Genomic DNA, 360,397 nt, shown 5'->3' with positions numbered 1-360,397 from the left:
AGCGAATTTAAAAATCAATTGATTGATGATGCATTAGAAACGTTCGGCATTCAACGCTCGTTGAGTATGAAAGAATGCCCTTACGACAACGAAGTGGCCGAAGCGATGTTTAAGGTCGTGAAAACGGAATTCACAAACGGTGCATGTTTTAGCAGCCTTGATCAGCTAGAACTTGAATTAAATGATGATGTAAATTGGTTTAATAATATCAGAATCCACGGAACGCTTGGTTATAAAAGCCCTGTGGAATACCGATTACAGACCTTATAATATTTGTTTGATTTAGTGTTGACAATCCAGAATAAGAAACAATTAAGGTTTGTTGCCAGCTCTAGAGCAAGGAATCAGCTGGTATTTGTAGGATAGATTTGTAGTTTCGTATCTAAATTATTTTTTGACATAATAAGACCCCGAAAGGTTAGATTTTTTAGTCCAACTTTTGGGGGTCAGCTTAGGTATCGGTGGGACGAAAAAGTGGGAAAGAATCGAAAGCTACGGTCCAAAATTTGTAGAGAATATTGTTCAGGCAATCAGTCGTGACATTTTGTGCCGCGCCATGCAGACGTTAAAGAATTGTTCCATTGTGGCCCATGTGCACGGTGAAATTATCATCAGGGCAGATATGGGAATGTCACTTTCTGCTATCTGTGAGCAGATAGCTAGGATACCAATCTGGGCAAATGGTCTGTTACTTAGTGCTGACGGCTATGAGTGTCAGTTTTATAAAAAAGATTAAGTTATATATAATTGGGTATTCGGATTAACTTGTGGAATGAGGTTAACAGACCTTCAAATGTTAAATGACGAAGATAGGATAGCACTTATTTTATAACTAGTAAGTGCTATCCTGTTTGTTCCACAATCGCCCGATAATGGAATATGTATTTTACTTAGGGATAACAGGAACCCAAAGTTCATGTCTTGGTTTATGCTTCGGACCATAATAACATTCGATACACGGTAAATTTGCAAGTTCATACTCAGATGTTGGAACCCACTCAGAATATAAACGTTTCCATGCATCTACTATATTTGGAAAAACTGCCCATGTACTTGCAGGAATAATAAGCGTTTCCATATCTGAAGGTGGAACCCCATCGTATCTTACCCCCATAAAGTAGGAAAACTCTTCATCTGTTATGGCAGCTTCCTTTCCACAAACCCCCAAAAGGCTTTCAAGCGTACATTTTGGATTTTCCCATGACATGTCCTTTAGTTCTTGCATAAACCCTTCTTTTTTTGCAGTATTCCAGAGTGTAGGGATTGTTTTAAATGCTCTACTTGTTTTTACTGGCTTGCTTTTTCCTACAATTCTTATTTCAAAATCAAGGTCTTCAATTCTGTACTCCATCTCGGTATCTCCTTTAATAGAAATTTGAAAGGAAATTCTCGGAAAGGCTTTTAACTGTACCCCTTTATTACGAGCATTGGAGGGGGTTATTCCATGCATTTTTTGAAAAGCACGTGAAAAAGTATCAGAAGAAACATAACCGTATTTAATTGCCACATCAATGATTCGAATATCACTTTTTTGAATCTCAAATGCTGCAAGAGTTAATCGCCTTCTTCTAATATATTCTGAAAGCGATACCCCTGAAATTGAAGAAAACATTCTTGAAAAATGAAACTCGGAGCAATTAGCTGCTTTTGCAATCTCTTTGTAGTCTATTTCTTCATCTAGACTATTTTCAATGTAGTCCAATGCATTATTCATTCTCTCTAACCATTCCATGGTTTTCTCCCTTTCAATTCCTACTTTAATACAGATTAGACACTATTTACCCGACATTTCATGCCTAAAAAAGTAGGATCACTATTAAAAATTGACTCTCCACACAATATATTGCACAATGCGTTATTCCAGATAATGGCCCGTTAGTTGAATTGACCACTATTATTGAATCAGTCTTTGATTCCATTTTAACATACACAAATTCCGTATGATAATCAGAATTCAAAATTAATTTTTTCAAAATCCTCAACAATCATTACCTCCTGTGGCTATTAGGTAGAGGAACTTTCCTCTGACTATATTACAGGGGGTAATTCGTATGGACGAATTAGTAAAAATCAATTATGAAAATCAACGACCAACCTTACTCGATCGTGATTTACATGAAGCATTAGAAGTAAAAACACCTTATGATAAATGGTTTCCAAGAATGTGTGAGTACGAATTTGAGGAGGGGTGTATTGAACCCCAAAAGTTGGAGTTTATTTAATTGAATATAGCATGAATACTTGAGGAGAAAGTTGTTAGCGATGTTTCTGTTTCCAACACCGTATGAAAGAGACAATTGAGATTGATTTTTTTTTAATCCTCTTACTCAGTAAAAAGATACGATAGTGAAGTTATAAAGCACATCATTGAATATCGGTTCTCAGAACATCCCATTCAACGGATCCAAGTGGAATTAGATGCAAGAAACTTAGACTCTATAAACTTTGTGAGCGAGCGCCTATGCGACAAGATCCCCACTTTTTTCAAAATTATTGGAGTCAATATGAGTGGACGGATAGTTACGTTTATGGCATATTGGCCTCTGAACATGGCCCTTCTTCTTACTAAGATCAACAAAATACATTGAGAATAAGGACAGACCATTCATCCAAAATAAAATTAAAACAAACGACGAGCACACAAACGTTTTAAACTGTGTACTCGTCGTTTTCTATTTTTCAAAAATATTATTGAGTTTCGAGTGCTCCGAAGAATAGGGCTTCAATTCTGAGCAGCTCTTGCCTAAATTCACTAGAACTCAGCTCATGGGTTTCTTTTAACAACGCAAGCTCTTGTTGATATTGCAGCGGTAATTTCAGACGACGATTAACAACATTAGCACTGGCTATAAATTGAGGATCAATTCGCTCAAGCAGGTGTTTAACCCTTAATTCAATGGCCATTTCTAAAAAGTCCAATTTTTTTTCGGTTGACCAAGAATCAAAGGCGAAACGATTAAAAAATTCTTGCCCTTTTACATTTACAATACGTGACATTAAAACCACTCCTAGTTATTTTTTCAATCAAAAAAGCACAACTAGAAAAGTCGTGCCATAACTGGTTTAGACTCATCTGCCTCTTTCGAGTTGGATTTAGCACCGTGCCAATTGGTCGGTTGCTGAAGCTTCATTGGGCCAATTCCCTCTGCTTACTCTGGATAAGTTGTGATGTTTAATTGTATTTAGATAATACCATATACACAGTGGAAAATCTACATTGCTTTTATTGAGACTATTCTCTAATTAGAAGGTGAAAAATATGTTTCGAATAGATGATTTGTGTACTCTTCGAAGAGTACAGTGTCATCTATATAACTTTGGATGTCATTTAAAGCTTTTTGACTATTTTTTTGATTAATCCATAAGTTAAATTTACGATACTGACCGTATTTTTGCTTCAGGTGATGCTGTGCTTCTTGAAGCAGTACATCCTTGTGATCAATCTTGAGGACATCCATTCCGAATTCTAAAATTCTGCGAATGATTCTTTCAGCGTTTAAATCTAGGTCAGCTTCAGAGACGATTTTCCCATCAATAGAACGAAGCTCGTTTGTATTAGAGGCTCTATGGTCTTCAACGGCTTTTCCCATGATATTGATGTCATCTTTGGTAAAAAAATTGAGCAAAGTTTGATTAGAAAGTAAAATTATTTTGGAGTGGTAATGGTGTTGTTCTCTATTTACTGCTAAACCTAAGTCGTGAAAAGCAGCGATAACATAAACCATATTCAAATCTACATCAAAATCTTTTGCAATGGCCAAAGAATTTTGAATAACTTGAAGGCATGATGTTCTTGATGACTACGATCAAATTATGCATATCGAGGAAGGATATTCTTTTCAATGTAATGGACTAATTATTTATTTAACAGCACGACACAAACTCCTTTGACAAAATATTATTTAAGACTGAGTGTCTATCATACCAAAAACCAATCTTTAAAAAAAATGCTCCTAGTTAAAAATTTGTAAAATAATGGACGACTTTTGAACGATTAACATGTCTTTGTACCATTATCCCAATTCATAATGTTGGGAGGATAAAGCTGAGTCAATATGGTATTAAACAACGGAGTATGCAAAATGGAAAAAGAAGAACACGAAGCATTGTGTGCACAGATAAGAGGGCAGAATAAGCAATATTTAGCTATTTTTGAAGCAGATTTAAATGCAGCAAATTTGAAGCCTAGATAATTGAAAAGCACATATTTAATGTTGACTTCTACATTAATGATTATCTATTGAGATATTTACCGTTAGAAATGATTGGGGGGTGTCAAAATGAAATTGATGGCTATCTAGGAGGCCTTTTCATACGAAAAGTTATGTGGTCAACACCAGCTTCAATCAAGTCTAATGCGACAAGCATTAAGAAGTTTTATAAATCGATGATGGAACATGGCTATGTTGATAAAGAGAACTACACAGATTTATGTGATGATATTAAAGAATGTATGCCAGAATGGCTTGCTGAGTGGGAATCATACAATGACTTTGATGATTTAGCTGATTTAGCTTGGGATTAAAACTGAACTTAAATAGTCCTTTGTTGGATAACTTCAATATCTAACAAGCAGAAAGTGCTGTACGATTGTAAAATCAATTGTAGCAGCACTTTTTCTCGTTTTTTCTGATAATAAAGTGCCTTTAACTCGTCAGTGTAACGAATCTGCGACTGTGTGACTGATAAGATATAAGGCGATAATCTTAATTGATCGATGTGTTCTTGAGTTAATATATGTTTGGCCATAGTATGGACTCCTTTGTTTAAAATGCTTCATAATGAAATACTGGATAAAGTACACGCTAGGCCTTTATTTAGCTGTCTAGCTAAATAAGTGGCCTTGTCGAACGTGTCTGTTAGAAAAACTGGACGAGTTAGTAGTGTCTGTAAAAACAAGCACCTTATTCCACGCTGTCTATATTTTTATGAGGCCGTAAAAATCACTGTCCATTCTTTAGGGTCCATTTTACAGTTAATCTAGCTGATTCTTTGGAATCTTCGGCTAGAATAGCGTTTAATCTAGCCGAATCTCTGGAACCATCGGCTAGAATAGCGTTTAATCTAGTCAAACCTCTGGAACCATCGGCTAGAATAGTGTTTAATCTAGTCGAATCTCTGGAACAATCGACTAGAATAGCAATTAATCTAGCCGAAAGTCCCAAACAATCGGCTAGAATAGCAATTAATCTAGCCGAAAGTCCCAAACAATCGACTAGAATAGCAATTAATCTAGCCGAAAGTCCCAAACAATCGACTAGAATAGCAATTAATCTAGCCGAAAGTCCCAAACAATCGACTAGAATAGCAATTAATCTAGCCGAAAGTCCCAAACCATCGGCTAGAATAGCAATTAATCTAGCCGAAAGTCCCAAACAATCGACTAGAATAGCAATTAATCTAGCCGAAAGTCCCAAACAATCGACTAGAATAGCCTTTAATCTAGCCGAAGGTCCAAGACAATCGGCTAGAAATCCTGAAATATCTAGATTTTTCGTAACATAAGGTTGCTCGAGTGAGGTCTTTTAATAAGCGTTTTTGCCGTCACAGCCTCTCTTCTAATGCCCCCTTGAATATAAGTAGCTATCAAACTTTTTAAGTCTTCACCGAATTCTTCAAGGTCAACAGGCATGATGCTGCCTTCGTTTTTAGTAGTAACTGATTAACACTAACAAGTATGTAACATTCAAACAATCTGTGTTGTCATATTTTGGCAGTAATTGTTTGGCTTAAACGAGGTAATTTAGCTGGCTTTCGATTATAATCGAAAGTAGTGGGATTTGGTTGAGTCAGTAAAAGGAGGTTGTTCGATGGTATTTGATTTTAAGAAGGAGTACAAGGAGCTTTATACGGCGAAGCAACGGCCAGAAATAGTGACGGTTCCGAAGATGAATTATATTGCGGTGCGAGGGCAGGGGAATCCTAACGATGAAGACGGTGCTTATCAACAAGCGATTAAGGTGCTTTATGCGGTGGCGTATACGTTAAGGATGAGTTATAAAACGGACTATCAGATCAAGGGTTATTTTCAATATGTTGTACCGCCACTGGAAGGCTTTTGGTGGCAGGATTATATTAAAGGCGTGGATTATACCAATAAGGATTTGTTTCAATGGATTTCAGTATTGCGTTTGCCTGATTTCGTGACGGAACAGGATTTTGTTTGGGCAGTTGAAACGGCAACGAATAAGAAGAAAATTGATTGTTCTGCCGCAGAATTTATGACTTTTGAAGAAGGCTTGTGTGTCCAAATGCTACATGTGGGGCCGTTTGATGATGAACCGGCGACCGTAGCAGTGATGGATGCCTTTCTGAAAGAAGCAGGTTATGCGAATGATTTTAGTGATGAGCGCATGCATCATGAGATTTATTTATCGGATGCGCGTAAGGTCGCGTCAGATAAATGGCGTACGGTGTTGCGTCATCCTGTAAAAAAAGCAAGTATCTGAAATTTAAACGATTAGTGAGCGAACAATATTTTTATAGCGTATTTAAACGATAATCGGATTTCAGTTAAATTTAATCACTGTTGAGTAATAAATTTATGATGTGAAGACGTTATTATCTCGGCTTTTGTTGATAACAAGTTCTAATAATTATATACTAAATAAAGTTATTCAAAAATACTATGATGACAGGAGATCAAGTTATGATTATGAAATTTATGAATAAAATTCCAGCTGGGAATTTTATCGTGCCGCTTATTCTTTCGATGATATTATTTACGTTTTTCCCAAATCTTTTTAGAATTGGTGGTGTAACCGAGTCGTTCTTATCAGCCGATGGCTCTGGTTTTGTAATTGGGATGCTGTGTTTTGCATCTGGTACGACCATCAAATTAAATGATTTGAAAGATTTAATGCGTTACCAAGGTAGTTTAATTCTAGTGAAATTAGTGTTATCACTGATACTGACCGTTGCCTTTTTATATGCCTTTGGTTTAGAAGGTATCTGGGGAATTTCAGGTTTAGCCTTTACTGCGACAATTATTTCGACTAACCCGGCAGTCTACGTAGCACTTTTAAACGCATTTGGACGCGAAAGAGACGCAGGGATTTATCCATTCGCTGGTTTGATTGCGTTACCAATCGTTCCGTTAATTGTCTTATCGGTTTACTTTTCAGGTGGTTTAGGTGGCGTTAACTGGTGGCCAGTGATTTCTGTATTCGTACCTCTAATCTTAGGTATGATCTTAGGAAATCTTGACGAAGGCTTCACGGCGATCTTCTCTAAATGTATGCCAGCATTATTGATGATGTTAGGTTGGACACTTGGACAAGGTATGGACTTTATTGAAGCAATGAAATCAGGTTTACCTGGTGTCGTGATGACTGTATTCTTTATCATTGTGACGCTGCCAGTAATGTTACTTTTCGAAACCAAAGTACTGAAAGGTGAAGGTTACTCAGCAGTTGCAATCTCAACGATCGCAGGCGTTTCGACTTCGACACCTGCTGCTGTTGCTGCGGCAATTCCAGAGTTACAACCTTATGTCACTTCCGCAACGGCTATTATTTTAACAGGTGTTGTGATTACATCTATTTTATCTCCATTCTTAGCAGGAAGAATTGCTGCTAAACGTGGCGAAACATTTTAATTAAAGCAAACCACACTGGTCAAACTGGTGTGGTATTTTTTTGCTAAATATATCTGTCAGTCCAAAGATTTGATATAATAAAAGCAAGAAGAACCCCCTTCCAAAATACGATCCGACACCCCACACTAAATAAATCATATTGTCTCTTCTATCAGGTACTGATTATTATAATTGGATTGTAAAGGCGAAAGGAGTGAAAATAATGAAATTCATTGAGTCTTTAAAAGTGACGTTTAAAGAGATGAATCGTTCGATCCAACGATTTCCTCTAACGGTCTTGTTCATGTTGGCAGTGATGGTTTTAAATGCCTTAATGATTGAAAATACGATATTAGATTTTACGCGTCTATTGTTTACTTTTCTGATTGGAGCCTCTTTAAGTTTAGTGGGTCAAATGATTTACGAACGCTTTTATATGGTGAAGCAGACAGTTACTATTCGCTACGGAATCCTAGCGGCTAGCATTGCGTTAACGATCGCTTACTTCTTTATGATTGGCCCGCAAGTTGAGTTTAATCTGGCTATTTCAACAAAAAGCATCGTAACACTATTTGCCTTAATGGTTGCCTTTATCTGGGTACCCTCAATTGATAACGCGGCAATTGCTTTTCACCAAAGTTTTCTTTCGACGTTTAAAGCCTTCTTTGTGACTGCATTGTATTCAAGTGTGCTAGCTTTAGGTGTTAGTGCCATTTATAGCGCTACCGATTATTTGCTAGTCGATTTAAATTCAACTCTATTAAGTCACTTGCTAAATATTATTCTATGCCTCTTCGCACCGTTATACTTTCTTTCTCAAACGCCAGAGTTTCCAACCGAAAACATACAAGTATCCGATACAATGAAACAGCACTTGCGAGTACCACGCTTTTTTGAAGTGCTCCTATCTTACATTGTGATTCCACTCGTGACAGTCTATACACTTATTTTGGTTGCGTATATTTTGTTAAATATAGGCACTGAATTTTGGAGTGATAATTTACTAGAGCCTTTAATGGTTTCTTACGCTGTCATTGGAATGATTGTGCTGATTCTCTCTTTTAACATTGATAATCGCTGGACTATTTTGTTTAGACAGATTTTTCCTAAAGTATTGATACCGATGGCGATTTTTCAGACGGTCGCTTCAATCATCAAAATCAATGAGATGGGGCTGACTCATGGTCGCTATTATGTGATTCTGTTTGGTGTGTTCGCAACGATTGTTGGGCTGATTTATAGCTTTATGAAGCTAAAATTTCATGGCTCGATTGCGTTAGTTCTCTTGATACTTAGCTTGCTTTCGATTATGCCGCCCATTGATGCCTTTACAGTAAGTAAGCATAGTCAGCTTAAATTGTTTGAACAAAAACTAAAAGAAAATAATTTGTTAGTTGAAAACGAGCTGAGACCTAATCAGGACGTGCCCATAGGCGAGCGAATCATTATCACCAATGTCGCCAGCTATGTTTACAATATGGGTTATCAAAATGAACTGGCATTCTTGCCGGAAGACTTCAATCTTTACACGGATTTTAACCCGACTTTTGGTTTTAACTTGACGTATTCTCAAACGGATATCCAACAATTAGAAGGGCAATACTTCTATTTAAATCGTGAAGAGCTTGTCTTTGAGTTGGGAGAGGCAGATACAATGGTCATTCAAATGTTAAATTACACAGAAAATCAACCCGTTGATGAAACTTTAGACGATTTGATCTTTAGTGTAAATAATGAGAACTATCAACTCGAACGAATACTTGATGGGCAGTACTATACGTTAACTGTCCGCAATGAGTTCGGTGAGCCTTTGATTGAGTCTAGCCTGGAGGAACTATTTGATGAGGTGCTAGGTGAGTTATCCATTTTAGAATACTCTGAAGATAAATTCTTATCGGTAGAAGATGCGACCTTTACAGTTGAAAATGAACAAGTTTCTTTAGAGCTATTAGTCTTATCGCTTCAAAGAACCGATACTTTCAACAGTATTGAAATGATGGTATTGATTAATATTAAATAAAGTTGGGTAGTCTTTAAACTTGAAACTTTGTGTGCACTTTGATAGGATGTAATGAATTCAAGAGCAAAGTCTTCTAGGGTTCCGAGAGTTCACTCTGTCTGGTCCGAGAGAAGACGCCTAGTATTGTTTAGGTACACGGTAGGATAAAAGCCTAGGAGTTCCACATTTTTGTGGGCTCCTAGGCTTTTTCTTTTGCTTTTGGAAATATTATTTTACGGAGGAAACAATGATTTCTTTATTAATGACAACAGTTTCTTTAGGTTTAGTCGACAGTCTAAATCCCTTGGTGTATCCATGCAGTTTGTTTTGCAGGGGCTTGTTAAGAAGAAATGGCACATTTGGTTTTATATTGTCGCAACGGGCGTTGCGAATATGATTGGCGGTGTGTTGGCGTATTTTGGCTTATTTAATGTGGTGTTCGAGGGGTTTAACTATTTGTTGGTGAATTATCAGCCGATTGTGGTGACGATTGAGTTGGTGTTGGCGTTTGGTTTAGATGCTTTTGTTGTGTATCAAATGATTCAGCCTAAGCAAACTGATACGAGTGCGGCCCTAGTTAAAGTTCGTGCGGTATCTCCGACGGCTTTAGTAATGATCGGGGGAGGGGCCGCCATTTCTGAACTTGTGACGGCGCTACCTTACTTTGCGTTCTTGGCTGTGTTTTTTTCTCAAAATTTATCCCCGCTGGTCGTGATGATGATTTTAGTGATTTATAATGTGCTCTATACAGCGCCCTTAATTGCTTTGTTTATGGTGTATCACTTTGCTAATCAGCAGTTCGACCGTTTATATGCCTATATTCAACAGTTGATTGGCCGTTTTTCAGATAGCTTAACACCGCTAGTCATTGCGCTCATCGCCATCTTTTTGGTGTATCACAGCGTTAGTCAATTGATTGCTTAAAAAGTCTTATTCCAAAATACTTCTACACATTATGGTAAGCTTTAGGTAGAAGAAGTATTCATTTTTATTGAAGGATATTCGAATTGAGGAGGGATTGTATGCCGTTTACGATGATTCAACAAGATATTGTGAGGATGAACACTGATGCGATTGTAAATGCTGCAAATATTGGATTGAAAATGGGTGGCGGGGTGTGTGGTGCGATTTTTCGTGCGGCGGGTGCCCAACAACTTCAAGCAGAGTGTGACAAATTGGCACCAGTCCGAACGGGTGGAGCGGTGATAACGCCTGGTTTCCAGTTGCCAGCAAAATTTGTGATTCATGCAGTGGGCCCCATTTATGCAGACTGGACCCCAGAAGAAAGCGAACATTTTTTACGCGAAGCTTATGCCAATGCATTGAAATTAGCGATTGAACATCAGTGTGAAAGTATCGCTTTTCCTTTAATTTCTAGTGGCATTTATGGTTATCCTAAAGATGAAGCTTTGCAAGTAGCTAAATCAGCTATTCAAGATTTTCTCACTGAACATGATTTACAGGTGTTTCTCGTTTTGTTTGGTTAGGTAATTTGAGCGAGGGGCTAAAAAGCCCCTCGTTCGATAAAAGAGGGGCCAAATCTGCAGAATAAGCTGATTTTCCGGAATAAAGCTTACCAAATTATCCAGAAAGCCAATACACCCGAATCATTTACTCCAACACTTCATAAGCTGGCTTGCCTGCAAGGCTGCCGGCTTCTTCAATTAAGGCGTTAGTCGTCTTTCTGCCATCATAGGCTTGCCCGATTTGAATCAAATGGTCCAAGTTTTTCTGGTAATTGGCAGCAAACACTACCGAATAAAGTAAATCCAACAAATAGATAATCGATGTGTTGGAAGTGAAGTTGCCGATTTTAGAATAGAGTCGTTCACGTGTCGTGATGCTAAGATTGCAGTCACTCATGCGGGCGATTTGGTTATCGCCCATATTAGTTAGTGACAAAATTTTAGCGCCTTTTTCTTTCAAGAATTTGCCGCAATGGATATAGGTCGCATTTTCTCCCGTATAAGAAATGATTAATCCACAGGTATCGGGGCTGGCATTGTAAGCTTCGTAGACGCTAATATCAAACTCGCTGGATAAGGTTACCGGCATGCCGATGCGGCGCATTTTTGTTATAAAGTCGGTCGCGATATTAGCATTAGTTAAAGAGGCGAACACAATAATTTGATTGGCTTCAAGCAAAAGCGTTCGCGCCTTTACTAGGGCATCACGCTCAACTAAACTCACGGTATCTGATATCGTATTTTGTTCGAGTTGGGCTAGTTTGTGCATAATCGTGATGACGTCGTCTTTGTTGTCGAAAGGAATGTTGGCGTCGATCACGTTGAAGTGGCTGTTTAAGTACTGCCATTCTTTCTGGTATTCGGTGCGTAAACTCGTCCAACCGTCGAAGCCTAATTTCTTGGCTAAACGAATGACGGAGTTAGGGTTAGTATGGGTAAAATTAGCCAGGTTTTGAGTCGTTAGCTGGTCGAGTTCATGCGGGTGTTTAATCAGGTAGTCTGCAATTTGATTTTCTGCATCGGAAAAGGTCATTGCTTTTAAGTGCTCGATAATTAACATAGGTCCTCCTATACACATAAATTCCATTGGTTTGTGTTCATTGTACACAAAAAAGCTGGGAATTCCTATTGTTACTGTGTCAAAGTGAAGAAAATGCGCTTATTGATTGAAAAAGCTCCCGCACTTAAGTTAACGTAGAGTTATGAAAACCTGAAGGCGAAAGGAGTCAATTTCATGACAGAAAATTGGCATGTATTTATCGATGTGGATGGAACGCTCGTCGATTATAATAACCACTTACCGGAATCGGCGGTACAAGCAATTCGAGAGGCACGCGCAAATGGGCATAAAGTCTATGCAGTGACGGGACGCTCTAAGGCAGAAATGTACGACGAAATTCTGGATATTGGCTTAGATGGCTACATTGGGGGCAATGGAAATTATATCGAAGCGGACAACGAAGCACTTATGCATCTAGCAATTCCGATTGAAGATGTTCAGAAAATCGTGAATTGGCTGCATGATAAAAATTTGGAATATTATGTTGAGGCCAATTCTGGCTTGTATGGTTCGCAAAACTTTAGAGAGCGCGGCAAAGAAACAATGCGTCTTTATGTAGAGGGCAAGGGAGTTAAGACCGATGAAACGTTCTCGGTGGATGATGGTTTCCCGCAGATGATTTATGGAGCAGAGCCCGTTAGAGACGATGTTAACAAAATATCTTTCATTTTAAACACCTATCAAGACTATTTGGATGCGACTGAATATTTCACAGGTTTCCAAGTTAATACTTGGGGTGGAAAAGGCGAGCATGCATTGTTCGGTGATGTGGCGCGCGGCGGTATTAATAAACGAACTGCACTCGAGTTTCTTGAAGCGCACCATCAGCTAGACCCTAACTATACGATAGCAATTGGTGATGCGAAAGTTGATATTCCGATGCTGGAATATGCTGCAGTTGGGGTGGCAGTAGGCAATGGTGGCGAGGAAATTAAAGCCATGGCGGACTATGTGACAGATGCTGTTTCAGACGACGGCTTATACAATGCTTTTAAACATTTCGGTTTAATCTAGTTAACGACTGCTAGCAAGAGAATGGACACTGCTTAGAAAGGGGCAAAATAAATGACAACACCCAAATTTCCAGACAACTTCTTATGGGGTGGCGCGACAGCTGCTAACCAGTTAGAAGGAGCTTACAATGAAGGGGGACGTGGCCTAAGTGTGCAAGATGTAATGCCTAACGGCTTAATGAGCGCACCCACACCAGAGCCAACTGAAGATAACTTGAAATTGGAAGGCATCGATTTTTACCATCGCTACCCTGAAGACATTGCTTTGATGGCAGAAATGGGGTTTAAAGTCTTTCGAATTTCAATCGCGTGGTCACGCATCTTTCCGAATGGTGATGGCGCGCAACCGAATGAAGAAGGCCTACAATTCTATGATGACCTGTTTGACGAATTACACAAACATGGCATGGAACCCTTAGTCACACTGTCTCATTATGAACCGCCGTTAAACTTAGCCCGTAAATACCGCGGATGGATTGACCGAGACGTGATTGCTTTCTTTGAGAAGTACGCCAGAACAGTCTTTGAGCGTTACCAAAATAAGGTTAAATACTGGCTAACCTTTAATGAAGTCAATTCGATTATTAGCGCACCGGCTAATGGCGCTATTTTCGAAGATGAAATTGAAGTTAGTTTGGCGGATAAGTGGCAAGCAGCCCATCATCAATTAGTAGCTTCGGCTTTAGCAACGAAAATCGCCAAGGAAATTAATCCTGACATGCAAGTGGGTTGTATGGTGATTTCGATGCCGACTTATTCAATGACGCCAGATCCTAAAGACCAATTGGCGGTGCGCGACTTTATGAATGAAAACTATGCCTTTACCGATATTCATGCGCGTGGCGTTTATCCAGGTTATTTAAAACGCCATTTACGTGAAGCAGGCATCGAGATTAAATTTGGTGAACAGGATGCGCGTATTTTGAAAGAGAACACGGTAGATTTTATTTCATTCTCATACTATGTTTCCTTGGTTCAAGCGCATAATCCACAAAATTACCAGACGGCTGCGGGCAATATTTTCCGAGGGATTCCGAATCCTTACTTAGAAGCTTCCGAATGGGGTTGGCAAATTGATCCGATTGGTTTGCGCTTAGTCTTGAATGATTTCTGGGATCGTTATCAGTTGCCTTTATTTATCGTCGAAAACGGGCTAGGCGCGAAAGATGAATTAATCGCAGATGGAGCTGGCAGTTTTACAGTCGTCGACGATTATCGTATAGATTATTTAAAAGCTCACTTGCAACAAGTCGGCGAAGCCATTGAGGATGGCGTAGAGCTACTGGGCTACACGTCTTGGGGGCCGATTGATTTAGTCTCAATGTCGACAGCGCAAATGTCTAAACGTTACGGCTTCATTTATGTTGACCGCGATGATAATGGTCAAGGCAGTTTAAATCGTTACAAGAAACACTCTTTCCGTTGGTACAAAGAAGTAATTGAAACAAACGGTGCAAGCTTGTATAACAATTAATCCAAAATAGGAGGAAATAAATGATGAGTTTTCCAAAAGATTTTCTATGGGGCGGCGCGACAGCTGCTAATCAATACGAAGGTGGATACAATGAAGGTGGACGTGGACTGGCTAACGTAGATGTGATGCCGCATGGAGAAGATCGCTTTCCCATCGGTTTAGGTCAAAAGCTACATTTAGATTTTGACGCTGATCATCATTATCCAGCTCAAGTGGGGGTGGATTTCTACCATCGTTATAAAGAAGATATCGCCTTATATGCTGAGATGGGCTTCAAGGTCTTCCGTATGAGTATTGCGTGGAGTCGTATCTTTCCTAAGGGGGACGAGGCTGAACCCAATGAAGCAGGGTTACAGTTTTATGAGAATGTCTTTAAAGAATTGAAAAAGCATAACATCGAGCCTTTAGTGACGATTACTCACTTTGATATGCCGATTCACTTAATCAAAGAATATGGTGGTTGGAAGAATCGTAAAGTTGTCGGCTTCTATGAGAACTTAGTGCGTGCCTTGTTCACGCGTTATAAAGGCTTGGTTCGTTACTGGATTACCTTTAATGAGATCAATATTATTCTACACCTGCCATTTATGGGGGCTGGATTAACCTTTGAACCAGGCGAAAACGAAAAACAAGCGAAATATTCAGCCATTCATCATGAGTTAATCGCGAGCGCTTCAGCAACAAAAATTGCGCATGAAATCGACCCAGCTATCCAAGTGGGGAGTATGTTAGCAGCGGGAACATTCTATCCAGCATCACCTAATCCTAAAGATGTTTTACAAGCCCAACAAGATAACCGTAACAACTATTTCTTTGTGGATGTACAAGCGCGTGGTGCTTATCCAGCATACGCTTTGAAAGCATTTGAGCGTGAAGGGATTGTGATTCCGTTTGAAGATGGCGATAAAGAATTATTGAAAGAGAATACGGTTGATTACATTACCTTCTCTTACTATACATCGAATATGTCGGCCCATCCGGATAACCTTCAATCACATGAGGATGCCTCTGGAAACATCATTGTGGGCAAGAAAAATCCTTATCTAGAAGTAAGCGAATGGGGATGGCCGATTGATCCATTAGGTTTCCGTACCACAATGAATGAAATTTACGATCGCTACCAAAAGCCACTTTTCGTTGTGGAAAATGGCTTAGGAGCCATTGATCGACCAGATGAGAACGGCTACGTTGAAGATGATTACCGCATTAATTACTTGCGTGACCATATTAGTGCGATGAGGGATGCAGTTGAATTAGACGGTGTGGACTTAATGGGCTACACGACTTGGGCGCCAATTGATTTGGTATCAGCTTCGACTGGTGAAATGTCGAAACGTTATGGCTTTGTTTACGTAGACCGCAATGATGCGGGAGACGGAACCTTAAACCGTACGAAGAAAAAGTCATTTAACTGGTACAAACAAGTGATTGCGACTAACGGACAAGAACTATAACACTACCAAAATATGACCACCCAACTTGCGCTGCCGTAAGTGGGTGGCTTTTTAAGTTATAAGCGATGGGGGATTGAAAATTGAGGTGGGGTAGGTGGTTATTGATTAAGAAGTTGGGCATATGGATTCAACGCGCCAACTGGCGAAATGAGTCGACACATTGGATATGTTAATGTGTCGACTGGAAATTCGAGTTGGCACGTTAGAAAAAAATTGAAGAAATTCGGTTGATTTTCAGCTGTAAATATTAAAATTGAACCTAAAATAGTGGCTAAAAACTTAAAAGTTTGCCTGGAATTTGGAAATCAGTATCTAATGTGCCAACTGGCGAAATGAGTCGACACATTGGATATGTTAATGTGTCGACTCAAATTTTGAGTTGGCACGTTAGAAAAAATTGAAGAAATTCGGTTGATTTTCGGCTGTAAATATTAAAATTGAACCTAAAATAGTGGCTAAAAACTTAAAAGTTTGCCTGGAATTTGGAAATTAGTATCTAATGTGCCAACTGGCGAAATGAGTCGACACATTGGATATGTTAATGTGTCGACTCAAACTTTGAGTTGGCACGTTAGAACTCAAGATAATCAATATAGTGATACGAATTGTGAATATAATGATAATTACTGGACACGAACTTGAAATTTTAATTTTAAAAGGAATCGTAAGGGATACTTGTTTTTAAAAGACCATAAAAGGGCGACTTCTTTTGAAAAAAGAAGTCATTCTATTTTTGAACTGACAGAATGTAATTCAATGTTAAAACTCAGCAACTGAGTTTAAACATTGAAGGGGTCAATCATCAAACTCAAACTCCGAGTTTAAACATTGAATGCATAATTATCAATATAGCGATACAAATAGTTAATATGCTAACAATAAAATCTAATATATCAGAATTCCCGCTAGCACCGAATACTTCTCAAATAAAAAAGGCGAACCCCGTAAGGATATCGCCAATAAGTTTAGGTAATTAAACCGACTATTGCCCGACCATAGGAGTGCGTCTTTCTATCTAATTTTTTATTTCAGTGCTGCGACGATTGCTTGATTAAATTCAGGTAAGTCATCAGGTGTACGAGACGAAATTAAGCCGGATGGATCGATCACGACCGCTTGGTCGATGAAATTGGCTCCAGCATTTTTAACGTCAACCGCGACTTGCTTGACAGAGGTTATATCTTTCCCTCGCAGGACATCGGCGTTTACTAAAAGTTGGGGTGCGTGACAGATTGAGAAAATGGGTTTCTCAGCATTTGAAAAGTGGCGAGTGAAATCTAGCATTTGATCATTAGCCCTTAACTTATCGGGTGAGTATCCACCTGGAATCAGTAGGGCATCATAATCTTCCGGTTTAGCTTCATTAATCCCGTGATCGATGATTACTTTCGCTTCACCTTTTTTACCGACAACTTCCGAACCAGCCTCTAATCCAATGGTCACGACTTCGTGACCTGCAGCTTCCAAGGCTGCTTTGGGAGAAGTGAATTCAGAATCTTCGAATAAGTCATGAATGACTGTTGCAATTTTAGCCATATGAATCCTCCTATAAGCTTATTTATAGTCAATATAACATGCAAAATACTAGAGCTAAAACCATAAGCCTCAACTGAGAAAAGTTTATACTATTCTTAATATTTCTCAAATTCATAAACCTATCAAATTCACTGATGACATATTATACTTAAAGCAAAAGAGAAAGAGGTGTCTTCATGAAAGAGAAAAAGCAGCTGATGTTGGTTTGCTTGGCTAGTTTACTGATGATCTTACTGAGTGGTTGTGTGCCAGGTGATGGTAGTTATACTGATGAGAATCGCGCCGGTTTTTTCTGGGGGATTTGGCACGGTTGGCTTGCGCCAGTTTCTTTGATTATGGGAATATTCAACAATCAGTTGCGTGTATATGAGACACTCAACACGGGTTGGTGGTACGATTTAGGTTTCTATATGGCCATCATTAGTGGATTTGGGAGCTTGTCATTCTTTAGAAAGAAAGAGACTAAGAAAAATTACTAAAGGACAGAATGATTTGTATGGGTATTTTGCCAGTGTTTGTGAAAGGAAGGGTGTTAAGTATGGTGGAATCAGGAAAGGTAATGAGAAAATTATTAATTCCTGTGGCCCTTTTAATCAATAATAAACAACGGCATCAGTCGATTAAAGGTGTGAAGAAATACTACTATTTAACCAAAGGTTTTATGAATGAGTCGATGATTCTTTACGGCTTGACCTCTAAAAATTATACCCACTATCTATCCGATAGCCAGATTTTGAAAACAGGTACCATTAATCAAGATGGGGCTTATTATTTGAATAATAAAGTGGTATTTGTTGATATGTTGGAAGGACGGATTGGACTACCGAAGACCTTTGCGACGATTAATGAAGGGAAAATAAGTACACGGACAACATTATTTCATGACACTGAAAGTTTGCTTGAGTATTTGGAAGAGAATCCTGACTTGAAATTAGTCATCAAACCAATCGCCGGTGCAGAAGGTCGGGGTGTTGGACTGATTTCATGGAATAATGGTGTCATCAAACGCAATAGTCAGCACATGACCTTGCAGGCTTTTCGGGAATATATTAGCGGTTTAGACAATTATTTTATTTCGGAATTTATTCAACAGGGGCAGTTTGCGAATGAGCTTTTCAGCGATAGCTTGAATACGATTCGAATTCTGACGATGATCGATCCACAGACAGACAAAGCTTTTATTGCGGCCGCAGTCTTTAGAGTGGGGACACGCCTTTCAGCGCCGACCGATAATTTCAGTAGAAGAGGCTTGAGTGTTGCGATTGATTTAGAGACGGGGCAACTCGGCAAGGCGGCCATGATTCCCCACGAAGGCATCGTTAATTGGTTTGAACGCCATCCGAATACGGGGAAACTATTGACTGGACAACAGGTGCCGCATTGGCCGGACATTCAAACTAATTTATTGGATGTTGCCAACTATATAAATCAGCGCCATCAAATTAAATATGTGGGCTGGGATGTAGTGGTGACAGATCAGGGCATTCAATTACTCGAAGGCAATAGTCGACCGGGCGTTAGTTTGCATCAAGTACACCAACCACTATTGATTAATCCGAAAGTCAAAGCGTTTTATCATCACCACCAAGTGCTTAATTAGCCAAAATACTAATCAACATTAAGGAGTTATTACATGATTATTTTAAATATTTATTACACTGGTCTAGCGGGGAAGGCTCAAGAATTTGCCAGTGAAATGCTTGAATTAAATTTAGTTGAACGGATACGACAGCAACCTGGCAATTTACGTTATGATTATTTTATCCCATTGAATCAATCAGAAACGATTCTGCTAATTGATAGTTGGGAAAATCAGACCGCGCTTGATCAACATCACCAATCAGAGATGATGGAAGAAATTATTAAATTACGAGAAAAATATCAACTGACGATGAAAGTCGAACGTTTTGTCTGTGAACCTGAAGACATCCCTGAATTTGATGCGACTTATATCCAGGAGTAAATGGTCAAATGCTTAACCAATAATTGAGTTTATATAATTGAATCTTAATGCCTCATGATGTGCTATAATATTGAGTTTAAAATTGATTTTAAAGGGGAATGAAATTGGAAATTAGAGCGACAGATAATGGCGATTGGCTTGCTGTAAATGAACTTTCGGGTGAGCTTTTAGGGAAATTAACGACATGGGAAAATTATTTTCATCCTAATAATCTGTATATTTCATTTGAAAATAGTTTGATCCCTAATCAGAAAGTTTATATAGAGTTGTTAGAGGCTGTTTACAATCAAAAACAACGCTCACTACAAACAAGTATTATGTCTAATAATGATGAGTTGAGTAGCTTGTTATTAAGCAGTAATTTTGAACGGAAAAGACGCTGTTGGGAATTTTCAATTGAAGCCAGTGAATTTTTAGAAAGTAATCAAAATAATTTAGAAATACAAATTCATACATTTAAAGAAGCTGATGCTGGTTTATTCTTAGCGTTAAAGAAATTGATTGTAGCTATTTATCAAGAGACACACGAAATAGTTAATCCACTGAGTTCACAATTAACTGTTGAAGAATGTTTTCAAATAATGTGCGAAAAACTTTCACTTACTCATTCTTATTATTATAAAATAGATGAGCAACTCTATTTTTGTTGCATAGAAGAAGTCGAGGGACAAGCTTTTATTTCTTATTTAGGCTACCGCGGTGACGAAACTCTATATCGAGCATTCCTGATTGCAGTATTTAATAGGTTGTTCCAGACTTTTGAGGTTTTAGACTTTGAAGTGGACGATATCAATGAATATGCGATGATAATGGAAGAGTTCTATCATTTTAGAGAACTACCATCTTATGATGCATACGTTTTAAATAAAGAGTGATCATTCAAAAGTTGTGTTTATATAATTTAATATTCAGTACCTAATAGAGTGTCTTATTTTCGGAACGAACCGAAGATAAGGTGCTCTATTTTTTATACTATAAGGGTTTATAAGTTTTATGTTGATTTATCAGCTTTGTACTTCGTTCAGCTTATTGTTTTGCAAGGCGGTGGTCGCTTTCAAAGCCTCACTGTTGTGAGGGCTGTTCCAGCTCAATCGGCTAGGCTCTGACTAATTTGCTTTCTTTATCGATAGTCAGAACAAACTATTCTGTTAGTAGAGTTGGATTGCCCTTTATACCGCTATGGAAAACAAGTCGCTGAGCGACGTTAAGTATTACAATAAAAGTAAAGCGATATAATCAATTTAAAACTGTTAAACGGAATTTAAAGGCCTCGGACCGGCCATTTTTTCTGATAGAATGCTCTAAAAGCTTGTATAAATTAAACAATTTGCACCATCACAATTAGCAGTCTTTAAGCGTAATCGTTTGAAAGGCTATTTTCTTTGTAGCTAAATTATCATTCAAGTATACTGTTAGTAAGATGTATAACTGATAATATTCTGGCAAAGGGGTGTTTTTTTGAAGCGTTTCTTACTTAAATTTGTGTTAGCGATGATCGCGTTCGGGATTGTCTATTTATTTGCGACTGGGCAAATTCGTTATTACGAGACGTTTAGAATGGGTGGAGAGAGCTCCGGTTATATTGGGAAAAAATCAACGCTGCTAGAAGATAAAGACAAGCTGGAAAATGTGTTCGATGAATTGTCCGATGATTTTTCAGGCAAACCGGTTAAATTTATCAGCCTTTATTTATCAAATGATTATATTAGGGGGATTGTTCAAGATCCTGACCAACCTACTTACTATGACAACTATCGGTACAATGGCACCAGCATTCTTTTTTCTGGCTGGAAGAAAGGTGAACCCTACAAACCAACGGTCTTATCTGGCGACTTAGCATTGGAAAAGGTGCCAATTCAAGGGATTACCGATTTCTATGCACAGATGATGTCCTTTTTGAAAGAGGGAAATCACGCATTGGATGAAAATCGTGAGACTCAAGTTTGGTTGGACTTTGGCGAACAATCTGAATCAGGACTGCTATGGTCCAACGTCTATGGAGAAAGAGAAGATTTCCGTTTTGAAGCAGATTTTTCAGGAAATAATTTTAGAATATTAACCGATTAAGTGTTTAGTGTTAATGTAGATTGGTTAATATTTCGTGCAATTGGAGCGGCGTCAGTTAGAGTATTTATTGAAAGAGTGGATAATATGAGGCAAGAGACATTGAGGTTATTAGATGATCAACAGATTGCGTATATTTTAGTCGAACATCCAGCGGTTTATACGATTGAAGAAATGGAACAGTTAGAATTGGCAAATTTAGACCAAGTAGTCAAAAATATATTCGTACGTGATGATAAAAAGAAACGCTTCTTTTTAGTTTCAGTAGTGAAAGACAAGCGAGTGAATCTGAAAGAATTACGTACTAAGTTAGACAGCCGTCCTTTGAGTTTTGCTTCTGAAGCAAGTTTGCATGAATTGTTGAAACTTGATAAAGGTGCGGTGACACCATTGGGCATCTTAAATGATAAGGCTTGTAAAGTTGAAGTGGTTCTAGACAGTGAGCTACAGACTTTCGATAAGGTGGGGATTCATCCGAATGATAACACCGCAACAGTGTGGCTATCGCCTTCTGGTTTAGAGCAGCTTGTTTTAAATCACGGCAATAAATTTACTTATGTAGAAATTTAAGCAGTGACCAATAAAATTAAATAGGCAATAATCGTTGCGAAGTTTGTGGTTCATAATAGCCATAAAACTTCGTTTTTTTATTGTATAAGGTTCTATATGTTTTATGTTGATTTAACGTGATTAATACTTCACTCAGCTAATTATTTTTCAAGACGGAGGCGCCTTGGAAAACCATCATAATGAGCTCCGCTAGGAACGTAAGGAAGAGATGTCAACTCTCGTAGTTCAAGTAATGAGAGCTAGAGTGAAAAAATATTCTAATCAAATTCTTAAAAAGACTTGCCTTTCATTTAATAATCTAGTATTATCTGTTTTATAACAGAGGGGGAATTAAACTTCTGTATCATAACAAAAAGGAGAGAGCCCAATGATTGAATTTGTGAATGTTAATAAGTTTTATGGTGATTTTCATGCCTTGAAGAATTTAAATTTGCGTTTTAACAAGGGTGAAGTAGTAGTGGTGATTGGTCCATCGGGCTCTGGTAAGAGTACAATGTTACGTTGTATTAATGGCCTGGAGTCGATTAATGAAGGACAATTAGCCATTCGTTTAGATGAGGATATTGTGGCCGAACCCAAAGAAATGAAACATAGGATTGGGATGGTATTTCAACATTTCCATCTCTATCCTCATAAAACGGTGTTGGAGAATATAATTCTAGCGCCGATGAAGGTTTTAGGGAAATCTCGAGCGGAAGCCGAAATTGAAGCCATAAAATTATTAACGAAAGTTCAATTAGCCGATAAACGCGATAGTTATCCACATCAACTATCTGGTGGGCAACAACAAAGAATTGCGATAGCGCGGAGTCTTGCGATGAGACCCGATGTTCTGTTGTTTGACGAGCCAACTTCAGCCCTAGATCCAGAAACAATTGGTGAGGTGTTGGATGTTATGCGTTCCTTAGCTCAAGAGGGAATGACTATGATTATCGTAACGCACGAAATGGGATTTGCTCGTACGGTAGCGAATCGTGTCGTGTTTATGGATCAAGGGCAAGTTAAAGAGGATCGACCTAGTCGTGAATTTTTCGAGAAACCCTTTAATCAAAGAGCTCAACAATTTGTTAGTCAAATTGTTGCTTATTAAGAGGGTGGCCTATGAAAAAAGTATTCAGTCTAGTAGTCTTATTGCTATTGAGTTTGCTTATTGCAGTATCGATTATATTTAGCAGAGCTAATATTGAAGCGGAAGAACAAATCATCTACTGGGGAGTCCCTATCGACACCAATTTGTTTGGTTATTATAATATCGCAAATGGTGAGATTGAAGGCTTTGATGTGGATATAGCCAAGGCTATTACACATGAGTTGACCGGCGATGAAGCGAATGCTAAATTCGTTGAGGTTAATTCGAAGAGTCGGGTACCGATGTTGAAGAATGGCAATATTGATGCGATTATCGCAACGATGTCAATCACTGAAGAGCGTAAAAAAGTGGTGCATTTTTCGGATGTTTATTTCAATGCCGGGCAAACCTTATTAGTTCCTGAAGATAGTACGATAACAAGTTTGGATGATCTTGGACCCAACGATGTGGTATTAGCGGTAAAAGGTACGATATTAGCGGATAGCTTACGCAAAATTAAACCTGATGCAAATATTATTGAGTTAGAAAATTATGCAGAAGCTTTTACAGCATTGGAATCTAATCAAGGTGTCGCCATGACTGCTGAAGATGTTATTTTGATGGGGATTTTAGCGCAACAACCTGGTGGATATAAATTGGTGGGAGAGAACTTTACTGAAGAACCCTATGGTATTGCGGTTAATCATGGACAGGAAGAGTTTTTAGAAGCGATTAATCAAGCTTTAATTCGTATCCATGAAAATGGAACGTATGAGCAGATTTATGCAAAATGGATTCCCTAGTTAAAGGGCTAAGAAAGGAATTGCGAAATGAATCAATTAATGATTAAATTTATGACTGATTTACAGGCAGGCCTAGTTGTTACACTTGGCGCAAGTATCATCACTTTAATTTTCAGCTTATTGTTTGGGACTTTACTTGCGATTGGGCAATTATCGAAATACAGCTGGTTAAGAAAACTAGCGACTATTTATGTCGAATTTTTCAAGAATATTCCCTTGTTAGTCGTGGCAATGTTTTTCTTTATTGTCGTTCCATTATATTTCATCCCAATTAATGGTTTTACGGCGGGAGTCTTGGGCTTAATCTTGTACACAACAGCTTTTATTGCGGAAACGATTCGAACAGGTTTATTAAGTATTCCAAAAGGGCAGAAGGAAGCTGGGCAATCAACGGGTCTACGTGAATCTGAGATAATGCGAGAAATTATACTGCCTCAAGCTTTCCGTGTAGTATTGCCAGCGCTTGGTAATCAATTTGTGGATTTAATTAAGAATAGTTCAATATTAGCGGTAGTAGCTGCTGGTGACTTAATGTATCACGGCGATTTAATCGCAAGTAATACGTTTCAAACGCTTGATACCTATTTATTAATCGGCTTGATGTATTTAAGTTTAACGTTACCATTGTCATATTTAATGCGTTATTTAGAAATGCGTTTAGCTTGGGGTTATCAGCCAAAGCGTTTTAGTTTAAAGTTATCTCAATTGGAGTGGCGCAAGAAAAGTTCAAGAAAGGAGCTAATCAACAATGAGACTGTTAGAAGCTTACACTTGGATTAATATCAGATTCCTTCTGGAAGGTCTATGGGTGACAGTGCAAGTTGCGCTAGTAGCTATCAGCTTTAGCTTTATTTTGGGTATTGTATTAGGTGTACTGCGTCATATTAAAGTGCCGATTATTCATAACGTTTTGACTTTGACGATCGATATCATCCGAAACTTACCACTAATGCTGCACATATTTATCGCATATTTTGCCTTGCCACAAATTGGTATTCGATTGAACGTTTTCTGGGCAGCAATTGCTGCTTTAACCGTTTTTGAATCTGCGATGATTTCGGAAATTGTTCGGGCAGGCCTTAAAAGTGTCCCGAAAGGACAGATTGAAGCAGGGCAATCTACTGGTCTTAATACAATGCAAATTTACGGAGAAATTGTGTTGCCACAAGCGATCAAAACGATGCTTCCGGCTTTGGTGAGTCAGTTTATTTCGCTAATCAAGGATAGTTCACTTGCGACCATGATTGCTTTACCAGATTTAACGCATCACGCAAAGGTTATTTACAGTCAGAATACGCAAGCTGTCTTGCCAATTTACTTAGCAATGGCAGTTCTATACTTTATAATATGTTACGGATTATCACGCTTTTCAAAGAATTTAGAAACAGCTTATTAATAAAATCACGCTTCGGACAAAATATGACAGTTCGAGGCGTTTTTTTGCAATGTATGGATAAAAAAGTTGAAAAAACCCCTCGTTATCTGAGCGACGTTTCGAAGTACCCCAGAAAGCCCATCGCGTCAAAAACGAGGGCCGTTTAGGATGTTCCAACCTTATTATATAATTTACAATTTTAAAATGACGCAGATAAAGTCAATCTTCGAATATTAGGCATGTTACATTTATAGTTGATAATATCTATAACGAGCGATAAAACATGATTAAAAGTGGTTTAAAGTATGAAAAAAAGTCAAACGTGGATAGAATTATAATGTCCAATGCTATTAAATGTTTTATGCGGATAATCAAAAATTAGGAACTAATCAACTGAGGAAACCTCGGACCTTGTCCGAGGCTTCTTTATTAAGATTAAATATTCTTTTAAGTAGTTAAGTCTTTATCATCACGACGAAATATGGTAAGCTATTTTGCATTGATTTTATTCATTGTATTAGGATTAATGTTAGAATTAAGGTATGCTGCAGTTATACTGCGGATTACATTAAACCAATTTTAACTGATTCCAACAATTTCTTTGAGAAGTAAAAGTGAGGCGAATTATGTTTAATAAATTTATCAACCAAATGACAAATGCTAACAATAAAGAAGAACGACGACAGCGAGTTGGGATACTTTCAGGTAGAGTAGGGCTCGTCAGTAACTTATTTTTGTTTGTGATTAAGCTAATCGCTGGTTTAATGTCAGGGAGTATCTCGATTGTGACTGATGCGATGAACAACCTTGGTGATTCTGCGTCTTCTGTCATTACGTTATTTGGATTTAGAGCAGCATCTAAGCCGGCCGATAAAGAACATCCCTTTGGACACGAACGCTCAGAGTATATTAGTGGTTTGATCATTTCGATTATTATTATCTATGTCGGCTTACAATTTCTATCATCATCATTCAATCAAATAATGCATCCGACTCCATTAAATACTTCAGCACTCGTTTTCGTTTTATTGATTGTGTCAATTGTTATCAAAGTATTGCAAGGGCAATTTTATCGTAAAATGGCTAAAGAAATTCAATCGAATACACTACAAAACTCTGCACAAGATAGTATTAATGATGTTTATATTACGACAATGGTGCTAGTGTCATCTTTAGTAGAAACTTGGACTGGCTGGCAAATTGACGGCTATGCTGGAGGTTTATTATCTTTATTTATCATTTATAGTGGTATTCAAGCGATCCGCGATTCGATTGATGATTTATTGGGGAAACGACCTTCAAAAGTTGAGATTCGTCAAATGAAAGATCTTTTAGATCAATATGATAATATCGTGGGTTATCACGATTTATTGGTGCATAGTTACGGGCCAAATCAGACGTTTGCGACGATTCATATTGAAATTGATGATAGTTGGAATTTGACACGCGCCCATCATTTGATTGATTGTATCGAAGAGGATTTTAAACATAAGCTGGGTGTGGAATTAGTTTGTCACCTTGATCCGATTGCGATTCAAAACGAACATGATACAGCAATCTATCGTCAGGTGAAAGCCATTCTTAAAGACTTTAACTTGAAATTTCATGATTTCAAGGTCGAACATCAAACCATTTTATTTGATATCGTGTTGCCAGATAATCCTCAGTTGACAGACGATGCATTGTTTATGCAAATTGAACAAAAGATTCATGAACAAATTGGCAACTATGAAGTGAAAATTATATTTGATCGTCTTGACCTTTTGAAAGAAGTATAAATGAGAATTGAATAGTAAATTAAAAGAATACGTCTCATTATTTTGAGGCGTATTTTGTTGATTAGTGGACCTTTTTAAACAGCCAAAATACTAAAATAAAAAATAAATTAGAAAAAGATGAGACAAAATGCTTGCTTTTTAATTTTCAGCATCATATACTGTGAAACAAATAAGAGCAAAGGAGCAACCTATATGAATCGTCTATCTTTATTACAAATTAATAGCTTATTAGATGCAGCTTTATTATTACCTCGGTACTATGTGATGCATTGATTTAGCGTGCCCACATAGGATTCAAATCTTTTGTGGGTGAATAAAGAGACGACTCGTTAGGTCGTTGTATTTAAAACCTGCTAGGATTTGAAAAAATCTTTTAGCAGGTTTTTTTCTTTGGAAAATTTAAACAATATGAATAGAAAATTTTAGGAGGATACAACGATGAGAATTAAGCAGTTTAGTATGAAAACAGTTATGACAGTGCTGGTGGCAATTGCTTTAATTAGCTTTATGGTTCAACATTTCTCAGTCAAGACAATCGGTCAAGAAGAAGAGGCTAAAGTGCTTAACTTATCAGTTGCTTCCGAGCCAGTAATGGATCCAGCTTTTGTGACGGATTCTTATTCAATGCCGATGCTGAAGAATATACTAGAAGGGCTGACACGCCCAACAAGCACAGGCGACATTGTACCTGCAATGGCTGAAAGCTGGGATGTTAGTGAAGATGGACGAACTTATACATTTTATTTGAGAGAAGGCATCCAGTGGAGCAATGGGGACCCAGTGACCGCTTCAGATTTTGAGTATGCTTGGAAACGCGTGCTGAATCCAGAAACGATTGCGCCTAATGCCTCTAAACTATTTGTCATTGAAGGGGCAGAAGCATACTTTATGGGCGAGGGAACGGCAGAAGATGTTCAAATTACAGTGGTGGATGATGCAACGCTAGAAGTGACATTAGTTGAACCCACACCTCACTTCCTTGAATTAACTGCACGACAGGTGACCCTTTATCCTGTTCACCAAGCGACTGTTGAAGCAGATGCGGCTTGGGCTGGTGAAGCCGGTGAAACCTTTGTATCGAATGGGCCGTTCTTGTTTACTGAATGGAACCATAGTGGGGATTATCGTATTGAGAAGAATCCAGATTATTGGGATGTTGAGAATGTTGATTTAGATGAAGTATACGTAAGAATTATCGAAGACGCTGCCACTGCGAATATGAATTTTATGTCAGGCGAGCTAGATTTTATTGGAATACCTTTTAATACGATTCCAACGGATGCGATTGATGCTTATCGTAAAGATGATGAGTTGATCGTAACGGATATTGGCGCGACTTACTTGTATAAGTTGAATACTACTGACAAAGTCCTACAGAACAAAAATATCCGTAAGGCCTTATCATTCGCGATTGATCGTCAGAAATTGATTGATAATATTGCCAAAGGTGAACAAACACCAGCTAAAGGTGCAATTGCACCGACTGTACCAGGTTTTGAAGAGGACCGTGATTATTTCGAGGATGCAGATTATGAGACTGCGCGTGAGCTTTTAGCTGTAGGGATGGAAGAGTTAGGTTACGACGATGCGAGCAAGATACCGCTTGTGATTCAAACAAATGCGAATGATGCACATATGGCTGTTGCACAGTTTATTCAGAATGAATGGGCCAGCGAATTGGGGCTAAAACCAACCATTGCAACAGTAGAAATCAATGTGCATTTCGATAGTATGACGCAATTGAATTTCCAAATTGGCCGCATTGGACCAACAGTCGATTATAACTCTGCCTTTGCTTACTTGGAACAATATTATACAGCGGACACTGCAGGTAACCGAACTGGCTGGGAGAATGCAGATTTCCAAGCGATTCTAGATAAAGTGACGACTGTTACAGATCCTGATGAGCAATACGAGCTATACCTTGAAGCCGAAGCGATTCTAATGGATGAAATGCCATTCATTCCAATTTACTACTACACGAATCCACAAGTTGTCAGCGACCATATTGAAGGGCTAGTGGTTGACGGCATGGTCGATGTACAACTCAAAGAAGTGAAATATAAGAAAAACTAAGCCACACTACTTACCAAAATAGACATAGAGAGGATAATCAATATGACACACTATCAAGCAATCGCAAAAGAATACGCAGATAAAAACATGGAGGAATTATTCAATTTATTACGCATTGAAACAGTTTCAGCTCAAGGCCGCGGCATTAGAGAAACTTCCGAATTTGTGAGCCGCATTATTCAAGATGCAGGTGGCGAAAGCGAATTGTTAGATGACCTAGGAGGGCATCCAGTCGTTTATGGTTTTTTTAAGGCTGGAGAACAAGGCGACGCATCGAAAACGTTATTGTTCTATAATCATTACGATGTGCAACCAGAAGACCCAATTGATGAATGGCAAACAGCGCCATTTGAACCCACAATCATTGATGACAAAATATTTGCCAGGGGCGTCTCGGATAACAAAGCAAATTTCATGTCGCGTATCGTTGCGATTCAAGCCTTAGTCGCAAGTGAGGGTGGCTTACCATGTAACGTTAAATTCTTTGTCGAAGGAGAGGAAGAAATCGGTAGCCCCAATATTGATTTGTATCTTGAGAAATATGCCGATAAGTTTAAAGCTGATGTATGTATTTGGGAATCAGGTAGTAAAGATAGTGAAGAAAGAATGGTAATTAGTGCCGGTGTTAAGGGGATTGCTTATTTCGAAGCCAGCGTTGAAAGTGCCGATATTGATATTCATTCATCACAAGCTGCAGTTATTGATAATGCAGCTTGGCGCTTAGTCCATGCCTTATCTACGATTCGTGATGTGAATCATAACATTACAATTGAAGGCTTTAAGGAAATGCGCATTGAACCAACAGAACAAGAAATCGAGAATGTGGCAAATTTCCCTTACAATAAAGCAGCGACGATTAAGACTTATGGCTTAAAGCATCCACTAATTACAGAACAATTACCTTATACAGCTGAAGAAGCTTTGATTCTTTATCCAACGATGACAATTAGCGGATTACTTTCAGGTTATACGGGACAAGGAACGAAAACAGTTTTACCACGTAAAGCCATGGCTAAAATTGATGTCCGCCTTGTGCCAGGTTATGAACCTGAAACGGTTTATGAAGTGATGCGTGCTCACTTGGATAAACAAGGTTTCCAAGATGTTCACTTGGAATTGTTAACAGGTGTAAAACCATTTAGAACAGATATCTCAGATGACTTTGTAGCGGATGTGATTAATTCTGCAAAAGAAGTTTACGGAGACGATCAAGTTATTCTTGAACTCAATTCAGCTGGAACCGGCCCAATGTTTGGTTTTGGCCAATACTTAGATGTGCCAATTCTAGGTGCTGGAACAGGCTGGGTGAAGTCAGGTGCACATGCTCCTAACGAGAATATCCGTATCGCCGACTATTATCAAGGTGTTGAACACATCATGGTGTTGCTGAAAACATTTGCTTCATAATTGCACTAATAGCTAGTTAAAAATCTTCATTCTGACTCAGATTATAAGGGATTATTAATTTTAGCACTGCGTTCACCGTGTTGGTTAGTCTTAGACGGTGGTCGCTTTGGAAAAATGTCACGATTAACTATGTTTAGTATTTCAATAAAAATATTGCTATCTAATCAAGTTAATACTGCTAAAATGAATTTAAAGGCTTCGGAATAATTCTAGGTAACCTTAATAGAATTGATGTACTTGTTTTATGTAATGGAGTGATGGATAGATGAAAAAAAGACGTAAGCAAAAAGTAGAGTCGAACGTGATGACAGAAGAGGAATAAGCCACATATTTCGGATTGGAATTCTTTGTGTATTATTCTTCAGGAGCTTTGCCTATTGGATTACCACTAGAAGAAGTCCAAGAAATAGAAGAGAATCCCGATTGGCTTTTTGAAGATTTAGATTTACCATTTTAATAAAAATGATCAACGTCTATTCATGTTGAGTAGGCGTTTTTCTTTGTAATATAAGGGTTTATAAGTTCTATGTTGATTCACCAAGCTTTGTACTTCCGCTCAGCTTATTATTTTCCAAGACGGTGGTGCTTTCAAAGCTCTATTAATGATCGTGGCGTTCGAGCTTTTCTAGCACAATCGGCTAGGCTCTTTTATAATCGTCGCGAAACATAGTGGAGCGACACCTTATTGTTTATGTTTTGTGCGTTGTTAGTTAGCTTAAGTTTATCCATTTACTTCCATAAAAAAGAAGAACAAAAGGTGTGTCGGTCAGGTGACCGACACGATTAGGGTATCTGGTGGCGATGATTTAATCAAATTGGAACAAAGACTGGGAAGTTAGTGCAGGGAATTAAAAGCTCGGAAGAAATCGGATGTAGTTGTGTAGGATATCAAGATATTAACTCTATTTTGTAATTATATTGATAAAAACGGATTGAATGCTCAAACTCGGAGTTTGAGTTTGATGATTGAGGGGTTCAATGTTTAAACTCAGTCGGCGAGTTTGAACATTGAATAAGAAAAGCGTGCTTTTTTCATATGGTGTTTAAGATTGATTTAATAGCCTTTGCACTGCGTTCGCCGTGTTGATTTTTCAAGGAGGTGGTCGCTTTCAAAGCCTCACTGAGGTTCGTGCTTTTCCAGTTCAATCGGTTAGGCTATGACTAGCTCGCTACGCTTAAGGGTTTGTTGGGGCATATTTTGTAAAATGTGGGTTATCTGTATGAGAAACGAGTATTCGATAGACAGTCTTGGTATCTTTCCGTTAGAATTATAAGCGAAATAATCAGATAAAGAGGGATAATATGATAGCGAAAACGGATGCCGATATAATTGGCTTGAAAGAAATTGGAAGAATTTGTGGGCTTATTAGAAATGAATTGGTTGCTCAAACTAAACCAGGTATCACGACAAAAGAATTAGATGATTTGGCTAAGGAGTATTTCGCGAAAGAGGGTGCTCAGTCAGCGCCAATTGAAATTTACGATTTTCCAGGCAATGTTTGTATTAGTGTAAATGAGGAGGTGGCGCACGGGATTCCGGGTGAGCGCGTGATTCAAGAAGGCGACCTTGTCAATATTGATGTTTCAGGTTCTAAGGATGGCTATTTCGCTGATACTGGGATTTCATTTGTAGTGGGTGAGGGTGATCCAAAAGCTCATTTAGTGTGTGAAGTTGCTAAAGATGCTTTTGAAGCTGGACTTAAGAAAGCAAGAGTGGGTGCGAAGTTAAGTGGTCTAGGTAAAATAGTTCACAATACAGCGAAGCGTCATGGTTTGACGGTTATTAAGGATCTTACTGGACATGGAATTGGTCGTTCGATTCATGAAGAGCCTGAGTATGTCTTGAATTATTTCTCACGTTGGGATGATGAGATCCTTGTGGATGGTTTAGTGATTGCTTTTGAACCGTTTATTTCTACTTTAGAAGAGGAAGTGATTCAAGCTGAAGATGGTTGGACTTTGTATACTGAAGAGAGTTTGGTCGCACAATATGAACATACAATCATTATTACGAAAGATGGTCCGATTATTACGACGCTATAAATTAATCAATTTATTGAGTGACGAAAGTTCCGAATGAAACCTTTGTTATATTGAATGATAAATTTTTGATGATTATAAAATTAAGCATCATATAGTTACAAGGTTCAATATTGAACTCATCGGTATGTTAGTGTAATATTGCTTGCAATAAAACGAAAAAATATATCTGTTTTTATCTTGTGTAGGAAATGGAAAAGCGATAGTGAAAGTATTTTTGTAACGTTTTAAATGCTTGGTTATTGATTCTGAACAGAATAAAAATTGAAATATGTCTAATTTGTGTTAGAATTAATATAGAAAGAGAAAGGTGATGAATAGTATGAATTATTTGAATGAAGCTAAGGAGATTTTCTCAGAATTAGTTGAATGGCGCCGTCACTTGCATCAAAATCCAGAAGTTGGTTTTGATTTGCCAAACACAAGCCAGTTCGTTAAAGAGAAGTTAATTGAATTTGGTTATGAACCTAAAAATATATTGGAACACGGAATTATTGCTGAAGTAGGTCAAGGTGGCAAAACAATTTTACTGCGTGCTGATATGGACGGTCTACCAATTGAGGAACTATCTGGTTTAGATTATGCTTCTAACAATGGTTTTTCTCACACTTGTGGACATGATATTCATACAACCATCATGTTAGGTGTTGCTAAGCTAATGAAAGCTCATGAAAGTGAGTTAGAAGGTGTGGTTCGTTTCGAATTCCAACCGGCTGAAGAATTATTAACGGGTTCTCAAGCGATGGTTGATGCGGGCTTACTTGATGGCGTAGATGTAGCGATGGCTGCTCACGTTCAACCAATGGTTCCAGCTTCAATTATGTTTAGTGAAGGACCTTCATTAGCTGCAGCTAATAACTATCGTATTAAAGTTAAAGGTGTAGGAGCACACGGTGCGATGCCACATAATGGTGTTGACCCAGTATTTATTGCATCTGAAATTATTAGTGCAACTCAAACATTAGTCGCACGTGAAATTTCATTTGCGGAATCTGCAGCGATCACGACCGGTGGTTTTGAAAGCCCAGGTTCTCGTAATATTATTCCGAATGAAGTAGTATTGGAAGGTACTTTAAGAACTTTCAGTGAGAAAACACGTGAATACTTAAAAGAACGTTTACCAGAATTAGCGGAAGGTATCGCAAAAGCTTACCGTGGCGAAACTGAATTCGAGTATTTATCAGACGTTCCTGTATTAAATAACAATCCAGAGTTAACACGCTCAGTTCGTGCTTACGCTGAAGAAGCTGTTGGATCAGAGTATAAAGTGACTGACTTTGAACCTATGCAAGCATCAGAAGACTTTGCGGTTGTATCAGCACAAGTTCCAACTTGTTATTACTTTATTGGTATGAAACCAGAAGGCGTTCAAGGTTATCCTGTTCACCATCCACAAGTTGTGTTCAATGAAGAAATGATGGCACCAGCAGTGGCTGTCTTCTTAAACTCAGCGATTTCTTGGTTAAAAGATAACAAATAATAATGCGTTTAAAGCTAGTGCTTCGGTGCTAGCTTTTTTTGTTTTATAAGGGTTTATAAGTTTTATGTTGATTTATCAAGCTTTATACTACGTTCAGCTTATTGTTTTCCAAGGCGGTGGTCGCTTTCAAAGCCTTCGCTAGCGCTTCAGACTTTTCCAGCTCAATCGGCTAGGGTGTGTCTAATTCGCTGCGCTCAAAGTCACACCAAGCGATTCTATTAGTAGCGAGGGATTGCCCTTTATACCGCTATGGAAAACAATTAGCTGATCTACGTTAAATATTCCAACAAAAGTAAAACGATATAATCAAATTATACTGCTAAACAGAATTTAAAATCCTTGGACTTGTCCGAGGTTTTCTTATTTTATAAGGGTTTATAGTTTTTATGTTTACTTATCTAGTTTTGTACTACGTTCAGTTTATTGTTTTTCAAGGTGGCTGTCGCTTATAAAGCTTTCAAAAACGTTCGATCTGTTCCGGTGCCTATATTTAGACGAGGGTCCTTCACAATTTTATTTGAATCTCCCAAAGAATTGGTCAATTAAACAAGGCTACTGTATAATTGGAGGAATTAGATTTTAATTCAGAAAAAGAATGGGGTGTTTGTCATGATTCATTTAAAACAGGGGGATAAAGTGGCGGTGGTTAGTTTGTCTGCTGGAACGTTAGGGGAAAGTTTTTGTTCACATCAGCTTACAAGAGGAATTGAGCGTTTAGAATCTTTTGGCCTAGAGGTTGTGTTTATGCCGCATACCTTAAAAGGGATTGACTTTGTAAAGGCTCATCCGAATAAACGTGCAGAGGATTTAATCGCAGCATTTCAGGATGACAGTATTAAAGGGATTGTGTGTGCAATTGGAGGTGATGATACCTTTAGAATAGCGCCATATATTTTGACAGAAGAAAACAAAGAGATTATCCGCAAGCATCCTAAGTTTTTCATGGGCTATTCGGATACAACCATCAATCATTTGATGTTGCAACAACTTGGTGTGCCATCCTATTATGGTTTAAGTTTTCTAACTTGTTTTGCTGAGCTAGGTAACGGCATGCTACCTTACTCTGAAGCAGCTTTTAAGCATTTATTTACGACTGATGCTTTTGACTATCAAGCAAGCGAAGTATGGTATGAAGAGAGAACAGATTTTTCGCTAGCAGCGCTTGGAACTGAGAGAGTGAAGCATCAAGAAGTGCATGGTTATGAATTATTACAGGGTGAGTCGTATTTTGCCGGGAAGTTAATCGGGGGTTGTGTTGAAAGTTTGTATGATTTGTTGGTGGGTGAGCGCTATCCAGAAGAAGCGATGATTAATCAACAATACAATTTATTTCCATCTGAAAGTCAGCTAGAGGGTGCAATTCTTTTTCTAGAAACGTCAGAGGAAAAACCGAGTCCAAAACATTTCAAAAAAATGCTCGAATTGTTGAAGGCGCATGGCTTGTTTAAAGACATTAACGGTCTGATCTTTGGAAAGCCCCAAGACGAGATGTATTATGAGGAGTACAAAGCCGTCTTAACTGAGGTGTTAGATGAGTCACTGCCGATTCTTTATAATGTCAATATTGGCCACGCTTATCCTAAGATGCTGTTACAATACGGTGCGCATGCTGAAGTGGATGCCAATGAAAAGCGTATTAAAGTCGCAAGATTATAGTCGTTGCCTGCTAATATTAATTAAACACACTTTCGCAAAATACTTTACCAAAACTTGTCGTTTCAGTGATAGTCCTTTAACGAAGGTTGTGCTGGATTGCAGAGCAATTAAGTTTCATTAACAGCCTTGACTCTGTAGGCACAAACTACTAAACTAGTGCCTAACCAATGAGGAAGGTGAAGCAATGACTCTCAATATTCGAAATGCAACTCTTGAGGATTTAGAAGACATTACTTATTTAGAAGCAGAAAGTTTTTCGGCAGCCGAAGCAGATACGAAAGAAGCATTTGCTGAACGACTTCAGTTGATAGCCGATAGTTTCTTGGTGATTGAAGAAGCGGGAGAATTATTAGGATATGTGAATGGCCCAGTGGTCGAACAAGCTTACATAACAGATAATTTGTTTCAAACGGTTGAAGCAAATCCGTTAGAGGGTGGCAATCAGTGCATACTTGGCTTGAGTGTTTCAGCCAAGGCTAAAGGTCGGGGATTATCCCTGTTGTTGATGGAGGCCTTCGAGCAACAAGCTCAGCAAAAACATCGCGAAAGAGTGTCGTTAACTTGTCATGAAGAACTCATTCATTTTTATGAAAAGATGGGCTACATCAATCATGGGCGATCTGAATCAACATTAGGTGGTGCAGAATGGTATAACCTAGTAAAGCCACTTGCTTTAGTATGATATTCATAAACGAGCTTAGCGGAATGTAAATTTCGTTGAGCTTTTTTTAATGATGAATTGTAAAATTAAATGCGACAACAAAGAAACTCATAATAGATTCGTGTAAGATGTTAATAACCACAAAAACATACACACGGAGGTCTATTATGAGTCATACATATCTTACCATAGAAGAACGGTCAAAAATAGAAGTGCTTGTTCAAGAAGGTTATAAAATTAACCATATTGCGAACTTGTTAGGTCGTCATCGTTCAACTATTTATCGTGAACTTAATCGTTGTTCGACTCCATCCTATGTTGCGAAAGCTTCTCAAGCAGATGCGAATCAACTTGCTTCTCACAAAGGCAGAAAAGCAAAACATACACCCAAGTTGCTTGAGGATATTCAACATAAACTAGAAATGACCTGGTCACCCGAACAGATTGTGGGTCGAGATTATCAAGAGAAACTATCCTTTAAAACAATCTATAACTGGATTTATGAAGGCATCTTAAACGTTCCCTTACAAGTACTAAGACACAAAGGTAAAGGTCGCCAACCTCAAGAAACACGTGGTAAGTTCAATATTGGTCGCTCGATCTCCAAACGACCTAAGTCAGTTAGAAACAGACAAGAGTTTGGACATTGGGAATTGGATACAATGGTTTCTTCACGCGGAAAGAGTAAAGGTTGTTTAGCGACCTTCGCAGAGCGTAAAAGTCGTTTATACCTTGCTTTTCTGATACCTAACCGCACTAAAGACGCTATGCACAATGCAATTGAGCAGTTAACAAGTAATCTGCCTGATCACGCCTTAAAATCATTTACTTCCGATCGCGGGAAAGAATTCGCTTGCTATCCAGAAGTAGAGGCATCAGGCATTGATTTCTACTTTGCGGATGCCTATAGCGCTTGGCAAAGAGGGACAAACGAAAATTCGAATGGCTTAATGCGCGAATTCTTTCCGAAGAAAACTGATTTAGCTAAAGTGAGTGAAACTGAATTATTCACGGCTTTATGGCTAATGAATAATCGACCAAGAAAATGTCTGAATTATCAAACACCTTTAGAAAAATTCATGCACGAAACTTCATTAATTGAGTAAATAAAAAATTGTCGCAATAATTATTGCAATTCGTCATTAATAAAGACCATCCCTTAGCAGATTATGACCAATTAACCATCTCCGATCTGGATCCTTATCCAAAGTTAAGTTACGATCAAGGGCGTCATAATTCCTTTTATTTCTGGGAAGAAGTGTTAGCAGACTATACTTCTCGTAAATCAATCATCGTCAGTGACCGAGCGACTTTGTTTAATCTAGCAATTGGACTAAATGGCTACACGATTAGTTCAGGAATTATCTATGCTAACTTGAATGGAAGTGAAATTATTTCCCGACCTTTAGTTTCCTCAGAGGCTATCGAAATTGGATATGTTACAAATGACATGCATACCTTAAAACCGATTGCTCACACATTTCTAGAGTTATTAATTGACCGGTTGGAGGCCGCGGTTGGAGAATAATTCTAAAATTTCAGCCAGCATACTCTGATGATACCTTATTGATAGATCGAGCAGACGGAAGAAGATAGAAACTTTTTTTATTTTCGCATCCCCATTGTTGCTGCTCGTTATGATAAACACAACTCAGAACGAGCACCACGGGGACGAAAACGTGTGATAAAGGCTGATATTATCATCTTTATCACTCCTTTAATCGCTATGAGTCTCGGGAGTTCAGGCTGTAAGATTTTTATTAAACTTCGTTTATATCACGAATTACAAGCCTTTTCTCCCTCTCATCACGACGAAAAATGAACTCGAAGTCACCAACAAGTCGGTGAGCTCAAGTTCATTATCTAATGCTTCTTTATAATTTTATTTACCCGTGATTAGTTGATCGATAAGAATAATACCAGCTGTTATCAATAGGATATGAATCAGACCTCCACCGAATTTGTAGAGCGAATTCAATTAACTGAAACTACACGAAGGCCCCAGTAAATATTTTGTCAAAATGAGCTCTTTTTTTCTTCACCTATTATAGCTTTGGAGCCCAAGTTCCGACCTATTGAGTACAGCTATCGCTTTTCATTCAGTTCAATAGACCAAGATATAGGCAGCTATTGATCCTCCTATAGAGAGTCTTGAACCACCGGTTCCATTTCCGTTCTTAGAACCCCCTTTAAACGAATAAGGGTGAAGATATAGATGATTACGCCTTTAAAGACAGACGTCAACGACATCCCAATCCACACACCAGCCACTCCCATCATGGGCATGAAGATCAAAGCCAAAGGAAGTCGCAGAACATTGAGGATAGAATTGATAAGAGCAGGTGTACGTGTGTCGCCAATCCCACTAAGAAATCCACTGCCACCAATTTCAATACTCATGAAAAATTGGCTCAAGCCAAAAATGAAAAGGTAAACCGCCCCTAAGGCGATCGCTTGACTATCATTCGGAATGAAAAGGTGAAAAAGCTGATAGCGGAACACTAAAAGGACTAGAGTCGCAAAGATTCCGATAACTCCAACCGACTTCATACTGGTAGAATAAATAGATTTAACGCGGTTAAGAAAACGGGCGCCATAGTTCTGCCCTGTGAAGGCCGTGATGGCTGACGAGAATCCTTCCGTAGTGTTCCAAGAAATAGACTCAATATTACTACCAACGGATGTGACTGCAAGAGGCATAGCACCATAAGAAGCCACATAGCGGTTTAATAATACGCTGACAACCGCATGGATGTTGGACTGCAGTGAAATAGGAAAGCCTAAACGACTGATGTGCTTTATCAGAGGCAAGTCAGGCTGAAAAGCATAGAGACGGCTGTGATGAATCAAGTTATCACTGCGAAAAATCACATAAGCAAAGCAAACAAAGACTACCATTTGAGCGAAGACCGTCGCCAAAGCAGCTCCTTGAAGCCCCAAGGCTGGAAAAGGGCCCCACCCGAAAATCAAGAGCGGATCACCAATAATATTAACAATCAAGCCTACGGTATTAATTCGAAACGGTGTTCGGCTATTGCCTAAACTGTTGTAGGCCCCAGATAGTACGGGATTAATGAAGAATAATGGCATGCCTAGAGCAATGACAACTAAATATTGTTCAGTAAGGATGTTGACGCTCTCTTCTAGATTATAGAATTGAATAAAGACGTCTTTGAAAACTAAAAGTATCGCGCCGTAGAGAATTCCCATCACAATAGACAGCCAAAAACCGTTGTTAATTGAAAGCCTAGCCTGCTTGTGATCGCCAGCGCCATAAAATTGGGAAGTCAGAATCGACATACCCACGCGTGGCATCAACATGAGGGCAGTCCCTATCCAGATCAAGAAACCTACTTGCCCAGCGGCTGCCACGGCCTCCGTTCCAATACGCCCAATCCAAGCGATATCAGATAAATTATAAGCCATTTGAATAAAAGCTGTCCCCATCAATGGTGCCGAAAAGCGAATCATCGTTGGCAGAATCTTCCCGTGCAGTAAATCTAAGTTCTTCATTTTAATGCCTCCTTTAGCACTTAGAATTTTATCAGAAGGCCTGGATAATAACAATATTACTCAGGCAAAAAAACACTAGAATTTCAATTTTGATGTTAATATTGCTATGACTTTTATTGTTCCAACAGAAGGCAACTGTCGTGTAGTGACAATAGAATCTGAATTATCAAATTTTATACAGTTGTTTTATAAAACAGCAAGGACACCTATAAGATAGCCAATATCTGATGTGTTAGACTTTTTCACTCTGTTCATATTTACACTCCCCTTTTTCCCCTTATGATACATTAAGTCTTCACTATCAAGCGACCCCTTTCAAACATAAAAAATCACTTTTTTCAAAATATTTCACCCAGTACCGTTCAGCTTAAAATTAATCAGTGAAAACTCATAGATGAAGGACTCTTTCAAGTGATTAATCTATAGGCATTCTTTACATTTAATGCGCTTCGATTATTGATAGTGCTGGTGAGTTCCTGTCGCAATGTCTCCACAGTATTTCACTTACATAAAAACGGTCCTATGTTCCGACTGATGATTGTGTGGCATTGTTGATTGAGGATTCACCAAATGAGTTGCTGCGTGATCATTAGCATGACGTGATGGAAGTAGGTGGCTGTATCAAGCACAGATTTATCCTCGCTTTTTCGTTCTCATTCATACTTCTCGAAATTGGCAATTTCAAATATAGAAAAGAATAAGCATTCTTAGCATTCTCACCGCTGATTACCAAGGCAAAGGTCATAGATTTTCCCAGCCACATTAACTGATTCTTAGCACGTTTTCGTCTCATTTCTAAACATTAAACGATGATAGGCCTCATATAATTGCTCTTGAATTGCCTGCGTAAATGCATCAGGCTGATGACTGCTTTCCTCTATTTTAAGGTCATATTCTTCGTACAGTGCTAGCTAACTGGAGCACTTGCTTTGAATCGATCGTCTCCATGTTTCATCTCCTGCTTTACCAAGCAAATCAATCGCCTGACCTTTTAGTCTAATCCTTCTGTCGTTTATTGTATTCAATCCTAATGAAGTCTGGCAAATAGTTAGGTGTACAGCCTTTTGATACCTTCTCATCTTTGTAAAGGCCTGTTCGCTTACCAAGTTCAATACAACGGTCACGATACTGCTCATCAAAAACGCCGATCCAACCTGCTGTGAAATTCATCGCCCATTGGACTTCTGCTTGTTCCTGCGTAATAGTAGCTTCTATTAAAGATAACAAGTCTTCCGTATTCTCAGGCGGTGTTTTCCCGGTCCATCTCAAACGCCCTTGGTAATACCAAAACGTTCGCCTTTGCAATGCAAAAGGACTATTCGCCCATGACTCGATTAAGGCAATTTTCTGCTTGTCTTTAGTGAGTTGATTCGCAAACAGCCAGTCCATTAAGTTGTTTCGCTCATTAAAATCATGAGTCTGCATATCCGCCGTGAACGCGTTTAAGTCGTCTTCTGAAAGACGTTTTTTATCCAAAATTAAGACCGCTAACAGTCTTGGTAAAAACTCAGCGGTTGACCAAAGTTCCAACGCGAGTTCATGATCCTTTTTAATGTCTTTTGCAATTTTACGTAAATTACCTAACAGACGATTGTGTTTGATTTTTAGAAGAATAATTTCTGCTTTTGAGGAGAGTTTTGCTTCGGTCGTCTTGATATCAGTCATTTTATACAGCTCCCTTATATTGTCATTTCAACCAAATAGATTAGATTAATCATGGAACATTCAAGAAATCCAACTTCGTATGCATTCGAATCCTCTTGTAATCTGATATCAGTTGGGAGAAAATTCAGGTGTTTCTGACCTTGTTTAAATTGAAGCAACTTCCTGAACCCCTAGGTAAACAGCCAATTTATATTACATTTCCTCTTCTTCTGCTGCTGCCTGATTCAATAACTGGAATATTCTCATATACTGTTCGCGGAAAAAGCTGTCTTTTAATGTTACGAAATTAAACTCTCTTTGCTCAGAAAAGTCGACAATGTTAATTTTTGAAAGTTCACCGGACGCTATTTCCTTTTTAGCAGCCACTTCAAATAAGAAGGTGATTCCTAAATCCTTTGAAACCATCTGTTTGATTGCTGCCATATTTCCAACCTCAATAATTCTATCAAACATATTGAGTGAGTAATTTCTATCTAGCAGAATATGTTCAAAAATTTCGCGTGTTCCTGAACCAGATTCTCTCAGAATTAAGCGATTATTTCTCAGAGATTCAAATCGAACAGCTTGAGTTGCAAATTCTGCTTGCGGCGAACAAACAGGAATGAAATTTTCGAGTCTAAAGAGCGTTGTATCGTATTGCATCTTATCAAATAACCCTTCTACTAAAATAAAATCCAACTCACCTTGATTCAACTGTTCAAGCAGCGTTTTCGTATTTGCGACCGTCATCTGGAAAGTTATTGCAGGAAAGGCTGCCAGCAAACGGGAAAGAATAGTCGGCATGACATATTCTCCAATCGACAGTGTTGCGCCAAAGGAAAAATGGATTTCCTCTGATTTAAATGTACGTATGTTCCCCTTAAAATGTTGGGAATCTGAATAGATTGTGGTTGCAAATTCCTTTAACCGTAATCCTTGCTGAGTTATTCTAATCTTTCGGTTAGATGTATCAATCAATTTACAACCATAGTATTCTTCAAGATATTTAATATGTTGAGATACAGCCGGTTGCGTAACATGTAGTTGCTCTGCTGCTTTTGTAAAACTACCACAAGAACAAAGCACAAGAAAAGTTTCGTGTCTAAAGTCTAACATCTTAATCATCTCCACCTATAATATTAACTAATGCTACCATTATAATCCATAATTTTATTTTATCCAATTGCTCTGTTAAAATGATTCTAGTCATCATTTATATATTTGAAAGGAATGATTGTAAAATGATTCAGAAAAAATCTTATCTCTCGGGTGTCGTCCTGTCCGCTATGATTGCATCTGCGGCCTACCTGATCAACGATTTGCTTCCGATAGATTTTCTAGGAGCAACTCTTTTATCGCTACTTTTAGGTATGTTGCTGAACCCAATAATTGCGAACTATGAAAGCTTTGAACCAGGAATTAGCTGGAGTGGCAAAAAAATCCTCCGTTATGGAATTATTCTGGGCGGAATCTCGCTTAGTTTCTCCCAAGTAGCCCAAGCAGGTAAATATGCACTTGTTCTTCTTTTTTTTACGCTTATAACAGCGTTCGGCATTGGTTATGTCTGCCACAAAGTATTTAAAATTAATTGGAAACTCGCTAGTCTACTTTCTATAAGTACGGCAATTTGTGGTGGAACAGCTGTCGCAACTCTTGGACCAACCATTCAAGCGAAAAATCGAGATATCGCCTATGCCATTTCCGCTACATTTATCTTTGATATTATCACCGTTATTGCTTTCCCTTGGATTGGTCACATGTTAGGCCTTAGTGATACAGGTTATGGACTCTGGGTTGGGACGTCAGTTAACGATACTTCATCCGTTGTTGCAGCAGGATACGCCTTTTCAGATGTAGCCGGCGTATTGGCGACCATTGTGAAGCTCACTAGGACCCTTTTTATCGTACCACTTGTACTGATTTTCTCTTGGGTTTATGCTAAAAAAGAATCCACTGAAAAAAATAAACCAATAGTAAATATTGTCCAAATATTCCCTTGGTTCATTCTTGGTTTTCTCGCTGTTGTTGCCATTAGAAGTACAGGCCTAGTTCCAGATTTGATGGTTGAACAGCTGACTTCTTTATCTAAATTCTTCTTAGCCGTGGCATTAGCAGCTATTGGTATGCAAACTAGCTTGAAAGAGGTAGCAGGGGTGGGCTTCAAACCGATGGTTGCTGGAGTCATTATTGATACTTCGGTTGTTATCGTGGCTTTAATTGCTCAAGGTTTAATTCTGAGATATCTCTAAACGATTACCGCTTCACAAGACGGCCATCGAATGCGGACAATAAGTCCACTTGGATGACAAACCTCTGTATACTTAATTCTTATCCCTTCATTATATAGATTAACTCTATAGGCATTGTCAGTAAGGTAAGTGAAAGCAACTCTATTAGATCATAAAACTCTCCTCCTTATCACTTGAAATAGTGTGATAAGGAGGAGTTTTTGAATGCAATTCAACATTTGTTTGTTTAGTTTTTAATTGCAGATACACTAAACAAACTGATTCATTTCTCAAAAATTAATGATAATGAAACCCAATAAATTCTCTTCGTTTCTTTATGTTCTTTAACGGCTGAGTTCGGGGCAATTGTCTTTTAAATATTGCCGATAAAGCTCGCAGACTAACTTCGTGTTCGCCTGATGCGTCTAGCGATTTTTGTTCTGAATTGAATAGATAATGCATATATCATGTCAATCCCTCCTAAAATTTCTCTTATGATATGAGATTTTTTCAGGAGGTTTTCCTTTTATCAAGCAGTTTCATATAGATTTCAAAAAAACCTACATATAGTTCGATGGACTAGTTTTCTTAACTAAAAGACACTTCTTACTTTAGAAGGAGAATTTATGCCTTCGAACGCTAACTAACCATATAAATAAGATATCCAATCCAGTCGCATTCATGACCTCTTAGTTCGTCACACTGTTTTTCAAACCTCAGTCCAGCACGTCACAGGCTAGCAAGCGTCTTGACGATGTTCTGATGGGCAATAAAAAAAGACGAACCCCTAAAGATTCGTCTCGACATATTCTTATTATTTTGCCAGCTCCTTGATAAAGGGAGAGCCGCTCTTTCTAACAGCAAGCCTTTAGAGTTCTTCCAACTCCTCGCTCGCTTGTTCTAAATAATTGTAAGCGTATAGTGCATACAATTCCGCACCGTTTTTCAAGGTACCTTCATCCACATTAAACATCCCGTGATGGTGTTCGTAGTAACTGCCGGCTGCTTCATTGCGTGTTCCAACCATTGCAAAAGCACCAGGGGTATTATTAGCTGACATATAGAAGCCAAAATCTTCTCCGCCAGTTGTTTTAGTGTCTGCTTTAAGTGCCTCTGCTCCAAAACGTTCACGAATGATGCCACGAACTAGTTCAGCACTTTTAACTTCATTCGAGACTGGTTCGGTTGCACGAACATATTCGACTTCCACTTCGCCGCGGTACTGCATTGCGATGGCTTTGGCATAGCGGTTAATGGCTGCTTCGACTTGAGTGCGCGTTGTCTCATTGAATGTTCGGACTGTTCCATCTAGAACAGCCTCATGGGCAATAACGTTAAAGCGATCGCCAACGTCCATCTTACCAATGGTGACAACGGCTGATTCAATCGGATCGACTTCACGGGCTACGATTGCTTGAACATTGACCACAAAAGCACTCGCCATAACTGCCGCATCAACGGCCTGGTTAGGATGAGCCCCGTGGCCTCCTTTTCCGACAAATCTTATTTTTAAGATATCGCAAGCAGCCATCATTTCACCAACTGGACATATAAAGCGGTTTGCTTCCGTCCAAGACGCAATGTGAATCCCAAAGACATAATCAACTCCATCGGACACGCCCTGTTCAATCATTTTCTTAGCCCCTAAAGCACTTTCCTCAGCAGGTTGAAACACTAAACGCACAGTCCCTTTCAGCTGATCTTTCACGGATAATAAGGCCTTGACTGCTGTTAACAACATTGCAGCATGGGAATCGTGGCCGCAGGCATGCATTTTGCCATCCGTATCAGAGCGGTAAGGCAAGTCACGGTTCATCTCATAAATTGGTAAAGCATCGATGTCTGCACGCAGCAGAATGGTTTTACCGGGCTAGCCACCGCTAATTTCAGCGATGATTCCAGTCTGTTCAGTGAGACGATAGGAGACATCTAACTTGTCTAGTTCGCGGGCAATTCGTGTGGTTGTTTCAAATTCTTCCATCGATAATTCAGGGTATTGATGGAGTTCACGGCGAAAGTCAATCATAGCCGCTTCTTCTTTAAAAATCGTATTCGTAATGAGTTCGTTTGTTAACATATTGTTGCCTCCAATGGTTTAAGTAGTTGCTTTTCAAGGTAAATTTATTTCATTTCAACTTCTTTTAAGTTGACTTCGATGAAAGAATTAGGCGCCATATTCTTTACATTATCGTGGAAAGCATAAGAATTGCTGTAATAATATACCGGTACAAAAGGAACGCTTTCCATTAGAAGTGCTTCAGCTTCTTGTAGTAAGGCCACTCTTTTCGCTGAATCATTTTCAGTTCTCGATTTCGTCAGTAAATCAGTATAAGTGTCATTGTGCCAAGCGGTACGATTATCGGCGTTATCTACTTCTTCGAATTTGGTTAAGAAGGTATACGCATCGTTATATTCACCAGTGTCACCCATCCGGCCCAATTGATAATTCAGCGTACTCAATTGATCTAAATGGACCTGCCATTCGGTGTTAGCAACTTCGACACTGATTCCTAAGTTTTCAACCCAACCATGCTGAATAAATTGAGCAATTGCCGAGTGTGATTCACTTGTATTAGTTGACAGGGTCACGCTGACTTGACTAGGGTCAGTTAAGCCAAGATCTTCCATTCCCTTGGCTAAATATTCCCGAGCGCTTTCGAAATCAGCATCTTTGAAATAGCCGCGATCTTCTTCAAAACCTTTCATCATTGGCGGTACAAAACCTAAAGCGGGTGTTTCTTCGCCTTTTGTCACATTATCAATTAATGTTTGACGGTCAACTGCTAAAGCTAAAGCCATCCGAATATTGACATTCGATAACGTTTCATCAGTTGTATTCATTTTATAGTTGTAGATTGCCGCAAAGTCAACCACGTTAAACAAATCTTGTTCTCGATATAAATCGATGGCATCGAGCGATACCGAGTTAAAAGGAATTCCGATAAAGTCTAGTTCATGCGCTTGGAACATCGTATTGGCAGTCGCTTCAGATTCCACAATATAGATGGTCACAGTTTCTAAGGCAACATTTTCTTGATCCCAGTAATGCTCATTATGGGCCAAAACATAGTGGCTATTATGATTAATTTCTGACACGGTAAACGGTCCGTTGCTGACAAAGCTATCGCCGCCTTCTTGTGCCCAAGCGCTATTTGCTTCGACGCTTGCTTGATGAACGGGAAGTAGTTTACCTAAGCGACTAGTTAATTCTAAGAAATAAGGTACCGGTAATTTTAAGGTTACCTCCAATTGATTGTCATCTAAGGCTTTAACGCCCACTTCTTCGGCGGAACCTTCACCTAAATAATAAGCTTCTGCGCCAGCAAGTATGAATAATTCATCTGCTTCATATGCTAAAGTTTCAGGATTCAACACACGCTTCCAAGCGAATTCGAAATCATGAGCCGTAACTGGGTCACCATTCGACCATTCAGCTCCTTCGCGTAGCGTAAAGGTATATACTAAGCTGTCCTCACTAACTTGCCAAGACGAATCCATGGCTGGCTGCGTAACACCTTCGCTGTCGATCCAAGTTAAGCCCTCAAAAATATTTTTGAGTAGGAATGGCGAATAAGTATCGGTTGTAAGTGCCGGGTCTAAAACCGGATCGGTTAACATGGAAACATTTAATGCTTGTTCGTAAACTTCCTTTATTTAAGCTGTTTAATCTGTGTATACATCAATAATTTGTCCACCTTTTTTCCTCCCGTATAAGAATAAGCTTATTATACGAGATGCTTGTGTTAACAATCACTAATGATGTTAATTATTAATGACCATAACCTGTTAATTCTTATTGAACAAATTATGTTAATTTTAGTTTAGCAGTTACATTTATCCACCTACATAGAGTTTAATCGATTCAAACTATCTATGCAGGCACTCATAATAACAGTACTTCATAGATACAAATCACGCGGTTGCGCCGTGTTTGTATCCATGAAAAGAAGATACAAACACTATCTAATGTAAATACGGTTAATTATGACTACTTGATATGATAAATTTAAGAGCATCGTGTCGACACACCTTTCTGAATGAGTTTTAAGATAGTCTTATCTATAACTTGATTTTAATCTAAAGTCAAGTTTTTATCATTTGTTTTTAATCTACTCAGTAATTTTCTAAATAAAAAAGCGCTAAGAAGGAATGTCTTCTCAGCGCTTTTCTTGAGTTCTTTTAGCCTAGAGGCTTAAGTCTTCACCATTTGTTTCGATTACTTTTTGGTACCAATTAAAGGAAGCTTTCTTAGAACGGTTGAGTGTTCCATTTCCTTCATTGTCACGGTCAACGTAAATCATGCCGTAACGTTTTTTCATTTCGCCAGTGGTAAAGGAAACAAGGTCAATGATGCCCCACGGTGTGTAGCCCATTAATTCAACACCATCATAATCCACTGCTTTAATCATTTGTTCAACATGACCTTTTAAGTATTCAATACGTTCTAGGTCATGGATGCTACCATCTTCTTCTATCGTATCAATGGCACCAAAGCCATTTTCAACGATGAATAATGGAATTTGGTAACGATCCCATAGGCGGTTCATGACATAGCGCAAGCCAATTGGGTCAATCGTCCAGTCCCAATCACTTACTGTTAAGTATGAGTTATCTACTTGATGAGGGATTTTACCGTGAACGTTCTCCTCACCATTATCGGTTTCTTCATGATTTATGTCTACAGCGTTTGACATATAGTAGCTGAAACCTAAATAGTCCACTTTACCATTAGCTAAGATTTCTGCATCTCCAGCTTCCATCGAGATATTTAAACCATCACGTTCAAACTCTTTCAGCACATAGTTCGGGTAGTAACCTTTGATTTGTACATCCGGAAAGAAGTAACGTAAACGCATCGATTCTTCGGCTAACATTCCTAAAAAAGTGTTAATCATTGGGTCTTCATCAAGTTACGGACTAGCAACCAGAATCACGCTTGCTTTCGGTGCTGGCGCTGATACAATCGGCGTTTCTTTCGAAAAAGGGCCTAAATCTGAGAAGAATTTAGGGACAGCTGGTTGGTATAACAATATCTATTTCAAGCAAGCTGCCGAAGCAGAGGGTTTAGTCGCTAAAAACTTTGTTCAAGACGCTTTTAGCCATGAAACTAAGCAAGATGTGATTCAATACATCAAAGATGAATTCGATGGCAAGTTAAACCTGGTCGTTTATAGTCTGGCATCAAGTGTCCGTGTGGATCCTGATTCAGGTGAACGTTTTAACTCAGTGATCAAATCCATTGATCAAACAGTTGTAGGTCCGAATGTGGATATTCAAAAACAAGATTTTTATGAGCATGTGCTAGAACCTGCTACTGAAGAAGAGATTGCTGACACGGTTAAAGTAATGGGTGGCGAAGATTGGCAATTATGGATGGAAGCTTTAAAAGAAGCTGATGTCCTAGCTGATGGCGTCCAAACCGTTAACTATTCATACCTAGGCTCTGACATCAATAAACCTTACTATGGCGACGGCACATTAGGTCGTGCTAAAGCTGATTGTGAAGTGAAAGCAGACAACATCAACGACTTACTAGCTGATATCAATGGTAAGGCAACTATCGTGGTCGCAACAGCTGTTACCACTAAAGCGAGTTCAGTTATTCCGTTCTTCCCTGTTTATTGCATGGGCTTATATCGAGTCATGACGGACAACGGGACGCACGAGACACCTATCATGCACCAAGACCGTATTTACCGTGACATGCTTTACGGAAACAATTCTGAGTATGACGAAAAGGGTCGTCTGCGTCCCGATAGCTGGGAATTGAATCCTGAAGTTCAAGCTGCGACTGAAGCGTTAATTGAGAAAATCAATGGTGACAACTTTAATTCTGATCTAACGGGCTACGACGTATTCATGAAAGAATACAAAACTTAAGTGGTTTTGATGTTGATGGATATGAAGAAGATAATGATGTTACGATCGAAGATTTAATCGCCTTAGAATATTAAAAGTTACAGTCGAGGTATCTAATCTCGGCTGTTTTTTGTTTATACCACTAGAAATCATCGTTCCGTTAATTAATTGGATACGGTTTCTTTTATTTGCACAATGTGATATACTTAATCTAATTGAATAAAATTTTACTGGGGTGCGTGAACGCTGAGATTATACCCATTGAACCTGATGCAGCTAATACTGACGAAGGGAGTATCGATTTTTTTGTGCGCAAATGGACCCCGACTTATTTAAGTCGGGTTTTTTTATTCGAAAATTTAATTTAAGGAGCATGGTATGACAAGTAAGAAGACAAATAAATTGGTAATGTTGGCTATTTTAATTGCTATAAATACGATTCTGACTAAATTAGTAGGTGTCTACGGTTTAGCGCCAATTTCGAGTGTGATGAACATGATGTGTGCCATTTTAATTGGACCCGCTTATACGACATTAATGGCTGCAGCAGCGGCCCTCCTCAGAGTTCTTTTACTAGGTTCTTCAATTATTACTATTCCTGGAGCAGTATTTGGTGCTGCTTTAGCCGGTATTTTTTACAAATTATACCCACGTATCAGCTCTTCAATAGTGGGAGAGTTTATCGGAACAGGAATCATCGGAGCTTTGGTTTCGGCTTGGTTGATTTCAGGCGATGCTAGTAACTTGTTCGTTTTTATGCCTAGCTTTATAGGTGCTTGCATCATTGGGGCTATTATTACGTTTCCTGTAGTCAAGGCCTTAGAAGTTAGAGGGGTTACTCAACGCATGAGAGAGGTTTTTAGCGATGAACTATAACCATAAACAAGTAGTGGAAGCTGCTTTCAAGGGAGGACAAAACCTTTTAATCCACTGTATGACAAGTGCGGTCACAAGTGAAGTCTTAGTTAACGCGATACTCTCCGTGGGAGGAAGTGCTTTTTTGACTGAAGACAATCGCAGTATTGAAGAAGCGGTGACACGCTGTGATGGCTTGTTATTAAATTTCGGTCATATGTCCCTCACTAGAGAAAAATCGCTTCGACTTGCAAATTATTACGCCAATAATTTGCACACACCGACTGTAGTCGACTTAGTGGCGATCAGCACCAACTCTATTAATAAAGCATTAGCAGATGATTTACAGTTTCCTCCAACGAGTTTAATCAAAGGAAATATGAGCGAAATGCGTGCATATGCTAATTTATCAAATCAGGGTAATGGCGTCGATGCGGGGCAGGCCGATGAAGAACTTGCATCGGTGAGCGAACTTGCCCGGCATTTAAAGGCGATGTCCATGGTAAATGGTTTGACCTATCTAGCGACAGGTTCGGTGGATTTAATTGTGAATCAGGATCAAAGTCTCCTGTTGAAAAATGGTGTCGCTGAACTCGCAAGCTTCACTGGATCAGGTGATATCGTTGGTGCTCTAGCTGCCTATTGGATGGCAAAAGGCGTCACAGCATTTGATGCAGCAATCCTTGCGGTTTCTTACTTTAATTTATGCGGTGAGAAAGTTTACCAAGAATTCACTCAACCAATGGGCATCGCTGCCTTTCGCCATCAAACACTCAATCAATTATCCTTACTAAAATTCGACAAAAACTGGTACAAAGCAATAAGGAGTGAACTATTATGACAATTCTTTATTTAGTGACTGAACGCTACGATTACCCGGTGGATAAATTTTTAAACATTATAGAGGAGGCTTGCCGGACAGGTATTGACTATGTTCAACTACGCGAGAAAGACTCGGATACTGGTGCTTTTTATCAACTCGCCTTAAAAGCCAAAGCAATCACTACAAAGTACGCAGTTCCCTTAATTATTAACGACCGTCTGGACATTGCGTTAGCGATCGATGCTGAGGGCCTTCATTTAGGTCAAAGTGATTTACCTCTTCAGAAAGCGCAAGAACTTTTTGGCGCCGATAAGATTTACGGTGTTTCTGCCAAAACAATCCAGCAAGCAAAAGATGCTGAAACAAATGGCGCCACTTATCTAGGTAGCGGTGCAATTTTCCCAACTCAAACGAAAGCTTCTACCCCAATTGGGATTGATGGGCTAACTGCGATTACACAAGCCGTTTCAATTCCTGTGCTAGCTATTGGCGGTCTAAATTCGTCAAACATTTTACGTTTAAAAGGAACGGGACTTGCTGGCATAGCAGTTGTTAGTGAGATTATGCAAGCAGAGAACATAACAGAGAAAGTTCAAAGACTGAGAAATCAACTTGAGGAAATGGAGCAATAAAGTATGGTAAATCAAACAATACAAGCAATTACAATTGCTGGATCAGATTCTGGTGGGTGTGCCGGACTTCAGGCAGATTTAAAAACCTTCCAAGCACGAGACGTTTTCGGTATGAATATTATCGTTGCCCTTACCGCACAAAACACCTATGGCGTTCAAGCTTCAATGTCTGTTCCTACAGATTTTATTGAAGCGCAATTCGATTCAATTCAAGCCGATTATCACATTCGGGCTTGTAAAACGGGTATGTTAGCGGATAGTGACCAAGTAAAAGCTGTCGCTAAGAAATTGCGCGAAGTTGACTTTGGCCCATATGTCCTAGACCCCGTTATGATTGCTAAGGGAGGTCATGCTCTACTGACTAATCGAGCAGTGGATACCGTTAGGAAAGAATTAATTCCCTTAGCCGATGTTATCACGCCGAATATTCCTGAAGCGGAGACAATTTTAAATTGCAACATTCGTTCCATTAAGGATATTTTGGCAGCAGCAGTCGAGCTCCAAGCACTCGGCAGCAAAAATGTCATTATCAAAGGCGGACATGTTGCTACGACATTATCTAGCGACTATGTGTTGTTAGAAGACGGTGACTCTTTCTGGTTAAATGGTCCCCGTATCGACACAAAAAACACCCATGGGACAGGTGATACGTTTGCAGCTTGCATTACCGCTGAACTAGCTAAAGGTGAGCCAATGAAAGAGGCCATTCAAACAGCTCGTGCTTATTTACAAGGGGCGCTTGAAGACGGGATTGATGTGGGACACGGGCACGGCCCAACGAATCATTGGGCTAAACCAAGTCAAAATATTACGATTACTACCGAAGCAATGGAGGAGATTTAATGACATTCACGCAAGATTTATATGGAGCAACTCAAGATATTTTGAAACAGTGTTTTAACCACCCTTTTATTAAAGGCATTGAAAATGGCAATTTAGACATTGAGAAATTTAAATTTTATATGATTCAAGACTACCTTTATCTCTATGACTACGCTAAACTCTTTGCGATTGGCATCTTAAAATCCGATAACAACGATGACATGAAACTATTTGCTAGCTCGCTTAATTCCACGTTAAATACTGAAATGGCTATCCATCGCGGGTATATGGAACGCTTAGGCATTAGTGAAGAGGACGTTTCTAACTCGAGTGGACCAGTTTGGCGAGTATCTATCTGACGTTGAAAAAACTCAATTAACGAATATTTTCAGAAACTGTTGTGTCTATGAATTAAAGTTTTGGGATATGGCAGAAAAACAGTCGCTTGATTTCAGTGCTGAAGAAGTAGATTACTTAGCAATTTAAGCGGTATATAAAACCGAGCCTAGCATCAATTGAATGCCAGGCTCGGTTTTATGGTTAATTATTTAGTTCGCTCAAGATGAAACTCAAGATGGTCTTCAATAAAGGTTGCGATAGTATAGTAGCTGTGATCGTGTCCACTTTGCATCCGCAAAGTAAGAGGATAATCCCTCTCTTTAGCTACTGCTACTAGTTTCTCTGGTTGTAGTTCTTGTGGATAAAAAGAATCCTTGTCACCTTGATCAATCAGAATAGGAATCTTCTTGCCTGAATACTGCTTCAACAATGACACCGCATCCCACTCAGACCAAGCTGCTTTGTCTTCACCAAGATAATGTTCGAACGCTTTTATCCCCCAGGGTACTTCGGATGGATTCACAATAGGGGCAAAGGCTGTAATCGATTTGAACCGTTCTGGATTACGTAAGCCCAAAACTAACGCTCCATGTCCACCCATTGAATGACCCGAAATAAATTCCGGTCCTGCTAAGCCAAATTGATTACGAACTAAAGCTGTTAACTCCTCTAACAAATAGTCATACATTTTATAGTGAGGCGCCCAAGGTTCTTGCGTCGCATTCAAGTAAAAGCCTGCCCCTTGACCGAGGTCATAATCGGCTGAATCAGCGATTTCTTCCCCACGTGGACTCGTGTCTGGCATAAGCATTGCAATCCCTAGACGGGCTGCAGCTCGTTGAGCTCCTGCTTTGTGAGTGAAATTATCATCGTTGCATGTCAAACCAGACAGCCACCATAGTAAAGGCGGCTCCGGAAATTGCTCCTTATTTGGTAAAAATAAACTAAATGTCATCGGACAGTCCAATAGTTCAGAATGGTGACGGTACTTATATTGTGTTCCGTCAAAACTACGGTGTTCTTCTAAAAGCTCTACTTTTGACAACTCATTTCCTCCTTATAGGATCAGATGAAAGCAATAGATTCAATCATTCAGTTTTTAGTAAGTCAGCACGGTACGAATCGATTCACCTTTGTGTAGTAGGTCAAATGCTTCGTTGATGTCGTTGAAATCGAGCTCATGAGTAATAAATGAGTCTAAATCAATTTCACCATTCATGTAATCTAGTACCATTCCTGGTAATTCAGTTCTTCCTTTTACACCACCAAAAGCAGACCCGCGCCAAACGCGACCGGTCACTAATTGGAACGGACGTGTACTAATTTCTTTACCTGCACCTGCTACGCCTAGGATAATGCTTTCGCCCCAGCCTTTATGACAACATTCTAGTGCGGCTCTCATAACATCAACGTTGCCAATACATTCAAAGCTATAATCAACGCCGCCATCTGTCATTTCGATGATTACCTCTTGGATTGGACGGTCATGTTCTGCGGAGTTCACAAAGTCTGTGGCACCCATCTTTTTAGCCAGTTCCCATTTCCCAGGATTAATATCAATCGCAATGATACGTTTCGCTTTAGCTTTCTTCAAGCCTTGAATAGCAGCTAGACCAATTGCACCTAGTCCGAATACGGCTGCTACGGCACCTTCTTCTACTTTGGCTGTGTTTTTGACTGCACCCAATCCGGTTGTAACGCCACAACCCAACAGACATACTTTCTCTAAAGGCGCTGCTTCGTCAACTTTGACTAAGTTTACTTCTTAGCTGGTGAAATTAAATAGCATAAGATTCAGCCCCTTTGCTCATTATAATTAACTGAGCAAAGGGGCTGAATGTTTTATTTATTAAAATAAATTGAATCTGAATTCTAAAGAATATCTTTTAAATCTCGTATGTCATTGATTCGCATGTCTGCCATCTGTAACTCTTGTTCTGTTCCATATCCGTAGTTGCAGCCGATAGTCTTTAACTGGTGAACGGTACCGATCTCAAAATCCTGGCTTCGATCCCCTACGATTAAAAATGGCGGTTCATATTTATCTTTAATTTGCATAAAAATATTATGCTTCGCCATGAAATTATAACTCTCAGTGCAGTACATACCTTCAAAGTGATGATCCAATTGAAAAACCTGCCGATGAGCCTCCATATACTCATTACGACAATTACTCAAAAACACTAGCCTATAACCAGATTTCTTCAAATACGTCATTGTCTCTAACGCACCTGGGAAGAGTATGACTTCATTGGCCTGTACCTTTTGTAGTAATGTCTCTCCAATTATTTTTGAAGCCGATTGCTGATAAGTCACTTCTAAATCTGGCATGAAGTTAGCCCACATATCTTTACTGCTATATCCCAACCATTGAGTTATTTCAGACTTTTCCCATTTACGGGGCTCAGCCTTTCCATGGCTGATCAAATAATTGTATGCCTTCTTAAATGCTAAAATATAGTTTTCAGTGCTATCATGTAGAGTTCCATCATAATCGAAGATAATGGTCCGGATTTCGGTTAATTCTCTTTTATCCATACGATATTCTTACACCACTTTTAAAAGATTAGCCATTTCAATCGCCGAAACTGCAACATCATACCCATTGTTCCCTGCTTTCGTCCCAGAACGTTCAATCGCTTGCTCGATTGTATTGGTAGTCAATACCCCAAATAGTACCGGCACACCAGTACTTAACGCTGCCTGATTCACACCACTCGTTACAGCAGAGCATACATAATCATAGTGAGAAGTAGATCCTTTAATGACTGCACCTAAAGTAATTACAGCATCATATTTCTTCGAAGCAGCCATCTTTTGAGCTACCACTGAAATTTCGAAAGCTCCTGGTACCCATGCTACCTCAATGTCATCTTCTGACATTCCGTGTCTTTTTAAACCGTCAATTGCCCCTTTTAATAGACTAGACCCAATAAACTCATTAAAACGTGCCACCACGATCCCAATTTTTAAATCATTTGCAACTAAGATTCCTTCATACATTTTCATTCTAATTTCCCCTTTTCTTATGTTGATTTTTATTAATAAACTAGGTAATGTCCTAATTTCACTTGCTTAACCTTCAAATAATCTTGATCTTCTGGAAAAGGTTCCATTTGAATAGGAATCCGTTTCTCCACTTTCAGTCCATACTTTTCGAGACTTTCCATCTTTAAGGGGTTATTAGTCATCAGATGTAGACGACTGACTCCTAGGTCATCGAAAATCTGTTTGCATTCATAGTATTCTCGCATATCGACTGGTAAACCTAACTTTAGGTTAGCTTCAATAGTATCATGACCTTGATCTTGAAGAGCATAAGCGCGAATTTTATTAACTAATCCGATACCACGCCCTTCTTGTCTCATGTATAGAAGAACTCCTCGACCTTCCGTTGCAATCAGCTGCAATGCTGTATCAAGCTGTTGACCACAATCACATTTTTTCGAGTGGAACACATCTCCGGTTAAACACTCTGAGTGAATTCGGCAAAGAACCGGCTCCCCATCCGTAACATCTCCCATCACCAAAGCTACATGGTGCTCGCCTGTAAAGACATGTTGATAGGTAGATATTTCAAATTCCCCATACTCAGTAGGTAATTTAGCCTTCGCATCGCGACTTATCAACGGTTCATTTGCTTTTCTATATTCAATCAAATCTTTGATCGTGCCAATTTTAAGATTATGCTCTTTGGCCATCAAAAGCAGGTCATCACGTCGCGCCATGGCACCGTCTTCTTTCATCACTTCGCAACACAACCCGACAGGCTTCATACCAGCTAAGCGTACTAAATCAACGGTAGCTTCGGTATGGCCATTTCGTACAAGCACACCGCCTTCAACTGCTTCGAGCGGAAACATGTGTCCTGGTCGACGAAAATTGCCCGGCCCAACATCATCTGCTATAGTCTTGATTGCTGTTAGGGAACGCTCCTGAGCGGAGATACCCGTTATAGTATCGCTATAGTCAATTGAAACAGTAAATGCAGTCTGATGATGATCTGTATTGTACAAACACATTTGAGGTAAAGCCAATTTCTCAGTATATTCTTGTGTCATTGGCATACAAATAAGCCCTTTACCATGTGTAGCCATGAAATTGATGTTCTCCGCCGTAGCAAATTCGGCTGCACATATTAAATCTCCTTCATTTTCACGATCTTCATCGTCTACCAAGAGGATATTTTTCCCTGCTTTTAAATCTTCCAATAGTTCTTCAATTGTATTAAACATCGCTTTTCTTCCTTTCATATTGTCTAGATGTATTTAACTCTTTGTTGGGTTAGAAGGATTAACAAATCCCAATAATTTTTCGACATATTTTCCGATCATGTCATACTCTAGGTTTACTGTGTCCCCCACTTCTTTCTTCAATAATATGGTTTTTTCAGCGGTATGAGGAATAATAGCGACCTCAAAAGAACTCTCATCTACCCCAGCCACTGTTAGACTAATCCCGTCAATCGCTATTGACCCCTTCTCAATAACATAGCGCAAGAGATCAGGACTAGTCGCTATGGTAACCCAAACGGTATTATCATCTTCTCGGTAATTTTGAATAGTACCCGTACCATCGATATGGCCACTAACGATATGCCCACCTAATCGTTTTTCCATAGTCAATGCTCTTTCTAGATTAAGTTCTTGACCAGGTATTAATTGACCGATGTTAGAACGGTTTAAAGTTTCAGCCATCACATCCACTTGAAATGTAGTTGACAATAAATCAGTCACTGTGAGACAAACCCCGTTGACTGATATACTATCCCCAATAATCGTTCCATCCAATACGTTTTTTGCCTCAATCGTCAATACAGAAGAATTCTCTCCTTTTTTTATACCCTTTATTTTCCCAATTTCTTCTATAATTCCTGTAAACATACTTAATCCACCCCTCTTTTAATGTACCCTTCAATGAAAATGTCTTCTCCAATCATCCTAGTTTTCATTTTTTCTATTGGAAAAGCTTTGCCCAAACTATCAATTCCTTTTCCTCCCACCGGTGTGGGAGAAGTATTGCCTCCGATAATTTTTGGCGCAATGTAAACTTGTATTTTATCTACTATTCCAGCCTCCAAAGAGGAATAATTCAGTTCCGATCCTCCCTCGAGCAATATGCTGTCGATATTCATTTCACCCAATTTTCTCATTCCTTCTCGCAAATCAACTTTCCCTTTGCGATCTGCCACAATCAATATTGTTATACCTTTTTCAGTAAGTAAATCCACCTTTTCTTGCTCGGCCTGCTTAGTAGTGAGAATAATGGTTGGCGCTTCCTTTTGTTGCTGCAATATATTCATACCCAATGGAATTCGAAGTTGGCTGTCAACGACAATTCGAACAGGATTTTTGGCGTCATTAACTCGCACCGTCAGTCTGGGATTATCTCTTAGTACCGTGTTAATCCCTACCATAATACCGGTTAAATTGCCCCGTTCCTTATGGACATTTTCCCTCGATTTTTCTCCTGAAATCCATTTGGATTCACCCATAGAAGTACCAATTTTCCCATCCAGGCTCATAGCAGTTTTGAGTACTACAAATGGTGTGTTTTCAGTGATGAACTTTATGAATACCTCGTTTAATTGTTGACTCTCTTCAGCAAGCACACCGTATGTCACTTCTATTCCCGCTGTCTTTATCTTTTTAATGCCTCGGCCAGATACTAAAGGATTAGGATCTAGTGCGCCAATGACAACTCGCTTAATTTTTTTCTGGATAATAAGATCGGCGCATGGAGGTGTTTTTCCAAAATGAGAACAAGGCTCTAACGTGACGTAGATAGTTGCATTCTCTACATCCTCAGAGGCAGAATTGAAAGCATTCACTTCTGCATGAGGTTGTCCATATTGCTCATGGTATCCTTCTCCGATAACGCGATCATTTTTCACAATAATGGCTCCTACCATTGGGTTAGGGGTAACAGATCCTTTTCCTTTTTCTGCTAACCTCAATGCCAAGCTCATATAATACTCATCTCTATCTTGGCTCATCTCCACCAACTCCTTTTTCAAAAATAAAAAGCCCTGATAAAAATCATCAGGGCTTTTAAAAGTTCAAAGTAAACAATATCAAAAGAATTGACTAAAAAGTTTGGCTTCGAGCTAAAAATCTGCTCGTCAAAAAAACTTATAGTACAAAGTAAGCCCTGGAATAATATAATTCCAGGGCTTACGTGTTCATTTGTATATAATACAATGCATAGTAAAAGTCATACGAAAGATTCTAACGGTAGCCAAAAAAACGACCACTACCTGTGTGTCTTTCATATTCTTTCTATGTTGTCTTCGCTTTATCCAGACTTTACTGTCGGCTTCGGAATTTAATCGAATCTGCCTTGCGGCTCGTGGGCTTTACCACCGGTCGGGAATTTCACCCTGCCCTGAAGACTATTTAATTTTATAATTTCCAGTATACTTCCTCTCCTTAACATTGTCAACTACATCTAGTTTGTCATAAGTGAGTACCTATTTTGCTAAAGTTTTGGTTACATACTTTATAAACCATTGTAAGTTAATCTTGAATTTACAATTTAAGTGCAACACCAAAAGAGACTCTTCACATCAAACCTAGTAAAATAGTGTTTACGACGACAACTATTGAAAGGGTTGATAATGATGAGCCTCTACAAACATCTTACCATAAATGAACGAGAACAGATATTTCTTCTTTACCATCAAGGGTACTCTATGAGATCCATTGCACTAAAATTAAAAAGGAGCCCTTCTACGATTAGTCGAGAACTTTCTAGAAATAAGGATTTGTCAACGTATTCTCCTTCAGCTGCTCAAGAAAAATATACAAAGAATAAAGCTAAGTGTGGTCGAAAGTACCTATTAGACAATTCTGAATTAAAAACACTCGTTAAAAAGCTCTTTTTAACTGAACAATGGTCGCCTGAACAAATTGCCCATCGTATCCAGCTAGAGGAATCTGTCTTTACCCTTAGCTTTAATACGATTTATCGTGCTATTTATCGGGGTAAGTTTAATGAAGCTAATTTAAGTCATGGGAATCGTGGTGCCGTTCGAAAGTTACGACACAAGGGAAGAACACGCCATACAAAAAAGCATACTGAGAAGCGTGGAAAATTTCCATTACGCATACGATTCATGAAAGACCCGAGACAGCGAATAATCGATCAACAGTTGGCCATTGGGAAGCAGATACCGTCCTAGGGAAAACTGGAAAAGCCTGTCTAGTCACGCTTACTGACCGAAAAATACGATTTTTACTCGCACAGAAAGTTGAGAAGAAAATTTCGATTCACGTGTCTGATTCTATGATAAATTTATTAGCTGGACTGCCAAAGCGTAAAAGAAAATCAATTACACCCGACCGTGGAAAAGAATTTTCGAAGCATCGAGAAGTCACAAAACATTTAAATGGGATTCCTTTTTATTTCGCAGATCCTCATTCTCCTTGGCAAAGAGGCACAAATGAAAATACAAATGGACTACTCAGAGAGTACTTTCCAAAAACAGAAGATTTAACAGAGTGTTCAACAGAATACATTAATACTTGTATCGAAAAACTAAATAAACGTCCGCGTAAGTGCTTAGGTTGGAAAACACCCTATGAGCTCTTCTTTAACAAGGCGTTGCGTTTAATTTGACAATTCAAGGAATTAAAAAGCTTTTTAATATACATCTATCTTTCAACATCTTGTATAAAAATTCCAAAACTATTGCTATAAGGACGGCAAAAGTTCAGTCCAATTTAGATCAATTAACTATGTGATAGCGTCATAAGCATAAAACTCGTCCCACTTACTTTCATACGCTTTAATTTGTTCTTCATAGGCCATTGTTTCAGTAATATCGTCAATTCCACCTAATAATTTACGGCGCCATTCTTCTTCAATTGAAAATTTATACTTAGCATACGGTGTCACTATTTCTCGTGTTTCTAAATCGATCTTAATCTGTTCGTCGCCCTTTAATCTTGCTAGTGCTTGACGTTCTTCTGCTGATAAACTAATGGCTAACATCCCATTTTTCAGGCTGTTCATATAAAAGATATCGCTAAAACTTCCGGCAATCACTACTCTAAAACCAAAATCATCTAAAGCCCATACTGCATGTTCTCGAGACGATCCTCCTGCAAAATTATCACCAGTTATTAAAATACTCGCACCTTGGCGATCGGGATGATTCAATGGAAATTCTGCTTTAACTTTTCTTGGATAGTCTGATCCTGGTAGATAGCGCCAGTTATCAAATAAAAATTCACCGAACCCCGTTTTTTCAATCCGATTTAAAAAGGCACTTGGTAAGATTTGATCGGTATTAATATTGTCCTCCATTAAAGCCACGGTTGTTCCCTTATGAACTATAAAAGGTCTCATAAGACTGGTACCTCCTCGTCATCGAGTCTTGTGTCGTAGAAGTGTCCCTTAACTGCTGCTAGGACGGCCATCGCGGGACTGCATAAGTGAGTGCGTGAGCCTTTTCCTTGTCGCCCTTCGAAATTTCGGTTTGTTGTCGAGGCACAGTGCGTTCCCGGCGGTACACGATCCGCATTCATCGATATACAAGCTGAACAACCTGGTTCCCGCCACTCAAATCCAGCGTCTATATATTGTTGAGCAATTCCCATTGCTTCGGCTGCACGTTTCACCGGCCGACTACCTGGAACTACCCAAGCTGAAATATGAGGAGCAACCTTGCGCCCTTTTATATATTTAGCCCCTTCAATCAAGTCTTCCAGACGAGAATTTGTACACGAACCTAAAAATATATAAGAGATAGGGATGTCCGTCGCATCCATTTGAGGTCTCAAATCCATGTATTCATAAGCACGTTGATCATTATGATCACTTACTTGCGGGAATTTCTCTCCAAAAGGTAACCCCATCGCAGGAGTCGTCCCCCAAGTGACATAAGGTGCTAAATCATCGATAGATACTTCTAATACATAGTCAAAGTCAGCATCTGGGTCTGTATATAGTGTCTTCCAATAAGCCACTGCCCGTTTAAAATCTTTGGGAGCTCTTGGCTTGCCTTCAAGATAGTCAAAGGTTTTCTGGTCTGGAGCTACTAGGCCATACTTTGCTCCAAACTCAATCGCCATATTGCACAATGTCATGCGTCCTTCCATTGACAAGTCACTCACTGCTTCGCCATAATATTCAATCGCATAACCTGTCGCAAAGTCAGTGCCATACGTATGAATAAGATGCAACATAATATCTTTTGCATAAACACCCGCTTGTAGTTTACCAGTCAGTTTAATCCCCATTATCTTAGGTTTTCTTTGCCAAATTGTCTGCGTCGCAAAAACGTGTTCAACTTCTGAAGAGCCAATTCCAAAAGCAATGGCGCCAAAAGCCCCATGGGTTGCTGTATGTGAATCACCACAAACAACGGTTTTACCAGGTTGAGTTGCCCCTTGTTCCGGTCCAATCATATGAACGATTCCTTGACCTTCACTGCCGTGATCCATTAACTCAACTCCGAAATCTCGACAGTTTCTTTGTAATGCTTCAATTTGTTTTCTTGAAATGGCATCCTTAATCGTAAAGATATTCTTAGTCGGCACATTATGATCAATCGTTGCGATAGTTTTTTCAGGAGCCCTCAGCTGGCGTCCTTCTGAACGTAAACTTTCAAAACCTTGCGGTGTGGTTACTTCGTGAATCATATGTAAGTCTATGTATAATAACTGAGCATTTCCTTCCTCACCAGCTAAAACATGTTCTTGCCAAACTTTATCAAATAGTGTCTGTCCCATGCTTTTCACTCCAATCGTTTAATTAACTCTTGCTTAAATTCACTTGTCATCAATTGTCCACCTAAATCTCTCGTTCCACCAGTAGCCGCAATCGTCTCATAAGTAGCTGTCTCAATTTGATCGGCTAAAGCTATTTGCTGAAAACTCTGCCTTAACATCATACACACAGATAAGATCATCGACACCGGATTGGCAATATTTAAACCAGCTATGTCCGGAGCAGAACCGTGAATTGGTTCGTATAAAGCTGGTCCATCAATACTTAGACTCGCACTTGCAAGCATCCCCAGTGAACCTGTGATCACAGAAGCTTGATCACTTAGAATATCTCCGAACAAATTCTCAGTCACAATGACATCAAAAGTGGGAGCAGCCATTATCAATTTCATTGCTGCTGCATCAACATATATATATTCCACTTCAACAGACGGGTATTCTTCTGATACTTCCCGCACTATCTGTCGCCATAACTTACTATTTGCTAAGACGTTCGCCTTATCGACCGAGGTCAATTTTTGACGACGAGTGAGCGCCAATTCAAAAGCCAATCGAACAATTTGTTCAATTTGTTTTCTTGTATAATTCATCGTATCAATGGCCTCATCTGAATCATAATATTTCGGTTGTCCAAAATATAAACCACCTATTAGTTCGCGAACAATCACAAAATCTGTTCCCCGCACTTTGTCTGCTTTTAATGGAGACTTTTCTTCCAAAAAAGTTTGCATTTTTGTTGGCCTCAAATTTGCATACAATTTAAGAGCTTGTCTCAAAGCTAATAATCCACTTTCTGGTGTTTCTTTAGCCCCTTCCCACCGAGGCCCACCGATCGCACCTAACAAAATAGCATCTGCTTGTTGACAAGCCATTAGAGTCTCTTGCGGTAACGGTATACCAACTTGCTCAATCGCAGCCCCGCCAAAAGGAAAAGAGACCACTTCGTAAGCAAACTTCCCCTTACTGGCGACGGCTAATATTTCTAAAGCACTGGTCATAATTTCTGGACCAATCCCATCACCTGCAAGGGCGACGATTCTTTTAGTCATACAACACTGTCCTTTCTAATTGATTGCTTGTAAATAAGCTTTGGCAGAAGCAGTTAGTACATCAAAATCAATCCCTGTACCGTAAGATAGATAACCATTAGGCAATTGAATCGTCACATGCACTTGAGCTTGTGAGTCGTGTCCTTGTGTAATGGCATCAATCCGGTACTCATGCAAGATAATATTCAATTTCAGCATGCGATTGATGGTTTTATAAATCGCATCAACACTTCCCGCTCCTGTATCGGTATCTAACAGAATACGATTATCCTGCTGGCGATCTCGAACAGCAACTGTAGCGGCATGAAGCCCTTCTTCAATATGTTGAACTTGAAGTCTCGCTAATTCATAATTTGCTTGGTCTTCAATTGTTGCGCCAGCAATAAGGGCATGTAAATCAGTTGTCGAAATGTTTTTCTTCTTATCTGCTAATTCTTTGAACTTCACAAAAAGTTCTTTCACCACTACTTTATCTGACATATCGTAGCCTAAACTCACCATACGATCGACAAAGGCATGTCTTCCGGATAACTTCCCTAAAGGCAGATCATTACTTGAAACCCCAACAAGTTGAGGGGTAATAATTTCATAAGTTTCAGGATTCTTCAATACACCATCTTGATGAATACCGGATTCGTGTGCGTAAGCATTAGCGCCAATAATCGCTTTATTGCGAGGAATAGGCATTCCAGATAAACGACTGACAAGATCACTTGTATTCTTAGTTTCATCCAGTTTGATCTGATTTTCAGCTTGATAGGCATCACGACGAATATGTAGGGCCACTGCAACTTCCTCTAAAGCGGTGTTTCCTGCACGCTCACCAATCCCATTAATTGTTCCTTCAACTCTTAGTGCACCTTGCTCGATTGCTGCAAGAGCATTGGCTGTCGCCATTCCTAGATCATCATGACAATGAGAGGAAAAAATAACTTCATCAAAGGCCGATATATTCTCTTTCAAATACGCAAATAAAGCACCGTATTCCGTTGGGTTTGTATAACCAACCGTATCCGGAATATTAATTATCGTTGCGCCACATTTAATTGCCACTTCAATCACTTCAACAAGAAAATCCCATTCAGTCCGAGTAGCATCCTCCGGCGAAAATTGAACTTGATCAAAATATTGCTTGGCATAAGTAATGTGTTTCTTAACTGACGCCAGAATTTCAGCTTTTGTCATGGATAATTTACTTTCACGATGAATCGGACTTGTAGCAATAAAGACATGAATCTGCTTATGATTTGCCTCTTTTAGTGCCTCACGAACACTATCAATGTCTTCAATAGAACACCTTGCTAAGCCGCCAACTGTAGCATGTTTTATCTGAGCTGCAATTTCTTGAACAGCTTCAAAATCTCCCTGGCTTGAGATAGGAAAGCCAGCTTCTATAACATCAATACCCCATTTTTCTAATTGAAGTGCTATCTGAACTTTTTCTTTCGTATTAAAATTTACACCTGGTGTCTGCTCGCCATCTCTCAAGGTTGTATCAAAAAATTGAATCTGCTTAACCATCCTATTTCCTCCTCTAGTGCGTCACAGGATCAATAATACTCTCCGTGGCGATAATTCCATGAATGATAACCTTCTGACAAATGAAACATAATGCGTTCTAAATCTAACCCTTTACGGATTAAGACAGGTGCTGGTTCAACAGAACGTTGATTACCTTGTTCAGGCACGAGTTGACCGTGTGCGTCGACAAAAGAAATCATCACTCCTTGTTCATAACGTGTGTCTACCGTTTTATCTGGCTGAATAGATTTGACGTAGTCATCTCCGTCAATAATTAGATCTACCTCATGTTCTATTTGTTCACCAATACCAGCTACCACACCTCGATTACCTTTTCCTGATGGATTGGCAGAACTTGCGAATAATAGTGACTGTTGATCTGTCCAAAGTTTAGCAGCGATTTGTTCTCCAGGTACACCGAATTTAATAACGAAACAACTAGTTCCGCGTGTATCTGACATCAACTCAGAGGAGCCATCGGCGGGTATATACTGTTTGCCTGAAGCTTTCCAAGGAAGTATACAACCTAATAACACGTCTTCCTCCCAGCACTTCTCATAAATCTTTTTTATTTCGGGAGTCATTTCCGCTAGCTCATCTAACTGTTCTAATGAGCCTACTAAAACGACACCAGGTTTGTTTCGTTTTCGATTTTTAGCAGAAAATTTCCTCTCCAAGCCCACTCTATCCATTGTTGCAATAATATAGCCTACCTTTGTAGGACAGACGATAGTTTTTCCACCACTTTTTAATAAGGTCACTGCTTCTTCTTGTAAATTACCTGACCACTTTATGTGTTTATTCTCCATTTGATTAACATCCTTCCTATTCTCAAATATTAAATTTCTTACTTAGATCATGTCACTCAGCAACCAACATTTTTTCAAACTATACAAAAAACCCGACTCAGTGTTTTCACCTAAGTCGGGTTGTTCAATAGTTTGATGAAAGTTCTCATCATGCTATAACAGTTTATTATTACCCGCTTAAATGATTTAATCAGTTTGATTAAACTTATAAACGAGCAAGAAATTAAGCTCGTTAAAAGGCTAATCAAACTTGTCTAATAACGCGCTTAATAATAATAAATTTATGATTGAATCATAATTAGCTGTTTGCATGTGATTCCTCTCCTTTAATAATTATTCTAATGCTATATTAATGTTAATCTCCTCACTTGTCAAGTCGTTTTCTAATCTATCTTTAACTTTTGTCATTATCACCTAATTAAAAACCTTCGAATATCCACTTTCTATTATAATGTACTTGAAAGATTACTATCTTATGTTTTAGACTTAGCTAATAAATTCACTAATTTACTTTAATTACAATAAATAAGACATAAATTTATTATTACCACCTTAAGTTTTGAATGGTTTCCTGTGCTTTCTAAGTCAACCTCTAATTAGAACATTATGATATAATAGTCAAAATGTGTGATTGAAAGGAATTTTACAATGACTAAAACCCCAAGATCTTTAGTTCAAGAAATTAATTTCGATTTAAATGGCATTGAACAATTAAAGAACAAGGTGATTAACAAAAGTCTCAAGACGAGTGAGTTAATCCTTGATTATCCAACTGTTTACATCGTAAATAATAATCCGCCAAAATAATTTATTTTAAATAATGGATTGAGTGGACATTGGACTAGGATTAGCGGGTCTGCTCAAGGGCGGTCGATGAGTCGGGGGTGATAGTGTACTTTGGTAATTCTCTGCCATTGAATCGACTTTGTTGGCAGACTATCGTATTTCAGACCTTAATGAACCACACTTATCCAAGGGCGGTCGTTTTCCCAGCGGACTTTGACGTTTACCTTGAAGGTATTCGTTAGGTTCTCAGCGGTCAGGACTTGATTTTTAGGTCCACTGCTGACAACTTCCCCATCTCGGATCAATAGAATGTGCGTAATAGCTGGGGTGATTTCCTCGATATGGTGGGTGACGTAAATCAAGTGGCAGTCTTGCTTCACAATTGAATTCATCTGCTGTAACAACTCTTCTCGCGCTAGGATATCTAGACCCGAGCAAGGCTCATCCAAAATCATCAGGCGCGGGCGGTTCATTAATGCCCGGCCTATTAATACGCGACGCTTCTCTCCTTGGGATAAGGTGCTGAAAGCTTGCTCACTTAAATAACCAATTCGCAATTCCTCAAGAATCGCCTGAACCAAATGCCAGTCTGACTCAGTAATATCTTGCTTGTTATACAAGCCAACCGTTGAGAATTTCCCACTGAGGATAATATGCTTCACACGTTGCTTGTTAAATGTAGAGCCAAAGCGGTCCAAGGCTGAACTTACATAACCAATCTCTTCACGCAACTTAGGTAGGCTGGCCTCGCCAAACTTTGTATCCAGCACTTTAACAGCTCCGGAAGTGGGATAGGAGTAGCCTGTAATAATATTCAATATCGATGTCTTGCCCGAGCCGTTCAAACCAAGGACTGCCCAGTGTTCTTCTTCCTGAACTTGCCAATTAATGCCTTTGAGTATTGACTGGCCTTGTCGTCGCCAAGTCACCTCTTCTAATTGTAATATTGTCTTCTTCAATCTGCCTCGACTCCTTTTAGTCATCGCTTTGTCTTGTTTCTATATACAAGAAAACCCAGTAACAGCATTGAGCTATTACCGAGTTTCGACGTGTATCTGGAAATGTTAATCAACTAATGAATCTCCAATAAATGGCATGAGGCCACGTAATTCTTTACCTACTGCTGTAATTGGATGTTCTTTCTCATGGCGTTTGATCGCGTTGAACTTCGGACGGTTAGTCTGGTTCTCTAAGATCCAGTTACGTGCGAATTCACCGTCTTGAATGTCTTTTAGGATACCCTTCATGGCTTCTTTAGTGTCCGATGTGACAACACGCGGACCACTTACGTAATCTCCCCATTCTGCTGTATCTGATATGGAGTAGCGCATGTTCTCTAAGCCACCTTCGTAAATTAAGTCTACGATTAATTTCAATTCGTGAAGCACTTCAAAGTAGGCAGACTCTGGTTGATAACCAGCTTCTGTTAAAACTTCGAATCCAGCTTTAATTAAGTGAGATACCCCACCACAAAGTACGGCTTGTTCACCGAATAAGTCCGTCTCGGTCTCTTCCTTGAAGGTTGTCTCTAAGATTCCAGCACGTCCTGCACCAACCCCTACCGCGTAAGCTAAGCCGATTTCCTTAGCATGGCCGGTTGCATCTTGATGAACTCCCACTAAGGCTGGTACACCAGCACCTTCTTCGAAAGTTCGACGTACTAAGTGTCCCGGTCCCTTGGGTGCTACTAAGAACACATCCACATCTTCAGGTGCAACGATTTGGTTGTAGTGAATATTGAATCCGTGAGCGAAGACTAAGGCGTTGCCCGCTTCTAAGTTGTCTTTAATGCTATTATCGTATACTTCCGCCTGTCGTTCATCAGGTAATAGAACCATAATAACATCCGCTTCTTTTGTAGCTTCGGCGACAGATTTCACATCGAACCCATCTTCTTTTGCGGCATCGAATGACTTACCTTCACGTAGACCTACTACTACTTTGAACCCGCTGTCTCGTAAGTTTTGTGAATGGGCATGTCCTTGCGATCCGTAACCAATGATGGCGATCGTCTTATCTTCTAGAATGGCTGTTGAAATATTTGTATCGTAAAGTACTTTTGTCATGTTAAAGGCTCCCTTTTTATGTGTGTTTTTTTAATAAATTACTTACTACTTGTATCTCGGACAAAGGCAGTTAAGCCTGTTCGCGACACTTCAATAATGCCGAAAGGCTTGACTAAATTAATAAGGGCATCTACCTTAGAAAGTCCTCCAGTCACTTCAATCGTAATTGAATTACGGGCTACATCTAAGATACGTGTTCGGAATGGCTCAATCAGACTTTGAATTTCTGCTCGAGAAGACTTGCTAGTTTTGACTTTTATTAAGGCTAATTCTCTGGCGACAATATCTTGGTGGGTAATATCATTGACTTTTAAGACGTGAATTTGCTTGTTCAATTGCTTAATGAGTTGTTCAGCACTATTAGCTGAGTCCAAGTCAACGACAAAGGTCATCTTAGAGATCCCCTCTTTGGTTGTCTTGCCGACCGTAATACTTTCGATGTTAAAGCTACGTCTGGCGAGTAAGCCAGTGATGCGATTCAATACCCCACTAGCATCTTCCACAGTGGCTGTGATAATGTGTCTCATATTGGTTTCACCCCAGTCATCTCGCCGTTCCCTTTACCTGCTGGTACCATGGGGAATACTTTTTCTTTCATCGGTATCATGACCTCAACAACAACCGGTCCGTCATAAGCGAAGACCTCTTCCAAAGCCTCATCGACTATGGATTCTTGACTAATCTGCATCCCCTTAATTCCGTAACCGTCTGCAATCTTCACGAAGTCTGGATTCTTACCGTCATTGAATAAGGACTCCGAATAATGTTCGTCGTAAAGCAATTCTTGCCACTGCCGTACCATGCCTAAGGTCTCATTATTCAATATAAAAATCTTAACCGGCAAATTGTATTGCTTAATGGTCGCCAGTTCTTGAATGGTCATCTGATAGCCACCATCTCCTACAAAGAGTGCGACCGTCTCATCTGGACGACCAATCTGAGCACCTATTGCCGCTGGCAAGCCGAACCCCATAGTTCCTAAACCGCCCGAACTGACAAAGCTTAATGGCTTATCTTGACAGTAAAATTGTGCTGCCCACATTTGGTGCTGACCTACATCGGTAATCACAATGGCTTGGTGATTAGTCTTTTGCGAGACTTTCTCAATGAACCATTGGGGTGAGATGAGTTGGTCGTAATTGTAGTACCAGAAAGGATTATCTTCCTTCTTGGCTAGGCAATGGTCAATCCAATCGCTATAGTCTACCTGAACGGCTTCCGCTTCAAGTAAAGCTTCTAGAGCCAACTTAGCGTCGCTGACGACGGGGATGTCGACTTTGATATTTTTGCCAATTTCAGCGGGGTCGATGTCAATATGCACCACTTTGGAATGGGGTGAAAACTCTGACAACTTGCCCGTCAGTCGGTCATCGAAGCGGGACCCGATATTAATTAAGAGATCAGCATTGATAATGGCTTGGTTGGAGGCGTAGCTACCGTGCATCCCTCCCATGCCGAGTGATAGTCTGTGCGAGCCTGGTAGGGCCCCAATGCCTTGCAAAGTATTCACAACCGGCATGGGATAGCGGTCGAGGAAAGTTAATAATTCTTCATTGGCCTTGGCAAAGTGCACACCCGCTCCAGCTAATAAGACGGGCTTTTCAGCCTGGGGTAAGGCTTCTAGCACTCTTTCGATCTGCCCCGCATTCGGTTGAGTCGTTGGCTGGTAACCTGCTAAGTGGAAGTCGCCTGAATAATCCCCCTCCACTAAGGCTTCAGATATATTTTTGGGAATATCTATTACCACTGGCCCTTTACGGCCACTTGAAGCGATATGGAAGGCCTCATTCATTATGCGCGGTATGTCTGCGACATTTTTTATTTGATAATTGTGTTTTGAGATAGGGGTTGTTAGACCGATAACATCCGCTTCTTGGAAGCCATCCGTTCCAATCACTGCCGAGGAGACTTGCCCAGCGATGACGACTAAGGGAAGTGAGTCTAACATGGCGTCAGCAATCCCTGTAAGTAGGTTCGTGATACCTGGTCCTGATGTCGCAATAACCACTCCCGTCTTGCCCGTAACGCGGGCATAGCCTTCCGCAGCATGAATTAAGCCTTGTTCGTGGCGGCAGAGATAATTTTTAAAGCTAGGATTCATCTCATAGAGTGAATCAAATATTGGTAAGACTGCGCCACCTGGATAGCCAAATATTACATCCACATCGTTGTCCATTAAACTTTGAATGAGTAAGTCTGCCCCAGTTCTTATTGTTTTTGTTTGATTTGAGTGCTCATTTTTGTACGGTTCCACACATCAACGCCTCCTTTTTTAATAATTTTTGTTCGATGGATCTCACCCTTAATCGTTCCACTCTTCACGCTTATAGAAGTCGGTAATCGCTCCTCGTGATGAACTTGATACAATATGGGCGTATTTACCTAAGGCACCACGTGTCTCAAGTGGTGGTAAGACGAGCTGAGCACGACGCTCGGCTAATTCTTCCTCAGATACAACCATCGTTAATTCCTTGGTATCTTGGTCAATGATAATGGTGTCACCGTCTTGGACAAGGGCGATTGGTCCACCATCTTGTGCTTCTGGGGCCACATGTCCGACTACGAATCCGTGAGATCCACCTGAGAAGCGACCGTCAGTAATTAAGCAGACTTTCAATCCTTTACCTACTAACATACTGGATAAGGACAGCATCTCTGGCATACCTGGCCCACCCTTAGGTCCTACATATCGAACAATGACCACGTCGTTATCAACAATCTCATGATGTAAGGTCGCTTCAATGGCTTCTTCCTCGGTGTTATAGACTTTAGCTGGTCCTTCATGGCGGCGAACTTTCAATCCTGATACCTTCACAACAGCACCTTCAGGAGCTAAGTTCCCTTTAAGGACAATCAACGGGCCATCGGCACGTTTAGGATTTGATAGTGGCATAATAACTTGTTGTCCAGCCACTAAGTCAGGAGCATCTTCTAAGTTCTCAGCTAAGGTCTTACCAGTTACTGTTAAGCAATCTCCATGAATGTAACCATTTTGGTATAAATACTTGAGTACCGCTGGTACTCCACCCGCCTCATATAAATCTTGGAAGACATAATGACCACTTGGCTTCAAGTCTGCTAGATGCGGCACTTTAGCTTGAATCGTATTAAAGTCTTCAATCTTTAAGTCAACATCGGCGGCATGGGCGATGGCTAACAAATGCAAAATGGCATTGGTTGACCCTCCTAAGGCCATCGTTAAGGTAATGGCATTCTCAAAGGATTTGCGGGTTAAAATATCGCTTGGTCGGATATTTTTATCAATTAATTGAAGGACTGCGCGTCCTGCTTTGAGGACATCATCTTCTTTGGCTTGGGTAATGGCTGGGTTGGAGGAAGAGCCTGGTAAGCTTAAGCCAAGGGCCTCAATGGCTGACGCCATGGTATTGGCAGTGTACATTCCACCACATGCACCTGGGCCCGGACAGGCATTACATTCAATTTTCTTTAATTGTTCATCGCTAATCTCACCATTATTCCATTTACCTACACCTTCAAAGACAGATACTAAGTCAATGTCTTTGCCGTTTAACTTACCTGGGGCAATGGTTCCTCCGTAGACGAAGATGGACGGAATATCCAGGTTAGCCATCGCAATGACACAACCCGGCATATTCTTATCACAGCCACCAATGGCTACAAAGGCGTCACAGTTATGACCGCCAATGGCTATCTCTACTGAATCTGCAATGGCATCCCGGCTGGGCAAGGAATACCGCATTCCTTGCGTTCCCATGGCAATTCCATCGGATACCGTAATCGTTCCGAATTGAACGGGCCATCCACCACTTTCACTAACGCCTTCCTTAGCAATAATTCCTAAGTCATGAAGGTGAATGTTACACGGCGTATTCTCAGCCCAAGTAGATATCACACCAATAATCGGCTTCTCAAAACTCTCATCATCCATTCCTGTCGCTCGCATCATTGCCCGGTTAGGCGCCTTTACAGGACCGTCATACACATGACTACGTTTTTTTAGATTTTTATTTGACATGGTCGTTCATCCTTTCAAGATTGACTCTTTCATTTTCACTTTGACAAGTTCCATATATCCGGTAAAATAATTGATAATTGATTAATTTTAATTGAAATTCACATCTAAAACTAATAATACAACGGAGGTAATATAAGTATGAGAGACGATATTCAAACAAACAACTTTCCCGATGACTTAAAGCAAGCGATTATTGATCAACTTGTAACGATTTTCGACCCAGAAATTGGCTTGGACATCTACAACCTCGGCTTAATCTATGCGATGGAGGTCGATAGTAACAAGCATTGTGAGATCACCTTAACTTTTACCGGTATGGCTTGCAGTTGCGTCGACACAGTGCCCATTGAGCTAACTGAAAAGTTAACTAGCATTGAAGGCATCGATACCGTTAAGGTCAATATCGTATGGGAGCCTGCTTGGAATATTCAAAACATCAGTCGGATTGGCCGGATCGCCTTAGGAATTAATCCTAATTAGTTAAATATTCTGCCCTTCAACTTGCTTCAACTACAGAAGCAAGTTTTTTTTGTTTTTCTTAGGGTCGGCAACTGATTCAGCCATCATTAACCTTTCTCAACTTCAGCAATCACCTCAATTTCAACCAAGGCACCTAATGGCAAGTCTCGGACCGCAAAGGCCGAGCGAGCTGGATAAGGGGCTTTGAACTGTTGTGCGTAGATCTCGTTCACTTTATCGAAGTGTTGAATGTCACTCAGTAAAACCGTGACTTTGACAATATTAGCTAAAGTTAAGTCTTCAGACTCTAATACGTAGCTAATATTTCTGAAGGCTTGTTGCGTTTGCTTTTCTAAGCCGTCAACTAATTGGCCGGTCTCTTTATCGAGCCCTATTTGACCGGATAGAAATATCAGTCCGTTGGTCTTGATTGCTTGAGAATAAGGTCCTACTGCATCGGGAGCTAGGGGCGAATTGACTACTTTCATTTTCTTCCTCCTCAAAATCTTTCTCTGATAAATCACTCGAATATTCATCATCGACTACACTAATAATTGATACAGACTCGGATTTTCCGTGACGTTAATATAGTTAGAATCAAAGGCTTCGATCCGGCGAAGTAAACTTTCTAAATTCTCGCGCTTACCTAATTGGATGCCGATAAAGACAGGTGCTTGGGATCGATTAATCCGCTTCGTATATTCAAAGCGGGTAATATCATCATCCTTGTTCAACACATCCGTTACGAAGTCTTTCAAAGCACCAGCACGTTGGGGGAACTTGACGATAAAATATTTTTGCAAGCCGCGGTAGACCATGGCACGCTCTTCAATTTCCGCCATGCGGTTAATGTCATTATTCCCACCTGATATTAAGCAGACGACGGTCTTGCCTCGAATCTCATCAGCCATCTTATCTAAGGCAGCTACCGTTAAGGCACCTGAGGGCTCGACGACTATCGCTTGCCTAGTATACAAATCTAATATCATCTGGCTGACCAGTCCTTCAGGAACCGTAATAAAATCTTCAACAAATTCTTTTGTGTAGTGGTAGGTTAAGTCACCCACCTTAGCCACCGCTGTCCCATCGCAAAACTTATCCACTTTCTCTAGTGCTACCGGACCTCCCTGTTCGATCGCTAATTTCATGGAAGCTGCCCCATCTGGTTCCACTCCTATAATGGCGGAAGTTGGCATGGCATCTTTGGCGTAGGCACTCACTCCTGAGATTAAGCCACCCCCTCCTACGGGTAGCAAGATGTAATCCGCTTGGTCACCATTGGCCACTAAGTCTTGATGGATCTCGACGCCAATCGTTCCTTGCCCTAAGATAACGTTCAAATCGTCAAAGGGCTCAATGAAGGTAAGATTGTGCTTTTCAGCGTAGACATGCGCAGCGACGTTACTCTTATCAAAGGTATCTTCTTGAATGACAACCTTGACGTATTTGCCTCCAAAATATTGAACTTGGTCAATCTTTTGTCTTGGAGTTGTGGTCGGCATGAAGATAATTCCATTCACCTTCTTCAACTGGCAAGTATAAGCAACGCCTTGGGCATGGTTTCCAGCCGACGCACAAATAACACCCTTAGCAAGCTCATCGTCTGATAACTGATTAATAGCATACAGCGCTCCTCTCAGTTTAAATGAACGTACAATTTGTAAGTCTTCCCGCTTTAAATAGATCGACGCTTTATACTTATCTGACAAATAGGGATCATACATTAACGGCGTTTGGTTGACGCTCTGCCTTAATGACTTATACGCAGTAAGTACATCTTCTGATGTAATAGTTGGAAACATGCCTTATCCTCCTCATTTTATTAAAAATTAATTAGAACCATTATGGATTAATTACTATCTAAAGTCAACACTTATAACATAAATCAATATATCTTATTTATAAGTTATTATCCTGCTCTATATAATGATAATTTAATTATATTATCGCTATTTATTCCATTGGATATTAATAATATTTTATTGCGATACACCTTGATACAATCACTCTAAACCCTTAAATAGAACGGTTATAATTAGTTGTTTATACTTATTCAAAATATACCATTATCTTAATTCAACTCAAAAAAAGTCAATTTATTTCAAAATAATTATGAGAACTTTCTAGTTTTTATAATTTGCATGTGCTATAGTATTAATAATTTTTAAGAGACTAACGTCTTTTATTAAATTAAAATTAGAAATCAAGGGGAGTGTTATGTCAGTTAAAAATATTGTTAGTCAGTTCGTGATGGTTGCTTTATGTTTGTTATCGTTGGCTATTGGGACAGATGGATTCAATTTAACCGGCTTGAACTCACTCATTTTCTGGCAATCTCGCTTTCCCAGAACCCTTAGCATTGTCTTAGTCGGTAGTAGTATGAGTTTGGCAGGCTTGTTGATGCAAAGTATTTCTAATAATAAGTTTGCTGGTCCTTCAACCGTTGGAACTATTGAAGCCGCCAAGCTAGGTCTTATCCTATGTCTGATCACACCGGGAATTACGAATGGGAATAAAATTTTCTTCTCCTTCTTGAGTGCGGCCGTTTTCACCCTAGGGTTTATTACTTTACTTAGGCAAATCCATATTAAGAAAGATTGGATGGTACCTCTTTTTGGTATTATTTACGGTCAATTGCTTAATGGACTCGGGCAAGCAATCGCCTACCGCTACCAATTGACTCAAAATATTCAATCTTGGGTGCAAGGGTCCTTTGCCATGATTCAAGTTGGACGATATGAATGGTTATTTTTGAATATTATTACGATCTTCATCAGTTACTTACTGATTCACCGATTATCCATCGTGAAATTAGGAGAGGATTTCTCTACCAACTTGGGTATTAACTACCAAGCCACTTGGCTCATTATTATTATGTGTGTCTCATTGACGACAGCAGTCAATGTCATGGTTGTCGGAACACTTCCTTTCATAGGAGTGATTATCCCTAATATATTAAGAATTCAATCTGGCGATCTCTTAGCCCACTCCATGTCAGCCGTTATGATCTTTGGAGCCAGCTTTGTCTTATTATGTGACATCTTGGCGCGGATGATTATAATGCCCTTTGAGATACCCGTTGGAGTGATTATCTCCTTAATCGGTAGTGGTATTTTTATCTATATCTTAATCGTGAAAGAAGGTTAGTTTATGAAATTTAAACCATTCGCTTACTTACTTTCCTTGGTCGTTGTATTGTTGTCCCTTTTTTATTTGTTGAATAACTATGCAACTATGACCGACTATATATGGCGGTTAAGAGTATCCAAGTTGACTGCCTATATTGTCATTGTCTTAGCGATTGTGCCGTCCACCTTCGCCTTTCAGACCTTGTTCAGAAGTCATTATTTATCGCCGAATGTTCTGGGGATGGATGCTATCTTCAGCCTCTGCCAGACTTTGATTTTTTTTATTGGAAGTCGGTTTATGAATAGAGAGGTCGGCACTTTAACCACTTCATCTTTTTTGATTAATTTAGTATTAATGTTATTTTTCTCTGCCTTACTTTATATTGCAGTCCGGCCACGTCAGTTAAGAGAACGTTTCGATGAAAGCCTGCTTATCATGTTGGGCTTAATCTTAAGCCAATTAATTCGGAGTCTAACGACCTTTATGCAAGTGATTATGGATCCATCAGACTATGATGCCCTGTTCTCACGGCTTAATCCAAGTTTCCAACGCATCTCGACCACCTTATTAATTATCGGCATGGTCATTGTGTTGATTGGGCTTGTTATATTATTCAAATATTCATCGGTACTAGATGTCATTAAGGTAGACCACGACACCGCCGCAAGCTTAGGCATTAATATTCAAAAAGTCACTTATCAATTAATCTTCATCATTGTCTTGATGATTGGAACGTCAACCGCAATTGTTGGGCCACTTACTTTTCTTGGCTTTATGATTGCCAATATTACTTATCAATACACTCAAATTTCTCACCACTGGCAATACTTCATCATCGGCAGCTTGTTAGGGCTGATTATGATCATTGGGGGGCAATGGGTGAATGAATCACTACTCAATAACCACTACAATCTTTCAGTAATTGTAGACGTCGCAGGTGCATTGATGTTTTTCACTCTATTATTTAAAGGAGGACGAGCTTATCAGACTCAATAGTGTATATAAACATGTTCCATATCGTAAAAATTCACGCATCATCTTGGACGACATCTCATTAGATATTCCCCAAGGGCAACTGACCGCTATTATCGGACCTAACGGTGCCGGTAAGTCTACTTTGTTGAATATTATGGGCAATTTGGACCACAAAGATTTGGGTGAGATCTACTTAGATGATATTTCTTTGGACAAATGGAGTCGCAATGACTTAGCCAAACGGCTGAGCATTCTCAAGCAAAAACAACATTATGACTTAAAAATCACCGTCTATGAGTTTATCGCTTTCGGCCGTTATCCTTATTCCAAAGGACGTCTTAGTGACTTCGACCATGAAGTTATCCAAGAAATTATTGACTTCCTAGAGCTCCATGACCTGCAAGATAGCTACATCAATACCCTATCTGGTGGCCAACTCCAACGGTGTGCCATTGCGATGGTTATGGCCCAAGATACAGAACTGATCTTATTGGATGAACCTTTGAACAACTTAGATATTCGTCAAGAAATTCACCTGATGAACTTACTCAAGCGCTTAGTCGAAAAGTTCAACAAGCGAGTAGTCATCATTATGCATGACATTAATCGTGTCAGTCAGTTCGCGGATTATATTATCGCCTTAAAAAACGGTTGCTTATTCCACCAGGGGCGCACCCAAGAAGTCCTTCAATGTCCCATCTTAGAAGAACTCTATGATATTGGTGTCGACGTGATTGAGACACAACAACACCCCCTAATCAACTTCTATGAAAAGGAGCTTCTAACATGAAAAAATTCATAAAATGCTTTGCAACATTGGCACTCGCAGTCAGCCTTAACGCAGCCACTCTAAGCCCCATTCTAGCCCAGACAAGCGTGACGGACTCACGTGGCGAGGAAGTAACTGTAGACAGTACACTCCAACGCGTTATCACTCTTGGCTACCCCGAGTTCGATACCTTACGGGCCCTTGGCTTGGAAGATCTTGTCGTCGCTGCCCCCGTCTATTCAACGCCAGACTATATTGGGAGTTACAACGACGACGTGATTGACACAGCAAACTTACATGAACCGAATCTAGAAGTGCTTGCGGGTGCTAATAGCGACTTAATTATCGCAACAGGCCGGTCTTCAAGCTTAATTCCTGAGTTAGAACACATTGCCCCGGTCTTCCAATTCTCGACCGATAATGCTAACTATTGGGAATCTTTTGTAGCCATTAATACCGAACTGGCCAAATTATTCGATAAAGAAGAGGAAGCGACTGCCATTATCGAAGAGATTGACCAAGAGGCCCAAGCGGTTCGTGATATTAATAGTACGCTCGATGAGCAAACTTTAGTTCTACTATTGAATGAAGGCGAGATGGCAGTCTATGGGGCTGACTCACGCTTCGGATTGATATACCAAGTACTTGGATTCCAGTCGATTGAAGACTTCGTCATCGAAGACCAACGTCATGGGCAATCGGTTAGCTTTGAAGGTATCTTAGACTTGAACCCAGACCGTATCTTCGTCATTGACCGTACCCAAGCCATTGGTTCTGACAACTCAGCCAATACGGACTTAGTGGAGAATGCCCTAGTCAAAGAGACCAAGGCTTATCAAAATGATCAGATTCACTTCTTATCATCTCAATTATGGTATGTTTCTGGGTCAGGATTAGAATCCACCCACTTACAAATCCAAGAGATCGCAAACTTGATGCAACCTTAATTTAATAAAAAGAAATCATATTACTGGAGGTAGACATGACAACACTAGACATTAGAAACTTACACGTATCCATTGAAGACAAAGAAATACTAAAAGGTGTGAACCTAACCATTAACACCAACGAGATCCATGCCATTATGGGACCTAATGGTACCGGTAAATCAACTTTAGCTGCTGCGATTATGGGGAACCCTGCCTACGAAGTCACTGAAGGAGAGATCTATATCGATGGGAAGGACGTCCTGGAGATGGATGTCGATGAGCGTGCACGTGCCGGCTTGTTCTTAGCCGTACAATATCCTAGCGAGATCCCCGGGGTAACCAATGCCCAATTCATGAAGGCGGCCATTAATTCACGCCGTGCCGAAGATGATAAGATCAACGTCATGGAATTTATTAAAAAATTGGACGAGAAGATGGCCATCTTAGATATGCCCGAAGCCATGGCTGAACGTTACTTGAACGAGGGCTTCTCAGGGGGCGAGAAGAAGCGGAATGAGATTCTTCAATTAATGATGATTGAACCCACCTTCGCCATCTTAGATGAGATTGATTCAGGCTTAGATATTGATGCCTTAAAAGTTGTCTCCCGCGGAGTCAACGCTATGCGTGGTGATAACTTTGGTGCCTTAATTATTACCCACTACCAACGACTATTAAATTACATTACACCGGACTATATTCATATTGTCATTGATGGAAAAGTCGTTAAATCGGGTGGTCCAGAATTAGCACATCGTCTTGAAGCGGAAGGCTACAAAGGGATTATTGAAGAATTAGGCTTAGACTTTGAAGTGGAAGAGTAGGTGATGACATTGGAACAAACAAGCTTAGACCAACAACAATCACTCATCATACACTCTGATCAACTGCCAGACTTTTTCCTTACGGCTCAAGCCGAAGCCGCTGCTCAATGGGATAGCTTAGAGCTTCCAATTATTGAACGAATGCGTTATAAGAAATGGCCGCTTTTTACACAAACAATTACTAGCACCAGGACGAGACAGCCGGCCAACCCACTAGATGATGTCACACTAGACTTATTATCTAATGATGAAGTGGCAGCTCGAATTATCCATTACGGTAATGAAACTTACCTTGACTATATCGCCCAAGACTTAGCTGACAAAGGCGTTATTATCCAAGACCTGTTCACGGCCTTGGTTGACCATCCGGCCTTAGTTCAAAAGCACTTATTCTCTACCCTTGCCCCCTTGGAAGATAAGATTAATGCTTATCACACGGCCTATATGAATGGTGGCTTGTTCATCTATATACCGAAAAATGTCGAGATTAAATTACCGATTGAAACGGTATTAGTTCAAGATAGTCGCGATGAATTAGCATTTAACAAGCATATCTTAATTGTTAGTGAGCAAAATAGTCAGCTAACTTACTTAGAACGATCCGCTACTGTCGGTGACCATGCTAACAGCGCCACCCTATTGACCGAAGTCGTTGCTTCAGCCGGAGCCCAAGTGAAATTCGTCGCCATGGATGCTCTAGGGGAATCGACTTGCGCCTTCGTACGTCGCCACGGCATTACTTACGACGATGCCAATATTGAATGGGCCGCTGCGGCCATGAACCAAGGTAATACGATTTTAGACACTTATACGGAATTAAAAGGCCAAGGTTCCGCCTCCAATACAAATATTATTAGTATCGCCAATGGCAAGCAAACCCAAATGGTAAATACTGGATTATTAAATGTCGGCCATCATTCCGCTGCCAACATTTTCCAACACGGGGTTATATTAGACCAAGCCCGCCTAAGCTTTAATGGAATCGGTCAAATTGTTAAAGACGCTAAAGGGGCCGACGCCCAACAAGAAAGCCGCTTAATGATGCTGTCGCAAGAATCACGTGGCGATACTAACCCGATTTTATATATTGATGAATTCGAAGTGACGGCCGGTCACGCAGCCAGCGTGGGCCAAGTGGATCCTGAACAACTGTACTACTTAATGAGTCGCGGCTTATCACAAACTGATGCGGAATACTTATTAATTCGCGGCTTCCTCGGCCAAGTTATCCAGACCATTCCGTCAATGCAAATCAGGCAACAAATGGTTGAGATGATTGATAACAAATTACAGCTCTTCCACCCTGGCAATCTTTAAGGAGAATTGAAGTGATATAAATGATTAATAAGACGATCCGAGCCCACTTTCCGGGCTTGGAACAAAAAGTAAACAATGAGCCTTTAATATATTTCGACCATGCGGCGACATCGCAGACACCCTCTGCCGTTCTCGAGGCATTGAGCGATTATTACACCCACTACAAGGCCAATATCCACCGTGGCATTCACCAGTTGGCTCAGCGGGCAACAGACGCCTACGAAAATAGCCGCAAATTCATCGGACAATTTATCGGTGCCCAAGATAGTAGTGAAATTATTTTCACCAGTGGAACTACACAAGGGATTAACTTAATCGCACGTGGTTTAGTCGAACCTTTGTTAGAGGCTGGTGATATCATATTAACGAGCCGGCTTGAACATCACTCTAACTTAGTTCCTTGGCAAGAAGTCGCTAAGCGGACTGGGGCTCATCTACAATACTTAGACTTAGATGAAGCGACCCAAGTTCTTGACTTAGAGGCGCTCAAGGCGATGGACAAAGACCAGTTGAAAGCCGTCAAAGCCATTGCTATCCAACATGTATCCAATGTCTTGGGTGTGGAACAGCCCATTAAGGCGCTATGCCAATGGGCCCATCAGCATGACATCTTAGTAGTAGTAGATGGCGCTCAAGCCCTTCCACATATGCCAGTCAATGTCAGCGACCTAGGCGTGGATGCCTATTGCTTCAGTGGCCACAAGGCTTATGGACCGACTGGGATTGGAGTGTGTTATTTGAACAAAAGCTTACATACTCAGACTCAACCAGTGAACTTCGGTGGCGAGATGATCCATTATGTTGGTGACTTTGAAAGTAATTATAAAGCCCCCCCTTGGAAGTTCGAAGCGGGTACCCCTCCAATTGCCCAAGCTATTGCCTTGCAAGCTGCCTTGGAATTTATTGAATCAGTGGGTTATGACTCTATTCATACACACGAAACCGCCCTAGCCCAACGTTTGTATAAGGGGCTTCAAGCGATTGACGGCATTGAATTGTACCAAAGTCCTACAACCATCTCACAAGGGAGCCACGGCATTGTCTGCTTTAACTTTAGGGCCATTCATCCACATGATGTTGCTACGGCCTACGATATGGAAGGCATTGCTGTCCGGGCTGGTCATCATTGCGCCCAAGTCTTGATGCGTCAATTAGACGCGGCTGCTACGTTACGCGCCAGTATGGGTGTATACAATACGGTGGAAGAAGTCAATCGATTCGTCGCCTCCACCCACCGAGTAAAGGAGTTTTTTGACCATGTCACTCTATGATTTAAGTAGTCTGTACAAAGAAGTTATCATGGATCACTCCAACTACCCTCGTTACAAAAAATCCCTCGAAGATCCTAGTCACCGCATTGAATTGCTCAATCCGACTTGTGGGGATGCCATCGTCGTGGAGATGGTAGTTGATAACGACCACATCCAAGCGATCGCCTTCAATGGTCAAGGTTGTGCCATTAGTATGGCCAGTGCAGACATGATGTGCCAAAGCTTATTGAACAAGCCTGTCGAACAAGCGATCGACATTATCAACAACTTTGCCCATTTGATTGGTGGCGATCCTTTAGATGAGGGGCTGAGTGAGACGAATGTTATGTCACAAGATGAATTAATGAAACGCATTGGGGATGCCTACTTATTAGAAAGCTTGAAACAATTCCCTAGCCGCTACAAATGCGGCGTCCTAGCTTGGCGAGCCAGTGAAATGGCTTTAACACAACCGCCTAGTCAGAGTCCGACCAATATATAAGAAAGAGAGTGATGAGATATGAGTGAAGTGCCAATCCTTGGCGAATATGAATATGGTTTTCAAGATAAAGCGGAGATTATCTTCTCCACCGGCCTCGGCTTGAATGAGGATGTCATCCGAACGATTTCACAAGAAAAGAACGAACCCCAATGGATGTTAGATTACCGCCTAAAAGCTTACCGAATCTACAAATCAAAGCCCGTTGCTACGTGGGGGGCCGACCTGTCAGGCATTGACTTTGATGATATTACTTATTATCAAAAAGCGACCAATAAGCCGGCCCGTTCTTGGGATGATGTACCCGATGAGATCAAAAAGACTTTCGACCGACTCGGTATTCCTGAAGCAGAACGTGCCTACTTAGCCGGTGCTACTGTCCAGTACGAATCAGAAGCGGTCTACAGCCGGATGAAAGAAGAGTATGAGCGACTAGGCATTATCTTCACCGATATGGACACCGCCTTACGCGAGTATCCTGACTTAGTGAAAGAATATTTCGGTAAAGTTGTTCCTTCAGGCGACAACTTCCAATCTGCCTTGAACAGTGCGGTCTGGAGTGGTGGGACCTTCATCTATGTGCCCAAAGGGGTCCAAACCAAAGTCCCTCTACAAACTTACTTCCGGATGAACAATGAGAAAGCAGGCCAATTCGAACGCACCTTAATTATTGTCGACGAAGGTGCCAGCATCCAATATATTGAAGGATGTACCGCTCCAACTTTCTCCTATGCCAACTTACATGCTGCCGTTGTCGAAATTGTCGTTAAAAAAGACGCCTACTGTCGTTATTCAACCATCCAAAACTGGTCCAATAACGTCTACAATATTGTGACCAAGCGGGGCTATTGTTACGACGGAGGGACTTTGGAATGGATTGATGGTAACTTAGGCTCCTACAAAACCATGAAGTACCCGAGTATCTACTTGAACGGTCGTGGGGCTCGTGGAACGGTTATGACGATTGCCTTTGCCGGTGCCAACCAACACCAGCATACAGGGGCTAAGATTTTCCATATGGCTCCGGATACGTCAAGTACAATCGTGGCCAAGTCGATTGCCAAAGACGGAGGTATGGTCGACTATCTCGGCCAAGTCTACTTTGGTAAAAAGAGCGACCGTGCCTTCTCACATATTGAATGTGACACCATTATTATGGATGAGAAGTCGCGATCGGACACCATCCCTTTCAATGAAATTCACAATAGTAATGTTACTTTAGAACACGAAGCCAAAGTCTCTAAGATTTCTGAAGAGCAATTGTTTTACTTAATGAGTCGTGGATTGGATGAAGGGACCGCCACGGAGATGATTGTGATGGGGTTTGTGGAACCCTTTGCGAAGGAGTTGCCGTTGGAATACGCTGTGGAGTTGAACCGTCTGATTGCATATGAGATGGAAGGTTCTGTGGGGTAGTGGAGAGTTGTTGAAAGGATATAGTTGGAGCTTGGCTAAGCTTAACTGGGGCCCTCGCCTCTCCATATATTTTAATAAGGTTCGAACCGCTGATTTATGGGTGGTTCGAACTTTTTTTGATGGTATTTTAGATAATCTTCAAATTAAATAATGGATTTGCCGATGAATGGTGTCTTTATATAGAGAGACTATTTATGACTTTTATAGGAGGCAGTCATGGACAAACCATTTTACTTAGAATTTTAGAGACTTTGAGCGCACGCTACCAACTTCCGGACCCATCCCGGACCAAACTTTGGGCCATGCAGACCGGATTCAAGGGGCAGAAAGACTTTGAGGCGGTGGTGCAAGAAGTCCTTCCTCCCACTTTTGGTATAATTCGTAGCCTAACGCTTCTAATAGAAAACTGTAAAACTTTCGACTAGTTTTTTTAGTTACTGACATACATTTCGATAGGATGAATCATTATTGGCACTATTAAAATAATAACACCCATGGGACCCATGAGGTTGATTCATGATCGAATAAGTTGAATTAGTTGAAAATGATGTTGGTTATTTGTATCGTTAAAGTAAGGAGATAAGTAAGTCTTGCTTCGGATGGTTCGCATTCTTAGTTAAAGTCTCGCCTGTTTGTCCTGGGAGTTTTTAGAGGGACATGAGTGCATGCGAGTGGCTTGGGGACTTATTTAGTCTTAAGCGTGATGTTGAGTGTTTAATAGAAATGGAGAGGTGTTCGATGAAAAAATCTTTGGCGTTTAAGCGTTTGGTGTTGTTTGGGGCGAGCGTGGTTGGCTTGGGTGCGGTGAATTTGTTATCGGTAGCTGCTCAGGATGATTCTTCTGAGTCTTCGAGTGAGGTGGTGAGTTCTGAGTCGAGTGATGAGGAGGTTGCGGCTTTCTTGGCGGCTGAGGGTAGTGATTTGCAGTTGGCTGTGGTGGCAGCAATTGAGGCTTTTCAGGCTGAGTTACCAGATGTAGAGATTGTAGAATTGGATATTGAGTTGCAGAAGGATGGTTCTTTTGAGATTCAGTTGGATGGTCAGGATGCGGACTCTGAGCATGAGCTTAAGTTTGATAGTGAGAAGAATGAAGTTGTCAGTCGTGAGGAAGATCAGCTGGATGACGATGATGTGAAGACGCCTTTGGATTTCGAGCAGTTATTGTCGATTGATGAGATTACTGAGATTGCTTTAGCGGAGGCTGGTTTCGGTGAGGTCACGGATTGGAATTTAGAGTTTGACCGTCGTTATGAGCGTTTCGAGTGGGAATTAGAGATTTATGACTCTGAGAGTAAAGAAGAAGCTGAGGTGACAATTGAAGGTCTAACTGGAGAGGTATTAAAAACTGAGCTGGATGACTAATGATTGAACTTTTAATGGCTTAAGGTCGATTTATAGGTGGATATTAATCAACACGACTTGGTTCTCGGACTAGGTCGTGTTTTGTTTGTGGGCTTACGGAGAATTTGTTGAGCGGTATGATTGTTGGCTTTGAGAACGGCCTACATCTTTGAAAAACTACAAGCTTAGTGAAGCACAATGTTTGGTATAACAACATAAACCTTAAGTTCCCTTATATTAGAACTTAATATTAGAACTTAACTATCAATATATTTTAGTTTTCTATCACAATATTGATTAGATGGTAATCTATCGTGCTAACTCAAAAACTGAGTCGACACATTGAGTGGTCCAATGTGCTAACTCAAATCGCCAGTCGACACATTAGATTCAGAATGCCACTATTTGGGTATACTTTTCCCCTTAAATTCCAGCTTCTCTCGATTAAATCCTAAAATTCAAGTCAAAATCTACTAATATTTCTATATTTTTTTCTATCGTGCTAACTCAAAAATTGAGTCGACACATTGAGTAGTCCAATGTGCTAACTCAAATCGCCAGTCGACACATTGGATGAGACTACCTTGCAACAAGTGAGTGATCATGCTTCTGTTACTAGCTAGTCCATTAAATCCCTCATAAAATTAATCCTTTAAATTTCGTTTAGCAATTTTAACTTAATCTTATAGATTTACTTTTGTCGAAAAACTATGCGTAGCTCAGCGAAACACAAACCGCGCTAAATCAACATAAAACTTATAATCCCTTAGACCATAAATAAACCCATCACCTTGAGGTAACGGGCTAAAAGTATATAGATTTAATTAATAATCATTAGACTAGTCTGAGCGCTCTGATTGAAAAGCCCAAGTCTCAATATCATGTAAATAACGTGAATAGATAACTTCTTGGTAGCCAGCTCGCTCTTTTACCCGAATAAAATTCGCAAGTAACTCTAGATCAGAGTTTTTCAAACCATTCAAATTTTTCAGCCGATTAGCTGATAAAACTTCATGGGAAAGTGCAGCCTTATAGTCCTCAGGAGCATAGCGCCAGAATACTAATTGCTTGCCATAGCGTTTTTTTAATCGTTCAGCTATCCTTAATCCCTCAGGATCAAAATCTCCACCATAATAAATGGTCGCACCAGATTGAACAACTAAGTCTAACATCAACAAAGAAGCGATTGTCAGCTGCCCATTCGTACACATCAACGATATTTGCGATTGATTCGTAAGATCCTTGATTAGGTTATGAAAAATTGTCGGGTTTTCTGATACAAAGACACGACTTTGTTGGCAACTTACTTTTTCTAATTGACTGATACTTTCTAGTGTGACAATCTGAGGCTCTCCAATTGAATTATAGCCCGCAATGCCCGGATGACGTTGCCCTTCCTTGAGAAATGCATCCACCTGATAACAAAAGGTATAATTTGACAGGGTATCCCGCAGCAAGCCAAATTTGAAATATAGCTCATTGCGTCCTTCAGCATAATGAGTTTGAATCGGTGAATCAACCAAGCGATTCAAACTAATCGTTAATAACTTCTCACCTTCTGTCCCTACATCAAAATAATGAGGATTCCCCGTCATTTCAGCCGCGAACTGAGCAATTTTTTTTGGTTTAAAATGATTCTCCACCAAATGATTCAATGACTTTGCCAGAATTGTTAATTGATCGAAACACGCTTGTTGATTCTCACGATATTTCTGGAAAATCCAACGCCTCCAGGTTGAATCTACTTTAAATTGCTCGCTCAACCATTTTTTGATAGAGGTTTCTGGTTGAGCGAGCAGCCAGTTAGTAATATTGTGTTCTCGTTCTAAGTGATAACTTTGTTCAACGATTTTATTCCCTAGTAATTCCTCACCAAAATAAGCCTCTAAAATAGCCTTTAACTCAACTTCAGCAAAGCGCGTTTCCTGTAGTTGTTTTTCAATTTTAGATACGGCGATGGTTAGACTTTCTTGAGTTTTAAAACTACGATTGAGAAATAGTCCTAAATGTTCTTTTTCAAGTTCACTCAGTTTAACCAATTTAATCGTCCCGCCAAATGCATTTAGCGATTGATATTTCTTTTTTATTTGTAACAAAAGTCGGTGTAGGCCTTGGCGACTTTTAAAGTAACCGACTGCCTCTTGTAGAAGTAATTCGTGCTCAGGTCGTGACCTCATGTTAAGGCTCCTCTATTAAGTCCAAAGGATTAACTTCGGTGATTCTTTTACTACCGTCCCATATGTAAGGGATGACCGTTACAAACTTCGCATTCTGCGGTCTCAACAATTGATAAATCCTCATTCTCGGGACGGTGTCATAGTCTCCCCAAAGGATTTGTGAGTTAATAATGAAGTTAAAATTAAATTGGATCATATAGCGGAACATTTCACGAATATTCAATTCATCGATTCCAGCGAAAGCCTCATCTAAAGAAATAATACGCGGCGCATCTGGTCTAGCTCCTCGATATTTCGCTACTACAGCAGAGAACAGTGGCACATACATTGCCATGGCTTTCTCGCCACCACTTAAGGCGAAAAATTTATTGTTGGTTAATTCAACCATTTTTTCGCCAGCTTTTTTAAACAATAATTGGAACTCGAACCATTGACGATAATCCAATACTTCTCGCAACATTGTATGGAAAGTATACGTGTGATTAGACTCACTCAACAATTCGCGTGCTTGCTTAATTTTATTTCTAAAATGTAGGGTTAATTTATCGCGGTCAAAATCCGTCATCAGGGCCGAATCTTTCTTCAATAAATTGATCAATTCACGTGAGCTTAATTCACCTTCTTGTTGCGATTCTTTATATTTCCATTTTAAAGATAGCATAAAGCCATTGGATGTCTTTTGTTCAGCTTGGGACATCAAAGCGTTCATCTCTTTTACCCAATTTTCACTCAAGTAAATTCTCGCTCTGATTTTACGCCCAATTGTGTTCGTAATGATTTCTTCAAACAACTCACGGTCCTCTTTTTGTAAGAGATGTTGATTAACTTCTACTTGACTTTCAATCGAATCATTCAGTTCGAATAGCGAAACGTTTCTTCCTTGCAATTTCGCTTGAATGTCCATTCGTGAGTAATCTGGAGCCAATTTACCATAAAAGGCTTTCATTTGGGGGGCATAATGGCTTAATTGGTTCTGCTGTAAAATGAATTCCTGCTGCAAACTGTGTAGACTATCTTTCGCTGCTACCTCATGCATCTTATATCGGCGATTACGTTTCACGGTAGTCAATTCACTCTCTAAGCGTTTAATCAGTTGCTTCAAAGCCTCACAAACTTGTTCTGTTGCTTCAGCATAATCTGTCCCTAAGTAGCGTTGCCATAAATCATCGAGTTCCATTTGAAAACGCAAATTATCCTCATCGTAAACATACGCTAATTTCACTTCATCGATATAGCCATGATAAGTATCTTTAATAGTTTGTCTTGAAGATTGTACGTGTTGATGTAAGACATTTATTGCTTCTTGATAGGTGATTAATTGTTGATCTAAACGCACAGATTGCTCCCTGATAGTGTTAATTTCATGAGGTAAACTTTTACGTTTGCTTAACGCTTCGTCTAATAGTTGACGAATTTCATCATAGTCTGACGTTTTTAATTGTTCAATAACCGACTCCAAGTCTTGTTCTAAGACATTTATTTTATGCTCAAAGCGTGTCAGTTCACCGATAAAATCAGATAACTCTAGATCTGAGTGATCAATATTCTCCTCTAAGGTTTGAGTTTGTTCAATAATCGCCACATAGCGTTGGTGGTCTTGTTTTAAACTAGAAAATTGTTCTGTATACTCTTCACTCAGACTGATTAATTCGTGTGCTGCTTCAATCGATTCAGAAATGTTTAAGCGTCGGCATAACTGTTGCGATTCGCTTCTAAATTTCTCGAAGATTTGCTTAGCTGTTGCTAAAGAGGCTTCCAATTGTGTAAGTTTTCCTTGGTTTTGTTCCAGCTTTAATACTAGGCTATCATGCTCTCTAAAGGCTAGACGCAAATCTTCAAAATCTGGAAAGCGATTCGCTTCGTTTATTAGCTGTTGCAAATCATTTTTTAAGTGAGAAATTTGATGTTGAACGGCCAATTCTTTCGCTTCCAAACCATCAATTTCTTGTTGTATTTGACTCAACATGTTCTCACGGTAGCGTGCTCGTCTTGAAACACCAATAAATTTTGCTTCATACTCTCCACTAATGGTTCCATATAAAGGTCCTAATTTAAATTGACCTTTAACTGGTTCGATTGCAATAGCCTGCGAATTGTTGGTCTCACCGTGGAACATAGCCTCTAACTGCCCTTTAAGCTTTCCTTTATCCCAGCCAGATAAGTGGTCTTCACTAATTGCATCTACGAGATATAGGTTTAAAGTTTTTAATTGCCCCGGATAATCCACAAATAAATAAGTCTCTTGTTGTCCTAGTTGAAAAGTCAACACTTCTTCTTTATAAGACTTGGGTATAACGAGCGCATCCAGTAATTTAGTTTCAAGTAACAGTTCCTCTAAACGATTAATTAATTCTTCTGACAAGCCTTCCTGAAAATCTAAGGTTTGATAAAACGGAGCGAAAGGAATTTTCTGTGACTTTAAATACTGACGTGCTTTTTGGGACGCGATTGAGCGAACAGGTTCTGGATCTTGTCGATTAAACCATTCACTATAAAGCATTTGTTTCTCGTTTATCTGTTCAATAAGTTGAGATTGTTCATGTTCACTTTTGATCAGTTTGGCTGAGAGCGTTTGAGTAATATCTGTTTGTACCTGAGCAATTTTCGTTTGAACTGTCGGTAAATCTTCGTAAGTATTTTTTGAACGTTGAACCAGATGATATATTGCTTCTTGGCAATTGCCATCCAATTGAAACACTCGGTTATGTTGAATCCACTGCATAAACTGATTTTGCCATTCCGCTTTAATTTCAGTGACTTGATTCAAATAATCTCTTTCAGAACGTTCTAATTGATTGCGTTCTGCCATTAATTGATCCTGTTCTTGTAGTAATCGCTCATAATCACGTTGATGGATTTCAGTGGCATGTAAAGCGTCTTTTGTTTGATGCAACAATTGTTTAAATTTCTTCAATGCATCATTGGTTAACGCAAACTTAAAAGGTTTGTTAAACTGTTCCAGCAATTCCGTCTTAAAGAAATCATGTTCGTCAAAAGAAAAGTCGCTAGCCAATGCATCCATTTCTAGAAGCAATTGATTGATTTGTCGTTTTAACATCGCTTGTTCTTGCTGCTTGTCTCGCAAGCTTGTATTTAGGCGTAAAATATCTGCTTCTTTCTTTTCAATTTGCTCTTGTTTAAGTATGCGGTAATTTCTTTCAGCTCCAATTTCTTGAAGTAAACGTTCTTGGCGTTCTTTTAATGACACAACATCATGGTGCTGCAAGTCTTCAATTTTTTTCTCTACGACCTCTTGCTCTGCTTCCAACTCAGCCAATTCTTGTTGCAAATTGAGTAAGTCATGCTGCCCCGTAGTAATTCGTTCAGAACTCTGAATCAAAAGCGTTAATTGCTGATTCAAATCACCTATCTCTGCTTCCAATTTTTTGGTTTCTTCTCTAAAAACTGCACTATTATAATGAATAAAGGCTTGCGATAATCGGTTCAAAGAGGTTTGAACCATCCTTAGTGAAGCTAAATTGGTTTCGATACCATCCATATTCTCAATTGATTCAGACAATGGTCTCAAATCTTCATCAGTCAGAGGCTGTAATGACTGCGTTAGTATTTCACTAATAACTGTTGGTTTAAAATCTTTCGATAACTTAGGAGAACGTAATTGAATCAATAGATTGATTAGCTCTTTGTACTCATCAACTGATTCAAAACCAAATAAAACTTGATTGACAGCTTCCGTATACTCTCTTTGGGTGTCAAACAATTGACCGTCCTCACCAATTGCTTGTTTCAACTCGCTTTTAGTCAAGACGTTTGTCTGATTTTGGTTACGATAGAGAGAGAAGTTATCATTAATGCGTTTATTGTTGTTCAGCTGGAAATACCACGTCTCCAAAGGCATATGCTTGCGAGCACGAATCCCCATACCAATCGTTTGATATAAGTCGACATCGGTTTGTTTGAAAGATAAATATAAATAACCGACACGTTCATCTTGCGCGTCTTGATCATCCAGCATGTAATTATCAAGTTTTCTTGATTTAGAGCCAAAAGGATCTAAACGCTCGGGACTGCGATTTCCATCTAATAACAATGGTATAAACGATTGCATGGTTACTGATTTACCCGAACCGTTAGACCCTCTTAACAACATACGCCCTTCTGCAAACTCAAATTCTTGCTGATCATAATACCAAAAATTAATTAATCCGGCCCGGTTTAAACGCCAACTATTCGTCTTCATTTGTGTCGTCATCGCGTTCTCCTTCTTCATCTTCATCTTCATATAAGCCAATAATTTTCCCACAGATTGGATAAATGGTTACACTGCGGCTCACTTCGTCTAAGCGTATCATGTTAAATCGCTGCATTAAATCCGTCACACTTTGGAAGAAATCTTGGCTCGATAAATCTCTTAATTTTTTTGTGAAATTTGCTCGGTAACGTTGCTTACACTCTGTCACTAAGTTTAAAAACTCCAATTGGCTCACATTAATTTGATCATTATCATTCGCTTGCCATTGCCCATTTCTGACTTTATCACGGATGAAGCGATTAATGAGTAATATCACCTCGCTCAAATTACTACGGTCTGGGAACGTTGTGCCAAGCGAAGCTTCCTCATCGAGCACAATATAAGCACTGTTCTTATGGATGTGCAATTGCGCTTGAAACAATTCATTAAAATCATGTTCGAGTATGCGACGGTAATTCTTAATGTAGATAAAATCTTCATCCGTTTGATCGGTCTTATAAACAGCCATCTCCATCACTAATTTGCGATAAATTCTCTGTCTTCTCAAATAACCGCGCTCTTCATCCAGCTCAATATCCCCTATCGCCGAACGATCTTTTAAGGAATTCATATCTGTGATGGGTTGACTAAACCTTCTGACAAAATAGCGAGATAAACCCGTATTCTCGTATAAGACATCCTGCGTTTGATCACTTAAATAGTCCGATTCAGCGCCATCATGTCTAAGCATCAATTGTTCTTGAAAACAATATTTAATGGTGCGTATTAGTAGGCGACGGTTGGTATAGTTTTCCCACTTTAAACTTCCTTTCGGGAATTGAACTTGCAGATACTCCGTTAACTCTGATAACACAAATTGCTGGCCCGCATCTAAGTCTTCTAAAAACATCAGAATCAGACAGAAAAATTGATATTCCAATTTTGAAGAGAAATCTTGAATTCCCATCCAACTTTCTGCCTCTCCTGGAATTTTTTCTAATTTAATCAGTTGTGGTGTGATAATAACAGGATAATCTAATTTTTCCTGTAAAAACTTTTGATATTTCGGCAACTGATCGCGAACACGATAATATAACTCTTTATCATAGTCCCTAACAATCCAGCGACGATTAAATAGTTCTTCTAGAGTAGTCACTCGTTCTCCACCTCACTTTTTACGAAGTCATCATGAAAAATAAGTTGATACGCCGGCATTTCAAACCAACCGTCCTCGGCTTTCAAGATAATTCTGCGCTGCTTATCTTTTAAATGCACACTATATTTCCGTCCATCTTCAGTCTGAACTGTGCTCTTTTGATTCTCTAAACCTTTGGATAACCATCGCAATAGAATATTACGAACTTTCGTGTCAACGATTCCTAAGTTTTCGAAATCAATGGTTTGATGATGGATATACTGATCAATTAGCGCTTGATCCTCTGCTTGTTGTTGGAGACTTTCCCTCAGTACACGCTGTTTTTCTTCTTTAAATTGACGGATGCTATGAGTTTTGCTAGGTGCTGCCTTTTTACGGACACGTGATTTAAGCCTTAAATCAATTGGCGTTTCTTGATAGACACTTTGACTGACACTTTCAGTCGGTCTTTCGAAGTTACTTTTCAAATGAACCGGCTGTTTGATTCCGAATGCCAAAGCCGCTAACTTATGACACTCTTCTAGGGTTTCTGCTTCAGCAAATAACCGAAAGAGATTGCTATAGCTATCTTTGCGGTTATAACCGGACCCATAAATTTCACTAATTTGAGAAGCATAGCGCGTAATCTTACGAACTGTTTCATTCGTTATATCAAATATACGATAAGCTTCGCTCATTTGGCCAGGTCGTGAAACAAACCAATTTGACATACTTTTCCAACGCCCTATTGAGCGTTCCTTCAGTGCATCATAGGTCACTTCCTTATCTAAACGTGGAATTGATAATTCATAACGCACTACTCTTTCGAGTAATTCGTCTAACTGAATTTGAGTCATGCCTGTCATATGCTGTTCGATAATGGACGAATTAACTTGTAGGCTTCGGACAAATTTTCTTAAGTAACCAATAATCGCGTCTTTATACAATAAAAATTCAGTCGTCTTCATGAGTTCTTCAGACGAAGCAGAATTTAACGTGCGAATATAGTCTTGATAATTTTGATTCAAGCGGATAAATTGATCGTTCAGAGCATTCCACCAAGACGTTAATTGTTCATTATCTGTGTTCGGATTATTCAACAAAATAGGCAATTGCTCGAAATTTTCTTTAATTCTTTCTAATAAACTTGGCTCAAGCGATGCTCCTTCGAACGTAAGGTTTTCTAATCGTATCGTCATCCGTTCAATTTCAACTGTATATTCTGTCAGTTGATAACGAAAGTTACGATTTTTATATTCATCTAACGTCTTAACCTGGGAAGTATCTTGTAAAGCAATTAAATTGCCCCAACCTTCAAGAGCCTGTAAGTCACGTTTACACTCTTCTAATGTATAGTCTTTAAAACGGTCATCGGCTTGCATTTCTTTAATAATATCTTGGGCATATAGCCAATATTGAATTCTTTCATAATGATGAAACATAACACGAATAATCACACGATAGCGGTAAGTATTATCAGTCGTTAAGTAAGTTGTTTCAGGGATTTGCTTTAATAATTTATCTGGGAAGATCATTTTGAAACTCCTTCCAAAATCTTTGGTTATTTCTATTTTACTATACTAACTGAGGTGTCAACAGCTTTAATACTTTATTCCTCGCCTATTTTCTTTGATTGGAGCACTTCGTGTCATATTTTGCAATAGATGTTGGGGGGGTTATATGCTATGATGAAAACCAATTCATTTAACTTGGAGGATTTATGACTAAATACATCATTACAACTGAAAGTGGTTCAGATTTGAAGCAAGACGTGATTGACCGCTATGATGTGCGCATCGTGCCAATGCATGTGACGATGGGCGACAAAACTTATATTGACGGGAGTTTTCCTGTAACGAAGGCTTTTGATTATTATAATGAGTCGGGGCAATTGCCGAAGACTTCTGGTTCGACACCACAAGATAATACTGAGGTGTTTCAGCAGATTTTCGCGGATTATCCTGATGCTCAGATTATTCATATTGGTTATTCTGCTGTGACGACTGTTTCTTTCAACGCAGCACGCATTGCCTCTGAAGAGTTTGAGGCGGGTAAGATTCATTTAGTGGACAGCAAGAACGTGACCTTAGGTTTGGCGTCGATTGTGGAAGAAACGGCTAAATACATTGAGGCGAATCCGACCGTGACACCCGCTGAAATTATTACTTTTGTCGAAGATATTCGTGAGCGTGTGCGTTTTATCTTCTTGCCAAAGACATTGGTTTATTTACATGCAGGTGGACGTGTTTCGAACATGGCTTTTCATGGTGCAAATTTATTGAATCTTCACCCTACAATAAAAGTTGAAGACGGTTACTTGAAATCAGATAAGAAATATCGTGGTTCCTTTGAGCGCTGCTTGAAGAAGACCATCGATGATTTCTTTAAGCGTTACGATATTGATCCTGAAACGATTAAAGTTGGAGGGTCGCCTGGAGTAACTTCCGAATTGAAAGACTTAGCCTATTCATTGGTTGCGGAACATGGCGCAACTAATCCTGGCGCTTGGTTTGATACGGGAACTGTTATCTCAAGCCATGGCGGACCTGAAGCATTTGGTATGGTGGGGATTGAACGTCCATAATAGATTTGATAAGGTGTTACGAGCTTTGAGCTTGTGACGCCTTTTTGTATGTGAAAAGGCGATAATTTTAAGGATGGTCTAATCGATTTCGTGCTCTACTCGCCATCTTGAATTTATGAGAAAATCGCTGATGGCCCCTCACTATTGGAGCGACGGGCTAAAGCACCCATCAATGCCCCTCGCTCGAAAAATGAGGAGCTGTCGGTAAACTTTTGTTCTTTTTTTCGTATTCTGGACAGAAGTTAAACACCTTAATCAAATATAAGTGGCCGCGGACAAGATTTGATTAGTGACGTTTTCTTCATGTCAATGTCACTAATGACCAAAATATTTCCTAGCGAAACCCAATTTCACAAACTTTATTATTCTACCTTGTTTAAACAACATTCTCATTGACTATTCAGTTTAATTACTTTAATCTTTTATGTAATTAAAGCGCTTTCTTAAAAGTCTTTTCATTCGATTAATTGCAGTTAATTAAGTTATAATTGTAAAAATAAAAATCGGAGGCGACTGTTGTTCAATAGGTTCAATCCAAAGGAGATGAAAAAAATGAGCAAATTGAAGTTATCACTGACGACTCAAATTGTGATTGCGGTTGTATTAGGCATTATTTTTGGAACGGTTGTAGGGGACTGGGCCGGTAATCTAAAGTTTATTGGGGACATATTCATTCGCTTAATTCAAATGTCGGTGGTTCTATTAGTCATGACATCGGTGATTTCAGCAATTGGAGAAATGGCACGTGGGGATGAAGAAAATAAACTGGGGTTAAAAGTTGGACTCCATACTTTTTTCTGGATTATCTTTGCGACATTACTTGCAGCTGGACTTGGTTTTGTCTTAGCAAGCATCGTCCGTCCAGGTGACGGCATGCAAATCACTGAAGCATATGTTGCGAGTGATACGGCCACGCTAGGTTTCCAAGAAACCATTACCAATTTCGTTTCAACCAATATCTTTAGTGCAATGGCAACAGCTGATATGATTCCAATTATTGTTTTCTCGGTATTATTCGGTTTAGGTTTAAACCAATGGATTAAGAAATCAGGCGATACGTTAATTTTAGATGTTGTAAAGCAACTTAACAACATCACGCTAAATGTGATTCAAACGATCATGAAAATTGCTCCACTGGGTATCTTTGCCTTACTCGCTAATGTGGCTGGAACCATTGGACTAGCTGTAATTGGACCGATGATTAAGTATTTGGGCATTCTATTTGTAGGTGTCGCCATTGTGATGATTGTCATGGTATTGATTACGGCAGCGATTTGTAAAGTGAACCCTGCTTTAATGCCGAAGAAATTTCTCGATATGTCGATGATTGCCTTAACGACCACGAGTTCTGCGATTACCTTCCCTACTGCTCTAAAAGATACCATCGAAAAATTTGGTGTACGTCGTGATATTGCCAACTTTACTATGAGTGTTGGGATGACTATGGGTAGTGCTGGTGCTGCAATGTCTTACGTTATTATGATTCTCTTTATGCAACAAGCGTCTGGTGTTGAACTACCAGCGCTTAAGTTAGTGGTTGGTATTTTCTTAGCTGTCATGTTAACTCTGGGAACTATTACAGTGCCAGGTGGTTCAGCCGTTGTGGCGACTTTCTTGGCAACGTCGCTTGGTTTGCCGGTTGAGTCCATTGCCTTAATTATCGGGGTCGACTGGTTTGCTGGAATGTTTAGAACGTTCCTAAATGTGAACAATGATGTAATCGTGTCAATGTTAGTCGCTAATAGTGTGGATGCATTAGACCGTGATGTTTACAATGGTAAAAAGTCTGTTAACGCAGAAGTAGAATAAATAATCGACAATTAGTAAAACGCCTGGCTTTGATTGTTCATCAAGGTCAGGCGTTTTTCTACTTCCACTAAATTTGTTATAAAATTAATTTATATGTCTATGACTTTGGTAATACAGCCTAATAGACCTTAATTTTACTGTCTACTTAGTGTAGCCTATTTACTCTATCGTTTGGAAAAAATAGAGGCACTATTAGCTTGTCGATTAACGGACGCTAACACTGCGCTTGGTTTATCTCTAGCTTTGAAGTTTTTGCATGACGATCCGTCGCAATCAGCACCCTTATCTGTATAGGAGGTTGCTTGCTAGATAATTTTATGATGACTGACAAAATAACCCTACTTCCTTATGCTAACCATAAGAAAGTAGGGTTATTGAACACTCATTAGTTTACCAATCCTAAAACACTTTGTATTTGATATACGGCACCTAATAAACCAGCATCATTCGTAAGTTTTGCCGGTTTAATCTCCGCAATTGTTTTATCCATTAAAAACTCAACGCTGGCATGTCTTCTTTGAATAGCTTTGAAGCTTTCCCTCAGCGCCTTAATAAAATCCTCATTAGCGCTAATACCGCCGCCTATAATGACTATCTCCGGATCAAAGACACCCACTAAATTAAGGAGTCCTACTGATATTTTTTCGTAGAACGCTGACATCACACTAAGTGCGATTTCGTCCCCTTGTTTGGCTCTTGAAATGACCTCTCTTGCATCCATCGTCGCTTCATGTGATGAATCTTCCATTCCTTGTAGTGCATTATTATAAGCAACGCAAATTCCGTTAATAACAGACGCTGTAAAATTCAATGATTTAGGTTCAATATCTGCTAAAGGATCACCTGGTAAATCCTGAGTAACCATATAGCCAAACTCACCTGCCATACCATGAGCGCCACTGTACAGTTGATGGTTGATAACAATTCCACCACCCATTCCAGTACCTAAAACCACACATATGTAATTGGCAATCCCAATTGCATTCCCCAACCAATGTTCTGCAATCGCTACTGCGTTACCATCATTAATGACATTTACTGGCAAGTCGACTAGTGCTTCAAGTCGCTCTTTCAAATTGACGCCATACATTGGTTTTATTGCTCCAGCTGTTACCATATAACCGTTTGGTTTTATCGTACCTGGTGCACTAATGCCTACACCTATAATTTCTTGCTTTGAATCCGATTGATAAGCCTTGATTACTGTTTCTAAATCAGCTAATAATTCATCAGGCTCATAGCGTGTTGGCATGCTACCTTTCGATACAATTTGCCCCTCTAACGTCACTAAACCATACTTGATACTCGTTCCACCAATATCTATCCCAACAAACATTTGCCTTCCTACTTTCCTATTACTTTGAGAATATACCTACCCGAACAAAAAATTGTTCAACACGTTCCACATCATAATTCACTAAGCGCACATGTAACCATAATGGTAGGCTAAAAAACAATCCGATAATCACTAATCCAATATACTTGTAAAGAAACCATACAATTAAGCCCATCGCTATGGGTAACCAAACCGTCTTGTAAAAACTCCAAATAGTTAAGAAAAAACTATATTGAAAGGTTCTAAACGTGCCTAACTTAGGGTGATAAGCATGAGTGACATAAAGATTAAGATTATACATTAAGACGAAAAAGATAAAACACAACTTAACAAAATACATCCATCTTGAGTCACCAGTATTTGCTATTCTTAAAGAATATACAAAGATTACCGACATTATATTAAAGAATAAATAGGGTAAAGTTGACCATAATTGTCGGCGATATACTTCAAAAAAAGAAGACACAATTTGACGCTTATCTTGATGCAACACCGAAATCAGCGCTGTTAAAGATGCACCAATTGTAACAATTGGTAAACACCCCACTACAAATAATATATTTAACACTAGTAAACGATAGAGACGCATACTAAATGCATATAATTTTCCATCAATTGCAAACATGTGTCTTCCTCCTATTTTCTTAAAAAATATTCATTAATATTATTCTGCTGACAACTTTTGTAAGTTCTCCGCAATCTTAGCATTTTGGTACTCTAAAATTTGACTATACCCGTAATTTTCACGACTTGCTAAATAGTCTTCCCAAATTTGACGGCCTTCTTCAGCTGTTGGTGCTTGAATATAAGCTGCTAAAGCTTGTACACGCGCAATATTTAACTGTGTTAAGTTACGTCCTTCAGATCCTGTAGTAGGGTTCATATCTTCAGTTTCAAAACGAGGCGCTACTTTATCTGCTGCCCACTCTACCATTTGACGTATTGAAGTGGCTGGCTTTTGACCCATTTCAATTGCAAAGTTATCATCTAATACAAACCAATATGAACCTAAACCTACTTCTTTGTCAAAGCGCGCAATATCTGAGTTTCTTAGTGCTTCAGTCTCTTCTGAATATTCTACTTGCCCATCTACAATATTATACGTTTCACCTTCTACACCAAATGTTGCTACCATTGTTCCATATTGACTTGTTAGATAGGTAATTAATTCCATTGCTTTTTGAGGTTCTTCTGTTGATGTTGTAATGAACGTTTGTGTCCAACCACCAATATTTCCACCAGAGAATGTTGGATTGTCCCCATTTGAATTTTTAGGTCCATCTACTGCAATATAAGTTTGCTCAGGGTTACGCGCATTATTATCTGACATAAACTCATTCAAACCTTTTGTATTTGTATGAAGGTAAGCGAAATAGCGGCCTTGTCCCAGTTTTTCTTTCATTGTATTATCGTTATCAGAGAACTGGTCATCTGTGATTAAGCCATCATTATACGCTTGTCGCAATACTTCTAACCAAGTAATGTACTCTTCATCGCTATCACGATCATAGACTTGTCCATCTACAGTTGGTGCGATGTTTAAGAAGTCTTGTAGAATACCTCCCCAAGCACCATCTCCACCATTTGCGATATCAACTGCTGTTGAGCCAAATCCTACTAATTCAGCCCCATCATCAGTTTGTGGCATATAATCTTTAGCATCACGTAATGCTTGCAAGAATCCTTCTGGTGTCGACATATCTGGACTGCCAATTGCTTCATAAATATCTTGACGAACTATAAAGACTTGGTCTCCAAAGATATTTCCATCTTCATAATCTTGTGCTGTAGTTGAGAAGCTTGGGTACCCATAGATGTTCCCATCTTCTTCTGTATACCATAATAATGTTTCGGGTTTCGCTGCTTCTTCTAACCAATATGGATCATATTTTTCTGCTAGAATGTTTAATGGTAATGCAAATTTATTTGCTTCAGAAGCAACTGACAAGTTTTTATCAAACGTGATAATATCTGGTAAATCGCCACCCGCTAACATTGTATTTAAATTTTCATCATTTCCTGAAATAAATTCTACTTCAATATTCATATCTTCCTTAATTTTAGCTGTAACGGTATCCACTCCCCAACCTGGTTGTGCATACCAATCAAAGTTTACATACCAAGTTAATTTTGCAGGATATTCCGTGTCTTTTTGCCAACTTGGTGTTGCTGGATCTACTTCAAAACGTGATTCCGGTAATTCATCGACTGACATTGCATTTACATTGGAAATTGTTCCGGTTACTGAAGTTGCTAATAAAGCGGCTGATAAGAAACCTACGCTAAGTTTTTTTATGAATTTCATGTGATAAAATCTCCTTTTATTTTCTTAATTTTTTTATTATTCTTTGACCCCACCCAAAGTCATGCCTTGGATAAAGTAATTTTGTAAAAATGGATAAATAATAACAACTGGTACTGTTGTTACAACCATTGTGGCTAATTGTAATGATTGTGAGGTTGTATTTCTCACTACATTTGTCCCTGTTGCAACAGCGGGTGACAGATTTTCCGATACTATTCGATACAACAACATTTGCAATGGATATAAATCACGATTATCCACATAAATATTCGCCACCATATAATCATTCCACTGATATACGCCATGGAATAAAGCAATCGTTGCCAATACTGGCAGAGATAAAGGTAATATTATTTTGACGAATATCGTTAATGGATTTGCTCCGTCCATCATAGCTGATTCTTCCAATGAATAAGGAATTCCTCGGAAAAAGTTCATCATGATCACCATGTCATAGAATGAGAATAAGACTGGAATAATATAGACCCAAAAATTATTTAATAAACCTAAACTTTTAAATAGTAAGAAAGTTGGAATCATCCCACCATTTACAAACATTGCAATTACACCCATTTGCATGTAGACTTTTCGCCCAATCAAATCTTTACGAGACATGCCATAAGCAACTAAAGCGTTTATTATTGTATGCAACACCACCCCAATTAAAGTTTTCATTACCGAAATTACAAAGGCCTTATAAATAGCTGGATCTTCAAAAACCGTATAATAACTCTCTAAAGAAAATTGTCTCGGCCAAAAGTAAATCCCACCTTTAATGGCATCCGTCGCATCATTAAATGACAAAGCGACAATGTTCCAAAGTGGCAAGGCTATGATTGCCAGAAAGAAAATCATAAATATAACATTAATACCATTGAATACTTTTTCATCGGTTGAATAATTACTTTTCATCCTTACCACCTCCTAGAATACTGACTCATCACTAAGTTTCTTAGTGAACCAATGACTAACGACTACGAGAATGAGCGAGAAGACTGATACAAATAAACCTACTGCAGTTGCATAACTAAAGTCTCCTAACTGAATCCCCATCTTATAAACATAAGAATTGATTACTTCGCTCGCTTGATAGTTTACTGAGTTCTGTAAAACTAATGTTTGATCTAAGTTAGAGCCAAGCAAGCCTCCGACACTTAACACGAAAGTTAACGCAATAATATGTCTGATGGATGGAATCGTAATTTTAAATATTTGCTGCAACTTGGAAGCGCCGTCAATCTTTGCCGCCTCATATAAAGCCGGATTGATTCCGGTCATAGCTGCAATATAAAGAATCGTATTCCAACCTATTTCTTTCCAAATGTCTGAAATCACAGCAATTGCCCAATACTTGTTTGGATCCGTTAAGAAACGTATCGGCTTTTCAACTAAGTTTAAATCCATCAAGATATTATTAACTAATCCTGTTTCAGATAACCAAGTAATAAACATTCCGCCTAGAATCACCCACGACAGAAAGTGAGGTAAATAAGAAATCGTTTGAACTAATTTTTTTAATTTTTCATTGACGAGTTCATTAATCATGACCGCTAATAAAATGGCGGCTGGAAAACCTAATAACAATTTAAAGAAACTTATTCCTAAAGTGTTGCGCATGACGTTCCAAAACATGCGGTCAGAAAGAAATTCTCTAAAATATTCCAAACCTACCCACTCTGCCTCAGCAATGGTTCCTAGGACCGAATAGTCTTTAAATGCGATAATAATACCGTACATCGGAATAAAATTAAAAACGATTAATAACAATATCCCTGGCCATACCATCAATTGGTACATACTTTGATTTTTAAATTTTGTTAAACGCTTCTGGCGCCGTGCAGCACGGGCCTCACTATTGTTTGCCATTTAAACTTCTAACCTCCTTAAGCTTTTATTTCAATGATCTTGTAGAATTTCGGATGACTATTTCTCCATCAAGTTCAAATACTCGACCTTGCGTTCTACCTTCAATTAGATCAATTAAATGTGCAACTGCAGTTTTACCTTGTAATTCGATTGGACTTTCATAGGTTGTTAATCCAGGTGTGAAGTATTCTAAAACTGAAATGTTATCAAAACCAGTCACACTAATATCTTCCGGAACTCTGTAACCAAATCGCTTAAATGCTTTTATTGCACCAATCGCACTTAAATCATTCCCAGCTACAAAGGCACTCGGTAATTCTTGTTTACTATTTAAGTAACTTGAAATAACGGCTATAGTATCTGTTTCTGAGAAATTACCGTCGAGAACAAATTGCGGATTAATGGGTATACCTGCTTTATTTAATGCCGCATTATAGCCACGCAGTCTTTCATCACTATCATAAACGCCAGCAAAGCTTTTCAAAAAGCCTATTCGTTTATGGCCTTGCTTAATTAAATACTCCGAAACTTGAAAACCTGCTTGAAAAGAATTAAATACAACACTTCCCATCGTCTTAGATTTTATATTGCGATCGATAAAGACCGCAAATATATTATTATCTTGAAGAATTTTTAAATCTTCTTCGGTTAACAATTCTTCAAAACCAATAATGCCATCCACCATACTACCTAATATATTGTTCATCACTAAAGGTTTGTCGGTTGAAATAAAAATATTCAAACTATAGCCTTTACTCCCCACCTCTCGCGCAATAACATCTGCAATCGAACTAAAATAGGGCGCCTCAATACTTCTTGTATAAAATCCTATTATTTTTGTTTGACCTGATTTTAATTGCTTTCCCATCATATTCGGAACATAGTTCAATTTTTTTGCGGCTTCTAGCACTCTTTGTTTAGTAGTCGGAGTGACCACATCAATATCATTCAAAGCTTTTGATACTGTTGAAATAGACACTCCTGCCTGAGCAGCCACATCTCTGATTGATACTCTTTTGATACAATCACTCCCCTACCTCATTTCATTCTTAAGCTTTATAATGCCAGCTTCCAATAAGTGGCGCTTGACTATCTAAACCAAGATAAAGTTCGATAGTGCCGTCATCCGCTTTTTTAATTAAATCAGGATGATAGTACGCAATATCCTCTGACGTAAGGTTAACAGAACATTTTTTGCTTGCGCCCGCAGATATAAACACTTTTTCGAAATATTTTAGTTCTCTTTCTGGTCGTGCTACTTCAGTAACAATGTCCTTTACATAAAGCTGTACGACTTCTTGAGCGTCAAGCATCGACGGGTTAATCAAGGTATAGTTAACGGTTACATTATCCCCCTTATCAATGACTTCTACCTCTGATAATTTCACATTGCTATATGTTAAGCCGTAGCCGAATGGATATAAGGCAGTATTCTCATTGTCTAAGTATTTTGAGACATATTTTTGCGTATGATTATACTCATTAATTGCTCGCCCAGTAGACATCATGTTATATGTTAACGGAACTTGCCCAACTGATCGTGGAAAACTCATGGGTAATTTTCCAGATGGGTTTACATCGCCATAAAGCACATCTGCAATGGCATTGCCAGCCTCTGAGCCTGGGAACCATGCCTCAAGAATGGCACGACTATACATCTTTATTTCGGTTAAATCTAGAGGTCTACCATTTATTAATACTACAATAATGTTCTGGTTCCATTTATAAACTTCTTTCAATAAGTCGATTTGTTCTTGAGGCAAGGTAATTTCTGTTTTACTTCCCCCTTCACCCGTCTCTTCAGAGTGCTCACCTAATGCCACTATAACTTTATCTACATATTTCAGTTTAACGTAATCATGTCGGTCTTTAACCATTTCAATTTGCTTTGTTTTCGACAAGAGTCCTTCTGAAATTGTAACACTTTGCTCCGTTTTACCTATCCAAGACCATGCCCCTAAAAGATCGTGTGATTCAGCTAGTGGACCAATTAACGCTAGTTGATCTTCTTTTTGTAATGGTAAGATTGCTTGTTGATTTTCTAGTAGAACCATTGATTGACTGGCTATTCTTCGGCTTTCAGCACGAAGTTCAACTTCGATAATTTCTTTTTCAGGATGTTTATCAAGCGAACGGTATGGATCTTCAAATAATCCTAAATCATTTTTCAATTGCAAGACATGCATCACCGCTTGGTTAATGAATTCTTCTGAAATTAAGCCTTCTTTTACTAAATCTACTAAATGATGCTGATAATTATCTGTCATCATATCTATTTCGACACCAGCATTGGCAGCTTTAAAGGTCGCATCACGTTTATCTGCCGCAACCCGATGATTAATTAATTCATGGACGGAAGCCCAGTCAGAGATGATCACCCCGTCGAAGTTTAAGTCTCGACGTAGAACATCTTGTAATAACCAACGATTTCCTGTGGCAGGTATACCACGAATTGTATTGAAAGAAGTCATAACAAGTTTAACGCCCGCATCAATTGCTGCCTTAAAAGCCGGCAAGTGATTTTGATACAAGACTAAGTCTGAGATATCTACTGTATTGTAATCGCGACCTCCTTCAGCTTCACCATATCCAATGAAATGTTTGACACATGCAGCTAATGTCTCAGGGTCTAATAATGAATCTCCTTGGTAACCTTCAACATACGCTTTAATGAGTGTCGCATTTAATAGTGGATCTTCTCCATTACTTTCAAGTACACGTCCCCACCGAGGATCTCTCACTAAATCTGCCATTGGCGAAAAAGTTACATGAACTCCAGCTGAGGTTGCTTCTTTAGCAGATAGTCGTGCCATTTCTTTAACAATACTAGGATCGAAGGAGCTGGCTAAGGCTAAAGGAATAGGAAAAATGGTCTCGTAACCATGAATAACATCTGCCATAAACATCAGTGGAATTCCGTGAGCAGAATGTTCTAAATAGGTACTCTGAATGTTTTTCACTTCTTCTTTAGTGTGCGTTCCGAGAACTGAGCCAATTTGATATAATTCTGTTTTCGTCATATCCATCGCTTGCATCGGGCCTGTTATTTCACCGCCTTCAGAAAAAAACATGGGCCCTAATTGGACTAGCTGTCCAACTTTTTCTTCTAAGGATAATTTTTCCAATAGTTGATCTAATTTTTCTTTTTTCACTCAGCTTCCACTCCGTTTTGTTTTATTATTTGTTGATACCATGAGAATGAGGACTTTTTACTACGACGTAAAGTACCATTCCCCTGATTGTCTTTATCTACGTGAATGAAACCATAACGTTTTTCCATTTCACCAGACCCAAAGCTCACAATATCGATAACTCCCCATGGCGTATAGCCCAATACTTCGACGCCATCTTCTAATATGGCTAACTGCATTTGTTCAATGTGCGCTTGTAAATAACTCACGCGATAATCATCTTGAATGCTTCCATCTGCTTCTACTTGGTCATAGGCTCCAAATCCATTTTCAACAATAAAGAGTGGTTTATTGTAACGTTGATACACAACATTTAATATGTACCTCAGTCCAATTGAATCTATTTGCCAACCCCAATCGTTACTTTTCAGATAAGGATTATTTACAATCTTAGCATTCGGATAATCATTAACCGAATATCCATCTAATCGATTCGATCGATCATCAACTGTCGTCACCGCATTCGACATATAATAACTGAAGCCAATATAATCTACCGTGCCTTCTTTTAATGCCTCAAGTTCTGCCTGAGAGTAATCTATTTTATACCCTTTTTTGTGCCATTTTTTTATTGCATAACTAGGTATCTCACCACGAACATGAATATCACTATAAAAAAAACGTCTTTCCATTACTTTTAACGCTGCCATTTGATCGTTGGGTTCACTACTCCCAGGATAGACGGGTACATAAGCCATCATACAACCCATTTTTAAATCCGGATTAATCTCTCTCGCTTTAATGATTGCTTTTGCACTCGCAATTAATTCATTCAAACCTGCTTGGTAAATAACTTCCTCAGGATTCTCATCTGGTTGAACAAGAATTCCAGAATTCGTCCAAGCATGTAATTCGTGCGTACCATCAGCCTGATTATTAATTTCATTAAATGTCATCCAATACTTCACTTTATGTTGATATCGTTTAATAACCACTTCAGCATAATTTACAAAAAAATCAATCACCCGTTTATCTCGAAAGCCACCATATTCTTTTGCTAAATGATAAGGCATTTCAAAGTGTGATAACGTTATAATCGGTTCAATATTATTTTTAATTAAACAATCAAATAGTTGATCATAGTAGGCTAAGCCGGCTTCATTAGGTTCTTTTTCATCTCCATTGGGAAATATACGTGACCATGCAATCGAAGTTCTAAAGGCCTTCAACCCCAACTCTTTTAGCAAGGCAATATCTTCAGGATAACGATTGTAAAAATCAATTGCTTCATGATTAGGATAGTATTCATTCTCTAATACGCCATCTGTAATACGTCTAGCTTTTTTATTTGAGCCAGCGGTTAGCACATCTGCTATGCTTAGTCCTTTTCCATCACTTTGCCAAGCCCCTTCTATTTGATGAGCCGCTACCGCGCCACCCCATAAGAAATCTTTTGGTAGTTGATTATTAAACATTTCTTCACCATCTCTCTTAACTTTACAAAATCATCATAGAATAAAAACGTTTTTATTGGAAGGGGTTTCAAACAATGCGGTACTTGTTCCTTCATAATAAAAAAAGAGTCAGGTTGGTACATGTTGTACCAACTCATGACTCACTCTTCATTTTAATCGTGTCAATGAGTAATTCCATCAAATATAAAACTTGTAACTGACTCGTATAATCTTCATGTTTATTAAATTTTTGGATAGATATTTTATAGTCTAACAAATAATCTGTCATGAGCGCTAACGTGCTTGATGATTGACTCGTTACAGCAACCGTAACACAATCATCAAACTCTTTAAACGTATTGGCAATTTCAATGACTTCATTGGTTTGTCCTGAAACTGATAAAAAAATCATTACATTATCCGCCGTATTTCTTAGCTTTGAAGTTACTGGATAAGTAAAATCAGTTAAAGGAAACGTATTAAAACCAATGGAAGCCAATCGTCTCGAGGCGTATTCACAAATATTGCCAGAAGCTCCAACACCACAAAAAATAATATTCTCAGCAGGCACAATTAAATCCGCCAATTCTTCTAGTTTATCAAATAAATTACTTGGAAAATTTTTAATCGAGAGTAACTCTGGTCCGTAGTGATATTCCCCTGTCGGAATTGTTGGAACTTTAAAATCTAATTTGAAATCCGTAAAGCTTTCATATCCCATTTTTCGAATAAAACGCATTACTGAGGATGCGGATGTATGCGATTCGTTCGCTACTTCCCTTACACGCATATAAGGGATTTGAGCACTATGTGAATGTAAATATTGATAGATAGCTCGATCAACTTCTGTTAAAGTGTTCAAATCAATTTGGTTAAAAAAGGACATCGTACTTTATCACCTCACTGTTTAATGTACGTTTATCTTACCATATAACCTGAAATAAAAACGTTATCATTTATTACATGTCCATTAAATATAGATACTTATAAACTAATCGCTATATAAAACGCCCCCTTATCACCTATCGATAAGGGGGCGTATGTTGGAATGATTATTGTGCTTTTAAGCGAATGATTGTGGCAGTTAATGGGTCTAAGTTTACACTATTCTCACTTAAGCTTACACCAGTTGGGCTTTCAATCGCCTCAATGCCTGCGACGAGTCCATCCACGATAATGTCTCCTTGTGCCAAGTTAATAAATTCTTCTGTTAAGGTTATGTTTCTTAACTCGTTGTCCGCATTGATAAAGACCGCATAGAGGTCACCGTTTGAATCCCTTGCTTGGTAAGCGATGACTAAGTCTTCTTCCATAATTTCTGGTGCTGTAATGAGTGTCACATTCTCAGCTACTTCATCGGCAGTGGCTTTGCGGAATGCATCCGTGTGACGACGTAACTGAATTAAGCCAGTCGTGTATTGTTGCGTCACACCTTGAATCGGATATTGTTCCGGATTAGTCGCTTGTTGCCAGTTAAACATATTAACAGCATCCGATGAATCATAAGAATCATGAACAAAGTAAGGATATTCAAAGGGATTACCGTCGGCATCCGTCATATAGGTTGATTTGTAAGGCTCGTTACCCGTTTCTACTGTCGTGATAAAGTCTTCGTGGCGATACTGTTTTGTACGCCCATATTCTTGACCTGAGTGGATAAATGGCGTTCCTTGTGAGGTTAAGACCATTAAGTTACCTAAACGTATTCTTTGATGAATTTCGGCTTCGTGGTCTTTAGGATCCTTTTTAATTGATTGTGCAATAACATCATGTAACGTCAAGTTATCATGCGCTGCAATATATTGCACCACGTCGCCCGGATCATCGGCATTGAAGTTCGAGGGTGATCCGATAATATTCTGGAAAATCAACTCAATATTGCGTGCGCCACCTGTTAGGAAGCGTGGCTCGCCTTCACTACCGAAGCCTGATTTCAATTCATTACGAATTTCATCCGAGAACACACCAACCGCATCCGTATCGCTCATCCAATGTTGATCGGCCGCTTGCACGTCAGGATCTGTTTCATCCCCTGCATACGTAATCCAACCTTCACCAATCATAATCGTATTCGGATTTAGTGCTTCTGCAGCATCAAATGCCATTTGAATTGCCTCAGCATCATGGTCACCCATCATATCAAAGCGGAAACCATCAACTTTAAATTCATCTACCCAGTACGTAATTGAATCGACTAACACACGGCGTGCCATATGATGTGTTGTACCTAAACGGCCACCACCAAAACTTTCACGCGCTGTGCCATCCGCATCCATAAAGTGGTAATAATTCGGCTCTAAATCCTCAAATAGATGCGTTTGCGCAGTATGGTTATACACTACATCTAAAATTACCCCCATGTCACGTTGATGAATTTCATCAATCAATAACTTCAATTCTTCGATCCGTTTGGCTGGATCTGTTGGGTCCTCGGAATACATGCCCGTCAATGCAAAATAACTTTGCGGGTCATAGCCCCAGTTATAATTCTGGTCCGTTGAGGCATACTCTAAACTACGCTCACCATTCGCCAGATCATTGGCAAAATAGTAACTCATGACTGGTAGCAATTGGATGTGCGTCACGCCAAGCGATTGAATGTAATCCAATTTGTCGACGAAGGCCGCAAAGGTCCCAAACTGTGCCGTCAACTCGTCTTCAATCGAAGGATCTGACGTAAAGTCACGCACGTGCACTTCGTAAATAATCGCATCTTCGCGCTTTTCATAACCTGGAATATCTGCATAAGACAAGTCTGGTCCAATGCTCGCCGGATCAACAATAGCTGCTTTGGCCACCTTAGCATCTGCAGTTAAATTATCCCAAGCTGCCAGTGATTTTGCGTAAGGGTCTAGCGCAAGAACCTTTTCGTCCCCTCTGACAATTTCCAAGTGATAATAATAGCCGCTCATATCCGTTAGTCCGGCAGTTTCTTCATTTAACTCAACGCGCCAAACGCCACGATCTGCTTGCGTCATCGCCACAGTATTGAGTTGCTTATTCGCATCTTCTTTGTCATAAAGCACCACGTTAACTTGGTCTGCGCTTGGTGACCAGAAGGCCAATTCGGCAGTACCATCTTCGTTTAAAGTCATGCCCAAGTCGCCGTCATATGCATACAATTCGTCTTTAATACGCCAGCCGAGTTGAATATTGAGTGCAGTATCACCATAAGTCAGTTTGTAAGGTGCTTGTAGGAAGTCATATGTGCCGGTTAAAAGCACGCTGCTTGTCTCGGCATCAATCGTAATCTCGCTGATATCAATGGCTTGTCCGTCGGTGTCGACTAATTGTATTTCTTCCAAGAGTGACTCTTGGGTGACTTCTTCTACTGAAGAAAAATTAAGTTGAATCGTTGTGTCTGAAATAATTTCTGCGGTTTCTAAACGATCCACCTTCGCAAAGTTGGGATTCGTATAAACCGTTGCGTCTAATTCTCTAATAAATACTTGACCATGATTGTCTCTGTCGTTAAATGTCATATCGCCTGATTGCTCTCCTGTTTCACGATTGACGATTAGGAAGCTAATATTACTAGCTGCTTCAGCTAGGGGGACATCAATGTAGCGGCCAAATTCACCTTCATTGGTAAATTCAAGGGCACCAGTTGGCCACTCATTGGTTGGCTCAGCCACGTCATCCCAAGTCCATAAACCCCAGTCTGCATAATCGCCGTCTTCTCGGTAATAGTTGACTCTTAAGAGTCCTTCGTTATCTAATGCTTCATAAAAATTAATGCTGAAATCTTCGGTAATATAGGCTTGATTCATAGCCTCAGATGTGATGTCTATCGACATATCCGCAGTAACATTATCACCTGTACGCGTATTAATCAAGAAGTTTAAAACTTTCGCATTTTCATTAAGTTCGATGTCCAGATAATATCCTGTATCGGTTGCGATTGCTTCTGTAAATGATGTGGCACCATCCGGCCAACCAGCTACTTGATCAGATGGCGTCACAACGTCACCCCATACCCATAAACCATACGTTTCTAACTGCTCTTCTGTGATGCCTTGGAAGTGCAAACGGAAATGACCCGCTTCAATAGGTGCTAGACTAGTGTCAGCTTCTGTTGTTGGGTCAGCTGTCTCAGTTTCCGCGAACACTTGCTTTGGACTTATTTTGAATGCCAGTTGCTTTAGTGAACTGTGCTCAACCGTCTGAACGGTTGGCTCCTTCTCAAGTTTCTTTATTTGAACTTGATTTAACACAGCTTGACTCGAAAAGATTAGTCCCGCAACAAATGCTAATTTAACTGCACTGACACGAGCTGTTTTGAAATGATAGTGGGTCGGCTTAGTCGTTTTCTGTTCGGCTTTTAAGTGACGTTCATTATACTCAATCATTAAATCCCTCCATACTGTTGTAAGCGTTATCTTATGGTTACACATTATAGCAAACCTCGCTGCCAATTTGGGCTTTATCAGCTATTCTGATACCGCTAACACTTTTGTGAAAATATTACTTCATAACATGAGGTGGATGTGCCCGTTGGAAGCACAATGGAACGTCAATCAAAGAAAGTAAATCAAGCTAGGTCTCAATAGTCTCAACTATAAGAAACGTCGAACTGTCCGATCCCCTTAAATTCAACTTGCTTGATGCCACAAGCCAATTAAAGTATCAACATCAAGTTTTTGAGTAATATTTTGTCGAAAAGATACATTTGTTTAGCTTCAGTTAACCAACTTCGCTTATACTTAGAATGAGGTGATCGAGATGTTCAAATTACTAGTAGTTGATGATAATAAAAATACACGCGAATTGATGCGAGCTGTGCTCGAAGCAGAAAATTATACTGTGTTTACGGCTGAAGATGGACAAGCAGCGCTAGAGGTCATGGATACGCAGCATATTGATTTGGTGATTTTAGATGTGATGATGCCGAGAATGGATGGCTATGAATTCACTCGCACATTGCGCGCAAACGATAATGACCTACCAATTCTGATGGTGTCTGCGAAGCAATTGCCACAGGATCGGAAACTGGGCTTTATTGCGGGGACAGATGATTTTATGACAAAACCCGTTGATGAAGAAGAAATGTTATTGCGTATTACAGCTCTCTTGAGGCGCGCTAAGATTACGTCCGAACGTCAATTGACCATCGGTGAAGTCGTTTTAAACTTTGACACCTACACGGTCAGTCGCACGAATGGCGAAAGCCACACTCTGCCACAGAAAGAGTTTCAACTATTGTATAAACTACTTTCCTACCCTGGCAAAATATTCACCCGCATCGAGTTGATGGATGAAATTTGGGGCGTTGAAAGTGATACGGGCTGGGAAACGGTAACCGTCCATATCGCCAAATTGCGTAAACGTTTTGCTGATTGGCCCGAATTCCGCCTAGAATCTGTACGCGGCTTAGGTTATCGAGCGGAGACGATACAATGAGACGTAACCGTAGAAAAGAACCTATGAATTGCCAAAAAAAGAGTAGCCATTTTTCACAACGTACACACTTATTACCGCCAAAGACGATGTTAACGATTCTATTCTCATTTACGGTATTCGTGACCCTCGTCATCACCATGTTAATTGTGGGAGTCGGCACATTATTGTTGGTTAATACGGATATTCTGTCCGAAGAAACCTTGATGATAGTGCCACATATTCCCGTGATGGTCTTTGCTTTAGTCAGCATCGTGACGGGGACTGTCGTCGCTGCTTTAATCAGTAAAATTCCGATGCGTCCCGTTAATATACTAATTAATGGGATGGATAAGTTGGCCAATGGTGAGTTCGATACCCGCATTCAGTTAGGCGATATGCACATAGCCCAAGAATTACAAGAAAGTTTTAATAGCTTGGCAGCTGAACTGAGTCAAACGGAGATGTTGCGGTCAGATTTCGTTAATAACTTTTCACACGAATTCAAGACACCGATTGTGTCGATTCGCGGTTTTGCGCGTCTACTCCAGAAAGGCAACCTGTCTCAAGAAAAAGAAGCTGAATACTTGGATATCATCGTTGAAGAAATTTCGCGTCTGGCTGATTTATCTACTAATGCCCTAAACTTGACCAAAATAGAAAACCAAGCGATCTTGACGGATGTCAGTACCTATAATCTATCCGAACAAATCCGTCGTTCGATTCTCTTGTTAGAACAAAAATGGACGAAGAAAGGTTTGATGATTGAACCAGAGTTTAGTGAATATATGATTGAAGCGAATGAAGAATTATTGAAACAAGTTTGGATTAATTTACTCGATAATGCGATTAAATTTTCACCTGAAAATCAGATGATTCACTGCCGCATTCTTGACGAAGAGGATCAATATATCGTAGAAGTTCAAAATTTTGGTTCCCCGATTAATGAAGAAGATATCGATAAACTCTTCAATAAATATTGGCAAGGGGATACTTCCCATGCCAGTGTGGGGTCGGGTATTGGGCTATCCATTGTAAAAAGTGTAATCGCTCTACATCATGGTTCAGTTAATATTGACAGCAATTCTATACGAACTATTTTCAGTGTGACCTTACCCAAAGAGCGTACTTAATTCCCCACCAATAAATGTCATGACACTATCTTTGATCCTTAAGCAGGCTTACCTTATGGCGGCCTGCTTCTTTATTTGCTGTAAAAAAAAATTATTTTGTTTAGATTGAGTTAATGTTTCAAGTCTATAATTCTATCTTGTGATTAAGGTGCTGGATTATTTCAATGTTCACGCACATTGAAAAACGGTACTGCTTAATCAATGTTGTGTCATTATTTGATGCAACCACTCAGTCAATCAATAGAAAAGGAGAAATTTATGTTAAAAGTTTTTAAGAATTTTACATTGAAAGAATCAATGTTAGCACTTTTAAGTGTATTATTAATTATTTTTCAAGTTTGGCTTGATTTGAAATTGCCAGACTATATGAGTGAAATTACATTACTCGTTCAAACACAAGGTAGTCAAATGAGTGATATTTATGCGGCAGGAGGCATGATGTTACTCTGTGCTTTTGGGAGTTTGTTAACGGCCATCTTAGTAGCAGTGATTGCTGCGAAGATTTCAACAAACTTTGGCGCAAATTTACGCGAGAAATTATTTGGTAAAGTCCTTGATTTCTCATTAGAAGAAATTAGTACATTTTCAACTTCAAGTTTAATTACCCGTTCAACGAATGATATTACTCAAGTTCAAATGTTGATTATCATGGGACTTCAAGCTTTAGTTAAAGCGCCAATTTTAGCTTTCATGGCCGTGACTAAAATTATGGATAAGAGCTGGCAATGGTCATTAGCGACTGGTATTGCCGTTATTATTCTGTTAGTAGTGGTGATGACTGCTTTACTGCTTGCTTTACCTAAGTTCAAGTCACTTCAAAAATTAACCGATAATTTAACACATGTTACGCGCGAGAACTTAACAGGTTTACGTGTCGTGCGTGCTTATAATGCAGAAGATTACCAAGAAAACAAATTTGGTGTGGTTAACGATATATTAACAGCCACACATTTATTTACAAGTCGTACAATGGCCTTCATAATGCCAATTATTCAATTGATTATGAGTGGTTTGTCATTAGCAATCTATTGGATTGGGGCTATTCTAATTAATCAAGCGGGTGTGTTAGATCGTATCCCTTTATTCTCAGATATGATTGTCTTCTCGTCTTATGCAATGCAAATTGTCATGGCCTTTATGATGTTAATTATGATCTTCATTATGGTGCCACGTGCTGCTGTATCCGCACAACGTATTCAAGAAGTGTTAGATACGGAACCAACGATTCTTGACGGTAGCTTATCAGATGCTGTCAACGCTGAAGTAGGAACGGTTGAATTCAAAAACGTCACCTTCAAATACCCAGATGCTCAGATTGCTGTTTTAGAAGATGTTTCATTCATTGCTAAACCTGGTGAGACAGTCGCTTTTATTGGCGCAACTGGTTCTGGTAAAAGTACTTTAGTTAACTTAATTCCACGTTTTTATGACGTAACGTCTGGTGAAATATTAGTGAACGGCATTGATGTTAGACAGTATAGTCAAGAGAATTTACATGATTATATTGGCTATGCGTCACAGAAGGCTAGTCTTTTCGAAGGTTCAATTAAATCAAACGTTGCTTACGGGCATAACAATCGTGCACGCGTGTTAGATTCTGACATTGTCGAAGCAATCGAAGTGGCTCAAGCTAGTGAGTTCGTAGAGAAATTAGAAGATACTTACAATGCGCCCGTAACAGCTGGCGGAACGAACTTATCCGGTGGACAAAAACAAAGAGTGTCCATTGCTCGTGCCATTGCGCGTCAGGCTGAAATTTTAATTTTCGATGATACGTTCTCAGCACTAGATTATCGTACTGAACGTCAATTGCGTCAAGCATTACGCGAAGAAGCAGCCGATGCGACTAAATTAATCGTTGCTCAACGTATTGGTACCATCAAGGATGCGGACCGCATCATCGTCTTAGAAGAAGGCCGTATTGTTGGAAATGGCCGTCATGAAGATTTAATGGCAAACTGCCAAGTTTACCAGGAAATAGCTTACTCACAACTTTCGAAGGAGGAATTAGCCTAATGCATCAACCAAGACATGGACGCGGACCTCATGGCCGTGGAAAAGACGAAAAGCCAACAGCTTTTAAAGAGACTTGGCAAAAATTACTGAAGTATTTCCGCCAATATTGGTGGGTTATGATTTTAGCCCTTGCTTGTTCAGCAATTGGCTCAATCCTAACATTAGTTGGACCGGATAAATTATCTGAATTAACGGACATTATTACACAAGGTATTATGACCGAAATTGATATGAATGCCATTCGCAAAATAGGCTTCACCTTAGTGACACTCTACGGTGTGGCAGCTGCTCTCTCTTTAATTCAAGGTTTCGTGATGGCTACCATCACTCAGAAAATATCTAAAAGTTTGCGTCGTGACTTATCACAGAAAATCAATGACTTACCGATTTCGTATTTCGACAATAATACGACGGGTGATATTCTGTCACGTGTAACGAACGATGTTGATACGATTGCTCAATCTTTAAACCAAAGTGTTTCGACTTTAGTAACGTCGATCACAACCTTAATCGGTTCATTAGTGATGATGTTATTAACAAACATTACGATGACAGTCACAGCGATTCTAGCAACTTTAGCTGGTTTCGGTTTAATGATGTTGATTATGTCACGTTCGCAACAATTTTTCTCGAAACAACAGAAAGATTTAGGTGCCATCAATGGACATATCGAGGAAATTTACAGCAACCATTCTACGGTTAAAGTTTACAATGGCTCACGTGAAGCGATGACTCGTTTCAAAGAAATTAACCGCAACTTGCGAGACAGTGGTTTTAAAGCGCAAAGTCTTTCAGGTTTAATGATGCCAATTATGGGCTTCATTGGTAACTTTGGTTATGTAGCGGTCTGTATCGTAGGTGCGATGCTTGCGATTAACGGAAAAATTACCTTTGGTGTCATCGTCGCTTTCATTATGTATGTGCGTTACTTTACTCAACCACTTAGCCAATTGGCACAAGCTGGACAAAGTCTACAGTCGACTGCTGCAGCTGCTGAGCGCGTATTCGAAATGTTGGAAACACCTGAAATGGCCGATGAAAGTCATAAAACAAAAGCAATCACAGATATTCACGGTGATGTTAGCTTTGAAAATGTACGTTTCTCTTACCCTAATTCAGACAAAACAGTCATCAACAACTTTTCGGCCGAAGCCAAAGCTGGTCAAAAAATTGCGATTGTGGGGCCAACTGGTGCCGGTAAAACAACAATTATTAACTTGTTAATGCGCTTCTACGAAGTAACGGGTGGTTCCATTAAAATCGACGGCATTCCAACCAGTGAATTAACGCGCGAAAATGTTCGCGATCAATTCAGTATGGTCTTGCAAGATTCTTGGATTTTCAACGGTACTGTGAAAGAAAACCTTGTTTACTCAATTCCGAATATTTCGGACGAACAAGTTATCGAAGCCAGCAAAGCCGTTGGTCTTCACCACTTTATCACAACGTTACCTCAAGGTTATGATACCGTCTTAAATGACCAAGTTAGCCTATCAGAAGGACAAAAACAACAAATTACGATTGCACGTGCCATGATTGCGGATAAACAAATGTTGATCCTCGATGAAGCTACTAGTTCAGTCGATACCAGAACCGAACTACAAATTCAAAATGCGATGGACCTCTTGATGAAAGGACGTACGTCATTTATCATTGCCCACCGTCTCTCTACCATTAAAAATGCCGACCTGATTTTAGTTATGAAAGACGGCGACATTATCGAAAGTGGTACACATGATAACTTATTAACGGAAGGCCAATTCTACGCCCAACTTTATAATAGTCAGTTTGAAGTAGCATAATAGCTGTAAGTGAAGCATCCCCTCGGAAATATCAGTCCGAGGGGATTTTTTTATGGTCTAAGAGATTGTAAGCTTAAGGGTGATTTAAAAATTTTTCTACTTCGCTCAGCTTATTGTTTATCCAAAGCAGCGGTCGCTTTAAAAATCTCACAGTTGTGAGGGCTTTTCCAGCTCAATCGGTTAGGTTAGAATCATATTTCGTGGTATGTTGTTAAGCATCTTTACTTTATTGTTGGTTCAATAAAATTAAAGAATAAAAGAAGTGTCGGCCTACTGGGCATATGATTTAAGCACCTTGTGGTTCTAAATTAATCGTCGTGGACCTTGGGACACGACACCGCCTAGGTTTTCTTGCAAGAAAACAACTGCTAGGTGCGTATGGCTTAATCTATCCGGAAGTTCGTGAGAATCGGCTGGCAAGCTTCCAGTACCTTGGGAAACCATCAGGGTTACCTGAGCAAAAAGCGCGGTAGAACAATATAAAACTTATAATCCAATATTAAACAAGATACTCTCAGTTTTATTTTACAATCGACTTATTACTTAGACTTCGCTAATAATTATCAATATATTAGCGAATTATCTCACTTTATTGATTCTCAATGATTTCAATGTGCTAACTCGAAATTTGAGTCGACACATTAGACCTACTAATGTGCCAACTCAATTTGACTATCGACATGATTAACATAATTTTTCGCTTTCCAAGTATATTTTTGACGAGTCACTTGCTTATTTCAGACAAAATCTCACATTTACAGCAGGTTTTTGCTTAAAAATACAGATATTCTTTTCAATGTGCTAACTCGAAATTTGAGTCGACACATTAGACCTACTAATGTGCCAACTCAATTTGACTATCGACATGATTAGCATAATTTTTCGCTTTCCAAGTATATTTTTGACGAGTCACTTGCTTTTTTCAGACAAAATCTCACATTTACAGCAGGTTTTTGCTTAAAAATACAGATATTCTTTTCTAATGTGCTAACTCGAAATTTGAGTCGACACATTAGACCTGCTAACGTGCCAACTCATTTCCACTATCGACATGATTAGCGAAGTATAAGATCGGCGAATCATCATTATACTTATAGGCCCCGTAATAAGAAAACTCGGACTTTGATTCTGTTTAGCAGTATAACTTGATTATATCGTTTTACTTTTGTTGGAATATTTAACGTAGATCAGCTAATTGTTTTCCATAGCGGTACAAAGGGCAATCGGCGTAGCTTGGTGTGACTTTGAGCGCAGCGAATTAGACACACCCTAGCCGATTGAGCTGGAAAAGCCTGAAGCGCTAGCGAAGGCTTTGAAAGCGACCACCGCCTTGGAAAACAATAAGCTGATCCTAGTACAAAGCTTGATAAATCAATATAAAACTTATAATCTCATATAAAACCAAAAACCCTCTCCGCAAATCTACACAATTTGCGCGAGAGGGTTTAGACTTTTCAATTTATTATTCAGTATCCTAAGCATCTTCTGATGAATCTAAGTGTTCACTATCTAACACCACTTCCGCTTCACCAGTGGGAGCTAGAATCGTTTTGTGTTCGTCTTCTTCAAATGTACCAGCAGGGATTTCCTCAATCGCTTCATCTGATTGAGCTTCTGCTGCTTCAACTAAAGCTTCTTCAACGACTTCGTCAAAAGTTTCTGGCGTTTCGTCAACAAGTTCCCCTTCAAGCTCAGAATCGTATGCTTGATCTAAGTCTGCTAATGCTTCAACTTCATCAGCAGGTAATACCGAAGCAGCGACATCCAGTTCATCAAATGTATCTGAAACAGGTGGTACAACGGTTACTTCTTCCTCTGAAACTTCAGGTGTTGGGACTGATTGGACAACGTCTTTTTTAGTTGCTACCTCACGGTTTTCACCAACAGCTGTGACGACTTCTTTCACTCGTTTATTTAAGTCAATTTCTTTACCACTATGTAAAGCCCCAGTTAAATAAATACCTATCACACTAATGACAAAGGCGATTAAACCAGCCCATGGAGACAACAATGTAACAATAAATACTAATAAATAGACTGCATGGATCAGAAAGAAATTGGCGTGCATAAAGCCAATGACACGATTAAAGTTCGTTCTCGAAGGAACTAAAAGTTTCAATTGCGAAAAAAAATCTGTGAATGATGGCTTAGTTGCGGATGCATTTACTTCAAGTGGTTCTCCACATGTTTGGCAAAATTTACCATCATGCTCGATTTTGGCACCACAATGCGGACAATAGTTCATAACAAATCGCTCCTTAATCCTATTTTGTAATCGTTTTATAATAATTTAATTATAACATTCAAGCTTCAAAGAACAAAATAATAACAACTTGTCGCTTAGTGTAAGTTCTTAAAATAATGGATGGCCAACTGCGTGCGATCTCTCAAATCAAGTTTTTCCAAGATGGTTGAGAGATAATTACGAATAGTTCCTTCAGAAAAGTGCATCGCTTCGGCGATTTCTTTATTATTCAGGCCTTCCGCTACCCAATAAACAAGCTGCTGTTCGGTCTGACTCAATTCAGGTAAGATGGCAGAAGTGTTAGCTTGAGTACTGTCGAGATACGTTGGAATCTTGGCAACAATTTCGTCCCCAAATACACGTTGCCCATTGATGACTGCTTCAAAAGCTGGGATTAAACTTGCGAAATCGGTTTTCATCAAATAACCTTTAGCACCTAGACGCAGTGCATCAACGATATATTCATCCTCCAAAAAAGTGGTTAAATAAATAACACGCGCATCGGGATGCCGTTCCAGTAACTGCTTGCCAGCGGTGATTCCATCTAACTCTGGCATTCGAATATCCATCAAAATGATATCTGGTTGATGGATTTCGTAAAGTAACAACGCTTCGTTGCCGTTACGCCCAATAGCGCAGACTTTAATTGGCTGATCGCTGTCTTGCGTCGATTTTTCTATAATGGTTTGGATGCCACTCGTCACCAATGCATCGTCATCAATGAGCAGTATTCTCATCGTTTATCGCCTCCTCTTGCGGAATAGGTATCGTAATAAAAATTCTAAAGCCGTTTTGTTGATTAATATGTAAGCTACCACCCAATTGTTGCACACGTTTTTCAATCGTAAGCAGACCAATCCCGCTAGTGTTGTTCCGAATTTCGTTGACCACCAAGTTTTCGATCGTAGCAGGCTTGGAAGTCTTGCCATTATCTGCAATCAACAATGTCCACTGTTGATCCATTTCGAGTAATCGTAAAGTCACTAGCGTGGCATCGGCATGCTTATTAATGTTCGTTAAGGCTTCTTTGACAATATTCACGATTGAATGCGCAGTCTGACTATTCATCGCACATTGTTGTTTGAACTGAAAATTAATGGGACATTTGGTAAAGTTATCGACGAGTGTTTGTAATTCGTTCTCTAAATGGACGGTCGCTTGACGTTCAGTGTGAATCACCTGTCTTACATTATCCATACTAGTCGTCAAAACCTCCTTAATTTGGTGTAAAGCTTGTTTAGCTTCCGCTTCTTCTACAATGTATTCCAATGCCGCAATTTGAATCACCACACTACTCAACTGATGTCCGAGCAAATCATGAATATCCTCCACAATGCGTCTTTTTTCTAAGCGTAAGGTTTCCTTCACCCGCTCATCCTGTAATTTAATCAAACTTTGTTGTTCGACACTAAAGCGTTCGTTGAGGTGACGCAAGGTGTCAATTTCATGATAGCTACTCACTTCAAATGCTTGGCTTTGAGCTAAAATTGTATGGGTCCAACTTGCTAACACACACAAGCAAGTTACGAATAAAACCATTTCAACTGAATAGCCTAACACTCCCCCAAACACAATTGGTAAAAAAAACATCAACTGATCTTTTAGTTTTTGGTTTGTCCAAGTGTAACTAAAGACTGGCCAGAATAAGAAAGATAAAGGTAGCCAATACGTCATGATTAGGATGCTAACCAAGTAAACAAAACCTAATCGTCGCAGAATATTAGGAGAATACGCTACTTGATTTTCCAGTGATTTCGGTAGACTGAACCATAAGTTAATAGATAATAAAATAGCGCCTAGGGCTACTTCAACAATCGGTTGGGCTGATGGTTCAATGAGTAATATTAATAAAAACATTGCGAAAAACCATAAAACATTGAGTACTAAATCAAGCCACTTCATGGCCTCTCTCCTTTCGTCACCTTTACCCTATTATATTTCGAATCCTATTCTAATAGCTATAGTTTAACACATTGATACGGCTTAACTGGTGACAAATGTCATCAGCAAATTGACATTCAGCAATTGGTTCTGATTGGGATGCATGCGATAATAAAGGTGTAAAGAAAGGTGTCACTTGATGCCTAGCTCAGCGACTTGTTTTCCAAAGCAGTATAAAGGGCAATCCATCACTACTAGTAGAATGACTTACTATGACTTTGAGCGTAGAATGAAACGCAATAACTCAACCTCAAATTTATGAATCCTTAACATAAACTCTCAAGAAAGAAAGGTGACTTAAATGATTGTCGAATTAAAAAATATTGTCAAACGTTATAAAAATCTGGTTGCTTTAGATCACTTAAATCTATCCATTCGTGAAGGTGAAATTTACGGTTTACTTGGACCAAATGGAAGCGGGAAAACAACAGCCATTAATTGCATGCTTTCTTTGTTACGTTATGATAGTGGTGAAGTCAAGATATTTGACCAAACGATGACACCCTCTAATTATGACGTAAAAAAAAGAATCGGACTCGTCATGCAAAACATTGGAGTCTACGATGAATTAACCGTTCAGGAGAATATCGATTATTTCTGTGGCCTGTATATTTCAGACAAAAAACTGCGACGTCAATATGTCGATGAAGCGATTCAGTTCGTTGAACTCGATGAATTCCGAAAATTCATACCAAAGAAATTATCAGGCGGACTGTTGAGACGTTTAAATTTAGCTTGTGGCATTGCTCATAAACCTGACTTAATTGTATTAGATGAACCTACGGTGGCGGTTGATCCGCAATCCCGTAACAAAATATTGGATGGTATTAAGCAATTAGCAGCTGAAGGAAAAACGATTATATACACCACACATTATATGGAAGAAGTTGAGTATTTGTGCGATCGCCTCACTATCCTAGATCGTGGTAAGGAAATTATTACAGGTACAACTGAGGAAATAAAAAAAATGTCGATGACGGGGGAAGTAATCAATGTGGAAGTCGTGGACCTGCCTTTAGCTACTCAACAAAAATTACATGACCTATCGGGTCTAATAAATTTTAATTATGAAACTGGCAGTCTGAACTTGCAGTTCGAGAAAGGTCACAATCATTTGATGAATCTATTAGCCTTGTTCGAAAAAGATGACATTCAAGTATTGAATTTGACCATCAAGCAACCTACTTTGAATGATGTTTTCCTAGAAATTACCGGCAAGGAGTTGAGGGATAATGTTTAAACATCTAACGAGTTATTCCTTTAAAACCTTCGTACGCGACAAGGAAGGCGTGGCTTTTGGCCTGTTTTTCCCACTAGCTTTTAGTTTAATTTACTTGTTTGTCTTCTCGGGTTTGCTATCTGGAGGTAACTCCTTTGAAAGTATCCCGGTCGCAATGGTTTTCAGTGGTAACAACAGTGAGATATCGAGTGCACGCGATATTCTGGGAAACCTAGCTACCGAAACTGAAGTGATAGCGGGTGAAATTCAAGCACCAACAATTAGCCCTACCGCAAATGAAAACGACGACAACCCTTTTATCCATTATGTAGCCGTTTCAGACATTAAAGCACAGCAACTTGTCGCGAACAATCAAGTCGCTGCCATCATTAATGTCGACAACACCGATCACCAATTAGCGATTTCCATGGAGCTTGCCCCTAGCGCAGTCAATAACTTTTCGTCCAGTATCTTGTACTCGGCGCTCAGCAGTTTTACCTCTATCAACGCAGGTGTTCAAACAGCTTTAGCGGCTGTCTCCGATTCAGACCAACCGCTTTTAAGTATGATGAAATTAGAAGCACAATTCAATGCTGACCCACAAGCCGCTAATTACATCGTAGCAGCCAAAGAACAAAAAGGAACATCTAGTGTCAGCATCTATTTCTATGCCTGTCTGGCTTACCTGTGTATATTCTTTATGTCGATTGGCACACACATGATTACTTCAATCGAGCCGAAGTATGATACTGCAGCTTTAAGGTCAATGATCAGTCCGGTGCCCAAGTATCACCGTTTTTTAGGCAATTTACTGAGTTTTAGTCTACCTTGCTTTATAATTATTTACCTAATCTTAGGTATTTACTACTATAACGGCGTCCCTTTAGGCAATGATTGGGGACGGATCCTCCTACTGATGTCGATGGGTTTATTAGTCGGTTTACTAAGCGGATCAGCCTTAGCGAGTATCACGAAAGCTAAGAGTAATATTTTGAACGCTTTATTCGTAGGGATTCCTCTGATTTTCGGCGCACTATCTGGCTTAATGTCTCATAATTTAAAATTCTTTGTCGACGATACGCTACCCTGGTTCAATAAAGTCAATCCTGTCGCCCTCATTCACGATGCTTTGTTCGCCTTAAACAACTATCCCACATACGAACAATTCAACCAAAACATTATGACACTTGTTCTCATGGTTGTGATACTTTTCGTGATAACACTCATAGGATTAAGGAGGCCAGATTATGAAAGTCTTTAAACTATTTTATCAACTGATACGCGCTAATTTGGCCGCTGTTATCATCGGTCTAGTGCTACTCTTAAGTATTACCATTCCGATTAATACACAATTTCGCAACAACTTATCCAATCAATTTGAATTGCGCAAAAGCCAAATCACTGTCTTTAATGAGGATACAAACCATCCTTTAAGCCAGCATCTTTATCAATACCTAAGTGACGTGACGGAAATTATCTCCGTAGACAACCAGCCCGAAGCCATCGCAGACGCCCTATTTTCACAAAAAACATCTTATATCTTAACCATCCCACAGGGCTTTTCAGATAGCTTGTTAAAAAATGCAACTAGTGGAGATTTAGACAAACAGACAGTTATTCCACTTGAAAAGTATGTTGTCGATGCGCAAGACAATGAAGCTTACGTGGATGTGCTCATAAATACTTATTTGCAAAATGTAAGGATTCTCACCTCCTTGGTTACAGATGTCGATAATTCTAATCAAATAATGCGCTTAACTCAGCAACTTGATGAGGTTTTAAATCATAAAGTTGAAATATTGCCCACTCAAACCAGTCAGACATCTGACCTCATGGCCTTTGGTGCTTACTATACTCATTATGCGTCTTATGTCTTAACCAATACCTTTATCATGACATTTGGCTTTGTCATTCTCTCGATGCGCCAGCAGGAAATTGTTAAACGAGACCGCATGAGTAACTTGACCCTTTCTCGCCGAACGATTGAAATTTTACTCGGCTGCATTAGTTTCAGTATCCTTTATTGGTTCATTTTAATGATTGCTGCTTACTTTATTTATGGTGGTGCCACCTTGTTCTCACCAAACGGGTTACTGATTATCTTATCGAGTTTCATTTCCATGTTGGGTATTCAAGCCATGTCCTATTTCTTCGTTACCTTAGCACCTAACAAAGGAATCATCTCTTTCCTTGCAACCTTTATTAGTCTATTCATTGCCTTTGGTAGCGGATTGTTCGCGCCTCGCGAATTTGTTGCAAATTCCATGCAACTAATCGCATCCATCGCAACGCCTATCTGGCAAGTTAAAGCTGATGAAATCATCATGAATGTCAATACGCTAACCTCAGCCAATAAGCAAGAAATCGCGAAGCTATTCGGCATCCAACTTTTGTTAACCGCCGCTTACTATGCGATGAGTTTTACAATTCAGAAATATCGACAATACACTAACTCGGAATTAATTTAGCCTATGTCAAATACCCCACTGATTGAATTTGTCAGCGGGGTTTCTTTTTATTCAGAGACAAGCGTTTACCTATTCAGCTAAGCATAGTGAATTATCTAAGCGGTATTAAGGGCAATAAATAGGTCGAAATTACTCTAATTTATGAATTTAGCTAATTACCTCTTGAGTTAAAATGTAGGTGCATCTCGAATATCAATGAATCTTTGGAAACGACCTCCGTCTGAAAAAACAATTAGTTGAGCGAAATATAAAGTACATTAAATCAACGGAAATTCATAAAAAACACGCCAGCCCACAACGGACCAGCGCACTTACTTATATAAACTTAAGAAAAATAATGCAAAATGTCGCGCATGCCCGTAGATGGGTATTGCTGCAAATCTTTGGTGATGATTAACGCTTCAATGCCAGGAGTGGCCTCAATTAAAGCTAGTGCTCGCTCAGGCGAATGCACAAATAAAACGGTCGTCCACAATTCACCATCAATCGATTTGTCAGACACAATCGTCACGCTCGCAATCTCGTTAGCAACAGGATAACCCGTGCGCGAATCAAAGATATGATGATATTCCTGTCCATCGACAACCAACTTGCGCTCATAAATTCCCGACGTCACCACCGATTGGTCGCGCACTTGAGCCAGCGCTAACAAATCACCACGAGGTGCTTCCGGATTTTGAACCCCGATATTCCATGTTCCCAGAGGATTCTTCGGCGAATTGCCAATGGTTAGAACATTACCGCCCAGATTAATAATCCCTGCTTCAACACCCTGTTCAACGAAAAAGCTTTTCAATAAGTCAGCAAAATATCCCTTCGCAACAGCTCCCAAATCCAATTCCATGCCGGTTACTTCTAAGTAAACCGTCTGGCTAGCCGCATCCAATTGAATCCGACGCGGATCAATTAATTGTAATGCTTGCTCAATTTCTGCTTGGCTCGGAACTTGAGCATCTTCAAAACCAATGTGCCATAATTTCATCAGTGGTCCAATCGCAATATTTAAGGCGCCATCCGATACGAGACTCATTTCTTTACCAATACGAATGAGCTCAAACATATCCGTAGCCACTGGCACAGCCTGAAGGCCTGCTTGTTGATTAACGCGCATCAAATCTGAATCAGCCGCATGGGCGCTAAATCGTTGTTCATAGTCTCGCAAACGTGCTTCAGCTTCCACTAAAAGCGCCTCGCTATTCGTATGATAAATTGTTAATGTAATAATTGTCCCCATCAAACGCACTTGTCTGACTGCTTCTTGCATACCACTTCTCTCCAATCTTATTCATTCTTATCCCTAATCATATTTTGCCTATTTTAGTTTAACTTGCGAGAACTCAAGAAACTCTTTAAAGTGATCGGCCCAGACTTTCTCATGATGGGTGCCACCACTTGTAATTCTTAAGCAAATCTGGTCAACAGGATGTCCCGCACGCAGAAGTGTTTGATAGTAATTCAAGGTCGCATCAATATACGCTTGATTCATCTGGCTCTCCTGCAGGAAAGCCTCATCCCCACTATTGCCTTCATTGGTTCCAACTTGCAGGTAAACGTGCGTATCTGGCTTCAACGAATGACTTGCGATGTAAGACAGAAACTCGGGTTCACTAAACCAAGAAGCTAAGGAATAAATGCCTAAATGTCCGAATACCTCAGGATAAGCTGCGCCAATATAGGCCGTAATAATTCCGCCCATTGAACTACCAGCCATTAACGTTGTCGCTGCTTCAGGACGTGTCCGGTAATGCTGATCGACCAATGGTTTTAAAGTTTCAACTAACCACTGGCCATATAACATACCATCACCACCCGCTTCAAAGCTTTCCGTTAGCTGAGTTTGATCCACTGGCCAAGGCCCATATTCATCGAGACGCTGTTCACCCGCATTATCAATCCCAACCACAATCATCTGTTCCAACTCAGGATGTTGTTTAATGGTCGGAATGACTTTCCAAGAGTAACCCGAATAGGCTTCCTTGCTGTAGAACACATTCTGGCCGTCATGCATGTAAAGCACAGGATAGCGTTTATCAGTCGCAGTTTCGTAATCCTTTGGCAACAGGATTCGCACGCGACGTTTATGCTGATAATAAGGTACCTCAATATGATGGGTCGCCATCTTTAAATAATAATAATCTGCCCCTCTAAATTTCACTTTTCTGCCTCCAAATTCTACCACCAGCAAAATATGACTCACTATATTTTGGCAAGTAATTCAACATTTATTTACTCTAGAACCGACACCAGTTCCTCATATTCAGCGAGTGTCATCGTAGGTAATTCCTCTAATGCGGGAATCGTCTCGTCGGATGCCTGATAAGTGCTAGTAATCGCCGTATCGGTCATCGCCCCTTGCAGCGTCATATTGACTTGACCACCATACAATTCTTTCTGCAGCTCCTCGTCAATATCAATTACCATCACGCTTTTTAACGTTTGCGATGCGCGGTCCACTTCAAGAGTCAAGGCGAACTGAGTGCCTTCTGGATAATAAGCGTAAATTCCATCTGAATGATCCGCTAAGTATGCTGTTAAATCAACGTTTGCTCGCACTCGTTCACCGTCGATGTTCACTTGCGAAAATTGCCAATCAGGATTCAAGAAGAAATGATACGGCTGAAGATGGAAACCGCTGAAGCTGCTTGGCGTCTCAGTTTTCACTAAGCGCCCAGCCACTGCGTCCACTACTTGCTCGACCAAACTTTGATAATTGGGATCATATTGCGACGTCCATTCGACTGTGCTAGCTAGCAATTGTGCCATATCCGTCACTTCAATACCATTATCAAAGACATAGACGATCAATTCTAACGCCGTGGTTAAGTCCCCCGATGGAATGGCCGTCGTCTGGCGCATGCCCGCAACGTTTGCATCATAAACCATCTCGATAAACGTCTCTTGCGTTGCGTTCGTAATCACGACATCCGATGCCACAGCTGGTAATTCAGCAAATTCGCTTAATACTGTCCTAAAATCTGCTTCATTTACGACGTTGTTCAAATCAATCGCGCGAGCAACTAGCAAATTCGGTGCTAAACACACGCCACATAGGAAGCCTAATAGCCATTTTTTCACTTTTGGTCACCCCTTTAATAATCTTTAGTATAGCATAAATGCTAGTAAACGAATGGCGGTCGGCCGATTTTTTGTCTTTCTGTTCAATTAATTAATGCTCGTGAGATACTGTTAGTGGCTGTTATTATATTGCTGATTTTTATCATTATATTGATTATTTTTATTTCAAAGTTTAAACTCAGGCCGTGAGTTTGAACATCGAAAGGATTTAACCGACTTGTTTGATGGTTATTCTCTATTATAAATAAGATTTAAGCAAAATTCCGAGCAAAATACGAAATTATCCCCAATTAATCCCTGGTTTTTTCCTCAAAAAGTTTCAATGTTTAAACTCAGGCCGTGAGTTTGGACATTGAAATACATTATAGAACTTAGGAGTAGAAGGACTTCTTTTTTCAAAAGAAGTCGCCCTTTATTATATTTTAAGACAAGCATTTGATGCTTTTCTTCTTCTAGCTGTACTTAAAAACATTTCTCAATATTTATCATTTTATTCACTATTTTTACCATTATATTGATGTTGATAGATTATAATGTGCTAACTCAGATTCTGAGTCGACACTTTAGAAGCTAAATCCTTAAAATTTATTTCGCAGCTTTCATTTGATAATTGATTGTGACTTGCGATTTAATAACCTATAATCCCCCTAAGAAAACCTCAGACAAGTCCAAAGATTTTAAATTCTGTTTAGCAGTATAAATTGATTATATCGTTTTACTTTTATTGTAATATTTAACGTAGATTAGCTAATTGTTTTCCATAGCGTATAAAGGGCAATCCCTCGCTACTAATAGAATCGCTTGGTGTGACTTTGAGCGCAGCGAATTAGACACACCCTAGCCGATTGAGCTGGAAAAGCACGAACGTAAGTGAGGCTTTGCAAGCGACCACCGCCTTGGAAAACAATTAGCTGAGCGAAGTACAAAGCTTGGTAAACCAACATAAAAATTTATAAAACCTTATGTTACAAAAAAACGCAGGTTCCTATTTTGGTAGAAATAGGTCCTTGCGTCTTGTATGTTTATTCAGTTCTTAAGGCAATTACTGGATCTTTCTTGGCTGCTTCTCGTGATGGCAACAGACCCGCAATTAGCGTTAAGGTCATGCTTAATGCGACCAATGCGATGGCAGTTGGGATGGATAAGCTTGCGTTAACACTCGTTGTTCCTACTAAGTTATGGATTACAGCGTTAATCGGGATAAGCAGTAATAATGATATTCCTACACCTAATAGACCCGATAGTGCACCGATGATAAAGGTTTCGGCGTTAAAGACTTGTGAAATGTTACGTTTTGAGGCACCCATTGCACGGAGAATTCCGATTTCTTTCGTACGTTCTAAGACTGAAATAAAGGTAATAATTCCAATCATGATTGACGATACGACTAAGGATACACCGACAAAGGCTACTAGTACGTAAGAAACTACATTAACAATCGTTGTAACAGATGACATTAACATACCGACTAAATCTGTATATGAAATTTGATCTGCATCAGCAGCTGTCTTATTGTAGTTGTCAATACTTTGAGTGATACCATCTTTAGCTTCAAAGCTATCACTGTAAATGTTGATTGATGTAGGAGCATCTAAACTAATCGAACCAAAGGCTAGTAAGTTCTCTTCTAACGTTCCTGGTGATAAGTAGTTGTCATATAGCCTCAATAAACTTTCAGTATCAGGCTCTGCTAAAAAGTCATCAAACATTGCAGCTAATTCTTCCTCACCCATGCTTAGCATTTGAGCAGCTTGAGCTTCTGGGCTATTTGCCATTTCTGGATTGGCTGCTTCCAAAGCCGCAAGTTCTTCAGCATTCTCAGGCATCGCCATTTCTTCCGTCGCTTCAGCGGTTTCTTCTGAACTTTCAGGCATCTCTGCGTTTGGCATTGTTGCTTGAGTTGAAGCAGAAGTTGCGGACATCATCATAATTTCTTGCATCATTTGAGCTTTCTCTGACAAGGTTAAATTGCTTAGATATGCTTTCGCATCTGCAATTTTAGCTTCATCATCAGCTGGCGCAAATTCAAGGCCATTCAATACATTGATGTCGGGATTTGCTTCTTGTGCTAAGACCACTGGACTATTGTTTGAATAATCAATTAAGTAATTTGTTAAGGCACGTGTGTAACCAATCGGGCTCGTCATCGTATAACTTGCGTCCTCGTTAGCTGAAGCTACCCCAACGACCTTTAATTTTATAGCCTCTTCCAACAAACCTTCGATTGCTGCGGTATCGCCTGATACGTCATCGAATAGTCCTTCTTCATTCTCGACAAAATAGTCAGAGGCCGGGATTAGATAGAATTCGGTATTCATCACTTCTTCATATGAGAGTGTTTTTTCTTCCAATTCAAGCGTTTCACCGGCATCAATTGCGGCAAGAATTTCTTTATAATCACTTGCTGGCAATAAGCCTAATTCATATAAAGCAGATGTTTCAATTTCCTTATGGACATTCAACAATAGTATCACTTCGTCATAGTAGGCTGGCCAAACACCTGCTTCTAGATTATAGCTATCCAGAATCGCTTGGCTGACAGAAGCTTCGTCCGCACCTGGTAACATTTCTTGGAAATGACTTGAACTTGTTGAAGCACTCATCGCGAAAGGCGACATCATACTACTACTTGAAGCTGCATCTTCTTCTTCGAAGCTGCTACCATCATTGTTAACGAGCGTTTCTTCACTATCAAACGAGAACGTATCAAAGGCAATATCATAAGTAAATTGAATCCCATTCTCGCCGACATACTGATGAATTTCACTCTCAGGATCATCTAAATATTGCTTGAAAGCCGTTAGGTTATTCTCTTTAATACTTGTCGTCACGCTGCTAACACGCTCAAGCACAAATGAATTACCATAAACTGCATCACGTGAGGGATCAATTTCACGATTTGGATCGCTTGGCGCTTCCCCATCAACTTGCAGCAGACTACTTAGATCAATCGACTGTGCTTCAATCGTCATTGGATAAGACAACATTGTTTCTTTTTGAATGTCTTCAATATAATTATTGACCCCGTTTGATAAGGATAAAATCAATGAAATACCAATTATACCAATTGAACCCGCAAAAGCCGTTAAGAAAGTACGTGCTTTCTTAGTTTTTAAGTTATTAAAACTTAGCGCTAATGATGTAAAGAATGACATTGAAGCCTTACCTAAATTACGGTGTACCGCTTCTTCACTTGCTGAAGCATCCAATTCAAAAGGATTCGTATCATCCAGAATATGACCATCCTTCAGATTGACAATACGATTCGCATACTCATGCGCTAATTCCGGATTGTGGGTTACCATCACAACGAGACGGTCTTTGGCTACTTCTTTTAAAAGTTCCATAATTTGCACACTTGTTTCGGTATCTAGCGCACCCGTCGGTTCATCCGCTAACAAAATATTCGGATTATTCACAAGTGCACGCGCAATCGCAACACGCTGCATTTGCCCACCAGATAATTGGTTCGGTTTCTTATGAAGATGATCGCCCAAGCCAACATCTTTCAATGAAGCAATGGCTCTTTCTTTGCGTTCAGCTTTCGAAATACCCGAAATCGTCAACGCTAATTCCACATTCGACAAAACGGATTGGTGGGGAATTAAGTTATAACTTTGAAACACAAAACCAACTGAATGGTTACGGTAAGAATCCCAATCACGGTCTTTATATTGTTTGGTTGATGTTCCGTCGATAATTAAATCACCACTATCGTAACGATCTAAACCTCCAATAATATTTAGTAAGGTCGTTTTCCCTGAACCACTTGGTCCAAGAATCGCGACAAATTCATTATCTCTTAAATTCAGGCTGACGCCATCCAAGGCAGTTTGGACGAAATCACCTGTTTGATACTGCTTGCGTATATCTTTAATTTTCAACATGCTAATACTCCTTCTTGATTCCTGATTTCCCAGAATCCTATTGTCATTATAAAGCAAATTCATAAACTCAACATTAACTAAAGATAAACATTTACAGTCAGTCGCTTTCTTCATCGCTTGCGAACAGATCACTGCAATCATCGCTCATTAAATAGGGACTTAACGCAATATTAATGGGTACGATTGGATAATGAGATTCTTTTGGTTACTATAACAATAATTGCTTAAGCAAGCGTCTTTTTCCCTCTTCTTTTCATTTTCCAAAAAAGGTGTAAAATAGTTAAATGGAGGATGATGTCATGGAAGAGAAGCGTTTAGATTTTAAACTAGGTTTTGTTAGTCTGGTGACAGGGCTTTTAGTTGGTGTTATGGTGAGTGGCTTTCGGTTGGCTATTCCCTTTTTGATGGGGATGGTAGGAAAGTTATTGCAGTTTGGACAACAAAGTCTCCTTCACTCACTATTGTTTATTTTTATTTTCGCAACGATTGGTGTCGTTGTATCGTGGAACGTCAAAAAAGAACCGATGATTGGCGGTTCAGGTATTCCCCAAGTAGCTGGTAAATTAAGTAGGCAGTTAGACTTCTCCTGGTTCTCTGTCTTGATTCATAAGTTAATGGGTGGCATTCTAACGATTGGGAGCGGTCTGACTGTTGGCCGAGAAGGTCCATCGGTTCAGATTGGCGCAGCAATTGGACAAGGTATTGCCGAAAAAAGTCATTTAAATAGTCAGAACCAACGTTATTTGATTGTAGGCGCCGCTAGTGCGGGGATGGCTGCCGCATTTAACTCACCCATTTCAGGGATTATATTTGCATTAGAAGAACTTTTGAAACGAACCTCGCGGAGAGGGTTTTTAGCCAGTTCCTTAATTATCATTACGTCCACCCTCGTATCAATTATCTTATTAGATAACACCTTTACCCTTACTATTCCTATTTCATTAGAGTTACCAGTAAGAGACTATCCTTTTTTAATTATATTAGGAATGGTCATTGGTTTATCAGGCGTTCTATTTAATCGGGTTATCCTGTGGGGAAAGAGAGTGTATGCACGATGGCACGTCCCTGTTGTTATAAAATGCAACTTCCCTTTTGTTGTCACAGCACTCTTTTTATTATGGGATCCTAGTCTATTAGGCTCAGGAGATCATTATATATTAATGCCATTCCATGAAAATATAGCTCTCGCCTCTCTACTATCTGTTTACTTGATTAAACTATTCTTATTAGTAGTGGCTTTTTCATCTGGTTTGCCGGGCGGTATATTCTTCCCCTTGTTAGCACTAGGCTCACTTGCCGGCAACATCGTGGGAACAAGTTTATCAATGGGTGGATTAATCGATCAGAACACCTTATTAGTTTTTACGGTCATCGCAATGGCTGCTCATTTTGCTGCAATCGTTCGTGCCCCACTGACCGGTATTTTTCTCATCCTTGAAATGACAGGGGGATCGATTCGTTATCTATTACCCCTTGCAATGGTCACCTTTGTTGCTTACCTTGTCGCTGAACTATTCCATTCCGAACCAATTTATGAATCATTGTTAGGGTTGATGTTGGCGAATGAAAAAGAGGAGGGGTAGGAGTTTTTAGAGTGACCCCAAAAGTTAGTTTTTTTTTAGATCTAACTTTTGGGGTCATTTTATATATGCATATCTTTTGTTTATTGTCTGGATAATTGAATGGGAATCGTTCTTTCAGACATTCCCACCTACACCATTAAACTTCTCTACAAATGCTGCATTTTTCTGAAATACACTGTAAGCGATAAATAGCTAGGTACCTGTGAGCACTAGCGGTCTCCTGTTAAACTTGAGATTTCTTAAGTACAACTGGAGGTTTTTAAATTGGAAAAGAATAAGCAGTCCATCGTTCCTGTCAAATTGCAGGAGAAACAAAGAAATCGTCGAATGATTGAGAAGCCCTTACCACAGAAATTAGTAGCACATTTAAAAAATAGTCAGATAGAGCTGTTATATATGAGGGAATCAAACCATCGACGTTGAAAATACTTCTCACGGAGATGACTAGTAATGAAGCTCATTGACTTTACTCAAGTAGAGAATATTTTCATTGTGTGCGGGAAGACGGATATGCGTCGTCAAATTGATGGATTAGCCGCAACGATCACTGAAGAATATGACATGGATATTTATAACGGCGCTCTCTTTCTCTTCTGTGGTGGAAATAAAGACCGGTTCAAAGCTCTTTATTGGGAAGGCGACGGCTTCCTTCTCTTACATAAACGCTTAGAGAATGGTAAATTGAATGGGCCTCGTAACCAGAAAGTCTCCATTAAGCCTGCGGTTAAAGGGAGTATAGCCTAAGAAAAGCATCGGGGAAAAACACCCCGATGCCTTTTTTTGCGTTGTTGTATTATTATTTTTGATAATCTGATAGTTTATATTCCACACCGTGGGTACTTTTGTAGTATTCCGGGTACATCTCTCCACCACAATTTTGACAAGTGAATCTAGGAGCATCAGATAAATCACCTTCATCCCAAAGATCAAATTCATCCACGACTTCCTTCGGAATCGATTCCTTGATTCCGCATTGAAGGCATATATAGTTGACGCTGTTTTTCCCAGTCGAAGCGAATTGCTTCATAAATTTCTTTTTCAGCTTGTTTTTGGTTAATTTTGAATTCTTTTGACTCAATGTACCGAATCTCCTCTCGTAGATATCTCCTAGCCTCCGAATCGTTCGCGTATTGGATTATAAGCCCTCCATTTTTAGACACAACAATCCCGCGGAACACAAAGAGGTTTCCGCAACAGGAACATTTTAGGGGGTTTTCTCCAAAACATTCGAAAATTCGTTCAGCCCATTTCTTTGGTTTCATAGCAGTCGAAACATTCAGCAACAGCCGCTTTATCTTTGATTGGATTTCTTTAACGACTTCTTTTGCAACTGTCTTGAGTTTCCTGCTGTATAACCCATATCTGCGGATCATTTTAAAGTTTTTATCAGGGATATGCCTTACTAAAGCTGCAATAAACTCCTTCGCAAGCATGATTTCTGTTTCATCGGTATCGGTGCGCTTATCGTGATAACGGAACATTACGATATCGCCATCATACATGAGGATACGTTTTAACGCGATCGGTCCGCGTTTCATGTAGCGGCTGATATACTGCAGAACTCTTTTGACATACGTTCGGCTTCTCTTCGGAGCGTTGACATAAAAGCCTTCAGCATTTTTAGTATAGGCTGTTTGAAGCTGTGGCTGTACTTCCTTTTTCTCCTTCGGAGATAACACGCGCCGAATCAACTTTAACACTGCATTCTGCTAATTTATCCGCAACATTTTGTATGGAATATAATCGTAATCTTTCCATTCACCACCTTTGGTCAGTCCACCCATGGTTACAATCATATGTACATGAGGGTTAAACTCGAGTTTGGAGCCAAAAATGTGGAGAGTCAAAATGATGCCAGGCCGAATCTTCTGTTTCTTGAAATAGTCCAAAATTACTTGCGCAGCCTCGTCCATTAGTCCTTTCAAAAGTATTTCCCGATGGTACTTTAAAAAGATATTCCTCAAGCCTTCATCAATTGTAAAAACAATATGTCTGTGAGTGGTGTGGAACATATCCTGAGATACAATTTCACTCCACCGCTCACTTTCACCGACAGAACAGGTCGGACGAAATTTGCCTTTACACCGAATCGGAACTTTTTTTACCGCATGGCATCCTTCACAAACGAATAACCGGAATCCTTTAGAAATATCCCCACAGTATCTAAACTTCTCAACTTCTTGAAAGACCACAGGTCTTATCTTCAGCTTGATTTTTTTAGAAAACTGGTCCCAATGATTGTTCTCATCAAAGAAAATAGTATGGAGAATGTTCTTATTCATGCCTCTATTTTACCACTGTGGAACCAAAAGAAAATCTGTGAAACATGCACTAGCACAACGTTCCACAGCCGGAAAATTATATACTTTCCTAGTTATATAAGAAAACCTCGGACAAGTCCAAGGATTTTAAATTCTGTTTAGCAAGATAATTTGATTATATCGTTTTACTTTTGTTGGAATATTTAACGTAGATCAGCTAATTGTTTTCCATAACGGTACAAAGGGCAATCGGCGTAGCTTGGTGTGACTTTGAGCGCAGCGAATTAGACAGAGCCTAGCCGATTGAGCTGGAAAAGCACGAACGTCAGTGAGGCTTTGAAAGCGACCACCGCCTTGAAAAACAATAAGCTGAACGTAGTATAAAGCTTGATAAATCAACATAAAACTTATAAAACCTTATATTATGAAAAAAAAGACAGGCAAGGCCTGTCTTAAGTCGTATTTTGGCTAGGGGTTAGTATAAATCTAGTCCTGCATCTTGTAAGATTTGATCAAATTCTTCTTCAGTAATCGTATTTAAGTCTTCAATCGCTGGAACTTTCTCGTCCGTAGCTTGTGTTACAATCACAACCGTTGAATCTGTGATCAAAGAGGCTAAACTAATACCTAATTCGTCATCAGAACTTTCTTCCATAGTTGATTCATCAACATCAATCGTCATCGTTGACGTAATGGTTTGAGCCGCTGGATCAATCGAATAAGTCATTGAATACTGCGTATTCGCTGGGTAAAACTCAGCTAATTCAGGATTTTCCTCGATGTAAGTACTCATGTCGACAGTGGCCGTCACAACATCACCTTCTTTAGTCACTTCTTGGAAAACTAAATCCTCTGGTACGAATAATTCGTCCGTCGCACCTGAAGTGCCTGTCACGTCAATATCTTCGAGTTCCTCAGCTGCTTCACTTGGTGGAGTCAATACTAGCGCATCGCCCATTTGTTCCTCTACTGTTTTCAATTGTGCTTCATAATCTGGGTATGCTAAAGACATATAAGAAGCTGATGATTTCAAGTCGCCTAGCTCATCGTAAACCATAGTCCCATCATCATAGAAATAATACGTCATCGTCATTTCATCGCTGTACTCACTAGCTGGTATGTATGATTCGACCTTCGTTCCACCTGTTTGACTATCATAAGTTGTCGTGGTAGTTCCACCAGACACTTCATCCTTCATCTCCGAATGATAAGCATCTAATTCATTAAATTGCTTGAGAATATCACGTACATACTCCTCATCACTCTTCGACCCTTGCTCAAAATCAATCGTCGCCGCCGCTTGAACTTGAATCGGCGCTACCTCTGTTACTAGTGTTGCTGCAGCCGGCAAAACAGTTGTGAACGCTAAAGCCCCTGCTAATTTAACTAAACTCTTTTTCATTAGAATTCCTCCTCTATTTCAATCTCTTATTCAACTCTCCACATTTAAATTGTATTACACAGCCTTCCTAAATAACAAATAAAAACCCTCCCCACCAAAATATTAACCAACACAATCTCCTAGTTTCAACAGTGTAATGTGTAGCTGAACGATTGGATAATTCAAGAACTAGTTTTAATCGTCGCAACACAAAGTGAAGCGTCTCCTCATGTATCGTTGCATCATGACATACACTATCGAACCATAAATATTAGACACGATACTGCCCTCAACCTCGCATTCTAATTATTCTCTTTCAGGAAAACCAAGGCAGTGTCGTGTCCCACAGTCCACGACGATTACATTAGAACCACAAGACGTTTAACTCGTGTCGGTCACCTGACCGACACTCCTTTTGCGCTTCGAATTTATTGAAGCAACAGAGAAAATCAAGTTACCTCGGACTATTCTGAAGTTTTCTTACATGAAAAGAAAAAAATCAGCTAGGCCAATTTAACCGACGGTCAGTGTATCAGATTTATAATCTACCATGACTTTCAGTTGTACTATCAAGCGCAGCTCAGCGACTTGTTATCCATAGCGGTATAAAGGGCCATCGGCTAGGCTCTGACTTTGAGCATAGCGAATTAGTCAGAGCCTAGCCGATTGAGCTAGAAAACCGAGAACGTCACGATTATCAATGGTGGTTTGAAAGCGACCACCACCTTGAAAAACCACCACGCTGAGCGCAGCTCAGCGACAAACTTACAAACCCTTCACATACAAAACAGCCCAGCCTACCTTCATCAAAAGGTAAACTGGGCTATGTGCAACTTATTTGCGATAAATTCCGACAATTTCGTGTTGGCAACCAGGTACTTCAGTTTGAAGGCGACTTAAAATTGCCCCTACTTTGTCTTCAGCACAGAGCGTCACAATGGTTGGACCTGCACCACTAATCACCGTCGCGTAAGCACCTTCTTCAAGCGCTAACGCTTTGACTGTTGGAAATTCGGCAATCAACCTTTGGCGGTAAGGCTCGTGCAGTTTGTCGCGCATCATCATCGCGCCCATTGTCTCATAGTCGCCTTTCAACATCGCCATCAGCATCACGTTGGCAATCGCATTCTGTTCAACCGCTTCCGCATGACTAAAGGTTTTCGGTAGGATACCGCGCGCTTCTTTCGTACTCAATTCATAAGGCGGCACACTCAATACAAGGGTAAGCCCTTCGAACTGACTCGTCTGATAGAATAGTTCATCGTTCGCATAATAACCAGCGAACAAACCACCGGTCACACACGGCCCCACGTTATCCGGATGCCCCTCGATTTGACTACCTAAACGAATTTTATCGTCCATACTTAATTTCAAGCGGCCAAAATAGTTCGCCAACTCGATTCCGGCGACAATCGCGCTAGATGAACTTCCCAAACCATGCGTTAAAGGAATTTCGCTAGACATGCGAATCTGTAAGGGAGGCAACATCACATCGTAATGAGAGGCTACCCTTTTGGCTGTCTTGATGACTAAATTATTTTTATTGCTTGGTAAAACATTCAAAAATTCTTCGACCATTTCGACATGCCAATGATCACTTGCATGTGCTTCAATCGTTAAAAATTTCTCGACGGCTAAGCCGATCGAATCGAAACCGACCCCTAAGTTAGCACTCGTGGCTGGGATTCGACAGTAAAATTTTTCTTCGTTCATGTTATTGCTCCATTCTTAAGCTTCAATCGGATAAGCCACCACAAAGGCCGCATCCTGACTAATTTCGGCTAGTTCAGTCGGTGTAATTGCCTGACTAACTGCCACAAAACGATCGCTATCATTTACTAGTTCTGTTTCAACCCAGTCTGCTTTAGTCGGAGCAGCTTGCAAGCGAATATAGTAGGCTTTTGCTGTTGTATCTGCCACAACGCGCGCTTTTTCTGTTGGCAAGAAATTAAAGTGTTGCGATTGAGTCGCAATATTCATCACATCTGATACAACTGCTGAAGCTGTTGCTAAACCACCAGCACCTGGACCGTAAAACATTGCTTCACCAACTCCATTTCCTTTTACAAAGACACTATTCATTGCGTCATTCACATGAGCGAGTTGATGGCTACTTGCTAACAAGACGGGTTCAACGTTGATGGACACTGAGTTGTCAGCTTCGTTGAGGCGGCTTGTGCCAAGTAGTTTCATAGTGTATCCTGCTTGAGCGGCTTGCGCTAAATCTTGGACTTCAATCCTAGAAATGCCGCGCACAGAAACGTCTTCCAAGTTGAGGGACTTGTTGTAAGCCAATCGACTGAGGAGCAATATTTTGCGTTGAGCGTCGTAGCCTTCGACGTCGTTGGTTGGGTCTGCTTCGGCATAGCCGAGTTCTTGCGCTTTTGTGAGGGCTGTTTGGTAATCCCAGCCGTCTTGGCTCATGCGTGTCAGGATGTAGTTGCTGGTTCCGTTGAGGATGCCGAGCACTTGGTTAATGCGGTTGCTGTTAAGGCCTGTTTGGATGCCTCGAATTACGGGGATTCCGCCGGCTGTACTGGCTTCGTAAGCGAGTGTGACTGAGTATTGGTTGGCGATTTGGCTGAGTTCGTCGATGTGGGCCGCTAGCATATCCTTATTAGCTGTCACGACGTGAATACCTTTTGTCAAAAATTTGGCGATGATATCCCGTGTACCTTCGATGCCGCCCATTACTTCGATGACTAGATCGATATCACTTTCATAGATGGTTTCGATATTGTCGGTGACTGTCATGCCGGTTAAGTCAACTGAACGTTCTTTATTCACATTGTTAACATAGACATGGGTGATGGTGAGTTGTTCGTCAATTGCTTGGCTAATATGTAATTGATTCAGTTGTAGTAACTCAACAACTCCCGATCCTACCGTTCCTAAACCTAAAAGTGCGATATTCATTCTAAATTTCCCTCTACCTTCTTAATTGTTTTCTAATCTATTTGTCATTATTTTACCTTATCTACTAGGATTTTACCACTTAATATTGTATGATGATAGGAGATGAAATTTAAATAAAGGACGTATGTATATGAAAGTAGCAAAATTCGGAGGCAGCTCTTTAAGTTCTGCAGGTCAAATTAGAAAAGTGGCCACTATTATTAAGAATAATCCAGAAATCCGCGCAGTTGTGGTAAGTGCGCCAGGTAAACGTGAGGAAGCGGACACGAAAGTCACCGACTTATTGATTGCTTTATATACCAATCATTTGGCCGGGTTGAATGTGCAACCTGCCATCGACAGCATTTTAACGCGTTATCAATTGATTGTTAATGAGCTAGGACTATCTGATGGCTTGATTGATCGTTTCGAGCGTACATTACGTAGCTATTTAAATAATATTAAAGACGATGCTCGCTTGTTAGACGCTTTGAAGTCTGCTGGGGAAGATTTTAATGCCCAAGTTGTGAGCGATTATTTAGTGTCGCTTGGTCTAAAAGCTGCTTACTTATCACCTAAAGATGCGGGGATTGTTGTAACGGATGAACCTTCAAACGCTCAATTATTACCGGAATCTTACGATTATTTGAAGCAGTTAATTGGCAGTGACACCTTATATGTAATCCCTGGTTTCTTTGGATACTCCAAGAAAGGTGATATTGTCACATTCCCACGTGGAGGTTCTGATATTACAGGCGCGATTGTTGCCCGCGGCTTAGAAGCAGATGTCTACGAAAACTTTACCGACCAAAGCCATATCTTTTCCGCTCATCCTGGCCATGTCCGTAATCCACATGCGATTAATGCGATCACTTATCGCGAAATGCGTGAGTTGTCATATTCTGGTTTCAGCATTTTCCATGACGAAGCTTTAGAACCTCTCTATCAAGTCAAAATACCCGTCCAAATCAAGAATACGAACGAGCCAGAGATTGATGGAACACGTATTGTGGCTGAACGTAGTGATGTGAACGATTATCCAGTGATTGGGATTAGTAGTGATGAAGGCTTTACGTCAATTACTTTACGTCAATATCTATTAAATCGCGAAGTGGGTTATACTCGCCGTTTGTTACAAATTTTTGAAGACCATAATATTTCGATTGAGCATATCCCATCAGGGATTGATAACATTTCGATTATTATTCGTTCGCACCGTCTAAAAGAGAATGAGTTACAACAAATTGTGCAAGAGATTCAGGATAAATTGAATCCTGAATGGGTACAAATTGAAGAAGATTTAGCGATGATGGTTATCGTAGGTGAAGGCATGCGCGAAGTAACAGGTTTGGCTAATAAAGCGACCAGTGCTTTAGCTGAGAATAACATCAACATTCGTATGATTAACCAAGGCGCGTCTGAAATCAGTATGATTTTTGCGATTGCCATGAAGGATCAAAAGAAAGCTTTAGCTGGTTTATACGAGAAGTATTTCAACGCATAATTTTGAAGATGAACACCGCGCCAATGGCGTGGTGTTTTTTGATAATATAAGGGTTATAAGTTTTATGTTGATGTATCAAATTTTGTACTTCGCTCAGCTGATTATTTTCCAAGGCGGTGGTCGCTTTCAAAGCCTCACGGTTGTGAGGGCTTTTCCAGCTCAATCGGCTAGGCTCTGGCTAATTCGCTACGCTCAAATCCAAAGCAGCTGCGCCGATTGCCCTTGATACCGCTTTGGAAAACAAGTCGCTGAGCTACGTTAAACATTCCAACAAAAGTAAATCCATGTATTAAGTTATAACTGCTAAATGGAGTTTAAATTCCACGGACCAGTCCACGTTTTTTTGAATATTTGGAAGTATATGGATAAAGTTGTTTTGATGGCTTAGCTTTTTCGATTATCTAATTGGTTTGCAAAGTCAGTGGTCGAGTTTTTTTGAAAGATGCATCAAAAAAACTGGAGAACGAGTTAGGTATCACCTGTGAGGTGATACTTTCCTTTCAATGTGTTAACTCGGAGTTTGAGTTTGATGATTGAAGCCCTCAATGTTTAAACTCAAATCGCGAGTTTGAACATTGAATTGGTTTTCAGATGAATTTCCGACTAAATCCGGTGATAATTGATAATTATGGATCAAATTACAGGTTGATCATCACCTGTGAGGTGATGTTTTCCGTTCAATGTGTTAACTCGGAGTTTGAGTTTGATGATTGAAGCCCTCAATGTTTAAACTCAAATCGCGAGTTCGAACATTGAATTGGTTTTCAGATGAATTTCCGACTAAATCCGGTGATAATTGATAATTATGGATCAAATTACAGGTTGATCATCACCTGTGAGGTGATGTTTTCCGTTCAATGTGTTAACTCGGAGTTTGAGTTTGATGATTGTAGCCCTCAATGTTTAAACTCAAATCACGAGTTTAAACATTGAAATGGTTTTAGCAAGATTGTCCCCCAAAAAGCTGATAGAAATTTGAAAACGACCACTCTATTGAAAAATCAATAACTTGATCGATACTCAATGCTTGGCAAATCTACAAAAAACTTATCATCCCTAAACAGAAAATAGATTTTTTTGAATAAATAGTGCTATTATATAGACAAATAACATGACCTATCGCTAAATTTGATAAGGTTATTGAGGAGAATTTATGACAATTAAAAAAAGCCGTACTTTGTTATTAGCTGAGAATATCGTTCTAGAAACAGAACGTTTGATTTTAAGACCTTTGACTTTGGAAGACGCAGCCGATGTGTTTGAGTATGTTAGTGATGAGGAAACGATGGAACATATTTTTGAGCCACACACTTCCTTGCAACAAACACAAGAATTTATTGCGAATTATTACGTATCCTCTCCATTAGGTTTTTATGCAATGGAGCATAAAGAGGATCGTAAGATGATTGGTGCGATAGAATTTAGAATAAATGATCAAACGCATCAAGGCGAAATTGGCTATATGTTGAATAAAAACTATTGGCGACAAGGTTTAACAACTGAAGCTTGCTTTGCCATATTATCACTTGGTTTCGATACCCTACTTTTAGACAAGATCATTTCGGGTCATGATACCGGCCATGATGCTTCAGGAAATGTATTGAAAAAAATTGGCATGACGTTTGACTATATCATGAAAGATTCTCACCAATCTAAAGGACAAATGGTCGATACGACTTTTTATGTCATAACGCGCGAGACATACCTAGCTAACCAACAAGCTTAATTAATCTCTAGCCAAAATATGACTCAATAAAATCACACACGGACTTCTTGTTTGCTCAAGGATTCGTGTGTTTTTTTGATTAATTTATCGGTTAGTGATTGTCAATAAGATGGTTTAGGATAGTATTTTGTAAGGGGATTCACTTGTCTTTTTGGTATTTTCTTTATATATTAATATTAGATCTTTTAATTGTATGACAATATTGAATTCAATTAAATTTGTGATATAATGTACAATGATTAAGTGATTATGAAGGGATGGTTTGGCAATGGAAGTTTCTAGTTTTTCTGGTAATATTGGAAAGGCTTGTCAGAAGAAAGTAGCTTTGTTCGATGAGAGCAAAATACGTTATGGTTTGCGAGCTACTTTAGCGGGGGCGTTTTTAACGTTAACAACTGCGGTTGGTGGGATTGCTGCAGATAATAGCATGCAGATGAATCACGACCTTGGAAAGTTTGTCTTTTCTTTTTTATTTGCTTGGGGCTTGGTTTTCGTCTTGTTTCTCAACACGGAATTAGCTACCTCGAATATGATGTATTTGACAGCTGGCGTCTATTATAAAGCAATTAATTTATCAAAAGCTGTGAAAATTTTATTATTCTGTACATTATTCAATTTAGTTGGCGCTTTGTTTATCGGTTGGCTATGTAGTTTTAGTGCGCCCTTCTTAAATTTGTCGGATACGAGTTACCTCGTAACCGTTGTTGGAGCTAAGCTATCGAAAGGTAGTAGTCAGATTATCATCGAAGGAATTCTTGCGAATATCTTTGTGAACATTGCGATTCTTGGTTTTCTATTTATTAAAAGTAGTTCAGCTAGGGTATCCGTGATTATTATAGCGGTCTTCATGTTTGTCTATCTCGGTTATGATCACGTGATTGCGAATTTCGGTTCCTTCTCTCTTGTAATGTATAACAATTCACACATGATTAACGGCTTTGAACTCTTGAATATTCTTCGCCAATGGACAATGGCTTTTATCGGAAACTACTTAGGTGGTGGGATTTGTATTGGTTTATGTTACGCCTACCTCAACAACACCAAAACCATTTATCAAGATTAATAAATTATATTACCTCTCACATCCATAATTAATTGGTGTGAGAGCTTTTTTTATTTATCTGATATAGTTTTTTACAAATCCATCTAATTACTTTTCAAAATTTGACAAATATTAATTAAGCACATAAAAATAACGCCAACAAGTTTGGGGGACTTGTTAACGCTACTCTTTTTGACTAAATTTTGTGTAAGTATTATTAAATTAATTGTTGTTCAATAATTTGAGCAACTTCTTCAATTGATTTATTCTCGACACTGACTACCAGTGCACCTAAACGAGCATATAATTCTTCTGCATAAGAAAGTTCTGCTCGAATTCTTTCGAGATCATTATAAGTGGTTGTAGAATTAACACCCATCAATTTGACGCGCTCTGCTCGAATTTTCATAATATAATTCGGGCTAGCGGTTAGTCCAACGATTTTTCCAGCAGGCACTTGGTAAATTTCTTGGGGGAGATTTACCTCTGGAATTAAGGGGAGGTTGGATACCTTGTATGATTTATTGGCCAAATACATACTTAAAGGCGTCTTCGATGTACGGGAAATACCTAACAACACAAGATCTGATTTCAAGAATCCTTTTGGATTTTTACCGTCGTCGTATTTCACAGCGAATTCAATGGCTGCAACTCGGTCAAAGTAACCTTCGTCCAAGGCATGTAAAGCACCGCTCCTCAATATTGGCTCAACGCCGGTTTGGTCTTGAATCAATTTAATCATCTGCGATAAAAAATCAATATGACGTAAGTGTTTAGTTGTAGCAAATTCTTCAATGATTCGATTTAGTTGGGGGTTAACTAATGTCGAAGCAACGATTGCATTTTCAGTTAAAGCATCTTGAAGAATACCTTTCAAATCCGATTCATTATCAATAAAAGGAAAATTCTTGATTTCTGCTGGCGCAAGATTGGGGTACTGCGCCAAAGCGGCTTGGATGAGACGGTTAGCCGTTTCTCCTACCGAATCCGAAATCACAAATATCCTGGAGGCTTTATTGTTGTAATGAAAATTTGCTTTTAATAGGCTCATTCTTCTTACTCCTCATCTGTCAGGTCAATTAATAAATTGACCAATGCTGTTTTCGATACTTTACCGATAATCTGTCTAGAACCTTGTTCTTTCATGACCGGCAAAGAATCCACTTGGTGTCTCGAAATACTTTTAGCGGCTTGAACCACTGGCATTTCTGGATAAGCGACAAAGATATTCGGCATGCGCGTCATGACAACAGCGACGGGGGAAGTCTGCATGTTGCCCATTGATACGCTACGCAGTAAATCTTTACGTGACACCACTCCGATTAAATTTTTAGCTTCATCGACAATATACAATGTACCAATATCATACATAAACAAAGATGTAATGGCATCTTGGACAGTTGTCTCTTGATCAACACTAACAGGCGGTAACATAATATCCTGAACAGTCATTTGGGACAAACGGTCTTGGACCAATGGTTTAAAACCTAATCCTGAATAAATGTAACCAACTTTGGGGCGTGCATCTAATATACCTGTCATGGTCAAAACTGCCAAATCACTTCTTAAAGTTGATTTGGTCAAACCTAAACTATGGGCAATATTATCTCCACTAATCGGCTCATTCTCTTTTACTATTTCAATTATTTGTTGTTGTCGCTCTGTTAGTTTCATTGTTTAAACCTCGAGTTTTTCTTTTATTGTAGCATATTTTATCGCACTTTGTGCGGCTGCAATTTGCGCAATTGGAATTCTATAAGGTGAACACGAAACATAATCCAAGCCAATTTGATGGAAAAATTCAATTGATTTCGGATCACCTCCTAACTCACCACAAACACCAAGTTTGAAGTCTGCTTGTTTCTGACGCGCTAAGTTGGTGGCAGTTTGTACTAAACTCCCTACTCCTTCCACATCGAGTGTCTGGAATGGGTCGATTGGCATTAGGCCGTCACCAATGTATTGATTAATAAATTTAGCTGCATCATCACGCGAGAAGCCAAAGGTCATTTGAGTCAAGTCGTTCGTTCCAAAGCTAAAGAAATCTGCATAGTCAACAAGTTGGTCTGCAATTAGGCAAGCCCTTGGTAATTCAATCATCGTTCCAATTGTATAAGCCACTTGCGTGTCTAACTCTTCAAGTAAGCTCTTTAGATGTTCTTCGATTTGAGTTTTTAATAAGCTCAATTCTTCAGTCATTCCCACTAACGGAATCATGATTTCTGGTTTAACTGTCGCTCCTGTTGCATTTACCTGTGCAGCTGCTCGAATAATTGCTTCAGCTTGCATCAGATACAACTTAGGATATGTCACTGCTAAACGCACACCACGATGACCTAACATAGGATTGACTTCTGTTAAATCCATTACCCTTTGAGCTAAGTAATTACTTGAGATGCCTAATTGTTCAGCAACTTTTGTCATTTCTTGCTCATTATGTTGATGAGGTAAAAATTCATGTAATGGTGGATCTAACAAGCGAACTACTACCGGCTTATCTTGAGTGAGTGAGAAAATCTCAACAAAATCATCAATTTGATAATTGAGTATTTGACTTAGCGCACGGTCTTGTTCGGTCTTACGGTTGGTAATGATAAAGCGACGCATTTCACGTAATCGTTCTTCTTTAAAGAACATGTGCTCCGTTCTAACTAAACCAATTCCAGCTGCTTCGAAAGACAAGCCTGTTTCAATATCCGCTACAGTTTCAGCATTCATGCGAATCTTTAAATCAGATATTTCACGCGACCATTGCATGATAGTTTGGAAGGCTTCCTCTGCTTCAGATGGGACAGTTTCGATTTTACCTAGATAGATGGCACCGTTAGTACCATCAACAGAAATTAGGGTTCCTTCTGTAAGCTCGCCTCCGGGGTAAGTCACAAGTTTTTGGTGTTCATCAATACTTAATTGTTCACATCCAACCACACAACATACTCCCATACCACGTGCCACAACTGCCGCATGCGACGTCATACCACCACGACTCGTGACAATCGCTTCACTAATGCTCATTCCAGTAATATCTTCTGGCGAAGTTTCTTGACGAACTAGAATGACCTTCTCACCCGCCTCAACCGCTCGAGCTGCAGCCGCTGCATCAAAGTAAATACGACCAGTAGCTGCTCCAGGACTCGCTGGTAAGCCTACCTCTGTGATAAGTTCAGCTTCTTTTAAGGCTTCTACCTGAAAACTTGGATGTAATAATTGATCAATCGATTTCGTATCGATTTTTAGCACCGCGTCTTCTTTGCTTATTTTGCCTTCTTTTACTAAATCAACCGCAATTTGGAAAGCTGCTTTAGTAGTGCGTTTCCCATTACGTGTTTGAAGTAGGAAAAGTTTTCCATTTTCAATGGTAAATTCAATGTCTTGCATATCACCATAATGATTCTCTAATAAATTTGCTACACGAATAAATTCCGCATAGACGTCTGGCATCGCTGCTTCAAGGCTAGCGATTGTTTGAGGGGTACGAATACCTGCTACCACGTCTTCACCTTGAGCATTCAATAAATATTCTCCGAATAGAATGTTCTCACCAGTCGCTGGGTTACGCGTAAACGCTACACCTGTTCCTGATTGATTACCACTGTTTCCAAAGACCATCTCCTGCACATTCACCGCTGTTCCACCATGGTGCGGAATGTCATTTAGATTACGATAGACGAAAGCTCGCTCATTATTCCAAGAAGAAAATACGGCTTCGATCGCCTCCAATAATTGTTGCTTAGGATCTTGTGGGAACACTTTCCCCGCGACTTGCTGATAAATTTCTTTATACTTTTCAATGACTTGTTTCAAATCATCAACCTGCAAATCTTGGTCTGTTTTAATATTATGAGTTTCTTTGTATTTCGCCAGATGACGTTCAAAGTAACTTCCACTAATTTCATAAACAACATTCCCGAACATTTGTAACAAACGACGATAACAGTCATAAGCAAATGCTGGGTTATTGGTTAATTTCGCAAATCTTTCAACATTCACATCATTCAAGCCTAAGTTTAGGATGGTATCCATCATACCTGGCATTGATTGAGCGGCTCCACTTCGAACCGACACTAATAAGAGATTGGCATCATCCGAAAATGACTTACCGGTTCTCACTTGTAGCTCATCTAAATTACGTTCAATTTGCTGCATCATATCATCTGACAATTGTTTTTCCGTTGCCAAGTATTCCATACATGCTTCTGTCGAAATAGTAAAACCACTTGGTACCGGTAAGCCCATGCTTGTCATTTCAGCTAAGTTAGCACCTTTGCCGCCCAATAGGGCTCGCATACTTGCGTTACCTTCATCAAAATTATAAACATATTTGGTCATTTCGCCGCTCCTTTATAGTGCGTATCATTGAATCATTAAAGCTATTATATAGTGCGCATTATTCAATTGCAACATGTATTTATTGGCTTAATGATTAAAATTCGTTGAAACCCGTTGATTTAAAAGGCTTTCATTAGCTAGAAATATCTTTAATAAGACGCATTATTCAAAGTTATAGACTGCATACCATTCTGCTTGAACTAAATATTTAATTTAGTTCAAACACGTCAGTAAAGTAACCACGGACAAACAATCTCGATCACCATCCGCCTTTACATTAATCGTCGCGACGCGTAGCAAGAGACACCTTTGATCTTCCGAGTTGCTTTTAATCCAAGGTTACACAACATGCGTTTTACATTCTTTAAAGAAAAATCTAGCCCTATCTCCACCCAACATTTTTTATGCTCCACTGATTTTCTCCCAATTAAAATCTCAATCCCCTCACCAATTAGTGTTTACACAAAGCAAGAGACACCACCCAAATTAGGTAGTGTCTCAAATAGTTGTATATTAAATTTAAGCTCTGACTTGTCCGTCGCCTTCAATGACATATTTGTAACTTGTTAAAGCTTCTAGTCCCATTGGTCCACGCGCGTGTAATTTTTGCGTGCTGATTCCTAATTCTCCACCAAAACCGAATACCTCACCGTCAGAAAAGCGGGTTGAAGCATTGACATAGACACAAGCTGAATCAATATCATTCAAGAAATGCTGAGCAGTTGAATAGTCTTTGGTCACAATCGCATCTGAGTGTCCAGTTGAGAAACGCTCGATGTGTGCGACCGCCTCATCGTAGTTGTCAACTATTTTGACAGCGATACGGTAGTCTAGAAATTCTGTCGCATAATCTTCGTCAGTTGCCAATGTTGCTTGTGGTACCAATTCCACAACCTTTTCATCGCCAAGTATTTCTACCCCAGCATCAATCAAGGCAGCAGTCGCTTCCGGTAAGAACTTCTCTGCAAATTCCGCATCAATCAGTAAGTTTTCTAACGCATTACAAACGGATGGACGCTGTAATTTTCCATTTAATAAAATGTTATAAGCTTGTTCGAAATCAGCCTCAGCATGCACATACAGATGACAGTTACCCACACCTGTTTCAATAACCGGCACAGTTGCTTGACGAAGCACAGCCTGAATCAAACCAGCACCACCTCTTGGTACCAGACAGTCCACATATTGATTTAACTGCATAAATTCTGTTGCTAATTCGCGTGATGGATCGGTAATCAATTGCACCGCTGTAGAAGGTACTTTACTTTTCGCTAAGCCAGCTTGCACCGCTGCTACAATCGCCTGATTACTCTCCAAGGCTTCTTTACCGCCACGTAAAATCACCGCATTACCAGCTTTCAAACATAAAGCTGACGCATCTACGGTAACGTTAGGACGTGACTCATAAATAATCCCAACCACTCCTAACGGCACACGACGACGACTTATTCTCAAACCATCTTTATTGACCCATTGTGAATCGGTTTTTAAAATCGGATCTGGTAAAGCCGCAATTTGGCGTAAGCCATCCACCATGCCTTGAATTCTTGCTTCTGTTAACGTTAAACGTTCTAATAGAGCAGTCGTCAAGCCATTTTGACGGCCATTTTCTAAATCACGCTCGTTCGCTGCCAAGATTTCTGTTTGTTGTTCTAATAAAGCCACCGCGATTGCTTCTAAGGCATCATTTTTAGCCTGAGCTGATAATAAACGAACTACTCTTGCTGCAGCCTTAGCTTGGCGTCCTAAATCTTCAATATAAGTCATTTCCCACGTTTCCTTTCTAAATTTCAATCGTCATCACATTCAATATTATTCGGCCTTAAATAAAGTTCCAATTTTTTCCCCAGCCAGAATATTAAATAACCTCGCTGGTTCATCGCTACTTGTGACAATCATTGCCTTGCCCGCCGCTAACATATGTTCAGCAGCACGAATTTTCGTTAACATTCCGCCTTTAGAAAATTCTGAGCCCTTACCACTCGCCATAATTTCAACTTCTTCTGTAATAGCCGGCACGTGATCTAACATCACAGCCTCCGGATTACGCATTGGGTTATCGGTGAATAGGCCTTCTACATCACTGAGAATAATCAGCAACTCTGCATCGACTACACGTGCCACAATAGCTGATAAGGTATCGTTGTCACCAAATTTTGTTTGATGATCTAATTCATCCACCGCAATTGCATCATTTTCATTAATAATTGGAATAATATTCTTCGCTAATAACGTATCTAGCGCTGTGCGGACATTATGCAGTGACTCGGGGAAATCAATTACATCGCGAGTCAGTAAAATTTGTCCAACATGTTGGTTATAGTTTTGGAAAAAGCGACTATAATGCCCCATCAGAATACTCTGCCCAAACGCTGCTAATGCTTGTTGCTCAGCAATCGTACTGGGGTATACATCATAGTTTAACGTGCTGGCCCCAACACCAATTGCGCCTGAAGTTACTAAAATAACTTCCTTACCTGCCTGCTGTAAGCTCGAACATACATAAGCTAAACGATCGATTTTCTGATAATTGACTTTCTTTTGCGATTGCATAATTGAGTTGGTCCCAATTTTAATGACAATACGCTGATAGTCTTTTATAAAGTCTCTTTCCATAATGCTCTCCTAATCCATTGATACCTCCATTATACCGCACAATCTGAAGATTACTAGACACGATCCTTAATCTTTCTCATAAGTTTTTAACAAAATATCAAAATTCATCAAAGCCACTCCCCATCTATTTACACTAGATACTTAAAATTGTATTTTGTTAGTGGTTTCACAATCGAGCTGTTTTTGATATAATTATGGTGTCAAGACAGTTTAGGAGGATGATGATGGACAGAGAAAACGGAATTGGCTGGACTGAAGTCGACGATATTGAATTGAGCGACGACCGTTTAGCTCACGATGATATGACGGATGAGCATTACGTTGGTTGTTGTCAGACGGAATTCCATGTCATTGAGGATGAAGCGAGTTTCCAAGAATTACTGAAGTTTTTACATCGGCCTAAAGAATAGAAAGGATGTTGCGTGTGGTACAGTCAATTTTGACGATTTGCCGTTATGATACGGTTATTTCGCCGGGCGCTTATTTTCATTTAAAAACGGATTGGTTTGAGAGCGATCAAGAAATTCAGACGATTATCATTGATCAAAGTCATGTGTTTACAAAGATGTTATCGATTTACCCTAATAATTTCGTGATGTATTTAGAACAGGATGCTAACGGGAGTTTATATCGCACCAATTATCCCCTCTTTCGCCAAGAAGATAAAGATTATTTCGAGGTTGAATGGGACGCTTAATTATTGAACAAGCATTTAGGCGCAAGTATTTCTCTAAATTCCCCACACATTTTAAAGCCCTTTCAAATGTGTTCTCACACTATTTGAGTTATAATAAACACACTAACAAGAAAAGGGTGATTGAATGTCTTATTTTACTTTAAATGATGGAAAGCAACTACCCGTTATCGGGCTTGGAACTGTGCATATTCAAGGCGCAACTGGTCTAGAAAGTATTCTAACCGCTTTAGATACAGGCTACCGTTTAATCGATACGTCAACGAATTATCATAATGAAGGCATGGTTGGGGCTGCGATTCGACGCACGCCAATTAGTCGACATGAGATTCTCGTTACTTCGAAATTACCGGGGTTAGCGCATCAATATGACATGGCCATTAAATTGATTCAAGAGTCTCTTTACCGTACTGGGTTAGATTATTTCGATATTTATTTGATTCACTGGCCTTTGCCTAAGCGTGATTTATATGTAGAAGCTTGGCAAGCGTTAATTGATGCCCAAAAGTTTGGTCTGATTCGTTCGATTGGCGTTTCGAACTTTACGCGCGAGCATTTGAATCGAATAATAGCTGAAACGGGTGTGACACCTGCGATTAATCAGATTGAGCGTCACCCCTACTTTAACAACCTAGAAACAGTGCGTGCGAATAATGAACTCGGTATTCTCACACAAGCTTGGAGTCCTTTTGGCCGTGATAAGCTGAATGTTCTTGAAGATCCAGTCATTAAAGAATTAGCACTGAAATATGATAAAGAGCCTTCACAAATCGTTATTCGATGGAATTTACAACAAAACGTTCAACCCATTGTAAAAGCCGCGTCAGCCAAACATCAACTTGCTAACTTAGATGTCTTGGACTTTGAATTACAAGTCGCAGATATGGAGAAAATTAATGCACTTGATCGCGGTGAAGCCGGCCGTATTGCTGGCCAAGACCCCGACGAGTATGAAGAATTTGAATAAATAATAGGAGTGTTGCGAGTGGAAAAATTGGTTGAAAAAGAATTTGTGGTTTTAGATGCACACAGTGCTGCTGCAGTTGGATCAGGTGGCTTAAATGTCTTTGGCACACCCTCTATGATTGCTTTCATGGAAAATGTTGCCTTGACCGCATCAGAACCAGAGTGTGAAATTGGCGATACGACAGTTGGCATTGAATTGAACGTACGCCACCTAGCGCCTACCGCTATCGGCCGTAAAGTGCGTGTCCAAGCCGAACTAGTTGAACGCCATAAAAAGATCCTGACCTTTAAACTTAGAGCTTTCGACGATAACAAACTAATCGGAGAGGCCGACCATAAACGTGCCATTGTCAACATCGACAAATTTATGCAGAATATTTAAGCGCAATCCTTAGGCAAAATACTCATCACGACCCCGCTCGCTTATTAATAAACGAGCGGGGCTTGTTTGTGCTGATTGAATATAGTCGTGGATGAATTCTCTCTTAATCTGTTAAATTTACATGACGATAGTTTTAGTAGTTGTGTATCGTTTGTCGCTGAAAGCTGCAAGAAAAAAAGCTAGTTGATTAAGCTTTCAAGAAATTGGATAAACTCACCTGATACTGCACTGTGATAAGATTAATGAAACACATTAGGGTTCTTGAAATTAGTGTGACTTCTTTTTTACAAAACAAGTCGCCCTTTAGATGGTCTCGGACAATATTCGGTTGGCTTTACTAAATTGAATTGAACACATATCGCTAGGACTATCATTTTATTTGAAAATTTTATCATCATATTGACTTCGATGTATTCTAATGTGCTAACTCAAATTCTGAGTCGACACATTGGCTAAGTTAATGTGCCAACTCAATTCGCCAGTCGACACATTGGAAGCAATTAATGACTTTTTGAGTGAAATTCCTGCTCATATTTATACTTTTGCCAAACAAACTCCTTAATTTCCAGCTAAAAACCGCCAATACTTCCAATATTTTTTTCTAATGCGTCAACTCAAATTCTGAGTTGACACATTGGGTAGGTTAATGCGCCAACTCAATTCACCAGTCGACACATTGGAAGCAGTTAGTGACTTTTAGTTGAACTACCAAACTTAGATAACTATGGGGCCTACTAGTAAATAGGGCAATCACTCGCTACTATTAGAAGCGCTTGAGTTGGAAAACGACCACCACCTTGGAAAAACAATAAGCTGAGCGAAATACAAAGATTGGCAAATCAACATAAAACTTATAATTCCTTATATCACTTCTAAAATTTCTAATGTCTTAACGCGTTACTTCAAAAAACGGAATTAATTTATCAAAACCCTTTTGAATTTCTGCGCACACTTCTTCAACCGAAACAAAATCTGCTAGAGTTGGAATATCATATTTCATCAGAACTTTACGGACATTCTCAACTTCAACTAATTCTTTTAATGTTTGGCGTGATCTTTCATCCGCATTATAAAAATAACTTTCTCCAGCGATTTGAGCCCAATAATAAACGCCATCTAAGTCCAAACTTTCATCCAGCAGCACCTCTAATACACGATTCTGGCGCGCTAAAGTTTCGGGTGTACTGCCACGCTCTATAAAGCTCAATTCACAAGAAATTCCTAGCCGTCCCTCAATTGTTTTCAATCGCACAGCAAATGTAGAATCCAAGCGTGTCCCTCCTTCTAAAAAGAAATAACACCAGAAATGTGGCCGACCTACTTGCGCTTGATTCATCCATGCACTGACGCGATCTGCACGAAAATCATTGGTGACACCCAATAAACTCGCTACCAAGGTCTGGAATGCTTTCCGAGCTTCCTGCCCTGCTAATTTAAACTCTTCCATTTCGACGGCCTGCTCACCGGCTTTACTTGGTGCGATATACTTCTTCCCCTGGTACGGCAAGTAATTCTCCATCTGCGCTACCTTTTGTTTCCAATTATTTTCTCTCATTGATTACTACCTCCTTCAAACAATCACTTGACTATCATTCAAACGAATACTATAATGATTATGTCTCACATGCACGTTTAACTTATATACATTAACCTGAAAGGATTCACACATGGCAAAAAAATCAAAAATTGCAAAATACGAACGACAAGCAGCCCTCGTTGAACAATATGCCGAATTGCGCGCTGAACTAAAAGCTCAAGGTAACTACGAAGCACTTAGAAAATTACCCTTAGATTCTAACCCAAATCGATTGCGTCACCGCGATCAAGTTGATGGTCGTCCCCGTGGCTACCTACGTAAATTTGGTTTATCGCGTGTTAATTTTAGACGCCTTGCCCACCTTGGTCAAATTCCAGGTGTTCATAAAGCAAGTTGGTAATCTTTAGTTTAACACGATAGATCAGCCTAAAGACATCGAAAAATCCCATCGCACTTTCTAAATGAATTGCGATGGGATTTTTATATCTAAGATTAACCCATATCTTTAATTTTCATCAAACGAGAAGTCGTTGCTCGCGCACTTTCCTCAAGTTTCATTCGGATAAAGTAGATGGTTTCTTGTAAATCAGGAATTGTTCGATATTCTAACGCATTCACTCGACGGCGCGTGCGCTCAATTTCAACTGCCATTAGTTGACAAGTTTTCTCTAATTCTGCAAATTCTAACAACTTTGGCATTATTTCTATCAGCTCTTCAAACGCAATATCTAATTCTGCATTAGAATTAAGGTAACCATAAGCAAGTTCGACTTTCCCCTGAGAGGCTTCATTGTAATTGAAATGCATCTTAGGTACACGCACACTTAATATATTCTTGCGGTCGATATCTAACGAGACACTTTGAGCAGGAATCGCCATAATTTCCTCAATAAACTTCTCATCGACGAGTGACTTCGCAATTGAAAATTGCTGCATCGCATGCCCCAATTGCCCAATCACTTCATCTCTTAAAGCATTCGTTTGCTTCACTTTCAAAACAAACTCCTTCATTAAACCATCTTGCTTATCTTTCAATAGCTTATGACCGCGTGTCGAAAGCTTCAAACGTTCTTTCAAACGCGCTAACTCCATACGAGTTGGTTTAACATTCAGAATAGCCATTAAGCATCACCCGATTCAGGATAGTATTTATCAAGCATTTCTGTACGAATACGAGTTAACTCCGTTCTTGGTAAAATTTTAAGTAACTCCCAACCTAACTCTATCGTTTCATTAATTGAGCGGTTAGTTCTAAAGCCTTGATTCACATATCGCTTTTCAAATTGGGTCGTAAACTCTAAGTAAAGTTTATCAATTTCAGTTAAGGCAGCATCCCCTAACACCGCTGACAATTCCTTGGCTTCTTTTCCTTGGGCATAAGCATAGAACATTTGGTTCATTGTCGCAGCATGGTCTTCACGTGTCTTACCTTCACCAATTCCATTATCTTTTAAACGAGATAATGATGGCATAACATCAATCGGTGGTTGCACGCCTTGATTATGCAATTCACGCGATAAGAGAATCTGCCCCTCTGTAATATAACCTGTTAAGTCAGGAATTGGATGCGTAATATCATCTTCCGGCATTGTTAGAATTGGAATTTGCGTAATTGAACCTTTGATGCCACGCATACGTCCAGCACGTTCATAAATGGTTGATAAGTTAGTATATAAATAACCTGGATAACCACGACGGCCTGGAATTTCACGACGCGCAGCTGACACTTCACGTAAGGCGTTCGCATAATTAGTCATATCCGTCATAATAACCAAAACATGCATACCTTTCTCAAAGGCTAAATATTCCGCTGCTGTTAAAGCAATCTTCGGTGTCGCAATACGCTCAATTGCAGGATCATTCGCTAAGTTAATAAACACAACCGAGCGATCAATAGCTCCTGTTTCTGTAAAGTCTTTAATAAAGTATTGCGCATCATCAAAAGTGATCCCAATCGCCGCAAAAACTACCGCGAAATTATCATCAGAATTTAGCACCGCTGCCTGACGCGCAATTTGCGCTGCCAATTGTTGATGAGGTAAACCTGAACTTGAGAATACTGGCAATTTTTGTCCACGCACTAACGTATTCAAATGGTCAATGGATGAAATACCTGTTTGAATAAACTCATCTGGATACTCTCGGGCAATCGGATTAATGGCTTTACCGTTGATATCTAATGAAGCTTCAGGAATCAAGTCAGGCCCGCCATCATTAACACGTCCCATCCCATCAAAACGACGACCAATCATATCCTCAGACACATCTAAAGTTAATGGATGCCCGACAAAGCGAGCCTTTGTGTCACGCGTAACAATTCCGCTAGATCCTTCAAACAATTGGACCACTGCGGTATCACCCGTCACTTCTAGTACTTGACCACGGCGATGTTCGCCAGTTTGTAATTCAATATCCACCAATTCATCAAACTTCACACCTTCAACACCCGTAACGGTCATCAGAGGATCTACAATTTCTGTCACTGTTGTATATTCTTTACGCATTATTTATAGACCTCCTTTTCTAAAACATGTTGTATTGATTTTTCAGTCTCTTGACGAATCTCATCAAACGCTTCTGGCTTATCTTCTGGAATGTATTTCATTCGACCAATCTTCTCGCGTAAAACTGCAGTATCTTTAACAATATCGTCAAAATACGCACCAAGATTCAAAGCATCCAATGCTTTTGCTTCGAATGATAGAATGATATCTAACATATCGTACTGTTTCTTAAGTGACGTATAGGTATCAACATCATCATATGCATTCTGCTGTAAGTAACTTTCACGAATCATACTGCTAATCAACAGTGTTAATCGATCAGTTTCAGGTAACGATTCTACCCCAACTAAACGAACGATTTCTTGTAACTCAGCTTCTTGTTGTAAAAGATTTCTAGTATGATTGACCATTTGTTCCCAATCAACATTCAGCTGCTGTCCAACATAATTGTTCAATGACTCTGAATCTAAGGAATAAGAATTTAACCAATTAATCGCTGGGAAATGACGACGTTGAGACAAAGCACTATCCAAGCCCCAGAAAACTTTAACAACACTTAACGTATTCTGTGTCACTGGTTCAGAGGTATCGCCCCCTGGAGGTGATACTGCACCAATCGCTGTGACTGAGCCTTCACGCTCCTCACCATCATTACCTAAAGTAATGACACGACCAGCACGCTCATAGTAGTCAGCCAAACGGCTTCCTAAATAAGCAGGATATCCCTCGTCCCCTGGCATTTCTTCTAATCGACCAGAGATTTCACGTAAAGCTTCTGCCCAACGAGATGTAGAATCTGCCATAATCGCAACAGAGTAACCCATGTCACGGAAATATTCCGCAATCGCTATCCCCGTATAAATTGACGCTTCACGAGCTGCAACTGGCATATTTGATGTATTCGCAATTAAAATTGTACGATCCATAATTGATTTCCCTGTATTCGGATCAATCAATTGAGGAAATTCATCAATAACTTCCGTCATTTCATTACCGCGTTCACCACATCCTACATATACCACTAAGTCAACGTTGGCCCACTTAGCAATTTGGTGTTGAACTACTGTTTTCCCCGCTCCAAACGGTCCAGGTACCGATGCCGTTCCGCCTTTAGCAACCGGAAACATCGTATCAATGACACGCTGACCCGTTAACAAGACTTCTTCGGTCCCTAGTTTACGTTTATAAGGACGCCCTTTTCGTACCGGCCAACGTTGAATCATATCAAAGTTTTGCTCCCCACTAGCAGTTTCCAACGTATATAACGTATCCGTCACTTTATATACTCCACTGGCAATATGTTTTATAACGCCCTTAACGCCCGGCGCTACCATTATACGATGTTCAATAACGGGTGTTTCTTGAACAGTCCCAATGATATCGCCTGCTTCAACTGTATCACCAATTTGAGCTACGGCCGTAAATTCCCACTCTTTTTCGCGATCTAATGGTTCTACTACAACACCTCGTTCTAGATAATTACCGCCTGTTTTTTCCAAGAAGCTATCTAATGGACGTTGTATGCCATCAAACATATTCGCGACCATACCTGGTCCTAATTCTACTGATAAAGGTTCTCCCGTAATCACTACCGGTTCGCCTGGTCCTACCATTGACGTCTCTTCATATACTTGGAGGCTGGCTTCATCGCCTCGAATTTGAATAATTTCTCCGATTAAGCCAAGATCGCCAACACGACAAATATCACGAACAGCCGCGTCTTCCATCCCTTTAGCAACGACAAGCGGTCCAGCCACACTTATTATTGTTCCATTTTTCAATCGTTTACCTCCTACATTATCTTAATACCAACTGCTCGTTCTACATTTCCCGCAAATCGTTCTTTGCCGAAATTATTCGTTCCTGTATGATTAGGAATCAAAATGACAGCCGGTGTCACAAGTTCATCATAGCGTTCGAGAGTTTCTGGTATTTGTGCGCCTAATTGTTCTGTCAAGAAGATAATGCCGTACTCTTCTCGTGCTAAGCCGTCAACAACACGTCGCGCTTCATTCTCATCAGATGCAAAGAACACCTCAAAGCCAATCATTTTGAAGGCTAAAACCGAATCTTTGTCCCCAACAACAGCAATTTTATGAGACATAGTTCATTCGCATCCTTCCTTTAGTTTCTTCTATATTAATTTGGTTTTCTTTAGCAGATAAAACCAAGCGTAAATTACGCACTTCAGTTTCTTTCGCGTAAATGTAAGCTAACATTGGCAACGGACCAAACGCTTGTAATTTTGCATCTTGCATCTTACGCATCAAAGCATTATCTGTATAATAGTCAAATTTTATTGACGAAATACCGATCCCCGCCGTAATCAGCGATTCATTTAAAACATCTTTATATTTAGTTTCTGCCAATGATTGAATCAAGTTGCGAGCATCCCCAACACCTAATTGAATGAGTTTTTCAATTTCAAAAGATCCCGCATCAGATAGAACTGAACGCAAGAAGTTTTTGGTTCGATTCTGATATTTGGCTCTAATAAGTGTGGAAATATTCTTAAAGTCAATTTGCATATCAATCATTTCAATTATAGACGGATGACCAATTTCTGTAGCCAGCTGTTTAAAATGTTGAAAATAATGACGGTCAATTAAAACTTCAACTTGGTGAACATTTTTAAATTCACTATAATCTGTTTTCGCATCATTAATCGTATTTAAATAAGCTTGAGATAATACTTCTGATTTACCTAATTGCACAGCTTGACGTAGCTCCGTTAAATCAAAACGTCCAATGTCGAAATACATTTCACTAAAGTTTGTTTCGGCAATCCATTCTTTAATCATGACTTTGAGATTCTGATAGGTATAACGCAAGCTTGCCAATTCGACTAGTTTAGGATCAGGTGTTATACTAAATAACTTTTGATATGTTTCCACTAATTCTTCGGTAATCATATCGTCATAATTATGATTTTCTAAAACTTTTTCTACCTTATCACGGTAAGTCGTTTCACGCAAAATACTTACTGCATCTCTAAACGAATCTGCTGCTAACATTCGATCATAAATCGCCTGGTTGAGAAGGTCATTTTCTAGGACACGAATCGTTACGTTCAGTGAACCAAATTCGTTATCGTACATCTAATCCCCCCTTACTGATTAAATAGACGTGCTATTTCAACCGTCATTTTAGTTTTAGCATCTTGAATTAACGTTTCATTTAAGAAGTTATATTGAATGCCTCCACGTTCAATAATAAAACCACCTTCTTGAGTGATTATATTAGGTGATAGCTGTAACTGAACACCCTCTATATTAAGCGTGTCTAACCATGCTTGTGTAATTTTTTCTTGTGATACTTCTCCAAGTAAAATCATTAACTGACCTTGATGTTTAAATTGTTGTACAACATCTAGAAAGAATGCTTGTAGTTCTTCAGTTGAAATTTGATCCAACGCTGTTTGAGCTGCAGCAAACACTTCCTGTAACAGGCTTTGTTTTTCAGTTAATAATTGATCGCGATGCGCAATGTTCTGAGATTGGCGCGAAATTTGATAACGTTCTTTGATTTTCGAATCAATTTTCTCTTTTTCTACGTTCAGCTTTTCTCGATACTCATTTTTTTTCTTTTCAAGTGCTTTATGAGTTTCAATTCGACGATTCGCTACTTTTTCTTCTAACAAGTTTGTCTCTTTACTCACAACTCGTTCTACTAACTCGTTAATATTAGCCATTTCATGCCTCCTTTATCATATGTTTATATCTATAAGGAAAATCGCTTATAATACAATCATTAATAAAGAAGCAACAAATCCTAAAATTGCGTACGTTTCAACCATCGCTGAGTAAACAATCCCTTGTGTAACATTCTCAGGACGTTGAGCTAAAATTTGCATACCAGCAATTGATGCTTTTGCTTGTGAAGGTGCAGATGTAAAGCCAGTAATTGCAACTGGTAAACTAGCTGCTAATAAATACCAACCTTGAGAAGCGTCCATACCTGATTCGATGTTTAAAAGAATGATTAATCCGATAACGAATCCATATAAACCTTGTGTTGCTGGTAGTAATTGTAGAACTAAAGCTTGTCCGAATAATTCAGGCTTCTCTCTTGTTAATGCTGCTGCTGCCTCACCGGCCATACCTACTGCACGAGCGGAACCTGTACCAGCAAGAAAAATTGCAATCGCAACGCCCAAACCTGCTAAGAACATGCCTGTTTCCGGCCCGAAAAGATACTCAATATTAAATGACATTATGTTATTCCTCCATTATTTTAAATAATTATTTTATGATTTTTTTGTCCAAATATATTTTTCTAAAGTTTTTAGTGGATTAAAGCGTCTACCATCACTCTCGAAAAATTTACCAAAGAACTCAACATATTGTAAACGCATTGTATGTACGTAAGCTCCTAAATAAGTTATAAAAATATTTAACGCATGTAATAAAACAAATAGAATGACACCGATAGTAAAGCGTGCAATTGGTGGTAGCAGACTCAATATTAAGTTAAACGCCATTCCAATATTTGCACCTGCTACAGCTAGGGCCGTTAGGCGTGTATAACTCACTAAATCGCCTATAACACTCGCTACATCCATAATCCCAAAAGCTGCCTGTCCAACTCCAGCTAGCTTATTTTCGTTAGAGAATATTTTGACGATGAACATTCCCAATATATTGCCGAGTATTAATACTAAACCAGCGGTCGTTAACCAAGCAATATTAAAGAAAACCATGTTTATTGCAATCACCGCAACACCTAGCAAGATAAGCGCCCACTGAGCACCATCTAAATATGCTGACACATAATCTTTAACCTTAATTGCTAAATAAATTTTAATGCCGTAACCTAAAATCATATGGATAATTCCCAACGCAACCGATATCCCCATAACCAGAATAACATTGTCCGTTAGGTTCAATAGTCTAAATGGTAAGTCAAAACCGAGGAAACTTCCAAAAATCAAACCAAATAGCATCGTCCCATAAGAGAGTTGATTAAACATTTTTAAAGATAAACGCATCCCTTTCGACAACTCAAACGTTCTTAGAGCATACCAAGTAGCCAACCATAAAAGTAAGCCATAGCCCAAGTCTGCACTCATCATGCCGAAAAATGCGATATGGAACGGATAATACCAAGGAGTTGGATCAAATCCATTATACTTCGGCATTCCAAATTGAGCAGTGATTGATTCGAACGGTTTAACAAATTCAGGATTATCAAAAACAGTGGGCACATCGTCAATTTCTTCTTCTTGTACATCTGTTTCAAAGAAAGCAATCGACTGATTGTCACACATAGCTTGGATATGCTCAATGTGACCTGGTAGCTTATCTGCTTCCGTCCAACCGCTAATGACAAAAACGAATTCACTATGAATCATCAGCTCTTTAGCTTTTTCACGTTCACGCATATTATAAAAATATTCTTCTGCTAAGTGCAGATGTTCGCGTGTCTCATGGTATTTCTTCAAACTTTCTTTCTCTTCTGTGATTTTATGGATGATTTGTTTTTGTTCTGATAAGTTTGCTTGCAGCTCATCTTTAGGAAGACCTTTCTCTTGATAACTCAGTGGTTGAAATCCATAAATTTGCTGGATTTCACGACAAGCTTCAAGTTCGTCTACCGGTGTAACTAAAAGATAGCCCCAAGTATCACGTGATTGATAAATGTCCTCAGCATACGCAGTATCTAAGTCATTTACAGCCGCTTCAAAGACTTGTGCTTTCTCGGTTTCAACGGTTCCTACAAGGATCTCGAAATGCTTGAAAGCTTTCGTATCACTTGGCATAAATGTTAAATTTTGCCATTGTCTAAAAAACGCTTCTTCTTTTTGAAGTTCTTTCAATTTTTCGTTTAAACGAGTTAAGGTTTGTTCCATATAATCAACTCGATGAAGTAGCTTTTTATAATCGATTTCTTTAACACGACTTTCTAAATCAGCCAAAGAATAGATAGGACGTTTCTTTTTTAAGCTCTTGAACATCCCAACACTTGGTACAAACTGATCTAAGTATGCAATCGCATAGCGAATATCTTGTAATGTTTGAGTTAATTGTCCAACGGTTTCTTTACGCTCTTCAAAATGTAAAGCAATCAATTCGGGTTCTTCACCTTCAGAAAAAGCCTCTTTTAGAGAAATTACTTCTATATTATGCATCGCTTGCATGGCAACTAATACACTATCTTTTTCCTTTTGTTCAGCTAACAGTGTCAGCTTCTTCATTTTGGCGATTCCCATATTGATTCAGAACCTCCTTCAGTATTGTGTTCACAAGCTCTTCTTTCTGTTGCACGAACTTCATCTTTAACGTCGCTTTCTTTTCGCCCAAACTAACCACTAAGTTTTGTTGTTCAGCGGCTAGCTGATTTTCCAGTTCTGATTCCTTTAAAAGCGAATACTCTTTCAACTGGGATTGATAGCTACGTTGTAGTTCTTCTACTTCTTTATGATGCTTATTCTCAATTAGCTGAATTTCCTCAGCAAATTCACGCCTAATATATTCAATTTGAACTTCAATATCCCGTATATAATCAATGACTTTTATCGACATACTTTCCCTCTCTTTCTTTTTTATTTGTTATCTACTTGAACTTTCGTATTGAATTTGTTCATGCTTTTTAACTAATGATTTATATTTCGAAAGTTTCAATACTACTTTTATTACTTAGAAAAATAATCCAAATCGTTAACTTAAGTATATTGTAAGTGTATTCATCTCGCGAATATCAAATGATACCTATTGATATCGCTGAACACTCATTTTCTCTACACCCCTCCAGTTAATGCATGTTTTAATGGCTAGATAGCAGTTAGCTAATTTAAATTATAAAAAAAAGGCACACTCCATCCATGAAGTGCGCCTAGCACTACACTTCAACATATGTTCTCCTCACCCCTTGAAGAACTGATCCTTGAAGCATACTGCCCAACCATTAATTTAAATATTTTTTAATTAATTTCCCATGAGAAAGCTCTCACGATATATATAGTATACCATAAAATATTCCAAAGCAAATAGATTTCGACACATAAAGCTATAGTGATTAACTTTGTAAGCGATAACAATTAGCTATGGTGCTGAATTTTTTACGGTCAAAAATAATTCGATTCACGTGCAGAATTCAAATTTCGTCAACAAAATAAGTTGGACTCTATTATCTTTCTACAATCATTGAAATTCCTTGCCCACCACCGATACATAGTGTAGCTAATCCGTGTCGAGCATCACGTTTCTTCATTTCATGTAATAAAGTTACGAGAATTCTTGCACCAGAAGCACCAATTGGGTGACCTAAGGCGATGGCTCCACCGTTAACATTCACTTTATCCATTTCAATTTCTAAATCTTTTAATACACACAATGCCTGAGCTGCAAAAGCTTCGTTTGCCTCAACTAAATCGATATCATTAACAGTTAAGCCAGCTTTTTCCAATGCGATACGCGTTGCTGGAATTGGACCCGTCCCCATGATCGCTGGGTCTACACCAGCACTTGCATATGACTTGATTTTAGCCAGCGGAGTTAAGCCTAATGATTCTGCTTTTTCTTTTGACATTAAAACCAAGGCTGCAGCACCGTCGTTAATTCCTGAAGAATTCGCTGCTGTTACTGAACCTCCGTCTCGTTTAAATGCAGGTCTTAGCTTAGCTAAACTCTCTTGTGTCGCACCGAAACGTGGATATTCATCCGTATCAACTAAAATTGGTTCACCTCTTCTTTGAGGAACAGGCACCGCAACAATTTCTTCTTTGAAACGCCCACTTGTGACTGCCGCTTCTGCTTTATTCTGAGAAGCTGTTGCTAATTCATCTTGTTCTTCTCGCGTTAAACCGTACTTCTCCACAATATTTTCAGCTGTTACCCCCATATGATAGTTAGCAAATGCATCTGTTAAACCATCCTTCAACATTGTGTCAATTACTTGACCATTTCCCATACGCAAGCCCCAACGTGCACCCGGCATTACAAATGCAGCATCAGACATATTCTCAGTTCCACCTGCAACTACAACCTCTGCATCACCGGCACGAATACTTTGAGCCGCTAGCGCAACTGTTTTCAAACCTGACCCGCATACCTTATTAATCGTAAACGATGGCTTCTCAATTGGTATACCTGCTCCAACAGCTACTTGTCTCGCTACATTCTGACCTAACCCAGCTCCCAGTACATTCCCAAAAACAAGTTCATCCACTTCTTTAGGATTTAGTCCAATACTTTCAAGTGCACCTTTTACCGCTACTTTACCTAATTCAATCGCATTAACATCTTTAAACACCCCACCGAATGCTCCGATGGGCGTTCTTTGTGCTGCAACAATGACTACTTCTTTCATTATATTCCTCCTGCTTCATTTTCTAATTGATAATAACCTACCGTTTAATGATAGCGTTTTCTTTGTTTTGTAAAAAAATACCTAGCAATACTAAATATAAAACCCAACATATTGTAACTCAATTCTTAAGCAAACTCTCACCAGAGGTGAACCGTCATTCACCTACCTTATCTACTATTATATTAATAATCTAAATCTTTATCAATAGTTTTTAGAAGGTCATATATTATATTTAACATTTCCGTTAAGAAAGCCTCGGGCTTTAAATCTCATTTAGCAGTTTTAACTAGATTATATCGCTTTACTTTTGTTGGAATACTTAACGTAGTTCAGCGATTTGTTTTCCTTAGCGGTACAAAGTGAAATCGGTGTAGCTTGCTCTATCTACTTCGCTAGGCTCATAGATAGAGCCTAGCCAATTGAGCTGGAAAAGCATGAATGTCAGTGAGGCTTTGAAAACGGCCACGCCTTAGAAAACAATAAGTTGAGCGTAGCATAAAGCTAGGTAAATCAACATAAAAATTATTAACCCTTATATAAAAAAATCCCAACTGGTTTCCAAGCAAAGCGTATGGAGGTACTTTGCTTGTTCTAATTGGGAAAATTATTAAATCGTATATTGTGTAATTATTATTTAAAGTTGTTTTGTGTGTAATATTTTTATTATCGGTAGCTTAATTAGAAACAATTATTAATAACTTATTATCTTTCCACTACCATAGAGATACCTTGACCGCCACCAATACATAGAGTTGCTAACCCGCGTTTAGAATCTCGTTTTTGCATTTCGTGTAATAAGGTAACTAAAACACGTGCACCAGAAGCACCGATTGGATGTCCTAACGCAATTGCGCCACCGTTAACATTGACTTTTTCCATATCAACTTCTAAGTCTTGTAGTACACATAAAGCTTGTGCCGCAAATGCTTCGTTAGCTTCAATCAAGTCAATATCATCAATGCTTAAACCTGCTTTAGCTAAAACTTTTTGAGTAGCTGGTATTGGTCCAGTCCCCATGATTTGAGGGTCAACACCTGCCGTTGCATATGCTTTAATGGTTGCTAATGGCGTTAAACCTAATGCTTCTGCTTTTTCTTTAGACATTAAGATAACCGCAGCCGCGCCATCGTTAATTCCTGAAGCATTCCCCGCAGTCACTGAACCACCGTCATTTTTAAAGACAGCTCTCAATTTACCCATTGATTCCATTGTTGCACCAAATCTTGGACCTTCATCTGTATCAACTACCAATGCATCTCCACGACGTTGCGGCACTTCAACTGGAATGATTTCATCTTTAAAACGGGCACTTGTTACGGCTGCTTCTGCTTTATTTTGACTAGAAACGGCTAACTCATCTTGAGCTTCACGCGTTAAGTTATACTTTTCAACAATGTTTTCTGCAGTAACTCCCATGTGGTCGTTACTAAATGCATCCCACAAACCATCGCGCAATAACGTATCAACTACTTCGCCATTTCCCATACGCAAGCCCCAACGCGCGCCTGGCATTACATATGCTGCAGAACTCATATTCTCAGTTCCGCCCGCAATGACCACTTCGTTGTCTCCAGCCAGAATACTTTGAGCGGCTAATGCTACTGTTTTTAAACCAGAACCACATAATTTGTTTACTGAGTAAGAAGGTTGTGTATTCGGAATACCCGCTGCAATCGCAACTTGTCTCGCTACGTTTTGTCCTAATCCTGCACTCAGTACATTACCGAACACTAATTCATCAACTAAACTTGGATCCAAATTGATACTGTCCATGGCACCTTTTACAGCAATTTTCCCCAATTCTACTGCACTGACATCTTTTAGAGCGCCTCCATAAACACCTATTGGCGTTCTTTTAGCCGCAACAATTACTACTTCTGTCATAGTGCCCCCCCCTCTTTACAAATTTTATTTATAAAAACTCACATCATTATACCTTAGTTCCTATAATAATTTAAACCTTTCAAACTAAGGACTGATATTATCAGTTTAAATCATAGATTTTATAGATACCACAATAAAAAAATTATACCCGCTTATAACCATGTGTTATAATTAGTCCCGATTAGCTATACGTTTTCATTCATATAAAAATTAGGAGTGAGTTCTTTGGAAATTTCCCAACTTAGATACTTTGTCGCAATTGTCGAAAATGACTTCAATTTGTCGACTACTGCCCAAAAATTGCACATTTCGCAACCAGCTTTAAGTCGCTTTGTATTAAATTTTGAAAATGTTGAAAGAGTCGATCTGTTTGTAAGACAAAACGGACGCTTGAAAAGCTTAACTCCTGTTGGAGAACTGCTATACGCAAAAGGTGCCGAATTAGTTGAACAACACGAGAATATGATGAGTAGCATACGTGAGCTTTCGTCTTTTTATGGTGGAACCATTCGCATTGGTGTACCTCCACTTATTTTAAGCCTTTTATTCTCAGACGTGATGTTACAACTAATGACTAAAAATCCTAATGTTAGATTTATAATGGTTGAGGCAGGGGCCTTTGAACTGGAAAAACAACTATTGTTGGGACAAGTCGATATTGCCATTCTGTTAAAACCTAACTCACTCAATAAAAGTGTGTTTAATGAAGTCCACTTACATCATGATCAATTGAGGGCTTATATGCATCAAAATCATCCTTTAGCCGAAAAAGATAAAATATCTTGGCAAGATTTTAGACCCCACAAAATTATTATGTTTGACGAGTCTTTTATGATTCATCATCTACTTAATACAAAATTTAATATGCATAATAGCCACCAACGCCATGTTATTCATTCAAAATCTTGGGATTTCTTCATCGAAGCCGTTAAGACCAATGATTTTGTTACCATTCTCCCTCGCCCAGTCATGGATTTTATTAGGGGTGAAGTCATTGTTGAACGACCGATTGAGAATACAATCAACTGGGACGTGGTTGCAGCGTTTCCTAAAAAGAACAGTTATACCACTTTAGAAACTTATGTCATCGATAGTATAAATAACTATTTCAATGTTGGAAAAGATATTACTCCGATTGACGACAAATAGTTTTATCCATGAATGAAAGAACGTAAGTTTCCATTAAGTTCACTTAATCACTTTACTTAATATCTAAAAAAGTGTATAGTATACATTGTAGTAAATTTGTTAACAAAATTAAATTGGCTTTTATTCATATCATGATAAAATTCCCTCTTACAGTTTTGGAACGATGTATTACAAATATTACGTGCAAAAGCACATGGAGGAATTTCATTATGAATAACGGTACAGTTAAATGGTTTAACGCAGACAAAGGTTTTGGATTTATCGAACGCGAAGGCGCTGACGATGTATTCGTACACTTCTCAGCTATCCAAACAGATGGTTTCAAAACTTTAGAAGAAGGCCAAGCAGTTACTTTCGAAGTAGAACAAGGTAACCGTGGACCTCAAGCAGTTAACGTTAACAAAGCTTAATTTTAACTAAACTTTAACACCTCAGCATTCGTGCTGAGGTTTTTTGTTATATTTTGGCTGCAAAAAAACCTCCCACTTTACTGGAAGGATTACTATCTTTACTTTGTATATATCCATGATTTCTCTAAATGACGTGAGAAAGATGAAATCGAGAAGTTAACGACGAAATAGATCATCGCTAACAGGCCATATAATAAAAAGACTTGCTCGGTTGTTGAGTAACGCCCCATTAAAATGTTCGCTTTACCTAGTAATTCTTGTAGCGCTAGGACCGAATAAAGGAAACTCGTATCTTTAATTACGGTCACAAATTGTGAAATAATCGATGGTAACATGTTTCGGAAAGCTTGAGGCAGAATAATGTGCCACAAGATTTGTAAGTTAGTTAATCCTTGTGATTCTGCTGCCTCAATTTCTCCGGCATTCACACTGATTAAACCACCTCTTATAATTTCAGCCATTGCTGCAGTCGTAAAAACGGTAAAACTAACTATTCCCGCTTCCACCGACTTCAATTTAAAAATTAAAAAAATAACGAAAATCCACAATATATTTGGAACGTTTCTGACAAACTCAATGTAAATAATCGCAATCCATCGTAGAATACTCTTCGATCTAGCGCGCCAAATTGCTAATACCGTGCCAAATAGTGTGCTTAAACCAATCGATATTAACGATATATAAAGGGTTAAGCCGAGTCCATCCATCAGAAACTTCATGTTGTTATAGGTAAATATTTGTGCCGTTTGTTCTTGAAATGTCATACTGACTCCCCCTTTCTAACGTGCATAAGCTTTACTATTCTTTTCTTCCAAATGGTTCGCCAAAAACGTCAATGGGAAGCAGAGAATAAAGTATAAAAGAGCCGCAAATGCAAAAGCTGGCACGTAATGAAGATTTTGCGATGACCAGCTGTTGGCTCGGAACATAATATCTGCACCCGAAATAATCGCTACAGTTGAAGTGTTCTTGATTAGGTTCACTACCTGATTCGTCAGTGGCGGCAGAATAATTCGGAAAGTCTGAGGCAAGATAATATGACGCATTGCTCCCCAATATGTAAAGCCTTGTGAATAACCTGCTTCTAACTGCCCTTTAGGAATTGATTGAATTCCTGAGCGAATAACTTCTGCAATATAAGCACTCGTATAAACTCCCACACAGAGTATACCGATTGTATAAGTATCCCAGATTATCCCTACCATAGGTAAGCCATAATAAACAAAGAATACTTGGATTAACAATGGCGTATTCTGGAAAAATTCTACATAAATGCGTGTAATAATTCTAATTAATACATGACGTGAACTAGAAAGAATACCTAAAAATGTTCCTAACGTAAACGCTAAAATGAGGGCTCCAATTGCGAGCCCAATAGTATAAAGAAACGATTCAAAGAAAAGGGGCAGATCTTCCATAAGTGCTGCCCATCTTCTTAATGCAAAAGGTCCTTCTTCTAACCACGAGATAGTTGCCACAAATGACATGTGTTTTTCCTCCTCGGGTCTTAATATTGTGATAATGGGTTATTCTAAACCGTGTGTAGCTTTCATATCAGCTAATGTACCGTCTTCTTCCCATTTATCTAATAAATCATTTAAATAGTCATTCAACTCTGTATTATCTAATTTAGTTGTAACACCGTATTCTTGTGGCGCAAAACCAAACTCTAAGATTGATGTTTGATCGTCAACATAACCAGCCAAGATAGACTTATCAACTGCAAACGCATCAATACGATTAGCTGTTAAAGCTGCTTTTAATTCTGGATAAGTAGCATATTCACTGAAGTTGAATGTTAAGTCATCTTTAGCACCTTCTTCTTCAATTTTAGCTTGTGTTGTAGATGTTTGAGAAACCCCAATATTTTTACCTGCTAAACTTGCTAAATCTGAATAACCAGCATCAGATTTAACTAAGAAGCCAACTTCATCAGTATAGTATGGATCTGTAAAGTTATACGTTTCTTTTCGTTCTTCAGTTATCGTGAACGTAGCAATAATCATGTCAACTTCTCCGTTATCTAATAATGGTCCACGAGTCTTAGCTGTAACACCTGTAAATTCAATATTATCCGCGCTTCCTGTAATTTCTTCCGCAATTTTACGTGCTAAATCAATTTCAAATCCTTCGTGTTCATTCGTATCTGGACTAAAATAACCAAAACCTGGTACATCTTCTTTAACACCAACTTTTAACACACCAGCATCTTTAATCGCTTGTACTTGTGCTGGCAAAGCATCTTCAGCTAAGGCTGTTGCAGGTGCCAAGGCAACTAGACTTGTTAAGGCAGTAGCAGATAAAACTGTTAGTAATTTTTTCCATGTTTTCATATAATATTTCTCCTTTAACGTTAGCATTTTAGTTTGTTTTATTAATGAGCAATGATTTTACTTAAGAAATCTTTTGCTCGTTGATTTTGTGTTTGGGTGAAAAATTCTTCAGGTGGGCCTTGTTCAACAATTGTCCCCTGATCCATAAAAATCACTCGGTCAGCCACTCTTCGAGCGAAGCCCATTTCGTGAGTGACAACCACCATGGTAATATTCAACTCAGATAGTTTTGTCATAACATCTAACACTTCCTGAATTGTTTCTGGATCCAATGCTGACGTAGGTTCGTCAAACAGTATCACTTCTGGGTGCATATTTAAGGCACGTGCAATCGCAACTCTTTGTTGCTGACCACCCGACAATTGTGATGGGTAAGCATTCGCTTTGTCTTCAATCCCTACTTTTTTCAAATATTCCATTCCAGTTTTAATGGCATCTTCCTTTTTAACCTTCAAAACATTGATAGGAGCAAGTATGACATTTTCTAAAATTGTCTTATGTGAGTATAAATTGAAATTCTGAAAAACCATCGCAACCTTCTGTCGCACCTTCAGAATGGGGACTTTCTTGTCCGTTAAATCAAAACCATTCACACGCGCTGTCCCACTCGAAATATCTTCTAAGCGGTTCATACAGCGAATTAATGTACTTTTACCAGAACCCGAGGGGCCGATAATTACAACTTTTTCTCCTTCTTCAATATCCAACGAGACATTCTGCAATACATGGTGATCGCCAAAATATTTATTGACGTTTTCCATATGAATCATTTATTCACATCCTTCCAAAAGGAATTTATTTCCTTGATTGAAGATTATCAGAGTTAATGAGTAAAATCTAGTTTATTTTTCATTTTTATTTAATGTTATCTTATATAATTTATAAAAAACTCATTTTTGACTCCTTTGTCTTCTTAACCTGTTTTGTTACATTATCTAACATGTTTTGAATACTTTAAAGCACCATACTTTTTTTCAGTGGCTTCAAAACGCTTATTTCATCATAATAAGTCATTATTACAAATTTCATTCATTTTTAATGTTGAGTCATCTTTTTGAATTTTAAGGAATATTTTGATTATTTTATGTAATGTGGCCTTTTTGATTTTTAACCATAAAATTAATTTGTTAAATTTTTATTAAGAATCTTATTTTATTCCAATTTTCCAAAAGTTCGCCCATATAAATTTGTCTTTGTTGTATACAAAGTAGTAAATTGATCCAATTGAGTAAACTATTAACGAAGCGACCACCGTCTTGGAAAACCGATACAATGAGCGGAGTAAAAACTACCGACAATTTGCTCAACTACCAACACCAATCACCAAAGACGTAGCTCAGTGTGTCAGTTGCCTAAAGCGGTAGAAAGGGCAATCGGCGTAGCTTGCTCTGATTTTGAGCGCAGCGAATTAGTTAGAGCCTAGCCGATTGAGCTGGAAAAGACAGAACGCTAGTGATGGCTTTGAAATCGACCACCGCCTTGGCAAACTGACACACTGAGCAGAGGACAAAAAAAGCCCTCCACACCTTTCGGCATGCAGGAGCTCATTAATTTCTATGGTCTTTGAACTACATCTTCATCGCTTAAATAGAAGGTAAACCCCTCACCAATGACCTGTTGCACATCCGTAATAATCACAAAAGCCTTTGGATCGAGCTCATAAATAATATTCTGAACGTTAATAAGCTGGTGTCGATTAATCACAATATACAAAATTTGGTGGGCCTCTCTCGAATAATAGCCTTTTCCATCCAGTATCGTAATCCCACGGTCAACTTTTTCTTGAATAGCTGCCGCAATTGCTTCATGTTGTTTCGAGATGATTGTGATAGATTTTTTAGGATTAAAGCCTTCGATTATAAAGTTCAAAACTTTAGACATGACATATAACATAATCAAAGTCAGAATCGCTTTTTCTAGCCCAATTTGAACGGTTAACGGCGCGACTACCAAGAAATCGATTAACAACAACCCAGCTGAAACACCGATGCCGAGATACTTTTTCATAATCCAAGCAATGATTTCCGTTCCGCCGGTTGTCCCACCACCTAGTGATACAATCCCGATAGCTAATCCACTTAGCACACCACCCGCGACTGCCGCAACTACTGTATTGTCGGAAACAAAACTAAAACCAGTCGTATATTCTAACGCCACCGACATCACGAACATTGACACAATTGTGTACATAATTTGACGTTTCTCTAAATGTCGCCAGCCAATCACGAGCAATATCGCATTCAAGACAAAACTGACTATCGCTGGATTCCAGCCTAGCCAATAAAAAATCATCAAGGTCATACCTGTCGCCCCGCCTTCACCCAATGTATTGGGAATGACTACCGCATTAACGGTTAAGGCATATAAAAAGGTTCCAATTATTACCATAAGAATGGATATCCATGTATCTTTGCTTTTTAGAAATCTCAAACGACTCACCCTTTCCACACTTTCTCTTCATTATACACTTCTATCATTTTAATCACAGGGCTAAAAAGTAAGAATATGATGGGAAACAGTGGGATTTTGCTTGATGTATCACACTTCCTTCACAGGTTTTTAGTTAGTATTTTGGCTAAATTTTGTTAGTTCTTTTGATCGACACTTTCTCTGTCAGCATTGTTAGCAAGATACCTGTTGCAATGATGAGCGCGGCTTTTAGAGCGGGAACAGAGTATGTCTGTGTTAATATTAAATCCAAAGCAAGCCCCATTAGAACTTGACCAACGAAACTTAAGATGGTGAGGTTGAATGATGAAACTTTGGGCACAACGATATTTGAAAGATAAACGACCACTACACCTAGCACCCCGCCGAAATACATTAATGGATTATTTAATTTAAAAGGAACTGTTTCAATGTTTACAAAGAATAAAATTAGGATAGATACAATTAAACCAACGACATGATTCACTAAGGCTCCATGCATTGCTCCTATTTTTTCAGATAATTGAGTATTTACGGATCGCGACAGGACAACTGTTACTCCCGATGTAACCGCATATAAAACAGCTAAAATTGCACCTGAGACGGAAGTATCTAACAATTGCCAAATACCAAAGAGTGAAAAACTTAAACCTAATAGAGACGTTTTCTTAAACGGAATTTTCTTCATACCTAGTAGCCCAAAATGATCAAAAATAAGCGCAGTAATTGTTTGTCCGAATAAAGCCAAAGCAATAATGTTCGTGACACTTAGTTTGCTAAAAGCCAAGTTGTTAAAGACTACCGTAAAGACACCGATGGCGCCTCCTAAATAGATCCAAACTGGTTTAAAACCTGTTAATTTAATCCAGCCGTATTGCTTAAGTGTGAAGAATAATGAAAATATTGTCCCCACTAAATGAATGATTACTGTCGCTGGAAATACGCCATAATAGCCAGATAATCCTCCGTTGACTGAAATCATGACAGCCAGAATAATACCTGTTACAAATGCGAGCGATTGGTACATACAGCACCTCCTTAACACGATCATAACAAGTGTTTACGATTATTAATAGGACATATGTCATGGTCTTTTCAACGCTTCATATTATAATAGTAGATAGGAGGTGACGTTCATGAATAAAATCCCCATTACTAGCCAACATATTGAAGCATTAGCTAGCTATAATCTTCAACATCTTGGCGGTGATTCCATTCAAGCAGTTCATTTTAAACCTGGAGAGTTACTCTCTGAAGAAGGACAAGCACTTAATTGGTTTTTCTTAGTGGTGGAAGGTCGTGCTAAAATTTATCGAACGGGCACAAATGGTGAACAACATATTCTAGGTTATTATGCTTCAGAAGGCATTATTGGAGAAATCGAATTAGTGCAGATGCAGGCCAATGCGCATTCAACGGCTATCGCGATATCAGAAGTCAACTGTATTGGCATCCGTTACGCTTTATGCGCTAAAGAACTTCACCGTAATGTAATCTTCTTACAAAAAGTCGCAAGTAGTTTAGCGGATAAAGTTAAAGACAATGCAGATAATCTTGTTGCGCTTTCTTTGAATAGCGGCGAGCAAAGATTATGTGCCTATATTCTAAGCTCTGCCCACAATAACCTATTTCGTGATGTGCTAACAGACGTTGCGGCTTCAATTGGTATTAGTTACCGTCATGTCTTTAGAATTCTCAATAAACTATGCACCCAAGAGGTTCTAGAAAAGCAAACCAATGGCTACCATATTCTGAACCATGATTTATTAAGCGACTTGGCACAACCTAAATAATAGCCTAATCATCATTTGGCCAAAATATGCTTCAACATACAGCATGCTCAAAAAGCTCCCCCAAACAGTTTGTTCAAGAGAGCTCGTGGTATTTCATTTGATGGATTTTTACTGCATGGCAGCTAAGATTAAGTTTGTAAAGGCTGTGGTACCGATGTGGCCGCCTAAATCGCGCGTAAAATTATCCGGATGACTCAAGACTTGATCGAGCGCTTGTCGAATACGACTAGCAGCTTCGGACTCATTCAAATGCTCTAACATGAGGCAGGCACTTAAAATTAAGGCTGTTGGATTGGCTAAGTCTTTACCAGCAATATCAGGCGCCGAGCCATGCACCGCTTCAAATATAGCCATATTCCGTCCTAAATTAGCGCCTGGAATAATGCCTAAGCCGCCGACTAAACCCGCCATTAAATCTGACAAAATATCGCCATATAAATTCTCCGTTACGATGACATCAAACTGTTGAGGGTTAATGACTAATTGCATGGCCATATTGTCGACCAAAATTTCAGTAAATTCAATCGTTGGGTATGCTTTAGCAACTTCTCTGGCCACTTCTAGAAATAGCCCGTCAGTTAGCTTCATTATATTGGCCTTTGTCACCACCGTCACTCTACGACGCTGATGACTCACCGCAAAATCAAACGCTTGTTTAACAATTCGCTCAGATGCTGAACGAGTAATCACTTTAATACTATGCATTTCATCATCTGAAATTTTCTTTTCAAGACCAGCATATAAATCTTCCGTATTCTCTCGGAACAACACTAAATCTAAGCCTTCGAATAAAGATGGTGTTTGACCAACCGAACGGATTGGTCGCACATTCGCATATAGATCATATTTCTTTCTTAGTGCTACGTTTACACTACGATAACCTTGACCGATGGGTGTGGTGATCGGGCCTTTTATCGCAATTTGATTGCGTTCAAGACTATCATAGACAGCTTGCGGTACTAATTCCCCTGTTTCTTGCAGCACCGTTTCACCGGCATGCACAATTTCCCACTCGATTTTTGCGCCACTAGCATCAACAACTTGCATCATCGCTTGAGCTATTTCTCTACCTATTCCATCTCCTGGAATCATTGTTACTCGCATTTTTCACTCTCCTCCATTGATCACCGTTAACTTAAGTATATCGGCATTAAGCCTAACACTGCTCCTACAATTACGTACATCAAGAAGATGCCGATTGAAATTAAACCCGCTTTCTTTTGCCATGGTCCCATTTCAACGTCAGTCATCCCAAGCAAGACGTACACAAAAGGCACTAATGGGCTTAATAAATGGAAAGCTTGTCCCATTAAGGAAGCAAATGTTAATTGTAGCGGTGTGAAACCAGACGTAACCCCAGCTTCAGCCAATACGGGCATTACGCCATAATAGAAAGCGTCGTTGTTTAAAAAATAGGTACCTGGAACGGATAAAAGCGCCACAATTAAACCATAGAAATGACTCCAACTAGCTGGAATAATATTTAATAAACTATGTGCAATCGCATCACTCATACCTGATGCTTGTAAAATCCCCATAAATACACCTGCCGCAAAAACAGTCATCACAACTTGATTGGCTTCAGCTGCATTGCCATCAATACGTGCTTTCTGTTCTTTAACACTAGGATAATTAATTAATAATGTTAAAACCGTTCCAATCATAAAGATGATGGCTGATGGAATGCCGCCCCAAACCAATAATCCAATGGCCGTTAACGCAATTAGCGCATTAATCCAAACATTTTGCGGACGACGAATTTCTAATACTTCTGGATCTGTAATCTCCATAATGCTGTCTAATTCTTGACTACTTAACTTAATCACACCTAAACGTTGTCGTTCTTTTCGTCCCATTATATAAGCCACAACAAACAGATAAATCAAAGCAACAACCATCATCGGAACTAAACCACGCATCACATCTGATTCATTCACCCCCATTACCGCAATCGCTCTTGCAGTAGGTCCACCCCAAGGCAGTAAATTAATGATTGAATGAGAGGTCATGGTTAAGACGGCTAAATCCAACATTTTCATATTTAAGTGCTTATAAATCGGAATGAAAGCCGTACACACAATAATCATGGTCGTTGTGCCATCGCCGTTTAAAGAGACTCCTGCAGACAAAGCGACCGTCGCCAGCATAACTTTTAAGGGATCACCTTTCGCATAACGAATCATTAAGTTAGATAAGGGATCAAATAAACCAGCATCAATCATGAGAGAGAACATGTAAATCGCAAAGAATAACATAATTCCCGTTTTAGCGGTGGTCATCAGGCCATCCAATGCTGCTTGACCAATGTCAAACTCCCATAAACCAACTAACTGACCGACTACCGCCCATATCACTGGTAGAAATGCTAAACCGGCAAATGGGGATGTCTTTTTCATCATAATCAACATCATAAAAACAATAATTAAACTATAACCCATAAATGCTATCAAATTATGCCACTACCTTTTTATATAATATTTGTATATAAAAAGTTTATCGGTTAACCGCGGTATCGTCAAACCAACATTCCCATCGAATGTTAGTTTTTATGACACAGATCACACATTTTTCTCCTGTGTGAACAGCTGTATGTATTTAATTTAATAATTTAAAACAACTCAAACCTAAACATCATTCGTGTTTTTGTTGGAGTTGCGAACTTTTCTATCGATTAACACCTTACATAACGTCGTTTAAACCCTACTCTTCCACGTTCAACTTCCTTTTGAATACTCGCATAAGCATCTAAAATCTGCGGCTTTTTCTTACCTCTCAGAACAGTCACTTCCCCAATTTCATTCGCAATTTTTAACGCTCTATCATGTAATGGCTTATAAGATAGCCCTACCGTATAGACAAAATTATTCATTGAAGCTTTTGCACGTTCCGGAGCTGCATGAATCCCCTTCGCTACTTCATCTAACATGAGTGATAATTTTTCCGTATCAAATTGGTCATCTTTTAAACGTCCCAATAACCAACAATAACAACTATAGCCAGCTGAAACTCGCAGCTCTTCCCCAGAAGCAATCCATTTATCAGCGACAGATTGCGCAATCGGTGATTCAGACAAAGTCACTGCCACAACAAAATCAGATAGCATATAGAAGTAGGCTTGATCCATCCAACGATCAAAATCCGCCTCAGTCATCGCTTCTGCATCTGCTATCACCCCCGCAAAATACATTAAGTCATAATTACCAGTCGCATATAATTCCTCCGCTAAGGGCTGATTTTTCTTGATTTGCTTAGACAATGGTTTCATAGCACCCGTCGCACAACCAAAAACCGGTTCATGCGCACCATTAGCGATATACATTTTCTTCAAGCGCTCTTTGCTTAGAGTTTCTAACTCATGACTAACTGTTAATAAGTCCATTCTTACCACCCTTTCTTTACCAACGCATCTACTTATATATTATAGGTCAATCAACAGACACAAGCCAATTTCAACCAGAAATCCTTGGACGAATCCGAGTCCATTTAATTTACTTTTAGCCGTTTTTGCTCGATAATACAGCGATACTATGCGTAACTCAGTAACTTGTTTTACCCAAGCGGTACAAAAGGCAATCGGCGGAGCTACGCTGACTATTAATAAAGAAAGCGAATTAAAAATTCTGTATTAAGTATTTTTATATAACCTTTCGCTTATATCATTAAACGTTAGCGCTTTCTTAACTGGTTTAACTTATCGACCTATAATTAAAATAACAACTATCGATAACTTTAGAGTTATAATTAAATTTAAAAGGAGTCTATCTATATGAGCCTATTGAACCGTTTAGATATGTTTCAAGCAATCCTTGATGAAGGCAATATGACCGCCGCTGCTGAAAAATTATATGTTTCACAGCCTTATCTAAGTAAATTACTCAAACAAACCGAAGATGAAGTGGGCACTCCATTGTTCGAAAGACTACCCAGAGAAATGCGCATTACGATGGCTGGCGAACGTTACTATGTTTATTTAAAACGATTAGAATCGTTAGAAATGTACATGTCCGCTGATATCGAAATGATTGCTCAGCATTTACTGACTTAAACTTAATATTTAATTGTTAATTGCTTAGCAACTGCTTCTGCCTCTGAAAATAGGCGTTCAATTAATACTTTTGCTGGAAGAACTTCTTTTAATAAGCCAGCAATTTCACCAGCCATCGCTGAACCAGTTTCCATGTTACCATCATAAACAGCTCTAGATAATGAACCAACTGTTAATTTTTCTAATTCTTCATGCGGTGCATTTGCTTCTTCTAATTCAGCAAGTTTTCTTAACATTGTATTTGATAAAGAACGGACAGGATCTTTAGCTTTGCGTCCTGTAACAATTGTATCTGTATCATTTGCATCCATAATTCTTTGTTGGTAAGAAGCTGGAATTGGACATTCTCCAGCCATTAAGAATAATGTTCCTACTTGAATACCTTGTGCACCTAAAGCGTACATTGCTGCGACTGAACGTCCGTCACCTACACCACCTGCACCAAGTACTGGAATTTTTACTGCATCCACAACTTGTGGTAATAAAGCCATTGTAGAAGTTGAACCAATATGTCCACCGGCTTCTTGTCCTTCGGCAACGACTGCATCTACGCCTAAACTTTCCATTTTAACTGCGTGACGAACAGAAGCAACAACAGGAATTATTTTAACGCCGGCTGCTTTCAAAGCTGGAATATAACGAGCTGGACTTCCTGCTCCAGTTGTCACAACGGGTACTTTCTCTTCTATAATAACGTCTACTAATTCGTCACAGTTTGGCATTTGCAACATTAAGTTTACGCCGAATGGCTTGTCTGTAAATTCACGAACTAAACGAATTTCTTCACGTAAGTCATCTCCAGACATTCCGCCGCCACCGATAATTCCTAAGCCACCTGCTTCTGAAACTGGACCAGCAATTTTATGCGTTGCTATACGAGCCATTGCTCCTTGAAAAATTGGATATTCGATTCCTAATAATTGACAAATTGACATAATAAAACTCCCTTTCTTATTTCCACTTTTAATTGCTCATCACTGAACAATCTCTATGTGTATTATTAATCACAAACTTGTTTTTGTATAATTCATTTTATGTCTATTTTCGATAACCAGATTGGCAAAGTTTTGGTTAAATGCGTTTGAAACCTTATTTTGTCAGTGTTATAAAACGATATTGAAATTACTTCTTTCATTGTTTTCCTTGTGAAATAAATTCATTGAGCTTTAATTTTAAAAAAACAACCCAAATAGACCCCACTCAAGTTGGCATGAGCGGGGTCAGAGAGCAAAATTTTCTATCGACAAATTAAGGGGTTTGTTTTCTAATTGAAATTCTATGCAAAATTTCAATTAAAAAGAAATGAACAACTAAACATGTCTACTTATTCAAGTATCCAACTTTACACGTTTATCTCAATGAAACATTTCCGATAGTCGAATCCGAAGATTCACTCTTATCATAATACATTATGACGGCTATTATATTATTCATTGCATAAATGCACAAAAATAGACTTTTTATCTTCGTTTACAGCAATCCATCGAAGTATATTCCTTTTTCCGCCAGATTATCCACACATTCCTGCAAGTATCTATCATCATGCTCCGGATAAATTGGCGAAGAAGGCGGTACAGTGTCAAGCTTTTCGTAAGGTTCGCATTTCATACCACGATAATGCCCATCTAACCAATCCGTTGTCACTTTATAATTGCGACGTTTCATTTCATCCATAATCAATTGATGATATTGAAATAATTTATAAGGTGAATAATCAAACACATAATTTACAGTCGAATGCTTACGACCCCAGCCATTTCCTCTTAGAGCACAGCACTCACGGTGCTGCCCCAATAATTGTGGTGTTGGCAAAAATTGAATCATATCTTCATGCCACAATCTCATATTTACTCATCTCCATCATTCATTAATTTAAATATAGTTGATTGCTCCAAGTAACGATTAGGATACTTCTCTAGCAAATCGTTTAAATACATCAATACCTTCTCTTTAGTTACCTTGGACTGTTGGTAACGTTCAAGCAAAGATAGGAACTCATTTTTCTCATTCGGTTGAGCCACTTTTCTGAAATAACTCCAGATGTGTTGATAAGCGTTCACTACTTCTTCGGGGCGTTCCTCTAAGGACATCGCTTCTTGAATCCACTGCTCCAAAACGATCAATTCGACTGACTCACTTTTCAAATATTGCCGAATGGCTAAGTAAATTTTTTGAGATTTGCTCAACACTAAGTACTTATTCGCCGCCCATAATTGTTCACACTTTTTCCGTTCCATCATTCCACCTTCCTTATCATTCGATAAGTCAATATAACATTCACAGTCTATCATTTCAAGTATTTCCCCTTCCAAAATACTGCTTTAAATTATCTCGTTTTAGCACTTTCATGGTCTAATATTACAACTAAAATGTTTATCTACTCCTTAAGACCGTTATCTTGAGCAATGATATTATCTATAATGATAGTATTAAGTGAAAAGGAGGGGTAAACACAATGAGTTTATTAGGTAACTTAATTTGGTTAATTTGTGGTGGTTTATTCAGTGCTGCTGCATGGTTCTTTATCGGTCTATTATGGTCCATTACAATTATCGGTTTACCTGTAGGTTTACAATGTTTCAAAATGGCACGTTTAAGTCTGTCTCCATTTGGAAAAATCGTAGACAGTGGTGGGAGTACCGGATCACTTCTACTGAATATCCTTTGGTTACTCTTAGGTGGAATTGAATTAGCAATTTTTCACTTTATCATTGGTGTTATACTCTGTGTAACCATTATCGGTATTCCATTCGGTCGTCAGTTTTTTAAGTTTGCTCAATTGGCTCTATTCCCCTTTGGAGCAACCATTCATCGTTCGTCTCAAGTATATAGAAGTATTAACTAATTCAAAAAAGCATTCGTAGACTTGTCTTATTTAACAAGTGATTCGAATGCTTTTTCATTATTTCTTAGTTGATTTCGTTTGCTTGCCGACAAACCATTGCTTAAATCGATTTTTAATCGCAGTCCATTCATCTGATTTAACTTCTTGACGAGCAGATTCAATGACTTCACGTTCGTACAAGTCGCCCCAATCAATGGTTCGGCCTAACATATACTGACGACCTGCCATAATAATTTCTTTCGCATTACCAAATTCAAAGGTTGTCGCATCGACTTCAAATTGTACAACCACATCTGCTGAACTTATTGAACGGTCAATTTGTTGTGACATCAGAAAATTCATAGCCCGCATAGCAACTTCATTAGACTTAAGCGCAGGCTCTTCATACGACTTACGCTTAATCCCCAGCGATATGACATATTCTGTTTGTTGGCGATCAAATAAATCAACCGGAGAATTCATTAATACGCCTCCATCAACTAGTTGGTAATCCCCAATTAACATCGGCTGAATCATCAATGGATAAGCACTCGAAGCCAAACAAGCTTCTAAAACTGTAATATCGCCGTCGTAAAATTCCCAAGCTTGCTCATTTAACCCCTGTGCAAAATATGACCGATTATTGGTAAAAACGACAATCTTGCCACTAATAATATCTACCGTCGGAATGGCTATGGGCATTGAAAGCTCAGATAACATCATGCCCTGATATAATGGATGTAAAGAGGCCACTGTTTCTGCTAATCGATTCGGCATCACTAAGCCGTTAGATTGATTAGCTGCCAATAAAGTTAACCATACAGGACGTTTTTTAAATAATTCACTCTCTGCAAGTGCTTTGTCGGTTGCTAATATTAATGTTTCAAGCTCTTCTGGCTTCATGCCATATGCCACGCCCGCAGCTAAAAAGGACCCCATCGACGTCCCAGTTACAGCAGATACTTTAATCTTTTTTGCAAGTAACACTTCATACGTTGCTAATTCAGCGAAGCTTTTAGCTCCGCCTCCAGCAAAACTAATTCCCACACTTTTCTGCCTTAATTTGACTACTGTTTCCATCTTATCACCTCATTCTCTTAAATTTTACCTTAAATAAATTAACTAAAAACCAACTTAAGGCTGATTTTGAAAATAGGTCTTCGTATTTTATGAGCAAACCTTGGACGAGTCCGAGGGCTTTAAATTCCATTCAGCAAATTTTAAATAGATAATGTAGCGATATTTTTGTTGGAATACTACACGTAGCTCAGCATTATAACTTAGCCGATTGAGCTGGAAAAGCACGAGGCTTTGAAAGCGACCTCCACCTGGGAAAAACAATAAGCTGAGAGAAGTACAAGGCTCGCTAAACCAACATAAATTTTATAATACGAAAAAACTCGCTACTACAGATTTATAGCCGAAGGGTTTGAACCTTCGACTAGATTAGCTCCTTTTCTAGCCGATTCTATCAAACCTTCGGCTAGATTAGCTCTTTTTCTACCCGATTCTCTTAAACCTTCGGCTAGATTAGCTCTTATTGGAAAATAAGCTGAGTGAAGTACAATGCGCGGTAAATCAACGCTAAACTTATAATATATTAGAGTAAAAAAACAAACTCCCATTTAAGAGAGCTTGCGTGTTTAAATTATTAATTATTATTTGTCATCTTTACTGAATGCGTTCTTAAGGCCTTCGACTGCACCTTCAACGCTGTCTTTCGCATCATTGAAAGCATCCCCTACAGATTCTTTAGCATCTGCGAAGATTTCTTTAGCTTTGCCTGCAGCATTTTCGGATTTACCTTCTGCTTCAGTTTGCTTGTCTCCAGTGACTTTACCTACAGTTTCTTTAACTTTACCTGACGCTTGATCTACTTTTGCATCGAATTTTTCTTCTGACATCACTTTCGCCTCTTTCTTGATTCATATAATTGTTAATAAGTTTATTATAGTACTCATAAAAATTATCTACAAACAATATGATTTTCGCATACAGGATGGCTTAATAAACCTTCATATGATGCTTAAATTTCTGGAGTTCAATTTCTTCTGACATATATTCCGAGACATTGGTTTGAACTCTCCAAAATTAATCTGCCGTATTGTTTTACATAAAGCTTTATATAGCGCAATTAACTGCTCTCAATCAAGCCACAATTGAAGTGCAATACCGACTAGCTATGAATGCAGTTCATAACTCATAACTTTTGTCTCAAATGCCACCGAATCATGTTCCAGTTTGAAAAACTCAAGCACGATTATCACCGAATCATGTTTCAATTTGAAAAACTCACGCACGATTACTACTGAAACTTGTTTCAATTTGAAAAACTCACGCACGATTACTACTGAATCATGTTCCAGTTTGAAAAACTCGAGCACGATTACCTCCGAATCATGTTTCAGTTTGAAAAACTCGAGCACGATTACCTCCGAATCATGTTCCAGTTTGAAAAACTCGAGCACGATTACCTCCGAATCATGTTTCAGATTGAAAAACTCGAGCACGATTACCTCCGAATCATGTTTCAGTTTGAAAAACTCGAGCACGATTACCTCCGAATCATGTTCCAGTTTGAAAAATTCAAGCACGATTATCACCGAATCATGTTTCAGTTTGAAAAAATCGAGCACGATTACCTCCGAATCATGTTTCAGTTTGAAAAAATCGAGCACGATTACCTCCGAATCATGTTTCAGTTTGAAAAAATCGAGCACGATTACCATCGAATCATGTTTCAGTTTAAAAAACTCGAGCATGATTACCATCGAATCATGTTTCAGTTTGAAAAACTCGAGCATGATTACCATCGAATCATGTGCCAGTTTGAAAAACTCAAGCACGATTACCTACAAGTTTCGCTCACAACCCTACCGAGGCTAGAGAGCAAACTCAGCCTAGTAAATCAGCACTGCACGCAAAGCAAATAGGTTATTAAATCAGCATTAAACCATTAAACTTATAATTCATCTTATAAAAAACCACTTGTCAGAATTGCTTTGCATTCACTGACAAGTGGTTTTAAATTAATTAGTTGTGGTTATCAAAAAGCGTTGTATTCTTAACGTCTTCAATTGTTTGTGTTCCAGCTAATTGCATGACACGTTTCAAGTCGTTTTCGAAGTATTCTAATACTGATCGAACACCTTTCCAACCACCCAATGCTAAACCATATAAGACTGGACGTCCTAAAGCGATAATATCCGCACCGCTAGCTAAGGCTTTAAAGATATGTTCTCCACGACGTACACCTGAGTCAAAGACAATCGGCACGCGACCGGCTACTGCTTTAGAAATCATTTCTAAAGTTTCGAATGAACCAGGAGCACCGTCTAATTGACGTCCACCGTGGTTAGATACCCAAACACCATCAGCACCTGCACCAATCGCTAACAAAGCATCATCTGGTGATTGAATCCCTTTAACAAATACTGGTAAACCAGAGTATTCTTTCAAGAATTTAACATCTTCTGGTGCAATTTTTTGTTTAGATTGTGCGTAAATGTTGTTTAATGACATGTTCTCGCCTGAACCTGTTAAATAACGTGAAACAATTGGCATACCGAATGGGTATACAAATTTGTTACGTATGTCTGTTTCACGGTTACCACTTAATGTCGCATCAGCAGTTAAAATGATGGCTGTTGCACCGTCAGCTTTAGCTTCATCGATAATGTTCTTGTTAAAGTCTTCATCCTTACTCATGTAAATTTGGAACCAACGTGGGCTTCCGTTTAAGCCCGCTTCAATTTCTTCAAATTTAGCACCTGAGTAAGCACTAATTGACATAATTGTTCCAAACTCAGAAACACCTTTAGCTGTTCCAGCTTCTTTTGTTTCATGCGCTAAACCGTGAGCTGCGATTGGTGCCATGATAAAAGGTACTTTAATGTCATGTTCGAAAATTTTAGTCGATGTATCTGGGAACTCAACATCTGCTAAAACGCGTGGTAAAATCCCTTTAGCATCCCAAGCTTTTGTATTCTGGCGTAATGTATATTCGTCACCAGCTCCGCCTGAAATATAACCAAAGCCGCCTTTAGGCATTACTTCTCGTGCACGATCCTCTAGTTCATATGTGTTAATTACTTCAATATCTTGAATGGTCGTTGGTGCTGCATATATATTATTTTCTGTCATTTTAAAAATCTACCTTTCATAAATTAATAAGTGTTATTAACCAAATAAAATCTGAATGATTGGTTGAGCCACCGGTGCTAAAACAACCACTGTTATTCCTGTCACAACGATCGATAAACTAGCCATGGCACCTTGTACCTCACCCATTTCGATTGCTTTAGATGTTCCCATCGCGTGAGCAGATGATCCCATCGCTACCCCTTGGGCTACCGGATCATTAATACCCGTTAACTTCATAACAGTTGGTCCAACTACTGCCCCAATAATTCCTGTAAATACTACAACAGCTACTGTTAATGAAACTAAACCACCTAATGATTCAGACACACCAACCGCAATCGCTGTTGTAATGGATTTAGGAAACAGTGTTCCTGCCATTTGTGTATCAAAGTTAAATAGGAATCCAAAGATTGTGATCATAATCGTATGTAATACCACACCTGAGAATATCCCTGTTAAAATAGCCTTTACATTCTTTTGTAGATAAATAAAGTTCTTCTCTAACTTAATCGCTAAACTTACTGTAGCTGGGGTCACGAATATCGCAATTAACTGACCGCCTTGTTGATAAGTTTCATAAGGTATGTTAGAGACTAACAATATGATAATGACCATAACAATAGAAAATAAAAGTGGATTGAAAATTGGAATTGGTATTTTTTTATGAATTTGTGCTGCTAAAATATATAGTCCAATCGTTAAAGTCAGCCACAAGTAAGCACTGCTCATTAAAATTTCTAGCACACTACTCACCGTCCTTTTCTGACTTTTGATCTTTATTCATAATTGCTTGGACAATTTTCCCCACAAAAATCATCATTAAAATGGTTGTCACAAACATAATCACAATCAATTGCAGCCATGATTCAGCTAAGACATCAAAGTTTGTCATTAAACCAACACCTGCTGGTACGAATAAAATAGCCATATTATCCGTTAACCAACTACCTACTTCATCCACTTGACTTAATTTCAATACATTAAAGTGTAAAGCCAAGAATAACAGAACCATCCCAATCACACTTCCGGGAATTGCTAAAAATGACGCAATCGCCACTGAAACAATTTCACCTAATAGTGAAAAGAGGATTATCCAAAATAATTGCATGATTATTTTCACGCATATCTCTCCTAGTAATCTAAATTTAGTTTGATAAATAAATATTGAAGCGCTTCTCAATAAATGCATAATAGCACAGATTCTCAACACTGTTTAATATTGAGTATTTATGGTATCATAAGTATTATTTATAACCTGACGAGTTGTTATATATTTTATTTATGTTATCAGAATCACAAATGTCATATTTTGGGCCCAATCATTGCTGTCATGACAAAAAGAACGTTTTCAAAGAAGTTTAACATCATCAATATGCAACTTGTGTCTTGACACTCAAACGCTAGACTCACTTAGCTTATGAACAATTATTCACAAAGGAGTGCACCTCTCATGAATTTACAGGATTTAACTTATTTTAAATATTTAGCCGAAAGCTTAAGTTTTACGGCAACTGCCGAATATTTTTATGTCTCTCAACCATCAATCTCTATGGCGCTCAAACGGTTAGAAGACGAATTAGAAGCTAAATTATTGGATCGTCGTAAATCTCTGCGTCGTATGAGATTGACTCCAGCTGGAGAAGTTCTCTACAAAGGAACGACAGAAGTCTTAAATATTCTAGAGACAACTCAGCTTAACATAAAAGATGCACGTTTAGAAACTTTGTATTATGGTTACTTGCCGACTATAGGGAGTCGTTTTCTACCTGAATTGTTAGAAGGAGTGGGCGATAAAGCAAAGTCGTTACGTTTGATAGAGGAAGAAAGTTCTGATGCGATGTATAAAATGGTTCAAGAAGAAAAAGTGCCTTTAGCGATTATCGGACATGATACTGAGTTTTTCAATGATCCTGTAATTGACCAAATTCCTATAACCGTCCATGACTTTTCACTATGGGTATCTCCTACCCATCCATTAGCTGGTCGAGAAGAAGTTTGTGCGGAAGAAGTCCTCAATAGTGTCTTCATCTCGTTATCAGAGGGTTACACTCATCGAAGAATATTTGAACAATGGACACGCAAAAATAAAATTCCCGAGACTAATATTATTTCAGCGAAGGAAATCAAAACCTTACAGACGATTGCTCAATCTACTGACTTTATCGCTTTCATGTCTGAAATTTTAGTGGGGCCCGTTACCCCACTTGTTAAAGTACGTCTTAAAAATGCGCCTAAGTTTTACATTAGTTTGATTATTAATAATCAACGTGAAAATTCTTTAGCTCAACAAGAATTTAACGATCACGTAATTGAGTTGACGCGCGAAAAATTAACCGATCATCAAATGCTTAATCAGCCTAAATAGACTGCAGATGTCTTCATAAAATTTAAGGAGGATTATCGGCCTTGAGTGTCTACTCGAATTTTAAGTTGGCACATTGACAGCTCTAATATGTCGAGTCATTCTGCCAGTTGACACGTTAGAATGACTATTTTCAATATAATGCTAAAACTAGTCACTATTGTTACTTTCTTACTGGCCATCACTGATAAATCGTCCACCGTCATTGTTCATCACACACTAAATGCACAACAGCCCGCGAACAAAGAGTTCACGGGCTGTTTAATCATTAAGTTGTCACTGGGTTGAGTGCAGTACTTTTCTCTTTACGAATGAGCGCACTTACTACGAAGGCAAACAGACAGAAGCCGATATCGAGTAACCAGACAGTATGGTAATCACCTGATCCGGTTACGAAGATTCCGCCGAGCCAAGCACTAAAGAAACTGCCAATCTGATGAGACACATAGGTCAATCCAAATAGGAAGCCTAATTGCGCAGCACCGTAGCGACGATTAATTATTTCAGAGGTAGGCGTAACCGTCGCATCACCCGTCATCCCCAGAACAATTGCAAACAAATAAACTGCAAAAACATTTTTAGGTAACAGGTAAATAAAAATCGCGACAATTAAAGCGCGCATTCCATAAAGTCCTGCTAATACATTCTTCAATGCAAAACGGCTACACAAATAACCGCATAATATTGAGCCGACCATTGAAGCAATCCCAAAGGTTGTATAAGCTAAAGCTGCCGTACTTTCTAAGATGCCATAAGAAACCATTTGCGAAAAGAAATGCGTTTGAATAATTGCCATATGAAAACCACAGGTCGCAAAACCTAGCATTAAATAAATATAATTACGATCACTGAACACTTCTTTTAAGGAATGCTTTTGACCAGCTGACAAATCGACCGACATTTCTGAGCCTTCTGGCTCCAAATCGCTCACAATCGGTTTCAGTATATGGGTAAAAATAAAGGCCGCAAAAGGCAACAGCAAGAAAGTCATCCCCGCTAAACTCCACATTGTATAAGCCACACCGATTGAACGGATTGCTACCTCGATTACCGGCGAAAGAATCGAGCTACCTACCCCACTACTAGCATTCAAGAAACCAGAAATGGTGGCAGCACGTTTGTGGCTGACGTAAGGTGAGATCAAGCCCATGATAATACCGAAACATAAAATCCCTGTCCCAGCCGATAGAAGGATCCCCAGAGAAATTAATAAACTCAATTGAGACGAGCTTACCGGTGTCAGAATAAGACCCGCAATCATCAGGATCATCCCAATGGTTAACACAAAACGGTTGGATTTTTTCATCGCAATATAACCAAAAATGGGTTGCGCGAAACCGTAAGATAATTGACCAATCCCCATTACAAAACTAATTTGTTCATAGGTTAAGTCTGTGCGTGTTAATAAGCCATCCATCAAAATACCATAGTTCGAACGAATGCCCGCACTAATGGCGTAAACAAGGCAAGCAAAAATAATCAGCGTCATTGTAGATTTTTTTGTCATATTGCGTGTCACCACCGATTGTTATTTTTATTAGCGTTAATTATTTATTAAAAAGTACTTGGTCTACTTATAGACCAAGTACTTTTATGTGAAATTAGCTTTCAAATTGTAATTCTTTTAAAGCGACTTTATGAGCCTGTTGAGCCTCATATAGGACGACTTCTTCAATCCCAAACTCTAATAGTAAGTCTTTCATTTGTGCAAATGCCATTTGATAATCTTCTACTTTATGAGCATCAGAGCCTAAAGTAAACAAATGCCCACCTAACGATTTATACAATGGAATCGCCCAACGGTATAGGTTCAACTTACCATAGTTAATAATACTTTTACTGTTGAGTTCAAAGGCAATCTCATTGGCAATACAACGTTTGAACACTTCGGTTAATTGTTGACCATAACGTTCAATCACATCTTCGTCACTAAGTGCATGAACACGGAAACCATAATCGAAATGCGCCAATATTTGCACATCTGGAAATGCCTCAACGGCTTCCAATAATTGCGCAACGTATTGATCCATCATAACGGTTGGCTCATCGAGTTGGTTGGAATCAGCAGCTGTATCCATATAGTCATAGCGTAAGTTATGGTGACAACTTAGTAACTTTAAGTCAAAGTCGTAAGGTGCCATGACTTCACGTAGACGATCAGCTTGTCCAGGTGCATAACCCATCTCAACACCTAATAACAAACGACTGTTATAATCTTTAACAAACGTTTCTTGCCAAGTGATTGTTTGATTGAAATTTGGAATATCATCTTGACCACCCGTCACTGGATTATCTAAATCTAAGTGTTCTGTAAAAGTTAGAACGCTTAAATTCAAAGCTGCATAATCCCAAGGACTCGCTTCACTATCAAAGGATAATTGCGTATGGCAATGTTGATCATAGAAAAGCATTCAAGCACCCCTTTCTTACCATTGTTGGATGTCATCTCGCACTGAATACGTATGCTTCACACCGTGGCGTTCTGCTAATCGCGCTTCTACATCTTTCAATTGAAGTCCTTGTTCTTGTAATAAAACAAGGTAATGATAGAACAGGTCACTACTCTCATCTAGCAACTCATTGGCATCACGATTTTTAGCCGCAATGACGACTTCTGTCATTTCTTCGCCACATTTTTTCAAGATTTTATCCAAACCTTGCTCCATTAAATATTTCGTATAAGAACCTTCTTCAGGGTACGCAATTTTCTTGGTAATGGTTCTTTCAAGAACCGCCAAATTGAAATAATCATCACCGAAACAGCTTTGATTACCTAAATGACATGTAGGTCCTTGAGGTTCAACGCTTAAAAGAATCGTATCTTGGTCGCAATCCAAGTCAATCGCGATTACTTTTTGCGTATGCCCGCTCGTTTCCCCCTTCATCCAAAGGCGTTCTTTCGAGCGAGAATAAAACCAAGCCACGCCTTCAGCACAAGTTTTCTCATAGGCTTCCTGATTCATGTAACCTAACATTAACACTTGCCCTGTGCGAGCATCTTGTAGAATTGCGGGGACAAGTCCGTCGCCTTTCTGAAAATCTACTTTTTGCGGAGAAAACAAGAACTATTCAACCCCTTCAACAGTCGTAGCAAGGGCATCTTTAACGTCTTGAATGGTAATTTCATCGTGGTGGAAAATTGACGCTGCTAAACCACCTTCAACGCCTGTCTCTTCGAATAAATCAACGAAATGTTGGACGTTTCCTGCACCACCACTCGCAATAATTGGCAAGTCTACCAATTCGCTGGCTGCTTTTAAGAACTTAATATCGAAACCAGTTTTGACGCCATCGTGGTCAATACTTGTAATTAGCAATCGACCGGCACCACGCGCTTCACACTCTTTCAACCAATCAAAGGCTTTTAAATCTACTTGTTTTTGGCCACCGTGTGTGTATACATAGTAGTCACCTTTGGCTTCATCGTATGAGACGTCAACCGCTAGCGTTAAGCGTTCAGAGCCATATTTTGCAACGGTTTGATTAATTAAATCAGGGTTAAGTACGGCTGCAGAGTTGATTGCAATCCCACTGATACCAGTCGCTAAGGCGCGGTCAATTTCTTCTATTGAAGCTAAACCGCCCCCAACTGTTACAGGAATATCAACTACTTTCAGAATCTCTTCAACCATTTCAACACGCATGTTCAACTGTTCTAAAGTTTTCGCAATATCTAATACAACGAGTTCATCGGCACCTGCGTCTGAGTATTTCTTCGCATACTCGACTGGATCGCCTAAATGTTGCATATTAAGGAAGTTAACTCCTTTAACTAAGTGACCGTGCTTTGTGTCTAAACATGGGATAATTTTTTTCATATTATTCAAGTCCTTTCCAGAATTCATCATTTTGAGCTGCTTTACCGACAATTGCTTCTGTAACACCGGCTGCCTTCAAGGCTGTTAAATCGATTTGACCGCGAACCCCGCCACTTGCCACAACTAAGTGACGTGTTTGACGTTGTAAGGCAGCAGTTCGTTCAACATTAGGGCCAGCTTCCATTCCATCGCGATCGATATCTGTATAGATAATCCCCGCAATATCTAGCGCTTCAATTTCCGCCATATATTCATTTAATTGACGTCCACTATTCTCCTTCCAACCATTCACGTAAATATCTTCATCACGAGCATCTAAGCCTACAAATATACGTTTAGGATAGCGTTCCACCACTTCTTTTAGCCACTCAACATCCAATATTGCACGTGATCCTAATATGAAATAATCTATTCCTATTTTAGCATATTTATCGATGGTTTGGTGATTTCTCAAGCCACCTCCGATTTCCAACGGCAAGTCGGTTAATTGTTTCAATTGTTGAATCACGTTCGTTTCAAGCGCTTCTTGTTGCAGGGCACCCATTAAATCAACCACATGAATGCGAGCAACTTGTGGAAACTGACTGTAATATTGAATCGCTTCAGCCGGTGTTTTAGGCATTAAGATTCTGTCATCATAATCGCCTTGGGTTAAGCGGACGCTCTGACCGTCAATCAAGTCGATTGCTGGTATAATTTTCATTTCATTTTCCTCTTTCTTCTGGCAGTTTTAAGCAATGAGTCCTTTAGATGATGGCACACCGCCATCGGACGCCTGTAAGGCAATCTTCAATGCACGGGCAAAGCCTTTAAAAATCGCTTCGATTTCATGGTGTGTGTTGCCAGTCTTTAGTAAATCGATATGCAAGGTCATGCGTGCATTCATTGCGACCGCATTGAAAAATTCCTCGACTAGCTCCGTATCAAAGCTGCCCACTTTTTCTTTACTGAAATTGGCATTAAAGCTTAAATGTGGACGTCCAGATAAATCCAAGACGACTCGCGCTAAAGACTCATCCATCGGCAAATAAAAACTGCCATAACGTTGATAACTTGGTAAACTACGGTAAAGTTCGCGAATTAATTCACCTAAGACAATGCCAATGTCTTCAACCGTATGATGGTCGTCCACATAGGTATCTCCTTGAGCCTCCACATTAAAGTAAAGACCTGAGTGGAAATTGAATAAGGTTAACATATGATCCAGAAAACCTACCCCTGTTTGAATCTGCGCTGCTTCCTCCACTTCAGATGCTAAAGCTAAGGCACAACGTAATTGTGTTTCTAACGTTAATCGTTCTTTCTTAAACATTTAATTCCCTCCACTCTTTTATTAAGCGTTCAAACTCTGGATACTGCGCCAAGTCCATAATCGAATAACGGACTGCCTCTGCCAGAATAGGCAACTCATATGTTCGCGCGACAAAGCCATGCTTAGCCAAGAAGGCACCTAAATCGCGCGCCTTCTCACCATAAGTAAAGACGAAATTCGTACGCGTCGATTTGACTTGAATCAGGTCCGATACTTGTTGAAAGGCTTCAACCAATTGGGCCTGACACGCTTTTTGGTAGCTCAGCCATTCTGCTAACTGATCTCGATTTTCAAACAAGGCACTCGCAATATTCAGTGCTAAATTATTTACTGGGTAAGGATGATTAATGCGCGTCAAACGTTCAAAGGTCTTACCTTTAGCAATCGCAATCCCTAATCTCAAGCCAGCTAAACCATAAATCTTACTTAAAGTACGTACGTAAATTACATTCTCATTCTGTGGTCTCACATACTCTTGACCGAATTCAATGTAGGCTTCATCAATCACGAAATGACCCTTGATTGCTGCCATTTCATCTGCCAATGTTTGTAAAAACTCAGCCGTGAATTGTTCACCCGTTGGATTTTGTGGATTGGATACTAATAATACCGATGGCTGTTTCTCTTTGATTGCTGCCACAATCTTTTCTAAGGAAAATTCAAAATCCTTTTCACAAGGCACTTGCCAGAATGGGCGATTGAATTGTTCGGCGTAAGCTTGATACATGAAGAAGTCTGGATCAATTGTTAAGACGCCGCCCGCACCAAATTGAATCATAATCTTTTGTAACCAGTCATCAGAACCATTAGCTAGTTCAATTTGTTGTGGATCTAATTGATAATAGTTCGCATACAAGGTCTTAAAGCGTGTTAACTCATCCTCCGGATACAAATGGATATCCGTTTGTAAAATGATTTCTAGAAGCTGTTGGTCAGTTAAAGGTCGCTTAGGACTAACATTTCGATTAATTAAATAAGTCATTACGGTTCTTCCCTTCTAATCGCAATCGAACATTCATGGCAATATAAGCCTTCTGCAGCCGCAATTCTCTCTGCCGCAACCGCTACTTCTTTAAACGTTTTAGGTGATAAATTAATAATCGCATGACTCGTTCTAAAATCATTCGAGTTCAAACCGTGACTGTAACGCGCATTTCGATTGGTTGGAAGAACATGCGATGGTCCAGCAATATAATCCCCGATGGCTTCCATTGAGTACACGCCCTTAAAGACGGCTCCCGCATAATTAATGTTCAACACAATATCATCTTGCTCGGCATGTTGCACGGACACATGTTCCGCAGCAATAAAATTGACCGCATTTAGTAGGTTCTCACGTGTATCCACAACTTGATAATGATTATTGGCAACGGACGCTGCAATAATTTCTGAACGCACTTGTTCAGGTAATAATTCTTGAATACGTACGCTCAAGCGTTCTAATAAATCCGCTGATTCACTTAAAACGAATGTACGCGCATTGGCATCATGCTCCGCCTGCGCAAACACATCATAAACGATCGCATCTAGCGGTGCTGTCTCGTCGACATATAATAAAATTTCACTTGGCCCTGCAATGCTATCAATCCCGACATCGCCAAAGACTAAGCGTTTCGCCATCGCAACGAACGCGTTGCCTGGTCCGCATATTTTGTCCACTGCGGGAATGGTTTCTGTACCGTAAGCGAGTGCTGCAATGGCTTGTGCGCCTCCAATACGGTAAACGTGATCGGTTACGCCACATAGATAGAGTGCTGCAAAGGTAATACTTGTGTCCGTAAAGACCGGTGTCGTCACAACAATTTCTTTGACGCCGGCAACTAAGGCAGGCACAAGCGTCATCAAGACGCTTGAAGGATACAAAGCAGTGCCACCTGGCACATATAAGCCGACACGGGCTAGTGGACGGTAAACGTAACTCAATTCTTCATCTAAATTATCTTGGTACAAGATTCTCTGTTCATACTGTTCAATGCGGGCTTTCGTTAACTTAAGCGCATCTTGTAAATCCGTATCCAAAGCATCCCAACTCGCTTTTAATTGCTCAGGCGTCACTTTGACCTTGTCGAGTGTTTGACCGTCAAATTGTTCTGTATACTGAGCTAAAGCCTGGTCACCATTTGCTTTTACATCATCTATGATGGCTTGTACTGCCAACATTTGTTCAATATTAGGTGCACTTGCTTGTTGTTTAAACTGGGCAATAAATGCTTCTGCGTTTAGAATCCCCTTCATTAAACCACTCCAATCTCTTGCATAAATTGATACACATCGTGTTCTTTCAAATAAAAGGCTTGTTTGTTGGCAATTAAGCGTGCTTGAATATCCATGATTGTCCGATATTCTTGTAAATTATTTTCTTTTAAAGTCGTCCCTGTCTGGACCACATCTACAATCGCATCCGCTAATCCTAATATCGGCGCTAATTCTACCGACCCTTTAAGATGAATCAATCGAACGTCTTGGCGTTGTTGGTTGAAATATTGTTGACTAATATTTGTAAAACTTGTCGCGACCACCTTCAATTCTTTTTCCGTTAAGCCTGGAGGTCCAGCAATTGCTAAGCGACATTCACCGAAAGGTAATTGGGAGACATTTAGGACATTGAACCGATTCTCAGTAATGGTATCTAAACCCACAATCCCTAAATCGGCAATACCTTGTTCGACATAAGTCGGGACATCCGCTCCTTTAGCAAAAATAAACTTCACTTGGTTAATCTCACGAAATAAGTAACGCCCCTCCTCTTGCAAGGGGGCTGCGTAATAATCAAGGCCCTTAGCCTGCAAAAATTTGATAAAGTCTTTAAATAGTCGCCCTTTTGATAAAGCTACCGTAATCATATGAGCCCTCCTCTCGATAAGTTAATTCCGATGCCAAATGCTCCTTCTGCATATTGACCGCCAGATAATATCGGCGTACTTTCACTTAAAAAGGCTTGGAAATAAAAGCCATTATAATAACTCTGTGGTGAGCGGAAAGATAAATCAAGAATGAAACGTGTGCCTGTTTGATCCATCCGTTCTTTCAAACGGTGAATGATTTTCATAGCTTCACTATCGCCGAAACGTTCATTAACGAGTTCAAATTGCTGGCTCACCGGCACACTCATCAAACGATATAGAGGATGCGATTCACCGAGTTGTTCACGTAAAGCAGATAAATCTTTATCCACCACTAATTGTTTGATGCGCTTGTCCAAATTATCTTCTTCTAAATAACGATCTAACAACTCATCATTGTTAACGACTAAAATCGTTAATTCAGATGCGCTTAATTGCGACACAAAGTTTAGATGCAACTCAATACTCTCCAACGTTTCATCTAAACTTGGCTGAAATAATTCTACCCCTGCTTGATATTGTGTTTGAAATTCCCTCAATACCGGCCCGAAATAGCCAAATTTCTGTTGTGACATTTGGAAAGACTGATTGTAATTCAGAATACTCCGCGTCCAATCGCTCCTCAACGCATACAATTGTTGATTGCGTTCAAAGACAATACTATCCGGATGAAAATTCTTAGTCTCAAGTTGAAAAGGCTCCACCATATTTAAATCGATTAATTGATAACCGGCTTCTGACAATCGTTGCATATATTGCACCACTAATTGTATTTGTTTCAAAATCATTTGATTATCCATGCTTACTTCCCTTCTCCCATCCCTATAAAAAAAGCCCTCTAATCCATCTGGATTAAAGGACGTCGGGACGTGGTTCCACCTTCATTCGTCGCGTTCTCACAAACGCAACCTCAGTGAGTATATACTCTAGCGATAACGGAACTACCGTAATGACTCTTATCTGGCTGTGTCTTCATAGGGCTCAATGCTTTGCTTCTCAGCTACCGCAAATTCTCTTTCATCGAGTATCCCATCTCTTCGTCCAAATCCATTAGAAATATTGATTAAATTTTATCTAACTCTATTCTAAATGTCAATCTATTTTTTAATCTTATTCTAATCAAACTAACCAAAATACGAATAAAAACCCTTTATGACGCTTTAATTTAGAGATTAATTAAATTTTACGGACTACTTAATTGTTTTTTCTAATCAAATTTCACGCGTTAACTCAAGCCAAAATACGACAACAAAACCTTTCGTTTTAAACACTAAGACCTCTAGCAGAATAATCAAATAAGTTGAAATAAATTACTCTTAGGCTATTGAGTATGTTGAATGAAGCTGTTCTCAGAAAATCCTCCTAACTACTGTTGGGCATCACCCTTGCGGGTGATGTTTCCCGTTCAATGTGTTAACTCAGAGTCTGAGTTTGATGATTGAAGCACTCAATGTTTAAACTCAAATCGCGAGTTTAAACATTGAATTGGAATTTGGATGATTTTCAACTAAATCAGATGAAAATTGAAAATCCTGGATCATAAAACGAGCTGAGCATCACGTGTGAGGTGATACTTTCCGTTCAATGTGCCAACTCGGAGTTTGAGTTTGATGATTGAAGCACTCAATGTTTAAACTCAAATCGCGAGTTTGAACATTGAATTGGAGTTAGCAGAATTTTCCAACAAAAGCTGATAGAAACTTTGAAAACGACCAGTGCCTTGAAAAACAATAAGTTGAACGAAGCATAAAGCGCAATTAATCAACATAAAACTTATGATAAAAAAAGCATCTTCCTCAGTTTATAACTGAAAAAGACACCTACTCATTGCTTTAATCGATTATTTCTTTCACACGCCCGACAATCTTCGAGGTTAACATTACCTTGATACCATGCGGATGTTGGGCTGAATTAGTCAATAACTTTGCGACAACACCTTCCGTCAGCTTCCCCGTTCTTTGATCTTGCTTTTGAACCACACGTACGGTTGCACCAATTGTGATATCGGCACGTTTTCTACCATCTTTCATCTAAAAACTCCCTTCTACTGAAAAACAAAAGACGCTCACTACAGAAGGAGCGTCCAGAATTTCATTAATATTCTGCATTATGAATGACTTCCGTCACATCATCGTCGTCTTCTAATGCATCAATCATTTTCTCAAATTGTGCTACATGCTCTTGCGGTAAGTCAATCGTCAAGTTAGGCACCATTGCTAATTCGGCTTGAGCCAACGTGTAATCGGCTTCCAAAGCAGCGCGCACTTCTTCAAAATCGGCAGCATCCGTATAAATTTCAAATACTTCTTCTGATGTCATTAATTCATCTGCGCCCGCTTCTAAAACAGCCATTAACATTGTATCCTCATCAACCGCTAAATCAGCTCGTTCAATCGCGATGTAACCTTTACGTTCAAATTGAAACGCCACTGAGCCTCTTTCGCCTAAAGCCCCACCATTATGTGTAAAGGCGGTTCGCACTGAGCTACCTGTACGATTACGGTTGTCCGTCAAGGCGTAGACCAATACCGCTACACCATTGGGACCATAACCTTCATATGTAATTTCATCATAGTTTTCGCCTGCACCTGATTCTGTTGCACGCTTAATGGCGCGTTTCACGTTTTCGTTCGGAACGTTAGCTGAACGCGCTTTATCTAATACTTGACGCAAAGCCGGGTTTAATTCTGGATCTGCACCATTTTTTGCCGCTACATAAATTTCGCGCGCGATTTTTTGAAATATTTTGCCACGTTTGGCGTCTTGAGCATTTTTACGCCCTTGTATGTTTTTCCATTTCGAATGTCCTGCCATCTCTTCACATCCTGTCTTGTAGTCTTTCTACCATAACATATTGAGATTTGAATGCAACTTTGCTTAAACTTCTAAGAATTTAGGCGGTAGTTCTTTTATGCCTAATGCTTCGAGCTTTTTACCCATATCGATATCACGGTTTTTAATGACCATTAATTTCGATGTCCCGTGCGTCAATAATTTACCATTTTGATCTTTAATCGTACCTTCAGCCATACAAATTGTGCGTCCAACTTTAATCGCACGCGCTTCAACAGTCAACGTTCCTTCCGAAACTGTGCTTAGTAAATCAGCTTTCAAATCAACCGTTGTTAAACCATCACCTTCGTCCAATTGGCCATAAATTGCCCAGAACGTTGCGGTATCTAGCAAGGATTCATAAACGCCACCATGAATCCCGCCATAAGGATTCAAATGCTTTTCTTTCACTTCCATCTCGACTTTACACGAACCTAAATCAACCTCAACAACCTTCATCCCTAACAAAGCGGCATATGGACTAGAGTTCGAAAAAATCATTAACTTTCTAATATGTTCCGGATTTAATACTTTCACCTTATCTTCTCCCTTCAATTGCTACCCTTTCAGAGTATTATATTTCGCCTATATAAACAAGCCTTTTAACCCTAACAAAATAAACCTCCCCCAACTGCTTGGAGAAAGTTTATCGTTTGGACTACTTAATTGCTGCTTTTAATTGATCGACTAAACGCGCGATATTGCTCGATGCTTGATGCGTCATAATCGGACTTTCGATACGACCTTCTGCTAAACAAGTCACAACATGTTGGATTTCACTATAGAAATCATCATGATCATACCCAACTTCAACTTGCTCATGTGTCCCATCTCGCGTGATCATTGTATATTCACTGGCACGGTGGAAATTAGGGATACGAATGCTCCCTTGCGATCCTTCAATCACGGCCACCGTTTCCGTCTCACGGTCAAAAGCTGATTCGATTACACCTGAAATCCCACCTGCTTCAAGCGTCGCATTAACATATAACTCAATCCCGTTCGCATGTAACGCATAATCGATGGCTGTCACTTCCATTGGTGATGGCATAAAATCTTCTAATACCGATAAGTTATATACCCCCATATCTAATAACGTTCCGCCTTGTCCAGGCTCAAAATGATAAGTAGACGTTGCTTCATTAAACACATGACATAAAGAGGTTGTAATATGCTTGATCTCACCGATTAGCCCTTGTTCAATACGTGCTTTTAAATCTAAATAAGCTGGGACAAAACGACTTTTCTGAGCTTCCATAAAGAAGACACCTTCCTTATGCGATAACTCAATCATGCCATCAACTTCAGCTTGCGTCATGGCTGCTGGCTTCTCACATAAAACCGCTACTTTTGCCTGTAAAGCTTTGCTTACCCATTCTTGATGGTATTTATGTGGCACCGCAACATACACCGCATCAATTTCTGGATCATCTAATAGCGCTTGATAGTCGCCATAAGCTTTCTCACTTGGATGATTCGCTTGAAATCGTTCCGCTTTCTCGACAGTCCGACAAGCGACCGCATATAAACTTGCATTCTCCACTTGAGCTAAAGCTGTTGCAAAACGGTTCGCAATATTACCCGCTCCGATAATTCCCCATTTGATCATTTGAACACCTCATCATTTTATTTAACTACAACTCTACTTATAGGCTTATTTAGCAAGCATGGATGTTATCGTTTCCCATAAGTTTTCTAGTCTAAGAATAGCACAGCCCAAGCCAAACTAAAAGTCGAGAAGCAGAATTTCGCCAATTTTTTTCTACAGTAAATACTTTGTATACTCAACGATGTAAACGCTAATTAATTATGGAACACAACGTCAATCTAGTAGGATTTTCCATTGCATGCTTTGCGTACCAATTCAAAATTCCGCTCGACACATTGAAGTCAATTATTCCAAATCACAAAATACGTGATGAACCCCTTATAATAACCTCGGACTTTATATCTGCGCTGAATTGCTTAGCTGCTTTTCTTTTGTCCTATTTGGAGGGGCTCAGACAAAATTCAGTTGGTTTTACTAAATTGACTGGAACACGTATTGCTAAGACTATCGTTTTATTTGTAAATTTTATGATTATGTTGATTTAGGTGTCTTCTAATGTGCTAACTCAAAATCCGAGTCGACACATTGAGTAGGTTAATGTGCCAACTCAATTCGCCAGTCGACACATTAGAAGCAGATGGTGGCTTTGTGGGGGCAATTCTTGCTCATACTTCACCTTTTCCCAAATAAACGCCTTAATTCCCAGTTAAAAGTCGCCAATATTTCCAATATTTTTTCTAATGTGCTAACTCAAAATCTGAGTCGACACATTGAGTAGGTTAATGTGCCAACTCAATTCGCCAGTCGACACATTAGAAGCAGATGGTGGCTTTGTGTTGAACTACCACACATAGCCCACTGTGGGAGATATCCCAAGTAGTAAAAAGGCACCCCTTCGCTACTAATAGAATCGCTTGCTCTGTCTATGAGCACAGCGAATTAGACAGAGCCTAGCCGATTGATCTGGAAAAGGCCTCACAATTGTGAGGCTTTGAAAGCGACCACGGCCTTAGAAAACAACAAGCTGAGCGAAACATAAAAGCTATTAAATCCACCAAAAACTAATCTTCCCTTATTCAAAAAAAACAATCCCTCCATCTAATAGAGAGCCGCATGCACACATGCGCCACCTTCCCTATCACACAAAAGAATTGTTCTCAATCAAACTCACTTTTATAAATCAGTCTCTGAACCGCCTGTCACACCATAAATTTGCCCCGTCACATAACTTGCTTCCTCAGAAGCTAAGAAAACATAAACAGGCGCTAATTCTACTGGCTGACCCGCTCGTTCTAATAATTCATCCTGTCCAAATGTCTCTAAATCTCCTGGTAATTTTCCATCATCTAACTGCAGAGGTGTCCAGATTGGTCCTGGTGCGACAGCATTCACACGCACACCCTTTTTAGCGAAATACTTCGCCATCCCAACAGTAAAATTAGAAATTGCCCCTTTAGTCGCCGCATAATCCAATAAAGAAGCAGATGGATCTGTCGCTTGAACAGAAGTGGTGGTAATCACAGCACTGCCTGCTTCTAAATGTGATTCGGCTGCCTTCAGCGCTTCATACATACTAATAATATTCACTTGGAACGTGTCATTCACTTGCTTCATCGTTAAATCAGCTAAATTTTCTGTCGCAAATTGTTGAGCCGCATTCAATACAAGTAAATCCAGTCCGCCCAAAGCTTCGACTGTTTCATTCACCAAACGACTCGCTACACCTAATTCACGTAAATCCCCCGCAATTGCTACAGCCTTACGACCTTCAGCTTCAATCAACTGTTGAACTGCCTCAGCGTCCGCCTCTTCACCGGGTAAATATTGAAAAGCGACATCAGCACCTTCACGCGCATAGGCAATCGCAACTGCACGCCCAATCCCCGAATCTCCACCGGTAATTAAAGCCCGACGTCCTGTCAAACGCTGATTCCCTTGGTAACTCTCTTCTCCACAATCTGGTACTGGCATCATATCTTGTTGTAAAGCTGGCGACTTAGCAATTTTTTCATTTTCTTCAGAAAAACCTTCTGTATAATACTGTTTCCTAGGATCTTTCAACTTATCATTCATTACAATATTGCCCTCCCTTTCTTTGGATAAATTAAGTATACCGCTCATCCAAAGAAAGCTCTAACAATACACATCCTTCAGAAATTAATCACAAAATACTAAAGTTTTTCTTAACGCGATGTAAGCAATTCTTGGTAAGCCTTATGACCATAAACGCTTTAATCTCCAAGCAAACATTTAGAAAAAATTAATGTTTACTACACTAAAACCTACCACTTCAATTCCTGCAAAATAGGAAATAATAAGCAGACGACTACTACGGTTGTAATCACTGCGCTCAAAGGTACCAACCAAATAAATTTGGCGTGTTTTGTTTTATGACGAAAACTTCGCATCGCCCACAAAGCCCCAATACCACCTAATAATAGACTCGAACTTAACAAACGCTTCTCTGAAATACGATATGCGCCAGTTTTTGATAATTGCTTGTCTTTATAAAACAAATAAAAACTATGAATATTTAATAGGATGATTACTAATATTATGCTCATTAACATTATTGCTTGTTGAGACATGCTCTAACCCCTTCTCTCAAAAAATACCCTCTAAATCATTTAGAGGGCTCTCAAATTACTCATTGATTAAATTTCAGTCATCGCTTCTTCACGTTGTTTAAATGCGAGTTCTTCTGCTGCTTGTTTCACTTCAAATTCATCTAACATCGCACGAACTTCATCGGTTGATTTTGTATCCATCAAAGCAACACGCAAATCGCTAGCTCCACGGAATTCACGCACATAAATTTTGAAGAAACGTAATAAAGGTCTAAACGAACGTGGTTCTTCTGCAGAATATTTATCAAATAAATCTAAATGCAGACGTAACAAATTTAATAAATCTTTACTATCATGTTCTTTTGGTTCAACTTCAAAAGCATAAGGATTATGGAAAATACCGCGACCGATCATCACACCATCTACTCCATACTTCTCTACTAATTCTAAACCAACTTGACGGTTTGGAATATCGCCGTTAATGGTTAATAATGTATTCGGCGCAATTTCATCACGTAATTGTTTAATTTCTGGAATTAATTCCCAGTGCGCATCTACCTTACTCATCTCAACTTTTGTACGTAAATGAATCGATAAGTTCGCAATATCTTGTTCTAATAAATGTCTTAACCAAGCACGCCACTCTTCAATTTTTGCATGTCCTAAACGTGTTTTTACACTAACAGGTAAGCCCCCTGCTTTAGCTGCTTGAATTAAATCAGCTGCCACCTCAGGACGTAAAATCAAACCAGCACCACGGCCGTGTTTAAATACATTAGGTGCAGGACAGCCCATGTTCAAGTCAATTCCTTTATAGCCCATTTCTGCCATACCAATACTCATTTCCTTAAAGTATTCTGGCTTGTCACCCCAAATATGGGCCACAATGGGTTGTTCATCTGGCGTAAAGGTTAAACGTCCACGCACGCTTTCTTTCCCGTCTGGGTGACAATAACTCTCACTATTCGTAAATTCTGTAAAGTATACATCCGGTGCCGCTGCATCCGCTACAACATGGCGGAATACCACATCTGTTACGTCTTCCATTGGCGCTAAAATAAAGAAGGGACGCGGTAACTCTTGCCAAAAATTCTCTTTCATCTTACACAATTTCCTTTCATTCACACTTGTCCTTCACTTAATTCAATGAATCACAGCAAAAGACCAGTCTCTCTCCCGTTTATAAGCAAAGAAAAAGCAGAATAAATCTGCTTGATAAACTTGCTTTCAGTTGTTGTTTAGTCAGTCTTCCAAGAAATACTATTGTAACAAATTTTACTCAAAAAGACAGTATTAATTGTAAGTCTGAGCTTATTTTAGAGAATTTTTAAGTAATCATGCTTGCTTAAAACCCGACATTAAAAATAAGGCCGCTCTTTGTTTCATAAACAAATTGTCCGCTTGGTAAATAATCTCAGCTGCTACCTCTTCAAGGCCCAAATCTTCTAATCCTGATGCTAATTTAGAACGATCAAAACCTGGGTGAACCAAATCAGACTGTACATTCGGATTCTCATCAAAATCTGCAATAAGTAACTGTCCACCTGGTGCTAATAAATCCAGCAATTTTTTCAGCACACTCTGATAATCTTGAATATGCAACAACACCTGAGACATCACGATACAACTAAAGCGCTCTTGTTCCGCTGTTGTATTCTCTAAATCAATTTGTAAAGTACGTGCATTAATCGGTAATACAGCTAGCTTCTCATCAACTTGTTTCAACATCTCTTTCGATGCATCTACAAAGACCCATTCATCAAATTCATCATGCAAATTCAAACCAATTAAACCTGTGCCGCAACCGAAATCCATTGCCTTCACTCGCTCACCAACAGTTATTTTATCACGCATTGCTTCAGCGATAATATTTGCGATTTGAATTCTTTCTGGACTATCATAACGTAAGGCCATTTTATCAAATTGCTCTGTATTCCCGATAACTTTCACGCTCCTTGAATGTTTGTCCCTTGATTATAACAAAAGCGTCTTCCTTAGCAAACTATTTGCCAAAGAAAACGCCCCTTTAACGTTTATAATGCTTCTCGTATTAGTCCAGATTCATCAAGTCTAAACCAACGGTTTCATCTAAACTCCGTTCAATTGCACCCTCTAAAATCGTCACGGTAATTTCCATCGTCACACTCGTATAAGCTTCATTCAAATGCCCACCGATGGTAGATAAATCTTTGCGCCCTAACACAATGTGCAAATGAGGATGATACTTTCCTTGGTTCATCGTCAAATTCCCCATTAAAGACAGCACTTCAAACTCTTCTTCAATCTGATGATTCTCATAATTTTGAGTGTTTAAATGGTAAAAAGCTAAATCTACTCGGTCCACTGCACCGAGTCCAGTCACTTCTGCGGCACGGATATCTTCATTTTCTGCTAAGGAAATCAAATTTTCTTTTATCCCCTCACCGATTGCTAACTTCATTACGATTTTTTGACCCAAACGTAGATAATTCATTTTTATCAAAACCGCCTTTCTAATCGTCTAGCAACATCTTGTATAACTTTATTATACAGCAACAATCTTTCGTTTAAAGAAAATTGCTTATGAGAAAATATTTTGGCTATTGCAAAAGCGAACGTTTGTTCGTATAATATTTGTATGGAGGTGACCTTATGGGTTTTATTGATTATTCGCGCGAACCACGGTCAGATATCGCGTTTATTGATATGAAGTCTTTCTATGCGAGTGTCGAATGCGTAGAACGTCATCTTAATCCGCTGAAAGCATCTTTGTGCGTGATGAGTCATAGTGATAATACAAAGGGCCTGATTCTTGCAAGTTCGCCAACTTTTAAAAAAGTTTTCGGGAAATCTAATGTAGGTCGAGCTTATGATTTGCCTTTTCATATAGAAACTCGCAAATTTAATTACGGCAATGCGCGGCGCCAAGGTTTAACGATTACACCACAATTTATTGAATTTATTGAATATTGGGCTGTACGGACAATATTCGCTAGCCCAAGAATGGGTTTGTATATTGATGTTAATTTAAAAATCCAGAAGATTTTACAGGATTATGCGCCTGAAGAAGAAATTTATCCTTATTCTATTGATGAAGGTTTTATTGATTTAACCAGGTCTTTAGCCTATTTCGATCAAAATCCCAAGGTTAGTCGGCGTATTAAATTAGATGAAGTATCCGCTAGGATTCAACATGATATCCAAGCTGAAACCGGCGTTTATTCAACGATTGGTCTTAGTAACGCTAATCCATTATTGGCTAAATTAGCACTAGATAACGAAGCCAAAAACACAATGAGTATGCGCGCCAATTGGTCTTATGAAGATGTCGAAAGTAAAGTTTGGGCGATTCAAGAGATGACTGATTTTTGGGGCATTGGTAGTCGTACGGCTAAGCGTCTGAACCGACTTGGTATTTATACAATTCGAGAGTTAGCGAATTGTAATCCAGATATGCTGAAACAGGAATTTGGTGTTATCGGAGTACAGCTATGGTTTCATGCGAATGGCGTCGATGAAAGCAATGTATTGGAACCTTACCGTCCTAAAGCGACTGGTTTAGGTAACTCACAAGTTTTGCCTAAAGATTATCACCTGCAAAAAGACATTGAACTCGTCTTTTCAGAAATGGCCGAACAAGTGGCTATCCGCTTAAGAAAAAGGCATAAGAAAGCCACCGTTGTGGCAATTTATGCAGGTTTTTCTCGGTATGTTGAGCAACAATCGATTGCGGCACAAATGAAAGTTGACCCTACACAAAGCACACGGCAATTGACTGCGCATGTCATTGAATTATTTCGCAAGAAGTATAAAGGAGGGGCCATACGCAATATCGGCGTTCGCTACGATGGTTTGGTTGATGAAGCTTATACTGTGTATTCTTTATTCGATGATCCTGTCGAAGAAGAAAAACTAGAGAAAATGGAACATACTGTCGATGATATCCGTCGCAAATTTGGTTATTTATCAATTCAAAGTGCCACAGCCCTTTATGAAAATTCACGCGTGATTGCACGTAGCAAGTTAATCGGTGGGCATGCAGCTGGTGGCGCCGGTGGATTGGACGGATTAGCATGATTGATCGCAGCTATTTACCTTTCAAATCAGCCCGTGATTACCAAGATCGCAAGATGGCTAAATGGTTAGGCTTCTTTCTTTCTGAACATTCTAGTGCGCTCAGTCAGGATGATCCTGTTATCGATTATAGTCGTGCCATGCCATTCAACGATAAATTACGCGCTCTCCGTCAACTGTTCACGCAACAATTACTAGCCGATTTTGAAATTGTGCACGATCAAAAATTGCTTCAATTAACAGGTAAAATCACGCAATTTCAAGATGTGAGCGTTGGCATCTCAGGAAAACACGCTTATCATTTCGTCGCAATCAAAGATATTCTTTCCATTAATTTACACGGGGAGGTGGAAGACAATGGTTAAACCGAGAGTTAGACAAAATGACTTACAATTTGATTATTTCAGCGAAAACTATCGTAGATTTGAAGAAGATTTTTATGAGTACTCTACCATCAGTTTACCGCTAACTTTTATTACAGATGATCTCTTAATGAGCATGGCTGGTTCTCAGAAAAACTACTTTATTCTAAACAGGCATAACGCTCTTGATCAACGCGATCATTATTTTATATTTAAAGTGAAGATGGTAGAAGGTGCTAAAATGACTCGTACTTATGAATACATCGGACATCAAATGAGCATATAGATGGAGTAGATAGTGTTAAATTGGTATCTGTTCGGTTCGCTAAAAAAATAACCTCTACTCACACATTTGCATTCTGTGTGGGTGGAGGTTATTTGATATCTGAGTTTGTTGCCCGTTCTCACCTAAAATCCCGCACTCCTAACGAGGCGGGATTTTTAAGTTGAGTTGTTCATATAATTTTTCTTGTTTTTGGAGGATTTCACCAATTGTCATGCCAAAGGATGGATGGATAAAATATTCAACACGATTAAATGCTTCCAAAACTTCATCCAATGTATAGTCTTTAAACAGATTTGCTTGTTCCATTCGGTGCTTTAGTTCTGAAACCAAAATCAAGGCGAGATATTGGACAAAGAGTTTACCTTCTAAGCCTCGTTCCGATGACATTCTCAAGCGACGCATATTTAACCGGTCTTTTAGATTCATGAAGGCTTTCTCTACTTGATCCTTATCACGATAATGACTCAACACTTGAGCACTTGTCATGCGGCTATTGGATAATAGAACGAAATACCCCATATACGCTAACTTTTCTTCGACTGCTTCTTCTTTGACTTCAACTAAACGATCTTTCGAGACCTTAAAGTAGCGTTTATAAGCCGTCTGATTGGCTTCTTTCAATTGATTCGTCTTTAATTCCTCTTCCCATCTTTGAAGTTGTTGATGGAAACGAATGCGTTCTTCTGCTGCCCGCTTACTATCTAAATAAGCATGGAGTGTCACGGAATAACCGGAAGACGCCGATGCTTTGAACACCTGATTGATGGATAACTTCTGGGCATACAAATTAGTCGCAGCGTCGTAATGAGTATGGCGTTCCATCGTGGGAGCTAACTGACTTAATGCCTCCTTGACATACTTCACTGAGCATTTGGCGCCTTGAATAAACGTGATGTTTTCTTGACACATCAATAACACATTTTCCGCTTTATAAAGACCGCAATCAAGCACTAATTGTATGGGGTGATCGGTTAAATCATCAAATAAACTCATTAACCACGGTAATGTTTTGGCGTCTGGGATGTTGCCTGACAAGGGGCGGTACATAACAGGTAATCGAGACGTGCTGCCATATAATAAAGCCAGATTAAATTGTGCGAGTGAATCTTCCTCTTTATTGTAACCGTATTGTACTTGACGTAACTTTTTAGAATAACTTGAAATAGAGGTCGTATCGTAAAACCAATAAGCATCTTCTGATTATCTCGCTACTTGTGCTTTGAAGAATACTTGTTTTTCCTTCTCAGTAAAGCGTTGAAATAATTCGCTAATCCGTTGTGAGGTTAAATTCTGCGCTGCTTTAGGCAAGTGATGCAATTCTGCCCAACGGCTGAACCGCTGCATAGAACCTGAGGGAGCAAAGTTCCAGGTTTGTTAAGATTGCGCTTTAAAAAATTCAGGTTGATTACTAAATACAACAATACGTCCACTAATTAAGTCAACAGTTGGAATTGCGATTGGTAAGGACAAATCTGACAATTTTACCCCTTGGTACAAAGGATGCAAGGGCACCACTACTTCAGCCAGTTTATCCAACACAACCAAACCATTCCCTTGTCCAACCGCCAATAAATTGACTAAGATTGAACGTTTTCTAAACAATTCACTATTAGCGAGTATTTGATCCGTTTCAATAATTAATGCTAGTAATTCATCTGCAGTTAAACCGTAAGCGACACCTGCCGCAAGAAATGACCCCATCGAAGTCCCTGTGACTGCTGATATCTTTATGTGTTTAGCTTGTAATTCACGGATGTATGCTAGTTCTGCAAAGCTTTTAACGCCTCAACCAGCAAAGCTTATTCCTAATTTCTTTTGTCTTAATTTTATGCTTGTTTTCATATAGTTAGCCCCCAGTTACTTGCACTATAAACGATTCCCACGAATTTAAAACCGACTTCAGACTGAAAAACCCCTCTTTCATCAAGAGGGGAAATGTTTAAAGCTTATAAGATTAGTCTAGTTATTGCCTAATAATTCTGGATAAATAGCTTTGATTGGTAAGTGATCATTGATCAATAGGCTATCTTTCGTTAAGGCTTCTTTCGTTTTACGCACATAGATAATAAAGACAACTAGAATAACGGCTGTTATTGCTGCTGATAAATAATAAGAAAGTTGCATTTCGAGACCAAAACCAATTTTCTCAGTCAGCAGATATAAGATAACCATGTATAACATGAACACACCTGGAATCAAAGTTACCCAATAATTCGCTGATTTGTAGATTAAGTAAGCAGTTGAGACGAATAAAGCAATTACTGCTGTTGTTTGATTCGCCCAGTTGAAGTAACGCCATAGAATATTAAAATCAATAAACATTAAAGCGGTACTCATTGCAAAAATCGGAAAAGAGATAGCAAAACGATTTTTAAATGGTTTTTGATTAAGCTTGATGTAATCCGCAATAATCATACGTAAACTTCTAAAGGCCGTATCACCTGATGTAATCGGCAAAACGATTACTCCAAGAATGGCAATTGTACCACCAACTGAACCTAAGAGTGTTAAAGCAATTTCACTGACTGCCGCAGAAGCAGTACCAGCTTTAATAAGAGCGCTTAAATCAACACGGTCAAATAATGCCATTGCTGCAGCTGCCCAAATCATTGCAATTACGCCTTCAGTAATCATAGCACCATAAAATACCCAACGGCCTTGACCTTCTTTTTGAATCGTGCGTGAAATAATTGGGCTTTGAGTAGCGTGAAAACCAGACATTGCGCCACATGAGATCGTAAAGAAAATACCAGGAATAATTGATACGCCATCTGGATGCATATTCTGAAGATTTAATTCTGGTACATTGGCGATATTACCGCTTGTAAATAAGATAATCAAAACGCCCACACATGATAATAAAAGAATTGCGCCAAAAATTGGATAGATGCGGCCAATAATCTTATCAATTGGTAAAATCGTTGATAAAAAATAATACATAAAAATAATGACAACCCAGAACCAATTATTCATAAAAGCTGGTGTTAGATTAGCCAGTAAAGATGCTGGTGAAGTTACAAATACTGTACCTACTAATAATAGCAATAATGATGCAAAAATATTCACCACATGTTTCATTGGCTTACCTAAATATTTACCCGCTAAAGCTGGTAAATGTGCGCCGTTGTTTCTTAATGAGATCATGCCTAAATAATAATCGTGCACAGCACCAGCAAAGATATTCCCAATAACAATCCAAATAAAAGCTACCGGACCATACAAGGCACCCATTATCGGGCCAAAAATAGGACCTGTTCCAGCAATATTTAATAATTGAATGAGCCAGTTTTTACTTTCTGCCATCGGAATAAAATCACTACCATCTTCCAATACATAGGCTGGCGTCTCTCGCTCAGTTTCTACACCAAAATTTTTGACAATAAGCTGAGAATATAAGACGTAACCTAGCACAAGTAATACAATACCACCAATAAATGAAATCAATAAAAACACCCCTTCCTGTTATACAACAACCAACTAAAAGAATAGTATCACACGTTTTGTTATAATACAATAAGTGAAATAGCCCCTTTCTAATGCTATTTATTTATTGATTTCCATTTCGTGATAGTTATGTGACTTTCTCACATTCATAATCATTTGTTTTTTGTAATATAAATGGAATGATTTGTGAAGCGCTTACACAACATAATTATTTTAATGTTTTTTTGAATAAAATACGTAGCAAACACTCAAAGTGCCGGCTACGTTTCTAGGTTAACTATTATAGCGTGTTGGTCAGTTCTAATCCCCTTACTCAGCTACACGATTTTTGCAAAGAAATCTAAAAAGGCCAGTAAATTCTCCTATCATTAAGTAGACTAATACCGTCGAAGGAAAATTCACGCGTGATTGCACGTAGCAAGTTAATCGGTGGGCATGCAGCTGGTGGCGCCGGTGGATTGGACGGATTAGCATGATTGATCGCAGCTATTTACCTTTCAAATCAGCCCGTGATTACCAAGATCGCAAGATGGCTAAATGGTTAGGCTTCTTTCTTTCTGAACATTCTAGTGCGCTCAGTCAGGATGATCCTGTTATCGATTATAGTCGTGCCATGCCATTCAACGATAAATTACGCGCTCTCCGTCAACTGTTCACGCAACAATTACTAGCCGATTTTGAAATTGTGCACGATCAAAAATTGCTTCAATTAACAGGTAAAATCACGCAATTTTAAGATGTGAGCGTTGGCATCTCAGGAAAACACGCTTATCATTTCGTCGCAATCAAAGATATTCTTTCCATTAATTTACACGGGGAGGTGGAAGACAATGGTTAAACCGAGAGTTAGACAAAACGACTTACAATTTGATTATTTCAGCGAAAACTATCGTAGATTTGAAGAAGATTTTTATGAGTATTCCACCATTGGTTTACCGCTAACTTTTATTACAGATGATCTCTTAATGAGCATGGCTGGTTCTCAGAAAAACTACTTTATTCTAAACAGGCATAACGCTCTTGATCAACGTGATCATTATTTTATATTTAAAGTGAAGATGGTAGAAGGCGTTAAAATGACTCGTACTTATGAATACATCGGACATCAAATGAGCATGTAGATGGAGTAGATAGTGTTAAATTGGTATCTATTCTCACTTTATTGAAGATTTTGATACTTTACACACAACTATAAATGCAAAAAACTGGCTTCACATAAATGTGTGAAGCCAGTTCTCTATTTATTAACACAAGTTAATACTTATACACTATCTAGTAATTTTTCATAAGTAGCAGTCGCATTACGAGTCTTATTTAGACCAGATATATTCTGATTGTAATTTTTCGCCATATAATGATAAAAAATAATATCTACAGCAAACATTTGACTCAGTAAAGAAATCGTCGCGCCACTTCGTAACGGTGCTTCTTGCGTGTCAGCCATCGCTAGAGCGATGTCAGCTGTATTACGTAATGGATTATTGCTATCTTTCGTTAAGGAAATTGTTGTTAATCCAAGCTGTTTAGCAAGTTTCATTAGGACTAATCCTTCAATTTTCTCTCCACTGTTCGAGATTCCCACATAAGTTGAACCTTCTACAGCTATCGCCATTAGGGCAGATAACTCATGAGTATCTTGAGTACAAAATACTTGTTTACCAATACGGCTAAATTTCTGTTTCATGTCTGAAGCAACTAAAAAAGAGGCACCTAATCCATGAATAAATACAGCTGGAGCTGCTGCAATAGCATCAACCACTTGATCAATCACTTCATTTTTCAATACTTCGGTCGTTTTTTCAAAGAAAAAATTAGTATTAAATAACAGTTTACGCTTTATATCATCAATCGCTTCACCAGGTGCGATATCTGTCAAAAGCCCCATATCAATTTGTGCTGTCTCACCCGATAGTTGTATCTTAAACTCTGTAAAACTTTTTAACCCTATTGAATTACAGAAGCGGATAACAGCTGCCGAACTTGATCCAGCCTCAGCTGCCAATTTAGTTGCACTCATCTGAATAATTTCAGTGGGTTTTTCAAGAATCAATTGACCGATTTTTCTTTCTGATTCTGGCAAATTAGACAAGATATTTTTAATCGTCATTAAAAGCGTTTGAGCCATCCGCTTCACCTCTTTCTTTTATGCCTTACTCATCTTATTATACGGTATGTCAGCGATTAAAGTGAAGTTTCAATTTCTGTTGCTTCCATCGCTTCAGCTGGAACACCGAATAAATAAGTTGCTACAAAACCGCCAACATAAGCAGCAATTAAACCTAAAGCATAACCCCACCATCTGCCATTAGCAATCAATGGTATCAAGGCAACGCCACTTGGACCTACTGCTGTTGCACCAATTAGACCAATAGCTCCAATAACAGCACCACCGATACCACCACCAATACACGCTGTGATAAATGGACGTCCTAACGGTAAAGTAACTGCATAAATTAACGGCTCACCAATTCCTAAAATACCTACTGGTAATGAACCTTTTATAATGTTTGTTAATTGTTTATTTTTACGACATTTCACCCAAAGTGCGAATGAAGCTCCAACTTGACCTGCTCCAGCCATTGCTAAAATTGGTAATAATAATGTTGAACCAGTATCGGCAATCATTTCAATATGGATTGGTGTTAAAACTTGGTGAAGTCCAAACATTACTAATGGTAAGAAAGTTGCTCCTAGAATGAATCCAGCGAACGCACCGCCAACTTCTAGTACCCAGTTAATTCCACCCACTAAGCTAGATGAGATTACACCCGCAATTGGCATGATTAAGAAAATAGTTAATAATCCTACAACAATCAACGCTACAGTTGGTGTTACAATAATATCTAATGAATCCGGAACAACTTTACGTAGTTGTTTTTCAACAATTGCTAAAATAAATACTGCGAAGATAACACCAATAACCCCGCCTTGTCCAGCACTTAATGGATCACCAGTAAATAGGTTGATTAAAGGTTGATCTGCGTTCATACCATTTAAATAAACAACCCCTGCAATTACTCCACCTAAACCTTCAGTTGCGCCAAAGACTTTAGCTGCATTAATACCAATGTAGATGTTCAAGTAAGCAAATAATCCATTTTGTAATATTTTCATTACTGAGAAAATTTGTGTCCAAGTATCTGGATCAATCGTCCCAGCTGTCATTAAGTTTTGAATAATTGATGCGATACCACCAATAATCCCCGCTCCAACAAACGCTGGAATTAATGGAACGAAAATGCTCGCAATTACACCTAAAGCACGCTTAAATGGTGTATCATTTTTCTTTTTGTATTGACTCTTAACTTCTTTTGCGATGCGTTCGCCTTCGGCACGTCCATCAACTAAATTACCGTCTAAATTTTCATTAATTGATTCAACGCCTATTTGTCCTGACATATTGGCCATTTGAGTTGCTACTTTTTGTGCAGTTCCTGGTCCAACAATTACTTGTAAGTTATCACCATCTTGAACTACACCTAATACACCCTCAATTTTTTTTAGCATGTCTACATTCACATTGTCTGAATTTTTCAAATCAATTCTTACACGTGTCATACAATTATAAACTTTATTTGTGTTACCTTTACCGCCAATGTTGTTATAAATCCCTTGTGCAATTCTTTCTTCTTTAGATAATGCCATTTTAATTCCTCCTATTTTAAAATCGACTTATAATGTTTGATGAATAAAACCATTTGCTTGCTCTAATTTAATTGTCGCCTCCTCTTTAGTAGAGCTTGTCAGAATCATGACAATTGCCAATTTAACTTTTTTATCTGCAGCTTCAAAGGTAATACTTGCTTGCTCATAATCACACTCTGTCGCTTGCATAATGATGCGTTTTGAGCGCTCTTCCAACTTCTCATTAGTTGGTTGTACATCAACCATTAAGTTCTGATACGCTTTTCCAATACCTACCATTGAGGTTGTTGATATCATATTTAAGATTAATTTCTGAGCAGTCCCTGCCTTTAGACGAGTTGAGCCAGTTAAAACTTCAGGTCCACAATCTACTTCAATTGGGTACATGCTATACTTACTAATCGCACTATCAAAGTTACAAGCAATCGTTGCTGTTGTTGCACCAATTTCAGTTGCATATTCTAACGCTCCGATTACATAAGGGGTACGTCCACTTGCTGCAATACCTACTACAGTGTCCTTATCCGTCAGCCCTAAATTAACTAAATCAGTTTTACCTAATTCTTTTGAATCTTCTGCTCCTTCAACCGCAACAGTCATCGCTTTTTCACCACCAGCAATTAAACCAATCACCATATCTGGTGATACGCCAAATGTTGGTACACATTCAGCCGCATCTAAAACGCCTAAACGACCACTTGTACCCGCGCCCATATAAATTAAACGGCCACCTTGATTAAATGATTCAATTGCTGCTTCCACAACTTTGGAAATCTCTGATAATGCACTCTCAATAGCTTCTGGAACTTTACGATCTTCCAGATTCATTTGAGTTAACATTTCAGTCACGCTCATGCCATCCAAATTCATGGTATGAGGGTTGCGTCTTTCTGTTGTTAATTTATCTAAATTCATTTTAATCCTCCCATATAATTTCAAACTTTTGTCCAGGTCCACAATACGCAATCAACGGTTGATATTCCGCTAATACATGGCCAACTACATTTACTTTTTCATCAGCAGGCAAATCACGTTTAGTAATTTGGACCTCTCCGGCATAACGCTCATATAAATCATTATCAATTGTTATACTACCCATTGGACGCTCTTTTACAGTCATAGGTAAAATTTTATTAGGCTTACGCAAACGCGCTTCTGCACTTCGAATCGCATCACGTGCTGCATCCATTCTATTTGAATGCTGGCCTTTTAAAAATTCACTCTGCTTATTGATGGAATTAGCTCGTAATATCAATGTGTTGTCTAATTGATAAGCCCCAAATTGTTGCCTCACTTCTTCTGAAATTTCAGGATCACCAATAAAAATTTTATCAATATTTCCTAGTTTTTCCATTTCTAACGCTGCAACAAAAGGATTCATTCCACGATGCTTTTCTAAGGTTGGTAAGCCTTCACAGAGAGGTCCTCTAAATGTTTTGTTACCTGGAACAAATGTCATTACTGTGAAATCATTTGCTTTTAACCATTGATTTTGCTGTTTAAAGTCACGTGTTCCTAAACCAGTTTCAGGTCGAGGATAATAATTATGCCACGCTTCCATATTCGAGAAATTAGCGCGAGCAGTTCTGAGCTCTCCTAAATCTTTTTCAGAAATTGTACTAGCATTTAATGCAATAGTTAAAGCATGGCTTAAATTAGCAATCGTTTCATTGTCAATTCCGTAGTCCATGCGTAGTCCTGTAACACCCCATTCTAATAGAGGAGTTACATCTTTGAAATCTAACCCCACCTTGTTTAAGGCGTTCCCTGAAATATCAACCATTAACTCCATAGAATGTCGTTTAGCAAAATTTGCTAACGTCTTTAATCGAGTTAAGGTGTGACGTTCATCATCTTCTGGAATATGAATCGAAGTGAATATTCCAGTGAATCCTGCATTTTTCATTGCTTCCATATAGTCAAAAGTAGCTTCAGATAACTCTTCGTTTAAGAATATAGAAAAACCAAACATCTTACCCCTCCTGTATCCGGTTTCTTCATACTCATTATACTCGTCTGAAATAAAATTTCAAGTTTTTGTATAAATAAAATAAATAGTTAAAAAATAGTTTTACCTAAGTATTAAAAATTAAAAGACTCAATACATTGAATACCTTAAAAATCCATCCAAAATATTATTACGCATCATCTTTTAACCACCTAAGCGTAGCTCACCGTTTTAGTTTACCTAAAGCGGTACAAAGGGCAATCGGCGCAGCTTGCTCTGATTTTGAGCGTAGCGAATTAGTCAGAGCCTAGCCGATTGAGCCGAAAAAGCCTGAATGACAGTGAAGGCTTCGGAGGCGACCACCGCCTTGGTAAACTAAAACGGTGAACGAAGCACAAGCTAACAAAAAAAAGCCTCTGAGTCATAATATACTGACTCAAAGACTTTCTTATTGTTTAATGTTCGTTTGGATCATCTAAATCGTCTTGAAGTGTTTCATGGACAGTACCTGGTTTGTGTTCAATTGCACCGTATACCGTAATCATTTTCACATCTTCAGAACCTTCATTAATGATATTGTGCCACATACTTGCTGGGACTAAGACACTATCGCCTGCCTTCACCGTATGTTCCTCTAAATTATCTTCCATTTTACCAACTTGTGCTCTGGCTTCACCTTGAACAATTTGATACAACTGATCAATACCGGCATGCGTTTCTAAGCCCATTTCAGTTCCAACAGGAATTGTCATAAGTGTTACTTGTAAATTAACACCTGACCAAAGTGTCGTTCTAAAATTAGTGTTCTCCAGTGCCATATCCGCTAAACTATCAAATCTAGGTAATTGACCATTGTCTGTAAAATCAAAACTCATATTTAACGCCTCCTTATTATCTCTATTTTAATTTAAAATTACAGTAACTTCAAATATCAACCGTCACATGATTGAGATTCGCAGAGTATCTTGTATAATATTCTGGTATAATGTTGTAGAAATGAGGTCGGTAGGTGAATGGAAGCAAAGCATATTCAATTAGTGGCGGCAGGACCGGATGAAAAGGTCTGGATTGCTGAAATTACAGATGAAGATGAAACATTTAAATTAAAGCGCGACTTTTTACCTGAACAGGAGTCTGGGATTTGGGACATTTACCCAGGGTGGTATCAAATTCAAGGTTTAGTTCCGGGCTTAGAACCGTTTCAAAAAGAGTACGTCAAAGTCGAACATGGCGAAATGACGCGTTTTCTGAATTTCCGTTGGATGTTACAGGAGCTACCTAAAATTAAAGCATATGAGCCGCAACGTTTGGAAAGAGTAAAACATCAATTACATTTAGAATTGGATGAAATAAAAGCAGCTGTACCGTTTGAACCGGTGGCTGAGGAAATCGAACGTCAGAAAGAGGATTTGGATTTCTTAGAAAATTCGAGTCAGGCAATTGCCGGTTTAGGTATGCTTCGGCAACGCAAGGCGTCTATGATTAAACAGTATACTGAGTACTTTCAATACTGGGAAGAGCAATGGTAGATCGGCAATAAAACAATAAAGAACTCCTCCTAAGTCATGTTAGACTCTGGAGGAGTTCTTTAGTTTATGAAGCATTTATGAAATTAGTCGTGAATTATTTAGCCGTGTCATGTTGTGCTTGGAAAGTTTTCGCACCCGCAAAACCTGCAAACGAACTAATCACTAAAGCAATTAATAGGCCGATAAAGATGTAAAGCGAGTAACGCGCTGTCGCGTTTGTTACTTCTTCAGCTTTAACACGTGCTTCTTCAATTGCTTGCTCTGCCTCAGCTTGTAAATCAGCTACAGCTTGTTCAGCTTCAGACAACATCTGATTCGCTTCTTCAGTTGCGGTCGCATATGCTTCTTGAATATTCTGAACCGCTGCTTCAACTTCTTGCTCAGTTAAATCAGAATTAGCTGCAATAGCTTCTGTTAAATCTTCTTCATTAATTTCAGCTGTAATTCCTTCAACGCGGTCTTGGATATTAGTCGTTACCTCATCGAATACTTGTCCTGGATCTTCACCATCAATCACAATTCTTTGACCCGCTGCCGTCACTTCATCAATGGTCGCATCAAGTTGGCCTTGTAAATATTCTGGTTGTAATTGTTCAATTTCAGAATTTTCTAATGCCTCTACCACTTCTTGATCTAAATCCATCTGAGATAAATCAACATCTAAATTTTCAGAAATCGCATTAAAGGCATCTTCTGATAAGTTTCCAACCGTTTCACCTACAGTGCCAATGGTTGTACCAACCGCATCACCGGTAACTCCTAGTAATGTCCCAACAGCACTAAAGGCTGATGTTGCGACTGATGTCATTAAGACAAACATCGCAATCAAATTCAACGCCCAAGTTAAGAAGCCATGAACAAATCCTGCACGACTTGCGGTTAAACCAGCCACATAACCAGCTAAACCTAGTGAAATAATCAGGGCTACAATTGTCCAAATGACTAAGCCCATTCCAACGCCTTCTAGCGGGTTGTTTGAAGCTAAATCCGATACACCTAATCCGATGGCCGCACCAATTAATGAAAACATCAAACTTGTTGCGATAAAAGTGACTAAACCAGCCAGAATACTTGCCCAGGATAGGTTCATCCCCGCTTCTCTAGACGGTACATCATATACGTACTTGCTGATAAAAGTTTCTTTTGCCATGTTCTTCACTCCTCTTAATTTATGTTACATTCATACATTTTCTTTGACAACATCCGACATCCATTAATAAAATATTGATATATTTTTAATTTTATTAACTTCTATAAATTACCATAATGCACACGGATTGAAATCTCAAACAATACGACTTAAGTTTTCATTTAACAAAAACAAATGTGAAATACAACTAATAAGCATCTATAAACTTTTAATTTTCCCATAATTTATTTTAGTTTTTATTGCTTTTAATTTGCGTTAACATATTAATAAAACTATACTTAGCATAAAGTCTCACCCAATAAAAGGAGGTCCAAATGAATAAGCATATAAAGAATTTCTTGAAATTAGGCGTTCCCCTTTGGTTAATGGCTTTCCTATGGCCTAATCGACGTCAAAAGTTACCATTTTTCTTTGACGATTGGCAGAAGCCCTATAATATTGCCCATCGGGGTGGAGCCGCATTAGCTCCTGAAGAAACTTTAGTGGCTTTTACGAATGCTGAAAAAGTCGGTGCCAATATGTTTGAATACGACGTCCACATCACAAAAGATGGTCATCTCATTGCGAGTCACGATCCGACTGTTGATCGAATAACGACTGGGAGTGGACGCATCAATGAGTTAACTTTGACTGAAATCAAACAATTCGATGCGGGTGAAAAGTTTGTTGACCTAGAAGGCGGTCAACCTTACAAAGATAAAGGTGTAACATTAGCAACGGTTGAAGAAATATTCCAACACTTCCCTTATATGCCAGCCGTCATTGAATTAAAAGATACCAACAATCCCGTTTATTACGAAGCGATGGTTCAAGAAATGTGGCGTTTAATTCAGCAATACAATATGCAAGATAAAGTGATTATTGCGAGCTTTGACCATGCGATTAATCAACGTTTCCAAGAAATTTCTAAAGGTCAAGTTGCAATTGGTGGCGGTGAAAGTGAAGCACAACGTTATATCATTAAGCTGCTCTTACGCTTGAATGGCATTATCCGCACTGATGCGCAGGCATTTCAATTACCTTTAGAGCAACATAATATTGACCTGACTCAACGAAATATCATAAAAGGTTCTCAGCGTCTTGGCATCGATGTCTATTATTGGACGATTAATGATGAAGCAACCATGCGCCAATTAATTCGCCGAGATGTCGACGGCATCATGTCTGATAATCCTGCTTTGTTAAGTCGCGTTCTTAAAGAAGAATTTCAACGTCGAGAGCAAAAACTGAAGAATCGTTAAGTCATATTTTGACTCAGAATAGGACTTGAGCCTCATACCTCCTTTATAAGACAAGTGATAGTCATTTATACAAACAAATGCTTTAGGAGGCACTTAGATGTTTAATCATAAAATAGGTTTAACCGCGTTTCATTTAAAAATATTAGGGATTACTTTGATGGTCTTTGACCATGTGCATCAAATGTTCTATTTTGCAGGGATTTCGATGTGGTTTACCATGTTAGGTCGTATTGTCGCGCCAATCTTTATTTTCTTGTCCGCAGAAGGTTTCCATTATACTCGCAATCGTAAACGTTATATGATCACTTTATTAGTTGGTTTCTGGCTATGCCAAATTTTGTTCCAAGGCCTGACGTATTTATTCCCGAATGAACATGTCACCTTAATGAATTCAATTTTCGGTACATTATTCCTAGGAACTTTATTGATGTGGATTTACGACAATTTTAAAGAACGAAAAATAGTCAAAGGTATCTTAGGTACCGTAGCTTTTGTCATCCTATCCGCTCTACCCTTAATGTTGATTAACCTTGCAATGACTGGCGCTACACTTAATCCTTGGTTACTGCGCTTAATCCTTTTCATTCCTTCCCCTTTCACAGTTGAAGGTGGTATCATCTTTATTTTAATGGCGCTATTCTTATCCTGAATAATTCATAGTACCTTGTCAGAACAGGCATTTATCCCGCTTTGATAAGGTTTATCACTCTATTCCTTCTTCACCCGTTGGGTGAAGAAAAAAATATACAAAAAGAGCACACTCTATGTTATTGTAAAGTCGACCAAAACAACAAAAACAAGAGGTGTGCTCAATGTCAACTTTACAAGAAAAGCAAGTTTGATTGCAAGTTAAAGTGATAGTCTTTTTCCTGTACAACATCTTTAGGCACATTCTTGAAAAATCTGTTGAATATTTGGAATATATTCTCTAATTAACAGTTGCATCGAAGTATGTGACTTTAATATTCTTCTAGGGTAGTTATTTATCCAGTTCTGAATTTCATATACACGTCCTTTGGTGTATTTACTAATGGCACTTCCTTTCGGAATGAAACGACGAATCAATGTATGCATCTGTTCGTTACTTCCTCTTTCATAAGAAGCATATGGATGACAATAGTAAATATTCGTACGAGGGTCATCACTTTCTTCGATGGATTTTTCTAGTGCTTCTGAATTGAGAAATTCAGACCCATTGTCGACGGTGATTGTTTTGAACGTTTGAGAGAAATCGTCAGTACCTAGCTCTTTTTCCAAGGAATCCAGTACTCTTTTAACTTCTTTCTGCGTTTGAGCTCTCAATTTAAAAATAAGCGTCAACCTATATTTCCGCTCGATTAAAGTCAATAGGCAAGCTGTTCCTGTCTTCTTACCTGATTCAACGGTGTCCATCTCCCAGTGACCAAATTTCATTCGACTATCCACTTCTTCAGGACGGTGGGTGATATCTTTACCAAACGGTACTTTTTGTCTAGGTTGAACGTTTCTCTTCTTACGTTTTTTCAGCTCACCACGTCGTGGTAAATCGGTTATTGTCACATTTAAAAAGAATTCATTTTCAATATAATAGTAAAGGGTACGCGTACTTATCTCCGTTTCAAAAGGGTTTCCGTTCTTCTCTAAATCCATTATAATCGCATCAGGAGACCATTTATCTTTTAATATCTTAGCTTCAACATGATTAACAAACTTATAGTCATCTTGAAGTTTTATCTCTGGGCCCTTATTCGTCGCCTGACGATCATAGTCTTCTTGAGCAACGACCGCTGAATATGACACATAATCTTTCCATTCAGAGTCTTTTAAAATCACTTTCCCTCTACTCAGCTCTCGATAAAGACTAGATACGCCACAACCGATAATTTCAGCCATTTCTTTTCTAGTCATTTGTTTCTTTTTTGGCAGTAATCGCTTCGCTTTTTCTAGATTCTCAATCTTTATTCGATCTTCAAATTTCAGATGCTTCTCTTTCTTTTTGCGCGTGATATTGGTAAACTTATGTTGGTTCATAAAGAATCCCCCCTGTATTGTTTGGTTTGGTTACTTTAATTATACAGGAATTCTTTATGGACTTTTTTTGACCTCTCACTTCACTTTACAATTTTCCTTTTGATAGCTTCATGACTTCAACTCCACTCTCATACTTTTTAGGTTTCAGTTCTTTAATGAAGACGGGCATTTAATTGTCAGCACCATAAACTTATACACTCATAGTATAACAAAAACAACATCCACACTTCACTTCAATCTTTTACAGTTCATAATAGGATATAAAACAAAAAAAGTGTCGTTCACGTTTTTTAAAAACACTGAACCACACTTTTTTATTATACATTCTTCTTACTGATACTATAGTATTTGGGACTCCATTTTTCCAAATGTTCTACGTTTTAAATGCCGTTCACTTTTCTATAACGAGCTAAGCGCTGCTCATCCAGCTCGCCCAACTCTACCGCCTTTTTAACTGCACACTTAGGTTCTGACAGATGTTGACAGTCACGGAATTTACAGTCTTTCGCAAGTTCTATAATGTCTGGAAAAAGATTGTCTTCTTTTGTTTTCTTCGTAGTCGCTATGCTTTTTATTCCTGGTGTATCAATAATGTAACTTCCCGTATCTGGAATAGGGATAATGGTCGAATAGGTCGTTGTATGTTTCCCTTTACCATCCACTCGTACATCATTCGTTTTTTCTCTGTGAGCACCGACTAGTTTGTTAATGATTGTCGATTTGCCTGCACCAGACGCTCCAATTAAAATAGTAGTCGTTCCTGGTTTTAGTTTCTCCTTTATTTCGTCAATGCCACTTTCTTTTAATGCACTCACCCTTAGAATGTCTAACTCTGGGTAAACAGCTGCAATTTGACTGACTAAATAATCAGCCTGTTCAGAAAAATCAGACTTCGTAATAAGTACTGTCTGTTTTATATTATACTCAGTGAAAGTCACAAGATAACGCTCCAACTTAGATAATGTAAATCGCTGATCTGTCGAAAGTGTTAAAAATACATGATCAACATTTGATGCGACGAGCTGTTCTTTCTCTTGCATTTTCCTTGTCTTTTTTGCCTGACTTTTTGCTTTGGATAAAACGTTTTTTCTCTTGAAACATTCCTTTATCCACATATGTTCCTCTGTTTTTTCTAAAGACACAAAATCTCCTACAACATACGTTGACGTTAGTGCCCCTTTCTTTTTATCGCTTTTGGAAAGTTTTTGTTTTACTTGGTCGTAAATGCAGTCCGTTGTTGCAACGGAATAGGTATGATGCGTTTGTTTCACGATACGCCCAATTAAGTCATCTTCTAGCTCCATTTTGTTTTTAAATTCAGCAACCCCAAAATCATTTAATATTTTCATTGAAAACCGCCTTTTTATAATTGATAAATTGTGTCAAACTTCCCTCTTAATTCCTCACTTACATGATGACTCACTATAATCACTGTAAGATTAGATTCCATTAAATAATCCTCTATTTCTTTAGCCGACTGTTCATCTAGTGAAGCCGTTGCTTCATCAAACAACACAACCTCTTTCCGACTGGCTAATCCTCTTGCTAAAGCAATGCGTTGTTTTTGACCCCCAGAAAAGTTTTTTCCATTCGTCTCCACTAATGTTTCAAGGCCTTCAGTTAAGGTATGAACAAAAGGAGTTAATCCCGCTTTATCAATAGCATTCTGAATTATTTCAGGAGCAATAGACTGGCTTAAAGTTATGTTTTCTTTTAAAGAAATATTAAATAAATGAGGTGACTGTTCCAGATAGATTATTTGGTCTCGAATACTATCCATATTTAAGTCCCTGTAATTCAAATCATCTATAAAAATAGTTCCTGAGTAATCTTCTAGCTTCCCTGTTAATAGATTCAAAAGAGTAGACTTTCCTGTACCTGAAGCTCCGAACACCCCAATCTTTTCTCCTTTTTTAAAAGAAAATGTTTTGCTTTGAATGACTGGTTCTTTCATCTTGGTATAGCGGTAAGAAACATCCTCCATTCTGATTTCTCTAGAGAGGGATTCTGCATTTGGTTTATCCTTTTCATAAATGTCTATCTTTTCAAATTTATCAAATATAGGTTGAACGGTCTTCAATTCTATGAGATTCGCACTTAACCCCGTTAAACTTGCAAAAATATTAGCTGCGAAATATTGCGTTCCATTCATCGCACCAACTGGCACTAAACCTTGGATATATAGAAAACCAGTTTGCGCGATAACTATGATTTGACTAAACAAACTAGCACCATTTGTACTAGCTGACATCAAGCCTGATACTTTTGCATAAGCTGTTTTTTTTGATGCTAGTTCCTCAGAAGCGCCTCTAGCTTTTGAGACGATAAACTGGCGAAGATTCATCATGAATAAGGAGGAATACCCGTTCATAACATCCCCCATTTTCGTCGTCATTTGTTCATCACCTTGAGTCATCTCAGTCATACGCTCATTCATTCGTTTTGAGAATAGCTTTGGTGTATTTAACACTATCAGAGCTAAGATACTTATCGTGATTAGCAACGAGTAATGGAAATTAATGATCGCTACAATACTAAATAACACTGTAAACAGTTGGGTAACAATCATAGATAACGTACCGAATCCATAGTAATTAATCGTTGTAATGTCGTTAGTTAACCAGGAAACGTACGTGCCTTCTGAATGCTTTTCATAATCTGAATAGGTATAATGAGCAATCCGATTAGTGATATCCTCTCTCATAGATATATTCATAGCCTCAAGAGCTTTAGAGTAAGAGACAGTCTGCATATATATTTGAAGACACCAGACCAGAAAAACACCAAGCATGATTAGCATCCACTGAATGAAGAATTGAAAATCCAACTCGACTAAAGCTGTCAGTGCATTTGCTGAAACCCATCCCCACCCAACTGTCACCGCTGACCCTACTATTATCCAAAAAAGCACGATGCCATTTTTTTGCCAATGTTGCTTTAAATATTTTTTTAGTGACATAATCATTCTCCGTTCATCATTTTATATTTTGTTGATTTTTTAAAACTAGTTTTCAGATAATCTATTTGTGAAGTAATTTAATAGTATCATCACGTTATGATTAGTGATGATTTATTTAGTATGCTGGAAATTTTCTAATCCTTCACACTTAATTCTCTCCTTATACGTAAATTGTTTTTACTCCAGCCATAATAGTCAAAATTATCCATTACCTTATCTATCAGTTCTGCGCCCACGTCTGATTGAGAGATTGAGGATAAAACAATTCCTTTGAAATAATTTAGTTTTTCCTGTTCAAAAGCTAGAAAAGACCCTTTTAATTCTTCTTCAGCTTTTCTTATCCAGTATTCTAATGCGTCACTGTTACAGTGGATGATGTTAAACTCAATAACATTTAATAAAAAAGTGATATACTCTTGTTTCATGATCCCCATATCACTCAGTTTGTTTAACTTCTTCTCAACTAAGTGTAGTTTAGTTTCTGCAAAATCCGACTCAAAAAGTATGAGTGACTCTATAAAAAGTATCATGCTAAAATAATCTAATTTAAAATCTGTACTAAAATAAGTGTTGATTTTTTGTCTGTACCTTACTTTTTCATTAGACTTGTTATCTAATGCATTGAGGTATAGCTGGGACAGACATCTAATAAGATAAAATGCCTGACTTGTCTTTTCATATGTTCTAAAAAACGAACAATAATAGTTTAATGCCTCTTTCTTACCATCGTTATATGCATTGCTTATTAGACTGAAATATTCTTTATAATTTCCAGGAACCGAACCAAAATAAGGTAGGGCTACTTCTAGAGGGACATTTAAACTTTCTAATATGTTAAAAAGCATCGTTAATGTGACATCGCTTTTTCCATTCTCTATATTACTTAATGTTGACGAAGAAACTAAACCCATCCGTTCAACTTCAGTAAGAGTGTAATTTTTTTCTTCTCTCAGTTGTCTTAATACCTTTCCTAAGCTAATATTATCTGCACTATATGGTTCCTTTATATGTTTAACTGTCATTGAAATTCCTTTCTTATAAGGAACTCCCCTGTAAAACAAAAAAAGCCTTTTCCCCTTTACACATTAAAGTGCATTGGAAAAAAGGCTTAGTGATAGTTTAGGATATAAAATGAAAATCAAAAAAACTTCATTTTATACCCATTTGAGTACTCAGCAATCTATTCTATCAACCTATTCTTTTGAGGAGACGTTCCAATTCGTGAAATATTTAAATGATATCAACATAGGGTACGCCTCCTTTTTGTAACTCAAGCTAATTTAAGTTTTATTTTTATTAATAATTTATCTATTCGTAGTATACACGATACTTTTTCAGTGAGCAATGTTTTTGTATTTATTTGTTATAAATATTCAAATTCTTATTAAATCCTGAATAATTCATAGTACCTTGTCAGAACAGGCATTTATCCCGCTTTGATAAGGTTTATCACTCTATTCCTTCTTCACCCGTTGGGTGAAGAAAAAAATATACAAAAAGAGCACACTCTATGTTATTGTAAAGTCGACCAAAACAACAAAAACAAGAGGTGTGCTCAATATCAACTTTACAAGAAAAGCAACTACAATTCAATCCCCATTTGGTTATGTCAAACGATGGCGGTCAATTATCCAATGATTCCGGTCTCCTTTTACTCTTTGAATTTTTTCATAAGATCAAGTTCAAAGAGCTGGTTAACGAGTTATTGCATATTGACGATTCAAGAAACTATTGTACACATGACTATATTGATTTATTTATGCAGGTTCTTGTGCAGTTAATAGCCGGTTACTCAACGGATTCTTCAGCCAATTGGCTACGTCACGATCCAGTTTTTCAGCAGGTGCTAAATAAAACGACCTTAGGTTCACAGTCGATGGTTTCTCGTTTTATTCATCAACTGTCGGAGGAGAATGTCGTTCAACTTCAATCAATTGCCAAGGCATTGACCACTATCTATATCGGCAAAAAAAATACACAGCATATGATCATTGACGTGGATTCTACTCACTCAGACACCTTCGGAAAACAAGAACAGACTGATTTCAATACTCACTACGGAACAACGGGTTATCATCCCTTAGTGGCTTTTGATGGACTGACTGGTCTGTTTCTGGGTGCCGAACTTCGTCCGGGCAATGTGTACACGTCTAACAATGCAGAAGTCTTTTTAGCAGACATCATCTCTCAACACAAACAGCACTCATGTGATATGTTTTTAACTGTCCGAGGGGACAGTGGCTTTGCCAAACCTGAGATCTATGAGTTATGCGAGCAAGAAAAAGTGAAGTATATTATTCGTTTAAAAGTCAATGCACGACTGAAGAACATGGCTCAACAAAAGGTCCTTTACGGACCAGATACAGACTTTACACATAAAGAATCACAGTATTTCAAGATTGATTATCAAGCTAAATCTTGGGAAACGGTTCGTAAAGTAGCTGTAAAGGCCACTCGAGAAGCTGGCGAACTCTTATTTACGACGTTTGAGTTTATCGTATCAAATTTCGTTGATATACCTGCCCAAACAGTGTACAAGCTCTACCAAAAGAGAGGGACAATAGAAAATTATATCAAAGAAATCAAACATGGTTTTTCCTTCGACAAGACCGATAGTTCAACGTTTCTTGCGAATCAGGCTCGCATGATGATGAGTTGTATTGCCTATACAGTCATTCATTTGATGAAAGAGCTAACATTCCCAGATAAAGAGAAAAAATCAACGGTGGCGACTATTCGGTTTAAAGTTTTCCACATTGCTGGAAGGCTGACACGACATGCGCGTAAAATAAAAGTCCGCTTGTCCACAGGTTACGTTTTCTCTTCACTGTTCTGGACAATATTGGAGAATATTCAACAGCTGGTTCTGTTGCATTAGCTACTCCAGAAGATCATATTAATTTTTTGACGATTGTAAGACCAAGGGGTCTTTATACTCTTTTTTCCATCTTTTTGTTTTCGATCTAATCGAGAAGCATATAAAGTGGCATGATAGACAGTTAATACTTAAAAATGTCTAAAAAAGCAGTGAGTTTAATAGAAATAGTTATCCACATTTAGAGGTATGAATAATTCAGGCTTATATATTGCGCGTAGAAAACGTTGGTTACAAGTGCTGATTATTGCAAGCGACGTTCTCATTTCTTATTTGACGAACCTGACTGGCATCCAATGGTTAATGATTTTTTCAGCAATTCCACTCATACTTTAAAGCGGTAATGAAGATCTTAAAGACACAGAGTTCTTCTACATTCTTTATTAAACTCCTATTATTATCTTATATGTTCTTTCAACAACTCGATTGATGTAGAATGCAAAAACTGCTTACCCTCGAGACGATTCTCAAGGAATACCCCGTTATTATTTAAGCAAATTTAATCAATTGTACTCGTTTTTCTATTTAATCCGCATAGTGAATGTTCACTTCATAAACAGGTACTGGTGGCATCACGGACTTCTCTAAGTTTTGTAACAGTAACATCAACCAACTGAATGCCAAGCAGAACGCGACTAATTCAAAACCAGTCAATGTGATATAATTCCCCATCATGAATAAAGCCGTAATCACCACGAGGATCGTTCCAATCGCATAAGATATTAATTGGAATTCACGAGTCACTTTAGGTAGTAACCATTTCACACCAACAATCATCACAATAATCATGATGACCAACATCTCCGCCGCCTTATTATGATACAAAGGCATATTGCCAGGCCCATCTGCCGGAAAATAACCTACCAACCCTAGACTGACTGCCGTCACTGTTAACAAAATGCGTAACAACGACGCCCCAACATGCTTCGGGAATGTTTCTTTTAAACTAACAAAAATATAATCAATTAATGCAATCATCAGTAAAGCCGATAAAATCAAGGTTATATTAAACTGCCAAGAACTGGCAGCTTGATTGGATCCAAGGAAACTCAAGTGAACTTGCCACCATTCTTCTTGATTGTTCGTGATCATCGCAAATAAAACGCCGCCCACAATCACAAAGACTAATAGCTTCGTCATCACAGATGGAGATAAAATCAGCACGAAATGAATCATTAAATAGTGAACAACCGCAAAGAAAATAAACGCCAATAAGGTCGATAAGTAAAGATCTAAAGATAAATTAACAAACAGTGTCGAAATAACATAGAAAGACAGCATTAGACCTAATAAGATGATGATTGTAAACGAAAATAAGAGTGTTGGAAAATTGCGCCAATAAACCTTTTCTAAATTCGCTTTTCCTTGCTTTTTCCAAGTCACAAAATAATAGGCAAAAGAAATGACGCCACTGCTGACACCTAATAAGGTCACCATGCTTGAAATTGAGAAATCCCCTGTTAAAGCAATCATTCCTTGTCCTCTAATTAAAAAAAATAAAAAGAAAATAACTGTCACAATTGACGAGGGGATTAAAAATTGCCTTAAAGCTGCTACTTGGTCCCCTTTATGTTGTGATGCGGAGGCTACATTATAAAGGTGCCCCTCAATCACTAGTTGAATTTGATCTTTCTGTGCTAAATCAAGCGCTTGATTTGACGGCAAATAAAGCTTCATCCTATCTTTACCGATTGTCATACTTTTCCTCCTCACGACTGAGCGTCTCTTTCTCAGCCATATATTGTTGATGGCACTCATTTGAACGTGCATTCTCTTATCGAAGTATAGCAATTTCAAAACGTCATTACAAAATAGAAGAACTGAAAATTTGTGTTTTTTATTTCATCACCCCTTCCTCAGTAATACGGCGAATAAGTTAGGGTTGCGTTGGTTAATTTCTCAATATCTGGCACATCGTTTTAGGTTATGCTAACATAATGAACAAACGCAATGTCAGGAGGCGTATCATGATTCAAATTGGCTTAACCGGTTGGTCTGACCATCCATCTATCACAACAAATCCCCAAAATAAACTTGGCGATTATGCGGCTCATTTCCCTATTGTTGAGCTCGATTCAAGTTTCTATGCCATCCCCTCTCAAGAGAGAATTCAACACTGGTTAAAGAACACACCTGAAACTTTCCAATTTATCGTAAAAGCATATGGACCTTTGACACAGCACGCTAGACGTCCTGATGAAACAACACCATTGAAGCAACTTTTTCATATCTTCCGCACGAATTTTTTACCTTTACTTAAAAGTGGCAAGTTAAATTCATACTTATTTCAATTTCCTCCTTACTTCACCTGTGTAAAAGAAAACGTGACATATTTACGCAACATCCGTTCCTTAATGGGAGATGTACCGATTGCGGTTGAATTCCGACATACAAGTTGGTTTAGTCCAGACTATCAACCTGAAACTTTAAAATTCTTACAGAAATATGGTTTCATCCATGTAGTGGTCGATCAACCTCAAACACCTCACAATTCGGTGCCTTTTGTACCATCTGTCACCAATCCGAAACAAGCCTTCCTTCGTTTACATGGTCGAAATTACGAAGGTTGGTTAGGACAGGATGAAAGCAAGGATTGGCGCGAATACCGCACACTCTACAATTATTCAGAAACAGAACTGTTGACTTTGAAAGCTACAACACTCTCTTTAGCCAAACAAGCAAAAAACGTGGCAGTTATTTTTAATAATAATTCTGGTGGACATGCTGCGGGTAACGCTAAACACCTTCAATCACTATTAAGCATTACATATGAAGGTTTGGCGCCTAGACAGTTGGATTTATTCTAAATTATAAAAATCTCCCAGCGCTAAGCGTTGGGAGTCATATTCTGGATTAGAGTTTTAAGCTTTGTTGCGTAGTATAGTGTTTTAAAAGAGACATGCTGATGGTTGTCAGTAAGCCTAAAACGGCTGCGTCATCGGAAAATCCTAATGATCCTAACAGATCCGGTAATAAATCAATTGGAAAAATTGTATAAATCAGAGCCAAACTGATCGGTGCTTTAACATATAGAGGCGTTTCTTTGCGAAATAGTGCACGCACCCATACACCTAAGGTCACTTTGGGTACACTTAATGTTTTTAATCTCATCATCATTCTCCTTTCCTTTGACTATAGCTTAACAAAATGCAGATCGTAACTCCTCCAACTTGGGGCTGATATTAAGAGGAGTCAAAGAAGAGAAGAATTTCGTGCACCTTATAAGAAGTTAACTTTTGGAAACTCGTTGCTCGAGTGAGGGATTTTGCGTCTTTTTATTAACATTATATTGAAAATAAATAACCCTGTTTGACAGCTGAACATTCAATCAGCCATTCAAACAGGGTTCTATCCATACATTACATAATTTATTGCCATGCGTCATCATTATGACAAGTTAAGCGACGGGGAGAATACTATTTTGATTACGTCGAAAGCTTGTGACTGACAGTAAAACTAATAAAACCATGCACACAATCGCAACAATCCCTAATAATTCATTACCTTCGGTGGCTTTCAGCTCCATGAAGATACCGAAGAATGCCCAGGCAATTGGTAACGGGAATGCCGCATTTTTGACTCTGGATAGCACCAAGAAAGCGAGTAAAAGCGACACAAACATAATCACGATCGCCCAATGACTATCCGCTACACCCCAACCATTCCATTCAATTTGTACGAGATAAGCGGCAACATTAACTACAGATGCAATAAACAACCAACCGGTATTCAAACCAAATGTTAACCCTAAAAGCCACTGACGCTTTTGACTTAGCTCTTTCAACAATATCAGAATACCACTTAAAGAAAATAAATAAGCGAAGATAAATACTGTTGATAAGCCGACTAAGCGATAGGAAAATAACACAATCCATATCATATTAGACAAGTAAGATAACCATAACAAGGGACTAATTCGTTCAATTACTTGATGATAGTATGAGTCTTTCGCTTTTACTAATAGTGTGATCATGCTAATTACTAAAAGAGTATAGATGACGCTCCAAATACTAAACGTGAAACCCGCTGGTGTAATAAGTGTGTGATAAGTGTCGGATACTTCCGCTTGAGAAGTTCCATTTATTTTGCCAGTAGCACCTAGAAAGTTGACGGCCAACGTCATCAACAAGAGAACCAAATTTACCCATGCCTTTGTTTTAGTTTTCATTGTATTTCATTCCTTTCTTAGTCAAGCTGTCTGTTTAAAGATTCATTGCATCCAATTGCGTCTGTAGTAATCCTAGTTGTTTCATCAATTCAAGTAAATCCATTTTTTCAAAATTAACCGTTGCTAGTTCTTTTAAAATCAACTGATTAATCACTGTTTTTTGTTCCAATGCTTTCGCCGTTAAAAAAATGAGCATCGTACGCTTATCGCTCTCATGAGTTTGACGTTTCACCCAACCATTATCAGTCAAACGTTTTAATATTGGATTTAACGTTCCAATTCCCATGCCCGTACGTTGTCCTATATCAGAAATCGCGACTCCATCATGGTCCCATAGTGCTAATAAAACTAAGTATTGCGGAAAAGTTAGTTCTACTGGCAATAAGGCATGAGCGTACAATTTACTAATACCATTTGACGCTCTATATAAACGGAAACACAGTTGCTGATCTAATCGTCTTTCAAAATGCGATTCATTCATCTGTTCACCTTCTCTTCAGGTCTTGTTTGGCCTCTTTTACTAATTGAAGCATTTTGAGGTTCGGGACGAAATTCCGCTTACTCAAACAATCATAATGATTCAATCTGACACTATCCATAATCGCATGATATAATCTCGCTGCTGCCAAGACTGGTAAACGACAATCCTCATCAAATTGTTCAATGTTATGCCAAAACTTTTGATAGTAGTCATGCGAATATTGAGCCAACTCTTCCCATAAGCTGATAAAGGCTTCATTGGGTCCTTCACTCATAACAGATGGCAAATTAACCTGATATTTCTGCAACAGGTCCTCAGGTAAATAGATACGATTATTCTCGCGATAGTCTTCTCCCACATCGCGTAGTATATTGGTAAATTGCATGCCAATCCCTAACGCAATTGCACTCTCGTTGAGTTCGCGAGTCACACCTTGCTTAGCAGCTAATATCGGCAATAGCATTAAACCTACCGAACCTGCCACGTAATAGCTATAGTCCTGTAAGGCATCTACAGTTGCAATACCATTAAAAATTAAATCTCGTTCCTGACCTTCTATTTGATCATAAAAGGGTTGGATATCCATTTGATAACGATCAAAAACATCTCTTAGCGCTCTCCACATTGGATTGTCAGGTGTACGCCCCTGAGAAAAAACAGTCAATTCTTCCTTAAGTGTTAATAAATTATTCTGTTTAATCGTCAAAATTTCATTAGAATCCACCGTATCATCTGCTAAGCGACAAAATGCATAAATCGCGTATACTGCCTGAGCTTTTTCCTTTGGTAATTGGGAAAAGGCTGTATAGAAACTTTTCGAAGAGGCTTTAATAACCCCCTCACAATAAGCATAATCCTTATTTAGTTGAGTTGAATTCATATTCTTTCCCCCACTTTGCTTAAGATCGATCATCCAACATTAATTCTTCTGCAGCAATTTTACCTGACATTAAAACGATCGGTACTCCTGCTCCAGGATGCGTACTACTACCCGTGAAATACAACGCTTCGCAAGCTTCAGCTTTCGCTTGAGGACGGAAGTGATTACTTTGCAATAAAGTTGGTTGTAAGCCAAAACAAGCACCATTATATGCATTGAACTTCTCTTGGAAATCAAGTGGTGTAATCACACTTTCTGAAATAATTTCATTTTCGACATTACTCATTCCTGGTAAATTACTTAAGCTATCTAACGCCTTTTTACGATAATAGTTTAACGTTGCTTCATCATGCCAATCGTATTGAGCTGTTTCTAAGTCAGACACAGGTACTAAGACAAATAAGCCTTCTTTTCCTTCAGGTGCAACAGTTGGATCTACTTTGGATGCTGCGACCACATAAATTGAAGGATCTTCAATAAATTCACCCGAAAAGACTTGGTCTAAGTTTTGATCTAGATTTTCGGAGAAGACGAATGTATGCACTTGTTCTAACTCGTCATATTTACGATCCATTCCCAAATAAAGAATGAAACACGAGCAAGAATATTTCATACTATCGATTTTCTCATCCGTGTACTTGCCTTTAGCTGTTTTATCTTGGATTAAATGCTTCATCGCGTATGGGAAATCTGCATTGACCACAACATAGTCTGATGTTTGTTCTTGACCTGCTACTTGTATGCCTCTAGCTGTTCCGTCTTCAATCAAAACTTGTTCTACCGGTGCGTCATAATGTATTTTTCCTCCTAGTTCTTCAAACACACTCGCCATACCTTCCGCCATCTTATGCATTCCACCATCGATATACCAAATGCCGTACAACAATTCAATCATGGGAATGATTGTATAAAGAGAAGGCCCATTATTCGGGCTAACGCCAATGTATAGCGTTTGAAAAGATAACATTTGTCTGATTTTTTCATCGTTCACAAATTTTGCAATTGAACTTGTCGCACTATCAAACGTTTTTAATTTCAAAGCCTGCGTAATCATAAAGGGATTATAGAAATCTTTCTTATGACGAAATGGACGCTGAATAAAATAATCACGCGCAACACTGTAACGTTCATAAATACTTGCTAAGTACTTTAAAAATCCAGCTGCATCTTTAGGGTCAATCGTTTCGAATGTCTTCATTAGTTGTACTAAATCCGATGATATATCAATATGTTCTGAACCTTGATTGAAATACGAACGGTACATCGGATCAAGGCGCTTCATCGGAATATAATTATCTGGGTCTTTACCGGCAAACTCAAACACTTCACGGTAAAGTTCCGGCATCATCACGATTGTAGGGCCTAAATCAAAGCGAAAACCATCTTTTTCAATCGTATGCATTTTACCACCAGGTAAGCTTTCCTTCTCGTAAATCTCAACTTGATAACCTTCTTTTTGAAGGCGTACTGCACTCGCTAAGCCAGCAACTCCAGCTCCAACTACGATTACTTTTTTATCTTTATTCATCTTACACCGTCTCTTTCAATCTTAGTTCTCTCTTTATTTAATTTCCGTATACTTATCATACGATAAATCTTGTGCGATGTAAATTATAACCGCTCATACTTTTAAGCTATTTTTATATTGTGTTCATTTAAAGAAATTCCTTGTTTAAAATCTAAAATTCTTTACATCTAATAATTAGCCAAGTAATATTAAATAGACATAATTTATCAAGTGATAAATTAATATTTCGCATGATTACAGGAGGTAATAAATATGAAACAAGATAATTCTCTCAAAAAAATAGCAATTATCGGTGGCGGACTCGGAGGCCTTTCAGCTGCGATTTCCCTCGCTCAAAGTGGCTTTAAAGTCTCACTGTATGAAAAAAATGCTCATTTAGGCGGCAAGTTAAATCGGCTCGAACAAGATGGTTTTGGTTTTGATTTAGGACCTTCTATCTTAACGATGAAGCCTATTTTTGAAAAAATGTTTATTCGCAGTGGCGTTAAAATGGACGATTATATTGAAACCGTAGAGGTTAAGCATCAATGGCGATCATTTTTTTCCGATAATACTGTCATTGATTTATTTAGCGACTTAAACTTAATGTTAGAAAGCAACTCTTCTTTAACTGAGCAGGATATGCAGGAATACAGTGATTTTCTCGCTTACGCTAAAGAATTATATGATTTGACCCTATCTGGTTATTTCGGTGAAGGTTTAGATACGGTTTCAGAAGTGATTCAACACCATGGGCTACTCAATAGTCTAAAAGGCTTTGATCTAAATTCAACTATGTTTGAAGCGATTGACAAACGTATAACTAATCCTAACTTTAAAGATATGTTAGCGTATTTTATTAAATATGTCGGCTCTTCTGCTTATGATGCACCTGCTATTTTAAATATGATGATTTACATGCAGCATTCTGAAGGGATATGGTACGTACCGGGCGGAATGCACCGAATCGCGGATGGGATTGTGCGCTTAGGTAAAGAATTAGGTGTCAATTTTCATGTAAATTCAGAAGTAACTGGCATCAAGAAAGAAGAAAATCGAATTGTTTCGGCAGTACTAGCAGACGGCACAAGTATCAAAGCTGATTATTTTGTTTCGAATATGGAAGTTATCCCATTTTCTGAGAAACTGCTCGGAGAAACACCTAAGAAACTCCAACAACTCGAAAAAGAATTTGAACCGGCTAGCTCTGGTTTAGTGATTCATCTCGGGGTTAGAGGTGAATATCCGCAACTGCGTCATCATAATTTCTTTTTCTCACAAGACGCTAAACAAAATTTCCAAACGATTTTTCATGATCATGACTTACCGGTTGATCCAACAATTTATTTAGTGAACGTCAATAAAACAGATCCTAGTCAAACCGTTCCAGGGCATGAGAACCTTAAAATTTTACCACACATTCCTTATATTCCTGATAAACCCTTCACCCCAGAAGATTATAAAGCTTTGGAAGAAAGAGTCTTCGATAAATTGGAAAGAATGGGTTAACGGATTTACGTGAGCGTATCGTCACAAAAGATGTTTGGTTACCTGAAGATATCGAGAAGACTTATTATTCTCATCGCGGAGCTATCTATGGCACGGTGTCAAATCGCAAGAAAAATCGTGGTTTCAAGCATCCTAAAACTAGTAGTGATTATGATAATTTATATTTTGTCGGGGGGACGGTTAATCCTGGCCCTGGTATGCCGATGGTGACCCTTAGCGGTCAGCAAGTTCATGATAAAATTGTGGCAACACAACAAAGAATACGTACTTTTAAAGACTAGATAAAGGAGCAAGTTAAAATGACTACAAATGTTACGGTTGAGGCCTTAGAAATAATTCAAAAACGTCAAAGATTGCATTGTCAAAAAATAGGTCGTCGCAATTTAAATTTGCGTCTCGATGCCTTGAAACAATTTAAGCGTCTTTTAATCGAAAACGAAGAGCGTTGGCTATTCGCATTAAATGAGGATTTAGGCAAACCAGCTCTAGAAGCCTATGCCACAGAAGTAGCCTTCCTATTAAATGAATTGGACCACACGATGAAGCATTTGGCTAAATGGGTCAAACCAACAGTCAAACGTCGTTTATTGCTGAGCGGCTTAGAAAAAACTTGCGTGATGGCAGAGCCTTTCGGCAGTATTCTGATCCTATCTCCTTGGAATTATCCGCTACAGTTAGCTTTGGGGCCTGCTTTAGGCGCCATTGCGGCTGGTAACAGTGTCGTTTTGAAACCCTCAGAGTACGCACCCGCCGTGAGCCAATTATTAGCCGAACTTATTCCACAATATTTCGCACCTGATTTATTCTTCGTTGTCGAAGGTGACGGTGAAGTGGCACAAATGTTGACAAATATGAGGTGGGATTTCGTTTTCTTTACTGGAAGTCCACAAACAGGTACTAAAGTTTACCAAGCGGCTGCCAAGCATTTAACACCGGTTGCTTTAGAATTAGGTGGTAAAAATCCTTGTATCGTTGATGATACTAAGCTTAATCCAGATACCGTTAAGCAGATTGTTTGGAGTAAATTTTTAAATGCTGGTCAAACCTGCATCGCACCAGATACTGTTTTCGTACCTCGTGCCTACTTTACTCAATTTCTAGAACAAGCCAAGCAACAAATTATTGAGTTTTATGGCGAAAGACCTATCGAGTCCAAAGATTACGGTAGACTGATTAGCCTAAAACATTTGGCACATGTAGAAGATTTTTTAAAGGATGGTGAAATTTTTTACGGCGGAGAAGTTGATCAAGCAACTTGTTTTATGGCCCCAACACTCATGACACATGTTGTAGCTGGAAGTGCCCTGGCTAAAGATGAGATTTTCGGTCCGATTTTACCGATTATTCCTTATGATTCAATCGAAGAAATCGTATCGCAATATCAACAACTTCCCGTCCCCTTAGTTGTTTACCTATTTACCAAAGACAAACAACACATTCAGTATATCCAGGAGGAATTAGAAAGTGGGGCCTTAAGCGTTAACCAATTAATGGTCCACGTCACGAGTCCAAATGCTCCTTTTGGTGGTAAAGGACAAAGTGGCTTAGGAAATTATCACGGCGAAGCTAGCATTAAAACCTTCACTTATCAACGCACTCTTTATCAGAAAAAGACGCCTTTACTACTTCCGCAACAATTTCCACCTTACAGCGAAGGCGCCTTGGCTGCCTTGAAGCGTTTTAGACGCATTATTTTTTAAGGAGGCGATTTAGATGCTAATCATCTACTGCGTAAGTTTAGGTTTAGCCTTGATCAGTAGTTGGCTGATTCTCTGGAGAGTCCCCTTTATTCAAGAGAGACCAGTATCAAATACAGCGAATAAAAAACTATCCATTATTATACCCGCTCGAAATGAATCGAATAATTTACCCATTTTGTTACAATCCATCCACCAGCAAAAGTTTCAGCCTTTTGAGTTACTAGTCATCGATGATGATTCAAATGATGATACGGCAAGTGTGGCTACAGAAAATGGAGCTCAAGTCGTGACTTTCCAACGCGATGACCAAAAGTGGCTAGGAAAATCAGCCGCTTGTTGGGCTGGTGCCAAAGCCTCCCAAGGTGATTACTTACTATTTCTGGACGCAGATGTATCATTTACGCAGGTAAATAGCTTATCCAACATCATTGCAGCCTTTCAAATACAAGATGCGCAAGGAGCATTGTCGATTCAACCTTATCATATAGTTGAAAAAACATACGAGAATTTCTCGACGGTTTTTAATATAATTGTGCTTGTCGGCATGAATCAGTTCTCTTTTTTTCAACATAAGTTTCAAACAGCCGGAGCCTTTGGTCCTTCATTACTCGTGTGTCGCGATACTTATTTTAAAGTGGGTGGGCATGCTAAAAGTCGTGAAGCCATGATGGACCACGTTGAACTTGGTAAAGAACTTATCAAACAAGATTTACCAGTGAAGCTTTATGGAGGCAAGGATACATTGAATTTTAGAATGTACCCTGAAGGTCTTTCAGAACTCTCTCAAGGCTGGTCTAAAAGCTTTGCGACAGCCGCTCTGGCAACTCATCCGCTGATTACGCTTGGTATCAGCCTCTTCATTGCTGGGGCGTTTATAGCGTTTAGTTTTCCCATCTATTTTGTGTTCACTCAACAATGGGTTTCAGCATTAATAGCGCTTGTGGGCTACGTTATTTTGGGTAGCCACTTCTGTCGAATGGCTCGTTTAGCAGGTAATTTCCATTGGCTAGCACTGATATGTTATCCTATTTTGTTTGGATTCTTTGTTGGGCTGTTTGCATGGTCAGGGTTTAAAACGTTTATACTACGCCGCGTGTCTTGGAAAGGCCGCGATATTTCATTATAACTTTTTTGAGAGGTGATAAATAATGGTGTTTGAGTTACCCAATAGCTTGATTATTATATTCAATATCATCGCATGGTTGGCGATTCATTTAGGTGTTTCTCTATTAGCGCTCCAGATACCCGACCACTACTTCTCACGCAAAAATGCTTGGTTTAACAGCTTTAAATGGGAAAAAGACGGGCAGTTTTGGGAGGTTTCTCTCCATATTCGTCAATGGAAAGACGCTTTACCCGATAGTTCGTCCATCTTCAAAAAAGCTTTTAATAAGAAAAAAGTTGCTCGCTCGGATAAAGCAACGCTGGAAAAATTCGTGATTGAAACACAGCGCGCTGAGTGGACCCATTGGGTTTCGATGTTACCTGCGCCTTTATTTTTTATTTGGAATCCAGTTTGGGCAGGATGGCTAATGATTCTATATGCACTCATCGCGAACCTGCCTTTTATCATCATTCAACGTTACAATCGGCCGCGACTTCTTAAGCTAATTCGGATGAGTGGTCTACGTTAATGTTTTATCATTCCTTTATACCTAAATAGAGCAACCCAACACGGGCTGCTCTATAATAATAGGTATCGCGATTAAACGTCTAATTCAACTGTCGCATTAGTACCAAATTCCGTTTCAGCATCATTGATTAACAGTTTGCGCGCGATATTAAAGGCACTCTTCACAATACTGCCCGCTTCCCAATACTCAACGGATTGCACAAGAACTTTGAGCAAGATTAACGTCGGATCATTCGCATCAACATCGAAAATTGCCTCGTAAGCCTTATTCCAAAGTTCCTCTTTCTTATCGGTATCTTCTACCACTTCAGCTACACCACGAATTGAAACGAAAGACTTACTCTTATGTACATAACCCACATTCACAGCCGGATTTTCTTGAATTTCGGTAACTTTGGCTGTATCTTTCAATGTGAAAAACCATAAATCTCCATCAAACTCAATTTCTTGGGTTACCATCGGACGTGTCTCTAAACCATCTGGTGTCACGGTTGTTAACAATGCAATCTCACTATCTTTAATCAATTGACGAACTTTCTCAACATGCGCTTCACGTGTTAATTCTTTTTCTTCACTCATTTGATTACCTCCTCAGATAAACTTGCTTGTTTGACCATCATCTCGTTTGCTTCAATACTTGCACAATCACACTAACTAAAGTTTCTATGATAACTTTACGGTTCACGCTCTCCAGTTGCAAATCATCCGAATTTCATAATATAACATTTATTACCGAAACTCTTCTGACCATTAGACTATTTTTTATAAACAACCTCTTCAATTTCCTCTTCCAAAATATGCTTCCGCACCATATTGAACGCACTCCAAACCGAATGACGTCGATTCAAGTTACGCTTATATCCAAAATGAAATTTGCGAGCAAATGTCTTTTGATCCTTAACTGCGATTCCAACCCAAACTGTACCTGGGATTTCATTCTCAAGTAAACTCGGTCCAGCAACCCCAGAAAGCGAAACTGCAATGTCCGCATCAAACATTTTCAAAGACTTCTCTGCCATTTCAAAAGCACATTCTGCACTGACTACGCCATGTGTTTCAATCGTTTTCTTCGTCACTCCAAGTGCATCGTGCTTCGTCACCTCACTATAGGTCACAATCCCACCATCTAAAATTAAGCCTGCCTCAAACAAACTAGATACTTCACTCAGAAAAGCACCACCCGTTAGACTTTCTGCAGCTGTTAATTTCAACTTGTTTTCTTTAAGCAGCTGGCGAACTATGTTAGGCAAATTTTCTGTCCCATAACCAATAATGTATTCACCCAATCGCTCTTCAATCTGTTTTTCAGCTTTCGCAATCAGTTGGTGGCAATCTTCTTCTGTATCTGCTCGCGCTGTCAACTGAACTTCAATTTCAATATCAGCTGGATAAATCTGAATAATCGGATTCTCGACTGTCGTCGCAATTTCACCTAGTTCTTGATGAGCCTGTGCCATCGTGAGACCATATAGCCGAATAATGCGATTAGAAACACAAGGTTTATCCGTTAATTTCTCAAGTAAAAGTGGTCTCGTATTCTCAATAAACATTGGTACTAACTCATCAGCTAGTCCTGGTAATAGTAAATAATGATGCGTATCTGTTTGATGAAACATCCCCAACGCTAAGCCGGTCACATTCACTAAAGGCGTAGATCCAAGTAAAGTTAAAGCTTGAAGTTGATTGTTTTTCGGCATCACCAAACTCGAATTCTTATGATAAGTCATAATACGATTTTGTGTTTCCTCATCCAAAACTAAATCTAGATCCAAATGTTTCGCTAAAGTTGTTTTAACAATATCATTATCATCAGGCCCCAGACCACCCACTAACACAATAAATTCCACTTGGGCTTCCGCTTTCTTTAGAACTTCAAGCAACTTTTCTTCGTCGTCATGAATCATTATACTTTCCGTAATATCAAAACCTAAAGCAGTGAGTTCACGCGACAGAAAGGCTGCATTAGTGTTGGTAGCTGAACCTTTTAACAAAGCAGAACCAACCGAAATAATCATTGCTTTCATAAGACTTCTCCTTTCGTACTGTTACGCCTATTATAACAAAATACGAACCTGACCTATGCTTGTAACGATTTGTATAAATTATAGTTCTATTCGTTCAAACTCAAATAGTGTGTTAGCCGCGAATACATCCTAACAGACAAAAAGCTAAGCGAAGCACAAAGGCAATTAGATCAACGCTTAACTTATAGCTTCACATAGTAAAAAACAAGCACCTTGTTTTTCGCAAGGTGCTTGTTGGTTAATATTCGGCCTGATTATTGTTGATTAGCAGCGTTTGTACCGGCAATTCGTCCGAACGTAAAGATGTCAGCTAAAGCATTCCCACCTAAACGGTTTCCTGCGTGAATTCCGCCTGCAACTTCTCCAGCTGCATAAAGTCCTGAGATAATATCGCCTTCTTTAGTTAAGACGTGCGTCTCAGCATCGATACGCAGACCACCCATTGTGTGGTGAACAGCTGGTTTTCTTGGTGTTGCATAGAAAGGTGCTTTCTCTACTTTATACTCAAAGGCACCTTTATGGAACTCAGGATCAAACCCTGCCTCTACATAAGTATTGTATTTCTCAACTGTTTCGATTAATACAGCAGGTTCCATACCAATTTGTGTAGCTAATTCTTCCAGTGAGTCCGCACGGAATAAGATACCTTGTTCCACTTCTTTTTCAATCTTCTCGTCACTCGTATTCATGGCAGTCGCCTTGATATTTTCATCGGCAATTAAGTAGAATAGTCCACCATTACGAATAGCAGCTTGTGATAATTCATCACGGCTTCCGAACTCATTCACAAAACGGCGACCTTCTTGGTTCACCATTACAAAGTTTGCTGGCGGAACTTGCAATCCAGTAAAGAGTGCTCCTGTATTTGGATCAGTTGTCGGTAACATTTGGATGAAGCCCATGTCGACTAAATCTGCTCCAACTGCTGCACCTAACTCAATACCGTCACCCGTAATAGCAGGTGAATTAGATGTCTTGATGTCGTCAGCAATTTCATCCCAATACGTATTATATTGTTGCAACATCTTAGTGTTCGAACCGAAACCACCTGAAGCAAGTACCACAGCTTTCGCATGAACGGTTACTTTCCGACGTCCCGGTCCACGCGCAATTAAACCAACCACTTGGCCATCTTCTACCAATAATTCTTTAACAGAAGTATCCGTCATAATCTCGCCACCATTTGCTTCTACATAGGCTTGCAAAGCGGATACATAGGCATAACCTTCATTTTTCAACGGTTTGTGACCACGGCGCCAGTTAGCACCAACCGGCATTTGAACGGTTTCTTTATCAAATTCAACACCAATGTCCTCTAACCAATGAACAGAAGCTAACACATTGTCCGTCAAAGTTTTCACCAATTCATAATTACCGTAAACTTCATTGCCAGCTAAGTCGTGACGCTTACCACCTAAGTAAGTTTGAATTCGATGCCACAACGATGAATCAAATAAATAAGCATCTTTGCCATCCGCTTCGTTTAAATATGCCTCAATTTGCTTTTGTAAAACTTTGAAATCTTCTTGATATTCTGCATGAATGTCACTAAGGGGCATCTCTAAAATTGCTTTTAGTGTTGCATCCTCTCCAGGTAAAGCAGCAATTGTGCGTTGCCAATCAGGATTAGCAGCATTCATTGGCCCACCCGTTCTGACAGTGTTTCCACCAATTGATGGGAATTTTTCAAGTAATAAGACACGTTTGCCTGCTTGTAAAGCACTCGCAGCGGCACTTAAACCAGCACCCCCGCCACCTACAACTACGACGTCTGTCTCCAATTCAACTTCTTCAACTTTAGCTTGTGGATTATCTTTAGGACGTTTTCTTAATACTTCTGGATCTGCACCCGCTAATCGAACCGCTGCTGCAACACCATCAATCACACCTTGGCTTGTAACCGTTGCTCCCGAAATCGCATCGACATTCAAGGTTTGCCCCTCTAAAATTTCCTGAGGGATACGCGTAAAGACAACATCCGCAATCCCTGCTGACTCACCTGCTGTATCAATATCAATGGCTTCAATGCGGTCTTCTGAAAACTTCACCACCATCGATAAATCCCCATTATGTCCCGGTGTCGTCACAGTATAATTCCCTGGTACAAATTCAATTTCTTCAGGTATAGCCAATAAATTAACAACTTGTGTGAAGCGCATAAATTTCTTAAAGCAACTTTCTAAGAAATTCACTGTTCGACTATCTTTCAGCTGGTCCGCCTCATCAAAGGCTTCATGGGCGCGCCCTAGTAAGAATTCATTTCCTGGCATCACAATCGCATTGACTCCTGGCGCATCTAAAATTTGACGCAAATGTAATTGCGAACGTGATGAACCCTGGACATCGTAAGAGGCTCCAACAATCATAACTGGTTTACCGTCAAATGGATGTAAGTTAAATGACAACCATTCTAAAACACTTTTTAAAGCCGAAGGAACTGAGTGATTATGTTCAGGCGTCGCAATAATGACACCGTCAGCTGCTTCAATCTTATCATTCAAGTGCTGAATAGCTTCATTGGCACTTTGATCCTCCGTTTCGTTAAACATGGGTACATCTTTAATTTCTAAAACTTCAATTTCCGCTTCTTGGTCGAAATGTTCCGCCATAAATTTGAGCAATAAACGGTTATAAGAAAATTCTGCATTCGTTCCAACAATACCTACAAATTTCATCTTACTTCCTCCTTTTATTTCCAAGAAAATGCTTGTTTAGTCTTTGTTTGAGCAGCTAATAACTGATTTGTTATCTCAACAAATTGGATAAATTCCGCAAAAATAATTTCCAGTTCTGCGACTTTTTCCGAATTGGTTAGTTGTCCCTCATCATCAAACGCTTGACCTGAATGACCTAATAGAAATTCAGCACTCGGCATTATACGTGCTTTAATTTCAGGCGCATCTAATATTTGTTTCAAATGCGCTTGAGCTCTCGACGACCCCAATGAGCCCAATGATGCACCCGTAATTAAGACTGGTTTATCAATTAGAGGCTGAGTCGTATAAGATAGCCACTCTAGTACACTTTTTAAGACTGCGGGTATCGAATGATCATACTCTGGTGTACTGATAATCACCCCATCTGCTGACAATATTTTGTCTGATAAAATTTGGACTTGCGTAGGCGCTTGGCGATCACTCGGTTCATTGAAGGCAGGAATATCATCAATTTCTACTAATTCAATTGAAGCTTGTTCAGCGAAATGTGTTTGGATAAATTTTAGTAACTTGCGATTAGTTGAACGCGCAGAGTTTGTACCGACTATTGCGATTAATTTCATAATTACCATCCTTTATTGTGATTTTTTGAGCATTAAACATTAAAAAAATTACTCCTAATACGTTTACTTCTTACCTACATAATAGAATTTTTAAAGTATTTTGTGAAATATTTATATTATTATGGTATTATAAGTAAAAAGTTATAATGCGAAAGAGGTGCTGTATGTCCAGCCTATACTCTATTCACGCTTTACCGTTTATAGAAGCCTTGTTGAAGCATCAGTCATTTACAAAAGCCGCTAAGGATTTATATATTTCTCAGCCTTATTTGACCCAATTTATTAAGAAATTAGAGGAAGAATTAGGTGCTGAAATCATTAATCGTCAAAGTCCGCAATTGCAGCTGACAGAAACTGGTAAATTGTACTACGACTATTTAGTCGCTGCAGAAAAGGATAAGCAACAGTTATTCCAAACGATTACGGAAGCCCGCACGACGGATGCTGTGAAATTAAAAATCGGTATTCTATCGAGTTTAGCCACTTATTTATTACCACTAACTTTACCAAAGTTTCTCGAACGCTATCCAAGTGTGTCCATCAACATCACAGAAGACATTCCAAGAAATAATGAAATGAAAGCTTTATCCGGAGAAATTGATTTTTATATCGGGCAAAATCCCGAGACCGTCTCACCCAGTTTGAATGTTGAAGCGGTCGGAAGTCATCTCTATTATGCCATCATTCCAACACAATCACGTTTTTATCAAGAAGGCCAAACTTATTTGCCTGCTAACACGATTGCGATGAACGAACTATTAGCTGAACCACTCGTTTTAACCAAAAGCGGTTCAGCGATTCGGCGACAAATTGATCGCTTGTGTCAACGTTATGGAGTAACCGCTCAAGTTATTTTAGAGAGTGAGAATATTTATACCGTTTCCCAATTATCTCAGCACAATGCGGGTGTTACATTTATCCCCGAGAGTATTATTGGCTATACCGATCAACACTTGTCCTTCAATCTTTACCCTATTAATGCTGATTTAATATCCGTAGATTTCTTTATTGCCCATCAAAGTAATCGCCAATTAAGTCAATTTGATCAAGCTTTTATCGGAACTTTCCGAGATAAAATCCGACAAATATAACCTATTTTCATACTCAATATGAAAATATTTCATAGACATTTAGTAAGCTTGTGCCTAAAGGCTTAAGCAATGATTAAGTTTTATTCATGTTGCGTCTAGCGAAACACTGAGTTGAAACCGTTTTATTTTTACGCTATGCTTTAACCATTAAATGAAATAGGAGTGAGAGAATGTCGATTGAATTAGAAAAAGATTACATGTTGCTCATTGATGGTGTTTGGACGCAAGGGTCTGGTACTGATACGATTACCTCTTATAACCCAGCGAACGGCGAAGCACTCGCTACCATTGTCGATGCGACTAACGAAGATGTTGACCAAGCAGTGGCGGCGGCTCAAGCAGCCTTTAAATCTTGGGGAAGTTCGGACGTCAAAGAGCGTTCTGCCATCCTCCTAGAAATTGCTGACCGCATTGAAGCGAAGTTAGACTTCTTTGCTGAGGTCGAATCTTTAGATAACGGAAAGCCAATTCGTGAGACTTCGGGAGCCGATATCCCATTAGCAGTCGATCACTTTAGATATTTCGCCGGCGTAATTCGTTCTGAAGAAGATACAGTGAAAATGCTAAGCGATCAAACAATGTCTATGATTTTACGCGAGCCAATTGGTGTCGTTGCGCAAATTGTGCCTTGGAATTTCCCATTCTTAATGGCCGCTTGGAAAATTGCGCCTGCGCTAGCAGCTGGTAACACAATTGTATTCAGCCCTTCTTCAAGTACTTCATTAAGTGTCTTAGAATTAGCCAAAATACTAAACGACGTTCTGCCTAAAGGTGTCTTTAACTTAGTAACAGGACGCGGCTCTAAATCAGGCGAATATTTACAACACCACAAAGGAATCGATAAAATCGCCTTTACTGGTTCAACTGAAATTGGCCGCCGAATTGGAATTTCAGCTGCTGAAAACTTAATTCCTTCTACTCTAGAATTGGGTGGTAAATCAGCGAATATTTTCTTCGAAGACATGGATATGGATTTAGCCTTAGAAGGTGTCTCTCTAGGTATTCTGTTTAACCAAGGTCAAGTGTGTTCAGCTGGATCAAGAATTTTTGTACAGGAATCCGTTTATGACGAATTCGTTGGTCGCTTAGTAGAAGAATTCAAGAAAGTCAAAGTGGGCAGTCCTTTAGATGCAGCTACTCAAATGGGTTCTCAAGTAAACGAAAATCAAGTGAAGACAATTGAGAAATACGTTCAAATTGGTAAAGAGGAAGGCGCTAAATTATTAACGGGTGGTAGTCGCTATACAGAGGGCGAATTATCAAATGGTGCTTTCTATCAACCAACTCTATTTGAGGCAACTAACGATTTACGCATTGCTCAAGAAGAAATCTTCGGCCCAGTGGGTGTTGTGATTAAATTTAAAGATGCCGATGAAGTCATCGCAATGGCTAACGATAATGAATACGGTCTTGGTGGTGGCGTTTGGACAAGCAATTTAAACACAGCCTTTAAAGTGGCTCGTGGTGTACGTACTGGTCGTATGTGGGTCAATACTTATGCTGGCTTCGAGGCTGGAGCTCCATTTGGTGGCTACAAGAACTCGGGTATTGGACGTGAAACGCATAAGATGATTCTAGACGCTTATTCACAGTCTAAGAATATTTACATTGATTTGAGTGGTCAGAGTCGTGGGATGTATTAAGAAATAAATGATTGAATAACTTTAGAGGACGAGCTGTTGAGTTCGTCCTTTTTAGTGCGATTTATTGTTTTGAAAATAAAAGTATTAATATAATTAGACCTTCTGGAAAAGCAACTAGCCATTCTGCTGTTACGCAAACATATTCTGACAAACTACCTATGCGATTCACTCCCATATAGCAATCTATAATGATAACTCTCGTTTTTTGAAAGCGTGCATGTCCTTATAGTTCATTAAAGAATAAGAAACCTTGATAATTACTAAATCTACATCTAGCTACTCTAGCGTAAACACTTCTAATTGATGCACAATCTCATGATCCGTTTAATTAATCCTCATTGTTTTAATTGATTACATTTCATTACCTTCTGCTTATAGTTAATACTTTAAATGTGTGTCAATATTATAGAAAGACTTTAAAGTAAGCTTGACTTTAATTAGAATTCGCATGGAATTGAAGCAATAATCGTTCCTATTTTGTCAAAAAACGCAACACCAATTAAATGATATTGCGTAGTAAGTATTATTTATTTAGCTATTAAGTTTTGAGGTGTGCCATCCAAGAAGGCTAAGATATTATCAAAAGCAATACGAGCTCTCTTAACCATTGCTTCATTTGTTAAGAAGCCAATGTGTGGTGTTAATATCGCATTCTTAGCATTTAATAATGGATAGTCTGCTGGAATTGGTGGTTCCATATCAAAGACATCAATACCCGCTCCTGCAATTTGTCCAGTATTCAGCGCTTCAGCAAGTGCTGCGTTATCGACAATCGGTCCACGTGCACAGTTAATCAGAATTGCGGATTTCTTCATTAATTGGAATTTATCAGCCGATATCAATCCTTTGGTAGATGGTAATAAAGGTAGGTGAAGGGTCACGATATCAGCTTGTGCTAACACCTCATCTAGCGTTAGGTATTGAATCCCTAATGCTACTGCGTTTGGATTCGGAAACGGATCGTAGGCAACTAATCTAGCACCGAAAGCTTTGTATAATTGTGCTGTGACTAAGCCGATTTTACCTGTTCCGATCACTCCTACAATTTTGCCGTTGATTTCGCCACCTTGAAAAGGTCCAGGAAAGTTTTCGTCACGGATTTCTGCGTTTCCTTGTGTAATTTTACGGTATAGGTCGAGTGTCAGGCCAACACACAGTTCCGCAACTGCTTGGTTCGCATAACCTGCCGCATTCGATAATAGAATTTCTTGGTTCTGAATCGACGTTAGACCGACATGATCAACACCTGTAAAGGCAACGTTAATATATTGTAAGTTCTTTGCTTGCTCAATAACTTCTGTTGGGTAAGGATTATTCGCAATCATTACCACATCCGCATCTTTACTGCGTTCAGCTAATTCAGTTAGGTCTGTTGTTTTTTCTTTATAATAGATAAATTCATGCCCTTTTGCTCTTATAGGTGCAGCTAATTCCTCAATCAACTCGTGTGGTACATTTAATGGTTCCAATAGTTTAATACGCATATAAATTCTCCTTATCTTTTTTGGTTATTCATGCTATAAAGTGTTGTGCTTCATGAGAAATAAAACCTATGGGAGTTGGTCCAGCAATACCTAACATAACAAAGTTTGCATCCGATGTATTCGTCATTCCGTGCTTTTCACCTGCGCGTGCTAACACGATGTCTCCTGCTTTAATCGTTACTTTCTTACCACATTCAGGATAAAATTCTGCTATTCCTTCAATTACTACCCAAATGTCATCTGCACAACTATGCGAATGAATAGGCAAAGTTTGTCCTGGCTTCATGCACCAAACTGCACCAACTGTATTAGATGTTTCATATAAAATTGTCTTCGTTGCAGCTTCATCTCTAAATTGTTCTAGCTGTGGCCAATGAAAAATTCTTTCCTTTAAATCTTCACGTGCAATCATTTCTAGTGACATATCGCTTCCCCCTATCTCTTATTTGTAACTTAATCATAACTAGTTTGCTCAACGTTTCACATATTGTTTTTGACTAAAATTTGCGCCGGATTTGTTCAAAACGAACAAATAATGTGCTTTGTGCACAAAACATTCTGATAACTTATTCAAAATAGTAATTGGGCTAATTGGAATGAATTTGCAGCAATATTGTGAAGGGGATAATTTAATGAAAATATGCAGACTGAGGAAGTGATACTAATCGTAAACATTTTAACCGTGTGACGAGTGGAATTATATTGGGTGAAGATGCTGAAAAACTTGTAGTAATTGGAGTAATACCAGTTTGGTTTGTATGTATGTAACAATAGCGAGCTTACGAATCGCTTATAACTCAGCTAGCAAGTTGTCGAAACGAACATACATTATGTTTTATTGTCCATCAAAAAGAATGCACATTAACCTAGCCAAAAGTAGAGAGTAAAGTGACCGAACACGCTAGAGGCGAAGGGCCTTTCGATTATCTTATTCCATTAAAAATCATGCAGATTGCGTTATCATAATACGTAGTACCCAACCATGAAAGCGAGTCGTGTATGACGATTAATCATTAAACTTCAAATTCTATAAAATTAAAGCGCAACACCAAGTTCATGGCATTGCGCGTTAGATGTATGATTAAATTAGGCCGTAAATTCCAACAGCTAATAAAGCTCCAATAATTGGTGCTACTACAGGAATCCAAGCGTATTTCCAGTCTGAATCACCCTTGTTCGCAATTGGTAAGATAGCGTGAGCGATACGTGGTCCCAAGTCACGAGCAGGATTAATCGCGTAACCAGTTGTTCCACCTAATGATAAACCAATCCCGATAATTAACGCACCAGTTACTAAGTTTCCTGCCCAAGGGAAGGTATCGTAGTTAGAGAATGAAAGGATACCAAACATTAACATGAATGTTCCAACAATTTCACTGATCATGTTTGTTACTGGATTGTAAATGGCTGGTCCAGTTGCGAATGAACCTAATATTGCACCTTGATCTTCAGTAATGTCGTAGTGATCTTTGTATTGTAACCAAACAACAACTGAACCTAAAAAAGCACCAATCATTTGTGCTGCTATATAAGGCAATACAGAAGCCCATGGTAAGCTACCTGCTACTGCAAAAGCAATGGTTACGGCTGGGTTTAAGTGAGCTGGACTCATGTAACCTGATACGAAGGCACCCATTGTTACCGCAATCCCCCAACCAATTGTGATCGTTAACCAACCAGCATTGTTACTTTTTGTTTTGTCTAGCACGTTTCCTGCTACGATACCGTTTCCAAGTAATACTAAAATAAATGTCCCAATTAATTCTCCAATAAATTCAGATCCCATATTTATTCTCCTCAATTATACAGGGACTCGGCCAAATTCAGGCTGAGCCCTGTCGTTCATATTTTGTAATTAGTTTGCTTCTTTCATTGCTCTTAAATCACTTTCAGCTAAAACATTGTCTAAGTCAGCTAAGTGAGCGGCTTTTTCTTCGTCAGTCCAGCCTAAGAACTTAGCCATTTCATTTGAAATTGGCGCAATTAAATCATCTAAAGTTTCACGCATGAATAATAAATGATTGGTTCTTCTTAAGAAGTAGTCAACCGGTGTTAAGACCATTTCTTCACGCATTGTATAGTGTAATACCAACGTTTCGCGTAATGATAAGCCTTCGGCCGCTTCCAAATCTTTCGCTAAATTGTAAACACGCGGTGCATTTGAACCAAAGACGTTCGCAATATAACGTGCATCTGCCAATTCTAAACCACGTTTTACACCTAAGCTCGCAATTGTCTCTAACTCAGATTCAACATTGGATGGGTTTAATTCCCCACCTGAAACTGGATAAGTTTTCGAGTTGACCAATGTGTAACGACGACCATAGTTTTCAGCAAGAATCTCGATAATTGCCTGCATTGCCCCCTCAGCCATCTTACGGTAGTCGGTAATTTTACCACCAGCTAGCGTTACTAAACCGTTCGCATCAATATCTAGAGCACTACCACGTGAAATAGTTGATGGGCTCTTCTCTGAAGAATTACTTTCGATTGACACAATTGCTTCTGTCACATCGTCACGGCTTGCTTCTTTGTTCAAGTAACGGCTCACTGTTGCGATTAAATTATCGAAGCTTTCATCCGAAATCGCGCCATTGTCACCACCATTGTAATCCGACGCATTATTACCAGAAATTAACGGACGCAAACCAGCCCAGCTACTTTCAATATCAGCCAGTGTAATCTTCGCTTCAGGGAAACGATTATTCACCACTTCCAGCAAGTAATCAACATCTTCTTTCGTTACCGTCGGATGCGCTAAATCTTCATGATAATCCGTATCCGTCGTTCCAAAATATGTCTTATTTTCACGCGGGATAACAAAGACCATACGGCCATCACCTAAGCCAGTATCGAAATAAGTCGCATTCGGTACTTTAATCTTGCTGCTGTCCACCACTAAGTGAACCCCTTTTGTAGGACGCATTTGTAAAATCGGTGCATCCGCATTATCCATGTTACGCACAACGTCACTCCATGGTCCAGTTGTGTTAATCACAATACGGGCTTTAATCTCGAACGTTTTACCTGTTAACACATCTTCTGCTTTAACACCTGTTACTTTACCGTTTTCGTCTTTTAAATAACCGACCGCTTTCACACGGCTAGCAACTAACGCACCATCTTCGTTGGCACGTTTAATGTTCTCGATTACCAGACGCGCATCATTATTGATGTAGTCTAAGTATTCTCCCCCACCTAATAAGCCTTCTGCTTTAATTTGTGGTTCGCGTTCTAATACTTCTTCTTTAGTTAATTCTTTATTCGCAAGTGGCGTCCCCGTCACACCTGCCAATAAATCGTACAAGTCCATCGCTACTTTTAGACGGAACATGCTGAAGGTTGAATTCGGCTCATCATAAACCGGCAATAACATACGATCCGCTTTGGGAATATGCGGTGCAATTTGTTGAACAACTGCACGCTCTTTTACCGTATCAGATACAACTTCCACATCGAATTGTTTTAAATAGCGGATACCACCGTGAACTAATTTAGTTGAACGGCTACTTGTACCTTCCGCAAAGTCTTGCATTTCAATTAAACCTGTCTCTAAGCCACTAGCGGCAGCTTGAATCGCCACACCTGCACCCGTAATACCCCCACCAATAATTAAGAGGTCCAATTCACGTTCTTGCAATTTCTCAATTGCACGTTGGCGTGTTTCTTTTGAAAATTTCATCATTTAAATTCTCTCCTTATTCGAAATCTGCTTCAGCATCATCTTGCGCAAACACACGTGTTGCGTTGACGGCTTTCTTCCATCCACGGTAAAGTTGTTCTTTACGCGCATTGTTCATCGAAGGTGTAAATACTTCTCCCGCTTCATTTAATGTTTTAATCTCGTCTAAGTCTTTCCAGAAACCAACCGCTAAACCAGCTAAGAAAGCAGCCCCTAAAGCCGTTGTCTCTAAGTTTTTCGCACGTGCGATTTCTGTTCCGATAATATCTGATTGGAATTGCATTAAGTAGTTGTTCATGGCTGCTCCACCGTCAACTTTTAAGACAGGAATTTTGATCTCAGTATCTAATTGCATCGTATCAATGACATCACGCACTTGGTACGCAATCGATTGCAATGTTGCTTTAACAAAATCTTCTTTAGTCGTACCACGCGTTACCCCAAACACTGAGCCACGAGCATCAGAATCCCAATAAGGTGCTCCTAAACCAGTAAAGGCCGGTACCACATACACTTCATCATTATTAGTAGAACGACGAGCCAATGCTTCTGATTCAGCTGAATCTTCGATCATTCTTAGACCGTCACGCAGCCATTGAATTGAACTACCTGCAATAAAGATTGACCCTTCTAGCGCATAGTAAACTTTACCATTAATTCCATAACCAATTGTCGTTAATAAATTATTTTTAGACATTTGAACTTCTTCACCAGTATTCATAATAATGAATGACCCAGTTCCGTAAGTATTCTTAACCATTCCAGGCTCAAAAGCTAACTGACCGAATAAAGCTGCTTGTTGGTCACCCGCCATACCACCAATTGGCACTTCGCCGCCGTAGAAATGGAAAGGCGTCGTTACACCATAAATTTCTGAGTTAGACTTAACTTCCGGTAACATCACTACTGGAATGTTTAATAGCGATAAGATTTCCTCGTCCCACTTCAATTCTTTAATGTTATATAACATTGTTCTTGCCGCGTTTGAGTAATCCGTAACGTGCTTAGCACCATCTGTCAATTTCCAAACTAACCATGTATCAATTGTTCCGAATAATAATTCACCTTTTTCAGCACGCTCTTGCGCACCTTCAACATTATCTAAAATCCAACGAATTTTCGTAGCTGAGAAATAGGCATCAATCACTAAACCCGTTTTATCATGAATCATCTCAGAATGACCCGCAGCTTTTAATTCATCCGCAATATCCGCAGTCTGACGAGATTGCCACACAATCGCATTGTAAATCGGCAAACCAGTTTCCTTATCCCAAACCACAGTCGTCTCACGCTGATTCGTGATCCCAATCCCCGCAATTTGTGACGGCTTAATACCACTTTCGATAAACGCTCCAGCTATAACCGACTGAACAGACGTCCAAATCTCGTTCGCATTATGCTCAACCCAACCCGCTTTCGGGAAGATTTGCGTAAATTCCTTTTGGTAACTACTAACTTTCTCACCTTTTTTATTAAAGATGATTGCACGTGAACTTGTTGTTCCTTGATCGATGGATAGAATAAATTGTTCCATTGAATGAGCCTCCTATATTTAATACAATAAATGCGTTTACAAATAAATGTTAATGCTTACATTTGTAACTTAACTATACTTTACTGCTTTTTTAAATTTGTAACTATCGACTTTTTTTTATTTCCGAAAAATCATGAGAGCCACCCCAAAGCAAGCCCGATTTAATCACAAACCTCTAGGAGAAATATTTTTCTAAAATTGATCACAAAACCTAAAAACGCTCCCAACCTAATAGGAGATTGCTTTAAAAAACTAAGATTAGACGGATTAACGACCTCAGCGACTTGGAAAAACAACCAGCTGAGCGCAGTATAAAACTAAAGGTGCCGTGCTCAGCACGACACCTTCACGGATATCCCAGTACTTATTGAGGCAACGTGAGATGTTCGTTAATAATCTCCTCAAGTTGCTGAATATCAAAAGCATTAGGGGCACCCTTTAAGTAATAATAAGGAACAGGGTAACTTTCATTATAAACATTTGAAATGACAAAATCGAAGGACTGACTTGAATCCCACCATTCAAGTGTAACTAAGCGATTAACTTCAAGCTGCTGACGTAAAACCGTTAAGACTGGTAAACATTTTGTTTCTGAACCAGCCAAAGCTACACCAATTTGAAACTGTTGTGGATTTTGATAAATGACAAATGACAAGACTTCCATAATGCGCCAACGGCTCTTATTCAACAAGTCTCCAAGCTGCCCTATTTTGGACAGATAGATGTCTTTCATGACTTCTTCAATCATTTCTTGCGCTAAATCAGCATGTTCCAAGGCCATGGCATTGCCAATCAAGGCCAAATCACTTTCCAGACTATAGCTGCGATCAATTAAAGCGCCCTTGAAGAAATAAAGTTGACCCAACATTTGATTCAAAGTATAGAGCGCTTGTTCGTTCAAATTCTCGCCCAAAGGTACAATCGCTCGAATAAACTTCAAGCCCTTAGTCGTCGCATGACTCACCGGTCCACCGTAGCCCAGCTTACGTTCCATTACGTGCGGTGATAAAATTGACATCGTGGTAATAAAGATAAACTGACACATCGTTTCTTCTTCTTCAACCTCCAAAGCATAGCGACTTAAATAACGCAACATTTGTTGGCGAACTTGTTGGAAGAAACGGTGATTTGAGTAAGGTTGCATCAACTGTTTTATGCGCTTAAATTCTTTGTGTTTCAAGCCAATTCTTTGTTTCGTAATGGAGAACCACAGTGCCAATTTATACTGATTCGTCGTTGACATATCCATCGCCCAGAATTGTTTAATCGCCTCAATCATCCCTTGAAATTGTTGTAAGCTAAATTCCTGCGCCATTTCTTTTTTTGGTATGGTCAACCAATATAACTGATAATAGAAATAACGAATTTGATGTTCTTCCCCCCGCAAACGTCCATTCTTGATGCTCAAACCAAACTCTGCAAGAGAAGTATTCAACGCCGCTAATTGACGGTGTAATGTCGCTTCACTAATCGTTAAGACTTGAGCCAATTTCTGAACGGTAAACTCATCCTTCTGGTAGAGGTAATGAAGGATTTTGATTTTAACAGAAAATGGCAGTAGTAACTGAATCAAATCTTCTTTCGTTACTTGATGCCCCATCTGCAAGGATACATGATCATTATTAAGGTGAATGTTAAGGGCGAAATTTTCTTCTTCTGCTAATAGATTTAATTCTTCAATATACTTCAATAAAGTAGAACGTGATAAGTCCGTTTCTAATAAAATTTCTTTTAAACTTGCCTCAGCTGATGCATTCATCAAGGCGGCGATTAACTCTAATTGGCCTTTTTCACGTTTTTCAAACAGTTCTTCAAGGTGCATCGTGGCCCACCTCTTTCAAACGCTTTTCATAAAGATCGAAAGCCACCTTATTAAGAATAGGGATACGGTTTGATCTCATTGAGTAATAATGGTAATCCTGAAATGCAAGGTCGCGGTCAGTTAGCTGAGATTTGATGGCAAGCGCTAGGACATCTATTAAGCCTAACACATTAACTTGTGAATAAACTTGTCCACCCAACACCTGCCCTGTTTCTTGCTTGATAATCAATTTCAAAGTAATTGGCCCATCAGACTCATCAGTGTGTACTTGTGTCAGAGTTAAGATACGGTGATAAAGTTTAGCTTCTTCTTCGGTCAAGCCAGCACTCGCGATATACAGACCAAATAAGTGTGACCCCATGACACGTACTACAGGCTGCAACGGTTCTGATAGGCCCAGCGCATTCATTGCTGCCAGCCTTCCTGTTATCATCGCATTGTTGACAAACGGCAAGTAATAATCATTCTCAGTTCCTAAATAAGGTACTCGAATCAGATCTCCAGCCGCATAAATATTTGCTTGACTCGTTTGTAAGTATTCGTTCACGACTAAGGTACGGTCTAAATGCGTCGCTAAATGTTCCGCAACCAACTGACTGTTTGGGCGGAAATTCACCGCCAACAGAACACGATCGGCCAGCAGTTCAAGATGTTGACTGGTTCTTACACGCAAAGCTGAATGTTCAGTCTCCGTTGCTGACACTTTTCCAATCGCTTCAACTTGTTGATTCTTGTACAGCTTCACGCCTTGAGCCACCATTCTCGCTTCCAGCTCTGATACCATTTCTGCGTCGAAATATTTGAACACCAAGGAATCAAATGCTTCCACAATTGTCACGGTCTTACCCGCAGCTGCATACGCATCAGCTGCCTCCAGGCCGACTTGACCGCCACCGACAATCAAGATTCTATTGGCTTTTGTTAACTCTGCTTGACTCTGCTCACTAGCTGATAAGGTTTTTGTCGTTAACACGCCTGGCAAGTTGGCCCCCCGAATACGTTCAGCTTGTGGGTGTGAACCCATGGCCAAGATTAATTTATCATAGTTTAAATCACTCGTTTGTCCCGCCTTAACCAAACGTACATATTGTTGCGCTGATTCAATCGCAACAACTTCGCAGCCTAATTTCAATTCAATACCTGCAGCCACTAATTGTTCCAAATTCACTGACGTCTGTTCCGTCAAAGTACGATTCTGTCCTTTCAACAAACGATTCACACTACTTGGAATAAAGCCGACTGTTTCTTCTCGTTCAATAACGGTCACTACCGTCGCTGGTGCCAAACGTTTAATCGTTAAGGCACTCGTTATTCCCGCAAAAGATGCTCCAATAATCACAATATTCAATGGTTTCATTTTTCAAAGCCCTCTCTCGTTTCTCTTCCTACCATATTACCAAGATTTCATCACTGTTTAAACAAAGAAATGATACGATTATTTTTGCTAATGGCATCAATTTTTATTGACTAACATCAAACAAATATTGAGTCTTATGAAGTCTACTATTAAATTAACTTTACTTGCCTAAAAATTGCCTTCGACCGGTCTATGCGATACTTACCAGAATAATAATATAATAAATGAAGTTGATGAAAGGAGAAAGTTAACCAAATTGAGTGATTCCAAAGTAATTTAAGCGACGAATAAGAGTCCATTTTCTTTCTTCGTTGCAAAAATTCTATTAATTAAGCTATCAGAACTTACAATTTATCCAGCCGGAGTTGTAATTTTTTACTGCTTTTATTAGTCATCTACTTTTTAACCTTGAGAGAAAAACAGCTCCAAATATCACTACTAAATTTTTATCATTGTGAAAGAGTCTATATCGAGTCTAGGTTCTTGAAAACCATTAGTAGGATCTTTACTTTTCTTTTCAAAGTCGTATACAAGAATATACGATGATTCTCTCGTAAATTAATTGTTTATTTCGAAAAAAACCAAAAGACATTAAATTCCGTGGTACACTAATAAGAAGTAACCACAAGAAAGGACTTCTGTATGAAAATTATCATCTCACCTACAAAAAAAATGACCATCGAAACCGATAGCTTCTTGGCTGAGAGCGAACCTCAATTCTTAGTTGAAACCCAATGTATTCTAGATAAACTCCAGGTCTTGTCTTACGAAGCAGCCAAGCAATTATGGAAATGTAACGATAGTATTGCGACTGAGAATTTTGAACGATTAAAAACGATGCGGCTAGACAAACAATTATCACCAGCGGTCATGTCCTATAAAGGGCTTCAATTTCAGTATATGGCACCCGATTTATTCACTGAGCCAGCACTTGAATATATAAAGAAGCATTTGTGTATTGTGTCGGGCTTTTATGGACTTTTACGCTCTTTCGACGGTATCTCGCCCTACCGCCTCGAAATGCAAGCTAACCTATCAGTTGACGGATCAAAAAATCTCTATGATTACTGGGGTGATAAGCTTTATCAAGCACTTGAATTTGATAAAGGTCCTGTTATTAACTTAGCCTCGAAGGAATATACCAAAGCCATTGCACCTTTTTTGCAAACAGGCGACCAATTGATTGAGATTGTCTTTGCGACTCGGGGTGTTGATGGCAAGTTGAAAATCAAAGCCACTCCAGCCAAAATTGCCCGCGGACAAATGGTACGCTATATGGCTGAACATAACGTACAGGATCTTGAGAGTCTCAAACTTTTTGATCATCCTCATTTCCAATTCTCGACTGAATATTCTAATGACCAGCAATTTGTTTACCTACAAGTTTAATCTGTAGAGCTGACTCAAGTATTAAAAATGTCACCAATAGCTACTCGGTTAACCGACAAGAGTTTCATCAAAAACGTGAAGTTTATCCCGCTGGAATAGTAAGCAGGGCGTATAATGCCCATCATAAAATTTAAAACTATCATCCACTTGAATACCTACAATTTACTGATTAAGCTAAAGAATCCCCTAGCCTTTTGGCCAGGGGATTCTCACTCTTTCCGGAAAGTTTATCTATACAGATAATCAAAATAAAGAGGCTCATTAGATAAATTTTGTTGATCAAAATCCTTGGTCAAGCCTTTGACCTCTTTGATCATAAAGACCAATCCAATAATATTCGGAATCACCATCAGTCCATTAAACATATCCGCAAATTCCCAAACAAGTGATACATTCGAAGTGGCACCGACAATGATCGAGGTCATCACCATTACTTGGTATACTTTCAGAGCAGCTCTCTGCTTGAAAAGATATTTTACATTATTCTCACCAAAATAATACCAAGCCATAATAGTCGTAAAAGCAAAAAACAATAGCGCAACTGCTATAAATTTGGCACCTAAATCACCAAAAGCAATTCGAAAGCCTTCCATTGTTACCGCAGGCCCTACATAGCCAGAATTATTTGAACCCGTTACCAAGACGATTAAGGCTGTCGCCGTACATACGATAAGTGTGTCGATAAACACTCCAACCATAGCAGCCGCTCCTTGTTCAACTGGGTGCTTGACGTTTGCAACCGCATGAGAATTAGGTGTTGATCCCATTCCTGCTTCATTCGAGAAGAGACCGCGCGCCACTCCATATCGAATGGCTTGTTGAAAGGAGTAACCAACTGCCCCACCAAAGACTGCTCTGCTTGAAAAAGCATTAACAAAAATCGCCTGTAAAACTGGGACAATCATATCTCTAAACATAATAAGCACTGCAATGGCAGCAATAATATAGACCAATGCCATAAAAGGAACAATCATTTCAGTAAAACGTGCAATACGGTTCACTCCACCAATAAAAATCAATGCAGCTAACGCAGCGATCATAAAACCTAAAAGTAATGAATTAATACCAAAGGCCTCATACATCACACCTGAAATTGAGTTTGCTTGTACTGCATTCCCAACGAAACCTAATGCAACAATAATCAACACAGCAAATATATTTGCCAAACATTTTCCTAATTTCGCAAAACCTTTATTAGAAAGACCTCTACTCAAATAATAAGCTGGACCACCCACAAGCTCACCCTCCTTTCGCTCACGATATTTTTGAGCCAAAATAGCCTCCACATAAATGGTTGCCATACCAAAGATTGCAGTAACCCACATCCAGAAAACAGCTCCGGCCCCACCGGCTGCGATTGCAGAGGCCACACCACCAATATTGCCCGTACCTACTTGAGCAGCCACAGCGGTGGATAGCGCTTGAAAAGAGGTCATTGATCCTTCTCCATCCTCTTCACGTTGTACAATTTGCTTCCAGGTTAATTTAAAGCCTAAACCCAGCTTACGAAATTGCGGAAAGCCAATATAAAAAGTTGCCAGAATCCCAAAGCCAACTAGAGAAATCATCATCGGTGGTCCCCACAACCATTCATTAATTCTTACGATTATAGTTTCTACTTGTTTCATTGAAAACTCCTATCTTTACTTCTATCTTTTTATGAATAATTATAACAGAATTAAAATAAAATTAAATAGTTATTTTATTTTAACCTAAAACTCATTTTAACAAACAGAAGAATTATGACTCTTGTATGGATACAAAAACGTCTTTTTATCATCTCACACTCACTATGATATCGCTCTTATTTATTCGGTGAAAATCATTATCTGACAAAACTGAGGTAGGCTTAATCAATAACACTGTCAGTTAGCGATTTATTCGTCGTTAAAGAGTGAAAAGGCCTGTGTTTTGTCAGTTAAATGCAAAGAATCTCATCTGATCAGTTCAGATTAATACCCTAAACTTTATGCTAAGGTAGATGGTACTACCTTAGCATCGAGTAATTCTGGTACTTCCTCTTTACTGAAAAAAACCGAAAGAGAATATTTTTAGTCAAGATTAAACCGCTGTTTTGTTTGTCCTTGTTGATGAACACCTAAAAGGTATTCCAAAATGACTATTCACATTTTTGATGCTTATATCAGAATATGAGCCCCTTTTATAAATTGCTTTGGAAAGCGAAATCAACTGTTTGACATCACTAATTCAATAAATACCCACCCAAATTATAGATGGCGGAATAAATGCAAGCTACTTGACCTTTAAATGTCAGCATGACTCTAATAATCCTCAAAAAAAAGCCGACCATCTATTTATGAGATGGTCGAACAGTTTATGCTATATTAATATTTATTGGCTAATTGCTTTTAAAGCAGCTTGAGTGATGTAGTTTGTTACTTTGTTAAAGTGTGGTAAGTAGAAAATGTCTAATAATGCTAATTGATCAATTGTGTAGTTTTGTTCTACCGCTAATGAGAACATGTGAATTACACTTGAGATGTTTAATTTAGACACGAATTGCGCACCAACGATACGGCGGCTTTCTTTTTCCCAAACGATACGTAATTTAACTGAACCATTTTCGTGGTCTTTGATAGATTCTTCGATTTGAGTGTCTTCGTAATCAACGTATTCAACCTCAACGCCGAAACGTTTAGCAGCACGAACACTGATACCAGTTGAAACCATGTTTAGGCCAAAGATTGAGATACCGTTTGAACCTTGTACCCCTGGAGACTCGATGTCTTTACCAGCTAAGTTAGCACCCGCGATTAAACCTGAACGAACAGCGTTTGAAGCTAATGCGATGTAACCTGTTTTACCTTGAGCTGTCGAGAATACTGTCGCACAGTCACCAATTGCGTAAACATCTGGATCGCTTGTTACTTGTTTGCGGTCTACTAAGTAAGCACCGTTCACAAATTTTTCAATATGTTCGCCACCTAAATCAGCGTTAGGACGGAAACCGATACAGTTAATCACTAAGTCAACTGCATATTCGCCACCTGAAGTTTTAATTCCAGCTACGTGACCTTCTTCGTTACCAATGTAGCCTTCAGCTAATTGACCGAATTGTAATTCTAGACCATTTTCGATTAAGTTTTCGTCCATTGCTGTTGCGAATTCTTCATCATAGTAGTTCATTAATGAATGTGGTTCTGCATCGAACATCACAACTTCTTTACCACGTAAACGGATACCTTCAGCAATTTCAACACCGATGTAACCCGCTCCGATAATACCAACGCGTTTTACTTTTGGATCTGCCATTGCAGCTTCAACTTCACGGCCTTCTTCAAAAGCTTTTAAGAAGTGAATGCCTTTTAAGTCTTTACCAGGTAAGTTTGGTGCAATTGGTAGAGACCCCGTTGCTAACACTAATTTATCATATGATTCTTCGAATTTTTCGCCATTTTTACCTTCAGCGTGAACAACTTTATTTGCGTAATCAACACTAGTTACAGTTGTTTCCATTAACATTTTAGCCCCCAAAGCCGCTAATGCATCTGGATTTGTGTAGAATAAATCATCTGAGTTTTCAACTTTTTGTCCAACCCATAAAGCTGTACCCGCACCTACATAAGAAATGTGGCTGCTTTTATCCATCACAACTAATTCGTTTTCTGGATTTGTTAAGATCATTTTAGCTGCTGCAATACCAGCATGATCGCTTCCGACTAATACAATTTTCATAAAAAAATCCCCCTCTTGCGCTTGTGCAATACTACGTTTGCTACTTAAGATTATACCATCACAAACACAAAAAAGGGAGAATAAACCTTATTAAATAAGCTTTCTACCTTCCCTCTTATCAAATGAACATTTTTTCATTAGCTCGATTATTGTGTAATTAAATGTGTAACATTTTGCTGTCAAGACAGCTATTCTTTTCACAATTAACTGACTTAGAATTTACTGTTGTCTACTTTTGACTGCATACAATTAGTTTTGAACGTTTCTAAATATATATTTTTTAGCCAGACCACCGAATTATGAATTAATCAAATTTTAATTAAATTATTATCTTAAATTTAATTTAGTTTTTTGCTTTTTTGCGCTTTTATCCACAAACTTCAAAGAATTAAAATCTTATTCAAATAAAGATTCTTTGATGATTTAATTCTTTCTCAGTAAATATTTGTCTATTCTATCACTTATTCTTTTAAGAACTTTGTATATTTATGACTCAGATACGAATATACTCGTCAGCAGTCGGTCATTCCACCAACATACAGTCCTGATAAAGAAGGCGCGTTTAAAAATTTTTATCGGTAGGCAGTCTGATAAAAGCCAAAGTGAAAATTCACTCTGACTTTTTACTGCTACCAACATTCAAAATTTTACAGTCCCTTTTCTAATAGAAATATTTATCAGTAAAAACGCCGTGAGAAAGCTTTAACTTCTTCCACGGCGCTTTTCTCTATATACTGGTCTTGCTTCTCTAAAACGACTACTTCCTTACACTTTCACCATTAGAGGCGATGACTTCCTTATACCAATCGAAAGATTTTTTCTTGCTGCGTGCTAAAGTGCCGTTACCATCATTATCTAAGTCAACATAGACAAAGCCATAACGTTTTTTCATTTCTCCTGATGACGCGCTCACGATATCAATCCAACCCCACGGAGTATAACCAATTAAATCAACTCCATCTAACTCTACTGCTTTAATCATCTCATTAATATGTTGCGATAAGTAGTCAATGCGGTAATCATCTTGGATAGAGCCATCTGCTTCAACGACATCATTGGCACCTAGACCATTTTCTACAATAAACAGTGGTTTTTGATAACGATCATACAGAGCGTTCATGGTAATGCGTAAGCCAACTGGATCAATTTGCCAACCCCATTCACTTGCTTTCAAGTAAGGGTTACGCAATGTTGGAAAGACATTGCCACTCGTCATGCTCGTATCTTGATTTAGAGTTCCTACCATACGAGAAGAATAGTAGCTAAAACCAATGTAATCGACTGTGTTTTCTCTTAATAAATCTTCGTCGCCTTCTTCCATAGCTAGAACAATTCCTTCGCGTTCCATAAAACTTTTTGCATATGTTGGATATTCACCACGTGATTGAACATCAATAAAGAAGAAGTTATCCTGATTCTTTTGAGCGGCAGCTAACACATCATCTGGATGACTCGTTTGGGCGTAATATTGACCCGCTGCAATCATACAGCCGATTTGGAAATTCGGATTGATTTCTTTGGCTATTTTGGTGACTAAAGCTGAAGCTACTAATTCATGGTGAGCAGCTTGGTATAATACTTGCTGTTCATTTTCACCTTCTTCAAAGGCTATCCCAGCTCCCATAAATGGTAAATGTAATAACATATTGATTTCATTGAACGTCATCCAATAAGTAACTTTACCATTGAAACGTTCGAATAATGTTTTGGCATATTTTGCGTAGAAGTCGACCATTTTTCGATTTTTCCACGAACCATATTCATTATATAAATACAATGGCACATCAAAGTGGCAAATCGTAATAATAGGTTCAATATTATGCGCAAGTAATTCATCTATCAACGTTTCATAAAAAGCCAAACCTTCTTCATTTGGTTGCGCTTCTTCTCCAGTTGGAAAGATGCGGGCCCACGACACTGAGAATCGATAAGCTTTAAAGCCCATCTCTGCCATTAATTTAACATCTTCTTTTATATGACTGTACATATCAATTGCTTTATGTGATGGATAATGTAGCCCCTCTGGTAAATCTCTATAATCTAACTTACCTTGCATGATGTCAAATCGATAATTTCCCTGTGGAATCACATCAACTGTTCCTAATCCTTTGCCACCTGATAAATAACCACCCTCTGCTTGGTTAGCTGCAGTTGCACCGCCCCACAAAAAATTTTCTTTTAATCTGCTCATTCGTTTTCCTCCTAATTTTTATTTTATAACCTTGATTACCGCATCTCCCGTATTAACTAAACCTTCTCCTGTGGGTAACACGCCAGCATAATCCATCGTATTCGTTACGACGATTGGCGTGATTGTATCATACCCCGCTGCTTCAATTGCAGCTAAGTCAACTTGAACAAGAGGCGTACCTATCTCAACACGTTGACCATTCTTGGCTAATTGGGTGAAGTGTTCACCTTTTAATTGCACTGTATCAATTCCAATATGAATCAGCAACTCTAAACCACTGTCTGTTTTCAAGCCAATCGCATGTTTCGTTTCAAAGATAGTTACAATCTCACCTTTGATTGGTGACTTCACAAGTCCATCTGTAGGTTTAATAGCGATGCCTTGCCCTAAAATAGCTTGTGCAAAGGTTGGGTCTTCCACTTCCTCTAGCGCTACAATTTGACCTGTCATCGGTGCCACCACTGTTTCTGTTAAATTTTCAGAGTCAGCAGTTGTTTGAACTGGCACTACATCTTGCTCACCAGTTGTTGTTTCGATGGTTTCATCTTCTTTATATAAAATAAATGTTATCACAAATGATAATATAACAGAGGTAACTAAAGTGGCTGCCGCCACATATAAAGAATGAAGCGTATCTTCACCAATATATGAACCTAAACTTAATAAACCTGGTGAACCTCCAGCATAGTTTCTTGCGCCAAAGATTCCCATTATGAAACCACCGACACCCCCAGCGACCATTGTACCAATCATAGCCGCTTTATTCTGTAAAGTTATCCCAAATAATGCTGGTTCAGTAATACCCATAATGGCCGTAACACCTGCTGAAGAAGCCATTGCTTTCTTGTTGACGTCTTTCGTTTTAACTGCGATTGCTAAAGCAGCCCCGCCTTGTGCCACATTAGAAGCCAACATACCGTTTGATGCTACAGTATCATATCCAAGTGTAGCACGGTTATTAATACCAATAGATACCAATCCATAATGAGTTCCAGTCATAACTAACCAAGGTGAAAAAGTTCCTACAACCGTTGGAACAACCCAACTACCAAAAGTTTCTAACCAACGGAAAAAGTCTGCTAAATAGTTACCTACGACTGAGCCAATTGGTCCTAATAGCGTCAAAGCAACAATACTTGTAAATAACGTTGAAATTAATGGCACTGTAAAGAACTTAACCGATTTTGGTGAGATTCTATCAGCAAAACGTTCAACATAACTCAATAACCAGACCGATAAAATCACCGGAATTACTGAAGAGGAGTAACTTACTGCTGATATCGGCAGACCAAAGAAACTAATCGCTTCTCCTGTTTCCTTAGCCACATTGACCATACCTGTAAAGGTTGGATGGAGGAAAGTTGCCCCAATTAACATTCCAAGATAAGGATTGGCCTTAAATTGTCTCGCAGCCGTTCCCCCTAGAAATACAGGCAAGAAATAGAAGCCTGCATCACCAATGAAATTTAATACTTGATAGTTCATATCCGTATTTTGAACAATATTAAACACAGTTAAGATTGATAAAACAGCTTTAATTAAACCCGCAGCCGTAATAACTGGCAAAATAGGAGTGAAAATCCCTGAGATCATCGCAATTACTTTCTCAAATTTCGTCTGATTCTCATCTCCTTCAGAAGGACCGCTTTTACCTTCTAAATTACTTTGGTCGTGGATACTACGATATACTTTTGGTACATCGCTACCAATGATAACTTGGTACTGTCCACCTTTATTCACAACACCTACAACTCCTGGTGTATTCTTTAACGTCTCTGTATTCGCCTTAGTCGTATCAGCTAATTTGAAACGTAAACGAGTGGCACAGTGGATTAATTCATTCACATTCTCCTCTCCACCTACATTATCTAAAATTGTTTTACCTAAATTTTTATAATCCATCATAATTCCTCTTTTCCTATTTTGTATATAAAAATACCCAAATAAACGCTCAACTTGTTAGATTAAGTTGCTGCTTTTACTTGGGTATAGCCTAATTGAATAGTAACAATCCTTAGGGTTATTTAATTAATGACTCTTCGAATATGAATCGTCAAATAGATGACTTCATTGTCGGTCAGGGTGCGACCAAATTCTTTTAAAATAAATTGTTCAATTTTTATTGCACATTTATACTCTTCAGCGTAACGCTCTTTCAAAGCTAGCATAAAGCCGTCATCATCATCTTTTATCTTCGTTCCACTAATAATCCGTTGAACGAAGAATTTCAAATGTGTGACAAAGCGCTCATAATGCAGGGAGTATTCATTGAGTTCAATATTAAAGTGATACTTCACAATATTCAAAATATTCTGAACGGTTTTGGCTAACTCGGCTGTCTTTTCAATGCCTGGAGAATCCATGGTAGCATTAACAAAGTGAAGCGCAATAAAACCTGCCTCGTCTTCCGGCAGCTCCACGCCCAATCTTTGTTGGATGATGGCTAAAGCTTCTTTACCAATCAAGTATTCATGATTGTAGAATCGTTTAATTTCCCACAACAGCGCATTCTGTAGATTGATTCCATCACGATATCGCTCAATCGCAAAACTAACATGATCAGTCAATGTTAAGTAAATATTATCACTCAGTCGCTTCCCTAAAGAAGCTCGGGCAAAGGCAACAATTTCATTCGTAAGCTGAATAATTTCTAGTGGAACTGAAGCGAGTATCTCAGCTAATTGATTAGATGAGCGACCGTCTTCACTAACATATATTTGGTTAATTAATGCCTCGTCAATATCGGAACCAATTTCTTTCTTGAAGCCGATCCCTTTACCCATAATGATGAGTTCTTGGTTTTGCTGATTACGCGACTTAACCAAGTTGTTATTAATGATTTTTTCTACTTTCATCTACATCACTCATTTCATTAGAAAAAAAATAAGCATACTTCCCCCTCTCTAATAGTAAAGAAAACACAATAATGTTGTCTAACTATTTAAAAGTGGTATAGCCTGCTTCACCAGTAACAATCCATCTGTTTAAATATCTATGCCCATCATATCAAAAAAAAAATACGTTTACAACAAGATTTTATAATTCATCATAAATCCGTTATCCCAGTATAGATACTTCATCTTTTCCCACAGCAATCAGCCCACAACAATATTAATAAGAAAATCCTGAACTTTGTCCAAGTCCCTTAAATTCCGCTTAGCAATTTTAACTTGATAATATAACGATACTCTTGTTGGGATACCAAGCGTTGCGCTATATTGTTGCTTACCAAAGCGGTACCGATATATATTGGGCAATCGGCGTAGCTGCTCTGACTATGAGCACAGCTAATTAGACAAAGCCTAGCCGATTTAGCTAGAAAACTATGAATATTACGAACTCCAATAAATCATTGAAAGCGACCACCTACTTGGAAAACTACTGCGATAAACGAAGCACAGATGCTATTAATTCACCCTAAAGTTGTAATCCCTTATATTACGAAAACTCCCTCATCAACTTCAACACACAGTTAACGAGGGATAAGATTAAATTTTAGATTTGATCAAGTTCTGCTTTTAAATATCAATTCTAGCATTGCGAACTTCACTGCAGCTTGTTCAGCATCAAAATTGTAGTTCGTATTCTTACTCACATCATAAATGCAACAATGAGGTCAGGAGTATCAATAAACCCAATGGCTACAACGTCAATTCTTTACTTCTTCAAAAAAGCTTCTAAAAATACGATTTGTGCTTGAGGTAAACCATTCTCTCTAATCTTGAATTTGCTTGACGGGTCTACAACTAGACCAGACGTAGGAAACAATTCATTTTTCCAGCCGCTTTAAATTACTCATTCCAATCCCGATGGCATCGTCCCGTTAGCTACTTTTGCTCAGCTACTCTCTAACCTGTGTAATAAATCATCTGTTAATTCAGGTGCATAACGATGGCCACTTGTATGAGATAAAGCGCTCATACAGTTGTAGAAAACACTCCCGACTCCACTTACAGCATCAATCGCTAAAGTCAGCACAATCAAAGCGGTTGTCACGCCGAAAAAGTAAATAAAGGATTTGATCGCTAATCCACCAAAGCGTTGCGCCTGACTCATTTCAACAATGGCCAAAACGATTAACGGGAAAATCAGTGGCACAATCACCATCTGAATCATATTCATAAACAGACTACCTAAAAACTCAGCTTCTAAACCAAGCTGTGGTACAAAACGTCCCACAATAATACCTAGAACTGCACCGATTAAAACTTGCGTCATTAAATTCGGCTTCTTGAATTGCTTCAATTTTTCCATACAAAAACTCCCTTTCTTTTAAAAAGCATAAAAAAAGCACATGAGTATCATTTCTCATGCACAGCTATACACTCTATTTGGTTTTACTGAAAAAGCTACAGCTCCCTACAGGAAAACTGAATCATTTATGGCATCCATTACATTGACCATTTAACAGAAAAAGACCGCATTCGATGATAACTGTCCACACGAGTATTCTGATGACAACACATACACATGCCCATACAGTTACACATCAACATTTAATTTCCCCCTCTGCTTGTTCTTAGTAATAAGTTTCTTTCAAGTTAACAACCACAAATTGAAACTTAGAATCATATTAGCAAATCATAATATACCAGTCAATTTAAACGCTTACCACATTATTGCCAAAATACCCCAACACACCAAAAGGTAAATGTTGGGGCTTATCATTACTTATCAAACCATCAAATAAAGGTTCTTTTTTTCAATTCTCGGCGTATAACCTGCCAACGAAAGACGATAATAAAAAACAACATTGAAGTACTTAACAAAACCGATGCCCAGGCAGGCGCCGTTACCGTCACCCAACCAAAAATAAGAAACACAGCTGGTACCAAACCTAGTAAATCTGCAGCAGCCAAATAAAGAATGTAATCACCAGGCTTCATTCTGACTAATTTGATTGATATAAACATTCCTAATAGAGAAGAACTACAAAAAATCGGAATAGTATACGTAAGCGACCAACCTTGCCAACCTAACAGATAATCCAAATAAACGCTGATTAAGGATAGACTTACAAGTAAATACAACACACTCTTTGATAGATTTCGTCTTTTTCTCAGAATAATTAAAACAATCAACCAAATCGTTCCAATGCCTAAAACCGCGCCTTCAAACAAGCGAATTTCGCCTCGCCAAATAAACGCAATCGCAAAAATAACGACAATAATCAATATAGATAACCAAACCAACCACTTCATAATCCTTTGGTTGTTAAATTGAAGTGGCACATCTGGATATGAACTTGATGTCACTTCAGTTGTTTGATCCAGGGGTTGATGGCACAAAGGACACGTTGCCCAATCGCCTTTTATAGCGATACGGCACTGATCACACTGACGCATTAGCAACCACCCCCAATTCCGCATCCGTTACTTTATTTACCGTTGTGATAACCGGAATATCGAGATTCGTTAAATGACGAGCAAAAATTTGAAAAATATCGGTTTCTATAAAAGGAGATGTGAACGTAATCGTCATCACATCATTATGACTAATCGTACAAAATTGAGGTCTCACTGCAATTGTATGGAAAAACACTTCTTTTACTAATTGATCAATCTGGTGAGAAAAACTAACACGCCCTAAATTAGAAATCGCAATCGTGATCTTGCGGTTACTGAAATAATTGATAATTTTCAAACCGAAATCTTTAATCGGACGCAAAATAATTCGACTAATCGGCATATACTCAAAATAAACGAGCTGTTTTAACCAACCCTCTAAATGTTCTTTTTCAAGTTGCGGATCAATTTCAGCTTTTAGTTCCTGACAAATTTCTTGTAAACTATTCTCTCGATCCTTTTTATACGTATAGCCAATATTAGTGACCGAAAAAAAATTCCGAGCTGAAGTCGATGGGAAAAATTGTCGTAAATTTATCGGCACTGACACCGCAATCCGTTCATCTCCTTCAAAATCTGTCACGCTATCACGTAAAGATTTAATAAATAAAGCAGTTAAATAAACCGTAACCGAAACATTTAATTGCTTCGCCTGACTAATAATAGCTTTTACTGGCATTTCTAATTCCACGACACGGGGACGATTATCTGGTGTGTAAGTCCCTTTATAGCGATAGACTTTTTCTTTACCTCTTTTAGCGATTGGGAAAAGCACGTTCTTCACCCTGGTCCCCACTTCACCAAAGCCACGTAAAGCCGACTGTGCCGCATTCGAAAAACTTCGTTGCTCACTACGTCTGAAATGACGGGCAAAGCTATCTTCACTTGAAGTTTCATGAATATAAGTCGAAGACTCAAGCTGATCACTTTGAATTTCAGGGTGCTTTAACAATAAATATTCACGCATTAAATCTTGGAAAAACCACATCGCACCTGTGCCATCAGATAGAACATGAAACACCTCTAAACTAATTCGTTTGTTCAAATACAGCACGCGAAAGAGTAATTCCTTACGGTCAAAGTGATAAATCGTGCGACAAGATGAAGAGGTATCTGCCATTACTTGAGGTCTCAAATCCCCCTCTTCTAAATAATACCAAAAGAAACCTCGGCGCAAGACACTGTGGTAAAGCCTGTATTGGTCATAGACTTTTTCTAAAGCAGCTTGTAACAGCTCGGGATCCACCATTTCTGTTACCTCAGCACTCAGTCGGAACACTTTCGTATCCCGATGTGTCATTGCTGCAAGAAAAATGTTAGAAGCATAATCCAATTTAACCCATTTTTTATGATTTCTTGCTTCCCACTTCGTCATATTCCTCACTACCTTTCAAGCGATTTTCTAAAAATCTCTTCATTAGTTCATAGGAGTCTTCAACAATTTGATTACTCAGCGGCCCAAAAATATAGTCATGAACCGTATTAGTTGCTTCGAATATCTCAACCGAATTCCCCGCCTCTTGCAAGAGATGCCCATACATAACACCTTCATCGCGTAGTGGATCAAATTCAGAAACAAGAATCAACGTCTCCGGTTGATCTGAAAAATTATCAGCCATAACCGGTGCAACATAAGGCGACTTTCGTTCTTCAACATCTGGTTCATACATCGCCATATATTCTTGCATTTTCTTAGCCGTTAGCCCATAACCCGTCGCATTCTCATGCACACTTTTAAAAGGCGAACTCTCATCATGCACCCAATAAGTCACTGGATTAATTAAAATTTGTTTCTTAGGAATTTCCTTACCTTCATCTCGTAACCTTAATGAAACTGCAGCCACCAAGTTAGCACCCGCTGAATTACCAATCAAAACTAATTCTTTGGCTCCCAAAAGGTCTTTGGTCTTGAGGCCCGTCATTAAATCATTCGTGACTTGATAGACATCATTAAAACCTGCTGGAAAAGGATACTCCGGAGCCTTTGAATAATCAACTGCCAAGACAATCCGTCCCGTTCTATTCGCTAATTTTATGCAATCCTTCGTATAAGTATCGACATTCCCAAGTACCCAGCCACCACCATGTATAAACACCAACAATTCGTCACTCGATTTCTTATCCGGCTGGAAAATTCGAATTGGAATTTTATGCGTACCATCCTTAGCGTAGTAACGCCAATCTAGAAATTCATACTTATTCTCAACTCTGCCCGCAAACATATCTTGAACTCTACGAATACGTTTATACCATTCTCGCATATTAATTTTGGGAGAAGAAAGAATTTTTAAAGCAAAGCGCATGATAATATTCATAATAGTTTCCTCATTTATAAGTAGTTTATTGTATTCTGTCTGATGTTGTGACGAAAAGCAAGCCGCAACAAGTAGGCACTCAAATTTCCTTGCTTTCTTATCCTGATTATATCAATAATCGTACTGATGATACACTCTTGTTGCGACTATAAAAAAGCTCACCGATTAACAGCGAGCCCTGAATTTATAATTCTTCTAATAAATACTTTATAAAATCTTCAAACTCACCCGCAAATTTATGAACACCCTCTACATGATAAAAAGTACTCGGCTGATCACAGTCATAAATGTGATTAGTTGGTGAATACAAATAAATCGTCTTTCCAAGCCCTAACGCAATTCCAAATTCAGTATGACTTCCCTTACCCGCAGGCAATAAAATCACCAAGACATCTGCAGCCTTCACTGCATTCACCTCTAACGAACCCAACTCTGCCAATTTTTCTAAACTATCCGCCCTACCATATTGAGTCCAATCATACGTATGAGTCCAGCCCTTTAATGTCAATTGACGCGACAACGTTCGTACCTGTTCAACATTGCCGAAACTCGATGCGATATAAAATTTCATCAAACTCTCCCCCTAAACACCCTAAGCATAGCAAAATACTAAACAATACGCACATTGTGAATTTCATATAAACGATATCCTCCATCGAGTCCAAGGTCTCTAAATTCTTTTTAGCAGTTTTAACTTGATATATAGCTTTACTTTTGTTGGAATACCCAACGTAGCTGAGCAAAGTATAACGTTTGCTAAATCGACATAAAACTTATAATGAAATAAAAAGACGAGTCACTATAATAAGCGACTCGTCTTTATTAATTAATCTGTTAATCCAGAAAATTATTTAGCTACTTTAGAAGTTAAACCTTCAGCTTTTAAGAATTCGCTGAATGGTACTAATTCTTCTGCTTCATATTTTTCTTTGTAAGCTGCGATTTCTTCTGCAGAGTACAATGTTGGGTCTAATTTCAATGTTTCAACTGGAATTGGACGATCTTTAGTAATTTTAGCATCAATAACAACAGTTTTACCTTCTTTGTAAGCTTTAACAGCGTCAGCCATTACTTGGTCCATGTCTTCGATACGACTTACTGTGAAACCAACTGCACCTTGTGCTTCAGCAATCTTAGCGTAGTCAACGTCTGTAAATTCAGTACCAAACGTGTTTGCGTTTGTATCTTCGTATTTATTCTTAATGAAACCATACTCAGTGTTTGTGAATACTACGTTGATAACTGGTAAATCGTAACGTACGTTTGTAACGATATCTTGGTAGTTCATTGAGAACGCACCGTCACCAGCTAAGTTCCATGCTTGACGTTCTGGGTAAACTTTCTTAGCTGCGATACCACCAGGTAATGCAATACCCATTGATGCAAACAATGGAGAAGTTCTCCACATGTTTTTAGGAGTCATGTGTAAGTGACGAATAGATGTTTGAGTTGAGTTACCAACGTCAATTGAGTAGATTGCATCTTCATCAGCATACTTGTTGATTGCATTGTACACTTGATAAAGTTGTAAAGCGCCACTTTCTTTTGTTTCTAATTTCGTCATGTACTCACGCCAGTTTTGAATGTTTTTCAAGTTAGCGTTCCACCAAGCTGATTCTTCAACTGGAGTAACTTTAGCTAATAATGAATGAACTGCTTCACCAGCATCTCCAAGAATTGCAACATCAGCATTGTGACGTTTACCTAGCATTACTGGGTTGTTGTCAATTTGGATGAATTTTTCAATGTTTTCGAATGTTTTATCTACTTCAGCAAACGGGAAGTTTGATCCAATAAAGATAACTGTGTCAGCTTCTTTGATTGTCTCGTTAGCAGGTTTCCAACCAACACGGTAAGTAGAACCAGCTAGCGCTTCAAAATCATATTCGAAAGTCTCGTAGTTTTTACCAGTTACAATGACTGGTGCTTTGATTAAGCGAGATAATTCTGTTACTGCAGGACCGTGTCCCATAGTCCCAACACCTGCATAAATTACAGGACGTTTAGAGTTATTTAACACTTCAACTGCTGCGTCGATATCAGCTTCGTTAATTGGTGAAGATGTATAATCACGGAAGCTTTTAGCTGAAGAGTAAAATGCATCGTTATCCATTTCGTGGAAACCAAAGTCTCCAGGAACTTCTAATACAGCAACCCCACGTTTAGCGATAGCAGTACGGATTGCTTCGTCAACTAATTTAGGTAATTGTTCAGCGTAAGCAACACGACGGTTGTAAACTGCAATGTTCGCAAACATTGGGTTTTGGTTTAATTCTTGGAATGCATCCATGTTTAATTCTTTTAGTGGACGAGATCCTAAGATAGCTAATACTGGCGTGTTATCCATAGCTGCATCGTAAAGACCGTTGATTAAGTGAGACGCACCAGGTCCACCAGATCCCACACAAACACCAATTTTACCACCAAATTTCCATTGCATTACAGCTGCTTTTGCAGCAACTTCTTCGTGCTTAACTTGAAGAAATTCAATGTTTGTTTCTTCTTGTTCACCTAAAGCTTCCATTAATGGAGCTAAAGTACCTGATGGAATACCGTAAATTGTTTCAATACCCCAATCTGCCATTACTTTTAAAGAAGCTGTACTAACTTTTGTCTTACCAACTGTCATTGTAATAATCCCCCTAATAAATTATAAACAAAATAATTTTCCCCATCGTTAACCTTCCCCAATTCAAACCAATTCCAAAAACATTGATTTAACAAGGTTAAATAGGCATTATTGTGCTTTGCATAAATCATTATATCAGAAACTGTTTTATATCCAACCTATCTTGACACCTCTTTTATGCTATTTCTTCTGTTTTTTTACTGTTTCACCTAACTGTTCAATCTGTATTATTTTATTGAATAGACAATTAACTCCATGATGAAAGGGTTTATGATTAAGCTTCACGCTTCTGATTAAATCATAAAGAGACAAAGCCCCCCTTATTTTACTTTGCCAAACATGCCCCATTATCTATGATAAATAACTGATAGGTCGTTAATTGTTTTCGGGCTAATTCTATTTCTTCTTCCTTTACCGATTTTTTCCCAATACGACCATCCCCAACTACAATCAACCCTAACACCAAGCTCACGATTAATAAAGCCATTGAAAACATTAACTATCGTTTTCTATAGCTGTTAGATCAAAAAAAATAATCTTGGACTTGTACGAGACCCTTAAATTCTATTTAGCAAGTTTAATTAACTATTACGACGTGACTTTCATTGGAATATTAAATGCAACTTAGCAAATTAGATAGGCCTAGCCGATTGGGCTAGAAAAGCCCTCACAAGTGTAACGATTCGCATGCGGCCACCGTCTTGGAAATTAATTAGTTGAGGAAGCATCAAGCTTGAGATATCATCACAAATCTTATAGTCCCTTATATAAAAAAATGCACAGAATCCCTAAGCAAGTCACTACTGCTTTGGTGCTCTGTGCGTATTTATCTTAAGTTTGATTTCATTAGATACTCATTTATTTCTTTTTTAATGAAAATGTTCTCTTTCTAACTGCCGAAACAATAGGTCTAAATTTAGGCAGAGTATTCGAACTTGGACTTAAATCGAGTTGGAAAATCATCTTAACAACCCAGATTAAGAAAGAGAATACCAATAGCGGCGCAATACAATTTACAACAATTAAAACCGCAACCGAATCAATCAAATTATTCAATGTGATCATAAATTTATCTGGTAAATCAGACACCACTGACGTTACGTGTTCAATCGCACCTGTCGTGAAATCAACAACACTATCAACACCGTCTGTAACAAAATCAGACACTTGACCGAGAAAGTTATCATTGGTTGTTTCTTCTTGATTCGCGTCTTGTTCAACCGCTTCATCTGATAGTTCAGTTTGCACTTGGTTCGCTTGTTCAATCGTTTGGTTAATTGTCGTTTGATACGTATCCTCAATTTGGCTCGTAATAAATAGTGTCGTTGGTACGACTAAGAAAACAATTGTCCCAAAGAAAGCAATTCTCTTTCCAAAATATCGTATTTTGTCGGATAGATTTGGACTAAGGTTGAACAAATCCAGGACACCTGCAGCGATGATAAGCGACATCCCAGCTGGTATTAAGTATTTCAATACAATGATACCCATCGAAGAAAAGAGATATTTCTGTAACCATAATGCCGCAAAGACAATTAATAAATAGTCTGAAATATCTGCCAAGTTTTCTGCCAAAGGCGTTGCTACATCACCAGGTAATAATGTTAAAGCCGTTGAACTAATCGTCGATATAGCCGTTAATTGAATGACAATCTCCCTCATCGCATCTAGTTCTGCCGTCACATACTCTGTTAAACTAACCATAATCGGCGATTCCAGGAACCACCACGAGAATAATATCATCGCAAAAGCGACGATGAACGATAGTATTGGGACAATTCTCATTGGCTTTTTAGTTATTTCCATTTTAACACTCCTTTTACTATCTATTTAGAAGATACATACACTCCTTCTAGTTGTATAGACTCCTGATTTTCAAAATATCTAGTCAATATATTAACATAGCTTTGCATAAAAAATGACCCATTATTATATAATATTTCGTAAAGATTATGAGCGTAAACTAACTAAAATTACTGCTTAAAAATGGAGCCAATACATTTATTGAAAAAAACACATTATTCACACTCATAATTATCCGCCAGCCTTCACTCTTGTTCATTACTCAAGAGATTCCTTCTCTATCAATTCATCACACAAACGTAGTATACCATCATACAAATATAGTATACTATGTAAAGATAAAAAAAGAGGTGTATAAATGAATCTAAACACTAGCGAATTCGATGGCGGCTTATTTGAATTAATCGTTCTATCGATTATAGGATACTTCATCACTGCAATTACTTTCGGTATTTGCTTCCCTTGGGCCTTATGCTTAGTTTACGGTTGGAAAATCAACCACACTACCATTGAAGGAAGAAGACTTAAATTTAATGGGACGGCAGTGTCTTTATTTACCCAATGGATTAAATGGTTGTTATTAACGATCATTACTTTAGGTATCTATGGTTTTTGGGTTGGGATTAAGTTAGAACAATGGAAAGTAAGAAATACAACATTCTTAAATTAACGATACAATATTTCTTGTTATTTTCATGTAACTGAATTAATTGTCTGTCTGATTCATCTATCGCGCTCTTAACTTGAATCCTTACAAATTTATTTAGTGTTATTATTTTATGTTCTTGAAGACTCATTTAAGTAGCGCAAATTAAGACGATAACATCAATGGGCAAAAACACTTGTAAAAGCATTTTGCCCATTTTAAGGATTTTATTAATTTAGATAATTATTATCTTTAATGATAATATGGGCGACTTTAAATAAGTAGTTGAAGCCTGGATATTATTTTACTGATTTATTCTGAATATAGCTTTGGCTGCTTTCAAGACATCCGAAACTTCATCATACTAAGTTCCTATCTTGTCAGACCCCTAACATAACTCTGACTTGCGAACTCATTGTATTTGACGAAAATTATAATGGTATATCTCTCATAATTTATTTTCAGCTGAAATAACGATTAATAAGGTGTGAGTAAATGTCAATTGCATCGTAAAATTCTTGTATTAAGACACTTTCATTGGTTGTATGTGCAAGTTTCGTTTCACCTGCTTTTGTTTCCTTCCCAGTATAATCAGTTAATACATTACTTGTTAATTCAACAAAATCATTGGATTTATTCGTAGATAATGGTGGTTTTTCATTAAGCACCTCAAATTTACGAGCAAAGCCAAGTTCTTTTGAAAAGTCTTCTTCAATAGTATTCTTAATTTTTTGTCTTAAGTGCTCTATATTCTGATTCGGAAGAATTCGCATATCAACTTCCACAGAACAAAAATCGGGAACAATGTTAGTAGACTCTCCACCTTCCATGCGATTTATGGACCATGTAGTTTCACCTAGTATATCAACGTGTTCGATCATTTCATTTAACAAGTTCTTCAATTTGGGTATCAGCTCAAGCATTCGCTCTATTGCATTAATCCCAGTTCTGGCATGGAACCGTATTTTGCCTGATGTCGTCACTTTAAACCAAAGCGCACCTTTATGTGATAGACATAATTGATTACTAGTAGGTTCCCCAATAATCATCGCATCAATTTAGGATTCATCATTTTGCTTAGTCATTCAATCTCCCTCATTTAATCAAGTGATTTACTATCGTCATAAATAAGAAGTACCAATGCATCAAGCATTGATACTTCCAAAATCTTCTGGATATTAATCATTCTTAACTTCTTCTTTGTATGGTATTGAAGAAGAAGCTCCCTTTCTTGATACAGAGATAGACGAGGCCTTACTTGCGACATCAAGCGCTTTATCCAACGCACCAGTTTCCAATAAAGAGGAAATAAAATAGCCCGTAAAAGTATCACCTGCACCGGTTGTATCCACTACTTCTGTTGGATAAATTGATTGACGATATAGTTTATCCCCCATTGAACACATACTTCCTTGTTCACCCAAAGTAATCACAAAATTGGCTTGAGGAAAGTGTTCTTTCAGAATTGATACCAATAAATCGTCATCCCTTACTTCCATTTGAGTAATCTGTTGCGCCTCAATTTCATTAAGTAAAAACCAATCAATTTTTTCTAAAGGTAAATTAAAGATATCCTCATTAAAAGGCGAAGGATTAAAAAATATCCTCATGCCCTTTTTATCCGCTAAATCAATAATCTGCTTAAGACAATTTATTTCATTTTGAATCAGAAGAATATCCCCACTTTCAAAATGATCAAAGACACCTTCAACATCCTCTTCAAGTATTGAAAAATTCGCTCCCGAAAAAAGAAGAATACTATTCTGTCCACTATCATCTACTTGAATAATCGCATGACCACTCTTTTCTTGTGTTCGTTTAACGAATTCTATATTTATTTGATCTTCTTTCAACGTTTCGAGCAAAACTTCACCATCTGACCCAACCGCTCCGGCATGATACACTTTCATCCCTGAACGCGCTAGCGCAATTGATTGGTTCAGTCCTTTACCTCCGACATATTCATTGTAAGCCGTGGATGACATAGTTTCACCAGGACGTACCATGTGCGGAACTGAATAGACACGGTCAATATTTAAAGACCCATAACTTAACACTCTATGTTCCATGACTCTTCTTACCTTTCCTTGAGTTATTTCTGCGAGGTCCAATCCATCAACTGACTAAATAATCTTGGGTAATGGTAAAACCCCTTTCATATATGTAGTTATATTATATAATATAACTATATAGGATGCATATCCTTTATAGGAATTTATAGAAAAGGGATGAGATGTATGATTACTAAGAAACGTATGATCACTCTATTGATGGTAGTCTCCAGTCTTTTTGTGAATAAACCAGTTTTAGCTAGTGATCGTGATACTTTTGAAAAAATACAATTGACAGAAGAGCAACAAGTCATCATGGATATGGTGCGTTACAAACCAACAATTTACAACATAATTTTAAACAGCTATCCTCAAACATTACACGTTAATTTTGAAAGATTAACTCCTGAAGGCGTATGGGAAGAGGATGAAATACTGTCCCAGAAAGTCGAAGGGAAAGATACTCTGATGTCTTTTGATTTAACTTATTCTCCGCAAATAATATTTAGACCGAATGCTTCCCTAGAAGACCACTCTATTTACAATCTTTATTCAAAGTTCTACCCAACAGAAGTGGATAGTCCTCATAAGATGGAGTTCGTATTGAAAGGTCAGTTTTATGATAAAGTTGAATTTGAAAAGGATAAAGCGGTTCTGGGTATTTTCTATTTGACAGAAGGTGGAGCGTTGAATACAATGAATGAATTTGTATATGAATATAATTATTATGATGTTGAACCTCAGATTTTTGAATATGTTGAAGAAGTTTATGCCATAACGATTGAATTAGCTGACACAGTAACTTATTAAGTTTATAGCAAAATTAGCTAAAGAAGAGACCCGACAACATTACGTAAATACTAAATAGATAATTCTTGCTTTTATTATAAGAAATTTTAAGGTAGATAAATAAAGATCCAAGGAAAGATTGACGAAAACGCTTGAAAGTAAATAAAATGAAAACAGTAGTGTAAGTAAAAGAATGATGGTAAATGAAATAAGAATTGTCGGGAAATTCCGCCAGAATATTTGTTCTAAATTGGCGTGGCCTTTTTTCTTCTAGTGAACAAAATAGTAAGCAAAGGATAAAACACCACTTATGACACCTAGTGAAGTGACCGTACTTGAAATCGAAAAATCACCGGTCAAGGCAATCATTTGTTGACCTCTAATGAGGAAGAAGAAAAAGATTGCGGTGACAAGCAATGAAGGAATTAGAAATTGTCTTAAGGCGGCGACTTGATTCCCTTTATTTACCAGATCAGATTGTAACGTAAACTTACGTTCACCGATCAGTAATTGAACTTGATGTTTCTGAGCCAAATCGAGCGCTTGATTAGACTGGACATATAACTCCATGGTCTGCTTAGATTTTTCCATAACTTTCCGCCTTTCATCTATAAAAACGCGTGCGTTTTTATGATATTCTCATGTTGTAAAACCCCTACAAATAGTATAAAACTCTCAATTACTGCCTATAAATCAGCTAGCCATCCTAACCGCTAGCCCTGATAAGCCAACTGCTCAAGCCCCGCTAAATCTAAAATTTCAATCATATTCGGTTGCGACTGTTTCACCAAGGCAGCCTTCGTTAATTTACTCAAGCCACGACTAAAGGATTCCGGCGACATCCCCAAATAAGAGGCGATATTCTTTTTCGTTGATGTCAGCGTCACACAAGCATTTGCCTGCTTATGACTCTCCTCCAACAAGTAATTGGCCAAACGCCCCTGCACACTTTCAGACGTAATCCAAGTCGTTTGTTGTTCAGAATCTTCTAAACGATCCGATAAAACACTCAACAGCTCTAAGGCAATTTGCGGATTGTTTAACAACAGCTCTTTAAAAGTTTCGCGTTGAATACAACAAACAGTTGTCGCCTCAGTCGCTTCAATGAAATATTCATAATGACGTTGCGTAAATAGCGCCGGCACACCGACGAAATCCCCCGGCTCCAAAACCCGCAGATGTTGTTCTTTTCCCGATGTCGCCAGTCGATACGTACGAATCTGACCTTTTTGAACTAAATATAATGTATTTGCCACATCCCCGACTTGATGGATCAGGTCGCCGACAGAAAATTGTCGCTCGACAATCTGTCCTTGGATCAACTCGACTTGGTCAACCGACAGTGTCTGAAATAAAGGCATCGTACTAATGCAATGGTGATACTGCGAGAAATCCATTCTGGCACCTACTTTCCTAAAACCTAAAAGCTTTTCTTGATTTTACCACCAAAATAAAAAAAGACCAAACATACTGTCGTATGCTCAGTCAGGGAAATGACTCTATTTATTTTTCTTGGCTCGCATCATAGTCAACGGCTTTCACATACACATCGATGTTGCCAGCAACTGCTTTAGAATAAGGACACACTGTATGAGCTTCATCAGCTAATTTTTGTGTTTCCTCACGGTCAAGCCCTTGAATCCCAACTTGAAGTTCAACTTCAAGTCTAAAATCAACCGCATCTGGCTTTTTAAATAATCTAACTGTATTCAAGACTTGTGACGCATTTTTCACTTTATGTTGGCCTTTAACGATTTCCAAAGCGCCATGGAAGCAAGCCCCATAACCTAAGGCAAATAATTGCTCAGGATTCTGTCCATTACCAGGTCCACCCATAGCTGTGGGTGTTGAAATTTTAACTTCATACGTGCCATCTGCTAAATAACTGATACCGTCTCGTCCACCTGTATTTACTGCGCTAGTTTCATATAATTGTGTGTAATCTGACATTTTTAAAACCCCTTTTCATAGTTGATTGATAAACTTATTATAGCCGGCATAAAAACAAAGCGCCTTGACCTAAGTCAAGACCACTATTCCCTCGGACAAAATATGACAGTATGACTTTTTGAAGTATTTTGCCAAAATTTATCAACCTAGACTATGGTACTTGAATTTTGCCTATGCTAACATTATAAGGAAGCAGCCTGGGTCTGCAAAGAAGATTGAAATGTCTTGTTGATTCCTCAAGCTTTTCCAATTGGAAAATTCCTTACCACAATCAAACGTAATCGATTTGAAGAGATTTTTAGGCAAATGGTTCAACCAATTGTTTAATGTCCATTCGATATTTTTAGCTTTATGGCCCGGGGTTTCTAAAGCAATAATCAATTTAGAAACTCTTTCGGCAAACGTAACGACGGCACTCTTGTGGTTTTTACAAATGATGGTATCGCCCTCTAAATGGCCGAACTCACTTTCGTATGCGGGATACGCTTTCTTACGGTCGTCAAGCGTTCTTTTATCCGCTTGCCTTCCGCGTGTTTCTTTATGCCCATTGGGTTTTCGTTTCCCTTGCATGGGTAAAGTCGTCACTTCGAAGAGTGGGCTATCTTTAAAACGACGCTAGAGGGTGCTCATCGAACAACCAAGATCTTTTTCTCCTCGACCAATCATCACATCAGGTGTCCAGCCTTTAGCCACACACTCCTTAATGTGTTGCGTCTGTTCGCTCGTAAAGTTTTTTTCTTTGCACCACATTTCGATTTATTCTGCTTGTAGTGTTCAAAGTATTCATGAATCGTACCACCTTGCTTAAGGAAGTTGACAACGTTATAGATAGGTTGATTAGAACGTCCAAGTTTTTTCGCAATTTCATAGGCTTTATAGCCAATGTCATTATAAGTTTCTATTTAGCCGAGTTCTTTCATGGTAAGATGTGTGTAGGCCATTTGTGTTCACTCCTCTAATTTTCGTGGTTGGAAATTTGATTTGAGTGTAACACAAATGGTTTATTTTTTTTCTAGCTTAATTTTACAATTCAAGGACAAAAAAACGCCAAAAACACTTTTAGCAGTGTTCTTGGCGGTTTCTCATTTTAAAGTATTTTGTCGGATTTTAATAAATTATTACTCTGCAAAATAGGCATTTTTCAGGTTAATTCGTCCTACACCATCATAGTCCATACCATGTAGTTTTTCATTCTGCACATAAGCATTACTATAGTAGTAAAGTGGAATAACCGGCATATCTTCAATCATGACAGCCTCTGCTTGACGTAATAAGTCAAGACGCGCATCCACATCTAATTCGAACATTGCCTGATCTAGTAACGCTTTATATTCTTCTGATTCCCAGCCAGTGTCGTTATTACCCGCATCGGCTGTCTTATAGTTATCGAGGTAAGTCGTCGCATCATTATATTTACCCGTCCAACCAATACGTCCAACTTGGTAGTCTTTAGTATCGAGTCTATCGAGATAAACTTGCCACTCCGTGTTATCAATGTTCGCGTTAATGCCTAATTCACGCGCCCATTTCTCTTGAATATCTTGCGCGATAACAGAGTGAGCTTCACTTGTATTGATTGAAATATTAATTGTCAATTCACTTGGATCAGACATACCTAATTCTTCTAAACCAATCGCCAAGTATTCACGAGCTGTATCGTAGTCAGCATCTTCGAAGTAGCCACGGTCTTCCTCAAAACCAGGAATCACATTTGGCACATAACCTAAAGCCGGTACTTGTCCACCCTTCGTGATATTATCGACAATATTCTGACGGTCAACCGCTAAAGCAAGTGCTTTACGAATATTCACATTTGCCATTGTCGGATCTGTTGTGTTAATGACATACCAGTAAATCGCAGAAATAGGTTGAGTTTGTAAGATACCTTGATCAGCAAATTCATCGATCATCCCTAAAGCAACCTCTCCATACGGAGATCCTAAATAATCCAATGATCCTGACAAGTATTCATTACTTTGTGTTGCTTGAGATTCAATAATTTGCACATGAACTTCGTCTATAGCTACATTATCTTTATCCCAATATTGTTCATTCTTCGTTAAAACGTAATGACTTTGGTGAACCCACTCAGTTAATAAGAAAGGCCCGTTTGTGATGTAGTCATCTGTTAAACCAACTGCCCAGTCAGGATTACTTTCCACGACCGATTGATGAACCGGTAAAAATGTATACATGCCCAGTAACTCAGTAAAGTAAGCTGTTGGCGAAACGAGTGTCACTTCTAAAGTGTAGTCATCCAATGCCTTAACCGCAACATCATCGGCACTACCTTCACCAAGGTTATACGCTTGTGCGCCTTCAATGACATATAAAAATTCCGCACGTTGTGATAAGGTTTCTGGATTCAAAGCACGTTTCCAACCATACTCAAAATCGCCCGCAACTACTTCATCACCATTCGACCATAAAGTGCCTTCACGCAGATAGAATGTATAAACCAAGCCGTCTTCACTCATATCCCATGATTCTGCGAGTGCTGGAATCACTTCTCCTTCAGGTGTTGTATCGGTTAAACCTTCAAAAACGTTATCAATGATTGCCCCTGACGTTGTATCCGTTGCGATAGCTGGATCAATCGTTGGTGGTTCAGATCCAATTGCCAAATTCAGAATATTCTCTTGGGCACTCACTGCTATTTGCGGTAACAAAGCCCCAAGTGAAACAATTAATGCCATAAAGAAAGTAGATAATTTATAAATAAAATTTTTCTTCATATTTTTAACACTCCTTATCGATTAATAACCCTAATTTCACATTAACGAAAGCGTTTGTCAAGGTTATTATTATAATTTGATTAGAATTGTTATCACTTTATTAACACGTGCTCATTTTTATAATGGAAGAATAAATAAAAATTATTATCATGACCAGATATTGAAATAATGTCCGTCCATTAAATTGATAGCTTTGTTATAAGGTCTGTATTTAAATACCTTAAACCTAATCCATTACAAAATATTAATCAAAATAATTTGTAGTAAATAAATTATTCAATTTAGTTATATCATTGTCTGTTACAAAAATATTTTATTTATTTGATGAGCCTATTGGTATTAACCGATTCCTTTACAAAAACTTGCGACAGATGTGACATAGTTCAAGTATTTAGACGACCAAAAACTTTACTTAAGTCCGATATTGGATTTATATAACAGTGAGGTTATTTTGTTTAAGCTATCCAACCGCCCGACATTAGATATTGCCTTAGGCCCTTTAAATGAGGCGCTGGCGGTATACCGAATGACCATCCATAGTAATCAAGGTTGGCATTATCAACATAATTCATAGTGAGTACGTTAAAACAACATGGTGTCTTTCAAAGCATGTCTCGCAGAGGCAATTGCTTAGATAACTCACCGATAGAAATTTTCTTTGGTCTCTTAAAGCAAGAAGGGTATCACGGTGTCGAAATCGATCACTAGACAGACATATTTAGGATTCAGCAATATAGCAGTTTTATATTTGATTGTTTAAATTTTAGTTTTATTGTAAACTAGTTTTATTAAAAAAACATTAAGGAGTGGTGAGACTGAAGAAGAAATTATTAGTTCTACAAACAGATTTTGGCCTAGTTGACGGAGCTGTTGCGGCTATGCATGGCGTAGCATATATGGTGGCACAAGATTTAACCATCAATAACTTAACCCATGATATTCCACCTTATGATATCAACGCTGCCTCATACCGTTTGTGGCAAACTATTAATTATTGGCCAACTGGAACTGTTTTTGTTTCAGTAGTTGATCCGGGTGTGGGAAGTAGTCGTCAAAGTATTGCTGTCAAAACCAAATCTGGTCATTATGTTGTGACACCCGACAATGGTACTCTGACTCATGTTAAAAAATTTATTGGGATTGAAAGTACTCGTATCATCGATGAAGCAACCAATCGTTTGCCACATTCAGAAGAAAGTCATACTTTCCATGGACGTGATGTATATGTTTACAATGGTGCTATGATTGCTAATGATTCAAATTACTTCGATAGTTTAGCTGTTGGAGACGACGTCAACGAAGTTATTAAGTTGGAAGTTCTTGACCCAGTATTTGATGGTGAAGTGATTCATGGCGTGATTGATATTCTGGATATTCGTTTTGGTTCTTTGTGGACCAATATTCCTTCTTCTTTACTAAAAGAAGCTGACATCAATACCGGTGACACGATTTTAGTAACGATTCATCATCATGATATGAAACAATATCAAAACCAAATGTTGTTTGGTCATAGTTTTGCGGATGTGAAGATTGGCGAAACAGTCGGCTATGTTAATTCCTTAATTCGTTTAGGTATTGCGATTAACCAACAAAGTTTCTCAGATACTTATAAAATTGGAACAGGTAATGAATGGAAAATTTCTATAAAAAAAGTTTAATCTCGGAGGATATAATAATGAATAATAAACAAAATTCTTCTTTAACGCAATTAGTTGCAATTGGTATCGGTAGTGCAGTTTTCTTTATTTTAGGTCGCTTCTTAAGTATCCCTACTCCCGTTCCAAATACCAGCGTCGAAACAACATATCCATTCTTAGCTTTAATGGGGGTTATTTATGGTCCTATTCCAGCTGCTTTGATTGGTCTTATTGGACATGCTGTTAAAGACTTATTAACCTATGGTTTATGGTGGAGCTGGGTCTTAACGTCAGCTGTCGTTGGCTTCGGTTTCGGCTTAATCGGTAAGCAACTAAAAGTGAATAGCGGTCAATTTGATAAAAATGATATGATTCGTTTCAATGTGGCACAAGTCATCGTTAATGCTATATCTTGGATTGTAATTGCTCCAGTTCTAGATATTCTCATTTATGCAGAACCTGCTTCAAAAGTATTTACTCAAGGAGTTGTCTCTGCAGGACTAAACAGTCTGGCTGTTGGAATTTTAGGAACAATTTTACTTAAAGCCTATGCTAACACACGCACAAAAGCCGGTTCGCTGAAAAAAGATTAAGCCATGAACGAAAAACAAGCAATTATTGAATTTAAAGATGTCTCATTTAAATACGAAAGCCAAGCTGAACCTAATGTAATGAATATTTCGTTTACTATTTATCCTGGTGAAACGGTCCTAATCATTGGACCTAGTGGTTCGGGCAAATCAACTTTAGCGAAATGTATTAATGGACAAATTCCATATTCTTATGATGGTGAGTTAACTGGAGATATTCTCATAGAAGGAAAATCGACCAAAGACTTATCTTTGTTTGATTTATCTTTATCAATCGGTACGGTGTTGCAAGATACAGACGGTCAATTCGTTGGCTTAACTGTCGCTGAAGATATCGCTTTTTCTTTAGAGAACGACGCCGCAGAACAAAGTCTTATGAGAAAACAAGTAAAAAAATGGACAGAAGAACTAGATATTGAGCATTTAAATGAACACACGCCTCAGCAATTATCTGGGGGGCAAAAACAGCGAGTATCTATTGCAGGCATATTAATTGATCAAGTCCCTATTCTACTATTCGATGAACCTTTAGCCAACTTAGATCCTGCCTCAGGTTATGAAACGATGCACTTAATTGATCGACTAAGTCACAAACAAGGGCTCACTACGGTCATTATCGAACACCGATTGGAAGAAGCTTTATCTACAAATGTTGACCGCGTTTTAGTGATGCATGAAGGCCATTTGTTGGCAAATATGACCCCTGATGAATTGTTGCGGTCAGATATTCTCGAAAAGATAGGCATTCGCCAGCCCTTATATTTGGACTTGATGGACTATGCAGGTATTTCATTAGATACTATCCATAATCTAGGGGCTTTCCATTCCGACATGCTAAAGGATTCAAACCTTGAAAAAATTGAAAATTGGGTAAAGTCTATTGATCCCCCAAGCAACACAACTACTTCTCAGACTTTACTTGAGTTAAATCAAGTAAACTTTGCTTATGATGAGCGGGCTTCGTCACCAACCCTATCTAACGTTAATTTTTCAATTCAGACAGGTGAAATGGTGAGTATCGTTGGCTCGAATGGCGCTGGCAAGTCAACCTTAGCTAAATTATTATGTGGCTTCGTCCGTCCCACTCATGGGCAAATTTTATTAAATGGGCGAGATACTAACAGTCTATCGATTAAGGAAATTGCAGATTCGATTGGCTATGTCATGCAAAATCCTAATCATATGATTTCAAAGAATCTAATTTTTGATGAAGTTGCTTTAGGTTTGGTTAACCGTGGCATTGACGAAAAAGAGATTGAAAATCGAGTTTACGATGCTTTAAAAACTTGTGGACTCTATCCTTACCGTCAATGGCCCATTAACGCCTTGTCTTATGGACAAAAGCGCCGAGTGACGATTGCAAGTATCTTAGTATTACAACCGTCAGTGATTATTTTAGATGAGCCGACGGCTGGACAAGATTATGCCCATTACTCAGATATGATGGCTTTTCTAGAATTAATCAATCAAGAATATCAAATGACTATCTTGATGATTTCCCACGATATGCATTTAATTCAAGAATATACTAAACGAAGTTTAGTTTTTAGTAAGGGTCAATTATTAGCCGACTTACCTCCTAGTGAACTCTTTGCACAAAAAGATTTAATTGAACAAGCTGATTTACATCCAACTAGTTTGTATCAAGTAGGGGACATACTCCCAAACTTATCAATTAATGACTTACTTAAAGCATTTATTTATTACGAACAACAAGAAAGAGGAAGGGTGACTATATAAGTATGAGCCAAAATCAACAGGCTGTTTTAGGTTACCTTCCGCGTAATACTTTTATCCATCGTTTAAGTGGAGCATCTAAATTAATTTGTTTTTTAATTTTATCTGTTATCACTATGATGTCATATGATACCCGCTTTTTATTGGGTGCGAGTATTTTCTCAGCTATTTTACTTTATTTCTCAAAGATTCGTTGGCGAGATATTCGTGGAGTTGTTTATATAGTAACTGTTTTCTCATTAATCAATTTGATTATGATTTATTTTTTCGAACCTGAATACGGTGTTGAAATTTATCAATCACGGACTGTTATCTGGGAAGGTGTGGGGCGTTATACGCTGACATTGGAGCAGTTATTTTATGAATTAAATATATTTATTAAATATTTTGCTACCATTCCTTTTGCTTTAATTTTTATGTTAACGACTAATCCAAGTGAATTTGCTTCTAGCTTAAATCACATTGGCGTATCTTATCGAATTTCTTATGCTGTTTCTTTGACTTTACGGTATATTCCAGATATCCAACAATCTTATTTGAATATTCGCCAAGCCCAACAAGCTCGTGGCATTGAAATGAGTGAAAAAGCATCCTTAATCGATCGTATTAAGTCTTCTGCCCAAATTATTTTGCCATTAATTTTCTCTAGTTTGGAACGAATTGAAGTCATTAGCCAAGCTATGACTCTTCGTCGTTTCGGTAAAGGTAAAAAGCGCAGCTGGTACTCCGCTAAAGCGTTTCATTACAATGATATTTTAGCCATTTTGATTACTTTGGCTATTACGTTGGTCGGGATTTACTGTTTTATACTAAATCAAGGACGTTTCTATAATCCCTTTCATTAACAGTGTCGAACGAACTTTCGTTCTGATTAAACCTAGAACAAGCAAAAAAGCTTAGGAAGCAGTTATTTTGAACTATCTCTATAACTTACCTTTACGATATTACGAGAGTTGAGCCTAACTTTATTAAATAAGCTGCACCCCAAAAGTTAGACTAAAAATCTAACCTTTGGGGGCACATCATTCCTAAAGTTTTTTGCAGGGGTGTTGTTATCTATTCCCACTCTTTTTTCAGTGTAAAGAGTATAAAGTAGAATGTGGTAAAATTAAGGATTATTAAATAGGATAAAATCATATAAAACACTAAAAAATAGAAAAACGTGCAATGAAAGTGCATTGGGAAAAGAAAAAGAGCTAGAAACCCTTGATAAATGAGGAGAATGATGTTTATGGATAAAATACAAAAATCAGAGTTAGGAACAATCCAAAAGGTTACCGTAGAGAAAATGAATTTTCTTTATTTGGAAGTTCCTAATGATCCTGAGAGTCAACAGAAAGCGTGGTCAGAGTTTGAAGCTCGGTTTCCGTCTTTAACAGGCAGAAAAATGTATGGACTTGATTACGACGAGAAAAAAGTATACAGAGTTTGTTCCCTTGTTCTTGAAAGTGACAACGGAGAAACCTTTGGACTAGAACCATTTGATTTTGAAGGTGGAACTTATATAAGGCTGAGGCTTAAATTCGACCCACCAGAACTTTATGAAAAAATTGGTCCTGCTTATGGCTTTCTCATCAGCCAATATGAAGAAAAAATAAATTGGGCACTTCCAATGATTGAGCAGTATAAATCTAAAAGCATTTTAGATATTATGGTGCCAATAAATAATTAGATATTGAAACCATACTTGGCATGGCACGTACGGACATTTTGAATGGAATCCTTGACTTTCAACCAGCAAAACAGAACTATGATGATTTGCCTAGAAATCAATTTACGGTCAGTTACCTAAGACGAACGGATAACAAAAAGTGCAATGGAAAAAGCAAAAGAGCTATAAACCCTTGATATATAAGGATTTTTAGCTCTCCGACGATTATTCCCATTCTTCTCCTCAAGTCACGAAATGTTCCTATTCGTCACATTTCTGTTCTTGATACGCAGATGGGCCGTCAACAACTCTGCTTTCGCTTATCAGCTCGGCAATCGTTGGACGGACGTAGAATTAATCACTTGTGATTAATTCTACTCCCATTCAATCGTTGCGGGTGATCACACCATTATGCACTAAATAGAATCTCTCACTATTCGATAGATGGGGATGTGCGTTAGCTATACTTGGTTCTCCATGAGTTGCCCAACGCGTATGTCCGATGCCAACTATGCATTTATCATCTCTTTGTAATGAAGATGCCAATTCATCAACGCGCCCTTCAACTTTACAAAGGATTTTATTATTCTCATTATCCATTGTGAAAATTCCAGCCGAATCATAACCTCGATATTCTAACCGATTTAACCCATTAAGAAGTCCCTCTTGAATATTTGCCTGCCCAACAATTCCTACAATTCCACACATATCCTCGCTCCTTCATTTATAAATTCGCTTTTAGGTGCGTGAATAATCCTCTGTCGAAAAGCTTACACTTTAATTTTAATATTATTCTGTAGACTACACTGCCTTGACTCACCCGCCGAAAGTTCGATAAACTCAATCCTCGTCACCTATACATAGGTCAGGCGCTATCCTAAAAAAATATTTTCTAAAAACTTACTTATTTTATAGAAAAAAATATGCCTGTCAAAATTGAGATTGAATAGAGTGTCGAATGTCTATAAAAAACGCTTCCTTCAAAAATCTATCCCTTATATTCCTGTAACCATTGATGTTGCTTAGCTATATTGACGGCCTCAACTCGTGATTGAGCGGCAGTTTTACTGAGGATCGAGGAGATATAATTTCTTACCGTTCCTTGAGAAAGGTGGACTGTTTCTGCAATCATTTGAGTCGTTAATCCTTGGTTAATATAGTCTAAGATTTCAAGTTCGCGGTCGGTCAGCGGATTCTTGGCTGTCCGTAAGACACTCTTAACTAATTCAGGAGAATAAATAGTAGCCCCTTCATTAATCTGTTTGATTGCTTCTATTAATGTTTCAGTCGGATTATCCTTAAGAAGATAACCATCAACTTCTAAGACAACTGCTTTTTCAAAAAAGTCTTGACGGGCGAAGGTGGTTAAAATAATAATTTTTCCTTCAAAGTGTTTTTTTCTGAGTTGGCTGGCTACTTCCAAGCCCGTCATTTTGGGCATCTCAATATCTAAAATGACCACGTCAGGATTTCGCAAAGTAATCTCTGAAAGGGCTGTTTGACCATTTGTCGCGGCTCCGATAATTTCTAAGTCTTCTTCCATATTAAGAATAGTAATTAAAGCTGTCTGAAGCATTTCTTGATCTTCCGCTAAATAGAGATGAATCATGACTTACCCTCCTTTCGGGATTTCTATAGAAATTTTTGTCCCATAATCATTCGATATGGTAAATTTCCCGTGAACTTCTTGAATCCGTTGGTTCATTCCCTGCAAACCAAAAGTTGCTTGGCTGAGGTTTGTCTCACTAATGCCAATACCATTGTCATGAATCTCAACGTTTAGCGTATTTTTTGTCTGAGAGAAATTAAATTTTGCGCGACTAGCCTGACTATGTCTTAAGATATTGGTTGTTGCTTCCTTGATCACTGCTGAAATCACATATTGCTGTTCAATGGGCCAATCTTCGGTAATTTCCTCCCCATACGATAATAAAAAAATACCGCGATCATTCAGCGTTTCGCTGGCTTCAACCATAGCTTGAGCAATCGTCCGCTCTCTTAAATCACTAACAATTTGCCGAACTAGGTTTAAGTTCTGACGTGACATGTTGGCAATTTCTTTCAGTTCTTTACGGGCGGCTGTCATATCCTTGGACATTAGTTTTTCAGCTAATTCCGCCTTAATAGTCATGGTTGAGTATGCTTGACCGAGATTATCATGTAAATCTCTGGCAATCCGATCACGTTCACTCTGCCGCACTATCATTTCAAGTCGGGTATGGTTTGCAGATAATTCTTGAATCCGAAAGGTTTCTTTAGCAATGACTTTGGCAATGATCGGTGAAAATAGGACAAATAACATGCCAATCCCTATCCACTCCCAGGTATCATTTGGCACATCCTCCCATGATAACCATAAAGACAATACCGTAGAGAAAATTGCTGATAAGTAATACCATCGGAAGTACTTACTCCGCGTCTGATCATTAATAATCCAAAAATTAAAGGCAAAAGCAAAGAAAATAAAGACACTCGCATAGCCCGTATAGAAAGTAATAACAGCCGATATCAACATTTGCAATAAGAATAGCCGGTCATTTTGGTATTGCTCAATATAGCCTCGACGATATAAAGCGTAGAAAATTATTAAAAGCATCAGTGTTATCCCATCACTTATGGAATCTACCGGCAATGCACTCACCAAAAGCGGCACCATATATAACAAATAGATATAGGCGATGGCAGAGTTATTAGGGATGAGAATATGCTTTCTAATAAAATTCATCATATCAATTGGGGCTCCCTCCGTTTTAGAATTAATCTTATTATAACGAGGACCAAGATTAAGGACAACGACCAAATAATTAGTCCAAGAATTGAATATCCGTCAACAAGCCCTTCATGCACCCATTTTCTACCTAAATTTGCCGCAAAATATGAAGGTAACATTCGGCCAATAACTTGCAACCATTCTGGCATGGTCTCAATGGGCCACCACAAGCCACCAAGGATTGCTAAAGGAAAACTAATCAGATTAGACAAAATATTGACTCCTGTAGTATTCCCAACAAAGGAAATAATAATTCCGAATAAACTAAAGGGTATTAGACTTCCGATGATGATGACAACCAAACCCAACCATTGCCCCATACCTAACTGCACATTATTAATAAAGAAAGCTACCCCTCCTAACATAATCATTAAAAATAAATAGAAGGGAAAATATATTAAGATCATTGAAAGGTAATATTGCCACTTTGGCGCCGGACTTAAGTCCACAAATAAATCAAAATGATTGAGATGGTCTTCTAATAGCGCACCTGCTGTATTGCTAATCGCAGTAATTAATACTCCGTAAATAATCATGGCTAGCAAATAGTCGATATTCCAAATTTTTAAGGCTGCTTCTGGTAAGGGAAAAGTGAAAATTTTGGTGTATAAAATATAGAAAAACACTGGAAAAATTAAGGCAAAAATAACCGATAAAGGTTTCCGAATAAGTTGACGCAGCATGTTCATCTTGGATTGGAATAAAAATTTATTCATGGCCTTTCTCCTTCCTAAAATGACTGAATAGAGTCTCAAGAGTGGTCTGCCTTACAGATAGGTTTGTGATATCATCAAAATAATCAACTAATTGCTTAATAATTTCGGTCACGTCTTGAGTAATTAAAGTGTAATGATTGCCTTGCTTGGTCAACTGTATCAAGGGTTGAATTCCTGAAAAATCTTCTTGTGTCCGTTGAGAATCGAACTCAATTGTTCCCTGTCCTTGAGTAGCCCTTAATTCCTGAATACTCCCATCAAAGGCAATGACGCCATCTTGTAAAATTAATAATCGACTGGCGATATCTTCAAGTTCTTCTAGATGGTGACTGGTGACAATAATTGTCTTGCCTTGGTCTTTTAATTTTCCTACTTCTTGCCATAAGTTCTGACGTGATCTTGCATCCATATTGGCGGTAGGTTCATCTAAAAAGAGGAGGTCTGGATTTCCAGCGATAGCTGTCGCAAAGCTTAAGCGACGTTGTTGTCCTCCCGATAACTTGGTCATCTCTTGGTATTCTAATTCGTTTAAGTTAGCGATTTCAACAAGTTCTTTATAGGGTAATGCCGATCCATAATATGACCTCGTAAGTTCAAGGACCTCGCTTACATTGAGTTTTTTTAGGAGGATATTATTCTGTAACATGATTCCCGTTTTTTCTTTCACTAATTGATGTTTTATTTTCCCACCAAACAAAGTGACTTCCCCCTGATTTGCTGATATCAATTGATTAATAATATTGATTAGTGTTGATTTCCCAGCCCCATTTTCGCCCAACAGCGCAATTATTTCGCCAGGATACACTTCAAAAGTGACATCCTTCAATACTTGCTTTTTCTTATAATGTTTGGCAACATTCTTTACTTCAACAATTGCTTGTCCCATTCTTATCCCTCCTTATACTTTTATTTTATGCCATTATTTATAAAGAAATAAGTCATAAGTATCATGACATCGTATGATACTTGTCATGTAAAAATACCTCGATATCATATTATTATTCAATTATGTGTCTAAATTTTCAGAATAATATAATAAAGCCCTTTGATATCCTTTAATTTCAATGTTATTTCCATTCTTCTTCTCAAGGTCGTATTATAGATGACTATAGTTTGATGCAAAGTGTCGCGATGTAGTCATTTCCATATTGTGATAACCTGTTTCTTTTATCACAGGATTCATAGAAATCTATCATAGCAAGACCGTTTTTAAGTTGTCCTCTAATCTGTGTTTCTAAAGTATGACTAAATTCATATCCAAATTCCGGATCTATTTGTATTTTACCTTCTTGCTCAAGTTTTCTTGAATTAAATGGTAATGAGTATTTTAAGAGTAATTTTTCATCTGGTTTATCCCATACAATGTCAGCATCATACATGTAAATCCAAGGATTCATAAAACCTACCATTAACAATCCACCCTTTTTTAACACCCTAGAGGCTTCCTTATACATATTTTCTAAATCTTCAATGTATGCGTTTGAAACTGGATTAAATACTATATCAAAGGTCTCATTTTCAAAAGGAAATGGTTTTGTCATATCTCCTTGAAAAGTACTGATTTTTAATCCTTCTCTATTTGCAACCATCTCATCTTTTTCTAATTGTGATTTAGAAAAATCCATAATAGTTACATCATAACCTTTAGATGCAAAAGCCGGTCCTTGTTGACCACCACCACAAGCCAAACCTAATATCTTTTTTCCATTGGTTTTGTCAAACCACTCTTTTGGAACTTTTTTACCAACTGTCAATCCTACAGATAGTGGATTATTTATTACTTTCTCAAATTCTTCATTTGACAATGCTTCTGTATAGTCATTTTTTACATTGTTCCATCTATCTTCATTAAATTTTATATAATTATTCATCTTTTAATCTCCTGTAATTTTATTTTTCGTTTCGATTAAAGCTGAATATGTTCCCTTACATTATTCTCACCTCGACAACTTAATATTTATAACAATATTTTAACATCATGTTAATCAAAGTTACTAATTATCAGCAAAATCAAAATCTAAGATTTATATATTAGATTTTGAAAATAGTAGGTATTCTCTTAAAGTTCTTGCTTAATCCTACTCCAACTCAAACATTACTAGTTATATAAACCTCTGTTCGACAATCCCTTTTACATCAAAATATTCAACTATTGCAAATGCTCCATTAATAAAAGTAAGTTGTGGTGGTTGATGTCCACAGTCGATATCGTATATTACTGGTATTTTTAGATCATCAGCAATATCTTGATATACATCTTCAACTGTATATCCTTGAGAATCATATGAGATAGGTGTTCTTCCAAATAGAATACCATTACAACCATCAAACCATCCCGCAAATTTCATTTGTACTAAACTTCTTCTCAGATCCACTGACGATAATTCGCAATTTTCTAGATACCAAATGATGGGTTCATTATTGATGTATTCTTCCCTGAAGCCTTTTACATTCCCAAAGGGAGTCCCTACCAAATGGCAAATTACATCTATACACCCTCCTAATCATCGTCCTTCTATTCGCATATTATTACCAGATAAAGATTTCCATTCCGTTTTTTTGTCAAAGTTAAATACATAATTGGTAATTTTATTATGATCCCATTTACTTTGATACTGTTTTGATGAATATTGAGTATTAAATTCACCGTGCGATGTTTTTAATACATTCTCCCATTTTTTTTGTTGTTTCGTCAGAATACTTACCACGCATATCCACTAAATTGGTACCATGAGCCGTCGCTATCCCTGTTTTTAATGTAATAGGAAGCAATATCACACTTATATCTGAATATCCAAGTATCCATTTATTACGGATACCTTCAAAATCAATTTTATCTAATATCTCAATCGCAAGCTCTCCGCCCCATGGTGGAATAACTATATCGATCTCTTCTGACTGTAAAAACGTATTTAACTCCTTAGCCCTAATTTCAGATGGTGCTGACTTTGCCTTATTCTGAGTATAAGTAGAATCACCTATTATTAATTGATGATTTGACTCAAACTTTCTTTTAACTTCTTGTAGGATATAGTGTAACTGTATCTCAATACCTGAAGATGGAGCTGTAATTCCAATAGAATAATTCTCTGGCAGTTTTGGGTATCGAATCATAAATGTTTCCTTCCTTTGTATTATCCCTCGATGTTGTAATTGTGATTACATTATAATCTTAAGTGCGAATATTTAAAACATATTATAATTGTTGAAACCTATCTTATTATATGTGTTTAAACCGGTAAATCCCAAATATCAAAACTGATCACCACGATCAGCTCTAAAATTGATGTCCCTAAAATTAGAGTGCACGATTTAAGACATAGCCACGCTACTTTTTTGATACGAAACAAAGTTAACATTAGGGTAGTCCAAAGTCGGATGCGACATAAGGATATACAAACTACACTAAATACTTATGCTCACGTTTGGGATACGGCCGACAAAGAAGTAACAGACATGATAAATGAAATGTGCCCAAAACGTGCCCAAAGCTAAAAAAAGATACCCTATAAAGCCCATGAGAATAAGCTTTATAGGGTATTTCGTTGTTATTCCCACTCTTCTCCTCAAGTCACGAAATGTTCCTATTCGTCACATTTCTGTTCTTGATACGCAGATGGGCCGTCAACAACTCTGCTTTCGCTTATCAGCTCGGCAATCGTTGGACGGACGTAGAATTAATCACTTGTGATTAATTCTACTCCCATTCAGCAGTTCGTACTTAGCAAAAAGCCTTTCCGATCGCGGAAAGGCTTTTTGAGTACTATTGCAGAGGGGCTACCGCTGTTCTGACTTCGTCTTCGACTCGTCAATCTCAGGGTAGACACAAAATGTCATATCATGACATTTTATTCCCACTCAATTGTTGCTGGTGGTTTTCCTGTGATGTCATAGACTACGCGGTTAACGTGAGCTACTTCATTGACGATACGTGTACTAATTTTCTGTAAAATATCCCAATCAATACGTGCAAATTCACCTGTCATACCATCAATTGATGTTACGGCACGGATACCAATTGTATAGTCATACGTACGACCATCACCCATTACCCCAACACTACGGATGCCTGGTAATACTGTAAAGTATTGCCATACTTCGCGTTCTAGGCCGTGGTTTGCGATTTCTTCGCGTAGAATTGCATCTGATTCACGAACGATTTCAACTTTCTCGTCTGTGATTTCACCTAATACACGAATTCCTAAGCCTGGCCCTGGGAATGGTTGACGCCAAACAATGCTATCTGGCATGCCTAAAGTTGTTCCTAATGAACGAACTTCATCTTTAAATAAAGTGCTTAATGGTTCGATTAATTCGAATTCCATATCTTCTGGTAAGCCACCTACGTTGTGGTGAGACTTAATTGTTTGAGCTGTTTTTGTACCTGATTCAATGATATCTGTATATAAAGTACCTTGTGCTAAGAAGTCAACGCCTTCTAATTTAGATGCTTCATCGTCAAACACGTATACAAACTCGTTACCAATAATTTTACGTTTTTGTTCTGGATCACTTACACCGTGTAATTTAGTGAAGAAACGTTCTTTAGCATCCACACGGATAATGTTTAAGCCAAACTTGCCCGATAATGCTTCCATTACCGCATCGCCTTCGCCTTTACGTAATAAGCCGTGGTCAACAAAGATACAGGTCAATTGGTCACCAATTGCTTTTTGTAAAAGGACACCAACGACACTTGAGTCTACCCCACCAGATAGTCCTAGTAGTACTTTACGGTCACCGACTTGTTCGCGTATTTTGGCAATTTGGAAATCAATGAAGCTATCCATTGTCCAGTCACCTTTAGCTTTACAGATGTCGAAAGCGAAGTTACGTAACATTTCAGTACCGTGTGTACTGTGACGTACTTCCGGGTGGAATTGAACACCGTAGATATTGCGAGCTGTATTCTGGAAAGCTGCAATTGGACAGTGGTCATTGCTTGCTGTTACTTCAAAACCTTCAGGTAATTCAGTAATTAAGTCACCGTGACTCATCAATACTTGTTCTTCTGTTGCTAAACCATCGAATAAACCTGCTGCTGTTTCAGTGATATTGATCGTTGAACGACCGTACTCACGTTTATTCGCTTTTTCAACCTTACCGTTAAATAGTTGTGTCGTTAATTGCATACCATAACAAATACCTAAAACGGGTACCCCTAATTCAAAAATTGCTGGGTCAACCGTAAATGCGTCTTCTGCGTAAACACTGTGAGGCCCTCCTGAAAGGACTACCCCAATTACGTTACCTTCTGCTTTAATCGCTTCTGCACTTGTATCATTTGGTAATAACTCACTGAATACTCCAAACTCACGAATACGGCGTGTGATTAACTGATTGTATTGACTTCCAAAATCTAGAACAATGATTTTCTCAATCGTCTTTAATGTCGCGGTCAACTTAATTCCTCCATTTTCTTCTTTTGGTATTGTTCTATAATACACGAAATTTTAGTATTTGCGAACATAAACTGAATCTATTGCATGATTATCCGCTTTATGCAAGATAATATCCGCCCGACTACGGGTCGGTTCGATGTATTGAACCAGGTTAGGAAGGTTAATCGAATACCAGATCTCATCCGCATACTCATGCGCTTCTTCACGTGGTTGTTGACTGATTTCATAGTAATAATTGCTTGGATCATTCTGCGCTAGGTCCATATGTAAATCAAAGCGTTCACGGTACCATTTACGAATATTACGGGATTCGGCGTCAACATAAATCGACAAATCAAAAAAGTCGCTGACATATAATTGTTGGTTTTGAGGCAATTGGAATACATTGATACCCTCAACAATTAAGATGTCTGGTTGATTTACTATGCCATATTCATTTGGTACCACATCATAAATTTCATGAGAATACAAAGGATATCTCAATGACTCTCTGGATGTTTTAACCATACTCATAAAGTTTACTAAAGCCACCATGTCGTAACTTTCGGGAAAGCCCTTACGTTTCAGGAGTCCCTGTTGCTCCAATACAGCATTCGGATAGAGGAATCCATCCGTTGTTAACATTTCAACCTTACGATTCGGATACGTTTCTTTCAACAATTGATGCAATACACGCGCAGTGGTACTCTTGCCCACCGCAACACTCCCCGAAATACCAATGACAAAAGGTACCGCAGGTGTTTGCACGGGTTGTTCTGGATATACTGTAAAAAATTGATCTTTTGTATCTTGAAATTTTTTAGCGCTACGAATCGCAATGTCCACATAATGAACTAAAGGGGCGTAAACTTCACGTACGTCTCTTTGTGATAGACGGTCATGAAGTGATACTAAATCAGATAGTTGCTGAACCGGCGCGATTTCCGGCCCATCATATTGGAATTGCTGCCACTCTTGGCGAGTGTAGCGGGTATATAATTTAAATTGGCTCACTTTAGAACTCCTCACTTGTTAAATGTTGCTAATCAATACCCTCATAGATTTAGACTTGCTAGATAGATAGGTCTTCCTCTATAATAGTAAATGCTAGTTAGATAAATTACTTTATCCTCTGAGCTTTTCCATATATTTTATCATATAACATGTAGGATTGTATTCATTAAATCTTAAACAATTCAAGATAAAGCTTAAATTTATTTTAATAATACAATTAATCATACTAATATCTGCTAAACTACTGGTACAATACACTTGAGGGGCCCGCGGGGCTTTTTTAATGGACTAAATTACAAGGTTTGAATGGGGGCAATTCTTTTATGGGTTCAAGTTATCAAAATAATAAACTTGACAAGTTAAGAGATATTTCAATTGAACAGATTAATCAAGCACAAGCAGGGATCGCGTCAGATGCGAGATCGGCCAGCTCATCTAAAATCGGGAATGGCTACGCACATGCTAAAATTATTCTGATGGGAGAGCATGCTGTGGTCTATGATTATCCAGCGATAGCGCTACCATTTTCTGCTGTGCAAGTTCATGTACAGGTAGAAGCTTCACAACATTCAACTTCACATATTGATTGTCAATATTATGCTGGACCGATTGATGAGGCTCCTTCAATGTTAGCTAATTTAAATCGCGCCATTTCTTTAACACTCGATAGTTTCAAGATTTTATCGCAACCTATCCAGATTACAATCAATAGTAACATCCCGCAAGAAAGAGGAATGGGTTCTTCTGCTGCTGTGTCAGTCGCAATTGTACGCGCAATTTGTGACTACTATGATATTGACATCAGCGATAAGCAACTTCAACTCATTGTCAATCAAGCTGAGGTCATTGCCCATGAATCGACCAGTGGCTTAGATACTTTAATGACAAGTTCTAACAATCCCGTTATTTACCGTAAAAGTCAAACACCTCGTCCGTTCGAATTAGCACTTGATGCTTATTTAGTCGTTGCGGACAGTGGTCAAGCTGGCCAAACAAAATTAGCAGTGAGTCATGTCGGGCAATTAAAAGATAGAAAACCTGAGTTAGTGAAAGAACTAATGTCGGCGATCGGGAACTTTGTTCAACAAGCTTATGATGCGATTAGTGAAAAAGATGTCCAAAAATTAGGTCGCTTAATGACTTACAATCATTATTATTTGAACCAACTAGGGATTTCAAATCCCACGCTGGATCATATTATCAACGCTGCTTGGTTAGGCGGCGCATTAGGCGCAAAATTAACCGGAGGTGGGTTAGGCGGCTGCGTCATTGCGTTAGCAAGCGACGAAAACAGCGCCATAGAAATTGCACAAGTGATGCAAGATGCGGGTGCCATCAATTCTTGGTATTTCCGCTTGAGTTAGCCATTATTGTTATTCATATTTTGAAAAGGGGTTTGTCTGTCATGAATGAAATACATTCTGCAGGTTATCGTGCACACACGAATATTGCATTGATTAAATATTGGGGGAAACGCAATAAAGAGCTTTTCTTACCCGTTACAAGCAGTCTATCGTTAACGTTAGATGCTTTTTATACAGACACTCACGTCGAATTTGATACGTCACTTACGGGTGACGTGTTTTATTTAGGCGGTGAGTTACAAAATGAAGCCAATACGGCCAAAGTAAGTCGCTTTCTCGATTTATTCCGTGAAACAGCTGGGAAACCTAATCTTTATGCAAAGGTAACCAGTGTTAATCACGTTCCAACGGCTGCTGGCTTAGCTTCATCTGCTTCAGCTTTTGCGGCTTTAGCTGGTGCTTGCAACTTAGCGCTTGATCTTCAGTTAGATGCTCAAACGTTATCAACTTATGCACGCCAAGGTTCAGGCAGTGCCAGTCGTAGTTTATTAGGTGGTTTCGTTGAATGGCATAAAGGCGAAGGCGATGAGAGTGCTTCGAGTTATGCTGAAGCTTTCGACGATGCTGATTGGGATTTAGCAATGGTTTTCGTCATCATCAACCGCAATGCTAAAAAAATCGATAGTCGTTTAGGAATGGAACATACAAATCAAACGTCTCCTTTCTATGCACTATGGCCTAAAGAGGTTGAGAAAGACTTGGCAATGATTAAACCCGCCATTAAAGCACATGATCTGGATACAGTCGGTCAGATCGCTGAACACAACGCGATGAAAATGCATGCGATGACGATTGCGGCTAAACCTAGTTTTACTTACTGGGAACCCGCTTCAATTGAAGCAATGACTATTGTCCGTGAATTGCGTGAACAAGGTATTCCAGCCTATATTACAATGGATGCTGGCCCGAACGTAAAAGTTTTATGTCGCGCTAGCCAAGCAGAAACTATTAAAGCAGCCTTTGCTCCTCGTTTTGGCGCTGATCAAGTCGTGATTGCCAAACCAGGTCCAGCTGCTCACCCACTAGAAAAGGAGTAGCATATGAATGTCTCATCTGTGATGTCAAAACTATTTGAAATCAAACCTGAACTGAATTTCCAAACACAACACGTTAAAGTGCCAGGTAAATTGTACATTTCAGGCGAGTATGCCATCCTCGAACCCGGTCACCCTGCTATTCTGATTGCAGTTGATCAATATTTGACCAGTGAACTCTCGATGAGTTTAAAACCTTATCAAGGCAGCATCTCTTCCGATTTACCTGGTATGCAGACGTTGAATTACCGCCGCCATCGTGAAACAGAAGCAATAAAACTAAACTTAGAAGAACAATCAGCCGGCTCAATTTCCGATTGGCGTTACGTTTTATCTGCGATAGAAGTCGTTGAAGATCTAATTCATGAAATAGGACGCCCCGTTCAAGATTACCGCTTGAATTTCTCAAGCGACCTAGCTTCCCAAGAAGGTAAGAAATACGGCTTTGGCTCAAGCGGTGCCGTAACCGTAGCCGCTATACGTTCCTTATTACAATTCTATGGCCTAGCTGCTGTTTCACCAGTAACAATTTTCAAGTTGGCCACAATTGCCTTAATGCGCCTTGAATCCAACGGAAGTTTCGGTGACATTGCTGCGATTACGTTAGGTGACTGGGTCTATTACCAATCCTTCGACCGCGAATGGCTCAAGGCTCGCCTGTCAAAAGAAACATCGATTCTGGATTTATTACTCGTCGAATGGCCTTACTTGAAGTTGGAACATGTCCCGGCCGTTGAGGACTTAAGCGTCTTGATTGGCTGGACCCAATCCCCTGCTTCGACGGACGATTTAGTTGCTTATTTACACCAACAAATGGACCAAGCAAACACAATCGCTCCTTATAAAGCCTTCCTTGATCAAAGTCAGGCGAGTGTCGAACGAATGTATCAAGCCTTTAAAACTCAAGAAATTCCGGCAATTCAAGAAGAATTAGCTAATTACCGTCACTTATTACTTAAACTCAGCAAGCATTTCAATCTGACCATTGAAACCCCTGCACTGAGCCAACTTGTCAACCTATCACAAGCCTATCAATTCGAAGCCAAATCCTCAGGAGCTGGCGGCGGAGATTGTGGGATTGCGATTGGCCATAAGAATCAGAAAAGCCAACTCTTAATCGACCAATGGCAAGAAAACGGCATCCAAGCCCTCAATATTTCAGTAGCTCCCTTGCAAATGTAAGGGGCTATTTTTCTGTCCAAAATATTAACTTAAACCAGCTAGCATTTTATTATTCGGCTTTTACTATTAAGTATGTTAAAATTTACTTAACAAATTTATTGGAGAATGAGGTGCTGTATGATACCAAATAATAACCAAACGCTTGATTCACAGCGTAAAGATGACCATGTAAACTTAGCTTTAGAACAACAAGCAGCCATGAAACATTCGGCCTTTGACGATGTACGTTTCGTTCACCATTCATTCAGTGACTTATCGATGCAACAAGTCGATTTATCCACTGAATGGGCAGGCCATAGCTTTAACTTACCTTTTTATATTAACGGTATGACCGGTGGGTCAGCTTATACCAAACAATTTAACCAAAAACTTGCAGAAGTTGCTCGCGAAACTGGCCTGGCAATGGCTTCAGGTTCAGTCAGCGCTGCCTTGAAAGACCCAAGCGTTTCAGATAGTTTCACCATTATTCGTGAAGTAAACCCGAACGGTTTCGTCATGGCTAACCTGGGTGCGCATCATAACTTAGAAAACGCTAAACGAGCCGTCGACTTATTAAAAGCCGATGCCTTACAAATTCATTTAAATGTCCCTCAAGAAGTCGTCATGCCTGAAGGCGACCGCGACTACCGTAGCTGGCCAGATAATATTGCCGACATTGTGAGCGATCTAGGCGTGCCTGTGATTGTTAAAGAAGTTGGTTTCGGTATGAGCCGTGAAACGATGGAACAACTTGTACGCTTAGGCGTTCAAACAATTGATGTCAGCGGACGTGGTGGTACAAACTTTGTTAAAATCGAAAACGACCGCCGTGATCGCTTAGACTTTAGCGACTTAAACGGTTGGGGCCAAACAACCCCTGAATCCTTACTAGAATCCTTAAGTGTTCAACGCACATTGGATGTTCTAGCAAGTGGTGGTATTCGTCATTATACCGATATCATCAAAGCTTTAGCATTTGGTGCGAAAGCAACCGGCTTATCTGGTAAATTCTTGGCTTCAGTACACGAAAAAGGCGTGGCCGATACAGTCCAAACCGTTAGAGATTGGGAAACGTCGTTGCGTCATATGATGTTAATGTTAGGTTGTTCAAACTTAGCAGAATTACGTCGTACGAACTTAGTGATTTCTGGTGACTTGCGTGATTGGGCTCAAGCACGTCAAATAGACTTCACAAAACTTGCCACACGTGGCCGCTACAACACTTTATTCTAAAATTAGACATGACTAGGAAACGCTTGGCGTTTCCTTTTTTTGTTTAGATAAATATAAAAAACCTTGGAGCGACCTCCAAGGCATTTATTACTAAGCATGATTATTGATAGGCTGGTAAATAATCCCCATGTGCTTCAATTAACTCATCACACATTGCAACAATATCATCCATTGATAATTCAGAATTCGTATGTGGATCTAAGAAAGCTGCTTGATAGATTTTACTCTTATCTAGAGTTAATGCTGCTTCAACGACTAACTCTTGCACATTAATGTTTGTACGGTTTAGTGCAGCTAGTTGAGTAGGTAAATCTCCGACATAAGTGGGTTGTACTCCGTTCTTATCAACTAAGCATGGCACCTCAACACAAGAGTTTTCAGGTAAATTAGTAATTAAACCTTTGTTCAATACGTTACCCGCGATCATAGTTGGATTTCCTGTCGTAATAGCATCCATAATATATGAGGCATACTCACGGCTACGAGTATGAGTTAGATCTCCATTTTCAACGATATCATCTCTTTGATGTTCCCAATCAGAAATTTGCTGTTCACAACGACGCAAGTACTCATTCAGCGGAATTCCAAAACGCTCAATAAGTTCTGGATATTTACTCTTAATAAAGTAAGGATGATACTCTGCATTATGTTCACTTGACTCAGTAATATAATAATCGAATCGCTTCATTAACTCGAATCGAACTGAGTCACGGTGTGGGTTTTCTTTCTCTGCTGCTAATTTTTTAATAGTAGGATAGAAGTCTTCACCATTTTTAGTGATTTCTAATAACCACGCCATATGGTTAATTCCGGCAATTTTCCATTGAAAATCATCTAAATTCTCTTCTTCCGCAATTCCCAAATGTTCAAATAACTCTGGCACACAAACTTGCACACTATGACAAAGGCCTACCGTTTTTATTTTCGTCGCTTTTAGGATTCCCATTGTTAACATAGACATAGGGTTGGTGTAGTTAAGTAACCAAGCATCCGGGCAAACTTCCTCCATTTCTTTAGCAAATTCTAACATCACCGGGAACGTACGTAAGGCTCTGAATATTCCACCAATCCCCATCGTATCACCGATAGTTTGTTGTAGTCCATATTTTTGAGGGATTTCAAAATCGATTACTGTACTCGGTTTATAGCCCCCCACTTGAATGGCATTGATAACAAAATTGGCATCTCTTAATGCTTCTTTACGATCTTGATAAGCTGTAATTGATGCACGCCCTTCGTTTGAGTTTTTATTAATTGTATTAAGCATACTTTCTGATTCTCTTAATCGATTCTCATCTATATCATAAAGTGCGATTTCTGCATGATAAAGACTGGGTGTCAGCATTGCATCACCTAAAATATTCTTAGCAAATATTGTACTTCCTGCACCAATAAACGTGATTTTAACCATTAGACAGACTCCTTTATAAATGTATTATTGTTTTTTTAGTGTGATAAAAGTAAATCGTCATTATATTTTTAAAATTTTCTTATATATACAAAATAAATTACATGAATATCAAAAGATAAAACTGCTCAGTCATATGATATACTGTTCTTATCACACATCAGAATTGACGAAAGGATTTCATCATGAAAAGAAAAAGAAAACGTATATATATTTATCCGAATAGTTTATTTGTTGATTTATATATTGTTCAACATGGACACGAACAATGTGATTTCTCACATAGCTTCGGTCCGATATTGACGCATAATTATCTGTTTCATTATATCGTTTCGGGAAAAGGTCGTTTCTTCCAACCAGACAATAGTGATGGTACAGAGTTGACTTCTGGTCAAGGCTTCTTAATGCCACCTGATACAATTTGTTCGTATTCTGCTGATTCGGATGATCCATGGGAATATTATTGGATTGAATTCAACGGCATTCAAGCGAAGCAATCTATGAAACTTGCTGGTTTTACAGATACTCAATTAATTTATACACCGCGCACTGATAATAAAATTGAAGAGATTGCACATATTTTTGCTGATACGTTAGAAACAAATGTTAACAATGAATATTTATTATTAGGTAATCTATATCAGTTGTTACATGCTCTAATTCAAAATTCTAGCCAACAAATTTCTGACACACGTAATGAAATTTCCAATGTTTATATTAGACGCGCTATCGACTATATTAGAGATAATTATCAAAATGATATTTCTGTAGCAGATATTGCTAACCATTGTAACTTAAACAGAAACTATTTTACTCGCTTGTTTAAAGCAGAATTGAACTTGACCCCTTCCCAGTTCTTGATTAAATATCGTTTAAATAAAGCAGCAGATTTATTAATGAATACAGATCTTTCAATACAGTGTATTTCAGAAGAAATCGGTTATTCAAATCAATTTAATTTTTCTGCTACTTTTAAAAAACATTACAACTTCTCTCCATTTGATTGGAGAAATAAACATTCATAAACTAGAATAATTATAGTTTTCCTCCTGTAGATGCAATACCTTGAATGAAATGTTTTTGGAAAACTACGTAGATAAGAATCATTGGCCAAGTGGCCATCACTGCTGCAGCCATTAATTGGGGATAATTAACTGTATAAGCGCCTTGTATTAATGATAAGGCTGAAGATAAAGTCGCTTTGTCAGCTTGTGGATTAATAATCATTGGCCACATTAGCTCTTTATATCCAAATAATGCCGTGAATATACCTAATGCAACTAAGCCTGATTTTGCAAGAGGTAACATGATTGAGAAGAACGTCTGACCTATATTAGCGCCATCCAAAACTGCTGATTCTTCTAAGGATTTAGGCAACCCCATGAAAAACTGTCTTAAGAGGAATGTACCAAACGCACTGACAATTCCTGGAAACACTAAGGCCATAATTGTATTTCGCATATCCAGCGCATCAACCATCAAATATTGTGGAATAATAAATACTTGTGCTGGAATCATCATTTGAAATAAAACCAAGCTGAATAAGAAATCTCTTCCTGGAAATTCCAGTCGCCCAAATGCATATGCAGCCATTGCACTAAACAAGGTCGATGCAACTACTCTAATACCAATCATAGCAAAAGTATTAAAGTATAAAATAACAAAATCATATCTAGCCAATACAGCTTTAAAGTTATCAAACTTTAAACTAGATGGAAATATAACAAACGGATTTAACGCAGTTGCTTCTGTTTGAGTCTTGAAGGCTGTTAACAACATCCAGATAAATGGTAGTATCATAACAGCGGCAATCAGAATCAACACAACATGTACCGCAATCTTGGAAATTATTGGTTTCGATTTCATTTTTATCACTCTCCCATATAATGAACCCATTTATTCTGTAACTTCACTTGAATAAAGGTCAAAATCAGAATGATTACTAATATAAGAGCAACAATTGCTGAACCATAACCTCGATCACTGTATTTAAAAGTATTGTTATAGAATAAATATACTAGTGAAACTGTCGTCGGGTAAGAAGGCATCGATGGATTTATTAACATGAAAATCACATCGAAAACTTGAATCCCTTGAATAATCCCAGTAACTGATACGAAGAATAGTTGTGGTGATAAAAGTGGCAATGTTATGTTAACAGTTTTACTAAACATGCTGGCACCATCAATATCAGCGGCTTCATAATAATCTTGAGGAATTTCTTGTAATCCGGCCAATAAAAGCACCATATTATAGCCGATCGTACTCCAGATACCAATTATGGCTACAGAATAAATAGCTACGCTTGGATTCTCAATCCAATTAATTGGTCCAATTCCAACATAACCTAAGATTTGGTTGATTAACCCGAACTGATTATTGTACAACCACCGCCAAACCATAGTTACCGCTGCCGGAGCGGCTACCATTGGTAAAAAGTAAATTGTTCGATAAATTGATTTTCCTTTTATATTGTTCACGAGAACCGCTAATATTAAAGAAATAATTATAGCTGGTGGAATGACTAGTAGTGTATAACGAATTGTATTCCAAGTCGCTTGCCACACTTGAGAATCATTAATAAGTCTTGAATAATTTTCTAATCCAACAAATTCTGAACCTTTACCGAAAGCACCTGTTTTAAAGAAACTATAATAAACCGTTTGAAAGCTAGGGATGATATTCAGAATGATTAAACCAATAATTGTAGGGGCGATCATTCCATAGCCCCAGGCCCAAGTTGACTTCTTACTTCCGACGCCCATGATACTCCTCCTTCTCAAAAATTAACCTTATAATAAAAAGTAGCCATTCTCACTCAGCAGAATGACTACTCGTGTTCTGTTAACTCATCCGATTATTCTTGACTGATGAATTGATTCATCATTTCTGCTGTAGCTTTCGCCCCTTCTTCAACTGACTGCTCCCCACGATAGGCAGCATTTAACAATTCATAAGCCTTCTCTTCCCATACAGTTGTTTCGTTTGTGTAGGGTCTAATTTGTCCACTTTCTACCATATCAACATAAACTTTAAGATTAAATTCTGTATTAGAGTCAATCCATGCTTCTGCTGTTCCTTCATATGCAGATATTGCGATTCCAAGTTCTGATGCTTTTCTTTGGACTGGTTCACTTGAAAGGTATGACAAGAATAGCCATGCTTCTTCAGGATTTTCAGTATTTGCGTCAATCGCATTTCCTAAGCCGTTATAAATAGTTGTTGAATTCCCTTCTTTACTAGGTAGTGGTGCAACGTCAAAGTTTTCCACTAAATACTCATTATCAAGGAAAGCGGGTAATTGCCATGATCCAAAAGTCGCCATCGCTGCAATACCATTTTCTAAGAATGCTCGACTATCAGTATCTGTATAGCTTTCTGGTGAAAGACCATCATGAACGAAGCTGAAATAATATTCTAAAGCTTCTATTGTTTCAGGTAAATCATAACCAGATGTACGTTCATCAGTTAAAATTGTTCCACCATTTTGATAGACAAAGTTATAATAACCTTCTTGGTTTGAAAGTTGGGCTGACATTCCATATTGACCTTTTTCTTCATCAGTTAAAATTTCAGCTGCTTCTCGCAATGTCTCCCAAGTCCATGTTTCATCAGGATAGTCTAAGCCAGCTTCATCAAACATTGTTTTGTTATACCATAATCCGATAGTGTCAAAATCTTTTGGAATTGCATACTGCGATTCGTTGACATTATAAATATCAACAAGTCCTTGTGGAAATTTCGTTAAGTCAATGCTATCTCGTCCAATATATTCATCTAAATTTAGCAACATATCATTTGATCCATATTTATAGATCTCATTAGAGTGCATCCAGAAAATATCCGGTAGAGAGCCACCTGTTGCAGCTGCTTCTAACATCGTCCAATATTCTCCCCAGCCAGTTACTTGGAGTTCAATTTTTATCCCTGGATTTTCCGCTTCAAAGTCATCAGCAATTTCACGTAATCCTGGTTCCTGTCTTGAATCCCAAATACCATATGTTAAGACAACTTCTTGAGCACTGACACTATTAAGGGCGCCTCCTTGTAAAGCTGTGACTAATAAAGTAGCAACAATTACCATACGACGTAAGATAGTTCTAAGACTCTTTTTTTCCAATGTAATTCCTTCCCTTCCTATGAATTATATTCATTATACAAATAGAGTATGCGCTTTCATATCGTTAGATAACGCCCTTTTTTATTTTAAAGGTTACGTTTTGCCTACTTTTTAAATATAAAGTCTCATTTATATATATTTCTTGACTTTATTTAACAATTTTGTTCTTTATTCATGCGAATAACTTCCCACACTTTGTCAGGTATCTAATTCTCACCAGAAGATTGCATGCCTTCAAAGCAACTCAAAAAAACCTCGGAGCGAACTCCAAGGCTAAGTGTTTATTGCTATCTATCGTTACTGAATGACTGCGTCAATCGCCGTTAATTCTTCTGTGGTGAAGTCTAAATGGTCAAGCGCTTTGACGTTATCTTGTAATTGACTTAAACGACTTGCTCCTACTAGGACACTCGTAATAATACCATCACGTAAAATCCAAGCAATCGCCATTTCTGCTAACGTTTGACCACGCTGTGCAGCAATGTCATTCAATTTTTTTACTTTATCGATTGTTTGCACCACATTTTCTTCAGAAAGAAACGGGCTGTCACTGCGACTTGCACGTGAATCTTCTGGCACACCATTTAAGTAACGGTTTGTCAGTAAGCCTTGCGCTAAAGGACTGAAAGCAATCGCTCCTAATTCTTCCTCTACTAAGACATCTTTCAAACCATCTTCTACCCAACGGTTAAACATACTATAACTTGGTTGATGAATGATAAATGGCGTTCCTTGAGCTTTTAGAATCTCGGACATTTTTTTCGTGTCTTCTGCAGAATAATTCGAAATCCCTACATACAAAGCTTTTCCTTGTCGCACCAATAAATCTAATGCATGCGCCGTTTCTGATAAAGGCGTGTCACTATCTGGGCGGTGGTGGTAGAAGATATCAACGTAGTCCAAGCCTAAGCGTTCTAAACTTTGATCACAACTCGCAATCAAGTTTTTCTTCGAACCCCATTCACCATAAGGTCCAGGCCACATATAATATCCTGCTTTTGAAGATATGATTAATTCGTCACGATAAGGTTTTAAATCTTCTTTTAGAATCCGTCCAAAGTTAATTTCTGCACTGCCAGCAGGTGGGCCGTAATTATTCGCTAAATCAAAATGCGTAATCCCCATATTAAAAGCTCCATGAATAATTTCACGCTGATTGCTTAAAGCATCCACGTCACCAAAGTTATGCCACAAGCCCAATGAAATTGCAGGTAACTTTAAGCCACTTTTACCCACACGGTTATAAACCATTCTATCGTAACGCTGTCCATTTGCTAAATACATTAAATCTTCCTCTCACTAACTTTTATAATAATCACCTCTCTAGTTTAAGCTTTTTAACACAATAATGAAAGCGTTAACCACATAAATGTTTTATTACCAAATAGGGCGAATCTTATCCTCTGGATGGTAATGAATTGAAAACTGTTCCTTACAATTTTCTAGCCTTTACATTCGCGACACTTGCAGTTTTTCGAGAAGATTAGGTTTTGAAAAAAATTATTTTCTAAAAGTCCTTGTCATCCTATAAAGTGTCATCGTTTCAAACCTCAAAGTTCAATAGTATCGCTTCCTTTCGGTTCGAGGCGATTAAATTTAAGCACATCAACTTAAAATCGTGCCGTCCCTAGCTAGTATTCCTAGTACGCTTAACGAAAAAAGCATCCCCATTTTCACAGGAATGCCTTTGGGACACTATTAATTATGCTTGATCAATTGTTTCGTAAATAAGTGGTTGAGCTTGGGCTGAATCACTTATAGTAACGGCTGCTTGGATTTTAGCAATCACATCATCAACGTCTTCACGGTTACTGTAAATAGTCACGATATTGTCGCCCTTATTGACTGCGTCACCAACTTTAGCATGTAACATTAAGCCGACAGCTGGATCGATTTCGTCTTCTTTCGTTGCACGACCGGCCCCTAGCCACATCGCTGCTTCTCCAACTTCATTAGCTACCCAATCACTGATAACGCCGTCAGCTGTTGCTGGTACGGGGATTTGATAAGCTGCTTGAGGTAATAGACTGGTATCATCCACGAAGCTTGCGTCTCCGCCTTGACTTTCGATGAATTCACGGAATTTTTCCAAAGCGGCTCCGCTCGCTATTTTGTCCGCAAGGAGGGCTTTTCCTTCTTCGACCGTCGCTACCTTTTCAGCTGCTACTAACATACGTGCGCCTAATTCGTAACATAGTTCAGTTAAGTCATCAGGACCTTGACCTCTCAAGGTTTCGACGGCTTCTTGGACTTCTAAAGCATTCCCAACAGCCCAACCCAAAGGTTGATTCATGTTAGAAATAACTGCGAGTGTTTTACGGTTGACATGGTTGCCGATACGGACCATTGTGCGAGCTAATTGCTCAGCCTCTTCAACCGTCTTCATAAAGGCACCGTCGCCTACTTTAACGTCAAGGACAATCGCGTCAGCACCTGCCGCAATTTTCTTACTCATAATTGAGCTGGCAATCAGCGGAATGGATTGAACCGTACCTGTTACATCACGTAAAGCGTAGAGTTTTTTATCAGCCGGTGTTAAGTTGCCGGACTGACCAACAACTGCCACTTTATGTTTGTTGACAGTGTCAATAAAGTCTTCAGTTGATAACTCATATTGAAAGCCTTTGATGGCTTCAAACTTATCGACTGTTCCACCGGTATGACCTAATCCACGCCCACTCATTTTCGCAACCGGCACATCGCAACTCGCAACTAACGGTGCTAGCACTAAAGTTGTGGTATCGCCTACACCACCCGTAGAATGTTTATCGACCTTAATTCCGTCAATGGCAGATAAATCAATTTGATCACCACTTTCAGCCATAGCCATCGTTAAAAAGCCCGCTTCTTCTTCCGTCATACCGACGAAATATACCGCCATAGCGAAGGCGCTCATTTGATAATCCGGAATCGAACCATCAGTAAAACCATTAATAATGAAGTAAATTTCTTGTTCTATTAAAGCATTGCCTGCTTGTTTTTTCGTAATTAAATCGACCATTCTCATGCTCATAAAAAGTTTCCCCTTCTGCTCTATTACACTATTGTTTTAATTCGCTGATTAGCGTTCGTGGATTAGGATGTCGCCGTTTTCTTGTCCGACTAAAATCACGTCTGGATAGTTTAAGAATAAACCATGATCCACCACGCCCACCATGTTCTTTAATTCAAACGCAAGTTGTTGAGGGTTTTGGATATGATTTAAATGTAAGTCAATTATGTAGTTGCCTGAATCTGTAATGAATAAAGAATCACGACCACTCTTTCTAAAGCTAGGATTCATGCCTGCACGGTCGAAATTCTTGAATAATTTCCAACTACCAAATTGAATCACTTCAACTGGCAATGGGAATTTACCGAGGTAATCCACCACCTTGTTTTCGCCAACAATCCAAATAATCTTACGGCTGTTTTGCGCAACAATTTTCTCATGCAGTAAAGCACCACCGCCACCTTTAATGCCATTAAAGTCAGTCGTTGTTTCATCCGCCCCATCCGCCAAGACATCAATTTGGTTAATTTCATCCAAGGTTACTAAAGGAATCCCCAATTTACGTGCCTGGTCTTCTGTTTGTTTTGATGTTGGCACACCTTTTATATCCGTTAATTCGCCTGATTTTATACGACGGCCAATTTCATCCACAAACCAATAAGCGGTTGAACCTGTACCCAAGCCCACAACCATGCCACTTTGCACATAATCAGCCGCCTTACGACCGACTGTTTCCTTAACATTTGTCATACCTTACACCACTCCTTAATCACTAATATAATTTAATTTGTTGTATTATCTTGAGCGTCAACCCATTGTAATAAGGGCTTAATCGAATCCACATCACGTGCATCAACTGTTGTACCGTAAGTACTCAACAGTTTAATATTCTCTTCATCTAACGGAACCATATCGATTGAACTTTGACGGCTCAGATATGCTTCGTTTAATAAATCGTGCATTAAGTTCAATCGCTTATAACGAATTGTTCCTCTAAAATGAAAAGTCGTTAAATGTTCCAAAGTATGAACATTAAAATGAGATTCAAAAATCGGTTGGAAATCTGTTAACTCCGGATTAGCTAACCCTACCGTAAAGAGCGCCCAATGTTTATCTGGATACACGTCGATCCATTGATCAATTTTCTCTGTCCCATAAATTTTTCCACCTAATAAACAGGTCCCGATAATGATTACGTCATAATCTGTCAGATCTTCAATTGATACTTGATTATACTTTTTAAATTCCGCATTAATTCTATCTGCAATACGCTTAGCGTAACTTTCAGTCGATCCATAGGTTGTTTCGTAAATTACTATTTTTTTCAATGTTCCACCCCTTTGAGGTCCGCGAGCAAGCCATTGCTCAAGTTAATATGCTTATGATAGGCGTCACTTAGGGTCTCTCGCTACTACGACGCAATAATAGTTTTTATTCAATCACTGAGAGCCCTACCATTTCTAATTATAACACACTCTTTGTTCAAGTCCGAACGAATAATCATCGTTTTTGTGTGCAATCTTTGTTATACTTTTTTTATGGAACGAATTAGTGTACTTTATCCATAACTAAAAGTCTATGTCACTATGTAGGAGGAAATTGAATGACTCAAACCGTAACGCTCGCATGCCCTGTTTGCCAAGCGAAAGCCAGTCGTGAAGTTCACACTGCAGTTAATACGCGATTACATCCAGAATTGAAGGGGCAATTGCTTGCTGGCTCACTGTTAAACTTTGAATGTGACACTTGTGGCGCTAAACGCCACCTCGAAACAGAGATGCTTTATCACGATCCCGATAAGCATTTATTATTCTATCTCGCACCAAACTTTAAAGAAAAACGTGAAGAAATCATCACACGTTTGGAAGCAATACGTGCCCAACTGCCCGTTTCGCTCGACGACTACCATTTGCGTATCGTCAATCAACAAGCAGATTTGATTGAAAAGATTCAAATTTTCGATGAACAACTCGACGACCAAGCAGTCGAATTAGTCAAAATACTAACCGACGGCCTGTTCGCAAAAGAGAAACCCGACGCTTTTGTTGAAGCACGTTATTTCTACTTACACAATGATGAACGCAAAGTCTTATACATTACTGAAAGTGAACAACTTTTTGTCGACTTCCATGAAAGCTTATTGACTTTCGTTAAAGATAAATTTGCGAAGGCCTTAAGCAATCAATACCTAGGTCAATATATTGTCGTAAACCAAGGTTGGGCGTTAAATATCGCTGAGAAAAAAACAAATAGCAGTAAAGCCGACGAATCAAGCGATAACAATCAATAATAATTAAAAGAGGTGAAACCGAATGGCTTCACCTCTTTTGTTATGCTTTATCATCTTCTTCATGGAGATGTACTTCTTTTAGGATGTACATTGGGCGCTGCTTGTTTTCGATAAATATTTTGCCGATATATTTGCCGACGATACCTAAACACAGTAGTTGGAGGCCGCCCATTCCGACGACCAGCACTGCCAGTGAAGGCCAGCCGGGGGTTGCTGCTCCAAAAATCAAGGTGCGAATCACAATGTAGACACCGTAAACAAAGGCCATCACAAAGGTTAGTAAGCCGACATAACTGGCTAACGTCAATGGGACATCTGAAAAACTAATCAACCCTTCAATCGCATAATCAAATAATTTTGTAAACGACCAAGATGTTTCACCTGCTTGACGTTCTATATTAGGATATTCTAGGTACTTGACCTCAAAACCTACCCAACTAAATAGACCTTTCGAAAAGCGATTGCGTTCTGGTAGCGAAAGAATCGCCTCAATAACTGGGCGCGTCATTAAGCGATAGTCGCGCGCACCTTCCTCGATTTTCACATCTGAAATTAAATTGTTTAGTTTATAATACATGGTCGCAAAGAGTGACCGCACTTTCGGTTCACCTTCACGACTAACACGCCTAGTCGCCACTACATCGTATTCAGTTGTTGTGATCAATTGATGCATTTCAAGCAACATTTCGGGCGGATCCTGCAAATCGGCATCCATGACCGCCACCCATTCACCAGCTGCATGCTCAAAGCCTGCCAACATGGCAGCTTCCTTACCGAAATTTCGTGAAAAAGATAAATACGAAATACGGTTCGGGTGTTCACTGGCCAACGCCCTCATAACGCCTAATGTTTCATCAGCAGAGCCATCATTGACGAGGATTAATTCCAGAAACACCTTCGGCAACTGTGCTTGTACAGCGAGTATCTCTGCAACAAATGCTTGCAAAGTTCTGGCCTCATTATAACAAGGAACAACAATCGAAATCGTGTTCTTCTTCATCTTATCTCCCCTTCTCCAACAATCGTTTCATTCATTAGCGCTCGATAAAGAGCTTGCGTGTGACAAAGTTAAAGACCATCACAAAAGCTGTCACAAACAATTTACCTAACATGACTGCGCTGCCCAACCATTCCACACTGATATACATCAGGACTTCCGTCAAGCCTAAACCGCAAACACTCAGAATAAGAAAGAGCATGAATTCTTGTTTCTTTTGATTGGCCGCGAACTTACTTTCAAAAATAAAGGTCATGCTAGCCCAATAATTAAAAATGGTCGCCACTGCAAACGCGATCGCTGTCGCGATTAAGTAATTGATGTGCAGTCTGTGATGTAACACATATAATACGACAAAATCAATTACCGTCGACAAGCCACCTACAATCGCAAAGCGAAAAATCTGTCTTGCTAAAGCTTTCATCCGCAACTTCCTTCTAATTTATACTTTCAATTTACAATAGCATTGCCACCCAATGAATTCAAGGAATAATATAAGAAACAAACAAGAGTAAATTGTGAACGACAACAGCGGTTTAGAAGACGCCACGGCCCATTGGGGGGGCAATGTAACATCGCTAAATAATCTTAAATAAACCCGGATCCTTTTAGTTGTATCTGGTTTCTTTTCATATACAATATATCGTGACTTACACTATCAGAAAAACATAACTATCATTATATTTTAGTTTTTTATCATAATATTGATGAGGAGGTATTCTATCGTGCTAACTCAAAAACCGAGTCGACACATTGAATAGTCCAATGCGCCAACTCAAATCGCCAGTCGACACATTAGGTTCAGATTACCACTATTTAGGTACAACTTTCCCCCTTAAGCTCCAACTTTTCTCGCTTAAATCCGAAAATCACAGTCAAAATATGCCAATATTTCTAGATTTTTTTCTATCGTGCTAACTCAAAAACTGAGTCGACATATTGAATAGCCCAATGTGACAACTCAAATCACCAGTCGACACATTAGGTTCAAATTACTACTATTTAGGTACAACTTTCCCCTTAAGTTCCAACTTTTCCCGGTTAAATCTGAAAATCTCAGTCAAAATACGGCAATATTTCTAGATTTTTTTCTATTGTGCTAACTCAAAAACTGAGTCGACACATTAAATAGCCCAATGTGACAACTCAAATCACCAGTCGACACATTGGAAGCTATTACCTTCCAACAAGTGTGTTACCCTATTACTCTTCACTAGTTAGCCCATTAAATCCAAACACATATTCCTTCCCACATCAGAAAACCTCGGACAAGTCCGAGGACTTTAAATTATGTTTATCAGTTTTAAGTTGATCATATAATTTTACTATTGTTAGAATACTTAACGTAGATCAGCGATTTATTTTCCATAGTGGTACCGATACAGATAATGGACAATCGGCGTAGCTTGCTCTGTCTATGAGCATAGCGAAGTAGACAGAGCCTAGCCGATTGAGATGAAAAAGCCCGAACGATAGTGAAGGCTTTAAAAAAGCGACCACCGCCTTGGAAAACAGTACGCTGAGCGAAGTACAAAGCTTGATAAATCAACATAAAACTTATAAAACCTTACATTATCAAAAAGCCCGTTATTCACTTGCATGGCAAGCAAATAACGGGCATCTTTTTAGCCTATTTTGGTAGCGGGTTGTTTAACTGAAAAGTTCGGTTTAACTAATCTCAATTCAAATTGACCAATTAAAAAAGATGACACGAGAGTCGTGATAAACGAATAAACTAAACGACCTGGTGAAATATAAATTAACGATAATAACAGCACTACGCCGTCTGTTAATAAATAAGCACGAGCAATTGAGCAGTTCAGACGTTTCGAAATCACGAACGCCAACGCATCATCACCACCAGCCGCCCCGCCTTGTGTTACCACAAACCCACAACCAACCCCAATAAAGATACCACCGACAACAGCCGCGATAATTGGATATTCATAAAGGTTCGGTAGAACTGGGCCAATAAAGAGACACAACTTATAAAACACAGCAAAGAAACTAGAAGCTATAATGGCTTTCTTTAGAAATTTCCAACCCAACATCGTAAATGCTAACGCATAACATGCCACATCTAGGATGATACTCATAGCAGACGGATCTAAGCCCAATACTTTATGCGAGAATAGAACCAACCCTAGCACACCCCCCTCAGTAATCTGAGACGGCATATGCACATTAACAATACCAAATGACATAATAAGACAACCTAAAGCGATTAAACACATTTCTTTTTTAGGCAACGATAATTTGCTTAGCGATTTGCTTAGCATTTTTCCACTCCTTAATCATTACTGACAAGGAAAGTCACTACAACGCAAAAAAGACTGCGGGTCGTAGGAATTTCCTCGTACTTTGCAATCTTATGATGGTGGTCGATGCTTTTTTTGTTTGTGGATTTTTTGTTATAAAAACTCTGAGCTTCACAACAATCTTTTTAGCCTCCACAGGTCCCACATCAGGCACCTCCAAGGCTCTTTATCGATTATATAGGCATCAGATAAAAACTACCGACCTACGTCTGTCGGCAACCATCTAAAACGATTTGACTCTATTATAGCACGCTTTAGCCTTCCTCAGACGATGAACACGCTTTCGACATTTTTAAAGATTTTCTAAAACGTCTAACGTTTCCGCTTCAAGCGCCATAAAATCAACCATATCCAATGGAGCTGGTTCTCCGGTCTCACTGATCGTACGAATATTCAACACTTGAAAATACCAACCAACAAAATCATTAGCAGTCTGTTCTAACGCCTGATTCAACGGCATCTGTTCTTCTAACGTCAATAATGTACCGTTCTCGGTTGCTTCCAATACGATACGCACAACACCTTCATCCCATTGAAAGGTGATTTCCTGATTCAATTGTTTGACAAGAATATCGAATTGGATTGCCGGTTCATCCTCTCCCATATCAAACACCAACATCTCTACATCATCAATTTGCTGGAAAGACAACTGCGGGAACCAATCTGAGATTTGCTTCGTCGCTAAATAACGATACACATGATCGTAATCCGCATGAATAATCTCCGTTATCCGTTGATGGTAACCTAACTCGTCTTTATGAAATAATACATCCATTTTAATCAGCTCCTTAATAGCGCATGATTTATGCACACTCTCATTATACGCTGATTGGAGCAAGATTAATATTATTTATAGAATATCTTTTCAACTCTTCCTCATTTTGACCTTATAGCACTTTATTTCGATGTTCGATTCACTAAATTAAATCGTCGTTCTAATTTGCTTTTCAATCAATTAGGCGCTAATTCAATTTATAACTATTTCCTGAATTGTGAAGAATGGCATTACTACGAGGTACACCTCTTTGGTAAGAGTATTTTCTTTATGAGCCTTGCTCAAGTTGAGAAGCTGACTCGAATTATAAAGTTCATTCTACAATCAGCCTATGCGTCGCTTCAATTTTCCTTGAGCAATTTCAAAAACTTCGTCACACAAATAATCGATATTATCTTGTTGATGAGAAGAAATCACAATCAGTTTACCGTCTTTTTTCAACGCTAACAACAATTCTCTAATTTCATCAACTCCTTTTGTATCCAACCCGTTAAAAGGTTCATCCAAGATTAGCACCTCAGGATTTTCCATTATAGCCTGAGCAATCCCTAATCTTTGCTTCATTCCTAAAGAAAAATGCCTAACTTTCAATTTCAATTTTGAATCTAAACCAACTTTTTCTAGGGCTTGTCGAATAGCTTCATCTGAAATTTTACCTTTAATTGAGGCTAATAGCTTTAAGTTAGTAAAGTGGGTATAGTCTAGTAAAAATCCGGGAGTTTCAATCAATAATCCTAAACTATCTGGAAATTCAAAATCTTTCCCCAATTGCTGATTCTCATAATACACTTCGCCTTTGTTAGGCACCACTAAACCAGACATAGCACGCATCAACATCGTTTTACCACTCCCATTGTCCCCTATCAAGCCATAAATATTACCACTTTCTAAATCTAATGAAATATCATTCAATAGCTTAGCGCCCTTTATTTCTTTTTCCAAATTACTAATTTTGATATAAGTCATTCGTTGATCACCCTTTCTCTAAACCTGCTTGACTTCAAAAGAAAAAATATCGCTAGTAGACATGTAATAATACTTACAACTAGAAAAGTTACGACATAAGTCATTGAGGGCAAATTATCCATGAATGAGAGCGAGATCCTTTCTAAGGATAACCAAGATAGAGGTGAAAAATATTTGATTGCGTAACCAGGGAAAAACATTAAACTAAATTCCACGAACATCAGCACTGCATATATTGCAAAGCCTAAGCCCGAGTATATCAAGTTAAACGTTAAAATCAAAACACCAGCAAACAGAGACACCAACATTAACAAAGTCAGCGTAAATAAAATTGCTTCTAAAGGAGTATAGGTAGTCATGACGCCATTACTTGGATATAGAAAAATTGAAAACTCCTCTAATAAACTAGGATAGTAAGCGATACTCCCTAGTAATTTACCCCATTCGTGTGTCAATTCAACTTGCTGCCATAGAACCAGCCCAGACAATAACAATAAAATTATCGGATAGCCTATTGAAAGAAGGAAAACATAACCAATTTGAGCAACAAACCAAGTACTTGTTGAGGATCGAACGATAAGTGATAATTGCAAATCATTCTTAAAGGGCAAATTCGCATATAATAATAGTAAACAGGTCATCACAGCAAGCGACATCAATTTTTCATTAAATAAAAATACAATTACTCCCATACTAATTCCCAAATCAAAATAAGTAGCCGCAGCTTTAAGTGGCGTTAAAAGAGAGACTAGATTTAGGGATATTAAGAGCAAGCCCATATAAAGCAACGGGTTCTTCAATAAATCTAACAAAAATATTTGAACTAATTTAGAACTTATCTTCACCTTTATACCCCTTTTCTAATTCGATAATTCTTCTCAAGATATAATAACATCCCGCTATAAGCTCCAATAACAAGTAACAACAAGAATAAAAGTCGATACAAAAGAGAGTTGAACAGCATATCTATTCCGCTAGAATAATTCGTTAATATCCGCTCAAGATATGCTCGATTACTAAAAACTTTTGATGGATTCAACGCTACTGGTAGCCACTTCATTACTTCAAAACTATTCAATAAGGAATAAACAAAAACAGGCAGTAATTTTAACAATAAGGATTGCTTAATTCGCACACTAACTCCTACTACCAATACTGCGTACCATGCAGTATGTAAACTTAACACTAACAATTGACTAATATAAAACCATAGCGGTGAAGCTAATGATATGGCTTCTTCAAATGAAAAATCAGCAACAAAATAGCTTAACATATCGGGATCGTCCAGTCCAAAGGGAAACCAAATGCCCAGTAGCATTAAAATTAAAAGATTAGCTATTAATGAAAATACCATTGCTAAAATAATTGTTGTTACTAATCTTAATAATAGGTATTGCTTCAATCCTGTTCGATAAATCATAAATTGAATATAGCCTTGCTTCAAATCATCATAGACCAACGATGATGTTACAAATCCCGCTACTGTCATCAAAACTACCCAGATAACCGGCGTTTGAGTATATGGTATAAACCAAAAGTATGTCACCGGATACGTCTGTTCTCCTGAGATTGAACCTAAAAAAAACTCTAATTCAGGAATAATGGGAATAAAAGCCAATATCACATATAGTATGATTATTAGCCAAAATTTTACGCTCAATAGCTTCAGTCGTAAATCATAAAATAAATACCTTATCATTGTAGTATAACCTCTTGATTCGTTTCAGTATCAATTAACAGCATTGGATAATAGGTGATTGTTTGTTCTTCTTCTGGAATCTTATGCTCTAATTTCACTTGCCAAAAAGGACGTATATATGCTTTGCTTTCATTACCTTGTGTATTTACAAACAGATAATATTGTGGGACTATATCGATTAAAGAGACCTCCCCCACAATTAAAAGATTGTCATATTTCTTCTGAACTGAATCAATAACCTTTGAAATATCGACTTGAAGCGTCTCTGCTTGTGTAACATCAGCCTGTTCATAGCCATTCATAGTAAAGGATGTTACCCCATCTTCTGTTAAGGTAAGAAATAATTGCGTGCCGACTACGACCGACCCTTTCTCAATACTTCCCATTGTTTGCGTATTATATACAATCCCATCTTGAGCAAAGTTAATTCGAATAGCATAAAAATCTTTAGATTCAATCTTTTCATCACCATATTCTTCCGCCTTCATAGTGTGGCTGTACTCTTCTAGAATTGAATAATATTCTTTAGGTAAGGCATACAAATGAATTGTATAATCCGCATGAATTCCCAAGTTTGTCAACAATTCTTCAATAAAGTTCAACGCAGTCTCGCGTGACATAAATGATAAATCTTGTTGCGTGACCGCATCATCAATGTCTAAATTATCATCCGGGTGCCTTTGGTCTGGGTATTCAAAGTAATTAATAAAAGATAGAGACAAACCAAAAGGATTGAACGGTAATTGCTTAATATATTGAAATGAAAAAACACCTTGACTGCTATCTATCCATAAATGTTCTGTATCTGTTTGAGCATTCCAAGCTTTAAAAAGAGGTCCTTGTAAGCTAAAATCTGATGTTTGATATATTCCTGTATCGTATTCAAAAATTAAAGAAGCTTGTCGAATAAATTTCTCTGGAAATGATTGATCAATAGGAAATGTCGACAGTTCTGTTGGATATTCTTCAGACAATACTGCTTCATCTACACTAAAAGTCCCAGCAAATTCCTCGGCATGAATATTTAATGAATACATTAAACAAAAGCTCACTAGCAATATATATTTTAAATATTTCATATTTACACTCCCTATCATAATCTAACAAAAAAGTTTCTAAACAGTTCAGCACTATTTAGAAACTTTTATTCAGCTTCATACTGATGGCCATAACTCCCTTTACCAGATAGATAATACATATTTCTTGTAGAATTATTATACGATATATCTACATAGTTTGTCGCATAATCACCTGCTATTCCGCGGATTCGAAAAGTAGCATAGAAACTTCCGTTTAAACCCGAAGTTGGTGTAACTGCCCCATAATTAGCATAATCTGTCTTTGTACCAACCGTAGAGGTTGCAGGATAGCTGTTGGAATAAACTTCGAACTTAAATCTTTCTTTTGCAGCTTCCGCAGAAGGTACAGTTAATAAAAATATTCCCAGTATAGCAATCAACGCCTTAATCAACTTCTTTTTCATAATAATTCATTCCTTTCCAATTACCTCAATTTTTTGTAATTTTTTACATTTTAACTAGTCAATTACTATTCTAACTCCAATTCAAAAGTACAGTTCATTTAGTATTATTCCTCCTCTCCAATAACATTCTTATAATCTGGAGAATTCAAACTAGCGTCTACATGTTCTGTCAAACCACCTAGCATTAAGCATACACAAAGCCCAAGCAACCAATAAGCATATTTCTTAATAGTACCACCTCCATATTTAAACTTTATCATGTAAACTAAATTATGTTATAATTATTCCAATATATATTATCTTTTATTAAAGGTAAAGAGGTGAATATTTTGTCAAATATAGGGCCTGTGTTTAGACACTTAAGAAAATCAAAAGGTATGACACTCAAAGAAACAGCAGATGGCTTAATCTCCTCACAGTTTCTTTCAGAGTTTGAGCGAGGGCATAGTAATATTTCTGTTGTGAACTTTTTTTCACTACTCGATAAGATAAATGTTCAAATAACTGAGTTTAAAATTCATTCAGATGAACTAACTGAACAAACTCAACAACATTTTCTCTCTCAATATGGGAAAGCTTATCGCTCTCGCAATGTTGTAAAACTTAACGAGTTAATTGATTCTCAAAACAAACTATATAGGAATTCTAAACTCCCTCGTTTCGAACATAATGTCATTATTTTAAAACAACTTATCAATTATTTTACTAATTTGCCTTTTAATCAAACAGACGCTAATTCAATTTATCACTATTTACTGAATTGTGAAGAATGGCATTACTATGAACTATGCCTCTTTGGTAATAGCATTTTCTTTATGAGCCTTGCTCAAGTTGAAAAACTGACTCGAACGGCATCTCAAAAAGCTCATAAATATGAAAAATTACTCTTAAATTCCTCAACTTTTGCGCTTGTTATAATGAATGTGATTGACTATTTTCTAGAAGCTAATTACTTAGCTCCAGTGGCTTCATTAATTAAAGAGGTAGACCGTGTACTAATCAATAAACGATATTTTTACGATAAAAATCAACTAAATTATCTGAAAGGCATCTATAAAATCAAGATGGAGATGTTAGAAGAAGGTAAAGATCTTTGTGATGAAGCCATTCGATTAATGAGTCATTTCGGAGCAGAGGATATTGCGAATATTCTTCAGACAGAGTTAAATGAAATGCTTGGTAAACTGGAATAATAGACCGGTGTTGCGATTATTCTTCATTTTATGCTACTGCATATTAAGCTGACAATAAAGCCTGATTAACAAACTAAGTCCTCAAGCAAGCCTACAATAGGTCAATGCTTAAGGACTTTTCTAATTTCTACCTATTAAAAACGAATATAATCATTCTTTAAATACTTCACTTTTATTTTCGGATTACGCTCTTTCATAAACGCAACCCATTCTGCTTCTGTGGCATTGGTGAAGGAGTTTCTTTCATATACCGTCAACAATTTGAATCTACTTTGAACTAGAGTTACAGATAGTTCGCGTCTTATCTCACCCATAAAAAACACTTAAGTTAGCATAAAGGATACTCTTTCTTTTAATGTTTTGATTCAGTTTTAATAAATACGTATAAACTAAATCTAAGGCAGGAAATACACTCTAACCACACTACGCTATCGTCGTAGTATTAAAAAAACAAATTTTATATAGATCGTTCACAAAATTAAGAAAACAATAAATACTATAGCTTTTCAATGCAATTGTTTTTAAAACAACTAAAACTCTTTTCCCATAATGTTTTGTGAACTTTAATGGCTCCATCTAGTTGGTAGTTAATCTTTTGAAACACACTTTCGTACACTTACTTTATTCTGAATTTACAGCCTCTAGTGCTATTACTGAAACCTTTCCATTGACAAAAATTATCTTAACTATACATACTCCATCCATACCTTACGACAACTATGGCCCAAGATAGCGCAATATCAATCAGTACCAGAAGAAGCCACTGTTAAATCGCCTTACTTTTATTTTAGGATTTTTGTCCTTCATAAACTGCACCCATTCTTCTTCAGTTGCATTAGCGAATGAATGTCTAGCATAATGTAATACATTTGTTAAGTTACGGCTAACAATCATTACATCAATTAATAAGTATTAAAAATTACTCTTAAATTCGTCAACATTTGCGACCGTTATGATGAATTTAATAAATTATTTTTTAGAGGCTAACCATTTGGCTCCAGTTAGTTCATTAATTAAAGATGTTGATCAAGTATTAATCAATCAGAACTACTTTTATGATAAAAATCGTTTAAACTATCTTAAAGGCGTTTATAAAATTAAAATAGGGAAAATCGAAGAAGGTAAACAACTTTGTCAGGAAGCGATACGATTGATGGCTCATTTTGGGGCGATGGATATTGCCAATATATTACAAACAGAGTTTGATACGTTACTACAGGATAGCCAACCCTAATTAATACAGAACAAACTATCCAGACTGTCTTTATATTACCTAAAAACTCTCTAATTGCTTTATTATAAGCATTTAGAGAGTTTTATTTTTTCTAGCATCACATCAATTAGCCTCGGTTGTTGCCCAATTAATTAATTTCGATTGTCAGTGCAAAAGTGTTATCAAATAGCTCTTCTATATTCCTTAGAGAATCATAATCCAAGTTTTGCTCCTCTTCAACGTCGTACATATTCTCAATCTTAATAACACTCATTAAAGCGATAACATTAGTTCCGTCTTCTAAACGAATATCATCTAACCAGTCAATTTTTAGAAATTTTCCTTGTTCATTAAGTGATTTCTGATTAGGTAACAGATAACTTTCCATCTCAAAATTCGTGAAATTCACATTATCATACGAATACGAAAGCTTTACTGGTTGGTCTAAAGTGAAAGCGATATTTAATGCTCCCATCGCAACGGTATCAACAAAATCTTCTGCTTCCCATCCATCTGCGGTCAACTTTTCTAATTTAACACTGAAGTATTCTTCATTAGGTTCATTATCACTTATTTCCATTTGATAAATCTTGGTAGATTGAGGCCAAAGAAGTTTATAAACTACTTCTTGTTCGGATGTCATTTCATAAAATGATAATGAAGAGTTTGCAAACACTGATGCAGTTGGAAAGCTAATATGAATCAAAATAATCATTAAGACATATTTCCATAGTTTAGTAACAAGATGAGATATTCTGTGTTCTTTCAATTTTTTTCACCTTTCCTTATCGTTCTTTAATGTTCTTCTTTAGATACAACGTCTAATTTGTGTACCTCTACTTATTCCTAGAATAATATTTGTGCCAACATTAACTTCCATTCGTTAATGTTTCCCGTCTGACCAGTTAGGTTACGCTTAAATTTTAACTAATTTTTTTTCTCCGATAACAAGAATAATTCAAACTAATTTGTACATAATCTGTTAAACTAGCTGATTATATGTCAATACCAACCTTCCATACCTAAATTATATCATAATTTTTAAGTGTCGTATGATTATTCCAATATACATTGTCTAATATGATTTCATAAAGAATGAAGCATTGCTAAATATGAGGACTAGTTTTCGAAGTATGGATATTAAAGACTTCAATAATAAAACAAGTCCTTAAATATCAATCCCTGTTCAGGTTTAATATTTAAGGACTCTCTTAATTTTCATCAATTAAAATCGAATATAATCATTCTTCAAATACTTCACTTTTATCTTAGGGTTGCGTTCTTTCATGAAGGCAATCCATTCTTCTTCCGTAGCATTGATGAAAGAATGTCTCTGATACACCATCAGACTTCCAATTTTTTTATTAATTACGATGATGTCACTAAACAAAATAATAGTACCTATCTTTTGATATGATATCTTAGTATGTTCGCTTGATTTAGTGATCGCAATTCCATCCAACTGAAATTCATGTTTTTGAACCGGTGATTTTTTCTTTTCATATTTTTTCTTAGCAATAGCATAACACAGTGGAGCTATGATTATTATTGATGCTATGGTACAGAAGATAAAACTTAGTAGCGTTTTTTTTAAAATCCAATTTAAATTTACTGCTATGGAAAAACCTTCTAATTTAATAAATAGAGCCCAATAAATAAAGAGAAATAAAGTAATAAATAACGTTTCAGGTCCCAGCAAGTTATAAATACCATATATACTCCAATTTAAAACGGCGAACCTTAATTTTGGGATTCTGTTTTTTCATAAACTGAACCCATTCTTCCTCTGTCGTGTTAACAAAGGAATCTCTTGCATAATAGAGAATAAACTGCATTTTCTTACGCACAATGATTACATCGCTAAAAAAGTAAATACTGCTAATGTCACTATAATGGTAATTATAAATTTGTCCATATATTGTTTGCGTGATTCCTTCTTCAGAAAAAGTATCCTCTTGGAGATTAGGCAAATTATTTTTTTGAATATTATGTTTAACTTTTTCCAAAACGGGTAGAAGCTTGCTTCTATATAACAAATTAATATAACCTATAGTTAACAATATCGACATAATTGTAATCCATATTATATCCTCTGAACCAAATTGACCAAATATATCAGAAATTCCCGCACAAAAAATAAAAGCTAAAATTGTGAGAGTTATAGTAATAGGACTCAAACTAAACATTAATCTTTTGTATGCTTTTGCGTGATTATTGACTGGCTGATTTGATTGATAGTTTATCATTTCAAGTGACACTTCCGTTCCATACTAATTATTCTACCATAAGTAATGCTGCTCCCATTGAAGTCGCAGTAACCACTTCTTTAGCTGTGAAAACACTTAATAGTGTTGGACCTAAAGCGATAAACGCTACTGCAACTAAACCTATTACTGCAACTGTCCCTACTGTTTTAACAACCTCAAAGTCTTGCTGAATCGGTTCCACACTACTCACAGGCTCTGTTGATCCAACTGGCGCATACAATGGTCCCATTCCTGAGAAAACTATTTCGGTTACTAAAGCACTCGCAACAGATGAGCCATCGGTTAATGTAACTGAATAAGACGTGATAAATCGCAAGGTTAATTCACGTTTTGGTAAATCTATATCATACTCAATGGATGAACCTAGGCCGGTGTTAGTACTGCTGTATTCTTTATCTAATCTATTCTAAAATAAAAGTGTGCGCCCAAGTACTCTACTCAATTTTAGGATAAATACTTAGGCGCAAACCCATCAAACTATTTTTTTATCTAGAAGTACCATATATAATCAAATTTAAAACGAAGAACTTTAATCTTAGGATTCTTAGATTTCATAAATTGTACCCATTCCTCTTCAGTCGTGTTGATGAAAGAATTTCTATCATAATAAAAGATAACCTCTCTTTTTTTGTAAACTATGATAACGTCACTGAAGAAATAAATACCTTTAATTTCTGAGTAACTATACTCATCCAATTCACCATAAATACTATGTTTTATACACTCTTCAGTATATACATCTTCTTGAAGGTTAGGTCGTCCATTCTTCGGAATATTAACTCGGACTTTTTCCAAGAATGGTAAAACTCTAGTTCTATAAAGTAAAGTTATATGTCCTATCGTTAGAGACAATGAAAAAACTAAAATCCACATAAGAGCCTCACGATCGAGTATACCAAATAAATCCGAAACTAACGTACCTATAATGCAATATAACCCAAATAGTGATAACGAAACTGGACTTACGCTCAGAAATATTCTTCTATAACCTATTCCCGAAACTTCATTTGGTTGTTCGGAACGATATTTGATCATATTAAGTAACACATCCATTCAAATAAATTATTCTACGAGAAGTAGTGCCGTTCCAATAACGGTTGCTTGCACTGCTTTGCTAGAAATAGCGGCTCCTAAAACGACCGGACCAATCGCCCAAGCAACTAGTACAGCAACTCCAATAGCAAGAGCTTTCCCTACTGTTTTAACAACCTCAAAGTCTTGCTTAATAGGTTCCACACTACTCACAGGCTCTGTTGATCCAACCGGCGCATACAAAGGTCCCATGCCTGAGAAGACCACTTCGGTTACTAAAGCGCTCGCAACAGATGAACCATCGGTTAATGTAACTGAATAAGACGTGGTAAATCGCAAGGTTAACTCACGTTTTGGCAAATCTATATCATACTCAACGGATGAACCTAGGCCGGTATTGCTATTCTTCACTTTATTCTACTGCATACTGTTCTGACAATAAAGCCTTATTAACAAATTAAGTCCTTAAGCAAGCCTACAATAGGTCAGTACTTAAGGACTTTTTTAACTTCTACCTATTAAAATCGAATATAGTCATTTTTCAAATACTTCACTTTTATCTTAGGGTTTCGTTCTTTCATAAAAGCTAGCCATTCTTCTTCTGTAGCGTTGGTGAAGGAATGTCTATTGTAATAGATAAGTACTTTACCTCTTTTAGTAATCATTATCACATCTGAAAAAAGTACTATTTGTTTAATATCCAAATAATTGATACTAAATCGCTTATTGAACAATTGATATCGCAATTCATTGATCATAAACTCATCATTCTTAACCAATGATAATTTCTTCTTAACAATTTTTCTTTCAATTAATTTAAGATATAGTGGTAACAGAAATGCATTTACAAAAATATATGTGCCAAAAAATAAAACTAATGTCCATATCAATATAAAAGGTATAGGGTTAACAATTGTTTCTTTAGAGATAATTGGATAGATAACTGTAAAAGCTACTATTAGTAAAAGGCTCATTAAAAATAAAACAACTGTTTTGAGCCCAATACATAAACTTTCTTTTCTCATCCCTTTCTTTATATCTGCAAATGAATTTATTGTGTAATAATTAATTTCCATCTCAGTACTCCTAATTTATTCTATTTAGTGATAAGCAAAACAACCCCTAGTGCAGCTAGTCCCATTGGATTTACTCCAGATAACGCATAAAGGCCCAATACTCCTAAACCTGCCAATACAGCTGAGGCAACAGCAGGACCTGTATTGTTATTTGGAGATAAATTACCCTCAACATCTTGGCGAATAGGTTCCACACTACTCACAGGCTCTGTTGATCCAACCGGCGCATACAATGGTCCCATCCCTGAGAAAACTATTTCGGTTACTAAAGCGCTCGCAACAGATGATCCATCGGTTAATGTAACTGAATAAGACGTGATAAATCGTAAGGTTAACTCACGTTTTGGCAAATCTATATCATACTCAATGGATGAACCTAGACCGGTATTGCTACTATTCTTCACAGGTTCTAGTATACTAAATAAATCAAAAATCTCAACACCAGACAAACTTTCCCTAGCTTGTCTTGTAATAATTGATCAAAGATTGATTCAGTTTCTCGACGTGCAACGGTACTATATTTCGTGCGCGTCGTACGATAATTATCTGTAAGCAACTCAACTTCTGGACTATAACTATTGAATAAACCATGTCGTGCACGAATATTAAAACTTAAAGGTACATAAGGGCTCCATGTTTCAACTCCGTACCCAATTATTTTGGGCATGATATTATCATATTTACTATAATTCAATTTATTCTGAATGAAAGTTTTTACTTGTTGATCCTTCTGACTTTTTGTTAAAGAAGAAGTCTGACTACTCTTAACCTTACTTCGAATAGCTGATAAAGCATTCGTCGCATTGTAGAAGCGATTTCCTGGACATGTTGTACTGCCCGCTGGTCCTGGGACATCTCGGTGCCCGATAATATTCGATGGTGAGATATTATACTTATTACATAAGAATGATAGTAAATGAACCAAACTGTTAACTTGAGCAGATGTAGGCATTGTATATTCAAAGTTACCAAGCAAGGTAATTCCTAATGCAATGGTATTCATCGGTTGCTTTGCATGTGCTCCCACATAATTAACAGAACGTCCTTGCATAATGACTCCAGACTTACCAATTGCAAAATGATAACCAATATCACCCCAATCCAAACTTTGGTGGTAATCTTGAACCGCCTTCATATATGACTCATCACTACTGCCATAGCCAGCTGTATGATGCACGACAATATGCGATAGCTGATCAAGACTTCTTGTACCTGACATGCCTGACGAAACCACTCCACTCGCTCCCCAGTAACTTCTCGGTTTGATTTCTACAATTCCTTCACCATCTAAATTAATTCCATCATAAATATATGAGATATCAGAATCAATTGATGTTGATCCCTCACCGTATCGTGGTGTACTCGTTAATGAACTATCCTCATCCGCTGGTGCATAGATGGCTACACGACCAAATGATTCTGTTTGAATAAGGTAGACGTCTGTTGCTGGTTTACCAATTATTGCGTAACTCAAACCTCCATATTGAGAAGGGGCTAAGTATCCAATAACATGAGCCGACACATACGGTCCATTCGGATTGTAAACACCCCAAGATGTCATATGTGGATTTAGATTCAAATAATTGCCTACTACTGGTGAGGTAGAGGGCCCGCCTGGACCACTAGGCACTGGGTTGCCAAAGTTTCCATCACGATACTGTGGAGTAGAGGTAAAAGAACTATCCTCATCTCGTGGAGCATAGATTCCAACTTTTCCGAAATCTTCTGTTTGAATTAAATAAATATCATTTACTGGATTTCCTAGAACCTTGAACGATAAACCACCAAACTCTTGTGGTGATAGTCTTCCGACTAAATGCGTCGTTGTATAGGGGCCATTCTCATTGTAGACAGCCCAAGAAGCCATATGTGGGTGCAAGTTTAAAAAACTGCCTGTTTCAACATAATCAACGGTGTCCCCTTGATCGACTATCACACTATTATAATTATGATACGACGGAATATTCGTTCGAGAACTATCTGTTCAATCCTAAATTTCTAATCCTTTATGCAATCAAAAAGACGAGCCTGGATAGACTCGCCTACTAATCGTTAGTTATTGTTTAAATAATGTCATCTGACCTAAATCCTTCAATCGTATAACGGCAGGCCCAATGCTTATCTTGTGGCTTACCGGCAATTTGAAGAGCCATCAACCATTCACCTTCTGGTATATTCCCTACTTTCGTACCTTTGCTGGCAATCATTTCATCTTCAGAAATAATAAAACGTTTCTTAGAACTGATTCCCGTTAATTCAGCTCGCAAGTTATACTGACTATCATAAATAAGGGCAATATCGATAGGATGATCCGATACATCCAATCGAAACATTAAGCTAGACAATTGTTCTGGTACGTCAAAACGTTCAATTACAAAAGAGGTCGCTACTGTTTCATGAGCGACGATTTCGATTTCCTTTTCACTTAGTTGCATCTGTTCACATCCTTACTTATAACTTTTCTTCTATAGTTTAACAAGTCATTATTAATTTTACTCAACCTTTTATGTAAATATTTTGTAAAGGCTTCCTTTATTGTTTTGATAGACTTCATAACTAATTCAACTGACCAAATATTCCTTTATCCAAAAAGTTTTGTTAACTTTCAATGAGAATACACTTGTAATTCTAATTTATATTTTATATAATAATTTCAACAACTAAGAGGAGGCAGCCATCATGTCTAAACAATCTAAATTCAATAACATTCATGTTGCGCCTGTCGCTTCTATGAACCAATACTTATTATTATTATTAGTCATCTAGGATTCTAACCATTCGGTCAGGGTCCTATTTCTCGTGAAATCGGGCCTGACTAGTAATAGTCTACTAACAAGCCTGATTAACGTCAGGCTTGTTTTTTTGTTTGTTTTTAGCAATCCGGAAGCTAAAAGCGGATAACAAAACAGTAAGTAAAGGTGAGTTGCAATCAATATTAATACTATATGACCCATTAACTTTAGGAGGAATTACTTATGTTTAAAAAATTCGTATCTCGTATGATTACAGGCGCTACTGTTGTAACAACTGCATGTGCTGCAATGGCTACTGCCCCAATTTCAGTGGCCGCCCAAGAAGAAGGCGACACAGTGCGTATTGGTTCATTATTTGAATTATCTGGTGCGGTAGCTGCTTACGGTCAAACACAATCTAATGCAATTAAAATGGCTGTAGAAGAAATTAATGAAGCCGGTGGTATCAGTGGCAAACAAGTGGAAATCGTGGAGTTCGATACGAAATCTGATGATACGGAAGCAGCAGTCTTGGCGACTCGTTTAGCCTCTCAAGAAAACGTTTCTGTTATTATCGGGCCTGCAACTACCAGTCAAATGCAAGCAGCGATCCCAATCGTCAATGAGTTTGAAGTGCCTTTAATTGCACCTTCTGTAACGAACACTGATATCGTGTTTGATGATGCAGGCAATGTTCATCCATTTGCTTATCGTACTTCTTGGCCTAACTCTTTCCAAGGGGCAGGTATCGGTAAATTCGCTTACGAAAATCTAAACGCAGCTAAAACAGTTGTTATTTACGATAACTCAAGTGATTACGGTGTTGGTCTATACGATAACTTCCAAGAAAACTACGAAGGTGAAATTGTCAGTGTTGAAACAGTTCAACCCTCTGATAGTGACTTCAGTGCGATTGTCACAAACTTAATGGCTCAAGAATTTGATTCAATTGTGATTCTGGCTTTCTATCAAACTGCTGGACCTTTAGTTAAACAAATTCGCGAAATGGGCTTTGAACAACCAATCGTTGGTTCAAATGGATTTGGTAATGATATTATTTATGAATTGGCCTTGCCTGAGAACATGAACGATGTTTATTATGCATCACTTTACCCTATTCTAGAAGATGATGAATTTGTTCAAAGATACCAAGAAAAATTCAATAGCGATCCTGATATGTTTGCGGCACTTGCTTACGATACAGTTTACATGGTAAAACAAGCGATTGAACAAGCTGGTTCAACAGATCCAATTGCAGTAAATGAAGCTTTAGAAAACTTGGGAAGCTTTGAAGGTATTACAGGTTCATTTATTTTTGATGAAAATCACAACCCGACTAAAAATGTTGTCAGCATGATTGAAATTCAGGATGCTGAAGAAACGGGTGTTCACGAAGTAGTATTTGACTAATTTTAAACTTAACTAGCCTTCTGATGAGGGCACACTACCATTCATAAACCTCTTAAATACCCCGTTCGTCCCTTGAGCATGCCTACGCTCCGGTGACTGACGGGGTATTTTTGTTTAGATGATAGGGGTAGTTAGGGTAATATTTTGTCAAAAAAAAGAGCTGTTCCTTATGAGGAAACAGCTCAGGTTGTTTTTACTAACGCGGTTCAATTTTTACTTGTAAATATAAATCGTTGTATTGAATTAATTTCTCTTGACCAAGGTCTCGGTAAACTTCCAGACGCTCGATAACTTCATCGCTAGGATAGAAAGCTTCATCGCTGGTAATCTCAGGATCCATTAGTTCAAGTGCGGCTGCATTTGGTGTGGCATAGCCGACGTATTCTGCATTGATTGCCGCAATTTCCGGATCGAGAAGGAAGTTAATTAAAGCATGAGCTCCTTCTGGATTACGTGAATTGGCTGGGATTACTAAGTTATCGAACCAAAGGTTTGAGCCCTCATCCGGAACATGGTAAGCCAGGTCTTCATTATCATACATAGCGGTAGCTGCCTCACCCGAGAAGGTAATCCCGATTGGGGCTTCTTCTTGGTTGATATGCATTTTCATTTCATCTGCTACTAGCGCGATAATGTTCGGCATCAAGGTTTTCATCTTAGCTGCTGCTTCGACTAATTTATCGTCGTCCGTTTCATTCAGCGAGTAGCCTAATGATTGGAGGCCAATCCCTAGCACTTCGCGTGCCCCATCATAAATCATAATGCTGCCTGCAAATTCCGGATTCCATAAATCGTCCCAAGTTTCTACTTGGCTCGCATCGATATATTTCGTATCGTATAAGATCCCCAGTGTACCCCAGAAGTAAGGAATTGAATACTCATTCTCTGGGTCAAACGGTTGATCGATGAAGCGTTCATCTAAATATTGAAAATTAGGTAATTGCGCATAATCGATTGGCTGTAATAGAGAGGCATCAATCATACTTTCAATCATATATTCACTTGGCACTAAGATATCGTACTGTGTCCCACCTTGTTTGACTTTAGTAAACATTGCTTCGTTTGAGTCAAAGGTTTCGTAGATAACACTATAGCCTGTTTCCTCTTCAAAACGCTTCAATAGGTCGGGATCAATGTAGTCCCCCCAGTTATAAAAATTAATGACTTTATCGCCGGTTAAACCTTGCGAACTCTCAAGTTGATAACGAATACCGAATAAACCTGCAACTACAATAAGAATGGTTATGGTCATATTAATCAATGTTTTCATACGTCTAACACCGCCTTATGACGTTTTTGCAATTTGGCTTTTCGTCTTTGTTCACTCACTTGTAGGCTATAGTAGCCACTCACGAGTAATAAAGCGAGTAAGAACATCAGCGTACTTAATGCATTGATTTCCAAGCTCACGCCTGTTCTAGCACGAGAGTATACCTCAACCGATAAGGTACTGAAGCCATTCCCCGTTACAAAGAATGTTACCGCAAAATCATCGAGTGAGTAAGTAAAGGCCATGAAAAATCCTGATAGAATTCCACTCGAAATACTAGGTAGGATGACGCGCCTTAAAATTTGGCTATGATTAGCGCCTAAGTCTTGGGCGGCTGTAATCATGGTTGGATTCATTTCGTATAATCTTGGCAATACCATCAACACCACAATTGGAATACTGAAGGCCACATGTGCAAGCAATACACTCGCAAAGCCCAATTGAATCGGTATTAATACCGAGAACAAAATAAGGAAGCTTGCCCCCATCATAACATCTGGTGTTACCATCAGAATGTTATTCAAGTTCAGGATTGTTTGTCTGCGACCTTTCTGGCGTGTGTAATAGATGGCAATTGCTCCAAATGTCCCAATAATGGTTGCTAATAAAGCGGATAATAACGCCACAATAAAGGTATTCACGATAAAGGTAATCAAACGTGTATCTTCAAATAACGTTTGGTAATGTTCCCAAGTAAAACCTGTGAAGCCTGTCATATCGCCACCTTCATTGAACGAGTAGAACATTAAGTAAAAAATCGGTGCATACAGAATCACAAACATTAAGATAATGTACACGTTGGACCATTTAAAATTAGATTTATTCATTGATCAGCGCCCCCTTATCTTTACGATCACGCGTTAGGAACATAACGAGTACCATCGAAATCATCAAGATGACCCCGATTGTTGAACCCATTCCCCAGTTTTGCGTCACTAAAAAGTGTTGCTCAACCGCAGTTCCCAATGTGATGACACGGTTACCACCGATTAATCGCGTTAACATAAATAAAGACAGTGATGGAATAAACACAGCTTGAACGCCACTACGGATGCCACGCATTGATAATGGGAATACCACGCGTCTGACTGTTTCCAACTGTGTAGCACCCAAATCTTTTGATGCTTCCATCAAAGAGCTCGGGATCTCATCAATTGAATTAAAGATTGGCAACATCATAAAAGGCAATTCAATATAAGCCGCTACCAATAAGAATGACGCGTCTGTAAATAGAAGTTGCACTGGCCCAATCCCCATCGACATTAACCACTCATTGATTGGACCTGTTTGGCCTAAGAGGCCGATAAATGCATAAGTTTTCAGTAATAAGTTAATCCAGGTTGGTAGAATAATTAACATCAACCATAGACGCTTATTTTTCGTTTGAGTTAAGAAGTAAGCCATTGGATAAGCCAACACAAAGGTCACCAAGGTTACTAAAAAGGCATACCAGAAAGAACTTGCGGTCATTTGTAAATAATTACGGGACGTAAAGAAATTCACATAGTTATTCAACGTAAAGTTTCCCTGAATATCGAAAAATGACTGATACAGTAATAGCACTAGCGGTGCAAATACAAAGAGCACGATCCATAAATAGTACGGAACCGCTAATAGATTATTCCTTTTAGAATTCATTCTACTGCCGCCTCCTAGTCTTCGTATTGTTCAAGACGGGCGTCGAAGTCTTCTTCAGATTCTCCAAAACGCATAACATGGATTTCGTGCGGTTCGAATTTAAGTCCGATTTGTGCACCTTCTTCGACTTTAGCAGTCGTGTGGATCATCCACTCATTATTATCTTCATCATAGGCAATAATTTCATTAAAGACCCCGCGGAAAAGAATGGTATCTACTTTCGCTTGTAGTTGGCCGTCTTCCGGTTTCGTCAGTGAAATATCTTCTGGTCGGATGACAACTTCTACTGCTTCGCCGCTTGGTATCCCCGCGTCTTCACAGTCAAATACATGACCGACAAATTCTACACGGTAGTCTTCAATCATTTTCGCATCAATGATATTACTTTCACCAATAAAATCGGCAACATAACGGTTAATCGGCTCATCGTAAATATCCACAGGTGTACCTGATTGAACAATTTCGCCTTCTTTTAATACATAAATCCAATCAGACATCGCAAGAGCTTCCTCTTGATCATGCGTGACAAACACAAAGGTAATCCCCAAGCGTTGTTGTAACTCACGCAATTCATATTGCATATCTGTTCTTAATTTTAAATCGAGCGCTGAAAGCGGCTCATCTAGTAATAATACATCTGGTTCGTTAACCAAAGCGCGCGCAATCGCTACCCTTTGTTTCTGTCCACCAGACATCTCTGAAATATCACGCTGCTCATAGCCAGATAAACGGACTAATTTCAACGCTTCCGTTACTTTTTGTTTAATGGTTTGTTTATCAATTTTTTTCACTGATAAACCAAACGCAATGTTGTCATACACATTCATATGCGGGAACAATGCATAATCTTGAAAGACCGTGTTAACCTTTCGTTGATTGGCAGGTATTTGATTAACCTTCTTGCCCTCTATAAAAACTTCACCCGAACTAGCGGATGTGAAACCAGCAATAATTCTTAAAATTGTGGTCTTACCACAGCCAGATGGTCCAAGAAGCGTATAAAATTTACCCTTTTCTAATTCCATATCAATTGACTTTAACACTTGCGTATCATCATAGGATTTGGTTACCCCATTTAAAACGACACTATAATTTTGTTTTGACATATGCACATTCTCCTCTTGCATAGATTTGTTGACATTATTGACTCCTTTAATACCGATTTGTAAACTGCTCTAAAGCTTATTATGATAACTCTCCAAGCGATTTACGTTTTGCAAGTTTTAACCTTACGAGAAAAAATTATATCACATTAAATCTTTTTAACAATCACTATTTTGTAAACTTTTTTCCTATGGCGGAACTCGCTAATTCTAGTGTAGTTGAGTACGTTTTTAAACACAAGCAGAATCATATGTTTGAACACTTATACGAGGGAGAGCTTCGTATTTCTCTCTTACAGCAAACACCCTCTGAACAAACCAATGGAGAAATCTATAAATGATTATAAACGCACAAAAACTCCCTCTATCACTGACTAAGCGTCGCGTAATAGAAGGAGTTTTGACAATCTTATTAAGCTTTAGGATTTTCACCAATAATCCGTACTTCTGGTTCAAGTCTAACTTGGTTAAGGTCCCAAATACGTTCTTGAATGAATTCAATCATATCAGTATAGTCGGTTGCAGTTGCCTTATCGACGTTCACGATAAACCCTGCATGTTTGCGTGAGATTTCAGCACCACCGATACGGTAGCCTTGTAAACCAGCATCTTGAATCAACTTACCTGTGTAATAACCCACTGGACGCTTAAAGACGCTACCACATGACGGGTATTCTAAAGGTTGTTTGGATTCACGTAAATCTGTTAAGTGATCCATTTCTTCCTTTATGGCGATTGGTTCACCATCTGTAAGCTGGAATGTAACCGATAGGACAATATCCGAATTAGTTTGGAATACACTGTGACGGTAACTAAAATCACAATCTGCATTACGATAAGTTTTAAATTCACCCTCGCGCGTAATTACTTCAACAGACGTGATAACTTCTTTAACTTCTCCACCGTAAGCTCCAGCATTCATAAAGACTGCCCCACCGATACTTCCCGGAATACCACACGCAAACTCTAAGCCGGTGAGTTCTTCGGTTAACGCACGATAGCTGACATCGATTAGGCGCGCACCGCTGTCTGCAATTAATTGGCCGTCTTCAGTTGCCGTTACAGAATTTAAGTCAGTTAAAATCATGACAATACCACGGATTCCACCGTCACGCACAATTAAGTTGCTCGCATTGCCTAGGATGGTTAAAGGTGCATTCTGTTCACGAGCCCAGTCGACAATTTGCTTTACTTCAGTTTTCGTTTTTGGAAACACTGTAACGTCTGCTAAGCCACCCGTTTTAGTGTAAGTATAATTCGATAACGCATCATCGTATTGAATGGTTATCGTTGGATATAAAGTTGATAATTGTTGAAAATTCATGAGTCAATTCCTCTCAAAATTGTTAAGTCCTACTTATTCTAGTAAAAGCTAGGCATAAAGTAAAGCATCCACAAGTTAAGAAAAGGTAACAATCTCACTAATTGCCCTTTCTTAACTTCAGATGCCTGCGTTACTGAAAGTTTCTTCTATTTTATAGTAATAATTCCATGACATACGAGTCAAAATATGAACAATTATGCTTCAATCGTTTCTTAAGGGTACCAACAATTTCAAAGCCAAATTTCTTGTACAATTCAATTGCCCGTTTGTTTTCTGTGACAACTTCCAATGTGATGACTTCTAAACCTACATTTTTAGAAAAATCTAGCAAATCTTCCATTAGCAAAGAGCCAATACCATATCCCCAATATTCCTTGATCAGGCTTAAGCCAATTTCCGCTACATGCGATTGTTTCATACTACCAAAAGTAGCAATGTTACCCATGCCAATGATTTGCCCGTCGACTTCTACAACTAGCATAATATTCTCTTGAGAGGTTGCAAAGGCGTCAATTAAATCCATTTCTTGAGCGACCGTTAGCCCGACACCTTCAGGCCCAAAAGTTAAATAATCCGTCTCTTTCCCAACTAATTTAGTTAAACCAAGTAACGCTCTTGCATCATTTGGTTCCGCTTGGCGAATTATCGTATCAATTTCAATCCAATCACCGCTTGGTTCATTACTGTCATATGGAATCATGACTTGCTTCCACCCTTTCCCAATTATTTAGCCATGTCGCTACTAATTCATGGTATGCTGCTTGTTCTTTAGTGCCGTGTGTCGATATTTCGATTTCTCGTAAAGTTAGTTCATCCTGCGGAATGAATTTTATACGGATGTAATCACTCGGCAAGTAGTCTGCCACAAATTCTGACCACTCAATTAACACAACCGTATCTGGTCTTAAATAACTATGTAAATCAATGGAGTCTGCCCCACCCGTTTCTAAACGGTAAGCATCAATGTGAATTAATTCAAACGCTTCAGGTTCTTCAATTGAATATTCTTTTACAATTGTATAAGTAGGACTTTTAATCGCTCGTTTAATTCCTAGCGCTTTACCCAATCCTTGTGTAAATGTCGTCTTGCCACTTCCAAGCGGGCCATCTAATAATATGACGGTCCCAGGATGTAAAAGTGCCGCTAATTCACTTGCTAATGCTTGGGTTTCTTGTGAAGATTTCACTGACAAAATATTCACTTTATACCCCCTCTGTCTATTTAATATGTACACACAAAGTATACAACTACTAATATAATCATTATATTAAATTTGTGTCAAGACTGCTAATCATTTGACTTTTAGCCAATTTATTGATAACTTTATAACATAGAATCGATTGGAGGTCGACACCCATGAAGAAATTTATTAAACTAATTACCCTTCCATTAGTCGCTACTATGTTGGTAGCTTGTGGAAACAATACAGAAGAAGCCCCAGTAGAAAGTTCATCTGTAGAAGAAACATCTTCGGTTGAAGAAACTACGGAATCATCAGTAGAATCAACAGAAAATGCTTCTGAATCAGAAGCAACTGAATCTACTGAAGAAACAACAGAAGAATCTAGCGAAGAAGCAGACGAAACTGCGATTACATTATCAATTATTGTATCTGGCACTGAAGAAACAATTGGAGAATTTACAGTTCCTTTTGAAGAAGGTATGAACGTAATCGGCGCTATGGAAGCTGCTGAAGAATTAACTTTCACCTTCAATGAAGAAGAAGGCATTATTGACGTCATTGAAGATATTGCAAATGATTACGAGACAGGCGATACTTGGGTATACTTGTTAAACGATCAAATGGCTGAATTTGGTGTAGTCTCACAAACGTTAGAAGAAGGCGATAATATCAAATGGTACTTCGGTACAATTGATCAAATCCCAATTACAATCATCCCAGCCAACGAAGACGAAGTAACTGAAGAAGCTGCCTCAGAAGATGAAGGTCAAGTTGAAGTTATCGACGGTGAATAATTAAGATTAGAAGCTCCTCTTTTTAATGAGGAGCTTTTTTTTTTGCGTTTTTTTTTATGTATGAACACGATAGTGAGCCTTCAAAATGAATTACGCGATCTCGAGGCTTCGCTCAATTTTTTGTCTGGCTTAGTTTACTGGTTACGCACTAAGAGGATTGCACTTTATCATATAAGAGCTCCTCTTTTTTTGTGCGTGGAACTATTGCTCGCTTCGATAATATAATGAGGGACTTGGATGCTTATTTACCAAGCTTTTATTAACTTTTATGTGTAGTATATTGCTATTTAGGCTTATTATTATAAAAATCTTTCGAATTAACACCGCGTTTTCAGAGGGAAGGGCTTTGACTAGCCTAAACCAATCAACTAACAAAAAAAAGAATACGACTAAACTCAAAGTGAGTTAGTCGTATTCTTGTAAAATTAACCTTGTAAAGCTTGGTTCGCTGTAATGATTGTAACGTTATAAACGTCTTCTTCCACACAACCACGAGACAAGTCAGAAACTGGTTTGTTTAAACCTTGTAAGATTGGTCCAACTGCTTGGTAGTTACCTAAGCGTTGTGCAATCTTGTAACCAAGGTTACCTGATTGGATTTCTGGGAATACATAAACTGTTGCGCGTCCTGCTACTGTAGAGTTTGGAACTTTTTGTTTAGCAACAACTTCAGAGTAAGCTGCGTCAAATTGTAATTCACCGTCAATTTCGTATTCTGGAGCTAATTCTTTCGCAATGCGCGTTGCTTCAACCACACGGTCAACATCTTCTGAACTTCCTGAACCATGAGAAGAGAAACTTAATAAAGCAACACGTGGTTCAATATCAAATAACTCAGCAGTTTTAGCACTTTCGACTGCGATTTCAGCTAATGCTTGAGCATCAGGTTTGATGTTAATCGCACAGTCAGAGAATACTAATTTTTGACCATCTCTTTGAGGTGGAACCATGATGAACGCACCACTTGTACGTGATACACCTGGTTTAGTTTTAATAATTTGTAAAGCTGGTCTTACTGTATCACCCGTTGCGTAAACAGCACCACATACCATACCATCTGCGATATCCATGTGAACTAACATTGTACCAAAGTAAGCTTTATCACGTAATAATTCACGTGCTTTTTCTTCAGTTGCTTTACCTTTACGACGCTCTACGAAAGATGCTACCATTTCGTCAAATAATTCATAGTTATTTGGATCATAAATGATGAATTGATCGATTATCCAGTTATTGGCTTCAGCTAATTCTTTAATTTCAGCTGGATCACCAATTAAGATAGGTTCTACTAAATTATCTGTTTTTAAACGAATTGCCGCACCTAGAACTCGACGGTCATTTGCTTCAGGAAAAGCAATTTTTAAGCCTTTTCCTTCAATCTTTTGCGACAAACTTGTAAACATATCCATTGTGTGTATTCCTCCATAAACTTATTAACTTCACTTCTATCTTACACCTTTTTATAAAATCTTTAAAGGCAATTTTCAATATTCATTTGTCATGAAAGTTATTAGTTCTGTTTATCGTTAGCTTCATCCTGTACTTCTACTGCTTTTTTCTTGTTTTTTCGTTTAAATGGATTACGGACACCCACGGCTTTTAAAATTGGTTTAATAATATAGCGATAGATTAAGTAAAGGATGACGATAAATAACAAGTAAGGTAGGATGAAGATTAAGGATAATATACCTTGTTGTAACACATCGATTGCGCGGTAACCAGTTTGAGTAAAGGCTCTAACCAACTCATCCCAGAAGGAACGCTGACTTCCCCCATCTTCCAATTCCAAAACTTCTCTTAAGGTCACAGTAATCGTCGAGCGACTGACTTGATCATTCAGGTGTTGTTGTTCTGCCATTAATTGATCACGTTCGATAATTGCTGCATCTAAACTGTTTTGGATTTCAATAATATCAGAGATATTCTGAGCCTCATCTAATAGTTCATTCAATCGATCTACTCTCGCATTGATAGATTCTACTCTTATATCAAGGTCACGAATTGACAGTGTCACATCTTGTGAACCTCGTGATGTGCTTAATAATTCTGCGATGTCACCATTAGTTAATCTTTCTAAAAATGGTTCAAAATCATCTTGTGGAATCCTTAAGGTCATCGATAAAGTGTATAAACGATCATCACTTTGAGAACTAGTTCGATAATCATAATAAGTCTGCGTATATTCATCTTGATACTGAATTTGTGCTGTACCAGACTCGATTGCTTCCATCAAAGCTGCTTTTGTATCTTCGTAAGTGATCGTCTGTAACTCGACACTTGCTGTATAAATCAACGCTTGAGTATCGGTTGTTTCTTGACCAGTCTGCGTTTGTTCCGTAGACGAATCCATCGCCATTTGCTCAGCTTCACGTACATAAGGTTGTGTCTCTTGATAACTCGTTGAGTCAGTGCCACACCCCACTAATGCAACAGTAGCTAACATCAGCATCATTAGTTTCTTATACATCTCTTTCACTCTCCTTCTTAGTCCATAGTCATACTTTTATTATACACAGACCGCTTTTTAAACACGATTAAAAGCCCTTATCTGTACAAAATACAGCCCCAAAGCATTCTAGCTCCAGCGCTGTATCATTTTCTAGTTTTATTGTGTGTCGCGTACTAAATATTGGTCAATGACAGCCGCTACAGGGATAATTACCCAAGCAGTTCCCCACCAATTAAATAGAACACCAAGCACCATGTAAATGACTGAAGCAACTGATGTTAGACGGAAATTTTTCATATTCATGAATCTTCCTTCTTTCTTTTTCTCCCTAATGAGTCACAAGTGTATTTATGTCTCAGTCCTAACTTCATTATACAAAAAATCAATACTTAATTGAATTGATAGCCCTTAGTCGAAAGCTAAAAGCGCTGTTACGATTGGGAAGATAACCCATGCGGTCCCCCACATATTGAAAAATGTGCCGGCTACTAAATAAATTGCGACTGCGACGAGCCAAATGTTGCTTCTAATTTTTGCCCAAAGATTATCATTTCTATTGTGACGAGGGGCTTTGTCTTTTAATATTTTTTCGGCTTCCCCAGGGTCTAAGAACTGAAGTAGTTCCCGTGACCTGAAATATTTCATGTAATATTCGTGTTGATTGATCAGTGATAGGAAGAAAAAGAGTGCGATGGCGCCGCTGACTAAAAACCGATTCCCGCTACGATTCCTCCGCCCCATTGACGTAACACAATGGTAATGACTAATGGCAAAATTAATAATGCTATCGTTGCCGCGAACTTCATCGAATAATCTTTCATAAACAGTTGATATTCTTCGATTATTTCTTCGTCTTTGGCGCTTAATTTATCCTCAGTCGTTCGCTCTTTCAATACTAATTCGTCCGCCAGTTCATCAATCGTTCCAAATTCGCTCATGACTTTTCCGACTGCCGCATCATGGGACAAGCCTTCCAATGTCAAGTCACGATATTTTTCTTCCATGGTCATTAATAGCGATTCTTTGAGTCTAAGAGCTTGTTCGGTTTCCTGGTAAGCTGCAAATATATTATTTAAATAAGTATTGAAAACTTCCATTTTCTTGCCTCCTGTTTTTAGATGAATTGTGTCATCAAGCTTTTTATTAGTGACCATTCTTCCTTGCGACGTTTGAACTCTTGGCGTCCGGCGGAAGTGATGGTATAGTTTACCCGTTTTCTACCGTGGGTTTCTTGAGTATCATATGAAGAAATCCATCCATTTTTTTCAAGCCGAGCAAAGGCAGAATAGAGTGTGGTTTCTTTCAATTGATACATCTCTGCCGCTCGTAATTTAATTTCTTTCCCAATCTCGTAAGCATAACTATCGCCTTCCGCTAATAAACTTAATATCAGCAAATCATGAAAGCCACGCATGACATCACTTGATATCAACCCGCCACCTCTTTTCATCCAAAAATCTTTTACTCCACCTGTTGTAGTAATTATAGCATCTTTACTACGACAGATAAAGTAATTATATCAAAGTTCAGACTAAGGTCTGATAGTCGGGTGAATGTTATCCTAAAGTTCCCTTTAGATAGACTTGGGTAACCTTGCAATTGAATGCGATCAAATGTTTTGCGACGTAAAAAAGCCCCCATAAAGTTAGCGTTTCAACAATAACTTTATGAGGGGCACATCACACTGACCGTTTCTTATAGCCATCTCGTATAATCGTCGTCTGACATCGCTTCGACTGCACCAAGTAAGTAACCATTACCGACTTGCGAGAAGAAGTCGTGGTTGCTGGTACCAGTGGAAATACCGTTCATAACAATCGGGTCCACATCGTCCGCTGTATCAGGGAACAATGGATCAAAGCCTAGGTTTTGTAAGGCTTTATTGGCGTTATAGCGAATAAAGACTTTTACTTTTTCAGTTAAGCCAATTTCATCGTACAACATTTGCGTAAATTTGCTTTCATTTTGATAAAGATCAAACAAAACTTCATAAACCCAATTTTTCAATTCAGCTTGTTCTGCTTCCGGTAACTGATCGAAGCCTAATTGGAATTTATAGCCAATATACGTTCCGTGAACGGACTCATCGCGGATAATCAATTTTATTATCTCCGCTACGTTTGCTAGTTTGTTATTACCTAAATAATATAAAGGCGCAAAGAAACCTGAATAGAATAAGAATGATTCAAGCAAAACACTCGCTGCTTTAGCTTGTAAATCGGTCCCGTTTTTATAAATATCATTAATTTTCAATGCTTTGTATTGAATGACTTCGTGGTTGTTTGTCCAATTAAAAATCTGTTCAATCTCTGCTTTACTATTCAACGTACTGAAAATCGATGAATAACTTTTCGCATGCACCGATTCCATAAACTGGATATTATTTAACACGGCTTCCTCATGTTGAGTGCGTGCGGTTAAACGCAAACGTTCAATCGCATCTTCAGATTGTAAGGTATCCAGCAAGGTCAACCCACCAAACACTTTTCCAAACATATCTTTTTCAGCAGCCGATAAGGTACGCCAATCATCTAAGTCATTCGATAAAGGAATACGTGTATCGAGCCAGAATTGCTCCGTTAATTTCTCCCAAGTCAACTTGTCAATCATATCTTCGATTGCATTCCAGTTGATTGCTTGATAGCTAGTATTATTGGTCATCTACTTATTCCTCTCCTTAAATTGAGCAACTCTCACAAGCGTTGCTACCTACTTCTTCCCCATCATCCGTAAAAGTACGTACATAGTAGATGGATTTAATGCCTTTTTTCCAGGCATAATGACGTAGAATATTCAGATCACGCGTCGTTAACTTATTCGTACGACCATTCTTCCATTCATACATGCCTTCAGGAATTTCCGAACGCATAAATAACGTTAAGGACATCCCTTGGTCAATATGTTTTTGAGCCGCTGCATAAACATCGATCACTTTACGCATATCAATATCGTAAGCCGATTTATAATATTGAATCGTCTCATTTGATAGATGCGGTGCTGGATAATACGTTTTACCTGTTTTCTTCTCTTGACGCTCCTCGATTAAACGCGTAATCGGATGTAAGCTGGCACTCGTCTCATTGACATAACTAATGGAACCTGTTGGTGCAATCGCTAAACGGTTTTGGTGATATAAGCCTTGCGCTTGAACATTCGCTTTCAACTCCGCCCAATCCTCTGCCGTCGGCATCATGACATTCGCCATCACTTCTTTTACTTTAGGCGTTTTAATCACAAAAGGATTCTCAATATATCTGTCAAAATACTCACCCGAAGCATAAGCCGATTTTTCAAAATTATCAAAGGATTGCTGACGTTCGGCTGCTATTTTATTACTGGCTACTAAAGAATAGTAGTTTAATGCATAGAAATAAGCTTCCGTTAATTCAATTGATTCTGGCGAACCATAGTGCATTTGATTAATCGCAAATAATGTATGCAACCCCATACCGCCTAAACCAATAGTATGCGCCTTATCGTTACCATTTTTGACTGTTGGTACCGCATCAATACTTGAGTGATCTGTTACATAAGTTAAGGCTCTCACTGCTGTTTCTACTGAATTCGCAAAGTTCGGCGATTGAATCATATTCGGAATATTCGTCGAACCTAGATTACAACTAATGTCTGTTCCTAAAATTTCATACTCTTGGGCATTATTAATTAAAGAAGGTTCTTGAACCTGTAAAATCTCTGAACACAAGTTACTCATCGTGATGGTTCCTTCAATAGGATTGGCACGGTTCGCTGTATCAACATTAATAATGTAAGGGTAACCTGATTCTTGTTGAAGTTTACTAATTTCATTTTCTAATTCACGCGCAGAAATTTTAGATTTTCTAATTTCTGGGTTATTCACTAATTCATCATACTCAGCCGTAATATCGATATAAGAGAACGGCTTGCCGTAAATACGTTCCACATCATAAGGGCTGAACAGATACATCTTTTCATCTTTAGCCGCTAATTCATAGAATTTATCGGGCACTACAAGGCCAAGTGATAAAGTTTTGACACGAATTTTTTCGTCCGCGTTTTCTTTCTTCGTAGATAAGAACGATACAACATCTGGGTGGAATACATTTAAATAAACCGCACCTGCACCGTTTCTTTGTCCTAATTGGTTTGAGTAGCTAAAGCTGTCTTCTAACAACTTCATAATCGGAACAACACCACTTGAGGCATTTTCAATTTTCTTAATTGGGTCGCCCGCTGCACGAATATTCGATAAGCTAACGCCTACACCCCCACCAATTCTTGATAGTTGTAAGGCAGAGTTCACCCCGCGTCCGATACTATTCATATCGTCTGTTAGTTGGATTAAGAAACAAGATACCAATTCCCCGCGACGTTTACGTCCTGCATTCAGGAATGTCGGCGTTGCCGGTTGGTAACGTTGCGCAATCATTTCATCACGCAAGCGAATCGCTAAATCTTTATCACCATCGGCTAAGAATAGCGCGGTAAATACAATACGATCTTCATAGCGTTCTAAATAACGTTTGCCATCATTAGTTTTCAATGCATACTGAGTGTAAAACTTAAAAGCAGACATGAAAGATGTAAAGCGGAAACGCATGTTATATGTACTCGCCATTAAATTTTTAATAAATTCACGTTCATATTTCGCAATAAATTCTTCTTCTAAGTAATCATGGTCAAGTAAATAGCGAATTTTCTCATCTAGTGTATAAAAGAAAACAGTATTTGGGTTAACGTGCTCTAAGAAAAAGGCACGAACTGCTTCACGATCCTTATGTAAAGGAATTTGATTATCAACTGGACGGTTTAATTCGTTATTTAATTTAAAATACGTAACTTCGGTTGCTTTAGTCGCAAGTACTGGTTTATCCAAGTTTTTCCACCTCTTTTTTTAATCGTTCTACATCCGGATCCATCCCCTGAAATTCAAATAAGTGCAATAAAGGGACCTTATAATCGCGGGCATAATCTTTTGCTGTAAAACAATATAAATGATTAAAATTTAAGTTACCACTCCCCGCAAAGCCTTTCAAGTAATCAGTATTCTGTCCTGTTTCTAGAAAGTCCGCAATCAAATCCGTTGCTTCCTTGTCATAGGTCGGCGCCACAAAAATAAAGGGTTCATCGACTTCTATAAAAGCATTATCCAAGGTTATTTCCAGACTTGGCCAACCAAGTTTTTTCACAAACTTTCGTGTTTGACCCGTTAAAGACATAAATACCACTAACATTTAGCTTCGCTCCTTAAAAATTAATTTCTCAATCCATGATAACAGATTAAAAATAGTTAGCAAGGTTTATAAAACCGCATATTTTGTGTTTGTTTATATGTTTCATCACTACATATTGTGTTGTTCACATGCGTGAATTTATGAGAAATTCTAGCGTTGTTTCTTACCCTTTCTTAATTTAACGCCCTTTCATTGAAAACATTTCCATAATAACTGTTGTGTTAAGTGACTCATATATGTTTATGTTCACAAACTTATTAATACGAACATTAAAAAATTTAATCCTTGACACTTTAAGTTTACAGGTGTAAACTATAATTGTAGATTACAAACGTAACCTAAGGAGGGATTACATGATTAGTTCAGCTGAATGGGAAATTATGCGAGTTGTTTGGGCCGAAGGTCAGCTAACCAGTCGTCAAATTATTGACACCATGCTGGCTATTTCGGAATGGAAGGAAGGCACCATCAAATCGATGTTAAATCGTTTAACAAAAAAAGGTATTCTGACACAAGATACGACAGTCAGCCCTTTTCTTTATTCGAGTTCTATTTCGATGAAAGAAGCCACTTTAACACGGACAGATGACATTATGGCCAATAGTTGTAATTTAGATCATGCCGGTATTGTGGCGCATATGATTGAAAACAATACCTTTTCACAAACTCAACTTCAAGATCTTGTATCTTTATTACAAGTAAAAATGCAAACTGCACCGGCCAGCATTGCCTGTCAATGTGCACCCGGCCAATGTCATTGTCATATCTCACAGACAAGTCACTCAAAAGAAAAGGAGCAAATAGTATGAAACAAACAATATTTAAAGTCGAAGGTTTAAGTTGTCAAGGTTGTGCCAATGCGGTCACGAATGTATTGAATGATGTTAACGGTGTTCAATCAGCAGTCGTTGATTTAGACAGTGCATCTGCGCAAGTAGATTTCGATGAAACGTTAACCAATTTTGAAACAATGCATGCTGCTGTTGATGAGGCGGGTTATACGTTAGTTAAATAAGTAGAAAGGAAGATTCATATGACTAAAGCGACTTATGCAGTTGAAGGGATGACCTGTGCATCTTGTGCGGCTAATGTTGAGCGTAGTTTGAATAAAGCTGAGGGCGTGGTGACTGCGTCAGTCAATTTAGCCACTGAAAAAGCTCAAATTGATTACGATGAAACACTCTTATCCCCTGATGCTTTGCAGGCAATCGTGAAGAAATCAGGTTATGCGTTGGTGGTCGAAAACGATAGCAACGCTATCTTAAATGAACGTTTACACCAAAACTTCTCAATTGAAGGGATGACCTGTGCGTCGTGTGCAGCTAATGTTGAAAGAGCTGTACAGAAATTACCTGCTATTAAACAAGCTGGCGTTAACTTAGCGACGGAAACGCTAAGTGTCGATTGGGCTGAAGCAGCCGAGCCACAGTTAATTTTACAAGCCGTCGAAAAAGCGGGTTACAAAGCGAGTCTAGCTTTATCTGCTCAAGAACAATATGATATTGACCAAGCGAAAAAAGAAACCCGCTTAAAAGCCATGCGTCAACGCGTGATTTGGATGGCCGTGTTTACCATTCCATTGTTTATTCTTACGATGGGACCAATGGTTGGCATGCCTTTACCTGCTATATTGGATATGCATCACAATCCTGGGCTAAACGCCTTACTTCAACTAGCTTTAACATTACCGGTTATGTGGTTAGGCCGCGCAATGTATCAAAGAGGGTTTAAACATTTATTCAATGGCCACCCTAACATGGATTCCTTAGTGGCAGTCGGAACGACAGCCGCTTTTATCCAAGGCTTAGTTGTGACATTTCTATTAGTGACAGGACGTTTTATGCCTACAGGGCATCCTGATTTATATTTTGAATCGGCGGCAGTGATTTTAACATTAATGAACGTCGGTAAATATTTAGAGGAACGTGCAAAAGGTCAAACTTCGGCAGCCATTAAAGCATTGATGGATTTAACACCGAGTCAAGCACGTCGCGTCAAAGCAGATGGTTCGACTGAAATGGTTGCAATTGAGATGGTACAAGTTGGTGATTTGTTACAGGTACGTCCGGGGGAAAGTTTGCCCGTTGATGGTGAGATTACCGAAGGGCAATCGAGCGTTGATGAATCGATGTTAACCGGAGAAAGTTTACCGGTTGAGAAAAAAGTCGGCGACAGCGTGACGGGCGCTAGTATTAATAAAACCGGCGCTTTTACTTTCCGAGTGACTAAAATCGGTCAAGATACTATGTTGTCACAGATTGTGCGTATGGTACAGGATGCTCAAGGTTCAAAAGCACCGATTGCGAAATTAGCAGACATTATTTCGGGATATTTCGTTCCGATTGTGATGGTGTTGGCGGTGCTAGCTGGTTTGTTCTGGTTCTTTGTCATGGGTGAGCCACTTGAATTTGCTTTAACAATTTTCATTAGTATCTTAATTATTGCCTGTCCGTGTGCTTTAGGTTTAGCAACGCCTACTGCGATTATGGTCGGTACGGGGAATGGTGCCCAGAAAGGGATTCTGATTAAGAGCGGTACTGCTTTAGAAGGGATCCACCATGCGAATGCGGTGCTATTGGATAAAACAGGTACCATTACCGAAGGTCAACCCACTGTGACTGATTTTGTCTTAGCTAATAATGGACACGATCAGGCTCAATTACTTGCTTGGGTTGCAGCGGCTGAATCAGCTTCCGAACATCCTTTAGGTGAAGCGATTGTGCGTTATGCGACAGAGGATCAGCGATTAAGTTTACCGAAAGTTGAACACTTCAACAGCGTGATCGGTAAAGGGATTGAAGCCCGAATCGACGGTCAAGAGATTAAAATTGGTAATCGTAAAATGATGGCTGACTTCGCCGAGGATACCGCATTAACAACAGCGGCAGATCGTCTAGCCAATGAAGCGAAGACACCGATGTTTATTGCAGTGAATGATAAATTAACTGGTGTAATTGCGGTCGCAGATCCGATTAAAGCTGAAAGTTCGCAAGCAATTCAGCAGTTGAAAGCGATGGGACTGGAAGTCATTATGATCACAGGCGACAACAAGAAAACTGCCGAAAGAATCGGCGAACAAGTTGGCGTTGACCGTGTCATGAGCGAGGTAATGCCAGAAGATAAAGCTGACATGGTAAAGCAACTTCAAAGCGAAGGCAAGCACGTGATTATGGTCGGCGACGGGATTAACGATGCCCCTGCCCTCGCTCAAGCTGATATCGGAATGGCGATTGGTTCGGGTACAGATATTGCGATTGAGTCTGCGGATACCGTTTTGATGAAAAATCAATTGACCGACGTAGTAGCGGCCATCGATTTAAGTCATGCGACTATTCGCAATATTAAGCAAAATCTTTTCTGGGCATTCGGCTACAATGTCATTGGAATTCCAATTGCGATGGGCGTGCTGTATCTATTCGGTGGCCCCCTACTCAGCCCAATGTTTGCGGCAGTTGCCATGAGTATGAGCTCAGTGTCAGTACTCGTCAACGCCTTGCGTTTACGCAACCACTAATACCGACAAAATATTACTTTAGATAACGAGCTGAAATAGCTATTCGTTGAATTGGTGTCAGGGAGATCCCTGGCACTTTTTTTAGTATACGGGATTATAAGTTTTATACTGATTTACCAAGTTTTATGCTTCGCTCAGCTGATTGTTTTCCAAGGCGATGGTCGCGTTAGAAATTCATGCTGAGCCAAGCGTGGCGTGTTCAACTAAATGTCTTGAAACAAAATGACCTCGGGCTTAGCTCGAGGTTTCCTTATTTTACTTGGTTGCCTGAATTCCAAAACCTAGATTGTTTCTGGAGACGTACTCGATTAATTTGCTAATGAATCGCTTTGATTATCGATGGCCCCTCATTCGTTTTTCGAGGGGCTTTCAGGGGAATAAAGAACCTCGCGCGAATTTAGAGGGGCTTTCACTAGTTGGGATTGTTCGTCTTATTGCGTGCGGGGGGTTATCCGCTGAGGGTGCGTCTAGATATGGTTTTACTGGGTGTGGTTGGGGGGCTAGTGGTGGATGCTAGCTTTTCATGGGAATTATTTCCAAAGGTGGTGGCTTGTGATTGTATCCGTTTGGTTGCTTCGATATAATTGGGTAAAGAGGGTTATTGTAGAAAGGGTGTTTGGTGTATGGCAAAGTTATATTTCGCGGCGTCTTTGTTCAATGAGATGGAGTTGGCTTATAATGCGCAGTTGGCGGCTCGTATTCGTGCGGAGATTCCTGGTCTAGAGGTGTTTGTGCCGCAGGAGCAAGGTGAGATTAATGATAAGAATGCTTATGCGGATTCGAAGATGATTGCGAAGTTGGATACGGAGGCGGTGCTTGCGAGTGATGTGCTGTTTGCGATTCTGGATGGCCAGGTGATTGATCCGGGTGTGGCGTCGGAGATTGGCGTGGCATATCAGGCGGGTATTCCGATTGTTGGTTTGTATTCTGATACGCGTCAACAAGGTGCCACGCATCCTGAGAAGCTGGCGGCTTTGCAGGTGTTAGCGGAGTCTCAGTTTAGTTATATTAATTTGTATACGGTAGGTTTGGTGAAGTTGAATGGTGAGGTAGTAGCTTCGTCGGATGCTGCGATTGAGGCGCTCAAGAAGTATGTGTAAGTCTATCTGATTTCGAGGGGATTGAATGAAATGTATAGAGAAAAAATAGCAATTGTGGATATTGGGTCGAATACGATTCGACTGGTTATTTATGGGATAGATCAAGATTTCTTTTTTACAGAAGTGATTAATATTAAGACGCCTGCTCGTTTGTCACAACATTTAATCATTGATGAGGCAGGTAAAACAATGGATCAGGCGGGCATTGATAAGTTGGTGAACACACTTGAGAGTTTTCGTTTAGTAACCGAAGAACATCAAGTAAACACAATTAAGCCTTTAGCTACGGCTGCTATCCGTCAGTCGCGTAACCAAGCAGATATTCTGAAGCAAGTAAAGGATCGCATGGGTTGGCAGATTGAGATTGTACCAGAAGAAGGTGAAGCAACTTATGGCCAATATGCGATTATGCATTCAACGTCTTTCCAAGATGCGATTACGATTGATATTGGGGGCGCGAGTTGTGAGATTACCTTGTTTAAGCAGAAGAAAATGAAAGCTTATCATAGTTTTCCTTTCGGGACGGTGTCATTGAAAGAGCAGTTTTTCGTTGACAAGCCGCATAATGATCCTGAAGCGATGGAGGCGTTGGCTAAATTCGTTAACAAGCAATTTAAGGGACTTGACTGGTTGAAGAAGGCAAAGTTACCGATTGTAGCAGTGGGTGGTTCGGCACGTAACGTGACCTTGGTTCATCAACGCGCGACCAGTTATCCAATTGCCGGAGTACATGGTTATCATTTATCTTTGGATGATTTGAGATTAACCCTAGACCTTTTCCAGAATACGCCCTTCGATAAAATGAGTGATATTGATGGGTTGAGTTCGGACCGTGTTGATATTATTATTCCAGCTAATTTAGTATTTATTGAATTATTCAATGCGGTGAAGGCAACGATTTTCTCTATTTCAATGCAAGGTTTGCGTGAAGGGATTGCCCTGGAATATATTAATTCTAAATATCAGTCGCCAATTGATACAGAGTTAATTAAGGCACGTTCAATTCGTCAAGTGATTAATGTCTTCCCGATAAATGTTGAGGGTGCGCAGTTGCGGGTGAATGCTTGTCTCGATTTATATCGTCAGATGTCTGACCTAGAACAGTTTGACTATCATTACAAGACACAAGAAATGCTAGAATTTGCCGCTTACTTATATCAATTTGGTTCATTTATTAGTGCAGAAGCGGAATCTCAACACACTTTCTATTTATTATCTAACATGAATTTATTTGGATTTAGTCACATCGAGCGTTTGCGTCTTGCGCTATTAAGTAGTTATCGTAATCGGTCTTTATTTAATCAATTTTTAGAGGACTTTGATAATTGGTTCAAGGATGATACACAAGATGAGTTACAGAAACTCGGCGGAATTATTAAATTTTGCCAAGCTTTGAATGATTCAGAAACGGCCCCAATAGGGCAACTGAATTTGACGCGTCAAGAAGATGGCGATTACGTTTTAAATATTGAACATAACGGTCCGATTGTGGCAGAGAAATACCGTGCAGATCGACACTTGAAACATTTAGCGCGCGCTTTAGATGGCAATTTATCGCTTACTTATACCGATTTATCATTAGCTTAATTGATTTAGTTTAGCATTATGTTTAGGCATATTCTGGCAGGAGGGTTATAAAATGAATTTACAGAAAACAACATCGGCTTCAGGTCAGAAGTCTGAACCAGACCTTGGGCGGACACAGTCTTTGCCTGAGGATTGTTTTGATCGACCGTCTTATTATTTCAACCGTGAGTTAAGTTGGTTGGACTTCAATAAGCGTGTAATTGCGGAAGCTTACGATAGTGAGAATCCGTTCTTGGAGCAATTAAATTTCCTAGCAATTGGCAGTTCAAACTTAGATGAATTTTTCATGGTCCGTGTAGCGGGTGTTTATGATCAGTATTTAGCCAATATTGAAATTTCTGAGACGAAGACGTATATGACGCCGCTTGATTTATTGACAGCCATTAGTGAGAAGAATCATCAGAATGTAGCGATGCAGTATGATCGTTATCATCAATTGGCCAGTCGTTTGCCACAAATGCAGTATGCGATTAAGCGTGTGTCTGAGTTGAATCAAGATGAGTTGGCAGAAATTGAGCGGATTTTCGAGGAACTGTTAATGCCGACGCTATCACCTTTAGCTATTGATGCGTATCGTCCTTTCCCTCATTTGAATAATAAATTGATGAATATTCTGGTTCGCTTGAACCGCGAACGTCCAGAACATGTCGCGATTGTTCCGGTGCCAGCTTTATTGGATCGATATATCACAATTGATGCTGGTGTGAAAAAAACCATCATTCTGGTGGAGGATATTATCATTCATTTTATCCAGCGTTTATTTGAAGGCCAAGACATTGCCTATGCCTACCCGTTTCGAATTACGCGCAATGCGGATTTCGATATTATTGAAGATGGGGCCGCTGATTTACTTGA

At 38.6% G+C, this 360,397-nt stretch carries 321 protein-coding genes, 15 pseudogenes and 4 riboswitches (1 of these 340 only partly in view); of the genes and pseudogenes, 121 read left to right on the top strand and 215 right to left on the bottom strand.

The window, feature by feature from the left end:
• Both GF867_RS02070 and GF867_RS13925 read left to right on the top strand, forming a co-directional pair.
• Positions 1-270, top strand: a 270-nt coding sequence (locus GF867_RS02070) for an IS3 family transposase (RefSeq protein ID WP_153831446.1), incomplete at its 5' end; no start/stop codon positions are given.
• Positions 271-454: 184 nt separating this feature from the next.
• Positions 455-736 (top strand): annotated as a pseudogene (locus GF867_RS13925) (DNA polymerase family A protein); the annotation flags it as partial.
• 150 nt (positions 737-886) lie between these two features.
• Here the strand turns inward: GF867_RS13925 and GF867_RS02060 are convergent.
• Positions 887-1,732: an AraC family transcriptional regulator gene (locus tag GF867_RS02060; RefSeq protein ID WP_153831445.1), complete on the bottom strand. Its 846-nt coding sequence runs from the start codon at positions 1,730-1,732 to the stop codon at positions 887-889.
• Positions 1,733-2,051: 319 nt separating this feature from the next.
• Between GF867_RS02060 and GF867_RS02055 the strand changes: the two genes are divergently transcribed.
• Positions 2,052-2,222 (top strand): antA/AntB antirepressor family protein, encoded by a 171-nt coding sequence (locus GF867_RS02055; RefSeq protein WP_253940693.1) that lies wholly within the window; start codon positions 2,052-2,054, stop codon positions 2,220-2,222.
• A gap of 466 nt (positions 2,223-2,688) precedes the next feature.
• On the opposite strand, the gene GF867_RS02050 is transcribed toward GF867_RS02055, so the two are convergent.
• Both GF867_RS02050 and GF867_RS02045 read right to left on the bottom strand, forming a co-directional pair.
• Entirely contained in the window at positions 2,689-2,997 is a 309-nt protein-coding gene (locus GF867_RS02050) for a hypothetical protein (RefSeq protein ID WP_153831444.1), read from the bottom strand.
• Positions 2,998-3,066: 69 nt separating this feature from the next.
• Positions 3,067-3,165: riboswitch (SAM riboswitch) on the bottom strand.
• A gap of 74 nt (positions 3,166-3,239) precedes the next feature.
• Positions 3,240-3,773 (bottom strand): HD domain-containing protein, encoded by a 534-nt coding sequence (locus tag GF867_RS02045; protein WP_366927722.1) that lies wholly within the window; start codon positions 3,771-3,773, stop codon positions 3,240-3,242.
• 467 nt (positions 3,774-4,240) lie between these two features.
• Here GF867_RS02045 and GF867_RS02040 point away from each other — a divergent pair, with 467 nt between their 5' ends.
• The gene (locus GF867_RS02040; protein ID WP_153831442.1) at positions 4,241-4,525 is read left to right on the top strand and encodes a hypothetical protein; all 285 of its coding nucleotides are present in this window, start codon (positions 4,241-4,243) and stop codon (positions 4,523-4,525) included.
• A gap of 8 nt (positions 4,526-4,533) precedes the next feature.
• Here the strand turns inward: GF867_RS02040 and GF867_RS02035 are convergent, their stop codons facing one another.
• Positions 4,534-4,749, bottom strand: a complete 216-nt coding sequence (locus GF867_RS02035; RefSeq protein ID WP_153831441.1) for a hypothetical protein — start codon at positions 4,747-4,749, stop codon at positions 4,534-4,536.
• A gap of 194 nt (positions 4,750-4,943) precedes the next feature.
• Entirely contained in the window at positions 4,944-5,417 is a 474-nt protein-coding gene (locus tag GF867_RS02030) for a hypothetical protein (protein WP_153831440.1), read from the bottom strand.
• 393 nt (positions 5,418-5,810) lie between these two features.
• On the opposite strand from GF867_RS02030, the gene GF867_RS02025 reads away from it, so the two are divergent.
• The 5 genes from GF867_RS02025 to GF867_RS02005 all read left to right on the top strand — a co-directional run bounded on the left by GF867_RS02025 (position 5,811) and on the right by GF867_RS02005 (position 11,062).
• On the top strand, positions 5,811-6,449 hold the full coding sequence (locus tag GF867_RS02025; RefSeq protein ID WP_153831467.1) for a GyrI-like domain-containing protein: 639 nt from the start codon (positions 5,811-5,813) through the stop codon (positions 6,447-6,449).
• Between the two features lie 200 nt (positions 6,450-6,649).
• Positions 6,650-7,597 carry a 2-keto-3-deoxygluconate permease gene (locus GF867_RS02020; RefSeq protein WP_172973929.1) on the top strand — a complete coding sequence of 316 codons (948 nt, stop codon included), beginning with the start codon at positions 6,650-6,652 and terminating at the stop codon, positions 7,595-7,597.
• 202 nt (positions 7,598-7,799) lie between these two features.
• The gene (locus GF867_RS02015; protein ID WP_153831438.1) at positions 7,800-9,596 is read left to right on the top strand and encodes a DUF4153 domain-containing protein; all 1,797 of its coding nucleotides are present in this window, start codon (positions 7,800-7,802) and stop codon (positions 9,594-9,596) included.
• A gap of 62 nt (positions 9,597-9,658) precedes the next feature.
• Positions 9,659-9,756: riboswitch (guanidine-I (ykkC/yxkD leader) on the top strand.
• 134 nt (positions 9,757-9,890) lie between these two features.
• On the top strand, positions 9,891-10,499 hold the full coding sequence (locus GF867_RS02010) for a GAP family protein (protein ID WP_153831437.1): 609 nt from the start codon (positions 9,891-9,893) through the stop codon (positions 10,497-10,499).
• A 98-nt stretch (positions 10,500-10,597) separates the two neighbouring features.
• Complete coding sequence (locus GF867_RS02005) at positions 10,598-11,062, top strand: macro domain-containing protein (RefSeq protein ID WP_153831436.1); 465 nt, start codon at positions 10,598-10,600, stop codon at positions 11,060-11,062.
• 124 nt (positions 11,063-11,186) lie between these two features.
• Here the strand turns inward: GF867_RS02005 and GF867_RS02000 are convergent, their stop codons facing one another.
• A complete protein-coding gene (locus tag GF867_RS02000) occupies positions 11,187-12,101 on the bottom strand; it encodes a MurR/RpiR family transcriptional regulator (RefSeq protein WP_153831435.1) in 915 nt (304 codons plus the stop codon).
• 174 nt (positions 12,102-12,275) lie between these two features.
• Between GF867_RS02000 and GF867_RS01995 the strand changes: the two genes are divergently transcribed.
• From GF867_RS01995 to GF867_RS01985, 3 genes are read left to right on the top strand one after another with little or no spacing between them, the layout of a single operon-like run.
• A complete protein-coding gene (locus GF867_RS01995; protein WP_153831434.1) occupies positions 12,276-13,115 on the top strand; it encodes an HAD family hydrolase in 840 nt (279 codons plus the stop codon).
• A gap of 51 nt (positions 13,116-13,166) precedes the next feature.
• Positions 13,167-14,588 (top strand): glycoside hydrolase family 1 protein, encoded by a 1,422-nt coding sequence (locus GF867_RS01990; protein WP_153831433.1) that lies wholly within the window; start codon positions 13,167-13,169, stop codon positions 14,586-14,588.
• A gap of 23 nt (positions 14,589-14,611) precedes the next feature.
• Positions 14,612-16,042 (top strand): 6-phospho-beta-glucosidase, encoded by a 1,431-nt coding sequence (locus GF867_RS01985; RefSeq protein ID WP_153831466.1) that lies wholly within the window; start codon positions 14,612-14,614, stop codon positions 16,040-16,042.
• Between the two features lie 1,023 nt (positions 16,043-17,065).
• Here the strand turns inward: GF867_RS01985 and GF867_RS01980 are convergent.
• Complete coding sequence (locus GF867_RS01980) at positions 17,066-17,578, bottom strand: type 1 glutamine amidotransferase domain-containing protein (RefSeq protein WP_153831432.1); 513 nt, start codon at positions 17,576-17,578, stop codon at positions 17,066-17,068.
• A 176-nt stretch (positions 17,579-17,754) separates the two neighbouring features.
• Between GF867_RS01980 and GF867_RS01975 the strand changes: the two genes are divergently transcribed.
• The 19 genes and pseudogenes from GF867_RS01975 to GF867_RS01885 all read left to right on the top strand — a co-directional run bounded on the left by GF867_RS01975 (position 17,755) and on the right by GF867_RS01885 (position 38,048).
• The gene (locus GF867_RS01975; RefSeq protein WP_153831431.1) at positions 17,755-18,057 is read left to right on the top strand and encodes a hypothetical protein; all 303 of its coding nucleotides are present in this window, start codon (positions 17,755-17,757) and stop codon (positions 18,055-18,057) included.
• 80 nt (positions 18,058-18,137) lie between these two features.
• Positions 18,138-19,178, top strand: coding sequence for a sugar-transfer associated ATP-grasp domain-containing protein (locus GF867_RS01970; protein ID WP_172973927.1), 1,041 nt, complete (start codon positions 18,138-18,140; stop codon positions 19,176-19,178).
• A gap of 33 nt (positions 19,179-19,211) precedes the next feature.
• Positions 19,212-19,541, top strand: coding sequence for a putative quinol monooxygenase (locus GF867_RS01965; RefSeq protein ID WP_153831429.1), 330 nt, complete (start codon positions 19,212-19,214; stop codon positions 19,539-19,541).
• 104 nt (positions 19,542-19,645) lie between these two features.
• Positions 19,646-20,416 carry a hypothetical protein gene (locus tag GF867_RS01960; RefSeq protein ID WP_153831428.1) on the top strand — a complete coding sequence of 257 codons (771 nt, stop codon included), beginning with the start codon at positions 19,646-19,648 and terminating at the stop codon, positions 20,414-20,416.
• Between the two features lie 583 nt (positions 20,417-20,999).
• Complete coding sequence (locus GF867_RS01955) at positions 21,000-21,608, top strand: hypothetical protein (protein ID WP_153831427.1); 609 nt, start codon at positions 21,000-21,002, stop codon at positions 21,606-21,608.
• 84 nt (positions 21,609-21,692) lie between these two features.
• Positions 21,693-22,175, top strand: a complete 483-nt coding sequence (locus GF867_RS01950) for a prolyl-tRNA synthetase associated domain-containing protein (protein ID WP_153831426.1) — start codon at positions 21,693-21,695, stop codon at positions 22,173-22,175.
• Positions 22,176-22,542: 367 nt separating this feature from the next.
• Positions 22,543-23,265: an amino acid ABC transporter ATP-binding protein gene (locus GF867_RS01945; protein ID WP_153831425.1), complete on the top strand. Its 723-nt coding sequence runs from the start codon at positions 22,543-22,545 to the stop codon at positions 23,263-23,265.
• Positions 23,266-23,276: 11 nt separating this feature from the next.
• The gene (locus tag GF867_RS01940; protein WP_153831424.1) at positions 23,277-24,047 is read left to right on the top strand and encodes a transporter substrate-binding domain-containing protein; all 771 of its coding nucleotides are present in this window, start codon (positions 23,277-23,279) and stop codon (positions 24,045-24,047) included.
• 27 nt (positions 24,048-24,074) lie between these two features.
• Positions 24,075-24,710: pseudogene (locus tag GF867_RS01935) on the top strand (amino acid ABC transporter permease); the annotation flags it as partial.
• 85 nt (positions 24,711-24,795) lie between these two features.
• A complete protein-coding gene (locus tag GF867_RS01930) occupies positions 24,796-25,443 on the top strand; it encodes an amino acid ABC transporter permease (protein ID WP_153831422.1) in 648 nt (215 codons plus the stop codon).
• A gap of 605 nt (positions 25,444-26,048) precedes the next feature.
• Positions 26,049-27,200 (top strand): cation diffusion facilitator family transporter, encoded by a 1,152-nt coding sequence (locus GF867_RS01925; RefSeq protein ID WP_153831421.1) that lies wholly within the window; start codon positions 26,049-26,051, stop codon positions 27,198-27,200.
• Positions 27,201-27,638: 438 nt separating this feature from the next.
• Positions 27,639-29,276, top strand: coding sequence for a peptide ABC transporter substrate-binding protein (locus tag GF867_RS01920; protein ID WP_253940692.1), 1,638 nt, complete (start codon positions 27,639-27,641; stop codon positions 29,274-29,276).
• Positions 29,277-29,318: 42 nt separating this feature from the next.
• Entirely contained in the window at positions 29,319-30,683 is a 1,365-nt protein-coding gene (locus tag GF867_RS01915; RefSeq protein WP_153831420.1) for a M20/M25/M40 family metallo-hydrolase, read from the top strand.
• A 1,302-nt stretch (positions 30,684-31,985) separates the two neighbouring features.
• Positions 31,986-32,726, top strand: coding sequence for a type I methionyl aminopeptidase (gene map, locus GF867_RS01910; RefSeq protein WP_153831419.1), 741 nt, complete (start codon positions 31,986-31,988; stop codon positions 32,724-32,726).
• 319 nt (positions 32,727-33,045) lie between these two features.
• On the top strand, positions 33,046-34,203 hold the full coding sequence (locus GF867_RS01905; RefSeq protein WP_172973926.1) for a M20 metallopeptidase family protein: 1,158 nt from the start codon (positions 33,046-33,048) through the stop codon (positions 34,201-34,203).
• A gap of 609 nt (positions 34,204-34,812) precedes the next feature.
• Positions 34,813-35,859, top strand: a complete 1,047-nt coding sequence (locus tag GF867_RS01900) for a S66 family peptidase (protein WP_153831417.1) — start codon at positions 34,813-34,815, stop codon at positions 35,857-35,859.
• A 184-nt stretch (positions 35,860-36,043) separates the two neighbouring features.
• Positions 36,044-36,541 (top strand): GNAT family N-acetyltransferase, encoded by a 498-nt coding sequence (locus GF867_RS01895; protein ID WP_153831416.1) that lies wholly within the window; start codon positions 36,044-36,046, stop codon positions 36,539-36,541.
• Between the two features lie 146 nt (positions 36,542-36,687).
• Positions 36,688-37,626: an IS30 family transposase gene (locus tag GF867_RS01890; RefSeq protein WP_153831415.1), complete on the top strand. Its 939-nt coding sequence runs from the start codon at positions 36,688-36,690 to the stop codon at positions 37,624-37,626.
• A 23-nt stretch (positions 37,627-37,649) separates the two neighbouring features.
• On the top strand, positions 37,650-38,048 hold the full coding sequence (locus tag GF867_RS01885) for a LysR substrate-binding domain-containing protein (protein WP_153831414.1): 399 nt from the start codon (positions 37,650-37,652) through the stop codon (positions 38,046-38,048).
• A gap of 354 nt (positions 38,049-38,402) precedes the next feature.
• Here GF867_RS01885 and GF867_RS14295 read toward each other — a convergent pair whose 3' ends face one another.
• The 4 genes from GF867_RS14295 to GF867_RS01870 all read right to left on the bottom strand — a co-directional run bounded on the left by GF867_RS14295 (position 38,403) and on the right by GF867_RS01870 (position 42,793).
• A complete protein-coding gene (locus GF867_RS14295) occupies positions 38,403-38,498 on the bottom strand; it encodes a DUF5670 family protein (protein WP_221410749.1) in 96 nt (31 codons plus the stop codon).
• A gap of 161 nt (positions 38,499-38,659) precedes the next feature.
• Positions 38,660-40,033, bottom strand: a complete 1,374-nt coding sequence (locus tag GF867_RS01880) for an MATE family efflux transporter (RefSeq protein WP_153831413.1) — start codon at positions 40,031-40,033, stop codon at positions 38,660-38,662.
• A gap of 996 nt (positions 40,034-41,029) precedes the next feature.
• Positions 41,030-41,698, bottom strand: coding sequence for a DNA alkylation repair protein (locus GF867_RS01875; protein WP_153831412.1), 669 nt, complete (start codon positions 41,696-41,698; stop codon positions 41,030-41,032).
• Between the two features lie 192 nt (positions 41,699-41,890).
• The gene (locus GF867_RS01870) at positions 41,891-42,793 is read right to left on the bottom strand and encodes a LysR family transcriptional regulator (RefSeq protein ID WP_172973925.1); all 903 of its coding nucleotides are present in this window, start codon (positions 42,791-42,793) and stop codon (positions 41,891-41,893) included.
• Between the two features lie 125 nt (positions 42,794-42,918).
• On the opposite strand from GF867_RS01870, the gene GF867_RS01865 reads away from it, so the two are divergent.
• Positions 42,919-43,926, top strand: coding sequence for a YeiH family protein (locus GF867_RS01865; protein WP_153831410.1), 1,008 nt, complete (start codon positions 42,919-42,921; stop codon positions 43,924-43,926).
• An 847-nt stretch (positions 43,927-44,773) separates the two neighbouring features.
• Here GF867_RS01865 and GF867_RS01860 read toward each other — a convergent pair.
• The 4 genes and pseudogenes from GF867_RS01860 to GF867_RS01850 all read right to left on the bottom strand — a co-directional run.
• Positions 44,774-45,763, bottom strand: coding sequence for an amidohydrolase (locus GF867_RS01860; protein ID WP_366927721.1), 990 nt, complete (start codon positions 45,761-45,763; stop codon positions 44,774-44,776).
• A gap of 12 nt (positions 45,764-45,775) precedes the next feature.
• Complete coding sequence (locus GF867_RS13920) at positions 45,776-45,982, bottom strand: hypothetical protein (RefSeq protein ID WP_253940690.1); 207 nt, start codon at positions 45,980-45,982, stop codon at positions 45,776-45,778.
• A 44-nt stretch (positions 45,983-46,026) separates the two neighbouring features.
• Positions 46,027-47,523, bottom strand: coding sequence for a peptide ABC transporter substrate-binding protein (locus GF867_RS01855; protein WP_153831409.1), 1,497 nt, complete (start codon positions 47,521-47,523; stop codon positions 46,027-46,029).
• A 566-nt stretch (positions 47,524-48,089) separates the two neighbouring features.
• A pseudogene (locus GF867_RS01850) lies at positions 48,090-48,779 on the bottom strand (family 1 glycosylhydrolase); the annotation flags it as partial.
• Positions 48,780-48,789: 10 nt separating this feature from the next.
• On the opposite strand from GF867_RS01850, the gene GF867_RS01845 reads away from it, so the two are divergent.
• The 6 genes from GF867_RS01845 (at position 48,790) to GF867_RS01820 (ending at position 53,255) form a co-directional block, all read left to right on the top strand.
• Positions 48,790-49,785, top strand: coding sequence for a trans-2-enoyl-CoA reductase family protein (locus GF867_RS01845; protein WP_366927719.1), 996 nt, complete (start codon positions 48,790-48,792; stop codon positions 49,783-49,785).
• A 200-nt stretch (positions 49,786-49,985) separates the two neighbouring features.
• A riboswitch (TPP riboswitch) is annotated at positions 49,986-50,075 on the top strand.
• Positions 50,076-50,142: 67 nt separating this feature from the next.
• Positions 50,143-50,640 carry an energy coupling factor transporter S component ThiW gene (thiW, locus tag GF867_RS01840; RefSeq protein WP_153831408.1) on the top strand — a complete coding sequence of 166 codons (498 nt, stop codon included), beginning with the start codon at positions 50,143-50,145 and terminating at the stop codon, positions 50,638-50,640.
• Positions 50,630-51,460 (top strand): hydroxyethylthiazole kinase, encoded by an 831-nt coding sequence (locus GF867_RS01835; RefSeq protein WP_153831407.1) that lies wholly within the window; start codon positions 50,630-50,632, stop codon positions 51,458-51,460. Before thiW ends, GF867_RS01835 begins: the two co-directional genes overlap by 11 nt.
• Complete coding sequence (gene thiE, locus GF867_RS01830) at positions 51,457-52,074, top strand: thiamine phosphate synthase (protein ID WP_153831406.1); 618 nt, start codon at positions 51,457-51,459, stop codon at positions 52,072-52,074. The genes GF867_RS01835 and thiE overlap by 4 nt, the downstream gene beginning before the upstream one ends.
• Before the next feature lie 3 nt (positions 52,075-52,077).
• Positions 52,078-52,917 carry a bifunctional hydroxymethylpyrimidine kinase/phosphomethylpyrimidine kinase gene (gene thiD / locus GF867_RS01825; RefSeq protein WP_153831405.1) on the top strand — a complete coding sequence of 280 codons (840 nt, stop codon included), beginning with the start codon at positions 52,078-52,080 and terminating at the stop codon, positions 52,915-52,917.
• Positions 52,917-53,255, top strand: a complete 339-nt coding sequence (locus tag GF867_RS01820) for a thiaminase II/PqqC family protein (protein ID WP_216650246.1) — start codon at positions 52,917-52,919, stop codon at positions 53,253-53,255. The genes thiD and GF867_RS01820 overlap by 1 nt, the downstream gene beginning before the upstream one ends.
• A 185-nt stretch (positions 53,256-53,440) precedes the next feature.
• On the opposite strand, the gene fghA is transcribed toward GF867_RS01820, so the two are convergent.
• From fghA to ribD, 7 genes and pseudogenes are all read right to left on the bottom strand, one after another.
• Complete coding sequence (gene fghA, locus GF867_RS01815) at positions 53,441-54,280, bottom strand: S-formylglutathione hydrolase (RefSeq protein WP_153831404.1); 840 nt, start codon at positions 54,278-54,280, stop codon at positions 53,441-53,443.
• A gap of 54 nt (positions 54,281-54,334) precedes the next feature.
• Positions 54,335-55,000, bottom strand: a pseudogene (locus tag GF867_RS01810) (zinc-binding dehydrogenase); the annotation flags it as partial.
• 107 nt (positions 55,001-55,107) lie between these two features.
• Positions 55,108-55,773, bottom strand: a complete 666-nt coding sequence (locus GF867_RS01805) for an HAD family hydrolase (protein WP_153831403.1) — start codon at positions 55,771-55,773, stop codon at positions 55,108-55,110.
• A gap of 9 nt (positions 55,774-55,782) precedes the next feature.
• Positions 55,783-56,244, bottom strand: a complete 462-nt coding sequence (ribH, locus tag GF867_RS01800; RefSeq protein WP_153831402.1) for a 6,7-dimethyl-8-ribityllumazine synthase — start codon at positions 56,242-56,244, stop codon at positions 55,783-55,785.
• 32 nt (positions 56,245-56,276) lie between these two features.
• The gene (locus GF867_RS01795) at positions 56,277-57,470 is read right to left on the bottom strand and encodes a bifunctional 3,4-dihydroxy-2-butanone-4-phosphate synthase/GTP cyclohydrolase II (RefSeq protein ID WP_153831401.1); all 1,194 of its coding nucleotides are present in this window, start codon (positions 57,468-57,470) and stop codon (positions 56,277-56,279) included.
• A gap of 33 nt (positions 57,471-57,503) precedes the next feature.
• Positions 57,504-58,118 (bottom strand): riboflavin synthase, encoded by a 615-nt coding sequence (locus tag GF867_RS01790; protein ID WP_153831400.1) that lies wholly within the window; start codon positions 58,116-58,118, stop codon positions 57,504-57,506.
• Positions 58,102-59,230, bottom strand: a pseudogene (ribD, locus tag GF867_RS01785) (bifunctional diaminohydroxyphosphoribosylaminopyrimidine deaminase/5-amino-6-(5-phosphoribosylamino)uracil reductase RibD); the annotation flags it as partial. The pseudogene ribD and the gene GF867_RS01790, both read right to left, overlap by 17 nt.
• 286 nt (positions 59,231-59,516) lie before the next feature.
• Positions 59,517-59,631: riboswitch (FMN riboswitch) on the bottom strand.
• 220 nt (positions 59,632-59,851) lie between these two features.
• On the opposite strand from ribD, the pseudogene GF867_RS01780 reads away from it, so the two are divergent.
• Positions 59,852-60,852 (top strand): annotated as a pseudogene (locus GF867_RS01780) (IS30 family transposase).
• Between the two features lie 117 nt (positions 60,853-60,969).
• On the opposite strand, the gene leuD reads toward GF867_RS01780, so the two are convergent.
• The 5 genes from leuD to GF867_RS01755 are packed head-to-tail and all read right to left on the bottom strand — an operon-like array spanning position 60,970 to position 66,345.
• Positions 60,970-61,584: a 3-isopropylmalate dehydratase small subunit gene (gene leuD / locus GF867_RS01775; protein WP_153831398.1), complete on the bottom strand. Its 615-nt coding sequence runs from the start codon at positions 61,582-61,584 to the stop codon at positions 60,970-60,972.
• Positions 61,581-62,969 (bottom strand): 3-isopropylmalate dehydratase large subunit, encoded by a 1,389-nt coding sequence (leuC, locus tag GF867_RS01770; protein WP_153831397.1) that lies wholly within the window; start codon positions 62,967-62,969, stop codon positions 61,581-61,583. The genes leuD and leuC overlap by 4 nt, the downstream gene beginning before the upstream one ends.
• A 5-nt stretch (positions 62,970-62,974) precedes the next feature.
• The gene (gene leuB / locus GF867_RS01765) at positions 62,975-64,015 is read right to left on the bottom strand and encodes a 3-isopropylmalate dehydrogenase (protein WP_153831396.1); all 1,041 of its coding nucleotides are present in this window, start codon (positions 64,013-64,015) and stop codon (positions 62,975-62,977) included.
• Positions 64,016-64,030: 15 nt separating this feature from the next.
• Positions 64,031-65,536 carry a 2-isopropylmalate synthase gene (locus GF867_RS01760; protein WP_153831395.1) on the bottom strand — a complete coding sequence of 502 codons (1,506 nt, stop codon included), beginning with the start codon at positions 65,534-65,536 and terminating at the stop codon, positions 64,031-64,033.
• A gap of 29 nt (positions 65,537-65,565) precedes the next feature.
• A complete protein-coding gene (locus GF867_RS01755) occupies positions 65,566-66,345 on the bottom strand; it encodes an L-threonylcarbamoyladenylate synthase (protein WP_153831394.1) in 780 nt (259 codons plus the stop codon).
• Positions 66,346-66,993: 648 nt separating this feature from the next.
• Here GF867_RS01755 and GF867_RS01750 point away from each other — a divergent pair.
• Positions 66,994-67,152 carry a hypothetical protein gene (locus GF867_RS01750; RefSeq protein WP_153831393.1) on the top strand — a complete coding sequence of 53 codons (159 nt, stop codon included), beginning with the start codon at positions 66,994-66,996 and terminating at the stop codon, positions 67,150-67,152.
• 146 nt (positions 67,153-67,298) lie between these two features.
• Here the strand turns inward: GF867_RS01750 and GF867_RS01745 are convergent, their stop codons facing one another.
• The 5 genes from GF867_RS01745 to ilvD all read right to left on the bottom strand — a co-directional run bounded on the left by GF867_RS01745 (position 67,299) and on the right by ilvD (position 73,194).
• The gene (locus GF867_RS01745) at positions 67,299-68,090 is read right to left on the bottom strand and encodes an ABC transporter ATP-binding protein (protein WP_216650245.1); all 792 of its coding nucleotides are present in this window, start codon (positions 68,088-68,090) and stop codon (positions 67,299-67,301) included.
• 105 nt (positions 68,091-68,195) lie between these two features.
• Positions 68,196-69,197, bottom strand: a complete 1,002-nt coding sequence (ilvC, locus tag GF867_RS01740; protein WP_153831391.1) for a ketol-acid reductoisomerase — start codon at positions 69,195-69,197, stop codon at positions 68,196-68,198.
• Between the two features lie 38 nt (positions 69,198-69,235).
• Positions 69,236-69,724, bottom strand: coding sequence for an acetolactate synthase small subunit (gene ilvN / locus GF867_RS01735; protein WP_153831390.1), 489 nt, complete (start codon positions 69,722-69,724; stop codon positions 69,236-69,238).
• Positions 69,721-71,451, bottom strand: coding sequence for a biosynthetic-type acetolactate synthase large subunit (gene ilvB / locus GF867_RS01730; protein WP_366927718.1), 1,731 nt, complete (start codon positions 71,449-71,451; stop codon positions 69,721-69,723). The genes ilvN and ilvB overlap by 4 nt, the downstream gene beginning before the upstream one ends.
• A 48-nt stretch (positions 71,452-71,499) precedes the next feature.
• Positions 71,500-73,194 (bottom strand): dihydroxy-acid dehydratase, encoded by a 1,695-nt coding sequence (gene ilvD / locus GF867_RS01725; protein ID WP_153831389.1) that lies wholly within the window; start codon positions 73,192-73,194, stop codon positions 71,500-71,502.
• A 138-nt stretch (positions 73,195-73,332) separates the two neighbouring features.
• On the opposite strand from ilvD, the gene GF867_RS01720 reads away from it, so the two are divergent.
• Positions 73,333-73,674: a metal-sulfur cluster assembly factor gene (locus tag GF867_RS01720; protein WP_153831388.1), complete on the top strand. Its 342-nt coding sequence runs from the start codon at positions 73,333-73,335 to the stop codon at positions 73,672-73,674.
• Positions 73,675-73,760: 86 nt separating this feature from the next.
• Here GF867_RS01720 and GF867_RS01715 read toward each other — a convergent pair whose 3' ends face one another.
• Together GF867_RS01715 and ilvA are read right to left on the bottom strand one after the other, a co-directional pair.
• Positions 73,761-74,141, bottom strand: a complete 381-nt coding sequence (locus GF867_RS01715; RefSeq protein ID WP_153831387.1) for a RidA family protein — start codon at positions 74,139-74,141, stop codon at positions 73,761-73,763.
• Positions 74,142-74,195: 54 nt separating this feature from the next.
• Positions 74,196-75,455 (bottom strand): threonine ammonia-lyase IlvA, encoded by a 1,260-nt coding sequence (gene ilvA / locus GF867_RS01710; RefSeq protein WP_153831386.1) that lies wholly within the window; start codon positions 75,453-75,455, stop codon positions 74,196-74,198.
• Positions 75,456-75,870: 415 nt separating this feature from the next.
• Between ilvA and GF867_RS01705 the strand changes: the two genes are divergently transcribed.
• The 10 genes from GF867_RS01705 (at position 75,871) to GF867_RS01660 (ending at position 86,123) form a co-directional block, all read left to right on the top strand.
• Entirely contained in the window at positions 75,871-76,800 is a 930-nt protein-coding gene (locus tag GF867_RS01705) for an iron chelate uptake ABC transporter family permease subunit (protein WP_153831385.1), read from the top strand.
• A gap of 3 nt (positions 76,801-76,803) precedes the next feature.
• The gene (locus GF867_RS01700; protein ID WP_153831384.1) at positions 76,804-77,778 is read left to right on the top strand and encodes an iron chelate uptake ABC transporter family permease subunit; all 975 of its coding nucleotides are present in this window, start codon (positions 76,804-76,806) and stop codon (positions 77,776-77,778) included.
• A 43-nt stretch (positions 77,779-77,821) separates the two neighbouring features.
• Entirely contained in the window at positions 77,822-78,547 is a 726-nt protein-coding gene (locus GF867_RS01695) for an ATP-binding cassette domain-containing protein (RefSeq protein ID WP_153831383.1), read from the top strand.
• A complete protein-coding gene (locus GF867_RS01690) occupies positions 78,544-79,473 on the top strand; it encodes a siderophore ABC transporter substrate-binding protein (protein WP_153831382.1) in 930 nt (309 codons plus the stop codon). The genes GF867_RS01695 and GF867_RS01690 overlap by 4 nt, the downstream gene beginning before the upstream one ends.
• 35 nt (positions 79,474-79,508) lie before the next feature.
• The gene (gene sufC / locus GF867_RS01685; protein ID WP_153831381.1) at positions 79,509-80,279 is read left to right on the top strand and encodes a Fe-S cluster assembly ATPase SufC; all 771 of its coding nucleotides are present in this window, start codon (positions 79,509-79,511) and stop codon (positions 80,277-80,279) included.
• 3 nt (positions 80,280-80,282) lie between these two features.
• Complete coding sequence (sufD, locus tag GF867_RS01680; RefSeq protein ID WP_153831380.1) at positions 80,283-81,596, top strand: Fe-S cluster assembly protein SufD; 1,314 nt, start codon at positions 80,283-80,285, stop codon at positions 81,594-81,596.
• Positions 81,597-81,616: 20 nt separating this feature from the next.
• On the top strand, positions 81,617-82,867 hold the full coding sequence (locus GF867_RS01675; protein ID WP_153831379.1) for a SufS family cysteine desulfurase: 1,251 nt from the start codon (positions 81,617-81,619) through the stop codon (positions 82,865-82,867).
• Positions 82,854-83,348, top strand: coding sequence for a Fe-S cluster assembly sulfur transfer protein SufU (gene sufU, locus GF867_RS01670; protein ID WP_153831378.1), 495 nt, complete (start codon positions 82,854-82,856; stop codon positions 83,346-83,348). Before GF867_RS01675 ends, sufU begins: the two co-directional genes overlap by 14 nt.
• A gap of 18 nt (positions 83,349-83,366) precedes the next feature.
• A complete protein-coding gene (sufB, locus tag GF867_RS01665; protein ID WP_153831377.1) occupies positions 83,367-84,761 on the top strand; it encodes a Fe-S cluster assembly protein SufB in 1,395 nt (464 codons plus the stop codon).
• A gap of 738 nt (positions 84,762-85,499) precedes the next feature.
• Positions 85,500-86,123 (top strand): PepSY domain-containing protein, encoded by a 624-nt coding sequence (locus GF867_RS01660; protein WP_153831376.1) that lies wholly within the window; start codon positions 85,500-85,502, stop codon positions 86,121-86,123.
• Positions 86,124-86,941: 818 nt separating this feature from the next.
• On the opposite strand, the gene GF867_RS01655 is transcribed toward GF867_RS01660, so the two are convergent.
• Genes GF867_RS01655 through GF867_RS01640 form a run of 4 tightly spaced genes read right to left on the bottom strand, consistent with a single transcriptional unit; the run spans position 86,942 to position 95,141 of the window.
• Positions 86,942-88,279 carry a TIGR02679 domain-containing protein gene (locus GF867_RS01655; RefSeq protein WP_153831375.1) on the bottom strand — a complete coding sequence of 446 codons (1,338 nt, stop codon included), beginning with the start codon at positions 88,277-88,279 and terminating at the stop codon, positions 86,942-86,944.
• Between the two features lies 1 nt (position 88,280).
• Positions 88,281-92,492, bottom strand: a complete 4,212-nt coding sequence (locus tag GF867_RS01650) for a TIGR02680 family protein (RefSeq protein WP_172973924.1) — start codon at positions 92,490-92,492, stop codon at positions 88,281-88,283.
• The gene (locus tag GF867_RS01645) at positions 92,467-93,627 is read right to left on the bottom strand and encodes a TIGR02678 family protein (RefSeq protein ID WP_153831373.1); all 1,161 of its coding nucleotides are present in this window, start codon (positions 93,625-93,627) and stop codon (positions 92,467-92,469) included. The genes GF867_RS01650 and GF867_RS01645 overlap by 26 nt, the downstream gene beginning before the upstream one ends.
• Positions 93,624-95,141, bottom strand: coding sequence for a TIGR02677 family protein (locus GF867_RS01640; protein WP_153831372.1), 1,518 nt, complete (start codon positions 95,139-95,141; stop codon positions 93,624-93,626). The genes GF867_RS01645 and GF867_RS01640 overlap by 4 nt, the downstream gene beginning before the upstream one ends.
• A 185-nt stretch (positions 95,142-95,326) precedes the next feature.
• Between GF867_RS01640 and GF867_RS01635 the strand changes: the two genes are divergently transcribed.
• The 3 genes from GF867_RS01635 (at position 95,327) to GF867_RS14290 (ending at position 98,293) form a co-directional block, all read left to right on the top strand.
• Complete coding sequence (locus GF867_RS01635; RefSeq protein WP_153831371.1) at positions 95,327-96,190, top strand: DegV family protein; 864 nt, start codon at positions 95,327-95,329, stop codon at positions 96,188-96,190.
• Between the two features lie 552 nt (positions 96,191-96,742).
• Positions 96,743-97,999, top strand: coding sequence for a dicarboxylate/amino acid:cation symporter (locus GF867_RS01630; RefSeq protein ID WP_253940689.1), 1,257 nt, complete (start codon positions 96,743-96,745; stop codon positions 97,997-97,999).
• A gap of 171 nt (positions 98,000-98,170) precedes the next feature.
• Complete coding sequence (locus tag GF867_RS14290) at positions 98,171-98,293, top strand: hypothetical protein (RefSeq protein ID WP_366927717.1); 123 nt, start codon at positions 98,171-98,173, stop codon at positions 98,291-98,293.
• Positions 98,294-98,384: 91 nt separating this feature from the next.
• Here GF867_RS14290 and GF867_RS01625 read toward each other — a convergent pair whose 3' ends face one another.
• From GF867_RS01625 to GF867_RS01580, 10 genes are all read right to left on the bottom strand, one after another.
• Positions 98,385-99,335 carry an ROK family protein gene (locus GF867_RS01625; protein WP_153831370.1) on the bottom strand — a complete coding sequence of 317 codons (951 nt, stop codon included), beginning with the start codon at positions 99,333-99,335 and terminating at the stop codon, positions 98,385-98,387.
• Between the two features lie 19 nt (positions 99,336-99,354).
• Positions 99,355-99,960 carry a DUF624 domain-containing protein gene (locus GF867_RS01620; RefSeq protein WP_153831369.1) on the bottom strand — a complete coding sequence of 202 codons (606 nt, stop codon included), beginning with the start codon at positions 99,958-99,960 and terminating at the stop codon, positions 99,355-99,357.
• A gap of 39 nt (positions 99,961-99,999) precedes the next feature.
• Positions 100,000-101,640, bottom strand: coding sequence for a type 2 periplasmic-binding domain-containing protein (locus GF867_RS01615; protein ID WP_253940688.1), 1,641 nt, complete (start codon positions 101,638-101,640; stop codon positions 100,000-100,002).
• Between the two features lie 36 nt (positions 101,641-101,676).
• Positions 101,677-102,552, bottom strand: a complete 876-nt coding sequence (locus tag GF867_RS01610) for a carbohydrate ABC transporter permease (RefSeq protein WP_153831368.1) — start codon at positions 102,550-102,552, stop codon at positions 101,677-101,679.
• Positions 102,553-102,564: 12 nt separating this feature from the next.
• On the bottom strand, positions 102,565-103,506 hold the full coding sequence (locus GF867_RS01605) for an ABC transporter permease (RefSeq protein ID WP_153831367.1): 942 nt from the start codon (positions 103,504-103,506) through the stop codon (positions 102,565-102,567).
• Positions 103,507-103,531: 25 nt separating this feature from the next.
• Positions 103,532-104,503, bottom strand: coding sequence for a LacI family DNA-binding transcriptional regulator (locus GF867_RS01600; RefSeq protein ID WP_366927716.1), 972 nt, complete (start codon positions 104,501-104,503; stop codon positions 103,532-103,534).
• 52 nt (positions 104,504-104,555) lie between these two features.
• Positions 104,556-106,658, bottom strand: coding sequence for a glycoside hydrolase family 3 N-terminal domain-containing protein (locus GF867_RS01595; protein WP_366927715.1), 2,103 nt, complete (start codon positions 106,656-106,658; stop codon positions 104,556-104,558).
• Positions 106,655-108,112, bottom strand: coding sequence for a 6-phospho-beta-glucosidase (locus GF867_RS01590; protein ID WP_153831366.1), 1,458 nt, complete (start codon positions 108,110-108,112; stop codon positions 106,655-106,657). Before GF867_RS01590 ends, GF867_RS01595 begins: the two co-directional genes overlap by 4 nt.
• Before the next feature lie 133 nt (positions 108,113-108,245).
• Positions 108,246-108,977, bottom strand: a complete 732-nt coding sequence (locus tag GF867_RS01585; protein WP_153831365.1) for a MurR/RpiR family transcriptional regulator — start codon at positions 108,975-108,977, stop codon at positions 108,246-108,248.
• Positions 108,978-109,143: 166 nt separating this feature from the next.
• Complete coding sequence (locus tag GF867_RS01580; RefSeq protein WP_216650244.1) at positions 109,144-112,440, bottom strand: pullulanase; 3,297 nt, start codon at positions 112,438-112,440, stop codon at positions 109,144-109,146.
• 373 nt (positions 112,441-112,813) lie between these two features.
• Here GF867_RS01580 and GF867_RS01575 point away from each other — a divergent pair, with 373 nt between their 5' ends.
• The 4 genes from GF867_RS01575 (at position 112,814) to GF867_RS01560 (ending at position 118,418) form a co-directional block, all read left to right on the top strand.
• Positions 112,814-113,491 (top strand): response regulator transcription factor, encoded by a 678-nt coding sequence (locus GF867_RS01575; protein WP_153831363.1) that lies wholly within the window; start codon positions 112,814-112,816, stop codon positions 113,489-113,491.
• Entirely contained in the window at positions 113,488-114,600 is a 1,113-nt protein-coding gene (locus tag GF867_RS01570; RefSeq protein ID WP_216650243.1) for a HAMP domain-containing sensor histidine kinase, read from the top strand. Before GF867_RS01575 ends, GF867_RS01570 begins: the two co-directional genes overlap by 4 nt.
• A gap of 258 nt (positions 114,601-114,858) precedes the next feature.
• Positions 114,859-116,616, top strand: a complete 1,758-nt coding sequence (locus GF867_RS01565; RefSeq protein WP_153831362.1) for an ABC transporter ATP-binding protein — start codon at positions 114,859-114,861, stop codon at positions 116,614-116,616.
• Positions 116,616-118,418: an ABC transporter ATP-binding protein gene (locus tag GF867_RS01560; RefSeq protein WP_153831361.1), complete on the top strand. Its 1,803-nt coding sequence runs from the start codon at positions 116,616-116,618 to the stop codon at positions 118,416-118,418. The genes GF867_RS01565 and GF867_RS01560 overlap by 1 nt, the downstream gene beginning before the upstream one ends.
• 1,474 nt (positions 118,419-119,892) lie before the next feature.
• Here GF867_RS01560 and GF867_RS01555 read toward each other — a convergent pair.
• From GF867_RS01555 to GF867_RS01545, 3 genes are all read right to left on the bottom strand, one after another.
• Positions 119,893-120,663, bottom strand: coding sequence for a zinc ribbon domain-containing protein (locus GF867_RS01555; protein ID WP_153831360.1), 771 nt, complete (start codon positions 120,661-120,663; stop codon positions 119,893-119,895).
• Positions 120,664-120,758: 95 nt separating this feature from the next.
• Positions 120,759-121,400 carry a response regulator transcription factor gene (locus tag GF867_RS01550; protein WP_153831359.1) on the bottom strand — a complete coding sequence of 214 codons (642 nt, stop codon included), beginning with the start codon at positions 121,398-121,400 and terminating at the stop codon, positions 120,759-120,761.
• Positions 121,381-122,565 carry a sensor histidine kinase gene (locus GF867_RS01545; RefSeq protein ID WP_153831358.1) on the bottom strand — a complete coding sequence of 395 codons (1,185 nt, stop codon included), beginning with the start codon at positions 122,563-122,565 and terminating at the stop codon, positions 121,381-121,383. Before GF867_RS01545 ends, GF867_RS01550 begins: the two co-directional genes overlap by 20 nt.
• A gap of 340 nt (positions 122,566-122,905) precedes the next feature.
• Here GF867_RS01545 and GF867_RS01540 point away from each other — a divergent pair, with 340 nt between their 5' ends.
• The 3 genes from GF867_RS01540 to GF867_RS01530 are packed head-to-tail and all read left to right on the top strand — an operon-like array spanning position 122,906 to position 126,291.
• The gene (locus tag GF867_RS01540; protein WP_153831357.1) at positions 122,906-123,844 is read left to right on the top strand and encodes an ABC transporter ATP-binding protein; all 939 of its coding nucleotides are present in this window, start codon (positions 122,906-122,908) and stop codon (positions 123,842-123,844) included.
• Positions 123,837-125,084 (top strand): ABC transporter permease, encoded by a 1,248-nt coding sequence (locus tag GF867_RS01535; protein WP_153831356.1) that lies wholly within the window; start codon positions 123,837-123,839, stop codon positions 125,082-125,084. Before GF867_RS01540 ends, GF867_RS01535 begins: the two co-directional genes overlap by 8 nt.
• On the top strand, positions 125,071-126,291 hold the full coding sequence (locus tag GF867_RS01530) for an ABC transporter permease (RefSeq protein WP_153831355.1): 1,221 nt from the start codon (positions 125,071-125,073) through the stop codon (positions 126,289-126,291). Before GF867_RS01535 ends, GF867_RS01530 begins: the two co-directional genes overlap by 14 nt.
• A gap of 325 nt (positions 126,292-126,616) precedes the next feature.
• Here GF867_RS01530 and GF867_RS01525 read toward each other — a convergent pair whose 3' ends face one another.
• From GF867_RS01525 to GF867_RS01510, 4 genes are all read right to left on the bottom strand, one after another.
• A complete protein-coding gene (locus GF867_RS01525; RefSeq protein WP_153831354.1) occupies positions 126,617-127,555 on the bottom strand; it encodes an FAD:protein FMN transferase in 939 nt (312 codons plus the stop codon).
• A 48-nt stretch (positions 127,556-127,603) separates the two neighbouring features.
• Positions 127,604-128,410, bottom strand: coding sequence for an alpha/beta hydrolase (locus GF867_RS01520; RefSeq protein ID WP_153831460.1), 807 nt, complete (start codon positions 128,408-128,410; stop codon positions 127,604-127,606).
• 107 nt (positions 128,411-128,517) lie between these two features.
• A complete protein-coding gene (locus tag GF867_RS01515) occupies positions 128,518-129,366 on the bottom strand; it encodes a hypothetical protein (RefSeq protein WP_153831353.1) in 849 nt (282 codons plus the stop codon).
• Between the two features lie 1,022 nt (positions 129,367-130,388).
• Positions 130,389-133,253: an ABC transporter ATP-binding protein/permease gene (locus GF867_RS01510; protein WP_153831352.1), complete on the bottom strand. Its 2,865-nt coding sequence runs from the start codon at positions 133,251-133,253 to the stop codon at positions 130,389-130,391.
• Between the two features lie 299 nt (positions 133,254-133,552).
• Between GF867_RS01510 and GF867_RS01505 the strand changes: the two genes are divergently transcribed.
• Both GF867_RS01505 and tnpB read left to right on the top strand, forming a co-directional pair.
• Positions 133,553-134,836, top strand: coding sequence for a ClC family H(+)/Cl(-) exchange transporter (locus tag GF867_RS01505; protein WP_153831351.1), 1,284 nt, complete (start codon positions 133,553-133,555; stop codon positions 134,834-134,836).
• 450 nt (positions 134,837-135,286) lie between these two features.
• Positions 135,287-135,580, top strand: a complete 294-nt coding sequence (gene tnpB, locus GF867_RS01500) for an IS66 family insertion sequence element accessory protein TnpB (protein ID WP_126109124.1) — start codon at positions 135,287-135,289, stop codon at positions 135,578-135,580.
• 188 nt (positions 135,581-135,768) lie between these two features.
• Here the strand turns inward: tnpB and GF867_RS01490 are convergent.
• The 4 genes and pseudogenes from GF867_RS01490 to GF867_RS01475 form a co-directional block, all read right to left on the bottom strand.
• Positions 135,769-137,118, bottom strand: a pseudogene (locus tag GF867_RS01490) (IS91 family transposase).
• Positions 137,119-137,572: 454 nt separating this feature from the next.
• Positions 137,573-138,499, bottom strand: coding sequence for a hypothetical protein (locus tag GF867_RS01485; RefSeq protein WP_153831349.1), 927 nt, complete (start codon positions 138,497-138,499; stop codon positions 137,573-137,575).
• Positions 138,500-139,312: 813 nt separating this feature from the next.
• Positions 139,313-140,191 (bottom strand): homoserine kinase, encoded by an 879-nt coding sequence (gene thrB, locus GF867_RS01480; protein ID WP_153831348.1) that lies wholly within the window; start codon positions 140,189-140,191, stop codon positions 139,313-139,315.
• A 15-nt stretch (positions 140,192-140,206) separates the two neighbouring features.
• Positions 140,207-141,394, bottom strand: coding sequence for a homoserine dehydrogenase (locus tag GF867_RS01475; protein WP_153831347.1), 1,188 nt, complete (start codon positions 141,392-141,394; stop codon positions 140,207-140,209).
• Positions 141,395-141,524: 130 nt separating this feature from the next.
• Between GF867_RS01475 and GF867_RS01470 the strand changes: the two genes are divergently transcribed.
• The 3 genes from GF867_RS01470 to GF867_RS01460 all read left to right on the top strand — a co-directional run bounded on the left by GF867_RS01470 (position 141,525) and on the right by GF867_RS01460 (position 145,666).
• Entirely contained in the window at positions 141,525-142,877 is a 1,353-nt protein-coding gene (locus tag GF867_RS01470; protein WP_153831346.1) for an aspartate kinase, read from the top strand.
• A 1,153-nt stretch (positions 142,878-144,030) separates the two neighbouring features.
• Positions 144,031-144,603: a GNAT family N-acetyltransferase gene (locus GF867_RS01465; protein ID WP_153831345.1), complete on the top strand. Its 573-nt coding sequence runs from the start codon at positions 144,031-144,033 to the stop codon at positions 144,601-144,603.
• Between the two features lie 268 nt (positions 144,604-144,871).
• Positions 144,872-145,666: a formate/nitrite transporter family protein gene (locus tag GF867_RS01460; protein ID WP_153831344.1), complete on the top strand. Its 795-nt coding sequence runs from the start codon at positions 144,872-144,874 to the stop codon at positions 145,664-145,666.
• A 196-nt stretch (positions 145,667-145,862) separates the two neighbouring features.
• Here the strand turns inward: GF867_RS01460 and GF867_RS01455 are convergent, their stop codons facing one another.
• The 5 genes from GF867_RS01455 to proB all read right to left on the bottom strand — a co-directional run bounded on the left by GF867_RS01455 (position 145,863) and on the right by proB (position 152,590).
• A complete protein-coding gene (locus GF867_RS01455; protein ID WP_153831343.1) occupies positions 145,863-146,696 on the bottom strand; it encodes a pyruvate, water dikinase regulatory protein in 834 nt (277 codons plus the stop codon).
• 5 nt (positions 146,697-146,701) lie between these two features.
• Entirely contained in the window at positions 146,702-147,319 is a 618-nt protein-coding gene (locus GF867_RS01450; protein ID WP_153831342.1) for a CBS domain-containing protein, read from the bottom strand.
• A gap of 3 nt (positions 147,320-147,322) precedes the next feature.
• A complete protein-coding gene (gene ppdK / locus GF867_RS01445; RefSeq protein WP_153831341.1) occupies positions 147,323-149,974 on the bottom strand; it encodes a pyruvate, phosphate dikinase in 2,652 nt (883 codons plus the stop codon).
• Positions 149,975-150,493: 519 nt separating this feature from the next.
• On the bottom strand, positions 150,494-151,741 hold the full coding sequence (locus GF867_RS01440) for a glutamate-5-semialdehyde dehydrogenase (RefSeq protein ID WP_153831340.1): 1,248 nt from the start codon (positions 151,739-151,741) through the stop codon (positions 150,494-150,496).
• Between the two features lie 45 nt (positions 151,742-151,786).
• The gene (gene proB, locus GF867_RS01435; RefSeq protein ID WP_153831339.1) at positions 151,787-152,590 is read right to left on the bottom strand and encodes a glutamate 5-kinase; all 804 of its coding nucleotides are present in this window, start codon (positions 152,588-152,590) and stop codon (positions 151,787-151,789) included.
• A gap of 224 nt (positions 152,591-152,814) precedes the next feature.
• Between proB and GF867_RS01430 the strand changes: the two genes are divergently transcribed.
• The 4 genes from GF867_RS01430 to GF867_RS01415 all read left to right on the top strand — a co-directional run bounded on the left by GF867_RS01430 (position 152,815) and on the right by GF867_RS01415 (position 154,632).
• Positions 152,815-153,000 carry a hypothetical protein gene (locus GF867_RS01430; protein ID WP_153831338.1) on the top strand — a complete coding sequence of 62 codons (186 nt, stop codon included), beginning with the start codon at positions 152,815-152,817 and terminating at the stop codon, positions 152,998-153,000.
• 14 nt (positions 153,001-153,014) lie between these two features.
• Complete coding sequence (locus tag GF867_RS01425; protein ID WP_153831337.1) at positions 153,015-153,287, top strand: hypothetical protein; 273 nt, start codon at positions 153,015-153,017, stop codon at positions 153,285-153,287.
• Positions 153,288-153,411: 124 nt separating this feature from the next.
• Complete coding sequence (locus GF867_RS01420) at positions 153,412-154,251, top strand: aldo/keto reductase (RefSeq protein ID WP_153831336.1); 840 nt, start codon at positions 153,412-153,414, stop codon at positions 154,249-154,251.
• 18 nt (positions 154,252-154,269) lie between these two features.
• Entirely contained in the window at positions 154,270-154,632 is a 363-nt protein-coding gene (locus GF867_RS01415; protein ID WP_153831335.1) for a thioesterase family protein, read from the top strand.
• Positions 154,633-155,521: 889 nt separating this feature from the next.
• Here GF867_RS01415 and GF867_RS01410 read toward each other — a convergent pair.
• Positions 155,522-156,187, bottom strand: coding sequence for a ribonuclease P (locus GF867_RS01410; RefSeq protein ID WP_153831334.1), 666 nt, complete (start codon positions 156,185-156,187; stop codon positions 155,522-155,524).
• A gap of 112 nt (positions 156,188-156,299) precedes the next feature.
• On the opposite strand from GF867_RS01410, the gene rpsN reads away from it, so the two are divergent.
• A complete protein-coding gene (gene rpsN, locus GF867_RS01405) occupies positions 156,300-156,569 on the top strand; it encodes a 30S ribosomal protein S14 (protein WP_153831333.1) in 270 nt (89 codons plus the stop codon).
• A gap of 92 nt (positions 156,570-156,661) precedes the next feature.
• Here rpsN and GF867_RS01400 read toward each other — a convergent pair whose 3' ends face one another.
• The 11 genes from GF867_RS01400 to GF867_RS01350 all read right to left on the bottom strand — a co-directional run bounded on the left by GF867_RS01400 (position 156,662) and on the right by GF867_RS01350 (position 168,864).
• Positions 156,662-157,291 (bottom strand): V-type ATP synthase subunit D, encoded by a 630-nt coding sequence (locus GF867_RS01400; protein ID WP_153831332.1) that lies wholly within the window; start codon positions 157,289-157,291, stop codon positions 156,662-156,664.
• Positions 157,291-158,673 carry a V-type ATP synthase subunit B gene (locus GF867_RS01395; protein WP_153831331.1) on the bottom strand — a complete coding sequence of 461 codons (1,383 nt, stop codon included), beginning with the start codon at positions 158,671-158,673 and terminating at the stop codon, positions 157,291-157,293. Before GF867_RS01395 ends, GF867_RS01400 begins: the two co-directional genes overlap by 1 nt.
• A complete protein-coding gene (locus GF867_RS01390) occupies positions 158,673-160,454 on the bottom strand; it encodes a V-type ATP synthase subunit A (protein WP_153831330.1) in 1,782 nt (593 codons plus the stop codon). The genes GF867_RS01395 and GF867_RS01390 overlap by 1 nt, the downstream gene beginning before the upstream one ends.
• A gap of 11 nt (positions 160,455-160,465) precedes the next feature.
• Positions 160,466-160,777, bottom strand: a complete 312-nt coding sequence (locus tag GF867_RS01385; RefSeq protein ID WP_153831329.1) for a V-type ATP synthase subunit F — start codon at positions 160,775-160,777, stop codon at positions 160,466-160,468.
• Positions 160,767-161,771 carry a V-type ATPase subunit gene (locus tag GF867_RS01380; RefSeq protein ID WP_153831328.1) on the bottom strand — a complete coding sequence of 335 codons (1,005 nt, stop codon included), beginning with the start codon at positions 161,769-161,771 and terminating at the stop codon, positions 160,767-160,769. Before GF867_RS01380 ends, GF867_RS01385 begins: the two co-directional genes overlap by 11 nt.
• An 11-nt stretch (positions 161,772-161,782) precedes the next feature.
• Positions 161,783-162,364 carry a hypothetical protein gene (locus GF867_RS01375; RefSeq protein ID WP_153831327.1) on the bottom strand — a complete coding sequence of 194 codons (582 nt, stop codon included), beginning with the start codon at positions 162,362-162,364 and terminating at the stop codon, positions 161,783-161,785.
• Between the two features lie 45 nt (positions 162,365-162,409).
• Positions 162,410-162,886, bottom strand: coding sequence for a V-type ATP synthase subunit K (locus tag GF867_RS01370; RefSeq protein WP_153831326.1), 477 nt, complete (start codon positions 162,884-162,886; stop codon positions 162,410-162,412).
• 33 nt (positions 162,887-162,919) lie between these two features.
• A complete protein-coding gene (locus GF867_RS01365; protein WP_153831325.1) occupies positions 162,920-164,881 on the bottom strand; it encodes a V-type ATP synthase subunit I in 1,962 nt (653 codons plus the stop codon).
• A complete protein-coding gene (locus GF867_RS01360) occupies positions 164,841-165,194 on the bottom strand; it encodes a hypothetical protein (RefSeq protein ID WP_153831324.1) in 354 nt (117 codons plus the stop codon). Before GF867_RS01360 ends, GF867_RS01365 begins: the two co-directional genes overlap by 41 nt.
• Positions 165,195-165,798: 604 nt before the next feature.
• Positions 165,799-166,980: an acetyl-CoA C-acetyltransferase gene (locus GF867_RS01355; RefSeq protein WP_153831323.1), complete on the bottom strand. Its 1,182-nt coding sequence runs from the start codon at positions 166,978-166,980 to the stop codon at positions 165,799-165,801.
• Positions 166,981-167,682: 702 nt separating this feature from the next.
• Positions 167,683-168,864 (bottom strand): acetyl-CoA C-acetyltransferase, encoded by a 1,182-nt coding sequence (locus GF867_RS01350; protein ID WP_153831322.1) that lies wholly within the window; start codon positions 168,862-168,864, stop codon positions 167,683-167,685.
• Positions 168,865-169,089: 225 nt separating this feature from the next.
• Here GF867_RS01350 and GF867_RS01345 point away from each other — a divergent pair, with 225 nt between their 5' ends.
• Together GF867_RS01345 and GF867_RS01340 are read left to right on the top strand one after the other, a co-directional pair.
• The gene (locus GF867_RS01345) at positions 169,090-170,013 is read left to right on the top strand and encodes a LysR family transcriptional regulator (RefSeq protein WP_153831321.1); all 924 of its coding nucleotides are present in this window, start codon (positions 169,090-169,092) and stop codon (positions 170,011-170,013) included.
• A gap of 209 nt (positions 170,014-170,222) precedes the next feature.
• Positions 170,223-170,423 carry a cold-shock protein gene (locus GF867_RS01340; protein WP_153831320.1) on the top strand — a complete coding sequence of 67 codons (201 nt, stop codon included), beginning with the start codon at positions 170,223-170,225 and terminating at the stop codon, positions 170,421-170,423.
• Positions 170,424-170,521: 98 nt separating this feature from the next.
• On the opposite strand, the gene GF867_RS01335 is transcribed toward GF867_RS01340, so the two are convergent.
• The 6 genes from GF867_RS01335 to GF867_RS01310 form a co-directional block, all read right to left on the bottom strand.
• Positions 170,522-171,187 (bottom strand): amino acid ABC transporter permease, encoded by a 666-nt coding sequence (locus GF867_RS01335; RefSeq protein WP_153831319.1) that lies wholly within the window; start codon positions 171,185-171,187, stop codon positions 170,522-170,524.
• Positions 171,188-171,202: 15 nt separating this feature from the next.
• Positions 171,203-171,910 (bottom strand): amino acid ABC transporter permease, encoded by a 708-nt coding sequence (locus tag GF867_RS01330; protein ID WP_153831318.1) that lies wholly within the window; start codon positions 171,908-171,910, stop codon positions 171,203-171,205.
• Positions 171,911-171,949: 39 nt separating this feature from the next.
• A complete protein-coding gene (locus tag GF867_RS01325) occupies positions 171,950-172,756 on the bottom strand; it encodes a transporter substrate-binding domain-containing protein (RefSeq protein WP_153831317.1) in 807 nt (268 codons plus the stop codon).
• A gap of 41 nt (positions 172,757-172,797) precedes the next feature.
• Positions 172,798-173,526 carry an amino acid ABC transporter ATP-binding protein gene (locus GF867_RS01320; protein ID WP_153831316.1) on the bottom strand — a complete coding sequence of 243 codons (729 nt, stop codon included), beginning with the start codon at positions 173,524-173,526 and terminating at the stop codon, positions 172,798-172,800.
• Between the two features lie 784 nt (positions 173,527-174,310).
• Positions 174,311-175,144: a YitT family protein gene (locus GF867_RS01315; RefSeq protein ID WP_253940687.1), complete on the bottom strand. Its 834-nt coding sequence runs from the start codon at positions 175,142-175,144 to the stop codon at positions 174,311-174,313.
• A 187-nt stretch (positions 175,145-175,331) separates the two neighbouring features.
• Complete coding sequence (locus tag GF867_RS01310; RefSeq protein ID WP_172973923.1) at positions 175,332-176,210, bottom strand: DMT family transporter; 879 nt, start codon at positions 176,208-176,210, stop codon at positions 175,332-175,334.
• A gap of 109 nt (positions 176,211-176,319) precedes the next feature.
• On the opposite strand from GF867_RS01310, the gene GF867_RS01305 reads away from it, so the two are divergent.
• Entirely contained in the window at positions 176,320-176,976 is a 657-nt protein-coding gene (locus GF867_RS01305; RefSeq protein WP_153831313.1) for a cyclic nucleotide-binding domain-containing protein, read from the top strand.
• A 108-nt stretch (positions 176,977-177,084) separates the two neighbouring features.
• Here GF867_RS01305 and GF867_RS01300 read toward each other — a convergent pair whose 3' ends face one another.
• From GF867_RS01300 to GF867_RS01290, 3 genes are all read right to left on the bottom strand, one after another.
• Complete coding sequence (locus GF867_RS01300) at positions 177,085-178,080, bottom strand: isocitrate/isopropylmalate dehydrogenase family protein (protein WP_153831312.1); 996 nt, start codon at positions 178,078-178,080, stop codon at positions 177,085-177,087.
• A 26-nt stretch (positions 178,081-178,106) separates the two neighbouring features.
• Positions 178,107-179,414: a CitMHS family transporter gene (locus GF867_RS01295; protein ID WP_172973930.1), complete on the bottom strand. Its 1,308-nt coding sequence runs from the start codon at positions 179,412-179,414 to the stop codon at positions 178,107-178,109.
• 233 nt (positions 179,415-179,647) lie between these two features.
• Complete coding sequence (locus GF867_RS01290) at positions 179,648-180,355, bottom strand: DNA alkylation repair protein (RefSeq protein WP_153831310.1); 708 nt, start codon at positions 180,353-180,355, stop codon at positions 179,648-179,650.
• Between the two features lie 387 nt (positions 180,356-180,742).
• On the opposite strand from GF867_RS01290, the gene GF867_RS01285 reads away from it, so the two are divergent.
• Positions 180,743-181,021 (top strand): LysR family transcriptional regulator, encoded by a 279-nt coding sequence (locus GF867_RS01285; protein WP_153831309.1) that lies wholly within the window; start codon positions 180,743-180,745, stop codon positions 181,019-181,021.
• A gap of 2 nt (positions 181,022-181,023) precedes the next feature.
• Here the strand turns inward: GF867_RS01285 and GF867_RS01280 are convergent, their stop codons facing one another.
• The 3 genes from GF867_RS01280 to GF867_RS01270 form a co-directional block, all read right to left on the bottom strand.
• Positions 181,024-181,956, bottom strand: a complete 933-nt coding sequence (locus GF867_RS01280; RefSeq protein WP_153831308.1) for a nitronate monooxygenase — start codon at positions 181,954-181,956, stop codon at positions 181,024-181,026.
• Between the two features lie 535 nt (positions 181,957-182,491).
• Positions 182,492-182,866, bottom strand: a complete 375-nt coding sequence (locus tag GF867_RS01275; protein ID WP_153831307.1) for a TIGR02328 family protein — start codon at positions 182,864-182,866, stop codon at positions 182,492-182,494.
• A 2-nt stretch (positions 182,867-182,868) separates the two neighbouring features.
• Positions 182,869-183,258 carry a YbgA family protein gene (locus tag GF867_RS01270; RefSeq protein WP_216650248.1) on the bottom strand — a complete coding sequence of 130 codons (390 nt, stop codon included), beginning with the start codon at positions 183,256-183,258 and terminating at the stop codon, positions 182,869-182,871.
• Positions 183,259-183,476: 218 nt separating this feature from the next.
• Here GF867_RS01270 and GF867_RS01265 point away from each other — a divergent pair, with 218 nt between their 5' ends.
• Positions 183,477-183,866: a YccF domain-containing protein gene (locus GF867_RS01265; RefSeq protein ID WP_153831306.1), complete on the top strand. Its 390-nt coding sequence runs from the start codon at positions 183,477-183,479 to the stop codon at positions 183,864-183,866.
• Between the two features lie 57 nt (positions 183,867-183,923).
• On the opposite strand, the gene GF867_RS01260 is transcribed toward GF867_RS01265, so the two are convergent.
• From GF867_RS01260 to GF867_RS01235, 6 genes are all read right to left on the bottom strand, one after another.
• Complete coding sequence (locus GF867_RS01260; RefSeq protein ID WP_153831305.1) at positions 183,924-184,925, bottom strand: patatin-like phospholipase family protein; 1,002 nt, start codon at positions 184,923-184,925, stop codon at positions 183,924-183,926.
• Positions 184,926-185,503: 578 nt separating this feature from the next.
• Positions 185,504-185,749: a CsbD family protein gene (locus GF867_RS01255; RefSeq protein ID WP_153831304.1), complete on the bottom strand. Its 246-nt coding sequence runs from the start codon at positions 185,747-185,749 to the stop codon at positions 185,504-185,506.
• A 276-nt stretch (positions 185,750-186,025) separates the two neighbouring features.
• Positions 186,026-186,691, bottom strand: a complete 666-nt coding sequence (locus tag GF867_RS01250) for a hypothetical protein (protein ID WP_153831303.1) — start codon at positions 186,689-186,691, stop codon at positions 186,026-186,028.
• Between the two features lie 187 nt (positions 186,692-186,878).
• On the bottom strand, positions 186,879-187,988 hold the full coding sequence (locus tag GF867_RS01245; RefSeq protein ID WP_153831302.1) for a lactate oxidase: 1,110 nt from the start codon (positions 187,986-187,988) through the stop codon (positions 186,879-186,881).
• Positions 187,989-188,024: 36 nt separating this feature from the next.
• Positions 188,025-188,732 carry an LrgB family protein gene (locus GF867_RS01240; protein WP_366927714.1) on the bottom strand — a complete coding sequence of 236 codons (708 nt, stop codon included), beginning with the start codon at positions 188,730-188,732 and terminating at the stop codon, positions 188,025-188,027.
• A 1-nt stretch (position 188,733) separates the two neighbouring features.
• Positions 188,734-189,108 (bottom strand): CidA/LrgA family protein, encoded by a 375-nt coding sequence (locus tag GF867_RS01235; RefSeq protein WP_366927713.1) that lies wholly within the window; start codon positions 189,106-189,108, stop codon positions 188,734-188,736.
• Between the two features lie 330 nt (positions 189,109-189,438).
• On the opposite strand from GF867_RS01235, the gene GF867_RS01230 reads away from it, so the two are divergent.
• A complete protein-coding gene (locus GF867_RS01230) occupies positions 189,439-190,353 on the top strand; it encodes a LysR family transcriptional regulator (protein ID WP_172973922.1) in 915 nt (304 codons plus the stop codon).
• Positions 190,354-190,618: 265 nt separating this feature from the next.
• On the opposite strand, the gene GF867_RS01225 is transcribed toward GF867_RS01230, so the two are convergent.
• The 19 genes from GF867_RS01225 to GF867_RS01135 all read right to left on the bottom strand — a co-directional run bounded on the left by GF867_RS01225 (position 190,619) and on the right by GF867_RS01135 (position 207,744).
• Positions 190,619-191,857 (bottom strand): MFS transporter, encoded by a 1,239-nt coding sequence (locus GF867_RS01225; protein WP_153831299.1) that lies wholly within the window; start codon positions 191,855-191,857, stop codon positions 190,619-190,621.
• 94 nt (positions 191,858-191,951) lie between these two features.
• Complete coding sequence (locus GF867_RS01220; RefSeq protein ID WP_153831298.1) at positions 191,952-192,761, bottom strand: PHP domain-containing protein; 810 nt, start codon at positions 192,759-192,761, stop codon at positions 191,952-191,954.
• Positions 192,762-192,776: 15 nt separating this feature from the next.
• Positions 192,777-193,412: a bifunctional phosphoribosyl-AMP cyclohydrolase/phosphoribosyl-ATP diphosphatase HisIE gene (gene hisIE, locus GF867_RS01215; protein ID WP_153831297.1), complete on the bottom strand. Its 636-nt coding sequence runs from the start codon at positions 193,410-193,412 to the stop codon at positions 192,777-192,779.
• A 3-nt stretch (positions 193,413-193,415) separates the two neighbouring features.
• Positions 193,416-194,168 (bottom strand): imidazole glycerol phosphate synthase subunit HisF, encoded by a 753-nt coding sequence (hisF, locus tag GF867_RS01210; protein ID WP_153831296.1) that lies wholly within the window; start codon positions 194,166-194,168, stop codon positions 193,416-193,418.
• Position 194,169: 1 nt separating this feature from the next.
• Positions 194,170-194,871: a HisA/HisF-related TIM barrel protein gene (locus GF867_RS01205; RefSeq protein WP_153831295.1), complete on the bottom strand. Its 702-nt coding sequence runs from the start codon at positions 194,869-194,871 to the stop codon at positions 194,170-194,172.
• 27 nt (positions 194,872-194,898) lie between these two features.
• A complete protein-coding gene (gene hisB / locus GF867_RS01200) occupies positions 194,899-195,480 on the bottom strand; it encodes an imidazoleglycerol-phosphate dehydratase HisB (RefSeq protein WP_153831294.1) in 582 nt (193 codons plus the stop codon).
• Positions 195,473-196,462, bottom strand: a complete 990-nt coding sequence (locus GF867_RS01195) for a pyridoxal phosphate-dependent aminotransferase (RefSeq protein WP_153831293.1) — start codon at positions 196,460-196,462, stop codon at positions 195,473-195,475. The genes hisB and GF867_RS01195 overlap by 8 nt, the downstream gene beginning before the upstream one ends.
• Positions 196,462-197,715: a histidinol dehydrogenase gene (gene hisD, locus GF867_RS01190; RefSeq protein WP_153831292.1), complete on the bottom strand. Its 1,254-nt coding sequence runs from the start codon at positions 197,713-197,715 to the stop codon at positions 196,462-196,464. Before hisD ends, GF867_RS01195 begins: the two co-directional genes overlap by 1 nt.
• A complete protein-coding gene (gene hisG / locus GF867_RS01185) occupies positions 197,715-198,323 on the bottom strand; it encodes an ATP phosphoribosyltransferase (RefSeq protein WP_153831291.1) in 609 nt (202 codons plus the stop codon). The genes hisD and hisG overlap by 1 nt, the downstream gene beginning before the upstream one ends.
• On the bottom strand, positions 198,320-199,123 hold the full coding sequence (locus tag GF867_RS01180; RefSeq protein WP_153831290.1) for an ATP phosphoribosyltransferase regulatory subunit: 804 nt from the start codon (positions 199,121-199,123) through the stop codon (positions 198,320-198,322). The genes hisG and GF867_RS01180 overlap by 4 nt, the downstream gene beginning before the upstream one ends.
• A 1,032-nt stretch (positions 199,124-200,155) precedes the next feature.
• Positions 200,156-200,353 carry a YwbE family protein gene (locus tag GF867_RS01175; RefSeq protein WP_153831289.1) on the bottom strand — a complete coding sequence of 66 codons (198 nt, stop codon included), beginning with the start codon at positions 200,351-200,353 and terminating at the stop codon, positions 200,156-200,158.
• A 64-nt stretch (positions 200,354-200,417) separates the two neighbouring features.
• Complete coding sequence (locus tag GF867_RS01170) at positions 200,418-201,137, bottom strand: YebC/PmpR family DNA-binding transcriptional regulator (RefSeq protein WP_153831288.1); 720 nt, start codon at positions 201,135-201,137, stop codon at positions 200,418-200,420.
• 63 nt (positions 201,138-201,200) lie between these two features.
• Positions 201,201-201,692: a PaaI family thioesterase gene (locus GF867_RS01165; protein ID WP_153831287.1), complete on the bottom strand. Its 492-nt coding sequence runs from the start codon at positions 201,690-201,692 to the stop codon at positions 201,201-201,203.
• Positions 201,693-201,813: 121 nt separating this feature from the next.
• On the bottom strand, positions 201,814-202,764 hold the full coding sequence (locus GF867_RS01160; protein WP_153831286.1) for a Gfo/Idh/MocA family protein: 951 nt from the start codon (positions 202,762-202,764) through the stop codon (positions 201,814-201,816).
• A 1,113-nt stretch (positions 202,765-203,877) separates the two neighbouring features.
• Entirely contained in the window at positions 203,878-204,777 is a 900-nt protein-coding gene (locus tag GF867_RS01155) for an SDR family oxidoreductase (protein ID WP_153831285.1), read from the bottom strand.
• A gap of 209 nt (positions 204,778-204,986) precedes the next feature.
• Positions 204,987-205,292, bottom strand: a complete 306-nt coding sequence (locus tag GF867_RS01150) for a DUF1294 domain-containing protein (protein WP_153831284.1) — start codon at positions 205,290-205,292, stop codon at positions 204,987-204,989.
• 66 nt (positions 205,293-205,358) lie between these two features.
• Positions 205,359-206,372 carry a tRNA dihydrouridine synthase gene (locus tag GF867_RS01145; RefSeq protein WP_153831283.1) on the bottom strand — a complete coding sequence of 338 codons (1,014 nt, stop codon included), beginning with the start codon at positions 206,370-206,372 and terminating at the stop codon, positions 205,359-205,361.
• 234 nt (positions 206,373-206,606) lie between these two features.
• The gene (locus GF867_RS01140) at positions 206,607-207,221 is read right to left on the bottom strand and encodes a class I SAM-dependent methyltransferase (RefSeq protein ID WP_153831282.1); all 615 of its coding nucleotides are present in this window, start codon (positions 207,219-207,221) and stop codon (positions 206,607-206,609) included.
• 100 nt (positions 207,222-207,321) lie between these two features.
• Positions 207,322-207,744, bottom strand: coding sequence for a PPC domain-containing DNA-binding protein (locus tag GF867_RS01135; RefSeq protein WP_153831281.1), 423 nt, complete (start codon positions 207,742-207,744; stop codon positions 207,322-207,324).
• 158 nt (positions 207,745-207,902) lie between these two features.
• Here GF867_RS01135 and GF867_RS01130 point away from each other — a divergent pair, with 158 nt between their 5' ends.
• The 3 genes from GF867_RS01130 to GF867_RS01120 are packed head-to-tail and all read left to right on the top strand — an operon-like array spanning position 207,903 to position 209,972.
• Positions 207,903-209,327 (top strand): Y-family DNA polymerase, encoded by a 1,425-nt coding sequence (locus GF867_RS01130; protein WP_153831280.1) that lies wholly within the window; start codon positions 207,903-207,905, stop codon positions 209,325-209,327.
• On the top strand, positions 209,324-209,689 hold the full coding sequence (locus GF867_RS01125) for a hypothetical protein (protein ID WP_153831279.1): 366 nt from the start codon (positions 209,324-209,326) through the stop codon (positions 209,687-209,689). Before GF867_RS01130 ends, GF867_RS01125 begins: the two co-directional genes overlap by 4 nt.
• Positions 209,682-209,972, top strand: coding sequence for a DUF5960 family protein (locus GF867_RS01120; protein WP_153831278.1), 291 nt, complete (start codon positions 209,682-209,684; stop codon positions 209,970-209,972). The genes GF867_RS01125 and GF867_RS01120 overlap by 8 nt, the downstream gene beginning before the upstream one ends.
• A gap of 138 nt (positions 209,973-210,110) precedes the next feature.
• Here GF867_RS01120 and GF867_RS01115 read toward each other — a convergent pair.
• The 3 genes and pseudogenes from GF867_RS01115 to GF867_RS01105 form a co-directional block, all read right to left on the bottom strand.
• Positions 210,111-211,331 (bottom strand): annotated as a pseudogene (locus GF867_RS01115) (IS1634 family transposase); the annotation flags it as partial.
• 15 nt (positions 211,332-211,346) lie between these two features.
• A pseudogene (locus GF867_RS01110) lies at positions 211,347-211,745 on the bottom strand (patatin-like phospholipase family protein); the annotation flags it as partial.
• Positions 211,746-211,931: 186 nt separating this feature from the next.
• The gene (locus tag GF867_RS01105) at positions 211,932-213,425 is read right to left on the bottom strand and encodes a carbon starvation CstA family protein (RefSeq protein WP_436718592.1); all 1,494 of its coding nucleotides are present in this window, start codon (positions 213,423-213,425) and stop codon (positions 211,932-211,934) included.
• A gap of 463 nt (positions 213,426-213,888) precedes the next feature.
• Here GF867_RS01105 and GF867_RS01100 point away from each other — a divergent pair, with 463 nt between their 5' ends.
• On the top strand, positions 213,889-214,152 hold the full coding sequence (locus GF867_RS01100) for a hypothetical protein (RefSeq protein WP_153831274.1): 264 nt from the start codon (positions 213,889-213,891) through the stop codon (positions 214,150-214,152).
• A 94-nt stretch (positions 214,153-214,246) separates the two neighbouring features.
• On the top strand, positions 214,247-214,537 hold the full coding sequence (locus GF867_RS01095; protein ID WP_153831273.1) for a DUF5960 family protein: 291 nt from the start codon (positions 214,247-214,249) through the stop codon (positions 214,535-214,537).
• A 140-nt stretch (positions 214,538-214,677) separates the two neighbouring features.
• On the opposite strand, the gene GF867_RS01090 is transcribed toward GF867_RS01095, so the two are convergent.
• From GF867_RS01090 to GF867_RS01070, 5 genes are all read right to left on the bottom strand, one after another.
• The gene (locus GF867_RS01090; RefSeq protein WP_153831272.1) at positions 214,678-215,541 is read right to left on the bottom strand and encodes a MurR/RpiR family transcriptional regulator; all 864 of its coding nucleotides are present in this window, start codon (positions 215,539-215,541) and stop codon (positions 214,678-214,680) included.
• Between the two features lie 56 nt (positions 215,542-215,597).
• The gene (locus GF867_RS01085; RefSeq protein ID WP_153831271.1) at positions 215,598-217,061 is read right to left on the bottom strand and encodes a PTS transporter subunit EIIC; all 1,464 of its coding nucleotides are present in this window, start codon (positions 217,059-217,061) and stop codon (positions 215,598-215,600) included.
• A gap of 27 nt (positions 217,062-217,088) precedes the next feature.
• The gene (murQ, locus tag GF867_RS01080; protein ID WP_153831270.1) at positions 217,089-217,976 is read right to left on the bottom strand and encodes an N-acetylmuramic acid 6-phosphate etherase; all 888 of its coding nucleotides are present in this window, start codon (positions 217,974-217,976) and stop codon (positions 217,089-217,091) included.
• 1 nt (position 217,977) lies between these two features.
• Positions 217,978-219,033: a DUF871 domain-containing protein gene (locus GF867_RS01075; protein ID WP_153831269.1), complete on the bottom strand. Its 1,056-nt coding sequence runs from the start codon at positions 219,031-219,033 to the stop codon at positions 217,978-217,980.
• A 431-nt stretch (positions 219,034-219,464) separates the two neighbouring features.
• The gene (locus tag GF867_RS01070) at positions 219,465-219,884 is read right to left on the bottom strand and encodes a cupin domain-containing protein (RefSeq protein WP_153831268.1); all 420 of its coding nucleotides are present in this window, start codon (positions 219,882-219,884) and stop codon (positions 219,465-219,467) included.
• Positions 219,885-220,022: 138 nt separating this feature from the next.
• Between GF867_RS01070 and GF867_RS01065 the strand changes: the two genes are divergently transcribed.
• Positions 220,023-220,538 (top strand): hypothetical protein, encoded by a 516-nt coding sequence (locus GF867_RS01065; RefSeq protein ID WP_153831267.1) that lies wholly within the window; start codon positions 220,023-220,025, stop codon positions 220,536-220,538.
• 94 nt (positions 220,539-220,632) lie between these two features.
• Here the strand turns inward: GF867_RS01065 and GF867_RS01060 are convergent, their stop codons facing one another.
• Complete coding sequence (locus GF867_RS01060) at positions 220,633-221,688, bottom strand: hypothetical protein (protein WP_153831266.1); 1,056 nt, start codon at positions 221,686-221,688, stop codon at positions 220,633-220,635.
• Between the two features lie 314 nt (positions 221,689-222,002).
• Here GF867_RS01060 and GF867_RS01055 point away from each other — a divergent pair, with 314 nt between their 5' ends.
• Together GF867_RS01055 and GF867_RS01050 are read left to right on the top strand one after the other, a co-directional pair.
• On the top strand, positions 222,003-222,929 hold the full coding sequence (locus GF867_RS01055; RefSeq protein ID WP_153831265.1) for a glycerophosphodiester phosphodiesterase family protein: 927 nt from the start codon (positions 222,003-222,005) through the stop codon (positions 222,927-222,929).
• 97 nt (positions 222,930-223,026) lie between these two features.
• Positions 223,027-223,578, top strand: coding sequence for a TraX family protein (locus GF867_RS01050; RefSeq protein ID WP_153831264.1), 552 nt, complete (start codon positions 223,027-223,029; stop codon positions 223,576-223,578).
• 233 nt (positions 223,579-223,811) lie between these two features.
• On the opposite strand, the gene GF867_RS01045 is transcribed toward GF867_RS01050, so the two are convergent.
• The 4 genes from GF867_RS01045 to GF867_RS01030 form a co-directional block, all read right to left on the bottom strand.
• Positions 223,812-224,939 carry an IS30 family transposase gene (locus GF867_RS01045; protein WP_153831263.1) on the bottom strand — a complete coding sequence of 376 codons (1,128 nt, stop codon included), beginning with the start codon at positions 224,937-224,939 and terminating at the stop codon, positions 223,812-223,814.
• A gap of 380 nt (positions 224,940-225,319) precedes the next feature.
• A complete protein-coding gene (rsgA, locus tag GF867_RS01040; RefSeq protein ID WP_153831262.1) occupies positions 225,320-226,288 on the bottom strand; it encodes a ribosome small subunit-dependent GTPase A in 969 nt (322 codons plus the stop codon).
• A 14-nt stretch (positions 226,289-226,302) separates the two neighbouring features.
• On the bottom strand, positions 226,303-227,898 hold the full coding sequence (locus GF867_RS01035) for an ABC transporter ATP-binding protein (RefSeq protein WP_172973920.1): 1,596 nt from the start codon (positions 227,896-227,898) through the stop codon (positions 226,303-226,305).
• A gap of 134 nt (positions 227,899-228,032) precedes the next feature.
• Positions 228,033-228,920 carry a helix-turn-helix domain-containing protein gene (locus GF867_RS01030; RefSeq protein WP_153831260.1) on the bottom strand — a complete coding sequence of 296 codons (888 nt, stop codon included), beginning with the start codon at positions 228,918-228,920 and terminating at the stop codon, positions 228,033-228,035.
• A gap of 536 nt (positions 228,921-229,456) precedes the next feature.
• Here GF867_RS01030 and GF867_RS01025 point away from each other — a divergent pair.
• Both GF867_RS01025 and GF867_RS01020 read left to right on the top strand, forming a co-directional pair.
• Positions 229,457-230,776, top strand: coding sequence for an IS1380 family transposase (locus GF867_RS01025; RefSeq protein ID WP_436718593.1), 1,320 nt, complete (start codon positions 229,457-229,459; stop codon positions 230,774-230,776).
• Positions 230,777-230,962: 186 nt separating this feature from the next.
• On the top strand, positions 230,963-231,109 hold the full coding sequence (locus GF867_RS01020) for a hypothetical protein (RefSeq protein ID WP_153831258.1): 147 nt from the start codon (positions 230,963-230,965) through the stop codon (positions 231,107-231,109).
• 189 nt (positions 231,110-231,298) lie between these two features.
• Here GF867_RS01020 and GF867_RS01015 read toward each other — a convergent pair whose 3' ends face one another.
• Entirely contained in the window at positions 231,299-232,471 is a 1,173-nt protein-coding gene (locus tag GF867_RS01015; protein ID WP_172973919.1) for a DUF998 domain-containing protein, read from the bottom strand.
• Between the two features lie 269 nt (positions 232,472-232,740).
• Here GF867_RS01015 and GF867_RS01010 point away from each other — a divergent pair, with 269 nt between their 5' ends.
• The gene (locus GF867_RS01010) at positions 232,741-233,580 is read left to right on the top strand and encodes a DUF72 domain-containing protein (protein ID WP_153831256.1); all 840 of its coding nucleotides are present in this window, start codon (positions 232,741-232,743) and stop codon (positions 233,578-233,580) included.
• A gap of 46 nt (positions 233,581-233,626) precedes the next feature.
• On the opposite strand, the gene GF867_RS01005 is transcribed toward GF867_RS01010, so the two are convergent.
• From GF867_RS01005 to GF867_RS00985, 5 genes are all read right to left on the bottom strand, one after another.
• Complete coding sequence (locus tag GF867_RS01005; protein WP_253940686.1) at positions 233,627-233,884, bottom strand: YkvA family protein; 258 nt, start codon at positions 233,882-233,884, stop codon at positions 233,627-233,629.
• A 286-nt stretch (positions 233,885-234,170) separates the two neighbouring features.
• Entirely contained in the window at positions 234,171-234,941 is a 771-nt protein-coding gene (locus GF867_RS01000) for a TspO-related membrane protein (RefSeq protein WP_153831254.1), read from the bottom strand.
• 34 nt (positions 234,942-234,975) lie between these two features.
• Positions 234,976-235,422 (bottom strand): MarR family winged helix-turn-helix transcriptional regulator, encoded by a 447-nt coding sequence (locus GF867_RS00995; RefSeq protein WP_153831253.1) that lies wholly within the window; start codon positions 235,420-235,422, stop codon positions 234,976-234,978.
• Between the two features lie 4 nt (positions 235,423-235,426).
• The gene (locus GF867_RS00990; protein ID WP_153831252.1) at positions 235,427-236,302 is read right to left on the bottom strand and encodes a phytoene/squalene synthase family protein; all 876 of its coding nucleotides are present in this window, start codon (positions 236,300-236,302) and stop codon (positions 235,427-235,429) included.
• A 19-nt stretch (positions 236,303-236,321) separates the two neighbouring features.
• Positions 236,322-237,830, bottom strand: a complete 1,509-nt coding sequence (locus GF867_RS00985; protein WP_153831251.1) for a phytoene desaturase family protein — start codon at positions 237,828-237,830, stop codon at positions 236,322-236,324.
• 252 nt (positions 237,831-238,082) lie between these two features.
• Here GF867_RS00985 and GF867_RS00980 point away from each other — a divergent pair.
• The 4 genes and pseudogenes from GF867_RS00980 to GF867_RS00965 all read left to right on the top strand — a co-directional run bounded on the left by GF867_RS00980 (position 238,083) and on the right by GF867_RS00965 (position 242,652).
• Positions 238,083-239,599 (top strand): annotated as a pseudogene (locus tag GF867_RS00980) (phytoene desaturase family protein).
• An 18-nt stretch (positions 239,600-239,617) separates the two neighbouring features.
• Positions 239,618-241,018, top strand: a complete 1,401-nt coding sequence (locus GF867_RS00975; RefSeq protein WP_153831250.1) for an aldehyde dehydrogenase family protein — start codon at positions 239,618-239,620, stop codon at positions 241,016-241,018.
• Between the two features lie 13 nt (positions 241,019-241,031).
• Positions 241,032-242,144 carry a glycosyltransferase family 2 protein gene (locus tag GF867_RS00970; protein WP_153831249.1) on the top strand — a complete coding sequence of 371 codons (1,113 nt, stop codon included), beginning with the start codon at positions 241,032-241,034 and terminating at the stop codon, positions 242,142-242,144.
• Positions 242,145-242,166: 22 nt separating this feature from the next.
• On the top strand, positions 242,167-242,652 hold the full coding sequence (locus GF867_RS00965) for a glycosyl-4,4'-diaponeurosporenoate acyltransferase CrtO family protein (protein ID WP_153831248.1): 486 nt from the start codon (positions 242,167-242,169) through the stop codon (positions 242,650-242,652).
• A gap of 71 nt (positions 242,653-242,723) precedes the next feature.
• Here GF867_RS00965 and GF867_RS00960 read toward each other — a convergent pair whose 3' ends face one another.
• The 4 genes from GF867_RS00960 to GF867_RS00945 all read right to left on the bottom strand — a co-directional run bounded on the left by GF867_RS00960 (position 242,724) and on the right by GF867_RS00945 (position 247,955).
• A complete protein-coding gene (locus tag GF867_RS00960; protein ID WP_153831247.1) occupies positions 242,724-243,230 on the bottom strand; it encodes a pyridoxamine 5'-phosphate oxidase family protein in 507 nt (168 codons plus the stop codon).
• 176 nt (positions 243,231-243,406) lie between these two features.
• Positions 243,407-244,675 (bottom strand): CinA family nicotinamide mononucleotide deamidase-related protein, encoded by a 1,269-nt coding sequence (locus tag GF867_RS00955; RefSeq protein WP_153831246.1) that lies wholly within the window; start codon positions 244,673-244,675, stop codon positions 243,407-243,409.
• Between the two features lie 254 nt (positions 244,676-244,929).
• The gene (locus tag GF867_RS00950) at positions 244,930-247,350 is read right to left on the bottom strand and encodes a flavocytochrome c (protein WP_153831245.1); all 2,421 of its coding nucleotides are present in this window, start codon (positions 247,348-247,350) and stop codon (positions 244,930-244,932) included.
• A gap of 14 nt (positions 247,351-247,364) precedes the next feature.
• Complete coding sequence (locus tag GF867_RS00945; protein WP_153831244.1) at positions 247,365-247,955, bottom strand: NADPH-dependent FMN reductase; 591 nt, start codon at positions 247,953-247,955, stop codon at positions 247,365-247,367.
• Positions 247,956-248,119: 164 nt separating this feature from the next.
• On the opposite strand from GF867_RS00945, the gene GF867_RS00940 reads away from it, so the two are divergent.
• Together GF867_RS00940 and GF867_RS00935 are read left to right on the top strand one after the other, a co-directional pair.
• Entirely contained in the window at positions 248,120-249,046 is a 927-nt protein-coding gene (locus GF867_RS00940; protein WP_172973918.1) for a LysR family transcriptional regulator, read from the top strand.
• 170 nt (positions 249,047-249,216) lie between these two features.
• Positions 249,217-250,689, top strand: coding sequence for an aldehyde dehydrogenase family protein (locus GF867_RS00935; protein WP_153831242.1), 1,473 nt, complete (start codon positions 249,217-249,219; stop codon positions 250,687-250,689).
• A gap of 527 nt (positions 250,690-251,216) precedes the next feature.
• On the opposite strand, the gene GF867_RS00930 is transcribed toward GF867_RS00935, so the two are convergent.
• The 7 genes from GF867_RS00930 to GF867_RS00900 all read right to left on the bottom strand — a co-directional run bounded on the left by GF867_RS00930 (position 251,217) and on the right by GF867_RS00900 (position 260,568).
• Positions 251,217-252,173 (bottom strand): 2-hydroxyacid dehydrogenase, encoded by a 957-nt coding sequence (locus GF867_RS00930; RefSeq protein ID WP_153831241.1) that lies wholly within the window; start codon positions 252,171-252,173, stop codon positions 251,217-251,219.
• Positions 252,174-252,201: 28 nt separating this feature from the next.
• Positions 252,202-252,597: a cupin domain-containing protein gene (locus tag GF867_RS00925; protein WP_153831240.1), complete on the bottom strand. Its 396-nt coding sequence runs from the start codon at positions 252,595-252,597 to the stop codon at positions 252,202-252,204.
• A 657-nt stretch (positions 252,598-253,254) separates the two neighbouring features.
• Positions 253,255-253,959 carry an MIP/aquaporin family protein gene (locus tag GF867_RS00920; RefSeq protein ID WP_153831239.1) on the bottom strand — a complete coding sequence of 235 codons (705 nt, stop codon included), beginning with the start codon at positions 253,957-253,959 and terminating at the stop codon, positions 253,255-253,257.
• A gap of 69 nt (positions 253,960-254,028) precedes the next feature.
• Positions 254,029-255,855, bottom strand: a complete 1,827-nt coding sequence (gene glpO / locus GF867_RS00915) for a type 1 glycerol-3-phosphate oxidase (protein WP_153831457.1) — start codon at positions 255,853-255,855, stop codon at positions 254,029-254,031.
• A 16-nt stretch (positions 255,856-255,871) separates the two neighbouring features.
• Positions 255,872-257,389, bottom strand: a complete 1,518-nt coding sequence (glpK, locus tag GF867_RS00910; RefSeq protein ID WP_153831238.1) for a glycerol kinase GlpK — start codon at positions 257,387-257,389, stop codon at positions 255,872-255,874.
• A 364-nt stretch (positions 257,390-257,753) separates the two neighbouring features.
• The gene (locus GF867_RS00905) at positions 257,754-259,211 is read right to left on the bottom strand and encodes an AcpB/EbpR/MafR family transcriptional regulator (RefSeq protein ID WP_153831237.1); all 1,458 of its coding nucleotides are present in this window, start codon (positions 259,209-259,211) and stop codon (positions 257,754-257,756) included.
• Positions 259,201-260,568 (bottom strand): FAD-dependent oxidoreductase, encoded by a 1,368-nt coding sequence (locus tag GF867_RS00900; RefSeq protein WP_153831236.1) that lies wholly within the window; start codon positions 260,566-260,568, stop codon positions 259,201-259,203. Before GF867_RS00900 ends, GF867_RS00905 begins: the two co-directional genes overlap by 11 nt.
• Positions 260,569-261,210: 642 nt before the next feature.
• On the opposite strand from GF867_RS00900, the gene yaaA reads away from it, so the two are divergent.
• Positions 261,211-261,957, top strand: coding sequence for a peroxide stress protein YaaA (gene yaaA / locus GF867_RS00895; protein ID WP_153831235.1), 747 nt, complete (start codon positions 261,211-261,213; stop codon positions 261,955-261,957).
• Positions 261,958-262,184: 227 nt separating this feature from the next.
• Here the strand turns inward: yaaA and GF867_RS00890 are convergent, their stop codons facing one another.
• The 12 genes from GF867_RS00890 to GF867_RS00835 form a co-directional block, all read right to left on the bottom strand.
• The gene (locus GF867_RS00890; RefSeq protein WP_153831234.1) at positions 262,185-263,585 is read right to left on the bottom strand and encodes an alanine/glycine:cation symporter family protein; all 1,401 of its coding nucleotides are present in this window, start codon (positions 263,583-263,585) and stop codon (positions 262,185-262,187) included.
• Positions 263,586-264,309: 724 nt separating this feature from the next.
• A complete protein-coding gene (gene nox / locus GF867_RS00885) occupies positions 264,310-265,653 on the bottom strand; it encodes a H2O-forming NADH oxidase (RefSeq protein ID WP_153831233.1) in 1,344 nt (447 codons plus the stop codon).
• A 757-nt stretch (positions 265,654-266,410) separates the two neighbouring features.
• On the bottom strand, positions 266,411-267,844 hold the full coding sequence (locus tag GF867_RS00880; protein WP_153831232.1) for a 6-phospho-beta-glucosidase: 1,434 nt from the start codon (positions 267,842-267,844) through the stop codon (positions 266,411-266,413).
• Positions 267,845-267,862: 18 nt separating this feature from the next.
• Positions 267,863-269,746 carry a beta-glucoside-specific PTS transporter subunit IIABC gene (locus GF867_RS00875; RefSeq protein ID WP_153831231.1) on the bottom strand — a complete coding sequence of 628 codons (1,884 nt, stop codon included), beginning with the start codon at positions 269,744-269,746 and terminating at the stop codon, positions 267,863-267,865.
• Between the two features lie 122 nt (positions 269,747-269,868).
• Complete coding sequence (licT, locus tag GF867_RS00870) at positions 269,869-270,699, bottom strand: BglG family transcription antiterminator LicT (protein WP_153831230.1); 831 nt, start codon at positions 270,697-270,699, stop codon at positions 269,869-269,871.
• Positions 270,700-271,681: 982 nt separating this feature from the next.
• Positions 271,682-272,098, bottom strand: coding sequence for a cation:dicarboxylate symporter family transporter (locus GF867_RS00865; protein WP_216650242.1), 417 nt, complete (start codon positions 272,096-272,098; stop codon positions 271,682-271,684).
• Between the two features lie 428 nt (positions 272,099-272,526).
• Positions 272,527-273,189: a DUF6320 domain-containing protein gene (locus GF867_RS00860; RefSeq protein ID WP_153831229.1), complete on the bottom strand. Its 663-nt coding sequence runs from the start codon at positions 273,187-273,189 to the stop codon at positions 272,527-272,529.
• Entirely contained in the window at positions 273,176-274,564 is a 1,389-nt protein-coding gene (locus GF867_RS00855; protein WP_153831228.1) for a condensation domain-containing protein, read from the bottom strand. Before GF867_RS00855 ends, GF867_RS00860 begins: the two co-directional genes overlap by 14 nt.
• Complete coding sequence (locus tag GF867_RS00850) at positions 274,536-275,504, bottom strand: alpha/beta hydrolase (RefSeq protein WP_153831227.1); 969 nt, start codon at positions 275,502-275,504, stop codon at positions 274,536-274,538. Before GF867_RS00850 ends, GF867_RS00855 begins: the two co-directional genes overlap by 29 nt.
• Positions 275,505-275,688: 184 nt before the next feature.
• On the bottom strand, positions 275,689-276,075 hold the full coding sequence (locus GF867_RS00845) for a group-specific protein (RefSeq protein WP_216650241.1): 387 nt from the start codon (positions 276,073-276,075) through the stop codon (positions 275,689-275,691).
• 276 nt (positions 276,076-276,351) lie between these two features.
• On the bottom strand, positions 276,352-278,133 hold the full coding sequence (gene spxB, locus GF867_RS00840; protein WP_153831225.1) for a pyruvate oxidase: 1,782 nt from the start codon (positions 278,131-278,133) through the stop codon (positions 276,352-276,354).
• 858 nt (positions 278,134-278,991) lie between these two features.
• The gene (locus tag GF867_RS00835) at positions 278,992-279,939 is read right to left on the bottom strand and encodes a hypothetical protein (protein ID WP_153831224.1); all 948 of its coding nucleotides are present in this window, start codon (positions 279,937-279,939) and stop codon (positions 278,992-278,994) included.
• Between the two features lie 355 nt (positions 279,940-280,294).
• Here GF867_RS00835 and GF867_RS00830 point away from each other — a divergent pair, with 355 nt between their 5' ends.
• Positions 280,295-280,606 carry a DUF898 family protein gene (locus GF867_RS00830; RefSeq protein WP_153831223.1) on the top strand — a complete coding sequence of 104 codons (312 nt, stop codon included), beginning with the start codon at positions 280,295-280,297 and terminating at the stop codon, positions 280,604-280,606.
• A gap of 437 nt (positions 280,607-281,043) precedes the next feature.
• On the opposite strand, the gene GF867_RS00825 is transcribed toward GF867_RS00830, so the two are convergent.
• Positions 281,044-281,631 carry a M20 family metallopeptidase gene (locus tag GF867_RS00825; protein WP_153831222.1) on the bottom strand — a complete coding sequence of 196 codons (588 nt, stop codon included), beginning with the start codon at positions 281,629-281,631 and terminating at the stop codon, positions 281,044-281,046.
• Between the two features lie 129 nt (positions 281,632-281,760).
• Positions 281,761-282,651 (bottom strand): ribokinase, encoded by an 891-nt coding sequence (locus tag GF867_RS00820; protein WP_153831221.1) that lies wholly within the window; start codon positions 282,649-282,651, stop codon positions 281,761-281,763.
• Positions 282,652-282,819: 168 nt separating this feature from the next.
• On the opposite strand from GF867_RS00820, the gene GF867_RS00815 reads away from it, so the two are divergent.
• Complete coding sequence (locus tag GF867_RS00815) at positions 282,820-283,443, top strand: hypothetical protein (protein ID WP_153831220.1); 624 nt, start codon at positions 282,820-282,822, stop codon at positions 283,441-283,443.
• 249 nt (positions 283,444-283,692) lie between these two features.
• On the opposite strand, the gene GF867_RS00810 is transcribed toward GF867_RS00815, so the two are convergent.
• From GF867_RS00810 to GF867_RS00790, 5 genes and pseudogenes are all read right to left on the bottom strand, one after another.
• On the bottom strand, positions 283,693-284,013 hold the full coding sequence (locus GF867_RS00810; RefSeq protein ID WP_153831219.1) for a hypothetical protein: 321 nt from the start codon (positions 284,011-284,013) through the stop codon (positions 283,693-283,695).
• 122 nt (positions 284,014-284,135) lie between these two features.
• The gene (locus GF867_RS00805; RefSeq protein ID WP_253940685.1) at positions 284,136-284,783 is read right to left on the bottom strand and encodes a Crp/Fnr family transcriptional regulator; all 648 of its coding nucleotides are present in this window, start codon (positions 284,781-284,783) and stop codon (positions 284,136-284,138) included.
• Between the two features lie 142 nt (positions 284,784-284,925).
• Complete coding sequence (locus tag GF867_RS00800; protein WP_153831217.1) at positions 284,926-285,372, bottom strand: organic hydroperoxide resistance protein; 447 nt, start codon at positions 285,370-285,372, stop codon at positions 284,926-284,928.
• Positions 285,373-285,564: 192 nt separating this feature from the next.
• Positions 285,565-286,274: pseudogene (locus tag GF867_RS14470) on the bottom strand (IS30 family transposase); the annotation flags it as partial.
• Between the two features lie 216 nt (positions 286,275-286,490).
• Entirely contained in the window at positions 286,491-288,107 is a 1,617-nt protein-coding gene (locus GF867_RS00790; protein ID WP_153831215.1) for a peptide ABC transporter substrate-binding protein, read from the bottom strand.
• Positions 288,108-288,453: 346 nt separating this feature from the next.
• On the opposite strand from GF867_RS00790, the pseudogene GF867_RS13910 reads away from it, so the two are divergent.
• The 6 genes and pseudogenes from GF867_RS13910 to GF867_RS00765 all read left to right on the top strand — a co-directional run.
• A pseudogene (locus GF867_RS13910) lies at positions 288,454-288,797 on the top strand (transposase); the annotation flags it as partial.
• A 188-nt stretch (positions 288,798-288,985) separates the two neighbouring features.
• Positions 288,986-289,765: an SAM hydrolase/SAM-dependent halogenase family protein gene (locus GF867_RS00785; protein ID WP_253940695.1), complete on the top strand. Its 780-nt coding sequence runs from the start codon at positions 288,986-288,988 to the stop codon at positions 289,763-289,765.
• 17 nt (positions 289,766-289,782) lie between these two features.
• A complete protein-coding gene (locus GF867_RS00780; RefSeq protein WP_153831214.1) occupies positions 289,783-290,337 on the top strand; it encodes an ECF-type riboflavin transporter substrate-binding protein in 555 nt (184 codons plus the stop codon).
• Between the two features lie 3 nt (positions 290,338-290,340).
• Positions 290,341-292,074, top strand: a complete 1,734-nt coding sequence (locus GF867_RS00775) for an ABC transporter ATP-binding protein (RefSeq protein WP_153831213.1) — start codon at positions 290,341-290,343, stop codon at positions 292,072-292,074.
• Between the two features lie 2 nt (positions 292,075-292,076).
• A complete protein-coding gene (locus GF867_RS00770) occupies positions 292,077-292,916 on the top strand; it encodes an energy-coupling factor transporter transmembrane component T family protein (protein WP_153831212.1) in 840 nt (279 codons plus the stop codon).
• Between the two features lie 386 nt (positions 292,917-293,302).
• Complete coding sequence (locus GF867_RS00765) at positions 293,303-293,743, top strand: hypothetical protein (RefSeq protein ID WP_153831211.1); 441 nt, start codon at positions 293,303-293,305, stop codon at positions 293,741-293,743.
• A 378-nt stretch (positions 293,744-294,121) separates the two neighbouring features.
• Here the strand turns inward: GF867_RS00765 and GF867_RS00760 are convergent.
• The 8 genes and pseudogenes from GF867_RS00760 to GF867_RS13900 all read right to left on the bottom strand — a co-directional run.
• A pseudogene (locus GF867_RS00760) lies at positions 294,122-294,430 on the bottom strand (glutamine--fructose-6-phosphate transaminase (isomerizing)); the annotation flags it as partial.
• Positions 294,431-294,710: 280 nt separating this feature from the next.
• Positions 294,711-295,331: a response regulator transcription factor gene (locus GF867_RS00755; protein WP_078755717.1), complete on the bottom strand. Its 621-nt coding sequence runs from the start codon at positions 295,329-295,331 to the stop codon at positions 294,711-294,713.
• A 3-nt stretch (positions 295,332-295,334) separates the two neighbouring features.
• On the bottom strand, positions 295,335-296,450 hold the full coding sequence (locus GF867_RS00750; RefSeq protein ID WP_153831209.1) for a sensor histidine kinase: 1,116 nt from the start codon (positions 296,448-296,450) through the stop codon (positions 295,335-295,337).
• Complete coding sequence (locus GF867_RS00745) at positions 296,447-297,208, bottom strand: ABC transporter permease (protein WP_078755715.1); 762 nt, start codon at positions 297,206-297,208, stop codon at positions 296,447-296,449. Before GF867_RS00745 ends, GF867_RS00750 begins: the two co-directional genes overlap by 4 nt.
• The gene (locus GF867_RS00740; protein ID WP_078755714.1) at positions 297,201-298,094 is read right to left on the bottom strand and encodes an ABC transporter ATP-binding protein; all 894 of its coding nucleotides are present in this window, start codon (positions 298,092-298,094) and stop codon (positions 297,201-297,203) included. The genes GF867_RS00745 and GF867_RS00740 overlap by 8 nt, the downstream gene beginning before the upstream one ends.
• 220 nt (positions 298,095-298,314) lie before the next feature.
• Positions 298,315-299,079 (bottom strand): class I SAM-dependent methyltransferase, encoded by a 765-nt coding sequence (locus GF867_RS00735; RefSeq protein ID WP_153831208.1) that lies wholly within the window; start codon positions 299,077-299,079, stop codon positions 298,315-298,317.
• Between the two features lie 231 nt (positions 299,080-299,310).
• The gene (locus GF867_RS13905; protein WP_253940684.1) at positions 299,311-299,682 is read right to left on the bottom strand and encodes a S66 peptidase family protein; all 372 of its coding nucleotides are present in this window, start codon (positions 299,680-299,682) and stop codon (positions 299,311-299,313) included.
• 169 nt (positions 299,683-299,851) lie between these two features.
• Entirely contained in the window at positions 299,852-300,322 is a 471-nt protein-coding gene (locus GF867_RS13900; RefSeq protein ID WP_253940683.1) for an LD-carboxypeptidase, read from the bottom strand.
• 135 nt (positions 300,323-300,457) lie between these two features.
• On the opposite strand from GF867_RS13900, the gene GF867_RS14285 reads away from it, so the two are divergent.
• Complete coding sequence (locus GF867_RS14285) at positions 300,458-300,703, top strand: tyrosine-type recombinase/integrase (RefSeq protein WP_366927720.1); 246 nt, start codon at positions 300,458-300,460, stop codon at positions 300,701-300,703.
• A 353-nt stretch (positions 300,704-301,056) separates the two neighbouring features.
• Here the strand turns inward: GF867_RS14285 and guaA are convergent, their stop codons facing one another.
• A complete protein-coding gene (gene guaA / locus GF867_RS00720; RefSeq protein ID WP_311454300.1) occupies positions 301,057-302,616 on the bottom strand; it encodes a glutamine-hydrolyzing GMP synthase in 1,560 nt (519 codons plus the stop codon).
• Positions 302,617-302,661: 45 nt separating this feature from the next.
• The gene (gene coaA, locus GF867_RS00715) at positions 302,662-303,603 is read right to left on the bottom strand and encodes a type I pantothenate kinase (protein ID WP_366927708.1); all 942 of its coding nucleotides are present in this window, start codon (positions 303,601-303,603) and stop codon (positions 302,662-302,664) included.
• A gap of 323 nt (positions 303,604-303,926) precedes the next feature.
• On the opposite strand from coaA, the gene mvk reads away from it, so the two are divergent.
• The 4 genes from mvk (at position 303,927) to fni (ending at position 308,395) form a co-directional block, all read left to right on the top strand.
• Positions 303,927-304,967, top strand: a complete 1,041-nt coding sequence (mvk, locus tag GF867_RS00710) for a mevalonate kinase (RefSeq protein WP_153831206.1) — start codon at positions 303,927-303,929, stop codon at positions 304,965-304,967.
• Positions 304,968-305,008: 41 nt separating this feature from the next.
• Positions 305,009-306,004: a diphosphomevalonate decarboxylase gene (gene mvaD, locus GF867_RS00705; protein WP_153831205.1), complete on the top strand. Its 996-nt coding sequence runs from the start codon at positions 305,009-305,011 to the stop codon at positions 306,002-306,004.
• A 3-nt stretch (positions 306,005-306,007) separates the two neighbouring features.
• Positions 306,008-307,183, top strand: a complete 1,176-nt coding sequence (locus GF867_RS00700; protein WP_153831204.1) for a phosphomevalonate kinase — start codon at positions 306,008-306,010, stop codon at positions 307,181-307,183.
• Between the two features lie 117 nt (positions 307,184-307,300).
• Positions 307,301-308,395: a type 2 isopentenyl-diphosphate Delta-isomerase gene (gene fni, locus GF867_RS00695; protein ID WP_153831203.1), complete on the top strand. Its 1,095-nt coding sequence runs from the start codon at positions 307,301-307,303 to the stop codon at positions 308,393-308,395.
• 100 nt (positions 308,396-308,495) lie between these two features.
• Here the strand turns inward: fni and GF867_RS00690 are convergent, their stop codons facing one another.
• On the bottom strand, positions 308,496-309,806 hold the full coding sequence (locus tag GF867_RS00690; protein WP_153831202.1) for an alpha-glucosidase/alpha-galactosidase: 1,311 nt from the start codon (positions 309,804-309,806) through the stop codon (positions 308,496-308,498).
• A 182-nt stretch (positions 309,807-309,988) separates the two neighbouring features.
• Here GF867_RS00690 and GF867_RS00685 point away from each other — a divergent pair, with 182 nt between their 5' ends.
• Positions 309,989-310,828, top strand: coding sequence for an AraC family transcriptional regulator (locus GF867_RS00685; protein WP_153831201.1), 840 nt, complete (start codon positions 309,989-309,991; stop codon positions 310,826-310,828).
• A gap of 10 nt (positions 310,829-310,838) precedes the next feature.
• On the opposite strand, the gene GF867_RS00680 is transcribed toward GF867_RS00685, so the two are convergent.
• The 7 genes from GF867_RS00680 to GF867_RS00650 form a co-directional block, all read right to left on the bottom strand.
• A complete protein-coding gene (locus GF867_RS00680) occupies positions 310,839-311,669 on the bottom strand; it encodes a carbohydrate ABC transporter permease (protein ID WP_153831200.1) in 831 nt (276 codons plus the stop codon).
• 5 nt (positions 311,670-311,674) lie between these two features.
• Positions 311,675-312,568, bottom strand: coding sequence for a carbohydrate ABC transporter permease (locus GF867_RS00675; RefSeq protein WP_153831199.1), 894 nt, complete (start codon positions 312,566-312,568; stop codon positions 311,675-311,677).
• Between the two features lie 92 nt (positions 312,569-312,660).
• Complete coding sequence (locus GF867_RS00670; protein WP_253940682.1) at positions 312,661-313,923, bottom strand: ABC transporter substrate-binding protein; 1,263 nt, start codon at positions 313,921-313,923, stop codon at positions 312,661-312,663.
• Between the two features lie 297 nt (positions 313,924-314,220).
• Positions 314,221-315,207 carry an L-glyceraldehyde 3-phosphate reductase gene (gene mgrA / locus GF867_RS00665; RefSeq protein ID WP_153831198.1) on the bottom strand — a complete coding sequence of 329 codons (987 nt, stop codon included), beginning with the start codon at positions 315,205-315,207 and terminating at the stop codon, positions 314,221-314,223.
• Positions 315,208-315,625: 418 nt separating this feature from the next.
• Positions 315,626-316,930 (bottom strand): pyrimidine-nucleoside phosphorylase, encoded by a 1,305-nt coding sequence (locus GF867_RS00660; protein ID WP_153831452.1) that lies wholly within the window; start codon positions 316,928-316,930, stop codon positions 315,626-315,628.
• A 54-nt stretch (positions 316,931-316,984) separates the two neighbouring features.
• Positions 316,985-317,665: a ribose-5-phosphate isomerase RpiA gene (rpiA, locus tag GF867_RS00655; protein ID WP_153831197.1), complete on the bottom strand. Its 681-nt coding sequence runs from the start codon at positions 317,663-317,665 to the stop codon at positions 316,985-316,987.
• Between the two features lie 32 nt (positions 317,666-317,697).
• Positions 317,698-318,243, bottom strand: a complete 546-nt coding sequence (locus tag GF867_RS00650; RefSeq protein WP_153831196.1) for a flavodoxin domain-containing protein — start codon at positions 318,241-318,243, stop codon at positions 317,698-317,700.
• A 275-nt stretch (positions 318,244-318,518) separates the two neighbouring features.
• Between GF867_RS00650 and GF867_RS00645 the strand changes: the two genes are divergently transcribed.
• A complete protein-coding gene (locus tag GF867_RS00645; RefSeq protein ID WP_153831195.1) occupies positions 318,519-319,205 on the top strand; it encodes a CpXC domain-containing protein in 687 nt (228 codons plus the stop codon).
• Between the two features lie 40 nt (positions 319,206-319,245).
• On the opposite strand, the gene GF867_RS00640 is transcribed toward GF867_RS00645, so the two are convergent.
• From GF867_RS00640 to GF867_RS00625, 4 genes are all read right to left on the bottom strand, one after another.
• On the bottom strand, positions 319,246-320,205 hold the full coding sequence (locus tag GF867_RS00640; RefSeq protein WP_153831194.1) for a glycosyltransferase family 2 protein: 960 nt from the start codon (positions 320,203-320,205) through the stop codon (positions 319,246-319,248).
• 34 nt (positions 320,206-320,239) lie between these two features.
• Positions 320,240-320,626, bottom strand: a complete 387-nt coding sequence (locus tag GF867_RS00635; RefSeq protein ID WP_153831193.1) for a GtrA family protein — start codon at positions 320,624-320,626, stop codon at positions 320,240-320,242.
• 1,201 nt (positions 320,627-321,827) lie between these two features.
• On the bottom strand, positions 321,828-322,481 hold the full coding sequence (locus GF867_RS00630) for a YitT family protein (protein WP_153831192.1): 654 nt from the start codon (positions 322,479-322,481) through the stop codon (positions 321,828-321,830).
• Positions 322,482-322,812: 331 nt separating this feature from the next.
• Positions 322,813-323,295, bottom strand: a complete 483-nt coding sequence (locus GF867_RS00625) for an SRPBCC family protein (RefSeq protein ID WP_153831191.1) — start codon at positions 323,293-323,295, stop codon at positions 322,813-322,815.
• Positions 323,296-323,460: 165 nt separating this feature from the next.
• Here GF867_RS00625 and GF867_RS14280 point away from each other — a divergent pair.
• Positions 323,461-323,589: pseudogene (locus tag GF867_RS14280) on the top strand (Rgg family transcriptional regulator); the annotation flags it as partial.
• A gap of 30 nt (positions 323,590-323,619) precedes the next feature.
• On the opposite strand, the gene GF867_RS00620 reads toward GF867_RS14280, so the two are convergent.
• From GF867_RS00620 to GF867_RS00600, 5 genes are all read right to left on the bottom strand, one after another.
• Positions 323,620-324,261 (bottom strand): ATP-binding cassette domain-containing protein, encoded by a 642-nt coding sequence (locus GF867_RS00620; protein ID WP_153831190.1) that lies wholly within the window; start codon positions 324,259-324,261, stop codon positions 323,620-323,622.
• Positions 324,258-325,106, bottom strand: coding sequence for a hypothetical protein (locus tag GF867_RS00615; RefSeq protein WP_153831189.1), 849 nt, complete (start codon positions 325,104-325,106; stop codon positions 324,258-324,260). Before GF867_RS00615 ends, GF867_RS00620 begins: the two co-directional genes overlap by 4 nt.
• A 2-nt stretch (positions 325,107-325,108) precedes the next feature.
• On the bottom strand, positions 325,109-325,960 hold the full coding sequence (locus GF867_RS00610) for a hypothetical protein (RefSeq protein WP_153831188.1): 852 nt from the start codon (positions 325,958-325,960) through the stop codon (positions 325,109-325,111).
• Positions 325,957-327,039, bottom strand: a complete 1,083-nt coding sequence (locus GF867_RS00605; protein WP_153831187.1) for a hypothetical protein — start codon at positions 327,037-327,039, stop codon at positions 325,957-325,959. The genes GF867_RS00610 and GF867_RS00605 overlap by 4 nt, the downstream gene beginning before the upstream one ends.
• 65 nt (positions 327,040-327,104) lie before the next feature.
• Positions 327,105-327,443 (bottom strand): hypothetical protein, encoded by a 339-nt coding sequence (locus tag GF867_RS00600; protein ID WP_153831186.1) that lies wholly within the window; start codon positions 327,441-327,443, stop codon positions 327,105-327,107.
• Between the two features lie 329 nt (positions 327,444-327,772).
• On the opposite strand from GF867_RS00600, the gene GF867_RS00595 reads away from it, so the two are divergent.
• A complete protein-coding gene (locus GF867_RS00595) occupies positions 327,773-328,636 on the top strand; it encodes a helix-turn-helix domain-containing protein (RefSeq protein WP_153831185.1) in 864 nt (287 codons plus the stop codon).
• A gap of 134 nt (positions 328,637-328,770) precedes the next feature.
• Here the strand turns inward: GF867_RS00595 and GF867_RS00590 are convergent, their stop codons facing one another.
• On the bottom strand, positions 328,771-328,950 hold the full coding sequence (locus GF867_RS00590; RefSeq protein ID WP_153831184.1) for a hypothetical protein: 180 nt from the start codon (positions 328,948-328,950) through the stop codon (positions 328,771-328,773).
• Between the two features lie 626 nt (positions 328,951-329,576).
• On the opposite strand from GF867_RS00590, the pseudogene GF867_RS00585 reads away from it, so the two are divergent.
• Positions 329,577-329,870: pseudogene (locus tag GF867_RS00585) on the top strand (Rgg family transcriptional regulator); the annotation flags it as partial.
• 127 nt (positions 329,871-329,997) lie between these two features.
• Here the strand turns inward: GF867_RS00585 and GF867_RS00580 are convergent.
• The 10 genes from GF867_RS00580 to GF867_RS00535 all read right to left on the bottom strand — a co-directional run bounded on the left by GF867_RS00580 (position 329,998) and on the right by GF867_RS00535 (position 336,659).
• Entirely contained in the window at positions 329,998-330,618 is a 621-nt protein-coding gene (locus GF867_RS00580; RefSeq protein WP_153831182.1) for a hypothetical protein, read from the bottom strand.
• A 456-nt stretch (positions 330,619-331,074) separates the two neighbouring features.
• Complete coding sequence (locus tag GF867_RS00575; protein ID WP_153831181.1) at positions 331,075-331,548, bottom strand: hypothetical protein; 474 nt, start codon at positions 331,546-331,548, stop codon at positions 331,075-331,077.
• A gap of 1 nt (position 331,549) precedes the next feature.
• On the bottom strand, positions 331,550-332,095 hold the full coding sequence (locus GF867_RS00570; RefSeq protein ID WP_153831180.1) for a hypothetical protein: 546 nt from the start codon (positions 332,093-332,095) through the stop codon (positions 331,550-331,552).
• A gap of 28 nt (positions 332,096-332,123) precedes the next feature.
• The gene (locus GF867_RS00565) at positions 332,124-332,432 is read right to left on the bottom strand and encodes a hypothetical protein (protein WP_153831179.1); all 309 of its coding nucleotides are present in this window, start codon (positions 332,430-332,432) and stop codon (positions 332,124-332,126) included.
• A gap of 173 nt (positions 332,433-332,605) precedes the next feature.
• Positions 332,606-333,151: a hypothetical protein gene (locus GF867_RS00560; RefSeq protein WP_153831178.1), complete on the bottom strand. Its 546-nt coding sequence runs from the start codon at positions 333,149-333,151 to the stop codon at positions 332,606-332,608.
• 27 nt (positions 333,152-333,178) lie between these two features.
• Positions 333,179-333,559 (bottom strand): hypothetical protein, encoded by a 381-nt coding sequence (locus tag GF867_RS00555; RefSeq protein ID WP_153831177.1) that lies wholly within the window; start codon positions 333,557-333,559, stop codon positions 333,179-333,181.
• A gap of 107 nt (positions 333,560-333,666) precedes the next feature.
• A complete protein-coding gene (locus tag GF867_RS00550; protein WP_153831176.1) occupies positions 333,667-334,224 on the bottom strand; it encodes a hypothetical protein in 558 nt (185 codons plus the stop codon).
• Positions 334,225-334,244: 20 nt separating this feature from the next.
• On the bottom strand, positions 334,245-334,628 hold the full coding sequence (locus GF867_RS00545; RefSeq protein WP_172973915.1) for a hypothetical protein: 384 nt from the start codon (positions 334,626-334,628) through the stop codon (positions 334,245-334,247).
• 5 nt (positions 334,629-334,633) lie between these two features.
• Positions 334,634-336,160, bottom strand: a complete 1,527-nt coding sequence (locus GF867_RS14275; protein ID WP_153831174.1) for a peptidoglycan recognition protein family protein — start codon at positions 336,158-336,160, stop codon at positions 334,634-334,636.
• 127 nt (positions 336,161-336,287) lie between these two features.
• On the bottom strand, positions 336,288-336,659 hold the full coding sequence (locus tag GF867_RS00535) for a hypothetical protein (protein ID WP_153831173.1): 372 nt from the start codon (positions 336,657-336,659) through the stop codon (positions 336,288-336,290).
• Positions 336,660-337,199: 540 nt separating this feature from the next.
• On the opposite strand from GF867_RS00535, the gene GF867_RS00530 reads away from it, so the two are divergent.
• The gene (locus GF867_RS00530; RefSeq protein ID WP_153831172.1) at positions 337,200-338,366 is read left to right on the top strand and encodes an ABC transporter substrate-binding protein; all 1,167 of its coding nucleotides are present in this window, start codon (positions 337,200-337,202) and stop codon (positions 338,364-338,366) included.
• Between the two features lie 196 nt (positions 338,367-338,562).
• Here GF867_RS00530 and GF867_RS00525 read toward each other — a convergent pair whose 3' ends face one another.
• From GF867_RS00525 to tsaE, 7 genes are all read right to left on the bottom strand, one after another.
• A complete protein-coding gene (locus GF867_RS00525; RefSeq protein WP_153831171.1) occupies positions 338,563-339,636 on the bottom strand; it encodes an ABC transporter substrate-binding protein in 1,074 nt (357 codons plus the stop codon).
• Entirely contained in the window at positions 339,633-340,463 is an 831-nt protein-coding gene (locus GF867_RS00520; protein WP_153831170.1) for an ABC transporter permease, read from the bottom strand. The genes GF867_RS00525 and GF867_RS00520 overlap by 4 nt, the downstream gene beginning before the upstream one ends.
• Positions 340,456-341,274, bottom strand: coding sequence for an ABC transporter permease (locus GF867_RS00515; protein ID WP_153831169.1), 819 nt, complete (start codon positions 341,272-341,274; stop codon positions 340,456-340,458). The genes GF867_RS00520 and GF867_RS00515 overlap by 8 nt, the downstream gene beginning before the upstream one ends.
• A gap of 14 nt (positions 341,275-341,288) precedes the next feature.
• Positions 341,289-342,380 carry an ABC transporter ATP-binding protein gene (locus GF867_RS00510; RefSeq protein WP_153831168.1) on the bottom strand — a complete coding sequence of 364 codons (1,092 nt, stop codon included), beginning with the start codon at positions 342,378-342,380 and terminating at the stop codon, positions 341,289-341,291.
• 409 nt (positions 342,381-342,789) lie between these two features.
• A complete protein-coding gene (gene murB / locus GF867_RS00505; RefSeq protein WP_153831167.1) occupies positions 342,790-343,701 on the bottom strand; it encodes a UDP-N-acetylmuramate dehydrogenase in 912 nt (303 codons plus the stop codon).
• Between the two features lie 151 nt (positions 343,702-343,852).
• Entirely contained in the window at positions 343,853-344,401 is a 549-nt protein-coding gene (locus GF867_RS00500) for a GNAT family N-acetyltransferase (protein WP_153831166.1), read from the bottom strand.
• The gene (gene tsaE, locus GF867_RS00495; RefSeq protein ID WP_311454280.1) at positions 344,388-344,903 is read right to left on the bottom strand and encodes a tRNA (adenosine(37)-N6)-threonylcarbamoyltransferase complex ATPase subunit type 1 TsaE; all 516 of its coding nucleotides are present in this window, start codon (positions 344,901-344,903) and stop codon (positions 344,388-344,390) included. The genes GF867_RS00500 and tsaE overlap by 14 nt, the downstream gene beginning before the upstream one ends.
• A 155-nt stretch (positions 344,904-345,058) precedes the next feature.
• Here tsaE and GF867_RS00490 point away from each other — a divergent pair, with 155 nt between their 5' ends.
• Positions 345,059-345,679 carry a DUF4430 domain-containing protein gene (locus GF867_RS00490; protein WP_153831165.1) on the top strand — a complete coding sequence of 207 codons (621 nt, stop codon included), beginning with the start codon at positions 345,059-345,061 and terminating at the stop codon, positions 345,677-345,679.
• 425 nt (positions 345,680-346,104) lie between these two features.
• Here GF867_RS00490 and pta read toward each other — a convergent pair whose 3' ends face one another.
• The 8 genes from pta to nrdI all read right to left on the bottom strand — a co-directional run bounded on the left by pta (position 346,105) and on the right by nrdI (position 353,341).
• Complete coding sequence (gene pta / locus GF867_RS00485) at positions 346,105-347,088, bottom strand: phosphate acetyltransferase (RefSeq protein WP_153831164.1); 984 nt, start codon at positions 347,086-347,088, stop codon at positions 346,105-346,107.
• A 101-nt stretch (positions 347,089-347,189) separates the two neighbouring features.
• On the bottom strand, positions 347,190-348,146 hold the full coding sequence (locus tag GF867_RS00480; protein ID WP_153831163.1) for a DUF4349 domain-containing protein: 957 nt from the start codon (positions 348,144-348,146) through the stop codon (positions 347,190-347,192).
• 138 nt (positions 348,147-348,284) lie between these two features.
• A complete protein-coding gene (locus GF867_RS00475; RefSeq protein WP_153831162.1) occupies positions 348,285-348,431 on the bottom strand; it encodes a hypothetical protein in 147 nt (48 codons plus the stop codon).
• Between the two features lie 401 nt (positions 348,432-348,832).
• On the bottom strand, positions 348,833-349,225 hold the full coding sequence (locus GF867_RS00470; RefSeq protein ID WP_153831161.1) for a permease prefix domain 1-containing protein: 393 nt from the start codon (positions 349,223-349,225) through the stop codon (positions 348,833-348,835).
• Positions 349,226-349,242: 17 nt separating this feature from the next.
• The gene (locus GF867_RS00465) at positions 349,243-349,560 is read right to left on the bottom strand and encodes a PadR family transcriptional regulator (protein WP_153831160.1); all 318 of its coding nucleotides are present in this window, start codon (positions 349,558-349,560) and stop codon (positions 349,243-349,245) included.
• A gap of 263 nt (positions 349,561-349,823) precedes the next feature.
• Positions 349,824-350,789, bottom strand: a complete 966-nt coding sequence (nrdF, locus tag GF867_RS00460) for a class 1b ribonucleoside-diphosphate reductase subunit beta (RefSeq protein ID WP_153831159.1) — start codon at positions 350,787-350,789, stop codon at positions 349,824-349,826.
• 16 nt (positions 350,790-350,805) lie between these two features.
• A complete protein-coding gene (gene nrdE, locus GF867_RS00455) occupies positions 350,806-352,983 on the bottom strand; it encodes a class 1b ribonucleoside-diphosphate reductase subunit alpha (protein WP_153831158.1) in 2,178 nt (725 codons plus the stop codon).
• Positions 352,976-353,341, bottom strand: a complete 366-nt coding sequence (gene nrdI / locus GF867_RS00450) for a class Ib ribonucleoside-diphosphate reductase assembly flavoprotein NrdI (RefSeq protein WP_153831157.1) — start codon at positions 353,339-353,341, stop codon at positions 352,976-352,978. The genes nrdE and nrdI overlap by 8 nt, the downstream gene beginning before the upstream one ends.
• 353 nt (positions 353,342-353,694) lie before the next feature.
• Here nrdI and GF867_RS00445 point away from each other — a divergent pair, with 353 nt between their 5' ends.
• The 6 genes from GF867_RS00445 to GF867_RS00420 all read left to right on the top strand — a co-directional run.
• Positions 353,695-354,150 (top strand): BlaI/MecI/CopY family transcriptional regulator, encoded by a 456-nt coding sequence (locus GF867_RS00445; protein ID WP_153831156.1) that lies wholly within the window; start codon positions 353,695-353,697, stop codon positions 354,148-354,150.
• Positions 354,147-354,356: a heavy-metal-associated domain-containing protein gene (locus GF867_RS00440; protein WP_172972585.1), complete on the top strand. Its 210-nt coding sequence runs from the start codon at positions 354,147-354,149 to the stop codon at positions 354,354-354,356. Before GF867_RS00445 ends, GF867_RS00440 begins: the two co-directional genes overlap by 4 nt.
• An 18-nt stretch (positions 354,357-354,374) precedes the next feature.
• Positions 354,375-356,855: a heavy metal translocating P-type ATPase gene (locus tag GF867_RS00435; protein WP_153831154.1), complete on the top strand. Its 2,481-nt coding sequence runs from the start codon at positions 354,375-354,377 to the stop codon at positions 356,853-356,855.
• A gap of 623 nt (positions 356,856-357,478) precedes the next feature.
• Positions 357,479-357,955 carry a nucleoside 2-deoxyribosyltransferase gene (locus GF867_RS00430; RefSeq protein WP_153831153.1) on the top strand — a complete coding sequence of 159 codons (477 nt, stop codon included), beginning with the start codon at positions 357,479-357,481 and terminating at the stop codon, positions 357,953-357,955.
• Between the two features lie 30 nt (positions 357,956-357,985).
• Positions 357,986-359,542 (top strand): Ppx/GppA family phosphatase, encoded by a 1,557-nt coding sequence (locus GF867_RS00425; protein WP_153831152.1) that lies wholly within the window; start codon positions 357,986-357,988, stop codon positions 359,540-359,542.
• Positions 359,543-359,594: 52 nt separating this feature from the next.
• Positions 359,595-360,397, top strand: the 5' end (the start) of a protein-coding gene (locus GF867_RS00420) for an RNA degradosome polyphosphate kinase (RefSeq protein ID WP_153831151.1). It continues 1,423 nt past the right edge of the window; only the first 803 of its 2,226 coding nucleotides appear in the window; the start codon lies at positions 359,595-359,597; its stop codon lies off the right edge, out of view.

Source organism: Fundicoccus ignavus (assembly GCF_009659375.1).
Classification (GTDB): Bacteria; Bacillota; Bacilli; order Lactobacillales; family Aerococcaceae; genus Fundicoccus; species Fundicoccus ignavus.
Note: the sequence above shows the minus strand (reverse complement) of the source record. Positions and strands in the feature narration are given on the sequence as shown.

Excerpts from the sequence above, each read along its gene's own strand:
- GF867_RS01870 (WP_172973925.1), bottom strand. The coding sequence starts at position 42,793 with ATGTTAGACTTTAGACACGAAACTTTTCTTGTGCTTTGTTCTTGTGGT.
- GF867_RS00850 (WP_153831227.1), bottom strand. The coding sequence starts at position 275,504 with ATGAATATTATCATGCGCTTTGCTTTAAAAATTCTTTCTTCTCCCAAA.
- fni (WP_153831203.1), top strand. The coding sequence starts at position 307,301 with ATGATACCAAATAATAACCAAACGCTTGATTCACAGCGTAAAGATGAC.
- GF867_RS01450 (WP_153831342.1), bottom strand. The coding sequence starts at position 147,319 with ATGAAACTAACAGAGCGACAACAACAAATAATTGAAATAGTAAAAGAG.
- GF867_RS00430 (WP_153831153.1), top strand. The coding sequence starts at position 357,479 with ATGGCAAAGTTATATTTCGCGGCGTCTTTGTTCAATGAGATGGAGTTG.
- leuB (WP_153831396.1), bottom strand. The coding sequence starts at position 64,015 with ATGACTAAAAGAATCGTCGCCCTTGCAGGTGATGGGATTGGTCCAGAA.
- GF867_RS01145 (WP_153831283.1), bottom strand. The coding sequence starts at position 206,372 with ATGAAAGAGAATTTTTGGCAAGAGTTACCGCGTCCCTTCTTTATTTTA.
- GF867_RS00500 (WP_153831166.1), bottom strand. The coding sequence starts at position 344,401 with ATGATTCCATATGACAGTAATGAACCAAGCGGTGATTGGATTGAAATT.
- GF867_RS01465 (WP_153831345.1), top strand. The coding sequence starts at position 144,031 with ATGACAATTAAAAAAAGCCGTACTTTGTTATTAGCTGAGAATATCGTT.
- mvaD (WP_153831205.1), top strand. The coding sequence starts at position 305,009 with ATGAATGAAATACATTCTGCAGGTTATCGTGCACACACGAATATTGCA.
- ilvA (WP_153831386.1), bottom strand. The coding sequence starts at position 75,455 with ATGTTTCCAACTATTACATCAGAAGATGTACTTACTGCGTATAAGTCA.
- GF867_RS01015 (WP_172973919.1), bottom strand. The coding sequence starts at position 232,471 with ATGACAATCGGTAAAGATAGGATGAAGCTTTATTTGCCGTCAAATCAA.
- thiW (WP_153831408.1), top strand. The coding sequence starts at position 50,143 with ATGACAAGTAAGAAGACAAATAAATTGGTAATGTTGGCTATTTTAATT.
- yaaA (WP_153831235.1), top strand. The coding sequence starts at position 261,211 with ATGAAAATTATCATCTCACCTACAAAAAAAATGACCATCGAAACCGAT.
- GF867_RS01410 (WP_153831334.1), bottom strand. The coding sequence starts at position 156,187 with ATGAGAGAAAATAATTGGAAACAAAAGGTAGCGCAGATGGAGAATTAC.
- GF867_RS00570 (WP_153831180.1), bottom strand. The coding sequence starts at position 332,095 with ATGATAAACTATCAATCAAATCAGCCAGTCAATAATCACGCAAAAGCA.
- GF867_RS01965 (WP_153831429.1), top strand. The coding sequence starts at position 19,212 with ATGATTATTTTAAATATTTATTACACTGGTCTAGCGGGGAAGGCTCAA.
- GF867_RS01330 (WP_153831318.1), bottom strand. The coding sequence starts at position 171,910 with ATGTCATTTGTGGCAACTATCTCGTGGTTAGAAGAAGGACCTTTTGCA.
- GF867_RS02060 (WP_153831445.1), bottom strand. The coding sequence starts at position 1,732 with ATGGAATGGTTAGAGAGAATGAATAATGCATTGGACTACATTGAAAAT.
- GF867_RS01395 (WP_153831331.1), bottom strand. The coding sequence starts at position 158,673 with ATGCGTAAAGAATATACAACAGTGACAGAAATTGTAGATCCTCTGATG.
- GF867_RS01660 (WP_153831376.1), top strand. The coding sequence starts at position 85,500 with ATGAAAAAATCTTTGGCGTTTAAGCGTTTGGTGTTGTTTGGGGCGAGC.
- licT (WP_153831230.1), bottom strand. The coding sequence starts at position 270,699 with ATGAAAGTAGAAAAAATCATTAATAACAACTTGGTTAAGTCGCGTAAT.
- GF867_RS00770 (WP_153831212.1), top strand. The coding sequence starts at position 292,077 with ATGAGCCAAAATCAACAGGCTGTTTTAGGTTACCTTCCGCGTAATACT.
- GF867_RS00470 (WP_153831161.1), bottom strand. The coding sequence starts at position 349,225 with ATGGAAGTTTTCAATACTTATTTAAATAATATATTTGCAGCTTACCAG.
- nrdI (WP_153831157.1), bottom strand. The coding sequence starts at position 353,341 with ATGTTAGTGGTATTTATGTCTTTAACGGGTCAAACACGAAAGTTTGTG.
- GF867_RS00640 (WP_153831194.1), bottom strand. The coding sequence starts at position 320,205 with ATGAAGAAGAACACGATTTCGATTGTTGTTCCTTGTTATAATGAGGCC.
- GF867_RS00810 (WP_153831219.1), bottom strand. The coding sequence starts at position 284,013 with ATGGAAAAATCTAAGCAGACCATGGAGTTATATGTCCAGTCTAATCAA.
- GF867_RS01905 (WP_172973926.1), top strand. The coding sequence starts at position 33,046 with ATGAATTATTTGAATGAAGCTAAGGAGATTTTCTCAGAATTAGTTGAA.
- leuD (WP_153831398.1), bottom strand. The coding sequence starts at position 61,584 with ATGAGACCTTTTATAGTTCATAAGGGAACAACCGTGGCTTTAATGGAG.
- GF867_RS00765 (WP_153831211.1), top strand. The coding sequence starts at position 293,303 with ATGGATAAAATACAAAAATCAGAGTTAGGAACAATCCAAAAGGTTACC.
- GF867_RS00675 (WP_153831199.1), bottom strand. The coding sequence starts at position 312,568 with ATGGGCGTCGGAAGTAAGAAGTCAACTTGGGCCTGGGGCTATGGAATG.
- GF867_RS01890 (WP_153831415.1), top strand. The coding sequence starts at position 36,688 with ATGAGTCATACATATCTTACCATAGAAGAACGGTCAAAAATAGAAGTG.
- GF867_RS02025 (WP_153831467.1), top strand. The coding sequence starts at position 5,811 with ATGGTATTTGATTTTAAGAAGGAGTACAAGGAGCTTTATACGGCGAAG.
- GF867_RS01945 (WP_153831425.1), top strand. The coding sequence starts at position 22,543 with ATGATTGAATTTGTGAATGTTAATAAGTTTTATGGTGATTTTCATGCC.
- GF867_RS01525 (WP_153831354.1), bottom strand. The coding sequence starts at position 127,555 with ATGCAAGAAGCAGTCAGACAAGTGCGTTTGATGGGGACAATTATTACA.
- GF867_RS01125 (WP_153831279.1), top strand. The coding sequence starts at position 209,324 with ATGATTGATCGCAGCTATTTACCTTTCAAATCAGCCCGTGATTACCAA.
- GF867_RS01365 (WP_153831325.1), bottom strand. The coding sequence starts at position 164,881 with ATGGGAATCGCCAAAATGAAGAAGCTGACACTGTTAGCTGAACAAAAG.
- GF867_RS01205 (WP_153831295.1), bottom strand. The coding sequence starts at position 194,871 with ATGAAAATTATACCAGCAATCGACTTGATTGACGGTCAGAGCGTCCGC.
- GF867_RS00920 (WP_153831239.1), bottom strand. The coding sequence starts at position 253,959 with ATGGGATCTGAATTTATTGGAGAATTAATTGGGACATTTATTTTAGTA.
- GF867_RS01195 (WP_153831293.1), bottom strand. The coding sequence starts at position 196,462 with ATGACTTATTTAATTAATCGAAATGTTAGTCCTAAGCGACCTTTAACT.
- GF867_RS01300 (WP_153831312.1), bottom strand. The coding sequence starts at position 178,080 with ATGCGAGTAACAATGATTCCAGGAGATGGAATAGGTAGAGAAATAGCT.
- GF867_RS02020 (WP_172973929.1), top strand. The coding sequence starts at position 6,650 with ATGATTATGAAATTTATGAATAAAATTCCAGCTGGGAATTTTATCGTG.
- GF867_RS01755 (WP_153831394.1), bottom strand. The coding sequence starts at position 66,345 with ATGGAGAATAAACACATAAAGTGGTCAGGTAATTTACAAGAAGAAGCA.
- GF867_RS00825 (WP_153831222.1), bottom strand. The coding sequence starts at position 281,631 with ATGATTATTGGGGAACCTACTAGTAATCAATTATGTCTATCACATAAA.
- GF867_RS00660 (WP_153831452.1), bottom strand. The coding sequence starts at position 316,930 with ATGAGAATGGTCGATTTAATTACGAAAAAACAAGCAGGCAATGCTTTA.
- GF867_RS01460 (WP_153831344.1), top strand. The coding sequence starts at position 144,872 with ATGGAAGTTTCTAGTTTTTCTGGTAATATTGGAAAGGCTTGTCAGAAG.
- GF867_RS01010 (WP_153831256.1), top strand. The coding sequence starts at position 232,741 with ATGATTCAAATTGGCTTAACCGGTTGGTCTGACCATCCATCTATCACA.
- spxB (WP_153831225.1), bottom strand. The coding sequence starts at position 278,133 with ATGACAGTTGGTAAGACAAAAGTTAGTACAGCTTCTTTAAAAGTAATG.
- GF867_RS01625 (WP_153831370.1), bottom strand. The coding sequence starts at position 99,335 with ATGTTTGTTGGGATAGATATTGGTGGAACGAGTATCAAGTATGGTTTA.
- glpK (WP_153831238.1), bottom strand. The coding sequence starts at position 257,389 with ATGGAACAATTTATTCTATCCATCGATCAAGGAACAACAAGTTCACGT.
- GF867_RS00785 (WP_253940695.1), top strand. The coding sequence starts at position 288,986 with ATGCATGGCGTAGCATATATGGTGGCACAAGATTTAACCATCAATAAC.
- thiD (WP_153831405.1), top strand. The coding sequence starts at position 52,078 with ATGGTAAATCAAACAATACAAGCAATTACAATTGCTGGATCAGATTCT.
- GF867_RS01705 (WP_153831385.1), top strand. The coding sequence starts at position 75,871 with ATGTCAGTTAAAAATATTGTTAGTCAGTTCGTGATGGTTGCTTTATGT.
- GF867_RS00905 (WP_153831237.1), bottom strand. The coding sequence starts at position 259,211 with ATGCACCTTGAAGAACTGTTTGAAAAACGTGAAAAAGGCCAATTAGAG.
- GF867_RS02050 (WP_153831444.1), bottom strand. The coding sequence starts at position 2,997 with ATGTCACGTATTGTAAATGTAAAAGGGCAAGAATTTTTTAATCGTTTC.
- sufD (WP_153831380.1), top strand. The coding sequence starts at position 80,283 with ATGACATTGGAACAAACAAGCTTAGACCAACAACAATCACTCATCATA.
- GF867_RS00845 (WP_216650241.1), bottom strand. The coding sequence starts at position 276,075 with ATGAAATTTTATATCGCATCGAGTTTCGGCAATGTTGAACAGGTACGA.
- GF867_RS01950 (WP_153831426.1), top strand. The coding sequence starts at position 21,693 with ATGAGGCAAGAGACATTGAGGTTATTAGATGATCAACAGATTGCGTAT.
- GF867_RS00800 (WP_153831217.1), bottom strand. The coding sequence starts at position 285,372 with ATGTCAGATTACACACAATTATATGAAACTAGCGCAGTAAATACAGGT.
- ppdK (WP_153831341.1), bottom strand. The coding sequence starts at position 149,974 with ATGACCAAATATGTTTATAATTTTGATGAAGGTAACGCAAGTATGCGA.
- GF867_RS01355 (WP_153831323.1), bottom strand. The coding sequence starts at position 166,980 with ATGAAAGAAGTAGTCATTGTTGCAGCACAAAGAACGCCCATCGGAGCA.
- GF867_RS01915 (WP_153831420.1), top strand. The coding sequence starts at position 29,319 with ATGACACACTATCAAGCAATCGCAAAAGAATACGCAGATAAAAACATG.
- GF867_RS00865 (WP_216650242.1), bottom strand. The coding sequence starts at position 272,098 with ATGGAAAAATTGAAGCAATTCAAGAAGCCGAATTTAATGACGCAAGTT.
- GF867_RS00975 (WP_153831250.1), top strand. The coding sequence starts at position 239,618 with ATGACTACAAATGTTACGGTTGAGGCCTTAGAAATAATTCAAAAACGT.
- GF867_RS01305 (WP_153831313.1), top strand. The coding sequence starts at position 176,320 with ATGAATAAAATCCCCATTACTAGCCAACATATTGAAGCATTAGCTAGC.
- GF867_RS01175 (WP_153831289.1), bottom strand. The coding sequence starts at position 200,353 with ATGAAAGATGGTAGAAAACGTGCCGATATCACAATTGGTGCAACCGTA.
- GF867_RS01045 (WP_153831263.1), bottom strand. The coding sequence starts at position 224,939 with ATGAACCAACATAAGTTTACCAATATCACGCGCAAAAAGAAAGAGAAG.
- GF867_RS01640 (WP_153831372.1), bottom strand. The coding sequence starts at position 95,141 with ATGATCTTCCCAGATAAATTATTAAAGCAAATCCCTGAAACAACTTAC.
- GF867_RS01920 (WP_253940692.1), top strand. The coding sequence starts at position 27,639 with ATGAGAATTAAGCAGTTTAGTATGAAAACAGTTATGACAGTGCTGGTG.
- GF867_RS00600 (WP_153831186.1), bottom strand. The coding sequence starts at position 327,443 with ATGAAAAAGAAGTTGATTAAGGCGTTGATTGCTATACTGGGAATATTT.
- GF867_RS01095 (WP_153831273.1), top strand. The coding sequence starts at position 214,247 with ATGGTTAAACCGAGAGTTAGACAAAACGACTTACAATTTGATTATTTC.
- GF867_RS01970 (WP_172973927.1), top strand. The coding sequence starts at position 18,138 with ATGAGAAAATTATTAATTCCTGTGGCCCTTTTAATCAATAATAAACAA.
- GF867_RS00965 (WP_153831248.1), top strand. The coding sequence starts at position 242,167 with ATGGTGTTTGAGTTACCCAATAGCTTGATTATTATATTCAATATCATC.
- GF867_RS00875 (WP_153831231.1), bottom strand. The coding sequence starts at position 269,746 with ATGGATTATAAAAATTTAGGTAAAACAATTTTAGATAATGTAGGTGGA.
- GF867_RS00510 (WP_153831168.1), bottom strand. The coding sequence starts at position 342,380 with ATGTCAAAACAAAATTATAGTGTCGTTTTAAATGGGGTAACCAAATCC.
- GF867_RS01070 (WP_153831268.1), bottom strand. The coding sequence starts at position 219,884 with ATGAGTTTTGATTTTACAGACAATGGTCAATTACCTAGATTTGATAGT.
- GF867_RS01655 (WP_153831375.1), bottom strand. The coding sequence starts at position 88,279 with ATGAGGTCACGACCTGAGCACGAATTACTTCTACAAGAGGCAGTCGGT.
- GF867_RS01225 (WP_153831299.1), bottom strand. The coding sequence starts at position 191,857 with ATGACAAAAAAATCTACAATGACGCTGATTATTTTTGCTTGCCTTGTT.
- GF867_RS00815 (WP_153831220.1), top strand. The coding sequence starts at position 282,820 with ATGATTACTAAGAAACGTATGATCACTCTATTGATGGTAGTCTCCAGT.
- GF867_RS00690 (WP_153831202.1), bottom strand. The coding sequence starts at position 309,806 with ATGGTTAAAATCACGTTTATTGGTGCAGGAAGTACAATATTTGCTAAG.
- GF867_RS01090 (WP_153831272.1), bottom strand. The coding sequence starts at position 215,541 with ATGGCTCAAACGCTTTTAATGACGATTAAAAATATCTTGTCTAATTTG.
- GF867_RS00960 (WP_153831247.1), bottom strand. The coding sequence starts at position 243,230 with ATGAGTGAAGAAAAAGAATTAACACGTGAAGCGCATGTTGAGAAAGTT.
- GF867_RS01610 (WP_153831368.1), bottom strand. The coding sequence starts at position 102,552 with ATGAAAAGTAATTATTCAACCGATGAAAAAGTATTCAATGGTATTAAT.
- GF867_RS01150 (WP_153831284.1), bottom strand. The coding sequence starts at position 205,292 with ATGTCTCAACAAGCAATAATGTTAATGAGCATAATATTAGTAATCATC.
- GF867_RS00935 (WP_153831242.1), top strand. The coding sequence starts at position 249,217 with ATGTCGATTGAATTAGAAAAAGATTACATGTTGCTCATTGATGGTGTT.
- glpO (WP_153831457.1), bottom strand. The coding sequence starts at position 255,855 with ATGAAATTTTCAAAAGAAACACGCCAACGTGCAATTGAGAAATTGCAA.
- GF867_RS00755 (WP_078755717.1), bottom strand. The coding sequence starts at position 295,331 with ATGATTCATCTCTATTTAGCGGAAGATCAAGAAATGCTTCAGACAGCT.
- GF867_RS01820 (WP_216650246.1), top strand. The coding sequence starts at position 52,917 with ATGACATTCACGCAAGATTTATATGGAGCAACTCAAGATATTTTGAAA.
- GF867_RS01170 (WP_153831288.1), bottom strand. The coding sequence starts at position 201,137 with ATGGCAGGACATTCGAAATGGAAAAACATACAAGGGCGTAAAAATGCT.
- GF867_RS01615 (WP_253940688.1), bottom strand. The coding sequence starts at position 101,640 with ATGAAATTCATAAAAAAACTTAGCGTAGGTTTCTTATCAGCCGCTTTA.
- map (WP_153831419.1), top strand. The coding sequence starts at position 31,986 with ATGATAGCGAAAACGGATGCCGATATAATTGGCTTGAAAGAAATTGGA.
- GF867_RS01375 (WP_153831327.1), bottom strand. The coding sequence starts at position 162,364 with ATGGCTAATATTAACGAGTTAGTAGAACGAGTTGTGAGTAAAGAGACA.
- GF867_RS01350 (WP_153831322.1), bottom strand. The coding sequence starts at position 168,864 with ATGACAGAAGTAGTAATTGTTGCGGCTAAAAGAACGCCAATAGGTGTT.
- sufU (WP_153831378.1), top strand. The coding sequence starts at position 82,854 with ATGTCACTCTATGATTTAAGTAGTCTGTACAAAGAAGTTATCATGGAT.
- GF867_RS01720 (WP_153831388.1), top strand. The coding sequence starts at position 73,333 with ATGAGAGACGATATTCAAACAAACAACTTTCCCGATGACTTAAAGCAA.
- GF867_RS01925 (WP_153831421.1), top strand. The coding sequence starts at position 26,049 with ATGTTTAATAAATTTATCAACCAAATGACAAATGCTAACAATAAAGAA.
- GF867_RS01315 (WP_253940687.1), bottom strand. The coding sequence starts at position 175,144 with ATGGTAATAATTGGAACCTTTTTATATGCCTTAACCGTTAATGCGGTA.
- GF867_RS01835 (WP_153831407.1), top strand. The coding sequence starts at position 50,630 with ATGAACTATAACCATAAACAAGTAGTGGAAGCTGCTTTCAAGGGAGGA.
- GF867_RS00530 (WP_153831172.1), top strand. The coding sequence starts at position 337,200 with ATGTTTAAAAAATTCGTATCTCGTATGATTACAGGCGCTACTGTTGTA.
- GF867_RS01420 (WP_153831336.1), top strand. The coding sequence starts at position 153,412 with ATGTCTTATTTTACTTTAAATGATGGAAAGCAACTACCCGTTATCGGG.
- GF867_RS00900 (WP_153831236.1), bottom strand. The coding sequence starts at position 260,568 with ATGAAACCATTGAATATTGTGATTATTGGAGCATCTTTTGCGGGAATA.
- GF867_RS00880 (WP_153831232.1), bottom strand. The coding sequence starts at position 267,844 with ATGAGCAGATTAAAAGAAAATTTTTTGTGGGGCGGTGCAACTGCAGCT.
- GF867_RS01005 (WP_253940686.1), bottom strand. The coding sequence starts at position 233,884 with ATGAGATTAAAAACATTAAGTGTACCCAAAGTGACCTTAGGTGTATGG.
- GF867_RS00790 (WP_153831215.1), bottom strand. The coding sequence starts at position 288,107 with ATGAAGAAAAATTTTATTTATAAATTATCTACTTTCTTTATGGCATTA.
- GF867_RS00490 (WP_153831165.1), top strand. The coding sequence starts at position 345,059 with ATGAAGAAATTTATTAAACTAATTACCCTTCCATTAGTCGCTACTATG.
- GF867_RS01100 (WP_153831274.1), top strand. The coding sequence starts at position 213,889 with ATGATTGATCGCAGCTATTTACCTTTCAAATCAGCCCGTGATTACCAA.
- GF867_RS13900 (WP_253940683.1), bottom strand. The coding sequence starts at position 300,322 with ATGATTCGATACCCAAAACTGCCAGAGAATTATTCTATTGGAATTACA.
- GF867_RS01635 (WP_153831371.1), top strand. The coding sequence starts at position 95,327 with ATGACTAAATACATCATTACAACTGAAAGTGGTTCAGATTTGAAGCAA.
- nrdF (WP_153831159.1), bottom strand. The coding sequence starts at position 350,789 with ATGACCAATAATACTAGCTATCAAGCAATCAACTGGAATGCAATCGAA.
- GF867_RS00605 (WP_153831187.1), bottom strand. The coding sequence starts at position 327,039 with ATGAAATATTTAAAATATATATTGCTAGTGAGCTTTTGTTTAATGTAT.
- GF867_RS01975 (WP_153831431.1), top strand. The coding sequence starts at position 17,755 with ATGAAAGAGAAAAAGCAGCTGATGTTGGTTTGCTTGGCTAGTTTACTG.
- GF867_RS01470 (WP_153831346.1), top strand. The coding sequence starts at position 141,525 with ATGAAAGTAGCAAAATTCGGAGGCAGCTCTTTAAGTTCTGCAGGTCAA.
- GF867_RS00805 (WP_253940685.1), bottom strand. The coding sequence starts at position 284,783 with ATGCCTTTATTTCAGACACTGTCGGTTGACCAAGTCGAGTTGATCCAA.
- GF867_RS01085 (WP_153831271.1), bottom strand. The coding sequence starts at position 217,061 with ATGGCATTATCTAAAGAAGAAAGAATTGCACAAGGGATTTATAACAAC.
- GF867_RS01230 (WP_172973922.1), top strand. The coding sequence starts at position 189,439 with ATGAATTTACAGGATTTAACTTATTTTAAATATTTAGCCGAAAGCTTA.
- GF867_RS00445 (WP_153831156.1), top strand. The coding sequence starts at position 353,695 with ATGATTAGTTCAGCTGAATGGGAAATTATGCGAGTTGTTTGGGCCGAA.
- GF867_RS02035 (WP_153831441.1), bottom strand. The coding sequence starts at position 4,749 with ATGGCCAAACATATATTAACTCAAGAACACATCGATCAATTAAGATTA.
- GF867_RS00820 (WP_153831221.1), bottom strand. The coding sequence starts at position 282,651 with ATGGAACATAGAGTGTTAAGTTATGGGTCTTTAAATATTGACCGTGTC.
- GF867_RS00995 (WP_153831253.1), bottom strand. The coding sequence starts at position 235,422 with ATGAATGAATCGCATTTTGAAAGACGATTAGATCAGCAACTGTGTTTC.
- GF867_RS01995 (WP_153831434.1), top strand. The coding sequence starts at position 12,276 with ATGACAGAAAATTGGCATGTATTTATCGATGTGGATGGAACGCTCGTC.
- sufB (WP_153831377.1), top strand. The coding sequence starts at position 83,367 with ATGAGTGAAGTGCCAATCCTTGGCGAATATGAATATGGTTTTCAAGAT.
- GF867_RS00700 (WP_153831204.1), top strand. The coding sequence starts at position 306,008 with ATGAATGTCTCATCTGTGATGTCAAAACTATTTGAAATCAAACCTGAA.
- GF867_RS00475 (WP_153831162.1), bottom strand. The coding sequence starts at position 348,431 with ATGAATATGAAAAATTTCCGTCTAACATCAGTTGCTTCAGTCATTTAC.
- hisF (WP_153831296.1), bottom strand. The coding sequence starts at position 194,168 with ATGAAAAAAATTATCCCATGTTTAGACACAAAGCACGGTCACTTAGTT.
- ilvC (WP_153831391.1), bottom strand. The coding sequence starts at position 69,197 with ATGACAAAAGTACTTTACGATACAAATATTTCAACAGCCATTCTAGAA.
- GF867_RS01550 (WP_153831359.1), bottom strand. The coding sequence starts at position 121,400 with ATGAGAATACTGCTCATTGATGACGATGCATTGGTGACGAGTGGCATC.
- GF867_RS01325 (WP_153831317.1), bottom strand. The coding sequence starts at position 172,756 with ATGAAAACATGGAAAAAATTACTAACAGTTTTATCTGCTACTGCCTTA.
- GF867_RS01555 (WP_153831360.1), bottom strand. The coding sequence starts at position 120,663 with ATGAACTATTGTCCGCATTGTGGTGCCAAAATCGAGCATGATGGTAAA.
- GF867_RS01320 (WP_153831316.1), bottom strand. The coding sequence starts at position 173,526 with ATGATTCATATGGAAAACGTCAATAAATATTTTGGCGATCACCATGTA.
- GF867_RS01120 (WP_153831278.1), top strand. The coding sequence starts at position 209,682 with ATGGTTAAACCGAGAGTTAGACAAAATGACTTACAATTTGATTATTTC.
- GF867_RS01605 (WP_153831367.1), bottom strand. The coding sequence starts at position 103,506 with ATGGCAAACAATAGTGAGGCCCGTGCTGCACGGCGCCAGAAGCGTTTA.
- GF867_RS00950 (WP_153831245.1), bottom strand. The coding sequence starts at position 247,350 with ATGAAATTTGTAGGTATTGTTGGAACGAATGCAGAATTTTCTTATAAC.
- GF867_RS01865 (WP_153831410.1), top strand. The coding sequence starts at position 42,919 with ATGATTCAGAAAAAATCTTATCTCTCGGGTGTCGTCCTGTCCGCTATG.
- GF867_RS01255 (WP_153831304.1), bottom strand. The coding sequence starts at position 185,749 with ATGTCAGAAGAAAAATTCGATGCAAAAGTAGATCAAGCGTCAGGTAAA.
- GF867_RS00945 (WP_153831244.1), bottom strand. The coding sequence starts at position 247,955 with ATGAAATTAATCGCAATAGTCGGTACAAACTCTGCGCGTTCAACTAAT.
- GF867_RS01520 (WP_153831460.1), bottom strand. The coding sequence starts at position 128,410 with ATGGCGACCCATCATATTGAGGTACCTTATTATCAGCATAAACGTCGC.
- GF867_RS00645 (WP_153831195.1), top strand. The coding sequence starts at position 318,519 with ATGACTCAAACCGTAACGCTCGCATGCCCTGTTTGCCAAGCGAAAGCC.
- GF867_RS00925 (WP_153831240.1), bottom strand. The coding sequence starts at position 252,597 with ATGTCACTAGAAATGATTGCACGTGAAGATTTAAAGGAAAGAATTTTT.
- GF867_RS01585 (WP_153831365.1), bottom strand. The coding sequence starts at position 108,977 with ATGTCCTTTTTTAACCAAATTGATTTGAACACTTTAACAGAAGTTGAT.
- GF867_RS00625 (WP_153831191.1), bottom strand. The coding sequence starts at position 323,295 with ATGGATGTATTATTTCATAAAGACGAGTTAGGTTACCATCAACGGATA.
- GF867_RS01265 (WP_153831306.1), top strand. The coding sequence starts at position 183,477 with ATGAGTTTATTAGGTAACTTAATTTGGTTAATTTGTGGTGGTTTATTC.
- GF867_RS01135 (WP_153831281.1), bottom strand. The coding sequence starts at position 207,744 with ATGAATTATCTACGTTTGGGTCAAAAAATCGTAATGAAGTTAGCAATC.
- rpiA (WP_153831197.1), bottom strand. The coding sequence starts at position 317,665 with ATGACAAATGTTAAGGAAACAGTCGGTCGTAAGGCGGCTGATTATGTG.
- GF867_RS01590 (WP_153831366.1), bottom strand. The coding sequence starts at position 108,112 with ATGTTTAATAATCAACTACCAAAAGATTTCTTATGGGGTGGCGCGGTA.
- GF867_RS01510 (WP_153831352.1), bottom strand. The coding sequence starts at position 133,253 with ATGTTGAAAATTAAAGATATACGCAAGCAGTATCAAACAGGTGATTTC.
- rsgA (WP_153831262.1), bottom strand. The coding sequence starts at position 226,288 with ATGAAAATATTAAATGATTTTGGGGTTGCTGAATTTAAAAACAAAATG.
- GF867_RS00435 (WP_153831154.1), top strand. The coding sequence starts at position 354,375 with ATGACTAAAGCGACTTATGCAGTTGAAGGGATGACCTGTGCATCTTGT.
- tnpB (WP_126109124.1), top strand. The coding sequence starts at position 135,287 with ATGAAGCTCATTGACTTTACTCAAGTAGAGAATATTTTCATTGTGTGC.
- GF867_RS00745 (WP_078755715.1), bottom strand. The coding sequence starts at position 297,208 with ATGAATAAATTTTTATTCCAATCCAAGATGAACATGCTGCGTCAACTT.
- GF867_RS00680 (WP_153831200.1), bottom strand. The coding sequence starts at position 311,669 with ATGAAATCGAAACCAATAATTTCCAAGATTGCGGTACATGTTGTGTTG.
- GF867_RS00930 (WP_153831241.1), bottom strand. The coding sequence starts at position 252,173 with ATGCGTATTAAACTATTGGAACCATTAAATGTACCACACGAGTTGATT.
- GF867_RS01505 (WP_153831351.1), top strand. The coding sequence starts at position 133,553 with ATGGAAGAGAAGCGTTTAGATTTTAAACTAGGTTTTGTTAGTCTGGTG.
- mgrA (WP_153831198.1), bottom strand. The coding sequence starts at position 315,207 with ATGTATTTAGCAAATGGACAGCGTTACGATAGAATGGTTTATAACCGT.
- GF867_RS01075 (WP_153831269.1), bottom strand. The coding sequence starts at position 219,033 with ATGTTTGGTTTTTCTATATTCTTAAACGAAGAGTTATCTGAAGCTACT.
- GF867_RS00525 (WP_153831171.1), bottom strand. The coding sequence starts at position 339,636 with ATGAAAACATTGATTAATATGACCATAACCATTCTTATTGTAGTTGCA.
- GF867_RS01155 (WP_153831285.1), bottom strand. The coding sequence starts at position 204,777 with ATGAATGATAAGTTGAAAGATCCTAGGAAACAGTATTATACAGAAGGT.
- GF867_RS01570 (WP_216650243.1), top strand. The coding sequence starts at position 113,488 with ATGAGACGTAACCGTAGAAAAGAACCTATGAATTGCCAAAAAAAGAGT.
- GF867_RS01360 (WP_153831324.1), bottom strand. The coding sequence starts at position 165,194 with ATGTCGATAAAAGTCATTGATTATATACGGGATATTGAAGTTCAAATT.
- GF867_RS01985 (WP_153831466.1), top strand. The coding sequence starts at position 14,612 with ATGAGTTTTCCAAAAGATTTTCTATGGGGCGGCGCGACAGCTGCTAAT.
- GF867_RS01050 (WP_153831264.1), top strand. The coding sequence starts at position 223,027 with ATGTTTAATCATAAAATAGGTTTAACCGCGTTTCATTTAAAAATATTA.
- GF867_RS02010 (WP_153831437.1), top strand. The coding sequence starts at position 9,891 with ATGCAGTTTGTTTTGCAGGGGCTTGTTAAGAAGAAATGGCACATTTGG.
- leuC (WP_153831397.1), bottom strand. The coding sequence starts at position 62,969 with ATGGGACAGACACTATTTGATAAAGTTTGGCAAGAACATGTTTTAGCT.
- GF867_RS01030 (WP_153831260.1), bottom strand. The coding sequence starts at position 228,920 with ATGACAGTTAAACATATAAAGGAACCATATAGTGCAGATAATATTAGC.
- GF867_RS01675 (WP_153831379.1), top strand. The coding sequence starts at position 81,617 with ATGATTAATAAGACGATCCGAGCCCACTTTCCGGGCTTGGAACAAAAA.
- GF867_RS01270 (WP_216650248.1), bottom strand. The coding sequence starts at position 183,258 with ATGGAACGGAAAAAGTGTGAACAATTATGGGCGGCGAATAAGTACTTA.
- proB (WP_153831339.1), bottom strand. The coding sequence starts at position 152,590 with ATGGAAAGAGACTTTATAAAAGACTATCAGCGTATTGTCATTAAAATT.
- GF867_RS01430 (WP_153831338.1), top strand. The coding sequence starts at position 152,815 with ATGGACAGAGAAAACGGAATTGGCTGGACTGAAGTCGACGATATTGAA.
- GF867_RS00985 (WP_153831251.1), bottom strand. The coding sequence starts at position 237,830 with ATGAATAAAGATAAAAAAGTAATCGTAGTTGGAGCTGGAGTTGCTGGC.
- ribH (WP_153831402.1), bottom strand. The coding sequence starts at position 56,244 with ATGAAAATGTATGAAGGAATCTTAGTTGCAAATGATTTAAAAATTGGG.
- GF867_RS02055 (WP_253940693.1), top strand. The coding sequence starts at position 2,052 with ATGGACGAATTAGTAAAAATCAATTATGAAAATCAACGACCAACCTTA.
- GF867_RS00635 (WP_153831193.1), bottom strand. The coding sequence starts at position 320,626 with ATGAAAGCTTTAGCAAGACAGATTTTTCGCTTTGCGATTGTAGGTGGC.
- GF867_RS01385 (WP_153831329.1), bottom strand. The coding sequence starts at position 160,777 with ATGTCTCATAAAATTGCTGTTGTTGGGGACAAAGATTCGGTTTTAGCC.
- GF867_RS02005 (WP_153831436.1), top strand. The coding sequence starts at position 10,598 with ATGCCGTTTACGATGATTCAACAAGATATTGTGAGGATGAACACTGAT.
- GF867_RS01580 (WP_216650244.1), bottom strand. The coding sequence starts at position 112,440 with ATGATTGAGTATAATGAACGTCACTTAAAAGCCGAACAGAAAACGACT.
- pta (WP_153831164.1), bottom strand. The coding sequence starts at position 347,088 with ATGGATATGTTTACAAGTTTGTCGCAAAAGATTGAAGGAAAAGGCTTA.
- GF867_RS00590 (WP_153831184.1), bottom strand. The coding sequence starts at position 328,950 with ATGGGTGAGATAAGACGCGAACTATCTGTAACTCTAGTTCAAAGTAGA.
- GF867_RS01440 (WP_153831340.1), bottom strand. The coding sequence starts at position 151,741 with ATGACTTATATTGAAGATTTAGGACGCCAAGCTAAGGCTGCAGCAAGA.
- GF867_RS01855 (WP_153831409.1), bottom strand. The coding sequence starts at position 47,523 with ATGTTAACCGATCCGGTTTTAGACCCGGCACTTACAACCGATACTTAT.
- GF867_RS02015 (WP_153831438.1), top strand. The coding sequence starts at position 7,800 with ATGAAATTCATTGAGTCTTTAAAAGTGACGTTTAAAGAGATGAATCGT.
- GF867_RS00970 (WP_153831249.1), top strand. The coding sequence starts at position 241,032 with ATGCTAATCATCTACTGCGTAAGTTTAGGTTTAGCCTTGATCAGTAGT.
- GF867_RS01295 (WP_172973930.1), bottom strand. The coding sequence starts at position 179,414 with ATGGGTTATAGTTTAATTATTGTTTTTATGATGTTGATTATGATGAAA.
- murB (WP_153831167.1), bottom strand. The coding sequence starts at position 343,701 with ATGAATTTTCAACAATTATCAACTTTATATCCAACGATAACCATTCAA.
- GF867_RS01290 (WP_153831310.1), bottom strand. The coding sequence starts at position 180,355 with ATGGACTTATTAACAGTTAGTCATGAGTTAGAAACTCTAAGCAAAGAG.
- GF867_RS01530 (WP_153831355.1), top strand. The coding sequence starts at position 125,071 with ATGAAAGTCTTTAAACTATTTTATCAACTGATACGCGCTAATTTGGCC.
- GF867_RS01760 (WP_153831395.1), bottom strand. The coding sequence starts at position 65,536 with ATGGTTAAGCAGATTCAATTTTTTGATACAACCTTGAGAGATGGCGAG.
- GF867_RS01335 (WP_153831319.1), bottom strand. The coding sequence starts at position 171,187 with ATGACATTTCAAGAACAAACGGCACAAATATTTACCTATAACAACATG.
- GF867_RS00740 (WP_078755714.1), bottom strand. The coding sequence starts at position 298,094 with ATGGGACAAGCAATTGTTGAAGTAAAGAATGTTGCCAAACATTATAAG.
- GF867_RS01340 (WP_153831320.1), top strand. The coding sequence starts at position 170,223 with ATGAATAACGGTACAGTTAAATGGTTTAACGCAGACAAAGGTTTTGGA.
- GF867_RS01285 (WP_153831309.1), top strand. The coding sequence starts at position 180,743 with ATGAGCCTATTGAACCGTTTAGATATGTTTCAAGCAATCCTTGATGAA.
- GF867_RS01750 (WP_153831393.1), top strand. The coding sequence starts at position 66,994 with ATGACTAAAACCCCAAGATCTTTAGTTCAAGAAATTAATTTCGATTTA.
- GF867_RS00610 (WP_153831188.1), bottom strand. The coding sequence starts at position 325,960 with ATGATAAGGTATTTATTTTATGATTTACGACTGAAGCTATTGAGCGTA.
- GF867_RS01180 (WP_153831290.1), bottom strand. The coding sequence starts at position 199,123 with ATGGATAATCAAATGATTTTGAAACAAATACAATTAGTGGTGCAATAT.
- GF867_RS01035 (WP_172973920.1), bottom strand. The coding sequence starts at position 227,898 with ATGTCACTAAAAAAATATTTAAAGCAACATTGGCAAAAAAATGGCATC.
- ilvD (WP_153831389.1), bottom strand. The coding sequence starts at position 73,194 with ATGTCAAATAAAAATCTAAAAAAACGTAGTCATGTGTATGACGGTCCT.
- GF867_RS01795 (WP_153831401.1), bottom strand. The coding sequence starts at position 57,470 with ATGTTTAATACAATTGAAGAACTATTGGAAGATTTAAAAGCAGGGAAA.
- GF867_RS01575 (WP_153831363.1), top strand. The coding sequence starts at position 112,814 with ATGTTCAAATTACTAGTAGTTGATGATAATAAAAATACACGCGAATTG.
- GF867_RS01980 (WP_153831432.1), bottom strand. The coding sequence starts at position 17,578 with ATGGCTAAAATTGCAACAGTCATTCATGACTTATTCGAAGATTCTGAA.
- GF867_RS01260 (WP_153831305.1), bottom strand. The coding sequence starts at position 184,925 with ATGGAAACAGTAGTCAAATTAAGGCAGAAAAGTGTGGGAATTAGTTTT.
- GF867_RS01630 (WP_253940689.1), top strand. The coding sequence starts at position 96,743 with ATGAGCAAATTGAAGTTATCACTGACGACTCAAATTGTGATTGCGGTT.
- GF867_RS00855 (WP_153831228.1), bottom strand. The coding sequence starts at position 274,564 with ATGACGAAGTGGGAAGCAAGAAATCATAAAAAATGGGTTAAATTGGAT.
- GF867_RS01650 (WP_172973924.1), bottom strand. The coding sequence starts at position 92,492 with ATGACGACACAAATGAAGACGAATAGTTGGCGTTTAAACCGGGCCGGA.
- GF867_RS02000 (WP_153831435.1), bottom strand. The coding sequence starts at position 12,101 with ATGTTAATTATCGAGCACTTAAAAGCAATGACCTTTTCCGATGCAGAA.
- GF867_RS01000 (WP_153831254.1), bottom strand. The coding sequence starts at position 234,941 with ATGAAAACTAAAACAAAGGCATGGGTAAATTTGGTTCTCTTGTTGATG.
- GF867_RS00830 (WP_153831223.1), top strand. The coding sequence starts at position 280,295 with ATGAATCTAAACACTAGCGAATTCGATGGCGGCTTATTTGAATTAATC.
- GF867_RS00835 (WP_153831224.1), bottom strand. The coding sequence starts at position 279,939 with ATGGAAATAACTAAAAAGCCAATGAGAATTGTCCCAATACTATCGTTC.
- GF867_RS00735 (WP_153831208.1), bottom strand. The coding sequence starts at position 299,079 with ATGAATAATTATATAAAATTTAATGAAGATAGATGGAACAATGTAAAA.
- GF867_RS01690 (WP_153831382.1), top strand. The coding sequence starts at position 78,544 with ATGAAAAAATTCATAAAATGCTTTGCAACATTGGCACTCGCAGTCAGC.
- GF867_RS00560 (WP_153831178.1), bottom strand. The coding sequence starts at position 333,151 with ATGATCAAATATCGTTCCGAACAACCAAATGAAGTTTCGGGAATAGGT.
- GF867_RS01055 (WP_153831265.1), top strand. The coding sequence starts at position 222,003 with ATGAATAAGCATATAAAGAATTTCTTGAAATTAGGCGTTCCCCTTTGG.
- nox (WP_153831233.1), bottom strand. The coding sequence starts at position 265,653 with ATGAAAATTGTATTAGTCGGAAGCGATCATGCTGGTATTGCAGCAGCT.
- GF867_RS00425 (WP_153831152.1), top strand. The coding sequence starts at position 357,986 with ATGTATAGAGAAAAAATAGCAATTGTGGATATTGGGTCGAATACGATT.
- rpsN (WP_153831333.1), top strand. The coding sequence starts at position 156,300 with ATGGCAAAAAAATCAAAAATTGCAAAATACGAACGACAAGCAGCCCTC.
- GF867_RS01990 (WP_153831433.1), top strand. The coding sequence starts at position 13,167 with ATGACAACACCCAAATTTCCAGACAACTTCTTATGGGGTGGCGCGACA.
- GF867_RS01535 (WP_153831356.1), top strand. The coding sequence starts at position 123,837 with ATGTTTAAACATCTAACGAGTTATTCCTTTAAAACCTTCGTACGCGAC.
- GF867_RS00750 (WP_153831209.1), bottom strand. The coding sequence starts at position 296,450 with ATGATGAATTTTATTAGAAAGCATATTCTCATCCCTAATAACTCTGCC.
- GF867_RS00685 (WP_153831201.1), top strand. The coding sequence starts at position 309,989 with ATGAAAAGAAAAAGAAAACGTATATATATTTATCCGAATAGTTTATTT.
- GF867_RS00990 (WP_153831252.1), bottom strand. The coding sequence starts at position 236,302 with ATGAATTCAACTCAACTAAATAAGGATTATGCTTATTGTGAGGGGGTT.
- ilvN (WP_153831390.1), bottom strand. The coding sequence starts at position 69,724 with ATGAGACACATTATCACAGCCACTGTGGAAGATGCTAGTGGGGTATTG.
- GF867_RS01545 (WP_153831358.1), bottom strand. The coding sequence starts at position 122,565 with ATGAAGTGGCTTGATTTAGTACTCAATGTTTTATGGTTTTTCGCAATG.
- GF867_RS01805 (WP_153831403.1), bottom strand. The coding sequence starts at position 55,773 with ATGGATAAAAGAGAATTAACCGAAATCCGGACCATTATCTTCGATTAT.
- GF867_RS01715 (WP_153831387.1), bottom strand. The coding sequence starts at position 74,141 with ATGAAAGTAGTCAATTCGCCCCTAGCTCCCGATGCAGTAGGACCTTAT.
- GF867_RS01485 (WP_153831349.1), bottom strand. The coding sequence starts at position 138,499 with ATGAAAAAGAGTTTAGTTAAATTAGCAGGGGCTTTAGCGTTCACAACT.
- GF867_RS01310 (WP_172973923.1), bottom strand. The coding sequence starts at position 176,210 with ATGTACCAATCGCTCGCATTTGTAACAGGTATTATTCTGGCTGTCATG.
- mvk (WP_153831206.1), top strand. The coding sequence starts at position 303,927 with ATGGGTTCAAGTTATCAAAATAATAAACTTGACAAGTTAAGAGATATT.
- murQ (WP_153831270.1), bottom strand. The coding sequence starts at position 217,976 with ATGAATTTAGATAAATTAACAACAGAAAGACGCAACCCTCATACCATG.
- GF867_RS01875 (WP_153831412.1), bottom strand. The coding sequence starts at position 41,698 with ATGACTGATATCAAGACGACCGAAGCAAAACTCTCCTCAAAAGCAGAA.
- hisD (WP_153831292.1), bottom strand. The coding sequence starts at position 197,715 with ATGAAGGGGATTCTAAACGCAGAAGCATTTATTGCCCAGTTTAAACAA.
- GF867_RS00620 (WP_153831190.1), bottom strand. The coding sequence starts at position 324,261 with ATGACTTATATCAAAATTAGTAATTTGGAAAAAGAAATAAAGGGCGCT.
- GF867_RS00775 (WP_153831213.1), top strand. The coding sequence starts at position 290,341 with ATGAACGAAAAACAAGCAATTATTGAATTTAAAGATGTCTCATTTAAA.
- GF867_RS01700 (WP_153831384.1), top strand. The coding sequence starts at position 76,804 with ATGAAATTTAAACCATTCGCTTACTTACTTTCCTTGGTCGTTGTATTG.
- GF867_RS00955 (WP_153831246.1), bottom strand. The coding sequence starts at position 244,675 with ATGAAAGCAATGATTATTTCGGTTGGTTCTGCTTTGTTAAAAGGTTCA.
- GF867_RS01565 (WP_153831362.1), top strand. The coding sequence starts at position 114,859 with ATGTTAAAAGTTTTTAAGAATTTTACATTGAAAGAATCAATGTTAGCA.
- GF867_RS01245 (WP_153831302.1), bottom strand. The coding sequence starts at position 187,988 with ATGACAGAAAATAATATATATGCAGCACCAACGACCATTCAAGATATT.
- GF867_RS01790 (WP_153831400.1), bottom strand. The coding sequence starts at position 58,118 with ATGTTTACAGGAATTATAGAAGAAATTGGGAAAATAAAGGGTATAAAA.
- GF867_RS00520 (WP_153831170.1), bottom strand. The coding sequence starts at position 340,463 with ATGAATAAATCTAATTTTAAATGGTCCAACGTGTACATTATCTTAATG.
- GF867_RS00535 (WP_153831173.1), bottom strand. The coding sequence starts at position 336,659 with ATGCAACTAAGTGAAAAGGAAATCGAAATCGTCGCTCATGAAACAGTA.
- GF867_RS01130 (WP_153831280.1), top strand. The coding sequence starts at position 207,903 with ATGGGTTTTATTGATTATTCGCGCGAACCACGGTCAGATATCGCGTTT.
- thrB (WP_153831348.1), bottom strand. The coding sequence starts at position 140,191 with ATGAACGAAGAAAAATTTTACTGTCGAATCCCAGCCACGAGTGCTAAC.
- GF867_RS01065 (WP_153831267.1), top strand. The coding sequence starts at position 220,023 with ATGGAAGCAAAGCATATTCAATTAGTGGCGGCAGGACCGGATGAAAAG.
- hisB (WP_153831294.1), bottom strand. The coding sequence starts at position 195,480 with ATGTTTAAGAAAGAACGATTAACGTTAGAAACACAATTACGTTGTGCC.
- GF867_RS00550 (WP_153831176.1), bottom strand. The coding sequence starts at position 334,224 with ATGGAAATTAATTATTACACAATAAATTCATTTGCAGATATAAAGAAA.
- GF867_RS01275 (WP_153831307.1), bottom strand. The coding sequence starts at position 182,866 with ATGAGATTGTGGCATGAAGATATGATTCAATTTTTGCCAACACCACAA.
- GF867_RS00860 (WP_153831229.1), bottom strand. The coding sequence starts at position 273,189 with ATGCGTCAGTGTGATCAGTGCCGTATCGCTATAAAAGGCGATTGGGCA.
- GF867_RS01475 (WP_153831347.1), bottom strand. The coding sequence starts at position 141,394 with ATGAATATCGCACTTTTAGGTTTAGGAACGGTAGGATCGGGAGTTGTT.
- GF867_RS00480 (WP_153831163.1), bottom strand. The coding sequence starts at position 348,146 with ATGTATAAGAAACTAATGATGCTGATGTTAGCTACTGTTGCATTAGTG.
- GF867_RS01220 (WP_153831298.1), bottom strand. The coding sequence starts at position 192,761 with ATGCTTTTCTATGATCAACATTGCCATACGCAATTATCCTTTGATAGT.
- GF867_RS00780 (WP_153831214.1), top strand. The coding sequence starts at position 289,783 with ATGAATAATAAACAAAATTCTTCTTTAACGCAATTAGTTGCAATTGGT.
- GF867_RS01160 (WP_153831286.1), bottom strand. The coding sequence starts at position 202,764 with ATGATCAAATGGGGAATTATCGGAGCGGGTAATATTGCGAACCGTTTT.
- GF867_RS01020 (WP_153831258.1), top strand. The coding sequence starts at position 230,963 with ATGAATAATTCAGGCTTATATATTGCGCGTAGAAAACGTTGGTTACAA.
- GF867_RS00890 (WP_153831234.1), bottom strand. The coding sequence starts at position 263,585 with ATGAAACAAGTAGAAACTATAATCGTAAGAATTAATGAATGGTTGTGG.
- GF867_RS01895 (WP_153831416.1), top strand. The coding sequence starts at position 36,044 with ATGACTCTCAATATTCGAAATGCAACTCTTGAGGATTTAGAAGACATT.
- GF867_RS01930 (WP_153831422.1), top strand. The coding sequence starts at position 24,796 with ATGAGACTGTTAGAAGCTTACACTTGGATTAATATCAGATTCCTTCTG.
- GF867_RS01540 (WP_153831357.1), top strand. The coding sequence starts at position 122,906 with ATGATTGTCGAATTAAAAAATATTGTCAAACGTTATAAAAATCTGGTT.
- GF867_RS01060 (WP_153831266.1), bottom strand. The coding sequence starts at position 221,688 with ATGGCAAAAGAAACTTTTATCAGCAAGTACGTATATGATGTACCGTCT.
- thiE (WP_153831406.1), top strand. The coding sequence starts at position 51,457 with ATGACAATTCTTTATTTAGTGACTGAACGCTACGATTACCCGGTGGAT.
- GF867_RS00515 (WP_153831169.1), bottom strand. The coding sequence starts at position 341,274 with ATGAATTCTAAAAGGAATAATCTATTAGCGGTTCCGTACTATTTATGG.
- GF867_RS01620 (WP_153831369.1), bottom strand. The coding sequence starts at position 99,960 with ATGTTTGCAATTGATGGAAAATTATATGCATTTAGTATGCGTCTCTAT.
- GF867_RS01400 (WP_153831332.1), bottom strand. The coding sequence starts at position 157,291 with ATGGCTATTCTGAATGTTAAACCAACTCGTATGGAGTTAGCGCGTTTG.
- GF867_RS01370 (WP_153831326.1), bottom strand. The coding sequence starts at position 162,886 with ATGTCATTTAATATTGAGTATCTTTTCGGGCCGGAAACAGGCATGTTC.
- GF867_RS01455 (WP_153831343.1), bottom strand. The coding sequence starts at position 146,696 with ATGAGCCTATTAAAAGCAAATTTTCATTACAACAATAAAGCCTCCAGG.
- GF867_RS13920 (WP_253940690.1), bottom strand. The coding sequence starts at position 45,982 with ATGTTAACAAACGAACTCATTACGAATACGATTTTTAAAGAAGAAGCG.
- GF867_RS01900 (WP_153831417.1), top strand. The coding sequence starts at position 34,813 with ATGATTCATTTAAAACAGGGGGATAAAGTGGCGGTGGTTAGTTTGTCT.
- GF867_RS00940 (WP_172973918.1), top strand. The coding sequence starts at position 248,120 with ATGTCCAGCCTATACTCTATTCACGCTTTACCGTTTATAGAAGCCTTG.
- GF867_RS01940 (WP_153831424.1), top strand. The coding sequence starts at position 23,277 with ATGAAAAAAGTATTCAGTCTAGTAGTCTTATTGCTATTGAGTTTGCTT.
- GF867_RS01280 (WP_153831308.1), bottom strand. The coding sequence starts at position 181,956 with ATGTCAATTTGTCAATTATTAGGAATCGAATATCCAATTTTTCAAGGA.
- GF867_RS00440 (WP_172972585.1), top strand. The coding sequence starts at position 354,147 with ATGAAACAAACAATATTTAAAGTCGAAGGTTTAAGTTGTCAAGGTTGT.
- GF867_RS01560 (WP_153831361.1), top strand. The coding sequence starts at position 116,616 with ATGCATCAACCAAGACATGGACGCGGACCTCATGGCCGTGGAAAAGAC.
- GF867_RS01380 (WP_153831328.1), bottom strand. The coding sequence starts at position 161,771 with ATGTACGATAACGAATTTGGTTCACTGAACGTAACGATTCGTGTCCTA.
- sufC (WP_153831381.1), top strand. The coding sequence starts at position 79,509 with ATGACAACACTAGACATTAGAAACTTACACGTATCCATTGAAGACAAA.
- GF867_RS00630 (WP_153831192.1), bottom strand. The coding sequence starts at position 322,481 with ATGCTAAGCAAATCGCTAAGCAAATTATCGTTGCCTAAAAAAGAAATG.
- hisG (WP_153831291.1), bottom strand. The coding sequence starts at position 198,323 with ATGATTACGGTAGCTTTATCAAAAGGGCGACTATTTAAAGACTTTATC.
- GF867_RS01880 (WP_153831413.1), bottom strand. The coding sequence starts at position 40,033 with ATGAAGAACTTAGATTTACTGCACGGGAAGATTCTGCCAACGATGATT.